The organism is Caproiciproducens sp. CPB-2, from assembly GCF_036287215.1.
Classification (GTDB): domain Bacteria; phylum Bacillota; class Clostridia; order Oscillospirales; family Acutalibacteraceae; genus Caproiciproducens.
In genome coordinates this window covers 2,125,403-2,586,775 of sequence record NZ_CP142860.1, presented here as the reverse complement: position 1 = coordinate 2,586,775, position 461,373 = coordinate 2,125,403, and the positions used below count along the sequence as shown (strand labels likewise).

Genomic DNA, 461,373 nt, shown 5'->3' with positions numbered 1-461,373 from the left:
GCACCATTATGGGCAAAGAATGTTCCGGATATTTTCCCTCCGGCAGCGCACAGTATCATATCAACGGCGATATCGCCTATTCCGTCATCAACTATTATCTTTTGACAAAGGATATTGAGTTTATCGCCCGATGCGGGGCGGAGATTATTTTTGAGACCGCGCGGCTCTGGCTGGACGTGGGGAACGACTGCGGCGGAAAATTCCTCATCAACAGCGTGACCGGACCGGACGAATATACCTGCCTTGTCAACAACAACTATTACACCAATGTTTTGGCACAGCACAATTTAAACTGGGCGGTCAAATTTTATGAATTGCTGAAGACGAAAGAACTTCTGACGCCCGTCAGGGAGAAGATCGGCCTGAAGGAAGCGGAAATTTCCGGTTTTAAACATGCGGCGGAGAGCATGTATCTGCCCTATGATAAAGGAATGGATATCAATCCGCAGGATGACTCGTTTCTTTCAAAAGCGGTATGGGATTTAAAAAAGACGCCGCGGCAGGATTTTCCGCTGCTGCTTCATTATCATCCGCTCTACCTTTACCGCCATCAGGTATGCAAGCAGGCGGATACGGTGCTGGCGCATTTCGTTCTGGAGGACGCACAGACGCTGGCCACGATGAGGCATTCCTTCAATTACTACGAGCGGGTTACGACGCATGATTCCTCGCTTTCCACCTGTATTTTCAGCATCATGGCATCCCGGTTGGGAATGCCGGAAAAAGCATACGATTATTTCGGAAAATCCTCTGAGCTCGATTTGTTCAATACCCATAAAAATACAAAAGACGGAATCCATACCGCAAATATGGGAGGCACCTACATGGCGATCGTATATGGATTCGGCGGACTGCGCATTAAGGAGGACGGACTGCACCTTGCTCCGGCTCTGCCCAAGCAATGGGAGGAATACGATTTTAAGATACACGACGAAGACAGCCTGATTCAGGTTTTGGTAAATCGGCGGGGATGTGAAATTTCGCTGCTGAGCGGTACGGAAAAAATGATTTTTATCTATGGCAGAAATTATCTGCTGCGGGACAGGCTGCAGCTTTCGCTGAAAGAATGGGGGAAGGTGTAAGTGAGCTTTCGCTGCGCGATTTTCGACCTCGACGGCGTATTGGTCGACACTGCGAAATATCACTATCTCGCGTGGAAAGAACTGGCCGATCAGCTCGGATTTGAATTTTCACCGGAACAGAACGAACAGCTGAAAGGCGTGTCGCGCATGACGTCGTGTAATCTTCTGTTGAAAATCGGCGGGATGCAGGACCGCTTTTCCGACGGGGAGAAAGAGCGGATGGCGGCAGGGAAAAACGCCAGATACGTGGAATACATTTCCGGCATGGATCAGTCCGAGCTTTTGGACGGCGCGCCGGAGCTTTTACAAGAACTGAGAAGGAGAGGCGTGAAAATCGCGCTTGGGTCCGCCAGCAGGAACGCTCCTCTCATTCTGAAGAATGTCGGGATCGCTTCCCTGTTTGATGCGGTCGTCGACGGCAATCGCATTTCCGCCGCGAAACCGAATCCGGAGGTGTTTACACTGGGTGCGGACTGCCTTCATATTCCCTACCCGGCTTGCCTGGTATTCGAGGACTCCGAAGCCGGCCTTCAAGCGGCAAAACGTGCCGGTATGTATGCGGTCGGCATCGGGGACAGGAGACACCTTCCGTCTGCGGATGTCATATACCCCGGTATAAAAGAATTTGAAATAGACAAATACTTTTAAATATCGGATCAGAGCTGCGTATCGTCCGGCGGCCATGGGAACAAATCCGGGCAATAAAGCAGTCAGTGAAGCCGTAAATCCCATGAATGAAGGATTTGCGGCTCTTATTCTGCCTGAATTCACTTTGTATGTTATCTTGTGCGTGTAGCGTTTACAGCATTTCCAGTTGATCTGCAACAGAGTTGCGTTCTTCCCCCGCTGAAGGCGGAACGTGTTTGTCTCGCAAACTGAAATGGAAGTGCTGTAGAATGATTTCAAGTAAAAAGAATAAATATGGCATTCTTTTTCCTTTTGGGATACACTAAACGAAACAGAAAAAAGAAGGTGATCAAATGCCTGATACTGAAAACAGGGTGCCCAATCGGCTGATCCATGAAAAATCGCCCTATCTTCTTCAGCACGCCTATAATCCGGTCAACTGGTACCCATGGGAAAAGGAGGCTTTTGAAAAGGCGAAAACGGAGGACAAGCCGGTCTTCCTCTCCATCGGCTATTCGACCTGCCACTGGTGCCACGTGATGGAGCGCGAAAGCTTCGAGGACGACGAGGTCGCACAGGAGCTGAACCGGAATTTTATCGCGATCAAAGTGGATAAGGAGGAGCGGCCGGACGTGGACGCGGTTTACATGACGGTCTGTCAGGCGCTCACCGGCAGCGGCGGGTGGCCCCTGACCATTCTGATGACCCCGGACCAGCGCCCGTTTTACGCGGGAACGTATTTCCCGAAGCATTCCCGGTATTCCATGCCCGGACTGATGGACCTGCTTGCTTCCGCCGCGCAGCAGTGGCGGGAAAACCGGAAAGAGCTTCTCGGCTCCGGCGAGCGCATTGCCATGGCGCTGAGGGGACAGACGGTGAAAAAAGCGGGCAGGCCCACAAAGGACCTTCTGGTTTCCGCCCGGTCATGGTTCCGGCAGACTTTTGACCGTCAGTACGGCGGGTTCGGAGCCAGTCCGAAATTCCCGTCTCCGCACAACTTGCTGTTTCTGCTACAGTATGCTATGCTGGAAAAAGACGGGGACGCTCTTCAGATGGCGGAAAAAACCCTGCGGCAGATGTACCGCGGCGGGATTTTCGACCATGTGGGCTTCGGATTTTCCCGTTATTCCACAGATGACAGATGGCTGGTCCCCCATTTTGAAAAAATGCTCTACGACAACGCCTTGCTGACCATCGCGTATCTGGAAGCGTTCCGGATCACTCAAAACGATTTCTATAGAGCGGTCGCCGTAAAGACATTGGAGTATATTCTGCGGGAAATGACGGACGAAAACGGCGGCTTTTACTGTGCGCAGGATGCCGACAGCGACGGTCAGGAGGGGAAATACTACGTTTTTACCCCGGATGAGATCGTTTCCCTTTTGGGGGAAAGCGACGGCCGGACTTTTATCGAATATTTCGGAATGACGCCCGGGGGCAATTTTGAGGGAAAAAATATTCTGAACCTGATCGGAAACCCCGATGCCGAGCGTCCGAACGAGGCGATCGAGCGGCTGCTCCCAAAGGTGTATGAATACCGCCTGACGCGTACAAAGCTGCATAAGGACGATAAAATCCTGACCTCCTGGAACGCGCTGATGATCACGGCGTTTGCCGATGCCTATCGGATTCTGGGGGATAACCGTTATCTGGCCGCGGCGGAAAAGGCGATGCGCTTTCTCCAAAGCAGCCTGACCGATGAACAGGGCGGCCTGCGGGTACGTTACCGTGACGGAGAAGCCGCGGGTACGGGCGGGCTGGACGACTACGCGTTTACCGTGTGGGCTTTGCTGAGTCTTTACGACGCAACCTACGATGCGGATTATCTTCAGCGGGCGGCGGAACGGAACCGGACCATGCTGGACCGGTTTTTTGATGGGGAAAACGGCGGCTTTTATCTTTCCGCAAGCGACGCGGAACCGCTTATTTACCGTCCGAAGGAAACCTATGACGGCGCGATTCCGTCCGGCAACTCCGCGGCGTCCCTCTGTCTAATAAAGCTGGCGGCGCTTACCGGGAATCCGGTTCTGGAGGAGGCCGCGGATCAGCAGCTCCGCTTCATGGCGGGCGCCGCGCAGGAATTTCCGGCGGGGCACAGCTTTGCGCTGACGGCCATGACGGCCGCGCTGTACCCTTCCAGGGAAATCGTATGCGTGGTAAAGAACGGCGCCGATTTTGAACGAGTCAGATCCCTGCTGCATCAAAAAAGAATGCCCAACACCACCGTGCTTGTAAAGAACGCGGAAAACGCGGAGCAGCTGGCAAAGCTTGCGGAATTTACGGCGGAATATCCGCTCGGGGAAGGCCGGAGCGCTTATTATATCTGTCAAAACAACGCCTGCTCGCCCCCGGTTTACGATCTGAAAGAGCTGGAACAAAAACTGTCGCAATAAAAGACTCCGTGCGAAACCTGCTGGTTCCGCACGGAGCGATTTTTGAAAAGAGGAAAAGAACTTATGGTAAAAGTAGGATTTCATGATTTGGACTATGTGAAGAACGACAGCCTCAAATATGCCATCATTGCGGCGCGCATGGGAGAGAAATGGATCCTCTGCCGCCATAGGGAACGGACAACCTGGGAAATTCCGGGCGGCCACCGTGAGAACGGAGAAGATATCCACGACACCGCGAAACGGGAGCTGTATGAGGAGACGGGCGCGGTGGAATTTCAGATCAAGCCCGTCTGCATTTATTCGGTGGAAGGGGAGGACGACCTGATACATAATGCGAAACCCACTTACGGCATGCTGTTTTACGCGCAGGTGGAATCCCTTTCCGATTTGCCCGCCGATATGGAAATGGCCGAAATCCAATTTTGCGCGGCGCTGCCGCAAAACCTTACCTATCCGCAGATTCAGCCCGTGCTGTGGCGTTGGATCGTCAAAAACGAAAAGCTTTAAACGGTTTGCACCGCGTCCTCGCAGGAACGCATGGCCAGAATGGTCTGCTCAATCAGGTAATCCAGCTCCCAGCCGAGCATCTCCGCGCCGCGCCCGATCACTTCCCGGGAGCAGCCCGCCGCAAAATTCAGGGTTTTGTACTTCTTTTTGACCGATTTCAGTTCCAGGTCCTGTACGCTCTTCGAGGGGCGCATCAGCGCAACGGCGCCGATCAGCCCGGTGAGCTCGTCGACGGCGTAAAGCACCTTTTCCATCGTGTGCTCCGGCTTGATATTCACGGTCAGCTGGTACCCATGGCTTGCGGTCGCGTGGATGATATCCTCGCTGACTCCCCTTTCGCGCAGGATGGCCTGTCCGCGAATGCAGTGCTCGTCCGGGAAAAGCTCAAAGTCCAGGTCGTGCAGGAGCCCGACGATGCCCCAGAAGTCCTGTTCCTCCTCAAAGCCGAGCAGTTTGGCAAAATATCTCATGGTCCCCTCCACAGTGAGGGCGTGTTTCAGATGAAACGGGTCCTTGTTGTACTCCGTAAGGAGGGCCCAGGCCTGCTCCCGCGTAATGTTCAAATCCATTTTCCGCATCCTTTCCGCAATCAGCCCGCTTGCTTCCGGCGGCTCTTTTGCCGGACGGGGTTTTGCCGACATTTTATTATTTTGTCTTTTATCATACTGTCGCCCGGATAAAATGTCAATCTATTACCGCTTTGATAGGAAAAGACTTTTTATTTCAATAACCGATTGATAAAGGCCGGCTGGTACGGTATAATTTGTTCCGTGAGATCTATAGCAATTCCATTTCAGTTTGCGGGATAATACACGTTCCTCCCCCGCCTTCGGCGGGGGAGGAACGCAACTTTGCTGCGGAATCAATTGGAAATGCTGTAATGATAAAATTGATGATGACTGAATATACAGGTGGGAAAGAAATGTTAAATGAATTTTCGAGGACGGAGCTTTTGCTGGGGGCTCCCGCGATGAAAAAGCTGCAGGCGGCTGCGGTGGCGGTGTTCGGGATCGGCGGGGTCGGTTCCTACACGGCGGAAGCGCTCGCAAGAAGCGGAATCGGCGGCATCGCGCTGTTTGACGACGACAAGGTCTGCCTGACCAATATCAACCGTCAGCTGATCGCCACGCGCAAAACGGTCGGCAGGGCAAAGGTAGAGGTGATGCGCGACCGGATACTGGAAATCAATCCTTCCGCAAAGGTGGAGATTTTCCCTATGTTTTATACGGCTGAGAACGCCGATACCGTCGACCTGTCCCGATATTCCTATGTGGTAGACGCGATCGACACCATCTCCGCCAAGCTGATCCTGATTGAAAGGGCGAAGGCTGCCGGTGTTCCCGTCATCAGCTGTATGGGGGCGGGGAATAAGCTTGACCCCACAAAATTCGAGGTCGCCGATATCTATCAGACTTCCGTCTGTCCCCTTGCGAGGGTGATGCGCAATGAACTGCGTAAACGGAACATCCCTTCCCTGAAGGTGGTGTATTCCAAGGAGCCGCCGATGACGCCGATCGACGACGCCGCCACCAGCTGTAAATATCACTGTATCTGCCCGCCGGGCACAAAGCGCAAATGCTCCATCCGCCGTCAGGTGCCGGGCAGCATTTCCTTTGTTCCTTCCGTCGCGGGACTGATTCTGGCGGGGGAAGTCATCAAGGATATCGTCCGGGAATAAAACAGAAAACAGCAGGAGCGGGATCGAAATCCCGCTCCTTTATTTTTCGCCGGTAATCAGCTGATAGCCGACGTTTTTGATGCAGTGAATCCGGATGCCGGAATGAATCCGTTTCAGCTTGTGGCGCAGATAGGTGATGTGTACCTCAAGGCTGTTTTCCGCCGTGGAATTTTCGAAGCCCCAGAATTTCGTCAGTAAATTTTCCTTACTGCTGACATTGTGTCCCTGCAGAAGAAAGAATTTCATCAACTCGAATTCCTTGTTGGAAAGAGGGACGCTTTCCCCGGTGTCGGACAGCTCGTAGGTGCTCAGGTTCAGCCTCAATTCACCGAAGGACAGGGTGTCCGCAATCAGCTCCCCCTTCCTGCGGGAAACCGCGCAGAGCCTTGCGAGCAGCTCGGCTTCCGCAAACGGCCTTTCCATAAAGTCGTCGGCGCCGCCGTTCAGCCCGCGGACCTTGTCGCTGACGCCGCATTTCGGCGACAGCATCAGGATGGGGACACAGTGGCCGGCTTTCCGTATCTGCTTGAGCACCTCCAGCCCGCTGCAGTCCGGCAGCAAGACGTCCAGAATCACCGCGTCGTAGATGCCGCTCATCGCTTCATCGGCTCCGTTTTCCCCGCTGGAAACGGAGAAATATTCAAAACGGTTCCGGTTCAGCAGCCTGCCGATTTTTTCCGCGATTTTTTTATCATTCTCTATGAGCAATATTTTCATCCGAATCCCTCCGTCCGCCTTTCCTATATTATAGCAGCAGCGCATTTTTCGCATGTGATGGTCTTGTGAAGATGCGCTTAAATTTATGTGAAGCGCCGAAAATTTAGGTTTCGATTAAGATTAAATTCCTATAATTGGATGTAGAAAGCGGAAATTGGAGGTCAGTTATGAAAGATAAAGCACTCAAAATAAAGAATAAGGTATTCAGTTTGGTTCAGAATCACAAAAAATTGTGTATCATCATCGCCTCGGGCACCGTCCTGGGCGTTGCTGTTCTGACGACGGTTCTGCTGTATCTCCACCAGATCAAGGCTTCGCAGAATACGGTCAATTACCGCGAGTATACCGTTGAAAAGGGCGCCGTAACCGTGGGCACCAGCGAAAGCGGCACGGTTGCGCTGGACGAGCAAACCGTTTCGTTCCCGGTGGATGTCACCATCGACAGCGTGCTTGTGAAGGTGGGCTATTCGGTCAAGGACGGGGAGTCGCTGGTAAAGCTGGACCAGAACAGCGTGACCGACGGGACGCTGGATTCCCGCACGAAGCTGGCGGAGGCAAAGCTTTCCCTTGAGCAGGCTCTTGCCGATCAGGAGAGCAAGCTCAAGACCGCGAAGCTCACTTATGAGAAAAGCAGGTCGAACGCCGCCAACGCGTATACACAGGAATATCTGGACAAGGCGCAGATTCAGAACGACGTCGCTTCCGCCAAGGAGGATCTCAAGGAAAAGCAGGACGACCTTACGAAATACCTCGCCTTACAGAAAAGCTACCCCACGGATTACGCCAAGCTGAAGCAGCTGAAAAAGTGGAGGGACGACACGGAAACGACAAAGAGCAGCTACGAGGATCAGCTGGAGCAGTATGAAAAGGACCACAAAGCGGCGCTGGACGGACTCAGCTCTCTGGAGTCGGCGAAGAATTCCGCGTATTCCGCGTGGGTCCTGGCCAAAGCGCAGGACGACGGGGAAGACGAGGCGGAAACGGAATACGACGCGGCAAAGGACGCCTACAACGATTATGCCGACTACATAGCCTCTACGGTTTCCGCAAAAGAGGCGCTGGAAACGAAGGTGTCCCTTTACACGGCGGAATATGAAAACTATTCCTCGGCTTATGACGATTACAATGAAACCTTCCGGAGCAAGTACGGTTCCAGCTCCAGCAGCAGCGACGACAGCGATACGGCGGCTTCATCGGATGAAATCGACTCCAAGGTGACCTCGCTCCAGAATGAAGTAAAAACGGCTCAGTTTGCGCTGGAAAAAGCGCAGAAATCCGCGGCCGGGAGTGTCGACGAAGCGGAGCAGACGCTGCAAAGCAGCCTGATCGACGGCTCCGGCGCCGAAGCAGCCTATGAGCTGACGGCCAACCAGCTCGCGCAGGCGGTTTCCACCCAGCAGGAGACGTACGACAGCCTGCAAAGGGAACTGGACGACGTCAACAGCGCGATTAACGGAGACGGTGTGCTTACCTCTCCCTGCGACGGAATCGTCGTTGCGGTCGGCTACACCGACGGAAGCGACGTGAAGGCGGGGGAAGCCATTATCACGATTGCCAAAACCTCCTCCGTCAGTATGTCCGTTTCCCTGTCGGAAGAGGATGTCACCGACCTGTCCATCGGTCAGGACGCGGAAATCACGCTGACCTCGTACGACGGCCAGACCTTCCCCGCAACGGTGGAAAGCATCGCCGCTTCTCCCTCGCGCAGCGGGTCCGCTTCCGTTACCTATGCGGTCACGGCAAAGATGACCGACCCCAATACGAAGAAAGTGTTTGTGGGCATGAGCGGGGAAGTCGAGTTTATCAAGAAGCAGAAAAAGGATGTGCTGTATGTTTCCGATCAGGCCGTTACCTTTGAGGACGGCGTTTCCAGCGTGCTGGTGAAAAGCGCGGACGGTACGACCAAAAAGACGACGGTGACAACCGGGTTTTCCAACGGGCAGTACGTTGAAATTGTAAGCGGCCTGCAGGAAGGGGAAACCGTTCTGGTCGAAAGCGCGGTGACAAAGTCATGAGATTCAGTGAAATCCTTCATCTGGTATGGATCAATATTCTGGAAAGCAAAACCAAGGTCATGCTGACCTCCCTCGGGATTATCGTCGGCGCCGCGACCATCGTGCTGGTTATTGCCATCGGGCACGGCGGAGAGGTGGACGTTCAGGAGCAGTTTAAAACCCTGAACGTCGGCGCCATCAACGTGACCGTCAGCACGCAGGCCGATATGGCCGACGCGATGGCCGGGATGATGCCACCGGGGGATATGGGCGGCGGAGGCGGTTTCAGTGGCGGCTTCAGCGGCGGAACCCAGAGAAGCTTCAGCGGCGGAAGCCGTACCGGCGGGAGCGGAGGCGGCGGAATGCCGGGCGGCGGCCAGATGGGCGGGGGAGGCACCGCTCAGAAGGGCGTGACCCTGACCACGACGGATGTGGAGGATATCCTCTCTTATGTGCCCGACCTTTCGTCCGCGTCGATCGTCCTCAGCGGAACGGGCGCGGTGCTGACGGATAATCTGGACGAGGAGACGGATGAGACGATCGTCGGCTGCCTGCCGGAATACCAGAATATCAGCAATCTGGAGCTGCTGCAGGGCGATTTTATTACGCAGGACGATGAGGACAGCAAAAATAAGGTCGCGGTGATCGGCAACAGCCTGGCGAAAACACTGTTCGGCAGCGCGTACGCCGCTTACGGCGACGTGCTGACCATCGAGGGGAAAACCTATACGGTGGTCGGCGTGCTTTCGGAAATCGGAACAGTTTCGTCCGGCGTCAGCCCCGACGATTCCATTTATCTGCCCTATTCCACGGCGCAGAAATTCGTACTTGGCAGCACGGCCACCCCGTCCATTATGGCGATCGCTTCGGATGTGAAAGAGGTATCCAATGCCATGGCGAATATTACGGCGGTGCTGACGGAAAATTATCCGAACGGAAGATTTACCCTGACGGACGCGGGCAGTGAAATGGAAGCGGCGACCACTTCGGCGAACACGCTTTCCATGCTGCTGATCGCCGTCGCGATCATCGTATTTATTGTGGGCGGTATCGGCATTATGAATGTGCTGTTTGTGTCGGTCAGAGAGCGCACGCAGGAGATCGGCATTTTAAAGGCCCTGGGGTGCAGCAAGCGGGAAATCCTGCTGGAATTTCTGGTGGAGGCAAACTTCATGAGCACCTTCGGCGGGGTGCTCGGCGTCATTGTCGGGTTTGCCCTTGTACCGGCGGTGCGCATGGCCGGAATGACGGTGGAGCCGCTCGCCGTGAGCGGCGTTCTGGCGCTTGCGTTCGCGGTGGTGACCGGCACGGCGTTCGGCTTTTATCCCGCCTATAAGGCGGCTCAGCTCACGCCGATCGAAGCTTTGCAGCAGGAATAAAAGGAGGAGTAAACATGATAAAAAGAAGAGCGGTATGCGTCCTCATGGTTCTGCTGGTTGCGGCCGCCGCTCTCGCCGGCTGCTCGTCGGGGAAGACCTCCCAGAACGCCGGAGAGAAGACGGAGTCCGGACTGAACCGTGAAAACCGGCAGGAAGGGACGCGTACGGGCACAAAAGACAGCGGCGCAAAAGGGGATTCCTCTTCGCAGTCGCAGAATCAGATCATCGGGAAGGTGACTTCCATTGTCGGGAATGAAGTGGAGCTGGAGCTCGGAACGATGTCCGGGGAAAGCGGTTCGGGGGAATTCGTATCCTCCGGAGAAACGAAGACGCTGCTGATTCCCGTGGGGCTTTCCCTGTCGGGCTCCGGTACGGGGGGTACGGCGCAGGCCGGGGGAACGGCCGGAGTAGGTGAGGCGGGCGCTCAGCAGGGAGGCGCGCCGGGCGGAACCGCCGCCGGGCAGACCGGGACAGGGACGTCGGCCAACCGGTCGGGTTCGGCCAAATCCGGCTCTACCACCAAGACAACGGCCGGTACCGCAGCGGCGGGAACGGCCACGAAACGCACGAGCGGATTTTCCAGTATTACCGCGGGAATGGTCCTGCGGATTTCGCAGAAGGAAGTCAACGGAACGCTGACGGTCGTCAAAGTGGCCGTTGTATCGAAATAAACAAAGGGGCGCCGGAAATGGAAAATATCATTACCATGAATAAAATCCACAAATGTTATCAGGTCGGCGGCGACACCCTGGATGTGCTCAAGCATATTTCACTCGATGTGGAGTCGGGCGAATACCTTGCGGTTTTAGGGCCCTCCGGCTCCGGAAAAAGCACGCTGATGAATATCATAGGCTGTATGGACAGCTTTCAGGACGGAGAATATTTTTTGACGGGACAGCCGGTCCATCAGATGAACGACGCGCAGCTGACGCATCTCAGAAATCAGCAGATCGGGTTTATCTTTCAGAAATATCACCTGATCCAGAAATACGACGTGCTGCAGAACACCATGCTTCCCCTGCTGATCCGCGGGGAAACCCGCAAAAAGGCGGAGGCTCTTTCCAGGGAAAGACTGGAGATGCTGGAAATGGATCAAAGAATCCACCATAAGCCGAACGAGCTTTCCGGCGGTCAGCAGCAGCGGGTCGCCATCGCCCGCGCGCTGGTCGGCAGGCCGAAGCTCCTTTTGGCGGATGAACCGACGGGCGCGCTTGACTCCGCAACCGGCAAGGAGGTTCTGAAGCTGTTCGGCCAGCTCAATGAAATGGGAAACACCATTGTGATGATTACTCATGACCTGCATGTGGCGTCTCATGCGAAACGGGTCATCAATATTATCGACGGCGAGCTTTTTGAAAATGAGACGGCTACGGCCTGATGAGAAAGGGAGGAACTGCCATGATAAAGAAGATGAGGACCGCGGTACTGGTTCCGGTCATCGCGCTGCTGCTCGCAAGTTTTTCCGCCGCCGCTTTTGCGGATTCGGCGCTGAACGACGAAAACTGCGCCGCGTCGGTCACACTGAATGAGATTTCGCTGGTGCAGAACACCAGCTATGTCAGCGAAGCGTATTTCGGGGTCATTTATCTGCGGGTCGACGACGACAGTATCGTTAAGGCTTCGGCGGACTCACAGGGGCATGTGGTGATCACCGCCGTCGCCGCCGGTACAACCAAGGTACGGTACTATTACAGGACCCTTGCGGAGAGCGACTGGACAAGCGCGGCGGTGCCCGTCACCGTAACGGGTTCCTCCGCGGCTCCTGCCGTTTCGTCTTCGGGACTTGTGTTTTCCCAGAGCAGTGTGAAGATCGCGAAATTCGGCGACTATACGCCGGACAATATTACGCTGAACGGAAATAAGGTGGAGGCTTCCTCGCTTTTGTGGGTGTCCTCTTCCACCGGCGTGGCTGCCGTAGACGCGTCCACCGGCAAAATTACGGCCGTGGGCGGGGGCACCGCGGTCGTTTATGCCATAGACCCCACGACAAAAGCCGCGGCGGATATCAGCATTTCCGTCTATTAATCCCGGTCATAAAGACGGAAAACGCCGGGGATTTTGGGAAGATATGCCGCTTGCACCGATCGTGAAAAAATCATCGAAACAGGTCTGACAGGAATATTCTTTGCTGCTTTGTGCAAATGTTCCATAGGAACCTGTAATTTCCATAAACTATTGGCATTATTCTGCAACTTTACTCTTGCAAACTTGCAAATAAAATGATAGAATAGGCTTGTTTAAAGCAAAGGCGCTTGACTGATGGTGTTAGGCGCCTGTCTTTTTATCCCATTGCTTTCCCCATTTACAGTGTTTTGGCTTAAAAGCATGACTGTGAAACTCTGTAAAAGCGCAACCCTGTTAAAGCAAAAAATCGGATAAAAGAATGATGAAGAGAGGTTTTAACGATGAAAAAGAGCAAAAGACTGCTTGCTGCCGTTCTTGCGGCAGTGATTGCCTGCGCGGGCCTGACGGCTTGCGCGGGCGGCAGCAAAAGCAGTACCGCGGCGGAGAGTGGCGCGGCATCTGCGGCAGATACCAGCAAAAGCAGAGCACAGGACACCCTGATCTACGCGCAGGGCGCCGACCCCAGAGGTCTGGACCCGGCACTCGTGGATGACGGTGAATCCGCGAAGATCATGGTAAACATTTACGAGGGCCTTTTAAAGTACGACAAAGATTCCACAAAGGTTCTTCCTTCCCTTGCGGAAAGCTGGGATGTCAGCGACGATGGTCTTACATACACCTTCCATCTGAAAAAGGGCGTCAAATTCCAGGACGGCACCGATTTTAACGCGGAAGCCGTTAAATTCAACATTGACCGCCAGCTTGCCCCGAACGTAACGGAGGATATGGGCTACGCCGGATTCGTATTCGGCTCCGTCAAGGATGTTGAAGCCGTGGATGAAAACACGGTCAAAATCAACATGAAAGCCGCCTGCACACCGTTCCTCAACAACCTCGCCATGTGCCTGGGCGCGCCGATGGTCAGCCCCAAAGCGCTGAAGGACAACAACAATAACGTCAATGAGCATCCTGTCGGCACCGGCCCGTACAAATTCGTAAGTTGGACCAAGGGCCAGAACGTTGTTCTGACACGCAACGATGAGTACTGGGGCGACAAGGCTCTGACAAAGAACGTTATCTTCAAGTTCATCAAAGACAACTCCGCAAGAGTGGTTGCCCTGAGCAACGGCGAAGCCGATATGATCGACGGAATCGACGCGACGGTTGTCAGCCAGATCGAAAGCGCGGGCAACAAGATTTACGAAGCTCCGGGCATGAACATCAATTATCTGGCTTACAATACTACCAAAGCTCCTTTCACCGACGCAAAGGTCCGCGCGGCAGTTTCCCAGGCCATTAATGTTCCCGAACTGGTCAAGAGCCTTTATCAGGGTTATGCGGACCCCGCCACTTCCGTCCTGCCTACCTTTATGGAGGGCTACGACGAAAGCATCAAGCAGGTTGCGTTTGACCAGGCGGCTGCGAAATCCGCCCTCGCCGCAGCAGGCGTAAAGACGATTCACATGATTACCTACACCAACCCGAGACCGTATAACACCGCAAACGGCCAGGCGCTGGCAGAAGCGATCCAGGGCTACCTGCGCAACGCGGGCGTGGAAGCCACCATCGACGCTTATGACTGGACCACCTACAAAGAGAAGGTCAAGGCAGGCGATTACGATGTCTGCTTCTACGGCTGGACGGGCGACAACGGCGACCCGGATAACTTCATGAACCTGATGGCCGACAAAGACCCGACCATGAACGTTGCCCGCTATGACAATGCCGACTTCAAAGCGATGATTGCGAAAGGACTTGCCACGAAGGCCGGCGACGAGCGCAACAAGATTTATACGGATCTTGAAAAGAAAGCTGCCGAAGAAGCCGTGTGGCTCCCGATTTCCCATGGCAAGACTCTTTGCGGCTACAGAAGCAACGTAAAGGATTTCTACTACCACATGACCGGTGTTGTATTCCTTTCCGGTGTTTCCAAGAGCTAAACTGGTGTTTGTAAACAAAACGCAGATCTCTGTTTGAAAGGATTCTATGGATTGCCGGAGGTTGTTCAATACGACTTCCGGCATCTTGTTTGTTATGATACAACGAAAGGTTGTTGTAAATGTTCAAGTATATCGTCAAGCGCATATTGATGCTGATTCCCGTGCTGCTGGGAGTTTCGGTCATTGTGTTCTTAATCATGCGGGTTTTTTCACCGGACCCGGCCCCGATCGTTCTGGGGCAGCACGCTACGGTGGAAGCCGCCAACGCGTGGCGCGCGGCAAACGGTTTGGACGCCCCGCTTTATATCCAGTTCTTTAACTTCATCAAAGGCGCCGTCACCGGCGACCTTGGGACCTCGTACTACACAAAAACGCCTGTTACACAGGAAATTTTCTCGCGCTTCCCGGCCACAATCGAGCTTGCGCTTGCCGCTATTATTTTCGCGTCCCTTTTCGGCATCATCATCGGCGTTGTTTCCGCGGTGAAAAAGAATTCCTTCTTTGACCACGCGGGAATGGTGCTCGCTCTGATCGGTGTTTCCATGCCGATCTTCTGGCTGGGTATTCTGCTGATCATCCTGTTTGCGGGCGTATGGCATATCCTGCCCTCCGGCGGCCGGATCGACCCGCTTCTGCAGCCCATGGCGGCTTCGGGCTTCTACCTGATCGACACGCTTGCCATCGGGGATACGGAGGCTTTTGTCGACGTGCTCAGGCATTTGATCCTTCCGGCGCTGGCGCTCGGCATGTACTCCATGGCGATTATTACCAGGATGACCCGTTCCAGCATGCTGGAAACGCTCAATCAGGATTACATCCGTACGGCGCGGGCAAAGGGCGTGTCCGAAGGCAAGGTGATTTCCCACCATGCGCTGCGCAACGCGATGATCCCCGTCACAACGGTCATCGGTCTTCAGCTCGGCTCCCTTCTGGGCGGAGCGGTTTTGACGGAAACCGTGTTTTCCTGGCCGGGTATCGGCAATTATACTGTGGAATGCATTCTGAAATCCGACTTCCCCGTCGTACAGGGAGTCGTGCTTCTGATTGCGTGCATCTTCGTGCTCATCAATCTTGTCGTAGACGTTGTTTACGCGTTTATTGATCCCCGCATCAAATTTTCCAAGAAAGAAGGTTAGCTTGTTATGACACAGAAAAAAGCAGAGCAGCCGCAAACAGAATCCTCATCACAGGCAGCCGTCGTTCTCGAAAAACCGGAATCCCAGTTAAAAGAGATGTGGGAATCGCTTTGTGAGGACAAAGCGGCGATTACGGGCCTCATTGTCATTGGGTTCCTCGCGCTGCTGGCAATCTTCGGGCCGCTGATTATGCCGTACGATCCGAATTTATCGGATATGACCAAGAGCTTTATTCAGCCGAACGCCGAGCACTGGTTCGGAACCGACCAGCTTGGCCGCGATATTTTCAGCAGGATCATTGCCGGTACGCGCATTTCCCTTACCGTCGGCCTGAGCGCGGTCGCCATTTCCCTGACGGTCGGCGTCGTGCTGGGCTCCATTGCCGGGTACAAAGGAGGAAAGACGGATACCGTCATCATGCGCTTTATGGACATGATGCTCGCCATCCCCTCCATTTTGCTGGCCATCGCCTTTATGGCGGCACTGGGCAAGGGCATCGATAAGGCGGTTATCGCCATCGGTCTGGTTTCTATCCCCGAATACGCGCGCATTGTGCGCGGCTGTATCCTGTCCGTCAAAGAAAACGACTATGTGCAGGCGGCCAGGGTCATCGGAAACAAAAACAGCCGCATTATTTTCAAGCATATTCTTCCGAATGTGCTTTCCTCCATTGTGGTCAGGGCGACGCTGGGAATTTCCACCGCGGTTCTTGACACCGCCGCTCTGGGCTTTCTGGGCCTCGGCGTGCAGCCGCCGGCGGCTGAGTGGGGCGATATGTTAGGCAGAGCGAGGGGCTTTATCTTCACCGCGCCCTACACGCTCATTTTCCCGGGCATTGCCATTACCCTGACGGTTCTGGCGTTCAATCTGCTGGGCGACGGTCTGCGCGACGCGCTCGACCCGAAATATAGAAAGAATTAGAGGCGGTGAAGTTTTATGTTGCTTGAAGTAAACCATTTAAAAACGGAATTTCAGCTGAAACATGGCACCGTCAACGCCGTGGACGATATCAGCTTCTCATTAAATAAAGGCGAAATCCTGGCGATCGTGGGAGAGTCCGGCTCCGGAAAGAGCGTAACGTCGCTTTCCGTCATGGGCCTTGTGCAGGAGCCGGGCAGGGTGACGGGGGGAGAAATCCTGTTCAAGGGCGAGGACCTCCTGAAAAAGAGCAAGTCGGAAATGCAGGCGATCCGCGGAGACCAGATCTCTATGATCTTCCAGGAGCCGATGACTTCGCTCAACCCCGTATACCGCATTAAGGACCAGATCATGGAGAGCATCATGACGCATATGAAGCTATCCAAAAAAGAGGCGTGGGAACGCGCCGTCCATATGCTCGACATCGTGGGCATTCCTTCCCCGGCGGAGCGCGCCAGGGATTACCCGCACCAGATGAGCGGCGGGATGCGCCAGAGGGTCATGACCGCCATGGCGCTCGCGTGCCGCCCGGAGCTGCTGATCGCCGACGAACCGACCACCGCGCTGGACGTGACGATTCAGGCGCAGATTCTCGACCTGCTTTATCACATGCGCGAAAAATTCAACATGGCCGTCCTGCTGATCACCCATGACCTTGGCGTGGTGTCGGAGGCCGCCGACCGCGTCATCGTGATGTACTGCGGGAAAATTGTTGAGGAAGCGGATGTGAAAACACTGTTTGAAGAGACGATGCATCCCTATACGCTCGGCCTGCTCCGTTCCATTCCCAGACTGGAGGACGAGAGCAGCGAACCGCTCTATATGATTAAGGGCATGGTGCCGAATCCGCTGAAAATGCCGTCCGGCTGCGCTTTCTCCGACCGCTGTGACCAGTGCATGGACTGCTGCCGCGAAAAGATGCCGGCACTGGTTGAAAGGGATGGCCATAAGGTGCGCTGCTTCCTTTACGGAACGGAAACAGAGGAGGCGGAAAAGCATGAGTGAAGTATTGGTAGAAGTGAAAAATCTGGCCAAGTATTTTAATCTGGAAAACGACTTTTTCGGCCGCCCGACCAGCGTCCTGAAAGCGGTGGACGACGTGTCGTTTGCCATTCATAAGGGCGAGGCCTTCGGACTTGTCGGCGAATCCGGCTGCGGGAAAACCACGATCGGCAAAATGCTGGTCAATCTTTATACCCCTACGCGCGGACAGATTATTTTTGAAGGCACCGACCTGACCAAGCTGTCCGAAGAAAAGCGCCGCGGATTCTGCAAGGATATCCAGCTGATTTTCCAGGACCCCTATGCTTCGTTAAACCCGAGAATGACGATCGGCGATATCATTGCGGAGCCGATCAAAATCAACAAGCTGCTCCCCGGCAATGAGATTGAAAAAAGGGTCACTTATCTTCTGAACTGTGTCGGACTGGCCAACCATCAGAGGAACCGCTACCCGCATGAGTTTTCCGGCGGACAGCGTCAGCGTGTCGGCATTGCGCGCGCTCTCGCCGTACAGCCGAAGCTGATCGTGTGCGACGAGCCGGTTTCCGCGCTGGACGTTTCGATTCAGGCACAGGTTCTGAACCTTCTGGATGAACTGAAGGCAGAATTCGGCCTGACCTATCTGTTTATTGCACACGGCCTGAACGTCGTGAAGCATATCAGTGACCGTGTGGGCGTGATGTATCTGGGAAAGCTAATGGAAGTCGCGCCGAAGAAGGAACTGTATTCCAACCCGCTCCATCCTTATACGCAGGCTCTGCTTTCCGCGATTCCGTTTATTGGCCCGACAAAATCCAAGCAGCGCATTATCCTGACCGGCGACGTGCCGAGCCCGATCAATCCCCCCGAGGGGTGCCGCTTCTGCTCGCGCTGCTTCAAAAAAACGGACGAGTGCGACGGATATACGCCGCAGCTCCGCGAAGTGTCCCCGGGACATTTCGTTTCCTGCCGCCTTTACGACGAGTCAGTGTCCTCCTGATTGATGAACCGGCAACCGGACTGTTTTTCAGCAGTCCGGTTTTTTATGTAAAATAATTCGATTATGTTATTAAGTTTGACAATTATATTCATAAGTTTTATTATGAGAATAAAGAACAGTCAATGATAAGGAAGCACTATACTTAATGACTGTTTCATTTTGGACGAGCGGAAAAAGTCGGCTCGGATTTTTGGAAAAGGAGTTGTTATCCTATGCAGATAAATTCAGTGACAGCTTCCCCGGTCTGGAAGTATTCTTCAAACGAAAAGGGCAAGACTTCACAGACGGCTCAGAATCAAAAGTACCTGATCTTTGATTCTACGCCGGAAGAAGTGGTTTCCAAATATAATATCAATCAAATCAGCGAAGAGGAATACAGCCAAATGACAAGGGAACTCTGGCTGAATAAAAATGAAGAGTCAAAACAATTGGGAAAAGCTTTGATAGGGAATCAGCTGATGGATGATCCAACAACCAATTTCTCTGCTACCGATGGACAAAATATGCTTTGTTTTGCCAAGGACGGAAGCGGTGCAAATGTGCTGGATGCGGTTTTGGAAAAGTATAAACAGCAGCTTTCCTTAAACAGCGACAGCGCATCGACCTATTTGAAATTATATCAAACTTTATGGGATCTAAGTGAAAAGTAGTCGGGATTATCTGCTTATTTCTCAGGGACTCCCTGTCAGGAGTATTTTCCGCGAGGATAATTACAGCATTTCCAGCTGATTCTGCAACAAGGTTGCGTTCCTCCCCCGCCTTCGGCGGGGGAGGAACGTGTTTTTTTCGCAAACTGAAATGGAGTTGCCGGAAAGCTGTTTTGCGAACAAGAGGGCGGAAAACGGCTTTTTTATCTGGAGTTACATAAAAATCCAACAGGGAAATCATACTAAATAAAATGAATAAAACACCTTGAAAATTGTGGAATGAAGTGATATGATAATAATCAAACAAAGATTGTTATACTTTTAACAATTATGAATAAAAAATGAATTTAGGAGGAACATTTATGGCACGATTCACCTTACCAAGAGACATCTACTTCGGACCGAACGCAATCAGCGAGCTGAAAAATCTGAAGGGCTATCAGAAAGCTTTTATTGTGACCGGCGGCCATTCCATGAGAAAAACCGGGTTTCTGCAGAAGCTGGACGATGTTTTGAAGGACGCCGGCCTGCAGACCTTTATCTATGACGGTGTCGAGCCGGACCCGTCTATCGAAAGAGTATACGACGGCGCCAAGGCCATGCGCGAGTTTGAGCCGGACGTGATCGTTGCCATCGGCGGCGGTTCCCCCATGGACGCTGCAAAGGCGATGTGGGTGTTCTACGAATATCCGGAGAAAACCTTTGACGATATCAAGAATCCTTTCACCATGCCGAAGCTCAGAAAGAAAGCAATTTTCGTCGGCATCCCCTCCACAAGCGGAACCGCTTCGGAAGTGACGGCTTTCTCCGTGATCACGGACTATTCCACCGATATCAAATATCCTCTTGCCGACTTTGAAATTACGCCGGATATTGCGGTTCTGGATTCCGATATCCCGATGACCATGCCGAAAACCCTGACCGCGCATACCGGCATGGACGCCCTGACCCATGCGATCGAAGCCTATGTTGCCTCCGCCCGTTCGGACTTTTCCGACGCGCTTGCGCTCAAGGCAATTTCCAGCATCTTTGACAGTATCCTTGATTCCTACCACGGCGACGCCGAGGCGCGCGGCAAAATGCACATCGCCCAGTGCCTTGCCGGTATGGCGTTTTCCAACGCCCTTCTGGGAATCTCGCACAGCCTTGCCCATAAGACCGGCGCGGTGTTCCATATTCCGCACGGCTGCTGCAACGCCATCCTGCTGCCGAACGTCATCCAGTACAACTCCAGAGTCTGCATGGAAAGATACGCGCAGATTGCCAGGGAAGTCGGCCTGCCGGGCGTTACGGACAAACAGCTGACCAATTCCCTTGTGGAAGCTGTCCGCGAGCTGAACAAAAAGCTCAATATTGCCCAGACCTATCAGGCAAACGGCGTCAGCGAGGAAGACTTCAAGGCGCACTGCAAGGAAATCGCGGTCAACGCCGTCGGCGACCCCTGCACGGGCTCCAACCCGAGAGAGACTGACGCGGACAATATGCTTAAAGTGCTTACCTGCGCCTATTATGGCGAAGACGTCACCTTCTGATTACAAGTTCATTCACCATAACAAAGCAAAGCGGCCGGGAACGATATCGTTCCCGGCCGTTTTGCTTTGCGGAAAAGGGAGATGCTGCGCGGTCAATAGGACATTTCTTCAGGTTCCGTATATTCTGCGGTCAAAAAATTTCAAAAAAATTAAATTTTGTAGCTGTGGATACCGAAATAGCGGAAGCTGAATGATATACTGAGGCCAACAAAACAAATGGAGGAACAATGTATGAAAAGACATATCGTTCAGATTGATTCTGATAAATGCAACGGCTGCGGACTGTGCGTCAGCGCCTGCCATGAAGGCGCTTTGCAGCTGATAGACGGAAAAGCAACCCTGATCAGCGACAGCTACTGTGACGGACTCGGAAACTGTCTCCCCGAATGCCCGACCGGCGCGATCCAGATTATTGAGCGCGAAGCCGGGGAGTACGATCAGGAAATGGTGGACGCTAAAATGAAACAGAAGGCGGTCCAGCCTCCTTTCGGGGCATGTCCGTCCATGCGCATGAAGACGTTTGACCGCGCGCCCGCCCCGGTTCAACCGGAGGCTCCGGTCCAGTCGGCGGCTCCGGCAGCCGCCCGCCCGGAGCTGCGCCAGTGGCCGTGCCAGCTGAAGCTGGTCGCGCCGAACGCCCCGTATTTTGAAAACGCGCACATCGTCGTCTGCGCGGACTGCACGGCTTATGCCTGCGCGAATATCCATCAGTTTATGAAAAATAAAATTACGTTGATCGGCTGCCCGAAACTGGACGACGTCGATTACAGTGAAAAGCTGACGGATATTTTGAACCTGAACGACATTCAAAGTATCACCGTGGTGCGTATGGAAGTGCCCTGCTGCGGCGGAATGGTCAACTATGTGAAAACCGCTCTGCAGAATTCCGGGAAAATGATCCCGTGGCGTGTCGTTACCGTCGCTACCGACGGTGAAATATTAGAGAATTAATTAAAGGAGGAAAAGGAAGATGTTTTGTTTTCAGTGTGAACAAACCGCCGGAGGAACCGGATGCACCAAAATGGGGGTCTGCGGCAAAAGCAGCGTGACCGCCGATTTTCAGGATGAGCTGACCGGCGCGCTGGTCGGCCTGGCCAAAGCGGCGGGGAATTCGGGAAGGACCCGGAAATCGGATGAGCTGATTTTGCGCGGCCTGTTTATGTGCATTACCAACGTGAATTTCGACAATGAGGCGATTGAGGCGCTTACCGCCGAAATCAGGAAGGAAAAGGATTCGCTGACGCCCGGCTGCGCTGCCTGCGGCTCAAAATGCGGCGGCACCGACGACCTTGATCTAAAACAGCTTTGGAACAACGACGAGGATATCCGTTCGCTGAAATCCCTGCTTCTGCTCGGTATGAGAGGAATGGCGGCGTACGCGTATCACGCCTATGTGCTGGGTTATACCGACAACGAGGTGACCGGCTGGTTCTACAAGGGGCTGACGACGATCGACTATGAGCAGGACCTGCCCCGGCTTCTGGAGCTTGTGATGGAGTTCGGCCGGGTGAACCTGAAATGCATGGCCCTGCTGGATCGGGCCAATACGGAGTCGTTCGGCAATCCCGTGCCGACCGAAGTGAGCAATACGATTGAGAAAGGCCCGTTCATTGTTGTTTCCGGCCACGACCTTTCCGATCTGAAACAGCTTCTGGAGCAGACAAAGGACAAAGGGATCAACATTTATACACACGGCGAAATGCTGCCCGCGCACGGTTATCCCGAACTGAAAAAGTATCCGCACCTGAAAGGCAATTTCGGTACCGCGTGGCAGAATCAGCAGAAGGAATTTCTCAATGTCCCGGCGCCGTTCCTGTTTACGACAAACTGCCTGATGCGCCCCATGCCGGCCTATGCCGACAGGGTTTACACGACCGCGGTGGTCGGCTATCCCGAAATGCCCCACATCGGCGAAGGGGACGGTAAAAAGGATTTCGGCATCGTGATCGAAAAAGCGCTGGAGCTCGGCGGATACGAGCAGGACGTGCATATGCCCGGCATCAACGGCGGAGAAAAGCTGATGACCGGCTTCGGCCACAACACCGTGCTGTCGGTTGCCGACCAGGTGATCGGGGCGGTGAAATCCGGCGTCCTGCGCCACATTTTCCTCATCGGCGGATGCGACGGCGCAAAGCCCGGCAGAAACTATTACACCAAGCTGGTGGAACTTACTCCGCCGGATTCTGTCGTTCTGACCTGCGCGTGCGGAAAGTACCGCTTCAACGACCTCGACATGGGAACGCTCGGCGGACTGCCGCACATCATGGATATGGGCCAGTGCAACGACGCCTACTCCGCGATCAAGGTTGCGGTCGCCCTTTCGGAGGCTTTCGGCTGCGGCGTCAACGACCTGCCGCTGTCCATCGTGCTTTCCTGGTATGAGCAGAAAGCGGTCTGCATCCTGCTGACCCTGCTGTCGCTCGGCATTGCCAATATCCGCCTGGGCCCGACGCTTCCCGCGTTTGTATCCCCCAATGTGTTTAAAATACTGGTAGAGAAATTCAACATCATGCCGATCACCACACCCGAACAGGATCTGGCCGCCATGCTGAAATAGGAGGTACCGTATGCAAAAAAATTATATTAAAAATATCGATTTTTCAACCGCGCTCACTCTGGCGGAGCTGGTAACCTATCAGCCGGGCCAGGTCGTCAGCAAGACGCTGGCGCAGAACCCGGCGGTCAGCCTGACGCTGTTCGCTTTTGACCAGGGGGAGGAGATCAGCTCCCACGAGTCGAACGGCGACGCGATGGTCATTGCGCTGGACGGAGAGGGCGAAATTACCATCGGTTCCGAAAAGCATCTTCTCAAAGCCGGACAGACCATCGTCATGCCCGCGAAAACGCCCCACGCGGTCTATGCTTCCCAGCCGTTCAAAATGTTTCTGGCAGTTGTGTTCCCCGATTGATCCTTCCTCCGTCAGGACCGGCCTTTCGGTGATTTCGTGTCGCCCGAGGGCCGGTCTTTCTTTTTCCTGAAACAGGATTTTCCCCGTTCCAATCGGAAATTTTGATTAATTTTAGCACTCTAACAACGAGAGTGCTAAAATTAATAATTTGGTCATATTTTATATGATTATTTTTCACAATCATTGGATATAGTAAGAATTGTTAAAGGAAGTAAGGCTTCCGGAGAACAAAATCAATATATGGAGGTTTTGATGATGTTTGATTTAATGCCGTTTGGACGCAGGGAAAACAACTTGTTCAGCTATTTCGACAATCTGGAGAAAAACTTCTTCGGCGATCTGTCGCAGAGCTTTTCCGCTTTCCGTACGGATGTGATCGATAATGGCGACAAGTATTTGCTGAAGGCGGAGCTGCCGGGCTTCAAGAAGGAAGATATCAAGATTGATATCGAGGGCGACAGGCTGACCGTCAGCGCGGAGCACAAGGATGAGACCGAGGAGAAAAAGGAAAATTACATTCGCAAGGAGCGCAGGTACGGCGCGTTTTCCCGCAGCTTTGATATCTCCGATGTCAAAGCCAATGAAATCTCCGCGGAGTACAAGGACGGAATTCTGGAGCTGAGCATGCCGAAGGTGGAAACCGTGGTGCCCGAAAGCCACAGAATAGAAATCCGCTAAAAGCGAAGACCAAAAGGGCCGGCCGGGGAAGATCCCGGGCGGCCCTTTTCGTCTGTTTTACGGGCCTTTTGCTCTGTCTGTGGAGCCGTACGGCAATTGCTTTCCCCTGCTGATTTTGATATAATGGAAACAATTAAAAGAAGATTGTCCGGGGGCGTAAAGGAATGAATAAAATCAAAATACTGCACTGTGCCGACCTGCACCTCGGTGCGGAGCTTACCTCGCTGGGAAGCAAAGCGGGCCAGCGCAGGGAAGAAATGCTGATGACGTTTGACAGGATCGTCTCCCTCTGCAAAGAGGAAGGCGTGGAGCTGCTCCTGATCGCCGGGGATTTTTTTGAAAGCTCCGGTACGGACGCCGCGACGGTCCGTTCCGTCAAAAGGGCGCTGTCCGAAATTCCCGAAACGGCGGTCGCCGTTGCGCCGGGAAACCACGACTATGTTTCTCTGGATTCCCCGTACGCCGACCCGGACTGGCCGGCAAACGTACATATTTTTCAGTCCGGCTTCGACTGCTTTGAGCTGCCCGGGAAGGGCGTGCGCGTGTGGGGCGCGGGATTTACGGGAACGTATGTCACGGAACCCTTGCTGGGCGAAATCGGCGCGCCCCGGGGCGACCTGCTGAATATCTGCGTCCTGCACGGGGACCTGGTCGCCGAGAACCAGTCAAGCAATTACAACCCGATCACCCCTTCCCGAATCCGTTTCAGCGGCATGGATTACCTTGCGCTCGGCCATATTCATATGCGCACCGAAATCCTGCGCAGCGGAAGGACCGCTTACGCCTACTGCGGCTGTCCGGAGGGCAGGGGGTTCGACGAGCTGGGGGAAAAGGGCGTCTATATCGGCACCGTGAGCAGGGACAGGCTTGACCTCGCTTTCCGCCCGGTGTGTCGAAGGAAAAATTTAGAGGTTCGCGTCGATATCGGCGGGGTCTCGGCCAACAGCGAGGCGGCTGCCGTCGTCCTTCACACGCTGCAGCAGCAGTTTGGGGATACGTATGCGGAAAATCTTTATAAAATCATTCTGGAGGGCGCGCTCGACGCTTCCTTTTCGCCGGACTGCGTTGCGATTGCGGCAAGGCTGGAAAGCGAGCTGTACTTTGTGAAGCTCAGGGACGAGACGCGTTTGAAGGCCGATCTGAACGCGCTGCCCAAGGAAACCTCCCTAAAGGGGATTTTTGTCCGGCGCATGCTGGAAAAGCTCGGCGCCGCGGCGGGCGAAGCGCAGAAGGAACAACTCCGGCGTGCGCTCGATATCGGTTTAAAAGCGTTTGACAGCGAGGTAAAGCTGAATGAAAATTAACAAAATTTATATTGGACACTTCGGCAAGCTGAGAGAGTATACGCTCGATCTGACGGACGGCTTCCAAATCCTCTACGGAAATAACGAGGACGGAAAAAGCACCGTCATGGCGTTTATCAGAATGATGTTTTACGGTTCCGAGGGCAGGAGCGGCGACCTTTCCAAAAATATGCGGAAAAAATATCAGCCGTGGGACGGGGCCAAAATGTCGGGATTCCTCGAATTTGAGGACAACGGGACCGTCTATCGGCTGGAAAGGCTGTTCGGCGCGTCCAACGCGACGGATAAAATCAGCCTGTGGAATACGGCGACCGGGGAAAAAGAGAAGATCGCCAGCGGCACCGACCTTGGCCAGCGCTTTTTTGGAATCGGGGCCGCGGCGTTTGAGAAAAGCGTCTTCATCGGGCAGGCCGGGAGCATGGCCGGTGCGGACAGGGACGATGAAATCACCCAGAGGCTGCTGAACCTGGTTTCCACCGGGGATGAAAGCGTGTCGCAGAAACGGGTGGAAACCCGTCTGCAGGCCGCCATGAACGAGCTGAAATCCAAAAGCGGCAGAATCGGCGTGCTGGATAAAGGCTATCAGCAGCAGGAACGGCTTGCTCAGGAACGGGCGGCGGCTCTGGCGGACGAGGAAGAAAAAAAGCGGATGGAGCGCCGGTACGCCGGGCTGAACGGGAAGAAAGAAGCTTTGGAAAAGGAATATCAGCATTCCACAGCCCGGTCCGCTTTGCAGGAAAAGCTCGTCCAGCTTCAGAATCTGGACAAAATCGTTCAGAAGCAAAAGGAACTCGACGCGCAGGTCAAAGAATACGGGGAGAAATCCGATCTCCTTACTTCGGGCGATATTGTTTTTGACGAGGAATTCGTTCAAAACGCGGAGAAGAGGATCACTCAGGTCCGGTCCCTTCAGCAGCTTCTGGAGGAGAGGAACAGAAATGTCCGTACCCTGGAGCAGGAGGACCCGGCCGAGCCGGTCGAGGAAATTTCACCGGAGGTGCCGGAGGAGGTAAAAAAACGGGAGCAGGAGCGTGCGAAGCTGCAGCAGGATATCCTTGCCCTTCGGGAAGCCGTCCGCGCCGCCGCCGAAACAGAGAAAAAACGGTCGGCTCTGGCGGAAGCGGAAAAAGCGCTGCAGGAGCAGATACAGCAGAAGCAAGGGCAGGAAAACGCCTGCAAAGAGGCTTCTCTGGAGCTGGAGGAAAGGCGGCGGACCTGCCAGGCCTGCCGGGAGGACTTCGACCGGAAAAAGGAAGAGCATGCGCTCGCCGGGCAGCGCAGGGAAAGCGCAAATACTGCGTATCAGGCCGCCGGGCAGCATTTGAAATCCGTACGGTCCCTTTCCGCGCAAAAAATAGAAACGGCGCAGGAGCGGCTGAAACAGGCCGGCACTCCCCGGCAGGTAACGATCAACGAAAATGCCGGTCGTGAAATCAGGAAAGGGCTGCTGATCGGGGCGATTCTGATCGCCGCTGCGTCGGTTGCGCTGGGTGTCGCTCTGTCACCCGCCTGCTTTGCCGGTTTGGCTCTCGCCGGAGTGGCGGCGGTTCTCTCCGTTGGGAAAGCCAGAACCAGAGCCGTGGCCACGACGGTCGTGGACGAAGCCGAAGCCGCGGCGGCAAAAGCAAATCTGGAAAGCGTGCGTCTTGCCGCGGAACGTGAAACGGAAGCCGCAAAGCGGGCGGAAGAGGAAGCCGCCGGCGAATGGCAGGCGGCCTCGGCCAGAGAAGAGCAGTTGCGGAAATCGGCCGCACAGGCGGAGGAGCTCTGCCGTATGGCGGCGGAGCAGATGTCCGCAGCAGAACGCAGGAACCGTGAGCTGGAACTGAAACTCGGGTTTATCGATGAAAAGCTTGACGGCCTTTCAGAGGATGTGCGGGAAAAACGCGCGGAGCTCCCGGCGGACGGCCCGGAACAGCGGACCAATCTTCCCTCTCTGCGGGAGGAGCTGAACGCGAGAACGGCCCGGGAAGCGGCGCTTGCGGACGGGATACAGTCTCAGCTTGAATCGCTGGGGTGCCGGACGATGGAGGAGCTTCAGGATAAGCTGATGCGGTTCCGGAGCTTTCAGGCGCGGGCGGCCATGAGACGGGAAAATCTGGACAGGGCGAAAGAAGCCCTGACTCAGGCGCAGGAAAGCCTGCGGGGGCAAACCGGCGCCTTCCTTTCCTTTGTCAGCGCATACCGGCAGGTCTCCTCCTTTGAGGAAGCGGTGAACGCCGTGCAGGAGCTGAAAAATCGGATGGAGGAGCTCCGTTCCCTGCGGCAGAAAATCGAAAGCCAGTCGGAATCCCTGAAGGAGCAGGGAGAGGGGAAGCCCGCCGAACAGCTTGAGCGGGAAGCCGGGGAAGCGCGGGAAGAGATTCTCAGCGCCTGCGCGGGGCGGATGCCGGAGCCCCTGGACGATCAGGGTGCGGAGCATCTCAGGCGCCTCAGCGCCGAATGCTTTGAGCAGCTTCAGCAAACAAGGGAAGAACTGATTCAGACGGGTTCCGAAATCAAAAACCGGTTCGCGGGAAAAAAGAATGTCAGCGAGCTGGAAGAAGAGGCGGAGGAACTGCAAAAAGAAATTGCGGAAAGGGAATCGGAGTATCAGTGCCTCAGCCTTGCAAAGGAAACGCTCACGGAGGCCTTCAATGAAATCCGCCAGAGCTTCGGCCCCCTTCTGAACGAAAAAACCGCGCGGATCTTCAACAGCATCACGGGCGGAAAATATCAGAATGTGATCGTTTCCAAGAATTTCGATATCAACGTGCAGGACACGGAAAACGCGGTTTCGCACGAATGGCAGTACCTGAGCAGCGGCACGATCGATCAGGCGTATTTCGCGCTCAGGCTGGCGGTTGCGGAGCTGCTTTCGGAAGAGGGCCCGAAGCTCCCGCTGCTGCTGGACGACGTTTTTCTGCAGTACGACGACGAACGGACAGGACAGGGCCTGAAATTCCTCGCCGATTATGCCGGAAACGGCGGCGGCGCCCAGATCATCCTCTTCACCTGCCATCAAAATATTCCGGAACTGGCCCGCCGGGAAGACCTGAGCGCCGTGACGAAAAAGATCGGCCAAACCGTATCCGCGTAATATCTTTCGAAAGAACCGATATGCCGTGCTTTTTAAGGGGAATTGGAAATAAATGGTTTCTTTTATATCCGTTTTATGATATTATAAATATAAGTATGGAATTATCTTTAGTAATCCTGCCGGGCACTGGTGGAAATTTCGTCGTCTTGGAGGAGTATTTCAGTGAAAAGAAGAATCAATACGCCCATAACAGCAATTTTAATAATCGCTATTTTTGTTGGGTTTATGATTCTGTCTTTCAGCAGATATTCTTTTTTGCTAAACAGAACTTTTGAAGAAGAAGTGCAGGAAAATCTGCTTTCTGATACCCAACATAATGCCAAAATGGTCAATATGGAGCTGAATAACGCGATTTCCTCCATGAAACTGGCCGCTCAGGCGATCGGCGCGGAAAATGCCGCGCTGGACAAGACCTCTGTGAAGGACCTGCTGGTTGATCTGAAGAAAGCGGACCAGTTGGTTACGGTCGGGGTGGGGCTGCCTGACGGAACCTGCTGCCTTGCCGGGGGACAGACCATCCAAATCGCCGACCGACCTTATTTTCAGCAGGCACTGAACGGCAAAACGGCCGTTTCGGCGGTGTCCCGGTTGAGGACGGACGGTACCCGCGGCATCGTCGTGGCCGTGCCCGTCCGGCACGGGGGAGAAATTACCGGTACCGTCAGCGCCATCATCCCCGCAAAATCGTTCAGCAGCCTGCTGAAAGCGGAGAGCTCCGGGGAAAGGGGAGAATGCTGGCTTACCCGGGGGGACGGAACGGTGATCGCCTCGCCGGATTCCCGGCAGACGGAAGAGAATATTTTTACGGACACGCATCTGACACTGGAGGATCCGTCTTCTCTCAGTCAGATCAAGTCGGCCATGAAAAACGGACGGCAGGGGAGTTCCCACTATTACTCCAATATGGGGGAGTATTATGTTTCCTATACGCCGGTCGGTATGGAGGACTGGTATGTGATCGGCACGGTTTCCATCAACGCCGTTACCTCGAAATCCAACAAAATTCTGACCTATACCGTTTCGTTGGTGGTCAAGCTTACCATTGGGCTGATTCTGTTTGCGGCTTATGTTATTCTGTCGGAAAGGAAGAACAGGGAGCGGCTCCGCAGGAAGAACGACGAGCTGAAAAGCACCAAGGTGGAGCTGGAAACCTTCATTGCCAACCTGCCGGGCGGCGCGTTCCGCTTCAGCGCCGACGAAAAGGCGGAGTTCCAGTTTGTGAGCAACGGGCTTCTGAAAATGCTGGGATATACCCTGGACCAGTTCCTCAGCGCCTATGACCGTTCCTTCTACAACATGATTTATGAAGAAGACCGTATGCAGACCATCAGCAGCATTCACCATCAGATTTCCAGAGAGAATTTCGCGGAGGTAAAATACCGGATCGTCACGGCGGACGGAAATATCCGCTGGCTGCTCAACCGGGCCAAAATTGTGACGCATGAGAACGGATACCGGGAATTTTACGCCGTCGTTGTGGATATTACCGAGTCAAAGCAGGCGCATAAAAAAGCGAATGAGATCATGACGCAGCTGCAGACGCTGGCAAACAGCATCCCCGGCGGCGTGGCGCAGTACCTGTACGACGGGGGGCTGAAGCTGGTCTACGCGAGCGACGGGTTCTATAAGCTGTGCGGCTATACCAAGGAGGAATACGCGCAGCTTCCGGGCGAAGAAGGAATCCGCAATGTGCACGCCGAAGACGCCCAGCTTGTGTCGATTCTGCTGAAAAGGCAGATTGAGGAAAACAGGCCCGTTACCGCGGAATTCCGCATGGTGAGGAAAGACGGCGGCGTCATCTGGGTCTCTCTGAGCGGAACGCACACCGTCAACCAGAACAATCAGGTGATTTACCAGTGTGTTTACACGGATATCACCTCGCTGAAGCAGACGCAGGAAGAGCTGGAAGTGGAAAGGGAGCGTTACCAGATCGCGGAGAACCTTTCCGACGACATCATGTTCGAATACGATATCATAACCGACCGGATGGATTTTTCGCCGCTTTTCACCGCTCTGACCGGGCAGTATCCGCACATCCAGAATTTCATGAAGGATATTCTGGATAACCAGAGTATTTGCAAGGAAGACCTGCCGCAGTTCCGGACGCTGCTGAAGGAGTTCCGGCTGGGCAATACGGAGTATGAAATCGAGTTCCGTTTCATTACCAAAACAGGCCAGCCTGTCTGGCACCGCGTGAAAGCGAAAATCATGTACGACTCCTACGGCAAGCCGAGCAAAGCGGTTGGCAAGGCGTATAATATCGACAGCCAGAAAAAGGAAATGCAAAGGCTGATGGACAAGTCGCAGCGCGACGCGCTGACGAATCTTTACAATAAGACCGCCACGCAGTCCCAGATCGAGGATCATCTGTCGAATGCGGATACATCGGGAATCCACGCGCTGATGATGATCGATATTGACAATTTTAAATCCATCAACGACCAGTTCGGCCACATGGCCGGGGACAAGGTGATCTGCGACATTTCCGCGAAGCTCCAGAAGCTGTTCCGTACTTCCGATGTGGTCGGGCGTATCGGCGGGGACGAATTTCTCGTGTTTCTGCGCGATATCTCCACCGACGACCTGATTGCGGAAAAGGCGGAGGCGATGTGCGACATCTTCCGCAATACCCATGCGGACGGCCATATGGAATACAGCATCTCCGGCAGCATCGGCATCGCCATGTATCCGGCTGACGGAACAACGTATCAGGAGCTTTATCCCAAAGCGGACAGCGCGCTTTACAAGGCGAAAAAGCAGGGCAAGGACTGTTTTGCTTTTTATTCCGATCCATCGGACTGTGAAAAATAAAGAATGACGGCCGCGCGGCATGGAATACGAAAATTCCATGCCGCTTTTTCGTTTCCGGATGTCAATAAAATGCAGCCGGGCTGTCAATACTATAGCGATCGCATTTCAGTTTGCAAGACAAAACGCGTTCCTCCCCCGCCGAAGGCGGGGGAGGAACGCAACCTTGTTGCAGGAGCAACTGGAAATGCTGTCAATACGATTGCGGCGGAAAATTACGAATGATCGGAAGGCGAAGGACAATGGCGGTAAAAAGGCTGATGCGCGTTGCATTAAGAGCGCTTTCCTATACGGATATTGGAGAAAAGGAAAGCGACAGGCTTCACCGAGCGGTCATTCGTATCAGAGGATTTCATCTTGGAAAGCTGCCTTATCAGACGTGGGATCATGTCGTGTCCTATGAAAACCATGATATCCCCGTACGGATATTTGCTCCCGGCGAAAACCGGCTTGATTCCCTGCTGATTTTCTTCCACGGGAGCGGCTGGGTCACCGGAACCATTGACGGCTACAACCGGATCTGCGCGAATATGGCCAATATGACCGGCAGCACCGTGGTGTCGGTCGATTACCGGCTTGCGCCGGAATACCGTTTCCCGGCCGCACCGGAGGACTGCTACCGTGTGGTGCGGGAGATTTTTCTGCACACGGAGCTGTTAAAGATCCCCGCCGAAAAAATCACGGTGGCCGGGGACAGCGCCGGGGGAAACCTTGCGGCGGCCGTATCCCTGATGGCGCGCGACAGGGGCGAGTTCCTGCCCGAGCGCCAGATCCTGATCTACCCCTCCACTTACTTTGACCATACGACAAAGTCGCCCTACGCTTCCGTGCGCGACAACGGGAGCAAATATCTGCTGACCTCAAAAAGTATCTGCGATTATATGAAGCTGTATCAGGCCGGCGACGAGGATCTGCAAAACCCCTATTTCGCGCCGCTGGCCTCCAAGGATTTCAGCCGCCAGCCGAAAACGCTGATTATTACGGCGGAATACGACCCGCTCCGGGATGAGGCGGAGGATTACGGGCAGCGCCTGAAGGAAGCGGGCAACGAAGTGGAGGTCCGCCGCATCCCCGGTGCGCTGCACGGCTTTTTTTCGCTTCCGCCGGTTTTTCGCCAGGTCCGCGAGTGCTATCGCCTGATCAACGATTTTTTGAACCGGGAAGGGTGAAGGAAAAGCCCTATAGGATTGAAAATGTTGTAAAATTATACTATGATGGTAGAGATAATTGTTTCGTTGCAGACTTTCATACGAAGGGGACATGAAAATGAGCAGGATTATTTCCATTTCCAATCAGAAGGGCGGGGTAGGCAAAACGACTACCGTCTGCAGTCTGGCGGCGGGATTAAAGAGAAAGGGTTTTCGTGTTCTGATGATCGATCTTGACCCGCAGGGAAATCTTGGCTTCAGCGTAGGCGCTGAAACCGAAACCTGCGCCACTATTTATGAGGTGCTGAAGGGCGACGTGAAAACGCAGTATGCCATTCAGAAATCGGATACGGCCGACATCATTATATCCAGTATTTTGCTCAGCGGGATCGAGCTTGAATTTACCAATACCGGACGCGAGTTTCTGCTGAAAGAGGCATTGAAACCGATCCTCGGCCTCTACGACTATATCCTTCTGGACACGCCGCCCGCGCTCGGCATCCTGACCATCAACGCGTTTACCGCGTCGGATACGATTGTGGTTCCGATGCTTTCGGATATTTTCAGCCTGCAGGGGATTGCAAAGCTGTATGAAGCCGCTGAGCGGGTCAAAAAATACTGCAATCCGTCCCTGACCATCTCGGGAATCCTTCTGACAAAATTCAATCCCCGTACCCTCCTGAGCAGGGAAATCCGGGGTACGGCGGAATTGATCGCACAGGATTTGAACATTCCGCTGTTCGATTCCTACATACGCAGCAGTGTCGTCATCAGCGAGGCTCAGTCCATCCAGCAGAACATTCTGGATTACTCGCCGAAAAACAATATTGCGAAAGATTACCTTAAATTTACGGATGAGCTGCTGGAGAAGGAGGAATCATGACTGATGGCAAGGACGAAGAAAGATATCGATAAAGACCTGATGTATAAAATGCTGATGCCCTCCGGTTCCAGAACGGCAAAGGCTTCGCAGGACGCGGAAAGCCCGAGCGGCCTCAGCGACGAGCAGAACGCGCGCGCCGCGCTGGAGGAACCGCTGAACCAGCACAAAACCATTATGCGCCGCGAAGTGGGCGTCGCGTTTATGGATACCCAGCCGACCATCCTTGTCAATACGATGGAAAGCATCGTGCTGGAAAAGCTGGAATCGGCGCTTGCGCGTTTCCAGTGCTGCAAATGCGACCGGTGCAAAAAGGACATTGTCGCGATGGCGCTGAACAAGCTTCCCACGAAATACATGGTTTTGCAGGAGGGCCAGCCCACGCCGGACATCGACCCCCAGACCAACGCACAGGTGGTCACGGCGGTCATCCAGGCGATTCTGGCGGTCCGCGCGCATCCCAGGCATTAAGGAAAGAAAGGGCTTTGCGGGATCAAGATGGAAAAAGAAACGTATTTTACGGATAAACGGCGCAGGCGCGTCAAGCTTATTTTCAACCCGGCCTCCGGTTCTTCAAACGCTTCCCCGGTTCAGCTGATGGATATCATCAGCATGCTGCAGCAGTGGAAGTACGTGCCGGAGGTGTATTTGACGGAGCCGGACAGCGATTTTGCGCAGATGGTAAAAGACACGATGGCGCAGGGCGTCAACATGTTTGTCGTCTGCGGCGGCGACGGCACCGTTTCCGCCGTCGCCAGAGAAATGAAAGGGCTGCCCGCGACGATGGGCATTATCCCCACGGGCACCCAGAATAATGTGGCGCTCAGCCTGAACATCCCGCGGGATATTCCGTCCGCCATCGCCCTTCTGCGCACCGGGGAACGCACCAAGATCGATATGGGGCTCCTCGACTGCGCAGCGGGACGCACCTCTTTTCTGGAAATCTGTTCGGCGGGCCTGCTGTCTTCGATTTTTTCGGCGGGAGACGATATCCAGCACGGGCATCTGGAGCGGGTGGGCGATTTCCTTTCCACCCTCGTGTCGCTGACGCCCTCCAAGATCAAAATCCTGCTGGACGGAAAGCGGGAGATCGTCAGGATGGGGCATTTAGTCCTCGTCACCAATATGCCGTACGTCGGACGGCATTACCAGGTGGGAGGAACGGCAGCTTTCCGGGACGGACTGCTGGACGTCCTGATTTTTTCCAATTTATCCAAGCTGAATCTGCTGGGCCGCGCGTTCAAGGGGGCAAGACTCAGTGAGCCGGAGGATTCCGGCATTGAGCATTTCCATGCCCGTACGGTGGACATGGAAGCGGCCCCTTCCATGCAGCTGATGGCGGACGGCATTACGCTGGGGGAAGGGCCGGCTCATATTGAGCTGCAGCGCCGGACACTGGCGGTGATGACGAAAGCGCCGGAGCCGAAAAAAACAAAAAGATCAATTGGGGACGGGAAATGAAGCTGATCGATCATTTGAGAAAGAACAAATGGGTGCAGCAGTGTGAACGGCTGATCGGCAGGATTCGTCATCTCCGGCCGGTCTTTTGGGTACCCGTTCTTGTTGTCGCGCTGTCCTTCTATGTCATTTTTGTCCCCCATACCTTCTGGAAAAGTGTGTGGATTACCATCAGGGGGAACACGCCGCTGATCTGCATGCTCTTTGTGTTCTGTCTGCTGCTGCTTTCTCTGGTGTGGTCAACGGGGCAGAGCATAGACGCATATGTGTTTGCTCTTTTCAACCGGCACGGTGCCCGCCCGCGCTGGCTGGACCGGACAATGCTCCTTCTTACCGAGCTGGGGAACGGCATTGTCACGCTGATCATCGCGCTTGTCCTCTATTTTGCCGTCAATGCCCACCTTGCGTATGAATTCGTTCTGGGTACGCTGACCCTGTGGCTGGTTGTGGAACTGATGAAAGCCGTCATCCGGCGGCCCAGACCGTTTATCTATCTTGAGGATGTCCGTGTGGTGGGTATCCGGGCGCGGGGAAAGTCCTTTCCCAGCGGGCATACCAGTCAGGCGTTTTACATGGCGACGATGCTTCTGCAGTATTTTCAGGGCAACTTTGCGGCGGCGCTTGTGCTTTACGTGCTCGCCTCGCTGGTCGGCGCCACGCGCATGTATATGGGGATGCATTACCCGCGCGACGTGCTGGCGGGCGCCATCCTGGGCACCTTCTGGGGATTCATCGGCGTGCTCGTCAACGCGGTGATCTTCCGGCTCGTCAGCTGAATTCCCGTCGGGAAAAAGATAAAATCCTTGCCAAATCGGTTGATACTATCTATAATAGAAGAAATTTAATCCTAACAGCGAAAGGAAGGTTCCTATGCAGAAATATGGCGTACAGTCCGGCCTTCCGGCCAACCCGAATGCCGGAACGGATTACAGCAACAGAAAATTTAAGGAAATCTGGCTTGCGGGCGGATGTTTCTGGGGGGTACAGGCCTATTTTGCCCGCATCTACGGCGTGGCGAAAACGGATGTCGGCTACGCGAACGGCAGGACGGCGAATCCTTCCTACCATGACCTGAAGGTCACCGGGCACGCGGAAACGGTCCATATTCTCTATGATCCGGAGAAGACCGGCCTGCCGACGCTGCTGAATTTCTATTTTAAAATCATCGACCCTGTCAGCGTCAACCGTCAGGGAAACGATATCGGCACCCAGTACCGCACGGGAATCTATTATCGGGATGAGGCGGATCTTCCGGTGATCCGGGAATCTGTCGCGAAGGAACAGAAAAAATATAACGCGCCGATCGCGGTCGAAGTCGGCCGGCTGGAAAATTACTATCCGGCGGAGGAGTACCACCAGGATTATCTGGAAAAGAATCCGGGCGGCTACTGCCATGTGGACTTTTCCTCCTTGCGGGAGCAGACCCCGCCCGCCGGGAAGGCTGCTTACCCAAAGCCGTCGCCGGAGAAGCTGAAGGCTTCCCTTACGGAAATGCAGTATCGCGTCACGCAGCAGAACGCCACCGAACCGCCGTTCGACAACGAATACTGGGACAACCGCAGAAAGGGTATTTATGTGGACGTCGTGACCGGAGAGCCCCTTTTCGTTTCCAGCGACCAGTTTGAATCGGGCTGCGGCTGGCCCAGCTTTACGAAACCTATCCGCGCCGGCGCCCTGACGGAGCACCGGGATACCAGCCATTCCATGGTGCGTACCGAGGTGCGCAGCCGTCACGGGGATTCCCACCTTGGCCATGTCTTTCCCGACGGCCCGAAGGAGCAGGGCGGCCTGCGCTACTGTATCAACAGCGCGTCCCTCCGCTTTATTCCGCTTCAGGAGATGGAAGAACAGGGATACGGGCAGTTTATAAAGCTGATAGAAGAATAACGCGTTTTCAGCCGCATAGAAAGCTGAAAATATAAAAGAGGAGGGATTGGTATGGAATTTGCCATTCGCCCGATTTGTTTGAAGGACGCGCCGGATATCAATGAAATCCGGCGCATGAGCGGAGTAATGGAAAACATTCTCGGCATTCCGTCCGAAACCGTATCGAACAATGAACGATTCATTTCCAATATGGACGGCAATGCCCATGAATTTGTCGCGGTCATAACGGATGAAAACGGAAAGGAAAAAGTCATCGGCTGCGCGGGCCTGAACGTTTACGCAAGCCCGCGCATGCGCCACTCGGCGGGAATCGGCATCATGGTGCACAAAGCGTATCAGGGAATGGGTGTGGGCCAAAAGCTGATGGAAGGCGTGCTCGACCTGGCGGACAACTGGCTGATGCTGGTCCGGGTGGAGCTTACGGTCTACACGGACAACGAGAAGGCCATCCGGCTTTATGAGAAGATGGGCTTTGTGCGGGAGGGCGTCAAACGGAAGGCGGCGATCCGCCGGGGGCAGTACGCCGACGAGTACATAATGGCAAGGATCAGGAACGACTGAGCTGTGGTATTCTGATACGGACTCGGAAAGGAGGATTCATCATGAAAAGAATCGCAGCTTTTTTTGATATTGACGGGACCATCTCCCGGGAAGGTCTCATCAGCGAAATGTTCAAGAAAATGATTAAATACGAGCTGATCGACAACAGCAAATGGGACAACGAGGTCGAGCCCGCTTTTACCAGATGGGACAAACGCGTGGGCGATTACGATATTTACCTGCAAAAAATGGTGGATATCTACACGGAGACCGTCAAAAACACCAGCGCTTTTCACATTGCCTATATCGCGAAAAAGGTGATCGAGCAAAAGGGAGAGCGCGTATATACTTATTCGCGGGAACGGATCCGGTGGCATAAGAAGCAGGGCCATGTCGTCATCGCGATTTCCGGTTCGCCGATCGAGCTGGTCAGCGAGGTTTCCCGGATGTACGGCATGGACGATTACCGGGGAACCATTTATCAGGTCGGAAAGAACGGTACCTACAACGGGGAAATCATCCCGATGTGGGATTCCCAGAGCAAGCGCAAGGCGGTTCTGGAAATGGCGGAAAAGCACAATATCGATCTGTCCCTGAGCTATGCCTACGGCGACACCAACGGCGATTATTCCATGCTGCAGCTCGTCGGGAACCCGGTTGCGGTCAATCCCACGCGCGAACTGCTTTCCCACATTGAGAACGACGATCAGCTGAAAGAAAAATTTACGGTGATTGTGGAGCGCAAGGACGTGACCTATCGCCTGAATATCAATACGCTGGACCTTGTTTAAAAAAGTCTGAAAATACAGGAACAGAGGAACCCTTACCCGCATATTCTGATAGCGGGGGGATTCCGGCCTGAAACAAAAGCGGCCGTCAACGGATTTAATCCGTTGACGGCCGCAGTTCGCATGGTTCTTTATTTCAGTTCCAGAACGGCGCCCCTGTTTGCAGAGGTGACCAAAGCGGCGTATCTGGAAAGGCAGCCCTCCGTGATACGGGGAGCTCTCGGCTTCCAGTTTTCCCTGCGCTTTTTCAGTTCTTCGTCGCTGACAACAAAATCGATGGTGTTCGCCATAATGTCGATTCTGATGATGTCGCCTTCCTCAACCAGCGCGATATTTCCGCCCACAGCGGCTTCCGGTGAAACGTGCCCGATCGCCGCGCCTCTGGTCGCGCCGCTGAAACGGCCGTCCGTAATCAGGGCGACGCTTCCGCCCAGACCGCTTCCCATAATGGCGGAGGTCGGATTCAGCATTTCCCTCATGCCCGGGCCGCCCTTGGGGCCTTCGTACCGGATGACGACGACATCGCCCGCCACGATTTTCCCGGAGGTGATCGCCTCGATCGCGTCCTCTTCACAGTCAAACACCCTGGCGGGGCCTTCGTGCTTCAGCATTTCGGGAGCGACCGCGGAGCGCTTGACCACGCAGGCGTCGGGGGCCAGATTGCCTTTCAGCACGGCGATGCCGCCGGTTTTGCTGTACGGATTTTCCACGGAGCGAATTACGCCGTAGTCCAGAACGGGGCAGTCCGCAATGTTTTCCCCGACCGTTTTGCCCGTGCAGGTCATCAGGTCGGTTTTGAGCAGGCCGAGCTTGCTGATCTCATTCATCACGGCGTACACGCCGCCCGCGATATTCAAATCCTCCATGTAGGTATGTCCCGCCGGGGCAAGATGGCAGAGGTTCGGCGTTTTGTCGCTGATCTCGTTCGCAATGTTCAGATCGATGGAGATGCCGCATTCGTGCGCGATGGCCGGCAGGTGCAGCATGCTGTTGGTGCTGCAGCCCAGCGCCATATCGATGGTGAGCGCGTTTTTGAACGCGTCCTCCGTCATGATGTCCCTGGGGCGGATGTTCTTTTTCAGCAGCTCCATAATCTGCATGCCCGCGTGTTTGGCGAGCTGAAGGCGCTGCGAGTAAACGGCGGGGATGGTCCCGTTGCCCCTTAACCCCATTCCGAGGGCCTCCGTCAGGCAGTTCATGCTGTTTGCCGTGTACATGCCGGAGCAGGAGCCGCAGGTGGGGCAGACCTTGTTTTCAAATTCCAGCAGCTTTTCCTTTGTGATTTTCCCGGCGCGGTACGCTCCGGAAGCTTCTGAAACGCTGGAAAAGCTGGTTTTCTGGCCGTCCACCAGTCCGGCGAGCATCGGCCCGCCGCTGACAAAGATCGTGGGTATGTTGAGGCGCGCCGCCGCCATCAGCAGGCCGGGCACGTTCTTGTCGCAGTTCGGCACCATCACCAGCGCGTCAAAGGCGTGTGCAAGAGCCATCGCCTCGGTCGAGTCGGCGATCAGCTCCCTTGTAATCAGTGAATACTTCATTCCGCGGTGCCCCATGGCAAGGCCGTCGCAGACCGCAATGGCCGGGAATACGATCGGGGTTCCCCCCGCTATGGAAACGCCCGTTTTGACGGCTTCCACGATTTTGTCCAGATTCATATGCCCCGGAACGATCTCATTCTGCGAGCTGACGATTCCGATGATCGGACGCTCCAATTCCTCATTGGTGAAACCCAGCGCGTGAAACAGCGCGCGCTGCGGTACGCTTTTGGTTACTGCATCACTGTTCATTTTACAAGCACCTCACTCTTTGATTGACAGCAGCGAGCCGAAGCAGGGTGGTTCCGGCCGCCGTAGTTGTATAATTTATTATATATTGTATGATGTCTTATGTCAATTAATAAAAAATACTATTTATCCCGCTTTTTATTCCTCCGTGATGCCGAACCCGCGCATCGCGTGGATAATGTGCAGTTCCATGGCGGTCTTTGCGCCCAATGCGTCCCGCTTCGATAAAAATTCCATAATCATGCGGTGATCGTTCAGCGTGTTCCGCACGATCTCTTCTCTGGCGTTGGACAAAATCACGCCCTTGCCGATGGCCTGATACAGGATGGGCATCAGGCGGTTCATAAATTCGTTGTGGGTCGCCTTTGCGATGGACTTGTGAAAGGCCTGTTCTATCTCCGTCCGGTCCTGCTTCTTTAAAATCAGGTCTTCCTCCAGCCTGCCGTAGTGCAGAATGCGCTCCAGTTCCTTGCCGGAGGCCCTTTTAGCGGCAAGGTAGGCGGACTGCGGCTCAAAGATCAGGCGCATTTCATACAGGTCCTTCACATCCATCGGGAAAGCGGAAAGCGTGTTCAGGTCGATTCCCCGGTCCATGGCCTGATTGTCTTTGACATAGGTGCCCTTTCCGCGGCGGATTTCCAATATGCTGTGCGCCACCAAAATACGGATCGCTTCCCGCAGGGTGGTCCGGCTGACCTTTAAGTCGGCGGACAGCTCGTTTTCATTGGGCAGCTTGTCTCCGACCGAATATTTTTTATCAATGGTGATCCTTGCGACAATATCGTCCGCGATATTTTCCGCAAGGCTTTTTTCTTTTGTCTTCATTGCCGATTCCTCCGCATTTCTGATGTTCTCAGCATGATTATACCGCAAAAGACATCCTATTTCAATAAGGATGTCTGATGTCTATAAGAACGGCAATAAAATACCGCACCGGCTGCGGGCCAATGCGGCGTTACTATATGATTTTTCCGCATTCCCTAACACTTTCCTCTTAATTGTACCGCCTTGCCAAGAATGACGACCGGCAGCCTGGTTAGATCTTCCGTTGAAAAGGAGACCAGTTCATATTTGGGGTTATAGGGAATCAGGGTGATCCCGCTTTCATATTTTGCTATTTTTTTAATGGTCGCTTCGTCCCCTCTGATGGAAACAACCGCAATGTCCCCGGTTTCCACCGCGGAGCGAATCTGTACGATCACGGTGTCGCCGTCCTGAATGCGCGGCTCCATACTGTCCCCCCGCATCTTGATTGCGAAAAAATCCCCCTGTCTTGCCATTTCTTCGCTGATTTCCTCATATCCTACCACATCTTTCGCGGATTCGGCCGACCTCTCCGCGCGGAGGCCCCGGAGCACGGGTATTTTTTTGGAGGTGCCGGGCGGGTCGGGAACAGAGTCCTTTCCCAGCAGATAATCCGTGGTTACGCCGAAAAAAGCCGCCAGGTTCAGCAGGGTTTTGTTGTCGGGTTCGTACTTTCCGCTTTCGTATCCGGAGAGGGACGCCTGGCTGACATTGATGATTTTGGATAGCTCTTGCTGCTTCAATTTATTTTTCATTCTTAGTATTTTGATTCGATTCAATGAAGTCAACTCCTTTCATTATGAATTTTAATTGTGCCGTAAAAAAAGGTAAACTGTATATAAGTAAAACAAATATATTATGATCGATTAAAAAAATAATAAACAAAAATATAAATATAATTGATATTCAGGACGATAATTTAAAAAGAAGAAGTGGAATGGATCGAATCGAAAAAACAGACAAAAATGTGACCGGCGCCATAGATGGAGGAATGGCAGCCGGCTGCGTTTTGGAAAGGGGGGAGAAACGAAAAACAGGTGGGGAGAACATTGCTGTGGAGGGAAAGCGTCCGGGAAGGAGAACCGGGCGGCAGCAGTAGTACGGGTACAGGACCCGGACAAAGCGGAATAGTAAAAAGAGTCCAGCATGGAGAATGAGAAATGGAGAAAAATTATGAAAAATCTTAAAATCGCAAATAAGCTGATCCTGTCGTTTCTGGCGATATCCTTGATTACGGTCATTGTCGGCGCCGCCGGCATTTACAGTATGCGGCAAATGGAAGCTTCCAGTACAAAGCTCTTTGAGCAGCAGACCGCGCCGCTGCCGGTTATGTCGGATATCCTTTTGAATCTCGACCGTTTAAGAGGACTGTCCAGAGATTATATATTGTACTATGACGATCAGGAAGAGCTAAAAACCATTGTCACAAATACCGAAAAATATAAAAAGCAATATGACAATGCGGTTGAACAGTATGAACCGACTATTTCGACGGCGGCTACGAAAGAGCTGTTTGCCCAGACGAAAACCATGTTTGACGAGGAATTCTGGCCGACCTTTGAAGCCATCGTTCAGGAAACCGGGCGGAAGAATATCGGTGAAGCCATGACCAACCTGAAAAAGCTGATGGAAATCAACATCAAGGTGACCGATAATTACACTCAGTGCATGCAGAATCGGGTCAGTAACGCAAAGGCGAACCACGATGCCAATCAGCAGCTTGGGGATACGATGATGCTCATGATGATTGTAATTATTCTTTTCGGAGTCTTCGTTTCCGGCGGCTGGGGCTTCTGGCTGGCCCGGAAGTTGAGCAGGCCGGTCAATGAAATGGCCGTCGCCGCCGAGAGCATCGCGCAGGGAAAGCTTGACGTAGATGTTACCTATTCCTCCAGAGATGAAATCGGTTCTCTTGCCCGGTCGCTGCAGTCGGCCGCCGGGACCCTTAAGCTGTATGTCGCGGATATTTCGGACAAGCTGGGACGTATGGCAAAGGGGGATATGACCGCGGATATTACACAGGAATATGCGGGGGATTTTGCTCCGATCAAACAGGCGCTGATGCAGATTTCCGACGAGCTGAACAATACTCTCGCAGCCATCGATACCTCTGCGGAACAGGTCAACAGCGGAGCGGCCCAGGTTTCCGACGGTTCTCAGGAGCTTGCGCAGGGCGCGACAGAGCAGGCAAGCTCCGTGGAAGAGCTGGCGGCCTCCGTTACCGAGGTTTCCGGAAAAGTCAGCGAGACGGCGGATAATGTCAGGGTAATGGCGGGTTACGTAAAAGATACCGTCGCACAGGTAGAACAGGGCAACGAACAGATGCGGCAGATGCTCTCTTCCATGGAAGAAATCAGCAATACTTCCAGTGAGATCGGAAAAATCATCAAGGTGATCGACGACATTGCGTTCCAGACCAATATCCTTGCCCTGAACGCCGCCGTGGAAGCGGCAAGGGCCGGCAGCGCCGGAAAAGGGTTTGCCGTGGTGGCCGACGAGGTGCGGAATCTGGCAAGCAAGTCCGCCAACGCGGCCAAGCAGACCACCAGCCTGATCGAGGGTTCCATCCAGAGCGTGAAAAACGGAACCGCTATCGCCGGGCGTACGGCGAAAGAACTGAATGAGATCGCGGCCAAGGTGGGGCTTGTGGGAGAAACGATCGTCAAAATCGATATGGCCTCTTCCGATCAGGCCGCCGCGATCGAACAGATTACAACCGGCGTGGATCAGGTTTCCGCGGTCGTTCAGACGAATTCCGCCACGGCGGAGGAAAGCGCGGCGGCGAGCGAAGAACTGTCCGCACAGGCGGATATGCTCAGGAAGCTGGTCGGCGCTTTTCAGCTGAAAAAGAGAAAGTTCACGGTGATCGAAGGAGGCCCGGAAACCGGCGCGAAAGCTGAAAAAAATCTTTCAGACCTGACGGCGGAGGCGGCGGGCCAGAAATATTAATTGACAAATGATGATAAATATCGTATAGTGTTCCTATAGAGAAACACTATACAGGGGGCGGCACGATGGATCTGGTGGAACTGCTGGGATATTACAATCTTACACGGCAGGAATCGGCCCTGTATCTTCTGCTCTGCTCCGAAGGAAAACTGACGGGATATGAGGCCGCGAAAGCGTCCGGCATATCCCGTTCCAATACCTATACGGCGCTGGCCGGTCTGGTTGAAAAAGGCGCGGCCCTTGTGGAGGAAGACACGGCCACCCATTATCTTCCCGTTCCGGTCGAGGAATTCTGCAGCAACCGTATCCGGCGCATGCAGGAATACCGGGAGCTGCTGGTGGGGGCGGCGCCCAGGCGCAGGGAAGCCGGGGAGGGGTACATCACCGTCAAGGGCGAGACCAACATCATGGATAAAATGAAAAACATGATCGACGCGGCGAAAGAGCGTATTTACCTTGCCGTGTCCGAACAGACGCTTTCTTTGCTTCTGCCGCAGCTCTGTTCGGCTTTGCGCCGGGGGCTGAAGGTCGTCATCATCACCGACCCTCCGTTTGATCTGGAGGGCACGCTGGTGTACCACACGAAAACCGAGCGGCATCAGATTCGCCTGATTGCCGATTCCAAAAGCGTTTTGACCGGCGATATCGCCGCGGGTTCCGAGTCCACCTGCCTGTATTCTCAAAAGCGCAATCTGGTTGAGCTTTTCAAAGAGGCGCTGAAAAATGAAATCACATTGATTACCGTAACGAAAGGGAGCTGAAACTGTTTTGAAAAACACCTTCGTAAATAAGGAAGAACTTGAAAAGATCGCGGCCCAATTTCCGACTCCGTTTTATCTTTATGATGAAAAGGGGATCCGGGAAAACGTGCGCAGACTGCAGAAGGCTTTTGCGTGGAACAGCGGCTTCCGTGAGTATTTTGCGGTGAAGGCAACGCCCAACCCGGTCATTTTGAAAATCATGAAGGAAGAGGGCTGCGGGGTCGACTGTTCCTCGCTGACAGAGCTGATGCTTTCCGACGCGGTGGGTTTTCACGGACAGAACATCATGTTTTCGTCCAACGAAACGCCGCCCGAGGAATTTGTGCTGGCAAAAAAGCTTGGCGCTTTGATCAATCTGGACGATTTTACGCATATCGATTTTCTGAAATCCACGGCGGGCATTCCGGAAACCATCTGCTGCCGCTTCAATCCGGGCGGGACCTTTCAGATCAGCAACGCCATTATGGACACGCCGGGGGAAGCCAAATACGGCTTTACCCGCGAACAGCTGGAGCAGGGGTTTGTAAAGCTGAAGGAGCTGGGGGCCAGGCGCTTCGGCATCCACGCTTTCCTCGCCAGCAATACGACGGACGACGGGTATTACCCGACGCTGGCCGGTATCCTGTTCCGTACGGCCGCCGACATCTACCGTAAAACGGGCGTTGCTGTTTCCTTTATCAATCTGTCCGGCGGCGTAGGAATTCCCTACCGTCCGGAACAAAAACCGGCCAATATCGCAAAGATCGGGGAAGGCGTCCACAAAGCCTTTGAGGAGATCCTTGTTCCGGCGGGCCTGAAGGACGTGGCGATCTACACCGAGCTGGGACGCTTCATGCTTGGGCCGTACGGCTGTCTGGTGACGAAAGCGATCCACGAAAAACATATCTATAAGGAATATATCGGGGTGGACGCCTGCGCGGCCAACCTTCTGCGCCCCGCCATGTACGGCGCATACCACCATATTACGGTGATGGGGAAGGAAAACGCCCCCTGCGACCACAAATACGACATTGTCGGAAGCCTGTGTGAGAATAACGACAAATTTGCCATTGACCGTATGTTTCCGAAAATAGATATGGGGGACCTTCTAATGATCCATGACGCCGGCGCGCACGGCCATGCCATGGGCTACAACTACAACGGCAGGCTGCGTTCCGCGGAAGTGCTGCTGAAAGAGGACGGGTCGGCGCAGCTCATCCGCCGCGCGGAAACCCCGGCCGATTATTTCGCGACCCTTGATTTCCTGGGGCTGTTTCCGGAAAACGGCGGCCACGGGAAAGAAGATTGATAATACCCTGCCAAAATGGGATGATATAACAAAAATGGCTTTGCGGAAAACCCGCAAAGCCATTTTTCATCTGATCAATTAGAATTCAGCTTTCCAAAGGCCGTGAAGATTGCAGTACTCGTAAACCGTGCCGGATTCGGCGTCGTTGAACTCCGCCTTCGGGTCCATGCCGGGCTTCAGGTAGGCGATTTCCAGCCTGTCGCCGGACTCCAGCGCAATCCATTCAATATGATGCTCCGGGAGCATGGGGTGAATGGTGGAACCGATCTGAACTTTGATTTTTCCGTCTTCCCTTGTAATAAACGGAACGTGCTTTTCGGTCGCGGCGTCGGTGGTGTTTGCTTCCAGCTTCGTCATGTTCTGGCCGCAGCAGGTGAGTGTGCCGCCGCCGCTCCTGATCAGCGCTACCATATTGCCGCAAATCTCACAGCGGTAAAAAACAACTTTTGACATTTTTACAACCTCATTTCCATCATTTGATTATTATAAATAAAACAGCAAATAAAAGAGATACCGTGCGGTGGCAAAGCTTCGGGTCATTCAAAAACGACGATAGCCTGCCTGCGCTTGATGCGGAGCAGAACGGTCTCCAGAATACGGAAGCAGTGATTGAGGTCCCTTTGCTCCAGATAAGCGGCTGCAAGGTCCTGTCCGATCACCAGATCGATATTTCTCGGACCGGTGCAGACGAGCACCGCTTTGTCATTTCCCAATACAGGGCTGCTGACAACATTGCCGTTCAGCAGCTTTTTCACACGCTCAATTTCCAATAAACCCGTTCCGGGCTGAATCCGCTGCATCTGCAGATACAGGTCGGGACTGACCGCAAGCGCATAAGCGCCGTAAACGTTTTTAGAAGTCAGCAGCTGGATTGCCGCGGCGATATCGGTAAACGCGTTTTCTCCCTCGGACCAGTCTTTCTTTTCAATCCGGTTTGTTCCCGCTGCGGTAAGAAGCCCTTCATAGCCCAGTCCTTCGGCCCCGAAGAAAATCAGCCGGTCCTCTTTCAGGGCGCAGGCCTCGGCGGAAGCCATAACGGCGGATAAATCCACCGGATAACCGGATTTGCGGCTGCTTTCCAGATCTTTTGCCAAAAGGGTGGCGTCGTCGTAAACGGTGGGGATTTCCACATGCTTTCTGCCGGCGGTGACCGTCAGTCCGTCTTTGGTGATTTCCCCGATTTTGTCCGCGTCGTCAATCGCGATGCTGTCCGCTCCGATGCCGAGAGGCCCGAAAATATGTAAGAATCTTCTGCCCGCCAGAATACGGCGCGCCGATTCCACTACGGCAGCGTCAATTTGTTTCCAAAGCTCCTGCGGTACCGGGGAACCTTCTCTTGAAAGATAATCCATATGATCAGCTCCTTTACAGATTTATTTATTCGTTCAGCAGGCTGCCGACCGTCTGTCCGGGGGCGTCGGCAGCGGGCTCTGCGGACGGTTCGGAAATTCCCAGCCCCTCCAGCATCTCTCTTACTTCCGCTTCACCGGAGGCGAACAGCTCCGCTTCTTTCGGGTCCAGCTGCCGAAGCAGCGTCATCAATTCACCGATATGGGCCTTTTCTTCATCGCGGATATCGCTGATGACCGTTTTGGCCAGTTCATTGTCCGTGGCCTGAACATGGGCGTCATAAAGATAGATGGCTTCCAGTTCCCCCGCAATGTCCAGACGGATGGCCTGAACAAGTTCCTCATGTGTTAATTTCCTTTCAACGTTTGCCTGAAAAGGATTTGCAAAAGCCGGCATTTTTCTCAACCTCCTGTTATGATTGTTTTTTTGACAGATTCGACGGAATCAAATTTGTTTTCTGTAAATATCTGTCAAAATGCCTTTCTTATATTATAGCAATATTTTTACAAACAGCAAAGAGATTTTCAAAATATTTTATATTCTCTTTACAGTTCTGCAATGGTTGTATAGCGTTTTTCCGACCGCTTAAAAACGCATTTGCGGCTGCTGCAAATAATACATCTCCGCGCAAAACCATACGCCTGATTTTCAGTCGAGTGACAGTTGGCTTGGAAACAGCAGGCACAGAAACTGAAATTCGGGACAATTTTAATAAATTCCAAACAAAATTTTATACCATTCCTCTTTTAATTATGCTAATCTAAAGATAATCTTACCGGATGTCCCATCACTCAATGAAAATTCCCGATTGAAAATCATCAGGCCGGAACAAAATGAGAAAGATACGGAAAGGATGCTCAAAGATGAAAAATCTGGTTGTCTATTATTCCTGGAAGGGGAACACGGAGGTCGCGGTGAAAGAGCTGTCCGAATTAATTGGCGGGGACCTAAAACGGATTGAAGAGACAAAACCGCGGAAATCCTTCGGTATGGCGGCATGTTCGGCGGTCTTTGGCCTGAAGAGCAAAATCGGGCCGATGGATTTTTCCCTGAACGGTTATGATTCCGTTTTTCTCGGCGGCCCGGTCTGGGCGGGCCGGAGTACGCCCGCCGTCAATGCCTTTCTGGAACGGGCGGATTTTTCCGGGAAAAAGGTCTATTTATTTATCACGCAGGCGGACGAGCATGAGCCGCAGTCCGTTTTTCAGTCCCTGACGCAGAGAGTGAAGCTGCGTGGCGGGGAAGTGTCCGGCTGCTTCTTTCTTCAGACCGTCATGAAAAGCCCCCTTTCCCCGGATAAGGCCCGGAAATCCTTCGCGGACTGGGTGAAAAATTTAACTCTTGACAAAGTAAATTAAATTGCATACAATCAAATTGTAAAAAATACAATTTGAAAGGTGATCCTTTATGACGATTTATGATTATTCCATTCAGACGATGGAGGGAAAGACCGTTCCGCTTTCAGAATTAAAAGGCAAGGTTCTGGTCCTCGTCAATACGGCAAGCAAATGCGGCTTTACGCCGCAGTACGAAGGTCTGGAAAAGCTTTATCAGACCTATCGCGAACAGGGTCTCACGGTGATCGGCTTCCCCTGCAATCAGTTTGCGGAGCAGGAGCCGGGAACGAACAGCGAGGTGCAGGAGTTCTGTAAGCTGCGGTATGGGGTTACTTTTCCGCTTTCGGTGAAAATTGACGTCCGCGGGGAAAACGCAGACCCGATCTTCCGCTATCTGACCGGCCACACAGCCTTTGAAGGCTTTGGAAAGGGCGTAAAAAACAGGACGCTGGAACTGATGCTGAAAACGAAATACGGAAAAGAGTTCAACGACAGCTCCATCAAATGGAATTTTACGAAATTCCTGATCGACAGGGAAGGAAATATTGCCGGACGTTTTGAACCGACAACGACGCCCGAGGAAATGGAATCCGCAATTAAGGAGTGTTTGTAATTTGGATGTGCGGCCCGACGATCTGTTAAAGCTTGACAGCCAGCTTTGTTTTGCGCTTTATGCGTGCTCAAAGGAAGTGATCCGCCTTTACAAGCCGTACCTCGAACCGTATGGCCTTACGTATACGCAGTATATCACTTTGCTGGTGCTGTGGGAAAAGGACAATCTCAGCGTATCGGAGTTGGGAAGCCGGCTGCTTCTGGATTCAGGAACCCTGACCCCGCTTCTGAAAAAGCTGGAAAAGCTGGAGCTTGTCGAACGCGTGCGCAGTGTCCGTGACGAGCGCAGTGTACAGGTTTGTCTGACGGAAAAGGGCAGAAGCCTGAAAAAACATTTTCTGGACCTTCCTCAGAAAATGTTCTGCTGTACGGGCCTTGCTCCGGAAGAGGCCCTTCGCCTCAGGGAAATGCTTTCCCAGCTTCTCGGGAACATACGGGCCGTACAGAAGGATACCGTCTGAAAGCATGATAAAAACGGCGTTGATTCCAAAGGGAATCAGCGCCGTTTTGCGGGAAGAGCTTCTCCGGCCGACCGATACCGATCAAAAGGTCAGAGAATACTCCATATTATTTTTTGCCTCCTGAAAACCGTATTTTTCATACAGCGGCTTTCCCATTTCGGAAGCGTTCAGCGTAATTTTCATGCAGTTTCTGGCACGTGTTTCCTCCAGCAGACGGCTTAAAAGAGCGGAAGCGATCCCTTTGTTCCGGTGTGCCGGTTTCGTATACATGTTCATGATGTACGCCACCGACCCCGTGATGTTGGAATAGACCGGGGGAATCGAATAGAACACGATCCCGCTGGTCGCTATGATCTCTTCGTCCTGAACCGCAACCCATGCGACAAAGCTGTCGTTTGCAAGATGCTGTTCAAAATACCGGTAGGTGTTCGCGTAAAATTCGGCGGTGCCGGAATTTTGAGGATTTTCCCTTTCGTTTCGCATCTCCACTCTGATTTCTGCCAGCTGGTCAACATCATGGATCGTCGCCCTTCGATACTCCATAGCTTCACTCACTTTCTGATATCCTGAATTTTTATCAATGTTTTTTAACGGCTGCTGTGCCATGCGTAAAATACTCAGTAAAGCTGTTCCATGGATTTGATAATGCAGTATAAAACGTGATTCACGGGAGTGGAAACCTGATATTTCCGGCCCAACTCCACGACGGTACCGGCAAAATAATCTACCTCGGTGCGCCGCTTTGCCTCTATATCCTGCAGCATGGAGGTTTTCCCCAGCGGTGAAAACGTGGACATCAGATTTTCGTATTCCAGGGCGTCCTGTTCGGTTAAATCGATATGGCGGGCCTTTGCCAGAGCGACGACCTCCATCATGGCTTCATGAAAAAGGATTCCGTTGGTTTCTATGCCGGTCATTTTTCCGTAGGGCGCGCCGGTGATGGCGGAAACCTGGTTGCAGCCCACATTGAGCATCCATTTTTTCCATACGGTGCGGATCATGTCCGAAGGGGCTTCGCATTCAATCCCGGCCGCGGCCAGAAAAGCTTTGACTGCGGTCACTTCCGGCGAAGGGACCGTGTTGTCCGCGTCCCCGAAATCAATCACACCGTCTACCGTGTTTTGCACACCGTCGGCGGTTCGCACCGCGTCTATGTAAATGGAAAGCCCGTAAAAGACGCGGTTGTCCGGAAAGACCGACAGGATTCTGTCCCTGACGGTGACTCCGTTCAAAAGGGGAAGGATTACGGTGCTTTTACCGACAAAGCTGCGCATATCCTCCAGCGCTTTGCTCAGCTGGTCGTTTTTTACGCTGACAATGATTAGGTCGGCCGGAAAATTCTGTTCCCCCGGCGAAAGCACCCGCGGGTAAAACACACTGCCGTTAAGCCGGATTCCGTTTCCCTTCAGCTTTTCTTTCCGCGCCCCGCCGGCGATCACGGCAAAATCGGCGCCGTAGCGGTCGTGCAGCAATTTCCCATAAACGGTGCCAATCGCACCCATTCCGATGAGGGCAGCCTTTTTGATCTGCATCTTCCATTCCCCATTCCTGTGTTTCGTTTCTGTTTCCCTGTTTGTTACTGTGCTGTTTCTTCTCCGCTAAAATATCGGTATTCAAATTATACTATTTCCTTAGCCGCTGTCAATTCCTTTTTTTCTGCGACCGAATGTTGTAAAACTCAGCTTAAAAGCATGTAAATTACCGGGTTTGTTGATGAAATCCTGTTGACAGAGCGCCTGATAGATGATATGATAAGGAAACACAAAAACAATATCTCTTGAGGGAGTAGTTTGCATGCGGTTCGCCGCATGTGTCAAGTCAACAGCATGGCCGTTTCGGTCTGGCTTGCCTTAATGAACAAGACTCATGTATAGCTTTGTATGGGCTGTACATGAGTTTTTTTTATTATTATACATATCATAATCATCAGTTGAATGAATGAGAGGAAGAAACTACGCATGAAGTACTATTTAGCAGATTTGGATCAGGTCCTTGAGCAGGTCCAAAGCAGCCCGCAGGGCCTGTCACAGGCTGACGCGGATTCCCGTTTGCAGCGCGATGGAAAGAACAAGCTGGCCGAAGGCAAAAAGGTTTCCGTATTCAGGCGGTTTATTCAGCAGCTCGGCGACCCGATGACCATCATCCTGATCGTCGCCGCGGTCATTTCGGGTATTACCGCGTCTTACGCGCACGAATCCTTTGCGGATGTCTTCATCATTATGATCGTTGTTTTGATCAACGCGGTGCTTGGCGTCTATCAGGAAAGCAAGGCGGAAAAAGCGATCGAAGCGCTGCAGGAAATGTCCGCCGCGACCTCCAAGGTCCTGCGCGGCGGCAATGTCGTCACGATGAAAAGCGAAGACCTGGTCACCGGCGACGTGGTTCTGCTGGAAGCGGGAGACGCCGTCCCGGCCGACTGCCGCATGATTGAAAGCGCAAGCGTAAAAATCGAGGAGGCCGCCCTGACGGGCGAGTCGGTGCCGGTCAACAAGATCATTCAGGCGCTGACGCTGAAGAAAGAGAAGGAAGTGCCGCTCGGCGACCGTAAAAATATGGCGTATATGGGCAGCACCGTCGTTTACGGCCGCGGAAAAGCGGTGGTCGTTGCGACCGGCATGGATACCGAAATGGGAAAAATCGCCGACGCGCTCGCAAACGCGAAGGACAACGTTACCCCGCTCCAGATCAAATTGAATCAGCTCAGCAAAATCCTGAGCCGTCTGGTCATCGGCATCTGTATTTTCATCTTTGCGTTCAGCCTGATTAAATCGGGAGATTTCAGCGGCCAGGTCGTGCTGAACACCTTCATGGTCGCGGTCAGCCTTGCCGTCGCGGCGATTCCTGAGGGACTCGCCACCGTCGTGACGATCGTGCTCTCCATCGGCGTTACCAACATGTCCAAACGAAACGCCGTCATCCGGAAACTGACGGCGGTGGAAACGCTTGGCTGTGCGCAGGTGATCTGTTCCGACAAAACCGGCACGCTGACACAGAACAAAATGACCGTTGTGGAGCATTACTCGGAAGACGAGCCGCTGCTTGCCACCGCAATGGCCCTGTGCAGCGACGCCGAGCTGGGCAAAGACGGCGAAGTCACCGGGGAACCGACGGAAGCGGCGCTTGTCAGCTATGCCGCCAGCCTGAAGCTCGATAAAAACGAGCTGAAAAAGACGAATCCGCGCGTCGGCGAAGCGCCGTTCGACTCCATGCGCAAAATGATGTCCACCGTCCATTCTCTCGCGGACGGAAGCTACATCCAGTACACGAAGGGCGCCCCGGACGAGGTCATCAAAAAATGCACCCATGTCCTGAAAAACGGACAGGTCGTGCCGATGACGGAGGCCCTGCACGGGGAAATCCGCTCGCAGAACAAGGCGATGGCGGGCAAGGCCCTGCGCGTGCTCTGCGCGGCATTTAAGAAATATGACGGCATGCCCGCTTCCTTTGAACCGTCCGATCTGGAAAACGGCCTGACCCTGATCGGTCTGACCGGGATGATCGACCCCATCCGTCCCGAGGTTGTGGACGCGATTCAGGAGTGCAGGGAGGCCGGAATCCGCCCGGTCATGATCACGGGTGATCACCGCGATACGGCGGTGGCCATTGCGACCCAGCTCGGAATCATCACGGACGAGTCGCAGGCGATTACCGGCGCCCGACTGGATGAAATCAGCGACGACGAACTGAAGGATACCATTGGGAATTATTCCGTTTACGCCAGAGTCCAGCCGGAGCATAAGGTCCGTATTGTCAACGCATGGAAAACCAACGGGATGATTACCGCCATGACCGGCGACGGCGTCAACGACGCCCCGTCGATCAAAAGCGCCGATATCGGCGTGGGCATGGGAATTACGGGTACGGACGTCACCAAAAACGTGGCGGACATGGTGCTTGCGGACGACAATTTCGCCACCATCGTTTCCGCGGTGGAAGAGGGCAGAAGGATCTACGACAATATCCGGAAGGCCATTCAGTTTCTGCTGGCTTCCAACCTGAGCGAAGTGCTTTCCATTTTTGTCGCTACCCTTCTGGGCTTTGTCATTCTGAAGCCGGTGCACCTGCTCTGGATCAATCTGATTACCGACTGCTTCCCGGCCCTGGCGCTCGGAATGGAGGAGGGCGAAAAAGACCTCATGCGGCGCAGTCCCCGCAATCCCCGCGACGGCATTTTTGCCGGAGGACTCGGCACGGACGTCGCCTATCAGGGGATCCTGGTCACGGTTGTCACCCTGTCCGCGTATTTCATCGGCCATTTTCTCGAGTCCGGAATCTGGGAAATCACCAACAGCGCCGACGGCATGACCATGGCTTTTCTGACCATGTCGATGGCGGAGATTTTCCACTCCTTCAACATGCGTTCCCAGCGCCATTCGATTTTCAGCATGAGGAAACAGAACGGATACCTGATCGGCGCCATGCTCATGTCGCTGCTGCTGACCACGGCCGTGATCTATATCCCCGCTCTGGCGTTTGCCTTCCAGTTTGAAGAGATTTCACTGCTGGAGTACTCGGTCGCTCTGCTGCTTGCTTTTTCGGTTATTCCGATTGTGGAAATCGTGAAAGCGTTTCAAAGAAAATTTGCAAAAGTTTCCACTTCTTATGGAAATTAATTTCTCTTCGGGACAGCGGAATAAAAACGAGTCGGGCGCACATACTAAGTCCTGGGTACATTGAATGATTCCTGGTGGATCAGTACCCTTAAAAAAACAGATTGGCAAGCAAAGATTTAATCAAGAATACTGGGAGATGGTTAAGTTGAACAGATCAGTCTGGGAACCTATCATGATCCGTGCAGTAATGCCTTTATGAAGACCCAAAGATAAGTTTGGCTGAACTCATTGATTCTCAAGTTTTGATAATTAAATACGAGCTTGGAGGGGCGGGAATTCCGAATAGAATTTCCGTCTCTTTTCTTTTTCAGCATTCTTATCAACGCTTTCTCACCGAAGAATGATAGGATTAAAACATGGGAAATTTTAACAGGAAATTTAAGACTTGATATAGTTATCGAAAGAAATCTGTGCTAAAATATAGATATTTTTAAAGTACATAACAAACCGGATACTGTGACGCCGAAAACCATGCGGATCGATTTTCGGCCGGGTGCCGGCCTGCGGTTTTCTGTGTTTTTTGGGGGTATCCATGAAAAGGTTTATCAAATTCGCCGACGGGCTGCTGATTGTATCCTTCTGCCTGATTCTGCTTTCGGTTTTTTCGGGAACCGGCCGGCATGAGAATGCTGTTTCGAACGGCGTTTTGGATATCGGCAGCGCCGGCCTTTCCTCACCTGTTCCGATGACCGGGGCATGGGAGTTTTATTGGGGCCGGCAGGTGAGCCCTCAGGGGAAGATAACGGATGCGGACAATAAACAGCTGGTTCAGGTTCCCGCAAACTGGACGGCGTACCGTGATGCGGACAATAAAGCCTGTTCACAGGAGGGATACGCCGTCTACCGGGTGGTGCTGAAAGCACAGAAGGGCCTTTGTCTTGGGTTGAAAATTCCCCAGATCGGTTCTTCCTACCGGCTGTGGATCGATGGAAACATACGCTTCGAAAGCGGCCGGGTCGGGAAAAACGCGTCGGAATCCAGACCGGAGTGGACGACGCAGTCGGTTTTCTTTCAGACACAGCGGGAAGACACGGAAATTCTGATAGAGGTTTCCAACTTCGACTATTTCCGTTCCGGCCTGACGATTCCCGTTGTGGTGGGAACCCAGCAGCAGATCCAGCGGCTGGGCGATCAGGGCTTGTTTATGGACACCTTTCTCTTTTCATCCCTGTTTGTAATGGCGGTGTTTTTCTTTCTGCTGTATTTTGTGCGTTCTCACGACAAGGCCCATATCTGTCTGGCGCTTTTTGCAGCGGCCATCTCCCTGCGTCCGCTGCTTTACGGCGAGTGCTATTTCAATAAGATTTTCCCCGGCATCAATTTTGAATTCAACACCAAACTGTACCTGGTCAATTTCGTGGTGATCCAGCTGCTGTGCCTGTTTTTTTACTATCAGTATAAAGAACTGTCGAGCAGAAGGTTTATGCGTGTCAGCGGAGCAGCGGTGTCCGCCATTGTTTTTGTGGGCGTTTTTCTTCCGGCCCGGTATATGCTGTATCCCGTTGTTCTTCTGGAAGCGATGATTCCCGTCACCGTTGCCAACTGCCTTGTGACGCTGATGCGCGCAATGAGAAAAAAATACGAAAACGCCGGAATCAACCTTTTAAGCGTCCTGCTCCTGTTTTTCCTGTCCATTGTGGATATCCTGAAAAATAACGGGCTTATCGAAATGAACCTTTACTATACTCCGATCGCAATGCTCGTCGTCACGTTCATTCAGGTCTTCCTGCAGGTAGGAAGATTCAGGGAAAGCGATCTGCTGAACGAAAAGCTGGCCAATGAGGTCGGAATCAAAAATCTGAAGCTGGAATACGAAATGAAGCAAAGGAGTATTACGGAAAAACTGAACAACGGTCTGAGAGCGATGGTTTCCGCTTTGGAAATCGAGGGCCTTCTGGTCAGCATTCTGGAAAATCTGTATCAGATTATCGAATTTGAAAGCGCCGTCATGGTTTTGCGGGTGAATGAGAGCCTGGGTTACATTGTGACCAAACTGAATCACGAAAAAGTGGTCTGCCGCAGGTATTCCGGGAGAATCGTCCTCAGGGATCAAAATCAGTCCGAGAACCGAAACGGCGGCGAAAAGGTTCGCGTGCACGATCTTTACACCCGGGGCAAAGACGGAAAAAGCCTGATCGTGAAGTCTCTTTACTATAATCACAAGCTGTTCTGCGTCATAAAAATGATTGTCAGCAAAAGCAGGGAGATTTCTGCCGGAGACCTGGAACTGGTGGATATCTATACGGAGCAGTCGATTTTAGCGTTTCAGAACGCAAAATCCTATGAAAAAATCAAAGAACTTGCCCTGTATGACGAGCTGAGCGGTATTTACAACCGCAGGCAGCTGATGAAGCTCGGCATTATGGAATATATTTCGGCCAGGGAAGCCGGCTGCGATTTTTACGCAATGATGCTTGACATCGATTTTTTCAAGGCCGTCAACGATACATACGGCCATCTGTTCGGGGATAAAATCATTAAAAACGTTGCGAATATCTGCAAACGGTGTATCCCGGTCAGCGCGGTGGTCGGGCGGTACGGCGGCGAGGAATTCCTCATTTTCCTCAAGGACATGGAAAAGGAGGACGTCGGCCTGCTGGCGGAAAAGCTGAACAGGGAAGTAAGAAGCTGCAGCTATTCCTGTGAGGGTAACGACCATATTCATGTGACCGTCAGTATCGGCGTCGCAAGGGGAAAAAGGGAGCAGGTGAACCTGTACGACCTGATCAATCACGCGGACAAGGCGATGTATCTGGCCAAAAAAGAGGGGCGCGACTGTGTCCGGTGGTTTGAGCAGGAATGAGAATCCGTCTGCGGGGCTTCTGCCGGTTCTCTTATTTTCTGTTTATTGACAGAATGTTTTCCATTGTGCTATAATAAAAATCGGGAATGAAGTTCTCCCGTAGCGAACGCTAAAATTGCTTTTATGCTGATGACTTCTGTGATATACACAGCGGGTTGTCGGCTTTTTTATTTGCAAATCAGAAAATTTAAGATGCAGGAGGGACTTTTTTGAATATTTGGCACGAGATTTCTCAGGACAGAATTCATGCGGACAGCTTTTTCGCGGTGATTGAAATTTCCAAGGGCTGCAAGACAAAATATGAGCTGGATAAGGAATCCGGCTTTCTTTCCATGGACCGTATCCTGTACACTTCCGCGCATTATCCTGCGAATTACGGTTTTATTCCGCGTACCTACGCGGCGGATCACGATCCGCTGGACGTGCTGGTGCTCTGTTCCGAGGACATTCAGCCGCTCTCTCTGGTGCGCTGTTACCCCATCGGGGTGATCTCCATGGAGGACGGAGGTTTTGTGGACGACAAGATCATCGCGATTCCGTTCGGCGACCCGACCTTCAACGAATACCGGAACATCGACGAGCTGCCCTCGCATATTTTTGACGAAATGATTCACTTTTTTGCGGTGTATAAGGAACTGGAGGGCAAAGCCACCGCGGTGGATTACATCCGCAGCGTGCAGGACGCAAAACGGATTATACAGGAAAGCATCGACGCTTACACTGAAAAATTCGGCGGGACCAACGCCTGATCTCCCCTGTAAAGAACGGACGCTCCGGCGGTTTTTGACCGCTGCGGGGCGCCTTTTTTATTTTACGGCAGTAAAAGATGCTTGACAGGCATTTTGATGACGTTTAATATAGAATGAAAAACATGTAAAGGGGTGCTGTGATGATTAACAAGTTTTGTACTTCTCCGCTGTGGGAATCCGGCAGGACGCTTGCCGCGGTCGCGCAGGGCGCCGTTCCGGCGGAAACCGTGATTATCAACGCCAGGCTGGTGAATGTCTGTACCGGGGAGATCCTGCCGGATACCGATGTGGCTATTTCCTGCGGCAGGATTGCCCTTGTCGGCGACGCGAAGCACTGTATCGGAGAAGGCACAACCGTCCTGGACGCAGCCGGTCAGTATATCGCCCCCGGATTTTTAGACGGGCATATGCATGTGGAATCCTCCATGATGAGTGTGGGGGAATACGCGCGGGCGGTCATTCCTCACGGCACGGTGGGAATCTATATGGACCCGCATGAAATCTGCAATGTCCTCGGGCTGGACGGGGTTTCCTGCATGATCGAGGACTCCAAAAGGACTCCGCTGAAAACGATGGTCACCACACCGGCCTGTGTTCCCGCCGTTCCCGGCTTTGAAGATACCGGCTCCTCCATCGGTCCGGCGGAGATCGCCGAGACCATGCGGTGGGACAGCGTGGTGGGCCTTGGGGAACTGATGAATTTTCCGGGCGTGCTGAACTCGGACCCACAGATGCATGGCGAGGTCGCCGAGACGCTCAGGGCGGGCAAGATCGTGACCGGTCATTACTCCATGCCGGAGACGGGGCGTGGGCTGAACGCCTATATTGCTTCCGGTGTGCGCTGCTGCCACGAGTCCACCCGCGCGCAGGACGCCCTCGCGAAAATGCGGCTCGGCATGTACGCCATGCTGCGGGAAGGTTCGGCGTGGCGCGACCTTCATGAGGTGGCGAAAAGCATTACGGAAAATAAAATCGACACCCGGTTCGGGGTGCTGATTTCCGATGATACGCACCCGTACACCTTGCTGAATCAGGGGCATCTGGACCACATCGTCCGCCGCGCGGTGGAAGAGGGAATCGACGTCATGACTGCCATTCAGATGGTCACCATCAACTGCGCCCAGTGCTTTCAGATGGACCATGAGCTGGGGTCCATTACGCCGGGGAAATGCGCGGATATCGTTTTTATCGGCAGTCTGGACAGGCTGGACGTTACGCGGGTGCTGATCAACGGCGCCGTTGCGGCGGAAAACGGAAAGCTTACCGAAAAGCTCCCGCCCTATCATTACCCGAAGTGGGCGACGGAATCCATGCATATCAAAAATCCCATTACACCGGAGTCCTTTGCCATTCCCGCGAAGGGCGACCGTGTGACCGCCCGCGTCATTGAAGTGATCCCCGCCAGGGTCGGCTCCTACGAACGGCATGTTTCGCTCAGGGTGGAAAACGGGCGGGTCGGTTCCGACGTCGAACAGGATGTCCTGAAAACGGCGGTCTTTGAGCGGCACCATGAAACGGGAAAGGCCGGCTTCGGCTTTGTCAAAGGGTTTGGTATCCGGTGCGGGGCCATGGCTTCCACCGTGGCGCATGACGCGCACAACCTGCTGGTGATCGGCACCAACGACGAGGACATGGCGCTGGCCGCCAATACGCTGATCGCGTGCGGCGGGGGAATGACCGCCGTACAGAACGGCAGGGTTCTGGGGACGGTTCCGCTCCCGATCGCCGGCCTGATGAACGACAAGCCGGTGGAGGAAATGGCTGAAATCGTCGGAAAGCTGAGCGAGGCGTGGGAAAAGATTGGGTGCAGCATGGTTTCTCCCTTTATGACCATGGCGCTGATTCCGCTTGCCTGCCTGCCCGAACTGCGCCTGACCGACAGGGGGCTGGTGGACTGTACGGAATTCCGGTTTACTCCGCTCTTTGTGGAAGAATAGAGTTTTATAAAAATAGAGCAGGTAAATAGAATATCGGGAGAGTGAATCAATATGAAAACAATCGGCCTGATCGGAGGAATGAGCTGGGAAAGCACCGTCGGTTACTATCAGATCATCAACCGCACGGTTCAGCAGAAGCTGGGAGGGTTCCACTCCGCGCAATGCCTGCTTTACAGTATGGACTTCCATGAAATAGAAAAGTGCCAGGAGGAGGGCGACTGGGAAAAATGCGCGGGAATCCTGTCTTCCGCCGCGCGGAGCCTGGAAAAAGGGGGCGCCGATTTCCTTGTGATTTGTACCAATACCATGCATAAGGTCGCCGGACAGATTCAAAGCGCCGTCTCCATCCCGGTGCTTCACATTGCCGAGGTGACCGCGGCGGAGCTCTTGCAGAATCAAATTAAAAGAATCGCTCTGCTCGGGACGGTTTACACCATGGAGCAGGATTTTTACAAGGAAAAGCTGGCGGAAAAGAATCTGGAAGTCCTTGTACCGGATGAAGAAGACAGGAAACTCATTAATCATATTATTTTTCACGAGCTCTGCCTCGGCATCGTTTCCAATGAATCGAAAGCGGCGTTCCTGAAAATCATAGGGAAAATGGCGGAACAGGGTGCGCAGGGCGTGATTCTCGGCTGTACGGAAATCGGGATGCTGGTTCAGCAGAAGGACACGTCCGTGCCGCTGTTCGATACGACCGAAATCCACGCGAAACGCGCGGCCCTGTACGCGCTGTCCTGAATGAAGGGGCTGTTGCTCAATAACCCTTCAATAAAATAATGCATAAAAAATGCACCTTGAGTGGGCTTTTAAAACCCCGCTTTAAGGTGTATTTCTTTCTTTTAAAAGCTGTTGTCCTATGCAATTACGGCAATTCCATTTCAGTTTGCGGGACAAAACGTCTCCCCCGCCGAAGGCGGGGGAGACGCAATCTTGTGGAAATGCGGTAGCTGCCGCAAATTTATTTTACATCAGATTTTCTGAACGCCCAGCTCGACGGTTTCGCCGTTCAGGTCCCATTCCTTGGCAAAGCCCGCCATTTCGTTCAGCCTGACTTCTTCGGCCAGCACGTCGTTCTGAATAGAGGCGAGATTGTCGGAGATGATTTTCGCGATCCGGTCGTTTCCCTTTTCATAGACGATGATATGGTCGGTCACGTCAAAGCCCGCGTCCTTGCGCATGGTCTGGATTTTGCTGATGATTTCGCGGACGAATCCCTCTTCGATCAGGTTTTCCGTCAAATGGGTGTCGATGACCACCGTGATCCCGTTGTCCGCCATGGAAACGTAATTTTCCGCCTGAGCGGTTTCAATCAGCAGTTCCTCAGGGGTCAGGGAGATCTCCCCGTCCGAAAGGGCGAGGGTCAGGGCGCCGTTGGCGTCGAGCTCCTTCTTCGCCGCGCTTCCGTTGAGTCCGGCGAGCGCGGTGCGGATTTCGCCGATCTTCCTGCCGTATTTCTGCCCCAGAATTCTAAGCTGCGGCTTGAAATGGTAGGAGGTGAAGTCCGAGACATCCTCGGTAAACAGGATTTCCTTGCTGTTCAGCTCGTCGCGGATGATGGTCCGGTAGAACTCGCTCAGCGGCTTTTCCGAACGGACATACATTTTCGCGATCGGCTGGCGGTTCTTGATGTTGGCGGTATTTCTCGCCGCTCGGCCCAGCACGACGATGTCGAGCACCAGCTCCATGTTTTCTTCCAGCTCTTTGTCAATCAGGGATTCGTCGACGCTCGGAAAATCGCAGAGATGGACGCTTTCCGGCGCGGAGGGGTCGATCTTGCAGACCAGATTGCGGTAAATATCCTCCGCCATAAACGGAATCATGGGAGAGGCCGTTTTCGCTATGGTGACGAGCGCGGTGTACAGCGTCATGTAGGCGTTGATCTTGTCCTGCGGCATCCCTTTGACCCAGAAGCGCTCTCGGCTTCTTCTGACGTACCAGTTGCTCATTTCATCGACAAAATCCTGAAGCGCACGCGCCGCCTCCGGAATCCGGTAGTTCTCCAGATGGCCGTCGATGGCTTTTACAGAGGTGTTCAGGCGGGACAGCAGCCATTTGTCCATGACGGTCAGGCTGCCGCGGTCCAGCGTGTATTTGGTGGCGTCGAACTCGTCGATGTTCGCGTACAGTACGAAGAAAGCATAGGTGTTCCACAGCGTGCCCATGAATTTGCGCTGGCCTTCCGTCACGGCCTTGCCATGGAAACGGTTCGGGAGCCAGGGGGCGGAGTTGCTGTAGAAGTACCAGCGGATCGCGTCCGCGCCGTAGGTCTCCAGCGCCTCGAACGGGTCGACTGCGTTGCCCTTGGATTTGGACATCTTCTGCCCGTTCTCGTCCTGTACATGGCCGAGGACGATGACGTTTTTATACGGGGCCTTGTTGAAAATCAGGGTGGAAATCGCAAGAAGGGAATAGAACCATCCTCTTGTCTGATCCACCGCCTCGGAAATGAAGTCGGCGGGGAACTGCTGATGGAAAAGCTCCTGATTTTCAAACGGATAGTGATGCTGAGCGAACGGCATGGAACCGGAGTCGAACCAGCAGTCGATCACTTCCGGCACGCGTTTCATCTGTTTGCCGCATTTCGGGCAGGTAATGGTCACCGCGTCGATGTACGGCCGGTGCAGCTCAATATCCTCCGGGCAGTTGGGGGACATGGCTTTCAGCTCCTCAATGCTGCCGACGGAGTGCTTGTGCCCGCACTCGCATTCCCAGATATTCAGCGGGGTGCCCCAGTAGCGGTTGCGGCTGATGCTCCAGTCCTGCACGTTTTCCAGCCAGTCGCCGAAGCGGCCCTTGCCGATGCTTTCCGGGATCCAGTGGATGGTATTGTTGTTGCGGATCAGATCGTCCTTGACCGCAGTCATTTTAATGAACCAGGAATCCCTGGCGTAATAGATCAGCGGGGTGTCGCAGCGCCAGCAGAACGGATAGCTGTGCTCAAAGGCGGGCGCGGAGAACAGAAGCCCGCGCTGGTTCAGGTTTTTCAGGATTTCCTTGTCGGCGTCCTTGCAGAACATGCCCGGCCAGAGGGTCTCTTTGGTCATCTCGCCTTTCCCGTCTACCAGCTGCACGAAGGGCAGGCCGTATTTGCGGCCGACATTCGCGTCGTCCTCGCCGAAGGCGGGCGCGATATGAACCACACCGGTGCCGTCCGTCAGCGTAACGTAGCGGTCGCAGGTGACGTACCAGCACTTTTTGTCCGGTTTTACAAAGTCAAAGAGCGGCTCGTATTCCTTATATTCCAGGTCTTTTCCGACATACTTTTCCAGTACGGTGTATTCTTCCCCCAGCACCTTGGGGGCAAGGGCCTCCGCCAGGTAATAGACGGCGTCCGCCGTTTTCACCTTCACATAGCTTTCGTCGGGATTCACGCACAAAGCCACGTTGGACGGCAGCGTCCAGGGGGTGGTTGTCCACGCCAGAATAAAGGCGTCCTCGCCCTTTACCCGGAATTTCGCGATCGCGGATTTCTCCTTGACGTCCTTGTACCCCTGGGCCACCTCGTGGCTGGAAAGGGGGGTCCCGCACCGCGGGCAGTAGGGGACGATCTTAAAGCCCTTGTACAGAAGGCCCTTTTCCCAGATCTGCTTTAACGCCCACCATTCGGACTCAATATAATCGTTTTCATAGGTCACGTAAGGGTGCTCCATGTCCGCCCAGAAGCCGACGGTCCGGGAGAAGTCCTCCCACATCCCCTTGTATTTCCATACGCTTTCGCGGCATTGCTTGATGAAGGGTTCCAGCCCGTACTGCTCGATCTGCTCCTTGCCGTCCAGATGAAGGAGTTTTTCCACCTCCAGCTCCACGGGAAGCCCGTGCGTGTCCCAGCCGGCCTTCCGGGGGACCTGATAGCCCTTCATCGTCCGGTAGCGGGGAATCATATCCTTGATGACCCTTGTCAGGACATGACCGATGTGGGGCTTGCCGTTCGCGGTCGGCGGGCCGTCGTAAAACATATAGGTTTTTCCGTTTTTGCGGCTGTCGATGCTCTTTTCGAAGATTTTGTTTTCTTCCCAGAACTTTTCGATCTTCTTTTCGCGTTCTACAAAGTTTAAATTTGCAGGAACCTTGTCGTACATTGCTGAAACCTCCCAAAATAAAAAACCTCCGCCCTGAGAACAGGACGAAGGCTTCGCTTCGTTATACCACCTATTGCAGCATACTGTCATATGTGCTCCCGGTAACGGGGGAAAACCGCCAAAGCTTAGTCGAAGAACTCTTTCAGCCCGGAACTCGAGAGTGATGTTCGGAAGTAAACGACTCAGGCCGGACTCTCACTGTCACCGGCTCGCTTTGCTTTTTGTCTGAATCCTACTGTCTCTTTCAACGTTTTTGTCATATTTTCAGGAATTAATCATAGCACAGGAATCAAAAAAAGTCAAACATCCCCTTTTATGGAATCCGCCGCGCGGAATCCACCGGGGAATTGTTAAATGTTGGTTATATTTTGCTCCCAATGTTTGATTTTATGCCCGTTTCCTGTTAGAATTGGGACTGATGAAATTTTTGAAAAATTTAACAGTTTTTAATCGAATCCTAATGAAACAGCGCGGGTTCAGGCGATATTGTATAGATGGCAGGCATGATGTTCCAAAGAAACAGGCCGCCGTTTTTTTTCGGCGGCAGACGGTACCATCATGGATCAACAATCTGTTTTGGAGGTAGCCAGAAAAGAGTATGGATGAGAAAATGAAATCGGAACTGGATAAAATTATCGACGGGAAATATATAAAGACTGTTTTTCAGCCCATCGTATCCCTGCGCGACGGTTCCGTTATCGGATATGAGGCGTTGAGCAGAGTTACCTGTGAGAGCGCCATCGCAAATCCCGAGGAACTGTTCCGGATCGCCGGGGAAAGCAGCCGCCTCTGGGACCTGGAGCTTCTCTGCCGGTCCACGGCGCTCCAGACAGCCTATCTGAAGACGGGGATCACGCTGAAAAAGAAGCTTTTTCTCAATGTAAATCCCGATGTGATGCACGACGCGAAATTCAGGCAGGGCTTTACCAAGGAATATCTGAAAAATTACGGCGCGGTGCCGGAGGATATCATTTTTGAAATCACGGAGCGGAACGCGGCCTCCGATATGGATGCCTTTCACGGGGCCGTTTCCCATTATAAGGACCAGAACTACAAAATCGCCATCGATGACGCGGGCGCCGGGTATTCCGGGCTGAACCTGATCAGCGACATCAACCCGCACTACATCAAGCTGGATATGAACCTCATCCGCAATATCGACAAGGACAGCATTAAGTTTGCCCTTGTAAAAAGCATGACGGAGCTTTCTCACGTGGCCAATATCAGCCTCGTCGCGGAGGGGGTGGAAACCCAGGAGGAACTCGCCACCCTGATCGATCTGGGCGTGCAGTACGCACAGGGATACTATCTGCAGCGGCCGGACGAGCAGATGAAGGAGCCCGCGCCCGACGTCCTTGGCTTCATCATCGAGGCCAACCGCCGGAAAAACCATGTTCTGGGCAGTCAGGCCAGCAATATCTATATCCAGAATATCTGCACACAGACCAAAACGATTTCCCCGGAAGCAAAGGTGGAGGATGTTTTCGAGGAGCTCAAAAAGGACCCGTCGTCCTTCGGAATGTGCGTGGTGGAAGACGGCACGGTGCTGGGCGTGGTGACAAAGGCCAATCTGGTGCTCAAGCTCAGCGGACGGTACGGGTTCAGCCTGAACCAGAAAAGGCCGGTTTCCTGCCTGATGGACCGGCAGTTTTTAGCGGTGGCCCAAGACACCCCGATCAGCGACGTTTCGCACATCGCCATGTCCCGCCCTCCGGAAAAGCTGTATGACTTTATCGTCGTGACCATGGATGAAAAATATCTGGGGACCGTCACCATCAAGGACCTTCTGGAAAAGACCACGGAAATCGAAGTGGCGAACGCGAAATATCAGAATCCCCTGACCGGCCTGCCCGGGAATCTGGTGATCGAGCAGAAAATCCGGGCCTGTATCGAAAGAGATACGCCCTACAGCGTCATCTATTTCGATATCGATAATTTCAAGGCCTATAACGACGTTTACGGCTTTGAAAACGGGGACAGGATCATCAAGCTGCTTGCGAAAACGATCGTATCCCATGTGCCGGAAAAGCAGTTTGCCGGCCATGTGGGCGGAGACGATTTCGTGGCGGTGCTGAGCGGTTTCAGCTGCGGCAGCCTGTGTGCCAAAATCATCAAAGATTTTGATAAAAACGTGCTGCAGTACTATAATCCGAGGGATATCCAAAACGGATATATCCTCGCGGAAAACAGGCGGGGGGAGCTGGAAAAATTTCCGCTGATTTCCCTGTCCGTTGCGGGAGTAAGCAACCGCACCCGCCGCTTCGGCACGATGCAGGAGCTGACGGAGGAACTGGCGAAAATAAAAAAGAAAAGCAAGCAGCAGAACGGAAGCTCCTGCTGCCTGGAGTAATGCGGAGAAAACGGAAGGTCAGGAATGCTTATAATAGAAAATGGCAAGCTGCGTTCTGTCGCGGAGCCCAAGTTTTTCGAGGATGACGCTGATGTAATTGCGCACGGTTCCCTCGCTCAAAAACAGGGTTTCCGCGATTTCTTTATTGGACAGGCCGTTTGCGACCTGTGTGATGATTTCCGTTTCTTTTTCACTCAGGCCGAATTCTTTGAAATCGTCCTTCGGGCTGCCGCTGAGCATGGCGGGGATTCTGGTGATGATTTCATCCCCGAACACCCGCTGTCCGATCGCGACCGTCTTGATGGAAGGCACGATGCTTTCAAAATTCTGTTTTAAAAGATAGCCCTTCGCGCCGATCCGCAGCGCCTTGATGATGTAATCATCGTCGGAGAAGGTGGTCAAAAACAGGATTTTCGTGCCGGGGTCCCGTTTCAGCAGAATTTCGGCTACCTCAATGCCGGTCATGCCGTCCATGCGGATATCCATCAGCAGGATGTCCGGCCTGCACTCGCCGAACAGCGCGATCGCCTGACTGCCGCTGGCGCCCGTTCCCACCACCTCGATATCGCCGTCCGCTTCGAGAATGGTTTTGAGCGAACTTGAAACGAGCCTGTCGTCGTCCACAATCAGTACTCTTATCAATTTGCCGCCTCCTTCGGGATAGTGATAAAAATTTTAAAGCCGTGATCGGTCATAATATTGATGTTTCCGTGAAAAGCGTCCACCCGGTCGGTGATGTTTTTCAGGCCGATCCCGCTTCCCGCGTCGTGATTTTTCACGGTCCCGTTGTCTTCTATAATCAGCTGATAAAGCGCGGGATGTTCCCGGCAGGTGATGCTCGCCCGGCTTGCGTCGGAGTGCCGGATGATGTTTGCCAGCGCCTCCTTTACAATGGAAAGGAACGCGTATTTCAGCCGGATGTCCGGGTTGCTGTGAATGTCGTAGTCCAGGCTCAGCTCGCAGAAAGTGAAGTTACGCGCCAGTTCTTCCATCTGTCCGTACAGGTCGATGGATTCGTCGTACAGGTTGTGTACGCTGGAGCGGATGCTTTCCATGGCCCGCGTCAGGGTGTCTTTTACCGCCAGCAGGTTTTCCTTCGCCTTTTCATCCTTGTTGACGGCGAGCAGCGCGCCGATCTGCAGCAGAGAGCTGGACAGCAGATGCCCCACATTATCGTGAATTTCCCGCGCGATGCGGTTGCGCTCGTTCAGGGTGGCGATGCTGACTTCATAATCCTGCTTTTCCAGCAGGTCACTGTTCTGCTGGTTCAGCAGGAGCGTCATTTCCTTTGTGGTGTCGCGCAGATCGTTGTAATCCGATCTCAGCTTTTCCAGCCGGGCGGTACGGTATTTCAGCAATACACAGAGCAGAAAGAGAATGGCCGTTGCCGCACTGACGGCAGTGCCCGCGCCCTGCCAGAGAAAAACGAGTGGGATCAGCGCGGCCAGACAGAGAAACTGGAATCTTTCGAACAGCAGGTCGTAACAGATCAGCGGAAGAAATACGGTCAGTCCGGGAAGAAATACGCTTGCCGCAATAAATCCGCCGGTCAGCACGGCCCGAAGAACCGGTTTTTCAAAATAGCTCAGGAAGCACGTGAAAACAACGGCGGTCAGCACCGGCACCACGCTTGCGCCGAAACCGGGCTCGCACAGGTAAAGGACAAAGCAGCAGATCAGAAGGATGATTTTATCGATGAGAATCATTACGGCCAACTCCTCCTATCTTCCATTCGGACGGCCCGTCGTTTCTTTTATAGTAACATCTTTCTTTCCGGTTCACAATCGCAATTTACGGGGATCACGGAAGAACATGACATCTGTCACGGAAAACACTGACAGGCGGCACTGATCATCCCCGTTATTATGCGCTAAAATAGGAGCATGAAAACAAGGAGGTTCCGCTTATGATTATCAGGGTGAACAATCTGGTGAAGAGATACGGCGATCTGGTCGCGCTGGATCATCTTTCGCTAAAAGTAAAGGAAGGGGAAATATTCGGGCTGCTCGGGCCGAACGGCTCCGGAAAGACGACGGCCATCAACTGTATTTTATCCCTTTTAAAATACGACAAGGGCGAAATTGAAATTTTTGACCGGCCCATGGCTCCGGACGCTTACGACATCAAACGGGACATCGGAATCATCATGCAGAATGTCGCCGTGTTCGAGGAACTGACAGTGTACGAAAACATCGATTATTTCTGCGGGCTGTATGTCCCGGACAAAGCAAAAAGAAAAAAGCTGGTGGAAGACGCCATCGATTTTGTAGGGCTGAACGATTTTCGGAAGTTTTATCCCAAAAAGCTGAGCGGCGGCCTGCTTCGCCGGCTGAACATCGCCTGCGGAATCGCGCACCGGCCGAAGCTGATCATTCTGGACGAACCGACGGTGGCGGTCGATCCCCAGAGCCGGAACAATATTCTGGAGGGCATTGTGCGGCTGAACCGGGAAGGCGCCACCATTGTCTATACTTCCCATTATATGGAGGAAGTGGAACAGATCTGTACCAGGATCATGATTTTAGATAAGGGCAGGATGATCGCCGACGGCACCAAGGAAGAACTGAAGGCCATGATCACGCTCGGGGAGAAAATCACGGTCGAGACCTTCTCTCTCCGTGAGGAACATCTGGCGGCCCTGAAAAAACTCCCGAATATCGTTTCCGCCGAGTACCGCGACCATCTGCTGGTCGTAAAGTCCGGGAAGGGGCAGAACAACCTGGAAGCCGTACTGGATTTTCTGAAAAAGAATGAGATCACCTTCGGGAAGATTTATTCCGAGCTGCCCACCCTCAACGACGTGTTTCTGGAAATCACCGGAAAACAGCTCAGGGATTAGGGGGGAGAAGAATGTTTCAGCATCTTTTCACGGCAAGGCTGAAATGCCTGATCCGCGACAGGCAGATGATGTTCTGGACCCTGCTTTTCCCGCTGCTGCTTGCCACCTTCTTCAATATGGCTTTGTCCAATCTGAACAATACGGAAGCCTTTCATCCCATCGATATCGCCGTGGTGGACAACGACCGGTACCGGCAGAACAAGGATTTTCAGTCGGTGCTGGAGGAAGTCTCCCAAGGGGAAGACCGGATTTTCAACCTGACAAAAACCGATGGGGAAAAGGCGAAAAAGCTGCTTGACGACGGGAAAATCAAGGCGTACGTTACGGTGGGTACGGAGATCGGGATGACGGTCCGGGAATCGGGCCTCAGCCAGAACATTGTCCGGGCTTTCCTGAACAGCTACAGCCAGACGTCCTCCGCGGTGGCCTCGATTGTCAGGGAGAACCCCGCTTCCATTAAAGACGGGTTGATCGACGCCGTTTCCGCCCGCGGAGAATACACCCGGGAGGTTTCCGGCAGCAGCGCGGAGCCGAACAATGTGCTCAATTATTTTTACTCCCTGATCGCCATGAGCTGCCTGTACGGCGGCTTCCTGGGGCTGAAGGAAGTAGCGGACGTTCAGGCCGATCTTTCGCAGCGGGCGGCACGCGTCAACGTGGCCCCGGTCCATAAGCTGAAAATCTTTCTTTACAATGTGTGCGCGGCAATCCTGCTCCATTTCTCGGAGATGCTGGTGCTTCTCGCCTATCTGTATTTCGGGCTGAAAATCGACTTTGGGCCTAAAAGCCTTTTTGTCCTTCTGACGACCTTCGCCGGCAGTGTGCTGGGCGTTTCCTTCGGCGCCTTTGTCAGTGCGCTGGTAAAAAAAGGGGAGGGAATCAAGGTAGCGGTTCTGCTGGCGGTCAGCATGGCCGGTTCGTTTCTGGCGGGAATGATGTTCGAGGATATGAAGTATATCGTCGCGCAGAACGCGCCGGTTCTCTCTTACCTGAATCCGGTGAACCTGCTTACAGACGCCTTTTACTCCCTGTACTATTACGACGTCATGACCCGGTACGGGTGGAATATGGCGGCGGTCTGCGCTTATGCGCTGCTGTTCTGCCTGGGGTCGTATTTCATGATAAGGAGGCAGAAATATGCCAGTCTTTAAGCTCTGTATGAAAATCATCCAAAAAAATCTGTCCTCCATGATGATCTATGTAGCCGTTTTTCTTGCCGTCTCCACGCTTCTCTCGCTGAACAGCTCAAAAGTGCGGGAAACCGGTTTTTCTCAGGAAAAAACCGATATCGCCTTTCTCAGCGAAGAAGACAGCCCTCTGATCGACGGCTTTCAGGCGGAGCTGGCCAAAACAGCCAGCTTCGTAGAGGTCCCGGACGAAACGGAAAAGCTTCAGGACGCGCTTTTCTTCCGCTCCGTCAGTTATATTCTCCGTATCCCCAAAGGCTTTACCCAGAGCTTTATGCGGGGAGAAGACGTGCGGATCGAGAAGACCACCGTGCCGAATTCCGTCAGCAACGCCTATATCGATTTAAATATCAACCAGTATTTCAACACGGCGGCGCTCTATGTAAAAACGGTTCCCGGCATTACGCAGGAGGACCTGGTCCGGCATTTGAAAGCGGATATGGAAATCAATACCCCCGTCGCAATGAAAGCAGATGCACAGCCGGATACCGACAACGGCTTTTCCGAGTATTTCTTCAATTACCTTGCCTATGCGCTTTCTTCCGTGCTCGTTCTGGGCGTCTCCGCCATCATGCTGGTGTTCAATGACCGGGATCTGAGCCGCAGAAATTTCTGCTCCCCCCTGAGCGCGGGAAAGATCAATTTCCAGTTTATCCTTGCGAACCTGGTTTTTACCGTTGCCTGCTGGGCGGTCATGGTCGGCTTCTGTTTCCTGCTGGATTACCGGAACATTATGACCCGGAACACGGCTTATCTGGTCCTGAACTCTTTTGTGTTTACGCTCAGCATGTCCGGCATCAGCTTTCTTATCGGGAACCTTCTGAAGGAACGCGGAGCGATTTCGGCGGTCTGCAACGTTGTCTCCCTGGGTCCCTGCTTTATCAGCGGAGTATTCGTACCGCAGGAGCTCCTGAATTCCACCGTTTTGAAAATCGCCAGCTTTACCCCGACCTACTGGTATGTCAAAGCGAACAACCGGATTTCCTCGCTGGCCAGCTTCAGCTTCTCCAGCCTTTCCGAAGTCTATACCGCCATGCTGATTGAGGCAGGCTTCGCAGTCGCGTTTTTCGCGGTCTCCATGGTCGTGGGGAAGAAAAAAAGAATGAGTTCTTAAAACGGGACTGTTGAATCAATTCGCGATGGCAAATTGCAAAAAGCAGCAGGCTCAAAAAAAGAAGCGCGCCTTGATTGGCTGACAGCCGTTTCAAGGCGCGCTTCTCGTGTATCAGGCAGTCGATAAAGCCGCGCAGCCGCAAATCACTTTGCCATATTTGAAAATTCTTAATGAACGCAGGCGCCGAACGGCATCAGCGCCAGCTTTGCGATCTTGAAGCACTGCAGCCCGAAAGGAATTCCGACGATTGTCAGGCAGAACAGCCCGCCGATCGCGGCGGCTTCCACCGCCAGCGCGAAACCGCCGAAGACGAGCCACAGGATATTGAGCAAAAACGAGCCGACACCGCCGCCGAAGGAAACCTCTTTCCCGAACGGGAAAAACGCCAGCTCCGCGAATTTAAAGCACTGGATCCCGACGGGAATCCCCACAATGGTAATACACCACAGAATGCCTACCAGAAGCCAGCTCAAACCCATAATCAGGCCGCCGAAGACGAACCAGATCAAATTCCCCAGACATCCCATAACATAACGCTCCGATTTGACCGCCGGTCGGGCGGTTTATTTTTTATTTATATGATATCATAAATATGCCGCGGAATAAAATCCCGTTCCGCACAAAATCCCTGTTTCCTTATTGCTAAATCCGGGCTGCAATACTATAATCAACATAAACAGCAGAAAAAAAGGAGGGAATTTCCATGAAAAAGGACTTGAAAGCCATTTGTCTGATTTCGGACGATTTTGAGGATCTGGAGCTGTGGTATCCGGTGCTGAGGCTCCGGGAAGAGGGCGTCACCGTCCATCTGGTCGGCGAAAAGGCAAACCAAAAGTATGTCGGCAAGTACGGCGTTCCGGCGGTTTCCGATTATGCGTTCGGGGATATCCGTATTGAGGATTACGACGCGCTTTTGGTACCCGGCGGCTGGGCGCCGGATAAATTAAGGCGTTTTCCGGAGGTGCTGGAAATGGTCCGCTCTATGGACCGGCGGGAAAAGCCCATCGGGCATATCTGCCACGCGGGCTGGGTCCTGGCTTCCGCGGATATCCTGCGGGGCAAAAAGGTCACGAGCACTCCGGGCATCAAGGACGACCTGATTCACGCCGGGGCCGCATGGTACGACCTTCCGGTGGTTGTGGACGGCAATATCGTTTCCAGCCGCCGCCCGCCGGATTTGCCGGAATATATGAAGGCGTTCATTGAGCTGCTCGAAAAACAGTGACGGGCGCTTTCCGCGCCCCTGAATTTTCGGAGGGATTCATTTGAAGACAAGAGTAAACGTGAAAAACGGCGATGCACTCTCCATTCTGGGGTTCGGGTGTATGCGGCTGCCCACAAAGAACGGCTCGATCGATGAAACGAGATCGATTCGGATGATTCACGACGCCGTCGAAAAGGGCGTGAATTATTTTGATACGGCCTATATCTATCAGAACGGGAAAAGCGAACTGCTGCTGGGCCGGGCTTTGGCCGGGGGCTACCGCGGCCGGGTGAAAATCGCCACAAAGCTGCCGCCTTTTCTGGTCGGAAAGCTGGAAAATGCAAAGAAAATCTTTGCAACGGAGCTTCAGCGGCTGCAGACGGACCATATCGATTATTATCTGCTGCACATGCTGACCGACAAGCCGGGGTATGACCGCCTTGCTTCGCTCGGCGTCATGGAATGGCTGGAAGAGCTGAAAGCACAGGGCAAAATCAGAAACATCGGCTTTTCTTTCCACGGGAGCAGGACGGACTTTGAGCTGATTTTAAAAGCGTATCCGTGGGATTTCTGCCAGATCCAGTACAACTATATGGATGAAAACAACCAGGCGACGAAAGCCGGGCTGCAGACCGCGGCGGCGATGGGAATCCCGGTGATCGTCATGGAGCCTCTGCGCGGCGGAAAGCTGGTCACGCACCTGCCCGAACTGGTGACGAAGGCCTTTCAGAGCTACGACAAAAACCGTTCTCCGGCGGAGTGGGCTTTGCGCTGGGTATGGAACCATCCCGAAGTGAACGTGGTGCTTTCCGGTATGAGCGACGAAACGCAGATGGAGGAAAATATCCGCATCGCGGGACAGGCGGAGCCCGATTCCCTTTGTGCGGAGGAACTGGATGTGTTCCGGACGGTCGGAAAGGAAATCGGTGAAAAGACGAAAATCCCCTGTACGGGCTGCGGGTACTGTATGCCCTGCCCCGCGGGGGTGAACATTCCCGGATGCTTTTCCTGTTACAACGACAAGTACCTGATGCGGGATAAATCGGCGCGGTTCCGGTATTTTCAGTCGCTGGGCGCCCTGTCGGCCAAACCGGCCGTCGCGTCCCGGTGCAGGCAGTGCGGAAAATGCGAAAGCCACTGTCCTCAGAAAATAGCCATCCGGAAGGAACTGAAAACAGTCAGCCGTGAGATGGAAGGCGTTCTCTATAAACCGCTTGTTGCCATTGTCAGGAAAATGATGAGGATAAAATCAAATTAAAACCCGGCCGCGCCCCGGTATGAATTCCTTTTTGGAAGAAATACCCGGCGCGGTTTCTTCTTTTGCACGGCGGCCCGGAATTTCCGGAAGAAACGCGAAAAGAAAGGATTTCTGTCTTGAAAACCTGATTTTATCATGATACAATAAAAACTCACAGACAGAAAGCGGGTTTAGATTGAAATTTGAATTTTTACATCAGAGTACCGAGCAGAGACGGGACCTGATTCTGCACGGAAATATATTGCAGACCCTGATGATGCTGTCACTGCCAACGCTGATGATGAGCGTCATACAGTCTCTGATGCCGTTGACGGACGGACTTTTTATCAATAATGCGGCGGGAACGCTGGTCGCGAGCGCGGTCACCTACAGCGAACCCGTCATCAACATGATGACGGCGCTGGCCCAGGGGCTGAGCGTAGCGGCGATGGCCATTATCGGCCAAGCGAACGGCCACGGCGATTTTGACCGGGTACGGAGCATTTCCGCGCAGATCGTCGTGTTTTCCTTTACCATGGGGTTTTGCATCGCGCCCCTGTCCGCGCTGGTGGCGTTTCCGATTTCGGCCAATGTGGACCCGGAAATCTCGCACAATGTCATGCTGTATATCAGCCTTTATGCGTTTGTTCTGCCGTTTTCCTTTTTGGAGAGCATCTACAACGCGATCAAGAACGCTACCGGAAAACCGGAGGCTACCTTTATCCGCATGCTGCTTATGCTCTTCCTGAAAATTATTTTTAATATCGTATTCGTCGTCTGGCTGCGGCTGGAGGTAGTCGGCTGCGTGCTCTCTTCGTTCTTCGCCAACTTCCTGATCTGCGGCTGGATGTTCTATGAGCTGTTTGTCAGGGAGGGAGAGGACAAGCTTACCCTGAAAGGATTCCGGTTTGACAAACGGCTGATTTTTCAGCTTTTCCAGGTGGGGGTTCCCGCCATGCTGACCAGCCTGATGCTGAATCTCGGCTTTTTCCTGATCAATAACGAAACCCAGAAATACGGCGCGGTGGTCCTAAACGGGCAGGGCATCGCCAACAATATTACCGCCGTCTGCTTTAATCTGCCGGCGGCGTTCGGTTCGGCCATAACGACCATGGTCAGCCTGAATATCGGGGCGGAGCAGCCGGACAAAGCGAAGCGTTCCTGCCTGATCGGGTGCGTGGCCAGCGCGGTGACGGCTGTCGCCATCATCGCCCTGATCGTACCGACGTCCCCCTTCCTTACGGTTTTGTTCACGCAGAGGGCGGACGTGCTGGAGGTAGCCAACAGGGCGCTGCACATCTACACCTATTCCGTGGTGGGCTTCGGCGTCTGTATGGCGGTGCAGGGCGCGTTTATCGGCCTTGGCCGTACCGGCGTGCCGCTGGTGCTGGGCGTTTTGCGTATCTGGCTTTTGCGGTATCTTTTTATTCTGGCCACGGAACAGGCGCTGCAGTTCTATTCCGTTTTCTGGGGCAACCTGTTTTCCAATTATGCAGCCGCGGTCATTTCCATCATCCTGATCCTGCGGGTAAAATGGTCCTCCGTGCTGCGTTAGCCCCCAATACCGTTTTCCATAATTTTCATTGTAATAAGCGCCGTATTGGAACAGCCAGTGCGGCGCTTTGTCCGTCGTAAGGCGGTTTTTTCGATTTATGTATGTTGTTTGCCGGATAGAGCAATAATAAAATAATCATTGCGGATGATTTGGCTGAAAACCGGTTCAATGGCTTCCTGCAGCCGATTTTGGCGTAAATGAAAGCCTGTACATAAAGTCTTCATGTATTGTTTATAAATCCACGCTGTTCTTTTAAGGCTTTCTGTTGTATAATATAAACTCGTGTTATGATAATGAAAACAGTATCTGAAGGGGATGCCATGCAGAATCAAAAAAAACTGGCGACTGCTAAAAATATTTTTTCGGCTGCAACCATTTTACTTTCAATAGGAATTCTGGCTTTCTTTCTGTTTACCGAAGACGGTATGGAGAGTTTGGGGCATGTTCTTTCAGAGCTTCAGCCGGTCTGGCTTCTCTGGATTCTGGCGGGGGTGCTTGCCGGGTGGTTTTTGGAGGGATATGTGCTTCACCTGCTCTGCAACCATCTTGACAAAGCGTGGACCCTGGTAGAATCGCTTTATATCGGCATGGTCGAAATTTTTTACAGCGCCCTTGCCCCTTTCGGGACGGGGGAGCCCATGGAAGTCTACTGTATGACAAAGATGGGAATGGAAACAGGCACCGCTACTTCCATCGTGGCCGTAAAGTCCCTGATCCACCATGGGGTTACGTTTGTGTACTCCTTTATTCTGGTCGCGTTTGAGCTGAATTATTTTCAGACCAAAGTAAGTAATTTTGCCGTGATCGCCGTTTTCGGGCTGGTTACCAACAGCCTTTTTATTTTGCTTGCGCTGGTTTTCATGATGAATGAAAGGCTTACCGATTTGATCCTGCGGACGGTTATCCGCTTGATGGACAAAATTCACCTTCATAAGCTTTCTCGGAAATTTTACGATCAGGTGCACGGTCAGCTTGCTGTTTTTCACGACAGCTCTAAAATTTTCGGGAAAAATTACACCCTGTATGCGATCGCGGTTTTCTTCACGCTGATTCAGATTACGATTGCCAGCCTGTTATCCTTCTTTGTTTACCGCAGCTTTAACCTGAAGGGGGAGCCGGTGTTTACGATGGTTGCGGCGGATACTTTTGTCATGATGGCCGCGTCGTTCATTCCGCTGCCGGGTTCTTCCGGCGGCGCGGAGGGGGGATTCTATCTCTTCTTCCGGGAATTCTTCGGCCCGTATATCATTCCGGGAATCACCCTTTGGAGATTTTCAAGCTATTATCTTAATATTCTTCTGGGAAGCGTGCTCGTTTATTTCGGAGGGAAGAAATATCTTCCCGATTGACGGCGGCGGATGCCGTGCCCGGAAAATACTAAGGATTCAGGTGAGGCAAGGAGTTTGATGAGATGCAGGATTGGATCATAGGGATTATCAACCAATACGGCTATTTTGGAATCGCGCTGCTGATTGCGGTTGAAAACATATTTCCCCCTATTCCGTCGGAGGTGATTTTAACCTTCAGCGGATTCATGACCACGGTAACGGACCTGAAAATATGGGGCGTGGTGCTTTCGGCGACCATTGGCTCCGTTCTGGGCGCCGTGGTTTTGTACAGCGTGGGCAGGCTGATGAGCCCGCAGCGGCTGGAGCGTCTGCTGGGCGGGAAGCTGGGGAGAGTCCTTCATTTAAAAAGGGAGGACGTCCGCCACGCGGGAGCGTGGTTTGCCCGGCGGGGAAAGTTTACGGTGTTTTTCTGCCGGTTTATTCCCGTCGTGCGCAGCCTCATTTCCATCCCCGCCGGAATGGCAAAAATGAGGATGGGGATGTTTTTGCTGCTGACCGCGCTGGGAACGCTTCTGTGGAACGTCGTTCTGGTTTATCTGGGGGCTTTTTTCGGCTCTTCCTGGGAAACGGTGGTACGGTATGTGGATACTTACTCGGTGGCTGCGATCGCGGTCGTCGCCGCATCTCTGGTTGGTTTCTGTGCGTGGTACTTTCTCAGAAGGTCAAAGCGCCGGTAACACCGGCCTTCCTTATTAAGAACAGCGGCGGAAAATTCCGCCGCTGTTCTGTATGAATGCTTAAGAGACAAGCTGGGCCAGATCAAAAATACCGTCTTCCATCAGGATCTTTTTGCAGTCCAGAACCATTGCCGGGCTGCCGCTGACTTTTATGATGCCTTTAAAATACGGATTTGATTTTGGAAGAGGTTCCTCATCTCCGTCGGGACATCCGGGGTATACGGTCAGAACGTCCGCCAGCGTGTCTACGATCAGCCCGCTCTGTGCTCCTTCCAGGTTGACCATGATGATCGGTGTCTCATCATTGTAGGGGATGGAATTTTTGCGCAGTTTTAAGCGCATGTCGATGACCGGGAGAATCCTTCCCTCTACTTTGGCAATTCCCTTGCAGTATTCCGGGGTGCCGGGCAGGGGAGAAATCATCAGCATTTTGGAGATAGCCGTTACATACATGCTTTCAATTGCAAAAATTTCATTGTCCAGCCGGAATGGCAAAAACTGTCCGCTCATTGAATTTTCAGATAATTGATACGGTGTTAACATAAAACATCTCCTTTTTGCAATTTAATTCTATGTTCTGTATCGGATTTTCCGGAAAAATAATAATAGAATTTTGTTGAATTGTGTAAAATTTTTAACTTCTTAATGAAATCTTTATATATTATGAATCACCGGATATTTTTTGTGCCGCGGCGGGAGATATATGCGGGACCTTTTTCCGCCTTCCGCGGAGAGAATGTTTCCCTTCCGAAAAACTTATGCTATAATAATGAATGAAAATCGATCCTGCTTTGTCTGCCTCCAGGCAGAGGAATCGGGACGCGTTAAGCTGAAAAGGAGAACAGAATATGGGAGCTTCAAAAGTATATTTCACGGATTTCAGTGCGACACCAAGCTGCAATTTGCTGCAGAAGCTGGAAAAGCTGGTCAGGAAAGCGGGAATGGAATCCATTGATTTTAAAGACAAATATACGGCCATCAAAATTCATTTTGGGGAGCCGGGCAATATTTCCTACCTGCGCCCCAACTACGCGAAGGTCATTGTGGACCTCATTAAAAAACAGGGAGGAAAGGCGTTTCTTACCGATTGCAATACCCTGTATGTGGGCAGAAGGAAGAATGCGCTCGATCACCTTGACGCGGCGTATGAAAACGGCTTCAACCCCTTTGCGACCGGCTGTCATGCGATCATTGCGGACGGCCTGAAGGGAACCGACGAGGCCCTGGTCCCGATCGACGGCGAATATGTCAGGGAAGCCAAAATCGGCCGTGCGATGATGGACGCCGATATTTTCCTCACCCTGACCCATTTTAAGGGCCATGAGTCCACCGGGTTCGGCGGCACGCTGAAGAATGTGGGAATGGGCTGCGGCTCCCGCGCGGGGAAAATGGAAATGCACAGCGCCGGCAAGCCGATTGTGGATAAAGAGCTTTGCAGAGGCTGTGGGATGTGCCGCAAAAACTGCGCACATGACGCGATTTCCTTTGACGAACATAAAAAGGCGCAGATCGACCACGATAAGTGTGTCGGCTGCGGCCGCTGCATCGGCGCCTGCAATTTCGACGCGGTAAACCCCATGGGCGATGAAACGAATGATATTCTGAACTGCAAAATCGCGGAATATGCGTACGCCGTTTTAAAGGACCGTCCGCAGTTCCATATCAGCCTTGTGGTGGATGTTTCCCCGTACTGCGACTGCCATGCCGAAAACGATATCCCGATCGTTCCGGATGTCGGGATGTTTGCTTCCTTTGACCCGGTGGCGCTGGATGTCGCCTGTGCCGACGCGGTCAACCGCCAGCCCGTTCTCAGCGGCAGCATCCTGTCGAAAAAGCCGCACGACCATCATGACTATTTTACCGACACGCATCCGGAGACCAACTGGAAAAGCTGCATCGACCACGCTGTAAAGATCGGTCTGGGCAGCCGGGAATATGAATTGATCACAGTAAAGTAAACCGGTTTTCAGGCCGCCGATAAAATCGCGCAGCCGCAAAATTGTTGATTTTGTTTCCTTTTATTTAAGCCGCATTGGTTCGTGCCGATGCGGCTTTTCTGCGTTTTGGGGCGCCCGTATAAATTTTTTCATTCCATCAATACTAAGAAGATAGGCGGCACAATACCATGACGGGAAGGGAAAAAAAGATGGACAATAACAAAAACAGAAGGAAGGACCGGGAAAAGAGCAACCCGGAGCTGAGAAAGATGAAGCCCGGGGAAAATGCGGACGCCGGGATGATCGACGGCCGCAAACTGGGCATGCATGACGGCAGGCATGAAAAAAACAACAACGAGAACGAGGGGGAGAGAAAATGAATACGATGCTTTGCAGCGTATCGGGAATTCAGAATAAAGAGTGCAAAACCCAAATCAAAAACGCGCTGGACAAAATCAAGGGAGTCCAGGAAGTCGGCGTGAACCTGACGACCGGTTCGGTCAAGGTGGAGTACAATGAGCCCGCCACGGAAGAGGAGATCAAGGACTGCATTGAACACACCGGCTTTAAAATCGAATACGAATAAGGCGGAAAGGGGATTTCAATGAGCCATACACAGAAGGACAAGAAGGGCGGCAGCGACAAAAAACAGGCGAAAACGGATAAGAAACACATCAGGCACGACCCTCAGGCCGAGAGCGCCAGAGCGAAATTCGGCAAAGAAGGGCAGAGCGGATACGGGAACTGATGTTTTCCCGATAAAAAATGCTGTCCCGGCTTTTAACCGGGACAGCATTTTTGTGTCTGAAATTACCAGTCCGATTTGTTCATAGTCAGGATGACCTCGCGTCCCTGATAGGTGGCCGTCAGTCCGGCGTCTTTCCCGGCGTTCGGCGAGACGGTGCCGACAGAGACATAATTGTCCGGTGTGGCGATTTCAACGTAGGTGGAACCGACGATCCCGCCGTTGTACCAAAGCTGTACCTGTACCTGCCCCTCTTTGCCGTTGGAGGAGAAAACACCGTCCTGGCCGATGCTGCCAAAGCTGAAATCGGACAGCGCCCAGCTTAACCCGCTTTTGGGAAGGGCGGTCGGAGCGCCCGAGAAATCCAGCCCCTTCGCGGTGATCGGAACGATGGATTTCGGGGAATAGGTTTTGTCATAGGGCGTCAGCGCGGCGGAGACAAAGACGCCGTCCGGCTTCGGGTTGGCGATAAAGAGCCACGAATTGGCTACGGCGCGCTCCCAGCCGTCGGAAGGATGGTTTTTTACGGTCAGCGCGGTTTCTCCGGGGGTCCTGGTCATCAGGGTGGACGAGCCGCCGCCGTCCAGGTTTCCGGCCCACACCGCTCCCAGGTCCTTCATCAGCTGCGCGGTCTGCTGCAGCGTCAGCCCGTGGGAATACGGGTCCTTTCTGCCGTCCGCCAGCAGGAAGAAAACGGAGTTGTCACTGCGCACGCCCACGGCGTTGCGGGGGGCAAGCGTGGACGTCAGGTCCGTGTTGACGACGATGCCGCCGTCGACCAGAATACTGTGAATACCCAGCGCCTGCTGGATGTTTCCCTTGTTGGCTTCGTAAGTCCGGCGGTCTCCGTAAATCGGGAAACCGTCTTTTTTAACGCCGAAAAACTTCCACCAGGTTCGCACCGGCGCATAGGAGTGGATTTCGGCTCCGTCCTTGACCACTACGCCCCACGGGTCGCCCGTGCTCATATTGTACATATCCGCGTTGATGGCGGCAACCACCTGTTTTCCGTTTCGGACCGCGGCGCCCGCCTGGTCCCGTACGGTGGCGAGGCCGATTTTCGTTCCGTCGTGCGGAGTGCCCGCCGCAAGGGTCACGCCGGCCTGCTGCGGATTGTACTCCATGATAAAGCAGGTCAGCCTTTTGCCGGATTGATCGGTGTATATAAATTCCTTCTGGGTGAGTCCGAACGCGACGGTGGTTTTGATCTCATCCACCAGAGAGGACGCCGTGCTGATGGAAATATCCGGAGCGCCGAGGGCCTGCACCGGGCTTGCCGATGTGACCTGCAGGGCCGCCAGACAAAGGACCGCCGCGCAAACGATTCCTTTTTTCGTTTTCGATTTTGTTCTGATATTCATGAATTGATATCTCCCTTCCGTGCGATCATGAACCTTCTCTGTTTTCAAACTTTTCCGTTTGCTGGAAAATACGATTACAGCGATTCCATTTCAGTTTGAAAGACAGAACATGTTTCTCCCCCGCCGAAGGCGGGGGAGAAACGCAAACTTGTTGCAGAATCGACTGTAGATGCTGTAAATAATATTATATCCCATTTTAAATGGAATTCTGTTAAAAATTCATTAATAGTTTATGTCGGTCGGGAAATAAGCCGGTTTTCCCGATTTTTCCGCACATCGTCATTTTCAGGGAATCTTGATTTTCCTGTTGACAAAAGAGAGGATAGCGCATATAATAACTACTAAAAATATATGTTTAATATAAGCGCGAGGCGGTGGCAAGATGCGGTCCCAGTTCATAAACACCCTGTTCAGACGAATTGATCAAACCGGAGCGAGGGAGAGACCCCGGAAGAGGGCTTTGGCGATCCATGACCTGCCCTGCTTCGGGAAAGGCCTGCTGACGGCTGCGCTGCCCATTCTTTCGGCGGCGGGAATCGAAACGGCCGTGCTTCCCACCGCGGTGCTGTCCGCCCGCAGGGACGGATTCCCGGACTGTACATATCGCGGTCTTGCGGGGGATATCCCCAAAATTCAGGAGCACTGGAAAAGCCTTGGGCTGAAGTTTGACGGGATCTGTACCGGTGATCTGAACTCCCCGGAACAGGTAAAAGCCGTATTCGCCCTGATCGACGGATTTCAGAAGGAGGATGCGCTCGTTCTTGTGAACCCGGACATGGCGGACGGCGGAAAGCTGTATCCGCACCTGGGCGGCACGTTCCCGGCGGAGATGAGAAACCTCTGCGGCAAAGCGAATGTCCTTGTGCTGAATCTGACGGAAGCCTCTCTTCTGCTGAACGAACCGTATCTGAAAGGGCCGTACAAAAGAGTTTATATTGACAGTATTTTAAAGAAGCTGGGTGGGCTTGGCCCGGAAAAAATTGCTCTGACCGGCGTCCGCTTCGACGCGGCCCATCCGGGCGCCGCGGTCTACGACACGAAAAACGGAGAAATCGATTATGTCCTTTCCGATTGTACGGAAGGAGACTGCCGCGGAGCGGAGGGCGTTTTCGCAAGCGCATTGTTCGCCGCGCTTCTGAACGATTTTCCGCTTGTAAAGGCGGCCCGGATCGCTGCCGATTTTACGGTGGAAGGAATCCGCCGGACCCGGGCGGCGGGTTCGGATTTCCGCTTCGGGATCAGCTTTGAAGCCGGTATCCCGGATTTTCTCAAAGCATTGAAGCTTTTCGGCTAAATCACAAAAGGAAGGCGGATTTTATTGAACTTCGGCTTTATTGTACAGAGCCTGCCTCTCTATTGGAAAGCGGCGCAGCTGACGCTGACCATTTCCGTGTGGGCAATTGCGCTGTCGCTTCTGGTGGGTTTCCTCTGCAGCCTGGCGATTTATTACCGGGTCCGCGTGCTGAAATCCATTGTGAAGATTTATATTGAGTTTTCCAGGAATACCCCGTCGCTGATACAGCTGTTCTTCCTGTATTACGGACTGACGCAGATCGGGCTGAAGCTGGAAGCGGAGCTTTGCGCGGTTGCGGGGCTGACTTTTCTGGGCGGAAGCTATATGGCGGAAGCGTTCCGCAGCGGACTGGAGGCGGTGGGGAAAACCCAGATCGAATCGGGACTCAGTATCGGCCTTTCCCGCGCGCAGCTGGTGCGCTATGTCATTTTCCCGCAGGCGTTTTCCGTTTCCATGCCCGCTCTGGAAGCCAACGCGATTTTCCTGATGAAAGAGACGTCGATTGTCAGCGCGGTGGCGCTGCCGGATTTGATGTTTGTCGCCAAGGACCTGATCGGCATGTATTATTCGACTACGGAGGCGCTCACCCTGCTCGTGCTGTTCTATCTGCTGCTTCTGCTGCCGGTATCCCTGCTTCTGTCCGCCCTGGAAAGGAAGGTGCGCTATGGCCAGTTCGGGAATTAACGTTATTTTTGAGGGTTCGAACCTTCTCCGCCTGCTGAACGGGCTGCTGGTAACGGCGCGGATCGCGCTGGTTTCCGTTCTGATTTCCGGCGTTCTCGGGATTGTGCTGGGCATTGTGATGACGTCGAAATGGAAGGCCATTCGTTCCGTCTGCCGGATTTATCTGGAAGCGGTGCGCATCATCCCGATTCTCGTGTGGCTGTTTATCTTCTATTTTACCCTGAACCTGGAGCTGGGCGGGGAGGTCGTCTCCATCATGGTCTTTTCCCTCTGGGGCACGGCGGAAATGGGGGACATTGTCCGCGGCGCGGTGGAATCCCTGCCGAAACATCAAAGAGAATCCGGCGCCGCCCTTGGACTGACCAACGTGCAGATTTACCGCTATGTCATTATTCCGCAGACCGTGCGGCGTCTGCTGCCCGCCGCGATCAACCTTGCGACGCGCATGATCAAGACCACCTCGCTGGTGGTGCTGATCGGGGTGGTGGAGGTCCTGAAGGTGGGCCAGCAGATTATCGAGCGGTCCATTTTAGAGGTGCCCACGGCATCCTTCTGGATATACGGCTTTATATTCCTGCTGTATTTTGCAGTCTGTTATCCTGTTTCGCTCCTGTCCAAACGGCTGGAACGGAAATGGCAGTCCTGAGGAGGTAAAAAATGGAGAAAGATATTCTTCTTGAAATCAAACAGCTTCATAAAAGCTACGACGACAGGACCGTGCTGGACGGGATCGACCTGCAGGTCCACAAGGGCGAGGTCGTCGTCATTCTCGGGCCTTCCGGCTGCGGGAAAAGCACCCTGCTGCGATGTATCAACGGCCTTGAGCCGATACAGTCGGGGGAGATCAGCCTTGACGGTCAGCCTATTTCCTCCGCCGGAACACAGTGGCATCTGGTCCGGCAGAAAATCGGGATGGTTTTTCAGAGCTATGATCTTTTCCCGCATATGACGATCCTGGAAAACATTCTGCTCGGCCCTCTGAAGGTGCAGAAGCGGAGCCGGGAAGAAGCCCGGCGGCAGGCGGAAGCGCTGTTGGAGCGCATCGGACTTCTGGACAGAAAAAACGCGTATCCCCGCCAGCTTTCCGGCGGGCAGAAGCAGCGTGTGGCCATCGTGCGCGCTTTGTGTATGAATCCGGAGGTAATGCTGTTCGATGAGGTCACGGCGGCGCTCGACCCCGAAATGGTGCGCGAGGTGCTCGACGTAATGCTCGGCCTTGCAAAGCAGGGCATGACGATGGTGATTGTTACCCATGAAATGGGTTTTGCCAGAGCGGTCGCGGATAAGGTCGTATTTATTGACGAAGGGAAGATTGTAGAGGAATCCGGCGCGGAGCTCTTTTTTACCGATCCGAAAACCGACAGGGCAAAACAGTTTCTGAATATTTTTAATTTTGATGAAGAGAAGGGTTAATTATGAAAAAAACAGGCAGAATTCTTGCCGCCGTGCTGGCGGTCGTACTGGCATTGGGAACATTTGCGGGCTGCTCCCAGCAGGGGACCCAGAAGTCCTCGCTGGAAACCATCAAGCAGAACGGAAAAATCAAGGTCGGAGTGTTCAGCGACAAACCTCCTTTCGGGTATGTTGACGCTCAGGGGAAAAATCAGGGATTTGACGTTTACATTGCGAAGCGCTTTGCAAAAGACCTTCTGGGTGACGAAAACAAGGTCGAATTTGTCCTTGTGGAAGCCGCGAGCCGCGTAGAGTACCTGCAGTCCGGCAAGGTGGACCTGATTATGGCCAACTTTACCGTAACGGACGAGAGAAAAGAGAAGGTCGATTTCGCAAATCCGTACATGAAGGTCGCGCTCGGAGTGGTTTCTCCGGACGGCAGCCAGATTACCGATGTCTCCCAGCTCAAGGGCAAAAAGCTGATCGTCAACAAGGGGACGACGGCGGAAACGTACTTCACGAAAAACTATCCGGATATTGAGCTGCTCAAATACGACCAGAATACCGAGGCGTTTCAGGCACTGAAGGACGGCCGCGGCGCCGCTCTTGCGCACGACAACACCCTGCTGTTTGCCTGGGCGAGAGAAAACAGCGGCTATACGGTCGGGGTTTCGTCGCTGGGCGAACAGGACACGATTGCGCCCGCGGTGAAAAAGGGCGACAAGGAGCTTCTTGACTGGGTCAACAATGAGCTGACCGCACTGGGCAAGGAAAACTTCATTCACGAGGCCTATGACGCCACACTGAAACCGGCCTACGGTGACTCCGTCTCCGCGGATGACGTGGTGATTGAGGGCGGAAAACTCCAGTAACGGAACGCAAAAAAAACAACGCCGGAAAAACCGGCGTTGTTTTTTTGTGTGTTATCTGTATATTTTGACTCTGTCTTCAAGGGGAAGGAAGGTCTTTTCATCGGGGGAAGCGGTGGGTTTGCCGAACGGCATTTGTGCGAGAAGCTTCCAGCTTTTCGGAATGTTCCAGCTTGCGGCGACTTTTTCATCGATCAGCGGGTTGTAGTGCTGAAGGCTTGCGCCATAGCCGTTGGACTCGAGCGCCGTCCAGATGACGAACTGCAGCATGCCAGAGGATTCCAGCGACCAGACCGGGAAATTATCCTTATAAAGAGGGAACTGCTCCTGCAGCCCGGTAACAATGCTCTGGTCCTCAAAGTAAAGAACGGTGCCGTACCCGCCGCGGAAGGAGTTGATTTTCTCTTCCGTAGATGCGAAATTCTTCGCTGGGACAATGCCTCTTAATATTTCCATTGTGATATCCCAAAGCTTGTCGTGTTCTTTGCCGAAAAGAACGACCGTGCGCGCGCTTTGTGAATTGAAGGCGCTGGGGGTGTATTTCACGGCATCCTCAACCAGGCTGACGACTTCTTCGTCGGAGAGAACTTTTTCTTTGCTGATTGCGTAATAAGACCTGCGCTTTTTCAGGGCTTCCAGAAAATTCTTTTCCATGCAATCTCTGCCTTTCTCATATACTGTCAATTTCGTAATAGCGGGGGGGAAAAATCCGCTTCGCTTATTCGCCGATGCACCCGTTGGAAAATTCCATGGAGCAGCTGACCTCATCCGGAATTTCGTATTCGTCCTGACGGGAAACCGGATTTCCGTAGTTGTTTTCCTGCGCCGGGCTCAATTTTCTATTTACATTTTTTTCATTCATAATCAAAACCTCCTGTTGATTTATTTCTTTTCTGTGGTTATAGTATAGCCTGTTTTTGGTATTTAATCTATCCCTAAAAGGTAGATTTTAGAAGCAAAAAAGCATTTTCTTTTGTATAAAATAATAATAATTATTAATATTGAATTTTTCTCTTGAAATTTCGTTCCCACCATTATATAATAAAAATACCGGTGAAATTTAACCGTCATGTTTCGGATCTATATAAAAAAACAGGCCTGAACCCTCCATTGGGGCTCAGGCCTTAGCTTTGCCTATTTTTCCGCGGCGGCGTGAAGGATCATGGAAATGCGGGTGCCGATGTCCTCCCGGCTCAGAACCTCCAGATGCCCTCCGTGGCGCTCCGCGATCCATTTCGCAATGGACAGCCCCAGCCCCGTTCCGCCCGTGGCCCTTGCGCGGGATTCGTCGGCGCGGTAGAAACGGTCGAAAATGCGGGGGACCGCCTCGGACGGAATTCCGATGCCTTCATCCTGGACCGTCAGTCTGGCGCGGCCTTCTTCGCCGGAAACGGAGATCGTAATCTTTTTCCCGGCGGGAGAGTATTTGATGGCGTTGTCCGTCAGAATCCGCAGAGCCTGTTTGATCAGCCCCTCGTCCGCGTTGACGAAAACGGGGGAGAGATGGGATTCGTACTCGTGCCCCGAGTCGATCATCTGTGTTTCCCGCAGCACCTCCGCGGCAAGGGCGGACAGGTCAAACCGCTCGATCTGAAGAGCCATGGTGTTGTTGTCGCCCCGGGCCAGAAACAGAAGCTGTTCCACCAGCGCCTTCATGTTTGCGGTTTCGTCCTTAATGGCGTCGATGGATTCCTGCAAGGTTTTCGCATCATTTTTCCCCCAGCGGTCCAGCAGGTTTGCGTAGCCCTGAATCACGGAAATCGGCGTTCTTAACTCGTGGGACGCGTCCGAAACAAAGCGCACCTGGGACCGGTAGGATTCGTTGATCCGGTCCAGCATCCCGTTGATGGCGGATGCAAGCGTTTTCAGCTCGTTCTGCGTTTCACCCACCGCAATCCGTGTATCCAGCCGGGCGGCGTTGATCCCGTCCAGCTTGCCCGCCAGCGTTTCCAGCTGTTCGGGCGTCAGCGCGCCGCCGGTGTTGAGGTTCCTTGCGGTTTCAGCCAGTTCTTCAATCGGCCGCAGCGTTCTCCGGATCACTCTGGCTCCGCGGGAAATCCCTCCCAGGAGCAGGAGCAGCTCCAGCACGAGAAGAATGAGAAAGCCGGATTCCATCATCCGGATGGCGGCGGCGTTTGTGACGGAAATCAGGTAGGTTTGCCCGCCGATTTCGGCCGAGACCCTGTAAACGGCGCCCTGCAGGTATTTCCCGAAAGGAAGCCCGGGCGCAGCCGGAAACACAATGCCGCGCACGCTTTTCGCCGTCAGCTTTGAAAAACGGCTCTGCAGAAAGCCGGGGATTGCGAACCGAATCCCCTCCGGCTCTCCCTGATTTTCCAATACATCGATTCCCGCCTCGGCCAGCCAGGCCCGATCCGACTGCGGGGGCAGCCCGCTTTTGCTCAGAATTTCGGCGGCATTTCCCGCTGACTGCTCGCTGAGCATGGCGAGGCCCGTCGCGCAGAGGATGCACAGAAGGATGTCGAGGGTGAGAAACAGGCCGAGAACACGCAGAAAAAGCCGCGCGTTGAGCTTCAGGACAATGGAGAATTTAAATTTGTCGCCCAGCCGGCTGGCGGGGCTGCTGGCCGGCTCACTGTTCATCTTTGATCACATACCCCACTCCTCTGACGGTCTGAATCAGTTTCAGCCCGAAGACATCGTCGATTTTTCCGCGCAGGTACCGTACATAGACGTCGACGGCGTTGGTCTCGCCCGTGAAATCAAAGCCCCAGACGTTTTCGAGCAGGGTTTCGCGGGAAATCACCAGTCCCTTGTTCTTCATCAGGTAATGAAGGAGGTCAAACTCCCTTTTGGTCAGCTCCACGGGTGCGCCTTTCACCGTAACGGTGCGCCGCGCGGTATCCAGCGTGACGCCGCGGCAGGAAAGCACCGTGTTTTCCGGCTGCGGCGTTGTTTTTCTCAGCGCGGTGCGGATTCTTGCGAGAAGCTCTTCAATGGCAAAGGGCTTGGTAATATAATCGCTCGCCCCGCTGTCCAGTCCGGAGACCTTATCCATTACGCTGTCGCGCGCCGTCAGCATGATCACCGGCACGGAGGAGGTCCGGCGCAGTCTGCGCAGCACCTCCATTCCGCTCAGCTTCGGCAGCATGATATCCAGCAGAACGAGGTCGAACCTGCCGGATTCGGCAAGCTCGAGCCCCGTTCTTCCATCAAATGCTTTCGTTGCGGCATAGCCCTCGTAGCCGAGCTCCAACTCGACAAAGCGGGCGATTTTTTCTTCGTCCTCAACAATCAGTATGTTCGCACCCATTGTCAGTCCTGCCGTTTCCCGTTATTTTTGGTTGATGGAATTCTTGATGCTTTCCGCGGCGTCCGCGGCGCTGTCCATGGCGTGGTTTACCGTGTCACCGCTGAAATTGGGGCCGCCGAAGCGGTAGCGCAGGCCGAAGAACAGCCCCACGATCATCAGCGGAATGGTTACCCAGAACGCGAAGATGAGAAGAAGCACGAGAACGGAAACCGGGATGCACGCTTTGCTTTCCGGCCCTTTCACGACTTCAAAATAGTTGGTGTTGCCTATGCGGATCATCTTCATCAGAAATCTCCCGAACTTTCTCATCAGGGAAGAAAAGGATTCTCCGCCGTTGTATTTCGGGTCTGCATACGCCCGGCCCGGTTCCGTGCCCGCCGCCGGATTCCGGTCCTCGGCTTTCGCGCTGCTGTAGTAGCCGCCGCCGGCTGGGGCCGTCACTTTTCCCTGTTTCTCCAGATAGATCAGCGCTTCCAGCAGGTCGCCGTTTGTCGCGTCCAGTGCCGCTTTTGCCTCGTCATAGCTTACGTTTGCCTTTTCGCGCAGTTTTTCTACTTGCTCCAGTGTAGTCATAAAAATTTCTCCTTCATCATTTGTTGGAATCCCTGCATGTAAATTCTTTATTTCACGATCGGTTTCCTCTCAGCTGAGCATGCTTGAATTCTAACAAATAAAACTTTAAAGGGAATTTGTCAAAAATTAAAATCACATTAAAATCATTCTATCCTATCTTAAGGCACATTTCAATACGCCGCGGCGGGAATGTTCCGCCGCTTCCGGTGGGATTTCCGCCCTGTAAAATAGCCTCTCCCTATTTATTTCAATAATTCACCGTTTCTCTATTGACAACACAATATAATGTTGATATTATATTGTCATAAACCAACATAATTTTGATAATAAACTCTCTAAAACCACATTATTTGCACATGATTGATTAATCCTGTTTCCATTGTCGCTATTTTGCGGATCATATAAAGAGAGGAAGTTGTTTGTGTTGAAAAGTCATGTAATGGTCATCGATGAAGGCACTACCGGAACCCGCGCACTGATATTCGACCAAGGGCTGAATATTGTGGCGCAAAGCTACGAAGAGTTTACCCAGTACACCCCCAGCGAAGAAAGAGTGGAGCACGACGCGGAAGAGATCTACGAAAAGAGCATGAAGCACTGTAAACTGGCCATGGAGCAGGCGGGGCTGACAGCGGCGGATATCGCCGCCATCGGCATCACCAACCAGAGGGCCACGAGCGTGGTCTGGGACAAGGCGACGGGGAAGCCGCTGTACAAGGCGATTGTATGGCAGGACAGCCGTACCGGCCCGCGGTGCGCCGAGCTGAACGCAAGCGAATGGGGAGAAAAAGCCAAAAAAGCGACCGGCTGGACAATCGCGCCCGTTTATTCTTCCCTTTCACTGGAATGGCTCCTGAAAAACGTACCGGAAGTAAAGGAGAAGGTTGACCGCGGCGAAGCACTGTTCGGTACGATCGACACCTGGCTGGTCTGGAAAATGACCGGAGGCAGAACGCACGCCATCAGTTATTCCAACGCTTCCGTGACCGGCAGCCTCAATCTGGAAACCGGCGAGTGGTACAAGGAATTCCTGGATTACCTTGGCGTTCCCGTTTCCATCTATCCCAACGTGACGGACGACTCCGGGGATTACGGCATGACGGAGCCCGGGCTGTTCGGAGGGCCCATTCAGATCGGCGGCTGCATTGCCGACCAGCACGCCGCGCTTTACGCGCAGGGCTGCCGTACCGCGGGAACCGCAAAGCTGACAAACGGCACCGGCTCTTTCCTGGATGTGAACATCGGGGAAAAATGCGTTGTGCTTGACGGCGGCATCAACACCGTGATCGCGTGGAGAATCAAAGGCAGAACGCAGTATGCGATGGAGGGCTATGCGGCCGTGACAGGCTCCGCCATCCAGTGGCTGCGCGACGGGCTGAACATTATCCAAAAATCCGGGGAATCGGAAACCCTTGCGCGCAGCGTTGAAAATTCCAACGGAATCTATTTCGTACCGGCTTTAACGGGACTGGGTGCGCCGTATTGGGACCCGTTCGCCCGCGGTATGATTATCGGCATCAGCCGCGGCACGACCAAAGCGCACATCTGCCGCGCCACGCTGGAAGCGATCGCGTTCAGTATCAAGGATATCACGGACTCTATCGGCGCGTACACGAAAACCGCGATGACGAACGTCAAAATCGACGGCGGCGCTTCCCGCAACAATCTGCTCGCGCAATTCTTTGCGGATATCCTCGACTGCAGGGTGGACCGCCCGGCGTCTGTGGAGGCAACCAGCCTGGGTGCTGCGGAAATGGCCGGACTGTTTGCGGGCCTGTGGCAGGAATCCGATTTTGATAAGGCCGTCGAATACGACGCGACGTTCACCTGTCAGATTACGGACGAAAACCGCAGTCAGCGTTATTCCGACTGGCAGGAGGCAGTAAAACGCTCCTCGAACTGGATTCGGCATTAAAACGAAGAAAACGGCAAAGGGAAGAACACGAGATAACAATAGGAGATGAGAGATTTGACTGCAAATAAGCAGGAGATATTGGCCGCTTTTTCAGAGGGGCTGAAAAAATTTGATCTGGATTCCAGCGCAGTCTCCGCCCGTATTGAAGATGACGGAATCCTCACGCTTGAAGGCAGTACAAAAACATGGCAGACGGCTGTTGATATCGGCCATATGGCGGCAAAGCTTCCCGGTGTACATAATGTGGTCAGCGATCTGACCGCCCCCGGCGCTGTCCCCCTGAAAAGGAAGGACAGCGCCCCGTACCGGGCGATGGGGGTCGTGGACAAAGCGGACGTAGTGATTATCGGCGGCGGGGTGACGGGATGCGCCATCGCAAGGCAGCTGACGCAGTACCGGGTGAACATCCTCCTGCTCGAAAAGGAAGAGGACCTCTGTGAGGGAAGCTCCAAAGCGAATAACGGAATGGTGCATTCCGGTTATGATTCCAAGCCCGCCAGCCTGAAAGCCCGACTCAACGTCAGGGGAAACGCCCAGTATACCAAGTGGTCCCAGCAGCTGGGTTTCAAGTTCAACCGTACCGGTTCCTTTGTCTGCGGCTTCGGGGAAGAGGACCGGGCAGCCATCGAAGGGCTGTATGAAAACGGCGTGACCAACGGCGTGCCGGGAATCGAAATCATCAGCGGGAACCGCGCGCGGGAGATGGAGCCCGGGCTTTCCGACAGCGTTCAGTTTGCCCTCTGGACTCCTTCCGCCGGCTACGCGGAGCCTTACGAGGTCACCCTTGCGCTGGCGGAAAACGCGGTGGACAACGGGGCACGGTTCCGCCTCGGCTGCGAGGTGGTGGATATCCTGACAAAGGACGGGCGCGTGCAGGGCGTGGTTACCACACAGGGCGTTATTCCGTGTGACTGTGTCATCAACGCCGCCGGGCTTTACGCGGACGAAATCGCGGAAATGGCGGGGGACCGTTTTTATTCCATTCATCCGCGGCGCGGCGCGCTGGTGATCTTCGATAAGGAAAACAAGGGGAAAATCCGTACTTTTTCGGGTGTTGCCCCAAACAATTATACAAAGGGCGGCGGGCCGGAAGAAACGCCGGAAGGAACGCTGCTCTGGGGTCCCTCCGCGCTTGAGGTGCCGGATAAGGAAGACAGGGACGTTGACAGGGAAGACATGGAATTCATACTGGAAAAGGGAATGCGCCTGACGAAGGGCATTGACCCCAGGTCCGTCATTACCTATTTCAGCGGAAACCGCGCGGCAACCTACAGCGAGGATTTTGTGATTCAGAATTCCCGTAAAATCAAGGGCTTTATTCATGTGGCGGGCATTCAGTCCCCCGGCTTTGCCTCTGCTCCGGCAATCGCGGAGCTGGTGGAAAGCCTGTACCTCGGACAGAATCCGGATACCCCGATCAACACGGCGTTCAATCCCATCCGGAAGCCGGAACCCGCTTTCCGCGACTGCACGCAGGAGGAACGCGACCGGCTTATTGCCGAAAACCCCGCTTACGGCCGCGTGGTCTGCCGCTGTGAAACCGTCACGGAGGCGGAGATTCTCCGCGCCGTTCACGGTAAAATTCCCGCGCGGACGATGGACGCCGTAAAGCGCCGCACACGCGCCGGCATGGGCCGCTGCCAAAGCGGTTTCTGCGGTTCCCGCGTGCTGGAACTGCTGGCCCGCGAGTGGAAGATCGACCCTTCGGAGGTAACCCTGAAAGGGAAGGGCTCTGAAATACTGGTCCGGCCTTCACGCAATACAGGGAGGAATGCAGAATGAACACACTTTCGTATGACATCGCCGTGATCGGCGGCGGACCGGCCGGCCTCGCGGCTGCGGTAAAGGCGAGAGAACTCGGTATGGACCGGATTCTGCTGGTCGAGCGGGACTACGAGCTTGGAGGAATCCTTCAGCAGTGCATCCATGACGGATTCGGCCTGCTCCGTTTCAAAAAGCAGCTTTCCGGATGCCAATACGCACAGAAATTCATCGATCTGGTTGCCGAGGGCGGCATCGACGTCCTTTGCGACACCATGGTCCTGGAGCTGACGGACGACCGCAGGATCTACGCGGTCAGCGCGCAGGAGGGACTGCTGGAAATCCGGGCGCAGGCGGTCATTCTTGCCATGGGATGCCGGGAGCGCACCCGCTCTCAGGTCAGTATCATGGGTTCCCGCCCGGCGGGAGTCCTGACAGCCGGTTCCGTGCAGCGGTACATCAACATGGAAGGCTACCTTCCCGGAAAGAAGGCGGTGATCCTCGGCTCCGGCGATATCGGCCTCATCATGGCGCGCCGCATGACCCTGGAGGGTATTGAGGTGGAAGGCGTCTACGAAGTCATGTCTTCCCTCGGGGGACTGCGCCGCAACAAGGTGCAGTGCCTGGACGACTACGGGATTTCGCTCCACCTGTCCACCACGGTAACGAAAATACACGGAAACAAGCGGGTGGAAGCGGTGACGGTCGCGCTGGTCGGGTCGGACGGAAAACCCGTCCGGGAGACGGAGCGCGTGATCCCGTGCGACCTTCTGGTGCTGTCCGTGGGCCTGATCCCGGAAAACGAGCTGAGCCGGAAAGCGGGGGTGCAGCTGCACCCCGTGACGCGCGGCCCCGTTGTGGACGATACGATGATGACCTCGATTCCGGGTGTTTTTGCCGCGGGGAACGTGGTGGCCGTGTTTGACCTGGTGGATTATGTTTCGCGGTCCGGCGAAATTGCCGCGCAGGGAGCGGTGGATTTTATCCGCCGTCAGAGCGCGCGGGGAAATATGGTCGATACGGTTGCGGGCAGCAATGTGGGCTTTGTCCTTCCCCAGCGCGTGAACGCGGACTGCGGGGGAAAAGAAATCAATCTTTACCTGCGCGTCCGCAAGCCGATGAAGGACGTCAGGGCGGAGATTGTGTGCAACGGGAAGATTTTAAAATCCACGCGTTACGGGGTGGCAAACCCGCCCGAAATGATTGCGCTCAGGTTTGTTCCGGACGGTCCGCTGGACGGTCCGCTGACAGTCGACGTGCGGTAAGGAGGATGGAAAATGACCACAAAACAATATGTGTGTATTGTCTGCCCGATGAGCTGCTCCATTGAGCTGACCGACGACAGCGGCGTGCTGACAGTGAAGGGGAATACCTGCAAACGCGGGGAGGAATACGCGAAAAACGAGTATACGGACCCCAAGAGGATGATTACGACCACCGTGGGGCTGCGGGGCTCGCGGCTGCGCTGCCTGCCGGTGATCAGCAGGAAGGCCGTGCCGAAAAAGCTGCTGCGGGACTGCATGAAGCAGCTGTACGCAACAGTGGTGGACGCGCCCGTCCGGCAGGGGGACGTCATTGTCGCCAATATCCTGGGAACAGGTGTGGATATCATAGCTGCGCGCAGCATTACCCTTTGAGCAGCGATTTACCAGTGAACTACCAACAGCAGGAAAGGAAGAATTTGAATGCAGAAAAACACAATCCCTTTTTTTGAGAAAGTAAACGAGCAATGTCCTCAAACGGAAATACTGACACAGCCTGAGGAAAGACTGATTTATTCCCACGGATGTTATCCCCGCGAATATAAATGGATGCTTCAGGGAACGTATCCGTATCTGACCGACGGCGTCCTTCGTCCTGCGGATACCGAAGAAATCAGCAGAATCCTGAAGCTTGCCGTACAGTACCATATCGGCGTCATCCCCTACGGCGGCGGCAGCGGCATCGTGGGCGGAACAATTCCCTACGACGGGCAGATCATGATAGACACCAAACGCATCCGCCATTTTTCCATCAATCCGGTCAACGGGACCGCCGTGGGCGGCTGCGGCCTTTCGGGCGCCGAGTTTGAAAATATGCTCAATGAACGCGGCTATACCTGCGGCCAATATCCGCAGTCCTTTCAGAGCGCCTGTCTGGGCGGTATGGCCGCGACCCGCGCGGTGGGTACGTTCTCCACAAAATACGGCAAAATGGACGACATGGTTACCTCTCTGGAGGTAGTCCTTCCGGACGGGGATATTCTTTCCACCCACAAAGCGCCGAAGCGTTCCACCGGGCCGGAGCTGAACCAGCTTTTCCTTGGCAGCGAGGGCGTTTACGGCATTGTCACTTCCGTCGAAATGCGTATTTTTCCGGTGGCGGAAAAGCGGATTTTCAAAGCCTATACCTTTGCCGCTACGGAAGAAGGGCTCGGCGCTATCCGCCGGTTCATCCAGAAGGGCCTGCATCCCGCGGTCGTCCGTCTGTACGACGAGGTGGAGGCACAGGGAAAAATCAGCCAGTACGGCCTTGAGAAGGGTTTTGCCCTTCTGATCCTGGTATTTGAGGGAATCGATGAAATGACGGAGCTGGAGGAACGGCTGACGGACGAAATCTGCCGTGCGGGCGGCGGACGGCCAAAGACTTCCCAAATCGCGGAGGACTGGTTCGCCACACGTTTCTCCACGAAAAAAATGCTGGATTACGACGCGGTAAAGGGCGGAACGGCGGATGCCATCGAAGTGGCTGCCCCGTGGGATTCCATCGCGGCCGTGTGGAAGGAAATGCGCAGCGCGCTGGCTCCCTACTGCGAAGTGATAGATTGTCATTTTTCCCATGTCTACCATACCGGCGCGAGCGTATATGTCATTTTCCACGCAAAGACAAACGGCGACGACAAGGCGGGCGAGCAGAGGTATCTTGACTGCCTGCGCATCGCTGTGGAAACAAGCCTGAAGTATGGCGGAAACGTTTCCCATCACCATGGCGTAGGAACGGCGAAAGCGGAATTCCTTCCCCTGGAGCACGGCACAGCCGGCGTAAAGGTGATGAAGGCGATCAAAGACGCGCTGGACCCGGACGGCATTTTGAATAAAGGAGTACTTGGATTATGAGAGAGTTTTCGTTGGATGCATACCGCTTTCAGGTAGACAGACAGTCGGTCCATATGGATCAGGGCGCCTGCTACTGCCCCGAATACCTTGCCACGAGGGCAATGTGCCATTACCCTTCCCGTGTGGCCCAGATTGCGCGCGCCGTCTGGCTTGGGCAGCTTCCGCCTTCGGAATACGGCGCGGACATTGTTTTCTCTTCCATCCTTTCCGGACAGGGAGAGCGCTGGCAGAATTTCGGGGAAGATCAGAACGATTACCTTCTGTGCATGATGCTGTTCAGGGAATTGTTTGTCAATCGGAACTTCAAGCCCGACGCGGTGGCTTCCCTTCACGATACCGTGAAAAAAAATGACGGTCATATCATAAAGGCCGGGGAAAGCGCGTACGGACTCTGGAAGGAAGCCGTCCCCGTTGCGGACGGCAGCACGACATGCCTGTTCGTGGATGACGCCACCTTTGCGTTTACTTCCCACTGCGCGTATGATCTGGGCGTTTTCCTGAAATCGCGCGGAATTGCGGTACAGCCCCGGTTCGGCCCGTTCTTCGGCGGCTTTGAGTATTTCGCCGCGGGGCTGATCGACGAAGGGTATCGGCACCTTTCCGATCTGGTGCAGGCTCTGCAGGAAACGGGCGTGCGCAGGGTCATCACGCTGAGCGGACAGAGCCAGTACCTGCTGACGACGCTGTGCGATAAGCTCGGAATCCGACATGATCTCCGCGTGGAAAGTATCCTTTCCCTTTGTGACAGCCTTGCCGTGGACAAAGGATACCTTTACGGCGGAAGCTTTTTCACGCGCTACCTGCGCATGGACGGACTCCTTAACCGCCTGTCCGGCGTTCCCGGCGAGCGCGACGTCCCGAATAGCTGGGAATTCGTCCCTCTGGTGCAGGGCGGCAGACGTACCAACAGGGTTACTATCTGGCAGGCTCCGGTTTCTGCCGAATATGTTCCCTTTGGAGCGCGGCAGGAAATTCTTGAAAAAATCTATGAAGCCGGCGTGGAGGAAATCCACAGGGCGGGCCACCGGCAGTTGGTCGTCTGCGACCCGTATGCCTATGATGCGCTAATGAAACACGGCTGTACGGATCACCTTGTTTATTTCACCTCAATATTGCAATAAATGACCCCCTGAAAGTTCCGATCATGGAAAAAGCCTCCGGCCGCACGGTTAGCACCTGCGGCCGGAGGCTTTTTTGAAAAGGAATCCGGCTATATGACTTCAATTCCGTTTAACGCCATATATTTGCGGTAATTCTGGGGGAATACGTCATCCACAATAAACGCGTCCATTTCCTCCAGTTTTGCCATTCGGACAAGGGACTGTTTGTCGAGCTTGGAGGAATCGGCAACGACGTAATTTTTGGAGGAGACGGCGAGCAGCGCGCGGTTGCTTTCCACTTCTTCCATGACCGGGTGCGTAATCCCGTGGGAAAGGTTGATTGCCGATACGCCGAAGAAACATTTGTCGATCGTAAACGTGCCGATGAAATCCGTGGAGGACGGCCCGACGGTCATCCCAGAGCTGCTGCGTACCCTTCCGCCGGGAAGATAGATGTTGATGCCGGGAATGGCCAGCGCTTTGGACGCGACATTGACGTTCAGCGTGATGATGTTCAGCGGCGTTTTTCCCGCCAGATAATCGAGGATATACTCCACCGTGCTTCCCGAATTCAGCGCGATGGTATCGCCCGGGGAAACAAGGGCCGCGGCCTTTCGTGCGATGATCTGTTTTGCTTCATAGTTTTCACTGCGCTTCATCGCCATCGTCTGCTCGTGAACGCTGATGCTGTTTGTGGCGTTTTTCATGTATGCCCCGCCGTAGATCAGCTCGATATCCCATTCCGCGGCCAGCGCCTTCAGATCTCTGCGTATCGTTTCGGCTCCCACTCCGAACTGGTCCGCGAGCTCGGAAACCTTAACGGACCCCGTCCGGTAAAGCATGTCCAAAATATTTTTCTGACGGTCTACGTTCAACACAAGAATAACCTCCTGGAATTGTAATGCAATAATTTTAAGATTATATGAATATGCTGTTTTTGTTTTTTGTCATTATAGCAGATTATAGCCTGAAATACAACAAGATTTGCTGATGAATCAGGGAATTGATTCCAATTTCTATTGCAATTCGATATATTCAGGCATAGAATCTGAAAATCAACCATAAAAATAATATAAAATTATTATAAAACCTATTAATACTCTAAAATTATCGGCATAAAATTTATACAATACTCAATAAATTAAATAAATTATCACATATTTTTATGAAATCTTATTGACAACGACCTAATTTTAATATAAAATCAAATCATCACAGAATTTATATGCAATATTTATAGAATTATAAAAGTATAATAAGAGATTATATTGATATTATAGACGTTTCAGACCCTTTCCAATTGATCTGTCTCACTGTTAATCAATCATAAAGGAGGTTAAGGAGAGAAGTTTGACATTGGGCAGATGATCAATAAATTTTCCGTTACGCTGTTTGACGGCAGAAACGGAAACAGGATCAATGATATTGATACCAGTTGAGAATGAAAATTTTGGGAGGATTGAAAATGACATTGATTATGGTCGTGCTGGCTTTCTGCGGCGGCGTATTCGGCGCTATCCTCGGTGCGCTGGAAGCGTTTATTTTTACCGGTATTACCGGCCTGATCGGGATTGCCTTAGCGTGCGCCGGGGTGCCGTTTGATTTTTTGGGAGTCATTGCTTTCGGGCCGTTTTTTGCCCCGAACATCGCTTTTGCCGGGGGAGTGGGCGCCGCGGCGTTTGCAAAAAAGATCAAGGTGCTGGATTCGGGCAAAAATATTTCCCTGCCGCTGCTGAGCCTTAAAAAAATCAGTGTGCTGCTGGTCGGCGGCGTGTTCGGTACATTTGGTTACATTGTCGCCTATGGCGTGGGACAGGCCCTGCCCGGCCAGATTGATGCAGGCGGCTTTACCGTGATCGTTTCGGCGATCATTGCCAAAATCGTGTTTTCAGGGGAACTGTTCGGCAAGGTCAGCGAAGAGGACAAAAAGCTGGGCGGCAGATACAGCCCCCTTGCGAAAACGGCGTGGGTCCCCTACATGACGGCCGCCGCGGAAAAAACGGTTTTGTCCGTAGCGGTGGGCGGCCTTTCCGCCTATGTTACCTATCAGATGCTCCAGAATCAGCAGACGGCGGGGGTCGCGCCCTTTGTGGGCTTCTGCATCTCGGCTGTTTCCCTGATTTTCTCACAGTTTGGGGCACCCGTTCCGGTAACGCACCACATCACCCTTTGCGCGTCTTATGCCGTTCTTGCCAGTGGGAATCTGTACTGGGGAATCGTAGCGGCAATTTTTGCGGCATTTGCGGGCGACTTTTTGGCAAGAAGCCTTTACAATTACGGCGATGTACATATCGATCCCCCGGCAATGACCATTGCGTTAACGTCGTTTTTGTTTTTGGGGCTGTTCAAAACGGGGGGACTGTATCAGATTCCGGGCGAAGCCGCTGCCGCCGTTATTCTGATCGTCGCGATAATTTACAGCTTTCTGGAGTACAATTGGATACAGAAGAAAACCGCAGGCCATCAGGGAACAAAATCTGCAGCTTGATATTTATATAAAATAAAAAAGAGGCCTTTTCGCAGCTGCGAAAGGGCCTCTTTTGCGTCGGCGAATACGGTACAAAATGGCGATTTGATCCATCAGCCGATATTTCCGGAATTTATGGAAAAACTGATAGGTGTCATCCATAAATGAAAAGGGGGGACAGCAGTTGTATATTTACCAAAAATCCGAACCGGGAATCTGGGCGGTGGGATATTATACGGATTCCGGAACCTGGCAGCAGGAAAGCAAATGGAACAGCGCAGCGGAGGCCATGGAACACGCCCACAGCCTCAATGAAGGAGAAAATTCCGACGATACGGAAAACGCGAGGATGAAAGGAAGGATATAGCCTTTCAAGAGCAGGTTTTCGGAAGGATTATTTTTTGCTGCGTTTCCAGATAAGGTATTCGCGCAATACTGCCTCTTCGTTAATATCCTTTTTTACGGCCATTTCCCAAAGCATTCTTTGAAAAGAAGGGAATCCTTTTCCGAAAGGATCTGAAATTGCACGGATTTTTTTGTCAAGCTTTTTAATTTCTTCTTGTGTCATTGCCGATTCCTCCCACTATATATTCGGCGGAAGCTCTGTATTTTTAGGGTATGTAACAAAATGTGACAAATTTATTTTGGGCCGTACGGCGGAAAGGAAATCGTGTGGGACTGCATTTTATTTTAAAAATGGAGAAGATATAAACAGAAAGGAGGGACAATATGAAAAAACAAATGGTTTTCCTGCTGATCGTCACAGTTCTTATGCTTTCCGTATTTTCCGGATGCCGGTATTTGCCGGGCGCATCCAGCGGAGCAAATCTGAACAGCACAGTGTCCGGCGTTGTGTCGAAAGTGGAATCCGACACAAAAGATTTGGGCAGTCAGGTTTCCGGAGTGGTTTCCGACGTGCAGTCCGGCGGACAGGAGCTTGCCAGCCAGGCCTCCGGAACGATTTCAGAGATAACATCCAGCAAGTAAATGAAAATGATTGGAAATGCTGTTTACAGCTTAAGAACGCCCTCTCAGGTAAATGAGAGGGCGTTCTGTAAACAGGCTCGGCTTCCGTTTTATCGGGACCGTCTGAAAAATCTGCATTGGGGATATTCAGTCGGTCGGGGAGTAAAAGAAGGTGCTGCCATCTACAATTTTACACCAGCTCTGATGCTCCAGCACATGGATGATGTCGCTGCGTTTTACACCCTTTCCAAGGTCCTTGGTAATTTCGGAAATATGGATGAGCTTATTGGCATTCTGCTGAAAAACGACCAGCAGACGGTCCGGCAGGTCGTCCATTTTCGAAGAAGCCCTTGCTTTTGACGGTTTTGAGACGGCGCGGCATTCCGGATGCTTTTTAAAATAAAGGACGCATATGGCCCTGATGCGGCTGAGCAGGATAGAGGAAATGCCGAGCAGCTCCGGCAGTTCCTCAAACCGGCAGCTCATCAGGTCGGACATGCGCTTGTAATTGTGAAGCTCGCAGTAATCCAGAAACGGGGTATAGCTGTCACCACAGAATATTTCGTTAATTTCGTCCATCGAATCAATCCTTTCCACTATGTGACACGAAAAACAATTATACCCGAAATATTTTCCCGATACAAGGCTTGACTTTTGGCTCAAAGGCGCTTTGCGGGTCGGCCGGAGCCCCGGATCAATCCCGGCGGCCGCAGGAAGAAATCCCCCGCGGTTCTGCACGCTGCGACTTTGTTTCTTGAAAATGATATTCTATTAGAATATACTAAGGATGCAGAATGGAAAGGTCTGTCATTGAAAGAGTAATTTTGCAATTGCAGGGAACGTCTTCATTCGGCGAAGATGAGCCGGATGAGGAGCGTTCATCTAACGGGAGGGAAAAATATGCTGGTAATAGGCATCGATATCGGGGGAACGAAATGCGCCGTCAATCTGGGAGAACTCTCAAAAAGCGGCGCCGCCGCCGTACATAAGTGCGAAGTCAGGAAAACAGCGGCGTATTCCCCGGCGGAAATGCTGGAAGCTTTGGCGCAGGACGTTCGTTCCTGTGTGGAAAAGGGAAACGGGCAAAAAATCGAAGGGATCGGGATCAGCTGCGGGGGTCCGCTGGACAGCCGGACGGGGACCATCCTTTCCCCGCCGAATCTGCCGGGCTGGGACAGGATTCACGTTACGGAGTATTTTCAGCGGGAAACCGGGATCCCCGTCTGGCTCTGCAATGACGCCAACGCCTGTGCCCTTGCGGAATGGAAACTGGGCGCGGGAAAAGGGATGTCCAGCATGATCTTCATCACCTTCGGCACGGGGCTGGGGGCCGGCCTGATTCTGGACAACCGCCTGTATGCCGGCGCCTGTGACATGGCGGGGGAAATCGGCCATATCCGCCTTTCGGACTACGGCCCGGCGGGATACGGAAAGATGGGGTCGTTAGAAGGCTTTTGCAGCGGCGGAGGCATCGCCCAGCTGGCCCGGTCCATGATCCGCGAAGAGTATCAAACGGGCCGGAAACCGGAGCTTTGCGGGAACCCGGAGGACCTTGAGCGGATCACGGCGGCACAGGTCGGAACGGCCGCGAAAGACGGCGACCCGCTGGCAAGGGAAATTTTAAAAAGGGTTGGATTACAGCTGGGGAAGGGCCTGTCCGTCATAATGGACATTCTCAATCCGGAGTGTATTGTGATCGGAAGCATCTTTGTGCGGAGCTACGACGAAATCTGGCCCTACGCACAGGAGGTCATCGAGAGGGAAACGCTCCCCGCGGTCCGCGGGGCGTGCAGAATCCTGCCGAGCCGGCTTTCGGAATCGGTCGGGGATATCGCCGGCTTAGTCGTCGCCGGCTATCATTTGGGATGGGAGGAATGGACATGAAAGAACGCACACTGGAATTTTGCCGGCAGTTTTTTGACCGGCATCGGGATTTGCTGCCTTTGCGGGAAGATATCCGCCGTGTCTGCGAGATCCTCGTGGGGGTGTATCGCGGCGGAGGGAAGCTTCTGGTCTGCGGCAACGGGGGAAGCTGCGCGGACGGCGACCATATCGTCGGCGAGCTGATGAAGGGCTTTTTGCTGAAAAGGCCGCTGGACCCGGACACACAGAGGCGGCTGAAGGAAGATTTCGGGAACGAGGGGGCCCTGCTGGCGGAAAAGCTGCAGGGCGGGCTTCCGGCCATTTCGCTGAACGCCCATGCCGCTCTGCTGTCGGCTTTCGGCAACGACGCGGACCCGGAGCTGGTTTACGCGCAGCAGGTGATGGGCTACGCGAAAAAAGGGGACGCGGTCATCGGAATCAGCACTTCGGGCAACGCGGCCAATGTGGCCTATGCGCTGATGGCGGCAAAAACGGCGGGCGCGGTAGCGGTCGCCCTGACCGGGCGCGACGGCGGGAAGATCGCCCGGCTTGCCGACTTCAGCCTGATTGTCCCTGCGCAGGAAACCTACCGTATTCAGGAATATCATCTGGCCGTTTACCATTTGATCTGCGCAGTCGTTGAGTCGGAGATGTTTTCTTGCTGACGGTCATTTTTCAGGCAGACAGAAGGAGGAAGGTATGATAAAGGTCATTATAGCGGACGATGAGGAAAACGTATGCCAGCTGATCCGCGGTCTGATCGACTGGGCTTCGCTGGATATGGAAATCGTGGGAATTGCGCATAACGGCGTGGAAGCGCTGGACATGGTGGAAAAGCTTCTGCCCGATCTGATGATTACGGATATCCGCATGCCGGGCTACGACGGGCTGGAAATGATCCGGCGCGCCACAAACGTCAGGCAGGATCTGGACTTTATTATTATCAGCGGATACCATCATTTCGAATATGCGCAGAACGCAATCAAATACGGGGTGAGCGACTACCTTTTAAAGCCGATCAGGAAGGAGGATTTTCTGGCCTCCCTCAACAAGATGCGCGACCGGTACCTGAAGCGCACGGAGCGGCTGAACAATGAGGAACAGCTGAAAAAACGCCTGAAAAACGACGTGAACAAGCTGCGTACAGGCTTGTTTGCGGAACGGCTGCTGAGAAAAGGGATGACCACACAGGATCTGACAATAGAAGAGGTCAACGAAAGCTATCATTACGCTTTTCAGCCGGGACTGTTTCAGGTCTGCGCGGTAAAAATCGACTGCGGATTTGAAGACGAGTACAACAACACCATTCAGATTCTGGAAGAAACGGTCATGAGGCTTTTGAACACGCAGCTGAAAGAGCTGTGTTTCGATATGGAAATGGATTTGGACGACAGCATCACCTACTGCGTTTTGAATTATGGCCCGGAAAACAGAAAGGCCGTGCGCAAGCAGATCAAAGCGGTCTTTGACGAGCTGCTGGTGCAGAAAGCCTCGTTTGAACAGCACGACTTTACAATCGGCGCGGGCAGCGTGGTGGAAGACGTCGGCGAACTGAAAGAAAGCTTCCGGGCGGCCCGGTACGCCGTGGGGCAAAGGCTGATCGAGGGCACGGGCAGGCTGATCGAGGACGTAACCGTACATAAGGACCCCCAGCGGGTGGGCGTTCTGCTGGCGGAGCTGAATAAAACGATGGGCGCGGCGGTGGAAGTGCTGAAAAAAGACGCCGTGCTGAACTGCATCACCGGGTTAAAAAAGCAGCTCGGGACGGAAAACCTGAGCGGGGCGGAAATTTTCTCTCTGGTGAAGCATGTCTGTGAAATGTACCTGCTCCACCTTCGCAACAACCAGATCCAGATTCAGTACGGGCAGGAATTTTATGAGAAATTCTGCATTCACGCGGACCGCTGCAGCTCCATTGACCGGCTGTTTGAGTACCTGTCCGTCATGGTGGGCGAATCCATGGAAGTGATTATTGAGGAGAAAAAGCAGGCGGACACCAGACCGATCCGGGTGGCAAAGGAATATATTCAGGAAAATTTCAGCAAGCCGATCACGCTGGAGGAAGTCAGCGGGATCGTGGGGTTCAATCCTACTTATTTCAGCACGCTGTTTAAGAAGGAGACCGGAAACAATTTTGTGAATTACCTTTCCGAAATCCGTATGAACCGGGCGAAGGACCTCCTGCGGGAATCCAATCTGACGGTTGCCGCCGTCTGTGAGCAGGTGGGCTACAGCGACCTCAAAAATTTTACCAAAGGCTTTACGAAAAGTGTTGGGTTAAAGCCGAACGAGTACCGAAAACTCTACTCCTGATCCGGGGTTGATGAAATGAAAATACAAAAAATAAGGTATCTTTCCAGCCGCGCCGCGTGGATGTTCCTGCTCCTGTTTGCGCTTCTGCTGATCTTCCTGACCGTCTTTACGGCAACTGCCGTCCGGGAGGGGCGCCATCTCTTTTTTGCCGTCGCTGGGTATGCCGTGCTGGGCGCGGCGGCGTATGTTTTTTACCGGTGGATTTACCGGCCTTATCTGGAAAGCGCAAAGGTCCTGCGCCTGTTTTTAACGGGCTATACCATCGACGCTCTTTTTGACCAGAAGGTGCTGCTGAGCCCGGAAATCGAAGAGATGACCCAAAAAGTGGAGCAGATCATGAATACGGACGAGCTGGTCAACGCGACCAAAAAGCAGGCGCAGTACCTCGCCCTGCAGAACCAGATCAACCCCCACTTCCTTTACAATACGCTCGAGGGAATCCGCGGGGAAACACTGAACGCCGGTCTTGAAAACGTGTCCAAAATGACGGAGGCGCTGGCTACCTTCTTCCGCTACACCATTTCCAATGTGGAAAATCTGGTGACGCTGGAGGAGGAGCTCACCAACGTCAATAATTATTATATCATCCAGCGCTACCGTTTTGGGGAAAGGCTAAACCTCAGCGTGGAATACGACCCGGAAAGCGAAAGGGAAATCATGTCCTGCAAGCTGCCGAAGCTGACCCTTCAGCCGATTGTGGAAAACGCGATTTACCACGGGATCGAGCGGAAAATCGGGGACGGCAATGTGAGCATCAAAATAGAAACGACCGCGACCCGGCTGATTATCACGATCTCCGACAACGGAATCGGCATGACGGAGGAACGGCTCCGGGAAATCGACGACAAGCTGAGCCGCACGATCCTGGATTACATCAAGCCGGACAGCGAGGCCCACGGAGGCATCGCCGTTGTCAATGTCAACAACAGAATCAAGCTCCTGTTCGGCGAGGAATACGGAATCTGCATGTACAGCACGCGGAACGTGGGGACGGATGTGGAGATCACCCTGCCGCTGGTGAAAAAGGATACGGGAAAATAAGATGAAGAATGAAATTTTAAGGCTGGAAAAGGTCACCGTCATCCGGGACGAGGTGACCCTGCTGGATAATTTTAACCTGCATATTTTTCAGGGCGAAATCATGGGGCTGGTGTGCATCAACGCGAACGGCAAGGAACCCCTCATTCAGCTCATCAGCCAGAATCTGCCCATTCATTACGGCCGCGTCTATTTCAACGAGGTGCTTGTGAACAATTACCGGCACAGCCCGATGACGATGAACAAGGTGGCCGTCATCGAGCAGAAAAGCAGGCTGATCGAAGATCTGAGCGTTGCCGACAACGTTTTCGTTCTGCGCAGGGGATTTCGGAAATATGTCATCAGTCCCCGCGTCCTGAACGAACAGTTCCGTCAGTTTGCACAGGAAATCGACGCCGATATCGACGGCCGGGACCTGGTGGCGCATTTAAGCCCTTACCAAAAATGTGTCGTGGAGCTTCTTCGCGCCGTCATCATGGGCGCGAAGCTCATTGTCATCCGGGATGTCAGCAACTGTATCGGCGCGGCGGACCTGATCCGGTTTCACGAGCTGCTCCGGTATTACTGCGGGAAGGGTTTTTCCTTCCTGTATATCTGCAACCATCACGAGGAAGCGTTTAAAATCTGCACCCGGATGTCGCTGATGAAGGACGGAAAAATTCTGCGGGTGTTTGACCGCAATCAGTTTCGGAACGACAATATTGTTCCGTATTATGTCGGGGAATTTGCCGACCTTGCCGCACCGGAAACGGACGTCGGGAGAAAAGACAGCATCCTCGCTTTTCAGAATGTCTGTACGGAAAATCTAAGGGACATGACGTTTTCGGTGGCCAGGGGAGAGTGTACGGTGCTGTTCGATATGGACAACACCGTACTGCCGGATATTATGCGGATTATGAACGGCAGGCTGTATCCGGACAGCGGGACCGTTTTTCTGGAAGGCGCCGTTTTTACCCGGGAAGCGGCGCAGCATGCGCTGGAGGGCACGGTCGCCTTTATCGGAGAGGACCCTATCCGCACCATGCTCTTCAAAGAAATGAGCTATCTGGACAATCTGTGCTTTCTGCTTGACCAGAAGAACAACGGGGTGCGGCTGAACAGAAGGATCGTCCGGAGCATCGCCCGCGAGTACGAACCCGTGATCGGCCCGGAAATCTACGAGACCAATATCATGAATCTGAAAATACAGTCGCTTTACGACCTGATCTATTACCGGATCCAGTTGTTCCATCCTAAAATCGTGTTCTGCGTCCAGCCCTTTGCGGGCGCGGACATGTACCTGCGCCGGCACCTGATCGGGCTCATCAACCGGCTGAAGCAAAAGGGCATCACGGTGATTTTCCTTTCGGTCAATATCGCCGACTCCCTGATGGTGGCGGACAAGCTGATCCGGCTGGAAAAAGGGCGGTTCAACAGCGAATACCTGCGCTCGGAGTTTAACCTTTTCCGATCGGAAGGAACCACTCTGGAGGAATTGTTTCAATGATGCATAAAATATAGATCGATTTTTGACGGTTTATGGTGATTTACCATAAACCATCAAAAGAAATACCCCCTTATTCGAAATGTAACCCCCTTATGAAAAACGAAAGCCAATGCTATACTGGTCACATGGAAACGAGTTCCACAGATAAGGACGGGTGAGTTTAAATGGGGGAATACATAGCTGAACTGAATCATATCCACAAAAGTTTCCCCGGAGTCAAGGCATTGGACGATGTGTCGTTTAATCTGAAATCCGGAGAGGTTCTTGCATTGCTGGGGGAAAACGGTGCCGGAAAGTCAACACTGGTAAAGGTGCTGAGCGGCGTTTACACAAAGGATGAAGGCGAAATCAAAATCTTCGGTCAGACAGTCGAGGATTTAACGCCGAAAAAGGCGCAGGAGTTGGGGATAGCGATTATCCATCAGGAACTGAACATGTGCGCGCACCTTTCGGTGGCGGAAAATATTTTTCTGGCGCGGGAAAAAACACATTCCGGCATCCTTTCCAACCGGGAGATGAACAAGGACGCGGCGGCGCTGCTGGCCCGCCTGAATATTGATCTGGACCCCGCCACGATTGTCGGGGATCTGGCCGTGTCCAAGCAGCAGATGGTGGAAATCGCCAAAGCGCTGTCCACCAACGCAAAAATACTGATTATGGACGAACCGACCTCGGCGCTGACTTCCAACGAGATTGACGATTTGTTCAAAATCATCCGCAAGCTGAAATCGGAGGGCTGCGGAATCGTATACATATCGCACCGGCTGGAGGAGCTGCAGAACATTGTCGACCGCGTCATCATCATGCGCGACGGCAGATACATTACCTCCATGGATTTCAAAGATACGACGATGTCTGAAATCATTTCCTGCATGGTCGGACGTGAAATCAAGGAAAAATTCCCGCGCGTTATCTGTGAGCGGGGGAAAAAGATTTTTGAAGTAAAAAATCTGAACGCGGGCAGGATGGTCCGGAACATCAATCTCGAACTGTACGAAGGGGAGATCGTCGGTATCGCGGGGCTGATGGGGGCCGGACGGACGGAAACCACACGCGCGATTTTCGGCGCAGACCCCAAAGAATCCGGCCGGATTTTTGTGGACGACGGGGAAGTTGTGATCCGCCGGCCGATTGACGCGATCCGGGCGGGAATCGTCCTTGCGCCGGAAGACCGGAAAAAAGACGGCCTGTGCGTCAAACTCAGCGTGGAGGACAATATCGCTTTGCCCAACCTGGACCTGCTCTGCAACAAATTCGGCGTGGTGGACCGGAAAAAGGAAAAAACGATGACCGACGAAGCGGTCAGAAGCCTGAGCATTAAGCTTGTCAACGCGGACATGGACGCCGCGACCCTCTCCGGCGGCAACCAGCAGAAGCTGGTGGTTGCCAAGTGGCTGGCGCGCAATTCCCGCGTAGTGATGTTCGACGAGCCGACACGGGGAATCGACGTAGCCGCGAAGGTCGAAATCTACAACCTGATGAACGAATTGAAAAAGCAGGGGATCGGAGTGCTTTTCGTTTCCTCCGAAATGCCGGAGATCATGGGGATCAGCGACAGGATTCTGGTCATGTGCGACGGGAAAATCACCGGCGAATTCGCGGCGGGGGAAGCGACCCAGGACCTTATTCTGCAGTACGCGACAAAATTTGAATCCAAATATGAGCAAAAAGAAGCTATTTAGCAATAAAGAAAGTCGGGAGCGTTTGAAATGGAAAATCGAGAGAAACAGAACGCGTGGAAAAAATTAATGGCTGTCCGGGGCATGGGCCAGGTGGTCACCGTTACGGCCGGCCTGATCGTCCTGTGCATTGTCTTTGCGGTTTTGAATCCGTCCTTCTATTCGGGGAGGAATGTCGGGAATCTTCTGCGGCAGGTTGCGCCGATTCTGATCATCGGCATCGGCCAGTCCTATGTTCTGATTACGGGAAACATCGATCTGTCGATCGGCTCCGTCGTCGGCATGAGCTGCATGATTTCCGCGACCCTGATGACCAAGGGGATGAATCCGTGGGCCGCCATGCTGCTGACCCTGGTCCTTTGTGTCGGCGTGGGCGTCTTGAACGGCTTACTGGTGGCGCAGTGCAAGCTGCCGCCTTTCATCGCCACGCTGGGCACCATGACGGTCGCCAGGGGCGTCGCCCAGATCGTCAACAACAACTACAACACGGACGCCATCGGGGAAGCGGCGCAGGGCTACCGGAATCTGTTCTACTACGGCAGCACGTTCGGCCTTTACAACACCATCTGGATTGCACTTGTTCTCTTTCTGGGCTTCAATTTCCTGCTCAGCAAGACGCGCACAGGGCGCCATATCTACGCGGTGGGCAGCAATATAGAGGCATCCAAGCTGTCGGGCATCAACACGGACAGCACGACCATCAAGGTGTATATTGTGAGCGCGTTCTGTGCCGGTGTGGTCGGCCTGATCACAAGCGCTACGGCCGGTATGGGAACCATGGACGCCGGCAACATGTACGAAATGTATGCGGTTGCGGCTTCGGTCATCGGCGGCGTTTCCACTCTGGGCGGCCAGGGCCTTCTGGCCGGTACGGTGGTCGGTGCGGCGATTTGGGGCGTGCTGCAGAACGGTCTTCAGTTCGCGGGAGCGCCCGTCGCCATGAGAAATATCGTGATCGGAACCATCGTGGTCATTTCCGTTTTGCTGGATGTTGTTATCCGTACCGGAAAACCGAAGAAGGCAAAGAACAATACGAAACTGGTAACGGCACAAAAAGAAAGTTAAAGCAGACGCTTTAATGGATAAAAATTAGGGAGGCTTAATGTAATGAAAAAGAAGATCTTGGCTATTCTACTTTGCGCGGCAATGGCAGTGACTGCCTTCGCCGGCTGCGGCCAGGCGGCCAACCCGACATCCGCGGAGAACAACGCTTCTGCGGGGGATGCGGGCTCTGCGGCGGCTCCGGCTTCCGACAAAAAGATCAAAGTCATTTTGATTACCATGGACAGTCTGGATCAGCACTGGGTTTCTGTCGACAAGGGCGCGCAGAAGGCGGTTGCCGAGCTCGGCAACGTCGAGTACAAATGGATGGCTCCGGACAAGAAGGATGACGCGCAGCAGATCGAGCGTGTCAACAATGCAATCGCCGACGGAGCGGACGCGATCATGATCGCCGCCAACGGACCGGACGCTATTTCCGCTTCTCTGGAAGACGCAAAGGCAAAGGGAATTAAAATCATCTATGTGGACTCCCCGGCAAAGACCGAAGGCATCGCCACCTTCGCAACGGACAACGAAGCAGCCGGTAAAACGGCGGGCGAGGAAATGCTTAAAGCGCTGGAAGCGGCCGGCAAGAAAGACGGAAAAATCGGTATCGTCAATGTCAACTCCGCCACAGCTTCCACTGTAGCGCGTGAAAAGGGCTTCCGCGCAGCGTTCGAGGGCAAGGGCTACACCCTGCTCCAGACCCAGTACGGCGAAGGCGACGCAACAAAATCACAGGATATCGCAGATAACTACATAACAGAGGGTGCTGTCGGTATCTTCGGCTGTAACGAAGGCAGTACCGTCGGCGCCGGCAATGCCATCAAGGGCTCCGGCAAGAAAGATATCGTCGGCGTTGGCTTTGATAAGTCCGACTCCATTTTCTCTCTGATTAAAGACGGTTCCCTGCTCTGCGCAATGGCTCAGAACCCGGACGTCATGGGCTACGAAGGCATGAAGGCCGCCGTGAAAGCGGTCAAGGGCGAAACCATTGAAAAGACCTCCGTTGACACCGGTGTTTCCGTACTGAACAAAGATACGATCAAATAAGAGTTTAAAAAATGCATAACAGGGTCGCTGTTTGCCAGTGGCCCTGTTTCTGTATTGACCGCCCGTATTGATGCTGTTGAAAACAGGCCGGGCTGTTTCTGAAAAGGAGGGATTACTATATGGAAGGAACGGAATCATTACCGGCCGTTTACCGGGTCGGAATCGACCTTGGCGGGACCAATATCGCGGTGGGGGTGGTGGATGAGGAATTTCACATTGTCGCCAAATACTCCACCCCGACGGGGGCGGACCGTCCCTATGAGCAAATTGTCGAGGATATGGCGAAAGGCGTAAGAAAGGCCCTGCGCAATGCCGGGGTTCCTGTGGAACAGTGCTGTTCCGTTGGGATCGGCAGCCCGGGCATCTGCGATTACGAAACGGGTACGGTGCTGTACTCGAACAATCTTGGCTGGAAGGGCGTCCCTTTGACCTCCGCCCTGCAAAAATGGATCGACCTGCCCTGCCGTCTCAGTAATGATGCGAACTGTGCGGCGCTGGGAGAGGTTGTAGCGGGCGCGGCAAAGGGCTGTAAAAATGCTGTCCTGATCACGCTGGGGACCGGCGTCGGCGGCGGCGTAGTGCTGGACGGCAAAATATTTTCCGGCTGCCATTCCGCAGGCGCGGAGCTGGGGCATACGGTTCTTGTCAGGGACGGGGAGCTCTGTACCTGCGGGCGGCGCGGATGTCTGGAAGCGTATGCGTCGGCCACCGCGCTGATCCGGCAGACGAAGCGCGCCGCGCAGGAACACCCGGAATCGCTGATCTGGAAGCTGTGCAAAGGGAATCCGGAGCGTATCAGCGGCCGGACTTCCTTTGAAGCGGAAAGGCAGGGCGACGAAACGGGACGGCAGGTGGTGGACAGCTATCTGTCCTATCTCAGTGAGGGAGTCGTCGATTTTGTCAATATTTTTCGCCCGGAGTGTGTCATCCTCGGCGGCGGAATCTGCAACGAAGGGGCGCGTCTGCTCGACCCCATCAACGCGTTTGTCCGTCATTTCTGCTTTGGCGGAGAGCTGGTGGAAGCGCCCGCGGTGATTAAGGCGGCTCTCGGGAACGACGCTGGCATTATCGGTGCCGCGCTTCTGTAAAAAATGGATTGATAAAAACGCATAGAAATTTTCAACGATTGATTTTGACGTAAATGTCAATAGTAAATGCGAAAAAAATATAAAAAAATATAATTCAATGGGTTAGGCAAGCGCGGCGACGCATTCTTGAAACATCATTTCGGCGGTTTTCCAGCCGAATATCGCCCGCGGATAATTGTTCACCCATTCTTCAAGCTTCTTAATTGCGGCGGCGGTGACTTTCCCGAAATCTGTTCCTTTCGGGAAAGTCACCGCCGTATCATTTTGTTTTGATTCTCGTTTGACCCTCTTTCGCAACTGCAATACGGATGGCAATAGTAGAATTTTGTTCGTTGCCCTTTCCTGATCGCGGACCGTTCAAGCCTTTCAACGTCGGAGAACTCCACCCCATTATCAACCGTGATCGTGCGGAACACTTTTTTGAATAGTGACCCATACCGCCTTTCGATTCGATCAAGCCCCTTGACCGTGCTTTCCGCTGTGCGGTCCTTTATCGGCTCTATGATCTCTTTCCGGGTCATTCGTTCCGTCAGGACAAGAAGCGTTTTCTTCGACGCTTTTTTCCCGCTGTAAACGGTATCCATTTCCCAATGTCCGAACTCTTCCCGCGTATCTATATCCGGCGGGCGGTTCTCTATGCTTTCGCCGCGGGGCGGGCGCTTCATTTTTTGAACTTTATGGTAAGGCCGTTTCTTTTTGGGTTTTATCGGCAAATTCTTATTCGTCAGCGTTAAAAATACGCCCTTTTCAATGTAGCTATAAAGGGTGCTTGTGCAAATAGTCGTTTGGAACTCAATCCCTTTTTGCCTTATCTCCCCAAGAGCGGCGGCGGGTGAATAATCCTCTTCAATGATCTTCTTTTCTATGTATTCGACAAGTTCAAAATCTTTTCCAATTTTCAGCGGCGCGCCTTTTGCGGAAAGGTTTTCCCGGTATTTCTTTTCCGCTTCATCCGGGTTGTACCTTACTTCGGTTGTCCAGTCCGTATTTAGGTGTATGTACGTTCCCCGCTTCAATTCCCGGTAGATCGTGCTGATATGCACATGTAATTCCGCCGCTATTTCTGCCGGGGAATGTCCGTTATTCCGCAATACTTCAATTTTGTATCTGTCTGTTTTTGAAAGATGTTTGAACCTGTGTCCCATGTCGTTTTACCTCCCCACAAGAAAGCCCCGCCCATTGCTTCGGTGCAAAGGCGGGGCTTTCCGTTCCTTTCGCGTTATCCGCGGGCAGTATTTTTTCCCACTTGCTTCCCTCGGTTGCTATAATTATAGCACGGGGTTTATACTCACGCAAGTATAAAACGACATAACAAAAAAGGCGCTTTATTCGCGCCCGGTCAGCCATTCAAGACTTTCACCCAATATCTTTGAAAATACAACGAGTTCAAAGTCTGCAACAAAGCGCGTTCCGATTTCGATTCTGCTTACGCTGTCCCGCTCCAACGCCAGCCCCTCTATCTGCGCTTTCGCCGCAAGGTCCGCTTGCGTCATGCGCCGCCGTATGCGGGCTTCTCTGATTCTGTCCCCGCATATATTTTTCTTTCCGCGATAATCATAAATTTTCATATTTTTGTCCTCCGGGTGTGCTAATGTTCAGCACCATTCTTGACTTTAGCACTAAAATCATGGATAATTGTGTTAATGGTCAGCACACCCGCGGCGGACAGCGGGTATAATCGCAAAATAACCGCCCGGCAAAGGGCGGCTTAAAAAATGGAGGGTATATATGAAAAAATTTGTCTTATTGTGTATTGGCTTCCTGCTTGTATTTTCCTTGTCGGGGTGCGGCGGTTCGCTGGTTGACCTTAACACCCCAAAATCTGAACAGCTATCCTCAAAATATGACTTCTACGGCGATTCGATGAACAATATTCGTTCAACAATGGGTATTACCCCCGAACAAGCCGATGAAGTTTTTATTTTGCTTGCAGACAATGGGCTTGACGGCAAAGTAACTTCTATCATCAAGAACGAGCAAAGCGGCGAACCTTATTACAATGTGAATTGGACCGGAAACACTTATAGAGTATTTTTGAGCGACGGCGCGGTTTCAAAGATTGAAGATAGCAAAACCAGCAAGGTCATTTATCCCGCTCCCGAATCATCGGGACCCGAATCCTCTTCCGCGGAATCTGAAACCGCTTCTACTCTTGAAAAAGCCGTTGACGACGCAATATCCGCGGCGAGGGCCGAAAAAGTCAAGGTTGAAATAGTAGAAAACTTCGGAACGGAATCTAAGGAAGATCGGAATATAGAAATTTATTTGTCCGGGAAAGACAATGTATCAAAAAAGTTGATTCGTAGCGGAATGCTTATTCAGGCGAACGACATTTTGAAAGCATTACAGCCCCGTTCAGACATTGCGCAAGTGTGCTTGTTTTGGTCGTTCCCGCTCACGGATTCATACGGTAATACCTCCGAACAAAACGTAATGAAGATTCTTGTAAAAAAGGATACGCTTGATAAAATCAATTTTGAAAATTTCGACTGGAACAAATACCCTGAAATTGCGGACGACTATTACGAAAACGCCGCACTAAGTAAATAACCTTTATTTGAGAAAAACAACAGCGGGCAATCTGCCCGCTGTTTTCTTATTCCCTAAAGGCCCGGCGAACAATGAACCGGGCGTAAATCCCGCCTATATCCTCTATCGTTTCAACCTGTGAAAAATCCTCTCCGGCGCATACGGCTTCAAAGATCGTCCCATAGAACGCCGCGCGCTTTGCGGCTGGTTGCCGTTCTATGATTGTTTGCACCCGCTCGAATGTCTGCGGCCCCATCACAGTTTGAAGCTTCACGCGTTCTTCTTCCAGTTCCGCCGCGGCCCTGATCGCTTCGGTAAACGCCGGGTGAAATATCACGTTACCTTGATTCATGTTTTTTCCTCATTTCACGTCGCTTCCGCTCTTCCTCCGCCGCGGCCTGAACCGCTGTGTCAAACTCTTCCTTGCTCCATCCTAAAGCACTTAAAGCCCTTTCGTCGGTTGCTGATTCGATAAGATCGTTTAGGCTGTCATACCCTCCAGCTTCTACTGCTTTTTGATAGACTTCCTTTTTCCCAAGTTCGACATAAGGATACAAGCGGTCGTAATTCTCGCCATTCCACTTATTTTTCGCGCGGGTCGCCGATGTGCCTTTTTTCTCTGCCATCTTTTGACCTCCTTTCGGTTGCCATCATTATACCATGCCGTTTATACTCACGCAAGTATAACTTTTGCACAACCTCACGTGAGTATATTTGTTCATCTTTTCCGCTTGACTTTATACTCACGTGAGTATATAATAAGCAACAGAAACAAGGGAGAACAAAACGGAGGTAATCAAAATGAAAAAATTTGAAGTCGGCAAAGAATATTTTACGCATAGCATTTGCGACAGCGATTGCATGTATACCATCAAGATCGCCGGGCGGACGGAAAAGACCGTCACATATATTTATGGCGGGAAAAAGCGCCGTTCTAAAATTCAGGTCAGCGCCGACGGCGAATTTATCCAGCCTGATCGTTATTCGATGGCCCCTGTGTTTCGCGCCGAACGTGAAGTTCAGCCGGAAGCTTCCGCCGAACCGAAAGAATCCGAAAAGCCCATTATTATCATGATCGGACAGCGGCTTGAATTGGTCTGCGGCGCTTACTTCCCGGTTCAGGGCGGAACGGTCATAGGCTTTGAAGATATTCCAGCAACCCGGTTTTCCCGCGGCGGCGTTCACGCGGTCGTCAAATGGGACGGCACGGACGAATTTCCGGCGCATATTGAAAAAGTTTGTTTAATAGACATTCACCCGCGCGGGTGGCGGTCGGCAAACGGTAGCCCGCTGGGTGTGTTTGTTTCACAATAATAATCGCGGGCGGCTCTTATGCCGCCCGCCTACAAAGAAAGGATGGTAAACGATGTGGGTTGAATATTACACGCTCCCAAAAGGCCGCGGCATTTGCTGTGAGCATTGCGGCACGTATATTCAAAACGTGAACGTAATTCATTTTGACAACGGGTTCACGCTGAAATGCGGTTCCGAATGCTTTGACAAGCTTATAAAGCGGGCGGACCTCTCCGAATACGGGTTAAGGGTCCTAAAACGAATCGTTTCCAGTTTGAAGCGATATGACGAAATGGCTTCCGACTGGTCACGCTGGAAAACGCCGGAGGAAGCGGAAGCGGACGGGTGTTCCCAGCGGATAGAGGACCCGGACAACCCCGGCACATGGAGAATCAGAACGCAAGAAGAGTTCACGGAAGAAAGGGGCTTTATGCTGAATCAGTTTTTGCCCGCACAAATCAAGCGGCGGCAAGAGGAAATGAAAGACAAGTTCAAGAACGTGCATATACCCCGCACCTGATCTTCGCCCGCCGGACCGCTCCCGGCGGGCTTTTCCGTTCTCTAAAAAATATTTGAAAAAACTTTGCTAAACCCCTTGACTATATACTCACGTGAGTATATAATAAGAGCATAGAGAACAGGAAAACACGAACGGAGGAATAGAAAATGAAAAAGACTACAAATAAGGTTCAGGACAATTACATGAAAGCAAAAGCCGTTGTCGAATCCATCGAATCCCGTCAAAAGGAAATCGAGCGTCAGTATATCGCCGACAAAGGCATTGTGAACCCGGACGGCTCCATTCCCGAACTGCTCTACTGCATGGAGGACGACGCGGCATTTGAAACAGCGAATGAAGAGTGTTCCGCCATCATCGTTTCTGCCGGGCTTGAAAGTGAACTGAACGCCGCCAGCGCCGTGCTGAAAACAGCGGAAGAAAAGTTGATTGAATACGGGCTTTCAATCGCCCCCGCCGGAGTTCGCGCGGTCCTGCAAGAAGAGGTCAAGAAAAACGCTTGCACCCGAATGAAAGTGATTGACCTTGTTTTTCGGCTCGACGCTTCAACCGTAAGAATGTAGCGAACCAGCAGGGCGGCGGCTTCCCGCCGCCCTCGCCAATACAGGAACGGAGGAAACCAAAATGACAGTATCAACTTATGATTCTAAAGTAAGGGAAATCGGACACCATACGCGGGATTGTGACGGCAAAAAGTTTATTGTCATCAATCAAACATATTGGTATGACGCGGACAAATGGACCGACGAAACGGCGGCGGCGGACTATATGAGGACGCGGCAAAAGAAAAGGGGGTAAATATGGGCGCATACGGTCGTTATGAACTCGAATACGTCAGGACGGACCACAACGGAACAAAAATCTACCACGATAATAACTGCCCGCATTGCGCCGGGTACGGTTCCCTTGAAAAATGGGCCTACACGGGCAAAGTTTGTTTTGAGTGCGGCGGGACCGGGCTTCGTCCCAATCCGAAAGTCGTTAAAATCTATACCGATGAACACCGCGCAAAACTGGACGCGAAAAAGGCAGAGCGGGACGCGAAACGCCTTGCAGAAAACCCACCACCCTCACAAGACGAATTGCTGGCGCGGGCGCGCGAAACCGTCTTGAATGTTTGGGAAAGTCAAGGGTTCAACCGGGACGGGTCCGGCTTCATTCACTCCGGCGACACATACCCGAACCGCGACGCTATTTACGAGGGCGGCGGGCGGTGGTGTCGGTTTATGAAAGCCTATATCGCGCCCCGTCCAATAGACGGGTTGCGCGGCGTTAAAATCACCACAACGAACGCGGAGGCCCTTTGCAATCAGCAAGGATATATAGATATAGATAAAGCATTCGACTTGCGCGGCATTCTTTGACCGCCAACAAAAAAGCCCGCCGGGGCGTGTGAACCGCATCCCGTCAAGAGGACAATGAAAAACTATAAAAATTTTCTGGACAGTGGCGTAAGCTGCTGTCCACTTTTTATGCAGCAAGATAACGTTCGTATTTCTCCATCGGTGTGAGGACACCCAGATTACGTTGAACACGCCGGGTATTGTAATAGCGGATATAATCCTCAATCATCTGGATAAGAGCCTGTTTGCTGGTGAACCGTTTGCCGTAATAGCGTTCACGCTTCAGAATGCCCCAGAAGCCTTCCATTGGACCGTTGTCAATGCAGTGTGCCACGCGGGACATGCTTTGTGTCATACCGGCTTTGTCAATTTTGTGATGAAAAGTACGGTTCGTGTACTGGTATCCCCGGTCACTGTGAAACAGGGGATGTGCGTCCGGATTTTTCCCGACAGCTTTGTCAAAGGTCTTGAATACGAGAGGATTGTCATTACGCTCACTAATTACGAAAGCTACGATGCGCCTGTCATAGAGATCTAAAACAGCACTGAGGTAAACCTTGTGTACTTCAAGACCTTCGTACCACTTAAATTCAGTAACGTCGGTGAGCCACTTCTCATTCGGCTGAGAGGCGAAAAACTGGCGGTCAAGAAGGTTTTCGGCAAGATACTGCGGATTCTTTGCCTGCCTTGTGCAACCGTGGTTGTTGTACTTGATGGTGGATTTTATGTTCTTTGCCCGACAGATGCGAAGTACCCTCTTGTCATTGATGTGGATATCGTGGTCGTGTCGCAAATCATCGTTGATACGGCGGTAGCCTTTGTCTGGGCTTTCCATATGGATTTTCTCGATCTTTTCCGCAAGCCACTCGTTTTCGGCAATCCTGCGGCTTTGGTTCCCCGACGCCCATTTATTGTAGGCGGAACGGGCGACATGAAGTAGCTTACAGGCAGTCTCGATGGGATATCCCGCTTCCGCACGGCATTCTTTTATGGATGTGTAAATATGGCCTTGCCTTACTTGCGAGAGGCATCCCTCCTCTCCACCTCGTCCAATTTTTTTAGCAGGGCATTCTCCATTTCCGCCAGATACAGCTTGTGTTTAAGTTGTTCGATCTCAATTTGTGCCTGCTCCAACTCTGTGCGTGGTGCCTGATCTTTTTTTCGCTGCCCACGCCTATCCTGCAGACCAGCTTCACCCATTTTCTCAAAGTTCAGCGTCCAGGTGCGTGCCTGCTGGTAGCTTACATTATATTTAAGCGCCATCTCGCCGTAATTTTTACCGGATGCAATACAATCTTTCACGATTCGAATACGTTCATCTGGCGTTGTGCTGCGTGCTTTTCTCATGTAGCTTCCTCCTCCGGAATGCTTGACGGAGTTGAATTCTCCATGATTATTATACTTCTTTATCCAACATCGAAGTTGTTTTCTTGACCGGATTTTGTATTTCTCGCATATGGCGTGCTGACTACATCCGCCTGATAAATATTCCAGCACCGCTTGCTTTTTGAGCTCTTGGCTGTAGACGTGATTCTTTTTTCCTGACGCAAAGCCCAGAACTCCCTCTTGGCGATAAATCCGTGCCCAATCTGTTATGACATCAGGTGCGACTTCCGCCCGTTTCGCGGCTTCTTCCCTTGAGATATTTCCAGTTATATATTCCCGGGTGATTCTTACCTTTTTCGCAATTGCTATTTTTGACTTACTTGACATCAAAATGCTCCCTTCATGATCAACAGTGTTTTTCTTTTTCACTGTCTCTCATAAAGGGAGCATATCAGTGAACCTCGGCGGGCTTTCATTCTGTCCGATTCGGACAAACTTATTTATTTGTTTCGGTTTTTCCCTGTTCTTCTGTTGTTCCCGGTTCAACGCCGATTGCCAGCAGATTTTCAATAGGCGGGGTTTCGATGTAAGTTTTAATATTCTCATTCGTTCCCCAAACCTTTTTCGCTTCCTCCAGCACGGCTTCGATCATGTTTGAAATATCCTGTTCCGTGAAAAGAAGCTTCAAAATAGCCGGAATGCGCTGGTAAATCCAATCCGCGACGGCGGCAAATTTCAGTGAACCCGTGCCGCCCCCGAATTGCTTTTCTGCCTGTGTTACGAGGTTAAAAAGAATCTGCTTCAAAATCTTTGTTTCGCCGCGCTTGATAAGCACAATCACAAAGACGATGAACGCGAGAACGACAAGAACGCTGTCCCAATTTAGGAGCAAAAATTTAATAATATTCATGTTCGTTTCTCCTTATCGAATAAAGGTCAGGTCCGAAACCTTGACCGCCGCGACAACCACCCCGCCGTATGTGATAACGGCGCGGTCATTGCTGATTTCCTTTACGACGTGTTCACGGGAATACACAAAGCTTGCCAAACTGCCGCCCGTGTATGTCTTTGCGCCAGCTTTCACTTTCACGACGCTTCCGGCCTTGATGGTCGCCGCCGCTCCGCCGGAAGCGGCCTGAACGTCCGCCGCGTCAACCCATCCGTACACGGTAGACCCGCCGCCGCTTACGTTGATAAGGTGGTAAGGGTGCTTTGTACCCGTCGCAATCTGCGTGACCTTTGCCGTTCCGGGCTTGCAAGCCGGGCCGCTCGTTGCATTCGCGCTGGTATAGTGCGTATTGCCCGTAAAGCGTACCACGTCGCCCACGCTGAACGAAAGCGGGGCGGAGGTATTACCGGACCCCGCGGGCTTTCCGGGCTGTTGTGCGGGCGGTGTGGCGTTCCCTGCGCTGTCATAGGTGATATAAGGCAATTTCCCGTGTTTGGTCCACGCGCGCCCGTTCAGGCCGGAAATCGCGCCGATATTCAAGCAAGCCGTGACCTGAACGCAATTTTTGAAAGCCGGGGTGCATTCGATCACTTTTCCGCCGCCGATGTAAACGCCGATATGCCCCGAAAGCCACACGGCTTCGCCGGGAACAATGTTCTTGAAATCGGTCGAAACGCCCGTGCATTTCGTAATCATTGTGTCTGCGCTAATGTCTGGAACTCCGTTGACCGCGTATCCCGCGCCGCCGTAGGTCTTTGACGCGTCGCCGCTCCATCCCCACAAAACGCCTTTGATAAGGCATACGCAATCGAACCCGAAAACGGGCGGATTCTGATTCGCCGCCGCCTTTATCATTGCGGTTCGCGCCGCCTGTTTGTTGTAGTCGTCATTCGTGCAATACCGCTGTACGGTTGCCGCCGTCAGCGGCGCGCCGAAACAACCCATTACATAAAGCGTTTTGTAATGGTCCACGATGTTTTGAAGTTTACTGATAAATTCCGTACTTGTCATTTTGACCGCTCCTTTTGCGTTGTTATTTGACCCGGCGGGCGGCGCGCTCACACTGTCGTAAGCGGCCAGCCCGTATGAATCAATCAAATTTATAAGCTTGTCCGAATACGTCGGGTCCGTCGCGTATCCTGCCGTCCTGATCGCAACGCAAGCTTTCTTGTAATCCCTTTCCCCGACGACGGCTTTATAACGGGAAAGGCCCGTCAGCAAGGCGGAATGATCGGAAACAGATTCTTCCCAGCTATCGTAAGCCCGGAAAAGCGCCGTGATTGTCGTATTACTCACGCCGTCGTAGCATTCTTGCGTCTGTGCGCTGTAAACCTTTCCTTTCCATGTGGAACCCGCCTTGATACCGAAAAGCGCATTTGCCTTGACCGTCAGGCCGGATTGACCCCAGCCACTTTCAAGGATTGCTTGCGCAATTGTCAGTGAAGCGAGAATGCCGCTTTTTTTCATGTCCGCCGCGGCAAGGTCGCCCACTCGTTTGATGAATCCTTTTTGTTCTTCTGTGATCGCCATTTTTGACCTCCGTTACGGAATGATGTTGTTAAGATCAACGGGCGTTCCCTCGGTTGCGTCCGGGTTTGCCTTTTTGATCTTGACGACGTTTTCCGCTTTCGCTTTCCAAGAATAGAAGCCGATTGCGGTTGCCGTAGGTGTGCCGATGTAGGCAAGCAAAACGCCCAATTGTGTAACGTCGATATAAACGATTTTTACCCCGACGTATAAGCCCACAAAGTACGTGCAAAGGACCGCAAACAAGATGATTTTTGAAAACTCAACCTTGTGTGCGGCCCCTTTTTTGCGCCGTCTGCGTTTGCGCTTCTTTTTCCTCGATTCAATCAGCAACACGGCGGCAACCCCGGCAATCAGCCCGGCGGCGACGCTGAACAAATAGCCCATTGCCCGCACCACCTTTCTTTACTCTGTGTTGCCCTCCAGCCTGTCAATCCGCTTGTGTGCCTGTTTTGCAGAAGCTTCCACGCTTGTCAGCCGCGATATGACTTCAAGGTGCTGTGCTTCCTGCTTTTCCTCTTGCCGTTCCTGTTTGCGCTTAATGTCATCAATGCCCGACTTTATATAGCCGATCTCGGTTAAGACGGTCCCGCTTTTTTCTCCGCCCTGCTGATCGTCCTTTTTTCGGTTTCGGTTGAAAGCCGCATATCCGAACAGAATTGCGCAAACGGTACTTATAACACCGATAGCGGCGACAAGCCCGTTCAATTCGTCCATGTAGTTCACCTCACAAAAAGCCCCCGGCGCGGAGAAGTACCGCGCCGGGGCTTCGTTATGTCTGATTGTTAAAGCGTAATTTCGAGGGCTTCCAGCAAGTCCTGAACTTCGGCTTTCAGCCTGTCAGGGACCTGCTCCAGCGTCTTTTTGTTTTTAACAATCAGGGTCGCGTAAACAACTGCCATTGTCGCCACCTCCTTTCGGCAAAACAATTTTGCAAAAAACAGGAACACCGCGCTATTCATCGGTGTTCCCGCTTTCGGCTTCGACGATTGCGCGCACCGCGTCGCGTATGCGCTCCGGGACCTCTTCAATGCTTTTCAGCCCCTTTTTAATGAGGTCTGCATAAACCTTTTCCATAGTTGCCGCCTCCTTATTCTCCGCTTGAAAGGGTGGTTTCTACTAATTCGTAGACTTCGCAAAGGGCAAGTTGTAAGTCCGTCACTTGCGTTGCAAGGCTTTCTTTGTCCTTTTGCAATTGCTCGTTTTCCGCGGACAGTTCTTCAAGCGTCTTGCGGCCTTTCAACGCTTTTATGCTGTCCTCTCTGTGCATTACGCTCATTCAAAATTCCCCCCCACTGAAACAATGAAACAATCGCCTGTTGCTCCGTTCCGATTCACCTTGATTCGGAAGTTATAGCCCCATTCTGCGGCTGTTTTGGTCGTATTCTCAAAAAAGAATTTACTGCTTCCCATCACGGCGTTTGTTACGTCCTCCCATGTGGGGGAAGCGTCGGATGTTTGATTGAATGTAACGGTTATTCCCGTAGGAACGGCGGTTGCTGTCGCTGTTGCTCGATTCGATAGCGTCAAAGCATTTCAGCGAAATAATTTTATCAGTCATCAGGGTAACGGCCCCGGATGGATAGCCGGAATGATTCTTGTCAACGATCTTCCATACGATAGATTTTCCGTTGTAAAGCGTCCCGGTATCTTTTACCAGCGCGCCGACTGCAAGCGCGCTTAATGCTTGTGCCATTGCTTTTCACTCTCCTTGAATTGGTTTTTGAAATAGCGGTCCGTATCCCGTACAAGGTGGTAACTGTCGCCTTTCAGGGCGTGACCCCTCCAGCTTTGATAGGATTGTTCCGCCTTAGAAAGTTCAATTTTACCCATGTCGAGAAGCTTCCGTTGTTTCTTAATTCTTCGTTTTACATTGTTCTTGCTCACCCGCCTAACTTTGCGAATCACCTTTCCGCTGTCGGTCAAATAGGTGTGAAACCCAAGAAAATCAATCCCGTTTTTCAGCGGAAAAATATTCGTCTTATTGTTCAGGGAAAGCCCCAGCGCGGTCACGTACTTTTCGATTTCGTCCCAGCAATACTGCAAATATGCCTTGTCCTCATGAATCAAATAAAAGTCGTCCATGTACCGCCCGTAAAAGCGGATACCCAGCTTTTCTTTTATAAAATGGTCCATTCCCGAAAGGTACATGACCGCGAACCATTGTGAAGTTTGGTTTCCGATAGGTATTCCGGGGTTTTCTGTGCTGTCAATTATCATGTCAGTAAGCCACAAAATGTTAGGGTCCCGAATATACTTGCGAACCATCTTTTTCAACGGTTCGTGCTGAATGGAATAGAAATACTTTGAAATATCGCATTTCAAAACCCATCCGTCAGCATACCCGCCCGTTTGCGGAGAAACCCGCGGCAACCCCTCCTCCCGGCGTTTCTGTTCCGCGCGTGACTTACGTTCAAAGTAATATGAACGCATGAAATTTTCCAGCCGATACAGTCCGTAGTGCGTGCCTTTCCCGGTCTGTGAAGCGTAATTGTCAATCATGAAGCTTCGTTCAAACGCGGGTCCAAGTATGTTATCGCATAGGGAATGCTGAACAACCTTGTCTTTGAATGCGTTCGTCATTACAATTCGCTCTTTCGGTTCATATACCCGAAACACGAAATATTCGGACGGCTTATAGGTTTTTGTTTTCAGCAATTCCGAAAGTAGGCAGAGGGCTTCAAGCAAATTCGCTTCAAACTTTGCGACGCTTTCTTTTCCCCGCTTGCCCCGGCGGGCTTTCAGGAATCCGGCGTATAGGTTGCCGAAATCGTAAACCCGCTCAAAATCTGCGTTCTTCATAAAAAAACTCCTTGCCGTGTATAGATTCCACCTTGCATGAAAATGACCACCCCGACGGATTCCCGCCGTTGTGGTCTTTGCAATGCTTTATCATCGGACCCCGCCACGCGCCCGCGGCGGGACGGAAGCCGCCCCGCGGCTTCACCAATCTTGTATTTACCATCGTTCTGTCACCACGACGGAGGGATACACTTTCCTTTGATGATAGGGCGTTCCGATGATCTTAATACGGCTTGCTTCAAATCCCCATTCGCTATTTACTGCAACCTTTGCTTCGTCCTCTGATATTTCCGTGTCGCAATTATTGACTATCCACTTGTCGCGCCCCTCTTGATATGCAACAATCGCTTCTGGCTTCCGCAAGCACCATTTGTGGTATGCGTACCTGTAAACCTCGGAAGCGGTGAGTTTTCCAGCCTTTACAAACTCCGCAAGCGCGTTGTAAACCTCTCCCGCCGTGTTCTCACTCCATTGTGAAAAATCGCTGATTCCCATTCCTGCTTCTGCGGCAAATTCATCTTCCGTAAGAAGAATGCCGCGTGAGCATTTCCAAGCCCTGTCATATCCCGCCCGCAACGCTTCTTCGGTTTTGAACGCCCACCCTCTATCAAGGAGGAATTTTTCAAAGTCGGTTATCTTTGAAAAGTCGGTTGTCGTTGTTCTGATTTTTTCGGCAAGCATTTCACCGTAGCCGGGGAGGGCGGCGGCATTTTCCGTCCCGCTCTCGTTGCTTTCCTCTGCAACTTCCGCTTCAATCCAAATGTTTGTTACGGTTTCGCCGTACTCACCCGTGAGAACTTCCAGCCTGCAACCTAAATCACAAATGCGGTTATAGTAGTTAAGTGTCGGGTGTCTGTAAATGTCATATCCGGCGCGGCGGCTTGAATCTTCGTCTTTCTCGTAATCCGTCGGGAAAATCTTGTTGACCTCTTTCCAAGCGTCCTGTATAGTTGCAACTTTCATCGTGCTTCCTCCTTGCGCTTTCGGCTGTTCTATGGCAAAAAAATAAATGCGTCCGGTACGATTTCACCTTTGAATTGGTGAAATGTACCTTTCGCATTTAATGTTACAATCTTCGAACGATTGATTTTGAATTTTTCCGCTTGACAGATGCTCCAAAATAGATTAATATATTTTGGTAATAAAGGCGGCCGTGAGCAGAAGGCTGCCTGCCGACGCGTCTTATTGGCAATGAGGTCAATAAAGCTTTACTTTCATGTATTGCTTTATTGACCTTTTTATTTTTTCTGCAAAAAACAAAAGAATAGGGGTTTGAACATGGATCATGGAGATGTGGCGTGGATGCTGACCTCCTCAGCTCTGGTACTTCTTATGACACCGGGCCTGGCATTTTTTTACGGCGGTTTTGTTAAGCGGAAAAATATTATCAATACGTTGATGTCTTCGGTTGTTCTGATGGGGGTGGCTTCCGTTTTGTGGGTGCTGGTCGGCTTTTCCCTTTCCTTCAGCGGGGATATCGCCGGTATCATCGGAAATCTGAAATGGGTGGGAATGAATTTTAATGGCTTTACGGATACAACGCTTCCTTACCCCAACACGCTGACTTTTGCCGTTTTCCAGATGATGTTTGCCATCATCACGCCCGCGCTGATGACCGGCGCGGTTGCCGAAAGGATGAAGTTTTCCTCTCTCGTTGTTTTTACGGCCATCTGGTCCCTGATCGTCTACTATCCCCTTGCGCACATGGTCTGGGGCGGAGGGTTCCTGTTCGACATCGGTTCCGTGGATTTTGCGGGGGGCAACGTGGTACATATCAGCTCCGGCGTCAGCGCCCTTGTCCTTGCCATCTTTCTCGGCAAGAGGAAAAATTACGGCAAGGCGACTTACCGCCCGCACAACGCGCCGATGATTTTTATGGGCGCCGCGCTTCTGTGGTTCGGCTGGTTCGGCTTTAACGCGGGCAGCGCATTAGCAGCGAACGAGCTTGCCGTTCACGCTTTTCTGACAACGAATACCTCGGCTGCCGCGGCGATGCTTTCCTGGCTGATGATCGAAGTGGTCACGAGCGGAAAACCGACGATTGTGGGCGCTTCCACCGGACTGGTGATCGGCCTTGTGGCGATTACTCCCGGAGCGGGCTTCGTTCCCGTCTGGGCGGCTTTGGTCATCGGGGCCATGGTCAGTCCCATCTGCTATTTCTTCATTACCGTTGTGAAGCCGAAATTCGGCTATGACGACGCGCTGGATGTGTTCGGGTGCCATGGCGTCGGCGGAATATGGGGCGGTATTGCGACGGGTATTTTTACGCAGAAATCCATCAATTCCGCGGCGGCGTGGAACGGGCTGATCTTCGGCAATGCGAACCTGTTCCTGCGCCAGCTTGCGGCAATCGCCATCACCGTTGTCATCGCGGTTGTCGGTACCCTGATCGCCGGGAGCATCGCTTCGGCTGTTACGGGCGGCATCAAGGTTTCCCAGAAAGACGAGAATGTGGGGCTCGACGCTTCCCAGCACGGGGAATCCGCTTACCCGGCGTTTAACGGGATGGATTAAGAAATGAGAATGGTGAAGATATGAAAAAAATTGAAGCGTTTATACGTCCGGATCAGCTGGAAGATATCAAAGAAATCCTCGATTCTCTCCAGCTCAACGGCCTGAGCATTATGCAGGTCATGGGCTGCGGCAGTCAAAAGGGCTGGAAGGAATTTGTAAGGGGTACGGAGGTCGACTGCCAGTTCCTGCCGAAAATCAAAATTGAAATGATCGTTCTGGACGAACAGGCCGATACGGTTGTGGACAGCATCGTCGAAAAGGCGTACACCGGGGAATACGGCGACGGAAAAATCTTTATTTCCGACATCAGCGACGCCGTCCGTATCCGTACGGGGGAACGCGGCAGGGAGGCTATCCAATAGCGTTCATAATGGGTTCCATGGGATAAAAAATTCGCCGGACTGCCGGTTTCCTTCCGTTTACGGTGTTCCCTGTACCAAAGCGGCGTGGAAAAATACGGACGGAAGACGGATTGACAGGCATTCCAATACAGTATATAATAAAATACAACGGGGGGAACTCATGGAGTTGAGAAGGTAAAACCTGACCCTTTGAACCTGTCGGCTAATACCGAGGTAGGGAACGTTGACTGATTCGCGTTCACCTGTTTGGGTGGACGCTTTTTTAATTAAATAGACGCGGGGGGACTCATCCGAGTTGAGAAGGTAAAACCTGACCCTTTGAACCTGTCGGCTAATACCGAGGTAGGGAACGTTGACTGATTCGCGTTCACCTGTTTGGGTGGACGCTTTTTTAATTAAATAGACGCGGGGGGACTCATCCGAGTTGAGAAGGTAAAACCTGACCCTTTGAACCTGTCAGTTAACGCTGTCGTAGGGAGCACAATCCGGTTCTTTTATGCTCGCCTTGACGGTGGGCATTTTTTTATTTCAGAAGGAGGAGTTAGCTATCAAAAATTTACTGACCATTGCGGGTTCCGACTGCAGCGGCGGAGCCGGAATCCAGGCCGACCTGAAAACCTTTGCCGCGCACGGGGCCTTTGGCATGAGCGTCATTGTTTCGGTGGTGGCGGAAAACACCAGCCGCGTGATTTCCATTCAGGATATCCCGCCTCAGATTGTCGCCGACCAGATCGACGCCGTGTTTGAAGATATCGCGGTGGACGGGGTAAAAATCGGCATGCTTTCCGGCGCGGAGCAGATGAAGACGGTCGCGGAAAGGCTGCGTTTTTACCGGCCCGGCGGCGTGGTGCTGGACCCGGTGATGGTCGCGAAGGGCGGCCGCGCCCTGATGCACCCGGACGCGCTGGAAACGCTGAAAGCAGAAATGCTGCCGCAGGCTTTTCTGCTCACGCCCAATATCCCGGAAGCGGAAGCCATCACCGGCATGGAAATCCGCACCGTCGGGGATATGGAAAAAGCCGCGGCTGTCCTGAGGAGCATGGGCCCCCGGCATGTGCTGGTCAAAGGCGGGCATCTGGAGGGCGACGCGGTGGACATTTTGTTTGATGGGGAAGAAATCCATCCGTTTCGGACGGAGCGGATTCCCACAAAAAATACCCACGGTACGGGCTGTACCCTTTCCTCCGCCATCGCGGCGAACCTTGCGAACGGAATGGACGTTCCCGAGGCCGTCGGCGCCGCGAAAGAATACGTTACCACAGCCATCCGGCACGCGCTGCCGGTCGGCAAAGGTCACGGCCCGACCAATCATTTTTACAATTTATATAAAAACGGAGGATTATTACAATGAGAACATATCACACGCAGATGGAAGCGGCCAAAAAGGGCATTGTCACCAAAGAGATGGCCGTGGTGGCGGAAAAAGAATCCATGGAGCCCGAAAAGCTGCGGGAGCTGGTGGCATCCGGGCAGGTCGCCATTCCGGCCAATATTCACCATACGGCCCTGTCCCCGGAAGGAATCGGCGCGGGACTGAAAACAAAAATCAACGTCAATCTGGGAATTTCGGGCGACTGCAAAAATTACGATGTGGAAATGCAGAAGGTGGACATGGCGCTCCGCTTCGGCGCGGAAGCAATCATGGACCTGAGCAATTACGGCAAAACCAATACCTTCCGGCGGGAGCTGATTGCGAAATCCCCCGCGATGATCGGCACGGTGCCCATGTACGATGCGATCGGGTATCTGGAAAAGGATTTGCTGGAAATCTCCGCGAAGGATTTTCTGAAGGTGGTGGAGGCGCACGCGAAGGAAGGCGTGGACTTCATGACGATTCACGCGGGCATCAACCGCCGCGCGGTGGAGAGCTTCCGCAGGGAGGGCCGTATCATGAACATTGTTTCCCGGGGAGGCTCTTTGCTTTTTGCGTGGATGGAGATGACGGGCAATGAGAACCCGTTTTACGAGTACTATGACGAAGTGCTGGAAATCCTGCGCGAATACGACGTGACCATCAGCCTGGGCGACGCGCTTCGTCCCGGCTGCCTGGACGACAGCACCGACGCGGGGCAGATCGGGGAGCTGATCGAACTGGGGAACCTGACCGGACACGCGTGGGAAAAGAATGTGCAGGTCATGGTGGAAGGCCCGGGACACATGGCCATGAATGAGATCGCGGCCAATATGACGCTGCAGAAGCGGCTTTGCCACAACGCGCCGTTCTATGTGCTGGGACCTCTGGTCACCGACATCGCTCCCGGCTACGACCACATCACTTCCGCCATCGGCGGAGCGATTGCGGCTGCCAGCGGCGCGGATTTCCTGTGCTACGTCACCCCGGCGGAGCACCTTCGCCTGCCGGATCTGAACGATGTCAAGGAGGGAATCATCGCCAGCAAAATTGCCGCGCACGCGGCGGATATCGCGAAAGGCGTTCCCCATGCGCGCGACCTCGACAATCAGATGGCACACGCGCGCCACAGGATGGACTGGGACGAAATGTTCCGGGTCGCCATAGACGGGGAGAAGGCAAGGGACTACTTTGAAAGCACCCCTCCCGCCGACCGCCACACCTGTTCCATGTGCGGAAAAATGTGCGCCGTCCGTACGACCAACCTGATTTTGGAAGGCAAAAAAGTAGAATTCTGCTCTGAAAAATAAAAGAGAAATAAATATCCGGAGGATGAAACAATGAATCAGATCACCAAAGAAGTATCAAACGCAATCCGTGTCCTGAGGGAAAAGGTTCCGCTGGTACATAATATCACCAACTATGTGACGGTCAACGACTGTGCAAACGCGCTGCTTGCCATCGGCGCTTCGCCCATTATGGCGGACGACATTGCGGAAGCGGCCGATATTTCCGCTATTTCTTCCGCGCTGGTGCTGAATATCGGCACACTGAACCAGCGCACCATCGCCTCCATGCTTGCGGCGGGGAAAAGAGCGAACGAACTCGGGATCCCCGTCGTGTTTGACCCGGTCGGCGCGGGTGCGTCCAAACTGCGCAACGACGCGACCAGAGAAATCCTGGAGCAGGTCAGGCTTACGGTCCTGCGCGGGAATATTTCCGAAGTCTCCTTTGTCGCGGGGCTGGGCGCTTCGACGAAGGGAGTGGATGCCTCCGAGGCCGACGGCGGCAACGACGCGGTTGCCGTCGCAAAAGCCGTTGCGGAAAAGCTGGGCTGCACGGCTGCTGTTACCGGTGCGGTAGACGTGATTGCCGACGGGAAGCGCGTCGTCAAAATACGCAACGGACATCCCATGCTCAGCAGGGTGACCGGTACCGGCTGCATGACCTCCGCGCTGGTCGGCGCCTACGCGGGCGCGCTGCGGGACGGATTTACGGCGGCGGTCTCCGGAATCGCTTCCATGGGAATCGCGGGCGAGCTTGCGTACGAAGCGGCGGGCCAGACCGGCACCGGCAGCTTTCATATCGCCGTGATCGACGCGCTGAGCCGCCTGAATCCAGTTTTATTGGAAGAGAAGGCGAAGCTAAATGAAATCTGAAATTGATTATTCCCTGTACCTCTGTACGGACAGGGAACTGATGAGCACCCCTACGGTGGAGGAATCGGTGGAGCAGGCGATACAGGGGGGCTGTACGGTCATCCAGCTGCGGGAAAAGAATATTCCCTCCCGCCTGTTTTACGACACGGCCCTCGCGGTGAAAAAGGTGACGGAACATTACGGCGTCCCTCTGATCATCAACGACCGGCTGGACATTGCGCTTGCGGTCGACGCGGATGGCGTGCACGTGGGGCAGAGCGATTTGCCCTGCGGCGTGCTGCGCCGTATTTTGGGGGAAGAAAAAATCATCGGGGTGTCCGCGTCCACTCTGGAAGAAGCCGTTCGGGCCGAAAAGGATGGCGCGGATTATCTCGGCGTGGGCGCCATGTACGCGACCGGGACGAAAACGGATGCCGCAATCGTCTCTATGGAAGAACTGCACGCCATCCGCAGGGCGGTTCAGATCCCGATTGTCGTCATCGGGGGGATCAACCGGAAAACCGCCCCCGCGTTCTGCAAGACCGGGATCGACGGCTTAGCGGTGGTTTCCGCGGTGGTCGCACAGCCCGACATCCGCGAAGCCGCCCGCGGGCTTTTACAGATTTTCCAGGGAGGGAATCCATGAAGGAATTGAAAGGCGCGATTTTTGACCTTGACGGCACCTTGCTGGAGTCCATGGGAATCTGGGCGCAGATCGATCAGCGGTTCCTTGCGAAACGGGGAATCCCCCTGCCGGACGACTATGTCGAAAAGGTTACGCCTATGAACTACCGGGACGCGGCGGCGTACACCATCGCGCGGTTTTCCCTGCCGGAAACGGCGGCGGAGGTCATCCGCGACTGGAAGGAAATGTCCGAACAGGCATACCGTTTTGAAATCGCGCTGAAGCCCCGGGCCGGGGAATTCCTCCGGAAATTGAAAAGCCGGGGGGTCAGGCTGGCGGTCGCGACTGCGCAGGCCCCCGAACTGTACGAGCCGGCGCTGAAAAACAACGGCGTTTTTGACCTGTTCGACGCTTTTGCCCATCTGGGCGAGGTGGAGAGGGGGAAGGGTTTTCCCGACATCTATCTTCTGGCGGCGCAGCGGCTCGGCCTTTCCGCGCGGGACTGCGTGGTGTTCGAGGACATTTCGGCGGGAATCCGGGGAGCGAAGGCAGGCGGCTTCCGGACCTGCGGGGTTTACGACCCGTACTCGGACTATGAAAAAGAGACCATCCTCCGGGAAGCGGATCGGTATATTGATTCGTTTGCACAACTGCTGGAACCGGACTGAATGGATACGAACAAAACGGAGAGAGGCTTTTCAGAGCCTCTCTCCGTTTTGTTCTATCATTTTTTGGTACCAGTAAGCGCTGTCCTTCGGGATTCGCTGCTGTGCTTCGTAATCGACATAGATGATACCGAAGCGTTCGTGATAACCGGAATCCCATTCAAAATTATCCATCAGGGACCAGACAAAGTAACCTGCGACATCAATACCCTCATTTACCGCCATCCTTAAATAACGGAGATAGCGGCGCAGATAATCGATCCGGTTCGGGTCGTGTACCCGCCCGTCCAGGGAGATGGCGTCGTGGGCGGACATCCCGTTTTCACTGATAATGATTTTTTTGCGGTATTCTTCATACAGGAATTTACTGCACCAGTACATGCATTCCGGGGTTACGGGCCAGTTCATGGCCGTTTTTGTCATCCCCACGGGGAACGGCACAGGCTCCCAGCCGTCCTTCACCGCCCGGACGCGGGCGGAGTGGTAAATATTCTGCCCGTAAAAATCGATTGGCTGACGGATGAGCTCCATATCCTCTGCGCTGATTTCGGGCAGTACATCGGGAAATTTTTGCAGGAAGTCCTTGGGGTACTCCCCCTTCAGGATCGGGTCGCTCCAGAGGGAGACGCTGAAAAGCGCGTCAAGATAGTCGCCGGGGACCTCGAAGGTAGCGCGCCGCGCGGCTTCGGCATCCTCGGTCCGGTCGGTCTGCGAAACGAAAATCCGCCCGCACTGCGCCAGTCCCACACTGACAGGACCGCCGTATTCCCTCAGCGCGCGGACAGCTCCTCCGTGCGCCAGCAGGACGTGGTGGACCGCCAGAAAATTATCCGCGGCGGAAAGCTTCAGGCCGGGCGCATGCGTGCCGCGGCCGTAGCCCAGTCCGATAAAGCACTGCGGCTCATTGATGGTAAAATAGTGATGGATTTTGCCTTTAAATCGTCTCGCGATGGTTTCGGCATACTGTTCGAACCACAGCGGGCTCTGTGGGTTCAGCCAGCCGCCCTGCTTCTGCAGGACGGCCGGATAATCCCAATGAAAAAGAGTGGCATAGGGTGTAATCTGATTTTGCAGGAGTTCCTCTACAAGGTCTTCATAGAAACGCATGCCCGCCTCGTTTACTTCCCCCGTTCCGTCCGGCAGAACGCGGGGCCAGGAGAAGGAGAAACGGTAAGCACGGATGCCCAGCTGTTTCATCATGGCGATATCTTCGCGGAAGCGGTGATAATGGTCGCAGGCGGCGTCGCCTGTCTGACCTTCAAAAACGGCGCCCGGAATACGGCAGAACTCATCCCAGACAGAGTCGCTTTTGCCCCCTTCCCGCGGGGCCCCTTCGATCTGGTAGGAAGCGGTTGCGGCGCCCCAGATGAAATTTTCAGGAAATCCCATTTGCTTCATCCCCAGCTCAGTTTATTTTGCGGCGGACCGGTTATCCCTTTACGCCGCCCAGCGCAACGCCGCGCACAATGTATTTGGAGAGAATCAGGTAAATCATGATGACCGGAATGATCGCGATGGTGACCATCATGTAGACCTGCCCCATGTCGAATTTGAGGAAATCCGCGCTGCGTAGCTGCGCAATCAGGATGGGCAGAGTCTTTTTGTCAGCTTTGTCAATCAGCAGGGCGGGAATAAAGAAGTTATTCCACGCGGTCACAAAGGTGAAAATCGCCTGTACGGCCACCGCCGGCTTCATGATCGGCAGCACGATGGTGTTAAAGGTGTGGAACTCGCCGCTGCCGTCAATGCGCGCGGCCTCCACGATTTCCATCGGCATATTGCTGTCGAGGTACTGTTTCATAAAGAAAAACACAGTGGGAGAAGCAATGGAGGGCAGAAACAGCGGAATCAGGGAATTGCGCAGCCCCATCGCCTGCATCTGATTGACGAAGCCCACCGCCGAAATCTGCGTCGGCATCATCATAATCAGCAAAATAACCGTAAAAGCGGTCTTCTTAAATCTGAAATCGTAAGCGTAAATCCCATAGGCGGTCAGCGCCGAGAAATAGGACGCCAGAAGCGCCGTCAGCGCGGAGACGACAAGGCTGTTATAAATACCGCTCAGCACGGGGATGTTCGCGTTTTTCAGAAGATTTTTCAGGTTTACGACAAAGGATTTTCCCGGAAGAAACGAGAACCCCTGCTGAATCTGATAGGTGTTCCGGGAAGCGTTGATCAGCAGCATGTAAAAGAAAAACAGGCACAAAAAACAGAGAACGGCCAAAACAAGATAACAGGCGGCCCGTGCGGCGGAAAGTCCGGATTGGCCGGATTTAGAACGCTTATTCATCCATGGACACCCCTTTTTCTTTTGTTTCCGGCAAAGCCGTCGTTGTTTGTCGTGATAAAATAGATCAGGAAGCAGAGCGCCGCGCAGATCAGGAAAAGCACGGTGGAGACCGCTCCGGCCATCCCGTAATTTTTGCTGTACATATGGTTGTTCAGGTACATGATCATCGTGGTCGCGCTGCGGTCCGGATTACCGGAGCCGTTGGTCAGAATCTGGGGCACGTCAAACATCTGCAGGCCGCCGATGAGCGAAGTGACCAGGACATACGCCATAATGGGACGGATCAGCGGAATGGTGATCCGCCAGAACATCTGGTTGGAGGAGGCGCCGTCGATTTCGGCAGCCTCGTAAAGTCCGGGGTCGACGCCCATGATCGCCGCCATCAGCAGAATCGTGGTATTTCCGAACCACATCAGGAAATTCATGAAGCTGATCAGGCCGCGTGTGCCGGCTATGCTGGCCAGAAAACGGAAGGGCTGGCTGAAAATACCGAGGGACACCAGGCTTCCGTTGACGGGGCCGTTGTCGGAGAACAGCGCGAAAAACAGCATGGCAAAAGCGGAAGCCATGATCAGATTCGGCATATAGATCACGGTTTTAAAGAACCCCTGCCCGCGCAGGTTCAGGCGCTGGTTGGTAAACCATGCCGCCAGCAGCAGCGAGATGATGATCTGGGGGACAAAGCCGATCAACCAGATCAGAAGGGTGTTTCCCAGGTAATTCGGCAGGTCCGTCTGAAATAATTTGACATAATTCGCCATGCCCGTAAAGGTAGGTCCAATAATTTTCAGCCCCTGGCGGTAATATTGAAAGAAGCTGTAATAAATGGTGGAGCACAGAGGGATCAGTGAAAAGATAATAAATACGATAAAAAACGGAGCGATAAAAAGATACCCCCATTTTGCGTAGCGGCTGCGCTTCCTTTTTTTCGGCGTACTCTCAGCGTTCATGAAGTCGAAGCCCCCTTTCCCTAATAAAGCCGCACGACCGCGGTCCGGGGGAAGCCCCCTTTGGCAGCCGTGCGGTCAGCTTAAAAAACGAGTGTTATGACGGCCATTTTATCTCTGTGATCTCAGGATATTTTTCCTTGACTGTTTTTTCAAAGTTTGCCTTTGCTTTTTCAAGGTCGATCGTGCCGTTGAAATAGTCCTTGAAGCATTTCTGCATGCTTTCGTTCATTCCCTGATCGTAGGGACCGGCGTTGCTCATGTCGATCTTCGGCGCCACTTCGGCAAAAAGCTTAATGTGGTTCTGGCCGCCGAGAAACGCGGATTTGAAGTCGCTGTTCGCGATTTCTTCCATGGCCGCTTTGTTATTGGTATAATCCTGTGTGTCGGTTGTGATCTTCTTCATGATCGTTCCGTCGCAGGTGAGGGACTTCATGACATTTTTGATCGTGCCGAGGTTGTCGCTTCCCTTGGCGCCGCAGATCCATGTGCCGCCCCAGTAGTAGCTTTGCGGACCCTGACAGACGGCATAGTCGCCGTAAACGCCGTTGCCTGCTTCTTCCTTGCCGCCTTCCGCGACCGGTGTTTTCAGGGAGTTGCCCAGCAGGGTAAAGTTAATGCCCCAGGTGGAGTAGAAGAATCCGAGTACTTTTCCGCTCGGACCCTGGTCGGCCTGCCATTTGTCGTCCCAGAGGGAGGTCTTGTTGTTGTAGGCCTTTTCCGCGTATTCCTTCGTCTGCTTGACCCAGTTCATCAGGTTGGGGTCAACCGTGGCCGTCGTGTCCGTTACCCACGGAGCGGATACGTTGTTGGAGAAGGTGCGGTAGCTGTCGTCGTAGCCGGAAAGCATCTTGTAGCCCTTTGCGCTGGCCTGCGCCGCGACACTGTTGAACTTATCCCAGTCGGAGAGGGCTTCCTGTACCTTTGCGGGATCGTCCGTGCCCAGCACCGCTTTGGCGATGGAACGGCGGTAAGCAAAAAGGCCCGGGGTCGCCTGCCAGGTGGTGCCTTTCAGGGCGCCGCTTTTGTCGGTGACGATATCCTGTGTGTACTGGTATTGGTTGGACAGGTCGCTGTCCGTCAGCCCTATGTCTTTCTTTACATCCAATGTGTATTCACTGTCGACATATTTTAATGCGTAATCGGCTTCCACCAGGAAAATATCGATTTTGTCGTCGGCAGCGGCGCTTTCCTGAGAAAGCAGCGCCTGATCCAGTTTGTTCTGATAGTTGTTGTTGTCATTTGGGTTGATGGTCCATTTGACGACGGTGCCGTCGTTTAAGGTAGTGGTGGATTTGTCCTTGGCCACTTCCTTCACTTCCGGATTGTAATCGTTGAACCTGCTTTGGAACTCATCGTTCCAGCACCAAATGTTGAGCGTTTTTCCTTCCGCTGCCGGAGCTTCGCTGTTTGCGGCTTCCTGGCTTTCAGCGGGAGCTGCCGTCGATGCGGCCGGTCCGCTCTGACAGCCGGAAACGGTTGCCATGACGCCTGTCATCATCGCGAGAGCCAGAAGCGTTGCGGTGATTTTTCTTGCCTTTTTCATGTTTACGAAATCCTCCTTTAATCTGGCGGACAATCCGCTAAAATGTATCAGCATGGCAGTCGCTCTGCCAAAACTTACTCAATGGAGGGATCCACCCTTCCTACGGACTGGCCTTCTATCAGCTGGCCCATCACCGTAACGTTCTCCGTTATGGTGGTAAGGGGGTTTTCTATTTGGCCGATCAGCCTGCGTGCGGCTTCGCGGCCGAGCATTTTCGTGTCCTGCTTCAGCGTGGTGAGCCGCGGCTTGATCACCTGGGAAAGGGCGATTCCGTCGTATCCCGCAATGGAAATATCCTCCGGAATCCTCAGCCCCGCGGCCTCGATCGCCTCAATGCCCCCGAGCGCCGCGTAATCGTCGGGCATGACGATGCAGGTCGGGCGGTTCGGCAGGCTCAAAAGCTGTTTGACGCTGTGCCGGGTAGCGGTGGGGTCGCGGTAGGCCGCGCGTACAAGATACTCCTGGGGCGTCTCGATCCCCAAATCCATCAGCGACTTGCAGAAGCTGGTCAGACGCTGTTCGGTGACCGCCGTTCTTTCACCGTGGACATAGGCGATTCTCCGGTGGCCCATGTCATATATGTACTGTACAAGCTCGTGCATCCCCCGAACGTTCGCCGAGTTGATGCTTGTATGGTTGTTGAACACATGGTCGATGGTCACGACGGGGGTGCTGCTGCTGATCAGCTCGACGACCTCCGGTTTCTGGAAATCGATGCAGGCGATACACACGCCGTCAAAATTACGGTATCTGCAGTGCTCCAGAAAAGTCATCGGCCGGTTTCCGATATTGATATTGTGATTGATAAAGGTGATGTCGTAGCCGTGTTTTTCCGCTTCCACCTTAAAGCTGTCCAAAACGGCGGCAAAATAATCGTGCGTCAGTCCGCTCTGGGCTTCGTCCACAAACAGTACTCCTAAATTATGGGTACGGTTTGTTTTCAGGGCCCTTGCGTTGGAGTTCGGGAAGTAGCCGAACTGCTCCGCCGTTTTCAGAACGCGCTGGCGGGTTTCCTTGCTGATGTCGCTGTAGCTGTTCAGCGCCTTGCTCACCGTTGAAACGGACAATCCGCATTTTAACGCAATCTCTTTTATGTTTGCCATATGACTTTCCCCTGTCTGAAAAATTTTCTAAATCGTTTTCGTAAGTTATTATAATCCAAATTCCATAATTTTTCAATAGTAATTTAAATATTAATATTAAATTTTTTAATATTTTTCATTTACAGATAAATTTTATGGACAAAGCTGGTCTTTATTTTTCTATTATCAATATAATATACGAAACTGTTTTCGTAAATTTCGCAAACCAAGAGATTTTTTAAAAAATCAATAGAATAATGAGAAATTCTGGGCTTTGGGGTCCTATCCCTCTGCTTTGGTTTAAAACAGCAGAATATAACGGTTGATATTCGTGTAATATGCTGAATATTAAAAAACACTTGATTTTATCCGTCATACCTATTACTATAAAGAAAATGGGTTTCGTGTTTTGTGAAATTACTAAATCGTTTTCGTAATTTGTAGTCAAACAAAGCATTGGGAGGAACTTGCCTATGAAATTCGGATATTTTGACGACGTCCGCAGGGAGTATGTGATTACCCGGCCGGACACCCCCTACCCCTGGATCAACTATCTTGGAAGCGAAGACTTTTTTTCACTGATCTCGAACACATCGGGGGGATATTGCTTTTATAAAGACGCACGCATGCTTCGCCTCACGCGGTACCGGTACAATAATGTTCCCACGGATGCGGGAGGGCGTTACTTTTATATAAATGACCAAGGCACCGTCTGGAATCCGGGCTGGGCGCCGACGAAAACGCCGCTGGACTCTTACGGGTGCCGCCACGGGCTGGGATACAGCATTTTCGATTCCAGTAAAAACGGCCTGCGGGCGACGCAGACCGTTTTTGTCCCGATCGGCGCGGACTGTGAAGTAACCCGCCTGACGATGAAGAACACCTCCGCAGAGCCAAAGAGCTTTCAGGTGTTCTCTTTTGTTGAATTCTGCCTTTGGAACGCGTACGACGACATGACGAACTTCCAGCGCAATTTCAATATCGGGGAAGTGGAAGTGGACGGCAGGGCGATTTACCACAAATCGGAATACCGCGAGCGGCGCAATCATTACGCGGTGTTCGGCGTGAACACCGCGATCGACGGCTTCGACACGGACCGGGAATCCTTTTTAGGGGCCTACAACGGCTTTGACAGGCCGGACGCGGTGCTTGAGGGGAAGCCCCGCAACTCCGTCGCAAGCGGCTGGGCGCCCGTCGGCTCCCACTGCGTCCGGGTGACCCTTGCCCCCGGAGAGGAAAAAAGCCTGATTTACGTTCTGGGTTACTGTGAAAACCCGGAGGATCGGAAATGGGAAGCGCCGAATGTTGTCAATAAAACGCCGGCAAAAAAGCTGCTAAGCGCCTTTTCCACAGACGCGCAGGTGGACTTCGCGCTGTCCCGTATCAAAGAGTACTGGGACGGACTGCTTTCCAATTTCCGCCTTGACAGCCGGGATGAAAAGCTGAACCGCATGGTGAACATCTGGAACCAGTACCAGTGCATGGTGACGTTCAACATGTCGCGCTCCGCCTCCTATTTTGAGTCCGGGATCGGCAGGGGGATGGGCTTCCGGGATTCCGCGCAGGACCTTCTCGGCTTTGTGCATTTGATTCCCTCCCGGGCAAGGACCCGTATTCTGGATATCGCCGCTACGCAGATGGAGGACGGAAGCGCCTACCATCAGTACCAGCCGCTGACCAAACGGGGCAACCATGAAGTCGGCAGCGGGTTTAACGACGATTCCCTGTGGCTGATTTTCGGGGTGATCGCGTATCTGAAGGAAACGGGGGACTGGCCGGTTCTGCAGGAGCAGGTTCCCTTCAATAACGCGGAGGGCACGGAGGTTCCCCTGCTAAAGCATTTGAAACGTTCGTTTGACCATGTGCTGAACAACCTTGGACCGCACGGGCTTCCGCTGATCGGCCGCGCCGACTGGAACGACTGCCTGAACCTGAACTGCTTTTCCAAAACGCCCGGGGAATCCTTCCAGACCTGCGCGAACTTTGAAAGCGGGATCGCGGAATCGGTGTTTATCGCGGGGCTGTTTGTTTCGGTCGGCCCGGCGTACGCCGAAATCCTGCGCCGGTCGGGCTGCGCGGGGGAAGCGGAACGTGCGCTTCGCGAAGTGCGCAATATGACCGACGCCATCCTCAAGGACGGTTGGGACGGCGAATGGTTCCTGCGGGCCTACGACGCCTTCGGGGACAAGGTTGGAAGCCGGGAATGCGACGAAGGCAAGCTGTTTATCGAACCGCAGGGCTTCTGCGTCATGGCCGGGGTCGGCGTAAAGGAAGGCCTGGCGCAGCGCGCTCTGGATTCCGTGCACCGGCATCTTGACACGGAATTCGGTTTGGTTCTGAATTGGCCGTCCTATACCTCTTACCGGCTGAATCTGGGCGAAATATCCTCCTATCCTCCGGGCTATAAGGAAAATGGCGGCATTTTCTGTCACAACAATCCCTGGGTTTCCATTGCGGAAACCGTTCTCGGCCGCGGCGATCTGGCGTTTTCCGTTTACAAAAAAACCTGCCCCGCCTATACGGAGCAGATCAGTGAAGTGCATCGCACCGAACCCTATGTTTACGCGCAGATGATCGCGGGGCGCGACGCGCCGCGGCACGGCGAGGCGAAAAATTCCTGGCTGACCGGTACGGCGGCCTGGAGCTTTTACAACGTCTCCCAGTTTATTCTCGGTATCCGGCCCCAGTTCGACGGACTGGAAATCGATCCGTGTATTCCCGAGGATTTCGGCAGTTTTACGGTGGAACGCAAGTTCCGCGGCTCCACGTACCGGATCGAGATCGACAATGCGGCGGGGAAGAGCAAAGGCGTAAAAAGCATGACGCTTGACGGCGAACCGGTACGGGGCAACGTCCTTCCGGTGTGCGGCGACGGGCAAAAGCATGTTGTCCGTGTGTGCATGGGCTGACATTCTCTTCTTAGGCAATACAGCCGTTTCTCATTTTGCGGCATAGGAATATAAAAACAGGCGGATCGCCCGGAAAACGGGTCGATCCGCCTATGCTTGTTTTTCTTTATTTCATGCCAGAGATCGCAACGCCCTTGATGAACTGCTTCTGGAAGCAGAGAAGAAGGATGGTCACCGGGAGCATAATCAGCGCGGAGGCCGCCATGACGGCGCTGATATCGGTGGAATGCGCGTCGGAGAAATAGGTCAGCGCCAGAGGAAGCGTCATGCTCTTCAGTGTGGAGAGCATGATCAGAGGGTTCAGGTAATCGTTCCAGATATCCAGGAAGGTGAAAATCGCTAAAGCCGCGATGCAGGGCCGCAGCTGCGGCAGGATGATGCTGGCGTAGATTCGGAAATCCCCCGCGCCGTCCAGCTTCGCGGCCTCGCAAAGGCTGTCCGGGATTTCGTCGCAGAACTGCCGGCAAAGATAAATGCCGAACCCGGATACGATCGCAGGAATGATCAGCGCCTGCAGGCTGTTGTACAGGCCGACCTGATTGATAATCAGGAAACGGGGGATCATGGTGATCTGGCTGGGAACCATCATGGTGCTCAGCACCAGCCAGAAAAGAAAGTTTTTCCCCTTGAACCGGTATTTGGAAAACACATAGCCGGTGATCGTGCTTGTAAAGATGACCGCCGCCGTAACGGTAACGGACACGATCACGCTGTTTTTGAACCAGCTGAAGAACGGCGATTTTGTCAAAACGGTGAGGTAGCCGGAAAGCGTCCATTTGATCGGCATGACTTTTCCGGGGTTGTACAGGACCTCGCGGGTGCTCTTGAAGGAAGTGAGCATCATCCAGATGTAGGGCGCAATAATGAGCAGGGCGAAAACCATCAGGATGACGGCGATCACAACATACAGCTTGTAGTATTTTCTGGAATTGCTTGCCATCTTAATACCCCCATTCCACGCGGTTGAGCCGCTGCTGAATGATTGTGACGATCATGATGAGAACGAAGAGAACGACCGCGATTGCGGACGCGTAGCCCATATCCTTGGTCTGGAAAGCGGTTTTGTAGATGTAATAGGTAAGAACGTTTCCCGAGTTTTCCGGGCCGCCCAGCTTTGCAAGGACCTGAAACTGCGCGAACATCTGGAAGTGGGAGATAATCGTCATGGCCACGACGAAGCTGACGGTTCTTCCCAGAAGCGGCAGGGTGATATAGAAGAATTTTTTCACCATGCCCGCGCCGTCGATTTCGGCCGCCTCGTAGAAATCCGTCGGGATTCCGTCCATGCCGGCGGAAAACAGGATGATGTTGTAGCCGATATCGGCCCAAAGCGTGAAAATAATGATGGCGGGCATCACGTAGCTTGCGGTTCCCAGCCAGTTAACCGGGGAAATCCCGAAGAAGGTTTTGAGCATATTGTTGATCAGGCCGTACTTGGTGGCATAGAGCCCGCCCCATACCACGCTGGAGGCGATCAGCGGCGCCACGCAGGGCATGAAGAAGATCACCCGGAAAAAGCTCCGGAATTTCGGCCACGGCAGCATGCTGATCAGCTGCGCGAGCACGAGGGTGATGAATATATTCAGAGTAACGGTAATGCCGACAAATACGAGCGTGTTTGTGGTGGATTTCAGGAAGATTTTATCCGACATCAGCTTACCGAAGTTTTCAAATCCGATAAAATGGTTGATGGCTCTGAGCGGGTTGTAATCGAAAAAGGAAATCGCAAGGCCGCCTGCAATGGGCAGTACGAAGAAGACTGCCAATAAAAGAAAAATCGGGAGCAGCACAAAATAGACAAAACGATTGTTTTTCACGGGTCGATCCTCCTTAGAGAGACGGCGGGCTCTCTCCTTTGTCAAAAGCCCGCCGTATTTTCATGTGCAATGATTATTCCGCGTTCATTGTGCTGTCAAGTTTTTCAAGCGCTTCAGCCACAGGGGTCTTGTTGTTCACGATATCAATAAAGGTGTTTTTTACATTTTCCTTCAGTTTATCCGTGTTGAAATAACCGATGAACTTGCCGCCGTCCAGAATGTTTACCAGCGGCTCAAGATAAGGCATCGCCTTCAGCAGCTCCGGATTGTGGGCCGCGGTTTTGGATGCGGGCACCATGCCGCAGGCAATGTTGTAATCCAGCACTCTGTCGGGATCGGTCCAGAATTCAACGAACTTCCATGCCGCTTCCTGATTTTTCGAGGAAGCGTTGACCGCCAGCCCCCAGCCGGTTTCCGCCGCGAACAGCTTCTGCGGGCCGTAGAACGGCATTGCAACGTACTCGAAATCCTTTCCGTACTCCAGGCCGTCGACATGGATGCCTTCCGAGACCGTCCACGGTCCGCGGGGAACCATCAGCTCCTCGTCGCTGGTGAAAAGCTTCTGATAGGGCTCCGTGTCGCTGGCGTTGGTCAGGCCGTCGAGGTTTGTGATCTTATCAACGGCAACATAGTCCACAAGCTTCTGCATGGTTTCGACGCCGACAGGATTGTTGAAGTTGAACTTGTCGCCTTCCATGTATTTGCCGCCGGAGGAAAGAATCATGGACAGCCAGGTGTAGGGAAGCGTATCCCACCCAACGAAATCCAGTCCGCGAAGGTGATACACCGCGCCGTCGGAGGAGGAATTCTTCTTGGCGATGTTGATCATATCGTCCCATGTGGTGGGGTACTGAATGCCCAGCTCCTTGAATTTCGGGGTGTTGACCAGCAGCCCGCCGTATTCGATGTTGAACTCCAGCGGGACGCCGTAGTACTTTCCTTTGTAGCCGAAGGAACCGATGACAGGCTCGTAGCTGTCCGACTTTACCTTCTCCATGTATGTATCCGGTACGGGAGAGAAGGCCCCGGTCTTGGCGTAATCGATCGCCCAGCCGCCCCACAGCTGATAAACATCCGCTCCGCCTTCCTTGCTTAAAAGGGAGGTCTGCGTCTTGGATTCAAACTCGTCATAGGGAAAAGATTCGCGTACCACTTTAATGTCGGGATTCGCCGCTTCAAAATCCGCGATCATTTTGTCCTGAGCGGGGTTCCAGTTCTCGTCGATATGGGACCACAGGGTAATCGTGGTGGCGGCGCCCGACTTTCCTGCGGCCGAGGAATCGGAGTTTGCAGCGGGTGCACCGCACCCGGTCAGCAGGGAAGCTGCCAGAGCGACGGCAAGTACACAAGATGTAAACTTTTTCATTTCAATCCTCCATTGTTTGAATTTGATTGTATCTTACCTGCTGCGGGAGCAGGGTGAGCCAAAATAAATCGATTTAAATGGCGAGCGATTTGAAATAGGTCAGGTATTCCTTGTTTTTATCCAGCATTTCCTGTACCATCTGCTTGGTTTCCGCCATGGAGAGCACGGCCGAGGTAAGGGGATCGAACAGAACCGCCTGGAAAATTTTCCACGGGTCCCCTTCGATCGCGCCGTCGATCGCCAGTTCCTCGCAGCGGGAAGAGGTGTTGACCAGAATCGCGAGGTTGTCGGGCAGTTTGCCGACGTGGAACGGGCGGATTCCCGCGCGGGAGGACAGGACGGGTACTTCTACACAGGCCCCGTCGGGCAGATTGTCGATCAGGCCGAAGTTCCTGAGGTTGCCGTTAAACTCAAACGGAGTGTGGTCGCCGAAGACGGCGTTGAAAATATTGGAAGCGTATTCGTCGCCCCTCTTGAGATCGAACTCCTCTTCTTCCAGCATCTTCTGGAATTCGCTTTCCCAGGAGCATTCTCTTTTCAGATACTCATCCAATATGTAGGCGTGGGCGCCCGGGTTCCAGCCCGTGCCGTGCGTGCAGTATTTTTCGATTAAATCCGGACGTTTGCGGAACCAGGCGTTGTACTCGGAATTGTGCCCGGACGACTCCGTCGGATAATAGCCCAGATTGAGGAACATTTCGGACCGGACCGGTTCTTCCGCCGCGACCTCCGGCTTTTCCAGCACCGCTTTTTTCAGCAGCGGCAGCGCGTCCTGTCCCTTCCAGTCCATTTTCAGGTAAAACGCCTGATGGTTGATCCCGGCGCAGGTGTAAGTCAGTTCCTCCGGCTTCGCGCCGATAAAGCCGGCGAGCATTTCCGCGGTTCCCTGTACGCTGTGGCACAGGCCGGTCACGTTTACCTTGGTCTGGCGCTGCAGATATCCGCACAGAAGCGCCATGGGGTTTGTATAGTTCAGGACGATTGCGTCCGGGCACAGAGCTTCCACATCGCGGATGATCTCCAGCATAACGGGCGCGGTCCTTAAAAACCGGAAAATACCGGACGGTCCTCTCGTATCGCCGACACAGATATCGACCCCGTATTTTGCGGGAATTTCAATATCGTGGCGCCATACGTCGACGCCGCCCTGCAGAATGGTAATCAGGACGCCGTCCGCGCCTTTCAGGGCCTCGCGGCGGTCCAAAGTCGCCGATACCTTTGCGGGGTAGCTGCCCTTTTCAATTATTTTTTCCACTGCCTTCCTGGAATAGGAAAGCCTTTTGGAATCGATATCCATCAACGCGATTTCACAGTCCCGAAAAGCGTCAAAGGTAAGGATATCACGAACCAGATCTCTTGTAAATTCCAGGGATCCCGAACCGATGAAAGCAAATTTTTTTGACATGTTACATACTCCTATCCGCGGTTGCAAATGAATCGATTAGTGAAACAATAATTTGTTTTCTTAACAACCTGAAAGTATTGTAGCATTGAAAAATCAATTTGTAAATCATATTTGTCAAAAATATCTTTTTATAATGTATTTTTGTGATTAATTTTAATAAATATATCTTAGCTCTGTGAAATATCACAAGAGCTTTTCTGAAAAACCGCAGTAATATTTTAGGAAAAGAAATTATTAGTTTAGTAAACAATGACTGGCAACTATGATTTTCAGATTCTCCTGCCTGGAATTTGTCCTCGTTTAACCGTTAGTATCCCCAAATAATCTTTCCTTTGGGAAATTTGCAGAAGGATAACTTTCCTTTTTCGGCTTTTTTACTTTGGATTGACATTTTATTGGCGAATGTTTATAATTTGTTTGGCAAACAACTGCGCATTGATAGGAGGAACATGATGTCGACAATCAGGGATGTGGCAAAATATGCGGATGTGTCCATCGCAACGGTATCGCGAATTTTGTCTGGGGACGCGAATTATAAGGCGACCGAAAAGACGCGCAAAAGAGTGAAGGACGCCGCCGCCGCCCTCAATTATTCTTATAAACGGCGGCTGCCGAAGGTGCAGGCCAAAAATATCTGTTGTATTTTGTCCATGACCGCGGAAAAATACGCAGACCCGTATTTTTCCTCCATTTTATCGGCGCTGGAAAGCAGGCTGCTGGAGCATAACTGCATCATCACGACGGTACGCAACTACAGCGAGCTGAGCAATCCCCAGAAGCTCGATCTCACCTTCGGGCGGGACCTGGACGGGCTGGTCATCATGGATGATCTTCCCGAGGACGCGTTCCGCTACGTCTGCAGCCGTGTCAGGTATGTGGTGGGCTGCGACACGGCGTACGGCAGTCTGGATAATATCGGCTTCGATCTGTTCAATGCGTCCGTTCAGGCTGTCCGCCATCTGATCGACCGGGGGTACCGGAAAATAGCCTATGTCGGCGGCGCCAACCTGAAGGATTTCCGCAGCGACAAGCGGCAGATCGCCATCCGTTCCACGTTGGAGCTTGCCGGGCTGGAATACCGTCCGGAGTGGATGCTCGACTGTAAATGGGACATCGGCGTTTGCCTGAACGGCGTCCGCGGGCTTTTATCCATGCCCGCGGAAGACCGCCCCGACGCGATCTTTGTCGGAAACGATACGCTGGCGTCCGCCGTTCTTCCCCTGATTAAGGAAATGGGGCTTACCGTTCCGCAGGACGTCGCGGTGATCGGTTTCAACAACGACTCCATCTCCTCCTATACTTTCCCCGGCCTTACGACGATTTCCGTACCTGTTCAGGAGATGGGGAAAACGACGGCGGATGTTTTGTACAGCCGTATCTGCGGAGATACCGGCATGGTCCGGAACATTGTGTTTCCGACGGAGCTGGTGATCCGGTCCTCCACCTGAATGCGATCATAACATAATAAAAAACGATGCCGCGGAAATGTGGCATCGTTTGTGTTATAATAAGAAAAAATTGTTTTCGGAATCAGCAAAACGGAGGTGCGGCATGAACATACACGAACGGGTAAGCACCGGGCTGGGCGGCTTTGACCGGGTGATCGACAGCCTCAGGCTGGGGGACAACGTGGTCTGGCAGGTGGATACCGCGGCCGATTACCGGAAAATGGCGGAACCGTTTGCCGCACAGGCGAAGCGGGATCACAGAAAACTGATCTACGTCCGTTTTGCCGGACACGAACCGATTCTGCAGGACAGCCCGGATATCAGGCTCTATCGGATCGAGGCGCAGAAAGGCTTTGAAAGCTTTGTCGCGGAAGTATACAGTCTGGTGAAGCAGGAGGGCAGAAAGGCCTTCTATGTTTTTGACTGTCTGACCGATTTGCTGGAATACTGGCATTCCGACCTGATGATCGAAAACTTCTTTAAAGTGACCTGCCCGTTCCTGTACGAACTGGACACGGTCGCCTATTTCGCGATCATGCGCAATATCCACACCTACGGCACCATTGCCGGAATCCGTGAGACGACGCAACTTCTGCTCGACCTGTATCAGGTCGGCGGAAAATTCTATATCCATCCGCTCAAGGTGCTCAAGCGCTATTCCCCCACCATGTTTTTTCCCCATCTGATCCAGGAGGGGGAGGCGGTCTCCATCACGTCCAGCGCGGACGCCGCCGAGCTTTTTTCCGGAATCAGCCGCGGGGAAGAGCGGCTTGACTACTGGGACGTGATCTTCAACCGGGCGAAAGAGGCCGTCCACCTTGCCCCGGAACGGCGGGAAGCGGTCAAAAGGGACCTGATGTCCATGCTGATCGGGGAAAAATCCAGAATGTTTGAGCTGTGCGACCGCTATTTTACTCTGAACGATATCCTGATGATCTATGCCCGGGAGGTCGGGACAGGGTTTATCGGCGGTAAAAGTGTCGGCATGCTGCTTGCCCGGAAAATACTGGAGAAGGACGGCGGAAACCGGTTCACTCCCTTTCTGGAACCCCACGACTCCTATTACCTCGGTTCCGATCTTTTTTATACTTATCTTGTTCAAAACGGCCTGTGGAAGCTGCGGATGAAGCAGAAAACGGAAGGCGGCTATTTCAAATACGCCCCGGAATTGAAGGAAAGGCTTCTGCACGGCAGGTTTTCGGAGACGATTCAGGAGCAGTTTCTCCAGATGCTGGAGCATTTCGGCCAGTCTCCTATTATCGTGCGTTCCAGTTCCTTACTGGAGGACAACTTCGGCAATGCGTTCGCCGGAAAGTACGACAGCATCTTCTGCGTGAATCAGGGCACCCCCGAAGAACGCTACGAAGCCTTTGAACGGGCGATCCGTACGGTTTACGCCAGCACGATGAACGAAGACGCGCTTTCCTACCGGATCAGCAGGGGGCTCTCCGAAAAGGATGAGCAGATGGCCATTCTGGTCCAGCGCGTTTCCGGGGATTACCACGGGGAAAACTTTTTCCCGCATCTTGCCGGCGTAGGGAACTCCTCCAACCTTTATGTCTGGGATAAAACCGTCGACATGGAGGCCGGCATGCTCCGGCTGGTGTTCGGGCTCGGTACCCGGGCGGTGGACAGAACGGTCGGCGACTATGTCAGGATCGTCTGTCTGGACGACCCCCTGCGCACCCCGCCGACGGATTACGACGATCAGCAGAAGTTTTCCCAGCACTTTGTCGACGTCCTTTCTCTTCCGGAAAACGCTTTGACCGGCAAGGGACTGGAAGAAATTTTGTCGTATGATATCCATACGGACAGGGAGCTGTTTGCCGGACAGGACTTCCGGGCGGCCGCGCGGCTGCGCGAGCTGGGCTACAGCGACAAAAAAATACCGCATATCCTCCACTTTGAAAAGCTGCTGAAAACGACGGAGTTTCCCCGCTTTATGAAAGACCTGCTGGCGCTTCTGTCGAACGTATATAACTATCCTGTGGATATTGAATTTACGGCAAATTTCAGAACGGACCGGTCCTTTAAAGTAAACCTTCTGCAGTGCCGGCCGCTGCAGACGCGGGGGCTGGGAAAATCCGTGGAAATTCCCGCGCTCACGGATGAACGGGACTGCTTTTTCGCTTCCGAGGGAAATTTCATGGGCGGAAACGTGCATTTGCCCATCGATTATGTCGTTTATGTACACGCGCCTGCGTATCTGAATCTGAGTGAGCAGAATAAATATATGGTCGCGCGGCAGATCGGCATGATCAATACCGCGCTGAAGGGGAAGAATGTCCTGTTGATGGGCCCCGGGCGCTGGGGGACGACGACGCCTTCTTTGGGCGTCCCCGTGCATTTTTCCGAGCTCTGCAACATGGCGGTGATCTGTGAGGTAGCGTCGCCCACGGAGGGACTGATGCCGGAGCTGTCCTATGGCAGCCATTTCTTTCAGGACCTTGTCGAAACGGGGATTTTTTATGTGGCGATTTTTAACGGCCAAAAAAATGTGGTTTTTCACCCGGAACGGATTTTGGAACAGGAAAATATCCTTTCGTCCATTCTGCCCCAGAGCGGACAGTTTGGCGATGCGATCCGGATTGTGCGAACGGACGGGATGGAAATCTTTTCCGATATCCTCACACAGCGCCTTTTGTGCAGATGATTCCGGAAGGTTTGCAGCTTTCCACGCTGCTCCGGAGCACTCGGATTCCCTTGAACTCCCTGTGGCCATCTGCTATAATATGGTAAATCGCCGAATGGCGATCGGGACTTGATCCGGAGACTTTAGGAACAATAGAAAAATCATTTCAGGATACGCGAAGAGCCGATGGAAACAATAAGACAGGAGAATGATTTATGGATAATGAGTTTATTACCTTTACAATCGGAAAACAGAAAAAAATCGCGCTGATTGCCCATGACGGAAAAAAACAGGAACTGATTGAGTGGTGCGCGAAAAATCAGGATGTTCTGAAAAACCATTTTTTGTGCGGCACCGGAACGACGGCAAGGATGGTGACCGACCGGACAGGCCTTCCCGTAAAGGGCTATAACAGCGGACCGCTTGGCGGCGACCAGCAGATCGGCGCTAAAATCGTGGAGGGAAATATCGATTTTGTGATCTTCTTTTCCGATCCGCTGGAAGCACAGCCGCATGATCCCGACGTAAAGGCGCTGCTGAGAATCGCCCAGGTGTACGATATTCCGATAGCGAATAATAAGGCGACCGCCGATTTCCTGATTAATTCCAGTCTGATGAATCAGGAATATGAGCATCAGGTCATTAATTTCCGGCAGAAGGTGATCGACAGGGCCAATAACCAAAGAAAATCCATTCAGTAAGGAGATAGGAAATCAGATTATGATGACTGTGAAAATACTTTTGGACAGCGTTGAGAAGGTAAAAAAATTCACTGCCAGCATCAGCAATGAGGAAGTGGATTTTGAAATTATTGAGGGAATGCATATTGTGGACGCCAAATCGATTATGGGGATTTTCAGCATCGATTTGACCAAGCCCCTTCGGCTGAATATTCATTCCGACGACCGGAAGATTCTGGATAAAATTAAGGATTTCCTCGTTGAGGAATAAACAGGCGCATAAACATACGGAAAATCCTTTCAGACGTTTCCGGCAGAAATCGTCCGGAAAGAAGCAGTACCCGAAAAGACCTTTCAGTCTCAACGGGTACTGTTCTTTTTCGGTCGGCGTTATTCTCCGCATTCGCCCGCGTGCTGATGCTCGTGGCACACCGAATCGGAAGACTTCAGTGTGCCGTTTAAATAGCTGCCGACCGCGGCTTCGGTCTCGCCGGTCACTCCGGTAAAGATTTCGATCCCTTTCTCTTTAAAAATCTCCGCCGCCCCGTCGCCCATACTGCCGGAGATGACGACCTTTACTCCGCGGTCGTTCAGGAAATTCGGCAGAAAACCGGGTTTATGGCCGGGATTCGGAACAAATTCCCTGTCCGTAATCTGCCGGTTTTCCGTTTCAAAGAGTGCAAATCCTTCACAATGGCCGAAGTGCCCCGTTACCAACCTGCCTTTGTCGTCGCTTGCAACTGCAATTTTCATTTTCCGTTTCCTCCTGATTTTTTGTAATCTGTTATTGCGATGCTTGAATTTTGGTCTTATGCCCATAATTATAGTATAATTATGGGCATAAGTCAATATCTGCTGATAAAATCGCACAAAAGAAGGCCGAAGGAAATTTCCTTCGGCCTTTCTGTATGTCGATCGCGTTTTATTCGTTGTTTCCGCCGAACCGGCAGCAGTTTCTGCGACAGAATTTCCCCTTGCAGCTTTTGCCGCAGCTTACTTCCTTTGAGCCGCAGGAAGGGCAGGCGTATTCGCCGTTCCGGATCGGAGCGAGGCTCTCAAAGCTTTCCATCCACTCTTTGCCGCAGCTCCGGCATTTTACCGGGCAGATATTGCGCGTGAAGTTTCCGCCCTCTACATGGATGGTTTTCCCGTTAATCAGGCTGTCTGCGATCTTTTCCCTTGCGGAAAGCAGGATGCGCTGAAAAGTCGGGCGGGATACTTCCATTCTTTCGGCGCATTCGCCCTGCTCCAGCCCTTCCAGGTCTTTCAGGCGTACGGCTTCCAGCTCCTCCAGCTTGAGAATGTTTTCCGGGACTTCCGCGGACTCTGTTTCGGAGGGGACAAAATAGGGGATGGTAGGGATATTTTCAATTTTTCTCCACTTGGTTGGTCTTGCCAAAACGATCAGCTCCCTTTCGGGCAAATTCCCCGACTTGCCTGACAACATGCCTGGTTTCTCCATCAGTTTACAGTCAAGGGAGCCGGATGTCAATATCCCGCAACAATCGGACCCGGCAGGGCAAGGGCCGTCAGACGCCGAACAGCTCCGCCAGCGCCGGGCGGTTGAGGCCTACCCCGATCACGCACAGGCGGCCCGTATAGTCGGGGGCGATCGGACGAAGCCCGAACTCCTCCGGCACGAAATCGAACTGTGTCCAGTCCTTTTCATCCATGGGCAAAATCCCTTTTGCGCGCAGAACCGTGCCGTATTTTTCGGAATCGGAAAGCGTGCGCAGGATCTCTCGGAGTTCCTTTTCGGAGAAGGTGCGCGGCGTTTCCACACCCCAGTTCTCAAACACATCGTCGGCGTGGTGATGTCCTTCACAATGGTGGTCGTGCACATGTCCTTCCCCGTGGTGGTCGTGCACATGTCCTTCCCCGTGGTGGTCATGCTCATGGCCTTCACAGTGATCCCCGTACTCATGCTCATGGTCTCCGCAGTGACCGCCGTGCTTGTGCGGGGCTTCCTGTTCAATCAGCGGAACGGCGCCCTCCTGCTCCGCCGCGGCGAGGATAGTCTCCGCGGAAAGCTCCTCCCACGGGGTCGTCATGATTTTGGCGGAAGGATTGCGGGCTTTGATATCCTTGACCACTTCCGACAGCTTTTCCGCTTCGACCTTCTGGGTCCGGCTCAGAATGACTGTCTTCGCGCATTCGATTTGATTGCTGAAAAATTCCGAAAAGTTTTTAATATACATTTTGTATTTTATTGGATCAACAATTACTGCTTGTATATTGATTCTGCTGTCCGACTGAGTGATGGCCTTTCTGCAGGCCTCTGTAATGTCGGAAAGCTTGCCGACGCCGGAGGGCTCAATGATGACCCTGTCCGGGTGGTATTTTTTCAATACATCCTTTAAAGCGGCGTCGAAGTTCCCCAAAAGGGTGCAGCAAATACAGCCGGCGTTGATCTCTCTGATCTGGATTCCCGTGTTTTTCAGGATTCCCCCGTCGATCCCGATCTCTCCGAATTCATTTTCGATAATGACCACTTTTTCCGAGGACAGCTTTTCGTTCAGCAGTTTTTTAATCAGGGTTGTCTTTCCGGAACCCAGAAAGCCCGAAATAATATCGATTTTTGTACTCATTGAGTTTCCTCACTTTCCTGTCATGGAATTCTTGCCGGCGTCCCGAAGCCGTTGCGGCCGTTCGCCGGGAATTTCCATGGTCGTTGCGTCAATAGGTGAAATAAATATAGTCCTGCTTTGCCTTTTCCGCTTTTTCAATTTTGGTCACGTAACAGACGGGCATCGTCTGCCCCTGGTAATTTTCAATCTTGATTTCCCCGGTCACCCAGAGCCATTCGCCGTCCTGATACTGGGAAGCCGCGCTGCTGCGGCACAGAACCCCGCAGGGCTGCAAATCAGCGGCACAGCAGACCATGGCGTAGCGCGCAGGGACAAATTCGCTGGCTCCGAACGTGTTCATGCGGAAAACCTGCCCTTTCATCTTCAGGGTTTTTCCCTCGTACTTTTTCATATTTTCATTGATGTCCTGATACCAGCTTGCGAACTGTTCGTCGGTGACGGTGACGACTCCGTTTTTGTCCTCTCCGGGCACGCTGGAGGAGGGCGAGGAAGCCTCGATTCCAATATCGTCTTTGCTGGTTGTGGTGTCCGGTATCACGGTCCCTTTGTCCGGAGCTGAGGAAGCGGGGCTTTGCGCGGCAGCGCTGCTGCTCCGCGTACTTCCGGCGGAAATTCCGAAGGAAATCGCCTGGCTCTGCACCGCTCCCACCGGGATCAGGACCGCGGTAAGGATGGGGATCACCAGAATCATATTTTTGAGCGGCCTGGCATTGTGTTTCGGCGTTTTTGAGTAACGCAGCATAACGGCGCCGATCAAAAACAGAAAGGCGGCGGCGAACCACAGAAACCCGAACAGCCGGGGATGAATATAGTTGGAAGCCTTACCCGAAATCAGCGCAAAGACAAATAGGACGGAGAGCGCCATACAGATCAGCGCCTGAAAGATCAGTTCGGAATTCGCTTTTCGTTTCATTACTTACCTCCTATCAGGAAAACGGAAAACAGTAAAAAGACGGGGTATGCGACCGTCAGCAGAGTACAGGCCAATCTTATGATAAAGCTCTTTTTGAAGTTGCTGCCCAGCATCAATAAATTGGAAAGGTCAAGCATGGGACCCATTACAATAAAGCCCATGACCGCCGCCATAGGAAAAATATTCAGAAAGCTTCTGCCGATAAACGCGTTGGACGTGGAGCAGACCGACATAAAAAAGGCGGCCAGCAGCATCAGCAGCAGCGGAAGAATGATCCGGGACCCCGTATTGCTGAAGTAGGAAACGGGGACCACCTGCTGCAGTACGGCGCATACGAAAGCGCCGGCTACGATATATTTTCCCATCGTGAAAAATTCCTGGCCGGAAATCAGAAGTACCGACTCGGCTTTTGCCGCCGCGCCGCTTCCCCGTACATTGACCGTCGCCACGGAGCAGGAGCAGGCCGCGGAGGAAGAGAGAAAGACATCTTCGGTCCGGACATGCGTCAGATTCAGGACCAGGCCCGTGAGCAGCGCCACCACCGTCCCCAGCAGGACACGGTACAGCGCGTATTGCGGCTGTCCCGGGAACGCGTAGATCGTAGACAGGATCGTAATGGGGTTCATGGCGGGGGCCGCCAGCATAAAGACCATGGCCTTTGATAAAGGGACGCCCTTCTGGGTCAGCCGCGAGGCGATCGGGACGATTCCGCAGTCGCAGATGGGGAAGAAAAAGCCGGATACCACGGCCAGCGGGTACCCCAGCCACTTATGGCCGGTAAACATCCGCACAAGGGTATCGTCCGAAACAAAAACCTGTAAAAGTCCGGAAACAAAAGAGCCGACCAGCAAAAACGGTACGGCCTGCATCAGAATGCCGATAAAGATCATGTTGATGCTTTTGATATAGGGAGGCGCGTTCAGAAAGAAATGGATGGCAAGGAAATACAGGGCGACCAGCGCGGCTGCCGTACCGATTTGCTTTTTTTTGCGCAGGCTGTTTTCTTTCCGCACTTCCTCGGGCTTGAGGACCCGTACGGCGTACTGTTCCGCCGCTTCCTCCGTAAAGCAAAGCTCCGCCGTGCGGTTGCAGCTTTTTACCGTCGCTTTCAGCGCGTCGGTATTCCCGCCGCAGCGGTTAAAAAAGACCGCGTCCGCGTTGCTCAGCTGGTTCAGCATCATGCTTCCCGTGTTTTTCATATAGAGGGGAAAGGTGGAAGCTTCGGCGCAGAACAGGACCCGGTCGATCCGATAATCCGCCGGCAGCCGCACGCGCAGCAGCTGCTCGATCGGCCATGTCCCGTTGTATTCGATCAAAATGAGGTCGGGGTCAAGCTCTTCCTTCATTTTGCTGAACAGCCTTTTCCGGATTTTTTCCGGCTGTTCGATCTGTGCCAGAACAACGTCCTTGTTTGCCATTGCGGAAGCGCGGAATTCCGTCAGCCCTTCTTCGCACTGGAGGATCACGATCCGGCGGTACTCCTTGCAGTATTCCTGTTCCAGTATCTTCTGGATCAGCGTAGTTTTGCCGCTTTCTAAAAAACCGCAGATGATTTCAATTTTCGTCATCTTCAGAGCCCTCCGCGGAAATTCTGTTTGCGGAGCTGCCCGCGTGCTGTTTTTATCATGATACCTTCCTCCGCACAGAATGATATGGTCACGAAATATCGGGAAATAAAAAGTCCACATGCAAATGATTTTCATTTACACATGGACTTATTGTAATAGCGGTTTTCTGTTTTGTCAAGCCGCCCGGTCGGATGCGGATGGACGAAGTGCGGAGACGGTTTTATACCTGAAGAATAAAATGCTGTACCGCCAGGGATGTGACCGAAAGGACCGCCCAGCAGAGAAAACCGAGCAGAATCGGCCTGCCGCCGCTTTTTACCAGCTTCACCAGATTGGTGTTCAGTCCGATTGCCGCCATGGCCATCACAATGACGAATTTGCCCGCCTGTGATAAAAAGCTTCCCATCCCGGCGGGCAGGGGCAGGAAGGTGTTGGCGACCGAAGCGAGAACAAACCCCAGCACGAACCACGGAAAAATTTTTGTGATGCTGTAGCCTCCCTTGTTGCTTCTCTTTCTGCCGGTATAGACCGCCAGCACAAGCGTAACGGGAACGATCATCAGCGTTCTGGTCAGCTTGACAATGACCGCCAGATTGCCCGCCGCGTTGCTGAACGTGTACCCGGCGGCGACAACGGAGGAGGTGTCGTTGACCGCGGTACCCGCCCAAAGACCGAAGCTCTGGTCGCTCATGCCGAGAGCATGTCCCAGAAAGGGAAACAGGAAGGCGGCGATGACGTTGAACAGAAAGATCGTCGAAATGGAATGCGCGACTTCGTCGTCGTCCGCGTGAATGACGGGCGCGGTCGCCGCAATCGCCGACCCGCCGCAGATGGCGGAGCCGACCCCGATCAGCGTTTTGGTGTTGCCGTCCAGCTTTAAAAGCTTACCGGCAAAATAGGCGGTCAGAAAGGCCGCCGTAAGGGTAAAGGCCATTAACACGAGTGTTTGCTTTCCGACCTTAAAGACGTTGAACAGGTTCATTTCAAAGCCCAGCAGGATGATGGAGTACTGCAGCAGCTTTTTGGAAGTGTAACCGATGCCGTCGTTGAACTGCTGCGGCCTTTTCCAGAAAGCCAGCAGCATGCCGAACAGGATACCCAGAACGGGGCTGCCCACAACGGGGATGATTTTTCCGATCAGCCACGCGGGGATGGCGATCACCGCCGTCAGGGCAATGCCCGGCAGCTTTTTGAGCAATGTTTTCATTTCATTCTCTCCTTCGCCGTTTATCATACGCCTTGACTGACGATTAGTAAAATATTATTATCTTATTGATACTATTAGAAAATGGTTATGATGACAGCAATTCCATTTCCATTTGTGAGACAAAATATGTTTCTCCCCCGCCCTTGACAGGGGAGGAACACAACCTTGTTGCAGAATCAACTGGAAATGCTGTAGAGGAGAGAACATGACGTTAAGGCATTTTAAAATCTTTGTCGCGGTCTGCGACACCATGAATATGACAACGGCGGCGGAAACGCTTTTTATCTCTCAGCCCGCGGTGAGCCAGGCGATTGCGGAACTGGAAAACCACTACGGGGTCCGGCTTTTTGAACGCCTGTCGCGAAAGCTTTATCTTACGCAGGCCGGGCGGAAGCTTTTGGGCTATGCGCGCCATATGATACGCATGAACGCCGAAGCGGAAAACGATATGAGGGCTCTTTGTCACAGCGAAACCGTCCGCCTCGGCGCAAGCGTTACCGTCGGCGCCCATGTCCTGCCGGAAGCCGTTTCAAGGTTCCGGAAAATCAATCCGGCGGTAAAGATGGAAGTGGTCGAGGACAATACGGCGAAAATAGAGGACCTGATTCTGAAGGACGCCGTTGACCTTGGACTGGTGGAGGGCGAAACCGTTTCTCCGGACATTGTCAGCCGCGCCTTTATGGACGACGAGCTGGTTCTGGTCTGCTCTCCCCGTCACCGTTTTGCCGCCTGCGGCGAAGTCGATCCGCGGGAACTGGGGACGGAAAATTTTATCATCAGGGAAAAAGGAAGCGGAACCCGGAAAACCTTTGAGGATAAAATGGCCGAAAACGGATTTCCCTGGGAAGCCGCCTGGACCTGCAACAACGCGGATACCATTAAAAACGCCGTGGCGGCGGGACTGGGCGTTTCCGTCATCTCCGCGCGGGCAGTCCGGAATGAAGTGAAATCCGGATTGCTGTGCCGCAGGGATGTGAAAGGCATCCGCTTCCGGAGGCGGTTTAAACTGATTTATCATAAAAACAAGTATCTGACACAGGCCATGAGGGACTTTATGTCGATGCTGGAGCAGGGGCCGGAACTATAGGTCTTTCAGAAAGTTCTTGTATTTGAGGTTAGCATATGCTAACATGAAACTGAATCATAAAATTGTTCCTGAAAGCGGGGGAATGCGATGGTATCGAGAACAAAACAGGCGTTTGGTCCGGAGGTAAGCATGGAGTCACAGAGCGGAATCCGGACGGTTTACCATGTCGGGTATGAGGACGGGGAGGGGACTATGACGGTCCTGAGCCTGTTTCCGGGGGTGGACCTGATTTTGAATGATTTTTCCACGTTTCATTGCTTTCAGTCCGCGTCGCCCCCAGCCCGGCATGATGGAGATCAATCACTGCCGGAGGGGCCGCTTTGAGTGTGAATTCAGGCGCGGCGCCTATGCCTATATGGGAGAAGGGGACCTCGCGGTCAATATGCTGGAAAACGCCGCCAGCGGCAACTGTTTTCCCCTTAAAATGTATCAGGGCGTCTCCGTCTTTATGGACCTTTGGGCCGCCGGGAAATATTTTGAAGCACAGCTCTCCGGCTTCCAGATTCATCTGGGCGGACTGCGCGAAAAGCTCTGTCCAGAAAACCGGTGCTTTGTTCTGAAATCCCCGGAACGGATACAGCGGATTTTTGACGAAATCTATCGGGCAGACTGGGAAACACAGGCGGGATATCTGCGGCTGAAAACGCTGGAACTGCTTCTCCTGCTGGAAGATTTGCCGTCCTCTCCTTATGAGACAGTCCCTTATTATGACGCGAATCAGGTGCGGAAGGTAAAGCATATCCGGGATCACCTGACGCGCTCCCTCGAAAAGAACATCACGCTGGCACAGCTGGCACGGGAGCACGGAATCAGCCTGACGGGCTTAAAAAACTGTTTCAAATCCATTTACGGAAAGGGCGCTTCGGCTTACCGGCGGGAATACCGCATTCAGACCGCCGCAGAACTGTTGCGCGACAGGGAGCTTACCGTAGCGGAAATCGCGGGCCGGGTGGGGTACGAGAACCCCAGCAAGTTTTCATCCGCCTTTAAGGAAATCATGGGGATGAGCCCCTCGGAATACCGCAATAAATAGCTGGCCTTTCGGAGCAGCCGGGGCTTTTTGGAGTGGAAATCCCTTTTGGCATCTTTTACAATAGCTTGTAGTTAGCGTACGCTAACTGAACACTTTGTATATTGAAGGAGGAAATTTATGCATAAGCAAAAAACGGGGATTCCACGGCTGCTTGAGTTTGCGGGAAAGTACAAAGCTCTTGTTGTGACGGCCTGTGTCCTGTCGGGAATCAGTTCGGTATTTATGCTGCTGCCGTTCGTCTGCATTTGGTTATGTGTCCGGGAGGTTCTGCGTGCGGCTCCGGACATGTCCGCGCTCAACGGCGGCAGCCTTGCCCTGTACGGATGGTGGGCGGTAGCCGCTTTCGCGGTGGGCTTCGTTCTCTATTTTGCGGCGCTGATGTGCTCCCATCTTGCGGCGTTCCATACGGCCAGAAATATGAAATCACAGGCCCTGCGGCATCTGGTCACGCTTCCGCTGGGCTTTTTTTCGCTGAACAGCAGCGGAAAGCTGAGGAAAATCATCGATGAAAACTCCGGTCAGACCGAAACGTTTCTGGCGCATCAGATTCCCGACCTGAGCGGGACTGTTGTAACGGCGGTGACCATGCTGGTCCTGCTGTTCGTATTTGACTGGCGGCTCGGCCTTATCTGCCTGATTCCTATGGCCGCCGGATTTGTGATCCAGATGAAAATGATGACCGGGGAATCCATGAATTTTATGAAAGTGTATCAGGATTCTCTGGAGGAGATGAACAATGAGGCGGTGGAATACGTCCGCGGGGTGCCCGTTGTAAAGGTGTTCCAGCAGACCGTCTATTCCTTCAAGAGCTTCTACAGCTCTATCATGAAGTATAAAAAATACGTCTCCGCTTACGCTCTTTCCTTTAAGAAAGCGATGACCGCTTTTACCACCATCCTGAACGGAACCTTTTTCCTTCTGATTCCGGCGGGATTCCTTTTCGCCGTGTATGCGCCGGACATCCGCCTGTTTCTGCAGAACTATATTTTCTATCTCCTGTTTACTCCGGCCTGTTCCGCCATGATCAATAAGATCATGTATATGGCCAGTTATAAAATGATTGCGGAGGAATCGGTGCGCCGCATTGATTCCCTGCTGCAGGAAAAGCCGCTCCCGAAACCGGACATGCCGAAAATGCCTTCCGGGTCGCAGATCGAATTTTCCCATGTTTCCTTCACCTATTCCGGTTCGGAAATCCCGGCTCTGAGCGACGTCAGTTTTACCGTCCCGGCGGGCTCCACGGTTGCGCTGGTGGGCCCTTCCGGCGGCGGGAAAACCACGGCTGCCAGCCTGCTGCCCCGTTTTTGGGATGTGAACGCCGGAAGCATCAGAATCGGCGGAACAGACGTGCGGGACATCGATCCGGATGTGCTGATGAGGCAGATCGCGTTTGTCTTTCAGGACTCCCGTCTGTTTAAGGATACCGTTTTTAACAATATCCGCGCGGCGAAGCCGGACGCCGCTGCGGCGGAGGTGGAAAGGGCCGCTCGGGCGGCCCAGTGCGGCGATATTCTCGAAAAACTGCCGCAGGGCCTGCAGACAGTGATCGGGACCAGGGGCATTTACCTGTCCGGCGGCGAACAGCAGCGGATCGCTCTGGCACGCGCGATCTTAAAGGACGCGCCGATTATCGTTCTGGACGAAGCCACCGCTTTTGCCGACCCGGAAAACGAGCATAAGATTCAGGTGGCCTTTGAAAAGCTGACGAAGGGAAAAACGGTGCTGATGATCGCGCACCGGCTTTCCACGGTGAAAAATGCGGACGAAATTCTGGTGCTGTCCAACGGCACAATCGAGGAAAAGGGCCGGCACGAAGAGCTTCTCAAAAACGACGGAATTTACGCTTCGCTGTGGCGCGACTATCAGAGCTCCGTTTCCTGGAGCGTCGGCAAGGAGGTTTCCTATGTTTCGTAAGATATTTGCCCTGAGCGAGCAGGGCGCCAAAGACCTGAAAAAGGGGATCGCCGCCAGCGCCGCGGCCGATATCAGCCTGATGCTGCCGGTCGGCCTGCTGATCCTGACCCTGCAGGAGCTCCTGAAACCGCTCTTCGGCGGCTCTTCCGATACCGGGAAGGTCTGGAAATACACGGCGATTGCCGTGGGGCTTCTGGTTGTTATTTTTATTCTGCATTACATTCAGTACTGCAACACCTATGTTTCCGCATACGAGGAAAGCGCGAACCGCCGGGTGACGCTTGCGGAAAAGCTGCGGATGCTGCCGCTCTCCTTTTTCGGACAGCGCGACCTGAGCGCGCTTACCATCACGCTGATGGGCGACTGTACGGAGCTGGAGCACACCTTTTCCCACGCGGTTCCCCAGCTGTTCGGGTCCGTTATTTCCATTGCGCTGGTGGGAATCGGGCTGTTCGTCATGGACTGGCGGATGGCGCTGGCTACTCTGATCGTCCTTCCCGCGGCGCTGGCCGTAACCGTCGGCAGCAAAAGGATTCAGAATAAATGGGGGACCAGGAAAGTCGACATCAAGCTGGCCGCCGCCGACGGCGTGCAGGAATGTCTGGAGACTGTCCGCGATATCCGCGCGTGCGGGCGGGAAGAGGAATACCTTTCGGCGCTTGACCGGAAACTGGACAGGGTCATTTCGGCGTCCATCCGTTCGGAGCTGATAACGGGTGTTTTTGTTTCTTCCTCCCAGCTGATTCTGCGGCTTGGATTCGCCATCACTATTTTAGTGGGGGCCAACCTGCTTTCGCAGGGACGGACCGATTTTCTGACTTACCTGATCTTTTTAATGACGGTTTCCCGTCTGTATGATCCCCTGTCCGTCTGCCTGATGCATCTGGCTGAAATATTCAATGCGCAGATCCAGATACGGCGCATGAAGGAGCTGGAAAATCATCCGGTTCAGGCCGGAAGCAGCCGGTACGACCCCGATGGGTACGATATCGTGTTCGATCATGTCGGATTTTCCTACAACGACGGCGAAACGGTTCTTGACGACGTATCGTTTACGGCGAAGCAGGGGGAGGTTACGGCCCTGATCGGCCCTTCGGGCGGCGGAAAGAGCACGGCTGCCAAGCTGGCGGCCCGGTTCTGGGACGCGGACCGCGGGAAAATAACGGTCGGCGGCATCGATGTGACCGCGGTGGAGCCGGAAACGCTTCTGAAAAGCTTTGCCATCGTCTTTCAGGATGTGGTGCTGTTCAACGATACGATCCTCAACAATATCCGTCTGGGGCGGAAGGGCGCGACGGATCAGGAGGTGTACGCCGCGGCCAGAGCCGCCAACTGCGACGAGTTTATCCGCCGCTTCCCCGACGGGTACCATACCGTAATCGGGGAAAACGGCTCCACCCTTTCCGGCGGGGAACGCCAGCGCATCTCCATTGCGCGCGCGCTGTTGAAGGACGCGCCGGTCATCCTGCTGGACGAGGCGACCGCCTCCCTTGACGTGGAAAACGAAACCCAGATCCAGACCGCGATTTCACGTCTGGTCAAGGACAAAACCGTGCTGATTATCGCACACAGGATGCGGACCGTCGCGGGCGCGGACCATCTGGTCGCGCTGGACAACGGCGTCGTGGCCGAACAGGGAAAGCCGGAGGAGCTGATGAAGCGCGGAAAGCTTTATCCCCGGATGGTTCAGCTGCAGCGGCAAAGCGCGGAGTGGACTCTAAAATAGCAAAAAATTTTTTCATCAATGAAGGGGCCGTTGCAAAACGGCCCCTTCATTGATGAAAGTGTGCTATAATAAGCACAAAAAGCTGTCAGGAGGAAAATGAGATTGGAAAATGAAGTTTTAAAACAGCTGCGGGAAAGAAAATCTGTGCGGGTTTTTGAGAACCGTGAAATTCCCAAGGACGTCAAAGACGAAATCATCGCCTCGGCGTTTGAGGCGCCTACGGCCGGAAACATGATGCTGTACACGATCATCGATGTGACGGACGGCAAGAGTAAGGAGCAGTTATCCGTCCTTTGCGATCATCAGCCGTTTATTGCCAAAGCCCCGGTCGTTCTAATTTTCGCGGCAGATTATGACAGGTGGTATAAAATGTTCAGCGCCGCGGGCTTGTCCCCCCGCAAGCCCGGACCCGGGGACCTGCTGCTCGCCTGCTCCGACGCCCTGATCGCCGCGCAGAATTCCGTAACGGCGGCTCATTCGCTGGGGCTTGGCTCCTGCTATATCGGGGATATTCTGGAAAACTGTGAAAAGGTCCGGGAGCTTCTCTCTTTGCCCGAATATACCCTCCCGGCTGTCATGGTGGTCTACGGATATCCCACTCAGCAGCAAAAGGAAAGGGGAAAACCCGGGCGCTTTGAAAAGGAGCATATTGTCCACACGGATTCGTACAGGGAAATGCAGCCGGAAGAACTGCTCCGTATGTACGGTGAGAATGGCTCGCGGGAGAGTATAGAGGCCTTCTGCAAAAGAAAATATATGTCCGATTTTTCACTGGAGATGAACCGGTCCGTTTCGGAGTATCTGAAAAATTTCATGGACCGCTGAAAAATTTTATTGTATTGATAAAAAAGCGTCTGACGAATGCCGTGTAAAATCAGTTACATAATCGTTGCCTCGTGGTCATACAAATTGATAACGAAGGTGATGAAGATGTACAGGCAGAACAGGACCGCTTATCTTTTTGTTTTGATTTTATCCATTTTGTTTCTTTACGGAGGCAACCGCATCGCGGAGCAGCATAAACTCAGCATTATCGTTCAGAGCAGGGATTCGGAATTGGACGATCAGGTCTTTGCTCAGGTCACGGCCGTAAACAGCACCCAGCCGGATCAAAGCGATTCCACAAGAAAAATCGTGACGTTTACTGCAAAAATCACAAGCGGACAAAACAAGGGTCAAATGGTACAGGCTACCCAATATTCCTATATCGATAATCCGACAATGCCCCCCGCGGTCAGTCAAAACGACAAAGTGGTCCTGGGAAAATTGACGCAGGACCAGAGTACGGAATGGGTGTTCGAAAACTATGAGAGAATAGACCAGATCATCCTTTTGTCCGTTATTCTGGCGGCGCTGATCCTGATTTTCGGCGGAAAAAAGGGAGTGCATACCGTCATTGCTTTGATTTTGACCTGCCTGTCCGTCTTTTATGTTTTTCTTCCGATGATTCTTGCGGGGTTCAATATCTACCTCTGTACGGTGCTGGTCAGCGTGTATGTCATTTGTGTGACGTTCCTGCTGACGGGCGGAATGAACCGGAAAAGCCTGGCCGCAGCGCTGGGCTGCATCGGAGGAGTCGTTTTCTCCGGAAGCATTTATTTGGTGTTCAACCATACCATGAAGCTGACCGGCTTTTACAACGATCAGTCTTCCCGGCTGATGGAGCTGTTTGCGAACCAGCCGCTCAATCTTCAGGCGGTCGTTTTCGCCATGGTCACCATCGGGGCGCTTGGCGCCACCATGGATGTGGCGATGTCCATTGCCTCTTCGCTGGTGGAAATAAAATCAAACAGAGGCAGCCGCATTTCGCGGTATATCCTGATAAAATCGGGCCTGACCATCGGGCGGGACATCATGGGGACCATGATGAATACGCTGATCCTGGCTTACGTCGGAAGCAGCCTGGTCACTCTCGTCATTTATGCCGCTTCCGATTATCCGATTATGCAGCTTGTGAATCAGGAGGAAATCATTGTTGAGTTCCTGCAGTCCTTAGTCGGCAGCCTCGGCATGCTTCTGACCATTCCGTGCACCACCTTTATCTCGGCAATGGTTTGGTCGGAACCGGGAGCGCCGGAGCCTGCGGCCCAAAATCAACGCCACAGTATCAGTCCCCCCGTGCATAAAAGGATATCTTGAATTTCCGGCTGCTTGTATTTGTAAGCGGTGAATCCGATGCGTTTTTGAGACTCAGGACAGGAAAAATTCGCATGTAAGAAAGCCCTCTCGGCCTTTGTCGGCTGAGAGGGCTTGAAGTTTTGAAAATATATTTAGCATTCTACCCGAAGTGTTCAAAGCGGAGGTTGGCTCTTTATTCCGCTTTTCTCCATTTTAAAAGCAGGGAAGAATTGATAATAACGGCGACTGACCCGACATTGTGAACCAGGGCGCCGACCACCGGATTCAGAATGCCGGTGATGGCAAGGGCAATCGCAATGAAATTCAGCATCATGGAGGCAGTGAGATTTACTTTGATCGTCTGCATTGTCTTTTTCGCAAGCTGTAAAAGGTGAGGAATTTCCTTGATATCGTCGCCGACCAGCACGATATCCGCCGCGTCAATGGCAATGTCGCTGCCAATGCCGCCCATGGCGATCCCCACGTGGGCGGTTTTCAGCGCCGGGGCGTCGTTGATACCGTCTCCCACCATGCAGACCAGCTCGCCCTTTTCCTGATACGCATGGATCTCCTGCAGCTTCTTCTCCGGCAGGCAATCCGCCCGTACATCCTGAATGTCCGCGGCCTGGGCGATATGAAATGCAGCGGGTTTTGCGTCTCCGGTCAGCAGAACGGTTTGGACCCCGGTCCGGTGAATGGCCTCTACCGTCCGGGCGGCGTCAGAACGAAGGGTATCGGAGAGGGCGATCATACCAACGGCGTTTCCGTTTCGCGCAAGGGAAATTACGGTACAGCCGTCCGACTTTGCCTTTTCCTCCGCCCGCAGAAGCTCATCTGGAAGAATGATCCGGTGTTCCGCCATCAGCGCTTCGTTTCCCGCAAGAATGTCCTGCCCGGCGTAACGGATGACTACGCCGCGCCCGGCCAGCATTTTGAATTCCTCCGGCTGTTCCGGAGGGGTTCCGTGCTTGTGCAGGTAGTCCGCGACGATTGCCCTGCCGAGCGGGTGCTCCGAGCGCAGCTCCGCGGCGGCCGCCAGTTCCAGAAGCGCCGTATCATTCAGCGCGGGATCGATGCTATGTATCTGTGTAACCGCCGGCTTACCGTAGGTCAGGGTTCCGGTTTTATCGAAGGCGATCCGCTGCACCTGCGACAGCCGTTCCAGAGCGTCCCCCTCCCGGACAAGGATGCCGAACTTCGTCACATTTCCGATTCCGGCCATGATCGCGGTAGGGGTGGCGAGTACCAGCGCACAGGGGCAGAACACTACCAGAATGGTGACGGAACGGATGATCTCTCCGGTGGCAAACCAGGTGATGACAGCCGCCAGCAGTGCGGTCACGACGATCCAGGTGGCCCAGCGGTCTGCGATTCCGACAATTTTTGTTTTTCCGGCGTCGGCGGATTCTACCAGACGGATCATGCGCTGCAGGGAGCTGTCCTCTCCGACCTTCCGCGCCGTCATGTCAAAGGTGCCGAACTGATTGACCGTCCCGCTGAACACCTCGTCGCCCTCGCCCTTGTCTACCGGCAGGGATTCGCCCGTCATGACGGACTGATCGATGGAGGTCTGTCCTTTCAGAATCGTACCGTCCACGGCAATGGTTTCTCCGGCCAGGACGCGCAGGATATCTCCGATTTTCACCTGCTCCGCAGGGATATTCTCTTCCTTTCCGTCCCGAATGACTCGGGCGGAGGCGGGGGTCAGATGAACCAGTTTCTCGATTCCCGCGCGGGCTTTGGCTACGGTCCGTTCCTCCAGATAGCCGCCGATCGCCATAATGAAAGCCACCTCGCCGGCCGCGAAGATTTCCCCAATCAAGACGGATGCGATCAGGGCGATGGACACTAAAACATCCGCTTTGATATCAAACTTTGTAATCAGCCCGACAAGGGCTCCTTTCAGAATCGGGACGCCGCACAACAGGATTGCCACCCATGCCGCGTCGACCGGAAGATTGCCGGTATGAAAAAAACTGATGATCAGCGCGGGGGCGGAAAGGCAGAGGAAAAGTACGTCCCGTCTTTCCTTATCTTTTAACAGAGCCAAGTGAACACTCCTTTCTATACCCATGGGGGTATAGGTTTATTATACCCGTAGGGGTATCGCCTGTCAATAAAAAAACAGCCGTTTGTACAAAACAGCTGCTTTTTGTTGCTTTTTTATGGCTTCTATGACATCCTTGAAAAATGCTCCACCGCCTTGGCGAAATCCGCGATGGTCTTTTCCGCGTCGCCGTGCTCAATGCCCTCCCGTACGCAATGGTTCAGATGGCCCTCCAGAACGACCTGCCCCACCTTATGCAGGGCGCTTTTTGCGGCGTTGATCTGGATCAGAACCTCTTCACAGGGGACGTCCTCATCCACCATTTTGTCGATGGCCTTGATTTGCCCCAAGATCTTGTTCAGCCGCCTGTGCAGATTATCGCAATCCATACATTTGCGCATAATCCCACCTCCTTTATACCCATAGGGGTATAGAAACACTATAGCATTTTTATCGCTTACCGTCAACCTGAAATGAAATTTGAGGGTCCGCCGATTCTGCCGGAGAAAAAACGGTCAGAATTAAAAAAGCCGCCCCATTTGGAGCGGTTCAGAAGAGAGGAGGGTAATGAAAAAGAATTTATGTCAAGCCCCGCAAGGGGCGATTGCTGTTTGTCTGCCACCTTTTTATGGTTCGGTATTCCGTCCATACCCATCAGTGTGACAGCTTTTATTTGATGTGTTTATTGTACCCGTTCTCTGTTAAGATAAAATGAACGTCCTGTCAAAGTTATGTTAATTTGGATCTGTGAAGCTCCGGAGCTTCCAGCCATTGGCAGGGCTATCTTGATTTTTTAATGGGTTTATAACGCAATCTGAACATGTTTTGCCTATGATAGGGAATGAGGTGATAGCAATGACAGAGCGTTTGGATGTAATAGGGAATGAAAAAAAACAACAGGTCGACGAACCTGCGCTTGTCAGGAAAAACATACAGAGAATCCTGAATGAGTGGAAGACCTTAAAGAGGGTCCAGCTGCAGTCCGGAAAAACGGAGGATTATCCCGAAATTGCTTTTCTGAATAAAAAGATTCAGGAATTTGAAAAAGATTTACGGACTCTGCAGACAAATCCATGACGGCGCCCGTTCGCTTTTGCCCGAAAATATCTCTGACGGCAGGGCAAAAGCAAAGCACCACGGCATCACATAGAGATGTGTGGTGTTTTTTTATTAGTGAAACGTTTTCAGGTCTCAGGCTGCGCTCCCTATCAATTTTATTTTGGAGGCATTCTAATGCAACAAAAAAACGGTAACAGAAAAAATTATGTGCTGGATACGAACGTTTTGCTGCACGACCCCGCGTGCATCCATAACTTTAAAGGGAATAACGTCATCCTTCCCATGGTTGTGCTGGAGGAAATCGATTCTCTGAAATCGAGAGACGGGCTGTGCGGCTGTCAGGCAAGGCAGGCCGTGCGGGAGCTTTCCCAAATGGTGGAGGGAAAGGCGCAGCAAAGCATCCAGGACGGAATCGAGCTTGAGAAAAATATCATCCTCAAAATTGAAATGAACGGCTATCATCATGTGACGGAAATAACCGATGAGCTGGATTTGAAAAAAAATGACAACAGAATTCTGCTTACCACGCTGAGCATCAAAAAAAGGGATTTGGAAATCCCCACCATCCTTGTGTCCAAGGACATCTGCATGAGGCTCAAGGCGCAGGCCTTCGGCATTGAGACCGAGGATTATGAAACCGACCGGATCGCGCTTGACGACCTGTATCGGGGTTATGTAACGGCAGCGCTTTCCTCGGAAAATATTGACAAAATCTACGATTCCGGGCTGGCCTGCCCGAAAAAGCTCAGGCTTTTCCCGAACCAGTTTCTTTTGATTCATGCGAAGGATTCCCCGGCGCGTTCGGTTGTCGCCCGGTTTGACGGCGAAAAGCTGGTCCCGCTTCAGTTCGAAAACAGGACCGCGTGGGGACTTACGCCGCTGAACCTGGAACAGAAAATGGCCTTTGAGCTGATGATGGACGACAGCGTTAAATTTGTCTCCCTGACGGGCGGCGCGGGTTCGGGAAAAACGATTCTCGCCACCGCCGTCGCGCTGGAAAAAGTCATCGAGCAGCATGCGTACCGCAAAATCGTGTTTGTCCGCCCGGTGGTGCCGGCGGGGGACGACATCGGATTTTTGCCGGGAAATGAGGAGGAAAAGCTCCGGCCCTGGATGGGCAGCTTCTATGACGCCTTTGAAAACCTGATGTACTGCGGCCGCAACCGCAAGCCCAGAAAAAACTGTATGGAGGACAACACCTCTGTCGACGCGATTATCGAAAACCTCAAGTGTGCGGGTACGATCGATATGAAAACCTTTACCTATATGAGGGGAAGGACGCTGACCGACGCGTTCGTCATCGTGGATGAGGCGCAGGAAACGACGCCCCATATCGCAAAGCTGATGATGACACGGGCCGGGCAGAATTCCAAGTTCGTCTTTATCGGCGACCCGACGGATAATCAGATCGACAACGCGCTGGTCGACTCGCGGTCCAACGGACTGGTGTATCTGGTTGAAAGATTAAAAGGATCCGCGCTGACAGGCCATGTGACGCTGAGCCAGGTGGAACGCAGCCCGCTCGCGCGCCTTGCTGAAAACGCGCTCTGATTTCAGGCGGCAAAGCCCGCCCGCGGTTTTTCGACAGGATATTCTAAGGCGGAACTCCTTTGTAAATTTCAATTTAAACTTTATTTAAGCTTCTGTGAATTCATTGAAATCGCCTGATTGGGTTCGTATACTGAAACCAATGACGATGTCAAATTTAACCAACGAATTTAAGGAGGGCAACATGAGACAAACTTCCAGAATGATTTTATGCGGTGTTTTGGCGGCCGGGTTGGTGATTTCTTCCTCTGCGGGCGCTTTTGCCGCAACGGAACACTTCTCCGACGCAACCACCGACCAGTCGTGGTCTGGCTGGACACAGCAGTGGGAAACGTCTGTCAGCACCAATTACGAGCAGGTTTCCCTGACCCCCGGAAGAAACCAGAGCGAGCTGAATTTCGGCTGGTACTCCAAGGCGAGCGCCGCGGCGACTCCGGTTGTCAAGCTTGCCACAAAGGAAGATATGAGCGACGCCAAAAGCTTTCAGGGCACGGCGGGCTCCGCGATCGACGGCTACCGCAGCAACAAGGTGACCGTCACCGGCCTGAAGGAAAACACCTCGTATTATTATACCTATCTGACGAACGGGGTGGAGAGCGAACCGGCGAAGTATGCCACAAAAAGCTTTTCCAGCTTTAAAATGCTGTTCTTCGGCGATCCCCAGATCGGCGCTTCAAAAGGGCAGACGGTTTCTACCGGCGACAAGCTCGAAAACACCTCCAGCCTGAACACCGCCGCCAGAAACGACGCCTTTAACTGGAACACCACGCTGAATGTCGCGTTAAAAGCCAATCCGGACACCAGCTTTGCCCTCTCCGCGGGCGATCAGATCAACAAAAACGTGAACGGAATCGACCCCGGCAACGAGATCGAATACGCCGGCTATCTGTCTCCGGCCGCGCTGAAGTCGCTGCCTGTCTCCACAACGATCGGCAACCACGACGCCACCAACAAGAGCTATGCCTTCCATTTCAACAACCCGAACGCCTTTACCGCGGAAACAAGCCCCTCCGCAGCCGGCAACGGTTATTACTACACCTATGGGAATGCGCTGTTTGTCGTGCTGAACACCAACAACTACAACTGTGCGAACCATGAAGCGCTGCTGAAAAAAGCGACGCAGGAAAACCCCAACACCCGCTGGAGAATCGTCATGTTCCATCAGGACATCTACGGCAGCGGCGCCGACCACTCCGAGTCGGACGGAATGGTCCTCAGAACCCAGCTCACTCCCATTCTGGACAAATATGACGTGGATGTGGTTCTTCAGGGCCATGACCACAGCTATTCCAGAAGTTACCTGCTCCAGGGCGACGGCAAGGTTCACGCCGCCTATGACGCCAATAAAACGAGCACCGGAGAATTTGACTGGGACAACGTGATCGACAAGGCCACCGGAAAGGTGTATCCGTACTATCCGAAAGCGGACGATGCCGCCGGTAAAGCCGCCAACGCCGCTTTCATTCAGGAAAATAACTGCTATACGATCAACAATAACAAATCCGCCAAGGTGGTGAACCCCCAGGGCACCCTGTACATGACCGCCAATTCCGCCACGGGCAGTAAATTTTATGAACTGATTTCCCAGCAGCAGAACTTCGTCGCTTACAGAAACCAGAACTGGAAGCCGAGCTATTCCGTCATTTCCATCAGCGACAAGGATTTCAGCATTTCCACTTACAGCATTGTGGACGGAAATACAAGCCAGATCGATTCCACCTTTACAATTGAGAAAACCGTCAACAGAACGCCGGTTGCGGTCAGCGCTTCGAACGGAAGCGGCCGGGCGCCGCTGACCGGTGACACAAACGATCTGACCGGAATGATCGTGCTTGCGGCCCTTGCCCTTCTCGGCCTTGTAACGGCAGTCGCCGCCGCCGTAAAAGACAAACGGGTCAAGGCTGTCAAATAATCGCAATAACGATGAACTGAACTGTTTCACGGGAGGCGTAAGCGCAGGCTTTCGCCTCCCTGCCTGTCGGTGCCGAAATGCCGCCGGTAAAAAAACCGGCCTGAGGCACGGCTGAAAACTATAAAATCAGGGGATTGAAGGATATGCTGAAAAAACTGTTTGCAGATAAGAAGGCGAACGTACGCAGGGCGGTGATTGCCGTACTGGCGGTAGGATTCCTCATTTTCGTCTGCTTTATCAATCAGGTGCAGAAGCCGGAGCTTGTCACTACGGTGGGCCGCACCTTTGAGCGGGCCAAAGTGGTCGAGGTGGTGAAAGACAATCTGCAGGAGGACGGCCGGCGCTACGGCGAGCAGACCGTGCGGCTTCTGATGCTCAGCGGCCGGCAGAAGGGTCGGACCGTGGAGGCCACCAGCTCGGCGGGATATCTGTTCGGCGCCGGCTGCACCCCCGGCATGGAGGTCATCACAATCCAGAGCGTTTCCGGCGATATTTCCGTTACCTCCGTCTACAGCGCCAATCGCGAGCCGGTTGTTTATGCCTTCGTGCTGCTGTTCTTCCTGATTCTCTGCGTCATCGGCGGAAAGCAGGGGATCAAAGCGTCCATCGGGCTTATCTTTACTTTGGCCTGCATCATTCTGCTCTATATTCCTCTGATTTTCCGCGGTTTTTCCCCCTTCTGGGCGGCCGTGCTGGTGGCAATTGTCACGACGCTCGTCACCATGTACCTGATCGGCGGGCCTTCGAAAAAAACGGCCTGCGCCATTATCGGTTCCGTTTCCGGTGTTATCATCGCGGGCGTGGCTGCCACCGGATTCGGCTTTTTTGCGGGAATATCCGGCAACAATGTATCGGATATTGAAAATTTACTGTTCCTGGGGGAAAATACAAAAATTCAGGTCAGCGGCCTGCTGTTTTCCGGCCTGCTGATCGCTTCCCTCGGCGCCGTGATGGATGTGGCGATTTCCGTCGCCTCCACCATCAATGAAATCCAGGAAAAGAACCCCAGTCTCAGCCGGATGGAGCTTTTCCGTTCCGGTATCAGCGTCGGGCGCGACATGATGGGCACCATGTCCAACACGCTGATTCTCGCCTTCGCGGGCGGTTCCGTCAGTGTGCTGGTGACAAACTACGTTTATAATCTTCCTTATGTGCAGATCATCAATTCTTACGGAATCGGCATTGAAATCATGCAGGCGTTTTCCGGCAGTATGGGCGTTGTTCTGACAGTCCCCATCGTGGCTGCGGTTTCCGCTTTCTCCATGGGCGCCGCCCATACCGGTGCCGTCCCGGCGGTGGAAGAGAGCGCCGCCGGCCCTTTGACGCAGGAGGAAGCGTTAGCCGCGCCGCCTGAGGAAGAGGCTTTGCAGGTGGCGGAAGCCCCTGCGCTTTCTGAAAATCTGGCCGCTTTTCGGGAGCTCTTTATTCTTGCGAAACAAAAAGCGGTCCCTGTTATCCGCGGTTACTGGAAACCGGCGGTTGCCGTGATCTGTCTGCTGATTCTGGTGTTTTGCGGGTCGCGGTTTTACGCAGTTTACAGCGAGTATGAAAACGGCAGAAAAGAATATGAAAAGGCGGCTCAGACCATGTCCGAACCGTCCCCGCCGTCCTCTTCCGCCGCCGCACGGCAGAGCGGGGCGCCGGTGACTCCCGCGGCGGACGGCTTTGCCTTTGATTACCAAAAGCTGACCGCGCAGAACAGCGACGCCGTCGGCTGGCTGCGTTTGCCGGAGACAAATCTGAGCTACCCCGTTGTGCAGGGGAAAGACAATACTTATTATTTAAACCATACCTTTTATAAAAACAGCAGCAGCGTGGGGGCGATCTTTCTGGATTCACGGATTGAAAACGGTCCCGGCGTAAAAAATTCGATTGTGTACGGGCACAATATGCGCAGCGGCGCCATGTTTGCCGCGCTTTGCAGCTTTCGCGACAAGAGCTATTATCAGCGGCATCCGGACATTGAATTCTACAGTAAAGCAGGAAAGGCCGACTGTAAAATCTTTTCTGTTCATGAAGCGAAGCCGGACAGCGAGACTTACACGTATTCCTTTGCCGACCAAAGCTCCTACGGCAGCTACCTGAAAAAAATGAAGAAGCTTTCTCTGTATGATACCGGCGTGGAAACGGACGCTGAAAGCCGCATCCTGACGCTGTCCACCTGTGTGAACGATGCGCGCGACATGCGCTTTGTGGTGCACGCCGTCATCCTTTAAAAGATACGGACAGTGAACGGTGAGAAATGAAAACTCTTTTATCCGATAAAGCAAAAAGAAGACGGATGATGAGCAAAACGCCATCGTCTGTCTTTTATTTTATGGATAGCTCTTAATATCCCTATGCTGGAAGAAACCGGTTGAATAAGATGGAAAATAAAAGTATAATAAAAAAAGAAATATGCGGTAAATTCAAAATACGTCGAAGCGTCTTGCAGGCGGAATTTATCAGTAATCATAAAACCCGTATCACACATCAGGAAGGGAGATCAGGAACATCGATATCAATCTGAAATATACCATGAAGTATTCGGCTGCCCACAGCTTCTATTGGTCGGTTATGTGCAGCAGCATCGGCTTTGCATCCATATTTTTATTATCCAAGAATTTCAGCAACAGCCAGATCGGTCTGGTGCTTGCGTTGGCTAATATTTTCGCGGTACTGCTGCAGCCCGCGGTGGCGGCCTTTGCCGACAGGACCAGAAAAATATCGATGAAAAATTTAATTGTCGTCCTGACAGGAGCGGCGGGAGCGCTTGCGGCAGCCCGGTCCTTTCCGTCGGAGAGCTTTTTTATACTTGCGGTTCTGCTCACGCTTGAATCCGCCATTTTGTATACGCTGCAGCCGCTGGTCAATTCCCTTGGGATGCAGTTCATTAATAAAGGGGTCGGAATCAATTTCGGCCTTGCCAGAGGAATGGGTTCTATTTCCTACGCGGTATTATCCGTTTTGCTGGGAATCCTTGTGGACGGCTTCGGTACCGGCCTTCTGCCGGTTATTTCCACGGGCCTTTATATCGCGCTGGGAATCGTAGTTTATACATTTACGAAGCGGCAGTCCACTGATGCCGAAAGCGATACGGATTATCCGGAAAACATGGAAATGACAAGAGAACCGAAAAACACCGATACGAATCATCTGCTTTCCTTTTTTATACATAATAAAAAATTTGCCGCGCTGATGATCGCCGTATCCCTTACGTTTTGTTCGCATACCATGATCAATAATTACCTGATACAAATTACCGAAAATGTGGGCGGCACTGCAAAGAATATGGGAATCGCCACCGGAATCGCGGCGGCGATAGAATTGCCCGCCATGATTTTATTCGGCTTTTTGGTAAAAAAGATTCGATGCAGTTCCATTCTGAAATTTTCCCTCGTTTTCTTTACCGTGAAAGCGGCGCTCACGATGTTGGCAACCAATGTATGGATGCTGTATGTGGCACAGATCTTTCAGTTCAGTTCCTATGCGCTGTTTATTCCTGCTTCCGTCTATTATGTAAATGAAATCATCTGTAAAGAGGACCTGGCAAAAGGGCAGGCTTTTATGACAAGCGCGATCACGCTTGGCGGCGTAGCCGCAAGTCTTCTCGGCGGATTGCTGCTGGATCTTTCCGGCGTGCGGGGAATGATTTTTGTGGGATTGATTGCTACGGCGCTGGGCCTGATCATAGGACTTTATGGTATTGAAAAAGTAGAAGTGAAAGGATGCAAATCAGAAGAAGCATCTTCATCCTCTGTATCATAATATTTCAATTCAGGCGGCTCTTCCAACTTTACAAAAGCCCATAACCTTTTCTGGGCATAAAAAAGCGGCAATGGCTTTCTGACCATTACCGTTTGTCTTGTGTTTTACCCGGCCCTTTTTATCATTTCTAAAATTTCTTCAGGGCTTTTGCCCGATTTAGAAATGAATTTTTGCAGTTCCTCCAGCTTTTTTTGTTTCTGCTGATTTAAAATAGTTTCTTTTCGTTTATTGAATCCTTCGATTTTTTTATCGATTTTTATTTTTCTGGATTCCAGTTTCGCGATTTCTTCATCCAGAATTTGAAGTCTTTCTTCCTCTGTTTTCTGTGTTCCGCGGGACATAACGATCAGCTCCTTGATTTTAATTATTTCCTTGAATTAATTATATTCAATGATAAGCAGGTTTATACATTTCAGAAAGTCCGTTCATTGAAAGAAAATCGCTGAAACAACTATTTTCGAAAAAACGGTGATCAGCTGAAAAGAGGGAACTTCCATTTATGAAAATTTTAGTTTATGGCGCCGGGGTCATCGGCAGTTATTTAGCCCATGTGCTCTGCACGGCGGGACATGACGTTTCCCTGCTGGCCAGGGGGAAACGCAAAGAGGAACTGCAGCAAAAAGGACTGGAAATTCACCATTACCTTCAGCATAAAATTACAGTCGATCATCCTCAAATCGTAGGGCGGCTGAAACCGGAAGAACATTATAACGCCGTCTTCGCCGTAATGCAGTACCAGCAAATGTGGACAATATTGAACGATCTGGCCGCCTGCGACAGTCCTCTGGTGATGCTGGTGGGCAACAATCCTTCTGCGGCTCAGATGGAACGGTACATACAGCAGCATAGTCCCGCACCAAAGACCGTCCTTTTCGGATTCCAGGCGACCGGGGGCCGGCGGGAAAACGGCGCAGTCATCTGTGTCCGTCCGGGTGCCGGGGGATTGGAATGCGGCGCCCTGCACAGCGAGCCGGATGAAACGGATAAAGCCAGACTGGCTAAAATCTTTGCCGGAACAAAATATCAGCCGTCGTATTCCTCCGACATGGACGCCTGGTATCAGTGCCATCTGGCCATGGTCCTGCCCGTCGGGTATGTGTGCTATGCCAATGGATGCAACCTGAAAAAGGCTTCCGCGGCCCAGCGGCGGCAGATGGTGACGGCTGTCCGGGAGGGCTACGGCCTGCTTCAGGCTCTGGGGTATCCCGTTCTGCCGGAGGGCTGTGAGAAGTATCTCGGGAAAGGTCTCCGGCGATGCTTTTTGTCTGTCTTGCTCTGGATAATGGCCAAAACCGGCATCGGCCGTCTGGCCGCCAGCGATCACTGCCGTTGTGCCTTAACGGAAATGCAGGCGCTCGACAAGGCATTTCGTGCCATGCGGACCCGAAAGCCGGATTTTCCCATGCCGGTGTGGAGCGAACTGGAGCGGCATATGCCTTCAAAAAATCAATAATATCAAATATTTATAACAAACCTCCCTTTGCCGAAATCAGTGCGGATTTTTCAACCGCGCTAAGGAAAGGGAGGTTCTTTTTTGAACAGATACATGTTCTGATACGATTTAGGAAAGCTGATGGTACAGCCTTCGGATATCTCAAATTCATCTTTTCGCAATCTTTATATGATTGGTCAAATCCTAACGGCACCCTTACCATCCCAATGCTATACTGTCAAAAGAAACGGAGGGATATCATTTTGCAGGTTATTGTTGGAATAACGGGATTCATTTGTGCGGCACTATTGATTTATCTAATTACTATTCTGTTTAGGAGCGATAAAGTATGAATGGAGAAATACTGCAGGCGGTGCTTTGCCTTGTCCTTCTGGTTGTTCTGGCCATCCCGCTTGGCGGCTATATTGGAAAGGTAATGAACGGCGAAAAAGTCTTTTTGTCCCGGATGATGCAACCGGTGGAGGGCTTTTTCTACAAAACGCTGAATATCGACCGGGACGAGCAGATGGGGTGGAAAAAATACGCCGGAGCAGCCCTCATTTTCAATCTGTTCGGGTTTCTGGCGGTTTTCTTACTGAATCTTTTACAGGGCCTTTTCCCGCTGAACCCGCAGCATTTTGGAGCGGTCCCATGGGATTTGGCATTTAACAATGCCGTCAGCTTTGTTACCAACACAAACTGGCAGGCTTATTCCGGGGAAAGCTCCATGAGCTATTTCACGCAGATGCTCGGTTACACGGTGCAGAACTTTTTATCCGCCGCGACAGGAATCGCCGTTCTGTTCGCCTTGATCCGCGGCTTTGTGAAGGTGCAGGAAACCGGGCTCGGAAGCTTCTGGACGGATCTTACGAGAAGCGTTCTGTATATTTTGCTTCCGCTTTCTCTGGTCGTATCCGTTGCGCTGGTGTCACAGGGCGTCGTTCAGAATTTCAACAGCTATGACCAGGTCGACCTTGTGCAGCCGATTACCCTTGCGGACGGTACCGTCATTACCAGTGAGGTGGTGCCGCAGGGTCCAGCGGCAAGCCAGATCGCCATTAAGCAGCTGGGGACAAACGGCGGCGGCTTTTTTGGTGTGAATTCAGCGCATCCGCTTGAAAACCCGACGGCGGCATCGAATCTGATTGAATTGATTTCCATCCTGCTGATTCCCGCGGCGCTGTGCTTTACATTCGGACGAAATGTGCAGGATAAGCGGCAGGGGACGGCTCTGTTTCTGGCAATGTTTCTTGTCCTGTCCGTCTGCCTGGGCGTCGTTCTTTTCAATGAAATGCAGGCGACGCCTCAGCTTGCCCAAAACGGAGCGGTGAACACCTCCTTTGCCGGTCAGTCGGGCGGCAATATGGAAGGGAAAGAAACGCGTCTCGGCATTGCCGCTTCCGGCACATGGTCGGTCTTTACCACGGCTGCCTCAAACGGCTCCGTCAACGCCATGCACGACAGCTTTACGCCGATCGGCGGGCTGGTTCCCATGCTGCTGATTCAGCTTGGAGAAGTGATTTTCGGCGGCGTCGGTTCCGGCCTGTACGGCATGCTTGGATTTGCGATCTTCACCGTATTCATCGCCGGTCTGATGGTCGGCAGAACGCCGGAGTATCTGGGGAAAAAGGTGGAACCGTACGAAATGAAAATGGCGGTTCTGCTCTGCCTTGCGACGCCGGTGGCCATTCTGGTCGGCAGCGGGGTGGCCTGTATGGTCCCCGGTATTTCATCCACGCTGACCAACACGGGGGCGCACGGATTCTCGGAGATTCTGTATAATTTTACGTCGGCGGGCGGAAACAACGGCTCCGCTTTCGCGGGAATGGCTTCGAATACGCTGTTTATGAATCTTTCCACCGGAATCGTCATGCTTTTTGCCCGGTATGTCCCGTTGGTGGCCGCGCTTGCCATGGCCGGCTCTCTGGCGCAGAAAAAGAAAGTCGCGGTTGGCGCGGGCACTCTGCCCACCCATGACGCCATGTTTGTGGGACTGCTGATTTTTGTCATTCTTCTGATTGGCGCACTCAGCTTTTTCCCGGCTCTGGCGCTTGGGCCGGTGGCCGATTTTTATCAGATGGTTGGCTAAGGAGGTGCCGTATGAATACAAAACAAAAAAATGCTTTTGCTGATAAGAAAATGGTCGGCCGGGCCATTCAGGATTCCTTTGCAAAATGCAATCCCAAAATACAGGTGCAGAACCCGGTTATGTTTATTGTCTATGTCGCGGCGGTCCTGACAATGGCTCTTTACTTTGCCTCGCTGTTTGGGTTGAAGGACGCGCAGCCGGGCTTTATTCTGGCGATTGCAATCATCCTTTGGTTTACCGTGCTGTTCGCAAATTTTGCGGAAGCCGTTGCGGAGAGCCGCGGAAAGGCGCAGGCGGATTCGCTGCGCGCCGCGAAAAAGGACGTTCCTGCCAGTAAGATTCCGTCGCCGGAGCAAAGGGACCAAATTGAAAAAGTTTCTTCGTCTGAGCTGGTCAAGGACGATATCGTGATTGTGAAGGCCGGGGAGCAGATTCCCGCGGACGGCGAGGTCATCGACGGCGCGGCCTCGGTGGATGAAAGCGCGATCACCGGCGAATCCGCCCCGGTCATCCGGGAAAGCGGCGGCGACCGCAGCGCGGTGACGGGGGGAACCACCGTTATTTCCGACTGGCTGGTCGTCCGCGTTACCAGCGAGGCGGGGGAAAGCTTTCTGGACAAGATGATTGCCATGGTGGAAGGCGCTTCCCGCAAAAAAACGCCGAACGAGATCGCGCTTCAGATTCTGCTGGTCGCTTTAACGATTATTTTCCTGTTGGTCACGGCGGCGCTGTACCCCTATTCGGCGTTTGCCGCCGGGCAGGCGGGAATCCGGAACCCAAGCTCCATCACCGCGCTGATTGCGCTTCTGGTATGCCTTGCCCCGACCACGATCGGCGCGCTGCTTTCCTCCATCGGCATTGCGGGCATGAGCCGCCTGAATCAGGCCAATGTGCTTGCCATGAGCGGCAGGGCGATCGAAGCCGCTGGAGACGTGGATATCCTGATGCTGGATAAAACCGGCACCATCACGCTGGGGAACCGCCAGGCCGCGGAGTTTATTCCCGTAGACGGGGTGGAGATCAGGGAACTGGCCGATGCCGCGCAGCTGTCCTCTCTGGCGGATGAAACGCCGGAGGGCAGAAGCGTTGTCGTTCTCGCGAAAAGGGAATTCGGCATCCGCGGGCATGAATTCGGCGGCCAGTCCCCCAAGTTTGTCCCGTTCACTGCGAAAACAAGGATGAGCGGCGTGAATCTTCCGGGCATGGAAATCCGCAAAGGCGCGGCGGACGCGGTAAAGGAGTATGTGCAGGCCCAGAACGGCATCTACTCCAAAGAATGTGAGGAAGCGGTCAAAAAGATTGCCAACAGCGGGGGAACGCCGCTGGTTGTTGCCAAAAACGGCAAAATCATGGGGGTCATCCATCTGAAGGATATCATCAAAAGCGGTGTAAAGGAAAAATTTGCCGACCTGAGAAAGATGGGAATCAAAACGATCATGATTACCGGCGACAATCCCATGACCGCGGCGGCTATTGCCGCGGAGGCAGGGGTGGACGACTTCCTGGCGGAGGCGACGCCGGAAGGCAAGCTGCAGATGATCCGGGATTTTCAGAAGCAGGGGCATCTGGTCGCCATGACGGGCGACGGTACGAACGACGCCCCCGCGCTCGCTCAGGCGGACGTGGCGGTGGCTATGAACACCGGGACACAGGCGGCGAAGGAAGCGGGCAATATGGTTGACCTGGATTCCTCGCCGACGAAGCTGATCGACATTGTCCGCATCGGAAAACAGCTCTTAATGACCAGAGGTTCGCTGACGACCTTCAGCATCGCAAATGACGTGGCGAAGTACTTCGCCATTATTCCCGCCATGTTCATGACCCTGTACCCCGGTCTTGCGGCGCTGAATATCATGGGACTTCACAGCGCCGACACAGCGATTCTGTCCGCGATTATTTACAACGCGCTGATTATTGTCGCTCTGATCCCGCTTGCGCTGAAGGGCGTGAAATACCGCGAGGTCCCCGCCAAAAAGCTGCTTTCCCGGAACCTTTTCCTCTATGGGCTCGGCGGTCTTGCGGCGCCGTTTGTTTTTGTCAAACTCATTGATGTTTTACTGGCCCTGTTCGGCGTTTCTTAAGGAGGAACCTTTTCATGAAACTGATAAAATCCGTTTGGTCAAAGGCACTTGTCGCGTTGTTGCTTTTTACCCTGCTGTGCGGGCTGATTTATCCGCTGGCCGTTACAGGAATTTCGCAACTCCTGTTCCATAATCAGGCAAATGGCAGTATAATTGAAATTGACGGAAAGAAATATGGCAGCGCGCTTCTGGCGCAGCAGTTTACGGGCGACGGTTATCTTTGGGGACGCATCATGAATCTGGACACAAAGACGTGCACCGATTCTAATGGAAAAGCAATGCTGTACGCTTCGCCGTCAAATCTGAGCCCGGCCAGCGACCGGTATCAAGAGTTGGTAAAAGAACGGGTGGAGAAAATCCGGGCCGCGCATCCGGAAAAAAGGGACACCCCTATTCCGGAGGACCTTGTCACCTGCTCCGGCAGCGGGCTCGACCCCGATATTTCCCCCGCGGCGGCGGAGTATCAGGTGGAGCGGATCGCCAAAGCGAGAAATATGCCGGTGCAGCAGGTCCGCGACATTGTCGCCAAATATACGAACGGAAAATTTCTGAAAGTGTTTGGGGAAGATACGGTCAATGTCCTAAAGGTCAACCTGGCGCTTGACGGTATTTTAAAATAAAACGAGGTGGATGGAATGAGCGGCGAGCGTCCGACTCCCGAGACTTTGCTGAAAAAGATCAACGATCATGAGGGGAAAGCCAAACGGGGAACACTCAAAATCTTTTTCGGTTACGCGGCCGGCGTGGGAAAAACCTACGCCATGCTGGACGCCGCCCGTTCCGAGCAAAAGGCCGGGGTGGACGTGGTTCTGGGGTATATCGAACCGCATTCCCGCCCCGATACCATGTCTCTGGCGCAGGGGTTTGAAGACATCCCTGTTAAAAAGGTCGCTTACCGGGGGATTGTGCTGAATGAATTTGATTTGGACGCGGCGCTGAAACGCAGGCCGGAACTGATTCTGGTGGACGAGCTTGCCCATACCAACGCGTCGGGATGCAGGCACATTAAGCGTTACGACGATATTGAGGAGCTTTTGAACGCCGGAATCAACGTTTATACCACGCTGAACGTACAGCATTTGGAAAGCCTGAACGATATTGTCGCCTCCGTCACCCACATTACGGTGAAGGAAAGGGTGCCGGATTTTATCTTCGACAGAGCCACGCAGGTGGAGCTGGTCGATATTGAGCCCGATGTTTTGATCGAGCGTTTAAACGCCAGAAAAATTTATAAGGAAACGCAGGCAAAACGCGCGCTGCGCCATTTCTTCACGCGGGACAACCTTGTGGCCCTGCGCGAGATCGCGCTGCGCAGAATCGCGGACAAGGTGAACAGGGAAGTGGAATCAAACCGGGCGGAAGTCCGGGACGCTCCCTATTATACGGGCGAGCACATCCTTGTCTGTCTGAGCAGCTCTCCCTCCAACGCGAAGGTGATCCGTACCGCTGCCCGGTTCGCAAGCGCGTTCCACGCTTCCTTTACGGCGCTTTTTGTGGAAACGCCGCACACGAAGGAATTAAACGACAAAAACAGGGTGCGCCTGCGTGAAAATCTGAAGCTCGCCGAACAGCTCGGGGCGAAAATCGCAACCGTTTACGGCGACGACGTGGCATACCAGATTTCGGAGTACGCCAATGCCGGCGGCGTGTCAAAAATCGTCATGGGGCGTTCCAACAATAAGCCCGGACTCTTCTTTGCAAAACCGAATTTTGTGGAGAGGCTTACCTCGCTGGCGCCCAATATGGACGTATACATCATCCCGGACAATTTGCCGCCCCACCGTCCGGAAACGGTCCGAAGACACATTCAGGAGCATTTTCATCTATCCGACCTGCTGAAAATGGCCGGGATTTTAGCATTGTGTACTTTTGTCGGGATTCTTTTTTCCAGCCTTCATTATGTTCAGATCAATATCATCACCATTTATATTTTAGGCGTCCTCATTATTTCCAATCAGACGAACGGCAGAATCTACGGCTTGGGCTCCTCCGTTTTAAGCGTGCTGATTTACAATTATGTGTTTATTGAACCGAGGTTCACCTTTAACGCCTATGGCACGGATTATCCGGTTACCTTCCTGATTATGCTGATTTCGTCCCTCATCACGAGTTCCCTTACCATGAGGGTGAAATATCAGGCGAAGGCTGCGGCCGTCACCGCGCACCGTACGGGGATTCTGCTGGAAACCAGCCGGAAGCTGCAGCGCGCGAATGAATTCCATGAAATTGTCGAGAAATCCTCACAGCAGATATCCAGGCTTCTGAACCAGTCGGTAATGTTTTTTGCGGTAAAGGACGGGGAGCTTCAAAAACCGTGGATTTACAGCGCCGACCCGTCCCATCCGCTGCCGGCGGAATATTCCGGTGAGGAAGAATATGCCGTCGCGGTCTGGGTCTACCATAACAGAAAGCCGGCGGGGATTTCGACGGATACGCTTCCGGGCGCAAAATCCCTGTATCTGCCCGTCAAGGGAAAGGATACGGTTCTGGCGGTCATCGGCATCCCGATGTGGAACAGGGAGGGGCTGGAGGTTTTCGGGCGTTCCCTTTTGGAAGGAATGATTTATGAAATTTCTTTCGCGATTGAAAAATATAATCTGAATGAAAAGCAGAATCAGGCGTCCATGAAAGCGGAAAAGGAGAGGCTGCGCGCAAATCTTCTGCGGGCCATTTCGCATGATCTGCGCACGCCGCTTACCAGCATCTCGGGGAATGCGAGCATCCTTTTATCGGAAGGAACCCAAATCGAAGAAGCACAGACACACAGGCTTCTCGAAAATATTTATGAGGATTCGCTGTGGCTGATCAATCTGGTTGAAAACATCCTTGCCGTCACCAGAATCGATGACGGACGGCTGAGCATTGAAACGCAGCCGGAGCTGGTGCAGGACCTGATTGCGGAAGCACTGCTCCATATAGACAGGCATGGCACGGAGCATCAGATCAGCACGGTTCTGGAGGATGATATGCTGATGGTCCGGGTGGACGCCCATCTGATCGTCCAGACGGTTATCAACATCGTGAACAACGCGATCACCTATACGCCGGCCGGTTCCCGGATCGTCATCCGCGCGTTCCAGCGAAAGCAATGGGTAATCATTGAAATTTCAGATAACGGGAAGGGAATCCCGGACAAGGACAAAAAGCAGATATTCGACATGTTTTATACGGCCAATAATGAAATCGGCGACAGCAGAAGAGGGCTCGGGATCGGGCTTTCCCTGTGCAAATCGATCGTCAACGCCCACGGCGGGGAAATTTACGTCAGAGATAACCAGCCGCACGGAACAGTGTTCGGCTTTTCTCTGCGGCTGGAGGAGATAGATCATCATGGATAAAACTTCGATTTTGGTTGTGGAAGATGATAAAGCGGTACGCAATCTGCTTACAACAACGTTAAACGCGTCCCATTCCTATTCGCTGCTGACTGCCTCCACGGGGGAGTCGGCAATTTCACAGGCCGCTTCCAAAAATCCGGACGTCATGATCTTGGATCTGGGACTTCCGGACATAGACGGCATGAAGGTGATCCGGAAAATCCGTACGTGGTCAAACCGTCCGATTATTGTGGTAAGCGCCAGAAGCGAGGACAGGGATATCATCAGGGCCCTTGACGCCGGCGCCGACGATTATCTGACAAAACCCTTCAGTGTGGAGGAGCTTTTGGCAAGAATCCGTGTCGCGGTCCGGAAAATGCAGTATGACAGCCGTCCCGTTCTGGACGAGGCGTCCTTTGAGAACGGAGCCTTAAAAATAGATTATTCCGCCGCATCGGTTTTTGTGGATGGACGGGAAGTTCATCTGACTCCTATTGAATATAAGCTGCTGTGCCTTCTGGCGAAAAATGTCGGCAAGGTGCTGACCTATCATTTTATCCTGACGAATGTCTGGCCAAATCCGCTGGAATCCGATTCTTCCCTGGTCAGGGTATTCATGGCGACGCTCAGAAAAAAAATAGAACCAGACCCCTCCAAACCGGTTTACATCCAGACGCGCATTGGCATCGGTTACAGGATGAGCCGGGTTATGGAGTAAATCTGGTTGCGGAAAAGAAGCGTCTTTAAAATTTACGGACAGATAATGCCGTAAGAGGACAGCGGATGGAGAAAGCGGTCAGGGTGCCGTTACGAAATATGGATGTTCACTCCGTTTACCTCGACGCCTTCGTCCGCGCGGATCAAAATGTATTTGGTGCCGTCGATGATCCGTGTTTCAACCAGGTCGTTGCGCTCCGGATTGACACGGATCGTCACGTCGGGAGTGCGGACCTCCAGCTGCTTTGTATCAATCAGATTCCGCGGACTGATCTCGGCATCGGCGCCGAACTCGGTGTCAAACTTTTCTTCAAAGGCGGTCACGCGGGCTTCGGAGACGCCGCAGGATTCCAGAATCCCCTTTACCGTTTTTTTGGAGACGGCCAGCGGCTCCTCTTCTTTATTGTTCTTGTGCTCCTCGATCATTTCGGACAACTGTTCCTGAACCGCCTGCACGACATCGAAGCTGCAGTCCTCGGCAACGGTATCCTCCAAAATGGCCTGGAAGGTTTCCTTCTGTGCGGCGGCGGGCATTGGAATCTCGCTTTTGAATACGGTGTCGACGAATTCCGTATGGTTCTCCGCAATGTTGCGGGAGTAGTAAAGGGCGTTGTAAATGTTGGCGCTGCGGTCGTTGAAAGCCGGAAACAGGAATCCAAGCTCCGGCGCCGACACGACCCAGTCCGTCCTGATGTTGCGGAAGCTGTTTTCGGAAACATAGTAGCCAAGCGCCGGTTTTGTTAATTTTACAGGGCAGATGCTGCACAGGAAGTACGAAAATACCTCCGGGGAATCCTCCTGCTTTTCTCCGTCTTTTGTATAGTAGGGAACATCGTACTGGTCGTAAGCCAGAAGAATCAGATAATGGCCCTCCATGTCGAGCGTCTGAATCACGCGTCCGTAAAATTCCCTCACGGCGTCATCGTTTTCCAGCGAGGAATCTTTGAGCGCCATCAGCAGCTTGTGCTCTTCGCCTGTCAGGACCTGCTGTGTCGCAAATTCAATGTCGATCAGGTTCTTTCCAATCGCCCCGGACAGCGTCTTCTTCAGAATGGCCAGCAGCTCTTCGGACTCCTCCTGGGGCATTAACCCCAGCGGTTGGCTAAACTCCGAAACAATTTCTTTCTGATCGTTGACGTAACAGCCGCGTATCCGGGTAATATTGCTCTTGTCCGGACGGAAGCGGCGGCGGATTTCTGCAATTTCTTTTTCGTTCATAGCATCCTCGTTCAATTCTATATGTCATTTGGTTCCAGTCACGTATTTTTAATTATATCACGGAGGAATGTGGTTGTCATCCCAACGAGGAAAGCTTTGACTGCTCTTCTTTTCGTCCCGGCTGCCGTGGCTTCCTCGGAACCTTGTACGTAAGGCTTCCCGGTCACCATCGTTTACAATGGAAGCGTTTCAGGAAAAGCCCGTCATCCCTGTGTAATCAGGATGACGGGCTTCCGCAATCTTATTTATGTTGAAAATCCGCGGTCGGCTGTTTTGAGCGGGCTCCGAATATGTGGAACCGTCCCTTATGCGGAGAACTATTCCTGCGTGGATGTGCTGATCACGCCCCGAAGCGCCCAGCGGTACTGCTCCTGGGAAGAAAAAAGATTGAGCTTCGCCTGATCGAGCGCGGCCTGCGCGCTGTCCAGGTCTGTCTGCGCGTTTTTCAGTTCGAGTGCCGAGGCGATCCCCAGTGTGTTCTGGAGCTTTACGGCGTCAAGCGTTTTCGTTTTCGCGTCGTAAGCCGCCTGCGCCGAGGCAAGGCGGCTCTGCTTTTCCGCCACGTCGTTGTACACCTGCTGGAAGGAAGCGTTGAATGTGTTCAGCGCAAGACTGTAATTCAGCGACGCTGCGCGATAGTCGTCCACTGTTGAATCCAGATCGGAATCCTTGTCGTCGTCGGCGATTTCCTTCGCCAGCTTTTTTTCTTTCAGCGTCCAGTTTGCGCTCTGCGCCGTCTGCCGGTCGGCCGCCTCGTTCATTGCGGCGGAGAAATTTGCATCCGGCGACGGTGCGGAAGAAATCGAGAGGTCGTAATCGGACGAGTATCCCAGAAGCACCTGAAGATTGTTTTTCACCGTCCGCATCTGGTTTGCCAGCGCGGTGAGGGTATCCGCCAATGTGTTTTTCTGCTGCCGGGCGTTGAGCAGGTCGGTCTGCGTAATGAGGCCGAGGTCGGCTTTCAGCTGCGTGATTTTCAGCGTGTCGTCCAGCGCCTGCTGCTGCTTGAGCAGCTGATTGCGCTCGGCGTTCAGGTAGTGAAACGTCACATAAAGCTTCTGCGCCGTTACGACGATCTGCCCGGCCGCGTCGTTGCTGTTCAGACTGTCCAGCGTTTTTTCATTTGCGCGGATGGTCTGATTGCCCGAACGCACGAGAAACTCAATGTCCGCGTAATTTACATTTACGATCTGGGGAGCGGCTGTGACCGCGTCGGAGGCCGTGTCGGCGAGCGCGGGAACCGGGGTTCCCGCCAGAAGAAAAACGGACAGCAGCCCTGCGGTGATTTTTTGAAAGTTCATAAGGCTTCCTCCCTTTGCAATAAAAATTTTGTCTGATCACTGTGAAGAAAATTATTGTTTGGAATATTTATTTTGAAAAATAAACATCCACGGTGTAACCCGGCTTCAGCAGGCCCTTCGGATCGTCGGGCTTTACCAGCACGCGCACGACGCGCTTGCCGTCCTTCTCCACGGCCAGGTCGGGAATCTGTGTAACCGTGCCGGTGAGCGAGGCGTCCGGGGCCGAGGTTGGCACGATCCTGACGGTTTCGCCGGCTTTCACGCTGCCGATAAATTCTTCGTCAACCTCCGCGCTGATGGCGATGGAGTCCGCGTCGATGATCTGGAGCACCTTGGTCGGCGCGCCCTGTACGCCTAAATGGGCCACGCTGCTGACCGTGATATTCTGTACGATTCCGTTTTTGATATCGGAGATGATCTGGTTCCCCTTGAAATAGGTTTTTGCGGTTTTGGCCGTCATGGCGTCCAGATCCACCTGTGCGGAGGAGACGCCGCCCTGCTGTTTCGCGATATTCGCGGTGTTGCCGAGCTTTGCCTGTGAAAGCTGCGCCTGCTTGGATTTGAGCGAGACGTTCAGCTGGTCAAGCTCGTCTTTCAGGGTGTTTTTGGTTTTTTGCAGGGTTTCTGTGGCCTGGGTCACGGCGTCCTTATACTGGTTCAGCGTTTCCTTCGAGGCCCCGCCCGCGCTGTAGAGCGCCTGGTAGTTCGAGAGGTTGCGCTTCGCGGTGTCGAGCTGTGTTTGAGCGAGCTTCAAATCGGGGCTCGTGCCCTTGTTATATTCCGTCGTTTTGCGCGCGATTTGGCTCTGTGTCTGGGCAATGTCGGTCTCCAGAGCGGCGGTGTCCTGCGTGGCGGCGGGCAGCGCCGCCTGGTTTGCGGCTAATTGCTGCTTCAGCTTCTCGACATTTCCGCTGTATTCGGAAAGGTCCAGCGTTACGAGCGGCTGGCCGAGCGTGACCCGCTCGCCCTCCTTCACCAATACATCCGTCACGATCGACGGGAAGTCGACGCTGATGTCCTCCATGCGGGTGTATTTCACCTCGCCCCACGCGTCGATCTCTCCGGCCCGATCTGCCGAAGCCGCAGAATCCGTCTTCTGCGGAGCAGTGGGGACGTTTTTCTGGTGAAAAAAGATTCCGAGTGCGACGAAGAGCACGGCGAGCGCGCACGCCCCGGCCAACGCCGTTTTTTTATGCGATAAAATCCAGCCCTTCACTGGTAAAAACCAATCCTTCATGGGTTCCTCCATCTATTTTTATTCGACGCTTTTCAGCGCTTCAAGCATATCGATCTGTTTCATTTTCCGGGCTACGACGTTGTTGACGACCCAGGCGAAGCACAGGGTCAATATCCCGGCAATCAGCACATCCGGAAGCGTGATGTTGCCCAGAAGGTCCATCTGTTCCCCCATTTTGCTTGCGATCAGCCACGACAGATACCGCCCAACGGGGATACCGGACAGCATCCCGAGCAGCACGGAAAAATAATTTTCAACCAGCACCAGATTCTGAATTTCCCGGTGGCGGAAGCCGAGCACCCGCAGCGTCGCAAGGTCGCGGATCCGCTCGGCAAAATTGAGGATGCCGGTATTGTACAGCACCACAAATGCCAGTGCCGCGCCCATAATGATCATCATGATCACCGCGAGGTTCACCACCTGTGTGCTGGAAGCAAGACCGGACTGCTGGCTTTCACGCGTCGTCGCGTCCGCCACCGCGTCGCTTGCGAGGAACTTCTCATCCGGCGCGCCGTTCCATTTCACGAGCAGAGCTGTCGGCTTGAAGGTCTCCCCGAGGGATTTCCAGTAAGTATCGGTCATGTAAATTCCCTGGCCGGAGGCAAAGTAGGCCGTCTGTACAATCGGCACGGAGACATATCCTTCGTTCGTGCGCTTGATCCGGATGCTGTCTCCCGGCTGGACCCCGAGCGTCTCGCACAGCTTGCGGCTCATGAGGATCCCGTTTTCCGGCAGGGAAACGGGATTCCTGGCAGCGTCCTGCAGATGGATCAGGGGGCTGTCGCCGGTTGTGATGGTGATCGGCTCCATTTTCCGTTCGCCGCCCGGGGAGATCACCCCAATGGCGGATTCCTCCAGCTGCTGTATGACCCCGTCCAGCCCCAGGTTGCCAAGGTAACGGGAATCGGTCTTTGTAGTGTCGAGGATGATCTTCTGATCATAGACAAAGGTGGACTCATACATTTGCTCGTTGATCCCCGAAAGCATGCTTCGGACTCCCAGCGCCGCAATAATCACGCCGGTGCAGCCCATAACGCCAATGGTGCTCATGATGAGACGGCTCTTGTTCTTCAGAGTGTTCCGCGCAATCAGCTTGCTGCTGAACTTCATTTTCCGCCAGAGGGAGGGGAGAGTTTCCAGAAAGATGTGATCTCCTTTGTTCGGCGGCTTTTCCCGGAGAAGCACCGCAGGGGTGTCCCCCTGGAGTTTCCAGCAGGCGTAAAACGAAATGCCTCCCGTGCACAGAAGGATCAGAAGGAGGGCAAACGCAAAGTGCGCAAAATTGACGCTGATACGGTAGTCGGCAAACGCCAGCTTCATCCGCGGCACCAGCAACCTGCCAAAGATGTTTGGCCCCGCCGCAAGGCCGGTGAGCGCGCCGAGCACGCCGATCATGACTCCGTAGGAGGTGTAATGCCAGAGGATGCTCCGTTTGCTGTAGCCCAGAGCCTTCAGGATCCCGATCTGCCCGCGCTGGTTTTCCACCAGCCGTGTCATCGTACTCTGCGTGATCAGCGCGGTGATGAGAAAAAACAGAAGCGGGAATACGACGGAGAGCGATTTGATCTGCTGAATCCGGCCGCTCACACCGCTGACGCTGCTGTTGTCTTTCTGAAGGGTCATGCCGATGAGGTCGTCGCCGATGACGGTGTTCGCTTTTTGTTCTACCTGTATCAGATCGGTACCCGGTGCGGCTTTTACGCTGATCTGGTTGTAGACTTTCTGTCCGTAAACGCTCTCCAGCACGCCGGAACGTATCACCGCAAAACCGTATGCGGCCGGATCCGGCATGACAGTGGCGGAGTTTTTCAGGGCAAAAACCTGCTCGCTGTTCAGCGCCAGCCCGTCGATCGGCAGGCGCAGCCAAACGCCGTTCAGCCTGATGGAGATCCGGTCACCGATTTTCAGGTTGTGCGCCTTGGCAAAGGCGCTGTCCAGCACCGCGCCGCCGCTTTTGCTGAATTTTCCCTCCTGCATCTCCGGCTGGTCAAGAGTGCTGCGGTCACTGAGCGCGTAAATGTGCAGGGTGGGGTTGCCGGGCAGATCCGTATCCGCGTCGGCGGAAAAGCGCTTCTCCACCTGCGTCACCCCGTCGATCTGACGGATGCCCCAGAGCTGCTGTTCCGAGGGATTCTGCACGGTCACCCAAAAATCGGAAAGGTTTGTCGCGCGGTACATGGCGTCCGCGTGGTTCTGAACAGTGAACCAGATGCTGTCGAGGCCCGTCATCAGGGAAACGGCCAGCGCCGCCATAATGAAAATCGAGATAAACTGTGCTTTGGACTTCTTCATGTCGCGCAGGGATTTTCTGAACAGGGCGCCCTTCACCATAGGATTTCCTCCACGTCTTTGGGGTGCTCGTGGAACTCCGTTTCAGCGATTTTTCCGTCCCTCATATGCAGCACCGTCTGAGCCATCTCAGAAATCGGCGCGTTGTGCGTAACGATGATGACCGTCTTGCCAAGGTCGTTCGCAACGTCACGAATGAGCCGAAGAACTTTTCGCCCTGTTTCGGAATCCAGCGCGCCGGTCGGTTCGTCGCACAGTACGATCTGCGGGTTCTTTGCCAGTGCCCGCGCGATAGAGACACGCTGCTGCTCGCCGCCCGACATCTGGCTGGGGAAATTGTCCATCCGTTTTTCAAGACCGACTCGCCGCAGCATTTCGCGCGCGTCGAGCGGCTCGGGACAAATCTCCTCTGCGAGCTGCACATTTTCCAGTGCCGTCAGATTCGGCACCAGGTTGTAAAACTGGAATACAAAACCGATCTGTGTGCGGCGGTAGTCGGTAAGCTCTCGCTCCGACATACCGGAGACCTCGCTTCCGTTGACAATAATCCTGCCGGCTGTCGGCGAATCCATGCCGCCCAGCATGTTGAGCACCGTGGTTTTTCCCGCGCCGCTCTGTCCGAGCACCACGTTGAATGTGCCGCTGCCGAGGCTGAAGCTGATGCCGTCCACCGCTTTGATCACGGCGTCTCCGACGCGATACTCCCTTTCCACGTTTTCAAATGTGATAAAATCCATGAATGATCTCCCTTGTTATGTAACTGCTTCTATTAAAATGTCGGATCTTTGCATCCTGACCCGGGTGGGACCAATTCTACGGCCCGATGTTGAGATGCCCGATCACATATCCTTACACATGATGATTGTCTTGACCGGCAATGTTCCAGAATTCTCCCTGGGAAAACCATGCTCATTCTTGACATTCAGCCAGAAACTTATTATAATGACACTGTGTTTATTTTGCAACCATCAGATGCTTATAGATTGTAATGTTTACAACAAAATATTGTGAAACTGTTGATTTCAGAACAGAATCCATTGCATTCGATTGTTAAATGAGGGGAAGAGACGCGCTTTATGAAGGAAATGAAAGAGAGCCGAAAAACACGTTATACGCGTATGACTTTGCAGGACAGCCTGTTTGAGTTAATGGAGAAAAAGCCGATTACAAAAATCACCATTAAAGAGCTGTGTGAAAATGCGGACATCAACCGTACGACTTTCTATGCGTATTATACCGACCAGTACGACCTCCTTCGCAAAATTGAGGACGAGACTCTTTCCTGGGTGAAGGAGACGCTTACCAATCTGATCGGTAAAACGGACAAATACGAATCGATGGAGGTCCTCGAAGGGATTTTCCAATACTTTGCTGAGAACAGGAAGCATATTCAGGTCCTGATGAGTGAGCAGGGCGATATCGATTTCCAGAAGCAGCTGTTCACCCTGATCTATCAGGAATGCGGGATCTCTCCCTCAGCCACAGCGGATGCGAATGTAAGCATCAAAGAGGACTATTTCGTATTTGTCGTAAACGGGAGCATCGGTCTGATACAGTACTGGCTTAAAAACGGCCTGAACAGGTCCGTGAAGGAAATGGCTGAAATTATTTACAGCATGTCTTCCCAGATCAGGTAAACGGCTATGGCCCCGGACCTGTATTTATAAAAGATTGCATGATAAAACAGCACCCCCATCGTTATTCAGTACGTCATACTGTCTAACGATGGGGGTGCTGTTCAGCAACGCTGTCCCGGGTGCGTTCCTATTTTTTATCAACGCCGCTCAGCTCAGCCATTTTTGTTCGAGAGCAGTCATCATCTCTTCGTATTGCTCCGCGCATTGCTGCGGGTTTCCGTCCTCCAGCGATTTCAGACAGGGGGAGAGGTGGTTTTCCCAGATTTCCCGGTAGACGGCCTGACGGTTGTCCGCCCGGTCAATTCCGCTGACAATCATCGGGGCGAAAAGATAGTATTCGCCGATTTTGGCTTTGCCCTGTGGCGTGGCTGCAAGCCAGCCGTCGCGGAAACGGCGGAAAGCGTTCAGTTCCGGGCAGTCGTCTCCCTTGCCGAGCGAGGAGCAGACCGCGGTGGTGATAAAGCACAGCTTTTTTCGGAAGCCGCTGCTGATGGTGTCATAGTTTGATTTCCCGAGCGGATTTTTCGGATAATGTTCGTTCCAGACCTTTAAAAAGCTGTCCGCAAGCGCTTCGGCGGCGGGAGTATGCTGTTCCAGGATGGCGGGCACCGTAAAGGCCACAATCATGTAACGGTATTCAAAAAGCCGGGGGTCGCTTTCCTTTTTGATCCCGCTTTCTTCAATCTTTTTCTGAAAGCGGTCAAAGAGAACGTCCGCAAAGAAGCCGGGCGCTTCATCCTTGCCTGCCGCGGCAAGGCAGTATGCTTTCAAAGCGGGGGAAATCAGGTTGTTGTATTTTTCAAACGCGGCGGGATAAACGTTCTGCTTGACGTTTTTAAACCCGTTTTTCACGATGAAAATCTCGTCCTTTAAGAGGGAAAAGGCTTCCTCCATCAGCCTTTGATAGTCGTCGTCCGCTGCCGGTTCGGCTTTCAGGAGCAGCGATTTCACATGAATGGGCTGCGCGCAGTACATGCACACAATATCCTCTGCGTCCTCCGGCAGCTGCAGTTCTTTTTTGCAGTGAGGGCACAGTGCGGTAATATAATTCATTCGGCACCTCCGTCGCGGCTATGCTCCTGCGTATATTGTTTGATACGGTCGAAGCTTTCTTCGCTGATAATATGCTCAATACGGCAGGAGTCCTGCAGGGCGATGTCGCTGCTGACCCCGAGGGTCATTTCCAGAAACTGCGCAATCAGGTTGTGACGCTCGTACACGGAGCCGGCCTTTGCGCGCCCCAGCTCCGTAAGGACCAGATTGCCGTTCGGCTCCATGGTAAGGTAGCCCGCCTCTTTTAAAATGCTCATGGCCCGGCTGACGCTTGCCTTGGTAAAATCCAGGTAATTGGCAACGTCGATCGAACGGACGTATCCGTTTTTATTCTGTAAAATCAGTATGGTTTCAAGATAATTTTCGCCCGATTCCTGTATTTTCACCGGTATACCTCCTAAGTTGGCGCGAAAATGCGGTCCGTATTTTTTATATTGTAGCATTGTTCCTCAAAAATGACAAGCGTTATTGCGATTAGTTCATAATTTTCGCTATATTTTTCTGAGCGGTTTTATGTTAAAATATTAAAACGTATACTTTTCTATTTTCACATTGGAGGAACTATGATTACTGTATCCGATCTTGGCCTTGGGTTTAACGGCCAGAACCTGTTTTCACACGTCAATCTGCTTTTTACCGCCGGGAACTGCTACGGTGTCATCGGTGCGAACGGCGCGGGAAAATCCACCTTCCTGAAAATTCTTTCCGGCGAACTGGAGCCCACGAAGGGCGAGGTTGTCATTGACCCCCGTCTGCGGATGTCCGTGCTCAGGCAGGACCACCACGCCTACGACTCCTATACCGTTTTTGAAACCATCCTGATGGGCAACGCCCGTCTGTACGAAGTGAGGAAACAAAAGGACGCCATTTACGAAAAAGAGGACTTTACCGACGAGGACGGAATCCGCGCCGCGGAGCTGGAAGCGGAGTTTGCCGAGCTGAACGGCTGGGAGGCCGAAACCGAAGCGGGGAAGCTTCTGCAGGGGCTCGGCCTGGACAATGCGCTGCTGGATTCCGTGATGGGCGCCCTCACGGGAACGGAAAAGGTCCGCGTCCTGCTTGCCCGTGCGCTGTTCGGGCAGCCGGATATCATTCTTCTGGACGAGCCCACCAACGACCTCGACAACAAATCCATCGCCTGGCTGGAAAGCTTTCTGATGGATTATGAGGGAACGGTGATCGTGGTGTCCCATGACCGTCATTTTCTGAATAACGTCTGTACCCATATCGTCGACATCGATTTCAATAAAATCAGGATGTATGTGGGCAACTACGATTTCTGGTACGAGTCCAGCCAGCTGATGCAGCGCGTCATGCGCGACCAGAACAGGAAGGCGGAGGACAAAATCAAGGAGCTGCAGAGCTTTATCCAGCGCTTTTCCGCCAACAAGTCGAAATCAAAGCAGGCGACTTCCCGGAAGAAGCTGCTTGAGAAAATCTCCGTTGAGGAAATGCCCGCGTCTTCGCGCCGGTATCCCTACGTCGGCTTTACCATGGATCGTGAGCCGGGCAAGGAAATCCTTGAGGTCACGGACCTTTCCAAAACCGTCGACGGCGTAAAGGTGCTGAACAACGTCAGCTTCCGCGTAAACAAGGGCGACAAGATTGCCTTTGTCGGCTCCAATGAAATCGCCAACACCACGCTGTTTAAAATCCTGATGGAGGAGCTGGAACCGGACGAAGGCTCCTTCAAGTGGGGCGTTTCCACCAGCCAGTCGTATTTTCCCCAGGATAATTCCGCTTATTTCAACGGCTGTGAGGAAAGCATCCTCAAATGGCTGGAGCAGTATTCCAAAGATACGACGGAAACGTATCTGCGCGGCTTTCTCGGGAAGATGCTCTTTTCCGGCGAGGACGTTTTAAAGCCGGTGAACGTGCTTTCCGGCGGCGAAAAAGTGCGCTGCATGCTTTCGCGCATGATGATGTTCGGCGCCAATGTCCTTGTGGTGGACCAGCCGACCAACCATCTGGACCTGGAGTCCATTACCGCCGTGAACAACGGCCTGACGGACTTCAAGGGCGTGGTGCTGTTTGCTTCCCACGACCACCAGTTTGTCCAGACCATCGCGAACCGCGTGATCGAAATTACGGAAGACGGCGTCATCGACCGTGTTTCCACTTATGACGAATATCTGGAAGCGCGCGACGGCATCCTCTCTTAAATCTGTCTGTAAAAAGCCGGGGTGGACAAATCAAAAAGGTCCGCCCGGCCATACCGCTGCGGAAGGGGACGGAAAGATGGCAAGCGGTGACTTTCTTTTAAAAATCAATGCCAGGTACAACCTTTTTACAAAGGCCGAAAAAAAGGTGGCCGATTATGTTCTGCAGGACCCGAAACGGGTTTTGTTCCTGTCCATCACCGGCCTTGCGGAAGCGTGCGGGGTGGGGGACACCAGCGTGTTCCGGTTCTGCAAGACCATGCAGCTCCAGGGCTACCAGGAGTTTAAAATGCTGCTTTCGCTGAGCATCTCGGAGGATGAGGACAGCAGCCGGATCGCCTCCATGCTTTCGGGCAGAATCACGCAGGAGGACACCCTTGAAGACGTAGCCAAAAAGGTGCTGCAGACCAATATCAACGCGCTGAACGAAACGTATTCGCTGCTGGATTTTCAGGAGCTGTCCTTAACCATTGATTATATGATCGGGGCGAAGCAGATTTATTTTTTCGGCGTGGGATCGTCCCTGCTGACCGCTATGGACGCGGTGGACAAATTTGTCCGGATTACGCCGAAGGTCCACAATTATGCCGACGCGCATTTACAGGCAATGGCGGCTTCCATCCTTTCGCCGGAGGATCTGGCGTTTGTCATTTCCTATTCCGGCGCCACAAAGGACACCATCCAGGTGGCACAGCAGGCAAAGAAAGCGGGCGCCAGGGTGGTCTGTATCACCCGGTTTGCAAAATCGCCGCTGACCGCATCTTCCGATGTGGTGATTTTGTGCGGCACGAACGAGGGTCCGCTCCAGGGCGGTTCCACGTCGGCCAGAATCAGCCAGATGCTCCTGATCGATCTGATCTATATGGAGTATTTCAAACGGACCTATGATGAGAGCAGCGCCAACAAACAGAAAACCACCGGTTCCGTTTTGAAGAAGCTCTATTGAGCAGAGGTTCTATTGACAGAATACCTTCGCCGGGTTGCGGGGGTATTTTTTTACCCTTTTCTCAAAATTAACAGCACGTTCACAGAATTTTGGTTGAAATCCGGTATCCAAAAAGTTATACTGTAAAAATATCAACAAATGTTTATTATCATGAAAAGTTTATTAAGGGTGTGTGAAATGGCGAATCAGCAGGCCGATGAAGACCTTTTTCATTTTCTGGTTTGTGTCCACAGGGCGTTGACAAAGCCTTTTGAAGATCGTTTCAGGGGAAAATTCACAAGTCTGCAGTTGAACGCGCTGTGCGTTTTGTGCGCCAGCGGGCCGATGACGATGAGCGAGCTGGCCGCCAGCCTGCATACGCCGCGCCAGCAGATGAGCCGCATGATCGAAAAGCTGTATGAGGAAGGCCATATTGTGCGGAGCCTGGACGCAAAGGACAGACGAAAAATACGGATTTCCGTTTCGGAAACCACCGCAAGGGAAATCCACAACGGACGCGAAAAATTTGACGAAGCGCTGAAATCGGCTATGGATGGCTTCAGCGAAGCGGATTATAAGGATTTTAGCGCCGCGGTTCGCATTGTTAACAGAATTCTCACCAAAATTCCCCAAAAGGAATAGCGTATAATGTAAAGAAAAGGAGATATGAAACATGGAGAAAAAGGCAAACGCAGATTTTTTCACGGTAACTCCCGAAATTCTGGAGCTGACGGACCTTTGTAAAAGCCACAGTACGATCAAACCCTCCCTGTTTGCCCAGTACGACGTGAAGCGCGGCCTGCGCGATATTAACGGAAAAGGCGTCCTGACCGGTTTAACCGAAATATCGGATATCATTTCTTCGAAGGAAGTCGACGGCAAAAGCGTGCCCTGCGAAGGGGAGCTGTATTACCGCGGCATCAATATTCAGGATATTGTGCGCGGCTTTATCGCGGAAAACCGCTTCGGATTTGAGGAGACGACCTATCTGCTCCTGTTCGGCGAACTGCCGGAAGAGGGCAGGCTGCAGGAATTCAAAAGGCTCCTTTCCAAATACAGAACCCTGCCCACCAACTTTGTGCGCGACATTATTATGAAAGCACCGTCGTTCGATATGATGAATACGCTGGCGAGAAGCGTCCTCACTCTTTACGCCTACGATGAAAGGCCGAACGATACCTCGCTGCCGAATGTGCTGCGCCAGTGCCTGGAAATGATCGCGCTTTTCCCGCAGCTCGCGGTTTACGGCTATCAGGCCTACGCCCACGACATGGACCCGAACTACAGCTTCTTTATCCATGCGCCCAAGCAGGAGCTCTCCATGGCGGAAAATATTCTGTACATGCTTCGAATCGACAATCAATACACCGCCTTGGAAGCCCGCATCCTTGACCTTGCGCTTGTTCTGCACGCCGAGCACGGCGGCGGCAACAATTCCAGCTTTACCACCCATGTGGTCGCGTCCTCCGGTACGGACGCCTACTCGGTCATTGCGGCGGCGCTCAGTTCGCTCAAGGGACCGAAGCACGGCGGCGCAAACATCAAGGTCGTGATGATGTTTGAGGATATGAAGCAGAATATCGACGACTGGGAGGACGAGGACAAGGTAGCCGACTACCTGAGCAGGCTGCTGAATAAGCAGGCGTTTGACCGGGCCGGCCTGATTTACGGGATGGGCCATGCGGTTTATTCCCTTTCCGACCCGCGCGCGAATATTTTCAAGAAGTTTGTCAGGAGCCTTTCCGAAGAAAAGGGCCTTACCAAGGAATACAAGCTCTATTCTCTGGTTGAGCGGCTGGCGCCGGAGGTGATCGGGCGCGAGCGCAAAACCTATAAGGGCGTCAGCGCGAACATTGACTTTTACAGCGGGTTCGTCTACCATATGCTCGGCCTGCCGCCGGAGCTTTTCACCCCCGTTTTCGCCATGGCGCGTATCTCCGGATGGAGCGCGCATTTACTGGAAGAGCTGATCAACGTCGGCAAGATCATCCGCCCCGCGTACAAGAGCATCTCCGCCCACAGGGAGTATGTTCCCCTCCACGAAAGATAAGCGCTTATTTACGGATAAATCCTGAGAAATTCAAACGGCTGACCTTCCGCGAACCGGAATGCCAGCCGTTTTTGTACGATAAGGTTTTGCCCGCATGGGAAGTCCCCGAAAAAGCCGGTGGGATTTTTTGGCTTTATCGGCCGGCTTTGGTCTCTTCCGCTTCAAATTTGATTTTGTCTCCCATGACCTCGTTCTGAAGAAAAGCCTTGCAGCGGCCCGCCGTGGGCGTGCAGTTGATTCCGCAGAGAGGGCCGCAAAGCTCCCCCGGCCTGCTGCTGCGGAAATTCTTTTCAATCGCTCCCAGCACTTCGTGATAGGGAACGAGAGGGTCGATTCCGCTGAGTGCCAGATCCGCGTAAAGGGGCGCGGTCACCGCTGCGCGAATCGTCCGCGTGATGCAGGGAAATTCAAGGCCGCCGGGAATGGGGTCGCAGGGGATTCCAAGGTTGGCCTGCAGCGCCATGGATGCGGCATGCTCGACCTGTTTTCCGTCGCCCCCCGCCATCCAGGTGACCGCGCCGGACGCCATTGCGCAGCAGACCCCGGACTCTCCGACACAGCCGACCTCGCCGGTCGCGTTGGTGTGCGTATAGGCCAAAGCGCCCAGCCCCGCCGCCACGACCAGTCCCTCGATCATCTTCCGGTGGGAAAAACCTCTTGCCTCCCGCACGGCGTCCAAAGCGGAAAACAGGTATCCTCCTCCGGTTCCCATGGGGCCGGGTACAATCCGTACGCCCGGCAGCTTTGCGTTGGTCGAAAAGGCGTGTACCAGAATATGGCGTGTAATCGGGTCCGACAGCGTCTGATGGTTCTGCATGTATGTATTCCACTGCCTGCCGTAAATAGGCAGCATCGGAGTGTCCTTTGCATTGTCGTAGCCGATGGTCTCCAGCGCATGGATCTGGTGGTTTAAAATATCCGCGATATTTTCAAAATACTGCCAGATGGTTTCATCCGTCCATCCGGAAAAATCCTTTTCGTATTCAATGGCGGCCTGAACAAAGGAAATTCCCCGCTGTTCCGCCACCCGGCGCCATTCCTCCACTGTTTTAAAAAGCTGCGGCTTTCTTTTCGCGTTGGTGACGACCGGAAGAAGGGCGGGGAATACCCGGACCTGTGTGCCGGGGCCGAAATGCCGCAGCAGCTCGCCGGGCTCCGGGTTTTCGGAGAGCTCAAGGAATGCGGCGCTCGCGCCGTCCTTACGGGCGATGCGTTCCGAAGTAAGAAAAGCTTCCCCCGCGCTTTGCTCAAAGCCGCGCAGCTGTTCCTCCGGAATGTCCTGCCCGGCGTTTTGCAGCAGCACGCCGAAGGTATCCGCCCGCCAATGAATGGGGAAGCCGGAAATTTCATAGGTCGCCACCATGCCGCCGCCGACTGATTTTGCGGTGAGGGAAGCGGTGTCCCCGCCGGTTCCCGTCAGCTCGAAGTGAACGCTTCCGGGATATGCGTTATCCGCTTCCAGCTCCCCGAATTCATACGATATCTTTTTTTCCCGGGCAAGCTCGTGCGCGGAAAACAGACGCACGTCGTCCGTGGCAAAATCCTGCAGGCCGCCCAAATAGCCCCGGTCGTCCATCATATTTCCCAGATTCAGCATATGGTGGTCGCCGGGATTGAACAGGATGCGCACCCGTTTCGGTTCACTGAGCAGCGTATGACGGGCGATCCGTCCCACCCGGCTGGTGCCCGCGAAGCTTCCGCTGGAACCGGGCTGCATAATCGGCCCGAATACGTCGTTAAAAAAATCAGGATAAAAAATCTTTCCCATGTTACCTGTCCTCTCCGCTGTTGATTCTTGTAAGCGCCCTTTCCCCAAGGGCGGAAAGCAGCTTTGCCGCGCCCGTCAGCCCGCTCCGGTCCGCTTTGAACGAAGGATTGTGCAGCGGGGCGGTATCGCCCACCCCGATCATCCAGAACGCCCCTCTGATTTTTTCCTGATAGCAGGAAAAATCCTCGCCTCCCATGGAGGGGACCGCCTCCTGTGTGCGCAGTCCCAGAGCCTGTGCGGTGTCTTTTACAAAAGCCGCCAGCTCTGCGTCGTTGTTTGTGGCGGGACAGCCGGGGTACCAGTGAAACCGGACGGACGCGCCGGATACCGTCGCGATTCCCTCGCAGATTTCCTTCATCCGGCGGACGATCTTTTGCCGGATGGCTTTGTCCAGCGTCCGGACGGTTCCTTCCAGCTGGGCGGAGGACGGGATCACATTCCACGTGCTGCCCGCTTCCACTCTGGTTACGCTGATGACGGCGCGGTCGAACGCGGAAAGACTGCGGCTCACGATAGTCTGAAAAGCGCCGGTCAGCTGGGAAGCCGCGAGGATCGGATCAATGACCAGCTCCGGGTGAGCCGCGTGGCCGCCCAGACCCGTTACATCCACAACAAACCGGTCGACCGCCGCATGGTCGGCCCCGGCCGTCACCGCAACCGTACCGGCCGGCAGGCCCGCCGCCACATGCAGTCCGTAGATTTCCTCCACGTCGTCCAGAGCTCCCGTTTTCAGGACATGCTCCGCTCCGTGCTCCGCTTCCTCCGCGGGCTGGAACAGAAGCTTTACGGTACCCTCCAGATCCGCCTCCTTCTGTTTCAGGAGCAGGGCGGCCCCCAGCATCGCCGTTGTATGGAAATCATGCCCGCAGGCGTGCATTTTTCCCGGGTTTTCAGACCGGTACGGAACATCCGCCGCCTCTTCGATCGGAAGAGCGTCGATGTCGCAGCGCAGCGCCACTACGGGCTTCTCTTTTTTTCCCCGAAGGACGGCGACAAGGCCGGTTTGCAGTCCGCTGTCCAAAATTTTCACGCTGTTTTCCGTCAGAATCCGTTTGATATACGCCGTGGTTTCAAATTCCCTGAGCGCCGTTTCGGGGTGGCGGTGGAGCCACGAAAAATGCTCTTCCAGCGTATTCTGTAATGTCTTTTCGTCCATATTTCTTCCTTTCCCGAATCTTTGCTTTCCTATATAAAAAGCCGATAGGAGATTTTCCTACAGGCTTTTAAAATCATTCTGTCATATCGCTGTCCGGTTTCCGTCTTTTCAGCCGTCAAGGCAGGCCTGTGACAAAAACTGCTTTGTCCGTTCGTTTTGCGGGTTGCGGAAGATCTGTTCGGGAGTGCCATCCTCCTGAATCACGCCTTCATCGAAAAACAGAACGCGGTTGGATACGCTCCGCGCGAAACGCATTTCGTGCGAAACCACCATCATCGTCATCCCTTCCGACGCGATCTGGTTCATGACCGCCAAAACCTCGCCGACCCATTCCGGGTCCAGCGCACTGGTCGGTTCGTCGAACAGCATCACCTTGGGGCCCACGGCGAGCGCGCGCGCAATACCCACCCGCTGCTGCTGCCCCCCGGAAAGCCGGGAAGGATATTGGTCGTGCTTTTCCTGCAGGCCGACCTTGCGCAGAAGCTCCATCCCGATTTCGTCCGCTTCCTTTTTCGGAAGCTTTTTCACATAGATCAGGCTTTCCGTAACATTTTCCAGGACTGTTTTATTGTGGAAAAGGTTGTAATGCTGAAACACCATGGAGCTTTGCGCGCGAAGGCGGTAAATCCCTTTTTTGGTCGGGTTTTTCGCATCAATAACGGCGTCCGCAATCCGGATGGTGCCTTCGTCCGGCAGTTCCAGCCAGTTGAGCATCCTCAGCAGCGTCGTTTTTCCCGCGCCGCTGGGGCCGATCACCGTCACGATTTCCCCTTTTTCAATCCGGAGGCTGACCCCGCGAAGCACCTGGTTGGTGCCGTAGGCTTTTTTAAGATTTTCAATCTGTATCATCGGGCCACATCTCTTTCATATCGTCTTACATACCGTTCGATTATCCACAGAATCCGCTCAATTACAAAGCAGCACGCCCAGTAAATCAGCGATACCACAATGTAAATTTCAAAGAAGCGGAAGGAGCGGGCGCCGATCAGCTTGGCCTCCGCCATGATATCCACAATGGAAATGCTGAATGCCAGCGACGTTTCCTTTACCATGGAGATAAAAGAATTCCCCAGCGGGGGAAGCGCGACCTTGAACGCCTGCGGGATGATGATGCGGACCATCGCCTGCCGCGTGGTCATGTTGACGCTGTAGCATGCTTCCAGCTGTCCGGAATCGACCGAGAGCATGGCGCTCCGGATGGTTTCGGACATATACGCGCCGGAATTAAAGGAAAACGCCACGACGCCGAAAATCAGGGTCGGGATCCCGTCGACATTCAGATTCCACTGGAACTGCTCGTTCATCGCCCGAAGAAGGATCGGTGTTCCGTAATACACGAGGAAGAGCTGGACCAGCGTGGGGGTTCCGCGGATAAAAGATACATAGATTTTGCTGATCGGCTCCAGAACGCGGATATAAAAATAGCGGATCAGGGCGATCCCCAGCGCGATCATCAGTCCGATCAGGGAGGAAACCACGGCAAGCCCGAGGGTAACCGGCAGATAGGACACAATTTCAGGCACGGTGGAAATCATAAATCCGGGGTCAAATAATTTATTCATAGACAGTCAAGTCTCCTTGCAGATCTTTGCCAATTTCCTTTTGATTGAAAAGACCGGCAGAAGAAACGCGGACCGTTTACGCCGTATTCCTTCTGCCGCCTGTATCTGAAATTAAGATTTCCGGTCGGTAATGGCTTTTTCCGTTGAATAGTCTTCGCCAAGATACTTTTTGGAGATTTCAACAAGCCCGCCGTTGTCGGTCAGGGTTTTCAGCGCCTTATCGATCAATTTTTTATATTCGGTTCCCTTTTCGTTTTTGGAGAAAAGGAAGAATTCCGGTTTTACTCCCAGTTCCGGCGCCAATGCGTAACCCAGGTCAAGCCCCTGCTTTTCAGCGATCAGCTTTGTGGTTACCTCGCTGTTGATGGTGGCGTCCACACGGCCGGAAATAATGTCCTGAAGCATCAGGGTAACATCCCCGTCGTAATATTTCAGCTTGATCGCGTTATTGTTTTTCTTGTTGTAGTCCTCCAGCCAGGTCGTGTTGTTGGAACCGACGCCCGCCGCTACCGTTTTTCCATGAAGGTCTTTCAGAGAATGAATGTCCGTGCGGCCGCCTTTATAGATAATGGAGCTTGCGGAATAAGAATAGGGGAGCTCCGAAAATTGATATTTTTCTTCTCTGGATGGGTTTTTGGCAATTTGACTTGCAATCATATCGAATTTCCCGGATTCCAGCGCGACAAAAATAGAATCCCACGCCGTAGGCTGAAATTTGAATTCCACTTCGGGGATCAGTTCGTCCAGCGCGCGGACAACCGCCATGTCGTATCCGTCAACGGTACCGTCCGCATCCACATAGTTGAACGGAGGGTAGGCCCCTTCTGTCCCAACGATCACGGTTTCCACCTTGGTACCGGAATCGGAAGAAGCCGATGACGCGGCGGCGGAAGATGCGGACGTATCCGCCGCCGAACCGGCCGCAGAGGGTGCCGCGGTATTTGCGCAGGCGGCGGTCAGCAGAAGCAGAAGAGTAGCCAGGAAGAGAGAAATTGATTTTGCGCCCTTTTTCATATGTAAAACCTCTTTCATTTTTTAAGTATAAAAACATGGAATCTATTTTCAGATATAACAGCGGCTGCACCCTTTACACATTCGCGTATGGCGATGGATGCAGCGAATCATTTTTCCCTTCAAGCAGTTCATAAGTAACTTCCTTTCCAAAAATCTTATCCCTGTTTCATAAGCTTGCCGTATGCTTTTATCCGATAAAGCATACTTATCATATAGTTATTATATGAAATAGGGTTGCAATAAGGATAAAAGATTTTCTCCTTTTTGTCAAGAGACTTTTTATCACTGAAACAGTTAAATACCAATTTAAAGCTCTTTTCTGCTGCTCTCCGGTATCCATATTTCCATAAAGAGTATTTTTTGTACCTTTCGGTGACACAAAATGCATGAAAAGAAAATACAGAAGTCCGCAGAAATCTTGCGTTTTCAGAACTTTACTCCCAAATAACAAAAGAACGCACCTGCCTTTCAAGCATTTGCGTTCTTTTTATTGAATTGTAATATTCCCGGAAGTATAATAGGATTGATAAAAATGGATGGTTGTCATGCTATCGGAAAACATGAAAAAATCGGTTGCGGGCAGCTCGGAACAATCGCCATGCCGCCTGCTTATGACTGTTCAGAACGGGAAATGGAAGGTAAATTGCTCAGATTGTTGCCGTCGCTGCCGTCGGGAATCGACTTGAGATATTCGGTGTCGCCCCGGTGGGCGATCCCCACGCCGGCTATTCCGCCCTGTCTGGCCAATTGAACGGCCTGCGCTTTATCCAGGACCGTGTTGTCTGAAAGCTGGTAACCGGTCACTCTGCCGCTTTCTTTTACCAGCCCGGTGATGCTGCGGGCGTTGGGCGCGGGCGATGGAATATTGTCCAGCGTGTTCCGGGCAAGCGTATTCTGCTCCTGATTTTGTTCCACTTGAGTTCCTCCTTTGCTGTTTTTGATTAGTTTGCTCAGCAATTCAAAAATTATCGATTCGAAGGAATTCTTTCATCAGGGCATCAACCCTTAAAAGTGAATGCAAAACACATAAAATCCGCGTTCCGTTTATCATTCTGGTTTGTGAAATAAATTGAGCCATGATCGCAGAAAGGATATTTTTATTGAATAAGGAAGGATATGACAAAATCAGACAATGGTTTTTCCTTCACCCGGTATTGCTAAGCAGTATGAAGCGATTGAACCTCTGGCTGCCGCGAATTGTTTACTGCGTGTATCCCGCCCTGCTGGCGGTGTTGGCCGTCCGGAGGGATGAGCGCTTTTTTAAGGTGCTGCTGATACCGGCTTTCGCTTTCGGCGCCGTGACCGTGATGCGAAAGCTCTGGAATCGGCCGCGGCCGTATGAAAAACTGGAGATAGAGCCGCTGATCCCCCGCGAAAAGAAAGGGCAGTCTTTTCCGAGCCGGCATGTAGCTTCCGTAACCATTATAGCGGTTGCCTGTTGGTATATCTGGCTTCCCATCGGGATTGCAATGTTGGTGATTGCACTGCTGATCGCCGTTATCCGGCCCCTTGCCGGCATCCATTTTCCCGAAGACGTGATTGCCGGTATGGTGTTTAGCCTCCTGACCGGTATCATCGGGTTCTGGCTTTTGTAATACTCTGCTGCATGATTTATACCAGCATAAGAATAGGCTCTTGAACGCTGCCGAATGGATAAGACATGAAGATAAAGAAATTTGTGGGGAGCAATACAATGAATCTGAAGGAAAAAGCAAAGGAGTTAAAAACGGATATTCCCGCAGTATTTTTAAGTTTGAAAAGCAGCGATACGCCGGTTGCAGCCAGGATTTTTGCCTGTATAACAGTGGTATATGCGTTGTCACCGATTGATCTGATCCCTGATTTCATACCGGTTCTCGGTTACTTGGACGATGTTATTCTGCTGCCGGCATTGATTTCCCTTACGATAAAATTGATTCCCGATACAATCTTTGAGCAATACCGAAAAGAAGCGGAAGGTATGTGGCAGAGCGGGAAACCGAAGAAATGGTATTATGCCATACCCATTGCGGGAATTTGGCTGATCATTCTCTGGCTGATCGTGAAGGCCGTTTTTTTCTAAACTACTGTTAAATTCCCATTGAGAGGAGAATATTTATGCCGGGTCTGCTGAATTTAGGAAGTCTGATATTGGGGTTAATTGCATGGATTCTTCCCGTGGTCAATCTGCGGCGCAATAAGGCGGGCAGCGGGAGCCGGATTGTCTTGTGCGCGGCAAGCGTCAGCGCCTGTGCCGTCTCGCTGTGCCTGCAAATTTTCTACACGGATCATCTTGTAAAAATAGAGGACTGGTCGGCACTGATGGACACTTCTTCCTCGGTGGCATTGGTTTCCGCGATCCTTCTCACGGTTACAATCCTGCTCAATGCGATTGTGTTGAGTTCGTATTTCAGAAAGAATTAAATGGGCAGTCTAAAGGTTTGATACGGTCAGAAATGCCAGCAGGGCGACGGCCAGCAGTGTTCCGACCGACGCAATCGTATTTAAAACCGCATTGGCTTTCCGCTGTGTTTTCAGCAGTCTGCGGACAGCGGCATAGAACGCGATCCCAAGGATTCCCCCGAACGTATTGCCGATCAGGTCGGTGATATCGGACGCCCCGACTGCCAAAATAAACTGCATTGCCTCATAAAAGAAGCTTACACTGAAGATCGGAATAACTTTCTTCAGGAAAGACCAGCTGCTTTTCAGCATACTGATATAAAGCCCGAACGGGACGAAAATCAGGACATTTTCGTAGATTTCCGACCATTCAATCCTGTCGTTCACGACTACCGACTGGTAAAAAGGGATCAGGTTAATACTGCGGAAGGGATAAAATGGCCCGAAAGGGGACTGCATCTTGAATAATATGATCCAGGTCATTACGAGCAGATAAACAGCCAATAAGCTTCCTGTCAGAATTTGCTGTCTGGGTTCTTTCTTTTCCATAGAGACCTCCTTAAACCTTTATAATAGGATGATCCTTTGATTGTTTGTTTTCAACTGTATTAATAATACTAATACAGTAATACAATTATGTCAATACAAATTTTTGCTTACAGCATTTCCGGTTCATTCTGCAACCAGGCTGTCGATAAAGTTGCTTACTGCTGTTGGATGCACTTGCCGCCTTGTCTTGCACGATTTCTCGACTCCTGACAAGTTTCTCGACACTCTCGTAAACGGAAATGGAATTGCTGTAAATCGGAAGCGACAGGAAGAATCATTTGAAATCAGCGAAAGGGCCGGAATCCTGTTCAACGCGGGATTCCGGCCCTTTTATCGGCTTTATTGAGTTTTCAGAGCGGTTCTAAAATCAATGGACGGCATCAATCGTTTCAGACCGGAAAACAGATTTTTATCTTTTTCCGGATTTCACCAGATCAGCGTGCATTTCGTACAGAGCTTCACTGTTTTCCGTATCCAACTGTTTTTGAAAGCATTTGGATATGATTCCTTCCGGAAATTTTATCATGGATACCCCGCATTGTTTCAGCTCCCGGAACATTTCGGGGTCGGCCAATTCCGCGGCCGCGGCGGGGTCGATGCTGTTCGTCGATTTTTTACGAAGGTAATCGTTGTAGCTCATTTCGCGGCACGGATATTCGGCTGCTGTCATGTTTTCGGCGTCTTCAATGAACAGAAGATCGGTGAAATCGCAGATGCCGAGGTTCAGCCCATTGAAATCCCGGCCGGAAACCGCGTGATAATAATTGCATAATTTACAGTCCAACATAGAAATCCTCCTCTATATCATCGATAGGCTTACCTGACCGGCACAAATTCACTGATTTCCCGGTGTGCCTGCTTCGCGTAATTGTCGATGCTCATTTTATTTTTTACCGCGTGGTTCAGGCTGATACAGGCGGCTCCGCCGGCACATCCGCCGACGCAGGCCATTCCCTCTATGAAGTTTTCAGGCAGTTTCCCTTTGGAGGCTTTGATCAGTGCGGCGCGGCATTCCTCCAGCCCGTCGCAGATCGCCGGGTCGACCTGGAAATCGATATGCTTTTCCTCCAGCGCGTTGGAAACCGCTTCCGTCACGCCGCCGTTCCTTGCAAAAATCCTGCCGAAGTAAGAAGCGTCGCTCAGCTTCCTTTCTTCCAGCTCTTCCAGACGGATATCCAGGCCGCCGAAGATTGCCTGCAGCTCTTCAAAGGTGATCACGCTGTCGACTGCGCCTTTCAGCTCTTCCTTCTGAAATTCCATTTTCTTTGCGATGCAGGGGCCGATGAACACGACCTTCGCCGTTTTATCGACCATCTTGATCAGCCTGGCCGTCTCGACCATCGGAGAAGCATTGCTCGAAATATTGCTTTTTAGCTCCGGAAAATTCGTTTTGATATATTGGACAAAGGCCGGACAGCAGGAGGTCGTCAGAAACTCCTTTTCGACGAGCTCCTCCGCTTCCTTATGCGCCACGATGTCCGCGCCAAGGGCCGCCTCGACGACCCGGTTAAAGCCCATTTTATACAGGCCGGCCGCCACCTGCCCGACCTTTGCGTAGGAGAACTGGCTCGCGATTGCCGGCGCGACCGCGGCGTATACCCGGAAGTTTTTCCCGTTATTGGATTCCCGTATCATCTGCAGAACGTCCAGAACATACGATTTATCCACAATAGCGCCAAACGGGCACTGACGGACACATGCGCCGCAGCGGATGCATTTGTCGGGATCGATATCCGCCTTGTTCTGCTCATCCAGTAAGATCGCTTTTGCCTTGCACGCGTTGATGCACGGCCTTTCCTGCTCCGTAATCGCGTGATAGGGGCAGGCCCTCATGCACTGGCCGCACGCCTTGCATTTTTCGGGGTCGATGACCGCCTTATGGTTTACGAACGTGATCGCTTTCGCCGGACACGCGGATTGGCAGCGGTGGGCAATACAGCCCCGGCAGGTTTCCGTCACCAGAAAGCGCTTGTTTGGGCATTCTTCACAGGCAATATCGATGACCTCTACAACATTTTTGTTGTCCGGGCTGCCACCCATCGCCATCTTTACGCGTTCCTCCACAATGGCCCTTTCCCGGTAAATGCAGCACCGCATCGTCGCTTTGGGCCCCGGAACGATCGTGCGCGGAATATCATACAGCTTTGCGGGCAGCTCGTTCCTTGACGAAAGCCGGACCACCTCTTTCAGTACCCTGTATTTCAGTTCCTGTACGTTGGAATCAAAAATCAACAAATTACACACCCTCTCACAAGTCAGACCCGGATCGTTCGGAAAACAGGAGACGGTCAGCAGGAGCCGACCGTCTGAAGAACATATTCCCCAAACACATTTTCCAGATTTTCCGCTGAGACATAATCGGTAAATTTCCCTCCGAACCTGACCGGGATCCCGGCCTGGCCGAAATCGCCGACACAAAGCGAAGCGTTGAGCGAGACCCTGTTTTCCAGATGATTTTCTTCAATCAGCCTGCGAAATCCTTTTAAGACTTCCAGAGCCTTCAGGCGCAGCGATTTTCCAATGTATACTTCGATCACCATATAAAACCCCACCTATCTTTTGAAACCATTTTTCAGAATTGATAAATAATTCACACTGTAATACTGTAAAGGTAGCACGGCAGGAAAAAACCGTCAACAAAATGCGGCGCCGCGGGGTGTTCCTGAAAGAGGAAGCCCCGACCGGGGCAATTTGTCCATGGGCGAAAAAGTCCGATCAGCCGTAGGTTTTTCGGGGATACCGCATCCTTTTTTCAGCGGGAAAATACCTCAAAATGAAAAACCATATTTATAATACAAAGGATAAAATTGGGCGACACTGACGTTGTCTTTTTCAATATTTTATGGTAGGATAAAAAACATCAATTATAAATTGGATTTTCTTATTTATTTGGAGCATGCTTGATGGAAGAAATTATCGGTTTAAATCAATCAAACTGTAAGAACTGTTATAAGTGCATTCGCAACTGCCCGGTAAAATCCATTGCCTACCGGAACGAGCAGATTCACATTATCGGCGACGAATGTATTTATTGCGGAAACTGCCTGTTGGTCTGTCCGCAGAACGCGAAATATATCAACAGCGACCTTTCCAGGGTGAAACAGGCGATCCGTGCGGGGGAAAAGCTGTATGTGTCCCTGGCGCCTTCCTATATTGCCGCCTTCCCCGAAACCGGCATCGCGAAAATATCCGCCGCACTGAAGAAACTGGGGTTTGCCCATGTGGAGGAAACGGCGATCGGAGCCGAACAGGTTACCCGGGAGTATGAAAAGCTGATCCGCGAACACAAAATGCAGAATATTATCACCACCTCGTGCCCGTCGGTAAACCTGCTGATCGAAAAGAATTATCCGTCGCTGATCCATCAGCTTGCCCCGGTGGTGACCCCTTTGATTGCGCATGCGCGTATGATCAAACAGATTTACGGCATCCGGGCCAAAATCGTTTTTATCGGGCCGTGCATCTCCAAGAAGTACGAATGTGTGGACCCCGATAACGGGAATCTGTTATTTTCGGTTCTGACGTTCGACGAACTGGAAAAGTGGTTTCGGGAAGAAAATGTGGATTTTTTGCAGGACGACCATAACAGCCGCACTTTGAAAAACACATTGCCCCGCTACTATCCCGCGCCGGGGGGCATCATCAAAAACCTTCACCGGAAAGAACGGAGTACCTACGAATGCCTGAGCGTCGACGGAGTGGACCGCTGCATTGAAATTCTGGATTCCGTCGTGCAGGACAGTCTTTCCGGCTATTTTCTGGAGCTGAACGCCTGTTCCGGGGGATGTCTGGGGGGCCCGATTCTGAAGCTGATGAATCTCAGCTTTTTAAATGCCAAAAATGTGCTGGTCGATAATGTGAAACGGGCGAATGAAGCTCCGCCCGCCCTTACGGAGGGGGTTTCGTCCCAGTTTGCGAAAAGGTTCCGGAACCGCTCGGCAAAAAAGGGAATCATCGACGAGGAAAAAATCCGCAGCGTGCTGGCTTCAACCGGAAAAACCTCGCCGGAGAAGGAACTGAACTGCGGCTGCTGCGGGTACAATACCTGCCGCGAGAAAGCGATCGCGGTGCTGCAGGGAAAAGCGAACATCAACATGTGTATCCCTTATATGCGCGAACTGGCCGAAAGCATGTCCAATACGGTCGTGGAACACACCCCCACCGGTATTCTGGTCATTAACGACCGTCTGAAAATCGAGCAGATCAATCCCTCCGCCACTCAGCTTTTGAAGCTCGGAAAGGACTGCGTCGGGCTTCCCGTTGAAGAACTCCTTCCCAGCAGGGATTTTGAGGAGGTCCTTCAGACCGGAAAAAATATATTGAACCATAAGCAGTATTACAGGGAACTCGGGCTGATCCTGGAGCAGACGGTGGTTCATGTGAGCAATAACCAGCTGATTTTTGTGCTTCTGAAAGATGTTACCCGGCAGGAGCAGGTGCTGGAGGAACAGCGGAAGGTGACGGAGAAAACGGCCGCCTTTGCCAGGGAGGTCGTCAACAAACAAATGCGGGTAGTGCAGGAAATCGCCGACCTTCTCGGGGAAACAACCTGTGAAACCAAGGTGGCGCTGCTGCAGCTGACCGACAATATCGTTCCGGGAGCGGAGGACAAAAATGGATATCAGCATTGAGACGTACAGTGATTCCGTTCCCAAGTATCATGAGGGCCTTTGCGACGATCAGATCAGAATTGTACGCGACGAGTCCGGCGTCGCGGCGATTCTTGCGGACGGAAGAAACGGCGGGGCGAGGGCAAGCCTTCTGACCTCCTTTGCCGCAAAGATGATGGTGGCGATGCGCGGCAGCGGCGCGTCCATCGACCGGGTCGCCGATATGATTGCGGAATCCCAGCCGTCCGGCGGAAAAAAGGGGAAGGCGGGGAATATCGCCTTTACGCTGATCCTCGCGCTTTTCGACGGGACGATCCGGGTGGAGCAGTTTGAAACGCCTGACGTGATCCTGCTCCGCAGGGGCAGGCCGGTTGAGCTGCAGACGACCCAAAGGGCCGTGCAGGGCGGAACCGTCCGCAGCGGGAGGATAACGGCGAAGAAAGCGGATATGATCGTCGCGGTCGGCAACGGGATGCTGACCGCCGGAAGGAACAGAAAGCTGAAGGACGGCTGGAATTTGAAAAATATAGAAACCTATATGGCGAATGCCTACGATTCCCGGATGTCGGCCGAAGACCCCGTCCGGCTGCTTCTTGCCGCGGGCAGCTCCCTTTCTTCCGGAAAACCGGCGAGCGATCTGTCGGCGCTGGCCTTCCGGATCAACTGCCTTCGCGCGCCGTAAAAGGACCGCGGGCTTTTTGAGGATGAAATGGCATGATGATTTTTAAAACGCTGATGCTTCAGCTGTATAAACCCGGAAAACAGAAACGGGATTTGATGGATACGGCCCTTCTGCGCTATTCCCGGGCTTTGCAGTTCCTGATGGACACCTATCGAAATGAAATTACAGAGCTGTCCAAATCAGAGAAGGACATTACGCAGCACCAGATCCTGAAAATGATCGACAGGGAAACCGCCAAGAGCCTGAACCGTTTCGACATACAGCCCTTTAAGGATTCCCTGCTGATGGAATTTTCCGCCATCGCCGCCTCCTATCTTGCGCGCAGGCGCAATCATCCCAAAACCGGGTACCCTCTTCCTTTCCTGGACGCCCCGCGCTATTCCCGCGCAATGTCGGACTGCGTTGCGCAGTTTGACAGCGGGAAGATCGGCCCGCAAAGGTTTCAACACCGCTCCTTTAAGCTGGTGGATAAGGCGGGAAAGCTGCGGTCCGTCTATTTCGGCCGGTACGCAATGAACCGCGATTACTGCCTGCTTTACGATGAGTTTAAGGAACGGTTCTATGCGAAGCTGTATCTGATGAACCGCGCGGACAGCGTTCCGGGCGGGTATTGCGCAAGCGGGCTCAGCCTGAAATATGTCTGGGACGGGATGCCTTTCATAAACAATCTGCCCGGACAGAGAAGATATATCGTCGTCCCGCTGGCTTTTGGAAAAGAGCAGTACGCCGACCTGAAGGAAGCGCTGAAAAATCCGCGCCTGCTGCATTCCTCCCGGCTGGTCAAAAAAGACCGGCAGTATTATCTGATGGTCAATATCGAGTGCAGCCGGCAGATCACCAGGGAAACGGTCACGACCATGGGGGTCGCGCGCGGCGTTCACGGGGGATTGAGCTATACGATCTGCGATAAAGGCGGTGTCGTCAGGGAAAGAAAACGGATTTCCGCATGCCAGAAGCAGAACGACCCGTCCGCCTTTTCCAATACGATTGCGGAAATCGCGGCGAAAAACCGCTCTCAGGTGGTGCTGGAGGCAAACGGCGGAAAAAACGACCGGATGCCCGTTCCCGCGCAGAACCCGGAGCTTTGTTTTTCGGTCGGGGATTATCTGCTGCTTGCTCAGAAATTGAAATACAAACTGCCCGGAAAAGGTCTGCCGCCGCCGGTCGAGGTGAGCTCGAACGGCCTTTTCCTCACCTGTCCCCGCTGCGGGACAAGGACGCAGAGAAACCGTGTGACCGATGAACTTTTTGCGTGTATCCGCTGCGGATATGCGGCTGAATTTGAGACGGTCGGAAGCGAGAACCTTGCGAAAAGGCTGGATAAATATCACAGCGACAAGGTCCCCATCACGGTCTCGAAAAAAGAGGACGGTTTTCTTTGCTGCAATAAAATTCTCGGCTTCCGGTGCGAGCTTCCGCCGGACACGACGGATTATACGCCGATGTTTGAGGAGCTTGACCGGTTTATCGGCAGAATGAGGGAAACCTATATCGACGATTCCAAAAGGTATGCCGTCTGGAAAAAGCTTGCGCAGGCACCCGACCTGCGCAAATCCGTCCACCTCCTTTTGAGGTGAATTCCTGTTTGGGTGCATTAGCTACCGCATCATGATTCCGCACACGCGGGCAATCCCGTGTGCAGAGCGATTCCGCTGAGCGGAAACGGGTAACCGTCCAAGTGTAGCTATTTCAATAAAGCCTGACCCGGGAGGAAAGTTCCGTCCCGGCTCGGGCTTTTTCTAAAAGGAGTGGAAGCAGATTGGCTGAGACAATACTGAGAACCGAACGGTTGATTTTAAGGCCATGGCATATGGAGGACGCACAGGCGCTGTATGAATATGCCCGGGACCCCCGCGTGGGGCCGATCGCCGGCTGGCCGGTACATACCGGCGTTGATAACAGCAGAGAGATTATCAGGGATATTCTTTCCAAAGAGGAAACCTACGCCGTCGTCCTGAAAAGGGACAGCCGCCCGATCGGCAGTATCGGCCTGATTTCCTCTGAGAAGGATGGGTGGACTCTGGAAACCGGCGGCGGAGAGATCGGCTATTGGATCGGCGTGCCCTTCTGGGGAAGAGGGCTCATCCCGGAAGCCGTGCGGGAACTTATGCGGCACGGCTTCGAGGACCTCGGTCTGAAAACTCTCTGGTGCGGCTATTATGAGGGAAACGACCGTTCCCGGCGGGTACAGGAGAAATGCGGGTTCCTCTATCATCATACCGAGCACGGCAGGCTATGCCCGCTGATGCATGAAACCCGTATAACGCATTTTTCCTGCATCACAAAGGAGCAATGGCATCAAAATATCTCAGGCGGACGGCGCTGAAGGCGGAAAACCGTTGGCGGGCGGACCTGAGAAATGGGGGTGATCATTCCCCTGTCGGCGATGGGAAAAGCTCCGGCTGCAGGGGAGGGTTTTGTACAAAAATGTTAAAACTTTAAGTGAATATAATGTCTGGATTTTTCACTAAAGTTATCACGTGTGCATTTTTCTGGTTTGGAATTTATCGCTTAATGGTTTGGATTTCGCTCCCTGCTCCGTAGAGAATTCTATATAATGATAGATGGTAAGTAGTCTTGTGTATAGAAGAAGTGTTTCATTTTGTAAGGGAGGTCAATAACGTGTTAGAAAAAGGATTTTCCAAACCGACCGCCAGAGTAGAGCGTCTGAAGGACATGATTATTCATGCCAAGCCCTGTGTGGAATCCGAGCGCGCTATTCTGATTACCGAGTCCTATAAGGAAACAGAGGGACTCCCTATCATCATGAGGCGTGCAAAGGCAGTGGAGAAAATTTTCAACGAGCTGCCCGTGACGATCCGTGACGACGAGCTGATCGTTGGTTCCATGACGAAGAATCCGCGTTCGGCGGGAATCTATCCCGAATTTTCCTGTGAATGGGTGGAAAAGGAATTCGATACCATGACCGACCGTCTGGCCGATCCTTTCATCATCTCCGGGCAGACCAAAAAAGAGCTTCATGACGTTTTTACCTATTGGAAGGGCAGGACGGTCAACGAGCTGGCCGCCTCCTATATGTCGCAGGAGGCAAAGGACGCGATGGCGTCGGGCGTCTTTACCGTCGGAAACTATTTCTTCGGCGGAGTGGGCCATGTGAACGCCGACTATGGCAAGGTGCTGAAGATCGGCTTCCGGGGAATCCTTGCGGAAGTGGTCAATGCGATGGAAAAGCTGGATAAGCTGGACCCCAACTATGTAAGAACCCAACAGTTCTACCATGCTCTGATCATTACCTATTGCGCGGCGATCACGTTCGCCCACCGGTACGCGGCGAAGGCAAAGGAGCTGGCTGCGGCCGAATCCGACCCCGTCAGGAAAACGGAGCTTCTTCAGATCGCCCGCAACTGTGAGCGGGTGCCGGAATACGGCGCGACCAATTTCTATGAGGCCTGTCAGTCGTTCTGGTTTGTTCAGGCGATGATCCAGATCGAGTCCAGCGGCCATTCCGTTTCCCCCGGGCGCTTCGACCAGTATATGTATCCGTATTACGCCGCGGATAAATCGGTTACCGAGGACTTCGCGAAAGAGCTGATCCACTGCCTGTGGGTCAAGTTCAATGACGTCAGCAAAATCCGCGACGAAGTTTCCGCTCAGGCGTTCGCCGGTTACGGCGGGTTCCAGAACCTTTGCGTCGGCGGGCAGACCCCCGGCGGGATGGACGCTTCCAACGAGCTGTCCTACCTCTGTATGGATGCCTGCGCCGCCGTGAAGATGCCGCAGCCTTCCTTCTCGATCCGTGTATGGCAGGGGACTCCGGACGAATTCCTCTACCGTGCGTGCGAGCTTGCCCGTCTCGGACTCGGCGTGCCGGCCATGTATAATGACGAGGTCATCATTCCGGCACTGGAAAACAGGGGCGTTTCTCTGGAGGATGCCCGCAATTACGCCCTGATCGGCTGCGTGGAGCCCCAGTGTCCCCATAAAACGGACGGCTGGCATGACGCCGCTTTCGTCAATGTCGCCAAAATACTGGAGATCACCCTCAACAACGGAAAAGCCGGCGGAAAGCAGCTCGGGCCCGTCACCGGGGACCCGACCGAATGGAAATCCACCGACGACCTGTTCGCGGCGTTTAAGAAACAGATTGAGTATTTTGTCTATTATGTGGCGGAGGCGGACAACTGCGTGGATGTCGCACATACGGAAAGATGTCCTTTGCCGTTTCTTTCCGCTTTGGTGGATGATTGTATCGCCAGAGGCAAATCGCTGCAGGAGGGCGGAGCCGTTTACAACTTTACCGGTCCGCAGGCATTCGGCGTTGCCGACTGCGGCGACTCCGTTTATGCGATACAGAAGAATGTTTTTGAAGATAAAAACATTACGCTCGCCCGGCTGAAGGAAGCGATGGACGCGAACTTCGGTTATGGCGACGGCGGCGTGCGGTCTGCCTCCTCTTTGACGGAGGAGGAAATTGACAGAAGAATGTACCAGGCTCTTGCAAAGCTGGTGGGATGCCACTGCGGAATTGATCTGGCCTCTCTCAGAGACCGGGTAATGGCGGAGATTCAAGCTCCCCCCGAAGGGGATTACGAGTATATTCGTAAGCTGATGGACAGCACGCCGTGTTATGGAAATGACATTGACGAGATCGATATGATCGCACGCAAGTGCGCGCTGCTCTACTGCAAAGAGGTTGAAAAGTACCGGAATCCGCGCGGCGGACTCTTCCAGCCGGGGATTTATCCGGTGTCGGCCAACGTCCTGTTCGGAAAGGACGTCGGCGCTATGCCGGACGGCAGACTCGCAAAGCAGCCCCTGGCGGACGGCTGTTCCCCCAGACCGGGCAAAGATGTCGAAGGACCCACGGCGGCGGCGAATTCCGTTGCCAAGCTGGACCATACGCTCGTTTCCAACGGAAGCCTTTACAATATGAAATTCCTGCCCTCCGCCATTGCGGGGGATACGGGACTGAAGAATTTCGCCTCCGTTGTCAGAAGCTATTTTGACCATAAAGGCCAGCACATCCAGTTCAATGTCGTAGACAGGGAGACCCTGCTGGCCGCCCAGAAAAATCCCGACGATTACAGGGATCTGGTGGTGCGTGTCGCCGGCTACAGCGCGCACTTTGTGGTGCTGGCAAAAGAGGTTCAGGACGATATCATCAGCCGTACGGAGCAGACCTTCCGCTGACATCCTTTATTGATTCCTTTAACAGGCAGTGTGAAAGCGTTTGTGTCTTCTGTGCCGTAAAACGCGGCAGGAAAACCGTCCCGCTTTCACACTGCCTCCTTCTATGACAGAGGTGTTTCAGAATACCCTTCTGTTGCTTGTGAAAATTTCGTATTTGGCATCCTGTTATATAGGAATGGAGGATAGGCAATGGACCAGCAATTAATCAATAAGGTAGTGCAGTCCTCATATGGCGTGACCGCCGAAAGCTGCAGCGGGAATCCGGCTGTGAGAAAACATAGGAACCAGCAATGATAAAGAAGGACTTTTCATCAAACGGAAAGCCCTTCTTTTTTCTATCTGCGCCTGAATAACGATGCCATCGCGGATTTACCCGCCGATCTTACGGTTAATACGCACGTGTGCCGAGGAAACTATCACTCTACCTGGGCTACCAGCGGCGGTTACGCGCCGGTAGCGGATATCCTGTTCGGCGGCGAAAATGTCGGTGCCTATTATCTGGAATTTGACGACGGCCGTTCCGGGGACTTTGCTCCTCTGGCCAAAATCTCGGGGGAAAAGCTGGTGGTATTGGGCCTGGTTACTTTAAAATGCCCCAAGCTGGAAAACAGGGCGGCTGTTATCGCCCGCATTCACGAAGCCGCTGCCTATGTGCCTCTCGATCGCCTGTGCCTGAGCCCGCAATGCGGCTTTGCCTCCACCGAAGAAGGCAATATCCTCACTGAGGAGGAACAGTGGTCCAAAATCAGATGGATCAGGGAAATCGCCGCGGAAGTCTGGGGATCGTGCTGATTCCATAATCGTATCGGACCGGCATGCTTTCCCAAAAGAGTATCACCTGTATAGGATATTCCATATCAAAAATCCTCCTGCCGTAGTTCTGATTCTGCGTTAGGGGGATTTTTCGCAATGCCCTTTTCAGGGGTTTCATTCATATGAAGGAGAGGGATAAAAGTTTCCATAAACATCATCTGAAGATTCCCGTAACAATCAGAATTGACTTTTTTCATAATTTCCTGTATTATATAACATATATGATTAGTATGATATTTATTCCGATTATAATGGAAAGAGGGACCGTTTTAGCATACTGTTTTTAAACCCTTTGTTTTTTGCTATAATATTCAGGAGTACACGCTGAAGGAGTGCCTTGGACATTACTTCCGGACGCCAAAGACACGAAAAAATGATACAGTATGAGTAGGAGCATAAAAAATCAGAAAAACCGGAATTCTTACAGGAGGAATGGAAATGAACAGTCAGTTTGATCAGATAATAGAGAGAAAGGGTACGAATTCCCTCAAATATGATTTCGCCGCCGAACGCGGAAAACCGGAGGACGTTTTGCCCCTTTGGGTAGCCGACATGGATTTTAAAACGTCTCCTTTTATTATTGAAGCTTTACAGAAAGCCGCCGGACATGGAATTTTCGGTTACTCCGAAAGCAAAGCGGGCTATTTTACTGCCCTGCAAAGCTGGTATGCCCAATATTTCGGCTGGAAGCTTCAAAGCGACTGGCTTGTAAAAACGCCGGGCGTCGTTTTCGCAATCTGTATGGCCATTCGGGCCCTGTCGAAAGAAGGGGACTCTGTGTTAATCCAGCGCCCGGTGTATTACCCGTTTTCCCAGTCGATTCTGGACAACGACCGAAAGCTGGTGAATAACCCGCTCGTTTATCGCGACGGGAAATATCAGATCGATTTCGAGGACTTTGAAGAGGAAATCGTTCGGAACAAGGTGAAAATTTTTATTCTTTGCAACCCCCACAATCCGGTCGGCCGCGTGTGGACAAAGGAAGAGCTGATCCGCTTAGGCGATATTTGTGTAAAACACGGGGTCTATATTGTATCCGATGAAATCCATGCGGATTTTGTTTTCGAGGGGCACCGCCATTCTGTTCTTGCAAATCTGAAACCGGAATACCTAAAGAGAACCATCACCTGCACGGCGCCAAGCAAGAGCTTCAACCTGGCGGGCCTGCAGGTATCCAATATTTTGATCGCCAATGGGGAAATCAGAAAAAAATTTCAGCTTGAGATCAACAGGGCCGGCTATTCCCAGCTAAACACAATGGGGCTTGTCGCCTGCCAGGCGGCGTATGAAAACGGCAGGCCGTGGCTTGAGGAGCTCAAACAATACCTTGCTGAAAATCTCACGTTTACCAGAAATTTCTTGTCTGAAAAACTGCCGCAGATCGAAATGATCGAGCCGGAGGGGACTTATCTGGTGTGGCTCGATTTCCGCAGGCTCGGTCTGGATGACAGGCAGCTTGAAGATCTGATTGTGAACCGGGCAAAGCTGTGGCTGGACAGAGGTTCCATTTTCGGACCGGAGGGAAAGGGCTTTGAACGGGTCAATATCGCCTGCCCGAGGGCGACCCTGCAAAGAGCGCTGCTGCAGTTGGAGCAGGCGGTAAATCAGCAGGAAATCTGACACCCATGCGTCGGAAGGAAAACACTATTCAGCACCTCTTCGGAGGTGCTTTTGTTATATCGGAAAACCACCCGCCTTTCTCTTAACTCAGGAAGCGGAGATTTTGAAATCAGCGCATCACAATCGTGCAGGGCGTAAACACCGCTGAAATTGCTACGGCATTTCCCGCTGATTCTGCAGCAAGTTTGCGTTCCTCCCCCGCCTTTGGCGGGGGAGGAACGTGTAGAGACAGTTTGCAGGGTGGTAAATATTGGAGTTGACCCCGGGTTGAAATTGACGGTAAAATAATATTGAAAAACGCTCCGATTACTGATAGCGTGCAGGCTGCGCGTTCAGACTGCAGAACTGGCAAATTGAAATCGGTCTGTCAGGCTTGCGCTCCAAAGATTTAGAATACGAATTGGGGAAGATGTGTTGCTGGACATTTCTTCCTCTTTTTTAAATAGGACAGGCTGTTTCGGACTGAAGGCTGTCCCGTTGTATTAGGGTGCTATATACTGGAATGCAAACCACATAAACTTTACCGAATTTTGAAAGTTTTTGCCATCGTCAATCGTATCTATGGGTGAAGGGAGGAAAAGAGATGGAAAAAACATCGTCCGGTACCAACGATGTTGTAACAGAAGCTCTCGACAAATATTCCGATATGGTTCGAAGAATATGCTTTATGTATCTTAAGAATGAAGCGGATGTGGAGGACATCTTTCAAAATGTCTTTTTAAAGCTGCTGCAAAATAAAAGACCGTTTGAAAACGGCGCGCATGAAAAGGCATGGCTCTGCAGAGTTACCATAAATGAATGCAAGGATTTCCACAAAAGCTTTTTCCGTAAAAATACTTGTTCCATCGACGACTTAGAAATTCCCATAGAGGATAAATCCGAAGAAGGTGTGTTGCGTGAAGTGTTGTCGCTTCCACAGAAATACAGAAATGTAATTTATCTGTTCTATTTCGAGGACTATTCGGTTCCTGAAATTGCAGTGATTCTTGGAAAAAATCAAAATACAATCCACACACATCTGCGAAGAGCGAAAGCAATTTTAAAGAACAAATTGAGAGGTTTTGATGATGGAAACTATTTTTAGGGCCGCTATGAACCATATCCGTGCCAGGGAAGACCTGAAAAGAAAAACAAAGGAATCCCTCATTGCCAGTTTAAGCACGGCACCCGCTGCGACACAGAGCAGGCACAGGCTCTCCATGAGGCAAAGAGCCCTGATAGCAGCCTGTACCGTCGTTTGTGTGTGTGCAATGTCTGCTGCCGCAGTTTCCTACTATAAAACTCCCGCTTCCTATTTAAGCCTTGACATTAATCCCAGCGTTGAGCTGGGCGTCAATGGATTCGGAAGAATTGTGTCCGCAACAGCTTATAACAGCGAAGGCACAGTGATTCTGAACGGGCAAAACATCATGGACGCGGATGTCGAAAGCGCTGTCCATACTTTGGTTAAGTCGGCCGCGCAGAAAGGCTTTGTCGCACAGGACGGCTCAACGGTAATTTCCGTGACCTCTGAAACCGACGATACCTCGGACGCGATCGAACTGGAAGACGCCGCGGCACAGGGCGCAGAAACGGCAATAAAATCAGAAGGGAAGACCGCAACAATCAGCAGGGACCACATTCCCTTGGAAAAGCGGGATGAAGCCAAAAAGCTGGCCATTACTCCGGGCAAGCTGAGCTTGATACGAAAGCTGCAGGCGCTCGATCCCTCCGTCACTGTCAGCGAATACAAGAGTGCCAAAGTGACGGATATCATGAAAAGGATCGACGAACTGAAAAATCCGGCGGATACGGACGGGAACGATACAAAGGACAACTCTGCTCCGACGGATAACAGCAGCGCCCCCGATGAAACGGCCGGCGAAGATACACCGAATTCATCCGGCACAGCCGTTGACGACAATCAACAGGCTGATGAGAGTTCCGCGGTTTCCTCAGGTGAAGCCGGCAAAGACAATGTCTCCGATTCATCCGATGACCCGGAAAAAGAAGACACCGCTTCCAGCCGAAAAGGGGAAACGTCCTCTCAGGCACAAAGCCGCTCCAGCAATTCAAACGGCTCAAAAGTCAGCCGCCGTTCCTCTTCCTCCCCTTCAAGTCAGCAGAAACGATAAGGAATTCCATACGACAAATCGGCTGACACATGGAATACGGACGCGGCATAAAGCCTGATGCCGAAAAATCACCACCGCACTTTCACCACTGAATTCGCACTCGATCAGGAGGATTTGCAGAATGAAAAAATTGACAGCCAAAGTTCTTTCTCTCGTACTTTCATCCGCGCTGGTTATCAGCAGCTTTGCAACCGTCGCTGCCACGGCGGCTGCAAAGTCAATGACCGGCGTAATCAGCGGTACCAATCAAGACGCAATTTATCTTGTCAACGGCGGTACGGCAAATACCGCAGACCTTACGGATTTTCTGCTGGACAGCGGCAGCGATTTCCGCTTTGAAACCGCGGACCATCAGGCGGTCAGCGACGAGAAGATCAGTGCCATCGCCCATGTTTCCGGCGACAGCCTTGTTTCGTTAAAGGTGGACAGTTCCACCGATGCGGCGACTCTCAAGCTGAAGAGCAGCTCGGTTTCCGGTAAAGAAGTGATTTCCGTTCTTTATGAGGGCAGCTACACCGACGAAGACGGAAATGATTATACGGTGAAAGCAAGAAACAACCTTACCGTATATGTCTATGACAAGGAGCAGATCGTCTTCGGCGAATACGACTCAGGCTTCGCAGCCAAAGAGCCCGGCACCGGTTTCTCTGATTTCGAAACCTTTGCCCAAACCGCCAATTATACAAAAACTTTAGGGATTTATAAAGCGAAACCAAGCTCCGATTCCGCGCTGGCTGTTTACGAGGCTGCCGACTTAACCACGGCAACCGCCGGCATCACGGATAAAAACGCCTACAGCTTCAGCATGACGGGCAGTGACGTACATGTTTCGGTCGCAGATACGACTTCGGGATTCACCCAGTCCCCGGTTGCTGTCGCAGGAAGAAATTTGTCTGCTGAAACGCACCTGTACACACAGGATGCCAATACCTCGAACGTAAGCATCACGGTGAAGAAGCTGGTTTCGGACGGTTCCACCTACAAGGCATCCAGCAGCTCCGGCGACTCTTACACCCTGAAAACAAAGATTGAAAAGAAAACCGATGCGGCGACCTTATTGCCCGGCAGCAAGGTTTTTACCATCAAGAGAACGGACGGAAAAACAATGCTGACCGGCGACGCAAATCCCGGGACAGGCAATGTTACAGACAGCGAAGTAGTATTCCCGCAGGGCACCACACGCGTGAGTGTCGGGGAGAGCACCAATGTTAAGAAAATTTCCGGCTATGTCGGGGATCTCCAGATCGGCGGCGGGAAAGTCGGTTCCGTCGATATCAAAAGCGGCACCGTCGAGGTTACGGACGGCACCGTCGGCGACGTCAAAACGAGCGGGGCACCGTTCACGACCGACGGAGACGCAGTTCTTGTAAGCGGCGGTAAAGTTGGAAATATCGACGTTACGGAGGAAACTCTGGATTCGGACAGCAACGTGACCGTAAACGCGGGAACAACCGGAACCATCCATGCCGACGGTACGGTTACCGTCAGCGCGAATGATTCGGACACCCCGGTTGTTACGGGTAAGATTACCGCACAGGATATCTTGATGTTCTCTAAGGAATCCAAAATCACCTGTGCAGGCGTTCAATCGGGCGCGGACGGTTCCATCACATTGTCCGGGGACAACACCAACGTGAATGCCATCGACCTCGATTTCCGCGAGACAACGGTGTATGTCGGCGACGACAGACAAGCCTTCACCGGAAAAATCCCCGCTCCCTCCAACGCGAAAAACGGAATGCTCTATACCCAGAATGAGGACACAAGCGCAACCGTCAGCGGCTCCGTTACGGTTGACACCATTTCCCTGGATTCCGATACCGTCCTGACGTTTGACGGGATGGTCACGGCGGATACGATTGAAGGGGACGGCACCATGAGGATTGCTGCCGGAGACCTTTATGTTACCGGCAGTGTCTATAATGTCACCCTGAAGCTGACCGACAAGACCTTTGCGGCGGGCACCACCGTCTTTAAAGCCGCTTCGGATACCGTCGACGCGGATGATTTCAATACCTTTGGATTCACACTCGAGAAAACGACGGGCACGGCGATCGATACTTTTAAAATTGCGTCCCTTTCCTTTGCCGGTCTTGCAATCAATAAGGAATCTTCCAGCATTGCCAAGGGCTATTCCGAGACATTCACCGCAGCGGCCTATCCGGCCGGAACCTCCCTTCCCGCCGGGGCCAGAGTGGTCTGGGAGCTTGACGGGGGCAGCAGCGACGTCTTTGAACTCACTTCCTCCGGCGCTTCCGCAACCGTAACGGTAAACAGCATCGACCCGGTTTTCGCGTCGGAAAACAAAACGACTCTGACCGCAGTCCTGTATGACGAGGACGGCTATGAGATGGATGACTATGGTACGGCCAGATGCGATATTACCGCCGTTGCCACTCCGACCGCGGTTTCCGACACAAACGCCGCCCTCTCGGTCAAGAAGGGTTCCGGCTATGTTATGAAAGTGACCGCTTCGGCAACACCTTCCGTTACAGCCGGTACAAGCGGCGTATTCACAGTGGCGCCGGTTTCCCAGAACGGCAATGAATACCTCTACAGGCTTTCCGCAGTCGGCTCCGTCGGCTCCGCGACAGGGATCTACCTGAACGGGAATAAAATCTTTGTCGCGACGGTAAAAGGGATTGCTTTCACAAGCGATACCACAATGGATGTATCCGTGAATGGTTCTTACACCTTTAGGATTACCTCAGCGGCGGCTCCGACCGTTACGGTAGGCTCCCCCTCGTTCCGGCTCTCCTATGTTTCCAAATCCGGGAATGATTATTTCTATAAGATTACCTCCGCCGGTGCGGCAGGCTCGGCAGCCGGAATCTATGTAAACGGCACGAGAATTTTTGTAGCTACCGTAAAGGGGACTTCTTTCACGAGCGATACGACGATGGATTTGACCGTGCATGGTTCCTATACCTTCAGGGTTACCTCGGCAGCGGCTCCGTCCGTTACCGTCGGGTCCCCTGTCTTCAGCCTTGCTTATGCCGGCAAATCCGGGAATGATTATTTCTACAAAATCACCTCCAACGGCGCGGCAGGTTCGGCAGCCGGGATTTATGTAAACGGTACAAGAATTTTTGTTGCCGCGGTGGGATAAGGATTTCCCTGATGTATTCATCAGAATAAAATCGGTCTTATTGCGAGGCATCGGTTCAGAGTAAACATGAGCCGATGCTTCTTTAAATTGATGCATATTGCATTTTATTGCAATTCCATTTCAGCTTGTGAGATAAAACACGTTCCTCCTCCCGCCGAAGGCAGGGGGAGGAACACAATCTTGTCGCAGAATCAACTGAAAATGCTGTAATTGACTTTTTCTATATTTTATATTAAAATAATAACATTAACAAAGTCATGAAGGCTTTTAAAATCTTCACTTATATTATTAGCACACAACCATGAAGGGATGCCGTACGAAACGGCTCTTTTCATGGTGTTTTTATTTAGGAGGATAGTAAAGATTTGTTTGCTCCAATGATAACTTGTTAAGGAGACTACCATGAAAAAAACAACGACAGTAAATCTGACCGGAACGGCGCTCTGTATCGCGCTCGGAATTCTGCTTCCCACCTTTTTCCATATGATCGGCGCCGGACCGACCTTTTTACCGATGCATATTCCTGTTTTACTTTGCGGATTCATTTTCGGGTGGCCGTATGGAGCGGTATGCGGATTCATTGTACCGCTTTTCTCTTCTGTTCTGACTGGAATGCCCCCCATTTTCCCGACGGCTGCGGCCATGATGCTTGAGCTTTGCGCTTACGGCGCACTGACCGGATTCTTTTATCAAAAGCTCCGCTGGAATGTCTACCCCGCGCTTATTTGCGCAATGCTTGGCGGACGGATTGTATCCGGTCTGGCAAATGCTGTGTTTATGAACATGGCAGGCAAGGCTTACGGCTTTGCCGCATTCCTTTCAGCTTCCTTTGTGGTGGCACTGCCGGGAATGATTATCCAAATGATTCTGATTCCGATTTTTATCCTGGCTTTGGAGAAGGCTAAAATGATACAAAGGGAAAGAGCGTAAAAGATGGGCGAATATTTAAATCAACGAAACGAAATAAAACAGTTCTTTGACGGATGCGCAGAAAATTGGGACACTCATTGTACGTTCAACAAAGAAAAAATTGCGTCGATCGTCACCTTGTCGGGAATAAAGGCCGGGTCGCGGGTGGTGGATATCGCCTGCGGGACCGGCGTATTGTTCCCCGAAATCCTTTTACGCAACCCTGCTTCTGTCTTGGGTATCGACTTGTCGGACGAGATGATATCCAGGGCGCGAAGCAAATTTGCTGATTCCCGTTTGCGGCTGCTTGCCTCGGACTTGTTTGACGTACATGAGACCGGCTTTGACACAGCCCTGATATTCAGCGCTTATCCCCATTTTCCCGATAAACCAAAGCTTGCGGAGCATCTGGCAGGTATGTTGAGGCTGGACGGAAGATTCGTCATTGCTCACAGCGAGGGGAGAAGCTCCATCAATCATTGTCATTCGGGTGATACAGTGAGCCGGATTTCGTGGCCTTTGCGTCCTGCAAAAGAAGAAGCCGAAGCATTTCTCCGTTATTTTCATGTGGATATGTTAATCGACACCCCGGAAATTTACCTCATTTCCGGCACAAAAAGATCAGATCCGAAGGAGTAGGGCATGCACGGACTTCCGGCTGCACTTATCGGATATTTCACGAAAACAGAGCCAAAGCGCACCACAATCGCGTGTGTGCTTTGGCTCTGTTTCACTGTACTGCGAAAACTCCCGGCCAATAAAAATGCACCCTCAAGTCAGACGGCAAAATATGCCGGGCTTTAGGGTGCATTTCATCTTCAGGACCGAAGGACGATCAGGGCTGTTTCTCAATCGTAAAGAGGCAGAAAGAATCGTTCATCATCCGTATGCTTTCTTTCAGCCGGTCCTTCACTACGACGCTTTTGCTCCCGGTAACGGACAGGCCGGTTAACGAGTGATCGCTGATCCAGTTATTATGCTGTTCGTCAACATAATACTCAGTCAGCTGATATGTTCCTTCCTTCAGACCGAAAATCTCCAGGTCATAGTCATTGATCTGTGCTCCGGGATTGGCGGTCAAAATCCGGACAGCCCCCTGACGATCCAAGGTTGCTACGCAGTTGTCATTGACGTAACCTTCAATCAGAAGTTCCCTGTCTCCAAGCATATGGAGCATTTTCATCACGTGTCCGCTCGGGGTCGGAACATACTGATTCTGATCATTCAGGACAAACATCGTGCGCCCAAGCTGCTGATTCGGATTGTGGAAGGAGCACCATGGGAACATCTTGAGATTTTTGCAATAGGAGCCTAAAATCATTCCGGCGATCTCTCCGCTGGCATTTTGAAGGTTATTCGGTCTTCCCGCGTCGCCCACTCCGGTTCTTAATCCATATTCCGTCATCAGAAGCGGCAGATCGGGCAGGTTCAGTTCTTTGATCTTCGCTTCATGACGGACATAGAATTGAAGAATCCTTCCGGGATTGGTATGATATTCATGCATGGAATAAAAGTCGATTTTACGGTCCTTATCCTTTGCAAGGATCTCTAAAAATTCGTCCCAGTATTTCCAGTTTGTAATCCCCGCGGACATCCCGAAACCGCCGACCAGCAGCGGTATCTCATAGGAGTGTTCTGCATTCAGTTCCTCAATCGCCTGATAGGCTCTCTTGTACAGATTATAAAACTCCGGCATGGTCAGTTCGCCGAAATTTGGGATTTCAACTTCGTTACAGCACTCAATATAGACGATATTCGGACACAGGGCTTTATAGTGCTCGACTACTTTCTTAAATACCTCCTCGTATTGATCAAACGAAACAAGGCCGTCGGTCACCTCCCGCTCATATCTGCGGATGTTTAAAAGGACCGTGTCCGCACAGACCGCGTGAGACGTCAGATATTCTTCAGCATGAACTCCAAGAGGGGAAGGGACGGTCAGAGGCCAGTCGTAGTGATAATGATTCGGGTCGTCCTGATAGCGGTTTTCCCCAATCAGATAATCCCAGTGATAGGTATTATCCCGATAGTCCCATACCTCATCCAATGTAACGAACAGGCGAATGATCTCCGGCCGTCCGATATACGCCTCCATTGCCTCCGGAAAACGTTTATCCGGGGTGTACCTTAACGTGGTGTTATGGTACTTTTCGACGTGCGGCCACTCTCTCATGACTCTGGTTGCGTCCACCTTGATTTCCATATTTTTCTCCTTTTACATAAAATTTGATTTTATTACAGCATTTCCCGTTGATTCTGCAACAAGGTTGCGTTCCTCCCCCGCCGAAGGCGGGGGAGGAACGTGTTTTGTCCCGCAAACTGAGATGGAATTGCTGTAAATAGTATAGAATAGTAAAAATTCAGCCGGCCTATGCGTTTTCGATATGGAATAGGAACCGGATACCAGTGCTTGAACGTGATGATTTGAAAGGCAGACTTTTAACCAATTTTCAAAGCTATTATAGCATGGATAGAATAAAATTTCACTAATATATAAAACAAAATTCTATTTTATATGCTGTACGAATTCAACAAAATAAATCCGTTGCCTTCCTGTCCGGGAGGTATGGGCGGGGAGAGGGTAAGCTTCCGGGCACAGCATCCGATGGCCGGAAAAAAGAAATGTGCATAGAGGGAACTATGTTCGAATTCAGGCAGAAAATACCGAGTGGCGAAGAAACAAAAAATCCAAATAAAAAATAAAGTTTCATAAATGCATCCCGTAAAAACTGATTTTACAGGATTGATTTTAAAAATTGGATTTATTTAAACTGAAATCTGTGGAAAACGACCAATGGACAAAATAAAATTTTGTTTCAATTCATAATGGAATTCTGTTTCATAAGTGTTATAATAGATGCGAAGGGCGGTTCCCGATCCGATTTTCAATTACATAGTTGTAGGGAGGAAAACATATGGAAGCAAAGACCTTAGCACAGGAAATTCTGGAATGTCTTGGAGGAGCGGCAAACATCGCAGAACTGGAAAACTGTATGACCAGACTGAGGGTACAGGTTCGGGACGCCGACAAAGTGAAAAAGGATGCTCTGTTGAAGATCAAGGGAGTGATGGGGGTCGTCGGGACGCCCGAAGAGCCTCAGGTCATTCTCGGTCCGGGCATGGCGGACAAAATCTGTACAGAGCTGAAACAGACGGACGGGCTGAATTATTCGGAAGCGAAACAGGACGGAGCACTGATGCACAAGAAAAAGTCAAAAGGCATTTTTGAATTTTTCTCCAACGTATTCGTACCGCTCGTTTCGATCTTCGCCGGAGCCGGTCTGCTTTACGGTATCAGGCAGATTTTCGTGCTTGTGTTTACCCTTACGGGTACGGCTGCCTTTAACCCGGCCGCGGTCGCGGACGGCGGCTCCGTATTCATGGCGGCGCTGACGGTTCTGTGCTCCACGTTCTTTACGTATCTGAACATTGCGGTTGGCTGCCAGGCGGCAAAAGTCATGGGCGGCAATCCGTATCTCGGCCTGATCGCCGGCGGCATCGTCACAAACGTAGGGAATCTTGCGGGCGTTTCGATGGGCTTTTTCGGCCTTACCTTTACCAACGGCAAGGGCGGTACGCTTGCGGCGCTCGCGGCCGGCGCTTTGATTGCCGTTGTGGAAAAATGGATCAAGGATCACTGCCCGGATTCCCTGAAAATCCACCTGCCTTCTCTCGGGGCGATTCTGGTCGTCGGTCTTGCTACGCTGTTCATCATCCAGCCGGTATGCGGCGTTCTGACAACCGGCATCACCAATGTGCTGCTGTGGCTGGTAAACAACGCGGGACCGCTTGGCGGCGCGGTGATTGCCTTCACGTTCCTGCCGCTGGTTATGACGGGTATGCATCAGGGCCTTACTCCCATCCATCTTTCCCTGATCCAGCAGCTTGGCTACACACCTATTTACGCCTTCGACTCCATGGCGGGCGGCGGACAGGTGGGCGCGGCCATTGCCCTGTTCTTTAAATACCGGAAGAACAAAAGCCTGCGGACTGCCGTAAAGGGCGGTCTTCCCGCCGGAATCCTCGGCATCGGTGAACCGCTGATTTTCGGCGTCAGCCTTCCGCTGGGCCGCGTATTCTTTACGGCCTGCGCCGGCGCCGCTCTGGGCGGGGCTCTCCTCGGATTCTTCCCCCACTCGGGCGCCGTTACCGTCAGCGTTTCCGGCATCCTCGGCGTTCTTGTCAACACCAATCCATTGGCGTACCTGGCCGCCTATGCTCTTTCCATCGCCGGAGGCTTCCTGTTTACCTGGTCTGTCGGCGCGAAAAAAGAGGCGCTTGACGCATTCGGCGGAGATCTGTAAAGCCGGAACTGAAAATATTTTGTGGCCCAATGCCGGAACGGGGGCCTTCGGGAGACTCTCTTTTCCGGCAGCGGGCTTTCCCGGCAAGCCACTGAAGTTACAGTCAACAACCTGATATAATATTGAATTGAATTTAGAAAGGATTTTGCAAACATGAGTTTTATGTTCAAACCCCTGGCCTATGATGACCACACCGCAATCAACCGTCCCGACATCCCGGCATCCGTCCGGGAGGATATTGTTTTCGGTACCGTGCAGTCCGCGAAGTGTATTGCTGAAAAGGCCGTTTCCCTGCTGGAAAGCGGAAAATCGGGGTGTGTCGTGGCTGTGGACGGTTACGCCTCCGCCAAATTCAGCGACCTTTCGGGTGCGCTGTCACAGGCCGTACGGCAGCGCGGCTGCCGGGTGGTCCTGCGCACCATGGACGAGGTTTACAAACCGGTCGAGGAACTGGACGCCATGGTGGCGGAGTGCCTTCCCCTGAATTACGGGGAAGACCCCGTTCTGCTGTTCGGCAAACTGTACGAGGGAAGCTTCTCCGATTTCATCGACAGGGGAAAGGCAGAAAAACTGCTGGAGGAAATGCGGAATCTTCCCGAGAAAACGCTGATGATTTTTACCGGGTACGGCAGTACATCAGAGACCTTTTCGGCTCTGACGGACCTGAAGGTCTATATTGATGTAACCCCGAAAACCGCCGCCGTCCGGGCACGCGAGGGGAAGCTGATCAACGTTGGGGACAAAACCCCAGGGCCGTTTGCGGAACTGATGCGCCGCAATTATTTCGTGGATTTTGAAATTATCCTGAAAAACCGCAAACGTCTGCTGACGCAGAATGAAATCGATTTTTACATCTGCGGCGACCATGACGAGGATTTTGTGCTGATGAGCGGTCAGGACCTCGAAACGATCCTGACGAGCCTTGCCCGCTATCCGTTCCGTACCAAGCCCGTCTATCTTGAGGGCATCTGGGGCGGCGAATTTATCCGCAAGGTCAGACGGCTGCCTTCCGAATACAAAAATATCGCCTGGGTATTCGACATGATCCCGATGGAGGTCAGCATCGTAGTCGACGCGGACGGCCGCGAAGTCGAGTTCCCGTTCTTTACCTTCATCCAGAAATGCCCCCTGCCGATCATGGGCGAAAAATGCACCGAACGGTTCGGCGGCTATTTCCCCATCCGGTTTAATTACGACGATACCTACCACAGCAGCGGCAACATGTCCGTTCAGGTACATCCCTACGAATCGGTCTGTAAGGAATATTATAATGAAAAGGGCAGCCAGGACGAGGCCTACTACGTCATTGCCACCGGTCACGGGGCGAAAACATACCTCGGCTTCAACGAAGATGCCGACCCCGCCGAATTTGTCGCGCTGGCGAAACAGTCCGAAAAGGATGGCAGCGACCTGGACTATGCCAAATATGTCAGCCACATCGACTCCGTTCCCGGCCGTCAGGTCATGATCCCCGGCGGAACCATCCACGCCTCCGGCCGCAACCAGCTGATTCTGGAGCTCGGTTCGCTCACCATCGGTTCCTATACCTATAAAATGTACGATTACAACCGGCGAGATGCCGAAGGCAGCCTCCGCCCGATTCACAGCGCGATGGGCGAGAAGGTGCTTCGTACCGAACGCACCTCGGATTGGGTACGCGAAAACATCGCCATTGAGCCGATTCCCGACGGGGAAGGCGACGGGTGGAAACAATATATTGTAGGGAAAACCGATTTGATGTATTATCAGACCAAGCAGCTTTATCTTGAAAAAAAGGCGGAATTCTCCAACAACGGCCAGTTTACCGTTCTCACTCTGGTGGACGGCGAGGAAGTGAAGGTCTATTCCAAATCCAATCCGGAGTTCTGCTACCGGCAGAAATTCCTGGATATCGTTGTGGTTCCGGCGTCCATCACCGATTATGTGATTGAAAATATGGGCTACCAGCCGGCTGTTGTCCACAAGACCATGCTCAGAACCGATGACTGAAGCATTCAGAAAGGAACGGAAAATCATGAGGGAAGACTTTATCCGCGAACCGAAGGGAATACAGAAATGGTGGGAAGACTGCGGGCTTTCCGGCCAGAACGTTGTCTGGCGCCAGAAAAAAATCAGCGAGCTGAAGGGCATTTACAAAAATGAGGATGCTCTGGCGGCGTTCGGCGACCGGCTTGCCTACCGCGTCGCGAATCAGAATTTCCACCGCACCGACTACGTCAAGGGTAATCTGCAGTGGGGCATTACTTATCTGGAAGCTTACTGCGTCGACGGGGAATACAGCATGACGCACGGGCATTTTCACATTGACCGCGACTGCGACGAATATTACTACGGCCTGCAGGGCGAAGGTTTTCTGCTGTTCTGGGACGGCGCGGACGAGTTTTACGCGGAAAAGGTTTTTCCGGGCTCGCTGCACTACATCAGCGGCAAGTACGCCCACCGCATCATCAATTCCGGCGAAGGTGTTCTGGCCGTGGCCGCGTGCAGCCTGCCCGCCACCAAGCAGGACCACGCCGTCATTGAACAGAAGCCGTTTCCTTTCCGCTGCTATAAGCGCAACGGAGAAATCCGGTGGGTCGGGGAGGGCTGAAAAATGGAACCGATTCTTCCCATTCCCGGTTACTGCGTCAGTGTCTGGGGCGGCAACCGTCTGACAGATATTCGGGGCATCACGCCGCCCGAAGGGCAGCAGTATGGAATCTGCCGGGAGGTGAGCGCCTACCGGAACACGACAAGCAAAATTCTCAGCGGCGAATATGCCGGCAAAACCCTTCACGAACTGATCGGCCTCCGGCACGGGGAGCTGCTGGGCGGGGACCCCGCCGACCAGCTGGTGCGTGTGGCCTACATTGACGCACGGGAGGATCTTTCCATTCAGGTCCATCCCGCTGAAGAGTATGCGCGCCGCGTGGAAAACGATTATGAAAAGTCGGAATCATGGTATGTTCTGGACTGCGACGAAGGCGCCTATGTGGTGGCCGGGACGACGATAACGGACAAAGAGCAGCTGCGCAAAGCCGCCGACGACGGCACCGTCGAGCAGTATATCCGCAAAGTGCCGGTGAAAAAGGGAGACTTCGTCATGATTCCCGCCGGGATGCTGCACGCCTGCGGCAAAAACATGCTGGCGCTGGAAGCGGGCAGCTTTGGCGGCATCACCTACCGCCTGTACGACTATGGGCGCGGCAGAGAGCTGCATCTGGAAAAGGGGTTTGACGTGCTTGACCCGGCCCTGCAGCCTGAGGTGCAGCACTTCGAGCCGGGAAGCAGACCGGCCGCCGGCGCCAGCGTGCGGGAAGCGATCCGCCACCCTTGCTTCTGCGTGGATATCGTGGATGTCGCGGACGAATGGGAGCCGGAAAACAACGGCATCTGCCTGTCGCTTACCGCCGTGGAAGGGAACGCCGTCGTGGAAACCGCCGAAGGGCGGTATCAGATGAATCATACCCACACCATTCTTCTTCCGGCGGACCGGAAACCCTGTAAAGTGAAAGGCAACTGCAGAATCCTGTGCTGCTGGCACCCGTTCTGAGAATATCAAAAAGACCGGCCCCGTTCGGGGCCGGCCGTATTCTCCGCAAACAGGACTACTCTTTCAGCCTCAGCAGCAGCGAACGGTAATCCGTAAGCATCTTTGCCGGGTCCTCACCGCTCTCGTTCACAAAATTCAGAAACAGGATGTCCACAATAAACAGCTGCGCGTACCGTGAAAAAATAGCCGCCACTTTCGTCACCTGCTCCACGTTCGGAACGAAAAGGCAGATGTCGGCGAGTTCGGAAAGGGTCGTGTGGCCGTACCGGGTAATGGCGATGACTTTGCATCCGTTTTCCTTCGCCCGCTGGACGGCCAGATTTACCTCGCGCGTGATTCCGCTGTAGGAGACGGCTACGACAACATCATCGGGGCCGGCCATGATGGCGTTCTGGGTGCCGAAGTTTCCGTCGATGTTGTAGATACAGCACTTATGCATCTTCATCAGCTTCTGCTGCAAATCCTGTACGATCAGGGAAGATGCCCCGATACCGAAAAAGTAAACCAGTTTGGCGCGGTGGATGATGGACACGGCCTCCCTGAATTTTTCAAGGCGGTTGATGTTCAGCGCTTCCTGACACACGCTGGTGATATTGTGTAGAAAATGCTGGTTGAGATCGTCTTTGTTATTGCCCCACTGAAGAATCTCATTGAAATCGTTTACGGTTTTTACGTCCACGTTGCGCACCAGCTCTATGCGCATTTCGTTAAAGGATTTGTATTCCAGATTGTGGACAAAACGCGTTACGGTGGAAGGGGCCACCCCGGCCGCGCTGGCCAGACCGTATATACTCAGCTTTACGGTCTGCTCGGGATTCTGTGTAATATAATCCGCAATTCTGCGCTCCGCTTTGGTAAACGAATTGTAATATTGACTGATTCGAGTCAGGCAGTTCATAAAGGAAACCTCCGACTGGTCTTTGAATAATTGGACAGCTGGACCACCATTATTGTAACATGTTTTTAACCGGGTGTATACACGGGAATTGTTCTCTAACGGACCTATTTTAAAAAATATTCATGCTGAACAGGTTTCCGCGGGATCATGATAATAGCCGTTTTGTAGGAAAGCGGAAGCCGAAGACATTTTTATCGCAAGAAAGGAAACAGAAACCATGGAAAGGAAAGTATATTCGCCGATCACCGGCCGCGCTGTCCCTGTTACCGAGGTCCCGGACGAAGTTTTTTCCGGGAAAGTGCTGGGAGACGGCGTCGCCGTTTACCCCGAATCGCCGTTCGTGCTGGCGCCGTTCGACGGCGTGATCTCCAATATTGCCAGGACCCTGCACGCCATATGCATCACCGGAGACAACGGAATCGAGCTGCTGGTCCATCTGGGGATAGACACGGTGAAACTGAACGGAAAGGGATTCACCTGCTATGTGGAAGACGGCAGCCGCGTCAGCAGGGGCGACCGGATTATGAAAATGGATCTCAAGCTTTTCAAATCAAACAATTTCCGAATGATTTCCCCTTGTATTATCACCAATCTGGCCGGATTTACAAATCCAAGAATCCGGCTGGGAGAAGTGACCGCAGCGCAGTCGGAGATTATTTCCTGCGAATCCGCAGAGGCCGCCGATGACTGATCTCCGCGCCGTTATTACCGATCTGGACGGCACTCTTCTGAACGACCGCGGCTATGTCCATCCAGACGACCTGAAGACGCTGTCCAAGCTTCGGGAACACGGCGTACGAACGCTGATCGCGACAGGCCGCCATCCCGACCTGTTCCGTTTCTATCTGCCGCGGCTTGGGCCGATGGACGCAGTCGTCGCCTGCAACGGAACCCTGCTGTACGACCCTTCCCGGGATGCCGGAGAAGTCCTGGATCAGTTCACAGCCGGGCAGCTGGAGCGGCTGGATCGCTTTTGCAGGCGTGAAGGGCTGTATTTCAATTACTACACTTCGGCCAGCCCGTATTTCTGCCGGCGTGACCCCAGGCTTTCAGCGGACGGCCGGTCGGTGGAAATGCATAAAAATTTTTTTATCCGCTCCGGTATCCGGTCTTATGAAGAATGGAAAGGCATGCCGGAGGAACCTGTGGTAAAGGCGTCGATTCCGACCCTTTTACCGGAGCAGATGGACAGACTGCGAGGGGAATTCGGCGACCTTACTCTGGAGCTTTACCACAGTCCCTGCTGTGTGGAAATGGAACCTCCGGGCTGCGGCAAAGGGCCGGGCCTGAAGAAAGCCGCGCAGCGACTCCGTTTTTCGCTGGAAAAAACACTGGCAATCGGAGACAGCAGCAATGACATTTCCATGTTTCGCGTGGCGGGCTTTGCCGCGGCGCCCGCGAACGTGTCCCCGGAAGCGGAACCCTACATAGCCTATCGCGGGACCGACAACAATCATGCGCCGATTACGGATATCGTGCGCCATTTCGCGCCGGAGCTGCTACGATAGCGGGGCGGGGACGGCTGGGAAATCATCAAGGAGGAAAAGGAAATGAAAACGTTTGAATATATCGTAACCGCAGAGGAAGGGCTGCACGCACGGCCGGCGGGCCTGCTGGCGCAGGCGGCGAAAAAATGTGTGTCCAAAATCACTATGACGGCGGACGGCAAATCGGCGGACGCCAAACGGCTTTTCGCGATCATGAATCTCGGGGTAAAAAAGGGCGACGGAGTCGTCTTTCAGATTGAAGGCGAGGGCGAAGAAACCGAGAGCAGACAGCTCCGTGATTTTTGCGAAAAGAATCTGTGATTTTACGGCATTTTACACGATCATGCCGTTCGGCCCGTTTGGGAATCCATGGCCCGGCTGACGTCCGAGCAGTAGATTTCCGGATTTTTACCGGTGGGGAAGAGCATAAACAGCAGACAGGTTTTCCGTGTCTGCTGTTTGTACTTTATGAACTTCGTAAAAAAGATTCAGTGTCCAGACCTGTCCACTTTGCGAAAGAAAAATCCAACGGTACATTCAGATGGCTACAGCATTTCCAGTTGATTCTGCAATAAGTTTGCGTTTCTCCCCCGCCGAAGGCGGGAAAGAAACGTGTTTTGTCTCGCAAACTAAAATGGAATTGCTGTAGATAAAAACTGTTGACAAATTAGAAAGCTACCTTTATAATATATGAAGGTAGCTTAATAAAATTCGGACGGCCCGATCTAAGGAGGAAAAACGATGAGCGAGAGCAAATACAGCAGGTTGGTGGAGCAGTTTATGCAAATCCAATGGCTGCTCATCCGGCATCACCACCACAACCATATGGCTTTCGGCCTGACGGGGAATCCATACCGCGGTCAGGGACGGGTGTTGAAATTGCTGAAAATGAAGCCGGAAATCACGCAGAAAGAGCTTTCGGACTTAATGGATATGCGTCCCCAGTCTTTGGGGGACCTGCTGAAAAAACTGGAGCAGAAAGGGTACATCACGCGTACGCCGTCGGAGGATGACAAGAGGGTCATGATTATCCGTTTGACCGAGAAAGGGAGAAACGCTGAAATTCAGGACGATAGGCAGCTTGGGTTTGAAACATTATTCGACTGTCTCTCGGAAGAAGAGCAGACGAAGCTGGGGGAATATCTGGAGCGCATTATAGACGATTGGCGCGGCGACAATGAACAGGAGTTCGGATCCGGGCATTTTGGGCACGATGGTTTCTGGAATCGGCACAGCTAAGAGGACGGCGCATACCACCCGAATCCTGTAAGGAGGTTAGAGAATGGACAATAATGCGATAACCCCTTCGCTTGAGAATTACCTTAAAACGATATACCTCCTGCACAAGGTAGACAGTTCCGTCCGGCTTATCGACATTGCCGAAAGGATGTCTGTGTCGAAACCGAGTGCAAACAGGGCGGTTGCGGAGCTGTCGGAAAAAGGATTTGTGGAACACGAGAAATTCGGTCCCATACGGCTGACCGATCAGGGAATTGCAACAGCGCAAAAACTGCTCGCCAAGTTTGACACAATCAAGCGCTTTTTAATGAATGTACTGAACCTCAGCGAAGCTCTGGCGGTAAGCGAGGCCTGCGTCCTTGAGCATACAATCCAGGATGTGACATTGAATCAAATGGCGGCACTGATATGAATACGCCGAGCCGGGTTGAAATTCCGCCGCATTTTTGCGGCGGCGATCGACACTTCAGAGTGGAAACATGGTATAATCAATTCAAAACATAATGGTCGTTTATCCATGGACGAAGTATTTCAACGATCATACTGGAGTGCCTATGAAGAAAAATCAACAGAATAAGTGGAAACGGGATTTCCTCACCATTGCCGCGGGGCAGACGGTATCGCTCATCGGCAGCGCCGCCGTGCAGTTTTCCCTGATCTGGTGGCTGGCCACGGAAACGGCATCGCCGATCATGATGTCGGTCGCCGGCATGTTCGCTTTTTTGCCGCAGTTTCTTCTCGGTCCCTTTGCGGGCGTTTGGATCGACCGCCTTCATCGAAAAACCGTCATGATAGCGGCGGACCTTTTCACTGGATTGGCAGCCCTTGTTTTCGCCTTCTTTTTCCTGTATGGCAATCCGCCTTACTGGTCGGTCTGCGCGGTACTGGGGATCCGGGCGGTGGGCAACGTGTTTCAAAGTCCGGCTGTTCAGGCCGCAGTACCCATGCTGGTGCCGCAGGAGGAACTGGTGCGCGCCAACGGCTGGAGCCAGTTCCTGCAGTCGGGGGCTTTTCTGCTGGGTCCCGTATTGGGCGCGGCCATGTATGCCGCCCTGCCTCTTTGGATCATATTGCTGTCCGATCTGGCGGGGGCTCTCGTAGCCAGCGCCACGGTATTATTTGTTAAAATACCGGATCCGGAACGAGGGGCAAAGCAAAAACCGCGCTTTTTCCATGAAATGAAGGAAGGCGCGGCGACAATCTGCCGGGACAGGAAGCTGTGTATCGTGACGGCGGCTACCTTCTTTATTCTGGTGTTTTACGCGCCTCTCTCCACCTATTATCCGCTCATGACCAGCGGCTATTTCCGCTCCGACGCCTGGCACGCCGGCATGGTCAACTTTGCTTACGCGGGGGGGATGATGCTCTGCGCTGTATTGTTGGGAAGGTTTGGTATCATCAAAAATAAGTTCCCGGTCATCCATCTGGGGCTTTTTGTCATGGGAATATCCTCGTTACTGTGCGGCCTGTTGCCTGCGGAGATGTTCTGGTTCTGGGTGTTCGCGGCATTGTGCGCGCTGATCGGGGCCGGCACCAACCTGTATAACATCCCTTATATCGCCTATATGCAGGAGACCATCGCCCCGGACAAAATGGGGCGCGCCTTTTCCCTGATCAGCAGCCTCAGTTCATCGACTATGCCTTTGGGGCTGCTCATAGCGGGCCCAATTGCCGAAAAGCGGGGAGTCTCGTTGTGGTTTTTTGTTTCCGGGATCGCAATGCTGCTGCTGACATGCGTCAGCGCCCTGCTCGTCCTTCTAAAAAATCCGGATGAAAGCCGCAATAAAAAATATAATTGACATTAGACGAATAACATGATAATCTAAACACGGTCGTCTATATAGGACGAGAATTTACTGACCGCTTCTATTTTTTAGAGGTTCAGGGCCTACGGACAGCCCGGTCGACTGCCGCCGCGGAGCGATCCGCATTATTGATTGCGTTAAAAGCGCAACTTTTATAAGCTGGCAACTTAATTGCCTGTTGGGTTCATTCGCCCGAAGTGTACTATGGTACACACTTGTAAAACGGTCAATAAGAGTAGTAAAAGTAAGTTCTTTGCTATATAGACTCTGAAACATCAGCACGAAAGCAATCCCTCCTTACGGCATATCCATGTAAAAAGTCGTGGTGTTCCGTGCGGTGCTGTTTATATTGAATTGATTTTATAGGTGTGTCACAGTATACTGTGGCGCACTTATTTTTATCTTTGGAGGAATTATCATGGCGGATAAGCTAAGCCTGTACGGTTTTAATAATCTGACAAAATCGCTCTGTTTCAATATTTATGATATTTGTTATGCCAAAACTCCCCGCGAGCAGCAGGACTATATCAAATACATCAACGAGCAGTACAACTCCGAGCGCCTGACCGCGATCCTTACCCACCTGACGGAAATGATCGGCGCGACGGTGCTGAATATTTCAAAGCAGGACTACGAACCGCAGGGGGCGTCGGTCACCCTTTTAATCGCCGAAGAAAGCATGGTGCAAAACCTCAGCGGCGAAATAGTGGTGGCGCATCTGGATAAAAGCCATGTCAGCGTACACACCTATCCCGAATATCATCCCGGGACCTCGATTGCAACCTTTCGGGTGGATATCGACGTAGCCACCTGCGGGGAGATTACGCCGCTTTCCACTCTCGAGTTTCTCATCAACAGCTTTGACTCGGATATCATCACCATGGATTACCGCGTACGCGGCTTTACCCGCGACGTGGAAGGAAAAAAGCTGTTTACCGACCAGAAAATCAGCTCGATCCAGAATTTCATTACGCCGGAAACGCTGAAAAAATATGATGCCATTGACATCAACGTTTATCAGGCAAATATCTACCACACCAAAATGCTGATCAAGGATATCGTTCTGCAGAACTACCTTTTTAATTCCGATGTTTATGAAATCCCGCCAAAGCTGCGTTTGAACATTACACAGGCACTGCGGCAGGAGATGATCGAGATTTTCAGCGGCGAAAACATTTATCAGGAGGGTGGGGACCGATGAAACAAAATCAGGCTCCCCTTTATGAAGCACTGGAGCGCGTGAGGGACGGCGGTCTTGTACCGTTCGATGTTCCGGGGCATAAGCGGGGCAAGGGCAACCGGGAGCTGACCGAGTTTTTGGGTGAACGCTGCCTTTCCGTCGATGTCAATTCGATGAAGCCTCTGGACAACCTGTGCCATCCCACGGGGGTGCTCCAAGAAGCCGAAGCATTGGCCGCACAGGCCTTTGGCGCGGCACACGCTTTTTTTATGGTGGGCGGTACGACCTCTTCGGTGCAGGCGATGATTCTCTCCCACGTGAAGGCGGGCGAGCGGATTATCCTGCCGCGCAACGTGCACCAGAGCGCAATCAACGCCCTGGTGCTCTGCGGCGCGGTGCCGGTTTATATCAATCCCCAAACCGACAAAAAAATCGGTATCGCACTGGGCATATCGGTCGCCGATGTCAAACAGGCGATCGCGGAGCATCCCGAAGCGAAAGCGATTTTAGTCAACAATCCCACCTACTACGGCATCTGCTCTGATTTAAAGCAAATCACCCGGCTCGCCCACGCGCAGGGGATGAAAGTGCTGGTGGACGAAGCCCACGGTACGCACTTTTATTTTGGTAAGGATATGCCGGTTTCCGCTATGGCGGCGGGCGCGGATATGGCTGCCGTCAGCATGCATAAATCGGGCGGCTCGCTTACGCAAAGCTCGATCCTGCTGTGCGGGGAGCATGTAAACGCCCACTATGTGCGGCAGATGATCAATCTGACCCAAACCACCAGCGCTTCTTACCTGCTGCTTTCCAGCCTGGACATTTCCCGCCGCAACCTCGCTCTGCGCGGGGAAGAGCTGTTTGAAAAGGTCAAGCGCTTTTCGCAGTATGCCCGGGAGGAAATCAACAAGCTGGGTGATTATTACGCCTACGGCAGGGAACTGTGCAACGGCGACAGCGTTTTTGATTTTGACGTCACCAAGCTTTCGGTCAACACCCGTGCTCTGGGTTTGGCGGGCATTGAGGTCTACGATATTCTGCGCGAGGAATATGACATTCAGGTGGAATTCGGCGATTTGGGGAATATCCTTGCCTACATTTCACTGGGGGATAAAAACAAGCATATCGAACGGCTTATCAGTGCCCTGGGTGAAATCCGGCGGCTTTACAAGCGCCCTGTCAGAGAGATGCCCGAGAGCGAATATATCAGCCCCGATGTGGTGCTTTCCCCGCAGGCGGCCTTTTACGGCGATAAGCAGAGCCTTCCGCTCGCACAGTGCGCGGGCAAAATATGTGCCGAATTTGTGATGTGCTATCCGCCGGGAATCCCGATCCTTGGCCCGGGCGAGCGTGTTACCGGGGAAATCATTGCATACATCCGGTATGCAAAAGAAAAGGGCTGCTTGCTTACGGGGCCCGAAAGCATGGATGCAAGCTGCCTGAACGTGCTGAAAGGAGAAGGGTGATGGACGATTTATGGTACAGCGAATATGATACGCCCAACGTGCGCTTTTCGATCAAGGTAAACGCGCAGTTACACAGCGAGCAAAGCGATTATCAGAAAATCGCCGTGTATGACTCCCCCGAGTTCGGGCGCTTTTTGACACTGGACGGCGTGCTGATGCTCACCGAGCGGGACGAGTTTATCTACCATGAGATGATTACTCACGTTCCGATGGCGGTCGGGCCGGATACCAAACGGGTGCTGCTGATTGGCGGGGGAGACGGCGGCGCGGCCAGAGAGCTCGGTAAATATCCCGACATTGAGCGGATCGACGTTGTGGAGATTGATCAGCGCGTGGTGGCCGTCTGCAAACAGTATCTGCCCCGGACCGCCTGCGGGTTTGATAACCCAAAGGTCCGGCTGCATTTTAACGACGGTCTGCGCTTTGTCCGTTCGGCGGAGGAGGAATACGACCTGATCATCGTCGATTCCACCGACCCTTCGGGACCGGGTGAAGTGCTTTTTACTAAAGAGTTTTACGGCAACTGCCTGAAAGCGCTGCGCCGGAACGGGATCATGGTCAACCAGCACGAAAGCCCCTTCTACGGCGAGGATGCCAAAGCCATGAAGGCGGCGCATAAGCGGATTGTTTCGGTTTTTCCGCTGGCGCGTGTCTATCAGGCGCATATCCCCACCTATCCCTCGGGACAGTGGCTGTTCGGCTTCGCCTCCAAGGGGCCGCACCCGCTGAAAGACCTGGATGCGGCACGCTGGAACGCCTTGGGCATTCCGACACGTTACTACAATACCAATCTGCACAGGGGCTCGTTTTATCTGGCAAATTATATCGAGGAGGCACTGAGCGAAAATGAATAGGAATCTGCAATGCTTTTTATCCTGCGAAGCACAGTATGACGAGGCGGATATCGCGCTCTTTGGCGTGCCGTTTGACGGTACGGCCTCCTTTCGCCCCGGCGCACGCTTTGGCCCCGCTGCAATCCGCGGCGAAAGCTTTGGGCTTGAAACCTACTCGCCGTACTGCGGCCGTGACCTTGCCGACTGCCGTATCTTTGACGGCGGCGATTTGGAGCTGCCCTTCGGAAATCCCCGGCGGATGCTCGCGCTGACGCAGGAGTATACCGCGCGGGTGCTGGCGGACGGCAAGCTGCCCGTTATGCTGGGCGGCGAACACTTGATTACCCTTGGTGCGGTACGGGCGGTGCTGGAGCGTTATCCCGGGCTGCATGTCATCCACTTTGACGCGCATACCGACCTGCGCAGCGATTATCTGGGTGAGGAGCTTTCCCACGCCACGGTCATGCGGCAGATCTGGAAGCTGATGGGGGACGGCAGGATCCACCAGTTCGGCATCCGCAGCGGAGAGCGGTACGAATTTGAATTTGCAGGAGCCCATACCGACCTTCATCCGTTCAACCTGCACGATTTTGAGTCGTTTCTTCCCAGTCTGGCGGGAAAACCCGTCTACTTCTCGCTGGATTTGGATGTGCTGGACCCCTCTGTGTTTTGCGGCACGGGCACTCCCGAACCGGGCGGGGTCGGTTTCCAGGAGCTGTTGGATGCCGTCCTGCAGCTGCACCGGCTGAACGTTGTGGGCTGTGATGTGAATGAGCTTTCCCCCCACTACGACCACAGCGGGGCCTCCACAGCCGCCGCCTGTAAAATCGTCAGAGAATTGCTATTACAGCTAAAAGGAGAAATGGAAAATGGGTAAATGTATGATCATCGGCTGCGGAGGTGTGGCGGGCGTTGCCATCCACAAGTGCTGCCAGAACAGCGATGCCTTTGAAGAAATTATGATTGCCAGCCGCACCAAATCCAAATGCGACGCTCTGAAGGATTTGCTGCAGGGCAGTACCAAAACCAAGATCCGCACCGCGCGGGTAGATGCCGACAAGGTGGACGAGCTTGTTGCGCTGATCCGGGACTTTCAGCCCGACGTCGTTTTGAATCTGGCCCTGCCTTATCAGGATTTAAGCATTATGGAGGCGTGCCTTGCCACCAAAACGCACTACATCGATACCGCCAACTACGAACCGCCGGATACCGCTAAATTTGAGTACAAGTGGCAGTGGGATTACCGTGAGCGCTTTCGCGAGGCGGGGATCTGCGCGCTGCTGGGCAGCGGCTTTGACCCCGGCGTAACCGGCGTGTTCTCGGCCTATGCGCTCAAGCACCAATTCGATGAAATCAACGAGATCGATATCCTCGACTGCAACGGCGGGGACCACGGTTATCCCTTTGCCACCAACTTTAACCCCGAAATCAACATCCGCGAGGTATCCGCCAAGGGCAGCTACTGGCAGGACGGAGGCTGGGTGGAAACCGAACCGATGGAGATCAAGCGCCGGTACGACTTTGCGGGAGTAGGGCCCAAGGATATGTACCTGCTGCATCATGAGGAAATCGAAAGCCTTGCCCTCAACATTCCCGGTATCCGCCGCATCCGCTTTTTCATGACCTTTGGCGAAAGCTATCTGACCCACCTGAAGTGTCTGGAAAACGTGGGCATGACCTCCATCAAGCCGATTCTGTACGAGGGGAAAGAGATCGTACCCCTGCAGTTTTTAAAGGCGGTCCTGCCCGACCCTGCCTCGCTTGGCCCGCGCACGGTCGGCAAGACGAACATCGGCTGCATCTTCCAGGGGAAAAAGGACGGCAAGGATAAAACCTACTGCCTCTACAATATCTGCGACCATCAGGAATGCTATCGTGAGGTAGGCTCCCAGGCGATTTCGTATACCACCGGCGTGCCCGCTATGATCGGCGCTATGCTGGTAATGAACGGCACATGGAACAAACCGGGGGTCTGGAATATGGAGGAATTTGACCCCGATCCGTTCATGGACGCACTCAATCAATGGGGGCTGCCCTGGATCGAGGACTTTGCCCCCGTCCTGGTGGAATGATGGATCCCCGTATCTTTGCGCTCCCCACCCCTTGCTATGTGGTGGATGAGGAGCTTCTCATAAAAAATCTGGAAATCCTCCGCGACACCGCCCGGCGGGCCGGCTGCAAAATCCTGCTGGCGCAAAAGGCCTTCTCGATGTTTGCGGTCTATCCGATGATCGGGCAGTATCTTGACGGAACCACTGCGAGCGGGCTTTTTGAAGCAAAACTGGGACACGAAGAAATGGGTGGCGAAACGCATATTTTTTCGGCCGCTTATCTTGAAAATAATTTTGAAGAAATATTAAGAATCTGCGACCACATTATCTTCAATTCTTTTCATCAGTGGGAAAAGTATAAGCGCAAGTCGCTTGCTTCCGGCAAAAGCTTCGGAATCCGGATCAATCCGGATCATTCTACGCAGGAGCACGGTATCTACGACCCTTGTGCGCCCGGTTCGAGGTTGGGGGTAACAATCCAAAACTTTCGCCCCGACCTGCTTGAGGGGATCGAGGGACTGCATTTTCACACTCTGTGCGAGCAAAGCAGCGATGCGTTAATCGAAACACTGGCGGCGGTAGAGGACAAGTTCGGGGCGTTTTTGCCGCGGATGAAATGGGTGAATTTCGGGGGCGGGCACCACATTACCCGCCCGGATTATGACCGGGACGCGCTGATTGCCTGTATCCGGCGCTTTCAGGAAAAATACGGCGCCGAGGTTTATCTTGAGCCGGGGGAAGCGGTGGCGCTGAACGCGGGCTTTCTGGTAACCAGTGTGCTTGATATTGTAAAAAACGGTGTCGAAACAGCCCTGCTGGATGCTTCGGCGGCGTGCCATATGCCCGATGTGATCGAAATGCCCTACCGTCCGCCCCTTTACGAAAGCGGAAAAGCCGGCGAAAAAGCATACACCTACCGTCTTGCGGGGGCTACCTGTCTGGCGGGAGACGTCATTGGAGATTACTCCTTCGACCAACCCTTAAAGCCGGGAGACCGCCTTGCCTTTTGCGACATGGCGATCTATTCGATGGTAAAAAACAATACTTTTAACGGGATCTGCCTGCCATCCATCGCACTGCGCAGGCAAACCGGCGAACTGACGGTGATCAGGAGCTTCGGGTACGCCGATTTCAAAAACAGGTTGTCTTAATAACGCTTTGTCTGCAATCCGGGCCGCTCCCGAAGGAGGACTGGATTCTCCCGGCTCGCACCGGCTGTTTCTGCTTACCGATCGCTTCGCCATAGAAAAAAGGGCCCGCATCTGCGGACCCTTTGAATCTGCTTTAGCAGGTTCGTCAAACGTCTTGTCGTTTGAGGAACAAAAATCCACGAGCTACGCGCGTGAGATTAAGAGCTTAAGCAAAGAGCATCACCTATCTGGTATAATGACGAGTGTTCAAGCCGTCAAGAAACAGAAGAAAGGTGATGCTCCATGGCAAACAGTTTAGCACATACAAAATGGGTGTGCAAGTATTGGAATTAAATCAGGAAATCCCCCTTCAGCCAATAGGCCAGCGGGGGACCATTTTATCCTGACTTATTTTGAACTGCATTGATTTTCTCCCTACATTCACGACAAATACTGTAGCCTCTGAATGTTGTGAGTTTATGCATACTGTTACAAAAGACACATGCAGGCTTGTATTTCTTCAAGACAACTCTTCCATTCTCAACATAAATTTCAAGGGGATCCTGCTCTTTTATTTTGAGTTTTATTCTTAACTTTTTTGGCAATGCAACGCGTCCAAACGTATCAGCATAACGAATCGCCCCAGTAGATTTCATTTATTTATCGCCTGCATTTCAAATTAAATTTTTATGTGTTCTATTATATAATTCGATGGACTAAGACAAATTTGTGGGGTAATCAATCTCGTCTGGAACTAAAAAACCCTCTGCCGGCTAATTCAAGTCAGCAGAGGGTTTTTAATGCCTATTCCGTTTTTTGTTCCCGGTCTGCGCCGTATTCTGCTTCACTTCTGCGGCCTGGTCCACTCCGGTCTGTGCAGCTTGCAGATGCGGGGTCAGCCGTACCAATAACCGGCGCGCTGCTCTGTACGATCGTTGCCGCCCCGGCATTGGCCGCATCCACAAGAACTTACCGACTATGTAGGCAACGACGGTTGCACCGGCCATAATCAGCGCAGTAATCTGCGTCGCCACCCAGGGCGACGACAAGCAGCGCCGCAAACGATACGATTGCCGCCCGCTTTCCGGAAAGGTACACAGTTGAGCCAGCATATTGCCTATCTGCGCGATTTTTTTCGCTGCTATAAAGATTTCCCGACGGAGCAGCTGGACACATTGGAAATTCTGCTTGAAAAGCTCTACGCGAACTTTAAAATTACAGACGAAACAGATTACAGCAAGCTCACGTCAGAAGATTATCCCATTCTTTCCGATCTGTTTCATTTGGCGCACCACGAACTGGAAACCTATCAGGACACCGGCAGTCAGCTGTACACAAAAGATATTCTCCGTTCCCTGACGCTGAGCCTGCGGTCGATCTGCATCGGCTCTGAAAGCACCTTCTTTAACGGCCACACCAATATCATCAACGCAGATTTCATTGACTTCTCCGTCAAGGGAATGATGGACACCAACGAAAACCTGAAAAATGCCATGTTCCTTAACATCTTCTCCTATATGAGCCATAAGTTCCTGACAGAAGGAGCTACGGAGCTGGCCGTGGACGAACTGCATCTTTTCCTGCAGAACAAAATCGCAATCGACTATATCCGCAGCTTCATGAAGCGCGGCCGCAAAAAGATTCCGGCGTCATTATTGCAAGCCAGAATGTAGAAGATCTGATGCTGCCGAGTATTGTGGAATACACCCGGCCGCTGTTAAGCATTCCAACACACAGTTTCCTGTTTAACCCCGGTGAAAATTGCGACGAGGCCGATTTCCAGCGCCTGTTATCCCTGCAGCAGTGTGAATACAATCTGATCCGTGAACCGAACCGGGGCTTCTGCCTGTTCAAATGCGGAAACGAACGATACCATCTGCATGTTATTGCGCCGCCGTATAAGAGAGAGCTGTTCGGGGACGCCGGTGGCCGATAATGGGCGCCGCGGCATCTGCCCTGCTCAAATTTGCCAAGGTGGGGGCATGGAAAGTAATCGGCGGAATCGATAACTCAAGATATCCGGATAAGGAAGACATTCGGGGCAGCTCATCCGGGCGTTTTACGAGAGGAAGACCAGGAAGGTCCCTGTCCGTGATGCTGACGGAAATCCTGTTCTGGACGGGAACGGAAATAAGACCTACACAATGAAAGAATACACAGTGCCGGTTACGGATTCCACGAAGATTTTTCAGAACATCGAATCTATTTTCCGGATTTCCATCAGCGAGTCAGAGCGAGAATACATGATAAACCTTTCGCAATTTTTGATGGATTATAGCCCGTCCACTGTGTCAGAACAGATAACCGCTTATGAAGGACTGATCAGCAATATTGTTCTCAATACGGCATTCCTCAGTATGCTTCCCTCGTAATGGCCATCATGCAGAACGAAAGCGGCGGGACCGGCAACGACCCGATGCAGTGCGGTGAGAGCCCTCTCAATACGGAATACCCGCAAAGGCATAACGGGATCACCGATCCGGAATATTCGATCAACATCGGCATCAAATACTTTGAAAGTTGCCTAAGGGCAGCGAAATGCAAATCTCCAGATGACGTTCAGGAAATCAGCCTTGCCCTGCAGGGCTACAATTTCGGGAATGGATACATCAACACTGGGCGCCGAAAAAAGGTGGCTACACACAGGCGAATGCCGTCGAATTCTCACAGCTGCAGGCGGCGCGGCTGGAATGGGACAGCTATGGTGACGTTCAACTATGTCAGCCATGTGCTTCGCTATTACAGCACGGCCGGAAGCTCCGGAAGCGGTATCTTCGGCTATCCGATCAAAGTGGGGAAATACACGATCTCATCACCCTTTGGTTACCGTTCCAACCCAACGACAGGCAAGTACACCCTTCATAAGGGTGTGGATTTCGCGGCAGCTTATGGAACGCCGATCTACGCCAGCGAATCCGGGAAGGTAATCTTCGCTGATTTCGGAATCACAGGAGGCGGTTACGGCGGCTATGGAAATGTTGTCGCAATTCAGCATTCATCCTCCACAATTTCCCTGTACGGCCACTGCTCACAGCTGCTGGTGAAGAAAGGAGATACCGTACAGAAAGGGCAGGTGATCGCTCTGGTCGGAAGCACCGGAGAATCCACCGGAAACCACTGCCACTTTGAAATCCGTGAAAACGGAAAAGCTGTTGATCCGATGGGCTTCCTGAAATAGAAAGTGTTATTTTTTCTCTGCTTTAGGCGCTCATTTTCGCCGAAATTCTTTGATAAATGCGCCGGAAAGTGCTATAATATTATTAATAAAAGGAGGGCTGACCGATGAAAGATATTGAGAAAATAATAGGCGAAGTCAATGGCACGATGGCCATGGAAGGTATGCCCTTAACAGCACAGGATAAGCAAAGATTGCGTGAATGTATCACGGGGAAAACGTCCTATGACGATATGGTAAAAAAGCTTGTGAAAAAGCATACTGTTCGTCCGTTCAGGTGACTTTATGAATGATTATCAATATGAGTACGATTGGGATAGCAAGTATTGTTATCCCAATTCCTTTACTCTCATCAATAAGCTGGGCATACAAGATGCTAAGGCACTGAATGAAGCTGAACGGGAAATCACTGCCATGCGTGTGTCTCAGATCAAAGAAAATCCTTGCAAGGGCGATTTTGACCTAAAGCATTTACAGGCGATACATCGGTTCCTTTTTCATGATGTTTATTCGTGGGCCGGCCAGCTGCGCACGGTGAACATTTCAAAGGGGAATCAGTTCTGCAACTGCATGTACATTGAATCCGGCTCAAAACTTGTCTTTGACAAATTAAAACAGGAAGATCGATATTTGATCGGAACGCCTACCGATGTGATCGGCGAGAAGCTGGCCTACTATTTGGGAGAGATCAACGTTATTCATCCGTTTCGGGAAGGTAATGGGCGAACACAGAGAGTATTTATAGAAAGCCTGGCACGGATCGCAGGATATCAAGTGGATTTTACGAATGTGTCTGGCCGAGAAATGATAGAGGCCAGCGCCGATGCCTTTAACTGCGACTACCGTAAAATGACAGATTTATTTCAAAGGATTACGTCACCCATATCGTCTATAGAGCAGGAAGAATACATTCGGCTTGTGATGCCAAAAGGAGCATCATTCTTAAAGATCTATCATGAATCGAGTGAATATCAGTAAGAGTCGGAAGATCAGGAAATCACATTAGAATAAAGAATATCATTCAGAGCCATCGGAAAACAATCCGGTGGTTTTTTTATGCCCAGCAGTTGAAAAACATGTTATTTTTTCTCTGCTTTAGGCGCTCCCGACCGGCTGGCCGAACACATCTAACTTAAAAAAGAAGAGGTAATTTTATCATGAAGACAATCACGGTGAAGCTCAAAATTGATTCGCATGAGCTGGGCTATGTGATTGCTGAGTTCTTGAAACACTCAGTTGATAAAAAAATCTGGAAGTTTAATTAGAAGAACTAAATACTGCTTTTGCTGATTTTCGAGAAAGTACTATTGAAAATCTAAATGTTTATAAAAACTCTTATTTTTTGATCAAAAATCAGGCAATTGAACACACGAAAAACACTATCCAGGTACTTTATAAAGGATTTCATCATAGGCTTTCTGAGTTTCCCATTCGGATGTCTCTATGCACAACAAATTTCACATACATGATATAATCAGGATCGAAAGATTCCTGCGGCACAGCAAATGCGCGTTACTTTTCGCTTTCGCGTCCAATGATGGACAGATAACGGTACACACTGGCGTTACTGCAGCGCAGTAAGTGGGAAACGCGTCCCACGCATCCCTTCACGAGAAACACACCCTTGTCGCTTAACTTGCGGATAATCGTGATTCGGTCTTCCTGGTTGAAGTGCTCCGGAATATGATCGCCAAAAAGTTCCGTTACCGTACTGTTGATGGAATAGTCCAAATCATCAAAAAAGGTTTCCTTTGGAGCAGCCTCACCGCCGGCGCTGTTAATCAATACCGGATTGCCCGCATACTTCAGTCCTCCAAGTTCGAGCAATGCGTTGCTGATCTGTGAAAAGCAAGAGGTGTCGTAATTTATGCATATCATGCCAAGCAGTTGATCGTTCTCTTTAATAAAAAAGGTGGAAGAACGCAGCAAACGGCCGTTTTGTGAGCGCCCCTCGTAGCCGGCAATATAGTCCTGTTCTTTCCATGCCCCATTGTTGATAATCTGGCGGGCAAGGTCAGTCAGCGGGGAACCTACCTGACGGCCGCTGATATGACTGTTGGAAATCGCGACAATACAGCCCGCCCGACAGTCCTGCAAGGCAACCTCGCAGGATAAACCGATAGCCTGTCCCAAAAAGGGAATCAGCTTTTTATAATAATCCATAATGTTTGTCATCAGACACACTCCTTGAAGAAGTAATGAACGGTCTTGTGAGGTAGAAATCGTATATAGTTTTATGATATTGTCCATTTTACCATATTCGGCAATCTTATACAATACAATAATAATTTATTATTTTGTAAAATTTCTTTTTTTAATAATTATTGTTGATAATAGCAACAAATAATAGAATAATTAATTGTTGCTTATGTATATTGCAATTATTATAATAAAAAATTATAATATTTTACAAAGAAAACCAATTTACCAATAAAAAATTATTATGAAAAGGCGGTAATCATGAAAAACGTTGTTTCCAGTACCAGCGCTCCGGCAGCAATCGGCCCGTATTCTCAGGCAATCACCGCAAACGGCTTTGTGTTTGCGTCGGGTCAGCTTCCGATTGACCCTTCCACAGGCGGCTTTCCTGAAGGTGGCGTCACGGCGCAAAGCGAGCAATCCATTAAAAATCTTAAAACCGTTCTTACAGAAGCTGGCTGCAGTCTTGATGACGTGGTAAAGACAACTGTATTTTTGAAGGACATCGGAGACTTTGCTGCGATGAACGACGTGTATTCGCAACATTTCAAGCAACAGTGCCCCGCACGTAGCGCGATTGAAGTGGCAAACCTGCCTAAGGGCGCCGTGGTTGAGATTGAGGCAATTGCAGTTTTACCAAAATGAACAAAAGGAGGGAAATCAATGAACGAATGCTTTAAATCTGTGCATTGGGAGCACCCTGAAGAAGGAAAGGCATATTCTGTGGAGCGTTTCGGCGTTGCGCATGCCAAAGATGTCAACTCCTTTCATAAAAGCTTTCCAGAGTACAGCGTCACCCCGCTCGTCGAGCTGTGCTCTTTGGCAAAGCAGTTGGGGTTGGGAGACATCTGGGTGAAGGACGAAAGCTTCCGGTTCGGTCTTAATGCCTTCAAGGTTCTGGGAGGCAGCTACGCAATTGGTAGGTACCTGTCAAAACGACTTAGAGTTCCTCTTTCGCAGCTGCCCTATGAGCGAATGACAAGCGACAAAGTGAAGCAAAAGCTTGGCTCGCTTACCTTTGTGACCGCGACCGACGGAAACCATGGCAGAGGCGTGGCTTGGACAGCAAACAGACTGGGACAGAAGAGCGTGGTGTACATGCCCCAAGGCAGCGCTCAGGAACGGCTCGAAAATATCCGGGCATTGGGCTCCGAGGCTTCGATTACCGATCTGAACTATGATGACGCGGTACGTTTGGCAAATGAAAATGCGGAAAAGTACGGCTGGATTATGGTGCAGGATACGTCATGGGAGGGTTATGAGGACATTCCCGGATGGATTATGGAGGGCTACACCACCATGGCATACGAAGCGGCACAGCAGCTCCGGGAGCAAAAGCCAACACACATTTTCTTACAAGCCGGTGTTGGGGCGATGTCGGGAGGTGTCACAGGCTTTTTTGCGGATTTGTACAAGGACGACCCGCATCCGCCAATCATTACGATTGTGGAGCCTAATCAGGCGGATTGCCTTTACCGCACCGCCTATGCTAATGACGGCAGGCTGCATTTCGTAAAAGGCGAAATGCACACCATCATGGCCGGACTTGCCTGCGGTGAGCCGTGTACCATCGGCTGGCAGGTGCTGCGTGACCACGCGGACAACTTTGTATCCATGCCTGACTATGTGGCGGCCAAAGGCATGAGGATTCTGGGCAACCCGCTGCCGGGAGATACAAGAATCATATCCGGCGAAAGCGGCGCGTCAACGCTCGGCCTTGTGGCGGAGCTGATGCAAAACAGCAGTCTCGGATGGCTGCGTGACCAGCTTAAAATAGATGCGTCATCCAAGGTGCTTTGTTTCTCCACCGAAGGGGATACCGACAAAGACGGTTATCGTAATATCGTATGGGATGGAAAACATTCCAGCTTTGAATAGAAAGTATATTTAGAAAGAATATGGAGGCAAGGCATATGCTGACAAAAGAAAGACAGGACGCAGTGATTGAGCTTTGCAGAAAGCTTATTCGCCAAAAAAGTTACTCAGGTGAGGAAAGCGGCGTTGCTGCCGAGCTGAAGTCGTTTTTTGAGGGACATGGTTTTGATGATGTGTTCGTGGACGACTATGGCAACACGATCGGACACATCAAAGGCAACCGCCCGGGGAAAAAGTTGCTTTTTGACGGACACATGGACACAGTTCCCGTGACCGACCCCGCCGTTTGGGTGCATGACCCGTTTGCCGCTGATATTGCGGACGGAAAAATCTGTGGCAGAGGCACCTCGGACATGAAAGGAGCGCTTTCTGCAATGGCATCGGCCGCCGCAAACTTTGCCGCCGATAACGGCAAGAATTTCGCGGGCGATATCTATGTGGCAGGCGTGGTGCATGAAGAGTGTTTTGAGGGTGTTGCCGCCCGAAGAATCAGTGGACGAGTCCAACCGGACTATGTGGTCATCGGCGAAGCGTCGAATCTGAACATCAAAATTGGGCAGCGCGGCCGCGCGGAGATTGTAGTTGAAACCTTTGGCAAACCTGCGCACTCCGCAAACCCCGAAAAGGGCATCAATGCTGTTTACAAAATGTGTAAGGTGGTAGAGGCCATTCGGACGCTTGAACCTACGCATCATCCTGTATTGGGCAACGGTATTATGGAACTCACCGACGTAAAGAGCTCACCGTACCCGGGTGCCTCGGTGGTACCGGAATACTGCCGTGCCACCTATGACCGCCGCCTGCTGGTTGGCGAGACAAAGGAAGGCGTGCTCAAGCCCATTCAGGATTTGCTGGACAAGCTGATGGCAGATGACAGCGAGCTGAAAGCAAAGGTGTCCTACGCAGTGGGAACCGAAACCTGCTATACCGGCAATAAAATTACGGGCGAGCGTTTCTTCCCCGGCTGGCTCTACGACAAAGAGGAACCGTTTGTACAGGACGTTCTGAAGGAAATGCAGGCGGAGGGATTTGAGCCGCAGATTACCCAATACAACTTCTGCACCAACGGCAGCCACTATGCCGGAGAAGAGGGAATCAAAACACTCGGCATTGGACCGTCGCAGGAAAATCTGGCGCATACGCTCAACGAATATATTGAGATTGAACAGCTCACCAAAGTCACCGAGGCATACTACGCGGTGATGAAAGCCCTTTTGAAATAGATTCATTTTGAGGAGGTAAGAAATAATGAGCAGCACACAAATCACGGCATCCGTTATTATTTTGCTGTACATGGCGGCAACTGTGGCGATCGGGTTGATTGCGTCCAGGAGGAAGAAGTCCAAACTGGCGAAGGAAAGCAATGACGACTTCCTGATGGCAGGAAAATCTTTAGGGCCCCTTGTGCTTGCAGGCACTTTGTTTGCGTCCAATACGGGCGGCGCGAGTACAACCGGCATCGCAACCAATGTCTATAAATACGGTTTGTCCGCAAGCTGGTACGTAATCGCCGGGGGCATCGGATTTGTTCTGGTTTCTTTCATCGCTCCCTATTTCAGGAAAGCGCAGGCGAATACCGTACCGGAAATCATCAGCAAGCGTTACGGAAAAGCTTCCCATATTTTTACAGCATTTACATCCATTACCGCGCTTTTCATGGCCACAGGGGCGCAGATTATCGCTACCGCATCCATTATCAGTGTTTTGACTGGCATCGGATTTAACATTGCCGCTATCATCAGCACCGTCGTTGTAATCGTCTATACCATGATTGGCGGCTATAAATCGGTTACTGCGGCAAACCTCATGCACGTTTTGTTCATCACAGTCGGTATGGGAATTGCCATGTTCATTATGGTAAACAATAAAGATGTAGGCGGCTTCGGCGCCCTGTTCACAAAGGCACAGGGTATTCAAGCGGCCTCCGGCGAATCCCTTAATTTGCTGAGCATGACTAAAATCGGCTTTACTACGATTATAGGCTATATCGTGATGTATTTTATGACGTTCCCAACCGGTCAGGAAATCGTACAGACCTTCTGCTCCGCAAAGGACGGAAAATCCGCAAAACTCGGATCTGTGCTGGCAGGTCTTGTGTCCGCTGCGTTCGCAATCATCCCTGCCATTATCGGCCTGATCGCTTATTCATGCATTGACGGCTATGCGGCAGGAGGCATCCAGAAGAATGCCTTGGCAGAAGCCACCATGCGCTTTGCTCCGCCGGTTGTTGCGGGTATTGTTCTGGCGGCAATTGTTGCGGCAACCATCAGCAGCGCCTCTGGCAATATGATCGGCACGGCTACCATGTTCACCAATGACATTTTCACGCCCTATATTAACAAGGGAATAAAGAACGACCAAAAGGAAATTTGGATTTCCCGTGTAGTCATGGTTATTGTTGGCATTGTCGGCCTTATTATAGCACTCACCGCGTCGAACATCATCAGCGTTATGATGAGCGCATTCGCACTGAGAAGTGCAGGGCCCTTCGCGGCATTTATCTGCGGTATCTTCTATAAGAATGTTACGAAACGCGCGGGCTTCATTTCTATTGTGGTTGGTACCGTAGTTGCGGCTATCTGGATTTACGCTCTGCATTCTCCTTGGGATCTCAGCGCAATGGTACCCGGCGGCATCGTGGCATTCATCGCAATTTTCGCAATTTCTGCGATTGATAAGAAAATGGGAATTGCGCCAGCGCCGGAAATTCAGTTTGACGAAGAATAGTGACAGTGCTTAAATAGTATTTTTAGGAGGTAAAATTAAATGAAAACCCTGATTAAAAATGGTCTGATTATAGACGGCAGTGGAAAACCCGGTTTCAAGGGTAGTCTGCTGATTGATGGCGACAGAATTGAAAAGATCGGTGACGTAGCAGAAAGCGGAGATATGAAGGTTATTGACGCCTCCGGTCTCGTAGTATCTCCCGGTTTTATTGATACCCACAGCCACAGTGATGTTCAGATTCTGCTGAATCCCGAAATTCTACCTAAGGTGATGCAGGGCGTGACCACCGAGGTGCTCGGTCAGGACGGTGTTGCAATGGCGCCGCTGCCGGAGCAGTACATCAGCCCGTGGCGGAAAAATCTTGCGGGATTGGACGGCGACAGCGACAAAATTGACTGGCACTTTAAAGATACCGCCGGTTATCTGTCTATGATCGAAAAAGTCGGGCCGGGCATCAACGAGTGCTACCTTGTACCGCACGGTAATATCCGCATGGAGGCAATGGGGCTGGATAACCGCCAGCCGTCGCCGGAGGAGATGCAAAAAATGAGGGACATCACCCGCCGCGAGATGGAAGCCGGCGCGATGGGTCTCTCCACAGGTTTGATCTATATGCCCTGCGCCTATGGCCGCACTGAAGAAATCATTGAGATGTGCAAGGTCGTTGCGGAATACGATGGACTATTCGTTATCCATCAGCGCAGCGAAGCGGACACCATTCTGGAATCAATGGAGGAGGTTATCCGCATTGGCAGGGAGTCCGGCGTACGCACCCACTTTTCGCACTTCAAGGTCTGCGGCAAAAAGAACTGGGATAAGATTGACAAGGTGGTCGCACTGCTTGAAAAGGCGGAAGCCGAAGGCATAAAAGTCTCTTTTGATCAGTATCCGTATGTGGCGGGCAGCACCATGCTGGGCGTGATTTTGCCGCCATGGGTGCACGACGGCGGCACAGATAAGCTCGTGACACGCCTCCACGACAAAGAACTGCGTAAAAAGATGGTCGAGGATATTGAGAACGGAATTCCGGGATGGGATAACTTCGTAGACTTCGCGGGCCTTGACAACATCTATGTCACCAGCGTCAAGAATAAGAAAAACGAAAACGCCATCGGCCTGAGCCTTACACAGCTCGGTGAGCTGCACGGCAAGAATCCTTACGATGCAACCTTTGATTTGCTGATGGAAGAAGAAAACGCCGTTGGCATGGTGGACTTCTACGGCACTGAGGAGCATGTGCGGCGCTTCATGAAGCGCCCGGAGATGAACGCCTGCACCGACGGGTTGCTTGGCGGCAAGCCGCATCCCCGCGTATACGGAACCTTTCCGAGAATTCTCGGAAAGTATGTGCGCGAGGACAAAGCGCTCAAGCTGGAGGAAGCAGTTTACAAAATGACCACCAAACCCGCGGAAACCATGCACATCAAAGAGCGCGGGCAGCTTAAACCCGGCTATTTCGCCGATATTGTGCTGTTTAATCCGGACACCGTCATTGACAAGGGCACCTTCACAGATCCCGCTCAGTATCCGGAAGGCATTGACATGGTAATGATCAACGGTAAAACAGTGGTAAAGGATGGCAAACATACGGGAACTCGCGCCGGATGTGTTCTGCGGAACGGGCACGTGAGCAAATAGCGGAATTGCTTTTAGCAGTGTCCTTAAAATTACACAAACAAAAAGTAAAGCAAGAGCCGCAAGATGAACTAAAAAATTAAAATTTTGACCACCGGATTTTTTATATGCTCCCTTTTGAGAGACAGTGAAAGAGAAAAACACTGTTGAACATGAAGGGAGCATTGCTATGTCAAGAAAAAGCAAAATAGCGATAGCGGAAAAGGAAAGAACAACAAGAGAATATACAGCAGGAAATCTCCCAAGGGAGGAAGCGGCGAGATGGGTCGGAGTTGTCCCCGACGTAATAACGGATTGGACATGGATTTATTATCGTCGGGAGGGAGCGTATAGCCTTCAGGAGGAAATCGCAAGCATTTGGACGCACGTTATCTCCCTGCGGCGGGAAGATGCCGATGCGCTGGGGTATGATCATCAAAAGCCTTGGCGCGATCTGGTCCTGCAGAAGATTGATGTCATTGCGAAAGCGTCCAATATCCCCGTATCCGACCTTCACTGGTACGCCGGAATGCATAATACAACACATTATCCTCACATCCACCTTTTTGTATTTACCGATAATCCGAAAGTCGGCCACCTGAACGTGTCCGGCATCAATAAGATGAAAGGCGGCATATTTATGAGCATAAGACGGAGATCCGGGACAACCTGAAAAAAAAGATCGACGATATTTTGTCAGATATCCAGAGCGGCTCCACCGATCAGCTGAACAGAAAGCAAATAGACTCTCTTTCCAAAAAACTTCTCCAATACTTTTTGGCGGCGGCAAAGCTGGGGCATGAATTCGCTCAGTTTGCAGCTGCCAAAGCTTTGCTATCCGGTATCGGCGTGGAAAAGAACGTACAGGGTGCTGTTGATTGGTTCCGAAAATGCGCAGAGAAAGGGAATCCTTTTGCAGCATATCAGCTGGGCTTGCTTTTATCAGCGGGAAAGGAAATTCCTAAAGATGATTCACTGGCACAGAAATTCTGCTCTATAGCGATTTCCGGATTTATTTCTCTCGATCATAAGCAGCCGGATGCAGGCATGGAACGCAAAATTGCACTGATGTTTTACTCCGGGAACGGCACGGCTCAGAATTACGCCGCTGCAGCGCAATGGTTTTCCATGAGCGCTGTGAAAGGCGATCCTTATTCTCAGTTTCAGCTCGCCAGAATGACAGAAAGGGGAAGGCATCCCTGTTGACGCACTCAAAGCGCAGCTAATCTATGCGGCCGCTCTCGCAGGATTTCAAAAAATCCTGCAGGGGAACCCTGACCCGGATTTATTATATAAGGCACTCAAAGAAGTCCACGGCCATCAATATGACGATCAGGAAGAAATAATGTAGGGGGGAATTCATTTGTCAAAATTCATACCGTTTACGGAAGAAGAAATCTATGTAGCCGCGCATACGGAGATTAAGAACATTCTGGACGCGAAGGGAGAAAAATCCGAGCGGAGTGGCACAGAATGGATGTGGGCAGCTAACCACAGCGTCAAGTTTCGCGGACACATTTTCTATGATCACTCCACCGGCGACAAAGGAACCGCGATTGATTTCCTCTGCACCTTTTTTAACATGCGGTTTCAGGATGCCGTTTGTACGCTGAACTGCAAGGATTATAACGGAATTGAGTTTGAAAGATCACGCTAAAAAAAGGAAGAGAACGGCGCCCGTTCGTGCTGCCCGGTAAGAGCCGCAATATGAAGCGTGTTTATGCCTATCTGATGCAGGAACGGCGCATTGATTCTGAAATCATTTCCTTCTTTGTACATAACCGAAGCCTATATGAAAGCGCCAGCACACATAACGCCGTCTTTGTCGGATACGATTCAACCGGCAAGGCCAAGGCGGCTCATCAGAAAGGAACGCTTAACGCTTACTGAAAAGCCATACCGGGGTGATGTAGACGGCTCTGAAAAAGATTTTTTCTTCAATTACCACGGTGGATCAGAGCGACTCTATGTCTTTGAAGCACCTATTGACATGCTGTCCTTCATTACCCTTAACAAAAGAGAAGGATGGCAGAAACATAGCTACCTTGCCTTGGGCTGCACGGCTCCACTCGCCTTGCTCCGCTTCCTATCAGAGTATCTGGGAATCCATCAAATCGTTTTATGCATGGATAATGACGCCGCCGGTATCAAGGCCGACGCAATTATTCAGGAAACACTGCATAGGCTTTCCCAAGGGATGTATGTGGAAGATCTGTCCGAAGAAACGCGAGAACAATTGCAGCGGCCTTATGAAGTGAGTATTTTGAAGTCTATCAAAAAGGATTGGAATGATGATTTGAAATATGGGTAATAAATATGATCAATAATTCATAATTTGGTAAAATTAGTTGAATTAGACAAAAAATAAAAATATAATGTAATATAAGAAGATGATAAATTGGAAATCTAAATTTTTTAGATATTCGGATAATAGCATTAGGCGAAATACTAAATTAACATTTATTATACATAATGGAGGAAATATAATATGTACATTTTTGGGGACAACTCAAATATTCACATATCTGGACTTGAGACGGTGCGGCCAGAACTCGAACCTAAAGCACCAAGAGAACTATTTCGAACTGATTTTACAAAGCTATTTCAGCTTGTTTGTAAGAACAGGAATGTTGATTGTGCCTATCTATCAGGTAGCGTTCCGCCACCGAGCGACGCATTGTGGGATTACCTTCAGAATATGGGAATCAAACTTCAATTGCTTAATAAGACAGCAGATGGAAAGGAGCAAGAAAGTGTTGACATGTCATTACAAACCATGATGTTACGTACTGCAATTGATAATGAGCCATCAACAATGGCAATTTTAACTGGTGATGGAGCTGGTAAACAATTGGGAGAAGGATTTTTATCGGATTTGAAGCGTATTAAAGAAAAGTTTGGCTGGAATATTGAAATCTACGCATGGAATAAAACATGCAGCAGAGCACTTAAAGATTATGCCGAACGAAACGGAAATTTGTCAACCTGGAGGATTTCTATTATTCAATTACTTTTATCAAAAAGGATAGAGATGGGCTAATCGCGTACTATCGTAATTCAGTACCGCTTAGTATGTAATTTCCCATTATGTTCAAATAGTACGTTAATTAGATCTGTTAGCGCCTCTTCGGAGGTGCTTTTCTTATATCCTTTTTAAGGAGGAAAAAATTATGCCAAGTACAATTGCCATTGTTATGTCTATAGCAGCCGTCGCTTTTCTGGCTGCTCTCTTTATTTCAGAAGCTGCAGCAACATCAACGGCGAATGCTTGCCGTCTAAAAGGACGATTGCGGAGGCTTGTAAGATGTAGCGACGGTGACGAGGGCTTTACGGGAACTGGAAAAGGCGGGTATGGTCATTTCCGAGCTGCGTCACCGCTTAAATAACGGGCAGACTTCAAATCGGTACACAGTATTCACTGAGCCACAGATTTCGGGACCTTCAGATCAGCCAGGCATGGACAAAAAAGAAGACACAAAACAAGATATAATAGACCTTCCACAGGCGAAGGAGACCTTTGAACAGATTGAAATTCCCGAATACATACCCAATGTGCCGGCAGATATTCCAGCCGGCGAGAATCCGATGGTTAGCACGGTACCCGGCAGACAGGTGCACAGCTGCCTGCTCCCGCGCCGGCAGAAATACATCTCAGCGAAGCCGTTGACCGTTTCTCGTCTGCTAAAGCTGCGGCTTATGACACCCCAAGAAACTAATTCCACAACGAAGGCTACGTTAAAGCAGAGAAAAAAAGACTTTATCTCTAAGATGGCTAAGTGGAAACTTCTCCATAAGAGAAAATATGAAAGTGATAAATCCGGTGATGGGTAAAATGCAGCCATGGATGATTTTTTAATAAGCAATGCCCGCCCTTTTTTTCCCTGCTTTGAAAGAATGGGGAACCACATCGAAAAAACAAGAGCAGATCAGGAACAATCCCGGTCTGCTCATTTTTTATGAATGGAGATTAGAAATGAAATATCTAAAAATCATTGGCCTGCCGGCAATCGTTTCAGCAAGGCACCGGATCGTGATCGACAAAAGTATCCGCAAGCTTTATGGCATCCATGAAACGTCAGAGGTCTACATGCAATGCAATAAAAGCCTGAAGCTTAGCATTAGCCGGTTTAATCTTCCTGTTGAATGGGCGCGATCAAACCACATCCAGATCGGGGACTGTGTTTACCTCGTGGCCACTACCGAAGGGATTATCATCTGCCCAAAAGGGACTGATTTTTTGTGTATAACAAAAAGCATCCACAGGCGAAAAACCGTCGACCAAACAGTTAATCGCCTTGCGCCATAAGTGGGCAACGACCCCATTATGACTTGTGAATGCCGTTTTATGCGGTGTTATTTTAACACGCATTTCGGATACATGTCAAGGTCTGTACCCTTATGTGGCCATTAGGGTGCAGACTTTTGTTTTTCTCATATCTCCACAATGACAAACATTGTGTACCTCATCATGACCGATGCAGTCACAGCACGAGGCTGGCGTTCCTTGACAACTTAGTTAGTGAGTCAAGACCAGCATTTGAACTATCATTTCAAATGCTCGTGTCAGCTTGCTACCTATGCTTGCCGGAAGAGTAATACCGGAGTTTATTGGACCGAACCAAATTCAAGCTACGCGATAATGAGCGAAAATGTGGAACGAGGTGATATAAAGCTCGGAGCGAGCCTCTGGACTCCCTGAAAACGCGATAGATCTTATCTGCACCAGAAATGTGGATATGCGGCGGAACCGGCTTCCGGATGCCAAGCAATAATATGATTATATCTCTCTGGCTATGTGGTCAGCGCAGCTGGAGAGTTATCATAAAGCTGGTCGGAGTGGAATTGTAGGATTTGGGAAAACACAGTAATATCAACGGTTTGCAGGCGGTCGGCAAGTAGTATTTACAAACACTAATAAATTAAATTCTCTATATCTGGCAAACCATTTATTTCTATACATTTTACGATAAGCCTATTAAGAAGAGAAGAAGATCTTACTACAAGAGTAGTACTATCACCTTTAATATTGTCTCCATGAACAGCAGAAGAACGAGATTTATACAAACTTTTGACATCATCAAATATCTTTTTAGCTTCATCGCTATTCTTATCAGATAGAAATTTAGATATGTATAGGCTAATTCTAAAACTTAATTCACTATTTATTCTAAACAACGATTCTATGCCCGCCCACAAAATCGCCAATTGCACTCTTGGATGAGGGTTCCATTTATATGTAGCCATTGAGTGAACAGCCATCATAAAGGAATCGTTCTCTATTAAGGCTTGAGCATTAGAAAAATATTGGTTAATCCACTTGCAATTTTCATCAGTAACAGTATAGGGTTCATTAATCAATCCTTTCATATGATAATTTGTAACTTGAAGTGCTGAGTCACTTGAAATTTCTTCCAAAGGCTGTGTGCACTGTAAATTACAAACACAATTACAATTGAATATAGCACTTAGTAGAATTAAATCCCATTGAGCATTCCATGCTGAGATAGCTAAATCCTTTGGATTTTCAGCTTCAATTTTCAGTTGTGATGATAGTGATCCTGAACATAAAATAGCAATAGCAAAATCAACGTCCCTTTTAATTAGTTTAGAAATTGTGTCTAAAGGCAATTTGCATTTTACTGGCATAAGCGTTTTGTTATTGCTAATAAGGAGGGCTTTGTTGATGGTTAGTCCATTAACATATAAATAGGTTTCCGTTCCTACACCAAAAATACTCACAACGTACACTTCCCCTGAAATTTATTTGTTTTATGGCCATTATACCACTTACCGATAAATCCCGTCACTCAATTTTTCTTTCGAGGGTAATTATAGGACTTATACCATATATAAAGCCCGTAACCTGCATAAATACAAGCAAATAAAAGACCGTCGACAAAAGTCGACGGTCTTTTCAATGGTCGGAGTGAAATTATAGGACTTGAAGAAATCAAGTAATATCAATGGTTTACGGGCAATCTGCAAGCAATATTTACACCGAAAAACTTAAAATTGCCGTAATTGTCTAGCTCGCGCACCCTAATTATCTGGTATGCTGCCACTCAGCTAATTTATTTACTTTATATCTACTAAAACTCGGTTAAGGGGCAGTCCTCCAATTCCTTTAGTATCAATACTATGTGGAGGCCACAGGGCAAAACGACGGCGCGAAATACGATTCCCCGGTTATATCAACATCCCTAAAAACCGGGATGAAAGGCTATTCCATAGTGGTGGATGATAAGCCGGATACCGTCCCGGACGGGAGCATTACAACTACGGCGGACAGCTACACTTTTCCCCGTCCGTCCGGCAGCAGCTTTTACATTCATATCGCCGCCGTGGACAACGCCGGGAACATTTCGGCTGTCGCGCACTACCATACGGATGAACTGGTGTCCGTGACGCACCCGGTCAGTATCAGCTATACCATCGACCCAAACAGCGATACGCCGTTCACCGCGCCGGACATTCCAATCACCAATAACTCTACTTTCCCCGTCGGGGTTTCTGTCGCGGGCCTGAAAGCGACCGCCGGAATCGGTGACGCCGCCCCTACGTCCTATTCGGACTGGAATAGCCTGACGGCGGCGCAAACCGGAAGCGGCATGGCACTCGGCGTAGAAATTGGTAAAACAGCCGGTTCTGGCTGGACGAAGATTGACCGGGACGCTCCCGTTTATATGGGCGATCTTGCGTCGGAAGTGCCGTTGGGGACGCTCGGCGCGAACGGAGCATCGGGGGATCTGGCGCTTACCGCTAAATTCGGCTTAGCCTGGGCAAACGCGCGAACCGTTTCGCATGAACTGACGCTGGATTTCACGATTGCGGATTAAGCCGGTCATTTTCAAAACAGGCAGAATGGGCGGGGAATTTTCTCGGCCCTTTTTTACTGCAAAAAATCAGCAAGGGGGAAAAACGTATGACAAAAGACGAACCCAATATGCCGGAGGAAGCGGCAACCGGGCCGGTCGGTGAGGCTCCGGCAGAGGAAAAAACCGCTTCCGCCGTCCCGGAACCGACCGCCGAAGAAACAGCGGCGCTGGCCCATGACGACAAAAAACCGATTGATCCACCCACGCCGTCAGACATCGACGGCGAGCACATTCCCGCCCCCGGTGACGTGGTTGTTTCGTCCGGCAAAATCAACGAGCTTATGTCGGGAAAGAAACCCGAACACAGGGGCAGTCCCCAAAAGACGGATAATACCAAACAGGCCGTCGCACCGGGAAAACTGGGAGCGGAAAAAACGGCTAAGTCTCCCAAAAAGGAGCGCCAGCCCCGCGCGGAAAAACAGACATCAACCGCCGCAAAAAAGGCCCCGGCAAAGGAGCAAACCCCGGCCCCGGAGCCGGAACCGCCAAAGGAGCCACCGCGCAAGGGCGAGACGGAGCAGATTGTTTTCCTCAATCTGTCCGAGCTTCATGCTTTCAAAAATCATCCGTTCCAAGTTCGGGACGATGATGACATGCGGGCGATGGTGGAGAGCGTCAAGGACAAAGGCGTAACGCAGCCCGCCATTGTCCGGCCCCGTGAGGATGGCGGGTACGAAATCATATCCGGCCATCGTCGCCAGAAAGCCAGCGAATTGGCCGGATATGCGGACATGCCCTGCATTGTCCGCAACCTCTCCGACGACGAGGCAATCACGCAGATGGTGGAGGACAACATCAATCAGCGTGAAAACATCCTGCCGAGCGAACGGGCCAAAGCCCTGAAAATGCAGTTGGAGGCCATCAAGCGGCAGGGTGCACGCGGCGACCTCTCCATTTCGGGTCAGGACAGCCCCAAATCGGAAAACGGACAGCGTTCCAACACGGTCGTGGCCGAGCGCAATAAAATGACGGTCAAACAGGTTCAACGGTATATTAAGCTCAACGACCTCGTTCCCGACCTGATGAAAATGGTGGACGATAAGAAGATTTCGTTCACTCCCGCGGTGGAGATGTCTTTCATCAAACCGAAAAATCAGCGGTATATCGCCGTCGCCATTGAGGGCCAGCAGTCGGCCCCGTCGCTGTCACAGGCACAGCGGATGCGGGAGCTTGACCAAAAAGGAATGCTTAACGGCGATGTGATCGACGGCATCATGCTCGAAGAAAAAAAGGAGGTAGACAAAGTGATTATTTCAAGTCAGGAGCTTTCTCAGTATTTCGGAAAGGAAAAGACCCCACGCGAAATGAAGGATCAGATCATCAAGCTGCTCGATGAGTGGAAGGAAAAGCAGCCGGAACTTGTGAAGCCGGAAAAACAGGCCGAACAGGAGAAGTGACTTCGGGCCAACTTGGCCCGAAGTCCGTATGCGGGGCGCTGCCCCGTACCTCCGATGCTCAAAGGATTTATTCCCCGTCGCCGCAACTTTCGTAGCATAGCCGGTGTCCGCCGTCAAGAGTTGCGTGAAACGCCACCGCGAAGCGGCCTTGCTCTTGACGGCAGGCTCCGGCTATGCTTTCCTGCGGCCATGCGACGGGGATTATTCCCTTGAGCCGCTTCCTTTCCAAGCGTGGAAAGGACGGGAGGATAGGTTGACATATTCAGCGCGACAGAAACGGAGGTGCTTTCTATTTCTATGAAAAGACCATTGGCATACATCACAGCCGCATGGAGCGGCGATCAAAACGCAGACGCAAAACAGGCGGCGCGGTACTGCCGGGCGGCATACGAGGCAGGGTTTTCCCCGGTCTGCCCCCTACTTTACCTGCCCCTCATTCTCAACGACGCCATCCCGGAGGAACACAAAAGCGGCATCGACATTGGGCGTGACCTTCTGCGCCGTTCCCATGTGCTGGTTGTCTGCGGGGACGGCGTGAACGAGGATATGAAAAACGATATAGCCACAGCCGGGCGGCTGAATATCACGGCGACCACGCTGAACGGCATCCTGACAGTCAAGGGACAGGGCCGCACGGAGGCCGGAACCAATGAGCGCGATTGAAGCCTTCGTCACCAACCTCGGACGCTACAACGAAGGAGTTCTGGACGGGGGGGGGTTGAAGTTCCCCGCCACAACCGAGGAAGTGCAGGCCCTTTTCCAGCGTATCCATGTGGACGGCGTCCGGTATGAGGAAATTTTCATTACGGACTACGAAACCGACATTTCCGGTCTGTATGACTGCCTGCCCGAATACGCCGATCTGGATGAACTGAACTATCTCGCCACCCTTCTGGACGATTTGGACGAGGGCGACCGGGAAAAGTTTGAGGCCGCCCTTTCCTGCGGCGACCATACAAGCGGCTTGAAAGAGTTAATCAACCTCGCACAAAACCTCGACTGCTACGAGTATTACCCCGGTATTTGCGACGAGGACGATTTGGGCCGCTACATGATCGACGAAATGGGCGCGCTGGAAGTGCCGGAATATCTGGAAAACTACATCGACTACGAGGCATACGGGCGGGACGTTTCCTTGGAGGACGGCGGCACGTTTACCGAAAACGGCTATATTGTGGACACCGGGAGCCGATTCGTGGAGCTTTACAACGGCAGAGACGATTTGCCGGAGGAATCCCGGATTTTCGCATATCCCGCCCCGGAAAAGTCCATCCGCGACACGCTCAAACAGTATCAGCAGATGATCGACGCTGCGCCGGTTGCCTCAAAAGGCCGTTCCGACAAAGCAGAGGAGCGGTCTTAAACGGGAACGCAGATTTCACACAAATGCTTGTCGATCATGGCGGGGATGTACCGTTCGAGGATGGGGCGGGAAACGTCGGGTTGTTGGCTTTCAGCCGATAACTGAACGAAGATTTCGCCCCATGCTTTCTGAATCGCTTCTGCGGTATGGTCAATTGTAAAAACGGCATATCTTCCGCCGGACAGTTCCACTACGTTTACATCGGCATCCATGATTGTGAAATCTTCGGAAACAACAACGCCAACATCATAGCGGCAGCTTTCAGGCGTCGTCGTTGCGGGGTTATCCTGTGAAATTCCCAAAATAACAGCCAATTCTGTGAATAGGCCATTGGCTTTCGCCCATTCCTTGAACTTTTTCATGAGAGCGTAATTGCCCTCCCCATTATGCCGTGACGTTTCTGGAAATTGTTTCGGGAATTGGGGCGCTAATCGGCGTGATTATGCTGTTCACTGTGGGAAAATTCGACGGCAGTGTGATTCTGGCGCTTTCGTTCCTCATTTCCCCTCTCGGTATTCCCGCCATTGCGGAATGGCTGATTGACAGATTAAACGGTCTTAACTATTCACTCCGGGACTTCATCACAGGCTGAGAATGTCGTGTATCACCGGGCCAACTTGGCCCGAAGTTGCTTTTACAGGAAAGGAGGAAAGCATTTGGCGACAACCTACTTCAAAACCCATCATATCAGCAAGGGCGAAACGATAGCACAGTCCATGAAAGACCGTTTCGATTACGGGCAAAACCCGGAAAAGACGAAGGGCGGCGAACTGATTGCCGCTTATCTATGCGACCCGGAAACCGCCGACGCGGAATTTCTATTAAGTAAGGCAAAGTACAAAGCTATCACGGGCCGGGAACAGAAAAAGAATGCGGACATTTTGTGCTATCAAATCCGACAGTCGTTTCTTCCCGGCGAGATCACGCCGGAGGACGCCAACCGGATAGGCTATGAAATGGGAATGCGCTGGACGAAAGGCAAATATGCCTTTTTCGTCGCCACGCATATTGACCGCCACCATATCCATAACCACATTTACTACAACTCCACAGCCCTTGACTGCACCCGAAAATTCCGGGATTTTATCGGTTCCGCGCGGGCCGTGCGCCACCTCTCCGACCGGATTTGCCTTGAAAACGGCCTGTCTTATATCGCTCATCCGAAGCTCCACAGCAAGGGAAAATTCAAGCACTATGGCGAGTGGCAGGACGATAACAGACCCCCGACCTTTCAGGAACGGCTAAAGGCACAGATTGATAGCTGTCTTGCCGAAAAGCCGCAGAGTATGGCCGCTTTTTTACAAGCTATGGTGTCGGCCGGCTACGAAGTGAAGCACGGGCGCGGCGGTGTTATCAGCTTCCGGGCCGAGGGACAGAAACGGTTTACCCGGCTCCGTTCCTCCACACTCGGAAAAGGCTATGGGCAGGAGGATATACAGGCGGTCGTTGAGGGCCGCGCTGCCTCGTCGGAAGGCCGGGGCGCACCGCCGCGCAAGGTAAACCTGATTATAGATATTCAATCCAGAATGAAGGCCGGGAAAGGCCCGGCGTATGAGCGGTGGGCAAAGATATTCAACCTGAAACAGATGGCGGCGACGCTTCAATACTTGCAAGAAAGCGGTTTGCTGGAATATGAGCAGTTGGAGAAACGGGCGACGGGGGCCGCAGACCGCTTTCACGTTCTCTCCGGTCAGATCAAGTCCATCGAGGGCGCTATGAGTGTCAATGCTGAACTAAAGGCGGCAATTATGGATTACGCGAAAACCCGGCCTGCGTTTAAAGGCTACGAGGCTGCGAAATACAGTAAGAAATATCTTGCGGAGCATGAGGCCGAAATCGCGCTTTACCGGGCGGCGCAGGCCACATTCCGGCACGTCCTGTCCGGGGCGAAGCTCCCAAAGATGGACGCGCTCAAAGCCGAGTATCAAAAGCTGGCGGCAGAGAAACGGGCCGCATATCGGGATTACCGCGCGGTGCGGAAGGACATGCAGGAGGTTGTCACGGCGAAAGCCAATATAGACCACCTGTTTGGGCTGACGGATACGCAGAAAAATAAGGAACAGGAGCGGTAGCGACGGTGACGCAATAACAGGCGCGGAGCGCCGACTTCGGGCCAAGTTGGCCCGAAGTCGCAGGGTTTGGGGCGGCTTGCCCCAACAACAAGCAGTTTTATGGATTTTGCCCGCAAGGGAAAATCCATAAAATGTGCAAGTGTCTATACACTTGCCCTGCTTGCTATTTTGCAACTGGTTTTTTTCACTGATAAAGTGATACGGGACAGTTGACAATGATTTTACCATATGTTATTATTATCATATGATAAAGGAGCGAGACGATTATGTCAATTAACCATGCCATTTTAGGAATGTTAAGTTTTGAACCATTGACCGGGTATGATCTAAAAAGAATAATTGAGCATACGCCTTTTATGTATTGGTCCGGAAACAATAACCAGATCTATAAAGCGTTCGCTGAATTATTGGACGAAGGCTTTGTTACAAAAGAGGTGAAACATCAAGACGGCTCTCCGTCAAAAAATATCTACACGATTACTGACGATGGCCAACATGAGTTGAAAAGCTGGCTGCTTTCCGTTACTGACGTACCGGTTTTCAAAAAGGAATTTTTGATTAAGCTTGCTTTGTCCGATCAGTTAAAACGCGGTGATTTGGAAAACATGCTAGCGTCATATGCCGATGTTGTTAAAATGCAAGCGGTTTTATCTGAAAGAAAACTCGATAAATGCTATTTTGCTGAACAAAAGTCTTCCGGCAAAGTCTTGCTTTTAGATTTGATACGAGAAAATATCCAGTCCTTTTATTCTAACGAACTTGAATGGGTTCAAAAGGTAAAAAGGTTTATTGCAGGACTGCCGGATGAGAGAAGCATGATGACGGAAACCGTCATACAAAAAGAAAACAATGAGGTGAAATCAACAATGGACTATCAGATAATGGAAAGCAAAGAGGAAAAATATCTGTATCTTAAAAGCAGCGGTCCCTTATTTCATGGGGAACAAGATGCCCTTGATATTATTTCACTTTGTATTGAACATGACACGAACGCAGTGCTTCTGGAGGGCGATAGCCTTTCAGATGATTTCGTGAAGTTAAGGACAGGCCTTGCCGGTGCTGTGCTGCAAAAGTTAGGAACCTATATCAAAGTGGCTGTAACTATCAAAGACGGGCAGAAGTTTCCTGTGCGTTTTCAGGAAATGGTTTCCGAGCTTAGCGCCAGAAATACATTTCGCATCTTCACCAATTTGGAAGATGCCGTAAGCTGGCTTTTAACCTAAAGGGGTGATATTATGGCAGAAATCAAGTGGATTTATTGTCCCTTTTGCAAGAGCAAGACACGATTAAAAATCCGTGAAGACACAATACTCGAGAACTTCCCTTTGTTCTGCCCGAAATGCAAACAGGAAACCCTGATCAGAGTACGACAATTAAATATATCAGTTATCCAAGAGCCAGACGCTAAGACGCAGAGCCGATAATTTGTGAGATCCTTCACAATTATCGGCTCTTTCTTTACATAACAGATAGTGAAGAGATTACTTTCGCAAGTCGATTACTAATTATAAAGAAGGAAATAAAGATGAAAAATACGTTTGCCTTTAAAACTGCCGAGGGCAGAAACGCCATATATAAACAATACGATGCCTTTCTTAGTAACATGCGGATTACCTATGAAGAAATCAATGTTGACACACGCTTTGGAAAAGCTTTTGTGATAGCGGCAGGTAAAAAGGATGCACCCGTTTTGGTACTGCTTCACGGTAGTGGCATAAATTCTGTCATGTGGATCAGAGATATGGAGAGGTATTCAGAGCACTACAGGGTATATGCTGTTGATTTACAAGGCGAACCCGGCAAAAGCAATGAAAAACAATTGCCCTTTGAAGGACCTGATTTTGATAATTGGCTTCACGATGTATTTATGGGACTGTCTATAGAAAAAGCCAGTATAGTCGGAATCTCTCTGGGAGCATGGCTTGCACTGAAGTTTGCAATCGCCCATTCTCAAATGGTCGATAAACTTGTTCTGCTATGTCCAGCTGGTGTTGGCACGCCAAAAACTTCCTTTGCATATGTGTCTTTATTCTATATGCTGCTGGGGGAAAAAGGTGTTGAGCACCTGTTTCGTAAAGTGAATGGAGGAAAATCCATCCCAAAGATCATGCTGGATTATCAAAAGCTGATTGGGAAAAACTTTAATTTCAGACGGGAGCAAGTTCCGCTTTTTTCGGATGCTGAATTGGCACAATTGACAATGCCGTCCATTTTATTCGTAGGACGAAAAGATGTAATGTTTCATTCACTGAAAACAGCACGACGCTATAGAACCCTTGTGCCAAATGCAAAAGTCACCGTGCTACAGGAAGCGGGACATACACTGATCGGGTTGGTGGATGATATATTATCGTTTTTACAGCAATAAGATGACACAGTCTACGTCCTTGTTTGATTTAGCATCCTATGGTCGTCATAAGACTTTCGATATTCTTTTAATTGATAACAGTTTCGGCAGACAATAAAAAGCCGCTGTTCAGGGAATTATAATCATTCCTCTCAAAAAGATTGCCAATACCAGACGGCGGTTTTGAAGTAAAAATCAAGGCCGCCGCTTTTCTTTTCAAAAAAGAGATAGTGGTGGGCGTAATAATTGCGCCCTTTTTTAATTCATATTCAGCAGCGGCTTTGGGACAGGAGGCTTTTATGTACCCGAAGTCGCTGTTTTTCGTATGGGAGGAACCGTTACCCCACCGTAACGGCTTGGCTTAGCTGACAACCTAATTTTTTACAACTTCAAAAAAGTTTCCAAGATAATCGTGGGCGAATACTGCGCTCATTTTCCATCCAACACCTTGCGGGGACCTCCCTGCACAGGTGCTTTTTTATTCTTTTTCTTGGTATTGCGGGACAAGCCCCATCACTTCGGGCCAAGTTGGCCCGAAGTTCGCACCGGGCCTGCGCGGCATATCTGCCCCGGTTGTCGTTCCCCACCGTTCTCCGTTCATCAGCATTTTGATCACGACCAAAATGAACGGAGGTAAAGTAATGGACAAGCCATCTGTAACGATAACATACAAAACCGCCAGTGGGAACAAGATTTGTGTTGCGGTTTCAACCCCGGTCAAAGAACTGTTGGAGCAGTCCGACCGGCAAATCCGTTCCCAAAGGCGGCAAGATAGGCGACATCTTGATTACGTGGATTTCATAGGCGGTTTGAGCGACGCGGCTATGAACCATCCACAGGCGGACGCCGCCGATCTCGTAATGAAAATGGAAAGCTATCGGCAGCTTTATACGGCTATCGGAAAACTTTCCGAGGTACAGCGTCGGAGGTTGCTTTTGCATTTTGTGGACAACCTGACGCACCGGCAGATTGCCGAATTGGAAGGTGTTGATCGCGGCAGTGTAGGCCGTTCCATCAAACATGCCTTAATCCAACTGCAAAAGTATCTCACCGAGTAACTGCATTTTTCGGGCGGCCCCGTCGTTGGACGGGGCCGTTCCTTTTTCAAAATCAGTTTAACAGAAAATCAGATTACACGCAAGTGCGTATACGTTACTGCGTGTAAATTGTTATGCTTATTTTGAGATTACGGAAAAGACGGTGAGGGAATGAAGATCAAAGACGCGATTGCGGAACGCTTCCGGCAATTATGCACAGAGCGCGGCATATCCTATACACAGCTTGCGCGGCTGTCTGGCGTCACACCCTCAACCGTATACAGTATGTTGCAACCGGAGCGCCGGGATGTGAGTGCGGTCACGGTCAAAAAGCTGTGCGACGGATTGGATTTGTGCATTACAGACTTTTACAATTGCGATTTATTCCGAAATCTTTCGCCGGAAATTGAATAGCTTGCCAATATGATAAGGTGTCCCGCAGTTCAAAAAAGCTGCGGGATATTTTTTTGCAAATTTGCAGGGAAAGGGAGGCCGCAAAACGCCTTTTTCCGTCCTAATAAGTAGAGGATACTTTTTCCTCGTTTGTACTTTGAAAGCTGAATAAAAAGATATCCGGATACGAAGGGTACGTGTGCCGAGTGACAGGCCCGCCATGACCTCCATTGCCAGAGGATGGAGAGAGCGACAAGGCCCATGCCGCAGGCGAGACGGGACTTGGCCCCGCCGGATAAAGCACACAAACCCGGATACTTGCGTTCAGTCACAGTCCGAGCGTGAAGCGGCCATTCAGGCCGTGAGCCGTCGCAGGCAATGAGGACGCCTCGCCATCAGAATGGGGAGAGGTGAAATTCCTATGGGGCGGACAAGCCGTCGCCCGTCCGGGTTATCTGTTCGCGTTACAGAAAAAGAGCGCCGCGCCGTGTCTGCCTGTCTTATGACGGCTCGAAACTTACGGCGCGGTTTGCTCACTCTGTTGATGAACGGAGTTTTATCATGGATAAGCAGTTACAGGCATTGCTTTATCAGCAATGGAGCAACAATGCTTGCCGTGGCTATGTCATTTGGGCTATGGAAAACTGCGGTTTCAGCCCCGATGATATTCAGCGTGTGATTTCGGAACTTCATTATGTTTTCGATATGAAGTCCATTGGAGAAGCCGACAGGCATTATTGCGACAGACCCTATTGACTCCGGGCCAACTTGGCCCGAAGTGTGGAGCAAGATTAGAGGGCAGCACCATAGCCGGTGCCGCCCTTTGGTGTTTCCCCACAGGACACGGGGAGGCTCAAAAAATTTACATAGTTCAGGAAGGAGACAGTATGCCGGAAAGATCAGAAACAGAGCGATATACTTATCAGGTCAATAAAATCAACTTTGTTGTGACGCCGGTATATAAAGACCGGGGCGAAACAATCACGGCAATTCTGTTAAAGCTCATGGAGGCTGATACAGAACAGGTTTGTGCGGCGGCGACATCCTTAACACGGGCGGGCGGAAGCGGTATACTATAAGTGTAAATACTGCTTGTTTGACTGCCGGAAAGGAGGCTGTCTTGAAACAGTCAAACAATAAAAAGCACAACATGAATACCGCCGCCCTGTACTGCCGTTTGAGCCGTGACGATAATCTTGATTGCGAATCCAACAGCATTACGAATCAAAAAGCTATTCTAAAAAAAGTGGCAAAGGAAAAAGGATACGAGGATATTCAGGTTTTCGTAGATGATGGGATAAGCGGAACAACTCTTGACCGCCCCGGCTTTCAGCAGATGATAAAAGCAATTGAGGCAGGCTTTATATCGGCTGTTCTTGTAAAAGACCTATCCCGTCTCGGACGCGATTACTTGAAAGTCGGCTACTATACCGAAGATTTTTTCCCTGCTCACGATGTACGGTTGATTGCCGTTTCGGATGGTGTGGACAGCGACGAGAGCGATAACGAATTTACCCCGTTTCGCAATATCATGAACGAGTGGTACGCGAAAGATATTTCCAAGAAGCGCCGCATCGTCAATAAGCTCAAAGGGAATTCCGGCGTCCCGCTTTCACCCCCCGCCCTATGGGTATCGGAAAGACCCTGACAACGCGAAACGCTGGATTGTGGACGAGGAAGCCGCCGTTGTCGTTCGCCGCATTTATCAAATGGCGCTTGACGGATACGGTCTTTCCGAAACCACCGCCGCGCTGGCAAGAGACGGAATTCTCAATCCCATGTCCTATTGGCAAATCAAAGGAATCAATCGCGGCGGGACAAAAAGCTCCGTTTTGCCCACGCAATGGGGACACACCACGATCAGAAAGATTCTGACCATGCAGGAATATTGCGGCGACGTGATTAACTTCAAAACCTATTCCAAGTCGTACAAGTTGAAAAAACGTATCGCCAACGACGAGGAAAACCGTGTTGTATTTCCCAACGCCAACGAAGCCGTCATTGACCGGGAAACATGGGAGAAGGTTCAGAGCTTGCGTCGTGGCACCCGCCGGAAAAAACCGACGGTCAGCGGAGAACGAAGCATTTTCTCGGGACTGCTGAAATGCCCTGAATGCGGCGGCAATCTCAACTATCACTTCAATCAGGGAAATCACGACATCAAGTTTTTTAGCTGCTGCAACCATAACACCGGATACCGGAAATGCACCTCCACCCATTACATACGGTTGGATTTTCTGGAGCAGGTGGTTTTGCAGGAAATACGCCGTCTCACGCAGTTTGCCGACGAGTATGAAGATGATTTCGTGAAAGAGATTATCGGACATTCGGCAAAAACGGCGGCATGTGAAAGGTCGCTGCGGCAAAGGGAACTTGACGGTCTGCTGGCGCGGGATAAGGAACTGGACACGCTTTTTGAACGGCTGTATGAGGACAACGTATCCGGGAAAATCAACGACGAGCGGTTTGCCAAAATGTCCAAGAAGTACGAACAGGAGCAGGGCGAAAACGCCGCCAAAGTTAAGGCACTCAAATCGGAGTTGCGGAAAGCGGGCGGGCAGCTCATGACCGCCGACAATTTCTTGGAAACCATTCGCCGGTATACCGACGCACAGGAGCTTTCTCAGCGGATGGTGACGGAGTTGATCGACCACATCGACGTGTATCACGCTGAAAAGTTCGAAGGGCAGACCGTCCAGCGCATCACCATTTTTTACAACTGCATCGGAGCCTTTACCGTGCCGGAGCGCGAGAGCATCCCGGAAGCGGATGTACGCTTAAAAACGAGAAAAGGAGTAGCACTAAGCTACTCCCAAGCAAAAGCCGGATAAAAAACGGAGTGTCCTTATAGGATACTCAGATCCTATAAGGACACTCCGCATGGTCGAGGTGACTGGATTCGAACCAGCGGCCTCTACGTCCCGAACGTAGCGCTCTACCAAGCTGAGCCACACCTCGAAAAATGCGGCCCCAAAACTGGGGCCATGGCTGCGGAAGAAGGATTCGAACCCTCACAAACAGAGTCAGAGTCTGTCGTGCTACCTTTACACAATTCCGCATCAAAATATTTCAAACAGCAAGAATAATTATACCAAAAACCAGAAATTTGTCAATCCTTTTTTTAAAATAAATCTTTGGGTTTTTTAATTTGTATTTAACACAAATGGATTGATAAATAATCGAAGGTAAGATATAATTGAAACAATTTATATTAAAATGGATTGTGTGCCAAACGGCATACGAGTGATTAAGGAGGAATTCACAGTGATACTCAACCATACCATAGAGGCTTTGCTCGACAGGCGGGCGGTTCGCGCTTATCGGCCTGAGCAGATTTCAGAGGAAGAGCTGACAGATATTTTACTCGCGGCAAAATTTGCCCCGTCAACCATGGGGATGCAGGCAAGGCATTTTACCGTGATTCAGAATAAACAGCTGCTTGCGGATATTGTCTCCGTCGCTGTGGAAAACGGCGCGAAATTCGTACCGGGCCATGTGCCGTTCTACAACGCTCCCACCGTCGTTGTTTTGTCGGCCCCGGAATCGGCGAAATATAACCGCGAGGATTGTTCCTGCGCGATCATGAATATCATGCTTGCCGCCCAGGCATACGGGCTGGGAAGCTGCTATATCTGTTCGGTCAACGACGGCCTGCGCGACGAGCGCATCCTAAAGCGCCTCAAGCTGCCCGATCAGTACATTCCGTTCGGCTGCGTTACCGTGGGGTATCCGAGTGAAAATGCACCGGCTCCCAAAGAGCGCCGTGACGATGATATCAGCTACGTAAGATAACTGTATTATAATATGAAAATGTTGGCGATGCATACGGGCAAAATCCGCTTGCTTCAACGACAGCCATAACATTTTGATAGAACCCTTCCTGTTGCCGGAGAGAAGCAGTTTTGTTCCTCCTTTACAACAGGGAGGGCTTGTAATTTACGGCTTTATAGACTTTTCCTGGTTTTCAAAACTCCTTGACAACAGGGTTTAGCAGGTATACAATTGAGAACATGGAAAAGCAATACGATGCGCAGAAAATCTCAAGGCGTCTCCTGGATGCCGTGGAACAATTTAATAAATACGATAGAAGATCCCGCACTTTTGGTACGGATCATGAGCTTTTTATTGCTGAAATACATTTGATTGATTTTATCGGAAGCAACGAAAGTTACTGTATCTCCGATATTGCCAAGTCCATTCGGGTGACAAAGGGAGCTGTTTCTCAAATGGTAAAGAAGCTTGAGGAAAAAGGGTATCTGATGAAGGCGGCGGATTCCGGCAATAAAGCGAGGGTCATTGTGCGGCTGACGCAAAAGGGCCAAAAGGCTTTTGAAGAGCATCGCCGCTATCACAAAGAGCTTGATGGGAAAGTTTCTGACGTAGTGCAAAACTATGACGGGCAAAAGCGCGCGGTAATCTGTGAGTTTTTAGAGGAGATTCAGAAAAAATGGGAATAGTGCTGCAAGGCGCTATTTTTTTTGCACAATCGTATAGCAGCTAAACGGATTGGAAGGGGTAATTTTCAGTGAATAAAAGATTGGCTGTGATGGAGAGCGGGAAAGTGAATACCGCTTTGCTGTACTTAGGAATGCCAACGATCGTCGGGCTGCTGATGACGGGGTTCTACAATTTTATCGACAGCTTCTTTGTGGCGCAGCTGGGTACCGCGGCGATGGGAGCGATTTCCATCGCCTATCCTCTTGTCACGTTCATTCCCGGAATCGGTCTGCTTTTCGGAAACGGGGCGGCGGCGTATATTTCCGAGCTTCTCGGGGCGGGCGAGAAGAAAAAAGCGGAGATCGTGCTTTCGTCGACTCTTTTTTACTGTGTACTTGCAAGCGTAGGGTTTCAGCTCGTCCTGCTGTTTCTGCGGCCTTTGCTCAGGGCAATGGGCGCCTCCGCCGAGGTGATGCCCTATGCGCTGAATTACACGGGAATCCTGATTGTGGGTTTTTTGTTTCAGATCCCGTCCATCTGCCTGATGAATCTCGTACGCGCCGAAGGCGCGGTAGCGCTCAGCACGTGGTCCCAGATCGTGGGTTCCATGGTAAACATCATTCTGGACCCGATCTTTATCTGGCCGCTGAAGATGGGAATTGTGGGCGCCGCCGTGACTGATGTCATCGGGCAGTTCATCAGTGTTGCGATTTTGCTGCCGTATTATCTGAGAGGGAAGAGCTACTTGACCCTTTCCGTCAAAAACATCCGCTTTCAGTCATGGTCTATAAAACCGATTCTCAAAACGGGGATTCCCATCTTTACGATCAACCTTTTTCAGAGTCTGTCCATCAGCGCGGCAAACGTTGTGGCGGCTCCGTACGGCGACAACACCATTGCCGCGCTGGGGATCGCCAACCGTATGGTGGGGATGACGACGTTTGCCATTACCGGATTTTCAAGAGGGTATCAGACCTTTATTTCCTATAATTACGGCGCGCGTCATTTCGACCGTATTAAAGAGGCCACCCGGAAGGCATATCTGTGGGCGATTTCAGGCGGCGTGATTCTGGCGGGTCTGCAAATTCTGTTTGCGCAGCCGATTGTTGCCGCGTTTTCCAGGGACCCCGCCGTCGTTAAGCTGGGCATACGGGCAATGATCGGGGCAAGCGTTTTGTTTTTCACCTATGGCTTTCAGGCGATGGCGATCGTATATCTGCTCTGCATCAAATACAGCAAGTCAGGATTTGTATTCAGTATTTCCAGACAGGGAATCATCTACCTTCCGATTTTGATCCTGATGGAACGTCTGTGGATGGAAAACGGGATTTACTACGCGCAGGCGGTCGCCGATCTGATTACAACTTTCGTGATGCTGGTCTTTCTTGTATGGACCAGACAGAAACGGACGGACGCTTTGCGGGAGCCACCCCTTCGGACAGACGCCTTATCCCCGGCACAGGAGAGGGAAGCTTGCTCCGGGGCTGTGAATGAGAAAAACACAGATGCGCAGGACCCCGCTGCGGATGACGGGGAACGGAAGAGCTGAGAACAAAGAAATGCCTTGATCGGATTACCAAAGCCGATCAAGGCATATTTTATGCAAGGTTTCTTTTTGATTATTTGGCGTTGGCTCCCTGTATCAGCTGAATCAGCAGCTTTTCCGCTTCCATTGCGTCCGCGCGGCCCCGTGTCGCTTTCATAACGGAGCCCAGAATGGCCTTGAGCGCCTTTTCTTTGCCGGAGAGGTAATCCGACACTGCGTTGGGATTGGAGGCGATAGCCTGCTCGCAGACGGATTTAAGAGCATCCGCGTCTACACCGCCCATGTCGGCCTCGCTGATGAGTTCGCCCGGAGCTTTTCCGGTGTCGAGCATTTTTTCAAGCGTCGCCTTTAAAAGGTTCATTTTGATTTTGCCTTCGTCCAGCAGCTTCACAAGCGCATTTAAGTTTTCGGGCGTTACGTTTACCTGAAAGCTTTCTTTCGCGCTGTCTCCGTCCAGACGGCTGAAAATCTGTCCGATCATGCAGTTCGCAACGACCTTTGGATTCTGAACGCCGTCAATCGCGGCCTCAAAATAGTCCGCGATCCTGCGGTATTTGATCAGCTGCTGCGCGTCGGCTTCGGGAATTCCGAATTCGGCCCGGTAGCGCTCCAGCCTTTGATGGGGCAGCTCCGGCAGCTTTTCCCTTAACTGGGCGACCGTCTCTTCGGAAACCTGAATGGTCACGAGGTCCGGCTCGCGAAAATAGCGGTAATCGTGGGCGTCTTCCTTGCCGCGCATGCTTTCGGTGCAGTCGTCCTCCTCGTTGTAGCGGCGGGTTTCCTGCACGACCTTTTCGCCGCTCTGCAGCAGGTCGATCTGGCGGTTCACCTCGTATTCCATCGCCTTGGCCATGTGGGTGAAGGAGTTCATATTTTTAATTTCGGTCCTTGTGCCGAATGCTTCGGTTCCCTGCGGACGTACGGAAACATTCACGTCGCACCGCATGGAGCCTTCCTGCATTTTACAGTCCGAAATACCGAGAAAGCGCATGACGAGCTGCAGCCTTTCCAGATATTCCCTCGCTTCGTCAATGCTGCGGATGTCGGGCTCGGTAACGATTTCAATCAGCGGCACGCCGCCGCGGTTATAATCCACATAGGTGCTGCCGCGCTGGTGGACCAGCTTTCCGGCGTCCTCTTCAATATGGATGCGCAGGATACGGACCTTTCTGCCGTTGCTCAGCTCCACATATCCGTTTTTGCACAGCGGCATATCGTACTGTGAAATCTGGTATGCCTTCGGCAGGTCGGGGTACACGTAGTTTTTGCGATCCATTTTGGAAACCGGGCTGATTTCGCAGTTGGTCGCCAGACCGGCCATAACGGCGTATTCGACCACTTTTTTATTCAGCTTGGGCAGAGTGCCCGGCAGCCCGATGCAGACGGGGCAGCAGTGGGTGTTCGGGTCGCCGCCGAACTCCGTGGTGCACGAACAGAAAATTTTCGTTTTGGTGGATAATTCAATATGAGTTTCCAGTCCGCAGACCAGCTCGTAATTACTCATAGCTTCACCCCCATGTCCGCAGAGCGGAAAACCGTGTTTCCCACGGCCGATTCATACTGATGCGCAATATTCAGGATGACCGCCTCGCTGAAGCTGCTGCCGATCAGCTGCATGCCGATGGGCAGGCCCGCGGCGTCAAAGCCGCAGGGGATGGAGACGGCGGGCAGGCCCGCGATGTTCACCGGCACGGTGCAGATGTCCGTCTGATATGTTTCCACCGCGTCCTGTGCGGTGAAGTTCAGCGGGAAAGCCGTCATGGGGACGGTGGGGGCGAGAATTGCGTCGCATTTCCCGAAAGCGTCCTGAAACGCTTTGACCAGCGTGCCGCGCAGATTCTGCGCTTTTTTATAATACGCGTCGTAGTACCCCGCGCTCAGCACGTAGGTGCCCAGCAGGATCCTGCGCTTGACTTCCCTGCCAAAGCCCTCGCTGCGCGTTTTGCAGATCATTTCATTGCGGTCGCCGTAGTGCGGGGTGCGGTAACCGTAGCGGATGCCGTCGTACCGGCCGAGGTTGGAAGAAGCCTCCGCGCACGCCAGAATATAATACACCGGCAGGCTGTATTTTAAAGCGGGCATATCGAAATAGACGATCTCGGCGCCGAGCGACTCGCAGACCTTCAGCGCGTTCTGTACCGCGCCGTTCACATCGTCGCGGATGCCGTCGAAGTACTCCTTCGCAATTCCGATTTTCATGCCTTTGATGCTGTTGTTCAGGCTCTCGCTGACCGGTTTTCCGGTATTGCCGCGGCACGTCGAATCCTTTTCGTCGTACCGGGAAATCGCGTCGTAAATTAGCGCGGCGTCCTCCACCGTCGCGGTGATCGGCCCGATCTGGTCAAAGCTGGACGCGTAGGCGATCAGCCCGTACCGGGAAACGGCGCCGTAGGTCGGTTTTAAGCCGACCAGGCCGCAGAAGCTCGCGGGTTGGCGGATAGAGCCGCCCGTGTCGGAACCAAGCCCGTAAACGGCAAGATTGCCGCCGACCGCGGAGGCCACGCCGCCGGAGCTGCCGCCCGCCACGCGGGAAAGGTCGTGGGGGTTCAGCGCCCCGCCGAAGCAGGAGGTCTCGCAGGAGGAGCCCATGGCGAACTCGTCCATATTTGTCTTTCCAAGCAGTACGGCGTTCTGCCGCTGCAGAATGTCCCATACTGTCGCGTCATAAATCGGGTAATAGCCCTTCAGAATGTTGGAACAGCAGGTGGTTTCGATTCCTTTGGTGGAGATATTGTCCTTGAGAGTCATCGGAATTCCCGCGAGGGGGGAAAGCTCTTCACCGGAAGCGATTTTTTTGTCCACAGCCTTTGCCGTTTCCATTGCCAGCTCCGCCGTGGGGTTGACATAGGCGTTGATTTTTATATTGTCGCGTTCCATCGCGTCGAGATAGTTCTGTGTAAGCTCCTGACAGCTGATCTGCCGGGACTGCATCAGCCCGTGCAGCTTTTTGATCTGACTTTCCATCCGTACCTCCTACACACGTTTTTTGACCAGAAAATATCCGTCGTCCCGGCTCTCGGCGTTTTTCAGGATCTCTTCCCGGTCGTAGGAGGGGACGACGGTGTCCTCCCGGAAGACATTGGAGAGGTTGTTGATATTGTCAAAATCGGAAGCGTCGGCGCTGGCGGCGTTGATCGTATCGGCAAAGCCGATGATTTCGCTCATATCCTTCGTCAGTTCGTCCAGCTCTTCGTCACTGACGGAAAGCTTCGCCAGATTGGCGATATTCAATATTTCCTCATGGGTAATCATGAAAGCCCTCCTTCGGTCCGGGCCAAAAACAGGCTCCGGGCTTATTTTCTCAGCTTGATGTGAACCTCGCGCAGCTGCTGCTCGGTGACTTCTCCGGGAGAGCCCATCAGCACGTCCTGCGCGTTGGAGTTCATCGGGAACGCGATCACTTCGCGGATGTTATCCTCGCCGGTCAGCAGCATCAGCATCCGGTCCACGCCCGGGGCCATGCCCGCGTGCGGGGGCGCGCCGTACTGGAACGCGTTGTAGAGCGAGGTGAATTTGGTTTGGATATCTTCTTCCGTGTAACCGGCAATTTCAAACGCTTTGACCATCACGGCGATGTCATGGTTGCGCACCGCGCCGGAGGAAAGCTCCACGCCGTTGCAGACGATATCGTACTGGTAAGCCAGAACCTCCTCCGGCTTTTTGGCCGTCAGCGCCTCCATTTCACCCTGCGGCATGGAGAACGGGTTGTGGGTGAAGACGTAGTTCCCGGTGTCCTCGTCGATCTCGTACATCGGGAAGTCCACAATAAAGCACAGCTCAAACGCGTCCCTGTCGATCAGGTCAAGCCTTTCGCCAAGCTCCGTGCGGATCTGTCCCGCAAGCTTTGGGGCCGTCTCGCGGTCGTCGGCAATGAAAAAGATCACGCAGCCGGGCTTCAGCCCCGCGCGGCGGGTCAGCTCCTCGCGTTTGTCGTCCGGCAGATATTTGTTGATCGGGCCCTTGTACTCGTTTTCAGCGGTGACGCTGATGTAGCCGAGACCCTTCATGCCGATTCCTTCCGCGAATTTGAGCATGTTCTCGAAGAAGCTCTTCGGCTGGGCAACGCAGTCCGGCACGTTGATTGCGCGGACCGTTTTGCCCTTGAACGGGGCAAAGGCGGTATCTTCAAACAGGTCGGTAATATCGAGAATGGTCAGCGGATTGCGCAGGTCGGGCTTGTCTGTGCCGTATTTCAGCATGGATTCCTCGTAGGGAATGCGCACAAACGGTGCTTTGGAGACCCTTTTATCGGAAAATTTCTCAAAGGTCGCGCCCAGCACTTCCTCCGCGACCGAGAAAACGTCCTCCTGCGTGGCGAACGCCATCTCAAAGTCGAGCTGATAAAACTCGCCGGGAGAACGGTCGGCCCTCGCGTCCTCATCGCGGAAGCAGGGGGCGATCTGGAAATAGCGGTCGAAGCCCGACACCATCAGAAGCTGCTTGAAAATCTGCGGCGCCTGCGGCAGGGCATAGAATTTGCCCGCGTGCCTGCGGCTGGGAATCAGATAGTCGCGCGCGCCCTCCGGAGAAGAGGCGCTGAGAATCGGCGTCTGGATTTCCAGAAAGCCCATTTCCGTCATCTTGCTGCGCAGAAAAGCAATCAGCTGGGAGCGCAGGACGATATTCTGGTGCACTTTCGGGTTGCGCAGATCGAGAAAGCGGTATTTCAGACGGACGTCCTCCTTGGTTTCCTTCGACAAATCCACTTCAAACGGCAGGCTGTTCAGTGTTTTGCCCAGCACGGTGAGGGCGGAGACCTTTACCTCCACCGTGCCGGTATTAATTTTGGGATTAACAGTGTCTTCGTCGCGCAGTATAACGGTGCCGGCGGCGGTAATGGTGCATTCTTTCGTTACGTTTTCCAGCAGGCTTTCGTCATGAACAACGATCTGGACCACGCCGTAATGGTCGCGCAGATCCAGAAATTTTACGCCGCCGTGGTCGCGGATGTTTTCCACCCAGCCGGCGACGCGCACTTCGCTGCCAATGTCCTTTTCGCTGACTTCCCCGCACAGATGGGTGCGGTACTGGTTCACACAAATCATAATTCCGTTAATCCCCTTTAAGCACTTTCTTAATTTAAAGCATAATTATACCATAAAATGCATTTTTCGGCAACGGGAACTCCGCTGTTTTTCCGCCGATTTGCACTTTATCACTTTACTATATCATATTTTGCAGGGAAATGCGATACAAAATTCATTCCGCCTTTACAATATTCAGGAGTACGTCCGCCATGCTGTCCATGGACTGGACCGGAACGTACTCGAACCGGCCGTGAAAATTGTGGCCGCCGGTGGAAAGGTTGGGGCAGGGAAGGCCCATGTACGAAAGCCTTGCGCCGTCCGTGCCGCCGCGGATGGCTACGATCTCCGGCTCCACGCCCGCGTCCTTCATGGCCTTTTTTGCCTTTTCAATGATAAACATATGCGGCTCTATTTTTTCTTTCATATTGTAGTAGGAATCCCGCAGGGTGAGCTCAATGGTATTGTCCCCGTATTTTTCGTTGAGATAGCGGGCGACTTTTTCAAAACGGGCTTTTTTCTCCGTAAACTGGTTCATGTCGTGGTCGCGGATAATATAGCGCAGAACGGCTTTTTCCTCGTCGCCCTCCATGTGGCTCAGGTGGTGGAAGCCCTCGTAGCCCTCGGTACAGGCGGGAATTTCGTTCGGAGGAAGCATGGAGTTGAATTCAACGCCCATCAAAAGCGCGTTCTTCATCTTGTTTTTCGCGTCGCCCGGGTGGATGTTCACCCCGTTTACCGTGACCGTCGCGGCCGCCGCGTTGAAGTTTTCGTACTCAATTTCCCCCAGCCTTCCGCCGTCCACCGTGTAGGCGTAATCCGCCCCGAAATGTTCGACGTCGAACCTGTCCGCCCCGCGCCCGATTTCCTCGTCCGGGGTGAAGCCGACCGCGATTTTTCCGTGCTTTATCCCGCCGCCGCTCAGTTTTTCCAGGACGGTCATGATTTCCGCCACACCGGCTTTGTCGTCGGCGCCCAGCAGGGTGGTGCCGTCGGTGACGATTAAATCCTTGCCCTTGTAATCGCGCAGGCTTTCAAATTTCGCGGGGCTCATCACGATCTGTTTTTCCTGATTGAGGACGATGTCCCCGCCGTCGTAATTTTCCACGATTCTCGGCCTGATCCCGGCGCCGCTCGCGGACGGGCTGGTGTCCATGTGGGAAATCAGCCCGATCACCGGCAGCTTTTCCTCACAGTTTGCGGGAAGCGTCCCGTAGACGTAGCCGTTTTCGTCCATGTGGGCGTCGGAAAGGCCCAGCCCCTTCATTTCCTCCACCAGAAACTTTGCCAGCTCCTTCTGTTTTTCGGTGCTGGGGCAGACGTTTTCCGGGGCGTTTTCGTCGGAGGTGGTGTCAAAGCCGACGTATTTCAGAAATCTTTCATATGCTCGCATGTTATGCTTCTCCTTTATCCGATGGAAATCCGCCGCATCGGCGGGATGCGGACTGATTCCATTATCTGTTAATGTACCCTATTTTACTACGATAAGCCGGAAAAAACAATCAGGACCACGCGCTTTTCAGGCAGTCCACCGCCGCGCCGATTTCCCCGAGGGGAATCCCCGCGAAGCCGAGCCTGATTCTGGAGGTCCCTTCCTGCGGCGGCATGGTCCGGACGCCCTTCTCCGCCGCCAGGGCGCAGAGCTCCTGCGATGATAGCCCGGTTTTCACGTCCAGGATCAGGTACAGAAACGTCTCCTCCAGCAAAATATCGACGCTGTCGCCGAAAGCGCTTTTCAGGGCTTTGATCAGTGCGGTGCTCTTGGCGGCGTACAGCTTTCTCAGCCGGCGCAGGTGGCGCTCCAGCTGTCCGCTTTTCACGTACCCGCTCAGAGCCAGCTGCTCGATTTTGGAGGCGGTCTGGTTGTAGCGGCTGGCCCGCGCGCGGTAGCGTTCCAGAAGATTTTCCGGCAGCACCATATAGCCGATACGCACCGAAGGAAGCAGAAGCTTGGAGAAGGAGCCGATGTAAACGATGCTTTCCCCGCCCGCCATGCTCTGCATGGCCGGGATCGGGCGCGCGTTGTAGCGCAGCTCGCCGTTGTAGTCGTCCTCAAGGATGATCGCGCCGGTTTCCCGCGCCCAGTTCAGCAGCTCGGCCCGCCTGCCCATGGGCAGGCTCGTTCCCGTGCGGACCCGGTTGGAGGGACTGACGAACAGCAGCCTCGCACCGCTTTTTTCCAGCGCGTCCATCCGGATGCCGCTTTCGTCCGCCGGCAGCTGCAGGACATCCAGTCCGCAGTCGGAGAAAATCTGTTCAGCCTGCAGAAATCCCGGCTCTTCCATGGCAACGCGCGTATCATCCCTGTTTAATAATCCGCATAATATGGTTAACAGCGGCTGTGTGCCCGCGCCGATGACGATCTGCTCCGGGGAAGCGACCACCCCCCGGACGCTGTAGCTGTAGGCGGAAAGCGCCTCACGCAGAGAGCGCTCCCCCTGATGCTCGCCGTACCCGGCGATGACCTCCTGACGGTTCAGCACGTCGCGGATATGGCGCCGCCAGGCCCTGATGTCGATATTGTCGCTGTCCACGCAGTCGCTGCCGAAATTATAGCGGATGGGAGGGGCACTCGGCAGAGGGGTACCGACGCGGCGCGGCTTTTGCCGCCCGTCGTCGTGCGCCACAGCCAGAACAAAATAGCCGCGCTGCGGCCGGGACTGGATATAGCCTTCCACGCAAAGCTGCTGATACGCGTTTTCTACCGTCGTGCAGCTCAGTTTTAAATCCTCCGCCAGCTTGCGGATGGAAGGAAGGCGCTCTCCCTTCGCGAGATGTCCGGCCTCAATGGCGGCTTTCATAGTGAGGTAAAGCTGCTGATAAAGCGGGGTGCCCGAATCGGCGTCCAAAATCAGATAATCGTAGGTCATGGGCTTCCTCCAAAAACTGTACTGATCATTTTTTTATTAACTGTATATTTCAATATGAACAGTTATACGCTATTATTATAGCACAGCTTTAAAGCAAATCAATCATTGGAGTGTTTAGATGATGAAAACGAACCGGTCTTCTGCGACGGGAACCTATGTCATGACGGCGCTTTTTGCCGCGATGATCTTTGTGGTTACGGCCTATGTCCTCCATATCCCTACGCCCGCGACGGGCGGATATATCCATCTGGGGGATTCCATCCTCTATCTTGCGGCCAGTATTCTGCCCGCGCCGTTTGCCATCGCCGCCGGGGGAATCGGCGAAGCGATGTCCGACGCGCTGACGGGGAGCGTAGCGTACGCGCTGCCGACCTTCCTGATTAAATCGGCCATGGTCCTCTGCTTTTCCGCGGCGGGCAAAACGATTCTTCATAAGCGCAATGCCGCGGCGGCTGTCGCCGCCGGGGTGATCTGCATCGCCGGGTACTATCTGACGGAGGTCGTTTTTCTGCACAGCTTTGTCTCTCCGCTGGCGGAGATACCGGCCAATCTGGTGCAGGCAAGCGCCAGCGCGGCGGCTTATTTCCTGCTGGGCAACGCGCTGGACCGGTTGAATGTCAAAAACCGTATCGGCGTCCTGAATTAAATCATTCATAGTTTTGGGGTATTATCATGAAATTCAATACAAATCGGCAAAAGACGACGGTCAATGTCGCGCTGACCGGCCTGATGGGCGCGCTTGTACTGGTGGGAACCTATCTGAACGTTCCGATTCCCGTGCTTGGCGACAAAACCATGATCGGTCTCGGCAACGTGTTCTGCATCCTGTCCGGCCTGCTTTTAGGACCGGTTTACGGCGGCGCGGCGGCGGGAATCGGTTCGTTTATCTTTGACCTGATCGGCGGCTGGGCCTCCAGCGCACCTTCTACGCTGGTCTTTAAGTTTATGATGGCGTTTGTCTGCGGCACCATCGCCTGGGGCGGGGACAAATCCGCGAAAAAGCTTTCCCGCCTGATTCTTGCGGCGGTCGCGGGCTCTTTAAGCTACTGCGCCCTGTACCTCGGCTACTCCTATGTGAAGGAGCTGCTCATCGGCTCCGCGGTGCAGGTCGTCAATATTAAAATCGCGACCAAAGCCGCCGTAACCCTTACGAACGCGGTGATTGCGGACGTGGTGGCCGTACCGCTTTCCCTCACTATTCGGAAAGCGCTCGACAGAAACCATGTCGGCGGAAAACTTCAGGAATAGCCATTGAAATATTGTTAATTTTTTGCGATCATGCTATAATATACTCCTTGCTAAAAAGTACAGCGGCAGGTATTGGAGTATAGGATAGATGAAAGAAAAAAAAGACCGTAAAATCAGAAGTTCCATCGTGCGCGACGCGCTCAGTACCTTTGGCACAACCGCGTTCGGCGCGGTAATGGGGTTCGTTTCCTCCCTCGTGATCACGGGGGTTCTGGACCCGGCTTCCAAGGGATATATTACGCAGCTGCAGTACGTGGGGACGCTTCTGGTCACCTTCCTTTCCCTGAGCGTCAGCTCCGCGGTGATTTACTATACGTCGCGCTACGGGCTGAAGAACGTGAAAAAAGCGCTGACAAAAATCTGCGCCGGAATCGTTGTCCTGATCGTCGTCATCGGCCTTGCAAGCGTTTTTGTACTGCGCGACAGCTATTTTGCGGACACTCCTCTCTTATACAGCGTGCTTGCGGTGGTTTACGGCGTGTTTTCCTTTTTATCCACCGTCTACACCTGCATTCTGCGCGGGGAGAACAAGTTCAGCGCCTATAATATCATCACCCTGATTCAGCGCGTGCTGACCACCGTGTTTGCGTTCAGCGTGTTTTTCTGGAAAACGCCGCTGGTGATTATTCTTTCCAGCATTCTGATTATGGTGGCCATGATCGGGATGTGTATTTCCGTGCTGCGCAGGGGTCCGGAACAGGCGGTAAGCGAAGAGGACGATGTGCTGGTCGGCGCCGGTACCATGGTAAAGTACAGCCTGAAATCCCACGTTTCCAACATGCTGACCTATGTGAACACCTATGCCGCCAATTTTATTGTCAAGGGATATTACAAGGTCGCCGCGCTCGGCGTGTACTCCTTCGCCTCCACACTGATGGAGCAGGTCTGGCTTTTGCCGAATGCCGTCAGTATGGTCATCATGTCACGGATCGCCGGGATGAAGGTGCAGGAGGATAAAGTCAAGCTGACGCTGATGTCCTGCAAAATCGTTACCTACATTACTTTTGTGTGCGCGTTCCTGCTGACCTGGATGGCGCAGGTTTTCGTACCGATTGTTTTCCCGAAATATATCGCGGCCATTCCGGCGCTGCGCATCCTGATTATCGGTTCCATCTTTATTACTTACGCGAAGGTGCTGGCAAACTCGATTGCGGCGTACGGAAAACCGGAGCTGAATATCATCTCTACGGTGATCGGCGTGGCGTTCAACATCGTCCTCAGCTTTGTCCTGATTCCCGGCATGGGCATCAACGGCGCGGCGGTGTCGACGTCCATTTCGCTGACGGCGCAGGGAGTGACCTCGATTATTATTTTCTGCAAGTTTACCAGAACGCCTTTCTACAGGCTCCTGATTCCGAGCAAAGAGGAAATTTCCATTGTACAGAAAATTATCAAACGATAATGGAATGATACAAAAAGCCTGTGGGCGCCGGTCCGCGGGCTTTTTTCATTCAGCTTTAAAATAAAGAACATACAACCGTCACATTGCGCCAATATAATAACCATACGTCAGGAAGATATTTCCAATTTTTTAGAATGGAGATGCAAATCATGAAGGATCGTATGGTAAAACGGGTGGAAGCGGTGTTGCTGGCCGCCGTTTGTACTGTCGGACTTGTGGCATGTTCCTCGCAGACAACGGCCGTGACGGCGGCACAGTCGGCTTCCCAGCAGAGCAAGGACAATCAGACAACCGTGTACGGCAAGGTGACGGCGGTTGACGGCAGTAAAATCACTCTTGCTCTGGGGACCTTGAACCCCGGAGAGGGCGGCGGGCGTCAGGGAAGCGGGAAAGGCGGAGCTTCCGGCAGTGAACAAAAGGGAGACCTTCCGTCGAAAGACGATACTGCGTCTGGCGGCGACAATTCCGAAGGGAAAAATCAAAGGCAGCCGGGTTCCGGCGGCGCAGGCGGATTTGAAATGCTGACGCTCACCGGCGAAACAAAAACCATTACCATTTCCGATGAAAGCATCCTTACCAGACAAAGCGTGCGGGGAAACCGGCAGACTCCGGGCGGAAAAAAGGAACAGGGGACGGATTCCACGGCTTCTTCCGCAGAGGATACAAGTGATACATACAGTACAAAAGGAGTGAAAAATACAAGCGGTAATGAAAGCGGAGAGTCCGCTTCCCTCAGCGACATCACCGTCGGCAGCGTGTTAAAGGTCACCAGCGAAGCGGGAACCGACCAGCTGATTTCCGTACAGATTCTGGGCGGGGGCGCGCACGAAAAACCGGAAGAGTCAAGCAGTTCAGGCCAGTCCTGAGGAAGCGGGACATAAAAACTGCCTGCCGGAAGCAAATATTCCCAGCCGCCGCAAAAAACCTTTGAAAGCAAAAAGCGCTTTGATACGGTCCTGAAAAGGACTGTTCAAAGCGTTTTTTTTTCATACAGTAAAATGGACTATTCGGCAAGAGCCTTCAGACCCGGGACAAAGGCACGATTTGTTGCAGTCTGCTGCCTGAGTGTTATTGATTGCGGAAACGGGACAAAAACTCCCGGGTGCTTTCCTGCTGAGGATTGGAAAAGAGCTCTTCCGGCGTGTTTTCTTCCGCCACCACGCCGTCCGCCATAAAGACGACACGGGAGGAAACGTCGCGGGCAAAGGCCATTTCATGGGTCACGATCACCATGGTCATGCCTTCCTGCACAAGATCGCGCATAACCTGCAGCACTTCGCCGACCATCTGGGGATCGAGCGCGCTGGTCGGTTCGTCGAACAGCAGCATTTCGGGCTCCATGGCCAGCGCGCGCGCAATGGCGACACGCTGCTGCTGTCCGCCGGAAAGCTGGTGGGGTTTTGCGTTGATGTATTCGCCCATACCGACCTTCGTCAGATATTTCATCGCGGTTTCTTCCGCGGCTTTTTTATCCTTCCTGAGTACTTTTGTTGTACCGGCCATGCAGTTCTGGAGCACGGTCATGTTGTTGAACAGGTTAAAGGACTGGAACACCATTCCCACCTTGGAACGGTACACGTTCACGTTGCTCCCCTTGGAGGTGATGTCCCTGCCGTGAAAGAAAATCTGGCCGGAGGTCGGCGTTTCCAGCAGGTTGATGCAGCGCAGGAGCGTGGACTTGCCGGAACCGGAAGCGCCGATAATACAGATGACGTTCCCGTGATAGGTTTCAAAGTCGATATCCTTCAGCACCTGATGGTCGCCGAAGCTTTTGCTCAGATGGCTTACCCGCAGGATCGGGGCGTTTACTTCTTCCATATTTGATTGCCTCCGTGCTTCTTAACAGGATTGTGGCCGCAGGGGTCGGCCATCATATCGGTCTCTACCAGAGAGTAATAGCCGGAGCCGTCGATCTTGCGCTCCATCCAGCGCAGCAGGCGCGAACAGGTAAAGGTCATGATAAAATAGATCACGCAGATGATAAAGAATACTTCAAAATACCGGAAGTAGGCGCCGGCGGCGGAGTTTCCGGAGAAGAACAGCTCCGTGACAGAAATGATGTTCAATACGGAGGTATCTTTGATGTTGATAATCAGATTGTTGCCGATCTGCGGAAGGATGTTGCGCAGGGTCTGCGGCATAATGACGCTTACCATGGTCTGCCAGTGCGTCATGCCGATCGCCTTTGCGGCCTCCGTCTGACCCACGTCGATGGAGTCGATGCCGCCGCGTACGGTTTCCGCCATGTAGGCCCCGGTGTTGATGGATACGATGAAAAACCCGGCGAACATCGCGCTCATATCCACGCCGAACATCTGCTTGGAGCCATAGTAGAGCACCATGGCCTGAACGATCATCGGGGTCCCGCGAAAGACTTCTATGTATACTGCTAAAATAAACTGCAGGACCTTATACAGGATTTTGATGACCGGATTGGCTTTTTTGTTGTAGGGCAAGGTCCTCAATACGCCGACCAGAAGGCCGATCAAACATCCGATCAGGGTGCCGACCAGCGCCAGCATCAGCGTTACGCCCGCTCCGCGCAGAAAAATCATTCCGTATTTGTCGAGCAGATACAGTACCCAACCGAAAAAATCGGTTTCGTTGGGGAGATTCATAGATTACACTCACTTCCTGCCTGAACGCAGTCAATCGTTATTGAGCCATCGGCTGCTTTGAAATCGCGTCCTGCATGATTTTGTCGCGGTCGGCTTCACTGATTTCAGCGAGGGCTTTATTGATGGTTTCTTTTAAGTCCGCGGCGGATTTCGAAACCGCAATGCCGAGGTTGACGTCTTCGTCAGACGCCTTGAAATCGTCTCCGCCGGTGGAAAAGTCGAGCATGACAAGATCTTTATTCGTAGAGGTGGCGGCCATGGCCGTCGGCTTGTCCGTCACAAAAACCTCGGTCTTGCCGGAGGTCAGGGCCACGATCAGCGCGGGAACATTCTTCATGGCCGGATGGATTTTCGCGTCCGGGATCTGGTTGAGCATATCGTACCAGATGGTGTTTTGCTGGGAAGTGCAGGAAGCGCCCTTCAGGTCGGCCACACCCTTGGCGGAAGCGTATTTGCTGTCGGACTTTACAAGAGCGTAAATGGAGGCTTTGTAGTAAACATCCGTGAAATCGACGGTCTGCAGACGCTCCTTGGTAATGCTCATGCCCGCGATCGCCGCGTCCAGCTTGCCGGAGGATACGCCGGGGGCAAGACCGTCCCATTCGGTTTTGACGATTTGCAGGTCGTATCCGATTGCGTCGGCAATCTTCCTGGCCATCATAACGTCGTAGCCGTTGGCATACTCGCCGCTGCTGTTGGAAATCGGGACCGCACCGTTGGAATCATCCGCCTGCGTCCAGTTGTACGGGGCAAACGCGCACTCCATGCCGACCTTGAGCACCTTTTTTGAAGCGGTGCTTCCCGCGCCGGATGCGGCGGGAGCGGCGGACTGTGCCTCGCTTTTGGAACAGCCCGCCAAAGAAAACAGGCTGATTGCCATCGCCGCACAGAGCACGGCGGATAAAATCCTTTTTGTCTTTTTCATAATAATACCCCTTCCGTTAAAAAAAGCAATACCGGCAAACCGCCGGTGAAATCCTGAGTGAAGCAGATTGATATGCAGGAAAGATGAATGAAGACTGCAAAAAAACACCGCTTTATCTGTTAAACCTGCTGAATTATTGCAAATTATAATATGATTATAGGGAAATGTCAATGGCTGTTTCTTGAAAAATCATGCATCAGATTGGGCTGTTTTATGCATTTTGCACCTTGTTAGAGCGTTAAAGCAACATCCCCTCAAAAAAATATTTTTATGTCGACAGTTCTCATTGTTATGTAAAACGGGGTTTTCAGAACAGCTGCTTTGCCAGAACGCAGAAAAAAGGCATTGTCGCCACGGAAAACAGGGTCGTCAGCGCCACGGCCTTGGAGGCGAGCTTTGCGTCCCCGCCGAACTGGACTGCAAACATCGCGGTGGCGGTAGCCGACGGAGCGGCGCAGAGCAGTAAAACGGTGGAGGCCACGATTTTGTCAATGCTGAACGGGAGCATCAGCACAAGGGTCAGGCCCGGGAGCAGGACCAGCCTCAAAGCGGAAAGCAGGTAAAGGCCGCGGTCCGTAAACAGCTCCTTCAGGTTGATTCCGGAAATGTAAACTCCCACCACGATCATGGCGAGCGGCGTGTTTATCGAGGCCAGAGAGTCGATCGGGGATTCCAGAATTTCCGGCAGCCTGACGGAGAACGCAAAAAGCGGAAAGGCAACCGCCAGCCCGAGAATTCCCGGATTGGTGGCGATCTGCCTCAATCCCGGGGCGCGTTTGCTGCTGACGCTGGCATAACCGTGCGTCCACATAAAAAAACTGAACACGGCATTGTACATGGAAGCGTAGGCGACTCCCGTGCTGCCGAAGACGGCTTCCACAAGCGGAATCCCCATAAATCCGCTGTTGGAGTAGGCGGCTGCGAAACGCAGAATTTTTTTCTGGTGATCGGGATTTTTCCGGAAAAAGAGCATACTGGCGAGAATCGCCAGACCCATGGCAAAAGCCGACCAGAATACGGCGGAAATCAGCTCTTTGATGCCGATCTGTCCGATGATGCTCTGCAGCGAGGCGATAATCAGGCACGGCGTTACAACGTACATCAGAATGGAAGTAATCTGCTGCGCGCCGCGCTTCGTAATCATCCCGGTCCTCCCGCAGAGATAGCCGATGAGGATCATAATAAACAGAATCATGACCTTCTCAAAAATGGTCAAAAAGGAAGTAAGCATCAGAAATCCACCCCGATCTTTGTCAGAGAGGTCTTTGCGCGGGCCAATTTGGTGGTGTAGAAATGATTCAATTCAAGCGTCCTTTCCGCAGAGAGATTATATTAGGAAGAGTTTTGCATGGAACAGCTTTTCTATGGTCCTGACAACTGCGTCGCTGTCCTGACTGCCGATGATCTGCGGCGCCGCTTCCTTCAGGCCGGCCGTCGCGTTGGCGACCGCATAGCCGTAGTCCGCCGCTGCGATCATGCCCGCGTCGCTCTCGTCGTCGCCAAAAGCGGCGACCTTTTCCATCCCGTACCGCCTTTTCAGTTCCAGTACGGCATTTTCCTTGGAGGCTTCCACGCTGTAGATTTCCAGAAAATAGTGGCCTTCGTTGTTCCGGTCGGGGTAATAGACCGCGCTGATTTGCCCGGCGCAGCTCAGGCTCAGAATTTCTTCGCGCAGCTTCCGGATGGTTTCCAGCCGGTCAACCGCCATGATATAGACCACGTCGCGGTTTTCGGGCAGCGGGTTGCAGATATAATTTTTTAAGGGCCGCAGCTTCTGTTCGTGGTAAAAGCGCTCCTCCGCCGCATTGGTAAAATCACCGTAATAAATATGAAGGATATCGTTGATGATCGTGTGCACAAAGCAGTTCAGCCCGTATTTGTCAAATACCCCCAGCACTTCCTTCGCTGTCGCGTAAGGGATATTTTTGCTGTAAAGATAGGTCTTTTTCCTGATATCATACAGCGCCGCGCCGTTCATGGCAATCACCGGAAGCGAAAAAGAGATTCCTTTCAGGATCGGCTCCATGGAAGAGGACGAACGTTTGCTCGCCACCGTGATCATAGCGCCCCTTTGCAGGAGCTGGTTCAGCTTGAAACGGGTGAAATTGCCGATCTGCCCGTCGGAGTTGGTCAGTGTGCCGTCCAGGTCGCTTACGAACAGCAGATTGCCGTTCTTTCTGCGGGGAAGATGAAACGCGTTCACGCCCAGCGACACGAAGATGCCGATCAGCGTGTCTAAAATTCTGTTCAGCGCGAAAAAATAAGGACTCGCATCCTGGCCGTGAGAAACGGTAATGCTCATAAAGACAACACAGGTAATATAGGAAGCGGAGGTCTTTTTGGCAAGTACGGTAATATAAATGAGCGGGATGATTACGGCGGAAATCAGCAGATATTTCAGCACCGGCACATTCGGCGGGATAAAGCTCTTTTCCGCCATCATGACAAGCATGCCGGCGGTCCCGCCGATCAAGGTGCCGATGATGCGGTTAAAGGCGACCTTCCGGCTGTTGGAGACATACGGCTGCATGCACAGAATGGACGCTATTGCGGAATAAAACGGAATTCCGTCGCCGCGGAGAAGATAGATTGCGAAGCAAAGGAAAACCGCCACAGAGGATTTGATGATTCGCATTCCGATTTTGGGCATTTGCAAGTACTCCTAAATAATATTCATTTTTACTTAGTTTACCACAACACCATAAATTTGCAACGTTCATCTTTTGAAAAATCAATCCTTATGGATTGTTTATATTTTTTTGCAATACCAGATATGATCTTTGTGTAAACCATAAAGGGTCCCGAAACCAGGCATACGGTCTCAGAAAGAAATGCACCCTGAATCGACTTTTGCAAAGTCTGTTCAAGGTGCATTTTTTGTATAATGTTTTCGGTAAGACTGTTTTGTAACGGCCTCCTGTTCCGAATGGTATGGTGTTTTATTCCTTTCCGTAGCCGGATAGAATTGCCGCAGTTTCATCCGCTGTTTCTTCTTGTTCGATCAGATCTTCCAGAAACCGGGTAATGCTAACGCATTTATCTACGCCGAGTTCCTTAAAGAGCACCTGGTTTTTCGGGTCGTTTACGACGGCAAATGTTTTCTGGGTGTGAAAATATTTTTTCGCTATTTCACAGACAAGCAGGTTAAACGCATCCTTACTGCTGAGCGCTACAATCAAATCCATTTTATCCGCCGCTGCTGCTTTTAGTATGGCGGGATCGGTTCCATCACCGCAGACGGTTTCCACTTCGTATTCATCCGTAAGTTTTTTACACCAGCAGAAGTCTTTGCCGATCACTTTTACGCGATGTCCGTGTGCTTTCAGTGCTCCTGTCAGAAAGCGGGTTTTCGTTTGTTCGCCCACCAATAATACATTCATAGGGTTTTCGCTTCCTTATCATGAAGTAACACCCGCTGAGCTTCGTAAACAGAAAGAGCGGCGGGACAGAGCACGGTAATATTCATTTCAGAACAGGAAATCGCTTTTGATATGTCATTGATGTACGCAAGAATATTTTTTACAGGGTAGTGACAGTCGGCAATCTGAGCAATCATAATATTAGTGGCATCATCATCGGTCGCCGCCACCAAAGCATCGGCCTTTCGTATTCCCGCAGATTCCAGAATATCGCTGTCTGTACCGTCCCCCAGAAGGACGGAACCGCTGTAGGAGGAAGGCAGCCTTTTGAGTGCAGTCTCATCAGGGTCAATTACGGTGACGTCCCATTCCTTACTGGACATAGCGCACGCCAGGGAATTGCCCAGGCGTCCGCAGCCGATTATGAGAATCGTCCCGTCTTTTTTGCTGTCAAACAATCGCATGAAGATTCCCTCTTTCTGTTGCTTATCTTAGCACAACGGATATTATCGTGGCGTTAAGAATGGCGGAAAGACGTTAAGATTCCGTAAAAGGGTTCGGTCCCCATTTGCAGAACGGCGGTGTCCGCTTCCGAGATAACGCAGCACGGGCGGGCAGGATCTTTGCCCGTTATTCGCAGAAATAAGCGCAGAAGCTGTTTTGCGGTATATACCATTATTTTCGTAAAAGAGGAAACAGAATTATTTTTTGCCTATTGACAAAAACTAAAAATATGTTTATAGTATTAATACACCCCCCAGGGGTGGAGTGAGGTGAAGCGATGAATAAAAAATTCAATGTAACGGGCATGACCTGTTCGGCTTGCTCGGCCAATGTGGAAAAAAGCGTCCGGAAGCTGAACGGAGTGAACTCCGTTAACGTCAATCTGCTTTCAAACAGCATGACGGTGGACTACGACGATACGGTTGCCAATGACGCTGAGGTGATCCGGGCGGTGGAAAACGCGGGGTACGGCGCTTCCGTATATTCCCGTAAGGCGAATGCAAACGCGAAAAGCCAGCCGCAGGAGAGCCCGGTCCAGAAAGAACTGCAGTCGATGAAAACGCGCTTGATTGTTTCTTTTACATTTTTGATTCCTCTGTTGTATCTTGCCATGCATCATATGCTGAAGGAATGGATCGGCCTGCCGGTGCCGGAATGGATCAAAGCGACCTTCCACGGTCCGGAAAACGGCGTGGTGTTCGCGTTTGCGCAGTTCCTGCTGCTTTTGCCGATCGCCTATGTCAATCGCAAATATTTTCAGGTCGGATTCAAAACGCTGGCAAAACGCGCGCCCAACATGGACTCCCTGATCGCCATCGGTTCCACGGCGGCGATCGTGTATGGAATCTTCGCCATTTTCAAAATCGGTTATGCGCTGGGACACGGCGATATGGAGACGGCGGACCATTTTCTGATGGACCTCTATTTTGAATCGGCGGGAACCATTCTGGCGCTGATTACGCTCGGAAAATATCTGGAGGCCAGGTCAAAGGGAAAAACCTCGGAAGCGATTACCAAGCTGATGGATCTGGCACCGAAAACCGCGGTGGTGATCCGCGGCGGCGCCGAGGTTGAAATTCCGGTGGAAGAGGTCGTTGTCGGCGATATCCTGCCGGTCCGCCCGGGCCAGAGTATCCCGGTGGACGGAATCATCGTGGAGGGCTCTTCCTCCGTCGACCAGTCCGCGCTGACCGGCGAGAGCATTCCTGTGGAAAAGCATGCCGGCGATAAGGTCATTGCCGCAACCATTAACAAAACCGGATATTTCAAGTTTGAGGCGCAGAAGGTCGGTGACGACACGACACTGGCACAGATCATCGATCTGGTGGAGGAAGCAAGCTCCTCCAAGGCGCCGATCGCAAAGCTTGCGGATAAGATCAGCGGCATCTTTGTTCCGGTCGTAATCTGCATTGCCATTGTTTCGGCGGCCGCGTGGCTGATCGCCGGCCAGTCGTTTGAATTCGCCCTCTCCATCGGCATCGCGGTGCTGGTTATTTCCTGCCCGTGCGCGCTGGGGCTGGCGACTCCCGTCGCCATTATGGTCGGTACGGGCAAAGGCGCTTCCAACGGCATCCTGATTAAATCCGCGGAGGCTCTGGAAACGGCGCATACCGTGAATACGGTGGTTCTGGATAAGACCGGAACCATTACGGAAGGCAAGCCGAAGGTGACGGATATCCTGATCACCGGACTGGCCGCGGAGCAGGAGCTGCTTACAGTTGCTGCTTCCATGGAAAAGCCCTCGGAGCATCCTCTTGCGGACGCCATTGTGGAAAGGGCGTCCGAACTGGGGCTGGAGATCAAAGCGGTCGATCAGTTTGACTCCGTTTCCGGCCAGGGCGTTGCCGCGGTGCTGGACGGCAAACAGTATTTTGCCGGAAACCGCGCGATGATGGAAAGCAGAAAGGTGGATATCTCCTCCCTGCAAAGTGCCTGCGACGCGCTGGCGGAGGACGGAAAAACGCCGCTGTATTTTGCGCAGGGGCAGAATCTGCTGGGCGTCATCGCGGTGGCGGACGTTGTAAAGCCGACCAGCCGTCAGGCAATTGAAGAATTTAAGGCAATGGGTATTGACGTAGTCATGCTGACGGGCGATAATAAAAGAACAGCTGAAGCGATCCGCCGCCAGCTTCATATTGACCGCGTTGTGGCGGAAGTCATGCCGCAGGACAAGGAAAGCGAGGTCCGCAGGATTCAGGAAGGCGGCAAAAAGGTCGCGATGGTCGGCGACGGCATCAATGACGCACCCGCGCTCGCAAGAGCCGACGTCGGGATCGCCATCGGGGCGGGAACGGATATCGCCATTGAATCGGCGGACATTGTGCTGATGAAAAGCGATTTGCTCGACGCCGTGACCGCGGTGCAGCTGAGCAAGGCCGTCATCCGCAACATCAAGGAAAACCTGTTCTGGGCTTTCTTTTACAACAGCATCGGCATCCCGCTTGCGGCCGGCGTGTTTTTCTCCCTGCTGGGCTGGAAGCTGAATCCGATGTTCGGCGCGGCGGCTATGAGCCTGAGCTCCGTGTGCGTTGTTTCCAACGCGCTGCGGCTAAAGCTGTTTAAACCGCGCAGAATCTCTGCGGGGCAAAGACAGAACGAAATCGAAAACCCGATCAAAACAGAAGCGGAAGGAGATCTTTCTGAAATGAAAAAAGTCATTACCATTAACGGCATGAGCTGCGAACACTGCAAGGCCAGGGTCGAAAAGGCGCTGAACGCCATTGGCGGCGTGGAAGCAAAAGTGGATCTGAAAAAGAACAACGCCACGGTTTCGCTGAAAACGGAGGTTTCCAACGAAGCGCTGAAAAACGCCGTGCAGGAAGCCGGCTATGAGGTGGTTTCCGTAGAGGAAAAGAAGGGCCTGTTCGGCAAATAATTTTACACGGAGGGCTGCCATGAAAGCAGACAAAGAAAAGGTGACCCGGTTGCTGAAAACCGCACGGGGACAGCTTGACGGACTTTTGAAAATGGTGGAAGAGGACCGCTACTGCATCGACATCTCCAACCAGCTGATGGCCACGCAGGCAATCCTGAAAAAAGCCAACATTGAAATTATCCACGCGCACCTTGGCTGCTGTGTCAAGGAAGCGTTTGAACAGGGAGACGCCGAAGAAAAGATAGACGAGATACTGGCTGTCATGGATAAGCTTTCAAAATAACGCCCGTAGCTGCCGCATAAATGTCCGGCGGAAAAGGGCCGCAGAATACAAGCGTTCCGAGTGGCTTTTCAAGCCTTTTCGGGGCGCTTTTTTTCTGATTACAGGCTGAAATTTGAAAAAAGAAGGTTTTTGCAGAAATATAGATAACATTGACAGATTATAAGATTTGAAATATAATAATATTGTGTATAAAAGAGACATGGAATGAAAGTAAAGAAGTAAAATTTTATCAGTTTTGAACTGAATTTTTTGATTGCTGAGGCGGTAGAAAAATGAATTTTACATCGAAACGGTCTGTTTTAATTTCTGCAATTGCAATCCTCATTCTTCAGACGGCAGGACTTTTGTTCCAATTCCACGGGGTGGGCGGCTTTTTCTATTCCGTGATCGGGAGCATCCTGATTCTAATTGCCGCCGACGCCCTGTTTGGAAAAAACGGAGGGGAACCCCACCCCGTAAAGCAGAAGGACCATGGACAGGACGACCTGGGAGAACGGCTTTTTCAGGTCGCGGAAACCATGGGCTTTGACTCCCAGCAGCTGATCTGGCTTTCCAAGGACAACATGAAAACCTTTGAAAAGGTTGCAAAGATTTCTTATGAAATTGAAAAGCTCAGCGAACAGAATGCGGCCAGTTCGGAAGAAATCAATGCAAGCATCAATGAGCTTGCCGGAGCATGTACCAATCTGAATTCCGGGATCATAAAAATCGAGGATCATTCCAAAACCTCCATCGAAATGCTGAACAAAAATGAGCGGACCATCCGAAGCATCGGGAGCTTCATCCTCGACCTTACGTCGGTCATCAAGGTCGCTTCCGACAGCAACCTGGAGCTTCGGGAATCCTCTGCGAAAATCAATGAAATTGTGGACTATATCAGAAAGATATCCAGCCAGACCAATCTTCTGGCGCTGAATGCCGCCATAGAGGCCGCGCGGGCGGGGGAGGCCGGCAAGGGATTCTCCGTTGTTGCCGGGGAAATCCGGCGGCTCGCGGTGCAGACGGACGACGCGATCTCCGTTATTGAAGGCGTGGTCAGAAATATTGTCGATAAAATACAGACATCCAACACGGCCATGACCGAAATCGGCGGCAAGATGAAAAATGTGGACGGCATTGTCACGGAATCGTCTCAGATCATTCAGGAAATCAATTCGATCCTGAAGGATGTTCAGAACGCGATTTCCGGACTTACCCAGGAGTCGCTGATGCAGAAGAATACGGCGGCTGAAATTGAAAAAGCAGTGGAAAATGTCGCGGAGGCGGTACAAAAGACCCACGATGTTTCCTGCTCCGCCATTGAGATGGTAAATGTCCAGCAGAAGAAAAACGAAACGATCCTTTCCTTTTGCAACAAGATCGGCGAAACCGCGGAAATGCTGCAGCAGGATGCCATGGCTTTCAAAAAGCAGGACGAGATCATCTTCGGCGTCAATCCTTTCGTCGAGCCCGACCGTATCCGGAAAACCTATGTGCCCATCCTCGAGCGGGTATGCGCCAGCGTGGGGCTGAAATGCCGCACCCTGATCGTCAGAAGCTACGACGCGCTCAGTGAAAGCGTGGAGAAGGGCATCATCGACGTCGGCTGGTTTTCTCCGTTCGCGTATGTCAACGCGCATGAAAAATGCGGGGCGAATGTGCTGGTTACGCCGAAGGTCCAGGGCCGCTGCTCCTACAACGGGTACGTTGTGGCCCGCAAGGACGGCAGGGTGCATTCCCTCAATGACTTAAAGGGAAAGACCTTTGCCTATGTCGATGAAAAAAGCGCGTCGGGGTATCTGTACGCCCGCGATATGATGAAGCAGAACCATATGGACCCGGACACCATTTTTGAAAAGGTCGTCTTTTTGGGCAACCACAATAATGTTGTCAACGCCGTTCTGGCCGGGGAGGTGGACGCGGGCGCGACCTACGACGAGGTTTACAATCAGGCGCGTGCCGACGGGCTTTTCACGGACGAGCTGATCATTGTCGCCCGTACGGAGGAAATTCCGAAGGATGCCCTGGCTGCCAGAAAGGACATGCCCGCGGCGCTTGCGGAAAAGCTCAGCGGCGCCTTTGTGGACTTCAGCGACTACAGCGGGATCGATACGACGGTTCAAGGCTTTGTCAGGAATGAAGACAAGGCGTACGATATTATCAGAAGATTAAATCATTAATTTCGAATTCATAATTTTTCCAGTATCTTCATTAGTTTACATAATTTTCAGTATTGTTTTCTTCATGCATTGGTGTTACGATAAGTGCAAGAAAAGTTACAAACCTGTAACAATTCAAAATCGAGAAGCATGAAAAGGAGATAATACATGAAAACGAAAATACTTGCGTTAATTGCATGTGTGCTGATGTCAGGTACGGCCGGCGCGATTGTAAACAGCGGCGATACCGCGGCTGCACCAAGCGAAAGCACCACCACAAGTACCGTTTCTGTCGATTCTCAGGCGGAAGCCGTGGAAGTAACCAGCGAAGCACCGGCGGCGGACACACAGGAAACAGGCAACACCGTTGCCGATATCGTTAAATCCGGTACATCCAGCGTTTGCCCCAAAACTTCCGCTTCCAACGGAACCATGGCGGGAACCGATTCCACCAACTGCAAGGTTGGCAACAGCTGTGCCAGCAACCAGATCTGCAGCACGGCAAACGGCTGCATCAACAACTCCAACTGCAAAGCAGGCACCACCTGCACAGTCAATTCCAACTGTCTGACCAATTCCTCCAACGGAAACAAATATCAGATCACGATTGGCGGAAAAACATACACCTGCCCCAATACGAACGCAAGCTCTAAGCCGAGCTCCAGTTCAAAACCGAGCGCAAGCTCCAAGCCGAGTTCCAGTTCCAAGCCGAGTTCCAGTTCTCAGGGCGGCACTTCCAGCACACCGTCCACTACGGGCGGAAGCTATGCTTCCTTCCAGAATCAGGTAGTTCAGCTTGTCAATCAGGAAAGGGCCGCAAACGGACTCAAGCCCCTTACCGTCAATTCCTCTCTGACAAAGACCGCGACCTTAAAGTCGCAGGACATGGCGAAACTGAACTATTTTGACCATCAGTCTCCTACCTACGGTTCTCCGTTTGATATGATGAAGCAGTATGGGATCAGCTACAGGGCCGCCGGCGAAAACATCGCCATGGGCCAGACATCCCCGCAGCAGGTTATGCAGGGCTGGATGAATTCTCCCGGACACAGAGCAAACATCCTGAATGCTTCCTTTACCCAGATTGGCGTGGGCATTGCCCAGAACGCACAGGGCCGTTATTACTGGACCCAGCAGTTCATCGGTTAAAAATCTCAATTCCTTTCAAATGATGTGAAAGAAGGCAGCCGTTTATCGGCGGCCTTCTTTTTTTGCCGTCATGGAACGTGTCAGAAAACGTTGGAACAAGATGGAGAGCAGTGTCATAAAGTGTTTACTGGAGGCCTGGACAATGACCAGAGGGCTGTTGGAAAGGTCTTCAGCAGGAGGAATGAGTATGAATAATTTTTTTACCTGGGAAACGCTGGCTACCTTTGCAGGATGCGCCGCCGCGACTGCGGTGATTACCCAGTTCGTGAAGAGCGCATCGTTTTTTAAAAACATTGCCACCCAGTGGGTGTCCTATTTCGTTGCGATAATCCTTTTACTGGGGGCAACGTATTTTACCGGCGCGCTGACATGGTCGTCGGGCGCATTGATACCGTTTAACGCGGTCATCATTGCCCTTAGTGCCAATGGGGCGTATTCCGCTGTATTAAGGGCCACCGGGACCAAAGAAAACAAATAGATGAAGTAACGTTCCGCTGTGGAAAGGAATGTCCTTCCGGCCGGATGGCCGGAAGGATGTTCTGAAAATCCATGTGATCCCTGGGTGTGCCCGCTCCCATTACACAGGCGTATACTGCACTTTTCGCGGGTCACCACATATTATATTAAAAAGCGTAAAGTGTTTGTTCATGCTAATATTCGTAAACAAATTTGATACATGGGAGTTTTGATTATGTCAAATAGCAGAAGATGCCCGCCCTATGATGCAGGTGACGGGTTTAATCCAGAAATGAAAATTTATCATAATGGATGCCTGGATAATTGTTGCAAAGATCCGTGCGGCTGCTGCCGCCCGGGTCCTACCGGCCCGAGAGGCCCTCAGGGCCCTGCCGGCCCCATGGGCCCTATGGGCTTTAGCGGTCCCACCGGCCCAACCGGCTCCACCGGTCCTATCGGTCCGTCTGGCGGTCCCACCGGCCCAACCGGAGCGGCAGGCCCAACCGGCCCAACTGGGGCAGCAGGTCCCACCGGCCCAACCGGAGCGGCAGGCCCCACCGGCCCAACTGGGGCAGCAGGTCCAACCGGTCCAACCGGAGCAGCAGGTCCCACCGGCCCGACAGGAGCAGCAGGCCCAACCGGTCCAACCGGAGCAGCAGGTCCAACCGGCCCAACTGGAGCAGCAGGTCCCACCGGTCCAACCGGAGCAGCAGGTCCAACCGGCCCAACTGGAGCAGCAGGTCCCACCGGCCCGACAGGGGTGGCAGGTCCCACCGGCCCGACGGGTGCTACAGGTGACACAGGTCCCACCGGCGCGTTAGGCGCAACCGGTCCGACAGGGGCTACAGGTGACACAGGTCCTACCGGCGCGTTAGGCGCTACCGGCCCGACGGGTGCTACAGGTGACACAGGCCCCACCGGCGCGTTAGGCGCTACCGGCCCGACCGGCCCAACTGGTGATACAGGTCCCACTGGCCCGGCCGTTGCTCTGCTGGGAGTTCAGGCACAGCTTCTTGGCGATGGCGTAGGAACGGTTGCCGACGGAGCTAATGTGATCTTTGACACGCTCACATCTAACGTAAGCCCCAACATCACCTATAATGCGGCAACCGGTGTATTTACCATCACCGCTCCCGGAAATTATTATGTAACTTGGTGGGTGGCAACGGATGGTGCGGAAGCCGCTACGACTGTATCCTTTGCAGTGGAATTAAATGGCGGCGGCGGTGTCCTTGGATCGTCCCCGATCGTAACAGGGCAGCTGAATGGAAGCGTGTTGGTAACCGTGGGAGCAGTCCCGGCCACTATTACACTTACCAATGTCACTGGAGCGACCGTTGGCTTGGCGGCGACACCTGTTCAGGCCAATATCGTTATCACAGAGGTAAGTCTGTAAAGATGCCTCGTTGTGCAAGATAGCATTGGAGGATTTTAATTGAGCAATATAGCACTACAGATAGAACGCACAACAGACGGTTCAGTTGCGGTCGCGGCTAATGTAGTTTTTGACAGCGTAGTTTATTCGGCAGGAAATGTAAGTTATAATTCGGCGACCGGAGAAATCACTTTTAATGAAACAGGAAGATATGAAATAAATTGGTGGGTAACATCCCAATCCTCTCTGTCAACTAACGGGATAGTATTTGCGCTTTCCTCTTCACAGGGAGATCTTCTGGAGGGCAACTCACCGCTGAAAACGGGGGAAGTCGTAGGACTGGGAATTATCGATGTAACTGCGGCACCTGTGACAGTGTCGCTGATAAATGCCAGCACGCAGGTGATTTTCTATGCGCCGATGGTGCCGTTAACCGCGACCCTCGTCGTAATTGAGGATGATATTGTTACTCCGACCGGCCCCACTGGCCCGACCGGTCCGACAGGTGCGGCTGGAGCCACCGGCCCAACAGGGGCTACAGGTGACACAGGTCCTATAGGAACAACTGGGGATACTGGTCCTACGGGAGCAGCCGGAGATACCGGTCCGACAGGGACTACCGGAGACACAGGTCCAACGGGAGCAACTGGAGATACCGGTCCTACGGGAGCAACCGGGGATACAGGTCCGACAGGGGCAACTGGTGATACAGGTCCTACAGGAGCAACCGGGGATACCGGTCCAACGGGAGCAACTGGAGACACAGGTCCAACAGGAGCAACCGGAGACACAGGTCCAACAGGAGCAACCGGAGACACCGGTCCAACAGGAGCAACCGGAGACACCGGTCCAACAGGAGCAACCGGAGCCACCGGTCCGACAGGTGCGGCTGGAGCCACCGGCCCAACAGGGGCTACAGGTGACACAGGTCCTATAGGAACAACTGGGGATACTGGTCCTACGGGAGCAACCGGAGATACCGGTCCAACGGGAGCAACCGGAAACACAGGTCCTACGGGAACAGCTGGTGCAACCGGGGATACCGGTCCGGCGGGAGCAACCGGAGATACCGGTCCAACGGGAGCAACTGGAGATACCGGCCCGACAGGGGCGGCCGGAGATACCGGCCCTACAGGAGCAACCGGAGACACCGGCCCGGCAGGAGCAACCGGAGATACCGGTCCGACAGGAGCGACTGGAGACACCGGTCCGACGGGAGCAACCGGAGACACCGGCCCTACAGGAGCGACTGGAGATACCGGCCCTACAGGAGCAACCGGAGATACCGGCCCTACAGGGGCTACCGGGGATACCGGTCCAACAGGAGTAACCGGAGACACCGGCCCTACAGGAGCAACCGGAGACACCGGCCCGACAGGGGCTACCGGGGATACCGGCCCGACGGGGGCAACTGGTGATACAGGTCCTACAGGAGCAACCGGAGACACAGGCCCGACAGGAGCAACCGGCGATACCGGCCCGACAGGAGCAATCGGAGATACCGGCCCGACAGGAGTAGCCGGGGATACCGGTCCAACGGGAGCAACCGGCGATACCGGCCCGACAGGAGCAATCGGAGATACCGGCCCGATAGGGGATACCGGAGACACAGGTCCTACGGGAGCAACCGGAGACACCGGCCCTACAGGAGCAACCGGAGATACCGGCCCGATAGGGGATACCGGAGATACCGGTCCGACAGGAGCAACCGGGGATACAGGTCCTACGGGAGCAACTGGAGATACCGGCCCGACAGGGGCTACCGGGGATACCGGCCCTACAGGAGCAACCGGAGATACCGGTCCGACAGGAGCAACCGGGGATACAGGTCCTACGGGAGCAACTGGAGATACCGGCCCGGCAGGAGCGGCCGGTGTTGCAGGCCTACTTGGAGACATCGGACCCACCGGACCCACTGGGCCTTCTGTCACAGAGAACTCCATGAGTGCACAAAATGCCACAGGTGACACGATCGCCACGGTGGCAGGCGGTACCTCGATAGCCCTGCCTGACAACCAGAACCTGGATAGCTTCACTGTCGATGGGGCAAACACAATCTTTACTGTTCCCAGTACGGGCACCTATCTGGTAACTTACCAGATTAACGTAACCGCGGGTCTGCTCGTGTCTACTCAGGTACTCCAAAACAGCACGGCGATTCCCGGATCTGTTTTTTCTCCCCTCGTTTCCGTCTCAGCCTTCAGCGCCACTACCATTGTTCCACTGACTGCCGGAGATCAGCTTCAGCTTCAGTTCTTCGGCTTGCTGGGTACGGCAACACTTCAGGACGGTGCAGGTGCCACCCTTACTGTAATACGTCTTGCGTAATTCCCTTTGTACGGGAGCATGCCCTTTCGGGCATGTTCTCGTACAGTTTTCCAATGTAAACGACCCCACGGGTCTGAAGGTCCCTGGTCCGCTGTCGCTTTTCTGGAAATTCAGGCATAGTTTCTTGGCAGTGTAGGTATGGCTGCCGAACGGAGCCAGTGTGATTGTTTTAGTAACCGTGGGAGCGGTCACAGGCGCTATTACGCTTACCAATGCCACTGGGTAACCTTCGGTTTGGCGGCCCTGTTCAGGCAGTTATCACAGAGGTAAATCTGTAAAGAATACCTCATTGAGCAAGATAGTATTGGAGGATTTTAATTGAGCAATATAGCACTACAGATAGAACGTACAACAGATGGTTCAGTGGCGGTTGCGGCTAACGTGGTTTTTGACAGCATAGTTTATTCGGCAGGAAATGTAAGTTATAACCCGGCAACCGGAGAAATCACTTTTAATGAAGCGGGAAGATATGAGATAAATTGGTGGGTAACATCCCAATCCTCTCTGTCAGCCAATGGGACGGTGTTTGCGCTTTCCTCTTCACAGGGAGATCTTCTGGAGGGCAACTCACCGCTGAAAACGGGGGAAGTCGTAGGACTGGGAATTATCGATGTAACTGAGGCGCCCGTGACAGTGTCGTTGGTAAATGCCAGCACGCAGGTGGTTTTCTATTCACCGATGGTGCCGTTAACCGCGACCCTCGTCGTAATTGAGGATGATATTGTTACTCCTACCGGTCCCACAGGTCCGACAGGTCCAACAGGCCCAACGGGGGCAACCGGCGACACAGGCCCAACAGGAACAGCCGGGGACACAGGCCCGACAGGGGAAGCCGGAGCCACCGGCCCAACGGGAACAACCGGAGCCACCGGTCCAACGGGAGCAACCGGAGCCACCGGCCCAACAGGGGCAACCGGATCCACAGGCCCGACAGGAGCAACCGGCGATACCGGCCCAACAGGGGCTACCGGATCCACAGGTCCGACAGGAGCAACCGGAGATACCGGTCCAACCGGAGCAACCGGAGCCACAGGTCCAACGGGAGCAACCGGAGCCACAGGCCCGACAGGCCCAACCGGAGCCACAGGCCCTACAGGGGCTACAGGTGACACAGGTCCAACGGGAGCAACCGGCGATACCGGCCCAACAGGGGCTACAGGTGACACCGGTTCAACAGGAACAACCGGAGACACAGGTCCAACGGGAGCAACCGGCGATACCGGCCCAACAGGGGCTACAGGTGACACCGGTCCAACAGGAACAACCGGGGATACCGGTCCGACGGGAGCAACCGGAGACACCGGCCCTACAGGAGCAACCGGAGACACCGGTCCAACGGGAGCAACCGGTGACACCGGCCCAACGGGAGCAACCGGAGACACCGGTCCAACAGGGGCAACCGGAGATACTGGTCCGACGGGTCCGACAGGTGACACCGGTCCAACAGGCGGATCGGCGATTATCCCCTTTGCATCGGGGTTACCGGTTACTCTGACATCTATTGCAGGCGGCTTAGCCGGAACCCCCGCATTTATTGGCTTTGGAAGTTCCGCTGAAGGATTAACCGTGCTTGGAGCATCAATCGATCTGACGGGTGGCCCGGGTATCACAGTCAACGAAGCGTTTTCCGTTCCGCGTGACGGCACGATCACTTCCGTTGCAGCATTCTTTAGTACAACGGTGGCATTATCTTTGGTAGGATCAACGGTGACAATTACCGCGCAGTTGTATGAATCGACCACACCGGACAACACGTTCACACCGATTGCCGGTACGCTGGTCACTCTGGCCCCCCCTCTGACGGGTGCTATCTCCCTTGGTACCGTATCCAGCGGTGTTGTGACAGGGCTGAGCATCCCGGTTACCGCGGAAACGCGCCTGCTGATGGTTTACTCTATCACCGCTGCAGGACTTACACTCGCCAATACCGTTTCCGGTTATGCCAGTGCCGGTGTGACCATCGCTTAAATGCATCTCACAAAAAAATAATATTATGATCGTTTGGCCTCTCCGAAAGGGGGACCAAACGATTTACATAATTACTGAGAAGAGGGTGCGAAATTGAACCGGTATAAAATCTGTGTTTATGCCATTACAAAAAACGAGGAAAAATTCGTCGACCGCTGGATGGACGCGGTCAGCGAGGCGGACCTGGTGGTTGTAACGGATACGGGTTCCACGGACAGAACGGTGGAAAAACTCCGCGAAAGAGGGGCCGCCGTCTACGTGGAAACCATCAGCCCCTGGCGATTCGACGCGGCGAGAAATCTGGCCATGGACCATATCCCTGAGGACGTGGATATCTGCGTTTCCAATGATCTGGATGAAGTATTTGAAGCAGGATGGAGGGAGAAGCTGGAAAACGCCTGGCTTCCCATCTATACACGCGCAAGGTATCTGTTTACTTGGAGCCACAACAGCGACGGGACATACGGCAAGCAGTTCACAATGGAGAAAATTCACCGGCGGCACGGCTTCCGTTGGGTGCATCCGGTCCATGAGATTCTGGCCTACAGCGGCGAGGATCCGGACAGAACGGTTTGGATCCCCGGCCTGGTGCTTAACCACTATCCGGATACCAGTAAACCCAGAAGCCAGTACCTGCCCCTGCTTGAGCTGTCCGCTAAGGAGAATCCTCAGGACGACCGGGTCGCTTTCTGGCTTGGCCGGGAATACATGTATAAGGGAATGCTTGATAAAAGCATCGAAACATTGAGCAATTACCTGAAGATGCCCACCGCTCTCTGGAACGAGGAGCGGTGCGCCGCCATGCGCTTTATCGCAAGCAGTTATCAGGGAAAGGAAGATAAAAATGCGGCCCGCCTGTGGCTGTTCAGGGCGATTGCCGAATGCCCGACGATTCGGGAGCCCTATCACCAGATGGCCCAGCTCGGGTACCGGATGAATGACTGGCCCCTTGTCTTTTTCATGGTCAGCGAGGCGCTGAAAATCACGGAAAAATCGGGCAGCTATCTGTTTGAGCCGGCCGCGTGGGGGTATTCGCTGTACGACCTTGGGGCGATCAGCGCCTACCGGCTGGGACTGTACCGGTTATCCTGCGATTATGCTACCCGGGCGTGCGAACTGCAGCCGGACGACGAGCGCCTGAAAAAGAACCTGGAACTGATTAAGCTGAAGCTTCCCGATGCGCAGCCGGACCCGAAGGTTTGAGGTGATCTTTTGAAAAAGTATCGAATTTGCGTGTATGCGATCTGTAAGAATGAGGAAAAGTTTGTCGACCGCTGGATGGATTCCATGGGGGAGGCGGACGTGATCGTTGTGACGGACACGGGCTCCACCGACGGCACCGTTGAAAAATTGAGGGAGCGCGGCGCGGTGGTCTGCACGGAAGAAATAAAGCCGTGGCGGTTCGACGTGGCACGGAACCTGTCCCTCGGCCATGTTCCCGAGGACGCCGATATCTGCGTATGCACCGATCTTGACGAAGTATTTACCAAGGGATGGCGCGACTGTGTGGAAAAATCGTGGCAGCCCGGCACCACCATGGGAAAATACCTTTACAACTGGAGCCTGAAAGAGGACGGTACGCCCGACGTGCAGTTCAGCTACTTCAAAATCCATGACAGGCACAGCTATCAATGGGCTTATCCCGTTCACGAGTGCCTGAAATATGTCGGCGCCGGGCCGGAAAAAATCATCTACATTACCGGAATGGAGCTGAATCACTACCCGGACGCCGCAAAATCCAGGGGGTCCTATCTGCCTCTGCTGGAGCTTGCGGCGAAGGAAACGCCTCAGGACGACCGCGTGGCGTATTACCTTGGACGGGAATATATGTACAAGGGCATGTGGAAAGAATGCATCGCGGAATTAAAACGGCATCTGGCGCTGCCGTCCTCCGTCTGGAAGGAAGAACGGTGCGCGTCCATGCGCTGGATCGCAAAATCCTGCTTCCGGCTTTCCGATCTGACGGAGGCTTTCAGCTGGTATTGCCGCGCCATCGCGGAAGCGCCTTATATGCGCGAACCCTATGTGGAGTGCGCCCAAATGGCCTATCAGACGTCAAACTGGCCCATGGCGTACTATATGGCGGCGGAAGCGCTCAAGATCAGGCAGAAGTCCATGGTCTATGTCAACATGGGATACGCGTGGGATTATACGCCGGATGACCTGTGCGCGATCGCCTGTTACCGGCTCGGCATGTACGGGGAATCCCTTGCCCACGCAAAGGCGGCGCTGGCGTTCAGCCCCAAGGACGAAAGGCTGCAAAACAACCTCAGGCTGATCGAGCTGAAAGCAAATCATTAAAAGGGGCGCGGGGACAGCTTTTCAGCAGTGGTAAACGCTCCAATATTCGCATATATAAATAAAACAGGGCATCAACGAAGGAAAACCGCAGTTTTGCACAGAAAGACGGGTGCGGGTTATGAAGGCAGTCATTCTTTGCGGAGGAAAAGGCACGCGTATGCGGGAGGAGACGGAATTCCGCCCCAAGCCCCTGGTGGAGGTGGGCGAAAATCCGATTATCTGGCACATTATGAAAACCTATTCCTATTACGGAATCAACGATTTCATCCTGTGCGTGGGGTACAAAGGCGATATGATCAAGCGGTATTTCATGGAAATGCGGTGGCGGAACAATGATTTCACCGTAAAGACGGGACCGCGGGAAGCCGTGGAATATCATACCGCCGGGGAAGAGGACTGGAACGTTACGATTGTGGACACCGGGGCGGAAACGCAGACAGGCGGCCGGATCAAGCAGATCGAGAAATACATTGACGATGAAGATTTCATGCTGACGTACGGCGACGGCCTGAGCGACGTCAATATCCGCAGGCTCTATGTCTACCATAAAAAAAGCGGGAAAATCGCGACTCTGACCGGCGTAAGCCCGAACTCCTCCTTTGGGGTGATCGAAACGCGGGACGGAATCGTGACCGCGTTTAAGGAGAAGCCGGTATTGGAGGACACCATCAACGGCGGCTATATGGTCCTGAACCGCAGGGTGTTTGCATATCTGCCGGAAGAGGACTGCGCTTTTGAACAGGAGCCTCTGCACAGGCTTGCCCTTGACCGCGAGCTCGCCGTTTACAGGCACGGCGGCTTCTGGACGGCGATTGATACTTACAAGGATGTGGAAAGGGTCAATATGCTATGGAAAACGGGGGAGACGCCATGGAAGATATGGAAATAGACCTGAGCAGAATGTTCGGGGGCTTTTACCGCGGGAAAAATGTGTTGGTGACCGGCCACACGGGCTTTAAGGGCTCCTGGCTTTGCCTGTGGCTGTATTTGCTGGGCGCAAGGGTGGTCGGCTACGCGCTGGATCCCCCGGCGGAAAACGGCAATTTCAGCCTTTGCGGGCTGCGGCACAGAACGGTGGATATCCGCGGGGACATCCGCGACGGGGCGAGGCTCAAACAGATTTTCGACCTGTACGAGCCGGAAATCGTGTTTCACCTTGCCGCGCAGCCCATTGTCCGCCGTTCCTATGAGATCCCGGGCGAAACGTTTGAGACCAATGTCATGGGAACCGTGGAGGTGCTGGAAAACATCCGGCTTTCCCGGACCGTAAAAACGGGCGTGATCGTTACGTCCGACAAATGCTATGAAAACAGGGAGCAGCTCTGGGGCTACCGGGAAGAGGACGCGCTGGGCGGATATGATCCGTACAGCGCCAGCAAGGGCTGCGCGGAGCTTGTTGCGGCCGCGTACCGGAGCTCCTTTTTCAGTACCCGCCCCGGAAAATGCGTTTCTACCGCTCGGGCGGGCAACGTCTTCGGGGGAGGGGACTGGGCGGAAGACAGGCTCGTTCCCGACTGTATCCGCGCCCTGCAGTCCCGCAGCCCCGTTATGATCCGCAATCCCGAGTCCGTCCGGCCGTGGCAGCATGTTCTGGAACCGCTTTACGGCTATCTTCTGCTGGCGTATCAAATGGCGGAGAAGGGCTCGCGGTACACGGGGGCATGGAATTTCGGCCCGGATCCGGACTCCGTTGTCCCGGTCGGCCGGCTGGCCGACGAGCTGATCTCGCTCTGGGGAAGCGGGGAATGGGTGGACTGCTCGGAATATACGTCCCTGCATGAGACCGCTATGCTGAGCCTTGACTGCACCAAAGCGAAGACGTTTCTCGGGTGGAAGCCCCGTATGAATCTGAAGAAAGCGCTGGAATATACCGTGGAGTGGTACCGGGATTACCGCAGGGAGGATGTTTACGCCCTCTGCAGGAGGCAGATCGCCGCTTACTCCGCGGCGTGCATAAAGGCGGCTCCGGACTGACGGGGAGGTGAGGCTGCTTTGAAGCTGTCCGATTATATCGCGGAGTTTTTGGCGGAATACGGCTGTACTTATGTGTTCGGCTATCAGGGCGGCGCCGTGACCCATCTGGTGGATTCCCTGTACCGGCGCGGCGACCTCCGGTTTATCGCCGCCTGCAACGAGCAGGGAGCCGCTTTTGCCGCGGAGGGCTACGCGAGAGTACGCAACGACATCGGCGTGGCGGTCGCGACCAGCGGCCCCGGCGCCACCAATCTGATCACGGGGATCGGCAGCGCATATTTCGATTCCATCCCTTGCCTTTACCTGACCGGTCAGGTAAACACCTACGAATACAAGGGGGACCTTCCCATCCGGCAGAGGGGCTTTCAGGAAACCGATATTGTCAGCGTTGCCGCACCGATTGTCAAATACGCCGTGCGCATCACGGACCCCCGAAAAATCCGTTATGAGCTGGAAAAGGCGGTTCATATCGCCAATTCCGGCAGGAAGGGCCCCGTTTTGCTGGATATCCCGATGGACGTCCAGCGGGCGGAGGTGGATGCCCGCGCCCTTGAGGGATACGAGGCAGCCGGAGAAACGGCCGATTCGTTCAGCCCCGAAAAGGTTGTGGAGTATTTCCGCCGTGCCCGCAGGCCGGTTCTGCTGGCCGGCGGAGGGGTGCGGCTTTCCTGCGCCCAGGAGCTTTTCAGCCGCTTTGCCGAGACGACGGGAATCCCGGTGGTCAGCTCGCTGATGGGACGCGACGCGTACGACGGCACCCACGACAATTATTTCGGGATGATCGGTGTGTACGGCAACCGCTGCGCCAATCTGGCTATTGCCAACAGCGACCTGATCCTCGCGCTCGGCACAAGGCTGGACACCCGCCAGACCGGCACAAACGTGAGCAGCTTCGCGCGCGGGGCCCGGCTGATCCGGGTGGATATCGACGGGAACGAGCTGAGCAGAAAAGTCAAAGAGGATGAGGTTGCCGTTGCCATGGACGCGGGGCGGTTCCTTGCGGAAATGCGGGGGCACATTCATCAGATTCCCGAAGGGGAGTACGCTTACGGCCCGTGGATCGAGCGCGTGAAGGGCTACAGGAAGCGTTACCCATTTGTGGAGAAGCCGGAAATGCCGGACCCCAATTATATCCTTTCCAGGATTTCCGCCATGACGGGGGAAAACGACATCCTCTGTCTTGACGTCGGGCAGAACCAGATGTGGGCGGCGCAGTCCATGACCGTTCGGAAAGGACAGCGGATGCTGATTTCCGGGGGAATGGGAGCGATGGGCTTTTCCCTGCCGGCGGCGATCGGCGCAAGCTTCGGAAAGCGAAGCGGGGGAGCCGTCCTTTCCATCAACGGGGACGGCGGGCTGCAGATGAACATTCAGGAATTGGAGACCGTCAAGCGGAACCGTATCCCCGTGAAGATCATCGTTATGAACAACCGCTGCCTGGGGATGATCCGCCATTTTCAGGAGCAGTATTTTGAAAACCGCTTCTGTGCCACCGTGAAGGATTACGAGGCCCCGGAGTTTTGCAGAATCGCAAAAGCCTACGGCATCGCGGGCGTCCGGGTGGAAACACCGGAGGAGCTTTTCGCCGTCCGGCCCCTGCTGGAATCCAACGACCCCGTCCTGATCGATATCCGGCTCGAACAGGATACGCAGGTGTGGCCGAAGCTGTCCGTCAACCGGCCCATCGAAGATCAGGAACCGCTGCTGCCGCGGACGGAGCTTGCTGAAAATATGCTGATCGGACTCTATGACGGCGGGGGAGGGAATGACGATGCGCCATTATAAAAAGTATGTGAAAAAAACATTGGACGCGGTCAAACGGATCAGCCCCTACGAGCCGTTTCTCTATCTTCCCGTCTATGACCGGCACGGAATCATTCAGGGATACCTGCGTCCCGTCACAAAGGAGTACCGCTATGCGGTTCCGGACTGCGCCGCCCTGTTTGCCGGATGGCGGAATGAAAATCCCCATATGTCCCCGACTCAATTCGAAGCGACCGCCGGGAGCACCGAAAAATGGCTGGACGGGATTATCGCGCGGGATGACCGGGTCCTGTTCCTGATCGTAGCCGCGGATGGCGCGAGGGTGGGGCATATCGGCTTTTCGTCTTTTGACTACCGCCGCCGCTCCAGTGAAATCGACGCCGTCGTCCGGGGGCTGAAAATCGGATATCCGGGGATGATGGCGTTTGCGCTGAATACGCTGATCCGCTGGGGCCTGCGCAAATTGAAGCTCCGGCAGGTGCGGCTGCGCGTATTGTCCGACAATACGCGGGCAATCGCCTTTTACAGGAGAAACGGCTTTTATCCCTCGGGGGACATTCCCCTTTACCGGGCTTTCACGGCGCGGGGCGAATCCTGGTCGGAATCGAAAACCAAACGCCACCAGCGGGCGGAAAAGCATTATATGCAAATGAAGCTCGATATCAAAAAATGGAAGCGGCAAAACGATACCATTCCCATTTGAAGGAGGATTTGCCTTGAGGAAAAAAATCAGCTTTGCGGGGCCGTCCATTACGGAAAAAGAGGTGGCCTACGTCACGGACGCGGTCCGGAACGGATGGTACGAAAATTTCGACGGGTACATCAGAAAGCTGGAAAGAGCGTTCGCGGATTACGTCGGGGTCAAATACGCCATTGCGACCCACTGCTGCACCCATGCGCTGCACCTTGCCGCGGCCGCCGTAGGGCTGAAAGCGGGGGATGAAGTGATCGTCACCGATTTCAGCTGGGTGGCGACGGCGTACGCCGTTTCCTATACCGGCGCGGACTGCGTTTTTGTGGACATCGACCCCGACACCTGGACGATCGATCCGGCGTGTATCCGAAAGGCCGTTACGAAAAAGACAAAGGCCGTCATGCTGGTGCACACGTTCGGGCACCCCGCCGAAATGGATGAGATCATGGGCATCGCGAAGGAATACGGCCTCTTTGTCATAGAGGACGCCGCGCCCGCGGTTGGGGCGCAGTACCACGGGAAACCGGTCGGCGGCTTCGGCGACGCCGCGTGCTTCAGCTTTCAGGGCGCAAAGATGACGGTCAGCGGGGAAGGCGGCGTGCTTCTGACCGACAACGAGGACGTCTACCAGCGCGCAAAGCTTCTGGCCGACATGGGCCGCACCGACCGCGAGGCTGTTTTCTGGTCGGATCTTCTGGGCTTTGAATATGTCATGAGCAATGTTTCCGCGTCGCTCGCCCTTGCGCAGCTGGAACGTGTAGAAGAGCTGATTGCGAAAAAAAGGCGGATTTTCGACTGGTACGATACCCGTCTGAAGGATGTGAAGGGCCTGAAAATCGTCCGGGAAAAGCCGGGCTGCAGAAGCAATTACTGCTATCCCTCCCTTCTGCTGGAGGATTCGGTAACGGCGGACAGGGACGAAATCCTCGCCGGGCTAAGGAAGCTGAACATCCATGCGCGTCCCGGATTTCCGCAGATGAGCCGCTTCCCCGTCTACAAACAGCGCTTTGAAAACCCGGTCGCGGCGCTGGTGGAAAAACGCGGGATCTCCCTGCCGTCGGCGGCAAATCTGGAAGAAGACGATATCGATTTCGTGTGTTCCAGCCTGACGGGGCTGATGCGGGGGGGCTGATATGGAGGAGCGTATGGAAGCGGAGCAAAAGTTCCGGCAGGAAATCCTCGACCGTGTCGCCCGTATTTATGAGCTCAGGGAACAGGACAGACCGTTTGTCCCGGGAAAAACAAGGGTGCATTATTCCGGCAGGGTATTTGACGAAAAGGAAATGCAGGCCATGGTGGACAGCGTGCTGGACTTTTGGCTGACGCTGGGACCGAAGGGCAAAGAGTTTCTCACACAGTTCCTTTCCTATACCGGGATGCGGTACGGGCTGGTTGTCAATTCCGGGTCGTCCGCCAATTTGGTCGCGGTCGGGGCGCTGTGCTCGCCCCGGCTGGAAAATCCGCTCGGGCCGGGGGACGAAGTGATTACACCGGCGCTTGCCTTTCCCACTACGCTGAATCCCCTCCTGCAAAACGGGCTTGTCCCCGTCTTTGTCGATGTTGAGGAGGGAACCTATAATCTGGACGCCGGCCGGCTCGAAGACGCAAGGTCGGACCTTACCCGCGCGGTTGTGCTGGCCCACACGCTCGGCAACCCCGCGCAGATGGACGCGGTCATGGACTTTGCCCGCCGGTATGATCTCTATGTCATTGAGGACACCTGCGACGCGCTGGATTCCCGTTACGACGGGAAGCTCTGCGGTACCTTCGGCGATTTTTCGACCTACAGCTTTTACGCCGCCCACCATATCACCATGGGGGAGGGGGGCGCGGTGCTGACCAACCGCCTCGACCTGTACCGTCAGGCCCTGTCCCTGCGCGACTGGGGACGGGACTGCTTTTGCCGCACGGGCGAACAGAACCCCAACGGCGCCTGCGGCCATCGGTTCGACCACACCTATGAAAGCCTGCCGTACGGCTACGACCACAAATATGTATACGGCAATATCGGCTACAATCTGAAGCCGCTGGACATTCAGTGCGCCATGGGGATCGAACAGCTGAAAAAGCTGCCGTCCTTCAGCGAAAAGCGGAAGCGGAATTTCCGGCGGCTGTACCGCGCGCTGGAAAAATATCAGGACAGCTTTCTGCTGCCGCGCTCTCTGCCGAAGGCCGACCCCTCGTGGTTCGCCCTGCCGCTGACGGTCAGAAAGGAAGCCGCGTTTTCCCGCAGGGATATTGTGCGGTTTCTGGAGGAAAACCAGATCGAAACGCGGATGCTGTTTGCGGGGAATATTTTACGCCACCCCGGCTACCGGAATATCCGTCACCGGGTCTGCGGCAGCCTGGAGCACACGGACGATGTTCTTCTCAACACCTTTTTTATCGGCGTGTATCCGGGGCTGAGCGACGCAATGATCGAGTATGTTATCCGGACGATCGACCGGTTTATGTCCTGATTTCAGCCGGGACCGGCACAAGAAAGCGGTGATGAATACGGAACCTGTACCAGCAAAATCGGAAGACCGGCACACGCCGGCCGTGAGCGTTGTCCTGCTCGCCTACAATCATCTCAGTTATACGAAGCTGTGTGTGGAAAGCCTGTTCCAATATACCTCCCATATCGATTTTGAGCTGATTACCGTCAATAACGGCTCCACGGACGGGACGGAAGAGTTCTTCAACAGCCTGCCCAACAGCAAAAAAATCAGTTTCCCCGAAAATGTCGGGGTGGACAAAGCAGTCAACTGCGGGTTCAGAATCGCACAGGGAAAATATACCCTGAATCTGAGCAACGACATTGTCGTTACCGCCCACTGGCTTGACAACCTGATCGCCTGTATGGAATCGGATGAAAAAATCGGGATGGTCGTGCCGGTGTGCAGCGCGTCCTCCAACGGGCAGCAGGTGGACCTTCCCTATCAGTCGATCCCGGAAATGCAGCGGATGGCTCAGGCGTACAACATGAGCAACCCGTGCCTCTGGGAAGAGAAGATGAAGCTTGTCACCTACACCTGCCTGTTCCGCACGAGCCTGCAGAAGGAGCTGGGAGGATTTGACGAGGATTTCAATCCCGGGGCCTATGACGACGACGCCATCAGCTTCCGCATCCGCAGGGCGGGTTATAAACTCATTTTGGCAAAAGACACGTTTGTGCATCATTTCGGTTCCGTGACCTTTAATGCGGAATATGCAAAAAATAATCTGGCGCAAAGAAATCTGAACCTGTTTATCAGCAAATTCGGCGTCCATCCGTGGCAGGCCGCGTTTATTGACGGCACGCTCCTGACCGTGCTGAACTACGACGGCGGCAGCGGCAAAAACATTCTGGGAATCGGCATGTCCTGCGGCGCGACCCTGCTTCAGATCAAAAATTTATTAAAGGAAAAGGGCGCGGCCGATATCAAGCTGTATTATCTTTCCGGAAGGGAAGATAACATGGCCGACCTTTCTTCCATCTGCGAATACTGCACGCATGCGGATATGGACGCTCTGGTACCCCTGTTCGGTTCAAGAACCTATGACATCATCGTTCTGGAAAGCGAAATGGACCAGATCGGCGACCTGGAGGGACTGGCCGGCGACCTGAAAGGAATCCTGAAGGACGGCGGCCAGATTGTCTGTACCGCGCCGGCTGAGGAGCTGCATGAACGCATCAGGACGCTTTTCGGGAGTCTGGGGATGGCTGAGATAAAAAGTGCCCGCGGCTATTATTATTGTTTTTTAAATCAAAAGACGGAGGTCTGAAAGCGTTTCGCTTTTCAGACCTCCTTTACAAATGTTTCAGGAATTACTCCATGCTACATGACTCTGACTGGAAAGACCGCATCGACAATGCCGATGACCAAAGCTCCCAGAATGGCGCCGATAATCGAAACGCTCATGCCGGGGACTAAAAACTGTGCGACGTAGATGATAATTGCGGATATAATAAATCCTTTCAATCCTTTCCCAAAGGGAGCTGCGTCCACTTTCATCATCTTTTCCACCAGATAGTCAATCACGCTGATGACTACTGCAGCAAGCAGAAATGACCATAATCCTCGGATGGAAAAGCCCGGGGTCAAAAACGATACGACTGCAAGAACGACTGCTGTAATGATCATTCTGCCAAACCAGCGGAGAAATTCCGAACCGGCTGACTGCGTTGAATGCTCGGTATCCATATGCCCTTCGTGTGTCATTTATTCATCCCTCCTGTACCGCACGCAAAATGGATTTGGTACGGACAGATATAGTTTTGACGAAATACCGCCGCGATATCCTTTACGGCGGCTGACAGTTATTGTTAAGCCATTATTCGATTAAAAAATTCAATCACATAAATTTGCCGCCGACATTATTATGGTAGAAATAATGTTTTGGCGGTGAGTGAATTTGTATCTGATATCCGTATTATTATTTGCGCTGTCGGCAAACCTTGACAATTTTACCGTGGCAATTACCTTTGGAATGCGGAAAATTAAAATGAATTTTTTTATTAATTTTCTGATTGCCGTTATCACGGGCGCCGGCACCTTCCTTTCCATGTGGATCGGCGGGATCATCGGCCGGTTTTTCCCCGCGTCGGTATCCAATACGCTTGGCAGCATCCTCCTGATTCTCATCGGACTTTGGTTTCTCAGGGATTTCTTTAAAAAGCCGCGGGAAGAAGACGAAGCCGGACAGGAGGAAAAGGTGAATCTCAATACCATGCTCAAAGACCCCGAAAAAGCGGATCTGGACAGTTCGGGAACGATCGATGTCCGAGAGTCCGCAATTCTGGCTCTGGCGCTGACCGTCAATAATTTCGGCATGGGTGTTGGCGCGAGCATCTCGGGGCTGAACATATGCGCCACGACGATTTTTACTTTTCTGATCAGTATGTTTTCCATTACCCTGGGGTACCGTGTGGGAAGAGGATGCATTCCGAAGTCGCTTTCCCGGTTTGTCCCGCTGATTTCGGGCGGGATCGTCATTGCGCTCGGAATTTTTGAGATGCTGATCTGATCCGGTGCCGAAAATCAGCCGCCGAGGGTGACATCCTGGTCCTGATACCATGTAAGGGCCCGGTAAAACTGCTCGGGTTTGAAATCCGGCCACAGCTCGTCCAGCACATAAATGTCCGCGTAGATGGACTGAATGGGCAGAAAGCCGCTCAGGCGGCGTCTTCCTCCCCAGCGGATGATCAAATCGATTCTCGAAATATCGGAGGATGCGATCGTATTTGCCATGTTGCCTCCGATGCCGGCTTCGCTGTTTTTCAGGGAGCAGTTTAAGTCCCAGTTCCATCCGTAGTTCACAAGGAAATTGACTTTCATAAGGCCTCGGCCGAAACGCACCCTTTTGGAATAAGGCAGAAGCTCTTTCGGGAATAACGGCGACTCCGTATTGCCGACGATTAAGAGGTCGGCGTCCTGATTGGCAAGGTTCCTGACCGCGTCCACACAGGCGCTCTGAAAGGCTTTTGTCTGAACGGACGGACGCTTCGTGTTGTCGATGGTGAAGCCGTAGAAAGTCATTTCCTGAATCCCGAGCTCAAGACAGGTTTTGTAGAGCTCAAATCCCGGTGAAATCCCGAATTTGTAGCCGTCCTGTTTTTCATATCCGTTCTTTTCAGCCCATCGTCTGTTGCCGTCCGGAATAATCCCAATGTGCCGGGGCAGTCTGCCGAAAGATAACCTGCTCATTTTTCTCTCCGATTCGTTTGATGTTCAGAGAATAGTCTGCATAAAACAGAAACAATTATACTCAAAGAAGGCGGGGCTTTGCGGAACTTCCATGCAATTTACATATTTTCTCAACGATATGCAATAATAAAAACAATTGTTTCACGCGGAGGGTCGGATATGTTTCATTTTTCTTCAAAGCGAAAAAATACGGTTGTAACAGAACAGGTTGAGAATCTGAATCGGAAGCTGGACGAAAATCATTTGAGCCGGTCGCTGAATACCAATGTGGAAATCGTCAAAAAGCTTTTTACCGATGTGGACATCCTGATTGTCAGGTATTTTCAGAACAACCATGACAAAGACCTGAAATACTGCATCGTCTATTGCGACGGCGTGGTCAATTCAGAGATCATCAACGAAAATATCATCAAGCCGCTGATGCTTTCCGACGCGGCCGGCCGGCATCCGGACGAGCCCCTCGCCGACGATCTGATCGAAAACGTCGTTTTCATCAACGAGATCAAAAAAACGAAGGAAATAAAAGAAATTGTGGAGTCCGTCACCTACGGCGACACCATTTTATTTGTGGAGGGCGTGGAGGAAGCCGTCGTTCTGAATTCCAAAGGATTTATAACCCGCTCGATGGACGAGCCGGAAAATGAAAAAATCCTTTCGGGACCCAGGGAAGGGTTTAACGAATCCCTGCTCCAGAATCTTTCGCTGGTCCGCCGCAAAGTGCGTACCAATGAGCTGAAAATGAAATTTACCACGATGGGAAAGGTCACAAGAACCAAAGCCTGTATCTGCTATATCGATAAAATTGTCAACAAAAATATTCTGAAAGAGCTTTACCGCCGTCTCGAATTGATCGATATCGACGGGGTTCTGGACACCAACTACATTACCGAGCTGACCAGGGATTCCATGTGGTCCCCTTTCCGCACGACGGGGTATACGGAGCGCCCCGACGTCGTCGTGGGAAAGCTTCTGGAAGGCAGGATCGCTATTTTTCTGGACGGAACGCCGGTCGTACTGACCGTTCCCTATCTTTTTATTGAAAATTTTCAAAGCAGCGAGGATTATTACCTGAGCTTTTACTATACCTCCCTGTCGCGGTTTGTGCGTATCCTGGGATTTTTCCTGACGATCGGCGTTCCGGCGCTCTATGTCGCAATTGTGGCGTTTCAACAGCAGATGCTGCCTACCCAGCTTTTGATCAGCATAGCCAGCTCCAGAAAGAGCGTGCCGCTGCCAGCCGCCGCGGAAGCGTTTATCATGCTCGCCGTATTTGATATTCTGCGTGAAACCGGAATCCGCATGCCTTCCAATATCGGGCAGCCGCTCAGCATTGTCGGCGCTCTTGTGATCGGACAAGCCGCGGTGGATGCCAGTCTGGTGGCCGCTCCCATGATCATTGTCGTCGCGCTTACGGGGATCACCGGCCTGCTGGTTCCTAAAATGAACGCGCCGGTGATTTATACGCGCGTGTTCCTGCTGGCGATGGCTACCTGCTTTGGGTTATTCGGATTTGTTCTGGGCTCTTCGGCCGTGCTCATCCATATTCTGAATCTGCACTCGTTCGGAGTTTCTCAGCTTCACTTCAACGGGTCGCTTCAGTTCCAGGAAATCAAGGATACTTTTATCAGGGCGCCATGGTGGGAAATGCTTACAAGAACAAAGTCAATGACAAATAATCTTGTGCGGATGAAGAGCAGTCCTGGAGAAAGCAACGGAGGAAATCATGAGTAAGAAAATAGTCTGCCTGGTGATGAGCTTTGTGCTGCTGTTTTTCCTGTCGGGCTGTTGGAGTTACCGGGGACTGAACGAAATCACAGTTGTCGCGGGTGTGGGGATCGACCTGGATCCGGACACTCAGGAGTATTTGCTCAGCTGTGAAGTCATCGATTTAACCACCTCTCAAGACGAAGCGGGCACCAAAGCCAAACTTGTGGAGTCGCGGGGCAAAACGGTGATGGACGCGGTCAGAAATGCAAAGAAAAGGCTGCTCAACAAGCTGTATTGGGGCAATAACGAGATCCTGATCATAGGCAATGAGCTTGCCGAAAGCGGAAAGCTGGACAATGTGCTCGTCTGGTTTTTATCCGACGAGGAGTGCCGTGAAACGGTGGAGATCGTCGTTTCCGAGGAAAGGACGGCGAAAGATATTCTGAGTCTCTATGGGCTTGACAATTCGGTCGTCTCCTATGAAATCAAGAAGATTCTTGATGGTGACCAGAGCACCGTGGGCACCATAGAAAACATTCAGCTGTATCGCGCGTTCAGTGTTTTAAAAGGCGAGGGTAAGTCCCTTACTCTCCCGGTTTTCCGCGATGTGGCAAACGATGGGGAAATGGTCGTGGAATCGAACGGTGAAGCGATTTTCAAAGGGAATAAAATGGTGGGGCGCCTGTCCCCGGAGGACGGCAAATATTATTTGGCTGCGGTGGACGGCCTTCACGGCGGAATCCTGACCTTATCCTCTGAGGAGCAGAGCAGCCCGGACATATCGCTCGAAATTGCAAAAAGCACGACGAAATCTTCCTATTCTTATTCAGGAGGGAAGCTGAAGGTGACCCTTCAGACCGAAACCGATGTCTTTGTAGACGAATCCGAAGCGGAGGTGGATCTGCTGGATGAAAAAACGACCGGCAAAATTGAACAGAAAGCACAGGAAATGATCAAAGAGAAGACCGAGGGCGTTATTCGGAAGGTCCAAAAGGAATACAACTCGGATATTTTCGGATTCGGCAATATGATCTATAAAAAGGACCTGAAGCTTTGGAAGCAGCTGAAACCCCAGTGGGATAAAATCTTTCCGTCCGTACAGGTAGAGGTGCAATCCAAAGTAAATATCGTCAATACCGCCTTTCTTAAGCACAGTTGAAAGTGGGGATGCGCCTTGATAACGTTTCTTGTAATCAGTTTATATTTGGTCGTTATTCTTACCGATTTTATCCCCGTTGTCAAAAACGGTGAAAAAAAGATCACCTGGATTTATTCCGTACTTCTCGCGGCCAGCTTTTGCGTGCTGGTTCTGTATACGTTTGATATTTTTCTTCCCGGCCCTTCCGAGGCCATCCAGCAGATTGTCGGAATTTTCCCTGTACGGTAAAATAGAAAAAAGAAATGATTAACATGGAAAGGAACATGCTCCGATGAAGAAACAGTACCTCTCAGTGCGTCAGGCCATATGCATTCTTATCGTTTTTATCTGCGGGAGCAGCGTTGTGCTGGGTGGAAACTCCGAATCGGGACAGGATTCCTGGATTGCTCTGCTCCTGTCGCAGGTCATTGCGATTCCAACGGTTCTGGTTTACGCGAAAATCATCAAGCTGTTTCCGGAAAAAAATATTTTTGAGGCAGTGGAAATCCTGTTCGGAAAAATTGCAGGGAAAATCGTGACCGTTTTGATTTCCTGGTACGCTCTTCACCTGGGAGCAATGGTCCTGAGGAATTTCTCCGAGTTTGTGGAAATAACGTCTATGCCGGAAACTCCGCAGCTTGCGCTGATGATGGCGATGATCGTGGTGGTTGTTTACATGGCGAAAAGCGGCGTGCAGATTTTGGGAAAGTGGTCGCTGATAAGCCTTGCCATTATCGTTTCCTTTATGTTTATTACGATACTGCTGCTGTACAATCGGCTGGATGCGAGCAATTTTCTGCCCGTTATGGAATACAGCACCAAAGAAATTCTAAGCAGCTCCTATTCGCTTTTCAGCTTTCCGCTTGCCGAAACGGTACTGTTTTTGGCGCTGGCCGATTCTGTTAAAAAAGAGGACAATCCTTTCAAAATATATGTTTGGGGCGAAGTGCTGGGGGCTTTGATTATGCTGACTGTCGCGCTGAGAAATATCTCGGTTCTGGGCGCGACCCTGTTGAAGGCGGAGCTTTTTCCCTCTTATGTGGCGACCAGGATCATCAGCCTCAGTGATTTTCTTGCCAGGGTGGAAGGCTTTATCTCAACGAACTTTATTTTGGGTGGAATCACCAAAATTACCGTTTGTCTTTTGGCGGCGTCCAAAGGGCTGTCCAGTCTGTTCAATATACAGAGCTGCAAAAAACTGATTTTTCCGGTCGGCCTCAGCATGCTGGCCCTTTGCGTTATCCTTTACCGGAACACGATGGAAATGATTAACTTTTTGGAATTTTATAAAATTTACTCCATTCCTTTCCAGATCGTCATCCCGCTCATGATCTGGATCGGCGGTGAAATCAGGGCGCGCATACAGGGGAAAGCGGCGGAAAAACCCGCGTAAACGGAAACAGCGGCGTCTTCGCCGCACGCAACCGTCCGGCGAAGGTTCGTTCGGGATCGTTTTCAGAGGATTTTTTTAGATGAACCAGGCGGAAATCAAAAAAAATTTTTTAAGAGTTAAATTTTTATCATATGTCTCATAATTTGAAAGCGATTTCAAGAAAGAAACAATTTTTCCGCTGTTTGATAGGAAAAATAATATTAATTCTTATTATTTGAATTTAAAAATTTGTCTCATTGGATAAGATTTCTTTATTTTTCCAACAATATAGCGGCATTCCTTATCAATTTACGCATATTGACTTATTGAAATTGCTTGTTATAATATTGTCGAGGTATATTTATATATTCAGGCTGTCGATAAAGTCGCGCAACCGCAAAATTGTTTTACAATTTTGCTTACTGCGTTGGCTGTGTTTGCCGCCTTGTCTTGCACAATTTCTCGGCGCCTGACAAGTTTTTCGACACTGTGAATTATTCTTTATTTTGAAAGAGGATTGCTATGGAGAAAAAAATCGTGATTATCGGTGCGGGTTATTCGGGATTGCTGACCGCCAAAAAATTAGCCAAACGGCTGAAAAAGCAAGAGGACGTCAGCATTACCGTTATTGATAAAAATCCGTTCCACACCATGCTGACCGAACTGCACGAGGTGGCTGCCGGACGGGTGGATGAAGACAGCATCAAGATCAGCCTCAGCAGGGTGTTTGCCGGAAGAAAGGTAAACGTCAGGCTGGATACGATTCAGTCCATTGATTTTGAGCAGAAGTCCGTAACCGGAACCGGCGAAAGCTACGGCTACGATTACCTTGTGCTTGCGGCCGGTTCCAAACCCTCCTTTTTCGGCATCCCGGGAGCGGAGGAATACGCCCACACGCTGTGGTCGTACGACGACGCCGTGCATCTGAAGGATCATATCCACGAGTTCTTCAGAAAGGCCGCCCGCGAGACCGATCTGGAAGAAAAGAAAAAGCTGCTTACGTTTTATGTCGTGGGCGCGGGCTTTACGGGAATTGAAATGGTGGGAGAGCTGGCCGAGTATGTGCCGGTCCTCTGCGACAAATACGAAATCGACCGCTCCCTCGTCACGATTTACGACGTGGATGTCCTTCCGCGCATCGTGCCGATTTTACCTGACAAACTTTCCGACAAAATAGAAAGACGCCTTTCCAAAATGGGCGTTGGCCTCAAGCTGAACTCCGGTGTCGTCAGCATTGGCAAAGACTATATTGAAATCAAGAACGGCGAGACGGTAACCCGCGAAACTGCCGGCACCGTGATCTGGACGGCGGGAATCGAAAGCGCCGAAATTGCGGGCGAGGCGGCAAAGGTGCTCCAGTCGGCCCGCCGCGGAAGAATCCAGACCGACGCTTATCTGCGTTCCGTGGATAATCCGAACGTCTATGTCGTCGGCGACGATATCCTTTATACGCCGGAAGGCGAAAAGATGCCGGTTCCGCAGCTGGTCGAAAACTGTGAGCAAAGCTCCGGCGTCGCCGCGAAAAATATCATCGCCGCCCTTACCGGCACGGGCGAAATGGAAGCGTACAAACCGAAGTTCCACGGGGTCATGGTTTGTGTGGGCGGCCGTTACGGCGTCGCCCATGTCGGCCTGCCGAACCACATGTTCAGCCTTCCGTCCTTCCTCGCCATGTTCGCGAAGCATTTTATCAATATCATCTATTTCATTCAGGTCCTTGGCTGGAACAAGATTTTCAGCTATATGAAGCATGAGTTCTTTACGGTGCGCCACGACAGAAGCTTTGTCGGCGGCCACTTCTCCAATAAAACCCCGAGCTTTTTGCTCGTCGCTCTCCGGATCTGGCTGGGTATGGTCTGGCTGTATGAAGGCGTTATGAAGATTGTGGAAGGCTGGTTCAATTCTCCCCAGCTGACCGGTTTCTTCGGCGGCGCAAACACATGGTACAACACCATCCTGAGCGGTGCGGCCGCCGGCGGCGCCACACCGGACGCGACAAGCAGCGCGACCACCACTGCGGCCACCGGTGCGGCGAATGCAGTAAACGCGGTAGCCGGAGCGGCTTCCGTTGCGGTAGACGCGATTTCCTCCGCCACGTCCGGCGCCGCCGACGCGGCCGGTCAGGCGGCGGGTGCCGCCGCTGCGGCCGTCGGGCAGGTTTTGATGAATTTCAGTTTCCTCGGCTGGTTCCAGGTGATCTTTGTAAGCGGCAAGGAGCTGGCGAAATCCACGCTGAACGATCTGGCGTTCAAGCTTGACGTGCCGCTGATGAACTGGTTTGTCAGTACGTTTATTCTCCCCAACCCCAAGGTACAGCTTTTTATGCAGATCTTTATTGTGGTTGCGGAAATCCTGATCGGCCTGTCGCTGATCGGCGGCCTGTTTACCACGCTGTCCTCCGGGCTTTCGCTGGTTCTTCAGGTCATGTTCGTCTGCACCACGGGCCTGTACCTCAACACCTTCTGGATGATTTTCGCGGCAATCGCGGTCCTGATCGGCGGAGGCAGGGCCTTTGGACTGGACTATTACGCGATGCCGTATCTGAAAAAGCACTGGAAAAATGTGAAATTCGCAAGAAAGTTATATATTTACAATGATTAATGAACACACTGCAGAAAATGCCGCAGTTGAATTTCTTACTTTTGACGACGCGGCGGAACAGGTAAAACAGGAGGTGGGCAGATTGCTGTCCGCCTCTCCTAAACCCATCCGCAATTATACGCAGCACCTGACTCTTTCCTGGGGCAAGTTCCTTCGTTCCCGCGCTTTGCTTGCCTGTGCCGAAAACAGGGAAGGGCTGCTTCATCCCAACGCGGTGAAGCTCGCTTCCGCGATAGAGGTTCTGCATCTGGCCACGCTGGTGCATGACGACGTCATCGACAACGCCGATCTCCGCAGGGGCTTTGTCACTCTCCAGAAAAAATACGGAAAGCGCACCGCCGTTATCTGCGGGGACTATCTTTTCTGTCTGGCTCTTGAACAGGCTGCTTCCATACCGAACAAGAGGGATTATCTGGATTTCAATATTCCCGATTACATGACCAGAATCTGTCTGGGTGAGTTAAGGCAGAACCAGAACAATTACAATCTGGACCTTTCCGTTGCGGGCTATCTCAGGATTATCTCCGGGAAAACCGCGGCCCTCTTTGAGGCTTCCTTTTACGCGGGGGCGATCCTCTGCGAGGAGGAGAAGGATGCGGTGGAGAAATACATGCGCCTTGGCCACCTGATCGGCATGATCTTTCAGCTTACCGACGACTGCATTGACTTTGAAGCGCCTCGGCAGCTGGCCAAAAAACCGGTCCAGTCCGACTACGAGCAGGGCGTCATCACCCTTCCGCTGATCTATGCGTTTCAGACGCGCGCCGCTTTCAAGGAAAAGGCGAGGGCGGAAAAGATTTCCAGGGAGGAAATCAATGCCGCCGTGGCGGAAACGGGAGGCCTGAGCTACACAAAGACAGTTTCAAAAAAGTATTACGACAAGGCCTTTAAAATGATCCGGGAGCTGGGCGCTTCCGAAACGAAAAAAGAAAGGCTTCAGTCTATTTTAGATAAAGCTTACCGCGGGTTATAAAAACGATGCTGAAAAGGTTTTTGAATTTTGTGGAGCTGCGGACAAAAATCACCAGCGTCTTTGCCTTTTTGATGGCGCTTGCGTATCTTTCTTACAAAAAGCAGCCGGTAAACTGGACATTGACCCTGCTCTTTTTCGGTTCCATGCTTCTCTTTGATTTAACCGCTACGGCAATCAATAATTATGAGGGGGCCAAAACGGCCGGGGAGCTCCTGCCTTTCCGCCGCTCGACGGCGAAGGCAACCATTTTTCTTCTGCTTTTGGTCAGTACGGCTCTTGGGCTGGCTTTGGCCTTTCTGACGGACGCGGTCGTGCTGCTTTTGGGCGGGCTGTGCTTTCTGTTCGGGGTGCTCTATTCGTGGGGCCCGATCCCTCTTTCCCGTCAGCCGCTGGGAGAGCTTTTTTCCGGCGTGTTTTACGGGCTGTTCATCCCTTTCCTGTTACTGTACATCAATATGCCCGCGGGAACCTTCCTGACTTTTGCATTTGATTTTCAAACGCTTCATCTGGATTTGAATCTTTTTCCGCTTTTTTCGCTCGCGCTGCTTTCGGTAACGCCGGCCTGCGCGACCGCAAACATTATGCTCGCCAACAACCTGTGCGATCTGGAAAAAGACATTGGGGCAAAACGATACACGCTCCCGTATTATCTTGGCGAAAAGGCCCTGTCCGTATTCGCGGGGCTGTATTCCGTTTCGTATGTCTCGGTTGTCGGGATGGTGTTTTTGAAAATCCTGCCTTCTGTCTGTCTGTTATCCCTGTTGACGATCGTTCCCATCAGGAACAATGTTAACCGGTTCAAAAAGAAACAGCAGAAAGAGGAAACGTTTGTCCTTTCGGTCCAAAATTACGTCATCCTTGTGGGTACCAACAGCCTGCTGATTTTTATCGGCGGTTTTTTTAACTGAGGCGGAGTTTATCGATGAAATTTGTCAAAAAAACCGATCTTGTGATTCTTGCCGTTGCGCTTGTGGTCTGTGCGGCCGCGTGGTTTTCCTATCAGTCCATCGTTGGGAAGAAGGCGGCGAAAGCCGAGATCTATTACAAATCGGAGCTGGTGGACACGGTCGATCTGACGGCGGGAGTGGATAAGCGCTTTTCAATTGAGCAGAATAAGAATGTGATTTTTCACGTTTTTAAAGATGGCAGCATTTGCTTTGAGGAATCCAATTGCCCGGATAAAGTCTGTATCCACGCGGGCAGGCTCCACATGATCGGTGAGAGCGCGGCCTGCCTTCCGAACGGCATCGTAATGAAAATAGTGGCGAAGGATCAGCGCAGTTCGGACGATCTGGATGCTGTGATTGGATGAGGAAAACAAAGAATGGCTGAAGACAAAAACCTGACGAAACGTGAGATCAACTCCCTGAGGATCAGACGGATGGTTCTGACGGGCCTTCTTTTTGCGGTGGTCCTTGTGCTGTCCGTTGTCGAGAACCAGCTACAGATTCCCGTTCCGGTTCCCGGCGTCAAGCTCGGGCTGTCCAATATTGTGGTGATGTATTCCCTTTTTTTCGTTGAAAAAAAGGAAGCGCTGCTTCTGGCGGTGCTGAAATCCGTCTTTGTGTTTCTGACCAGAGGCGCGGTTGCGGCGCTGCTGAGCTTTTGCGGCGGGCTTCTTTCCGTATTGGGCATGATCCTGTTTCTATTTCTTTTCAAGGAAAAAATCTCTTACCTGATGATTAGTATTCTGGGCGCGGTCTTTCACAATATCGGGCAGATGGCTGCGGTTTCCCTTTTATATACGAATCTGTTTCTGTGGGCGTATGCTCCCGTGCTGTTACTTTCGGGCGTGATAGCGGGCGCGGCGACATCCGCCTTGCTCAAGGTTACTCTGCCGGCTTTAAAAAAGATCGGCTTCAGTAAATAAATTGAAATTTTGGAGGAAAATATGAAAAAAGCACTAGCAGCATTTTTAGCCGCAGCGATTACCGCAGTCAGCTTTGCGGGATGCGGCACAACCACCACGGCCAGCTCCGCGGCTTCTCAGCCCGCCGTGAGCTCACAGGCCGCTGAATCGACCCCGGCGTCCGGTACATGGAAAACAGGTCTTGCCGTCATTACCTCTATCGCGAAATCCACGGATGTCAAAGACGGAAAGGGCCTTGCAGAGGCGGATTCCACTGTTGTGGCCGTCGCAGTCGACCAGGACGGCAAAATCGCAAAATGCCTGATCGACGCAGTCCAGAGCAAAGTCGAATTCTCCGACGCCGGAAAAGTTCTGACCCCGCTTGACACCGTCGTGAAGTCCAAGCAGGAACTCGGCACAGAGTACGGCCTTGGCAAAGCTTCCGGCATCAAGAAGGAATGGAACGAGCAGGCCGACGCGTTTGCAAGCTATGTAGTCGGCAAAACAGCGGACGAGGTCAAGGGCATTGCCGTCGACAGCGAGGGCAAAGCAACCGATAAGGAACTGACCGCATCCGTTACCATCCATGTCGGCGACTTTATCGCCGCCGTTGAAAAGGCAGTCGCCAATGCAGCCGATAACGGCGCAAAAGCGGACGACAAGCTGGGCCTCGGCATTGAGACCAGCATTTCCGGCTCCAAGGATGCCGGTGCCGAAGACGGCCTTGCGCAGGCTTATTCCTACTACACCGTTACCACCACCGGCGCCGACGGCAAAATCACCAGCTGCATCATCGACGCTTCCCAGACCAACGTGAACTTCTCCAAAGCGGGCAAGATTACGTCCGACCTGAAAGCGGAGCAGAAGACGAAGAACGAACTGGGCGACGCTTACGGCATGAAGAAGGCTTCCAAGATCGGCAAAGAGTGGAACGAAGAAGCCGCTGCCTTTGCGAAGTATGTAGTCGGCAAAACGCTGGACGAAGTCAAGGGGATTGCCGTTGACTCCGAAGGCAAGGCGACCGATAAGGAACTGACCGCATCCGTTACCGTGCATGTCGGCGATTTCATCAAGGTTATCGATAAGGCTGTTTCCGGAGCAAAATAACGGGAAAGCTCAATTCACAAAGTGATTCGCGAGAGGTAGATTCATTTCTACCTCTCCATTTTTTGAGGTGGAAAACGGGTGAAAAAACTGATTTCGGCGATTCTCGCCATGGCGCTGATCGTTCAGCTTCCGGCCTGCAATACCAGTAAGAAAACACGCTATGAAGCGCAATTTTTACAGCTTTTCGACACCATGACGGAAATTGTGGCTTATACGGAAACCAAAGAGGAGTTTACAAACCTTTCCAATTTGATTTATAATAATCTAAAGGTTTACCACGAACTTTACGATATTTATAATGATTACCCCGGCGTCAGCAACATCAAAACGATCAATGACAACGCGGGGAAGAAGCCGGTCAAGGTAGATAAGAAGATTATCGATATGCTCCTGCTGGGCAAAAAGGAAAGCGCGGACAACAGCTCCGCTTTCAATATCGCGCTGGGCTCGGTGCTGAAAATATGGCACCAGTACAGGGAAGCGGGGATAGACGACCCGGAAAACGCCGCCCTGCCCCCAATGGCCGACCTGAAAGAAGCTATGAAGCATACGGATATCAGCAAGGTCGTCATCGATGAAAAAGCTTCCACGGTATATTTAGAAGACCCGGAGATGAGTCTGGACGTCGGCGGAATCGCAAAAGGCTACGCGACGGAGCAGGTGGCGAAAATCGCGATGGAACACGGCTACAACTCCGCACTTCTCAGTGTGGGCGGCAATGTGCGGGCCATCGGCGACAAGGGCGTCAATCAGGAGGATTGGAATATCGGGATTCAGAACCCGGATAAGGAAAGCGAGAAGAAGTCCCTCTGCACGATCAATATCAAGGATGAATCCGTTGTGACCAGCGGGATTTACGAGCGGTATTACACGGTGGACGGCAAGACCTACCACCATATCATAGACCCGAAAACCCTGATGCCGTCTACTTATTTTAAAGCCGTCACCATTATCACGCCGGATTCCGGTATGGCGGATATCTACTGCAAGCTGATTTTCAACGTCCCTTACGAGCAGGGGCTGGCTTATATCAGGACGCTGCCGGATACGGAAGCGCTTTGGGTGCTTCCCGACAACGAGATCAAGTACAGCGACCATTTTCAGAAATATATCAAGAGCTGAATTTCACGGATTCAAAAAGTATGGAGCAAATGGGGAATGCGCGGATGGCATACAAAGGCCTTCAGGATTTTATCAGAAAACTGGAAACGAGCGGGGAACTGAAGAAGATCGACGCGCCCGTGTCGCCCGAGCTGGAAATTACGGAGATCACCGACCGCGTTTCCAAAGCCAACGGCCCCGCCCTGCTGTTCCAGGAGGTAAACGGGTCAAGGTATCCCGTCCTGATGAACGCGATGGGCAGCTATCAGAGAATGAGCATGGCTTTGGGCGTGGAAAAGCTGGACGACATTGCGGACGATATCCAGAAGTATCTGGATATCGTCAACCGCCTGTCCGTTCCCCGGCTGATCAAAAGTGTTTCCCATCTGTTCCGCCTGCTGAGCGCGTTTCCGCGAAAAAGCCTGTTTCGGGGAGAATGCCAGCAGGTGGTGGAACGGTTCGTGGATTTGTCCTCCCTGCCCGTTTTGAAGTGCTGGCCGCAGGACGCGGGACCGTTTATTACCCTTCCCATCGTCTTTACGCGTGACCGGAAAACGAAGCGGCAGAACGCCGGAATGTACCGCCTTCAGGTCCTTGACAGCACCACCACCGCGATGCACTGGCACAAGCATAAGGACGGCTCCGAAATCTACCGCGGTTACGCGGAGCAGAACCTGAGGATGCCGGTTTCGGTCGCGCTGGGGTGCGACCCCGCCGTTACCTACGCCGCCACCGCGCCGCTGCCGAAAATGCTGGATGAAATGATGCTGGCCGGATGGCTGCGCAGGAAAAGGGTCAAAATGGTCAAATGCATTACGAATAACATCTATGTTCCCGCGGATGCCGAATTTGTGCTGGAGGGTTACGTCGACCCCGCGGAAGAACCGGTGCTGGAAGGGCCGTTCGGCGACCATACGGGCTATTATTCCCTTGCGGATTATTATCCGAAATTTCATGTGACCTGCATCACCCATAAAAGGGAAGCCGTCTATCCCGCCACGGTTGTGGGCAAGCCGCCGATGGAGGATTGCTACATGGCAAAGGCGACGGAGCGTATTTTCCTCCCGCTGCTGCGGATGCAGATTCCGGAGCTAACGGACCTGAACCTGCCGCTGGAAGGGGTTTTTCACAACTGCGCCATTGTTTCGATCAAAAACAAATACCCCGGCTGCGCGCGCAAAGTGATGAACGCGGTCTGGGGCATGGGGCAGATGATGTATACGAAGCTGATCGTCGCCGTGGACGAATCCGTGGACGTTCAGAACCTGGCCGCCGTGCGGGACGCGGTGCTGAAAAATGTCAGCGGGCCGCAGAGCCTGCTTTTTTCGGAAGGCCCGCTGGACGCGCTGGATCATTCCTCCAACCGCGCGCTGTACGGGTGCCGGCTGGGAATCGACGCCGCCAGCCCCGCGAAGGGCTTCAACGACGAGGTTACCGATACTTTCAGGATCCTGCCCGTCCGCAAGGACCGCCCGGGAAAGGGCAGGGAGCTGGTCGAGAATTACCTCTGGAACCACCCGGACAAGTTTGTGATCGTGGTGGACGAGGATGTGGATACGAGGGACCTTTCCACCGTTATGTGGAAGGTGTTCAATAATATAGACGCCAAAAGGGACATTGCGGTCATCGATTTCAAGATCGGGGTGGACGCTACGAAAAAATGGAAGCAGGAGGGCCTGACCCGCCCCTGGCCGGATGACATCGTCATGACGGACGCGATGAAACGGCAGGTCGACAAAAGGTGGAACGAATATGGGATTGACTAAAATCATCGATAAGATTCAATCATACGGCAAGCTGGTCATGTTTTCGCACACGATTTTTTCTTTCAGCTTTGCGCTGGTTTCCATGGTGCTGGCCGCGAACGGCCTTCCCGGAGCTTCCACCGTCTTTTGGATCGTGGTCTGCTTTCTGGGGGCGCGCACGGGCGCGAACGCCGTCAACCGCGTGATCGACGCGAAGATCGACGCGAAAAATCCGCGCACGGCCGGCCGCCAGATTCCAAAAGGAGAAATGAAAAAAGGCGAGGTCGTTGTTTTTACCGCGGTCTGTTTCCTCGTTATGCTGTACGGAGCGTACCGGCTGAATTGGGTCTGCTTTGCCCTGTCCCCGGTCGCTTTGTTTTTGCTGATTATTTACTCCTACTGCAAACGGTTCACTTTTCTGTGCCATCTGATCCTCGGCGTTACCTGCGCCTGCGCGCCGGTCGGCGCGTGGCTTGCCGTCACGGGAAAGCCCGCACTGGTCCCGCTCGTTATGGGCGCCGCCAATACCCTGTGGGTCGCCGGGTTCGACATTATCTACGGCTCGCAGGATTACGACTTTGACAGGCAGAACGGGCTGCATTCCATCCCCGTTGCCTTCGGCGTGAAAAACGCCCTGCGCATCGCCATGCTGTTTCACATCGTCACCCTGATCTGCCTCGTCGTCATCGGGCTTCTTGTGCCGCAGTTCGGCGTGATCTATTATGTGGGTGTGGTGGTCATCGCCGTCCTGTTTACCGCGGAGTACCGGATGGTGTCGCCCGGCAATCTGACCCACGTCAATATTGCGTCCTACAGCGTGAACCAGCTCGTGAGCATCGTCCTGCTGGTGTTCGGGCTTCTGGATGCGTTTGTTTAGGAAGGGATAACATGAAGAGAATCATCGTGGGAATCACGGGGGCGAGCGGAAGCGCGTATTTTCTTCGCGTGATGGAAGCGCTGTCGCAGCAGGAGTTGGAAATCCATCTGATTGCTTCCGAACAGGGCCGTAAAGTGCTGGCCTATGAAACCGGGGCGGTCCTGGAGGAAAAGGCGCGGCTTTGGGGCGGCGGGAGGGCAGAGATCGTTTTGGAAGACAATGAAAACATGTTTTCCCCGGTCGCGAGCGGCTCTTTCCGGTGCGACGCCATGGTGATTCTGCCGTGCTCCATGTCCACCGTGGCCGAAATCGCCTGCGGCATCACCAAAACGCTTCTGACCCGGGCCGCCGACGTCATGATCAAGGAAAGACGCAGGCTGGTGCTGGTCCCCCGGGAAACGCCGCTGTCGACGGTTCACCTCAGAAGAATGGCCGAGCTTTCGGAGCTCGGCGTGACCATCCTGCCCGCCATGCCCGGGTTTTACGGGCATCCGCAGACTTTGGACGAAATCGTCGGTTTTGTCGCGGGCAAGGTGCTGGACAGCCTTGAAATTGAAAACGATTGTTATCAAAGGTGGAAAGGAAACCATGAAAAATAAAATCATAGCAGTTTTCGTTCTTTTGTTAATGGCATTCACGGCGGGGTGCGCGCCGCAAAACACTGCAGGCAGTACGCCGGGCAGTGTGTCCGGGGGTACGGAGAAACCGGTCGTCCGCATCGGGATGATGTCGTCCTCCGACGTGATTCCCTATGTGCTGATCAATGAAAACAAGCTCGCCGACAAATACGGCTTCCGGCTCGATCTGGAGGTCTTTACCTCCGCGAAGGACCGGGACGCCGCCCTGCAGGCGGGGGAACTGGACGGCGTGCTGACCGATTTTATCGGGGTCTGCATGTATCAGAACGCCGGGCTGGACGTGAAGATCACCGGGATTACCGACGGGGACTACATCCTTGTAGCCGGCAAGGACACGGGCATCAGGGACATCAGCCAGATCAAAGGGAAAAGCATCGCGATCTCCGAAAAAACGCTGATCGAATACACGCTGGAAGATATTTTAAGCCACAATGACATGACCGGCGACGACGTTGTGAAGGAAATAGTGCCGAAAATTCCGGACCGTCTGGAGCTTCTGCGCAATAAAAAAATCGACCTCGGCCTGCTGCCGGAGCCCTTCGCCACTCTGGCGCTGAACGACGGCGCCGTCTATCTGGGCAGCGCGAACCAGTTCGGGCTGTACCCGGCGGTTTCCGCATTTTCGAAGACCGCGCTGGACAGCAAGGCCGCCGCGATCCACAAGCTGTATCAGGCCTATAACGAGGCCGTGGACTATATGAACCATACGGATATCCGCAAATATGAAAAAACCGTGATCAAGGCGGTGGGCTACCCGGAAGAAATGATCGGCAAGATCACGGTGAAACCCTTCCGTACCAGCAAGCTTCCCACCAAAGCGGAAGTGGAGAACGCCGTGCAGTGGGCAAGCAAAAAGGGCCTCTGCAAGCCGACCCTGCAGTATGACCAGATGGTGTATGACGTTTATTCCGCATCGTAACGGCGGAAGTTTATGGAGAGCAAGATGCTTGTAATCGACAGGGTAACGGTCAGCTACAAAACAAAAAAAGGCAGAACGCCGGTGATTGAAGGACTCTCCCTGCAAATAGAGGAGGGGGAGGTCCTTGCCGTACTCGGGCCTTCCGGCTGCGGCAAGTCGACGCTGATCAACGCGCTGGCGGGGATGCTCCCTCTGGACGGCGGCAGCGTATCCAGCGTGACCGGAGGAGAAAAGCGGCCGCTGAATCCCAGAACGCATAAGATCGGGGTGATCCCCCAGAACTGCGGGCTGCTGCCGTGGAAAACGGTCGGGGAAAACTGCCTGCTTCCGCTCAAACTCCGCAGAGAGACCGTCACCGAAGAGCGCAGGCGGGAGATCAGCGGGATCTGCGACGCGCTGGATGTTTCGCGGCTGCTCCATCGGTATCCCGCGCAGCTCAGCGGCGGACAGGTCCAGCGCGCGGCGCTTGCGCGGGCGTTTATTTTCAACCCCGATCTGCTTCTGATGGACGAGCCTTTTTCCGCGCTGGACGCGATTACCCGTCAGGACGCGCGGGAGCTGTTTTTACGGATCTGGAAGCGGAACCGGCCGACCACGATTCTGGTGACCCACAGCATTGAGGAGGCGCTGTATCTGGGAAATACCGTTGCGGTCATGGGGAACCGCCGCGGAGTGCTCCGGTATTCGATGAAAAATCCTTATTTCGGGCAATCCGACCCGGAGTCGGTGGATTATCTGACAGCGAAACGGATTCTTCATGAAAAATTAGGGCCGGAGGGCGAAAGGCGGGGCAATATTGAACAGACTGCTGAATAAGTGCCTGCTGTTTTTGCAGGGCTTCCTGCTTTTAAATGTCCTCTGGTTTCTGGCGTATCTTTTGATGCACACGACGGTCATCCCGGACCCGGCGGTCATTTACCGGAATTTCGGCGACGCTTTTTCAAACCATATTTTCCTCCATATCCTTGCCAGCCTGAAAAGAATCGCGGCCGGTCTGGGCCTTTCCCTTGCGGTGGGGGTCCCGGTCGGCGTCCTGATGGCGTATTCCGAAAGCGCCAACAAGGTTCTGTATCCGCTCATCTACTTCAGTTACCCCATTCCCAAGACGGCCTTTCTGCCGGTCGCCATGATCCTCTGGGGCATGCGGGACGGCTCCAAGGTCGCCATTATTTTTCTGATCATCGTCTTTCAGGTGATTGTTGCCGCCAGGGACAGCGTACGCAACATCGACCCCTCCGTTTATCTGGTAACCGTCAGCGCGGGAGCGGGCCCCGCGCAGATTATCCGGCATATCACGCTGCCCGCCATTTTGCCGGAGCTGTTCACCAGCATCCGCGTTTCTCTGGGAACCGCGGTATCCGTCCTGTTTTTCGTGGAGGGCTACGGAACAAAATACGGCATGGGATATTACATTCTGGATGCGTGGTCAAGAATTGATTATATCGACATGTATACGGGAATTATCGTGATTTCCATTGTGGGCTTTGCCCTGTTTGTCGCCATCGACCTGTTTTCGGACCTGCTGTGCAGGTGGAGCCGGCCGGCCGGGTGATGAGCCGGGTCCCGGTTTGGGGCATCCGTGCAGCGGCAGGTATCATTTTCATGATTCCCTGCCATCATTTACATTTGCAAATCCGCCCTTTTTTTAGTAAAATAGTGGGGTGCTATGAGAAATGAGTAATTTGGGCCCAGAGATAGTAATAAGTCTTCCGGATGAAAGTTTCTTGCGATATGCCGCTCCGTTATGGGGGCGGCATGTTTGCTTTTATTGTGAAAATTATGATTATGCTGATTTCCAATTCCCTCAAATCGTGGTAAAATAAAGAAAAAAGACGCTGAGTGATCCTTTGTTTTGATGGGATCACTCAGCGGAAGGAAGAACCGGATATGGATAAAACGATCACCATTCGCATGGCCTCGGAATCGGACGCGCAGCAGATACTGGACATTTACGCGCCGTATGTCACGGATACGGCGATTACGTTTGAATACGATGTGCCGGACATCGAAGAATTTACGCAGAGAATCCGCAATACCCTGAAAAAATATCCTTACCTGGCGGCGGTGCGGGACGGTTCCGTCGTCGGCTATGCTTATGCCTGTGCGTTCAAAGGGCGCGCCGCCTATGATTGGGCGGTGGAGACCACGGTCTATGTCAAAGGGGACTGCAAAGCGAAAGGAACCGGCAAAAAGCTTTATCAGGCGCTGGAAGAAATTTTAAAGAAGCAGAATATCATCAATCTCAATGCCTGCATCACCTGCTCCAATGCGGAAAGCGTCGGTTTTCATGAGCATCTGGGATACAAAACCGTCGCTCATTTTACCAAGTGCGGATATAAATTCCACACCTGGTACGACATGATCTGGATGGAAAAAATGATCGGAGAACATGTTGAGAACCCAGACCCGTTCATTCCCCTTCCGCAGCTCGCGCTGAGGGAATGGTAACAAGAGAACAAAATAAAACTGCTCCCAAAAGCGGCGCTTTCTGAAGCAGTTTTATAGTCGGTTATTAAAAAATAAAAAAGGGCGGTGGGAAAATGTCTCTGGCGGAACTTCCAATTGAAAAGGCCTTTATGCTGATTGAGCCGGGACCGGTGCTGCTGGTTACCACGCACGACAAAGGCCGCAATAATGTGATGACCATCTCCTGGCACATGGTGATGGATTTTACCCCACAGATTGCTCTGACAACGGGCCCGTGGAATTATTCCTTTCAGGCGCTCAGGCATACCGGGGAATGTGTGCTTGCGGTTCCCACGGTAGACCTTGCGGAAAAGGTGGTCGCAATCGGCGACTGCTCCGGCGAACAAACGGATAAGTTTGCAAAATTCGGGCTTACGCCGCTGCCCGCGGCCCAGGTAAAAGCGCCGCTGATCGCGGAATGCCTCGGCTGTCTGGAATGCCGCGTAACGGACTATCTGGAACCGCAGGGTATCTTTCTTCTGGAGGGCGTACGCGCGTGGATGGATTATGACCGGAAAGAACGCCGGACCTTTCATGCAAACGGAGACGGCACCTTTGCGGTGGACGGCGGCACGATCGATCTGCGCAGTCTGATGGAGGATAAGCTGCCGCCCGGCGTATGAAAAGGAAGCCCCTTATTTGATCATGCGGATGGTCCCTTCCTTGCGCGGCAGAGCGGCTGACTCCACATCGATATACCCGATCGCGGCTGCGGAGCAGATGGTGTGCTCTCTGGGAATCCCGAGTTGGAACAGAAATTCGCGTACGCCGGGGTCACTGCGCAGCCAGTGCAGCTGATTGATGTAGCAGGTGCCCAGCCCAATCGACTGCGCGGCTAAAAAGATGTTTTCCAACGCAAGTGCGCAGTCCGCCATGGCGTTTTCGTAATCCGGCCGGTTCGAAGCGACGACAAGGGTCGGTGCGTGGTAATAAAAATTGAAGTTTTCCTTTTCCGATCTGGCCTTGGCCCTGACTTTTCCGGGATAGTTGTCGTCCGGAACCCAGTTCTGGAAGCCTTTTTTTACCAACCCGTTCAATTGAAGCAGGGTTTCTTTATTTTGAATAGCGGTAAACAGCCAGCTCTGGCTGTTACTTCCGCTGGGCGCCCAGATTGCGGCGTCGAGCAGGGTTTCCAGCTGTTCGGACTCGATCTGGCGCTCCTGGAACCGGCGGGTGCTTCTGCGCTTGTGGATGCAGTTTAGCACTTCATTCTGAATCATGTGAAATCCTCCTGACTTTTTGCGTTTATTTTGGAAATCCGTATCTCAGGAAAACCGGTTGTAAAATACGGTTTCTTCCAGCGGTTTTCTGCTTGTGTGCTGGTTGCTGGGTCCGGCGTCATCCGCGGGGTATCCCAGCGGGAACAGGGCGACCGGCACCAGATTTTCCGGAATGGAAAAAGCTTTTCTCACGGCGGCGGGATCAAAATGTCCGACCCAGGTGGTACCCAGCCCAAGCTCGGCAGCCTGCAGCATCATGTGGGTGCCAACGATGCTTGCGTCAATGTCCCCGCTGTCTTTGCTGTCGTAGCTGCGTTTCCAGCTTACCGTATTGTCGTAGCAGACCAGCAGCGCCATCGGTGCGCTGAAATGGTACCGGGTGCAGTCCTTCAGCTTTGCAACCGCTTCCTCACTTTCAATGACTAAAATTTTCTGCGGCTGATTATTACAGGCGGTCGGGGCCAGCCGGCCTGCCTGCAGCACAAGGTCGAGCTTTTCTTTCTCCACCGGTTTCTCGCTGAATTTGCGAAGGGAATACCGGTCCTGTGCAAGTTCTATGAATTTCATCTGCATCTCCACCTTTTTATTTATTTTTGCCGCGTGGCAGTGCGCCCTATAATCGCCCTGTGCGGCTCTTTATCTATTAGTATATTCAGCAGGGAACATATCTACAAGTACGCACATTTTTGTGCCTTAAAACGGGAGAAATCATATGTCAAAAGAACCGGAAAAAATAAAATCGATTCACAGCAAAAAGTGCGCGGTGGCACACGCTCTGGAAATCATCGGGGGAAAATGGAGGCTGCCGATTATCTGGGAGCTTTCCGCGAAGGACAGCATGCGCTACAACGAGCTGAAACGGCATCTGGACGGGATCACCAATATCATGCTGACCAGGGCACTGAACGGTTTGGAGAAGAACGGGCTGGTACTGCGTACGGAAATCTGCCAGATACCGCCCCATGTGGAGTATTCCCTGACCGAAAGCTGCAAGCAGCTGCTGCCTGCGCTGGAAATCATCAATGAGTGGGGGAAGGGCAGGATGCTGGACGCCGCCTGCCGGGACTCCGCAGAAAACAAAAATACGAATTCCTGAAAACGCCCTCTCGGCCATCCGGCAGAGAGGGTGAAATTTTGTGTTGGCTGAAAAAGAACAGGAAACGACAGGTTCTATTTATTTCTGTATCATCATTACAATATTTTCTGGAAATCTTGACAATCCGGTTTGATATGGGTTTAATAGGTAATGTAGTGGAAAACGAATTAAAGACAGGTGATTATATGTTGGAAATTGCTATTTGCGATGACGATAAATACGAACTGGATCAGCTAAATACCATGATTGCAAAGTATTGCAATGAAAAAAGTATCAGAATGTTTACAAGCTTATATGCAAAAGGGGAGGAGTTATTACATAGCACAAAAAAATTTCATATTATTTTTTTGGATATTCGGATGGACCAAATGGACGGAATTGAAGTTGCTAAAGTAATCCGCTCAAGGGATAAGAACGTCAAAATCATTTATGTAACAAATTTTTCAAACTATCAAACGGACGCTTTTTCCGTCAGAGCCTTTGGATATGTAACGAAACCGTTTACTTATGAGACGATTTGCAAGCAGTTGGACGACGCCATCGAATATACGAAAATGGAGAAAAATAAAATTACTTTTACTTTTGATACGAACTTAGGTATCAAAACGCTTAACTTGGAAGATATCTATTATTTTGAATCCTGCGATCACAAAATTGAAATTGTGGCAAAGGACAGGACCTATAAAATTAATGATAGTATTAATAATATTTTTAACAGTTTCAAGCCATATGGGTTTTCCATGCCGCACAAAAGTTTTGTGATTAATCTGCTGCATATATCGAGTATCAAGGGATATGACGTTACCCTGACGAGTGGTGATTTAATTCCAATATCTCAGAAAAGAGCGGTGGAATTCAAAGCGGAATTTCACTCTTTTCTAAAAAATAATTTTAATATATTAATAAAGAGATGATGATATGTTAGAAACAATCATAAAATGGCTGTCTTACGTGATATCGTGTAGCGCCGGTACAGCGATTTTATTTGACTTTATGAACAAAATGTATGAGCCTCAATATTTGAAAAAAAGAACAAAGATCATTTTATATTTTTTATTTACAATCTTGTGGATCAGTATCAACTTAATGGATATCCCGTTCCTCAATTTTACATATTTTGTGGCTATCACCTTTCTCGTAGCGTATCTCTATAATGTCAGGCGGGTCAAAGAATATCTCCACATTATCGTATTTAATATTACTTTTGCGGGATGCGATGCGCTCGTTTCTTCCTTACTGACGATTATAACAGGCTCGATTCCTCTTTATAATCATAATTCTGCTGTCTTTTTGTTTAATGTGATTGTTGTTCAGACCTTTATGTTTGCCGTCTGTAAGTTGTTGATTATTTGTTTTAAAAGACAGAAGATTACCTATCTGTATAAAAAGCAGTATATTTTTCTGGCCCTGCTTCCTGTCTCGAATGTTGCGATTATTTATTTTATTGCGATATTGGCCGCCTACAAGGTTGATCCTACTACTACTCATTTTATTATGATGATGCTTGCGGTTATTTCCATCATACTGAATCTGGCAGTGATCTATTTCTTTGAAAATGTATCCAAATCAGATCAACTGGAGAGTGAAATCGTTTTGATTCAGCAAAGAATGGACATGCAGTACAATTATTACCAGCAGCTGGAAATTGAGTATAATAACTCCCAGAAAATCATGCATGATATCAAAAATCACGTCAGAGTGTTTGAACGGCTTTACACGGCGGGACAAAATACGGAAGGCCTTGAATATGCTAAAAAAATATCAGAAATCGTAGATGAACTGGGGATGAAATTCAATTGCAACAACAGGATTTTAAATATCATTGTAAATGAAAAGATGAAAATCTGTCATCTGGATGGAATCGAATTTATTTATTCTGTGGAAAACCTGAATCTGAATTTTATTGATGATATCGACATTACGGCGATTTTTGCCAACTTACTGGATAATGCCATAGAGGCGTGCAACAGGATTATCGACGGCACAAAAAGAATTGAACTGCGTATTTATCAGTTTCACGATATGTTTATTATTAACCTCATCAATTCCATTCAGGAAATCCCCGTAAAAAGTGAAGAAAAATTTCTTTCCAATAAGAAAAACCATAAAGCGATCGGCCTTTCCAATGTGAACTCCTCTGTAAAAAAATACGACGGAGATATTAATATAGAAGTTGAACAGGGCAAATTTTCTGTGAGCATTATCTTTCCGGTGAGCCGAAGAAGCAGCAGTCTGTAAATGTGTTTATTTTCCGATAACGGCATAATCTCTGTATTTCAGTCCAAAAAACTGTAAGTTAGGTAAACCCCCTTGTGAACAGCCAAAATTCGATTATAATGGAGTCAATAAATTAACAAGGGGTGTTGAAAATGAAAAACGGTCAGAAAAATGTAAAAATGAAGGCACTGGATTTGGTTTCTAAAATCGCGATGCAGGAAGCTCGCCAGTCCGCCAATACGTCTTGCGTACTACTTGCTTATCAGGACAAGCTCCCTGAAGCGGTAAAGAGCCTCAGAAAATTCTGATGCTGACCAATTTTTCCAACTGGATCGTGAAAGCCCTGAGTGAGAGCGGCTTGATCTCGGAAAAAGATAAGGATCTCTATTCTTTTGGAGTGCAGACCGCTCTCCTCAAAATGATTCATTTTTCCACTATGCTTTTCGTCGGTTTGTTCCTCGGTATGCTGTTAGAGACTTTTGTATTTATCGTATCGTATTCCTTCCTTCGGGTTTATGCGGGCGGTTACCACGCCAAAACCAAACTGGGCTGCTATGGGATGTCGTGGCTGATGATCCTTTTTGTGCTGTTGCTGACGAAATTCTGCCCGGGCTATATGGCATTTATCACGTCGATTGCAGTTCTCATTCCAGCTTCCCTGATTATTGTGATTTTAGCGCCCGTAGAAAATATCAATAAACCACTTGATGATGCTGAAGTACACCACTACAGAAGGAAAACCAGAATTATTCTCTCCGTAGAATTCATCGTAACAATTATCTTCTTACTTATAAGCAGTATTCAATTTTCTTTTATCGTCAGCCTGAGTATATTTTGGGTCTCTGTTATGCTGATTCTCGGAAAGGCCCGGATGATGATGGCTGATAATGTATCAGTGTGAGGTGCCCTCTATGTATTACAGTGATTTATCCCGTGACGAAGTTACGGAAATAGAAGCCCACATGCAAATCATTGAGCTATGCGAAAGATGGTATAATGTGGCTCATCCAAACGGCGATTTTGTGAAATACTTTAAGAAGCATCCCGATTTGCTGAGTATCGAGCAATGGCCGTGCTTTATGAAAATCGGAGAAACAAAAACGGTTGATTAAAAATTCTTTGCATTTATAAAACAGCCCTTTTAGCCGGATAAAAACGGTTAGAAGGGCTGTCTTGGTAACCAGCCGTTTTTTGATCCTCTATAGAACTCATATACGCCGGTCCTGACGGGGCAATGCCGCCGGGATCGGCGCATTTATTTGTGCCGATGTCCGGACGGGATACCTTATCTCCATATTTTAAGGATACGGGATGGCGGGAACACTTGTTAATTCTGACAAAATATGCTTTAATGAAAACGAATTATAATTGAATTTGTATCCTGCATACGGAATTGCGGGCAAGGCAGGGATGATAGAATTGCGGACGGGAGAAACAGCGGACAGTCCTTTTAAAAAACAACTGGAAAAGCAGGCGCTGCAAAAGATCATTTTTTTGGTCATTGTCGGCTGCCTGCTGTTCTGTATCCCCATTTTCGGGCTGAATTATCTCAATCAGAATTTTAATATGGAGGAACATCTGAACTTTCTGAACCGCACGTTTGATGAGGTTTATGAAGATGTCACCGCTTATCTGGAGGATGAAGAAAACGAGGGGCTTTTTCTTCGCTGTATGACCGGCGTTTCCGACAGCCGGGAGGTGCAGTACTCCCTCAGCAAGCATAACGTGGTAAGCCCGGTGCGCGTTCGTATGATTCTGATGAACCGGGAAAAACAGATCGTCTATACCAGCTTTGGGCAGGAAGCGATGAACCTGCACAGAACGGAATTCAATAAAATTGTGGCGGATAATGCCTTGAAAGCCAACCTGCCCATTTACACGACCGTTTATTATTTTTCCGGAGACAGCTCGGAGTGCGTTTTTGCAAAACCCGTTTACCAGCATGGGGTGCTGGCCGGATTTGTCATGGCTTATCTGAACGGAAACGACTGGGGCAGCCTTTTTTCAGGATATCAGTATGACTGCATTATCACAAACCTGAACGGGGATATCATCTACTGCTCCAAAAGCGCGTTCCTTTCCGAGCGCAACACCAACAAATACAAGGCGGATCCCTCCCAGCACTTTGTAACGGTGCAGGAGAACCGGTACCGGACCGGCGCGCGGGTTCTGACGGATAAAAAAGCGGTGCTCTATTCGTTTGTGTATTCTCCCGGGAATTCGCTCTATATCATCATCGGCGTGATGACGATCGTTCTGCTGGGCTGCATCTGGCTGGTAATGTTCCGAAAGCTGTCCCAGATGATGGCGGAAAAAACCGCTCAGTCCGTAGAGGCGCTGGTGGGGGAGATCCGCGTCATCCGTCACGGGGACAACGAGCATATCATTCAGATTGACACCGGGGACGAAGTCGAGGAGATCGCGGCGCAGATCAATAAAATGGTGAAAAGCATCAACGAACTCAACACGCGCAACACCGATCTGATTAAATTGAACAGTATGATTGAGATGAGGAACCTGCAGACGCAGATTAATCCGCACTTCATTTACAATACGCTGGACAATATCAAGTACCTCATCCTTGGAGACGCGGAAAAAGCTTCGTATCTGCTGGAAAAATTTACTCACATTCTTCGCTACAGCATCAACAATACCAAACAGGACGTCCTTCTTTCGGAGGATATCGGTTACATAGAGGATTATCTGTATATCCAGAAAACAAGGTTCGGGGAGCGTTTCCGGTGCCGGATGAAAATAGAGCCGGACTGTAGCCAGTGCATGATTCCGAAGCTGCTTTTGCAGCCGCTGATTGAAAACAGCATCAAGTACGGTTTTCAGAAGCAGATGGAGCTTTCTGTTCAGATCAGGGCCTGGTGCGAGGACGATTATCTGTTTCTGCGTGTGGAGGACGACGGTCCGGGGGTTCCTGTGGAGATGCTGGAACGCCTGCAGAGCATGATTGTTTCCGAAGGAATCAAGACCGAGCACAACGGCCTGCAGAACCTTTCCCGCCGGATCATTCTGGAATATGGGGAGGAGTGCGGCCTGTTTATCAACAGTGAGGAAGGAAAAAACTTTACCGTTACGGCAAAGCTGCTGCGCAGGGGGAGAAAAGATGTTTAGCGTAATACTGGTGGAGGACGAGGATATTATCCGAAAGGGCATCCGTTACGCGGTGCCGTGGGAAGAGCACGGCTGTACCGTGGTGGGGGAAGCCCGCAACGGTGTGGAAGGAAAGGAATTGATCCGGACGCTCAACCCGGATATCGTGATTACCGATATCAATATGCCGGTCATGGACGGGCTGCAGATGATTGCTGAAACGAAATGCCAGAACGATTATGTGGCAATTCTTTTAACCGGCTATTCCGACTTTGAATATGCCAAGGAGGCGATCCGGAACGGAGTTTCCGATTATATCCTGAAACCGCTGAATCAGGAAGAAATGATGGAAGCGCTTGACCGCGCCGCCCTGGAATGTGAGAACATCCGTATTTTACACAAACAAAATAAAGGTGTGGCGGAGCTGAAGGATATTTCCCTGTTCGGCAATATGAAGCTGGAGCATCCGGAGGACCCCGTGGTCGTGCAGATTCTGGATTACATCGCGCAGAATTATACTCAAAAAATCACACTTGCGGAATTGTCGGAGAAGCTGTTCTATTCCGACCGGTACATCAACCAGAGGTTTCAGAAAGCGCTGGGGACCACGGTGATCGAGTACCTGAACCGGTACCGCATCCAGAAAGCACTTTCTCTCCTGCAGGAGAACCGGCTTCCGATTTCCGAGATCGGGGGAGCGTGCGGCATAGGGGATTACAAATATTTCAGCCATGTTTTTAAAAAGTATGTGGGGTGCTCGCCCAAGGAATACAAGCTGAAAATTCGCTGAGAAAAAGATACCGGATCAAAATTGTTCGGTATCTTTTCTATTTTGTTCCGTAATTCAGGTATTCATTTTATGCAATATTTTTATAAAATAAAGATACCAAATTAAAACACCAAACTTAGAGGAGGAAATGAAATGAAAAAGTTTATGGCACTGATTCTTTCCGTTGTGCTTGCCGTTTCCGCGGCAGGCTGTTCTTCCGCACCGGCCGCTTCCCAGGCGAACGGAGCCGGCAGCGCCGCTTCCGAAGCCGCGTCTTCGGAAAAACAGGGCGGCGGCAAGCTGGTCATCTATTCCCCGAACTCCGAGGGCCTGATGAACGCCACCATCCCGCTGTTTGAAGAAAAGTACGGCGTGGATGTCGAAGTCATCCAGGCGGGTACCGGCGAGCTGATCAAACGGATCCAGTCCGAAAAGGAAGACCCGTACGCGGACGTTATGTTCGGCGGTTCCTGGTCTTTGGCGTATGACAATAAGGATTTGTGGGAGCCGTATGTTTCCAAGAATGACGCCGGTGTGCTGGATGCCTACAAAAACACCAGCGGGTTCATTACCGGGAACGTTCTGGACGGCAGCTGCCTGATCGTCAACACCGACCTGATCGGCGATATCAAGATCGAAGGGTATGCCGACCTGCTGAACCCGAAGCTCAAAGGCAAGATCGCCACGGCCGACCCGGCCAATTCCTCTTCCGCTTTTGCGCAGCTTACCAACATCCTGCTGGCGATGGGCGGCTATGAAGACGAAAACGCATGGAAATATGTAAAAGATCTGTTCACGAATATCGGCGGTAAAATCTGTGAAAGCTCCTCCGCGGTTTACAAGAGCGTCGCGGACGGCGAAAATGTGGTTGGACTTTCCTACGAAGACCCCTGTGCGCAGCTTGTGCGCGACGGTGCTCCCGTCAAGGTGATCTATCCCAAGGAAGGCGCGGTTTACCTCCCTGCGTCCGCTACCATCATCAAGGGCGCCAAGAACATGGATAATGCGAAGCTCTTCATCGATTTCATTATCAGTGAGGAAGTGCAGAATATCTGGGGCAGCACGCTGACCAACCGCCCGGTGCTGAAGGACGCGAAAACCAGCGACTTTATGACCCCGATGTCCGAAATCCACGTCATTGAGGAAGATATCCCCTATGTCAGCTCTCATAAACAGGACATTGTAAACAAATACACGGATATCTACACCAGCCTTCAGAGTAAATAAGAGCAACCATCGATAAGAACTGCGGGGGTATGAAATGAGTAAGATCCTGATCCAAAACGCCGTAAAGAAATACGGGAACAATACGGTTATCCCGGATTTGAATATTGAAATAAGAAACGGGGAGCTTTTTACGCTGCTGGGTCCCTCCGGGTGCGGAAAAACAACCCTGCTGCGCATGATTGCCGGCTTCAATTCCATCGAGGGCGGTGATATCTACTTCAACGATACGCGTATCAACGACATTGATCCAAGCAGGCGGAATATCGGCATGGTTTTTCAGAATTATGCCATTTTTCCCCATATGACGGTGCGCGATAACGTCGCCTTCGGGCTGAAAAACCGCAAAATGGAAAAAGAAAAAACACAGGAGCTGACGGAAAAATACCTGCAGCTGATGCAGATTGCGCAGTATGCCGCACGAATGCCGAACCAGCTTTCCGGCGGGCAGCAGCAGCGTATCGCGCTGGCGCGCGCCCTTGTGATTTCGCCGGACGTTCTGCTGATGGATGAGCCGCTTTCCAATCTGGACGCAAAGCTGCGTCTGGAAATGAGGAGCGTCATCCGCCACACGCAGAAAAACGTCGGAATTACCACCGTATATGTCACACACGATCAGGAAGAGGCCATGGCCATCAGTGATACCATTGCGGTTATGAAGGACGGTGTGATCCAGCATGTCGGCGCGCCGAAGGAAATTTACCAGAGACCTAAAAACGTGTTTGTCGCAACCTTTATCGGCCGGACCAATATCCTGCCGGCCAGGGCGGAGCGGGGCACCCTGATTTTCCCCAACGGCTACCGGGTGCCACTGGAATGCCTGAATATGCTGGAGGACCAGGAAGTGCAGTGCTCCGTGCGCCCGGAGGAATTTGTCATCAGCAAGCAGGGCGGCGAGGGGATTCACGGCGTCGTAAAGGAGTATACATATCTTGGCCTGAATACGCATTACGCCGTGGAGACCGAGAGCGGCCTCACGGTGGAAATCGTTGAGGAGTCTTCCCTGGAAGATGAGCTGAAGCCCGGACAGAACGTGCTGCTTCAGGTGAAAAAACACAAAATCAATGTGTTTGACAAAGAGGGCGGCCGCAACCTTGTGAGGAGCGAAGCTTATGAAAGACAATAGCAAATTCCGCCTGGACATCTGGGGAACCCTTACGCTGTGCACCATCGCGGTCTATCTGCTGTTCCTGATCTATCCGATGGCCCATCTGATGCAGCAGTCCGTTTACGATTCACAGACCGGGCAGTTCACCATGGCAAACTTTGTGAAGTTCTTTTCAAAGAGCTATTACTTCGATACCCTGCTGAACAGCTTCAAGGTCTCGCTGGCGGCAACCGCCCTTTCCATTGCCATCGGTACTCCGCTTGCCTACCTCTTTTCTGTTTTTAAGATCAGGGGAAAGTCGGTGCTGAATATCCTCATTGTAGTCGCGTCCATGTCCGCTCCGTTCATCGGCGCGTACTCCTGGATTCTGCTTCTGGGCCGCAGCGGGGTCATCACGGCTTTCTTCCGGAAGCTGGGCATTCTCCTGCCGGACATCTACGGCTTCGGGGGAATCGTGCTGGTCATGTCCCTGCAGCTTTTCCCGCTGGTGTTCCTGTACGCGAGAGGCGCCTTGAAGAACATCGACAATTCTCTGATTGAAGCGGCGAACAACCTGAGCTGTTCCGGCGTCAAATGCTTCTTCAAGGTGGTAGTCCCTCTTATCATGCCGACTTTGCTCGCGGCCGGCCTGCTGGTCTTTATGCGGTCGTTCGCGGATTTCGGTACGCCGATGCTGATCGGCGAGGGGTACCGCACGTTCCCTGTCGTCCTGTATACGGAGTTTATCAATGAAGTGGGGGGGAACGACGGTTTTGCGGCGGCAATCGCGATTATCGCCATTGTCATCACCACCGTTGTCTTCCTTGTGCAGAAATATGTTTCCAACAGGAATTCCTTCGCCCTGAACGCCCTGCATCCCATTGAAGAGAGGGAGCCGAGGGGGGGCAGGAAAGTGCTCGTATATCTTTTTTCCTATCTGGTGGTGGCGATTGCCATCCTGCCGCAGGTATACGTCACTTATACGTCCTTTAAAAAGACCTCGGGCAAAATTTTTATCCGCGGCTATTCTCTGGGCAGCTACGAATCCGCGTTTTCCAAGCTGGGAAGAAGCATCCAGAATACCATTATCATCCCGATGCTTTCCCTGATCGCGATTATCCTGCTCGCCGTGCTGATTGCCTATCTGGTGGTGCGGCGCAAAAACACCCTTACCAGTACGGTCGATATCCTTTCCATGATTCCGTACATCGTGCCGGGAACCGTTCTCGGCATTGCCCTGCTGACGGGCTTTAACCAGAAGCCTCTGATGCTGAGCGGGACAATGCTGATTATGGTGATTGCCCTGATCATCCGAAGGCTGCCGTATACCATCCGTTCTTCGGTGGCCATCCTGCAGCAGATTCCCATCAGTATCGAAGAAGCGGCCATTTCACTGGGCGCTTCCAAGATGAAGGTCTTTTTCCGCGTGACCGTTCCGATGATGGCCGCCGGCATTGTTTCCGGCGCGATCTTAAGCTGGGTAACGATGATCAGCGAGCTGTCCACCGCGATCATTCTGTATACGGGCAGGACAAAAACGCTGACCGTCGCCGTCTATACGGAGGTTGTCCGCGGCAATTACGGAGTGGCGGCGGCGCTCTCTTCGATTCTGACCCTGCTCACGGTGGTTTCCCTGCTGGCGTTTAACAAAGTGAACGGCGGAAAGGATTTCAGCCTGTAACAGCATCCCATAGTTAAGAATCCGAACCTCTTTCCGAAAGGAGAGAAGTTCGGATTCTTTGGTTTCTTAACTCCTGTGCTTGCATAAAAATAACGGCAATAGCTTTTGTAAATCAAAGCCGTTGCCGTCAGGTTTCATATCCGGGTTTTATGCCGCTTTCCGTTTGTAGACCCTCATTGCGAACAGATACGCAACAATGAGGATACCTACGCACCACGCGAGCGCGGCCCAAATTTCATTGCTGACAGGCTGATTAAATAATAACGCGCGGATGGCATCCACGATCGAAGTTACCGGCTGGTTTTCGGCAAAGGCGCGGACGGGTCCCGGCATTGATTCGGTCGGCACAAACGCCGAGCTGATAAACGGAAGGAAAATCAAGGGATAGGAGAAGGCACTTGCGCCGTCCACCGATTTTGCGGTCAGCCCGGGAATCACCGCGATCCACGTCAGGGCCAGTATCACAAGCACGAGGATACCGGCTACGGAAAGCCAAGACAATACTCCTGCCGATGAACGAAAGCCCATTATCAGCGCTACAAGGATGATGACGACGACCGAAATTGCGTTAGATACCAGCGAGGTCAGCACATGCCCCCACAGGGCGGCGGAACGCGCGATTGGCATGGAGTGGAACCGCTCGAAGATGCCGCTTTGCATATCCGTAAACAGGCGGAAAGCCGTGTAGGAGATGCCGCTCGCGATCGCCATCAGCAGGATGCCGGGCAGCAGATAATTTACATAATTGTCTGTGCCGGCTTGAATCGCGCCGCCGAGCACGTAGACGAACAGCAGCATCATCGCTATCGGAGTAAGGCAGACCGTGATGATGGTGTCCATGCTGCGGGAAATATGGCGCATGGAACGTCCAAGCATCACGCTCATATCGCTGAACAAGTAGTTCTTTGCCGCTTCCATTTATTTTTCCTCCTTCTTGCCGATGATTGCGAAGAAGATTTCCTCCAACGTCGGCTGTTTTTCTATATACTCCACCTTCGCGGGCGGGAACAGCTTTTTCAACTCCTCGAGCGTGCCGCTCACGATTATTTTTCCTTTATGGAGGATGGCGATCCGGTCGGCAAGCTGCTCGGCCTCTTCCAGATGCTGCGTGGTCAGGAACACCGTCGTGCCATTGTCGGCGAGCTCTTTGACCGTCTTCCAGACTTCGATGCGCGCCTCGGGGTCAAGCCCGGTGGTCGGCTCGTCGAGGAAAATGAGCCGCGGGTTTCCGATCAGGCTCATGGCGATGTCAAGTCTGCGGCGCATCCCGCCCGAATAGGTGGAAACCCTGCGGTCGGCGGCATCTGTCAGGCCGAAGCGGTTCAGCAGATCGTCCGCGACCTGGCGCGAATTAACAAGATGCCGCAGCCTCGCGATCATGATGAGGTTTTCCCGCCCGGTCAAAATCTCGTCCACGGCAGCAAACTGCCCGGTCAGGCTGATCGACTGCCGGACCTTGCCGGGTTCCTTCGTTACATCAAAGCCGTTCACTACGGTGGTCCCACCGTCGGATTTGAGCAGTGTGGTGAGGATTTTGACAATCGTCGTTTTGCCCGCGCCGTTGGAACCGAGCAGGGCAAAAATACTGCCTTTTTCCACCTCGAAATCCACGCCCTTCAGAACATGAAGTTTTTTGTAGGACTTTTGCAGCCCTTTTACCTGAATAGCGGTTTCTGTCATTTTGAAGCCTTACCCTTTCCAAGTTTTTTCAGTATGTCGCGGTTGAGCGCCTCACGCCAGTCTTCCGTGTATGTCCTGGCGCTGCGCAAAAGCTCGTCGCAGAATGCGGCCACATCCTCTCCGGTAATCTCCAAAACAGGCTTGCCTTCCGCCGCGCCGGCCTCGAACAGTTCTATCAGGTCATAATGGATCTTCATCATGTCATAGCCGGATCCCGCCGCGAACATCCACATGTGACTTTGGATTTTTTTAAATACGTATTGATAGTCTTTCGGCAGAGCCTCCACCCTTGCCATCTGCTGCTTGTATTCGCGTTTGCTCCCGATTATTTTTTTGATATTAAAATAATTATCGAAAAATTCAGACATCTGATTGCTCCTCCTTTAATTGGTTGATTTTCGACGCGACAAATTCCCATTTTTCCCAGAACCTCCGCAGTTCCTCGCGCCCCGCGTCGTTGAGCGCGAAAAACTTTCGCGGCGGCCCCAGGTCGGAGGGCTTTTTGGTGATCTCTACCAACTTGCTTTTTTCAAGCCGGAGCAGGATGGTGTACACCGTTCCCTCCACAACATCCGTGAAGCCAAGGGCGTTCAGCCGCCGCGTGATTTCGTAGCCGTAGGTTTCTTTACGGCTTATGATTTCAAGGACGCAGCCCTCAAGCACGCCTTTGAGCATTTCCGTCAGGTTTTCCAGTATAATCCCTTCTTTACTATTATGTATGACTTGTATGGAGTGATACTTATTACTGCTATATAGTAACACGGAATAGATGCTTTGTCAATAGCACTTACTTTAGTAATGAATTCCATCTATAACGCAGGATGAAAAACAGCAGTCCGCCGGACGCCGGCAAATATTATCCCCTCACGTATTGGTATTTCCTGTCACATTGCTTCTATGATTGTACCGTTAATATCAAGAAATCCCGCTGTCTGCTGGAAAACAGCAGACAGCGGGACTCGTGCAGGTGATTGTGCTTTCTTTGTTTTTGTTTCTCTTAACACAGCGGTTCAAGGCCTTCACTCCATCAACGCCAAAACAGGGAATACCCAAAATGGGCATTGCTAAAACCCTAATTCCTGGTCTATAAAGATGATTTCACACTTCATGCCCATCGGGGCACGGTCTATAATGGTCGTTATACGGCAAATCCGCTCAGGGCTGTTGCAATCATAGCATTTGTCCGCATTTTTGGCGCAGGGGGTTTTTGCGTTCATCCGTTTGGCGTTTTTCGGGGCGGCCACGTTCTTGCAGCGGTAGATTGCGTCACTCAGATTTGCTGTGATTTTATTTTTCCCCACAATATAGTAGCATGTTTCGGGACCGAAAGCCGTCATGGAAACACGATTTCCCGTCGCGTCGATATTGACGATCTCTCCGGACTCAGTCACGGCGTTTGCACTGGTTATGTAGATATTTGCGCAGTTGGCCAAGCGCCGGACGTCCCGGGAAGGCACCTTATTGTGCCATACCACGGCATTGTTTTGTTGTAAAGCCTCAAACAGTCCCATTTCCTTCAGAGTCGCGCTTCCACCGAATCCAATCGTTTGACGCTGGAGGGTGTTCACCAGATAATCGCTCGCTTCTTCTTTCGATGAAAAAAGCTGAGTTGAAAAACCATGCTTTTCAAAATTCTGCCTGATCATGGAATACTCCATTGCCGTCACTCCCGAAATCATTTTATCTCTCAAAGCTGAGAGTTTTCTTATCTATATTATACCACAGGCGTACAGGGCCGTTCATGCAACACTCTCATCATGCCTCTTAGCGGATAGGCCATCCATCAAACGGCGTCGGTAATCGGATTCGGATGCCACCGCAGGTCCTGCGTGGTGTTATAGGTAAGACCTTCATTATTATTGCAATACATAATAATGCGGGATGATGTCCTGATAGCTTCCGTCTTTCATGAGAAATCCCCCGGGAATGACACCAAGCTGGACAAATCCCAGCTTTTTATACAAATGGAGAGCTGCAGTATTTGTGCTTACGACAGCGTTAAACTGCAGTATTTTAAAGCCAGTTTCCTTCGCCTTAGTAATACAGTGCAAAACCAGAATCTCACCGATTCTCTTTCCTCGTTCATCGCCCTTTACAGCATAGCTCGCGTTACAAATATGCCCGCATCTGCCTACATTGTTTGGATGCAGGATATACAGCCCGACCAGGTTACCTGTTTCCTGCTCAATTGCCACCCCGGTAAAAGACTGGCTTTCAAAAAATTCCATGCCGTTCTTTTCCTCCAAAAGCTCCGTCTGAGGAAAAGCAATTCCGTCCTCAACGATCTCATTCCAAATTATAATCATAGCCGGAATATCTTCACGTGTAAATTCTCTAACGGTAATACCCATAACTGCCCTTCTCACCTGAATTTTAATTTAGTTATCTTTACTTTAATAATAACACACTTTCCTTCATAAAATAAAGGTTTCGGCATTGGCAAACGAGCAAAAGGGAAGACAGGGGCACTTGCGACATTGACATCAGCGAAAATCTGATTTATGATAGTTTATAGAACAAATTCTATAAACTATCATAATGAGGAGCAGTCGTATGGCGAGACCTAAAAAAGACCCAAACATAAAAAGAAAAGAATTTATAAATCAAGCTGCCGTTCTTTTCTTTGAAAAGGGATATAACGACACTTCTATCCAGGACATATTGTATGCCGTTGGCAAAGACGGGGCTTTATCCCCAAGCGTTTTTTATTACTATTTTAAATCTAAGGATGAGATATTTGAAGCAGTTGTACAGGATTACATGAATCAGTATATTGGACAGATTATGGAAGTGCTGGAGCAGGACCATCTGACCTATGCTGAAAAGATGCGAAAGTCCGTGGCAATCTATCGAAACGCGATAGAGGATTTCAAAAAAATTGACGCTTACTTTGACCAGGATACGCCGAGGGTATCTTATTTCAATTATTTAATCGACAGTCAAGTGATTTCTTCGTTGATAGACCCCCTTGATCAATTGCTCCGGCAAGGGTTAAAGTCTGGCTGTATTCCAAAAACAGCATTACTTATGCAAGCAGGAACCAAAATAATGGCGCAGGTTTTTCTATCATCTATGCTGCCGCTGACACACCAGGGCCGGGAGAATGACGGACAGCACCATTCGGAAAAATATGCTCAATTTGTTCCTCAGATCTTTGCACAGTTATTTGATGTTCATTCATTCAATACTTGAGGAGGAATGAGGAATGAAATTTACAATCGTGACGATTGGCTCAAGGGGTGATGTGCAGCCATTTCTTGCGTTGGGGAAAGGATTGCTGGATCGAGGGCATAGGGTTCGTATCTGCGCCATGCATGTTTTTCAGGATGTAATAGAAAAAGAAGGATTTGAGTATGCGCCTATGGCCGGTGATGCCAGGGAGGTCATGAGGCGGTTGATTGGAGAACAGGTTTCATCTTTTGAGTATTTCAGCAACTTAAAATATTTACTGAATCCGGTCAAAGAGGAATTTTTGTCGAATATTGAAACCGCCTGTACCGGCGCAGACGCTATCTTATACAGCCTTCTTGGAAGCGTTGCTTACCATGTGGGAGAGAAATTAAAGATTCCCTGTTTTCGCGTACCGTTTTGCCCCATTGACCCTACAGGTGAATTTCCTGCAATGACAGCGCCCCTTCTGCCATTAGGAAGAGCGTATAACAGGCTGACTTTTTGGGGCGGTGATCTTCTCTGGTCAAACGCAACAAGGTCATTGCTAAACGATTGGCGCTCTGAGATGGGGTTGAGGAAAATCAGGCTTTTTGAGTTTCCATATCGTAGAATGAATGGAGAAACGATTCCTACGCTCTATCCGTTCAGCCCTGTGCTCGTGCCAAAGCCTAAAGAATGGAGCAAGGATTGTTATTTGACCGGATTCTGGATTCGGGAAAGCACAGAAAATTGGGTACCGGATGAAAAACTGGCAAACTTTCTTAGCAATGGAACCAAACCGATATACATAGGTTTCGGCAGTACGGTTGGCGGGGATTTCGACCGGATACTTCATATCGTTTTGGAAAGCATTGCAAATACGGGGCAGCGTGCCCTCTTGTCATCAGGCTGGCGCAGCCTGAAAGGCGTTAAGCTGTCGGACAATGTTATGCAAATAGGCAATATCCCGCATGAATGGTTGTTTAAGCGTATGGCGGCTGTCTCTCATCATGGCGGTGCAGGGACAACCGCCGCCGGTGTACGCGCCGGCGTGCCAAGTGTGATCGTTCCTTTTGGCGGCGACCAGCCTTTTTGGGGAAACAGGCTGTTTGAGTTAGGCATAGGAACGAAACCGATTTGGACTAAAGAGCTTACGGTGGAGAACTATTCAAATGCAATCATGGAAGCTGTCGGCAATCATCGTATGAAAGAAAAAGCCGCCCAAATCGGAGAACGGTTAAGAGCTGAAAATGGTGTTCATGCTGCCGTGGAAATTATCGAAAAAATACTTGCGGATAAATGACCATTCTCACATCGGGCCAAGTGGCCGATGTAATGCCGAGGTACATTCTACGGTTTAAAATAAAAATGCCCTCCCGGCCGTCATGGTCAGGAGGGCACAATTTTTATCGATTGAGCAGGGGCAGACCCGGCACAGCGGTATAATTCGGACTCATGTGACCGAAGCGGCCTGGGAGTACTGATAATCCTCATTCCACTGCGCGTAAGCGCTGTCCGACCGATGGTCTTCCAGATCATAATTCTGAGCGAGATAATTCCCGAAGTAAGAACTGATTTTGTACGCGCCCCAAAGGTTAAGATGCCCCGCATTGTTCATGTCGTTCGCAAAGTCCAGCCCGACCTCGTCCTTCTTATCATAGAAATCGAGGAACGGAATCCCGTTTTCCTCCGCCACATCCGCGACCGTGTTGAACAGAGCCTCGCAGTCGTTCACCCAATCGCTTTCTTTTTCAGCTTCGCTGTAGTCGCAGGGCATGTTTATAAAAATGAGGTCAAAGTTCTCCGTCTTTGACAGATCGATAATTTTATTCAGGTATTCCAGGGACTTTTCCGGAATATCGATCCGGTTGTCCGTAGTCTTCCACTCGGAATTCGGTTTACCGTACCGGTCGGTCCCGGCTGCAAACCCCTTTGAGTAGTAAAGAGGCGCGACGTCGAAACCGAAATCCTTCTTCTGCAGGGACGACCATCTGAAATGATATTTCAGGACCGGCAGGAGATACGCAATTCGGTCCTGCGGAGGGACGCAGTTCCAGATGGTCTCCAGCTTATTTTCTGAAAATTGCATATTGTCCACCGTGTTGCTGATTAACCCGGATTCCCCGTATTGGGTTGTCATGCCAAGATAAAATAAGTCCACAACGACAAGAGGACTCTTGTGCGTCTTTAAGACTTCTTTTAATAAGTAGTAGGTCACATCAAGCGGCTGCCCACCCGTTGCATAATTAAAGCTGGTGATGCCCTGCTGGTTCCAGATGACGTTTGGGTCCAGCCCGCCGTTCATATGGCTGGAACCCATAAAAACAACGTCGTACTGGTCGTCGGACAGGTACAGGCCCTCTTCCAGCTTTGCCCGGTGCTCCGTTTTGTAAACGAAGATCGGGCTGAGCCCGGCGAGAAGAACAACCAGCAGGGCAGTAAAAAGCAAACTTTTTCCAATGATTTTTTTACGCATTCGTTTCCTCCACTTGGCTTTGTTCGTAAATTGAAAATTGACGGATTTTCAGACACAAAGTGCCTTACCCGCCTACGGTGCTCACGTTGATAGCCTATTCCATACGGGTTTTCTGTATTCCTCGCTTTGAATACGCTTCAAAGCAAGCGATGTGCGAAACGGGCATGCAGGTTCAGCCTGCCCGTATGCCGGGCATTTTTGACGCGGTCGGACGTGAATCGTCCAGCTCCTGATTTGCGAACGGGCCTAAAACTTGCTATAAATAAACTGCTGGGCGTTATATTCCGACCCGTAAGTGCCGAAGACGGCCAGCGTCAGGGCGGCTGTCAGATACACCGACCACCGCACCGCGGCATTGCTGCCCAGCACGGCGCTGCGCAGGTCCCATTTCCTTTTTATAAAGTCCACCGCTGCCACGACGAGAATCCCAAGGACCGCGGCCAGAAATTCCGGCTGCGTGAGGCCGAGGCTGAAAAGGGAGCCGTCCCACAGGGACGCCGGATTAAACCGGAACAGATTCCCGATCATCGCGGCCGCGTCGGGCAGCGTTTCCGCGCGGAAAAAGATCCATGCAAAGCTGACCAGTAAAAAGGTGAAGGCGGTCTGCAAAGCCCGGTACCAGGCGGAACTCTCGCCGATTCCCAAGCGCTCCCGGGCATTTTTTCTCAGCCGCTTCGACAGCAGCCCGACCACCTGATAAAACCCGTGCAGGGCGCCCCAGATCAGAAAGTTGACAGAATCCCCGTGCCAGAGGCCGCAGACCACAAACACGGTCATCAGATTCAGGCAGCGGCGGAACGCGGAGCACCGGCTCCCGCCGAGCGGGATATACAGGTAATCCTTGAACCAGGAGCCCAGCGAAATATGCCAGCGCCGCCAGAACTCCTGAATCGACCTTGAAAAATACGGCCGGTCGAAATTGGTGGTCAGCCGGAAGCCCATCACTTCCGCCGCACCGATGGCGATATTGGTATAGCCGGCAAAATCGCAGTAGATCTGGAACGTGTAAAAGACGACGGCAACGATGGAGGCGAGTCCGTAGTACTGCGCCGGCTTTCCGTATACCGTATCAACCAGAACTCCGAGCCGGTCCGCTACGACCATTTTCTGAAAATAGCCCCACAGCATCAGCAGGACGCCTCTTCTGGCCCGGTCGTAATCAAAAATATGTACCTCGTCCAGCTGGCGGAGGAAGTTCTTCGATTTCTCGATCGGGCCGGAAGTGATCTGCGGGAAGAAGGAAACAAACAGCGCGTATTTTCCCAGATGCCGTTCCGGCGGAACGTCCCCTCTGTAAACGTCCACGGTGTAGCTCAGAGCCTGAAAGGTGTAGAAGGAGATTCCCACCGGCAGCAGCAGGTCGAAATGCGCCGCGGCCACGGGAACACCCGTCAGGGAAAGGATGCCCGCGCCGATCTGACTGAACAGGTTCAGATATTTGAAGACGGATAAAATACCGATATTGATGAAGAAGCTCAGGGCGACCCAGATTTTCTTCTGCCGCGCCGCTCTGCCGGGATCCGCCAGCCGGGCGGATTCCCCGATCAGCAACCCGCTCGCGTAGGTGACCAGCGTGGAAACGCCCAGAAAGATGGCGTACCACGGATGATAACACATGTAAAAAAAATAACTGGCCGCGAGCAGCCAAATCCACCGGAATTTGTGGGGGAGGACAAAATATACCACCGTCGAGACAGAAAAGAACAGAAAAAACTCCAGCGAGATGAACGACAAAAAAGCACCTCCTAAACCTGCAATTGGCCCGTATCCCGACCCGATTGATTTCTTTACTATTAAATCATAAAAATGCAAACATTTTGTTAACAATTGTAATCTTTTTGTAATCTTTTTTACATATATCCTTAGAAATAAAAAAATCCCCGTCAGCCAATAGGCCAGCGGGGATAATTTGCTGTCATCAGCTAAAGTTCCTCTGATCGAGAAATTTTTCAAATTTTGCCGGTCCCAAAATCTCGTTGGTCACAAACTTGCCGTCATAGAAAAAGCTGTAGGTGGTAAAGGGCGTGGGGGCAGATTGTGCCTGCCCGGTCGTCGCGATCTTGTGGACGCTGATTTCCGCTCCGCGTTCCTTCGCAAGGCTGACGATGATCGGCACATATTTGTCGGTGTGCGGACACTGGTTGGTGTAGTACAGCACCATGCCCTTTTCGGCGATTTTGCCCTGCTTTGCGCAGTCCCTGAACCTCGGAACAGGAGCGTTCCCGGTAAACGGCAGGCAGTAGAGAACAAAAAAGGGCGCAGCGGTATCGGCAGCTGAAAAGCCTTTGTGTTTCAGATAATCCGGGTCGGACAGGAATGGACGTTTTTTCTCCGAGGCGACAACAGTGAGGCCGCAGCAGCCTTTGGATTTGGCATCCTGAATGCACTCCTCCAACAGACGGTCGGCGTAGCCCTTTCCCTTATACTGCCCCGAAACCCAAAAGCAGTTGACGTGCATATACCCCGGTGCACCGATGGGGCACCATGCCTTCTCTGCGGGGATGTACTCAATAAACACCTTCCCCCGGACATTTAGCTTCCGGAACACCAGGCCATCCGCAAAGCGTTCTCTCATCCACGCCTTTTTGGAGGATACACAGGTTTCGCCCTTCTTGTCGGAGATGGCGCAGCAGATATGCTCGCGATCAATGTTGTCCGCTGTTACGGTGATGATGTTTTCCATTGCTACACCTTCTTTTTGATATTTCACATTCCGGCACGGCTGGGCGGAACAACGGCCGTAGCTGGGCTGGATCTCGGAATTCTCCTGCAGAAAGCGATTCGTTTCAACCCATAAGCGGCTGCTAATGTACCCCGAGAGTCAAGGATGGAGATGCCCTCGATTTTTCCTTGGGTGGTATATATCGGAAGATTCGTATATAAAACAGAAAATCATAACGGCTGCACGGAAAGAATTAGCTTGGCGATCAAGTAAATAAGATAGAACAGCATCAATGGATTGCTAAAAAATCTGCGGATGCGATGTTCCACGGGAACAAAATTTTCCTTCTCCTTACGCAAGTTTTTTAGAATCATCTGCCGCTTTTTTATCAGCACCCAAATACCAATGCCTCCTAAAATTGCAATAATAACATAAATGGCGATGGTATTGGGAATTAAGGTCAAACCGTTATTGATGACGTGCAGGATATAGGCGCTTTTTATACTTCCGGTTTCCAATGTAACATATGCAAGTACAAGCCCAAAAAGAAATGTTTGAAAGAGTTGGGTGAAATTTCCGTGACCGAGTGAGAAAAAAACAGAAGACATGATGATAGCAAAACATTTCCCATATGGAGCAAAAGCAGAAAGCAACAGCCCCCTGCAAAGTATTTCTTCTGACAGTGGAGCAATAAAAACCCCAATGACTATCAGCAAAATAGTAAGTAAAAAGGGCCCGTTGCTACCTATTTCAGAATGTGATGGTGACTGAAGACCGGCTCGCTGAAACAGGGCAGAAAGGGGTATACAAAACAAAAACAGGCCAATAGCTGCAAAGGTATATTCTACTGGAATATAATACTTCATATTCTTTACGTCAACTTTAGCGCTATTCCAAAGGTGCAGTAAATGAATATGTAGAATTTTTCCAATCAGCGGAAAAACAACAAGAAAGTTAAACATATACCCAGTAGCCACCCATATGACTCTGGAAGGTAACCCATTTGTAGTACCGCCTGCCGCTAAAATTATTTTATAAACTACTGGCGCCAACACCATCTGGATGAAGACGTCAGATAAAATCAGACACAACGCAACTTTCGTCACTGTGGTCCTGAAATTTTTTGCCTCAATTTCCGACTCCATATATTGAACCTCCTTGTTTAAGCTGAGCTTCATAGACAGAATGGAGAAGGTCAGAAGATAGGGGAGACGGCACACAAACATAGTAACCTTATTTCACTTCGCGTTATGTCCTATCCAATGAGAAAATGAAAATAATTAAAAATCAGACCAACGGCCAGAGATATTGTATTGGCAATTACTGTATACAGGGCAAGCTTGGGTTTGGAAATATGTTTGAACAAGAACAAGTATGCCACAAATTCAGTAATGAAAACAAATATTTCGCCGATAATTACTGAATCGGTATAACTAACCGTGCCGGATCTGATGAAAGCAAAAAGTATGATTTGAGTGACAATGTTGATCACGACAACTTTCCGGAGCGGCCTCATTTTAAATGGAACAGCGACCAAAGCTTCTATCGCAACGGATATCGTCATTCTGGTTAAATAAGCCAAAATGAATAAGAACGAAAAAGCCATAGCGCTGTAGCCGTGATAATACGGCGAAAATTCTATGGTCGGCGTTTCGCTCCCTGCATTATATCTGACTGTGCGTGGAAAAGTATCATCATCGGTTGGCGTTACACTTACCGCATTGGAGACCTTCAGGAGTTTCCCATCCCTGTCAAGCAAGGCGATTTTGATAGTCTTCGTCATAGTACTGATCGGTTTATTCCCATTGTTCAGTATCATATCTTTTGTCAACTCTGAGTTGGACTGTTGGCTGTTGGGACTTGATTGCACATCTTTACAATGGAAAGATGTGCTCATATATCCGTCCTGATTGTAAGCTACGATAGGTGTTGAACGGCTAAAGCCATGAGCACTCGCATTTGCCGTATTCAAATCCGTATAATATTCGTTGTTACTGTCTATTTTAATCAGAATATCAATATACCTTACATTTTCATCTGCATTGGTTACGTACGAATAAAAATAACTCGGAGGCGGAGGTGAATTAGCATAGGCAACACACAAAGGTGTAAAAAAAATACAAAAAATTCCTATGGTAAGAAACAGGAAAAGTGTTTTTACTTTTCGCATTCGTTTCACTCCCTTTTATAAATAATAAAGCTCTTTACAGTGTGTAAACACATTGCGAAATTCACAATAGAGGGGAGACAACAATTGTTTTCATAGTCTGAATCCCATTTGTTTGTAAGAGCCCAAGTGGCTGATAGCGGTTTAGATGCCCAACATGCCCGGTCCTACAAATTATTTTTCTACAAATATCTTTGCATTCCCACAAGTACATAACTTTCTGCGGGCACTTCGACGCCCGTTTTTTCAAAATGATTTCTGATCCAAAATGCTTCGCTTTGATAATTCCCTCTAACATATGCAAGCTTTGCAGCAGAAAAGCCCGTTTCTTTGAGGTAATGACAAACTTCTGTAATGATGGCGGTCCCGACGCCTTTTCCCTGCACTTGCTGATCCGTCATAAAGAAACCTATAAATGCTGTTTTCGAATTGGGATACCCGGATATCAAATCCATTATTGCGACAAGCGATCCATCTTTATAAAAGCCAATGTAATATTTATCTTCCAGGGTTTTACCCTTTGGCAATATTATCAGATCTTCTTTTATGCTGTTAATTGTTACAAATGGCGGGCATTTTCTTACCCTCTTGCGGATTAATGATGTGTGTTCTTAACCTCATAAAACATAAGCTCAAAGGGTAGGGGAGACGCAATCAAGTATCATCTGGATGTGAGGGATTCCATCCTCAAGAAATATTCCTGAAACCTGTTTGAATCCTTGCTTTTCATAAAATCCTTTTGCATATGTTTGCGCTTCTATTCTTATAGCAGTCGCCTTCAATTTGTTTTTCGCAACCTTTATCCCTTCTGAGAGAATTTCGCTGCCTATGCCATGCCGTCTTTTCACGGCAATCACTCGGCCAATCGATACCTCATTATAGGACACACCTTTATCAACAACTCTTAAGTATGCCTGTATTCCATCATCATCTTTTAAATACACATGAAATGATCGTTTATCCTTGCCATCGATCTCCTGATACGGACAATTTTGTTCAACAACAAATACGGCAACTCTTATCTTAAGAATCTCGTACAATTCCTCAACTGTTAACTCTTCAAATCTTTTTACTATAAGCTCCATTTTGTTCCATCCTTCATTTTTATTTATTGTTTATATAGATGTTTATGAATAATTTAGCCAAACCTTCATTCATCCAATCTTCGAGGCAACCGATCAAGTTCAACAGTCAATCAGGTAAAAAAGACCAAAATAAATTGAATCTGCCTATATTTTATCACTTCCCTTTATTTTCCTCAATGGCAACTTGACTAAAATGATAGAAAAGACGAAAGGAGACGCGCTCATGTAAAGCCGCCTTTGGAGACGGAGGCCTCCGGTCTGGTCGGCGCGGTAGTCCGGCGTCTGCGGGTCCAGACTGCTGATCGTGACGCCGTGGAGTTATAAATCGGTTCTCCCCAGACAAAGTCCTCACGCCCGCCGCAGAAGTGCGCGCGCGTTCATCCTATAAAAAAAGTATGACCTGTAAGTAAACAGTGTTTTTTCTGTCTGCTTACAGGTCATCACTTCATTTTACGGGTGATATTGACTTTTACGCATCCCTTTGCTTTTATGATATTTCATTTTAGTCTGAGCCGGCCGGGTCCTGCAGCCCATCCTTCAGACAGCCGAATGCAGGCCGGGAATCTTTGGTTCAATCATGCGTTCCGAAAGAGGCAGCCCCAGCAATTTACAGACAAGGGGTGCAATATGCAGCTGGGCCACCGCCTGATCGCTGTAATCCGCCGCATCGACTTGGTCGCTGATGATATACATTGGAACCATTCTTTCCTCTGCGCTGGTTCCTCCATGGATTCTGTCCCTGCCCATCCCATGGTCAGCGGTTATGATCACGCTGTATCCCTCTTCAGACCATTTGAGCAGAAACTGGGACAGGATACAATCAACGTTAAAAGCCGCCTTGCAGTACTCTCCGCTCTCCCCGCCGAATTGATGGCCGACGTAATCCACACTCATGGGATGCACCAGAATAAATCCCGGGTTATGGCGGATGATCAGTTCATCCGCGTCAAGAAACAGATGGGAATCCGGGTAGCTGTCGTCATAATAAAACATGGCGTTCTGGATCGCCGATGAGGAATCACTGTGGAACCGGTCCGTCAGCGGATGGAACGGGGCATGAAGATATAGTTCGCTGAAAAAATAATAAGCGGCGGCGGCAGTCGCAATACCGGCATCCACCGACATCTGGAAAAGATTTTCCTGAGTGGATTTTCGGATTGTTTCATTTGAAGCGATCTGATTGACGGATACCGGCGTTCCGGTCATAAGGACCTCATATAACGGCCGGGAAACCGATGGGAGTTCCGACCTGACAACATACTTCGACGCTATGCGCGCCTCCACGAGATGCTCCATAAAACCCATATGACGAAACGCTGTTTCCGCGTTCAGACCATCGATTAGAACAAAAAGCACTTTTTCCAACTTATGAACCTCCTGACAATACCATTCTATTTGTTTCATCCAGTATTCAGCAATCCGTTCCCAAGGCTTTTTTCCTGCCCGCCGACATTCTTCAGGGATTCTTCGGTCTGCGCATCAAAGACATGCATATTCTCGGGCCTGACGATCATTTCCACCGTCTGGCCGATCTGAAGATCCGTATGTCCGTTGGCGTGTACCTCAACAAAAAAAGTGTTTCCATCGGACGAACGGATGGTATATCTTTTCGTCTTTCCGAGAAAATCCAAATTGTAGATTTGTCCCCGCAGATGGTTGATCTGCCCGTTTTCACTGAAACTTTCGGAAAGCTCTATGTCCTCGGCATGCATGACAATTCGGATTTTTCTGCCGATCTCCGCTTTTTTCTCGTCAAGGTGCGGCAATGCGACCATACCGCTGCATACTTTCGCAATGGGGGGACTAAGGGATGCGATCGTACCCTCCATAACGGAAACCACCCCGATAAACGAAGATGTAAAAAAACAATTCGGATTGGAATACATGGTCTGCGGGTCGTCATATTCCACGATGGAACCTTCCCGCATGAGCGCCACCCGGTCGGCAATCGCAAGAGCCTCCGCCTGGTCATGAGTCACAAAAACAGCCGTGATGCCAAGCTGGAGCTGGAGCCTGCGGATTTCGCCGCGCAGCGAAAGCCGTACCGCCGCGTCAAGCGCGCTGAGCGGTTCGTCGAGCAGAAGAAGATCGGGGCTGGGCGCAAGCGCCCTGGCCAGCGCGACCCGCTGCTGCTGCCCGCCGCTCATTTGATGCGGATACCGGTTTCTGAAGTCCTGAAGTCCGACCCTCTCCAGCCATTCTTCCGCTTCCTTTTGGGACTGTTTCCGGGGCATTCTTTTCATTTCCAATCCAAACGCAACGTTTTGCAGCGCATTTAAATTGGGGAACAGCGAATAATGCTGAAATACCATCCCGACACGGCGTTTTTTGGCGTCCAAACCGCCCCAGTCCACTCCCTTGAACTCGATGCCGCCGCCGTCAGGCATCTCCAGCCCCGCGATAATTTTCAGCAGCGTGCTTTTTCCACAGCCGCTGGGCCCGAGCAAACAAACCATTTTGCCCTCGCTGATCTCCAGATTGATTTGATTTAAAACACGGACTTTTCCATAGTGTTTCTCAATGTCCGTAAGTTTCAGATGATTCAAAGAGCATCTTCCTCCTTCCTTTCTCCTTTTGCTTTGCTTTGGAAACCCGCAATCCACGACATGATAAAGATGATCAGCATTCCAATCACGGAAAGCGTACTGACCACATGCCCGTCCATGGTAAAGTATTTATACTGATACATCGCAAAGGTCTCCCAGCCGGCTCCCACAATCAGCTGCTGGAGCGCGAAATTATCAAACGTACTCGCAAAGGCGATGACTCCTGCAATGACGATCCCTTTTTTCAGCGAGGGTATCATAATCCGGATGATAAATTCCAAAGTTCCGCACCGGAGAGTCCTCGCGGCGTTGTAGAGCTCCACCACATCGACAGCCTGAAATGCATTTAAGATCGTCCAGTACACGAACGGCAGACCGAACGCGGCTTGAACCCCAATCAGGAGGGCGGGGGTGCCAAGCAGGGCGGGGACCGTCGCGCCGTAAAACTTGACGGAACCCAGAGCCAGCACCACCGCCGGCAGGGCTATTGGAATAATGGAAAGTATTTGAATCAGCCTTCCAAGGCCTTCGTTTCCAATTTTGATTGCGAAGACGGCGGGGATTGTCACAGCGACCTCCAGGACCGCCACAACCAGGCAAAGAAAAATCGTTCGGAACAGAGACGAGTAAAATTCATCGCTGGCGAAAATTATGGAATAGGCATTCAGCGACCATGACTGCGGCAGGACGGTGTCGGTCCACTTTCCCGACAGGGAAAACAGCACCGTTGCAAGGATCGGAATGCCAAGATACAGCAGGAAGAAAATCGAAACCGCAGAAAACCCGATCCGTTCCCACCTGTCACGCTTAGCTTTCCGGGAAATCGGCCGCGTATCGGAAGATCCTCCGGTTTTTATCCAATCCATTTTGAAGCCCTCTTATTAAAAACATCATAAATACAGGTTGTAACGATCATAATTAAAAGCAGCACCACCGAAAGAATATCCGCGTCGGACCGGTTAAAAACGGACATCTGCATTAAATAGCCGATTTGAAGCGTAATCAGGTTGATGCGGTTGTCGGTGATGGCCTGGGCAGTGGCGTAAGTTCCCATTGCCTGAAGAAAAACAAGTGTGGTGGAGGAGAGAAACGAGGGAAGCAGAACCGGACCCGCAATTTTCAGAAAATAGCGGAGCTTTCCGGCGCCCAGGGTGCGGGCGGCTGCGAACCACTCCGGTTTCAGGCATCCCACTGCCGGCATAAAAATCAGGCACATAAACGGAACCAGAAAGGAAAGATAGGCCCAGTGAAGCCCGGAAAGGCTTACCAGCTTAAAATCGGCAAGCATCCCGATTCCGATATGTTTCAGCAGCAGGGACAGCATCCCGTTTGTTCCCAGCGTCGCTATAAACGAGAACGCAAGGCTCACACCGCCGTTGTGGGCGCCAAAATTAACAAAGGCAAGGAACCAGCTGTGCTTGGACAGCTTTGGCGCCCAGAACAGGGCAAGCAGCCCCCCGATGACGGCAGCTTCCGCCGTCGTCCAAAAAGCGAGAAGGAAGCTGCCCCGAAAAGCCCTGACGTAAGTGCTGTTGCGCGCAACGGCAATCCAGCCGTTCAGACCGCTGTCAAAGCTGTGAACGATGATGGAGATCACAGGGAAAACCAAAAACAGGGCACAGATGATGAGGTAGGGCAATGCGAGGAGGTACGGGAGGGCTCCTCCAACATGCCGTTTCCGGCTTTTGAGACTCTGTTCCTGCTCCATTTTGACCATTACTGTCCCAAAACCTCCTTTGTCCACCTGGCTGCGATCACATCCGGCGCCACCTTGTCCCATTCGGTCGGTTTCCCGCAGTTCGTGTAAAAGCTGTCTGGAAGCATCTTGCTTTTAATTTCATCCGGGATCTGCAGGTTGCCTTCCACATAGCGGATCGGGCGCGCATACCCTTTTGCAAAAATCAGCTGTCCTTCGTCCGATGATACAAAATCCGCGAATTTTTTCGCGTTGTCAGGGTGAGGCGACCATTTATTGATGATCAATGCACCCGGCGCCCAGATAGATCCTTCCTCCGGGAACACGATGGAGAAATTCGCCTGCCCTTTCAGCTGTTCCTGATACCCTTTCGCCAGGAAATCGTAGACAATGTAAATCGGAACCTCTCCTTTTTGCAGTGTTGCGACGGACACGGAGATATTCTTGATGTTGCCCGCTTTCTGGAGCTTCGAAAAATAGGACATGGACGCGTCAAGATTGGTGACGCTTCCGCCCAGAGCGTACGACGCAGCCAGAACCATATTTTGTCCGGAGCCCGATGTCTGCGGGTTTGACATGCAGACCATGTCTTTGTAATCGCTCTTCAGCAAATCGTTCCATGACTTCGGAACATTCTTGACGATATCCGTGTTCACCAAAAACACGGGGACCCCGACGTACAGCCCGGACCAGTTTCCGTCCTTATCCTTGGCCCAGTCGCCGATCTTATCCCAGTTCGCGTGTTTATACGGCATGGTAACGCCCTGCTGCACGGCGACCGGTCCCCACATCATGCCGACTTCGGCCGTGTCCGCAACAGGATTGTTCTTTTCCGCGCCGAACTTCTGAATCTCTTCGGCACTCGACATATCGGTGTCGGTGTGCGTGGTTCCGTATTTTTCATTGAAGGTCGCGAACATTTCCTTCCAGTTTGCCCAATCGTCGGGCTGTCCATAAGTAATAATCTTGTTCTCGGCTGAAGCCGTCCCCGCGCTGCCGGAGCAGCCTGCGGCAAAGGTCATCATGAGAGCTGCGGCCGTCAGCAGACAGCCGGTCTTTTTCCAAAATCCTGGCATTTTTATACCCCGCTTTCAGTAGTCAAAATTCTTGTAACCGGTCCAAAGGCGCCATTTCACGATAACGCTCGGTCATCGATGTTTCAATCATAGGGTTCATATGTTAAAGCGCCAACCCATCGATGTAAAAAACCAGTTAACTCTATTTCCGTACCGATTAGCAGCAGCGTATTGCTTCAGTACGTTGCTGAGGGTTTTCCGCAGGTAAAAGGGCGGCAGCATCCAAGCTGGATACTGCCGCCCCGAAAAGCGAATATGTTCTGATCCGCCGATACAGGGGAAGCCTGCGCAGACGGGAAGTTTCCGTATCGGGCTTAAGATCGCTAAAAATTAATTTTCAGCTTAAACCGGTCGCTCCGTGCATAAACCTGAAAATATTCCACAGGACCGCCGGGTACCTCGAATACATTGGTTTCCTTTAACAGGGGGATGCCGGCATCAATGCCGAGCAGATGAATTTCCGAAACAGTGGGCAGGACCACTTCGACCGCCACGCTCTTGCAGATCGGGTGCGCGTAGCCATATTTATCGACAAGAATATCGTTGAGCGAATAAAAGCTGTTTAGATACTGCTCCAGCTCCGGCACCATTCTTTGCGGGATTTCAGAGTAGCAAATGGCAAGGGGAAGACCCATGACGGACCGCAGAACTTTCAGCCGGTAAAGCTGGTCGCCCTCCGAAAGACCGAAAATGTTTTTTTCAACCTGCTTGGCCCGGATCAGCGTCCATGCCAGCAATTTACTCTCATAGCGATATACCGGCTCCTGAAATGTTTCCGAAAAGCCGACGTTGACATCCTGCTGATAGACGATGAACTGCTGCTTTTCCGCGACAAAAAAGCCTTTCCCTTTGCGCGCGTATACTTTTCCCTGAGAACGCAAATGGTCCAGCGCTCCCCTTACGACATTGCGGCTGACGCCAAACTGGGTCGCAAGGGAGTTTTCCGAGGGCAGCATTTCGTCCGTGGACAGCCTGTGGGTACGGATATAACCCATCACGTAATCTGCAATCTTCAATTTCATCAGCTGCGTTTTCACGATGTGACCATCGCTCATCAATCTCACTCTCCCTTCAATGTCCGTGCCCATCATCAGGGGTTTTGCCCCTCTGAAAGCAGGCCGTTGATCTTTTCTGTCAGAGCGGGCAGTTCTTTCAGGGTATTGATCACAAAATGGGCCCCCGCGCTTAGAAAATGAGCCCTTGCAGCATCACATTTTTCCTGAAACGCTTTTGGACTCATAACAGCCTTCTCTTCCAGGCGCAGGCCAAGCTCGCTGCTGCCTTCCACGACGCCGATGCTCCAACAGCCGGCGTTGACACCTTCCTGAATATCGCTGACGGTATCCCCGACCTTCACCATGCGGCGCATGGGGTACACGCCGAGCCGAATGGCATTTTGATAGCACATCCACGGGTAAGGACGGCCTGCCGGCAGCCCGTCCGAAGTAAAAACGCAGTCCGGGGCGTATCCGCGTTTTGCCGCCGACGGGACGACGATTTTCATCATCTGGTCGGTATATCCCGTCGTGGAACCGATTTTCAGACCGGTTTTGCGAAGTTCCTCCACTGTCTCCACGACACCGGGAATCAACTCCGAATAATTGCCCAGGACCGCGGTCAGCGCCGGTACAAACTGCTGATACAGCTTCCGGACGTCGGAGTCCTCCGGAAGCCTTCCATATTTTTTCTTCCATAAAGCCGCTATTCTCGGCATGCCGAGCAGCGCACGGATATGGTTGATCTTCGACAGTCCCATCGGCTGTCTCGCCTCTTCCAGCGTAATCTCCACGCCGCTGCTTCTGAATGTCTCCAAAAAAGCGCCGAGCGGGGCAAAGCATCCATAATCGATCGTCGTTCCCGCCCAGTCAAAGATCACCGCTTGAATTTTTTCTTTTTGCATCGTTAAATCCCCTTATTCATAAAATTTCTGAGGCGGCTTTCATTGCGAGGCTATGGCCTGTTCCAAAATGTCGAGGGCGCGGCAAAGCTGCTCCTCCGTAACAATCAGCGGGGGAGAGAGGATGATGCAGCTGCCTTTCGAGACTTTGAAGCTCAGCCCGTTTTCAAGGCAGCGGTACAGTACGCGCTCCGCCATCCGGACCGCCTGCTCTCCGTTCTCCCGGCCTGACGCCAGTTCCAGGCATCCCAGCAAACCGATGCACCTCACATCGCCGATGATTGGATTACGTTTTTGCATATCCTTCAGCCGCCGCGCCATCAGGCTGCCGAGTACGGCCGTGTGCTCCAGCAGATGTTCCTTTCGGATGCATTCGATTACCGCCAGCCCCGCCGCCGCTCCCAGCGGGCTTTTCTCATGCGTAAAGTGTCCCAATGAAATGTCCCCCGCGCAGTCGAAACGTCCGTCCGCCAGCAGGGCGGCAAACGGAACCGCGCCTCCGCCCAGGCCTTTCCCCAGAATTACCATGTCCGGCCTGACCCCGAAATGCTCGTGCGCGAAAAAAGTACCCGTTCTTCCTAAAGCGGTGGGAATTTCGTCAAATATCAATAAAATTCCGTAATGGTCACAAAGGCTCCGTATTCTTTCAAAATATTCAGCGGGAGGTATCTGCACATCCGTGGCCCTTACCGGCTCCATAATCAGCGCGGCGACGTCCCCTTCCATTTTCAGCACATATTCCAGATAATCCAGGCATTTCAGGCCGCAGTCGCCGCAGCGGCCAAACACACAGCGAAAGGAATTATACGGGGGGATATGGATGTCTCCGGGCAGCAGCGGACCGATTCCGCAGCGGAAATCTCTTTCGCCGCCCACGGAAATGGACCCTAAGGTAGCCCCATGAAAGGAATCCCACATGGAAATGGTTTTATAGCGCCCGGTGTATCTTCTGGCAAGCTTGACCGCCATTTCCACCGCCTCGGAGCCTCCCGGCGCGAAAAGGACCTTCGCGGGCCACCCGCTCCAAAGCTCGGTCAGCTGTTCCGCAAGGCGGACCGGTGTCTCGCTGGTGTACCGGCGCGGCACGAACGAAAGGTCTTCAAGCTGCGCGTGCAGCGCTTTCATCACATATGGGTTGCGGTAGCCGAGCTGATGGGCGCTGTTTCCGTGGAAGTCCATATAGCTCCTTCCGTCGAGATCATACAGGTAAATGCCGTCGGCGCTCTGCACGGCGTTGAGACAGGGAGTTGAAAGGGACTGGGAGAAAAAAGCCCTGCGATCCCTTTCGATCAGGTCCGCTGCTTCCGTGCTCAGAAATTTCTCCTGCCATGTAAGGCGCAGTTCCGACAGGTTCGTGTCTCCCTCTGTTTGACAACGGTTTTCCATATTCATTCTCTGCTCCCCGGTTCAGTACCGAACCGGTACGCAAATCTTTTGAACGCGCAGCGCGGCTTCAAAAACCCTGAAAAAATCTTCTACATCCTGCTCATCGATCGCCCCCAGACTGCAAAGCCGAAAAGTGCCGGAAATGATGCCGGAATAAATGGTGAATCCCCGCTCATAGCAATAGTCGTGGATTTTATCGAGATCCCAATTTGGGTCCGCGGGATATTTGAAGGTAACGACCAGCCCGCTCTGGAGCTCTTTGCGTATGATGTCCCGGAGCCCAAGCCTTTCGCTGCATTCATGGATTTTTTTCCACACCCTGCGGTGGCGTGCGTATTTTGCGGACTCACCCTCCTCCCAGAACTCCTCGAGCGCTTTCTGAAGCGCGTAAACGGTCTGGACCGGAGGCGTAAAATGCATCTGTCCCGTCGTTTTGTAATATTGGTACTGCATGTAAAGATTGCAATAATAGGAACGCGTGGGGTAGTCCTTCGTCTTTCGGATCATGGCTTCGTTGCCGACAATAAAAGAAAGGCCCGCCATAGCCATCAGCCCCTTTTGGGCGGACGCCATCAGAAAGTCGATGTTGTCCCGTTCCATGTCGATGGGAAGCAGCGCGTAGGTGGATGTTGTGTCGGCCACAAACACGGCGCCGTGCCGGTGAGCCAGCGCGCCGATCTCTCTGACAGGATTCAGGATGCCGGTTCCCGTTTCATTGTGGGTGGTGTATACAATCGCAATATCGGGATTGGCCTGAAGAGTTTTTTCCGTAAGCTCCAGATCGGGCAGCTCGTCAATCGGAAAATTCAGTTCCACATACGGCAGCCCATAGGCCTGACAGGCATCGACCGCGCGTGAACTGTAGAATCCGTTATTCAGAAACAGAATCTTTTTCTCCGCGGGCAAAAGCGAATTGATTGCGACGTCGATATTTATAGTACCCGACCCGCAGAACAGCACGGCGGTATATTTTGCGGGATCCCCATGTACAATGCGGGTCAGCTGCTGGCGAATCCATTCCATGACATTCCCGAATTCCCGTTCTCTGGGGCAGATATCCGGAACGACCTGTGCCATTTTAACCGTGTCGGTTGTTGTTGCCGGCCCGGGAGTAAGAAGAATATTTCTTTTGACCGATTGCATCCCATGCACCTCTTTCATCAATTTAAGGTCATCCTATCATGGCACCATGTCAGCGTCAACAACTGCGAGGTTAAATGTTCATTAACAGAGCACACCTTCACCCGGTACCTTTTTCTGACCCAACAGAGTATTCTCCAGGTCACCCGAAGAAACTGAAAGTCGCATGAGTATTGAGTTTGTTGCTTTCGAAGACAGCGATGAAGAAAGACTTTTCCGTTGCGACGGCCTGCCGTGTCTGCGCCATGCCAAAGCAGCTTGATTATCTGCTGCTTAGGATATTCGGAGTGCGAGTATTCCGTTCATTCTTACTTCCGGTACGAGTAATATCAATGGTTTGCAGGTAATCGGTAAGTAGTATTTATTATTTAATATATTTTTGATAAGTCTTTAAAAGTACTATGTTATCATAAGAAAAATGTATAACGCTTAAATACTTACGAGTGAGGTGAAAAAGCGATGAATAAAACAAAAAAAGATATTCCCCTTGATTCTTTTACAATTGTTGTTGCTCCCCCTGTAAACCGCTTATTTACAACTTGTATTAACATCTATCAAGATGGAAAATTCAACATGAATGGCAAACTCTCAAGTATACTCGGAGGGAAATTCCTCCAGATTAGGCTTACGGATAATTGCCGAAATATGTGTATTCTGGAAGCGGATAGTGCAGGAGCGAGACAACTAAGAGCTGGCAAGGAGAATATATCGAAAACCCTACGAAAAGGCTTTTGGCAAAGTCTCGAGATTCAAAGAAGAATTGAAGGCTCTTCCAAAGGCATTTGTAGTTGCTATAACTCAGTTTTTAACAGAGTCGATATCTGAGGACCTTTTTCATGAAATGATAGTTTGCTGTTATACTGTTAAAGAAAAGTATAAGGGAAATAACTTTTCTATACATGTTCACAGCTTAATATCCGAAACGATAAGAAAAAGAAATCATGAAACACGGTACCTATATAATTCATATAGGAACATTTCTTTAAATCAATGCATTGGCGACAGTAAACACCCGGTTTCAGATTGGCTTGATTTATCCGATTGGGATGAGTGGGAATAAATAAAAAGCCGTCGACATAGATCTACGGCCTTTTCGATGGTGCCGGTGGCCGGACTCGGGTATTGGCACGCTGAACCCGCGTTCCGCGAGTCCCTGCATTTATCCGGAAGGATCTGATTTCCTGATGTTTCTCCCAACCTGCACCGCGGTTCGGGGAATGGAGCCATCAACGCGAAAAAGCAGCCCGGCCCACAAGGGCCGAACTGCTTTTTGGTGCCGGTGGCCGGACTCGAACCGGCACGGTATCGCTACCGGTGGATTTTGAGTCCACTACGTCTGCCAATTCCATCACACCGGCATGAACAACGTGTTATATTATATAATAAACTCATAAAAAAAGCAATATAAACCTTTATGGAAGTCGAATAAATTGGGGTGCTTCCCGGCTGGCCGGGTTACACCCCGTTTTTCATTCTATTGCTTACACTCCGAACATGGTAATGCAGTGCCTTGGACAAACGCCGGCGCAGTCGCCGCAGCCGACACATTTGGCAGGATCGACGGCCGCAAGGGAATTTACAACGTGGATGGCGTCGTGCTGACAGGTCTTTTCACATTTCATACAGCCGATGCAGCCGACCTTACAGACTTTGCTGGTCAGGGCGCCTTTGTCGCAGTTGCTGCATCGGACCACCGCCTGCTTTGTCGCGGGGACAAACGAAATCAGGTGTTTCGGACAGGCTTTTACACACATGGAACAGCCTCTGCACTTGACCGGGTCAATTTTGGCAACGCCGTTGCAAACACTGATCGCGCCGTATTGGCAGGCGTTCATACAGTCGCCCAGGCCCATGCAGCCATACTGACAGCTTGCCACGCCGCCGGCGACGATCGCCGCTCCCGCGCAGGTCGCGATTCCTTCGTACTCCACTTTATCGGTCGTATTGTCATAGCTGCCAAGGCAGTGGACCAAAGCCACCTTTGATTCCACGTCGCCCGGGTCGCAGCCAAGGTATTCGGAAATGGCTTTGGCTACCGCCGCACCGCCCACCGGGCAGAGTCCGGGTTTCGCCTCGCCCGAGGACAGCGCCTTTGCGTAGCCGTCACAGCCGGAATATCCGCAGGCGCCGCAGTTGGCTCCCGGCAGCATGTCGCGAATTGCCTCGGCCTTTTCGTCCTTGGGCACGGCCATGACGATCGACGCAATCGCAAGGATGAGGCCTGATAAAAGGCCGATCCCGGCCACAATCAGGACCGGAGTCAATATTTCATTCATATCTGCATCTCCTAACCCAGCATGCCGTCAACAAGGCCCTGAAAGCCGAGAAACGACACGGCTGTCAGCGACGCGGCAACCAGTGTGATCGGCAAACCCTGAAGAGATTTTGGAATATCGTTGTTTTCAATTCTTTCCCGCACGCCCGCGAAGATAACCATGGCCACCAGAAAGCCGATGCCGGAGCCAAACGCGTTTACAAGCGACTGGATAAAGCCGAAGGTCGGGTCGGACTGGCCTTTCTCAATGACCAGCATGGTTACACCGAGCACAGCGCAGTTGGTGGTAATGAGAGGGAGGTAAATGCCGAGCGCGTTGTACAGGGAAGGAATGTATTTTTTCAATACCGTCTCAATAAACTGAACGAGGGCCGCAATAATCAGAATAAACACGATCGTCTGTAAGTACGCGAGGTCCAGCGGAACCAGTACATAGGTATAAATCGGCCACGTCGCCGCAGTGGAAATCACCATGACGACGGTGACCGCAATGCTCATGCCGGTTGCGGTGTCGAGCTTTTTGGAAACGCCCAGAAAAGGGCAGATGCCCAGAAATTTATTGAGGATGTAGTTTTCGGTCAGTATGGCAGCCAAAAAAATAGCGAATAATCCTTTGATCATTTTCCCGCACACTCCTTTTCTTTTTCAGCCATCATGGAGCAGCTTCCGCAGAGAGGACAGTTCTGGCAGCCCAGCTCAGCCGGTTCGGCGCCTTTTTCAGCAGCCAGCTTGTTTGCCAGCGCAATCATCATGCCGAACACGAAGAAGCCTCCCGGAGGGAGCAGGAAGATGATAATGGGCGATACAAATCCGGCGGTAATCGGGAATCCGAAAACCGTTCCGGCGCCCAGAAGTTCGCGGATGATGCCCATCACCAGCAGCGTGGCGGTAAAGCCGGCGCCCATACCCAGGGCGTCCAGAACGGACGGAAGGACCTTGTTTTTGTTCGCGAACATCTCGGCCCTGCCCAGAATGATGCAGTTCACGACAATCAGGGGAAGGTAGATGCCGAGCGCCGCTTTCAGGCTGGGGGAATACGCTTCGATCAGCATCTGTACAATGGTGACAAATCCCGCGATCAACGTGATATAGCAAGGAATACGCACCTTGTCCGGAATGACCCTGCGCAGCAGGGAAATAACCGTATTGGACCCCACCAGCACAAAGGTCGTGGCAAGACCCATGCCGATCGCGTTGCTTGCAGAGGTGCTCAGCGCAAGCGTGGCGCAGGTGCCGAGTACAAGGCGAAGAACAGGATTTTCCTTGATGATGCCTTTGCTGAATTCCTGCCATGGAGTTTTCGACATTTCATTCGCCCCCCTTTACTTTCTGATATTGTTTAATTGCGTCGTTCACGCATGTGGTGACAGCTTTGCTCGTAATGGTGGCGCCCGTCATCGCCTCGATCTGCGTGTCCGAAGCCGTGCCGGATTTAATGACTTCAAACCCGTTTTCGGGGACGGCCTTTTTGTACTGATCGCGAAAACTTTCTTTTTCCGCATTCAGGCCGAGGCCCGGCGTATCGCTGATGGCCAGCAGGACGACGCCGGTGATTTTGCCGTCTTTATCAATGCCGGTCATCACCTTCAGGTCGCCGCCGTAGCTTTTTGTCTTGGTGGTAAACACATATCCGGCAAGCGAGTTTCCGTTTTTGCCGATCGCGTACGTACCGTCTTTGGAATTCTCAAAATCCTTCGCGGAAGGAAGCACAAGCTGGCGGGAAGCGGATTCGGACTGTTGGTTGATCTCCACGATTTTATCGCGCGTCATCAGGTTTGTGCCCGCCAGCAGGACCGCGGTGACCAAACAGATCACAAACAGTGTGAGGGCGGGGGTGAGCACCTCTTTTCTGTCAATCTTCAACTTTCACACGCTCCTTTCCAAATGCCCTGGGACGTGTCAAGCGTTCGATATGCGGCACCAGAAGGTTCATCAGGATGATGGAGAAGGACACGCCTTCCGGAAGCTGGCCAAAAATACGGATCAGCATGGTGATGACGCCCGCGCCGACGGCGAAGACGATCTTGCCCTTCAGGTTGATCGGGGAGGTAGCGTAATCGGTCGCCATGAAGATGGCGCCGAGCAGCAGGCCGCCCGCGAGCAGGTCGAACAGAACGTTCCTTCCCGCAATCAGGGAGATCACGGCGACGGAGCCGATATAGCACAGCGGGATGGCGGGGCTGATGAACCCGCGCACCACCAGATAGATACCGCCGAGAATCAGCGCCACCGCGCAGGTTTCCCCAAGACATCCCGCGCGGACGCCGACCAGCATATTGAGCAGCGTCGGCATGGTGCCGCTTGCGCCCTCCTTCAAGATGCCGAGCGGGGAAGCGGTGGTCATCGCGTCGGTGCTGTGCAGATAATAAAACGGGGCGTTCCAGCTGCTCATCTGGGCGGGGAAGGAGGACATCAGGATAATGCGCGCGGTCAGCGCCGGGTTCACAAAGTTCTGTCCGATTCCGCCGAACATCTGCTTTACCACCACAATGGCGGCAATTCCGCCGAAGATGACAATGAACGGGCTGACGCCCACGGGTACGTTAAATGCAAGGAGGATTCCGGTTACTACGGCGCTCAGGTCGCCGATGGTGTTTTCACGCTTCATGACCTTTCTGCAGACATATTCGCTGAGGACGCAGGAAGCAACGGAACAAAGGATCAGCACGAGGGCCTTGAATCCAAAGATAATCACGGAAGCGATTGCCGCCGGAGTCAGCGCAATGATGACGTCCAGCATGATTTTGCGGGTCGTCACGCCGCTTCTGATATGGGGAGAAGACGATACGATCAATTTCTCTGCCATTATTTTTTACCTCCCGCTTTTACCAGTCCCTTGCCAAGCCGGATGGCCTGTACAAGGGGTCTGCCCGCCGGGCAGTTGAAGGCGCAGGTGCCGCATTCCATGCAGGTCATGACGTCATATTCCTGAAGCTTTTCAACATCCTTGGCATTGGAGTATTTTTCAAGCTGCGTGGGGATCAGATTCATAGGACAGCCGTCCACACAGCGGCCGCAGCGGATGCAGGCGGTCGGCGCGTTCATCCGGGCTTCCTTTTCTCCGAACGCGAGGATACCGTTGTTTTGCTTCAACACTGGAAGCTCGTCGCTGGCCAGGGCAAGACCCATCATGGGGCCGCCCATTAAAAGTTTTTTCGGCTCCGACCGGTACCCGCCGCAGAATTCAATCATGTCGGCGATCTTTGTGCCGATTGGGACAATGACATTCTGTGGATTCCGGATCGCCGATCCGTCGACGGTGACCCGCTTTGTCACAAGCGGCATCCCTGTTTTCAGGTATTTGGCAATAAAGGAAACAGAGGTAATGTTCATCACGAGGCAGCCCACGTCGGCGGGCAGCTTTCCCATCGGGATTTCGCGGTCCGTACAGGCCTTGATCAGTACCTTTTCAGCGCCCTGCGGATAACGCGCGTGCAGGGGAAGAATGCGCACACGGTCTTCCGGGTCGTTTGTTTTGCTGTCCGCGATTTTTTTCAGAATTTCAATGACGTCCGGCTTGTTGTCTTCAACGGCAATGATCACGCGTTCCAGCTTTAACAGATCCGCCACGGCGTAAATCCCCGAAAGCACATCCCAGGAATTTTCAATCGCCTCGCGGTTGTCCGCTGTTATGTACGGTTCGCATTCCGCCGCGTTGACAATCATGGTGTCGAGCTTTTTATCCTTTGGAACATGGAGCTTTACGTGCGCCGGGAACCCCGCGCCGCCAAGTCCTACCAGCCCCGATTCCCGGATCGCCTTCGTAAACGCTTCCGGCGTTTCCGTTGCCGGCGGTTTTACGTCCGGGGAAACGGCCATCTGACCGTCGGAGTCGATGACAACCGCGTCGGTGTACTGTCCGCCGGGCAGCATGACCTTTTTGATCGCGCTGACTCTGCCTGAGACGCTCGCATGAATCGGAGCGCTGATGAATGCGCCGCTGTCCGCAATTTTCTGTCCCACCAGAACGGTTTCGCCGACGTTTACAAGCGGAGCGCAGGGAGCGCCTGCATGCTGCTGCATGGGCAGCACCACCTGTGCCGGAGGCGGCATCACGGCGGACTCAGTCTGCGCCGTGTTCTTATTGTGGGGAACGTCCGCACCGCCATGCGTTTTGAATGGCTTGGCCGGAAATGTCAATTCCATGTTTTTTCCTCCATATTTTACTCATCTGTTATCAGACCGGTAAACGGTTCTGATATCCATGAAAAACACGCCTGCAGAGTTTGTCCACAGACGTGCTGCGGGAAACGAATGTTGCCGGAATGTGTTTGAGAATATAGAACATAAAGATCTTAATATTCTGATTTTAACTCGTTTTATTTCAAAATATATTGCTTTTCGACAATTTTAAAAGAATTTATAAGATTATCCGTGACGAATACCTGATGATCGCTGTTGATAAAGATTCCGCCGGCGTTGTATTCCTTCAGAAGAGCGGTCCCCTTCTCTTTTCCCAAAACAAAACAGGCGGTGGAAAGCGCGTCGCTCAGCGCGCCGTTGTCACAGACCACCGTGCAAACAGCTTTTCCTGCAGGCCGTGCTCCACTAACAGCGCGCGGAACCGCCCGATGGTATCTCCATCCGGCGCCTGATTGCTTGATTCCACTCCGCAAAATTCCGAAAAGGCGCGGCTGTCGATGACTTGCGTCATGGTCGCCATGTCCGACCGGTTGTACAGATTTTGAACCAGATAGATTCGTCATATCTTCAATTTCTTTGAATGCTGAAAAAAATCTTCGCTCCCGGCAGATATTTCTTGTAGGGCAGACGATGTTTATCAATTTCGCCTACGACATTCGCAAGAACTTCTTGTTTGCGGTTTGTCGCCTGGAACTTTTCAAACTCTTTCCTAACAATGATAGTTGCCAGATGCTGAAACGGACGCATTTTTTTCGGGTATCCTGACAGGCCGATACAGCCTATTCGCTTTGCTTATACAGGCAACAACCCTATTGTAGCCGAGTAATGTGCCCTGTAATTTTTTTGCATCCTCCATACCAATGGCAAGTTCATCAATTTCTCCGGACATAATTCTCCTTGCACCTTCATGAACTTGTCCCCGTCGTGCCGGCTGCATTGTTGTGATGATAACTCCGCCTTCACCCATAAAGTTTACATTTTTTATTAACTGAATTTTTCCATGGCAGATAATTACCCAACCAGTGAAATAAGGCGCATAAGGTTATCCATAGTAAGCATGAGGTCGCTCCTGCTGCGCTTTTTTGCTTCGTCAAACGGTACCGCAACACGATTGATACTGAAAATGGCATTGACCCCCTGATCGTACATTCCTTCAATATTATCACCAATATCACCCACAACGGCGATAACGGGGACTCCCTTTTCTTTTGCGCGGCGTGCTACACCGATCACTACCTTGCCGCGCAGCGATTGAAAATCGATTTTACCCTCGCCAGTAAATACCAAATCCGCGCCTTCAAGAAGCGAATTGAAATGAACCGTATCCAGCACGGTTTCAATGCCCATTTGCAGCCTGCTGCCGAAAAAAGCCACCATACCGCCGCCCATTCCGCCTGCGGCGCCGGCGCCTGCAAGATGAATGATGTCTTTCCCCAGATCTCTTTTTACCACCGCTGCCATATGCGTAAGATTGCCATCCAGCACTTTTACCATCGCCTCATCTGCACCTTTTTGCGGTCCGAATACCGCTGCGGCGCCCTGGGGTCCGCACAGAGGGTTGTCAATATCGCACATTGTGATCAACTCTACTCCCGCAAGAGCCGGGCTGAGTCCGCTGACGTCAATTGAAGCAATGTTGCATAAAGTTTCGCCGACAGGGATAAAAGATTGGCCTTCTGCATTCATAAAGCGGACACCTAACGCAGCCGCAGCACCTGCGCCCCCGTCATTGGTAGCACTGCCGCCAAGACCGACAATAATTTTTTTACAGCCCGCCTTTGCCGCATGCTCTATCAACTGACCGACACCGTAGGTTGTGGTTTTTTCTGCATGTCGATTATCCCCTGCCAGAGGCAGACCTGCCGCGGCAGCCATTTCCACTACTGCAGTATGGTCAGGCAAACACCCGTAAAAGCTCTGTACCTCTTCAAAATAGGGTCCTTTTACAGAAAGCTGCACCTTTTCACCCCCAACGGCAGTTAAAAAGGATTCCACACTTCCCTCACCGCCGTCTGCCACTGGAATGCTGATTATTTCCGCATGGGGGTAATAACGATGAATGGACTTTTCCATAATGGTGCATATTTCACTGGACGACATCGTCCCCTTAAAAGAATCAGGGATTAGTAAGACCTTTTTCATAATGTTCTCCGTTCTCCTTTGTGTGTGGTTACAGGGTTAAAAGCATTGGGACGGTAATCTCTCTTACCGTCCCAGAAATAGTATCGTAAAAGCCGAATGGGCAATTTAATGTAAAAAGAGCGATAGGACAAAAACGCCTGCCATTGCGGCAACACCTTCAACCAAAGTAACCATAGTTTGTGTTTTGTAACCCTGTTCCGGCTTCAATGCGCCAAAATTGGTAACAACCCAGAAATAGGAGTCGTTTGCATGGGAGACGGTCATTGCACCGGCGCCGATGGCCATTACGGTAAGAGCGCTCAGAACAGGCACCCCCAGCCCCATAAGATCCATCAGCGGAGCCATGATGCCGGCTGTGGTTGTAATAGCAACGGTTGAGGAACCTTGCGCAGATTTGAGGATAGCTGCCAAAAGGAACGGGAAGAAGATGCCTACTGTCTGCAAAAGCGATGCATTGGATGTGATGAACTGTACCATACCGGATACGGCAATCACCTTGCCAAGCACGCCGCCCGCTGCGGTGACAAACAGGATCGGCCCAACGGTTTTTAAAGTTTCATCGGTGATATTGTAGAACTTTTTCATTTGTTTGGTGTCCACCAGCAGCCATACGCCAAACAGGGTTCCTATGGCAAGGGCGATAATGGGAGTGCCGAGGAACGTACACATGATGAGCGCTGAACCGGTCCATTTGGACATAGAAGCAATGGAACCGAGAGCCATAAGCAAAACGGGAACAATGATTGGGCTAAGTGCAAGGGCCCCGTTTGGCAGACGGCCGTATTCTGCGACGACTTGCTCATAGGTCTTTATGATTTCGCCGTCCGCTGCCTTCGCATCATACTCATCAGCGGCTTTCACTTTTTTACTGATGTATTTGGAATAAAAATAAGCTGCCACAAGAGCTGGAATAGAGACAAGGGCACCCATACCCATTACTAAAAGCAGATTGTTGCCAATGCCAAGGGTATTGGCAGCCGCGATTGGCCCCGGCGTTGGAGGTATGAATACATGAGAAGCATACAAACCGGCCGACAGACAAACCGTCATAGCAACGCTGCTTTTGCGGGTACGCTGTACCAAAGCTTTGCGAATTGGGTTTAAGATGACAAAGCCGCTGTCACAGAACACAGGGATTGACACAACCCAGCCCATAAGCAGCATGGCAAGGTCGGGATGGTCGGGTCCAACCAATTTGATAACCATATCAGCCAGCTTAAAAGCCGCGCCCGTCGCCTCAAGGATAGTGCCGATCAGGGCACCCAAAATAATTACAATACCGATACTGGTGAATGTACCGCTGAAGCCTGCGCCGATTACGTTGGCCAGACCCTGCACCACCGTACCGTCGGCTTGTTCGACATCTGTCAGTGGAATTCCCGCAACAAGTCCCAAAATAAGGGATACGCTCATGATGGACAAAAATGGATGGACTTTCAGCTTTGAAATTGCCAGTATCATTACAATGATCGCAATAACAAACGCAATAATTAGACCGATTCCAGACATAAAATTACCCTCCTACAATGTATTCAAGCTTATAACAGCTTTCGCGAGTTCGGCAATTTTCCTAAAATCTTTGCACAAACTCTCTTTCTTTAACCTATATTATAACATTGCGGAAAGATTGTATATGTCCTATATAACACAATTAGCCTTGAATTTATATTACCCATAACATCATAATTAAAAAATCATCAGTTCTATTGTATTAATTGCCCAAAATAAGCAATTCTTTTTGAATATCCCGAAAAAACAAAACAGCAATATAAAAAATTGCGCTGTTACTGGGAAGGCGCACGTCATAACCGGTACATTCTTCCAGTTTCTTCAGTTTGTATTGTAGGGTGTTCTTATGCATGAACAACCTTTCAGCCGATAAGCGGATGGAACCTTCGGCATGAAAGTAAACTTCTAAAATAGCAATCCAGTTACGCATTTTTTCAAAGCTGCAGCCTGCAAATATTTTACGCAGGTATTCTTCTTTCAATACCTTTGGAATCTCCTCCATGAATATTTCCATGTTAATTTGGTCGTACAGCATAATGCAGTAAGCGGGCACGTTACAGGCATGAGATGCTTTATTGGCCTTGATATAGGCGCCTCGGACGTCAGTTGTACCGGTCTCCCCATTGTCAATTCCCGCGAAAAGCGTCACATCAAATAAACTATGGATATGTTGACAAAGTTTTTCTGCTAATGCACGCATCTGAATGTCACTGCGAGGCATTACCAAACAAATTTGCTTCGTAGTAAGGCGCAAATAGACATTTCCCGGTTCCTCACAGATAAACTGACGGACAGCCTGCTCTATCTTTTCAATCACCTTCTGCCCCTCTCCGGTGCCGGCAAGGCGTTGAAAGTCTGCAAGCCGCAGCACCATGACCCGCCTTGGACGGGTGATGTCAATGTGCAGTGCGACGCCCCTTTCAATAAAGGCGTGGCCCAACTCTGCGCCTGTACCCAGAATCCAGTCTTCCAAAAAACGGCTTTCAATCTTCTTGTCAAACCGCTCCTGCTCCCGGGCGTAGCTTTCCCGCACCAGAATTTCCGTCATTTTTTTTACAATCTGCCCATAGTTAAAAACCTGCTCGTACCCGCCGGTGATGCCTATAACGCCGATGGTCTCACCGTTGATGATTATGGGAAGATTGAGTCCGGCGCGGGTGAAAGGAGTTTCTGTTTCGGGAGTCACATAAAATTCCGTAAGATGCTCGTCAATGATCTTTTTTGCACCTTCGTGGTAATTCCCTACACGGCTCGAATCGGTACTGGCAATAATATAACCTTGTGCATCCATCATATTTACATGCTGCTTGACAATAGTACTTATCTCGTTCACAATTTGCTGTGCACTTTGAGTGGAAATATGCATTTTGAATTCTCCTTTATCCTGTGTGATTGATTCTTACTTTGGTATACCACCTTACGAAGCAAAGCCTTAGAATACAGGTTATAAAGATTTTAATATTCTGAATTTTAACTCGTTTTATTTAAAAATATATTGCTTTTCGACAATTTTAAAAGAATTTACAAGATTATCCGTGACGAATACCTGATGATCGCTGTTGATAAAGATTCCGCCGGCGTTGTATTCCTTCAGAAGAGCGGTCCCCTTCTCTTTTCCCAAAACAAAACAGGCGGTGGAAAGCGCGTCGCTCAGCGCGCCGTTGTCACAGACTACCGTGACGGAAAGCAGGCCGTTGTTTTCCGGGTAGCCGGTTTTCGGGTTTAAAAGATGATGATAGGTAACGCCGCTTTCCGTAAAATTCTTTTCGTATGTACCGGAAGTGGACACAAAACCGGAGGCCAGGTCAATTGTGCCCATGGAAGCACTCTGCGCTTCGGAGCTGCGGGGATCGCGCACCGCCACACGCCAGGGCGATTTGTCCTGCTTGGTGCCGAATACTCCCACGCTGCCGCCGACGGCGACGATTCCGCAGTCCGCTCCGGCCTGCCGGTAGGCGGCGACTGCTTCGTCACAGGCGGCGCCCTTCCCGATCGCGCCCAGTTCGACCGCGGTATAGTGCAGCTTCAGGGACGCGGCGGAATCCTTTGGGTTTACTCTTAAATTGTTATAATCCACGTATTTCAAATAGGTATCGATTTCCGCCTTAGAGGGAACACGCTGGTTCTCTCCTCCGAAATCCCATAGGGAGGTAATCGGCAAGATGGTAGGGTCAAAGGCCCCGCCGGACTTCTGAGCGACGGTAAGGCTTTTTTGAAGCAGAGCGATGGTCCTCGCGTCGAGCCTGACCCAGCTGGAGCCGGAAGCCTGATTCAGCCTGTCGATATCGGAATCCGCGATTCTCCACGAAATCAGGTTTTCCAGCTCGCCTATTTTTTTAGCGGCAGCGGTTGCCGCCGTCTCCGCGTTTTTCCCATAAACGGTCTGCTGGACATAAGTTCCCATTGCGAAGTTCGTACATTCGTAGCTGTCCGCGCGCTGTCCGAATCTGATCCAGAGGAAGGCCAGACAGACGATGACGGCGGTCAGCAGGACGCTGAGCGTCAGAATGATTTTTTTGTTTCTATCCATTGTTTCCTCCCTTGCATAACTGCTTAGAATTATATCACGATTTGTGGTTATTTCAAGAATTTCGCGGATTTATGAAAAGGGAAGCCAGTCACCGGCGCAGTTGTTGCCGGAAGCTGGCTTCCTGTGGTTTTCCGATTGTTTTCACTGGGGGGAAAGGGAATCATATTGTTTGGGAGCGCCGTTTACGTACCCGGATGTTTCAAGCCCGCCGTCAAAAATGACAAACCTGCTTCTGCCGCAGCGCTTCGCTTCGTAAAGGGCGGCATCCGCCTTTTTATATAAGTCCGCGTAGGTCCTGCCGTCTTTCGGGTAAACCGCGATACCGATGCTGCCGGAGATGGAATACTGTTTCGGCCCGTTCTCGAAAGTCTGCTGCAGGCTCTGGTGAATGGCGTCTGCCTTTTCGGCCACCAGGGACAGGTCGCCGATGCTTTTCAGAAGCACCATGAATTCATCCCCGCCGACACGCCCCACCACGTCGGAGGTGCGGAACAGCTTTTTCAGCTTGCCGCCGATTTCCGCCAGCACCGCGTCGCCGAACATATGTCCAAGATGGTCGTTGATATCCTTGAAATGATCGACGTCGATGATGTACAGTGCGCAAAGCTCGTTGCCGACCAGCGCCTGCTCAATATACGCTTTTGTGGCGGATTTGTTCAGCAGCCCGGTCAGTCCGTCGCGCTGCGCTTTCTGCACCAGCTTTTGGGTGGCTTCCTTCTGGCAGGTGATGTCGCTGATCCTGCCGATAGCCCGGACCGGTTCGCCGTTCTGATTAAAAATCGTAGTGATCTTCATGCTGTACCAGAGATAGGAGCCCTGCCGGTCTTTCAGCCGGCATTCGCCCTCCGCGCTGTGCGCTCCGTTTTTGACGCCGGTAAACATGGAGCGGAACAGGTCAAGGTCGTCGGGGTGAATCATTTCGCTTTTCAGCACGCTGTCGGGAAAGTTCCGGATTGCGCTGCCGCTTCCGAACACAGAAAGTCCGCTTGTGCTGTTGGATACCGTCCCGTTGACGATGTCGTATTCAAAAATCATACTGTCCGACTGGTCCAGCACGATTTGATAGCGTTCGTTGCTGATTTCCAGCTCCTGCATGATTTCCCGCTGGTCGGTGATGTCCGTCAGCAGGCAGTAAAGCTCGGGCTCCATGCCGCTTTCGGCCATCAGCTGTCCCTTGTCGAGAACCCAGATCAGGGAGCCGTCCTTTCTTAACAGACGGTACTGCACGTCAATGACGCTGCCGTTCTGAAGCTGGGCGTCTATGCTCCGCTGAATGACCTCGCGGTCGGGCTCATAAACCATGAGGAGGAACCGGTTGTGAAAGAACCGCCCGATTTCTTCCGGGGTATATCCGGTCAGCTGCGGAAAGCCGTCGCTGCAGTACACGATCGTGAGAAAGCCATCGTATTTGCAGTGCTGCACGCAGCCGGGGATATTGGCGGTCAGCGCTTTCAGCTCCTGAATCCCTTTTCTGACGTCGGCGTTTTTCCGGCGCAGCAGAACGACGAAGTAAGTTCCAAGCAGAAGAAAAGTCAGCGCGGTTCCCGCCACAGGAATTGCGCACAGCAGAAGAAGACGCCCGAATCTGGAAAAAACCGCGGTATCCGGGACCGCGGCGGCCAGGTACCAGTCCGTCCCCGCAACAGGAGCAAAGTAAAGATAACCGTAAGAACCGCCGGTCCCGTACTCCACGGCACCGCTTTCCGAGCGGTCCATGATCCCGCGGATGCGGTCAATGCTGTCCCGGTTGCCCTGGTTTCTGTTCAGCAGACAGGAGAACAGATTTTCCTCCTTGCTGTCAAACGGCGTGTCCGACTGAAGAATGACTCTGCCGTCGCGCCCGAGCAAAAGGCGGGAGCCGGCGCCGCCGTATACGGCTGTGCTGAGGGCGTCCGTCAGCGGCCCGGTGTCGGAAATCCCTATCAGGACGCCGGCTACGGCTTCCTTTCGATAGACCGGCACGGAAAAAAGCAGGCTCTTTTTGCCGTAAAAAGCAAAGGAGTCGCAGACTGCCTTTTGACCATTTAAGGATTTTTTAAAGAAATCATATTCCGCCACATTGCTTTTTTCGCCGCTGTCCGAAGTGCTGTCGCCGTTTAAATCCGCGATGGCGGTCTGTACGAACGCGCCGCTTTTTGTCAAAGAGTGCATCGCCTGTGTAACGGTTGGGTCGTTTTGAACCTCCCTGCTGCCGATCAAAGACGCCAGAGAGCTTAAAACCGCAAGTCTTTCGCTGAACTGGCCGGACAATGCCGCGGAATTCTGTTGCTCGCTTTCCTCAATTTCCTGATCGGCAAAATTCCGGATGTCTTTTTTCAGCTGAAAGGCAAACACAGTGAAGGAAGTAGTCAGGACAGAGCAGGAAATGGCAAGAATCAAAACCGTTTTCAGCCTTGGATTTGTTTTCACATGCTCACGTCCTTTCCAAGTAGCACGATTGAAAAAACAGCAGATGACAATAAATAAAATATACACTATTTTATTTTCGTGTACAATGATTTATTTTCATAAAAATAATTATATAAAAGTAATAAATTATAATAATCTAACGAAAAAAGGGGATTTGGGGTACGCCGTGCTCTTCGCGGGTGATAATCTTTATGCAAATGGCGGCGTCATTATGCGGGCTGTCCGGTTTGCCGCCAATGCGGTTGGGAAGCGGAAATTTCCGGATTTCCGGCATAGGGAAACAGATACATAAAACGGAAAAAAATTCGTTGAAATTTGTGTCTTATTACAAATTTGAATAAAAATACTTTTTACTTTTACGCAGTATGCTATACTATAAAGAATTCAATAATTGATCGGAATACAGCGGGGAAATCCCGCGATTTTTGACAGTCCGCATGTTTTCGACATGCTCGGATAGGTACCTATCAATAATATCGGAAAGCCGGAGGAAATGATGTCGGTTCAGAAAGTAAAGGATTATTTAAAATTATACGGGATGGAAGACCGCCTGCACGAATTTTCGGTTTCGAGCGCGACGGTGGAGCTGGCCGCACAGGCGCTGAATGTTGAGGAAGCGCGCATTGCAAAGTCGATCTCTTTTCACAGCGGCGGCGGCTGCGTGATTGTCGTCGCTGCGGGAGACGCCAAGGTGGACAACGCAAAATTCAAGGCAGAGTTCGGCACAAAGGCGAAAATGCTTGCTCCCGACGAGGTGGAGCAGCTGACCGGGTACAAGGTAGGGGGCGTCTGCCCGTTTGGAAATCCGCCCTGCGCAAGGGTGTACTGCGACGTTTCGCTGAAACGCTTCTCCAAAGTTTTCCCCGCGGGCGGCAGCGCAAGCTCCTGCGTGGAGCTGAGCTGTGACGAGCTTTTCCACGTTTCCCAAAGCGTGAAATGGGTGGACGTCTGCAAAAACTGGCAGGATCTTCAGGGAAAAGGATAGGGGTTTACCGTCATGAGAATGCGCAATAAACCGTGGGCCGCGCCCGAGCTGGATGCGTGCGGCTTTTTTGTCCGCAATCCCGCACAGTATATTGGAAAATGGCACAGCTTTTTCCGGCGGCGGCAGCCCATCCATCTGGAGCTTGGCTGCGGAAAGGGCCTTTTTCTCGCCGGGCTTGCCCCGCAGAATCCGCAGATCAATTATATGGGAATCGATTTGAAGGATGCCGTTCTCGGCCCGGCCAAACGGAATATTGAACAGGCGTTCCGGGAGCGGAACGCAGAGCCGGACAACGTCGTGCTGATGGCGCAGGATATTGAGCGGATTCTCACCGTGATGAATGCCGAAGATACGGTGGAGAGAATCTATATTCATTTCTGCAATCCGTGGCCGAAGGCCAAGCATCACAAACGGCGGCTGACCTATCCCCGCCAGCTTGAGAATTACAAGCAGATTCTGGAAAAGGGCGGAGAAATCCACTTTAAAACCGATGACGGCGCCCTTTTTGACGATTCGCTGGTGTACTTTGAAGAAAGCGGGTTTGAGATTCTGTCTATGACCTACGACCTGCACGGCGGCGGTCAGCAGGGAAATGCGCTGACCGAACATGAAAAAATGTTCATGGAAAAGGGTATAAAAATCAAGGCGCTTGCCGCCCGGTGGACGGGAGAATAAGATTTGTTTTATTTATTTTTGCAATATGCATTGACAAATTATGCAATATTCACTATAATTCCTATATGTTTAGTAATGTTATTTGAGGGGGTGTCGGCTTGGGCGAGGCTATCATCGAAATTCAATCGTTGAGCAAAACCTTCCACACGAAGGATTCTGAGGTGCAGGCTTTAAGCGATATTAACCTGACGATTGAAAAAGGCGATATTTTTGGCATTATCGGCATGAGCGGCGCCGGTAAGAGCACGCTGGTACGATGTATCAACATGCTGGAAAAGCCGTCGGAGGGCACTGTCCTGTTCGACGGGCGCGACCTGTCCGCCCTTTCCGATAAGGACCTGCGCACGGTTCGCCGGTCCATGGGGATGATTTTCCAGCAGTTCAATCTTCTGATGCAGCGCACGGCGGAGCAGAATATCTGTTTTCCCCTGGAGCTGGCCGGCGCTGACAGGGCATCCGCAAGAAAAAGGGCGAAAGAGCTTCTTGAGCTCGTCGGCCTGGCCGACAGGGCCCGGGCTTACCCCGCCCAGCTTTCCGGCGGCCAGAAACAGCGTGTGGCCATTGCCCGCGCGCTTGCGACCAATCCGAAGGTGCTTTTGTGCGACGAAGCCACCAGCGCCCTTGACCCGACCACCACCACGTCGATCCTGGCGCTGCTGAAGGATATCAACCGCCGGATGGGCATCACCATTGTTATTATCACGCATCAGATGAGCGTAATAGAGGAAATCTGCAACCGCGTCGCCATTATTGACGACAGCCGGATTGCCGAATCCGGTTCTGTGGAGGATATTTTCCACAGACCGCAGACGGCGGCGGCGCAGAAGCTGGTCTACCCCGAAGGGAAACATCCCGATAAAATGATCAGCAAGCGATGTATGCGCATTGTGTTTGATGGAAATTCTTCTTTTGAGCCGGTCATTGCGAATATGGTCCTCGACTGCAAGGCGCCCGTCAATATCCTGTACGCAGACACCAAAGACATAGACGGCAAAGCGTTTGGCCAGATGGTGGTCCAGCTGCCGCAGGACGAGGCTCTGGCGCAGAAGATGTTTGACTATGTACGCGCGAAGGGTCTGTCCGCTGAGGAGGTGAACGGTTATGTGGGATGAGTCAACGCTGAGCATGTTGTTGCAGGGCATTGGTGAAACCCTGTATATGGTACTGGTTTCCACACTCTTTGCCTATATTATCGGCCTGCCCGTGGGAATCCTGCTGTTCACCAGCGCAAAGGACGGGATCCGCCCGCACGCTTCTCTGTATAAGGTGCTGGATGTGATCGTCAATCTGACCCGCTCCATCCCGTTCCTGATCCTGATGATCGCCATCTTTCCGTTTACAAGAATGGTGACGGGCACCACCATCGGTTCCACGGCAACCATTGTTCCGCTGACCTTGTCGGCGGCGCCCTTTATCGCGAGGCTCGTCGAGTCCTCGCTGAAAGAGATTGACATCGGCGTGATTGAAGCCGCGCAGTCCATGGGCGCGTCCGACTTCCAGATTATCTGGAAGGTCCTGCTTCCCGAATCCAAGCCTTCCCTGATTGTGGGCTGCGCCATTGCGACGACCACGATTCTGGGATATTCCGCCATGGCCGGCGTTGTCGGCGGCGGCGGGCTGGGCACGATTGCGATCAATTACGGCCTTTACCGCTGGCAGGGCGAGATGATGCTGATCGCCACCATTCTGCTGGTTGTGATCGTTCAGGTGCTTCAGGGCATCGGGATGAGGGCGGCCGGACTGAGCGACAAAAGAAAAAATTAAACGATAAACGATTCCTATCTGAAATTTTGGAGGTTTTACAATGAAAAAATTATTATCAGCAATCTTAATTGCGGCACTCTCTGCTTCTGTATTTGCCGGCTGCGCGAATTCCGCAACCGCTTCCTCTGCGGCCGCATCCTCTGCCGCCCCGGCTTCCAGCGAAGCGGAAAGCACGGCGGCAGCCAAGAAAATCGTCATCGGCGCGTCCCCGACACCGCACGCGATTATTTTGAAGGAAGCCGCCAAGCTGCTGAAAGACAAGGGCTACGATCTTGAGATCAAGGAATTCTCCGATTATGTTCTTCCCAATAAAGCTCTGGACAGCAAGGACCTGGACGCCAACTACTTCCAGCATCAGCCGTATCTGGATGAATTCAACAAGGAAAATGGAACCAAGATTGTTTCCGCGGGCTCCATCCACTATGAGCCGTTCGGTATTTACGCCGGGAAAACCAAGGCCCTTGCCGATCTGAAGGAAGGCGCGACCATTGCGGTTCCAAACGATACTTCCAATGAGGCCAGAGCGCTTCTGCTGCTCCAGGACCAGGGCCTGATCAAGCTGAAGGACGGCGCCGGGATCACCGCCACTCAGAAGGACATTGCGGAAAACCCGAAGAAGCTGAAGTTTACGGAAATTGAAGCTGCCCAGCTGGTCCGTACCCTGCCCGACGTGGACCTGGCCGTCATCAACGGCAACTATGCTCTCGAGGGAAATCTGAAGGTTTCCGACGCGCTCGCAGTGGAAGCGAACGACTCCCTTGCGGCAACCACATACGCCAACATTATCGCTGTCCGCGAAGGCGACGAAAGCCGCGAGGATATCAAGGCGCTGGTGGAAGTGCTGAAGAGCGAGGAAATCAAAACCTTTATCACGGATACGTTCAACGGGGCTGTTGTTCCGGTAAAATAAGCGAAAGCGATTGCAGAAAACACCTGCACGGATTTCTCCGTGCAGGTGTTTTAGCGTTGAAATAAGGGATGTATTTTGCTACAATGGGATTAATTCCATCGGAACCCGCCTGTGCGGGAAAACCGCTGCAGGGCGGGAAAAGAAAACATAGGGAGTATGGCTATGAAGTGTTATCGGATTACGAAAGAAACGCTTGAGGGAGCGGAAACTCCGTTTGCGCCGGATACCGTCTGCGTCTGTACGCCGGAGGAGCTGCGCGCCGGTCATTTCTGCGCGGCGCCGCACACGTTCGGCGAGTGCGCGAACCCGGGTCCCGCCAAGCTGGAGGCGTACGACGGGTATGACTTTATTCTACTGAATGTCGTCAACGACAACGAACGGTATCTGACCCACCGGATCGGGCTGTATATCATGCCGGACCGGATCGTCTTTGTCAGCAACAGGGAAAACCGTGCGGTACAGGATGTGCTGGATACTTTTGCGGGCGGCAAAACATCCAGCCTGAATATCACGCGGATTCTTTACGCATTTTTCAACAACCTGACCATTCATGATTCGGAGGAGCTGCAGGCGCTGGAAGAGGAGATCTCCGCGCTGGAGGAGCGGGTCATGGAGGGCGCGGACGAGGATTTTATCAAGGACATCATCGCGATGCGGAAACGGCTGATGTTCTATAAAAAATATTATGAGCAGCTGCTGGATGTCGCGGAGAGCATCGAGGAAAACTCCAACGGGATTCTGTCCTCCGGCGCGCTGCGCTATTTCAAGATGTTTACGGCCCGGGTGGACCGCCTGAACCGGAGCGTCCTCAACCTGCGCGACTATATCACGCAGGTGCGCGAGGCGTATCAGTCGCAGGTGGACATCGGGCTGAACGCGATTATGAAGCTGTTTACCGTGATTACCGCTATTTTTCTTCCGCTCACGCTTCTGGTCGGCTGGTACGGCATGAATTTCAAGTATATGCCGGAGCTTCAGTGGCCGTACGGCTACGCTTTTGCCGCGGGTCTTTCGGTTGCTTTTGTGGTCGTCTGTATTCTCTTTTTCAAAAAGAAGAAAATACTGTAAGGACCAGACTGACGTCAAAGTCACTCTCATAAAGCTGATTTTATACGACCCCGGGACGAAGCACAGAGGAGTACTACAGAATGCTGCAGTCGTGATTGCCGTAGGCGCGAAAGGTGCTGTTACCCTTCCTTATTTGCGGCGCTTGCCGCCTTGACTTGCGCGATTTGTCGCGGTCCGGCAGTTTGTCTGCAACCTGGCTGCAAGGGCCTCTTTTGAAAATAATTTCAAAAAGTACTGGAACTATTTTGCCCGCTGTAATATAATTATGAGGAATAAGACAGTTTTCGCAGGATGAAAAAGCTTGTTCGCTGGTCATTATAAACAAAAAATATTGTTAGTGTGAAAAAATATTGACAATCAGATAACGCTGGTGTAGAATGGAAATACATTGAAACCGGTTTCAAAATTCAAAAGGGACGGGGTCCGGTTCAACCGCATTTTTAACAGGAAAGCTATGGTGATGATTTTGGCTCAGATCAGCGATGTGGCGAGATTAGCCGGTGTTTCGTCGGCGACTGTGTCTCGTGTCATCAACGGGACGGCAAAAGTAAGTGACGAAAAAGTAAAACGCGTTTTGGAAGCGATCGATGCAACCGGTTTCAAGCCAAATGAAATCGCGCGTTCGCTCTATAAAAAGTCTTCTAAGATCATTGGCTACATCGTGCCGAGCATCCTGAACGTTTTCCTGACCGAGATCGGCCGGGCGATTGAGGATGAGGCGTTTCAGAACGGCTATAAGATGATCCTGTGCAATTCGGACGAAAATCCGAAAAAGGAAGTCGCCTATATCAATATGCTTACCGCCATGAATGCGGACGGCATTATTATTACCGCCAACAATGATAATCTGGATGAAGAAATCCGCAGCTGCCCGCTGCCCGTTGTCGCTCTGGACAAGGACGCAGGCAGCCGTTATACTGCGGTGGTCCAGTCCGACAATTACTCGGGAGGGCGCCTTGCCACCGAGCATCTGATCGAGTGCGGGTGCCGCCATATCGTCCTCATGCGCGGGCCGCAGAAATATTCCAGCGGGAGCCAGCGCTTTCTGGGCTATGTGGACGTCTGCAACGAACACGGCATCCAGCCTCTATTTATGGAAAGCCAGTACAGCTTCGACGCGGTCGAGAGCTCGCGCGAGCTTCTGAAACGCTTTCCGAATGTGGACGGGATTCTGGCCCTGAGCGATATGACCGCGCTGTCCCTGTATAAGGTGCTGTGCGAACAGGATAAAAAAGTCCCGGACGACATCATGATTGTGGGATATGACGGAGTGGAGCTCAGCTCGCTGATGACGCCTGCGCTGACCACCGTCGTACAGCCGATCGAGGAAATCGGGCGGCTTGCGGCAAAACTGATTATTGATCAGGTCGCAAACGGGAAGCTCAGCTCCAGGGAGAACGTGTTGCCCGTTTCTCTGAAAATGGGGCAGACGACAAGAATGCGCAAATGAAGAAAGGCGGATACTATGAATAAACGAGTTTTTTTGATTGTACTCGACAGTGTCGGTATCGGCGAAGAGCCGGACGCCGCGGAGTACGGCGACGAAGGGAGCAATACGCTTGCCGCCGCCGCGACAAGCAGGTATTTTGATATGCCCAACATGCAGAAGCTGGGCCTTTTCAATATCGACGGCGTCACCTGCCGCCCGGGGGCGGAGCGCCCCGCGGGCGCGGTCGCGCGCATGAGGGAAATTTCCAAGGGCAAGGACACCACGATCGGCCATTGGGAAATTGCGGGAATCAATTCCCCCAAACCGCTGCCGACTTATCCGGACGGCTTTCCGCCGGAGGTCATCCGTGCGTTTGAAGAAAAAACGGGCCGCAGGGTCATTTGCAACAAGCCTTATTCCGGCACCGAGGTCATCCGGGATTACGGCAGGGAGCATGCCGAAACGGGCGCGCTCATCGTTTACACCTCCGCGGACAGCGTATTTCAGATAGCGGCGAATGAGGAGCTCGTGCCGGTGGAAGAGCTTTACCGCTGCTGTCAGATCGCGAGGGAACTGCTGGCGGGCGAGCACGGCGTCGGCCGGGTGATCGCAAGGCCGTTTGTCGGGACCTATCCGGATTATACCCGCACCTCGAACCGCCACGACTTTTCGCTGCTCCCCCCGAAGACGACGATGCTGGACCAGCTGAAGGAAAACGGCTATGATGTGATCGCCGTCGGCAAGATCAACGATATTTTCGCCGGCAGGGGGATTACCCGGTTTATGAGGACAAAGGGCAACGCGGAGGGCATTGACCGCACGATCGAGCTGACGAAGGAAACCTTCAACGGCCTGTGCTTTATCAATCTGGTCGATTTCGACATGCTTTACGGCCACCGCAACGACGTGGACGGCTACGCCAAAGGCTTGACCTGTTTTGACGAAAAGCTGCCCGAAATTCTGGCGGGCCTTCGCGAGGACGACCTGCTGATGATTACCGCGGACCACGGCTGCGACCCGATCACACCCTCCACCGACCACTCCCGCGAGTACACGCCCTGGGTGATTTACGGCAAACGGGTAAAAGCCGGGGCCAATCTGGGCACACTGCCGACCTTTGCCGATATCGCGGCCACGATTCTTGATTATTTCGGGGTGAAGCCGGAAATTACCGGCACGTCCCGGCTGAAAAATATTGTCGACTGAACAGGAGGAGACTATGTCTAACGTACCAACGCCCCATAACGGGGCCAGAGAAGGAGAAATCGCAAAAACCGTCTTAATGCCGGGCGATCCGCTCCGCGCCAAATTCATTGCCGAAACCTATCTGACCGATCCGGTCTGCTTTAACACCGTGCGCAATATGCTCGGCTACACCGGAACGTACCGGGGCAAACGCGTGTCCGTCATGGGCGGCGGAATGGGAATCCCCTCCGTCGGCATTTACACCTACGAGCTTTTCAATTTCTACGGGGTGGAAAACATCATCCGCATCGGCTCCGCCGGCGGGATCGCCGACAATGTGCACGTGCGCGACGTCGTAGTCGGCATGGGTGCCTGCACCAATTCCAACTATGCGGCCCAGTACAATCTGCCGGGTACGTTTGCGCCGATTGCCGGCTATGACCTTCTCAGAAACGCGGTTAACGCCGCGGAAAAACTGGGCGTGCATACGGTCGTAGGCAATGTGCTGTCTTCGGATACTTTCTACGACGACAACGAAAACGCGCTGGCCTCGTGGAAAAAGATGGGCGTGCTGGCGGTGGAGATGGAAGCCGCGGCTCTCTATATGAACGCCGCGAGGGCCAATAAAAACGCGCTCTGCCTCCTCACGATCTCCGACTGCCCGTTTACCGGCGAATCCCTTTCGGCCCAGGAGCGCCAGACCGGATTTACCCAGATGATGGAAATCGCATTGGAAATCGCTTAACTTAATGGAAAAATTGATTGCAAAATGCGGCGAAATAAAGTAAGATGATTTTCGGCGCGAAAAGAGAATGGGAGTAATATCACGTTTTCGTGGTATTCCATATATCCAAAAAATAATCAGGAGGAAAAATTAATGAAGAAGATTGTAGCACTTTTTCTGGCAGTTATGATGGCAGTTTCTGCGACCGCCTGCGCTTCCAACGCCCCGGCGGCATCCAGCTCGGAAGCGGCCGGCTCAGCTGCCGAAAGCAAGGCGGAATCCGCAGCGGCGACCGACTTTAAAATCGGCATGGTAACGGATACCGGCGGTGTCAACGACCAGTCCTTCAACCAGTCCGCGTGGGAAGGCCTCCAGAAGCTTTCCAAGGATACGGGCGTCACGGTCAAGTATTCCGAATCCAAGCAGGAGTCCGACTACGCGACAAACCTGGACAAAGCTGCCGACGACGGCAACAATCTGATCTGGGGCATCGGCTTCGCAATGGCCGACGCGATCCTCAATTCCGCAAAACAGAACCCGGACATCAACTATGCGATCGTAGATAACGCTTATGAGAAGACTCCCGCAAACGTGACCGGCGTGATGTTCCGCGCTCAGGAGCCTTCCTTCCTGGTCGGCTACATTGCGGGAAAAACCACAAAGACCAACAAAGTCGGTTTCGTCGGCGGCATGACCAGCGCCATCATCGACCAGTTTGAGTACGGCTACAGAGCGGGCGTTGCTTACGCCGCGAAAGAGCTGGGCAAAAAGATCGATATTGACTCCCAGTACGCGGAAAGCTTCACGGATTCCGCCAAGGGCAAGGCAATCGCCACCAAGATGTTCTCCGACGGCTGCGATATCGTGTTCCATGCCGCCGGCGGCGTTGGCGTCGGCGTTATTGAAGCAGCCAAGGAAGCCAAGAAGTATGCGATCGGCGTTGACCGCGACCAGGCCTATCTTGCGCCCGAAAACGTTCTTACCTCCGCTTTGAAGCTTGTTAACCAGGCTGTCGAGCTCGTTTCCAAGGAAGCCATGGACGGCAAGGAGATCGGCGGAAAAACTTACACCTACGGCCTGACCGAAGACGCCGTCGGGATTCCGGAAGAGCACAAGCTTATGGGCGACGACACCTATAACGCGGCAATCGCGCTCGAAGGCAAAATCAAGGATAAGACGATCACTCCTCCGGCGAATAAGGATGAATTCGCAGAGTTCGAAAAAGGGCTTAAATAAGTATTACTCTTTTATTCTTTTGGGCAACGGGGCGCATGGGTTTTACTGCGCCCCGTTACGCTTAAAAGAATTGATTAACGGGCAGGGGGTCTGTTGTAATGGAAGTCAACCGGGAATACGCGGTGCAGATGCACGGTATTACAAAAATGTTCGGCTCCTTTTGCGCTCTGAATAACGTCAGTCTCGATGTTAAAAAGGGTACGATTCATGCCATATTGGGCGAGAACGGCGCCGGAAAAAGCACACTGATGAATGTTCTGTACGGCCTGTATCAGGCCGAAGCGGGGGAAATCTTCCTGAATGGGGAAAAGGTCAATATCAAGAACCCGAATATTGCCATTGAACACGGAATCGGCATGGTCCATCAGCACTTCATGCTGGTAGACAATTTCACCGTAACCCAGAATATTATTCTGGGCAACGAAGTGACCAATCAGTTCGGCGTATTAAACATGAAAAAAGCACGCGAGGAAATTCTTGAAATCGTCAAGAAATACGGGCTGGAAGTGGACCCGGATGAAAAAATCGAAGATATTTCCGTTGGCATGCAGCAGCGTGTTGAAATATTAAAAGCACTCTACCGCGGAGTCGACCTGCTCATCCTCGATGAGCCCACGGCGGTCCTTACTCCGCAGGAAATCGATGACCTGATTCAGATCATGCGGAATCTGATAGCGGATGGGAAAACGATCATTATCATTACGCATAAGCTCAAGGAGATCAAAGCCTCCTCGGACGTCTGCACCATTATCCGCCGCGGCGAGTATATCGACACGGTAAACGTCGCCGATGTGGACCAGGAAGAGCTTGCCACCAAGATGGTCGGCCATGCGGTCCAGCTTGTGGTCGAAAAATCCCCGGCCAATCCGGGCGAGGTCGTCTTTGAAATCGACAATCTGACGGTCAGGGACGAACGGAAGCTGGCCGCGGTCAGAAATCTGTCGCTGAAGGTGCGCAAAGGCGAAATCGTCGGCGTGGCGGGCATTGACGGGAACGGCCAGAAAGAGCTGGTCGAAGCCATCACCAACCTGACAAGGGTGGAGAGCGGCACCATCAAAATCAATGGCGCCGAAATCCAGAACACGACGCCGCGCAACGTCATCGACCATAAAATCTCCACGGTGCATGAAGACCGGCAGAAACGCGGCCTGGTGCTTCCGTTTACAGTGGCGGAAAATATGGTGGTTGAGAAATACCGCAGCCAGCCGTACAGCAAAAGCGGTATGCTCAACAGAAGCGAAATCCTTTCCTACACGAAGAACCTGATCAAAGAGTTCGATATCCGTCCGGATAACTGCGAAAGCCAGCCGGTGCGCGGACTTTCCGGAGGAAACCAGCAGAAGGTCATCCTTGCGCGTGAAATATCGAACGAGCCCGATCTTCTGATCGCCGTTCAGCCGACCCGCGGGCTGGACGTAGGGGCGATCGAATACGTACATAAGACGCTGGTGCGCGAACGGGACCGGGGCAGGGCAATCCTTCTGATTTCCCTCGAGCTTGACGAGGTCATGAATGTCGCGGATACCATCGACGTGATTTACGCGGGAACGATTGTCGACAGCTTCAAGCAGGGAGAGGTCGACGAAAAAACGATAGGACTTTTGATGGCGGGAGGTAAGTTTGATGAAAACAACAGTCAAAATTCTTAAAAAACCGATTACCTCCACCTTTATTGCGATTCTGTTCGGTTTTCTGGTTGCCGCGGTCGTGCTCGTGTTTGCGGGCTACAACCCATGGGAGTCCTTCGGGGCGCTGTTCCGGGGAATCTTCGCAAAGCCGAAGTACATTTCCAACGTCATTATCAAGGCGACGCCGATCATATTGACCGGACTGAGCGTCGCGTTTGCCTTTAAAACCGGCCTGTTCAATATCGGTGCCGAGGGCCAGTACATAGCGGGGACCATCGCCGCCGTCTGCGTCGGTGTCAAGTTTGATTTTGCCCCCGTTATCCAGATCCCGCTTGTAGTGCTTTCCGGTGTGCTTGCCGGGGCTGTTTTCGGCGGAATCATCGGCTGCCTGAAAGCGCGGTTCGGCATTCATGAGGTCATCACCAGCATCATGCTGAACTGGATCGGCCTTTACCTTTCCAACTTTATTGTCAATACGGCGGTTTACCATCAGCCGAATTCCACGAGCTCCTTCGCGGTGAACGAATCGAGCTTCACCATGCTCCTGCCGAACTGGAAAACCTCCAAGGCAGGTATGGCCGCGCTGAAGCCGCACCAGTGGCTGTATGAAATGATGCTGAAAACGGATGTGAATTTCGGCATTCTGGTCGCCGTGATCATGGCCCTTGTTATCTGGGTGCTGCTTTACCGCTCCACAAAGGGCTACGAGCTGCGCGCGGTCGGTTTTAACCGCGACGCCGCGGAATTCGCCGGAATCAACGTGGGCCGCAACATCACCCAGGCGATGCTGATCGCGGGGGCTCTGGCGGGCCTTGCGGGCGCGCTGGCGATTACGGGAACCTCGCCGCACAAAATTTCCCAGATGGCGGCGTTTGAAAACAACGGCTTCAACGGCCTGTCCGTCGCGCTGATCGCCGGTTCCTCTCCGGTAGGCTGTATCTTTGCCGGGCTTTTGTTTGGCGGACTGCTTTACGGCGGGCAGAGCGTGCAGCAGGATGTCGGAGCGCCGACGGAGATTATCAACATCATGATCGGCACCATCGTATTCTTTGTGGCTCTGACGAAAATCGTGCCGTCACTTGCCGACAGGCTTGAAAAGAGAGGTGCTCACCGTGTTAAGTAAAATTCTTCTGTTGCTCGGCATTACGCTGATGTACTCGACCCCCTTGGTGTTCGGCGCACTGGGCGGCGTCATTTCGGAGCGCTCCGGCGTCGTCAACATCGGTATTGAGGGAATGATGACGGTAGGCGCGTTCACGGCGGCCGCGGTCAGCTATTTTACCGGCAGTCCGTGGCTCGGCCTGCTTGCGGCCGGTGCGGCGGGCGGCCTAATCTCCCTTTTGCACGCGGTGGCTTCCGTCACCTTTAAGGCGGACCAGACCATTTCCGGTATCGCCATCAATCTGATCGGACCGGGGCTGGCGCTGTTTTTCTGCCGCCTGATGTTCGACGACGCGACCATGACGCTTCCCGCAAAAACATTGCCGAAGCTGTTTGGGGAAAGCGGGTTTGCCGACAGCCCCTTGAAAAACCTGAATGTGGACGTCACGGTCGTGCTTGCGCTGGCGGTGTCCGCCGTCATGTGGTTCTTCCTTTACCGGACCAAATGGGGACTCCATGTGCGCTCGGTGGGCGAGCATCCCGCCGCGGCCGACACACTGGGTATTCATGTCAGCCGCGTCCGCTACCTGTGCGTGTTCGTATCCGGCGTTCTGGCCGGTTTCGGCGGCGCTTCCATGACGCTTGCCATTATCTCTCAGTTTACGCCGACCGCGATCAGCGGGCAGGGCTTCATCGCGCTGGCGGCCGTTATCTTCGGGAAATGGACTCCGTTCGGCGCTTACGGCGCATGCCTGCTCTTCGGTTTTGCGCAGGCTCTGACGATTGTGCTGGGCGGCGGCGACTTTGCCGTTCCGTCCCAGATTCTTGCGATGCTTCCGTACATTCTGACCATTGTGGTTCTGATTCTGTTCGTCGGCCGTTCGGTCGCCCCGAAGGCGGACGGCGAGCCCTATGAAAAGGGTGTAAGATAACGGGACTGCAGTATTGAAAATAAAAAAAGGAGATCATGAAAATGGATCACCGGGAAATACTGGAGAAAGTAGATCATACCCTGCTGACACAAACGGCGACATGGGAAGAAATCAGGCAGATCTGCGACGACGCGGTCAAATACCGCACCGCGTCGGTCTGCATCCCCGCCGCGTATGTGAAGCGCGCGAAGGAATACGTAGGCGGCAAAATGGCGGTCTGCACCGTAATCGGTTTTCCGAACGGCTATTCCACGACGGCGGTCAAGGTGTTTGAAACGAAGGACGCGATTCACAACGGCGCCGATGAAATCGATATGGTCGTCAATATCGGCTGGGTGAAAGACGGGCTTTTCGATTTGCAGTTGGACGAAATCCGGCAGGTAAAAGCCGCCTGCGGCGCGCGTATCCTGAAGGTCATTATTGAAACCTGTCTGCTGACGAAGGAAGAAAAGATAAAAATGTGCGAGGTAGTGACCGAATCCGGCGCGGATTTCATCAAGACCTCCACCGGCTTTTCGACGGCGGGCGCTACGTTTGAAGATGTCGCGCTCTTTGCCGCCCATATCGGGCCGAAGGTCAGAATCAAAGCCGCCGGCGGCATCAAAGCCATGGACGACGCGGAGAAATTCGTATCGCTCGGGGCTTCCCGCCTCGGCACGAGCAGGATTATCAAAATCATAAAAGATGAAGAGGCGCACGGATATTGACCGGCTCCCGGCAAATATGAAAATTCTGAGGAGCGGCGGCAGCCGTTCCTCAATTCTATCTACAGCAATTTCATTCATTTTGCGAGACGAAACACGTTCTTCCCCGCCTTCGGCGGGGAAGAACACAACCTTGTTGCCGGAACAACTGGAAATGCTATAGGAAAAAAGGTGAAGAGATGGAAGATTATAAAGAATTGGTTGCGGCGGCTGTTTCCGCCAGGGAAACGGCCTACACCCCCTACTCGGGATTCGGCGTGGGCGCGGCGCTGCTGACGAAAAGCGGAAAGATTTACAAGGGCTGCAACATTGAAAACGCGGCATTTACCCCTACGAACTGCGCCGAGCGCACGGCTTTTTTCAAAGCGGTCAGCGAGGGGGAGACGGAGTTCGACTGCATCGCGATTGTCGGCGGCAGAACCGGGGAACCCGTCGGCGGGCTTTGCCCGCCCTGCGGGGTCTGCCGTCAGGTCATGATGGAATTCTGCGACCCGGCGACCTTCCGGATCATTCTCGGGAAAAGCACGGAGCAGTGGGAGGTTTTCACGCTGAAGGATTTGCTCCCGCTCGGGTTCAGCAAGGCGGATATGGAGGAATAGAATGATCAACAATATTGTTTTCGACATGGGCCAGGTGCTGGTGGATTTTAATCCGGACTTTTTTATCAGCCACTATACCAGGGACCCGGAGGATATCCGCCTGATTCGTTCCAAGGTGTTTGAGACGGGCACATGGAAGGAGATTGACCGCGGCACCATTACGGAGGAGGACCTGATCGAGCCGGTCTGTTCGTGCCTGCCGGAGCGCCTGCACGGCGCCGCGACAGAGCTGCTGCTGAACTGGATCGATCACATGCAGGTCCTGGACAATATTCTGCCGCTGGTGCGCGAACTGAAGGAGAACGGCTATTCGCTGTATCTGCTTTCCAACGCGGGGAAAAAAATTCACAGCATAACGCCGAGAATTACGGCTCTGCAGTATTTTTCGGGTGTTTTCTTTTCGGCGGATTTCCACTGCATCAAACCGGATGAGGAAATCTACCGGAAGTTTTTCAAGGAGTTTTCGCTCGATCCGCGCGAGTGTTACTTTATCGACGACCGCGCGGACAATGTGGAAGCGGGAAGAAAGCTCGGCATGGAAGGGCACTGCTACGAAGGGGACCCGGACGTGCTCCGTACGGCCCTTCGGGAAAACGGAATCTTCCTGCTGGATAAAATGATCGTAGGAAGGTGACTGAAAATGAGAATGTATGATATCATTGCGAAAAAACGCGACGGCGGGTCGCTCTCCGACGAGGAAATCCGGTTCTTTATCAACGGCTATGTCAAAGGGGAGATTCCGGATTATCAGGTATCCGCTCTGCTGATGGCAATTTATTTTCGGGGGATGACGGACAGGGAAACGGCCTCCCTGACCATGTGCATGGCCAACTCCGGCGAAACCGTGGATTTGTCCTCCATAGACGGCGTCAAGGTGGATAAACACAGCACCGGCGGAGTCGGCGATAAGACCACATTGATTATTTCTCCGATCGTCGCGTCCCTGGGGGTGCGCGTCGCGAAAATGAGCGGGCGCGGGCTTGGCCACACCGGCGGCACGGTGGACAAAATGGAAGCCATTCCGGGCATGCAGACCTCCATTGACCGTGAAAAATTCTTCGATATTGTACGGAAGGTGGGCGTCAGCGTGATCGGCCAGTCCGGCAATCTGGTGCCCGCGGATAAAAAGCTTTACGCGCTGCGCGACGTTACCGCGACGATTGAAAGCATTCCGCTGATTGCTTCCAGTATCATGAGCAAAAAAATCGCGGCCGGCTCCGACTGCATCCTGCTGGACGTCAAAACCGGGAGCGGCGCTTTTATGAAAACGGTGGACGATTCCATCCGGCTGGCGCAGGCAATGGTGGCGATCGGCGAGCATGTCGGGCGCAGGACCATCGCGCTGATCACCGACATGGACCGTCCGCTCGGAAACGCCATCGGCAACTCGCTGGAAATCAGGGAGGTCTGTGAAACGCTCAAGGGACGCGGGCCCGGAGACCTCACGGAAATCTGTCTGGAGCTTGCCGCCAACATGCTGTTTCTGGCGGGCAGGGGAAGTATGGAAGCGTGTAAAAAGCTTGCCGGACGCCAGATCGGCAACGGCGAGGCCTTTGCAAAGCTCAAGGAAATGGTCGCGGCGCAGGGCGGTGACACCGCCGTTTTAGACGACGGCGCAAGATTTACACAGGCAAAGGTCAAATATGACGTTCCGGCGCTGAGCGAAGGGTATCTCTACTCCATGAATACGGAGCAGTGCGGGATCGCTTCCGTCGAGCTGGGCGCGGGGCGCGAGAAGAAAGAGGATTCCATCGATTTCAGCGCGGGCATCCTGCTCCGCAAAAAGATCGGGGATTACGTCAAGGAAGGCGACGTGATCGCGGAGTTTTACTCTTCCTCTCTGGACAAATGCAGGGAAGCGGAAAAGCTGTTTGAAAGCGCGGTTTCCATCCGCCCGGAAAAACCCGCGTTTGTCCCGGTGATTCACGGCCGGGTGACCGTGGACGGCGTAGAAAAATACTAAAAATTCAGGCCCTTACTGAATCTTTCAGTAAGGGCCCTATAGCAATTCCATTTCAGTTTGCGAGACAAAACGCGTTTCTCCCCCGCCTTTGGCGGGGGAGAAACGCAATCCTGTTGCAGAATCAACTGGAAATGCTGTAATCGTAAAGCTTGGAGTGGGGATTTTTCTTATTTTTTGATCGATTCGATTCCGGCAATCAAAGTCGCTTCGTCGATCGCTCCCTGATAGGCGTTCACAATATAGCCGCCCCGGTCGATAAAGATCGTGTCCGGAATGGCTGAAATTCCGTAAGTATTGGCGGCCTGCTGCTCATTGTCAAAGTAAACGGGGAATTCAAAGCCCTGCTCTTTTACATAATTCTGCCCTTTTTCCTGCGTTTCCCGCTGACCGTCCACCAGATCGATCATCAGAAAGACCACGCCGTCTTTTTCCTTCTGGTACTGGCTGTTGAAATGCGGCATTTCTCCCTTGCACGGCGGGCACCAGGAGGCCCAGAAATTCAGCACAACGGGTTTCCCCTGAAAGTCCGACAGCCTGACCTTGTTGCCTTTTTCATCGAATACGGTAAAATCGGGAGCCTGTGTTTTCCCGCTTTCTCCCGCGGAGCCGCCTGTTTCAGACGATGCCGGCAGATTTGGCCGGAACCGGTTGGATAACGTGTTGTAGGCATAGTAAACGACGGCGAAGAATACCACGAACGCGAGAAATCCCAGCAAAATTTTTCCGTTTGTTTTCATATCGTACTCCTCAAAAAGTAAATAGGGACAAAAAGCAGCCCATAAGTCCGGTCGCCATCATCAGGCCGACGACGACGAGCAATCCGCCCGAAATCATGCCGATGATCCGGTAGTTCCTTTTGATAAAGTCAAACGCGGACATGAGGCGGTCGATCAAAACAGCGCTGATCAGAAAGGGAATCCCCAACCCAAGCGAAAACGAGAGAAGCATAAAAATGCCTTTCATGCTTTCCCCGCTCGAAGCGGCGAGCATCAGAGCGGAGCCTAAAAACGCGCCTACGCAGGGGGTCCAGCCAATGGAAAAGATCACGCCGAACAGAATGGAGGCCCCAAAATCCATATTTCGCTTTTTAAAATTCAACTGCCGGTTTCCATTCAGAAAAGGGATTTTGATCAGCCCCATAAAGTTTAACCCGAATAGGATGACGACAATACCGGTGACAAGATTCACCGCGGTGTGATATTCTTTCAGAAAGCTCCCGACCGTCCCCGCGAAAGCACCCATTGCCGTAAACACAAAGGTGAAGCCAAGTACAAACCCAAGGGAATTCCGAATGACCGGGGCCTTTTGATTCTGAATCTCCTGTCCCGCAAAATAGGAAATATAGATCGGCAGCATTGGTAAGAGGCAGGGAGAAATAAATGTGATGATCCCTTCCAGAAATGAAATCAGATAATCCATGGTCTCTCCTTTCTTTCCTACAGCGATTCCATTTCAATTTGCGAGATAAAACACGTTCTTTCCCCCGCCGAAGGCGGGGGAAAGAACACAATCTTGTTGCAGAATCAACCGTAAATACCGTAAACTTGTGTTTTCCATTTGTATTTTTTCCAAAGTGTGTATATTCATGATAACATATAAAATCTTCCGGCTCGGTGATCAGGTCACATTCCGGCCCAAATGAGACGAAAAAGGTATCCTCCGCCGGCTGCGGGGGATACCTTTTTTGCTGCAGCCCGGACAACCCGCGGCGCGGGAAAGGCTTTAAGCGTCCAGCCCTTCAAACTGCATATTGTAGTACTTTGCGTAGATGCCGTTTTTCTCAATCAGTTCCTGGTGGGTGCCGCGTTCCTCAATGCCTTCGTCGCCGATCACAATGATTTCATCCGCGTTGCTGATGGTGCTGAGCCGGTGGGCGATCACGATGGTGGTCCTGTCCTTGGACAGCTCCTCCAGCGAATTCTGGATATGACGCTCGCTTTCGTTGTCCAGCGCGCTGGTCGCTTCGTCCAGAATCAGGATTTTCGGATTTTTCAGAAAGACGCGGGCAATGGCCAGACGCTGCTTCTGCCCGCCGGAAAGGCGCGTGCCGCGTTCGCCCACATAGGTGTCGTAGCCGTCGTCAAGCCCCGCGATAAAGTCGTGGATATTCGCGCTCTTTGCGGCGGCGATGATTTCCTCATCCGTCGCGTCCGGTTTGCCGTAGGCAATGTTTTCTTTGATGCTGCCCGCAAACATGTAGACGTCCTGCTGGACGATCCCGATTGCGCTGCGCAGGGATTTCAGCCTGATATCGCGCACATCCGTGCCGTCGATCGTTACGCTTCCGGCGGTCACGTCGTAAAAACGGGGCAAAAGGGAGCAAAGGGTGGTTTTGCCGCCGCCCGAAGGCCCGACCAGCGCCACGGTTTTTCCCGCCTCAATCGAAATATTGATATTTTCCAGCACGTCGTTCGCGGAATCGTAACTGAACGAGACGTTTTCATACCGGATGTCGCCTTTCACGTCCTTCAGCTCGACCGCGCCGGGCCGGTCGACAATCTCCGGTTCCGTTTCCACCACTTCGATAAAGCGCTTGAAGCCGGAGTAGCCCTTCTGGAACTGTTCGGTAAATTCGATCAGTATGTCGATGGGGTTGATAATAATGTTGATGTACAGGGCATAGACAGCCAGATCGGCAACGTGCAGGGAACCCTGCGCAATAAACAGGCCCCCGCTGACCAGCACGGTCAGGAAGAGAAGTCCCTCAAAAAATGAGGTGCCCGCGCGGAAGCTTCCCATCACCCGGTAGCTGCTCTCTTTTGAGTCCAGAAATTTCAGGTTGCTTTCGTTGAATTTTGCCTGTTCCAGCTCCTCGTTGCCAAAGCTTTTTACCACCCGGATGCCGGCCAGGCTGTCCTGCACGCGGGAATTGACGCCCGCGATTTTTTTGCGGTTGTCCATGAACACCGCACGCATTTTCCGGTTCTGGTGGATGCTGAAAACAATCATAATCAGCGTTACTCCCAGCAGAATCAGAGTCATCGGGACGTTGATGATCATCATCAGCGCAAAGCTTCCCACGATTTTCAAAAGCGAAATCAGAATGTTTTCCGGCCCGTGGTGGGCAAGCTCGCTGATGTCGAACAGGTCGGACACAAGCTTGCTCATCATTTCCCCGGTGTTGTTGCGGTCGTAATACGAAAAGGAAAGGCGCTGCAGGTGGTCAAACAGGTCCTGCCTCATGTCGCTTTCCATTCTGGCGCCCATGACGTGTCCCCAGCTGGTAATGTAGTACTGGCAGCCGAGGCGGATCAGCTCCATGGCCAGAAGGCCCGCCGCAATCCACGGGAGATTTTCCAAAATGGTGTGTGCTTCCCGCGCGAACAGACCCTTTGTCAGAAAATTCAGAATCTGCGGAAACGCGACGTCAACTGCCGACACGATCAGCGCACAGAACATATCGAAGTAAAACATTCCCCGGTATGGTTGGTAGTATCTTATAAATTTTTTAAAAATCGACATTGCATGCTCCCTAATATCATTTCTTCCGTTACTGTTTTTCGGGTTCTCCGTATTCCTCTCCGAACGTATCGACGGTAACGCTCTTCATGATTTCGTCTTCATACGGCTTATCCCTGTAGTCGCGGCGAACCGACACAATGCGCTCCGCCTCTTCCATTCCCTCGGTCACCTTGCCGAAAGCGGCGTATTCCCCGTCAAGGTGCGGCGCGTCGGCAACCATGATAAAGAACTGGGACCCCGCGCTGTTCGGGCTCATGGACCTCGCCATGGAAATGACGCCCTTCACGTGCTTCAGGTCGTTCTGAAAACGGTTGGAGCGGAATTCGCCTTTGATGCTGTAGCCGGGGCCGCCCATTCCGGTGCCTTCCGGGTCGCCTCCCTGGATCATGAATTCGGGAATCACGCGGTGAAAGATGGTTCCGTCATAAAATCCTTTTTTGACAAGGGAAATAAAGTTCTTTACGGTGTTCGGAGCAATTTCGGGATAAAGCTCAATTTTTATCGTGCCGCGGCCCGTTTGAATGGTAACAATTGGATTTTTCATAATCTTCCTCCATCAATTCTGTAAAAAGTCATATCCCTATTATAGCGGGAATCCGGGCTTCCTTCAAGGCATATTTTTGATAGAAGAAGTATTGTGCTTCCACCGTCTCTTATGCTTTTTACGGAAGCTCTGAGGAAAATTATTTACTCTTTTCGATATGAATATGATATAATAACCCCAAAAGCTTTGACCGAAAATGAACGGTTCCTCCGGCGGGCCGGAGGCGGAAATAAAAAATGGGGGATGAATGATTGAAGCTGATATCATGGAATGTCAACGGGCTTCGCGCCTGTTTGAACAAGGGCTTTACGGACTATTTTCAATCGGCCAACGCCGACGCCGTGTGCATTCAGGAAACGAAAATGCAGCCGGAGCAGGCGGAAATCGTTTTGCCGGGCTACCGGCAGTACTGGAATTCCGCGGAAAAGAAGGGCTATTCCGGCACGGCTGTTTTTACCAGGATGGAACCTCTTTCCGTCGGTTACGATATCGGCGACCCGGAGCATGTCGGCGAGGGGCGTTCCATCACGCTGGAATTTGAGGATTTTTACCTTGTGACGGTGTATACGCCCAATTCCCAGCGGGACCTGGTGCGCATCGAGTACCGGATGCGCTGGGAGGACGCTTTCCGCGCCTATCTGAAACAGCTCGACGCGAAAAAACCGGTCGTTGTGTGCGGGGACATGAATGTGGCACATAATGAGATCGATCTGAAAAATCCGAAGACGAATGTCGGCAACGCGGGCTTCTCCTTCGAGGAACGCGAAAAGATGTCGGAACTGCTCGCCGCCGGGTTTACGGACACCTTCCGTTACCTGCACCCGGAGGAAACGGGCGCCTATACGTGGTGGTCGTATATGTTTAAGGCAAGGGAGAAAAACGCGGGGTGGCGGATCGATTATTTCCTTGTGTCCGACTCCATCCGCGACAGAATCGAGGCCAGCAGCATACACCCGGAGGTGATGGGCAGCGACCATTGCCCGGTCGAGCTTATTTTGTCCATGAAAAATACACAGACGGGAGAATAGAGGATGCAACTGATATTTTACGGTGCGGACAAAGAAGTCACCGGAAGCTGCCATTGCTTACTTGTAAACGGAAAAAAGATTTTGATCGACTGCGGCCTGCAGCAGGGCGCCGATGAGGACGACAACCACAGGCTGCCTTTTTATGCGTCCCAGATCGATTATGTTATCGTAACGCACGCGCATATTGACCACAGCGGACGGCTGCCGCTTCTGGTCAAGAACGGCTACGACGGGAAAATGTACGCGACCGGGGCGACCTGCAAGCTGCTTTCCATCATGCTGCGCGACAGCGCCCATATACAGGAGATGGACGCGATCAACGAGAACCGGAAGGGAAGGCGCGCCGGGCGCGAACCGGAGGAGCCGATTTACACCGTGGAGGACGCGCAGGAAACGCTGAACCGGCTGGTCCCGTTTTCCTACGGGGAAATGGTGGAGCTTTGCGAAGGGGTCCGTTTCCGCTTTACGGACGCCGGTCACCTGCTCGGCTCCGCGGCGGTGGAGATGTGGCTGACGGAGCACGGCGAGACGAAAAAAATCGTCTTTTCCGGGGACATCGGCAACAAAAATCAGCCGATCATCCGCGATCCGCAGTATATCCGGGAAGCGGATTATGTGGTGATGGAATCGACCTACGGCGACCGCGATCATGAAAAGATGGACGACTATGTCCCGAAGCTCGCCGAGGTTTTCGATAAAACCCTTTCCGCCGGGGGCAACGTGGTCATCCCCAGCTTTGCGGTCGGCCGTACGCAGGAGCTGCTTTACTATATCCGTGAGATGAAGGAACGCGGCCTTGTCAAAAACAACCCGGATTTCCCGGTTTATGTGGACAGCCCGCTTGCGGCGGAAGCAACCAAAATCTACGGCGGCAATCTGGACGGTTACGCCGACGATGCCGCCGTCAAGGTCATCAGGGCCGGATTTGAGCCGATTCATTTTTCCAACCTGAATATCTGCGCCAGCGTGGAGGAATCCAAAGCGCTGAATATGGATAACGTACCCAAGGTCATCATTTCCTCCAGCGGGATGTGCGAAGCCGGACGAATCCGCCACCACCTCAAGCATAATCTGTGGCGGCCGGAATGCGCGGTCGTGTTTGTGGGCTATCAGGCCAACGGCACCCTCGGCAGAATGCTGGTCGACGGGATCGATCAGGTGAAGCTTTTCGGCGAGGAAATCACGGTACAGGCGCATATTTACAATTTCCGTGCGCTTTCCGCGCACGCGGACCGGTCGGGCCTGATCCAGTGGATCCGGGCGTTTGACCCCAAGCCGAAGCGCGTGTTTGTGGTACACGGAGAACTGCAGGTCAGCGAGATGTTCGGCGACACCCTGCGGCAGCTGGGGTACAACGCGATTGTCCCCAATTTTGAAGCCTCCTTTGACCTGGCGGAAAACAGCGTTCTGGAAGAGGGCGTCGCGCCGGAGCTGCGCAGCCCGCGCAGGGAGGACAGGGGAAAGAAATTCTCCGCTCCGTTTGCCCGCCTGATGGAGGCCGGAAAACGGCTGATACAGGTGATACAGCGAAACGAGGGCGGCGCGAACAAGGATCTTGCCAAATTTGCCGACCAGATCAACGCGCTGAGCGAGAAATGGAACCGGTAATCCGATTTCACAGGACGGTAAAATCCCCAGCCGGCAGCAATGCCGGCTGGGGATGCGTTTTACAGGAGTTTTTCTGTCAGTTTTCCTTTTTCAGCAGGTCGCGGATTTCCGTCAGCAAAGCTTCTTCGCGGCTGATTTCCGGGGCGGCGGGCGGGGCCTCTTCCTTTTTCCGCTTCAGACGGTTGGACGCCTTGATGACCAGGAAAATGGAAAAAGCGACAGCGATGAAATCCAGTACCGTCTGCAGGAAATTTCCGTAACGAATCATGATCGGTTCGGTGCCTTTCAGCGCCGCGGGGACGGTCACCGCCAAAGCCGTCAGGTTGATTCTGCCGGTAACCAGAGAAAGCACGGGCGTAATGATGTCGGCAACCAGCGAGGACACGATTTTTCCGAACGCGGCGCCTATGACAACGCCGACCGCCATATCCATGACGTTCCCGCGCATGGCAAATTCTTTAAATTCACTGACTAATTTTTTCATGATTTTTTCTCCGTCTCTTCCTCCGTTTGTGCGGCCAGCTTCTCCCTGGCGACGGCCAGCATCAGCTTGATTCTGTTTTCCTGATTGACGCGCGTCGCGCTCGGGTCGTAGTCGATGGGGACAATATTGGACCGTTCGTCCACCGCTTTGATCCGGTGGATCATGCCTTTGCCGCAGATATGGTTCGGCAGGCAGCCGAACGGCTGTGTGCACACGATATTCTCATAGCCCTGCTCGACCAGCTCCAGCATTTCCGCGGTCAGAAGCCAGCCTTCGCCCATCTTGTTGCCGTAGCCGATGACGTTCTTCACCAGGCTTTTCGTGTGGGCGTAGGGCTCCGGCGCCAGAAAGCGGGGTTCGGTTTTCACCGCGCGGATCAGGATGTCCTGCATTTTCAGCAGATAGTCCATCAACGCCTTGACGACCACGTACTTTGCCCTGCTCCCGCCGTAAAGCTTGATATCCTCCAGCCGGTTGTCGACCTTGAAAAGGCCGAAATTCAGGATGCCCGGCACGTTTACCTCACAGTCCTGCTCCGCGAGAAAATCCTCCAGATGGTTGTTGCCCAGCGCGGAGTATTTCACATAGATTTCCCCGACGATGCCGACCTTGATTTTCGGCCTGCGGTCGATTTCGATCTGCGCGAAATCGCGGACGATTTTATGGAGGTTTTCTTTCAGCTGTTTCAGCGACAGGCCCTGCCCGTGATTGAACTGCTCCGTCAGGGCCTCCGTCCATTTTCTGACCGTCCGGCCGCTCTCGCCGGGGACCGACTCGTATGCCTTCGTCTGGTTGTCCAGCAGCATCAGCGCGTCGCCGTAGACAAGCCCCGCGATAAATTTCCGCAGCATCGGCAGGGTCAGCGTAAATCCGGGGTTGCTTTCCAGCCCGGACATATTGAGCGAAACAACCGGAACCCGTTCCAGCCCGGCCTTTTTCAGCGCCTTGCGCAGAAGGTGGATATAGTTGGACGCGCGGCAGCCGCCGCCCGTCTGGGTAATAATCAGCGCGGTGCGGTCCAGGTCGTATTTCCCCGAATGAAGCGCGTCGATAAACTGGCCGATGACCAGCAAAGCGGGGTAACAGGTATCGTTATGGACATATTTCAGGCCCTCCTGCACGACGTTCGGGCCGTCGTTCGTCAAAAGCTCCACATGGTATCCGCAGTTGTTCAGCACGTTTACGATCAGCTGAAAATGGATCGGCGCCATCATGGGGCAGAGGATGGTATATTCCTTTTTCATTTCCTTTGTAAAAAGCAAGCGCCCGTCCTTGCTGAATTTCAGTTCCGCCAAAGAATCACCTCATTTCTCCAGAGCGGCAAAGAGGCTGCGCAGCCTGATCTTTACCGCGCCGAGATTCGTAATTTCATCGATCTTGATCTGTGTGTAAATTTTGTCGTTCGCTTCCAGAATGCTGCGTACCTCGTCGGTGGTAATGGCGTCTACGCCGCAGCCGAACGAAACGAGCTGGACAAGGTTCATGTCGGGCTTGTCGCCGATGTATTCGGCGGCCGCGTACAGCCTTGCGTGATAGGTCCACTGGTTCAGAACCGTGGTGTGGAAGCGTGTTACCTTATTACTCAGAACATCTTCCGAGATGACCGCCGCGCCCAGGCTGACGATCAGCTTGTCGATGCCGTGGTTGATTTCCGGGTCAAGATGGTAGGGTCTTCCGCTCAGGACGATGATCGGCTTGTGCTGCTTCCGCGCTTCGGCAATGATCCGGTCGCCCTTTTCGTGTACCTTCGCGAAATACCCGTCGTATTCGCGGTACGCTTCTTTTGCCGCTTCTTTCACCTTGGAAAGGGAGATATCGTCAAAATACCCGGAAAGAATTCCGTGCATTTTTTTCGGGAAATCGCGCTTTCTGTGGATTCCCACATAGTCGTGGATCAGGCGGAAGCCTTCCGGCATGCTCATGTTTGCGGAAATGACTTCCGGATAATAGGCGACGACGGGACAGTTGTAGTGGTTGTCACCCAGACCCTCGTCGAAATTATACGACATGCAGGGGTAAAAAATATTTTTAACGCCCTCGTCGATCAAAGCCTGCACATGTCCGTGCATCAGCTTTGCGGGGAAGCAGACCGTGTCGGAAGGAATGGTGCTCTGGCCCTCGATGTAAAGCTCCCTGCTGGAAAGGGGAGAGAGCGTTACCTCAAAGCCGAGCCTGGTAAAGAAGGTATGCCAGAAGGGGAGCAGCTCATAGAGATTCAGCCCCATCGGAATGCCGATTTTGCCCCTTCTGCCCGGTACGGGCCGGTAGGAGCGCAGCAGGCCGAGCTTATAGGCGTACATGTTGAGCTCGTCCCCCGACGTGCGCTTCGTCACCGGCTTTTCGCAGCGGTTTCCGCCGATAAAGCGCCGGGTGCCGCCGAAAACGTTGATGGTCAGCCGGCAGTGGTTGTTGCACAGCCCGCAGGAGGTGACCCTGACGTCGTGCTGGAAGTTTTCCAGCTCCTCCCTGCCGATGATCGTACTCTGCCCCTTTGAATGGGCTCTGGCGTAGATCCCCGCGCCGTAAGCGCCCATCAGGCCGGAAATATCCGGACGGGAAACGTTGACGCCCAGCTCATTTTCAAACACGCGCAGCACCGCGTCGTTCAGAAAGGTGCCGCCCTGTACGACGATGTTGCGGCCCAGCTCTTCGGCCGAAGCCGCGCGGATGACCTTGTAGATCGCGTTTTTCACCACGCTGACGGAAAGGCCGGCGGAAATATCCTCGGTGGTCGCGCCGTCCTTCTGCGCCTGCTTGACCTGCGAATTCATGAATACGGTGCAGCGGGAACCCAGATCCACCGGGTGCTTCGCAAACAGGCCCAGCTTCGCGAAATCCTCTATTTCATAGCCGAGCGTGTTGGCGAAGGTCTGTAAAAAAGAACCGCAGCCGGAGGAGCAGGCTTCGTTCAGAAAGATGTTGTCGATTGCTCCGTTGCGGATTTTAAAGCATTTCATATCCTGTCCGCCGATGTCGATGACAAAATCGACGTCGGGCAGAAAACATTTGGCAGCCGTAAAGTGCGCCACCGTTTCCACGATGCCGAAGTCAATATTGAAGGCGTTTTTCAGAAGCTCCTCGCCGTAGCCCGTCACGGCGCCCGCGGCGATCCGGATTTTCGGGAAACGGTCGGAAAGGCTGAGCAGGTATTCCCGGATAATCGGCACCGGGTTGCCCGAATTGCCGCGGTATATGGAATCCAGCACCTCGCCGTCTTTGCCGAGCAAAACGGCCTTTACCGTGGTGGAACCCGCGTCGATCCCGAGGTACGCGTCGCCCGTGTAGGTTTCCGCGCTGCCGCGCGGCGCTTTGCATTCGGCGTGGCGGCGAGTAAAGGCGTCGTAATCCGCCTGTGTTTCAAACAGCGGGGGAATGGAAAGAAAGTTCGCCGTCTTGCCGTAGGCGGCGATGCTTTCGAGAGCGGTTTCCAGGTCGATTTCGGTGTCGCTGCTCAGCGCCGCCCCCAGCGCTACATAATAAAGGGAATTTTCGGGGCATACGCCCTGCGTTTTCAGCGCCTGGTCAAAGCTTGCGCGCAGCTGCGGCAAAAAGGTGAGCGGCCCGCCCAGATAAATCACTTTTCCGGCGATTTTCCGGCCCTGTGCCAGCCCCGCGATCGTCTGGTTCGCCACGGCGGCGAAGATGCTCGCCGAAATGTCGCTTTTGCGCGCGCCCTGGTTCAGCAGGGGCTGCACGTCCGACTTTGCGAACACGCCGCAGCGCGAGGCAATGGTGTATATTTTCTCGTACTGCTCCGCCAGCCGGTCCATTTCGTCCAGCGAGATATTCAACAGAGTCGCCATCTGGTCAATAAAGGCGCCGGTTCCTCCGGCACAGGAGCCGTTCATGCGGACCTCCATGCCGCCGGATAAAAACAGCATTTTCGCGTCTTCTCCGCCGAGCTCGATAATGACGTCCGCGTCGGGAATCAGCTTTCCGATCGCCACGCGGGTGGCGTAAACCTCCTGAATAAACGGCAGCTTGCAGGACTGTGAAATCCCCATTCCGGCGGAACCGGAAACCGTAAGCCGGGCCTTCGCGCCTTTGAGGAGTTCGTGATCGATTCTTGTGAGAAGCTCCGACATTTTTTGCGTAATCTGGGAAAAATGCCTCTCATAAGATTGATACAGGATTTGATTGCCGTCGTCAAGCACCACGCATTTGATCGTGGTGGAGCCGACATCTAAGCCGATTTTCATAAAATGCCACCGTTTCTGATTATATTATTCCATGAACGATAATAATACATTTTAGCCTAAAATAGTCCACATTGTCAAGCGACAGACTTTATAAATCTGGGGGTGTTCCGCACCTGTCCGTCGGTGAAAATTTTCGTTCCTTCCGCGGCGGGGCACGGATTTCGACAGGTTTGCTCTTCCCACCGGCGGGACTGTATGGTACAATTATTATAAAAGAATGCTAAATATTGTTATTCCTGAAATCAGATGATAAACGATATTTTACCAACATTTAAAGCAGGCTTAACATCGTGTCCGGACCTTTGTGATGCGGCCGGACGGAAAAACCGGGTCGGCTTTCGTTTTTATGAAAGGGGTGGTCGGTTTGCATGCGGATGCTGTGCGGGAAAATTCAGAGGGGCGGAAGCTGGTGCTCGTCTTTTTCGGTTCCCCCAACAGGGACGGGACTACCGCGAAGCTTCTGAACGAATTTCTGAAGCCGCTGGAAGGGAATACGCGGATCGAGACCGTAAGCGCCTATGAGCGGAACATTGCGCCCTGTATCGCCTGCAACGCCTGCGTCGGGGAAGAAAGATGCTCGCAGCCGGACTTTGACGACATTGACGCGCTGATCCGCGCCGCGGACGTGATCGTCGTCGCCACGCCGGTTTACAACCTCGGCCTGCCCGCGCCGCTCAAGGCGATTGTCGACCGTACGCAGCGGTATTTCGCGGCCCGGTTTTCCCTCGGCATCAGGGATCCGATTGAAAAGCATAAGCTGGCCGCGGTGCTGGTTACCTGCGGCTCCAAGGACTGCGAGGGAGCGGAAATCATTGCCCGCCAGCTGAAGCTGGCGTTTTCCGCCGTCAATACCTCGCTCGCGGGCATGGCCGTCTGGCCGGGAACGGATTTTGACGAAGGCCGCGAAACGTTTGAAAAAGCGCGGAATTCCGCCCGGGAGCTGGCGCTTGCTATAGAGTGTGAATTGTGATATCATAAAATGTAACCTATTATTTGGGAGGAAAAAATATGTCTGGCCATTCAAAGTGGAATAACATCAAACGTAAAAAAGAAAAGACAGACGGTGCCAAGGCGAAAGTATTTACAAAAATCGGCCGCGAGCTTGCCGTAGCGGTAAAAGAGGGCGGCGGCCCGGACCCCAACGCCAACTCGAAATTAAAGGACTGCATTGCCAAGGCGAAGGCCAACAATGTGCCTAATGACAATATTGAACGCATTATCAAAAAAGCTGCCGGAGACGGGGACGATACCAAGTATGAAACCATTACATACGAGGGATACGGCCCGAACGGCATCGCGGTCATTGTGGAAACGCTGACCGACAACCGCAACCGCACCGCCGGCGACGTCCGCCATTATTTCGACAAATTCGGCGGCAACCTCGGTACCACCGGCTGTGTTTCGTTTATGTTCGCCCAAAAGGGACTGATCGTCGTCGAAAGGGAAGGCCTTGAGGAAGACAAGGTCATGGAGGACAGCCTGGAAGCGGGCGCGTCCGATTTTCAGGCGGACGAGGACGTCTTTGAAATCTATACCGAGCCGGAGGACTTCAGCGGCGTGCGCGACGACCTTGAAAAGAAAGGCTATGAGTTTGTTTCCGCGGAAGTGGAGATGGTGCCGAACACCTATACCACGCTGACCGACGAAGAATCCGTTACCAAAATGCAGCGTCTGCTCGATGCCCTTGAGGACAACGACGACGTGCAAAATGTTTGGCACAACTGGGATAATCCGGATATGGACGACTAAGAATAATAGAAAGTTTTTCCATATTTGTGAAACATGGAGGAAGCAAGATGACTGGCTTTGACAATCTATGCATGAACTGCATGTCCGATACAAACGGCAAACCCGAATGTTCCAACTGCGGCTTCAGTTCTTCCGAGCCACAAATGCGCCATGCGCTTCCGTACAGGACCAGACTGCAGAACCGGTATATCGTCGGCCGCGCGAAAAAGAGCAACGGCGAAGGAATTACCTATATCGGCTACGATACGGTTCTGAACATACCGATTGAGCTGCGCGAGTTTTTTCCGCAGACCCTGTGCGAAAGACCCGCCAACGGGACGGATATCCGTGTGATCGGCGGCAGCGAGATCATCTTTGACGAATGTCTCGCCGCTTTTCTGAATTATTCCAGGGAGATCGCGCACATGCGCGAGCTTTCCGCCATCGTACAGATTTACGATATCTTTGAAGAAAATCATACGGCCTATACCGTTTCCGAGTGGAGCGAAAGCATTACGCTCCGCTATTTTGTCGAGCGCAGCGGCGGCAACCTCGGCTGGAACGCCGCCCGTCAGCTCTTTATGCCCGTTCTGTCCGCGCTCAGCTCGATGCAGGCGGCGGGGATCAGGCATCTTGGCATTTCTCCCGATACCCTGAATATCATGCAGGACGGCAGGATGAAGCTCGGCAGCTTCTGCATCGGCGCCGTCCGGCGGATGGACACGGATCTGCCGCCGGACCTTGTTCCCGGCTGCGCCGCCATAGAGCAGTATGTGATGGACTATGTCCCCAACGAATCGACGGATGTCTATGGCTTTGCCGCGTCCCTGTTTTTCGCCCTGACGGGCACCATGCCGCAGGAAGCCTTAAAAAGGCGCAACGATATGCGGCTTTTGATTCCGACCAGCATTATGCGCAGCCTGCCGCCCCACGTGGTGACGGCGATGGCCAACGCGCTGCAGGTTTCCCCGGACAAACGCACCCCCACCTTTGAACGGCTGCGCGCCGAGCTTTCCGCCGCGCCGACCGTCACGGCGACCATTGAGGATACCCAGAGAATCCACAGGTCCGCCCCTGAGCCGGAGGAGGACGACGGAAAAAAGGGCGTTCCCAATTTCGTATGGGTGATCCTGACCTGTGTGGCGGCGCTGATCGTGTTCACCATCGTGGGGATTATCTGGATTTCCAACACCGGGCGGGGGGATACGGAAACGCTCGCCTCGGAAGCCTCCCAGATTGAGTCCGCGGCCGCGGATTCGCTGGAAATGACGATGGATTCCGTGGATTCCGCGGATTCCGCCGACCCGAATCTGATCGAAGCGCCCGATCTGGTCGGCCAGGTTTTTCGGGAGCAGACCAATTCGGGAGAATCCTCCTCCAGCCAGGACTATCAGGTGCTTCTGTCCAGCAAGCAGTTCAGCGACACCATTCCCGAGGGCAGCATCATTTCCCAGTCGCCCGTCGCGGGCACGAAAATGGCGCGGGGAACGGCGATCGTAGTCGTTGTCAGCGAAGGGGCCGCCGTGCGCACGCTTCCGCCGATCGCCGGAAAAACGCTTGCGGAAGCTTCGGAAGCGGTCACCTCGGCCGGCTTTACGCCCACTAAAACGGAGGAATACAGCTCCGACGTGGAAAAAGGGATGGTCGTCGGCTACAAGGATGTGCGGGAGGGCAGCCAGATGGCCTACGGGTCCCAGGTCGCCATTGTCGTCAGCAAAGGGCCTGCGCCGGACGGCGCTTCCGGCACTGCTTCCGATTCGGCTCCCTGAGTGCGGCGCTGCCTGAACAGCCGTTTTGAGTATCGATGAAAAAAGGAGCCTTTCAGCCGGTTCCTTTTTTTGCGCGGTATTCGGCAAGCAGCAGGTCGACCATCCGGCCGTAGCTTTTTACGCCGTCCGTCTGCTTGTTGGCTTTCAGATACGAATCGTTGACCTGGTTGGCGGCGGTGGCGACCGGCCCCTCAAACTGCTTCCAGTACGCGGAATTGTTTTCCAGATCGCGCCTGACGCCGTCGCTCAGGGTCCCGTAGATCTGATTTGCCGCCGACGGGTCCGTGCCGGAAAGCGCGTTGGAAGCGTAGATGTAGGCGAGCATCGTCCCCGAATACCGGAAATCCGTGTCCCCACTTTTTTCACAGGCAAGGTAGCCGATGAAATTTGCCTCGTCCTCGCGCATATATCCGCGCAGATGGGAAAGCTCGTGGCACATGGTCAGCGGGATGGAATAATCGGGGATATCCACGTTGACATTCGCTTCAAAGGTAAACGGGAAAAAGATGCCCGTAGTGTCACAGTAGGACATCAGCCGGGAGAAAAACACCGGCTTCGGCGGGCCGTACCCCGCGCGCAGAAGCGGATAGTCCCCGCTGACCGCGTCAAACGCCGTTCTCGCCTTTTTTGCCGTCGCCTCCATATCCTCCATGTTCAGCCGCATGACGGAATTCCGGTCGGTCCGGACTCCTTTCCGTAACTCGTTTGCCCGATTGGCAAGGCCGGTACAGAGCGCCGTCAGCTCGACTTTGGACGAAGGCCGGATTTCCAGCCCGCAGGTCTGCGAGAAGGGGTAGCGGTAATAATTGATTCCGCAGGAAACCACAAACGCAAAATACAGCACACTGGCAATGCATATCAGGTTAATTGCGAAAAGAGAAAATATTTTTCTTCGTTTTCCGCGGTTATGTATGATTTTGGCAATAAAGAAAATCATATAAAAAACGGCGCCCGCGCAAAGAAGGACAATCAGGACCTCCATAACGGAAAACGGGGCAAGGGAAGTGACGCGGTTCACCCCGCGCGACAAAACGGGATAAATGGTGTTCGCGTACCATTCCGCAAAATCGGGATGGTTTTGTGCGGCAAGGGTAAGCAGTAGGGCGACCGGTGCAAACGCAAGGAGCCGGATTCGCCTGAGAGGAAGGAATTTTTTCAAAACAGCACCTCCGATCCCGTTTATTGTAGTATATCCGCACAGGTACGTCAATGGAAATCCGCTCTGCCTTTTCCATATTTATACGGAAAGGCGGTTGCCTATACGGTACAAAAATGATATGATAAGCATTAATAATCGATTTCGAACAGGGAGGCCGGCGCATGAAATTTTACATTAAACAGAGCACCGGTACGGAAGCTCTTTTTACCGTAATAGATGCTCTTGGTCAGTCTGTCTACAGTGTTACCGGTGATTCATTGTCCATCGGCAGCAAGGTCTGCCTGATTGACAACAACCAAAACGAGGCGGCCCGCATCTTCAGTCTGGGGATTTCGGCCATATCGAGGTACTCCGTTTCTATCGGGGACAAGGAGCGCGCGCGCGTGACGCTGAACCTTGCCTCGTCGAAGCAGCCCATTAAAATCAAAGGCGTCGGCTGGAGCTTCCGCGGCGATCTTCTGACGCGTTCCTACGACCTGATCGATGTGGACTCCACTGTCGTGATGACACACGGCCGGTGCTGGAATGAAAACGGCGACTGCTTCGCCGTCGATATCGCCGATCCGTCCAATGTCCTGCTGTGCCTTTGCATTGCCGTCATCCTTGACAGCACCGTGATCGGCGGTTCCGTCAAACCGGTTCCGGCAAGCTGAAAAAATTAACAAACGACCCATGGAATGCCATAATAAACAAGCTGCTTTCCGTGGCGGCGCGCCCGGCGCACCGCTGGGAATGAAGGGGTATTCCATCATGATAAGGGATAAAATTCAGGAGGAAAATATATGAGCAGGGAACTTGCAAAGACCTATGACCCACAGGAAGTGGAGGACAGAATTTATGACTTCTGGCTCTCCGGCGGCTATTTCCACGCCGAGCCGGACCCTGAGAAGCAGCCATATACCATCGTGATTCCGCCCCCGAACATTACCGGACAGCTCCACATGGGACATGCCCTGGACGAAACCCTGCAGGATATCCTGATCCGCTGGAGAAGGATGCAGGGCTATTCGGCGCTCTGGCTGCCGGGAACCGACCACGCTTCCATTGCCACAGAGGCGAAAATCGTCGAGGCGATGCGCAAAGAGGGCATTACCAAAGACGAAATCGGCCGCGAGGCTTTTTTGGAACGCGCGTGGAAATGGAAGGAAAAATACGGCGGAAGAATCATTGAACAGCTGAAAAAGCTGGGTTCCTCCTGCGACTGGGAACGCGAGCGCTTTACCTTAGACGAGGGCTGCTCCAAAGCCGTCCGGGAGGTTTTTGTAAGACTGTACGAAAAGGGCCTGATCTACCGCGGGGAACGCATCATCAACTGGTGCCCGCACTGCCGCACCTCTATTTCCGACGCGGAAGTGGAGTTCAGCGAGCACGACGGCTTCTTCTGGCACCTGCGCTATCCTTTCAAGGACGGCAGCGGTTCCATTCAGCTGGCTACCACCCGTCCGGAGACCATGCTGGGAGACACCGCGGTCGCGGTACATCCCGAAGACGAACGCTATGCGGGTCTGGTGGGGAAGACGCTGGTCCTCCCTCTTGTAAACCGCGAGATCCCGCTGATTGCGGATACTTATGTTGAGCGCGATTTCGGAACCGGAGTGGTAAAAATCACCCCGGCCCACGACCCGAACGACTTTGAAGTCGGCCTGCGCCATGATCTGCCGGTCATCAATGTCATGGATGACGGCGGCAATATGAATGAGAACGCCGGGAAATACGCCGGTATGCCCGCCCTGGAGGCCCGCAAACAGATTGTGGAGGACCTGAAGGCACAGGGCTTTCTTGTCGAGGTCGAACCGATCAAGCACAACGTCGGCTCCTGCTACCGCTGCGGCACCGTTGTGGAGCCGCGTGTTTCCAAGCAGTGGTTTGTAAAAATGAAGCCGCTGGCTGGGCCCGCTCTTCAGGAAGTAAAGGACGAGAAAGTGAAATTTGTTCCCGACCGTTTTGAAAAGATTTACGACCACTGGATGGAAAACATCAAGGACTGGTGTATTTCCCGCCAGCTTTGGTGGGGCCACCGCATTCCCGCGTGGTACTGCCAGGACTGCGGGGAAACGGTCGTTTCCCGCGGGGAACCCCACACCTGCCCGAAGTGCGGTTCCAAAAACCTGAAGCAGGACGAGGACACCCTCGATACCTGGTTCAGCTCCGCGCTCTGGCCGTTTTCCACCCTCGGCTGGCCGGACAAAACCGAGGACCTGAAATACTTCTATCCGACCGATACCCTTGTCACCGGCTACGATATTATTTTCTTCTGGGTCGCCCGCATGATTTTCTCCGGCATTGAGCAGATGGGAGAGGTCCCGTTCCATACCGTGCTGATTCACGGCCTTGTCCGCGACGCGAAGGGCAGAAAAATGAGCAAGTCGCTGGGCAACGGTGTGGACCCGCTTGAAATCATTGAAAAATTCGGCGCGGACGCGCTCCGCTTTACCCTCGCAACGGGCAACAGCCCCGGGAACGACATGCGTTTTTCCGACGAGAAGGTGGAGTCCAGCCGCAATTTTGCCAATAAAATCTGGAACGCCTCGCGCTTTATCCTCATGAATATCGACGGTCATGACGTAAAGAATGAGCTTCCCGCGAACCTTGCGATGGAAGATCGGTGGATCGTCGATTCCTTCAACCGCGTGACGAAGGAGATCACGGAAAACCTGGAGCATTTCGAGCTCGGGATCGCCGTACAGAAGCTTTACGATTTCCTCTGGGACGAATTCTGCGACTGGTATATTGAAATCGCGAAAATCCGCCTGAATTCCGACGATCGGGAAACCGCGCAGGGCGTGCGTCAGGTGCTTGTCTGGGTCATGAGCGGCACCCTGAAGCTGCTGCATCCGTTTATGCCGTATATTACCGAGGAAATCTGGCAGACGCTTCCGCACGAGGGCGAGTCCATCATGGTGTCCCGCTGGCCGCAGTACGAGGAAAGCCGTTGCTTCCCGCAGGCCGCGGAGAACATGCGCAGCATTATGGAAGCGGTGCGCGCCGTCCGCAACCGCCGTTCCGAAATGAACGTACCGCCTTCACGCAAGACCCATCTCTATATTGCCACCGGCGACGCCGCCATGTTTGAAGAAGGCAGGGAAATCATCAAAAAGCTCGCCTACGCCACGGAGGTGGAAATCGGGTCCGATTATCAGCTCGACGGCGCGGCGACCATTGTCACGGCCAACGCGAAGCTGTATATCCCCATGTCCGAACTGGTGGACAAGAAGGCGGAGCTTGAACGCCTGACCAAAGAACTGGAATCCGCACAGAAGCAGTATCAGAACGCACAGGAGAAGCTTGCCAACGAGAAATTCATGTCGAAGGCTCCCACGAACGTAGTGGAAGGCGTCAGGCAGAACGCCGACAAGCTGCGCGATCACATCGCGCTGATTCAGTCCGGTATCGAAGCTTTAAAGTAGGCGTAAAAATGATAACGTATGAGGAAGCGCTTCAAAAAATAGAAAGCCTGCTCCGCTTCGGCTCCAGACCGGGCCTCGAAAGAGTGGAGAAGCTTCTTGCCCTGCTCGGAAATCCGCAGGACAGACTGAAATTCGTTCATGTGGCCGGCACTAACGGGAAAGGCTCCACCTGTGCGCTGATTGCCTCGGTGCTGAAAAAATCCCAGTATCAAACAGGGCTGTTTATTTCTCCCTTTGTCACGGATTTCTGCGAAAGAATGCAGATCAACGGTGAAATGATCGGCCGTGAGGAGCTGAGCGCCCTTGTGGAAAAAATTTTTCCCCTTGTGGAGCGGATGGCGGAGAACGGCGAAATCATTACGGAATTTGAGCTGATTACCGCGCTGGCAATGGAGTGGTTCGCAGAGAGTCAATGCGATATCGTCGTGCTGGAGGTGGGTCTCGGCGGACGTCTGGACGCGACGAACGTCATTTCCACCCCGCTTGTGTCCGTCATTACGTCGATTTCTTTTGACCACACCGCGATTTTGGGCGATACCCTCGCGAAAATCGCCTATGAAAAATGCGGCATTATCAAGGAAAACGGCGTGACCGTGTGCTCGCCCGGACAGAATCCGGAAGCGCTTGCGGTCATCAGGAGTACGGCGGAAGAGCGCAAAAACCGCTTTGTCCCGGCCGATACGGACAGCGTGGAAGTGCTGTCCATGAATCTCAGCGGAACCGGGCTCGAGTACCGCGGGCTTCTGGTCAGCCTGCCTTTCCTTGGGGAGCATCAGGTCAAAAACGCGGTGACCGCGCTGGCCGTGATCGAGGAACTGAAAAAACAGGGGTACCATATTGCCGACCACAGCATTGAGGCGGGATTTTCCTCGGCAAGCTTCCCCGCCCGGATGGAGGTGCTTTCCGCCGACCCGCTGATCGTGCTGGACGGCGCGCACAATCCCGGCGGCACCGCCGTGCTGGCGAAAGCGGCCGGAAAATATTTCGGCGATCGGAAAATCATAGCCATTGTGGGCATGCTTGCCGACAAAGACGTTGCCGGCGCCGTACGGAATTTTACGGGGCTGTTTTCCAAAGTGTTTACGCTGGTGCCGCCCGGTCCCCGCGCACTGGACGCACAATCGCTCGCGGAACAGTTTCGCAAAATCGGTGCGGACGCGGAGCCCGCGCAAACCGCCGACGCGGCCCTTGCGAAAGCATTTTCCCTGCTGGATGGGAACAGCGCGCTGCTGATCTGCGGCTCGCTCTACCTTGCGGGCGATATCCGGCCGCGCGTCCTCAATCTGCTTTATTCAAAATAAAAACAGCCTGTCCGCAAATTTCGAGTAAAATTTTACACAAAAGCCCTTATCTTTATAGTTAAGGGCTTTTTTTATTGCCGATTTTCTAAATTCATGAATAACAAGTCTGAAATCTGCCGATACTAATTAGATTACATATATCATGGAGGGATCCGCATGGGTGTCAGATTAATACTGAAGGATGGCGAGATGACCGCCGTGCTGAGCGGAGAGATCGACCATCATTCCGCACGGGAAATCCGCGGCGCCATTGACGAGGCGGCGTCGAAAGTAAAACCGAAGCTGCTGACGCTTGATTTTTCAGGGGTGCAGTTTATGGACAGTTCCGGTGTGGGGCTGATTATGGGGCGCTGCAAGCTGATGCAGATTTGGGGCGGCAGTGTCAGAATCGCAAATCTACAGCCGAAAATAGAAAAAATCGTTTCGCTTGCAGGTTTAAACCAGCTATGCAGTATTGTAAAGGATGTGAAAATTCATGAAGCCAATGAATGAAATGACGGTCTCCTTCCCAAGCTGTTCGGCAAACGAATCCTTCGGCAGGGCGGCGGTTGCGGCGTTTGCCGCGCAGCTTGACCCTACGATCGATGAACTGAGCGATATCAAAACAGCGGTTTCAGAGGCGGTTACCAACTGTATTGTCCACGCCTACCGCAATACCATAGGGATCATATACATAACCTGTAAACTATACGAGAACGGCAGAATCAGCATCCGTATCCGCGACAAGGGCTGCGGCATCGAAGATATCGAACAGGCCATGCAGCCGCTGTTCAGCACTTCCGAGGACGAAGAACGCGCGGGGCTGGGCTTTGCCGTCATGGAGAGCTTCATGGATGTTCTGAGAGTGACCTCCAAGCCGGGGCGCGGAACGTCGGTCACCATGAGCAAAACCATCCAGCGCCGCCGGACGGAAAAAAACCATTAATATGGACAGAGAGCAAACAATCAGTGATAATATCGGTCTTGTGCATGCCTGCGTCAAGCATTTCAAAGGACGCGGGGTGGAATACGACGACCTTTTTCAGGCCGGTTGTCTGGGCCTTGTCAAGGCTGTGGACAATTTCGACAGTGAGCGCGGGGTCAAATTTTCCACTTATGCCGTCCCGGTTATTCTGGGGGAGATCAGGCGGCTTTTCCGTGACGGCGGCGCAATCAAGGTCGGCAGGGGGCTGAAAGAGCTGTCCATGCGCGCCGCGCGGGAATCGGCCGCGTTCAGCGAGCGGGAAGGACGCACACCGACTGTCGGCGAGCTTGCGGAGCTCCTGAATGTGGAACCCGCCGAGGCCGCTCAGGCGCTCGGGGCTTCCCAGCTTCCGCTTTCGCTCACCGCCTCTCCGGAAGAGGGGGGAGGCCAGATCGATGTGAGCGTGGAAAGCGGCGACGACAAAATCGCGGAGCTGCTTTCCCTGAAGCAGGTTGTCACGGAGCTTCCGCCCAAAGACCGAAGCATCATCGTTTTCCGCTATTTCAAAAGCCGGACACAGACGCAGACCGCGGAGGCGCTCGGCATGACGCAGGTGCAGGTATCCCGGCGCGAAAAAGTGATTTTGAATCAATTGCGTGAAAAATTGTCGTGAGTTTCAGCATAAACTGAGAAAAGAGCTCTCCGCCCGCGGGCGGAGAGCTCTTTTCAGTTATCGGTAAGATCTTTCAGGTCGTACGGCGTCTGCTGGTATACATAATAGTTCAGCCAGTTGATGAACAGAAGGTTTGCGTGGCTGCGCCACACAAAGGGCGGTTCCTGCGTAACGTCGTCATTCGGGAAATAATGTTTTGGAATATGCGGATGGATTCCTTTTCTCAGGTCCCGGAAATATTCATTGGCCAGCGTGTTGCAGTCGTACTCCAGATGGCCGGTGACAAAGAACTGCCTGCCGTTCTTTCTGGCGATAATATGGACTCCGGCTTCCTCCGAAGCGGTCAGGACGATCAAATCCTCTATTTTTTCAATGTCCTTTATCCTGACTTCGGTATTTCTGGAATGCGGCGAAAAGAAATTGTCGTCAAAGCCGCGGACCAGCGGATGCCGGCAGTCGAGCAGATGGTGAAGAAATACGCCGGAAAGCTTTTCGGGCAGCTGATATTTCGGCACTCCGAAGTGATAATAGAGTCCGGCCTGAGCTCCCCAGCAGATGTGCAGCGTGGAATAAACGTTGCGCCTGCTCCAGGCCATGATTTTGCAGAGCTCGTCCCAATAATCGACTTCTTCAAAAGGCAGGTTTTCGACAGGGGCACCCGTAATAATCATGCCGTCGAATTTTTCGTCCTTCAATTCGTCAAATGTTTTGTAAAAAGTATTGAGATGCGACGCCGAAGTATTCTTGGAAATATGCGTCGCCATCTGCATCAGTTCGACATCCACCTGTAAAGGGGAATTTCCCAAAAGCCGCAGAAGCTGCGTTTCCGTATCGATCTTTGTGGGCATCAGATTGAGGATTACGATTTTCAGCGGGCGGATATCCTGCGTGATCGCGCGCTGATGCGTCATAACAAATATATTTTCCGACTCCAGCACTTCCACTGCCGGAAGGTTTTCCTGTATTTTGATTGGCATAGTCTGCCCTCCTGTTAATAGAGACAATAGGTTTATTATACCAAACATCTATAAATCCTGCAATATACGGCAAAATCTTGAAAGTTTCATAAAATACTGAAAAAAGCGTTGACAATGTATAATGGAAGTGGTATTATAGTGAAGCCGTCGAAAAACGGGAACAAAACGCTTGACAAGTCCACTGAAATATGATAGACTTCAAAGCGTTCTCCTTGTACAGTTTGACGGAGATAGGACCTTGAAAATTAAACAACGAGAGAATTAAGGAACCCGTAATGAACTTGAGAGTATGGAAGTACTTTCGGACGAAGTTGGTTGTCACTTTAAAAGACAACGAGAATACACGCTTAGTGTATCGTATTTAGAGCTCTTCAAAAACTCTGGATAGAAGATATAAACGCCTTAATGGCGATTATATACAATATTTTAGAGAGTTTGATCCTGGCTCAGGACGAACGCTGGCGGCGTGCCTAACACATGCAAGTCGAACGGAATTAAGTTTAACACCGAACGTTTTGTTTGGTGGGGACACCTGACCGAACGGTGGGTGTTGAGCTTAATTTAGTGGCGGACGGGTGAGTAACGCGTGAGTAACCTGCCTTTCAGAGGGGGATAACGTCTGGAAACGGACGCTAATACCGCATGACATATTTGGGCTGCATGGTCCGAATATCAAAGGAGCAATCCGCTGGAAGATGGACTCGCGTCCGATTAGCTTGTTGGTGGGGTAAAGGCCCACCAAGGCGACGATCGGTAGCCGGACTGAGAGGTTGAACGGCCACATTGGGACTGAGACACGGCCCAGACTCCTACGGGAGGCAGCAGTGGGGGATATTGCACAATGGAGGAAACTCTGATGCAGCAACGCCGCGTGAGGGAAGACGGTTTTCGGATTGTAAACCTCTGTCCTTGGTGACGAAAGAAATGACGGTAGCCAAGGAGGAAGCTCCGGCTAACTACGTGCCAGCAGCCGCGGTAATACGTAGGGAGCAAGCGTTGTCCGGATTTACTGGGTGTAAAGGGTGCGTAGGCGGCTCTGCAAGTCAGGCGTGAAATATATGGGCTTAACCCATAGACTGCGTTTGAAACTGTGGGGCTTGAGTGAAGTAGAGGTAGGCGGAATTCCCGGTGTAGCGGTGAAATGCGTAGAGATCGGGAGGAACACCAGTGGCGAAGGCGGCTTACTGGGCTTTAACTGACGCTGAGGCACGAAAGCATGGGTAGCAAACAGGATTAGATACCCTGGTAGTCCATGCCGTAAACGATGATTACTAGGTGTGGGGGGTCTGACCCCTTCCGTGCCGGAGTTAACACAATAAGTAATCCACCTGGGGAGTACGGCCGCAAGGTTGAAACTCAAAGGAATTGACGGGGGCCCGCACAAGCAGTGGAGTATGTGGTTTAATTCGAAGCAACGCGAAGAACCTTACCAGGTCTTGACATCCAACTAACGAGGCAGAGATGCGTCAGGTGCCCTTCGGGGAAAGTTGAGACAGGTGGTGCATGGTTGTCGTCAGCTCGTGTCGTGAGATGTTGGGTTAAGTCCCGCAACGAGCGCAACCCCTGTGATTAGTTGCTACGCAAGAGCACTCTAATCAGACTGCCGTTGACAAAACGGAGGAAGGTGGGGACGACGTCAAATCATCATGCCCTTTATGACCTGGGCTACACACGTACTACAATGGCTGTTAACAAAGGGAAGCAAGACCGCGAGGTGGAGCAAAACCTGAAAAACAGTCTCAGTTCGGATCGCAGGCTGCAACCCGCCTGCGTGAAGTTGGAATTGCTAGTAATCGCGGATCATCATGCCGCGGTGAATACGTTCCCGGGCCTTGTACACACCGCCCGTCACACCATGGGAGCCGGTAATACCCGAAGTCAGTAGCCCAACCGCAAGGGGGGCGCTGCCGAAGGTAGGATTGGCGACTGGGGTGAAGTCGTAACAAGGTAGCCGTATCGGAAGGTGCGGCTGGATCACCTCCTTTCTATGGAGACATGGGCAGCTGAAACAAGCTGGTCAGACATCCAAGGTCAGTTACGGAAGAGATAATTCGAATCGTTGTTTAATTTTGAAGGCCCCGGGCAGTGCCCGGTGACAATGGCCCGCCGCAGGAATGCAGCAGGAAATTGCCCCCGGTGTGGCGGGACGGTAACAACCGGCTCCCGGCGCGGAACTGCAAGAGAGCTTTCAGAAAAAAGTGGAAACAAGGGTAGAACACCTGAGTGAAGCTACCTGTATATGGGGGTTTAGCTCAGCTGGGAGAGCGCCTGCTTTGCAAGCAGGAGGTCAACGGTTCGATCCCGTTAATCTCCACCAGCGGCGAGTCGCCGCAGACAATTCGCGGGTAAGATTTGATGGAAACGTCAAATGAGCGCACGCGGAAAGAAGCGAAGACGAGCCAAAACAAAATGTGGCTAAGGGTGACAACCTGAACGCCGGAATATGGGCTTATAGCTCAGCCGGTTAGAGCGCACGCCTGATAAGCGTGAGGTCGGTGGTTCGAGTCCACTTAAGCCCACCACGGACACAGTCCGTTTTTGCCGCGCACAAAGCGAACTTGAAAAAGGAAGCTGAGTGCCCGCGTAACGGAGGAAGTCCTCAAAAATACATACGGTAGTTTGAATTCACTTCGGTGGAGGAAAAGGCATCGTGTGGCAAAGGCCGGCAGAAGGTGGAATCCGCGGCAGAACGGGTCTTTTGATCTGAGTGCTGTCCCGCGACGAAACGGCCTGCGGCCGTGTACATTGAAAACTGAATAAAGAAGAAGCAGATATTAAGCGAGAAATAACTTGTTATTTTTAGATTTAAAATCTACAATTTCAAATTTTTAAAGAAGAACCAAGAAAAAACACATGGTCAAGCTACAAAGAGCGCAAGGGGAATGCCTTGGCACTGGGAGCCGAAGAAGGACGCGACTAACTGCGAAAAGCTATGGGGAGCCGTAAGTGGGCATTGATCCATAGATATCCGAATGGAGCAATCCAACTGGAGTCATGTCCAGTTATCATACACTGAATTCATAGGTGTATGAGGGGAACCGCCTGAACTGAAACATCTAAGTAGGGCGAGGAAAAGACATCAAATGAGATTCCGCCAGTAGTGGCGAGCGAACGCGGAAGAGGCCAAACCGGGAGTAGCAATACTCCCGGGGTTCGGACAGCAACATGGACGCCGGAATTTAGCAGAATGGCATGGGAAGGCCAACGAAACAGTGTGAGAGTCACGTATGCGAAAAAGGAAAGCGCTTAGCTGTATCCAGAGTACCGCCGGACACGAGAAACCCGGTGGGAATATGGGGGGACCACCCTCCAAGCCTAAATACTACCCAGTGACCGATAGTGAAGAGTACTGTGAAGGAAAGGTGAAAAGGACCCCGGAAGGGGAGTGAAAAAGAACCTGAAACCTTGTGCTTACAAGCACCGAGAGCCCGTCAAAGGGTGATCGGGTACCTTTTGTAGAATGGTCCGGCGAGTGAATGTAACTGGCAAGGTTAAGTCCTTAAGGGATGGAGCCGCAGGGAAACCGAGTCTGAACAGGGCGTAAGAAGTCAGTTGTATTCGACCCGAAACCGGGTGACCTACCCATGTCCAGGTTGAAGTGGGGGTAAAACCCCATGGAGGACCGAACCGACTCCTGTTGAAATAGTAGCGGATGAGGTGTGGGTAGCGGAGAAATTCCAATCGAACCCGGAGATAGCTGGTTCTCTCCGAAATAGCTTTAGGGCTAGCCTCGTATTAGATTACCGGAGGTAAAGCACTGAATGGTCTAGGGGCCGAAAGGCTACTGAAACCTATCAAACTCAGAATGCCGGATAATTGATGTACGGGAGTCAGACAGCGTGAGATAAGTTTCGTTGTCAAAAGGGAAACAGCCCAGACCCACAGCTAAGGTCCCAAAATATGGTTAAGTGGAAAAGGATGTGGGGTTGCACAGACAACCAGGATGTTGGCTTAGAAGCAGCCACTCATTAAAAGAGTGCGTAATAGCTCACTGGTCGAGTGACCCTGCGCCGAAAATTTAACGGGGCTAAATCATATACCGAAGCTTGGGATTCCGCAAGGAATGGTAGGAGAGCGTTGAATAAGGGGTGAAGTCAGAGCGGAAGCGCTGGTGGACTTTATTCAAGTGAGAATGCCGGAATGAGTAGCGAGAAATGTGTGAGAATCATATTGGCCGAAAGTCTAAGGTTTTTGGAGGAAGGTTCGTCCGCTCCAAGTAAGCCGGGAGCTAAGGTGAGGCCGAGAGGCGTAGCCGATGCACATACGGTGGAAATTCCGTAGCCGCCAAAAGATTTAAGTAAGAGGACACCTGCAAAGGGCATAACCCGGGCGATGGTTGACCCGGGCGTAAGGGACCGAAATCAGAGTAGGGAAGTATGCTTAGAGCAGGGCGAGAAAAGTCTTATGGATATCTGAGGCGCCCGTACCGCAAACCGACACAGGTAGATAGGAAGAGAATTCCAAGGCCAACGGGAGAAGGGTAGTTAAGGAACTCGGCAAATTGACCCCGTAACTTAGGGAAAAGGGGTGCCGCAGCAATGTGGCCGCAGAGAATAGGCCCAGGCGACTGTTTAGCAAAAACACAGGTCTCTGCCAAATCGCAAGATGAAGTATAGGGGCTGACACCTGCCCGGTGCTGGAAGGTTAAGAGGAGATGTGCAAGCATTGAATTGAAGCCCCAGTAAACGGCGGCCGTAACTATAACGGTCCTAAGGTAGCGAAATTCCTTGTCGGGTAAGTTCCGACCCGCACGAATGGTGTAACGATCTGGGCACTGTCTCAATTACCCGCCCGGCGAAATTGTAGTACCGGTGAAGATGCCGGTTACCCGCGACAAGACGGAAAGACCCCATGGAGCTTTACTGCAGTTTAATATTGGGTTTCGGTAATTTATGTACAGGATAGGTGGGAGACTGAGAAGCAAGGGCGCCAGCCTTTGCGGAGTCGCTGTTGGGATACCACTCTTAAGTTGCTGAAATTCTAACCTGCGGCCGTGAATCCGGCCGGGGGACATTGTTAGACGGGCAGTTTGACTGGGGCGGTCGCCTCCAAAAGAGTAACGGAGGCGCTCAAAGGTCAGCTCAGCACGGACGGAAACCGTGCTTTTGAGTGTAAACGCGTAAGCTGGCCTAACTGCGAGGGTGACGGCCCGAGCAGTAACGAAAGTTGGAGTTAGTGATCCGGCGGTATGAGAGTGGAATTGCCGTCGCTCAACGGATAAAAGCTACCCTGGGGATAACAGGCTGATCTCCCCCAAGAGTCCACATCGACGGGGAGGTTTGGCACCTCGATGTCGGCTCATCACATCCTGGGGCTGTATTCGGTCCCAAGGGTTCGGCTGTTCGCCGATTAAAGTGGTACGCGAGCTGGGTTCAGAACGTCGTGAGACAGTTCGGTCCCTATCTGTCGTGGGCGCAGGATATTTGAGGAGAGCTGTCCTTAGTACGAGAGGACCGGGATGGACGCACCGCTGGCGCACCAGTTGTCATGCCAATGGCACAGCTGGGCAACTATGTGCGGATCGGATAAACGCTGAAAGCATCTAAGCGTGAAGCCGGCTCCAAGATGAGATATCCCATAGCGTAAGCTAGTAAGGCCCCTTGAAGACTACAAGGTTGATAGGCTGCGTGTGTAAGTACGGTAACGTATTCAGCTTGGCAGTACTAATAGGCCGAGGGCTTGACCATATTTTTCTTGGCAACCCTCTATTTCTCTCTCTGCTTCCCTCCCTTTATTCAGTTTTCAGTGTACAAATATGTCTGAAAAGCAAAGAGCAGCGGATGAAAATCCGGAGCGTGCAGGCTCAACCTGCCATATGCACCATTAGCTCAGTTGGTAGAGCACCTGACTCTTAATCAGGGTGTCCCGGGTTCGAGTCCCTGATGGTGCACCATTAAGAAGTCGGAACGGGGGCTGGAGCCTCTGGCCTCTGCATCTGACTGTATGAAAGATATGGCCCGTTGGTCAAGCGGTTAAGACACCGGCCTCTCACGCCGATAACGGGAGTTCGATTCTCCCACGGGTCACCAAATTTCATTTGCTATGGTAAGATTTTTGTTTCGGCCGAGCCGGAGAATCGAACTCCGGTCTTCCACAGGAAAGCAAAGACAGAGATTCCAAGTGGCTGTCTGAGGTCATCGCCGTAGGCGCATGCCGACTGCAAAGTCCTCCCACGGGTCACCAAATTTCATTTGCTATGGTAAGATTTTTGTTTCCGTCGAGTCGGAGAATTACAATTTAATTTAAGTTAGTTGGTGCTGATGACGGTGAGGGTCCACCCGTTCCCATCCCGAACACGGAAGTTAAGCTCACTGGTGCCGAAGATACTTGGCTGGCAACGGCCCGGGACAATAGGAAGGTGCCAACACAAATAATCCTCAATAGCTCAGCCGGTAGAGCATGCGGCTGTTAACCGCAGGGTCGTTGGTTCGAGTCCAACTTGGGGAGCCAGAGAAGATCACCAGTCGAATGATTGGTGGTCTTTGTGTTTTATCCGCATATCCTGAAGGAGATTCAGGGCGTTAAGGAAACACCCCCCCCTTAGATTTGTTTGGGCCTTGGATCAAGAGACGGGGCTAACCTGAAGAGACGAAGGAATCTGTTATTAAGATAATAAAGAAGTTCTTTATATTTTCACGTATCTGAGAGAAAGCCGATCGACGTGGCTGTATTGATCTGCACCTTTTATTCAGTCTCTGCAACGAGGTGATCGCTTATTTGATGACAGCGTTTGGGTTGTAAAAATTACAACTTGAGATTGCATTTTATACGGATTTATGGTATTATATTCAAGCGCTTTGTTAGGCAGAATTCTTTTCTGCCCTTCGTTTTAATACGGGCCATTAGCTCAGTTGGTTAGAGCAACCGGCTCATAACCGGTCGGTCCAAGGTTCGAGTCCTTGATGGCCCACCATGAAAAAGCCGCATCAGATAGCCATTTGTGAGCTGTTTGATGCGGCTTTTTTTATTGCGCACTCTGCTAAAGAAATTTTACGTTTTGCTAAAGTAGGCGGGAGTCTTGCGAAAAGCACCAAAATCGACGGATATGAGCTCGATGAGAAACGGCGTGGGAAAAAGAAAATAATATTTTAAACAGCAAACAGCGCACAGATTTTTGAAGTCAGTGCGCTGTTTCTCGTTTCCGCATTAAGCTGCCGATACTTTAACATATTCTCTCAGGCAAAGACTGTTCCTCTTTAACGATACGGTCCGCAATAACATCCGCTATGCCCGGCCGGGCGCCACTGATGCGGACATTGAGGCAGCCTGCCGTCTTGCCAACTGTGACGGTTTTATTCAGGCGATGGAACAGGGCTACGACACCGGGATCGGTGAAAACGGAAACCGGCTCTCGGGCGGAGAACGCCAGCGGCTCAGCGTGGCGCGGGCCATTCTGAAGGACAGCCCCATCATTTTGCTGGATGAGGCCACCGCCTCTCTGGACATTGAAAACGAACTGCTGGTGAAGCAGGCGGTGACAAATCTGCTGGGTGCCGATAAAACCGCGGTGATGATCGCCCACACCCTGCCCATTGTAAAGCACGCCGATAGAATTCTGGTGCTGGATGGCGGCCGCGTGGCAGAGAGCGGTACCCATGACGAGCTGGCCGCCGCCGGCGGGAAGTATGCGGCCATGTGGGCGGCGTCTCAGACGCTAAGATAGAGAGGAACGTTCCAAACGGACGCTTTTTTATCACATTTGGACGAACTCCGTCCGCCCCAATTGCGAAACCGCATAATATTTTGTATGATAAGTTTTGGGTTAGCAATGCCTAACCATATATATATTGCCTCTTTCATGGATACAGGATGGGGCAATGGCAAGAGGAGGTTTCTACATGGTAAATCAAAAAGTTTCCAATCAAAAGGGACTGACGGTCAAAGACCTGGTGACTACCGGTATTTTTGCAGCGCTCATTTGGGTGACGATGCTGATCGGCGGTCTGCCCTTTGCGCCGAATCCACTGCTGACATTTTATATGCCTTTGGGCAGCGCGCTGCTGGGTGGTCCTGTCTTTCTGCTGCTGGTGGCCAAGGTGCCCAAGCGCGGCCCCATTTCCATCGTCGGCATTTTGGCCGGTCTGATTTTTTTTGCCACCGGTATGCACTGGGCCATGGATATAGGATATGTTCTGGGCGGTCTTCTGGGAGATCTGATTGCCGGAACTAAAAAGTACCGCAGCGTGAAGCTCAACATCGTGGCGTATATCTGTCTGTGTCTGGGAGCTACCGGCACCTACATAGCGTTTTTTGCGGATCCCACTGCGTGGAGCAGCCTGATGCTGGGTGGGGGCACGGCCCAAAGTTATCTGGACGCCATGAACGGCGCGGCGCAGGGGTGGATGCTGCCGGTGATCCTGCTGGGCACCGTTGTGGTCGGCGCTTTCAGCGGCTTCGTGGGCAGCAAACTGTTGAAAAAGCAGTTTGAAAAGGCCGGCATTACCGCATGATCGATGGAACAAAAGCGGGACTGCGGTTTGACCCGAGGACAAAACTTCTTTTACTGCTTTTGACCGTACTGGGCGCCACTATGGCGCCCAGTCTTATGTATGAGATAGGTCTGGTGGTGCTGGTGGCCTTGATGGCGCTGGTGTGCGGTGAGTGGAGAAAGGCCGTCCTCGGATTCACGGCTTACGTACTTTTCTACCTGCTGACCCTTGCCGTTATGCGGACAGATGGTTCGTCACTCCAAACCACGCTAATGGCTTTTCTGGGCCTCTTCCATAAGGTCTATCCCTGCGGGTTCCTTGCGGGGATTATGATTGCCACAACAAAAGTAAGCGAGTTTCTTTCCGCCATGAGCCGTATCCACGCGCCGAAAAAGCTGATGATCCCTTTCGCCGTGATGCTGCGCTATATGCCTGCCATCCGCGAGGACTGGCATTTTATCAAGGACGCCATGCGGCTGCGGGATGTGTCCCCCAGCCTTGCGGGACTTCTGACCCACCCGGTCAGGACGGTGGAGTGCCTTTATGTTCCCCTGATGATGGCGGCCTCCAAGGCGGCGGACGAGCTCTCCATCGCCTCGGTCACCCGGGGGATTGAAAATCCCCGCCCGCGCACCTGCCTGGTGCAAATCCGTTTTCGGGCGGCGGATCTGCTCGCTGTTGTATGCTTCACTGCGTATTTTGCGGCAGGACTGTTTTGGAAGGAGGTGTTTTTATGATCGAGTGGAAGGACGTTTCCTTTACCTACCCCGGTCAGGAATCCGATGGGCTGCAGCATGTAAACCTCAGCATTTCCCCGGGTGAGTGCGTGCTGTTCTGCGGCCGCAGCGGCTGCGGGAAAACCACCATGCTGCGGCTGGTCAACGGGCTGATACCGAGCTTTTTTCCCGGCGAGGGAGATGGCGCGGCGTACTTGGAAGGGCAGGACTGCTCGGAAACCCCTATGTACCGACTTGCGGAGCGGGTGGGTTCGGTCTTCCAGAACCCGCGAACGCAGTTCTTCAACGTGGATACCGACAGTGAGATCGCCTTTGGCATGGAAAACCAGGCACTTCCGCCGACGGAATTGGCGCGGCGGGTGGAACAGACCGCGCGGGAGCTGGACATTGAGGCACTGAGGGGCAGAAGTATCTTTGCCCTTTCCGGCGGGGAGAAGCAGAAAATCGCTTTCGCCTCCGTCTATGCCATGAACCCGGACATCTATTTGCTGGATGAACCCTCCTCCAATCTGGATATGGACTCCATTCGCGCGCTCAAGGAGTACTTAAAGCTCATCAAGGCCCAAGGGAAAACCATCCTGATTGCGGAACATCGGCTTTATTACCTCATGGAGCTGGTGGACAAAATTGTCTGTCTGGAGCGGGGACAAATCAAAGAAATCTATACGCCCGGGGAACTGGCCGCGCTTTCACAGGAGCGGCGGGAGGGTATGGGCCTGCGTACTGTAGATCTGCGGCAGCTTCACCCGCAAAAATGTGCGGAATGCGCACAGGCACCGATACTGGAATTGAAAAATGTAAGGCTATGCTACCAGAAAAAAGCGGTGCTGGAAAATATCTGCCTGCAGGCCGCCCGCGGTGAAATCATCGCCGTGACGGGGCACAACGGTACCGGCAAGACCACCTTCTCCCGGGCTCTCTGCGGTCTGCACAAGGGCTGCGAGGGGGAGTTCCTTTGGGGAGGGAAGCCCCTCAGCGCCAAGACCCGCCGAAAACGGTCTTATCTCGTTATGCAGGATGTGGGATACCAGTTGTTTGCGGAAAGTGTGGAAAAGGAGTGCGTGTTCGGAATCAACAACCCGGATGCAGCGGCGCTGGCAGACAGGACGCTAAACGAACTGGGGCTTTCTTCCTTCCGGGAGAAGCATCCAAACACCCTGTCCGGCGGGCAGAAGCAGCGCCTGGCTGTAGCGGTGAGTATGGTGTGCGGCAAGGACATTCTGGTGTTCGACGAGCCGACCAGCGGCCTCGATCACGGACAGCATGATCCGGGTGGCAGTCCTGATGGAGCGGCTGGCAAAGCAGGGCGGCATCGTGTTTGTGGTGACCCATGATTATGAGCTGGTCTGCCGGGTCTGTACCCGGGTTGTCCACTTTGATGAAGGCGAAATGCCGGACGATCTGCCTGTTACGGCGGAGAATGAGGGGTGCGGCTGGTATTATGGGCCCCTGGGGCTGTTGTTCATACCCCACGCTTTGCATGGGGTTCTGATTTTAGAATCTTCACAAATATTTAACAGTTTGAAGAGTGTCGGTACTTGACAATAAATGAATGATCGTTTATTATAATAGTAATCCTTCCGCTTTATCAAAAATTTTGGTGGTGCGTATGAGAAAAAAAGATGATGAAAAACAGAGATGTATTAAAACCGCAGTTGTTGAATTAATTTTAAAAGAAGGATTTCAGGGCGCGTCCATCTCTAAAATTGCCCATGCCGCGGGAGTCTCTCCGGCGACGGTGTACATTTACTATGAGAACAAGGACGCAATGCTGCGCGATATTTATCAGGAATATGCCGAAGACACCTTTCAATATCTGCTGGAATGCTTAAACCCGAATATGGAGGGTGAACAGATCATTGAAGAACTGATCCGCAGCTATTATTCCTATATTGTTGAGAATCAGGAGATCTTTCACTTCATCGAGCAGTTCAGCACCTGTCCCGCCCTTCAATCCGGATGTGGGTTTATGAAGGGACCGGGAAACCTGAACCAACTGCTCACGGATTTGAAGAGGAGACGAATTCTCAATAATTACAGCAACGATAACCTGTATGCCATCCTGTTCTCTCCGGTGAAAACCATTGCCGTGAAGCACTGTGACTCCGAGGAGGCCGCAAGAGACCGTCTGGACGAATTAATTGCGATTATTCAGAAAGCATTAATCAGAGGCTATTAAAATTCAAAATCCACCCTGTTTTATTTACAAAGATTATAAACGAACATTCATTTATAAAAAGAAAGGATACTGTTTATGTTGATAATACCAATTGAAGATCTCGTGCTACTGCCCGGTATGGTTTATCCGCTGGCATTCAGCCGGTTAAGCGAAGAGGAGCTGTCCGTCCTGCAAAATAAAGATCAGAAAATCGCAGCGCTGCCGTTAAAGCGTCGGGTGGACAGAAAGGAACTGGAGACGGAGGATTTCTATAAAATAGGGATTGCGCTGCAGGTGCTGGATATTATGTCCGGCGAAAAGGGTCATCTTGTTAAGGTAAAGGCAATGAGCCGTGTGGAAGTCTCCGATCTTGTGATTCGGGAAGACGTCATCACAGGCAATACCGTTGATATTCCCGAAGTCATTGACCTCAATGAAAACAGCCAGAAAGAAATGGCGAGCTATATTCAGAACATCGCTCACCAGATCGGAGCGAATTTCAAGAATTCCGGCGGCGTCATGAAGGCTATCGATGAAATCAGGGACCTGAATGTGCTGATTGGCTACATATGCCAGTTCCTGCCGTTTTCCAGACAGGAAAAGTATACCCTGATGGAAACCTCTTCCCTGAAAGACCGCGGCCTGACGTTTATCGATTATTTCCTCCATTACAAAGAGGAAATACAGCTTCAGATTGAGATGACGGAGCGCTTTTCCGAAAAGGCAAATAAAAACTACCGCGAGGCGGTCCTGCGCGAGCAGCTTCAGGCCATTCAGGAGGAGCTGAACGAAGGAAAGCCGGAGTCCGCGAAAAAAGGGAAGGACTACAGAACTCGCATTGAGAACGCGCATATGCCGGAAGAAATACGGCAGACAGCTCTGGAAGAGCTAAGCAAGCTGGAAAGCCAGAATCCCGCGAGCGCGGATTACAACGTCCTTCAGAACTATCTTGATCTGCTTGTAGAGCTGCCGTGGGAGACGAAGGAAGAAAAGCCCGTGGATATCCGGGAAGCCCGCCGCATTCTGGATGAGCAGCACTATGGTCTTGAAAAGGTAAAGGACCGCATCATCCAGCAGTTGGCGGTGCTGCATCTGAAAAAGGATAAGCAGGGTTCCATCCTGCTTCTGGTCGGACCTCCCGGCACCGGGAAAACCAGTCTGGGACGGAGCATTGCCGAAGCGCTGGGCAGAAAATATGTCCGGCTCAGCCTCGGGGGAATCCGCGACGAGGCGGAAATCCGAGGACATCGCAGAACCTATATCGGCGCAATGCCGGGACGGATTATCCAGAGCATGAAGAAAGCCGGTACCATGAACCCGGTCATGGTGCTGGACGAAGTCGACAAGCTGATGACAGGCTATAACGGAGACCCGGCAAGCGCATTGCTGGAGGTACTGGATCCGGAGCAGAACGATACCTTTACGGATCATTACCTTGACCTTCCCTACAATCTGTCGAACGTCTTTTTCATCGCGACGGCAAACTCGCTGGAGACCATCCCCGGACCCCTGCTGGACCGGATGGAGGTCATTCAGCTTTCCAGCTACACCTCAAGTGAGAAATTCCATATCGGGAAGAACCATCTCATTCGTGAAGCGCTGGAAGAGCACGGCCTGACCGAAGACGACGTGCAGATCAGCGACGAAGCCCTTCGGAAAATCATAGCCGATTATACCATGGAGGCCGGCGTCAGAGGGCTGAAGAAAAGGCTGGATTCCATTGCGAGAAAAGCGGCGGAGAAAATCGTTCTTGGGGATGTCGAAAGGCCCTATACCGTTTCCGCGGACGATCTGGAGGAGATTCTGGGCAGCAAAATGTCGAGACACGACGTTGCTCAGGAAATGAATCCTCCCGGAGTGGTTACCGGTCTGGCATGGACGCCGGTGGGCGGGGAAATCCTGTTCATTGAAGCGACCGAGATGCCCGGCAACGACCAGATCATCCTGACCGGCCAGCTGGGGGACGTCATGAAGGAGTCCGCAAGGATCTCGCTCAGCCTGCTGAAATCCCGTCTGCCGGTCAATGCGATCAAGTTCAAGGAAAAGGATATCCATATCCATGTGCCGTCCGGCGCCGTGCCGAAGGATGGGCCCTCGGCGGGCATTACGCTCTTTACGGCCCTTGCCTCTCTGATTACCGGCATAAAAGTCGATTCCAGACTGGCTATGACGGGTGAGATCACTTTGAGGGGCACGGTGCTTCCGATCGGCGGGCTGAAAGAAAAGCTTCTGGCCGCGGAACGCGCCGGAATCAGAAAGGCGTTGATTCCAAAGGACAATGTGGCGGATTTGAAGGATATTCCCGACGAAGTCAAGGAAAAAATCCGGATCGTCGCGGTAGAAACCATAGAGGACGTCCTGCGGGAAGCGCTGGGCATTGCTCTGCCAAAGCCGGAATACGTGATGCCGGACCCCCGGTTCTTCACCAGGCTGAAGGAGCAGCGCAGCGAAATCCACTGATACAGCATACGACATTAATAAGATATAGGCTGACCGGTTAATCGACAGATGCGCTTTTAACCGCGCAGGCAATAGGAACCCCCGGCTTTTTACAGGCCGGGGGTTCTTTTGGGTTGACGGCAAACATAAATATTCCTGTAGGCAATCGGGATCAGTATGGGATTGAAGGTGATTGTGTGGGGTATTACGTATCGGTAGAGCAGAACGTCAATATTTACGTTGAAGATTTAAACCCGGCCGGGAATAAAACCATTCTGTTTGTTCACGGCTGGCCCGGAAATCATAATCTGTTTGAATACCAGTTGAACCAGCTTCCCAAGCTGGGGTACCGCTGTGTGGCCATCGACTGCCGGGGCTTCGGAATGTCCGACAAGCCCTGGAGCGGGTACGACTATAACCGGCTGGCCGACGACGTACGCGCCGTGATCGATGCTTTCCAGCTGAAAGACATTACGCTGGGAGGGCATTCCACGGGCGGAGCGATCTGTATCCGCTATATGGCCAGGCACAACGGGTACGGCGTGTCAAAGCTGGCTCTTTTTGCCGCGGCCGCGCCCAGTCTCATTCAGCGGCCCTATTTCCCGAATGGGCTGAAGGAACAGGCCGTGCTGGATATCATTCAGGGTACTTACACGGACCGTCCTAAGATGCTGCGGGATTTTGGGAATATGATCTTTTTCCACCGCGTCGGCATTCCGCTGTCCGACTGGATTTTCCAGCTGGGGCTGCAGGCTGCGAGCTGGTCGACCGCTGCCATCGCAAATACGTGGATCAAAGAGGTTTTGTTCGACGACATGGCGAAGATCAACGTTCCGACCCTGATTTTACACGGCCTGAACGACCGGGTCTGTCTGTATCCGCTGGCCGTCGCGCAGAATCAGGGGATCCGGAATTCAAAGCTGGTTCCTTTTAACCAGTGCGGTCATTTCCTTTTCTACGATCAGATGGAGCAGTTCAATAAAGAATTGATCGCCTTTACAAAGGATTGACCGGGCCCGAACGGGTACAAAGCAAAGAGCCGGAAAGAACGTCAACCACGTTCTTTCCGGCTCTTTGTGTAATTTTATTTTTCGGTGTCCTGTAATAAACTTTTTTGCAGGGATGTTTCTTAGTGCAGGTCGCAGGCGCAGGACTCACATTCCGGAATCTCGCCGACCAGCGGGCCGGGGTCAATCCCTTTCTTTTTGTAATAGTCCGCGACAGCGGCTTTAATTGCCTGTTCGGCCAATACGGAGCAGTGCACCTTGACCGGCGGAAGGCCGTCCAGCGCTTCCATGACCGCTCTGTTTGTCAGCTTTAAGGCGTCCTCGATCTTTTTTCCCTTAATCAGCTCGGTCGCCATGGAGCTGGTCGCGATCGCGGCGCCGCATCCGAAGGTCTTGAACTTTACGTCCGAAATGACGTCGCCGTCAACCTTAATGTACATCCTCATGATATCCCCGCACTTCGGGTTGCCGACTTCGCCGACGCCGCTTGCGTCCGGAATTTCACCGACATTGCGCGGATTTGCAAAGTGGTCCATCACTTTTTCGCTGTATGCCATATTCATTACCTCTCTTAGTAATTATAAATAGGAACCTGTTCCTTAAAAAATGTTCTGAGAATAGGACTTCTGTCCGGAGATGATTTCCTCCCACAGCGGGGACATGGAACGGAGATACTCTATGATTTTCGGAAGCACCTCCAAAATATAATCAACGTCTTCCTCCGTGTTCTGTTCGCTGAAGGTGATTCTCAGGGAACCGTGGGCAATCTCATGGGGAAGGCCGATCGCCAGCAGCACGTGGCTTGGGTCGAGGGAACCGGAGGTGCAGGCCGAACCGGAGGAAGCGCAGATTCCGTTCAGGTCAAGCCTTAACAGAAGCGATTCGCCCTCAATGCCCTCAAAGCACATGTTGATATTGCCCGGCAGACGTTTTACCCGGTCGCCGTTGATGTGGGAACGGTCGATTTTCAGCAGCTCGTCGATCAGCCTGTCCCGCATCTTTGTGAGGCGTTCGGCGCGCTCGTCGATGTTTGCGCAGGCCTCTTTCAGCGCGACGCTCAGGCCCACGATTCCGGCGACGTTTTCCGTCCCGGCTCTGCGGCCGCGTTCCTGCGCGCCGCCGTCGATCAGGTTCGGCATTTTGATGCCGTTGCGGATATACAGCGCGCCGACGCCCTTCGGCGCATGAAATTTATGGCCGGAAAGAGACAGCAGGTCGATATTCTGCTCCTTCACATCGATGTGGAGGTTGCCCACTGCCTGCACCGCGTCGGTATGAAAAATCACGCCGTGCTTTTTGCAGATGGCCCCGATTTCGGCAATCGGCTGGATGGTGCCGATTTCGTTGTTCGCGTACATAATGGAAACGATCGCGGTATCGTCACGGATGGCCGCTTCCAGCTCTTCCGGCCTGACAAGGCCGTCGCTGTGAACGTCCAGATAGGTGACCTCAAAACCCTCTTTCTCCAGCGCTTCGCAGGAGTGGAGGATCGCGTGATGCTCAAACTTGGAAGTGATAATATGTTTCTTGCCTTTTTTCGCCTGCTCGTGGGCAACGCCCTTCAGCGCCCAGTTGTCGCCTTCGCTGCCGCCGGACGTGAAAAAGATTTCATTCGGCAATGCGCCTAAGCACTGGGCGACGGTCTCCCGCGCCTGCTCAAGCGGCTTTTTTGCCGTCCGTCCCACAGAATACAAACTGGAGGGATTTCCATAATACTGGGTATAGAAAGGCTCCATCGCTTCCAGAACAGATTTGGAAACGGGAGTCGTCGCGGCGTTGTCCGCGTAAACAAAACGTGCCATCTTATCACCTTTACTTAATATATTATTGAATTGATAGGAATATGTCCTGCACATAATATACACCAAATTGGTATATGTTTCAATAGTCTAACGATGATTATTTGAATTTTTCTATTGCGGCTACGGCAAGCCGGTCGCAGCGCTCGTTTTCCGGATGGCCGGCGTGTCCCTTAATCCACTGGACGGTCACCCGGTGCTTTTCGAGAAGCACCAGCAGCGCTTCCCACAGGTCCGGATTGAGAGCGGGCTTTTTGTCGCCCTTGCGCCAGCCGTTTTTTCGCCAGCTTTTTGCCCATCCCTTACTGATCGCGTCGCAGACATACTTGGAATCGCTGCACAGGATCACCTCGCAGGGTTCCTTTAACAGACGGAGCGCTTCAATCACCCCGGTCAGCTCCATCCGGTTGTTGGTCGTGTCGGCCGCACCGCCGCTGATTTCCTTTTCGACGCCGTTGTACCGAAGCACGGCTCCCCAGCCGCCCGGGCCCGGATTTCCGCTGCAGGCGCCGTCGGTATAGATTTCAACCTGTTTCATTTGAACCATCCTCTTAGTATAACCGAATATTTTTTCTATTATATCATACCGACTTTATACAAACAATGTCAACTTTGGTTTAGGATGTTCTTTTTTGGCCATAATATAAATTATCTGCACGAAGACGCAATCGCTTGACAGTCATAACGAATCAAGGTACAATGATAACGATATTTGTGTCCGGATTTATTTTTTATATTGCATTATATTTAGACATTAAATATATTTGAAACCGCATTTTTCTGCGGTTGACTCTGCTGCCTTTCGCAGCTGCCCGCGCAGTGCGAAGGAAGCGAAAAATCGAACAGGGAGAAACCATGCCCGCTCAGGCACCGTTTGCCGGCGGACTTATTTGGTTGCACCCTAATTAACAATGGAGGTTATTTCGTGTCAGAAAAAAATCAAACAAATTCCGCGGAGCCAAAGGAGCCAAAGGAGAGCGCAGAAAAGCGCCGCGGCGCTTCGGGCGAGGGCCGCTCTTCTCTTTATCAAAAGGTGGTACCGCCGCAAAGACCGGCACGCAGGCCGGAACCGGCGGCGAAGAAGAAGCCGCAGAAGCCTGCGGACCAGGTCATCGGCGGGGAGGCCGTTCCGGTAAAGGAGCCCGCCGCCCAGCCCGCAAAACCCAGACGGAGACGCCAGCCGCAGAAGCAGGCCCAGCAGAGCCCGTCAAAGGCCCCTCAGGTACTGGCGCAGCTTACCAGGCAGAAATCGGCGCAGCAAAAAAAGACAAGCCAGCGCCAGCAGGGTAAACGGGGCAGGCAGGGCCAGCAAAAGCCGTCGATCAAAGCGTATTTCCTCGGCGGATTAAATGAGATCGGAAAGAATTTCACACTGTTTGAATGTGAAGACGATATGATGATCGTCGACTGCGGCATGGCTTTCCCGGACGGGGATATGCTCGGCGTCGATCTGGTTTTGCCTGATTTCACTTTTGTGGAACGCAACGCCGATAAAATCCGCGGGATCGTGCTGACCCACGGCCACGAAGACCATATCGGAGCGATGCCCTATCTGCTGAAAAAAATAAATCTGCCCGTTTACGGCACTCCGCTGACCCTCGGCCTTGTGGAAGGCAAGCTGAAGGAGCACGGGCTGTCCAATAAGGCGAAGCTGAACGTCGTCCACCCGGGCAGTCAGATCAAGCTCGGCTGCATGACGGTCGAACTGATCCATGTCAACCACTCCATACCGGATTCGGTTGCTTTGGCGATCCATTCCCCGGCGGGCACGATTGTCCATACCGGAGACTTTAAAATCGACTGCACCCCGGCGCAGGGGGACATGATCGACCTCGGCCGTTTTGCCCAGCTTGGGCAGGAGGGCGTTCTGGCTCTGTTCGCGGATTCCACAAACGCCGAAAGGCCCGGCTACACCATGTCGGAGAGCAAGGTGAACGATTCCTTTGAACGCCTGTTCAAGCAGGCGGAAAACAGCCGGATCATCATTGCCACCTTTGCTTCCAATATCAGCCGCGTACAGCAGATCATCAACTGCGCGGTCAAGTACGGGCGCAAGGTCGCCCTTTCCGGACGCAGCATGCTCAACGTGATGGGCATCGGCGTGGAGATGGGGTATCTGGAGGTTCCCGACGGGGTGCTGATCGACCTTGACCTGATCAACCGGTATCCGAAGGATAAGATCGTTCTGGTTACCACGGGCAGCCAGGGCGAGCCGATGAGCGCGCTGACCCGCATGGCTTTTGCCGACCACCGCAAGGTGGAGGTGGGCCCCGGGGACTTTATCATCATTTCCGCGCGGCCGATTCCCGGCAACGAGAAGACGGTCGGCACGGTGATCGACGAGCTGATGAAGCGCGGCTGCCAGGTGGTCTACGAATCCATGTACGAGGTGCATGTTTCCGGCCACGCCTGTCAGGAAGAGCTGAAGCTGATGCAGGGGATTACCAAACCGAAATTTTTCATTCCCGTTCACGGCGAGCAGAAACACCTGCGCAAGCACGCGGGCCTGGCCTACGCCATGGGCAAGAATGCCGCGGACGTGTTTATCGGCGATATCGGCGACGTTCTGGAGCTGAATCAGGATTATATGAAAAAGCTTTCCTCCGTTCCGGCCGGCAGGGTGCTGGTGGACGGCCTTGGCGTCGGGGATGTGGGCAGCATCGTGCTGCGCGACCGCAAGCATCTGGCCGAAGACGGCCTGATCGTGGTGGTCTGCACCATTTCTCAGGGCGACGGGCATATTGTTTCCGGGCCGGACGTTGTTTCCCGCGGATTTGTCTATGTGCGCGAATCCGAACCATTGATTGACGAGGCGAAGGTACTGGTCAATTCCGTACTCGAGAACTGCCTTGAAAATAAGATCCATGACTGGGGCACGCTCAAGACCAAAATCAAGGATGAGCTTTCCCGCATGCTCTATGACCGTACAAAACGCAGTCCGATGATCCTTCCGATTATTATGGAAGTTTAGGTTGAAACGCCAAAGGGGTAATCATTTTGAAGAGAAAAGTATGGGTGTCTTCGCCGGTATTCTTTGTCATCACAGCGGTTATGCTCATTATGGCCGGCGTCAGCTATTTTTACAGCCATATTCTGTTTGCCGTCGAGATGACATTTTCCATCGGCTCCGTCATTGCCGTCATCCTTTCCACGGAACGTTTCAAGGCGCATGTAGCCACCGCGGTGAAAAGCGCTCAGAAAATTCTGTCCGGAGAGGAGTACCGCGCGCTGCAGGAATTCACGATGCCGGTTGCGGTGATTGGCGAGGAAGGGGACATCATCTGGGTCAATAACGCCTTCGCGGAAAAAGTCAGCGTCAAGCGCGAATGCCGCGGGGAAAATATTTTAAAGTTCATTTACCCGAAAACGATCCGCCAGATTATCACCGAAAGCGGAACGGATATTACCGTAGAGAACAGGCAGTACACCGTCTTTGCCGCAAAAACGGAATACGGCAGTGTGGTCTATTTTGTGGACGACACCTATTACAAGGAAATCAACCGTGAATATATCGAACGCCGCCCGGTTGTCGCGCTGGCAAGCTTCGACAACCGGGAGGAGCTCGCCCGCGATTCCAGCGGCAGCGAGGATTCCCGCATCGCGTCGGAGGTGGAGGGCGCGCTGATTACCTGGGCGCAGAGCATGGGCGGCTTTCTCAAGCGGCTGAGCGGCGGACGCTATCTGGTTCTGACCGACGAAGCCCACACCCGGGACGCCATGGAAAAGCGCTTTCAGATTCTGGACACTATCCGCGGGATCAAAGCGGGGGAAAGGCGCAGCGCCACGGTTTCCATCGGTGTGGGGCGCGGCGCGGAATCCCTGTCGGAGTGTGAGGAGTGGGCGCGCAAAGCGCTCGACATGGCGCTGGGCCGCGGCGGAGATCAGGTGGCCGTCAAACAAAAGGACGATACATACGAGTTCTTCGGCGGCCTTTCCAAAGGGGTGGAAAAACGCGACAAGGTGCGTACCCGGGTCATCGCCGCAACCCTTACCGACCATATTAAAAACAGCGACAACGTTCTGATTATGGGTCATAAATTTTCCGATCTGGACAGTGTGGGCGCGGCTGTGGGCATGTGGAGCGCGGTGACGAAGGCGCTGAAAAAGCCCGCCTTTGTCGTGATCAACCGTTCGCAGAGCCTTGCGTCCCCGCTGATCGCGTCCATGGAAGCCTCGGGCGCGGGCAACGGAAAAGTCTTTATTTCTCCCATGGAAGCGCTGTCCATGGCGACGCCGAAATCGCTGCTGATCGTTGTGGATACCCACTCCCCGGAATTCGTGGAAAGCGCGGAGCTTTTAAACGCGGTTTCCCGGGTGGTCATTATCGACCACCACCGCATGATGGTCAAGCATATCGAAAACGCGCTCGTTTTCTATCACGAGCCTTACGCAAGCTCCGCCTCCGAAATGGTGGCCGAGCTTGTCCAGTATATCGGTGAAAACACGCTCACGCAGACCGAGGCCGAGGCGCTGCTTTCGGGCATTATGCTCGACACCAAGAATTTCGTGCTCAAAACCGGTGTCCGCACCTTTGAGGCGGCGGCCTATCTTCGCCGGCGCGGCGCGGATACGGTGGAAGTAAAACGCATGTTTTCCGATACGATCGACACCTATAAGGCAAAGTATCAGATCGTTTCCGGCGCGGAGATTTTCGGCGACTGCGCAATCGCTTCCGCCGATCATGAATTTCCGGATATCCGCATCACCTCGGCGCAGGCGGCGGACGAGCTTCTGTCCATTCAGGGCGTGAACGCCTCGTTCGTGCTGTTCCCGACCGGAAATAACGTGGTGAATGTTTCCGCCCGCTCGCTGGGCGAAATCAACGTACAGCTGATCATGGAGGCTCTGGGGGGCGGCGGCCATCTGACGATGGCGGGCGCGCAGCTCACCGGCGTTACGGTCTGGCAGGCACGCGAAAAGCTGATCGCCGTTTTACAGGACACCATGGCAAAGGCGATGCAATAAATCAATTTCAGATAATGGAGGTAATCATCAATGAAGGTAGTTCTGCTTGAAGACCTGAAAGGGACCGGCAAAAAAGGGGATCTGGTCAATGTCAGCGACGGCTATGCCCGCAACTTTCTGTTTCCCCGCAAGCTGGCCAAAGAGGCGAACGCCCAGGCGATGAACGAACTGAAAAACGCCGCGGAAGCGAAGGCTTTTAAAATTCAGTCGGAAATAGACGCCGCGAAACAGACCGCGGAGAAAATCAATGAAAAAAGCGTGAAGCTTTACGCGAAAGCGGGGCAGGGCGGTAAGATTTTCGGTTCCGTCACCGCGAAGGAAATTGCGGAAGAGCTCAAAAAGGCCTATCATGTAGATATTGACAAGCGCAAGATTGTTCTGGACGCCGACATTAAAGCGTTCGGCACCTATGAATGTGAAATCAAGCTTTACAACGGAATTACCGCTAAGGTTTTCGCTGTCATCGGCGAAAAGGAATCATGATCCGTTAAAGAATGACAGAACGATGACAGAGAGGGGGAAAGAAGATGGATGAGATGGTAACGGGCGGCTACAGCGCGCTGAATCTGCCGTTCAGCCCCGAAGCGGAGCAGTCCGTTCTGGGCGCCGTCCTTCTGGATTCCTCCTGTCTGGACCGCGTCGCGGAGATTCTTCCGAGGCCGGAATATTTTTATCAGACAAACAACAGCCTGATTTATTCCGCCATGCTGGAGATGTTCACCATGGCCCAGCCGGTGGATTTCGTTACCCTTCTGGAACGGCTGAAGGGAACGCCGGGCTTTGACGAGGCAAGCGGAAAGACCTATCTGCTCCAGCTTGCGCAGCTCGTTCCCTCCATTTCCAATGTGGAATCCTATGCCCGTATCGTGCGGGACAAATATGATGTGCGAACCCTGATCACCGCTTCGCGCGATATCATCGAGGAGGCTTCCTCCGGCGCGGCCGACGCGGCCACTCTGCTCGATTCCGCGGAGCAGCGCATTTTTGATATCCGGCGCGGCAAAAATATGCAGGGGCTGCAGCGTCTGGACGAAATCATCGTGCAGACCTTCGACCGGCTCGATCTGCTGAATTCCCCGGACGCCGATCTGTATAAAGGCGTGCCGACCGGTATTAAGGAGCTGGACGACACCATCACCGGTTTGAACCGCACCGACTTCATTCTGCTCGGCGCGCGTCCCGGCATGGGAAAGACCAGCTTCGCGCTGAATATCGCGCGGCACGCGGCTGTAAAGGCGAACAAGCGGGTCGCGTTCTTCTCGCTGGAAATGAGCAAGGAACAGCTGGCGTCGCGCCTGCTGTCCACCGAGGCTCTGGTCGGGGGCACCAAGCTGCGTACCGGGAAATTAAGCGAGGATGAATGGATCCGCATTATTGAGGCGGGCGACGTCCTTTCCAAAACCCAGTTTTATATCGACGACAACCCGTCCATTACGGTGGGCGAAATGAAGGCCAAACTCAGACGGCTCAGGGATGTCGATCTGGTGGTAGTCGACTATTTGCAGCTGATGACCGCCGCCGGCAAAACCGACAACCGTGTTCAGGAAATTTCGGCCATTACCCGTAATATGAAGATCATGGCGAAGGAGCTGAACGTGCCGGTGCTGATGCTTTCGCAGCTGGCCCGTGACAGCGAAAAGCGCACCAACCACCGCCCGGTTCTGTCCGACCTGCGTGATTCCGGTTCCATTGAGCAGGACGCGGACATCGTTCTGTTTTTGTACCGCGAGGACTACTATCAGGACGCGGAAACGCCGAATGAAAACGCCGACCGCAACAGCGGGGAATGCATTGTCGCCAAAAACCGCCACGGGGAAACGAAGACGATCCCTCTGCACTGGCAGGGTGAGTTCATGCGCTTTACGGCGCAGGAGGTTGTCCGCAGTGAACAGTGACATTTTAAATATTGAAAATAAGATTCAAGGAGTAATCGTCAGGTGGAACATGCTGCCCCCGGGCTGTACCGTTGTGGTCGGCCTTTCCGGCGGCGCGGATTCCCTGGCGCTTGCTCATTTTCTTTTAAAATATGGGAAACCCCGTCATATTCATCTGATCGCGGCGCATATTAACCATGGGCTGCGCGGAAAAGAAGCCGACGGCGACGAGCGCTTTGTTTCCCTGTGGTGCGGGGAAAATGGAGTCGGGCTGAAAATTCTGCGCGCCGATGTGCGCGCTCTGGCCGCGGAGAAATCCGAGGGCCTTGAGGAGTGCGGGCGCAAGGTGCGCTACGGATTTTTCAAAGAACTTGCCGGCGAAAACGGGAAAATCGCAACGGCCCACACGCTGTCCGACAGCACCGAGACCGTTCTGATGAACCTGGCAAAGGGCGCGGGGACGCGCGGCCTGCGCGGAATCCCGCCGGTGCGGGAAAATATTATCCGCCCGCTGATCGGCATTACGCGCGCCGAGGTGGAAGCCTACTGTGCGCATTACGGCCTGCATTATGTGACGGACAGCACGAATTTTGAAGCGGAGTATGAGCGCAATAAAATCAGGCTCGGCGTCATCCCTGTTCTGCGCGAAATCAATCCCGCCTTTGAGTCGGCGGTTTTCGGAATGACCGGCCGTCTGAGCGAGGACGACGAATATCTGAACGCGCTTGCGCGCGAACGGCTAAAAGCAGCCGTCTGCCCCGGCGGGTACCGCCTGGAAACGCTGCGCGGGCTGCCCGGTCCGCTGCTTTCGCGGGCAATCGCCATGGGTGTGGAAAAGGTGCGCAGGGTAAGGCTGGAAAGCCGCCATATTGAGGCCGTCGCCAAAATTGTGCGCGAAGGCGCCGGTTCCGCAACCGTTGCGGGAAGAATACAATGCACCGCACAGGGCAATACTCTTTCTATTGCCGCCGGAAGCGGCCCGGCTTCTTTTGGGGAGTGGAGCGTACCTTTCAGCGCCCCAAAAACCGTTTTGCCGGACGGAAGAACACTCAACGTCGTAAAACTGACCGAAAAAGAATTGGAAAAATGCCACAAATTTAATAAATTGTTATTTAATAATCTAATTAACTATGATACAATATCTAGTACTATCTCTGTTAGGAACAGACGGAGCGGCGACACTTTCCGTCCTGCCGGACGCGGTGTCACAAAGAGCCTCAAAAAGCTTTTCAACGAAGGGGCAGTTGCGCCGTCTCTGCGCGGTAAAATTGCAATGCTTGAAAGCGGCGGGGAAATTCTCTGGATAGAGGGTTTTGGTGTTTCACAGCGCGCCTGTGTCACCGAGGGCACTCACAATATAGCGGAAATAATAATTAAGGAGTTCGAAACATGAGAAATGATATTCAGTCCGTACTGTTCAGCGAGGAGCGGCTTGCTGACATTGTACAGACAATGGGCAAACGGATCAGCGAGGACTACAGGGATAAAAACCTTTTGATGGTCAGTGTACTGAAAGGCTCCGTGGTTTTTATGGCTGATCTGATGCGCGCAATCACCATTCCCTGCAGCATTGATTTTATGTCCGTTTCCAGCTATGGTTCCGGAACAAAGACTTCCGGCGTGGTGAAAATCGTTAAGGACCTGGACATTAACTTGGAAGGTTACGATCTTTTGGTCGTTGAAGATATTCTTGACAGCGGGCTGACCTTAAGCTACATACTCGAGTTGCTTCAGTCCCGCTCCCCGAAGAGCATTAAGGTCTGCACTCTGTTTGATAAACCGGACAGACGGACTGCCCACATAAAAGCTGATTACGCCGGAACGGTCGTTCCGGATGAATTCATAGTCGGCTACGGCCTTGACTTTGATGAAAAATACAGGAACCTTCCGTTTGTGGGAATTCTGAAACCGGAGGTTTACGAGGAAGCTGACCGAAAGGCGTCAGGCGACTCAAGTAAGGAGTGAACTTCATTTGGATAACAAAAAAACACTTAAAAATATCGGCCTGTTTATTGGAGTGCCTATTTTGCTGTTTATTCTGATTGCCATGATTTACGGCAACAGGCCGCAAAAGACCTATAATTATTCCGATATCCTGCATTACTTCCAGAATCAGCAGGTTCCGGAGTTTTCCATGGACATGGGCAGCGGCGAAATGATCATCAAGCTGAAGGACAAGACGCAGATATCCTATGTGGCCCCGAACGCCCAGCTGCTCTACGACGATATCCGCGATGATATCAAACGGTACGACGAGGATCATCCGAATGCCCAGATGGTCTATAACCTGAAGCATCCGGCGGAAACGTCGTGGCTTGCCAGCATGCTTCCCATGCTTGTCACCCTCGGCATCATGGTCCTGTTCTGGTGGTTTATGATGAAGCGCCTGAATACCAGCATGGGCGACGCGGGCAAGCAGATGAATTTCGGCAAGGCCAAGATCAAACAGATGGCGGACGAAAAGCGCAAGACGACCTTTGCCGACGTGGCGGGCGCCGACGAGGAAAAGGAAGAGCTGCGTGAGATCGTCGAATTCCTGAAGAACCCTAAAAAATACAACGAGCTTGGCGCCCGTATTCCGAAAGGCGTGCTGCTCGTGGGCCCTCCGGGCACCGGTAAAACCCTGCTGGCGCGCGCTGTGGCCGGAGAAGCCGGCGTGCCGTTCTTCTCCATTTCCGGCTCCGACTTCGTTGAAATGTTCGTCGGTGTCGGCGCCTCCCGTGTGCGCGACCTGTTTGAACAGGCGAAAAAGAACTCTCCCTGCATCATCTTCATCGATGAAATCGATGCGGTCGGCCGCCAGCGCGGCGCCGGTCTCGGCGGCGGGCACGACGAACGGGAACAGACCCTGAACCAGCTGCTGGTGGAAATGGACGGCTTCGGTGCGAACGAAGGCGTCATCATGATCGCCGCCACCAACCGCCCCGATATCCTCGATCCCGCCCTGATGCGTCCGGGCCGTTTTGACCGTCAGGTCATGGTCGGCTATCCGGATATCAAGGGCCGCGAGGAAATCCTGAAGGTCCACGCGCGCGGCAAGCCGATCGCGCCGGACGTCAATCTGAAAACAATTGCGAAATCCACCGCCGGCTTCACCGGCGCGGATCTCGAAAACCTTCTGAACGAAGCGGCGCTCCTGGCCGCGAGAAAGAGCCTGAAGGCCATTACCATGGAGGAAATCGAGGAGGCCACCATCAAGGTGGTGGTCGGTACCGAGAAAAAGAGCCATGTGATGACGGAAAAGGAAAAGACCCTGACCGCGTATCACGAAGGCGGCCACGCGGTTTCCACCTATTTCTGCCCCACACAGGACCCCGTTCACCAGATTTCCATCATTCCCCGCGGCATGGCCGGCGGCTATACCATGCAGATTCCGACCGAGGACCGTTCCTACAAGTCCCGCAAGGAGATGCAGGAGGACCTGGTGGTGCTGCTGGGCGGGCGCGTTGCCGAGGCGCTTGCGCTTGACGATATTTCCACGGGCGCTTCCAACGACATTGAGCGCGCCACGAAGCTTGCGCGCAGCATGGTCACAAAATACGGCATGACCGACGCTCTTGGCCCGATCACCTACGGGCAGGATCAGGGCGAGCCGTTCCTTGGCCGCGATATGGGCCATATCCGGAACTATTCCGAAGAGACGGCGTCCGTGATCGACAAGGAAGTCAAAAATCTGATGACGACCGCTTACAACCGAACGGAAAGCATTTTGAGAGAACACATGGATAAGCTGCACGAAGTAGCGAAATTCCTTTACCAGAATGAAAAGATGTCCGGCGAACAGTTCAAAGAGATGATGGAAGCGAAGGGACCCGAACCTCCGGAGGAGGTTTCCGATGGGGGTCAGCTGTCCGGCGCTACAGAAGAATAAAGAATTCAGGGGGGAATGTTGCCACATTTCCCCTTTTGTTGTCTGAAATATTTATGTATAATAAAAGTTGATACGATTGTGCGGAAAGCGCAAATTGCCGTGTTCTGCAAAAGGAACTTCAAAAACAGTGAATAGATTTTAGGAGCGATATGTTGGTATGACTAAGAAAACGGAATATGGAAACGAGAGTATTTCCTCCCTGAAAGGCGCGGACCGCGTGCGGCGGCGCCCTGCTGTCATTTTCGGATCGGACGGCATAGAGGGCTGCGAGCATTCCATCTTTGAAATACTGTCCAATTCCATCGATGAGGCGCGCGAAGGCTACGGCAAACAGATCACCATCACGCGTTTCAGCGACAATTCGGTTCAGGTAGAGGACCACGGCCGCGGCTGCCCGGTCGATTATAACCAGAAGGAGCAGCGCTTTAACTGGGAGCTTGCGTTCTGCGAGCTTTACGCCGGCGGAAAATACAACAATGATTCGGACGAAAGCTACGAGTACTCCCTCGGCCTGAACGGCCTTGGGCTTTGTTCCACACAGTACGCTTCGGAATATATGGATGTGGAGGTCCGCCGCGACGGGTTCCGCTACACCCTGCACTTTGAGCACGGGGAAAATATCGGCGGGCTGAAAAAAGAGACATACAATAAAAAGGATACCGGTTCCATCATCCGGTGGAAGCCGGACCTGCAGGTATTCACCGACATCAATGTGCCGGTGGAGTATTATCTGGACGTGCTCCGGCGTCAGGCGATCGTCAACGACGGCATCAGCTTTTTGTTCCGCAACCAGACCGCTTCCGGTTTTGAAGAGACCCAAATGCTGTATCAGCAGGGGATCGTGGACCACGTCAAGGAAATAGCGGGGGAGGACGCTCTTACTCCCGTCCAGTTCTGGCAGGCGGAGCGCAAGGTGCGCGACCGCGCGGACAAGCCCCTGTATAAAACGAAAATCAATGTGGCGGTGGCGTTTTCCAACCGGAACAAGCTGATCGAATATTACCACAACTCCAGCTGGCTGGAGCATGGCGGCGCGCCCGACAAGGCGGTGCGAAACGCGTTTGTCTATCAGATCGACGCTTATCTGAAGCAGACGGGAAAGTACAACAAAAACGAAAGCAAAGTCACTTTTGCAGACGTCGAGGATTGCCTTGTGCTGATTATTTCCTCGTTCTCCAACCGGACTTCCTATGAAAATCAGACCAAAAAGGCGATTACCAATAAAGGCATCCAGGAAGCGATGACGGAGATGCTCCGCCATCAGCTTGAGGTGTATTTCATCGAAAATCCCGCCGACGCGGACAAAATCGCCGCGCAGGTGCTCATCAACAAGCGCAGCCGCGAGGACGCGGAGAAAACCCGCCTGAACATTAAGAAAAAGCTCACCAGCAATATGGACATCACGAACCGCGTCGCCAAGTTCGTGGACTGCCGCAGCCGCGACGTGAGCGAGCGGGAAATCTTTATTGTGGAAGGAGATTCCGCCCTCGGCGCGTGCAAACAGGCGCGCGACCCGAATTTTCAGGCCATTATGCCGATCCGCGGCAAAATCCTGAACTGCCTGAAAGCCGACTACGACAAGATTTTCAAGAACGATATCATTACCGACCTGATCAAGGTGCTGGGCTGCGGCGTCGAGGTAAAGTCGAAGGCAAACAAGGATTTGTCCTCTTTCGACCTGTCCCTTCTTCGCTGGAATAAAATTATCCTCTGCACCGATGCCGACGTGGACGGTTTTCAGATCCGGACCTTGCTTCTGACCATGCTGTACCGCCTGACCCCTACGCTGATCGAAGAAGGGAAGGTCTTTATCGCCGAATCCCCGCTTTTTGAGATCGCGGCGAAGGACAATACTTATTTTGCCTATACCGAACGGGAAAAGGACGAAGTGCTGAAAAAGCTGAGCGGAAAAAAGTTTACGATCCAGCGGTCCAAAGGATTGGGTGAAAATGAGCCGGACATGATGAACCTGACTACGATGAACCCGGCGACGCGCCGCTTGATCAAGGTGATGCCCACGGACGCGGCAAGGACCAGCGCAATGTTTGACCTTCTGCTCGGCGACAATCTGAGCGGCCGGAAGGATTATATCGCGGAAAACGGATACAGCTATATTGATTCAGCGGATGTAAGCTAAGCTGAAAAATGAATACGGATAAATTTTAATGAATGTGGGTGTAAACCAGAATGCCAAAAAAGAGAACGGAGCAGTCGGCGCCGCCGCCGCGCGGGCACGGCGTCATTGAGGGCGCGGGCGCGGTTGTGGAGCAGCAGATCACCGATACGCTTGAAAAAAATTACATGCCTTACGCCATGAGCGTGATTATGTCCCGGGCTATTCCCGAGATCGACGGCTTTAAGCCGTCCCACCGCAAGCTTTTATATACCATGTACAAAATGGGGCTTCTTGGCTCCGCGCGCACCAAAAGCGCGAACATCGTAGGCCAGACCATGAAGCTGAATCCCCACGGCGACGCCGCCATTTACGATACCATGGTGCGCCTGAGCCGCGGCTACGAGGCGCTTCTGCATCCCTATGTGGATTCCAAGGGCAACTTCGGAAAGTTCTATTCCCGCGATATGGCCTGGGCGGCTTCCCGTTACACGGAAGCGCGTCTGGACGACATCTGTCAGGAACTTTTCCGGGATATCGATAAGGATACCGTCGATTTTGTAGACAATTACGATAATACTTTAAAGGAACCGACCCTGCTGCCAGCTACGTTCCCGTCCGTGCTGGTCAACGCGAACACGGGCATCGCGGTCGGAATGGCGAGCTCCATCTGTCCCTTCAACCTGAGCGAGGTGTGCCAGACCGCCGCCGCTCTGATGCGCGACCCGGAGCACGACGTTGCTTCCACCTTGCTGGCACCCGACTTCCCGGGCGGCGGCCAGCTGGTTTACGACCGGGCCGCGATGGAGGAAATCTACCGCACCGGACGCGGCGGCGTGCGCATCCGCTCGCGCTATGCCTATGATAAGAGCGCGAACTGTATTGACGTTACCCAGATCCCTCCCACCACGACGGTGGAAGCCATTGTCGAGAAGGTCGTCGATCTGGTCAAGCAGGGAAGGCTCAAGGATATTTCCGATATCCGCGACGAAACGGGTCTGGACGGCTTAAAGATCACCATCGATCTGAAGCGCGGCGTGGAGCCGGACAGGCTGATGCAGCGCCTGTTTAAGATGACTCCGCTGGAAGACAGCTTTTCCTGTAATTTCAATGTTCTTGTAGGCGGCATTCCGCGCGTGCTGGGCGTCCGGGAGCTGCTGGAAGAATGGACCGCGTTCCGCGTCGAATGCGTCCGCCGCCGCACCTTCTACGATCTTGCGAAAAAGAAGGACAAGCTGCATCTGCTCAAGGGCCTTCAGGCTATTTTGCTCGATATCGACAGGGCGGTCGCCATTGTCCGCCGTACGGAGGAAGAGAGCGAGGTCGTGCCGAACCTGATGATCGGCTTCGGCATCGACGAGACGCAGGCGGAATTCGTCGCGGAAATCAAGCTGCGCCACCTGAACCGCGAGTATATTCTGAAGCGCACCGAGGAAATCGGCCAGCTGGAAAAAGAGATTGCCGAGCTGCAGTCCGTGCTGGACAGC

General features: G+C 52.5%; 429 protein-coding genes, 9 tRNA genes, 3 rRNA genes, 6 pseudogenes and 3 riboswitches (2 of these 450 only partly in view). Of the genes and pseudogenes, 298 read left to right on the top strand and 149 right to left on the bottom strand.

Annotated elements, in window-relative coordinates:
* The 4 genes from VXK30_RS12825 to VXK30_RS12810 form a co-directional block, all read left to right on the top strand.
* Positions 1-1,082, top strand: the 3' end of a protein-coding gene (locus VXK30_RS12825) for a glycoside hydrolase family 65 protein (RefSeq protein ID WP_275716422.1). It extends 1,216 nt beyond the left edge of the window; 1,082 of the gene's 2,298 nt are visible here — the last part of the coding sequence; the start codon falls outside the window, past its left edge; its stop codon occupies positions 1,080-1,082.
* The gene (pgmB, locus tag VXK30_RS12820) at positions 1,083-1,730 is read left to right on the top strand and encodes a beta-phosphoglucomutase (RefSeq protein WP_275716423.1); all 648 of its coding nucleotides are present in this window, start codon (positions 1,083-1,085) and stop codon (positions 1,728-1,730) included. It begins immediately after the preceding gene.
* A 332-nt stretch (positions 1,731-2,062) separates the two neighbouring features.
* Positions 2,063-4,102: a thioredoxin domain-containing protein gene (locus tag VXK30_RS12815; protein ID WP_275716425.1), complete on the top strand. Its 2,040-nt coding sequence runs from the start codon at positions 2,063-2,065 to the stop codon at positions 4,100-4,102.
* Positions 4,103-4,165: 63 nt separating this feature from the next.
* Complete coding sequence (locus VXK30_RS12810) at positions 4,166-4,609, top strand: NUDIX hydrolase (protein WP_275716427.1); 444 nt, start codon at positions 4,166-4,168, stop codon at positions 4,607-4,609.
* Here the strand turns inward: VXK30_RS12810 and VXK30_RS12805 are convergent.
* Positions 4,606-5,178, bottom strand: a complete 573-nt coding sequence (locus VXK30_RS12805; RefSeq protein ID WP_275716429.1) for an HD domain-containing protein — start codon at positions 5,176-5,178, stop codon at positions 4,606-4,608. The two genes, VXK30_RS12810 and VXK30_RS12805, sit on opposite strands and share 4 nt — an antisense overlap.
* A 353-nt stretch (positions 5,179-5,531) precedes the next feature.
* On the opposite strand from VXK30_RS12805, the gene VXK30_RS12800 reads away from it, so the two are divergent.
* The gene (locus VXK30_RS12800; protein WP_275716431.1) at positions 5,532-6,287 is read left to right on the top strand and encodes a tRNA threonylcarbamoyladenosine dehydratase; all 756 of its coding nucleotides are present in this window, start codon (positions 5,532-5,534) and stop codon (positions 6,285-6,287) included.
* 39 nt (positions 6,288-6,326) lie between these two features.
* Here VXK30_RS12800 and VXK30_RS12795 read toward each other — a convergent pair whose 3' ends face one another.
* On the bottom strand, positions 6,327-7,004 hold the full coding sequence (locus VXK30_RS12795) for a response regulator transcription factor (protein WP_275716433.1): 678 nt from the start codon (positions 7,002-7,004) through the stop codon (positions 6,327-6,329).
* Between the two features lie 167 nt (positions 7,005-7,171).
* On the opposite strand from VXK30_RS12795, the gene VXK30_RS12790 reads away from it, so the two are divergent.
* From VXK30_RS12790 to VXK30_RS12660, 27 genes are all read left to right on the top strand, one after another.
* Positions 7,172-9,019, top strand: a complete 1,848-nt coding sequence (locus VXK30_RS12790; RefSeq protein WP_275716435.1) for an efflux RND transporter periplasmic adaptor subunit — start codon at positions 7,172-7,174, stop codon at positions 9,017-9,019.
* Positions 9,016-10,377 (top strand): ABC transporter permease, encoded by a 1,362-nt coding sequence (locus VXK30_RS12785; protein ID WP_275716437.1) that lies wholly within the window; start codon positions 9,016-9,018, stop codon positions 10,375-10,377. The genes VXK30_RS12790 and VXK30_RS12785 overlap by 4 nt, the downstream gene beginning before the upstream one ends.
* 14 nt (positions 10,378-10,391) lie before the next feature.
* Positions 10,392-11,048: a hypothetical protein gene (locus tag VXK30_RS12780; RefSeq protein ID WP_275716439.1), complete on the top strand. Its 657-nt coding sequence runs from the start codon at positions 10,392-10,394 to the stop codon at positions 11,046-11,048.
* A gap of 17 nt (positions 11,049-11,065) precedes the next feature.
* On the top strand, positions 11,066-11,755 hold the full coding sequence (locus tag VXK30_RS12775; protein ID WP_275716441.1) for an ABC transporter ATP-binding protein: 690 nt from the start codon (positions 11,066-11,068) through the stop codon (positions 11,753-11,755).
* Positions 11,756-11,775: 20 nt separating this feature from the next.
* Positions 11,776-12,402, top strand: coding sequence for a hypothetical protein (locus VXK30_RS12770; protein WP_275716444.1), 627 nt, complete (start codon positions 11,776-11,778; stop codon positions 12,400-12,402).
* A gap of 380 nt (positions 12,403-12,782) precedes the next feature.
* Positions 12,783-14,381: an ABC transporter substrate-binding protein gene (locus VXK30_RS12765; protein WP_275716446.1), complete on the top strand. Its 1,599-nt coding sequence runs from the start codon at positions 12,783-12,785 to the stop codon at positions 14,379-14,381.
* Positions 14,382-14,500: 119 nt separating this feature from the next.
* A complete protein-coding gene (locus tag VXK30_RS12760; protein ID WP_275716448.1) occupies positions 14,501-15,517 on the top strand; it encodes an ABC transporter permease in 1,017 nt (338 codons plus the stop codon).
* A 6-nt stretch (positions 15,518-15,523) separates the two neighbouring features.
* Positions 15,524-16,438, top strand: coding sequence for a nickel transporter permease (gene nikC, locus VXK30_RS12755; RefSeq protein ID WP_275716450.1), 915 nt, complete (start codon positions 15,524-15,526; stop codon positions 16,436-16,438).
* A 15-nt stretch (positions 16,439-16,453) separates the two neighbouring features.
* On the top strand, positions 16,454-17,440 hold the full coding sequence (locus VXK30_RS12750) for an ABC transporter ATP-binding protein (RefSeq protein WP_275716452.1): 987 nt from the start codon (positions 16,454-16,456) through the stop codon (positions 17,438-17,440).
* On the top strand, positions 17,433-18,416 hold the full coding sequence (locus VXK30_RS12745) for an ABC transporter ATP-binding protein (protein WP_275716454.1): 984 nt from the start codon (positions 17,433-17,435) through the stop codon (positions 18,414-18,416). Before VXK30_RS12750 ends, VXK30_RS12745 begins: the two co-directional genes overlap by 8 nt.
* 212 nt (positions 18,417-18,628) lie before the next feature.
* On the top strand, positions 18,629-19,066 hold the full coding sequence (locus tag VXK30_RS12740; protein ID WP_275716456.1) for a hypothetical protein: 438 nt from the start codon (positions 18,629-18,631) through the stop codon (positions 19,064-19,066).
* Positions 19,067-19,425: 359 nt separating this feature from the next.
* Positions 19,426-20,595, top strand: coding sequence for an iron-containing alcohol dehydrogenase (locus VXK30_RS12735; protein WP_275716458.1), 1,170 nt, complete (start codon positions 19,426-19,428; stop codon positions 20,593-20,595).
* A gap of 231 nt (positions 20,596-20,826) precedes the next feature.
* The gene (locus VXK30_RS12730) at positions 20,827-21,546 is read left to right on the top strand and encodes a 4Fe-4S binding protein (RefSeq protein ID WP_275716460.1); all 720 of its coding nucleotides are present in this window, start codon (positions 20,827-20,829) and stop codon (positions 21,544-21,546) included.
* Positions 21,547-21,565: 19 nt separating this feature from the next.
* Positions 21,566-23,152: a hydroxylamine reductase gene (gene hcp, locus VXK30_RS12725; protein ID WP_275716461.1), complete on the top strand. Its 1,587-nt coding sequence runs from the start codon at positions 21,566-21,568 to the stop codon at positions 23,150-23,152.
* Between the two features lie 10 nt (positions 23,153-23,162).
* The gene (locus tag VXK30_RS12720; RefSeq protein WP_275716463.1) at positions 23,163-23,504 is read left to right on the top strand and encodes a cupin domain-containing protein; all 342 of its coding nucleotides are present in this window, start codon (positions 23,163-23,165) and stop codon (positions 23,502-23,504) included.
* 252 nt (positions 23,505-23,756) lie between these two features.
* Entirely contained in the window at positions 23,757-24,182 is a 426-nt protein-coding gene (locus tag VXK30_RS12715) for an Hsp20/alpha crystallin family protein (protein ID WP_275716465.1), read from the top strand.
* A 164-nt stretch (positions 24,183-24,346) separates the two neighbouring features.
* Positions 24,347-25,486, top strand: coding sequence for a metallophosphoesterase family protein (locus VXK30_RS12710; RefSeq protein ID WP_275716467.1), 1,140 nt, complete (start codon positions 24,347-24,349; stop codon positions 25,484-25,486).
* The gene (locus VXK30_RS12705) at positions 25,476-28,565 is read left to right on the top strand and encodes an AAA family ATPase (RefSeq protein WP_275716469.1); all 3,090 of its coding nucleotides are present in this window, start codon (positions 25,476-25,478) and stop codon (positions 28,563-28,565) included. Before VXK30_RS12710 ends, VXK30_RS12705 begins: the two co-directional genes overlap by 11 nt.
* 255 nt (positions 28,566-28,820) lie before the next feature.
* Complete coding sequence (locus VXK30_RS12700) at positions 28,821-31,376, top strand: diguanylate cyclase domain-containing protein (protein WP_275716471.1); 2,556 nt, start codon at positions 28,821-28,823, stop codon at positions 31,374-31,376.
* Positions 31,377-31,615: 239 nt separating this feature from the next.
* Entirely contained in the window at positions 31,616-32,542 is a 927-nt protein-coding gene (locus VXK30_RS12695) for an alpha/beta hydrolase (RefSeq protein ID WP_275716473.1), read from the top strand.
* A gap of 97 nt (positions 32,543-32,639) precedes the next feature.
* Positions 32,640-33,404, top strand: a complete 765-nt coding sequence (locus VXK30_RS12690) for a ParA family protein (RefSeq protein ID WP_275716475.1) — start codon at positions 32,640-32,642, stop codon at positions 33,402-33,404.
* A gap of 3 nt (positions 33,405-33,407) precedes the next feature.
* Positions 33,408-33,872, top strand: coding sequence for a late competence development ComFB family protein (locus tag VXK30_RS12685; RefSeq protein WP_275716478.1), 465 nt, complete (start codon positions 33,408-33,410; stop codon positions 33,870-33,872).
* A 27-nt stretch (positions 33,873-33,899) separates the two neighbouring features.
* Complete coding sequence (locus VXK30_RS12680) at positions 33,900-34,862, top strand: diacylglycerol/lipid kinase family protein (protein ID WP_275716480.1); 963 nt, start codon at positions 33,900-33,902, stop codon at positions 34,860-34,862.
* Complete coding sequence (locus VXK30_RS12675; protein WP_275716482.1) at positions 34,859-35,635, top strand: phosphatase PAP2 family protein; 777 nt, start codon at positions 34,859-34,861, stop codon at positions 35,633-35,635. The genes VXK30_RS12680 and VXK30_RS12675 overlap by 4 nt, the downstream gene beginning before the upstream one ends.
* Before the next feature lie 94 nt (positions 35,636-35,729).
* Positions 35,730-36,746: a peptide-methionine (R)-S-oxide reductase MsrB gene (gene msrB / locus VXK30_RS12670; protein WP_275716484.1), complete on the top strand. Its 1,017-nt coding sequence runs from the start codon at positions 35,730-35,732 to the stop codon at positions 36,744-36,746.
* 51 nt (positions 36,747-36,797) lie between these two features.
* Complete coding sequence (locus tag VXK30_RS12665; RefSeq protein ID WP_275716486.1) at positions 36,798-37,307, top strand: GNAT family N-acetyltransferase; 510 nt, start codon at positions 36,798-36,800, stop codon at positions 37,305-37,307.
* Between the two features lie 41 nt (positions 37,308-37,348).
* The gene (locus VXK30_RS12660) at positions 37,349-38,077 is read left to right on the top strand and encodes an HAD family hydrolase (protein WP_275716488.1); all 729 of its coding nucleotides are present in this window, start codon (positions 37,349-37,351) and stop codon (positions 38,075-38,077) included.
* A 128-nt stretch (positions 38,078-38,205) separates the two neighbouring features.
* Here VXK30_RS12660 and ilvD read toward each other — a convergent pair whose 3' ends face one another.
* The 3 genes from ilvD to VXK30_RS12645 form a co-directional block, all read right to left on the bottom strand.
* On the bottom strand, positions 38,206-39,861 hold the full coding sequence (ilvD, locus tag VXK30_RS12655; RefSeq protein ID WP_275716490.1) for a dihydroxy-acid dehydratase: 1,656 nt from the start codon (positions 39,859-39,861) through the stop codon (positions 38,206-38,208).
* A gap of 135 nt (positions 39,862-39,996) precedes the next feature.
* Positions 39,997-40,683 carry a FadR/GntR family transcriptional regulator gene (locus tag VXK30_RS12650; protein WP_275716492.1) on the bottom strand — a complete coding sequence of 229 codons (687 nt, stop codon included), beginning with the start codon at positions 40,681-40,683 and terminating at the stop codon, positions 39,997-39,999.
* A gap of 155 nt (positions 40,684-40,838) precedes the next feature.
* Positions 40,839-41,441 carry a LexA family protein gene (locus VXK30_RS12645; RefSeq protein WP_275716494.1) on the bottom strand — a complete coding sequence of 201 codons (603 nt, stop codon included), beginning with the start codon at positions 41,439-41,441 and terminating at the stop codon, positions 40,839-40,841.
* A 158-nt stretch (positions 41,442-41,599) separates the two neighbouring features.
* On the opposite strand from VXK30_RS12645, the gene VXK30_RS12640 reads away from it, so the two are divergent.
* The 4 genes from VXK30_RS12640 to VXK30_RS12625 all read left to right on the top strand — a co-directional run bounded on the left by VXK30_RS12640 (position 41,600) and on the right by VXK30_RS12625 (position 45,660).
* Positions 41,600-41,761 (top strand): hypothetical protein, encoded by a 162-nt coding sequence (locus VXK30_RS12640; protein ID WP_275716496.1) that lies wholly within the window; start codon positions 41,600-41,602, stop codon positions 41,759-41,761.
* 74 nt (positions 41,762-41,835) lie between these two features.
* The gene (locus VXK30_RS12635) at positions 41,836-43,611 is read left to right on the top strand and encodes a methyl-accepting chemotaxis protein (protein ID WP_275716498.1); all 1,776 of its coding nucleotides are present in this window, start codon (positions 41,836-41,838) and stop codon (positions 43,609-43,611) included.
* A 65-nt stretch (positions 43,612-43,676) separates the two neighbouring features.
* Complete coding sequence (locus VXK30_RS12630) at positions 43,677-44,372, top strand: TrmB family transcriptional regulator (protein ID WP_275716500.1); 696 nt, start codon at positions 43,677-43,679, stop codon at positions 44,370-44,372.
* A gap of 7 nt (positions 44,373-44,379) precedes the next feature.
* Positions 44,380-45,660, top strand: a complete 1,281-nt coding sequence (locus VXK30_RS12625) for a diaminopimelate decarboxylase (protein ID WP_275716502.1) — start codon at positions 44,380-44,382, stop codon at positions 45,658-45,660.
* 78 nt (positions 45,661-45,738) lie between these two features.
* Here the strand turns inward: VXK30_RS12625 and VXK30_RS12620 are convergent, their stop codons facing one another.
* The 3 genes from VXK30_RS12620 to VXK30_RS12610 all read right to left on the bottom strand — a co-directional run bounded on the left by VXK30_RS12620 (position 45,739) and on the right by VXK30_RS12610 (position 47,406).
* The gene (locus VXK30_RS12620) at positions 45,739-46,113 is read right to left on the bottom strand and encodes a desulfoferrodoxin family protein (RefSeq protein WP_275716504.1); all 375 of its coding nucleotides are present in this window, start codon (positions 46,111-46,113) and stop codon (positions 45,739-45,741) included.
* Between the two features lie 83 nt (positions 46,114-46,196).
* The gene (locus tag VXK30_RS12615) at positions 46,197-47,012 is read right to left on the bottom strand and encodes a family 1 encapsulin nanocompartment shell protein (protein WP_275716506.1); all 816 of its coding nucleotides are present in this window, start codon (positions 47,010-47,012) and stop codon (positions 46,197-46,199) included.
* Between the two features lie 25 nt (positions 47,013-47,037).
* Positions 47,038-47,406 carry a demethoxyubiquinone hydroxylase family protein gene (locus VXK30_RS12610; protein ID WP_275716508.1) on the bottom strand — a complete coding sequence of 123 codons (369 nt, stop codon included), beginning with the start codon at positions 47,404-47,406 and terminating at the stop codon, positions 47,038-47,040.
* A 467-nt stretch (positions 47,407-47,873) separates the two neighbouring features.
* Between VXK30_RS12610 and VXK30_RS12605 the strand changes: the two genes are divergently transcribed.
* Genes VXK30_RS12605 through VXK30_RS12595 form a run of 3 tightly spaced genes read left to right on the top strand, consistent with a single transcriptional unit; the run spans position 47,874 to position 49,420 of the window.
* Positions 47,874-48,368: a flavodoxin family protein gene (locus tag VXK30_RS12605; protein WP_275716511.1), complete on the top strand. Its 495-nt coding sequence runs from the start codon at positions 47,874-47,876 to the stop codon at positions 48,366-48,368.
* Positions 48,369-48,417: 49 nt separating this feature from the next.
* Positions 48,418-48,960: a glutathione peroxidase gene (locus VXK30_RS12600; protein ID WP_275716513.1), complete on the top strand. Its 543-nt coding sequence runs from the start codon at positions 48,418-48,420 to the stop codon at positions 48,958-48,960.
* Position 48,961: 1 nt separating this feature from the next.
* Positions 48,962-49,420, top strand: a complete 459-nt coding sequence (locus VXK30_RS12595) for a MarR family winged helix-turn-helix transcriptional regulator (RefSeq protein ID WP_442868009.1) — start codon at positions 48,962-48,964, stop codon at positions 49,418-49,420.
* Between the two features lie 81 nt (positions 49,421-49,501).
* Here the strand turns inward: VXK30_RS12595 and VXK30_RS12590 are convergent, their stop codons facing one another.
* A complete protein-coding gene (locus VXK30_RS12590) occupies positions 49,502-49,975 on the bottom strand; it encodes a GNAT family N-acetyltransferase (RefSeq protein ID WP_275716516.1) in 474 nt (157 codons plus the stop codon).
* 62 nt (positions 49,976-50,037) lie between these two features.
* Entirely contained in the window at positions 50,038-50,952 is a 915-nt protein-coding gene (locus tag VXK30_RS12585) for a ketopantoate reductase family protein (RefSeq protein ID WP_275716518.1), read from the bottom strand.
* Positions 50,953-51,378: 426 nt separating this feature from the next.
* Between VXK30_RS12585 and VXK30_RS12580 the strand changes: the two genes are divergently transcribed.
* The 5 genes from VXK30_RS12580 (at position 51,379) to VXK30_RS12560 (ending at position 60,263) form a co-directional block, all read left to right on the top strand.
* Positions 51,379-54,033: a cation-translocating P-type ATPase gene (locus VXK30_RS12580; RefSeq protein WP_275716520.1), complete on the top strand. Its 2,655-nt coding sequence runs from the start codon at positions 51,379-51,381 to the stop codon at positions 54,031-54,033.
* A 532-nt stretch (positions 54,034-54,565) separates the two neighbouring features.
* A complete protein-coding gene (locus VXK30_RS12575; RefSeq protein WP_275716522.1) occupies positions 54,566-56,836 on the top strand; it encodes a sensor domain-containing diguanylate cyclase in 2,271 nt (756 codons plus the stop codon).
* Between the two features lie 73 nt (positions 56,837-56,909).
* Positions 56,910-56,982, top strand: a riboswitch (Fluoride riboswitch).
* Positions 56,983-57,045: 63 nt separating this feature from the next.
* Positions 57,046-57,585 (top strand): inorganic diphosphatase, encoded by a 540-nt coding sequence (locus VXK30_RS12570; RefSeq protein ID WP_275716524.1) that lies wholly within the window; start codon positions 57,046-57,048, stop codon positions 57,583-57,585.
* A gap of 140 nt (positions 57,586-57,725) precedes the next feature.
* Positions 57,726-59,522, top strand: a complete 1,797-nt coding sequence (gene ade, locus VXK30_RS12565) for an adenine deaminase (protein ID WP_275716526.1) — start codon at positions 57,726-57,728, stop codon at positions 59,520-59,522.
* A gap of 51 nt (positions 59,523-59,573) precedes the next feature.
* Positions 59,574-60,263 (top strand): aspartate/glutamate racemase family protein, encoded by a 690-nt coding sequence (locus tag VXK30_RS12560; RefSeq protein ID WP_275716528.1) that lies wholly within the window; start codon positions 59,574-59,576, stop codon positions 60,261-60,263.
* Positions 60,264-60,493: 230 nt separating this feature from the next.
* Here VXK30_RS12560 and ileS read toward each other — a convergent pair whose 3' ends face one another.
* On the bottom strand, positions 60,494-63,604 hold the full coding sequence (ileS, locus tag VXK30_RS12555; RefSeq protein WP_275716530.1) for an isoleucine--tRNA ligase: 3,111 nt from the start codon (positions 63,602-63,604) through the stop codon (positions 60,494-60,496).
* Between the two features lie 610 nt (positions 63,605-64,214).
* On the opposite strand from ileS, the gene VXK30_RS12550 reads away from it, so the two are divergent.
* Positions 64,215-65,954: a GGDEF domain-containing protein gene (locus VXK30_RS12550; RefSeq protein WP_275716532.1), complete on the top strand. Its 1,740-nt coding sequence runs from the start codon at positions 64,215-64,217 to the stop codon at positions 65,952-65,954.
* A gap of 18 nt (positions 65,955-65,972) precedes the next feature.
* On the opposite strand, the gene VXK30_RS12545 is transcribed toward VXK30_RS12550, so the two are convergent.
* The gene (locus tag VXK30_RS12545) at positions 65,973-66,593 is read right to left on the bottom strand and encodes a response regulator transcription factor (protein WP_275716648.1); all 621 of its coding nucleotides are present in this window, start codon (positions 66,591-66,593) and stop codon (positions 65,973-65,975) included.
* Entirely contained in the window at positions 66,593-67,660 is a 1,068-nt protein-coding gene (locus tag VXK30_RS12540; RefSeq protein ID WP_275716534.1) for a sensor histidine kinase, read from the bottom strand. The genes VXK30_RS12545 and VXK30_RS12540 overlap by 1 nt, the downstream gene beginning before the upstream one ends.
* A 200-nt stretch (positions 67,661-67,860) precedes the next feature.
* Here VXK30_RS12540 and VXK30_RS12535 point away from each other — a divergent pair, with 200 nt between their 5' ends.
* The 3 genes from VXK30_RS12535 to VXK30_RS12525 are packed head-to-tail and all read left to right on the top strand — an operon-like array spanning position 67,861 to position 71,094.
* A complete protein-coding gene (locus VXK30_RS12535) occupies positions 67,861-68,793 on the top strand; it encodes an ABC transporter ATP-binding protein (RefSeq protein WP_275716536.1) in 933 nt (310 codons plus the stop codon).
* 11 nt (positions 68,794-68,804) lie between these two features.
* A complete protein-coding gene (locus VXK30_RS12530) occupies positions 68,805-69,944 on the top strand; it encodes an ABC transporter permease (RefSeq protein ID WP_275716538.1) in 1,140 nt (379 codons plus the stop codon).
* Positions 69,931-71,094: an ABC transporter permease gene (locus VXK30_RS12525; protein WP_275716541.1), complete on the top strand. Its 1,164-nt coding sequence runs from the start codon at positions 69,931-69,933 to the stop codon at positions 71,092-71,094. Before VXK30_RS12530 ends, VXK30_RS12525 begins: the two co-directional genes overlap by 14 nt.
* Before the next feature lie 167 nt (positions 71,095-71,261).
* On the opposite strand, the gene VXK30_RS12520 is transcribed toward VXK30_RS12525, so the two are convergent.
* Positions 71,262-71,621, bottom strand: a complete 360-nt coding sequence (locus VXK30_RS12520) for a YccF domain-containing protein (protein ID WP_275716543.1) — start codon at positions 71,619-71,621, stop codon at positions 71,262-71,264.
* Between the two features lie 176 nt (positions 71,622-71,797).
* Here VXK30_RS12520 and VXK30_RS12515 point away from each other — a divergent pair, with 176 nt between their 5' ends.
* From VXK30_RS12515 to VXK30_RS12495, 5 genes are all read left to right on the top strand, one after another.
* Positions 71,798-72,319 (top strand): type 1 glutamine amidotransferase domain-containing protein, encoded by a 522-nt coding sequence (locus tag VXK30_RS12515; RefSeq protein ID WP_275716545.1) that lies wholly within the window; start codon positions 71,798-71,800, stop codon positions 72,317-72,319.
* 40 nt (positions 72,320-72,359) lie between these two features.
* Positions 72,360-73,556, top strand: a complete 1,197-nt coding sequence (locus VXK30_RS12510) for an aldo/keto reductase (RefSeq protein WP_275716547.1) — start codon at positions 72,360-72,362, stop codon at positions 73,554-73,556.
* A 175-nt stretch (positions 73,557-73,731) separates the two neighbouring features.
* A complete protein-coding gene (locus tag VXK30_RS12505; RefSeq protein WP_275716550.1) occupies positions 73,732-75,090 on the top strand; it encodes an MATE family efflux transporter in 1,359 nt (452 codons plus the stop codon).
* A 320-nt stretch (positions 75,091-75,410) separates the two neighbouring features.
* On the top strand, positions 75,411-76,439 hold the full coding sequence (locus tag VXK30_RS12500) for a lysylphosphatidylglycerol synthase transmembrane domain-containing protein (protein WP_275716552.1): 1,029 nt from the start codon (positions 75,411-75,413) through the stop codon (positions 76,437-76,439).
* Between the two features lie 62 nt (positions 76,440-76,501).
* On the top strand, positions 76,502-77,116 hold the full coding sequence (locus tag VXK30_RS12495) for a DedA family protein (RefSeq protein ID WP_275716554.1): 615 nt from the start codon (positions 76,502-76,504) through the stop codon (positions 77,114-77,116).
* Positions 77,117-77,176: 60 nt separating this feature from the next.
* Here the strand turns inward: VXK30_RS12495 and VXK30_RS12490 are convergent, their stop codons facing one another.
* Entirely contained in the window at positions 77,177-77,659 is a 483-nt protein-coding gene (locus VXK30_RS12490; protein WP_275716556.1) for a chemotaxis protein CheW, read from the bottom strand.
* Positions 77,660-77,964: 305 nt separating this feature from the next.
* Between VXK30_RS12490 and VXK30_RS12485 the strand changes: the two genes are divergently transcribed.
* The 4 genes from VXK30_RS12485 (at position 77,965) to VXK30_RS12470 (ending at position 79,801) form a co-directional block, all read left to right on the top strand.
* A complete protein-coding gene (locus VXK30_RS12485) occupies positions 77,965-79,074 on the top strand; it encodes a DUF362 domain-containing protein (protein WP_275716558.1) in 1,110 nt (369 codons plus the stop codon).
* 188 nt (positions 79,075-79,262) lie between these two features.
* Positions 79,263-79,433 carry a hypothetical protein gene (locus VXK30_RS12480; RefSeq protein WP_275716560.1) on the top strand — a complete coding sequence of 57 codons (171 nt, stop codon included), beginning with the start codon at positions 79,263-79,265 and terminating at the stop codon, positions 79,431-79,433.
* Positions 79,430-79,639, top strand: coding sequence for a heavy-metal-associated domain-containing protein (locus VXK30_RS12475; RefSeq protein ID WP_038325264.1), 210 nt, complete (start codon positions 79,430-79,432; stop codon positions 79,637-79,639). Before VXK30_RS12480 ends, VXK30_RS12475 begins: the two co-directional genes overlap by 4 nt.
* A gap of 18 nt (positions 79,640-79,657) precedes the next feature.
* A complete protein-coding gene (locus tag VXK30_RS12470) occupies positions 79,658-79,801 on the top strand; it encodes a CPC_1213 family protein (RefSeq protein WP_275716563.1) in 144 nt (47 codons plus the stop codon).
* A gap of 62 nt (positions 79,802-79,863) precedes the next feature.
* Here the strand turns inward: VXK30_RS12470 and VXK30_RS12465 are convergent, their stop codons facing one another.
* The gene (locus tag VXK30_RS12465; RefSeq protein WP_275716565.1) at positions 79,864-81,159 is read right to left on the bottom strand and encodes a phosphodiester glycosidase family protein; all 1,296 of its coding nucleotides are present in this window, start codon (positions 81,157-81,159) and stop codon (positions 79,864-79,866) included.
* Between the two features lie 460 nt (positions 81,160-81,619).
* Here VXK30_RS12465 and VXK30_RS12460 point away from each other — a divergent pair, with 460 nt between their 5' ends.
* Genes VXK30_RS12460 through VXK30_RS12440 form a run of 5 tightly spaced genes read left to right on the top strand, consistent with a single transcriptional unit; the run spans position 81,620 to position 85,401 of the window.
* Positions 81,620-82,453 carry a bifunctional hydroxymethylpyrimidine kinase/phosphomethylpyrimidine kinase gene (locus VXK30_RS12460; RefSeq protein ID WP_275716567.1) on the top strand — a complete coding sequence of 278 codons (834 nt, stop codon included), beginning with the start codon at positions 81,620-81,622 and terminating at the stop codon, positions 82,451-82,453.
* A gap of 18 nt (positions 82,454-82,471) precedes the next feature.
* Positions 82,472-83,137 carry an amino acid ABC transporter permease gene (locus tag VXK30_RS12455; RefSeq protein WP_275716650.1) on the top strand — a complete coding sequence of 222 codons (666 nt, stop codon included), beginning with the start codon at positions 82,472-82,474 and terminating at the stop codon, positions 83,135-83,137.
* A complete protein-coding gene (locus VXK30_RS12450; protein WP_275716569.1) occupies positions 83,118-83,783 on the top strand; it encodes an amino acid ABC transporter permease in 666 nt (221 codons plus the stop codon). Before VXK30_RS12455 ends, VXK30_RS12450 begins: the two co-directional genes overlap by 20 nt.
* An 11-nt stretch (positions 83,784-83,794) precedes the next feature.
* On the top strand, positions 83,795-84,550 hold the full coding sequence (locus tag VXK30_RS12445; RefSeq protein WP_275716571.1) for an amino acid ABC transporter ATP-binding protein: 756 nt from the start codon (positions 83,795-83,797) through the stop codon (positions 84,548-84,550).
* 2 nt (positions 84,551-84,552) lie between these two features.
* Positions 84,553-85,401, top strand: a complete 849-nt coding sequence (locus tag VXK30_RS12440; protein ID WP_275716574.1) for a cysteine ABC transporter substrate-binding protein — start codon at positions 84,553-84,555, stop codon at positions 85,399-85,401.
* Between the two features lie 51 nt (positions 85,402-85,452).
* Here the strand turns inward: VXK30_RS12440 and VXK30_RS12435 are convergent, their stop codons facing one another.
* The 5 genes from VXK30_RS12435 to VXK30_RS12415 form a co-directional block, all read right to left on the bottom strand.
* The gene (locus VXK30_RS12435; protein ID WP_275716576.1) at positions 85,453-86,052 is read right to left on the bottom strand and encodes a nitroreductase family protein; all 600 of its coding nucleotides are present in this window, start codon (positions 86,050-86,052) and stop codon (positions 85,453-85,455) included.
* A 64-nt stretch (positions 86,053-86,116) separates the two neighbouring features.
* Complete coding sequence (locus tag VXK30_RS12430; RefSeq protein WP_275716578.1) at positions 86,117-86,260, bottom strand: hypothetical protein; 144 nt, start codon at positions 86,258-86,260, stop codon at positions 86,117-86,119.
* A gap of 272 nt (positions 86,261-86,532) precedes the next feature.
* A complete protein-coding gene (locus VXK30_RS12425; protein WP_275716580.1) occupies positions 86,533-88,002 on the bottom strand; it encodes a sensor histidine kinase in 1,470 nt (489 codons plus the stop codon).
* Positions 87,992-88,672 carry a response regulator transcription factor gene (locus tag VXK30_RS12420; RefSeq protein WP_275716582.1) on the bottom strand — a complete coding sequence of 227 codons (681 nt, stop codon included), beginning with the start codon at positions 88,670-88,672 and terminating at the stop codon, positions 87,992-87,994. The genes VXK30_RS12425 and VXK30_RS12420 overlap by 11 nt, the downstream gene beginning before the upstream one ends.
* Positions 88,673-88,693: 21 nt before the next feature.
* Complete coding sequence (locus tag VXK30_RS12415; RefSeq protein WP_275716584.1) at positions 88,694-89,245, bottom strand: ubiquitin; 552 nt, start codon at positions 89,243-89,245, stop codon at positions 88,694-88,696.
* Positions 89,246-89,669: 424 nt separating this feature from the next.
* Between VXK30_RS12415 and VXK30_RS12410 the strand changes: the two genes are divergently transcribed.
* The 6 genes from VXK30_RS12410 to VXK30_RS12385 are packed head-to-tail and all read left to right on the top strand — an operon-like array spanning position 89,670 to position 97,137.
* Entirely contained in the window at positions 89,670-91,160 is a 1,491-nt protein-coding gene (locus VXK30_RS12410; protein ID WP_275716586.1) for a glycerol kinase GlpK, read from the top strand.
* Between the two features lie 54 nt (positions 91,161-91,214).
* Entirely contained in the window at positions 91,215-92,942 is a 1,728-nt protein-coding gene (locus VXK30_RS12405) for an NAD(P)/FAD-dependent oxidoreductase (RefSeq protein ID WP_275716588.1), read from the top strand.
* Complete coding sequence (locus VXK30_RS12400; RefSeq protein ID WP_329493402.1) at positions 92,939-94,186, top strand: NAD(P)/FAD-dependent oxidoreductase; 1,248 nt, start codon at positions 92,939-92,941, stop codon at positions 94,184-94,186. The genes VXK30_RS12405 and VXK30_RS12400 overlap by 4 nt, the downstream gene beginning before the upstream one ends.
* Before the next feature lie 12 nt (positions 94,187-94,198).
* Positions 94,199-94,558 (top strand): DUF1667 domain-containing protein, encoded by a 360-nt coding sequence (locus tag VXK30_RS12395; RefSeq protein WP_275716592.1) that lies wholly within the window; start codon positions 94,199-94,201, stop codon positions 94,556-94,558.
* Between the two features lie 48 nt (positions 94,559-94,606).
* Positions 94,607-96,016 carry an FAD-binding oxidoreductase gene (locus VXK30_RS12390; protein ID WP_275716594.1) on the top strand — a complete coding sequence of 470 codons (1,410 nt, stop codon included), beginning with the start codon at positions 94,607-94,609 and terminating at the stop codon, positions 96,014-96,016.
* On the top strand, positions 96,013-97,137 hold the full coding sequence (locus VXK30_RS12385) for a hypothetical protein (RefSeq protein WP_275716596.1): 1,125 nt from the start codon (positions 96,013-96,015) through the stop codon (positions 97,135-97,137). Before VXK30_RS12390 ends, VXK30_RS12385 begins: the two co-directional genes overlap by 4 nt.
* Before the next feature lie 89 nt (positions 97,138-97,226).
* Here VXK30_RS12385 and VXK30_RS12380 read toward each other — a convergent pair whose 3' ends face one another.
* Positions 97,227-97,994 carry a DeoR/GlpR family DNA-binding transcription regulator gene (locus VXK30_RS12380; protein ID WP_275716598.1) on the bottom strand — a complete coding sequence of 256 codons (768 nt, stop codon included), beginning with the start codon at positions 97,992-97,994 and terminating at the stop codon, positions 97,227-97,229.
* Positions 97,995-98,581: 587 nt separating this feature from the next.
* Between VXK30_RS12380 and VXK30_RS12375 the strand changes: the two genes are divergently transcribed.
* On the top strand, positions 98,582-99,604 hold the full coding sequence (locus tag VXK30_RS12375) for a hypothetical protein (RefSeq protein WP_275716600.1): 1,023 nt from the start codon (positions 98,582-98,584) through the stop codon (positions 99,602-99,604).
* Positions 99,605-99,767: 163 nt separating this feature from the next.
* On the top strand, positions 99,768-99,950 hold the full coding sequence (locus VXK30_RS12370; protein WP_275716602.1) for a hypothetical protein: 183 nt from the start codon (positions 99,768-99,770) through the stop codon (positions 99,948-99,950).
* Positions 99,951-99,977: 27 nt separating this feature from the next.
* Here VXK30_RS12370 and VXK30_RS12365 read toward each other — a convergent pair whose 3' ends face one another.
* Positions 99,978-100,151, bottom strand: coding sequence for a hypothetical protein (locus tag VXK30_RS12365; protein ID WP_275716604.1), 174 nt, complete (start codon positions 100,149-100,151; stop codon positions 99,978-99,980).
* A 161-nt stretch (positions 100,152-100,312) separates the two neighbouring features.
* On the opposite strand from VXK30_RS12365, the gene VXK30_RS12360 reads away from it, so the two are divergent.
* Complete coding sequence (locus VXK30_RS12360; protein WP_275716606.1) at positions 100,313-100,570, top strand: hypothetical protein; 258 nt, start codon at positions 100,313-100,315, stop codon at positions 100,568-100,570.
* Positions 100,571-100,696: 126 nt separating this feature from the next.
* Here VXK30_RS12360 and VXK30_RS12355 read toward each other — a convergent pair whose 3' ends face one another.
* The gene (locus VXK30_RS12355; RefSeq protein ID WP_275716608.1) at positions 100,697-101,128 is read right to left on the bottom strand and encodes a hypothetical protein; all 432 of its coding nucleotides are present in this window, start codon (positions 101,126-101,128) and stop codon (positions 100,697-100,699) included.
* Between the two features lie 321 nt (positions 101,129-101,449).
* Between VXK30_RS12355 and VXK30_RS12350 the strand changes: the two genes are divergently transcribed.
* From VXK30_RS12350 to VXK30_RS12310, 9 genes are all read left to right on the top strand, one after another.
* The gene (locus VXK30_RS12350) at positions 101,450-102,433 is read left to right on the top strand and encodes an ROK family protein (protein WP_275716610.1); all 984 of its coding nucleotides are present in this window, start codon (positions 101,450-101,452) and stop codon (positions 102,431-102,433) included.
* Complete coding sequence (locus VXK30_RS12345; protein WP_275716611.1) at positions 102,430-103,077, top strand: D-sedoheptulose-7-phosphate isomerase; 648 nt, start codon at positions 102,430-102,432, stop codon at positions 103,075-103,077. The genes VXK30_RS12350 and VXK30_RS12345 overlap by 4 nt, the downstream gene beginning before the upstream one ends.
* Before the next feature lie 34 nt (positions 103,078-103,111).
* Positions 103,112-104,725 (top strand): response regulator, encoded by a 1,614-nt coding sequence (locus VXK30_RS12340; protein WP_275716613.1) that lies wholly within the window; start codon positions 103,112-103,114, stop codon positions 104,723-104,725.
* Between the two features lie 15 nt (positions 104,726-104,740).
* A complete protein-coding gene (locus tag VXK30_RS12335) occupies positions 104,741-105,766 on the top strand; it encodes a sensor histidine kinase (RefSeq protein WP_275716615.1) in 1,026 nt (341 codons plus the stop codon).
* A gap of 1 nt (position 105,767) precedes the next feature.
* Positions 105,768-107,249 (top strand): ATP-binding cassette domain-containing protein, encoded by a 1,482-nt coding sequence (locus tag VXK30_RS12330; RefSeq protein WP_275716617.1) that lies wholly within the window; start codon positions 105,768-105,770, stop codon positions 107,247-107,249.
* A 164-nt stretch (positions 107,250-107,413) separates the two neighbouring features.
* Positions 107,414-108,931 carry a sugar ABC transporter ATP-binding protein gene (locus tag VXK30_RS12325; RefSeq protein ID WP_275716619.1) on the top strand — a complete coding sequence of 506 codons (1,518 nt, stop codon included), beginning with the start codon at positions 107,414-107,416 and terminating at the stop codon, positions 108,929-108,931.
* 27 nt (positions 108,932-108,958) lie between these two features.
* A complete protein-coding gene (locus VXK30_RS12320; RefSeq protein ID WP_275716621.1) occupies positions 108,959-109,993 on the top strand; it encodes an ABC transporter permease in 1,035 nt (344 codons plus the stop codon).
* A gap of 42 nt (positions 109,994-110,035) precedes the next feature.
* Positions 110,036-111,022: an ABC transporter substrate-binding protein gene (locus VXK30_RS12315; RefSeq protein ID WP_275716623.1), complete on the top strand. Its 987-nt coding sequence runs from the start codon at positions 110,036-110,038 to the stop codon at positions 111,020-111,022.
* A gap of 119 nt (positions 111,023-111,141) precedes the next feature.
* Entirely contained in the window at positions 111,142-112,110 is a 969-nt protein-coding gene (locus VXK30_RS12310) for an ROK family protein (protein WP_275716625.1), read from the top strand.
* 102 nt (positions 112,111-112,212) lie between these two features.
* Here the strand turns inward: VXK30_RS12310 and VXK30_RS12305 are convergent.
* Positions 112,213-113,255: pseudogene (locus VXK30_RS12305) on the bottom strand (IS30 family transposase).
* A gap of 180 nt (positions 113,256-113,435) precedes the next feature.
* On the bottom strand, positions 113,436-113,678 hold the full coding sequence (locus tag VXK30_RS12300) for a helix-turn-helix domain-containing protein (protein WP_275716627.1): 243 nt from the start codon (positions 113,676-113,678) through the stop codon (positions 113,436-113,438).
* A 160-nt stretch (positions 113,679-113,838) separates the two neighbouring features.
* Here VXK30_RS12300 and VXK30_RS12295 point away from each other — a divergent pair, with 160 nt between their 5' ends.
* Positions 113,839-114,660: a hypothetical protein gene (locus VXK30_RS12295; protein WP_275716629.1), complete on the top strand. Its 822-nt coding sequence runs from the start codon at positions 113,839-113,841 to the stop codon at positions 114,658-114,660.
* A gap of 46 nt (positions 114,661-114,706) precedes the next feature.
* On the opposite strand, the gene VXK30_RS12290 is transcribed toward VXK30_RS12295, so the two are convergent.
* Both VXK30_RS12290 and VXK30_RS12285 read right to left on the bottom strand, forming a co-directional pair.
* Positions 114,707-114,991: a hypothetical protein gene (locus VXK30_RS12290; protein WP_275716631.1), complete on the bottom strand. Its 285-nt coding sequence runs from the start codon at positions 114,989-114,991 to the stop codon at positions 114,707-114,709.
* Positions 114,978-115,265 (bottom strand): hypothetical protein, encoded by a 288-nt coding sequence (locus tag VXK30_RS12285; protein WP_275716633.1) that lies wholly within the window; start codon positions 115,263-115,265, stop codon positions 114,978-114,980. Before VXK30_RS12285 ends, VXK30_RS12290 begins: the two co-directional genes overlap by 14 nt.
* 175 nt (positions 115,266-115,440) lie before the next feature.
* Between VXK30_RS12285 and VXK30_RS12280 the strand changes: the two genes are divergently transcribed.
* The 5 genes from VXK30_RS12280 to VXK30_RS12260 all read left to right on the top strand — a co-directional run bounded on the left by VXK30_RS12280 (position 115,441) and on the right by VXK30_RS12260 (position 117,813).
* A complete protein-coding gene (locus VXK30_RS12280; protein WP_275716635.1) occupies positions 115,441-115,953 on the top strand; it encodes a hypothetical protein in 513 nt (170 codons plus the stop codon).
* 52 nt (positions 115,954-116,005) lie between these two features.
* Positions 116,006-116,452, top strand: coding sequence for a hypothetical protein (locus tag VXK30_RS12275; RefSeq protein ID WP_275716637.1), 447 nt, complete (start codon positions 116,006-116,008; stop codon positions 116,450-116,452).
* 146 nt (positions 116,453-116,598) lie between these two features.
* Positions 116,599-117,012 (top strand): hypothetical protein, encoded by a 414-nt coding sequence (locus VXK30_RS12270; protein ID WP_275716639.1) that lies wholly within the window; start codon positions 116,599-116,601, stop codon positions 117,010-117,012.
* Between the two features lie 61 nt (positions 117,013-117,073).
* Positions 117,074-117,247 (top strand): hypothetical protein, encoded by a 174-nt coding sequence (locus tag VXK30_RS12265; protein ID WP_275716642.1) that lies wholly within the window; start codon positions 117,074-117,076, stop codon positions 117,245-117,247.
* Between the two features lie 2 nt (positions 117,248-117,249).
* Positions 117,250-117,813 (top strand): hypothetical protein, encoded by a 564-nt coding sequence (locus tag VXK30_RS12260; protein WP_275716644.1) that lies wholly within the window; start codon positions 117,250-117,252, stop codon positions 117,811-117,813.
* A 106-nt stretch (positions 117,814-117,919) separates the two neighbouring features.
* Here VXK30_RS12260 and VXK30_RS12255 read toward each other — a convergent pair whose 3' ends face one another.
* The 12 genes from VXK30_RS12255 to VXK30_RS12200 form a co-directional block, all read right to left on the bottom strand.
* The gene (locus VXK30_RS12255) at positions 117,920-118,783 is read right to left on the bottom strand and encodes an IS3 family transposase (RefSeq protein WP_275718017.1); all 864 of its coding nucleotides are present in this window, start codon (positions 118,781-118,783) and stop codon (positions 117,920-117,922) included.
* Positions 118,784-118,806: 23 nt separating this feature from the next.
* Complete coding sequence (locus VXK30_RS12250) at positions 118,807-119,547, bottom strand: transposase (RefSeq protein WP_275718016.1); 741 nt, start codon at positions 119,545-119,547, stop codon at positions 118,807-118,809.
* Between the two features lie 67 nt (positions 119,548-119,614).
* On the bottom strand, positions 119,615-120,028 hold the full coding sequence (locus VXK30_RS12245) for a hypothetical protein (RefSeq protein ID WP_275713905.1): 414 nt from the start codon (positions 120,026-120,028) through the stop codon (positions 119,615-119,617).
* Positions 120,029-120,040: 12 nt separating this feature from the next.
* Positions 120,041-121,597: a glycoside hydrolase family 73 protein gene (locus VXK30_RS12240; protein ID WP_275713904.1), complete on the bottom strand. Its 1,557-nt coding sequence runs from the start codon at positions 121,595-121,597 to the stop codon at positions 120,041-120,043.
* A gap of 12 nt (positions 121,598-121,609) precedes the next feature.
* A complete protein-coding gene (locus VXK30_RS12235; protein WP_275713903.1) occupies positions 121,610-121,981 on the bottom strand; it encodes a hypothetical protein in 372 nt (123 codons plus the stop codon).
* 18 nt (positions 121,982-121,999) lie between these two features.
* Positions 122,000-122,311, bottom strand: a complete 312-nt coding sequence (locus tag VXK30_RS12230; RefSeq protein ID WP_275713902.1) for a hypothetical protein — start codon at positions 122,309-122,311, stop codon at positions 122,000-122,002.
* A gap of 68 nt (positions 122,312-122,379) precedes the next feature.
* Positions 122,380-122,496, bottom strand: a complete 117-nt coding sequence (locus tag VXK30_RS12225; RefSeq protein ID WP_275713901.1) for a CD1375 family protein — start codon at positions 122,494-122,496, stop codon at positions 122,380-122,382.
* A gap of 52 nt (positions 122,497-122,548) precedes the next feature.
* Positions 122,549-122,671, bottom strand: a complete 123-nt coding sequence (locus tag VXK30_RS12220; RefSeq protein WP_275713900.1) for a CD1375 family protein — start codon at positions 122,669-122,671, stop codon at positions 122,549-122,551.
* 13 nt (positions 122,672-122,684) lie between these two features.
* Entirely contained in the window at positions 122,685-122,873 is a 189-nt protein-coding gene (locus VXK30_RS12215; protein ID WP_275713899.1) for a hypothetical protein, read from the bottom strand.
* Positions 122,874-122,993: 120 nt separating this feature from the next.
* Positions 122,994-123,290, bottom strand: coding sequence for a hypothetical protein (locus VXK30_RS12210; RefSeq protein WP_275713898.1), 297 nt, complete (start codon positions 123,288-123,290; stop codon positions 122,994-122,996).
* Positions 123,275-124,396, bottom strand: coding sequence for an RNA-directed DNA polymerase (locus VXK30_RS12205; protein ID WP_275713897.1), 1,122 nt, complete (start codon positions 124,394-124,396; stop codon positions 123,275-123,277). Before VXK30_RS12205 ends, VXK30_RS12210 begins: the two co-directional genes overlap by 16 nt.
* Before the next feature lie 156 nt (positions 124,397-124,552).
* A complete protein-coding gene (locus tag VXK30_RS12200) occupies positions 124,553-125,359 on the bottom strand; it encodes a hypothetical protein (RefSeq protein ID WP_275713896.1) in 807 nt (268 codons plus the stop codon).
* A 315-nt stretch (positions 125,360-125,674) separates the two neighbouring features.
* Between VXK30_RS12200 and VXK30_RS12195 the strand changes: the two genes are divergently transcribed.
* The 7 genes from VXK30_RS12195 (at position 125,675) to VXK30_RS12165 (ending at position 132,054) form a co-directional block, all read left to right on the top strand.
* The gene (locus VXK30_RS12195) at positions 125,675-126,910 is read left to right on the top strand and encodes an ammonium transporter (protein WP_275713895.1); all 1,236 of its coding nucleotides are present in this window, start codon (positions 125,675-125,677) and stop codon (positions 126,908-126,910) included.
* A gap of 20 nt (positions 126,911-126,930) precedes the next feature.
* Positions 126,931-127,272: a P-II family nitrogen regulator gene (locus VXK30_RS12190; RefSeq protein WP_275713894.1), complete on the top strand. Its 342-nt coding sequence runs from the start codon at positions 126,931-126,933 to the stop codon at positions 127,270-127,272.
* 140 nt (positions 127,273-127,412) lie between these two features.
* Positions 127,413-127,510: riboswitch (TPP riboswitch) on the top strand.
* Between the two features lie 30 nt (positions 127,511-127,540).
* Positions 127,541-127,638: riboswitch (TPP riboswitch) on the top strand.
* Positions 127,639-127,819: 181 nt separating this feature from the next.
* Positions 127,820-128,623, top strand: coding sequence for a bifunctional hydroxymethylpyrimidine kinase/phosphomethylpyrimidine kinase (gene thiD / locus VXK30_RS12185; protein WP_275713913.1), 804 nt, complete (start codon positions 127,820-127,822; stop codon positions 128,621-128,623).
* Positions 128,620-129,933 carry a phosphomethylpyrimidine synthase ThiC gene (gene thiC, locus VXK30_RS12180; protein ID WP_275713893.1) on the top strand — a complete coding sequence of 438 codons (1,314 nt, stop codon included), beginning with the start codon at positions 128,620-128,622 and terminating at the stop codon, positions 129,931-129,933. Before thiD ends, thiC begins: the two co-directional genes overlap by 4 nt.
* A gap of 30 nt (positions 129,934-129,963) precedes the next feature.
* A complete protein-coding gene (gene thiM, locus VXK30_RS12175) occupies positions 129,964-130,782 on the top strand; it encodes a hydroxyethylthiazole kinase (RefSeq protein ID WP_275713892.1) in 819 nt (272 codons plus the stop codon).
* On the top strand, positions 130,772-131,407 hold the full coding sequence (thiE, locus tag VXK30_RS12170) for a thiamine phosphate synthase (RefSeq protein WP_275713891.1): 636 nt from the start codon (positions 130,772-130,774) through the stop codon (positions 131,405-131,407). Before thiM ends, thiE begins: the two co-directional genes overlap by 11 nt.
* On the top strand, positions 131,404-132,054 hold the full coding sequence (locus tag VXK30_RS12165) for an HAD family hydrolase (protein WP_275713890.1): 651 nt from the start codon (positions 131,404-131,406) through the stop codon (positions 132,052-132,054). Before thiE ends, VXK30_RS12165 begins: the two co-directional genes overlap by 4 nt.
* A 30-nt stretch (positions 132,055-132,084) precedes the next feature.
* Here VXK30_RS12165 and VXK30_RS12160 read toward each other — a convergent pair whose 3' ends face one another.
* From VXK30_RS12160 to VXK30_RS12140, 5 genes are all read right to left on the bottom strand, one after another.
* Complete coding sequence (locus VXK30_RS12160) at positions 132,085-133,440, bottom strand: GH1 family beta-glucosidase (protein WP_275713889.1); 1,356 nt, start codon at positions 133,438-133,440, stop codon at positions 132,085-132,087.
* A 40-nt stretch (positions 133,441-133,480) separates the two neighbouring features.
* On the bottom strand, positions 133,481-134,341 hold the full coding sequence (locus VXK30_RS12155) for a carbohydrate ABC transporter permease (RefSeq protein WP_275713888.1): 861 nt from the start codon (positions 134,339-134,341) through the stop codon (positions 133,481-133,483).
* Positions 134,338-135,291 (bottom strand): carbohydrate ABC transporter permease, encoded by a 954-nt coding sequence (locus VXK30_RS12150; RefSeq protein ID WP_275713887.1) that lies wholly within the window; start codon positions 135,289-135,291, stop codon positions 134,338-134,340. The genes VXK30_RS12155 and VXK30_RS12150 overlap by 4 nt, the downstream gene beginning before the upstream one ends.
* A gap of 94 nt (positions 135,292-135,385) precedes the next feature.
* The gene (locus tag VXK30_RS12145; RefSeq protein WP_275713886.1) at positions 135,386-136,834 is read right to left on the bottom strand and encodes a carbohydrate ABC transporter substrate-binding protein; all 1,449 of its coding nucleotides are present in this window, start codon (positions 136,832-136,834) and stop codon (positions 135,386-135,388) included.
* Positions 136,835-136,908: 74 nt separating this feature from the next.
* Positions 136,909-137,937, bottom strand: a complete 1,029-nt coding sequence (locus tag VXK30_RS12140) for a LacI family DNA-binding transcriptional regulator (protein ID WP_275713885.1) — start codon at positions 137,935-137,937, stop codon at positions 136,909-136,911.
* Between the two features lie 452 nt (positions 137,938-138,389).
* Here VXK30_RS12140 and VXK30_RS12135 point away from each other — a divergent pair, with 452 nt between their 5' ends.
* Positions 138,390-140,825, top strand: a complete 2,436-nt coding sequence (locus VXK30_RS12135) for a GH36-type glycosyl hydrolase domain-containing protein (protein ID WP_275713884.1) — start codon at positions 138,390-138,392, stop codon at positions 140,823-140,825.
* 106 nt (positions 140,826-140,931) lie between these two features.
* On the opposite strand, the gene VXK30_RS12130 is transcribed toward VXK30_RS12135, so the two are convergent.
* The 4 genes from VXK30_RS12130 to melA all read right to left on the bottom strand — a co-directional run bounded on the left by VXK30_RS12130 (position 140,932) and on the right by melA (position 145,413).
* Positions 140,932-141,765 (bottom strand): carbohydrate ABC transporter permease, encoded by an 834-nt coding sequence (locus tag VXK30_RS12130; protein ID WP_275713883.1) that lies wholly within the window; start codon positions 141,763-141,765, stop codon positions 140,932-140,934.
* Position 141,766: 1 nt separating this feature from the next.
* Positions 141,767-142,642, bottom strand: coding sequence for a carbohydrate ABC transporter permease (locus tag VXK30_RS12125; protein WP_275713882.1), 876 nt, complete (start codon positions 142,640-142,642; stop codon positions 141,767-141,769).
* A gap of 73 nt (positions 142,643-142,715) precedes the next feature.
* A complete protein-coding gene (locus tag VXK30_RS12120) occupies positions 142,716-144,008 on the bottom strand; it encodes an extracellular solute-binding protein (RefSeq protein ID WP_275713881.1) in 1,293 nt (430 codons plus the stop codon).
* 73 nt (positions 144,009-144,081) lie between these two features.
* Positions 144,082-145,413, bottom strand: coding sequence for an alpha-galactosidase (gene melA / locus VXK30_RS12115; RefSeq protein ID WP_275713880.1), 1,332 nt, complete (start codon positions 145,411-145,413; stop codon positions 144,082-144,084).
* Between the two features lie 452 nt (positions 145,414-145,865).
* On the opposite strand from melA, the gene VXK30_RS12110 reads away from it, so the two are divergent.
* From VXK30_RS12110 to VXK30_RS12095, 4 genes are all read left to right on the top strand, one after another.
* Positions 145,866-146,861, top strand: coding sequence for a LacI family DNA-binding transcriptional regulator (locus tag VXK30_RS12110; RefSeq protein ID WP_275713879.1), 996 nt, complete (start codon positions 145,866-145,868; stop codon positions 146,859-146,861).
* Positions 146,862-146,964: 103 nt separating this feature from the next.
* A complete protein-coding gene (locus VXK30_RS12105) occupies positions 146,965-149,514 on the top strand; it encodes a PEP/pyruvate-binding domain-containing protein (protein ID WP_275713878.1) in 2,550 nt (849 codons plus the stop codon).
* A 194-nt stretch (positions 149,515-149,708) separates the two neighbouring features.
* Complete coding sequence (locus VXK30_RS12100) at positions 149,709-150,194, top strand: methylglyoxal synthase (protein WP_275713877.1); 486 nt, start codon at positions 149,709-149,711, stop codon at positions 150,192-150,194.
* Positions 150,195-150,213: 19 nt separating this feature from the next.
* Positions 150,214-150,444, top strand: a complete 231-nt coding sequence (locus VXK30_RS12095) for an HPr family phosphocarrier protein (protein ID WP_275713876.1) — start codon at positions 150,214-150,216, stop codon at positions 150,442-150,444.
* 119 nt (positions 150,445-150,563) lie between these two features.
* Here the strand turns inward: VXK30_RS12095 and VXK30_RS12090 are convergent, their stop codons facing one another.
* The 6 genes from VXK30_RS12090 to VXK30_RS12065 all read right to left on the bottom strand — a co-directional run bounded on the left by VXK30_RS12090 (position 150,564) and on the right by VXK30_RS12065 (position 156,449).
* Entirely contained in the window at positions 150,564-150,926 is a 363-nt protein-coding gene (locus VXK30_RS12090) for a NifB/NifX family molybdenum-iron cluster-binding protein (protein ID WP_275713875.1), read from the bottom strand.
* A gap of 169 nt (positions 150,927-151,095) precedes the next feature.
* Positions 151,096-151,572, bottom strand: coding sequence for a DUF134 domain-containing protein (locus VXK30_RS12085; protein ID WP_275713912.1), 477 nt, complete (start codon positions 151,570-151,572; stop codon positions 151,096-151,098).
* A 130-nt stretch (positions 151,573-151,702) separates the two neighbouring features.
* A complete protein-coding gene (locus VXK30_RS12080) occupies positions 151,703-152,761 on the bottom strand; it encodes a CobW family GTP-binding protein (RefSeq protein WP_275713874.1) in 1,059 nt (352 codons plus the stop codon).
* 88 nt (positions 152,762-152,849) lie between these two features.
* Positions 152,850-153,674 carry a TIGR03943 family putative permease subunit gene (locus tag VXK30_RS12075; protein WP_275713873.1) on the bottom strand — a complete coding sequence of 275 codons (825 nt, stop codon included), beginning with the start codon at positions 153,672-153,674 and terminating at the stop codon, positions 152,850-152,852.
* A complete protein-coding gene (locus tag VXK30_RS12070) occupies positions 153,674-155,242 on the bottom strand; it encodes a permease (protein ID WP_275713872.1) in 1,569 nt (522 codons plus the stop codon). Before VXK30_RS12070 ends, VXK30_RS12075 begins: the two co-directional genes overlap by 1 nt.
* A gap of 220 nt (positions 155,243-155,462) precedes the next feature.
* Positions 155,463-156,449, bottom strand: coding sequence for a YeiH family protein (locus tag VXK30_RS12065; RefSeq protein ID WP_275713871.1), 987 nt, complete (start codon positions 156,447-156,449; stop codon positions 155,463-155,465).
* Positions 156,450-156,654: 205 nt separating this feature from the next.
* Here VXK30_RS12065 and VXK30_RS12060 point away from each other — a divergent pair, with 205 nt between their 5' ends.
* The 7 genes from VXK30_RS12060 (at position 156,655) to VXK30_RS12030 (ending at position 164,348) form a co-directional block, all read left to right on the top strand.
* Positions 156,655-157,536, top strand: a complete 882-nt coding sequence (locus VXK30_RS12060) for a LysR family transcriptional regulator (RefSeq protein WP_275713870.1) — start codon at positions 156,655-156,657, stop codon at positions 157,534-157,536.
* 129 nt (positions 157,537-157,665) lie between these two features.
* On the top strand, positions 157,666-157,860 hold the full coding sequence (locus VXK30_RS12055; RefSeq protein ID WP_275713869.1) for a hypothetical protein: 195 nt from the start codon (positions 157,666-157,668) through the stop codon (positions 157,858-157,860).
* On the top strand, positions 157,823-158,569 hold the full coding sequence (locus tag VXK30_RS12050) for a helix-turn-helix domain-containing protein (RefSeq protein WP_329493374.1): 747 nt from the start codon (positions 157,823-157,825) through the stop codon (positions 158,567-158,569). Before VXK30_RS12055 ends, VXK30_RS12050 begins: the two co-directional genes overlap by 38 nt.
* A gap of 117 nt (positions 158,570-158,686) precedes the next feature.
* The gene (locus tag VXK30_RS12045; protein WP_275713867.1) at positions 158,687-160,483 is read left to right on the top strand and encodes an ABC transporter ATP-binding protein; all 1,797 of its coding nucleotides are present in this window, start codon (positions 158,687-158,689) and stop codon (positions 160,481-160,483) included.
* On the top strand, positions 160,473-162,209 hold the full coding sequence (locus tag VXK30_RS12040; RefSeq protein ID WP_275713866.1) for an ABC transporter ATP-binding protein: 1,737 nt from the start codon (positions 160,473-160,475) through the stop codon (positions 162,207-162,209). The genes VXK30_RS12045 and VXK30_RS12040 overlap by 11 nt, the downstream gene beginning before the upstream one ends.
* A gap of 96 nt (positions 162,210-162,305) precedes the next feature.
* Positions 162,306-163,034, top strand: coding sequence for a nitroreductase family protein (locus tag VXK30_RS12035; RefSeq protein ID WP_442867965.1), 729 nt, complete (start codon positions 162,306-162,308; stop codon positions 163,032-163,034).
* A gap of 105 nt (positions 163,035-163,139) precedes the next feature.
* Complete coding sequence (locus VXK30_RS12030; protein WP_275713864.1) at positions 163,140-164,348, top strand: YibE/F family protein; 1,209 nt, start codon at positions 163,140-163,142, stop codon at positions 164,346-164,348.
* Between the two features lie 172 nt (positions 164,349-164,520).
* On the opposite strand, the gene VXK30_RS12025 is transcribed toward VXK30_RS12030, so the two are convergent.
* Complete coding sequence (locus VXK30_RS12025; protein ID WP_275713863.1) at positions 164,521-166,401, bottom strand: heavy metal translocating P-type ATPase; 1,881 nt, start codon at positions 166,399-166,401, stop codon at positions 164,521-164,523.
* Positions 166,402-166,499: 98 nt separating this feature from the next.
* Complete coding sequence (locus tag VXK30_RS12020; protein ID WP_275713862.1) at positions 166,500-166,775, bottom strand: metal-sensing transcriptional repressor; 276 nt, start codon at positions 166,773-166,775, stop codon at positions 166,500-166,502.
* A gap of 454 nt (positions 166,776-167,229) precedes the next feature.
* Here VXK30_RS12020 and VXK30_RS12015 point away from each other — a divergent pair, with 454 nt between their 5' ends.
* From VXK30_RS12015 to VXK30_RS11995, 5 genes are all read left to right on the top strand, one after another.
* Complete coding sequence (locus VXK30_RS12015) at positions 167,230-167,451, top strand: hypothetical protein (RefSeq protein ID WP_275713861.1); 222 nt, start codon at positions 167,230-167,232, stop codon at positions 167,449-167,451.
* A 156-nt stretch (positions 167,452-167,607) separates the two neighbouring features.
* Positions 167,608-168,984 (top strand): PhoH family protein, encoded by a 1,377-nt coding sequence (locus tag VXK30_RS12010; protein WP_275713860.1) that lies wholly within the window; start codon positions 167,608-167,610, stop codon positions 168,982-168,984.
* A gap of 181 nt (positions 168,985-169,165) precedes the next feature.
* Positions 169,166-170,893, top strand: a complete 1,728-nt coding sequence (locus VXK30_RS12005) for a purple acid phosphatase family protein (RefSeq protein WP_275713859.1) — start codon at positions 169,166-169,168, stop codon at positions 170,891-170,893.
* 143 nt (positions 170,894-171,036) lie between these two features.
* On the top strand, positions 171,037-173,109 hold the full coding sequence (srtB, locus tag VXK30_RS12000) for a class B sortase (protein WP_275713858.1): 2,073 nt from the start codon (positions 171,037-171,039) through the stop codon (positions 173,107-173,109).
* A 301-nt stretch (positions 173,110-173,410) separates the two neighbouring features.
* Positions 173,411-174,640 carry an MFS transporter gene (locus VXK30_RS11995; RefSeq protein ID WP_275713857.1) on the top strand — a complete coding sequence of 410 codons (1,230 nt, stop codon included), beginning with the start codon at positions 173,411-173,413 and terminating at the stop codon, positions 174,638-174,640.
* 104 nt (positions 174,641-174,744) lie between these two features.
* Here the strand turns inward: VXK30_RS11995 and VXK30_RS11990 are convergent, their stop codons facing one another.
* Entirely contained in the window at positions 174,745-174,981 is a 237-nt protein-coding gene (locus tag VXK30_RS11990) for a hypothetical protein (protein ID WP_275713856.1), read from the bottom strand.
* 158 nt (positions 174,982-175,139) lie between these two features.
* Between VXK30_RS11990 and VXK30_RS11985 the strand changes: the two genes are divergently transcribed.
* From VXK30_RS11985 to VXK30_RS11960, 6 genes are all read left to right on the top strand, one after another.
* Positions 175,140-176,093 carry a ketopantoate reductase family protein gene (locus VXK30_RS11985; RefSeq protein ID WP_275713855.1) on the top strand — a complete coding sequence of 318 codons (954 nt, stop codon included), beginning with the start codon at positions 175,140-175,142 and terminating at the stop codon, positions 176,091-176,093.
* A 328-nt stretch (positions 176,094-176,421) separates the two neighbouring features.
* A complete protein-coding gene (gene kdpA / locus VXK30_RS11980; protein ID WP_275713854.1) occupies positions 176,422-178,161 on the top strand; it encodes a potassium-transporting ATPase subunit KdpA in 1,740 nt (579 codons plus the stop codon).
* Between the two features lie 11 nt (positions 178,162-178,172).
* Positions 178,173-180,242, top strand: coding sequence for a potassium-transporting ATPase subunit KdpB (kdpB, locus tag VXK30_RS11975; protein ID WP_275713853.1), 2,070 nt, complete (start codon positions 178,173-178,175; stop codon positions 180,240-180,242).
* 14 nt (positions 180,243-180,256) lie between these two features.
* A complete protein-coding gene (kdpC, locus tag VXK30_RS11970; RefSeq protein WP_275713852.1) occupies positions 180,257-180,862 on the top strand; it encodes a potassium-transporting ATPase subunit KdpC in 606 nt (201 codons plus the stop codon).
* 15 nt (positions 180,863-180,877) lie between these two features.
* Entirely contained in the window at positions 180,878-183,580 is a 2,703-nt protein-coding gene (locus VXK30_RS11965; protein WP_275713851.1) for a sensor histidine kinase, read from the top strand.
* Complete coding sequence (locus VXK30_RS11960; protein ID WP_038325137.1) at positions 183,573-184,277, top strand: response regulator; 705 nt, start codon at positions 183,573-183,575, stop codon at positions 184,275-184,277. The genes VXK30_RS11965 and VXK30_RS11960 overlap by 8 nt, the downstream gene beginning before the upstream one ends.
* Positions 184,278-184,366: 89 nt before the next feature.
* Here VXK30_RS11960 and VXK30_RS11955 read toward each other — a convergent pair whose 3' ends face one another.
* The 5 genes from VXK30_RS11955 to VXK30_RS11935 form a co-directional block, all read right to left on the bottom strand.
* Positions 184,367-185,494: a DUF4317 domain-containing protein gene (locus VXK30_RS11955; protein WP_275713850.1), complete on the bottom strand. Its 1,128-nt coding sequence runs from the start codon at positions 185,492-185,494 to the stop codon at positions 184,367-184,369.
* Positions 185,495-185,811: 317 nt separating this feature from the next.
* The gene (locus tag VXK30_RS11950; protein ID WP_275713849.1) at positions 185,812-186,795 is read right to left on the bottom strand and encodes a TolC family protein; all 984 of its coding nucleotides are present in this window, start codon (positions 186,793-186,795) and stop codon (positions 185,812-185,814) included.
* 67 nt (positions 186,796-186,862) lie between these two features.
* Positions 186,863-188,032: an HlyD family secretion protein gene (locus VXK30_RS11945; protein ID WP_275713848.1), complete on the bottom strand. Its 1,170-nt coding sequence runs from the start codon at positions 188,030-188,032 to the stop codon at positions 186,863-186,865.
* Positions 188,033-188,050: 18 nt separating this feature from the next.
* Complete coding sequence (locus VXK30_RS11940; RefSeq protein ID WP_275713847.1) at positions 188,051-190,363, bottom strand: ABC transporter permease; 2,313 nt, start codon at positions 190,361-190,363, stop codon at positions 188,051-188,053.
* Positions 190,357-191,058 carry an ABC transporter ATP-binding protein gene (locus VXK30_RS11935; protein ID WP_275713846.1) on the bottom strand — a complete coding sequence of 234 codons (702 nt, stop codon included), beginning with the start codon at positions 191,056-191,058 and terminating at the stop codon, positions 190,357-190,359. The genes VXK30_RS11940 and VXK30_RS11935 overlap by 7 nt, the downstream gene beginning before the upstream one ends.
* A 339-nt stretch (positions 191,059-191,397) precedes the next feature.
* Between VXK30_RS11935 and VXK30_RS11930 the strand changes: the two genes are divergently transcribed.
* Entirely contained in the window at positions 191,398-191,958 is a 561-nt protein-coding gene (locus VXK30_RS11930) for a TetR/AcrR family transcriptional regulator (RefSeq protein WP_275713845.1), read from the top strand.
* A gap of 147 nt (positions 191,959-192,105) precedes the next feature.
* Here VXK30_RS11930 and VXK30_RS11925 read toward each other — a convergent pair whose 3' ends face one another.
* Positions 192,106-193,011, bottom strand: coding sequence for a CFI-box-CTERM domain-containing protein (locus VXK30_RS11925; protein WP_275713844.1), 906 nt, complete (start codon positions 193,009-193,011; stop codon positions 192,106-192,108).
* Positions 193,008-193,397 carry a metal-dependent transcriptional regulator gene (locus VXK30_RS11920; protein WP_275713843.1) on the bottom strand — a complete coding sequence of 130 codons (390 nt, stop codon included), beginning with the start codon at positions 193,395-193,397 and terminating at the stop codon, positions 193,008-193,010. The genes VXK30_RS11925 and VXK30_RS11920 overlap by 4 nt, the downstream gene beginning before the upstream one ends.
* A gap of 177 nt (positions 193,398-193,574) precedes the next feature.
* Here VXK30_RS11920 and VXK30_RS11915 point away from each other — a divergent pair, with 177 nt between their 5' ends.
* The 4 genes from VXK30_RS11915 to VXK30_RS11900 all read left to right on the top strand — a co-directional run bounded on the left by VXK30_RS11915 (position 193,575) and on the right by VXK30_RS11900 (position 198,145).
* Entirely contained in the window at positions 193,575-195,173 is a 1,599-nt protein-coding gene (locus VXK30_RS11915; RefSeq protein WP_275713842.1) for an ABC-F family ATP-binding cassette domain-containing protein, read from the top strand.
* Positions 195,174-195,249: 76 nt separating this feature from the next.
* Complete coding sequence (locus tag VXK30_RS11910) at positions 195,250-196,116, top strand: MurR/RpiR family transcriptional regulator (RefSeq protein WP_275713841.1); 867 nt, start codon at positions 195,250-195,252, stop codon at positions 196,114-196,116.
* Between the two features lie 177 nt (positions 196,117-196,293).
* Positions 196,294-196,737, top strand: a complete 444-nt coding sequence (locus VXK30_RS11905; protein WP_275713840.1) for a MarR family winged helix-turn-helix transcriptional regulator — start codon at positions 196,294-196,296, stop codon at positions 196,735-196,737.
* A gap of 31 nt (positions 196,738-196,768) precedes the next feature.
* On the top strand, positions 196,769-198,145 hold the full coding sequence (locus VXK30_RS11900) for a citrate/2-methylcitrate synthase (RefSeq protein ID WP_275713839.1): 1,377 nt from the start codon (positions 196,769-196,771) through the stop codon (positions 198,143-198,145).
* Positions 198,146-198,278: 133 nt separating this feature from the next.
* Here the strand turns inward: VXK30_RS11900 and VXK30_RS11895 are convergent, their stop codons facing one another.
* The 6 genes from VXK30_RS11895 to VXK30_RS11870 form a co-directional block, all read right to left on the bottom strand.
* Positions 198,279-199,913 (bottom strand): L-serine ammonia-lyase, iron-sulfur-dependent, subunit beta, encoded by a 1,635-nt coding sequence (locus tag VXK30_RS11895; RefSeq protein ID WP_275713838.1) that lies wholly within the window; start codon positions 199,911-199,913, stop codon positions 198,279-198,281.
* A gap of 1 nt (position 199,914) precedes the next feature.
* Entirely contained in the window at positions 199,915-201,069 is a 1,155-nt protein-coding gene (locus tag VXK30_RS11890; protein ID WP_275713837.1) for an amidohydrolase, read from the bottom strand.
* A 108-nt stretch (positions 201,070-201,177) separates the two neighbouring features.
* Positions 201,178-201,918, bottom strand: coding sequence for an amino acid ABC transporter ATP-binding protein (locus tag VXK30_RS11885; protein WP_275713836.1), 741 nt, complete (start codon positions 201,916-201,918; stop codon positions 201,178-201,180).
* Entirely contained in the window at positions 201,915-202,631 is a 717-nt protein-coding gene (locus VXK30_RS11880) for an amino acid ABC transporter permease (protein WP_275713835.1), read from the bottom strand. The genes VXK30_RS11885 and VXK30_RS11880 overlap by 4 nt, the downstream gene beginning before the upstream one ends.
* Positions 202,632-202,742: 111 nt before the next feature.
* On the bottom strand, positions 202,743-203,645 hold the full coding sequence (locus VXK30_RS11875) for a transporter substrate-binding domain-containing protein (protein ID WP_275713834.1): 903 nt from the start codon (positions 203,643-203,645) through the stop codon (positions 202,743-202,745).
* Between the two features lie 609 nt (positions 203,646-204,254).
* On the bottom strand, positions 204,255-204,560 hold the full coding sequence (locus tag VXK30_RS11870; RefSeq protein WP_275713833.1) for a DUF3892 domain-containing protein: 306 nt from the start codon (positions 204,558-204,560) through the stop codon (positions 204,255-204,257).
* 251 nt (positions 204,561-204,811) lie between these two features.
* Here VXK30_RS11870 and VXK30_RS11865 point away from each other — a divergent pair, with 251 nt between their 5' ends.
* From VXK30_RS11865 to VXK30_RS11855, 3 genes are all read left to right on the top strand, one after another.
* Positions 204,812-205,240 (top strand): phosphatase PAP2 family protein, encoded by a 429-nt coding sequence (locus tag VXK30_RS11865; RefSeq protein WP_275713832.1) that lies wholly within the window; start codon positions 204,812-204,814, stop codon positions 205,238-205,240.
* 98 nt (positions 205,241-205,338) lie between these two features.
* Complete coding sequence (locus tag VXK30_RS11860) at positions 205,339-205,707, top strand: YkvA family protein (RefSeq protein ID WP_275713831.1); 369 nt, start codon at positions 205,339-205,341, stop codon at positions 205,705-205,707.
* Positions 205,708-205,775: 68 nt separating this feature from the next.
* Positions 205,776-206,048 carry a hypothetical protein gene (locus tag VXK30_RS11855; protein ID WP_275713830.1) on the top strand — a complete coding sequence of 91 codons (273 nt, stop codon included), beginning with the start codon at positions 205,776-205,778 and terminating at the stop codon, positions 206,046-206,048.
* Between the two features lie 9 nt (positions 206,049-206,057).
* On the opposite strand, the gene VXK30_RS11850 is transcribed toward VXK30_RS11855, so the two are convergent.
* The 4 genes from VXK30_RS11850 to VXK30_RS11835 all read right to left on the bottom strand — a co-directional run bounded on the left by VXK30_RS11850 (position 206,058) and on the right by VXK30_RS11835 (position 209,116).
* Positions 206,058-206,576 (bottom strand): VanZ family protein, encoded by a 519-nt coding sequence (locus tag VXK30_RS11850; protein ID WP_275713829.1) that lies wholly within the window; start codon positions 206,574-206,576, stop codon positions 206,058-206,060.
* A gap of 409 nt (positions 206,577-206,985) precedes the next feature.
* Entirely contained in the window at positions 206,986-207,363 is a 378-nt protein-coding gene (locus tag VXK30_RS11845; RefSeq protein WP_275713828.1) for a hypothetical protein, read from the bottom strand.
* Between the two features lie 29 nt (positions 207,364-207,392).
* Positions 207,393-208,820: a 4Fe-4S dicluster domain-containing protein gene (locus tag VXK30_RS11840; protein ID WP_442867964.1), complete on the bottom strand. Its 1,428-nt coding sequence runs from the start codon at positions 208,818-208,820 to the stop codon at positions 207,393-207,395.
* Between the two features lie 44 nt (positions 208,821-208,864).
* Positions 208,865-209,116 carry a hypothetical protein gene (locus VXK30_RS11835; protein ID WP_275713826.1) on the bottom strand — a complete coding sequence of 84 codons (252 nt, stop codon included), beginning with the start codon at positions 209,114-209,116 and terminating at the stop codon, positions 208,865-208,867.
* A 363-nt stretch (positions 209,117-209,479) separates the two neighbouring features.
* Between VXK30_RS11835 and VXK30_RS11830 the strand changes: the two genes are divergently transcribed.
* The 12 genes and pseudogenes from VXK30_RS11830 (at position 209,480) to VXK30_RS11775 (ending at position 226,223) form a co-directional block, all read left to right on the top strand.
* The gene (locus tag VXK30_RS11830) at positions 209,480-211,207 is read left to right on the top strand and encodes a [Fe-Fe] hydrogenase large subunit C-terminal domain-containing protein (protein WP_275713825.1); all 1,728 of its coding nucleotides are present in this window, start codon (positions 209,480-209,482) and stop codon (positions 211,205-211,207) included.
* A complete protein-coding gene (locus tag VXK30_RS11825; protein WP_275713824.1) occupies positions 211,191-211,868 on the top strand; it encodes a SpoIIE family protein phosphatase in 678 nt (225 codons plus the stop codon). The genes VXK30_RS11830 and VXK30_RS11825 overlap by 17 nt, the downstream gene beginning before the upstream one ends.
* Before the next feature lie 32 nt (positions 211,869-211,900).
* On the top strand, positions 211,901-213,445 hold the full coding sequence (locus VXK30_RS11820; protein ID WP_275713823.1) for a zinc ribbon domain-containing protein: 1,545 nt from the start codon (positions 211,901-211,903) through the stop codon (positions 213,443-213,445).
* 182 nt (positions 213,446-213,627) lie between these two features.
* Entirely contained in the window at positions 213,628-214,194 is a 567-nt protein-coding gene (locus VXK30_RS11815) for a GNAT family N-acetyltransferase (protein WP_275713822.1), read from the top strand.
* A gap of 296 nt (positions 214,195-214,490) precedes the next feature.
* Complete coding sequence (locus VXK30_RS11810; protein ID WP_275713821.1) at positions 214,491-217,019, top strand: glycyl radical protein; 2,529 nt, start codon at positions 214,491-214,493, stop codon at positions 217,017-217,019.
* Positions 217,020-217,355: 336 nt separating this feature from the next.
* Positions 217,356-217,811 (top strand): annotated as a pseudogene (locus VXK30_RS11805) (5-methyltetrahydropteroyltriglutamate--homocysteine methyltransferase); the annotation flags it as partial.
* Between the two features lie 459 nt (positions 217,812-218,270).
* Positions 218,271-219,452 carry a MalY/PatB family protein gene (locus VXK30_RS11800; RefSeq protein WP_275713820.1) on the top strand — a complete coding sequence of 394 codons (1,182 nt, stop codon included), beginning with the start codon at positions 218,271-218,273 and terminating at the stop codon, positions 219,450-219,452.
* 583 nt (positions 219,453-220,035) lie between these two features.
* Complete coding sequence (locus VXK30_RS11795; RefSeq protein ID WP_275713819.1) at positions 220,036-220,536, top strand: RNA polymerase sigma factor; 501 nt, start codon at positions 220,036-220,038, stop codon at positions 220,534-220,536.
* On the top strand, positions 220,520-221,566 hold the full coding sequence (locus VXK30_RS11790) for an anti-sigma-I factor RsgI family protein (RefSeq protein ID WP_275713818.1): 1,047 nt from the start codon (positions 220,520-220,522) through the stop codon (positions 221,564-221,566). Before VXK30_RS11795 ends, VXK30_RS11790 begins: the two co-directional genes overlap by 17 nt.
* Positions 221,567-221,687: 121 nt before the next feature.
* A complete protein-coding gene (locus VXK30_RS11785; RefSeq protein ID WP_275713817.1) occupies positions 221,688-224,675 on the top strand; it encodes a hypothetical protein in 2,988 nt (995 codons plus the stop codon).
* Positions 224,676-225,077: 402 nt separating this feature from the next.
* Positions 225,078-225,605, top strand: coding sequence for an ECF transporter S component (locus VXK30_RS11780; protein ID WP_275713816.1), 528 nt, complete (start codon positions 225,078-225,080; stop codon positions 225,603-225,605).
* A 3-nt stretch (positions 225,606-225,608) separates the two neighbouring features.
* Entirely contained in the window at positions 225,609-226,223 is a 615-nt protein-coding gene (locus tag VXK30_RS11775) for a class I SAM-dependent methyltransferase (RefSeq protein ID WP_275713815.1), read from the top strand.
* Between the two features lie 196 nt (positions 226,224-226,419).
* Here the strand turns inward: VXK30_RS11775 and VXK30_RS11770 are convergent, their stop codons facing one another.
* Positions 226,420-227,787, bottom strand: a complete 1,368-nt coding sequence (locus VXK30_RS11770; RefSeq protein ID WP_275713814.1) for a hypothetical protein — start codon at positions 227,785-227,787, stop codon at positions 226,420-226,422.
* Positions 227,788-228,499: 712 nt separating this feature from the next.
* Here VXK30_RS11770 and VXK30_RS11765 point away from each other — a divergent pair.
* The 4 genes from VXK30_RS11765 to VXK30_RS11750 all read left to right on the top strand — a co-directional run bounded on the left by VXK30_RS11765 (position 228,500) and on the right by VXK30_RS11750 (position 233,420).
* Positions 228,500-229,888, top strand: a complete 1,389-nt coding sequence (locus VXK30_RS11765; RefSeq protein WP_275713813.1) for a PTS transporter subunit EIIC — start codon at positions 228,500-228,502, stop codon at positions 229,886-229,888.
* A gap of 153 nt (positions 229,889-230,041) precedes the next feature.
* Complete coding sequence (locus VXK30_RS11760) at positions 230,042-231,877, top strand: class I mannose-6-phosphate isomerase (RefSeq protein ID WP_275713812.1); 1,836 nt, start codon at positions 230,042-230,044, stop codon at positions 231,875-231,877.
* A gap of 25 nt (positions 231,878-231,902) precedes the next feature.
* Complete coding sequence (locus VXK30_RS11755) at positions 231,903-232,478, top strand: glucose-6-phosphate isomerase family protein (protein WP_275713811.1); 576 nt, start codon at positions 231,903-231,905, stop codon at positions 232,476-232,478.
* A gap of 3 nt (positions 232,479-232,481) precedes the next feature.
* Positions 232,482-233,420 carry a class I mannose-6-phosphate isomerase gene (locus VXK30_RS11750; protein ID WP_275713810.1) on the top strand — a complete coding sequence of 313 codons (939 nt, stop codon included), beginning with the start codon at positions 232,482-232,484 and terminating at the stop codon, positions 233,418-233,420.
* Between the two features lie 55 nt (positions 233,421-233,475).
* Here VXK30_RS11750 and VXK30_RS11745 read toward each other — a convergent pair whose 3' ends face one another.
* Complete coding sequence (locus VXK30_RS11745; protein ID WP_275713809.1) at positions 233,476-234,318, bottom strand: MurR/RpiR family transcriptional regulator; 843 nt, start codon at positions 234,316-234,318, stop codon at positions 233,476-233,478.
* 217 nt (positions 234,319-234,535) lie between these two features.
* On the opposite strand from VXK30_RS11745, the gene VXK30_RS11740 reads away from it, so the two are divergent.
* From VXK30_RS11740 to nspC, 12 genes are all read left to right on the top strand, one after another.
* A complete protein-coding gene (locus tag VXK30_RS11740; protein WP_275713808.1) occupies positions 234,536-235,009 on the top strand; it encodes a PTS sugar transporter subunit IIA in 474 nt (157 codons plus the stop codon).
* On the top strand, positions 235,002-235,826 hold the full coding sequence (locus tag VXK30_RS11735; RefSeq protein WP_275713807.1) for an HAD family hydrolase: 825 nt from the start codon (positions 235,002-235,004) through the stop codon (positions 235,824-235,826). Before VXK30_RS11740 ends, VXK30_RS11735 begins: the two co-directional genes overlap by 8 nt.
* A gap of 42 nt (positions 235,827-235,868) precedes the next feature.
* Positions 235,869-236,126 (top strand): HPr family phosphocarrier protein, encoded by a 258-nt coding sequence (locus VXK30_RS11730; protein WP_275713806.1) that lies wholly within the window; start codon positions 235,869-235,871, stop codon positions 236,124-236,126.
* A gap of 420 nt (positions 236,127-236,546) precedes the next feature.
* On the top strand, positions 236,547-237,044 hold the full coding sequence (locus tag VXK30_RS11725) for a MarR family winged helix-turn-helix transcriptional regulator (RefSeq protein ID WP_275713805.1): 498 nt from the start codon (positions 236,547-236,549) through the stop codon (positions 237,042-237,044).
* A gap of 43 nt (positions 237,045-237,087) precedes the next feature.
* Entirely contained in the window at positions 237,088-237,456 is a 369-nt protein-coding gene (locus VXK30_RS11720) for a metal-dependent transcriptional regulator (protein ID WP_275713804.1), read from the top strand.
* A 142-nt stretch (positions 237,457-237,598) separates the two neighbouring features.
* A complete protein-coding gene (locus VXK30_RS11715; protein WP_275713803.1) occupies positions 237,599-238,843 on the top strand; it encodes an MFS transporter in 1,245 nt (414 codons plus the stop codon).
* 424 nt (positions 238,844-239,267) lie between these two features.
* Positions 239,268-240,050, top strand: a complete 783-nt coding sequence (speD, locus tag VXK30_RS11710) for an adenosylmethionine decarboxylase (protein ID WP_275713802.1) — start codon at positions 239,268-239,270, stop codon at positions 240,048-240,050.
* On the top strand, positions 240,047-241,495 hold the full coding sequence (locus VXK30_RS11705; protein WP_275713801.1) for an aminotransferase class I/II-fold pyridoxal phosphate-dependent enzyme: 1,449 nt from the start codon (positions 240,047-240,049) through the stop codon (positions 241,493-241,495). The genes speD and VXK30_RS11705 overlap by 4 nt, the downstream gene beginning before the upstream one ends.
* Positions 241,495-242,349 (top strand): polyamine aminopropyltransferase, encoded by an 855-nt coding sequence (gene speE / locus VXK30_RS11700; protein ID WP_275713800.1) that lies wholly within the window; start codon positions 241,495-241,497, stop codon positions 242,347-242,349. Before VXK30_RS11705 ends, speE begins: the two co-directional genes overlap by 1 nt.
* On the top strand, positions 242,342-243,205 hold the full coding sequence (gene speB, locus VXK30_RS11695; protein WP_275713799.1) for an agmatinase: 864 nt from the start codon (positions 242,342-242,344) through the stop codon (positions 243,203-243,205). The genes speE and speB overlap by 8 nt, the downstream gene beginning before the upstream one ends.
* Complete coding sequence (locus VXK30_RS11690; RefSeq protein ID WP_275713798.1) at positions 243,198-244,400, top strand: saccharopine dehydrogenase family protein; 1,203 nt, start codon at positions 243,198-243,200, stop codon at positions 244,398-244,400. The genes speB and VXK30_RS11690 overlap by 8 nt, the downstream gene beginning before the upstream one ends.
* On the top strand, positions 244,397-245,530 hold the full coding sequence (nspC, locus tag VXK30_RS11685; RefSeq protein ID WP_442877867.1) for a carboxynorspermidine decarboxylase: 1,134 nt from the start codon (positions 244,397-244,399) through the stop codon (positions 245,528-245,530). Before VXK30_RS11690 ends, nspC begins: the two co-directional genes overlap by 4 nt.
* A gap of 377 nt (positions 245,531-245,907) precedes the next feature.
* Here nspC and VXK30_RS11680 read toward each other — a convergent pair whose 3' ends face one another.
* On the bottom strand, positions 245,908-246,165 hold the full coding sequence (locus VXK30_RS11680; RefSeq protein WP_275713796.1) for an AbrB/MazE/SpoVT family DNA-binding domain-containing protein: 258 nt from the start codon (positions 246,163-246,165) through the stop codon (positions 245,908-245,910).
* Between the two features lie 444 nt (positions 246,166-246,609).
* On the opposite strand from VXK30_RS11680, the gene VXK30_RS11675 reads away from it, so the two are divergent.
* The 6 genes and pseudogenes from VXK30_RS11675 (at position 246,610) to VXK30_RS11655 (ending at position 249,662) form a co-directional block, all read left to right on the top strand.
* Positions 246,610-247,182, top strand: a complete 573-nt coding sequence (locus VXK30_RS11675) for a hypothetical protein (protein ID WP_275713795.1) — start codon at positions 246,610-246,612, stop codon at positions 247,180-247,182.
* Between the two features lie 8 nt (positions 247,183-247,190).
* Positions 247,191-247,445 (top strand): hypothetical protein, encoded by a 255-nt coding sequence (locus tag VXK30_RS11670; RefSeq protein ID WP_275713794.1) that lies wholly within the window; start codon positions 247,191-247,193, stop codon positions 247,443-247,445.
* A 399-nt stretch (positions 247,446-247,844) separates the two neighbouring features.
* A pseudogene (locus VXK30_RS17210) lies at positions 247,845-248,111 on the top strand (lysozyme family protein); the annotation flags it as partial.
* Positions 248,112-248,159: 48 nt separating this feature from the next.
* Positions 248,160-248,687: a M23 family metallopeptidase gene (locus VXK30_RS11665; RefSeq protein ID WP_442867967.1), complete on the top strand. Its 528-nt coding sequence runs from the start codon at positions 248,160-248,162 to the stop codon at positions 248,685-248,687.
* 104 nt (positions 248,688-248,791) lie between these two features.
* A complete protein-coding gene (locus tag VXK30_RS11660; protein WP_275713792.1) occupies positions 248,792-248,965 on the top strand; it encodes a hypothetical protein in 174 nt (57 codons plus the stop codon).
* Positions 248,966-248,969: 4 nt separating this feature from the next.
* The gene (locus VXK30_RS11655) at positions 248,970-249,662 is read left to right on the top strand and encodes a Fic/DOC family protein (RefSeq protein WP_275713791.1); all 693 of its coding nucleotides are present in this window, start codon (positions 248,970-248,972) and stop codon (positions 249,660-249,662) included.
* A gap of 534 nt (positions 249,663-250,196) precedes the next feature.
* Here the strand turns inward: VXK30_RS11655 and VXK30_RS11650 are convergent.
* Positions 250,197-250,859 carry a helix-turn-helix transcriptional regulator gene (locus VXK30_RS11650; RefSeq protein ID WP_275713790.1) on the bottom strand — a complete coding sequence of 221 codons (663 nt, stop codon included), beginning with the start codon at positions 250,857-250,859 and terminating at the stop codon, positions 250,197-250,199.
* A gap of 285 nt (positions 250,860-251,144) precedes the next feature.
* On the opposite strand from VXK30_RS11650, the gene VXK30_RS11645 reads away from it, so the two are divergent.
* From VXK30_RS11645 to VXK30_RS11590, 13 genes are all read left to right on the top strand, one after another.
* Positions 251,145-251,528: a RidA family protein gene (locus VXK30_RS11645; protein WP_275713789.1), complete on the top strand. Its 384-nt coding sequence runs from the start codon at positions 251,145-251,147 to the stop codon at positions 251,526-251,528.
* A gap of 18 nt (positions 251,529-251,546) precedes the next feature.
* Positions 251,547-252,761 carry a diaminopropionate ammonia-lyase gene (dpaL, locus tag VXK30_RS11640; protein ID WP_275713788.1) on the top strand — a complete coding sequence of 405 codons (1,215 nt, stop codon included), beginning with the start codon at positions 251,547-251,549 and terminating at the stop codon, positions 252,759-252,761.
* 35 nt (positions 252,762-252,796) lie between these two features.
* Positions 252,797-253,981 carry a YgeY family selenium metabolism-linked hydrolase gene (locus tag VXK30_RS11635; RefSeq protein WP_275713787.1) on the top strand — a complete coding sequence of 395 codons (1,185 nt, stop codon included), beginning with the start codon at positions 252,797-252,799 and terminating at the stop codon, positions 253,979-253,981.
* A 25-nt stretch (positions 253,982-254,006) separates the two neighbouring features.
* A complete protein-coding gene (locus VXK30_RS11630) occupies positions 254,007-255,485 on the top strand; it encodes a sodium:solute symporter family protein (RefSeq protein WP_275713786.1) in 1,479 nt (492 codons plus the stop codon).
* A 39-nt stretch (positions 255,486-255,524) separates the two neighbouring features.
* Complete coding sequence (locus VXK30_RS11625) at positions 255,525-257,123, top strand: N-acyl-D-amino-acid deacylase family protein (RefSeq protein ID WP_275713785.1); 1,599 nt, start codon at positions 255,525-255,527, stop codon at positions 257,121-257,123.
* A gap of 166 nt (positions 257,124-257,289) precedes the next feature.
* Positions 257,290-257,772 carry a relaxase MobL gene (gene mobL / locus VXK30_RS11620; RefSeq protein WP_329493333.1) on the top strand — a complete coding sequence of 161 codons (483 nt, stop codon included), beginning with the start codon at positions 257,290-257,292 and terminating at the stop codon, positions 257,770-257,772.
* 20 nt (positions 257,773-257,792) lie between these two features.
* Positions 257,793-258,305, top strand: coding sequence for a tetratricopeptide repeat protein (locus VXK30_RS11615; RefSeq protein WP_329493331.1), 513 nt, complete (start codon positions 257,793-257,795; stop codon positions 258,303-258,305).
* Between the two features lie 157 nt (positions 258,306-258,462).
* A complete protein-coding gene (locus VXK30_RS11610) occupies positions 258,463-258,756 on the top strand; it encodes a hypothetical protein (RefSeq protein ID WP_275713782.1) in 294 nt (97 codons plus the stop codon).
* Between the two features lie 50 nt (positions 258,757-258,806).
* Positions 258,807-258,989, top strand: a complete 183-nt coding sequence (locus VXK30_RS17205; RefSeq protein ID WP_442867963.1) for a DUF3991 domain-containing protein — start codon at positions 258,807-258,809, stop codon at positions 258,987-258,989.
* Positions 258,922-259,410: a toprim domain-containing protein gene (locus VXK30_RS11605; RefSeq protein ID WP_442867962.1), complete on the top strand. Its 489-nt coding sequence runs from the start codon at positions 258,922-258,924 to the stop codon at positions 259,408-259,410. The genes VXK30_RS17205 and VXK30_RS11605 overlap by 68 nt, the downstream gene beginning before the upstream one ends.
* 177 nt (positions 259,411-259,587) lie before the next feature.
* Positions 259,588-260,139: an NYN domain-containing protein gene (locus tag VXK30_RS11600; protein ID WP_275713780.1), complete on the top strand. Its 552-nt coding sequence runs from the start codon at positions 259,588-259,590 to the stop codon at positions 260,137-260,139.
* Between the two features lie 311 nt (positions 260,140-260,450).
* Entirely contained in the window at positions 260,451-260,930 is a 480-nt protein-coding gene (locus VXK30_RS11595; protein ID WP_275713779.1) for a hypothetical protein, read from the top strand.
* 142 nt (positions 260,931-261,072) lie between these two features.
* The gene (locus tag VXK30_RS11590) at positions 261,073-261,405 is read left to right on the top strand and encodes a hypothetical protein (RefSeq protein WP_275713778.1); all 333 of its coding nucleotides are present in this window, start codon (positions 261,073-261,075) and stop codon (positions 261,403-261,405) included.
* Between the two features lie 605 nt (positions 261,406-262,010).
* Here the strand turns inward: VXK30_RS11590 and VXK30_RS11585 are convergent.
* Positions 262,011-262,838 (bottom strand): HEPN domain-containing protein, encoded by an 828-nt coding sequence (locus VXK30_RS11585; RefSeq protein ID WP_275713777.1) that lies wholly within the window; start codon positions 262,836-262,838, stop codon positions 262,011-262,013.
* A 491-nt stretch (positions 262,839-263,329) separates the two neighbouring features.
* On the opposite strand from VXK30_RS11585, the gene VXK30_RS11580 reads away from it, so the two are divergent.
* From VXK30_RS11580 to VXK30_RS11565, 4 genes are all read left to right on the top strand, one after another.
* Positions 263,330-263,935, top strand: coding sequence for a hypothetical protein (locus VXK30_RS11580; protein WP_275713776.1), 606 nt, complete (start codon positions 263,330-263,332; stop codon positions 263,933-263,935).
* Between the two features lie 86 nt (positions 263,936-264,021).
* Complete coding sequence (locus tag VXK30_RS11575; protein ID WP_275713775.1) at positions 264,022-265,371, top strand: ParB/RepB/Spo0J family partition protein; 1,350 nt, start codon at positions 264,022-264,024, stop codon at positions 265,369-265,371.
* 297 nt (positions 265,372-265,668) lie between these two features.
* Positions 265,669-266,034 (top strand): DUF7768 domain-containing protein, encoded by a 366-nt coding sequence (locus VXK30_RS11570; protein ID WP_275713774.1) that lies wholly within the window; start codon positions 265,669-265,671, stop codon positions 266,032-266,034.
* The gene (locus tag VXK30_RS11565) at positions 266,021-266,734 is read left to right on the top strand and encodes an antirestriction protein ArdA (RefSeq protein WP_275713773.1); all 714 of its coding nucleotides are present in this window, start codon (positions 266,021-266,023) and stop codon (positions 266,732-266,734) included. The genes VXK30_RS11570 and VXK30_RS11565 overlap by 14 nt, the downstream gene beginning before the upstream one ends.
* On the opposite strand, the pseudogene VXK30_RS11560 reads toward VXK30_RS11565, so the two are convergent.
* Positions 266,731-267,099, bottom strand: a pseudogene (locus VXK30_RS11560) (AraC family transcriptional regulator); the annotation flags it as partial. The gene VXK30_RS11565 and the pseudogene VXK30_RS11560 overlap by 4 nt on opposite strands.
* Positions 267,100-267,125: 26 nt before the next feature.
* Between VXK30_RS11560 and VXK30_RS11555 the strand changes: the two are divergent.
* The 11 genes from VXK30_RS11555 to VXK30_RS11505 all read left to right on the top strand — a co-directional run bounded on the left by VXK30_RS11555 (position 267,126) and on the right by VXK30_RS11505 (position 275,414).
* Positions 267,126-267,326: a CD1845 family protein gene (locus tag VXK30_RS11555; RefSeq protein ID WP_442867961.1), complete on the top strand. Its 201-nt coding sequence runs from the start codon at positions 267,126-267,128 to the stop codon at positions 267,324-267,326.
* A 124-nt stretch (positions 267,327-267,450) separates the two neighbouring features.
* Positions 267,451-268,806 carry a relaxase/mobilization nuclease domain-containing protein gene (locus VXK30_RS11550; protein WP_442867966.1) on the top strand — a complete coding sequence of 452 codons (1,356 nt, stop codon included), beginning with the start codon at positions 267,451-267,453 and terminating at the stop codon, positions 268,804-268,806.
* A gap of 266 nt (positions 268,807-269,072) precedes the next feature.
* The gene (locus tag VXK30_RS11545; protein WP_275713770.1) at positions 269,073-270,029 is read left to right on the top strand and encodes a DUF4180 domain-containing protein; all 957 of its coding nucleotides are present in this window, start codon (positions 269,073-269,075) and stop codon (positions 270,027-270,029) included.
* Positions 270,030-270,041: 12 nt separating this feature from the next.
* Entirely contained in the window at positions 270,042-270,230 is a 189-nt protein-coding gene (locus VXK30_RS11540) for a cysteine-rich KTR domain-containing protein (protein WP_275713769.1), read from the top strand.
* 101 nt (positions 270,231-270,331) lie between these two features.
* Positions 270,332-271,174, top strand: coding sequence for an alpha/beta fold hydrolase (locus VXK30_RS11535; protein ID WP_275713768.1), 843 nt, complete (start codon positions 270,332-270,334; stop codon positions 271,172-271,174).
* A gap of 620 nt (positions 271,175-271,794) precedes the next feature.
* On the top strand, positions 271,795-272,211 hold the full coding sequence (locus tag VXK30_RS11530; protein ID WP_275713767.1) for an RNA polymerase sigma factor: 417 nt from the start codon (positions 271,795-271,797) through the stop codon (positions 272,209-272,211).
* 150 nt (positions 272,212-272,361) lie between these two features.
* Positions 272,362-272,604, top strand: a complete 243-nt coding sequence (locus VXK30_RS11525) for a helix-turn-helix domain-containing protein (RefSeq protein ID WP_275713766.1) — start codon at positions 272,362-272,364, stop codon at positions 272,602-272,604.
* A gap of 540 nt (positions 272,605-273,144) precedes the next feature.
* The gene (locus VXK30_RS11520) at positions 273,145-273,339 is read left to right on the top strand and encodes a hypothetical protein (protein WP_275713765.1); all 195 of its coding nucleotides are present in this window, start codon (positions 273,145-273,147) and stop codon (positions 273,337-273,339) included.
* Positions 273,340-273,470: 131 nt separating this feature from the next.
* On the top strand, positions 273,471-273,662 hold the full coding sequence (locus VXK30_RS11515; RefSeq protein WP_275713764.1) for a hypothetical protein: 192 nt from the start codon (positions 273,471-273,473) through the stop codon (positions 273,660-273,662).
* A 41-nt stretch (positions 273,663-273,703) separates the two neighbouring features.
* Positions 273,704-274,231, top strand: coding sequence for a recombinase family protein (locus tag VXK30_RS11510; RefSeq protein WP_275713763.1), 528 nt, complete (start codon positions 273,704-273,706; stop codon positions 274,229-274,231).
* A 19-nt stretch (positions 274,232-274,250) separates the two neighbouring features.
* Complete coding sequence (locus VXK30_RS11505) at positions 274,251-275,414, top strand: recombinase family protein (protein ID WP_275713762.1); 1,164 nt, start codon at positions 274,251-274,253, stop codon at positions 275,412-275,414.
* Positions 275,415-275,464: 50 nt separating this feature from the next.
* Here the strand turns inward: VXK30_RS11505 and VXK30_RS11500 are convergent.
* Together VXK30_RS11500 and VXK30_RS11495 are read right to left on the bottom strand one after the other, a co-directional pair.
* Positions 275,465-275,541 (bottom strand) — tRNA-Pro (locus VXK30_RS11500).
* Positions 275,542-275,568: 27 nt separating this feature from the next.
* Positions 275,569-275,642, bottom strand: a tRNA-Gln gene (locus VXK30_RS11495).
* 205 nt (positions 275,643-275,847) lie between these two features.
* On the opposite strand from VXK30_RS11495, the gene VXK30_RS11490 reads away from it, so the two are divergent.
* The 3 genes from VXK30_RS11490 to VXK30_RS11480 all read left to right on the top strand — a co-directional run bounded on the left by VXK30_RS11490 (position 275,848) and on the right by VXK30_RS11480 (position 278,569).
* Positions 275,848-276,375, top strand: a complete 528-nt coding sequence (locus VXK30_RS11490; RefSeq protein ID WP_275713761.1) for a nitroreductase family protein — start codon at positions 275,848-275,850, stop codon at positions 276,373-276,375.
* A 218-nt stretch (positions 276,376-276,593) separates the two neighbouring features.
* Positions 276,594-277,040, top strand: coding sequence for a MarR family winged helix-turn-helix transcriptional regulator (locus VXK30_RS11485; RefSeq protein ID WP_275713760.1), 447 nt, complete (start codon positions 276,594-276,596; stop codon positions 277,038-277,040).
* 68 nt (positions 277,041-277,108) lie between these two features.
* Positions 277,109-278,569, top strand: coding sequence for an MATE family efflux transporter (locus VXK30_RS11480; protein WP_275713759.1), 1,461 nt, complete (start codon positions 277,109-277,111; stop codon positions 278,567-278,569).
* A gap of 70 nt (positions 278,570-278,639) precedes the next feature.
* On the opposite strand, the gene gatB is transcribed toward VXK30_RS11480, so the two are convergent.
* From gatB to pdxR, 6 genes are all read right to left on the bottom strand, one after another.
* On the bottom strand, positions 278,640-280,070 hold the full coding sequence (gatB, locus tag VXK30_RS11475) for an Asp-tRNA(Asn)/Glu-tRNA(Gln) amidotransferase subunit GatB (protein ID WP_275713758.1): 1,431 nt from the start codon (positions 280,068-280,070) through the stop codon (positions 278,640-278,642).
* Positions 280,067-281,530: an Asp-tRNA(Asn)/Glu-tRNA(Gln) amidotransferase subunit GatA gene (gene gatA / locus VXK30_RS11470; protein WP_275713757.1), complete on the bottom strand. Its 1,464-nt coding sequence runs from the start codon at positions 281,528-281,530 to the stop codon at positions 280,067-280,069. The genes gatB and gatA overlap by 4 nt, the downstream gene beginning before the upstream one ends.
* Before the next feature lie 9 nt (positions 281,531-281,539).
* Entirely contained in the window at positions 281,540-281,818 is a 279-nt protein-coding gene (gene gatC / locus VXK30_RS11465) for an Asp-tRNA(Asn)/Glu-tRNA(Gln) amidotransferase subunit GatC (RefSeq protein WP_038324946.1), read from the bottom strand.
* 41 nt (positions 281,819-281,859) lie between these two features.
* The gene (gene aspS, locus VXK30_RS11460) at positions 281,860-283,611 is read right to left on the bottom strand and encodes an aspartate--tRNA ligase (RefSeq protein ID WP_275713756.1); all 1,752 of its coding nucleotides are present in this window, start codon (positions 283,609-283,611) and stop codon (positions 281,860-281,862) included.
* A gap of 154 nt (positions 283,612-283,765) precedes the next feature.
* Positions 283,766-284,983, bottom strand: a complete 1,218-nt coding sequence (gene pepT / locus VXK30_RS11455) for a peptidase T (protein ID WP_275713755.1) — start codon at positions 284,981-284,983, stop codon at positions 283,766-283,768.
* Between the two features lie 109 nt (positions 284,984-285,092).
* A complete protein-coding gene (gene pdxR, locus VXK30_RS11450) occupies positions 285,093-286,460 on the bottom strand; it encodes a MocR-like pyridoxine biosynthesis transcription factor PdxR (protein ID WP_275713754.1) in 1,368 nt (455 codons plus the stop codon).
* 118 nt (positions 286,461-286,578) lie between these two features.
* Between pdxR and VXK30_RS11445 the strand changes: the two genes are divergently transcribed.
* The 4 genes from VXK30_RS11445 (at position 286,579) to VXK30_RS11430 (ending at position 289,976) form a co-directional block, all read left to right on the top strand.
* Positions 286,579-287,106 carry a TIGR04002 family protein gene (locus VXK30_RS11445; RefSeq protein ID WP_275713753.1) on the top strand — a complete coding sequence of 176 codons (528 nt, stop codon included), beginning with the start codon at positions 286,579-286,581 and terminating at the stop codon, positions 287,104-287,106.
* Positions 287,107-287,132: 26 nt separating this feature from the next.
* Entirely contained in the window at positions 287,133-287,708 is a 576-nt protein-coding gene (locus VXK30_RS11440) for an ECF transporter S component (RefSeq protein ID WP_275713752.1), read from the top strand.
* A gap of 88 nt (positions 287,709-287,796) precedes the next feature.
* The gene (locus VXK30_RS11435; RefSeq protein WP_275713751.1) at positions 287,797-289,110 is read left to right on the top strand and encodes a lipopolysaccharide biosynthesis protein; all 1,314 of its coding nucleotides are present in this window, start codon (positions 287,797-287,799) and stop codon (positions 289,108-289,110) included.
* A 149-nt stretch (positions 289,111-289,259) separates the two neighbouring features.
* Complete coding sequence (locus VXK30_RS11430) at positions 289,260-289,976, top strand: hypothetical protein (RefSeq protein ID WP_275713750.1); 717 nt, start codon at positions 289,260-289,262, stop codon at positions 289,974-289,976.
* A gap of 202 nt (positions 289,977-290,178) precedes the next feature.
* On the opposite strand, the gene VXK30_RS11425 is transcribed toward VXK30_RS11430, so the two are convergent.
* From VXK30_RS11425 to VXK30_RS11395, 7 genes are all read right to left on the bottom strand, one after another.
* The gene (locus tag VXK30_RS11425; RefSeq protein WP_275713749.1) at positions 290,179-290,928 is read right to left on the bottom strand and encodes an amino acid ABC transporter ATP-binding protein; all 750 of its coding nucleotides are present in this window, start codon (positions 290,926-290,928) and stop codon (positions 290,179-290,181) included.
* Complete coding sequence (locus tag VXK30_RS11420; RefSeq protein ID WP_275713748.1) at positions 290,916-291,728, bottom strand: amino acid ABC transporter permease; 813 nt, start codon at positions 291,726-291,728, stop codon at positions 290,916-290,918. The genes VXK30_RS11425 and VXK30_RS11420 overlap by 13 nt, the downstream gene beginning before the upstream one ends.
* Before the next feature lie 37 nt (positions 291,729-291,765).
* Positions 291,766-292,653: a transporter substrate-binding domain-containing protein gene (locus tag VXK30_RS11415; RefSeq protein ID WP_275713747.1), complete on the bottom strand. Its 888-nt coding sequence runs from the start codon at positions 292,651-292,653 to the stop codon at positions 291,766-291,768.
* 307 nt (positions 292,654-292,960) lie between these two features.
* A complete protein-coding gene (locus VXK30_RS11410) occupies positions 292,961-293,884 on the bottom strand; it encodes an AEC family transporter (protein WP_275713746.1) in 924 nt (307 codons plus the stop codon).
* A 96-nt stretch (positions 293,885-293,980) separates the two neighbouring features.
* Positions 293,981-295,303, bottom strand: coding sequence for an HAD-IIB family hydrolase (locus tag VXK30_RS11405; RefSeq protein WP_275713745.1), 1,323 nt, complete (start codon positions 295,301-295,303; stop codon positions 293,981-293,983).
* A gap of 289 nt (positions 295,304-295,592) precedes the next feature.
* Positions 295,593-296,033, bottom strand: a complete 441-nt coding sequence (locus tag VXK30_RS11400) for a potassium channel family protein (RefSeq protein WP_275713744.1) — start codon at positions 296,031-296,033, stop codon at positions 295,593-295,595.
* A complete protein-coding gene (locus VXK30_RS11395; RefSeq protein ID WP_275713743.1) occupies positions 296,030-296,476 on the bottom strand; it encodes a potassium channel family protein in 447 nt (148 codons plus the stop codon). The genes VXK30_RS11400 and VXK30_RS11395 overlap by 4 nt, the downstream gene beginning before the upstream one ends.
* Positions 296,477-296,793: 317 nt before the next feature.
* On the opposite strand from VXK30_RS11395, the gene VXK30_RS11390 reads away from it, so the two are divergent.
* The 17 genes from VXK30_RS11390 to VXK30_RS11295 all read left to right on the top strand — a co-directional run bounded on the left by VXK30_RS11390 (position 296,794) and on the right by VXK30_RS11295 (position 319,568).
* Complete coding sequence (locus VXK30_RS11390) at positions 296,794-299,391, top strand: heavy metal translocating P-type ATPase (RefSeq protein ID WP_275713742.1); 2,598 nt, start codon at positions 296,794-296,796, stop codon at positions 299,389-299,391.
* Between the two features lie 19 nt (positions 299,392-299,410).
* Entirely contained in the window at positions 299,411-299,674 is a 264-nt protein-coding gene (locus tag VXK30_RS11385; RefSeq protein WP_038324927.1) for a metal-sensing transcriptional repressor, read from the top strand.
* Positions 299,675-299,946: 272 nt separating this feature from the next.
* A complete protein-coding gene (gene phnD / locus VXK30_RS11380; RefSeq protein ID WP_275713741.1) occupies positions 299,947-301,833 on the top strand; it encodes a phosphate/phosphite/phosphonate ABC transporter substrate-binding protein in 1,887 nt (628 codons plus the stop codon).
* A 147-nt stretch (positions 301,834-301,980) separates the two neighbouring features.
* Positions 301,981-302,961: a CAP domain-containing protein gene (locus VXK30_RS11375; protein WP_275713740.1), complete on the top strand. Its 981-nt coding sequence runs from the start codon at positions 301,981-301,983 to the stop codon at positions 302,959-302,961.
* 187 nt (positions 302,962-303,148) lie between these two features.
* Positions 303,149-303,439: a hypothetical protein gene (locus tag VXK30_RS11370; RefSeq protein ID WP_141825586.1), complete on the top strand. Its 291-nt coding sequence runs from the start codon at positions 303,149-303,151 to the stop codon at positions 303,437-303,439.
* A gap of 1,029 nt (positions 303,440-304,468) precedes the next feature.
* A complete protein-coding gene (locus tag VXK30_RS17200) occupies positions 304,469-304,813 on the top strand; it encodes a hypothetical protein (RefSeq protein WP_442877866.1) in 345 nt (114 codons plus the stop codon).
* Between the two features lie 399 nt (positions 304,814-305,212).
* The gene (locus tag VXK30_RS17195) at positions 305,213-307,120 is read left to right on the top strand and encodes a BclA C-terminal domain-containing protein (protein WP_442877872.1); all 1,908 of its coding nucleotides are present in this window, start codon (positions 305,213-305,215) and stop codon (positions 307,118-307,120) included.
* Positions 307,121-307,798: 678 nt separating this feature from the next.
* Positions 307,799-309,088: an exosporium glycoprotein BclB-related protein gene (locus VXK30_RS17190; RefSeq protein ID WP_442877871.1), complete on the top strand. Its 1,290-nt coding sequence runs from the start codon at positions 307,799-307,801 to the stop codon at positions 309,086-309,088.
* 93 nt (positions 309,089-309,181) lie between these two features.
* Complete coding sequence (locus VXK30_RS11335; protein WP_275713738.1) at positions 309,182-310,291, top strand: tetratricopeptide repeat-containing glycosyltransferase; 1,110 nt, start codon at positions 309,182-309,184, stop codon at positions 310,289-310,291.
* 9 nt (positions 310,292-310,300) lie between these two features.
* A complete protein-coding gene (locus VXK30_RS11330) occupies positions 310,301-311,389 on the top strand; it encodes a tetratricopeptide repeat-containing glycosyltransferase (RefSeq protein ID WP_275713737.1) in 1,089 nt (362 codons plus the stop codon).
* Positions 311,390-311,507: 118 nt separating this feature from the next.
* Positions 311,508-312,278: a glucose-1-phosphate cytidylyltransferase gene (rfbF, locus tag VXK30_RS11325; RefSeq protein ID WP_275713736.1), complete on the top strand. Its 771-nt coding sequence runs from the start codon at positions 311,508-311,510 to the stop codon at positions 312,276-312,278.
* Entirely contained in the window at positions 312,260-313,363 is a 1,104-nt protein-coding gene (rfbG, locus tag VXK30_RS11320; protein ID WP_275713735.1) for a CDP-glucose 4,6-dehydratase, read from the top strand. The genes rfbF and rfbG overlap by 19 nt, the downstream gene beginning before the upstream one ends.
* A gap of 18 nt (positions 313,364-313,381) precedes the next feature.
* A complete protein-coding gene (locus VXK30_RS11315) occupies positions 313,382-315,148 on the top strand; it encodes a thiamine pyrophosphate-binding protein (RefSeq protein ID WP_275713734.1) in 1,767 nt (588 codons plus the stop codon).
* The gene (locus tag VXK30_RS11310) at positions 315,135-315,830 is read left to right on the top strand and encodes a GNAT family N-acetyltransferase (protein ID WP_275713733.1); all 696 of its coding nucleotides are present in this window, start codon (positions 315,135-315,137) and stop codon (positions 315,828-315,830) included. The genes VXK30_RS11315 and VXK30_RS11310 overlap by 14 nt, the downstream gene beginning before the upstream one ends.
* A 13-nt stretch (positions 315,831-315,843) precedes the next feature.
* Positions 315,844-316,953: a DegT/DnrJ/EryC1/StrS family aminotransferase gene (locus tag VXK30_RS11305; RefSeq protein ID WP_275713732.1), complete on the top strand. Its 1,110-nt coding sequence runs from the start codon at positions 315,844-315,846 to the stop codon at positions 316,951-316,953.
* 1 nt (position 316,954) lies between these two features.
* On the top strand, positions 316,955-318,280 hold the full coding sequence (gene rfbH, locus VXK30_RS11300) for a lipopolysaccharide biosynthesis protein RfbH (RefSeq protein ID WP_275713731.1): 1,326 nt from the start codon (positions 316,955-316,957) through the stop codon (positions 318,278-318,280).
* A gap of 31 nt (positions 318,281-318,311) precedes the next feature.
* Positions 318,312-319,568 (top strand): glycosyltransferase family 2 protein, encoded by a 1,257-nt coding sequence (locus VXK30_RS11295; protein ID WP_275713730.1) that lies wholly within the window; start codon positions 318,312-318,314, stop codon positions 319,566-319,568.
* A gap of 53 nt (positions 319,569-319,621) precedes the next feature.
* On the opposite strand, the gene VXK30_RS11290 is transcribed toward VXK30_RS11295, so the two are convergent.
* Positions 319,622-320,005 carry a phage holin family protein gene (locus VXK30_RS11290; RefSeq protein ID WP_442867960.1) on the bottom strand — a complete coding sequence of 128 codons (384 nt, stop codon included), beginning with the start codon at positions 320,003-320,005 and terminating at the stop codon, positions 319,622-319,624.
* Positions 320,006-320,192: 187 nt separating this feature from the next.
* Here VXK30_RS11290 and ytaF point away from each other — a divergent pair, with 187 nt between their 5' ends.
* The gene (gene ytaF, locus VXK30_RS11285; RefSeq protein WP_275713729.1) at positions 320,193-320,810 is read left to right on the top strand and encodes a sporulation membrane protein YtaF; all 618 of its coding nucleotides are present in this window, start codon (positions 320,193-320,195) and stop codon (positions 320,808-320,810) included.
* A gap of 14 nt (positions 320,811-320,824) precedes the next feature.
* Here ytaF and VXK30_RS11280 read toward each other — a convergent pair whose 3' ends face one another.
* Positions 320,825-321,490 carry an undecaprenyl diphosphate synthase family protein gene (locus VXK30_RS11280; RefSeq protein WP_275713728.1) on the bottom strand — a complete coding sequence of 222 codons (666 nt, stop codon included), beginning with the start codon at positions 321,488-321,490 and terminating at the stop codon, positions 320,825-320,827.
* 159 nt (positions 321,491-321,649) lie between these two features.
* Between VXK30_RS11280 and VXK30_RS11275 the strand changes: the two genes are divergently transcribed.
* The 19 genes from VXK30_RS11275 to VXK30_RS11185 all read left to right on the top strand — a co-directional run bounded on the left by VXK30_RS11275 (position 321,650) and on the right by VXK30_RS11185 (position 340,606).
* The gene (locus VXK30_RS11275; protein ID WP_275713727.1) at positions 321,650-323,221 is read left to right on the top strand and encodes a spore germination protein; all 1,572 of its coding nucleotides are present in this window, start codon (positions 321,650-321,652) and stop codon (positions 323,219-323,221) included.
* Positions 323,214-324,356, top strand: coding sequence for a Ger(x)C family spore germination protein (locus tag VXK30_RS11270; protein ID WP_275713726.1), 1,143 nt, complete (start codon positions 323,214-323,216; stop codon positions 324,354-324,356). The genes VXK30_RS11275 and VXK30_RS11270 overlap by 8 nt, the downstream gene beginning before the upstream one ends.
* 15 nt (positions 324,357-324,371) lie before the next feature.
* On the top strand, positions 324,372-324,584 hold the full coding sequence (locus VXK30_RS11265; protein ID WP_275713725.1) for a hypothetical protein: 213 nt from the start codon (positions 324,372-324,374) through the stop codon (positions 324,582-324,584).
* Positions 324,585-324,627: 43 nt separating this feature from the next.
* Positions 324,628-325,728, top strand: a complete 1,101-nt coding sequence (locus VXK30_RS11260; protein WP_275713724.1) for a GerAB/ArcD/ProY family transporter — start codon at positions 324,628-324,630, stop codon at positions 325,726-325,728.
* A 501-nt stretch (positions 325,729-326,229) separates the two neighbouring features.
* The gene (locus tag VXK30_RS11255) at positions 326,230-328,308 is read left to right on the top strand and encodes an NAD(P)/FAD-dependent oxidoreductase (RefSeq protein ID WP_275713723.1); all 2,079 of its coding nucleotides are present in this window, start codon (positions 326,230-326,232) and stop codon (positions 328,306-328,308) included.
* Positions 328,301-329,281 (top strand): polyprenyl synthetase family protein, encoded by a 981-nt coding sequence (locus tag VXK30_RS11250; RefSeq protein ID WP_275713722.1) that lies wholly within the window; start codon positions 328,301-328,303, stop codon positions 329,279-329,281. The genes VXK30_RS11255 and VXK30_RS11250 overlap by 8 nt, the downstream gene beginning before the upstream one ends.
* A 5-nt stretch (positions 329,282-329,286) precedes the next feature.
* Positions 329,287-330,189 carry a UbiA family prenyltransferase gene (locus VXK30_RS11245; RefSeq protein ID WP_275713721.1) on the top strand — a complete coding sequence of 301 codons (903 nt, stop codon included), beginning with the start codon at positions 329,287-329,289 and terminating at the stop codon, positions 330,187-330,189.
* Positions 330,190-330,203: 14 nt separating this feature from the next.
* A complete protein-coding gene (locus VXK30_RS11240) occupies positions 330,204-330,593 on the top strand; it encodes a NusG domain II-containing protein (protein ID WP_275713720.1) in 390 nt (129 codons plus the stop codon).
* A gap of 12 nt (positions 330,594-330,605) precedes the next feature.
* Positions 330,606-331,151 (top strand): Gx transporter family protein, encoded by a 546-nt coding sequence (locus tag VXK30_RS11235; RefSeq protein ID WP_275713719.1) that lies wholly within the window; start codon positions 330,606-330,608, stop codon positions 331,149-331,151.
* Between the two features lie 21 nt (positions 331,152-331,172).
* Positions 331,173-332,237, top strand: a complete 1,065-nt coding sequence (locus VXK30_RS11230) for a hypothetical protein (RefSeq protein WP_275713718.1) — start codon at positions 331,173-331,175, stop codon at positions 332,235-332,237.
* A gap of 78 nt (positions 332,238-332,315) precedes the next feature.
* Positions 332,316-333,359: an FAD:protein FMN transferase gene (locus tag VXK30_RS11225; protein WP_329493298.1), complete on the top strand. Its 1,044-nt coding sequence runs from the start codon at positions 332,316-332,318 to the stop codon at positions 333,357-333,359.
* Positions 333,360-333,403: 44 nt separating this feature from the next.
* Positions 333,404-335,104, top strand: a complete 1,701-nt coding sequence (locus VXK30_RS11220) for a menaquinone biosynthesis decarboxylase (protein WP_275713717.1) — start codon at positions 333,404-333,406, stop codon at positions 335,102-335,104.
* A complete protein-coding gene (locus tag VXK30_RS11215) occupies positions 335,091-335,960 on the top strand; it encodes a UbiA-like polyprenyltransferase (RefSeq protein ID WP_275713716.1) in 870 nt (289 codons plus the stop codon). The genes VXK30_RS11220 and VXK30_RS11215 overlap by 14 nt, the downstream gene beginning before the upstream one ends.
* An 11-nt stretch (positions 335,961-335,971) precedes the next feature.
* Positions 335,972-336,559 (top strand): UbiX family flavin prenyltransferase, encoded by a 588-nt coding sequence (locus VXK30_RS11210; protein WP_275713715.1) that lies wholly within the window; start codon positions 335,972-335,974, stop codon positions 336,557-336,559.
* On the top strand, positions 336,549-337,517 hold the full coding sequence (locus tag VXK30_RS11205; protein ID WP_275713714.1) for an ABC transporter substrate-binding protein: 969 nt from the start codon (positions 336,549-336,551) through the stop codon (positions 337,515-337,517). Before VXK30_RS11210 ends, VXK30_RS11205 begins: the two co-directional genes overlap by 11 nt.
* Positions 337,518-337,529: 12 nt before the next feature.
* Complete coding sequence (locus tag VXK30_RS11200; RefSeq protein WP_275713713.1) at positions 337,530-338,333, top strand: ABC transporter ATP-binding protein; 804 nt, start codon at positions 337,530-337,532, stop codon at positions 338,331-338,333.
* Complete coding sequence (locus VXK30_RS11195) at positions 338,314-339,069, top strand: ABC transporter permease (RefSeq protein WP_275713712.1); 756 nt, start codon at positions 338,314-338,316, stop codon at positions 339,067-339,069. The genes VXK30_RS11200 and VXK30_RS11195 overlap by 20 nt, the downstream gene beginning before the upstream one ends.
* Positions 339,070-339,404: 335 nt before the next feature.
* A complete protein-coding gene (locus tag VXK30_RS11190; protein WP_275713711.1) occupies positions 339,405-339,965 on the top strand; it encodes a GNAT family N-acetyltransferase in 561 nt (186 codons plus the stop codon).
* A 92-nt stretch (positions 339,966-340,057) separates the two neighbouring features.
* Positions 340,058-340,606, top strand: coding sequence for a flavin reductase family protein (locus tag VXK30_RS11185; protein WP_275713710.1), 549 nt, complete (start codon positions 340,058-340,060; stop codon positions 340,604-340,606).
* Positions 340,607-340,618: 12 nt separating this feature from the next.
* Here the strand turns inward: VXK30_RS11185 and VXK30_RS11180 are convergent, their stop codons facing one another.
* Both VXK30_RS11180 and VXK30_RS11175 read right to left on the bottom strand, forming a co-directional pair.
* Positions 340,619-341,203, bottom strand: a complete 585-nt coding sequence (locus VXK30_RS11180; protein WP_275713709.1) for a nitroreductase family protein — start codon at positions 341,201-341,203, stop codon at positions 340,619-340,621.
* A 45-nt stretch (positions 341,204-341,248) separates the two neighbouring features.
* On the bottom strand, positions 341,249-341,770 hold the full coding sequence (locus VXK30_RS11175) for a nitroreductase family protein (protein WP_275713708.1): 522 nt from the start codon (positions 341,768-341,770) through the stop codon (positions 341,249-341,251).
* Positions 341,771-341,915: 145 nt separating this feature from the next.
* Between VXK30_RS11175 and VXK30_RS11170 the strand changes: the two genes are divergently transcribed.
* The 11 genes from VXK30_RS11170 to VXK30_RS11120 all read left to right on the top strand — a co-directional run bounded on the left by VXK30_RS11170 (position 341,916) and on the right by VXK30_RS11120 (position 352,379).
* Positions 341,916-342,299, top strand: coding sequence for a winged helix-turn-helix transcriptional regulator (locus VXK30_RS11170; protein ID WP_275713707.1), 384 nt, complete (start codon positions 341,916-341,918; stop codon positions 342,297-342,299).
* Positions 342,230-343,213 carry a LytR/AlgR family response regulator transcription factor gene (locus VXK30_RS11165; RefSeq protein WP_275713706.1) on the top strand — a complete coding sequence of 328 codons (984 nt, stop codon included), beginning with the start codon at positions 342,230-342,232 and terminating at the stop codon, positions 343,211-343,213. The genes VXK30_RS11170 and VXK30_RS11165 overlap by 70 nt, the downstream gene beginning before the upstream one ends.
* A gap of 424 nt (positions 343,214-343,637) precedes the next feature.
* Positions 343,638-344,537, top strand: coding sequence for a sensor histidine kinase (locus VXK30_RS11160; protein WP_275713705.1), 900 nt, complete (start codon positions 343,638-343,640; stop codon positions 344,535-344,537).
* A gap of 131 nt (positions 344,538-344,668) precedes the next feature.
* Complete coding sequence (locus VXK30_RS11155; RefSeq protein ID WP_141825527.1) at positions 344,669-344,824, top strand: cyclic lactone autoinducer peptide; 156 nt, start codon at positions 344,669-344,671, stop codon at positions 344,822-344,824.
* Complete coding sequence (locus tag VXK30_RS11150) at positions 344,824-345,417, top strand: accessory gene regulator ArgB-like protein (protein WP_275713704.1); 594 nt, start codon at positions 344,824-344,826, stop codon at positions 345,415-345,417. The genes VXK30_RS11155 and VXK30_RS11150 overlap by 1 nt, the downstream gene beginning before the upstream one ends.
* Positions 345,418-345,427: 10 nt before the next feature.
* Positions 345,428-345,628 carry a hypothetical protein gene (locus VXK30_RS11145; protein ID WP_275713703.1) on the top strand — a complete coding sequence of 67 codons (201 nt, stop codon included), beginning with the start codon at positions 345,428-345,430 and terminating at the stop codon, positions 345,626-345,628.
* A gap of 298 nt (positions 345,629-345,926) precedes the next feature.
* Positions 345,927-347,639 carry a sensor histidine kinase gene (locus tag VXK30_RS11140; RefSeq protein WP_275713702.1) on the top strand — a complete coding sequence of 571 codons (1,713 nt, stop codon included), beginning with the start codon at positions 345,927-345,929 and terminating at the stop codon, positions 347,637-347,639.
* Positions 347,632-348,408, top strand: a complete 777-nt coding sequence (locus tag VXK30_RS11135; RefSeq protein WP_275713701.1) for a response regulator transcription factor — start codon at positions 347,632-347,634, stop codon at positions 348,406-348,408. The genes VXK30_RS11140 and VXK30_RS11135 overlap by 8 nt, the downstream gene beginning before the upstream one ends.
* 132 nt (positions 348,409-348,540) lie before the next feature.
* Positions 348,541-349,614, top strand: coding sequence for an ABC transporter substrate-binding protein (locus tag VXK30_RS11130; RefSeq protein ID WP_275713700.1), 1,074 nt, complete (start codon positions 348,541-348,543; stop codon positions 349,612-349,614).
* 34 nt (positions 349,615-349,648) lie between these two features.
* On the top strand, positions 349,649-350,737 hold the full coding sequence (locus VXK30_RS11125; protein WP_275713699.1) for an ABC transporter ATP-binding protein: 1,089 nt from the start codon (positions 349,649-349,651) through the stop codon (positions 350,735-350,737).
* Positions 350,724-352,379, top strand: coding sequence for an ABC transporter permease (locus tag VXK30_RS11120; protein ID WP_275713698.1), 1,656 nt, complete (start codon positions 350,724-350,726; stop codon positions 352,377-352,379). Before VXK30_RS11125 ends, VXK30_RS11120 begins: the two co-directional genes overlap by 14 nt.
* 147 nt (positions 352,380-352,526) lie before the next feature.
* Here the strand turns inward: VXK30_RS11120 and VXK30_RS11115 are convergent, their stop codons facing one another.
* The 6 genes from VXK30_RS11115 to VXK30_RS11090 form a co-directional block, all read right to left on the bottom strand.
* A complete protein-coding gene (locus tag VXK30_RS11115; protein WP_275713697.1) occupies positions 352,527-353,297 on the bottom strand; it encodes an ABC transporter permease in 771 nt (256 codons plus the stop codon).
* The gene (locus VXK30_RS11110; RefSeq protein ID WP_275713696.1) at positions 353,298-354,059 is read right to left on the bottom strand and encodes an ABC transporter ATP-binding protein; all 762 of its coding nucleotides are present in this window, start codon (positions 354,057-354,059) and stop codon (positions 353,298-353,300) included.
* Positions 354,056-354,427 carry a DUF1048 domain-containing protein gene (locus tag VXK30_RS11105; RefSeq protein WP_275713695.1) on the bottom strand — a complete coding sequence of 124 codons (372 nt, stop codon included), beginning with the start codon at positions 354,425-354,427 and terminating at the stop codon, positions 354,056-354,058. Before VXK30_RS11105 ends, VXK30_RS11110 begins: the two co-directional genes overlap by 4 nt.
* The gene (locus tag VXK30_RS11100) at positions 354,420-354,734 is read right to left on the bottom strand and encodes a PadR family transcriptional regulator (RefSeq protein WP_275713694.1); all 315 of its coding nucleotides are present in this window, start codon (positions 354,732-354,734) and stop codon (positions 354,420-354,422) included. The genes VXK30_RS11105 and VXK30_RS11100 overlap by 8 nt, the downstream gene beginning before the upstream one ends.
* 389 nt (positions 354,735-355,123) lie before the next feature.
* Positions 355,124-355,717: a lactate utilization protein gene (locus tag VXK30_RS11095; RefSeq protein ID WP_275713693.1), complete on the bottom strand. Its 594-nt coding sequence runs from the start codon at positions 355,715-355,717 to the stop codon at positions 355,124-355,126.
* A 198-nt stretch (positions 355,718-355,915) separates the two neighbouring features.
* Positions 355,916-356,410: a GNAT family N-acetyltransferase gene (locus VXK30_RS11090; protein WP_275713692.1), complete on the bottom strand. Its 495-nt coding sequence runs from the start codon at positions 356,408-356,410 to the stop codon at positions 355,916-355,918.
* A gap of 202 nt (positions 356,411-356,612) precedes the next feature.
* Between VXK30_RS11090 and VXK30_RS11085 the strand changes: the two genes are divergently transcribed.
* Together VXK30_RS11085 and VXK30_RS11080 are read left to right on the top strand one after the other, a co-directional pair.
* Complete coding sequence (locus tag VXK30_RS11085) at positions 356,613-357,251, top strand: TetR/AcrR family transcriptional regulator (protein ID WP_275713691.1); 639 nt, start codon at positions 356,613-356,615, stop codon at positions 357,249-357,251.
* 13 nt (positions 357,252-357,264) lie between these two features.
* Positions 357,265-358,512: a glycosyltransferase gene (locus VXK30_RS11080; RefSeq protein ID WP_275713690.1), complete on the top strand. Its 1,248-nt coding sequence runs from the start codon at positions 357,265-357,267 to the stop codon at positions 358,510-358,512.
* 150 nt (positions 358,513-358,662) lie between these two features.
* On the opposite strand, the gene VXK30_RS11075 is transcribed toward VXK30_RS11080, so the two are convergent.
* The 16 genes from VXK30_RS11075 to VXK30_RS11000 form a co-directional block, all read right to left on the bottom strand.
* Complete coding sequence (locus tag VXK30_RS11075) at positions 358,663-359,685, bottom strand: hypothetical protein (protein ID WP_275713689.1); 1,023 nt, start codon at positions 359,683-359,685, stop codon at positions 358,663-358,665.
* Positions 359,686-359,931: 246 nt separating this feature from the next.
* Positions 359,932-361,419 carry an MBOAT family O-acyltransferase gene (locus VXK30_RS11070; protein ID WP_275713688.1) on the bottom strand — a complete coding sequence of 496 codons (1,488 nt, stop codon included), beginning with the start codon at positions 361,417-361,419 and terminating at the stop codon, positions 359,932-359,934.
* Between the two features lie 184 nt (positions 361,420-361,603).
* A complete protein-coding gene (locus tag VXK30_RS11065; RefSeq protein ID WP_275713687.1) occupies positions 361,604-362,368 on the bottom strand; it encodes an N-acetyltransferase in 765 nt (254 codons plus the stop codon).
* A gap of 209 nt (positions 362,369-362,577) precedes the next feature.
* A complete protein-coding gene (locus tag VXK30_RS11060) occupies positions 362,578-363,492 on the bottom strand; it encodes a CPBP family intramembrane glutamic endopeptidase (protein WP_275713686.1) in 915 nt (304 codons plus the stop codon).
* A 110-nt stretch (positions 363,493-363,602) separates the two neighbouring features.
* On the bottom strand, positions 363,603-364,517 hold the full coding sequence (locus tag VXK30_RS11055) for a hypothetical protein (protein ID WP_275713685.1): 915 nt from the start codon (positions 364,515-364,517) through the stop codon (positions 363,603-363,605).
* A 179-nt stretch (positions 364,518-364,696) separates the two neighbouring features.
* A complete protein-coding gene (locus tag VXK30_RS11050) occupies positions 364,697-365,041 on the bottom strand; it encodes a GNAT family N-acetyltransferase (protein WP_275713684.1) in 345 nt (114 codons plus the stop codon).
* Between the two features lie 105 nt (positions 365,042-365,146).
* Entirely contained in the window at positions 365,147-365,599 is a 453-nt protein-coding gene (locus tag VXK30_RS11045; RefSeq protein WP_275713683.1) for a GNAT family N-acetyltransferase, read from the bottom strand.
* A gap of 537 nt (positions 365,600-366,136) precedes the next feature.
* Entirely contained in the window at positions 366,137-366,955 is an 819-nt protein-coding gene (locus tag VXK30_RS11040) for an alkaline phosphatase family protein (protein ID WP_275713906.1), read from the bottom strand.
* A gap of 44 nt (positions 366,956-366,999) precedes the next feature.
* On the bottom strand, positions 367,000-368,145 hold the full coding sequence (locus VXK30_RS11035) for an ABC transporter ATP-binding protein (RefSeq protein ID WP_275713682.1): 1,146 nt from the start codon (positions 368,143-368,145) through the stop codon (positions 367,000-367,002).
* Entirely contained in the window at positions 368,142-369,011 is an 870-nt protein-coding gene (locus VXK30_RS11030; protein WP_275713681.1) for an ABC transporter permease, read from the bottom strand. The genes VXK30_RS11035 and VXK30_RS11030 overlap by 4 nt, the downstream gene beginning before the upstream one ends.
* Positions 368,999-369,862, bottom strand: a complete 864-nt coding sequence (locus VXK30_RS11025; protein WP_275713680.1) for an ABC transporter permease — start codon at positions 369,860-369,862, stop codon at positions 368,999-369,001. Before VXK30_RS11025 ends, VXK30_RS11030 begins: the two co-directional genes overlap by 13 nt.
* Entirely contained in the window at positions 369,862-370,917 is a 1,056-nt protein-coding gene (locus VXK30_RS11020; RefSeq protein ID WP_275713679.1) for an extracellular solute-binding protein, read from the bottom strand. The genes VXK30_RS11025 and VXK30_RS11020 overlap by 1 nt, the downstream gene beginning before the upstream one ends.
* Positions 370,918-371,240: 323 nt before the next feature.
* Positions 371,241-371,972, bottom strand: a complete 732-nt coding sequence (locus tag VXK30_RS11015; protein ID WP_275713678.1) for a GntR family transcriptional regulator — start codon at positions 371,970-371,972, stop codon at positions 371,241-371,243.
* A gap of 35 nt (positions 371,973-372,007) precedes the next feature.
* Positions 372,008-372,817: a phosphonoacetaldehyde hydrolase gene (phnX, locus tag VXK30_RS11010; RefSeq protein WP_275713677.1), complete on the bottom strand. Its 810-nt coding sequence runs from the start codon at positions 372,815-372,817 to the stop codon at positions 372,008-372,010.
* 39 nt (positions 372,818-372,856) lie between these two features.
* Positions 372,857-374,206 carry an aspartate aminotransferase family protein gene (locus VXK30_RS11005; protein ID WP_275713676.1) on the bottom strand — a complete coding sequence of 450 codons (1,350 nt, stop codon included), beginning with the start codon at positions 374,204-374,206 and terminating at the stop codon, positions 372,857-372,859.
* Positions 374,207-374,221: 15 nt separating this feature from the next.
* Positions 374,222-375,343: a 2-aminoethylphosphonate aminotransferase gene (locus VXK30_RS11000; RefSeq protein WP_275713675.1), complete on the bottom strand. Its 1,122-nt coding sequence runs from the start codon at positions 375,341-375,343 to the stop codon at positions 374,222-374,224.
* A gap of 456 nt (positions 375,344-375,799) precedes the next feature.
* Between VXK30_RS11000 and VXK30_RS10995 the strand changes: the two genes are divergently transcribed.
* Positions 375,800-376,165, top strand: coding sequence for a hypothetical protein (locus VXK30_RS10995; RefSeq protein ID WP_275713674.1), 366 nt, complete (start codon positions 375,800-375,802; stop codon positions 376,163-376,165).
* A 446-nt stretch (positions 376,166-376,611) separates the two neighbouring features.
* On the opposite strand, the gene VXK30_RS10990 is transcribed toward VXK30_RS10995, so the two are convergent.
* The 15 genes and pseudogenes from VXK30_RS10990 to VXK30_RS10920 form a co-directional block, all read right to left on the bottom strand.
* Positions 376,612-376,698 (bottom strand) — tRNA-Leu (locus VXK30_RS10990).
* 123 nt (positions 376,699-376,821) lie between these two features.
* Positions 376,822-377,616: an RnfABCDGE type electron transport complex subunit B gene (locus VXK30_RS10985; RefSeq protein ID WP_275713673.1), complete on the bottom strand. Its 795-nt coding sequence runs from the start codon at positions 377,614-377,616 to the stop codon at positions 376,822-376,824.
* An 11-nt stretch (positions 377,617-377,627) separates the two neighbouring features.
* Positions 377,628-378,236, bottom strand: a complete 609-nt coding sequence (locus VXK30_RS10980; protein WP_275713672.1) for an electron transport complex protein RnfA — start codon at positions 378,234-378,236, stop codon at positions 377,628-377,630.
* Entirely contained in the window at positions 378,233-378,922 is a 690-nt protein-coding gene (gene rsxE / locus VXK30_RS10975; protein WP_275713671.1) for an electron transport complex subunit RsxE, read from the bottom strand. Before rsxE ends, VXK30_RS10980 begins: the two co-directional genes overlap by 4 nt.
* 1 nt (position 378,923) lies before the next feature.
* Positions 378,924-379,478 carry an FMN-binding protein gene (locus VXK30_RS10970; protein ID WP_275713670.1) on the bottom strand — a complete coding sequence of 185 codons (555 nt, stop codon included), beginning with the start codon at positions 379,476-379,478 and terminating at the stop codon, positions 378,924-378,926.
* Positions 379,468-380,421 (bottom strand): RnfABCDGE type electron transport complex subunit D, encoded by a 954-nt coding sequence (locus tag VXK30_RS10965; protein ID WP_275713669.1) that lies wholly within the window; start codon positions 380,419-380,421, stop codon positions 379,468-379,470. The genes VXK30_RS10970 and VXK30_RS10965 overlap by 11 nt, the downstream gene beginning before the upstream one ends.
* Positions 380,421-381,761, bottom strand: coding sequence for an electron transport complex subunit RsxC (gene rsxC, locus VXK30_RS10960; protein ID WP_275713668.1), 1,341 nt, complete (start codon positions 381,759-381,761; stop codon positions 380,421-380,423). The genes VXK30_RS10965 and rsxC overlap by 1 nt, the downstream gene beginning before the upstream one ends.
* Before the next feature lie 173 nt (positions 381,762-381,934).
* The gene (locus tag VXK30_RS10955; protein ID WP_329493267.1) at positions 381,935-382,129 is read right to left on the bottom strand and encodes a hypothetical protein; all 195 of its coding nucleotides are present in this window, start codon (positions 382,127-382,129) and stop codon (positions 381,935-381,937) included.
* Positions 382,129-382,317: pseudogene (locus VXK30_RS10950) on the bottom strand (transposase); the annotation flags it as partial. The pseudogene VXK30_RS10950 and the gene VXK30_RS10955, both read right to left, overlap by 1 nt.
* A gap of 150 nt (positions 382,318-382,467) precedes the next feature.
* Positions 382,468-382,743: a sugar diacid recognition domain-containing protein gene (locus tag VXK30_RS10945; protein ID WP_275718010.1), complete on the bottom strand. Its 276-nt coding sequence runs from the start codon at positions 382,741-382,743 to the stop codon at positions 382,468-382,470.
* A gap of 26 nt (positions 382,744-382,769) precedes the next feature.
* Positions 382,770-383,900 carry a glycerate kinase family protein gene (locus VXK30_RS10940; protein WP_275718009.1) on the bottom strand — a complete coding sequence of 377 codons (1,131 nt, stop codon included), beginning with the start codon at positions 383,898-383,900 and terminating at the stop codon, positions 382,770-382,772.
* A 105-nt stretch (positions 383,901-384,005) separates the two neighbouring features.
* Positions 384,006-385,409, bottom strand: a complete 1,404-nt coding sequence (locus tag VXK30_RS10935) for a GntP family permease (protein ID WP_275718008.1) — start codon at positions 385,407-385,409, stop codon at positions 384,006-384,008.
* A gap of 202 nt (positions 385,410-385,611) precedes the next feature.
* The gene (locus tag VXK30_RS10930; protein WP_275718007.1) at positions 385,612-386,775 is read right to left on the bottom strand and encodes a CdaR family transcriptional regulator; all 1,164 of its coding nucleotides are present in this window, start codon (positions 386,773-386,775) and stop codon (positions 385,612-385,614) included.
* Positions 386,776-386,889: 114 nt separating this feature from the next.
* Positions 386,890-387,939 carry an FAD:protein FMN transferase gene (locus tag VXK30_RS10925; RefSeq protein WP_329493263.1) on the bottom strand — a complete coding sequence of 350 codons (1,050 nt, stop codon included), beginning with the start codon at positions 387,937-387,939 and terminating at the stop codon, positions 386,890-386,892.
* Between the two features lie 141 nt (positions 387,940-388,080).
* A complete protein-coding gene (locus VXK30_RS10920) occupies positions 388,081-390,348 on the bottom strand; it encodes a diguanylate cyclase domain-containing protein (protein WP_275714722.1) in 2,268 nt (755 codons plus the stop codon).
* A 496-nt stretch (positions 390,349-390,844) separates the two neighbouring features.
* Between VXK30_RS10920 and VXK30_RS10915 the strand changes: the two genes are divergently transcribed.
* From VXK30_RS10915 to VXK30_RS10835, 17 genes are all read left to right on the top strand, one after another.
* The gene (locus VXK30_RS10915) at positions 390,845-391,333 is read left to right on the top strand and encodes a YbaK/EbsC family protein (protein ID WP_275714720.1); all 489 of its coding nucleotides are present in this window, start codon (positions 390,845-390,847) and stop codon (positions 391,331-391,333) included.
* Positions 391,334-391,345: 12 nt separating this feature from the next.
* The gene (gene trmB, locus VXK30_RS10910; protein WP_275714718.1) at positions 391,346-392,008 is read left to right on the top strand and encodes a tRNA (guanosine(46)-N7)-methyltransferase TrmB; all 663 of its coding nucleotides are present in this window, start codon (positions 391,346-391,348) and stop codon (positions 392,006-392,008) included.
* Positions 392,009-392,106: 98 nt separating this feature from the next.
* The gene (locus VXK30_RS10905) at positions 392,107-393,120 is read left to right on the top strand and encodes a methionine ABC transporter ATP-binding protein (RefSeq protein ID WP_275714716.1); all 1,014 of its coding nucleotides are present in this window, start codon (positions 392,107-392,109) and stop codon (positions 393,118-393,120) included.
* Entirely contained in the window at positions 393,110-393,772 is a 663-nt protein-coding gene (locus VXK30_RS10900) for a methionine ABC transporter permease (RefSeq protein ID WP_275714714.1), read from the top strand. Before VXK30_RS10905 ends, VXK30_RS10900 begins: the two co-directional genes overlap by 11 nt.
* Positions 393,773-393,812: 40 nt before the next feature.
* Positions 393,813-394,682 carry a MetQ/NlpA family ABC transporter substrate-binding protein gene (locus tag VXK30_RS10895; RefSeq protein ID WP_275714711.1) on the top strand — a complete coding sequence of 290 codons (870 nt, stop codon included), beginning with the start codon at positions 393,813-393,815 and terminating at the stop codon, positions 394,680-394,682.
* Between the two features lie 162 nt (positions 394,683-394,844).
* Positions 394,845-395,750: a magnesium transporter CorA family protein gene (locus VXK30_RS10890; protein WP_275714709.1), complete on the top strand. Its 906-nt coding sequence runs from the start codon at positions 394,845-394,847 to the stop codon at positions 395,748-395,750.
* 454 nt (positions 395,751-396,204) lie between these two features.
* Positions 396,205-397,200, top strand: coding sequence for a LacI family DNA-binding transcriptional regulator (locus VXK30_RS10885; RefSeq protein ID WP_275714707.1), 996 nt, complete (start codon positions 396,205-396,207; stop codon positions 397,198-397,200).
* Positions 397,201-397,215: 15 nt separating this feature from the next.
* A complete protein-coding gene (locus VXK30_RS10880) occupies positions 397,216-398,385 on the top strand; it encodes a phosphopentomutase (protein ID WP_275714705.1) in 1,170 nt (389 codons plus the stop codon).
* Between the two features lie 13 nt (positions 398,386-398,398).
* Positions 398,399-399,109: a purine-nucleoside phosphorylase gene (gene deoD, locus VXK30_RS10875; protein WP_275714703.1), complete on the top strand. Its 711-nt coding sequence runs from the start codon at positions 398,399-398,401 to the stop codon at positions 399,107-399,109.
* Positions 399,110-399,241: 132 nt separating this feature from the next.
* Positions 399,242-400,324: a BMP family ABC transporter substrate-binding protein gene (locus VXK30_RS10870; protein WP_275714701.1), complete on the top strand. Its 1,083-nt coding sequence runs from the start codon at positions 399,242-399,244 to the stop codon at positions 400,322-400,324.
* Positions 400,325-400,422: 98 nt separating this feature from the next.
* Entirely contained in the window at positions 400,423-401,973 is a 1,551-nt protein-coding gene (locus VXK30_RS10865; RefSeq protein ID WP_275714699.1) for an ABC transporter ATP-binding protein, read from the top strand.
* A complete protein-coding gene (locus VXK30_RS10860; protein ID WP_275714697.1) occupies positions 401,948-403,075 on the top strand; it encodes an ABC transporter permease in 1,128 nt (375 codons plus the stop codon). Before VXK30_RS10865 ends, VXK30_RS10860 begins: the two co-directional genes overlap by 26 nt.
* Positions 403,065-403,985: an ABC transporter permease gene (locus tag VXK30_RS10855; protein ID WP_275714695.1), complete on the top strand. Its 921-nt coding sequence runs from the start codon at positions 403,065-403,067 to the stop codon at positions 403,983-403,985. The genes VXK30_RS10860 and VXK30_RS10855 overlap by 11 nt, the downstream gene beginning before the upstream one ends.
* 41 nt (positions 403,986-404,026) lie before the next feature.
* On the top strand, positions 404,027-404,692 hold the full coding sequence (gene deoC / locus VXK30_RS10850; protein WP_275714693.1) for a deoxyribose-phosphate aldolase: 666 nt from the start codon (positions 404,027-404,029) through the stop codon (positions 404,690-404,692).
* Between the two features lie 176 nt (positions 404,693-404,868).
* Positions 404,869-405,288, top strand: coding sequence for a cytidine deaminase (locus tag VXK30_RS10845; RefSeq protein ID WP_329493257.1), 420 nt, complete (start codon positions 404,869-404,871; stop codon positions 405,286-405,288).
* Between the two features lies 1 nt (position 405,289).
* Complete coding sequence (locus tag VXK30_RS10840; RefSeq protein WP_275714691.1) at positions 405,290-405,922, top strand: HAD family hydrolase; 633 nt, start codon at positions 405,290-405,292, stop codon at positions 405,920-405,922.
* 6 nt (positions 405,923-405,928) lie between these two features.
* Positions 405,929-407,251: a pyrimidine-nucleoside phosphorylase gene (locus VXK30_RS10835; protein ID WP_275714690.1), complete on the top strand. Its 1,323-nt coding sequence runs from the start codon at positions 405,929-405,931 to the stop codon at positions 407,249-407,251.
* Positions 407,252-407,418: 167 nt separating this feature from the next.
* On the opposite strand, the gene VXK30_RS10830 is transcribed toward VXK30_RS10835, so the two are convergent.
* From VXK30_RS10830 to VXK30_RS10815, 4 genes are all read right to left on the bottom strand, one after another.
* Positions 407,419-407,988: a TlpA family protein disulfide reductase gene (locus VXK30_RS10830; RefSeq protein WP_275714686.1), complete on the bottom strand. Its 570-nt coding sequence runs from the start codon at positions 407,986-407,988 to the stop codon at positions 407,419-407,421.
* A gap of 10 nt (positions 407,989-407,998) precedes the next feature.
* Positions 407,999-408,670, bottom strand: coding sequence for a cytochrome c biogenesis CcdA family protein (locus tag VXK30_RS10825; RefSeq protein ID WP_275714684.1), 672 nt, complete (start codon positions 408,668-408,670; stop codon positions 407,999-408,001).
* A gap of 303 nt (positions 408,671-408,973) precedes the next feature.
* On the bottom strand, positions 408,974-410,713 hold the full coding sequence (locus VXK30_RS10820) for an ABC transporter ATP-binding protein (protein ID WP_275714682.1): 1,740 nt from the start codon (positions 410,711-410,713) through the stop codon (positions 408,974-408,976).
* A 28-nt stretch (positions 410,714-410,741) separates the two neighbouring features.
* Positions 410,742-411,257 (bottom strand): peptidylprolyl isomerase, encoded by a 516-nt coding sequence (locus tag VXK30_RS10815; protein ID WP_275714681.1) that lies wholly within the window; start codon positions 411,255-411,257, stop codon positions 410,742-410,744.
* Positions 411,258-411,508: 251 nt separating this feature from the next.
* Between VXK30_RS10815 and VXK30_RS10810 the strand changes: the two genes are divergently transcribed.
* Both VXK30_RS10810 and VXK30_RS10805 read left to right on the top strand, forming a co-directional pair.
* Positions 411,509-412,285, top strand: a complete 777-nt coding sequence (locus VXK30_RS10810) for an exodeoxyribonuclease III (protein WP_275714680.1) — start codon at positions 411,509-411,511, stop codon at positions 412,283-412,285.
* 3 nt (positions 412,286-412,288) lie between these two features.
* On the top strand, positions 412,289-413,893 hold the full coding sequence (locus VXK30_RS10805; protein WP_275714679.1) for an MBL fold metallo-hydrolase RNA specificity domain-containing protein: 1,605 nt from the start codon (positions 412,289-412,291) through the stop codon (positions 413,891-413,893).
* Between the two features lie 76 nt (positions 413,894-413,969).
* On the opposite strand, the gene mscL is transcribed toward VXK30_RS10805, so the two are convergent.
* From mscL to VXK30_RS10790, 3 genes are read right to left on the bottom strand one after another with little or no spacing between them, the layout of a single operon-like run.
* A complete protein-coding gene (gene mscL, locus VXK30_RS10800; RefSeq protein WP_275714678.1) occupies positions 413,970-414,377 on the bottom strand; it encodes a large-conductance mechanosensitive channel protein MscL in 408 nt (135 codons plus the stop codon).
* Positions 414,374-415,672 carry a 2-hydroxyglutaryl-CoA dehydratase gene (locus VXK30_RS10795; RefSeq protein WP_329493251.1) on the bottom strand — a complete coding sequence of 433 codons (1,299 nt, stop codon included), beginning with the start codon at positions 415,670-415,672 and terminating at the stop codon, positions 414,374-414,376. Before VXK30_RS10795 ends, mscL begins: the two co-directional genes overlap by 4 nt.
* 9 nt (positions 415,673-415,681) lie before the next feature.
* Positions 415,682-418,576: an acyl-CoA dehydratase activase-related protein gene (locus VXK30_RS10790; protein WP_329493249.1), complete on the bottom strand. Its 2,895-nt coding sequence runs from the start codon at positions 418,574-418,576 to the stop codon at positions 415,682-415,684.
* 364 nt (positions 418,577-418,940) lie between these two features.
* Here VXK30_RS10790 and VXK30_RS10785 point away from each other — a divergent pair, with 364 nt between their 5' ends.
* From VXK30_RS10785 to VXK30_RS10775, 3 genes are read left to right on the top strand one after another with little or no spacing between them, the layout of a single operon-like run.
* Entirely contained in the window at positions 418,941-419,546 is a 606-nt protein-coding gene (locus tag VXK30_RS10785) for a flavodoxin family protein (RefSeq protein ID WP_275714677.1), read from the top strand.
* Between the two features lie 38 nt (positions 419,547-419,584).
* Positions 419,585-420,325, top strand: a complete 741-nt coding sequence (locus VXK30_RS10780) for a YebC/PmpR family DNA-binding transcriptional regulator (RefSeq protein ID WP_275714675.1) — start codon at positions 419,585-419,587, stop codon at positions 420,323-420,325.
* A gap of 47 nt (positions 420,326-420,372) precedes the next feature.
* Positions 420,373-422,073: a PASTA domain-containing protein gene (locus VXK30_RS10775; protein WP_275714674.1), complete on the top strand. Its 1,701-nt coding sequence runs from the start codon at positions 420,373-420,375 to the stop codon at positions 422,071-422,073.
* 52 nt (positions 422,074-422,125) lie between these two features.
* Here VXK30_RS10775 and VXK30_RS10770 read toward each other — a convergent pair whose 3' ends face one another.
* Positions 422,126-423,232, bottom strand: a complete 1,107-nt coding sequence (locus VXK30_RS10770; RefSeq protein ID WP_275714672.1) for a DUF3810 domain-containing protein — start codon at positions 423,230-423,232, stop codon at positions 422,126-422,128.
* Between the two features lie 161 nt (positions 423,233-423,393).
* Here VXK30_RS10770 and VXK30_RS10765 point away from each other — a divergent pair, with 161 nt between their 5' ends.
* The 6 genes from VXK30_RS10765 to VXK30_RS10740 all read left to right on the top strand — a co-directional run bounded on the left by VXK30_RS10765 (position 423,394) and on the right by VXK30_RS10740 (position 429,517).
* Complete coding sequence (locus VXK30_RS10765) at positions 423,394-423,885, top strand: tubby C 2 (protein WP_275714670.1); 492 nt, start codon at positions 423,394-423,396, stop codon at positions 423,883-423,885.
* 129 nt (positions 423,886-424,014) lie between these two features.
* Positions 424,015-426,639, top strand: a complete 2,625-nt coding sequence (locus VXK30_RS10760) for a valine--tRNA ligase (RefSeq protein WP_275714668.1) — start codon at positions 424,015-424,017, stop codon at positions 426,637-426,639.
* Positions 426,640-426,647: 8 nt separating this feature from the next.
* Positions 426,648-427,940: a bifunctional folylpolyglutamate synthase/dihydrofolate synthase gene (locus VXK30_RS10755; RefSeq protein WP_275714666.1), complete on the top strand. Its 1,293-nt coding sequence runs from the start codon at positions 426,648-426,650 to the stop codon at positions 427,938-427,940.
* A 156-nt stretch (positions 427,941-428,096) separates the two neighbouring features.
* The gene (locus VXK30_RS10750; protein ID WP_275714664.1) at positions 428,097-428,432 is read left to right on the top strand and encodes an STAS domain-containing protein; all 336 of its coding nucleotides are present in this window, start codon (positions 428,097-428,099) and stop codon (positions 428,430-428,432) included.
* The gene (gene spoIIAB / locus VXK30_RS10745; RefSeq protein ID WP_275714662.1) at positions 428,416-428,865 is read left to right on the top strand and encodes an anti-sigma F factor; all 450 of its coding nucleotides are present in this window, start codon (positions 428,416-428,418) and stop codon (positions 428,863-428,865) included. Before VXK30_RS10750 ends, spoIIAB begins: the two co-directional genes overlap by 17 nt.
* 1 nt (position 428,866) lies before the next feature.
* Positions 428,867-429,517, top strand: a complete 651-nt coding sequence (locus VXK30_RS10740; RefSeq protein ID WP_275714660.1) for a sigma-70 family RNA polymerase sigma factor — start codon at positions 428,867-428,869, stop codon at positions 429,515-429,517.
* 53 nt (positions 429,518-429,570) lie between these two features.
* Here the strand turns inward: VXK30_RS10740 and metA are convergent, their stop codons facing one another.
* Complete coding sequence (metA, locus tag VXK30_RS10735; protein WP_275714658.1) at positions 429,571-430,494, bottom strand: homoserine O-acetyltransferase MetA; 924 nt, start codon at positions 430,492-430,494, stop codon at positions 429,571-429,573.
* Positions 430,495-430,917: 423 nt separating this feature from the next.
* Between metA and VXK30_RS10730 the strand changes: the two genes are divergently transcribed.
* From VXK30_RS10730 to VXK30_RS10650, 17 genes and pseudogenes are all read left to right on the top strand, one after another.
* A 16S ribosomal RNA gene (locus VXK30_RS10730) occupies positions 430,918-432,479 on the top strand.
* Between the two features lie 256 nt (positions 432,480-432,735).
* A tRNA-Ala gene (locus VXK30_RS10725) sits at positions 432,736-432,811 on the top strand.
* Positions 432,812-432,939: 128 nt separating this feature from the next.
* Positions 432,940-433,016, top strand: a tRNA-Ile gene (locus tag VXK30_RS10720).
* 333 nt (positions 433,017-433,349) lie between these two features.
* Positions 433,350-436,181, top strand: a 23S ribosomal RNA gene (locus VXK30_RS10715).
* A 130-nt stretch (positions 436,182-436,311) separates the two neighbouring features.
* Positions 436,312-436,387 (top strand) — tRNA-Lys (locus VXK30_RS10710).
* 61 nt (positions 436,388-436,448) lie between these two features.
* Positions 436,449-436,523, top strand: a tRNA-Glu gene (locus VXK30_RS10705).
* Positions 436,524-436,744: 221 nt separating this feature from the next.
* Positions 436,745-436,861 (top strand): 5S ribosomal RNA (rrf, locus tag VXK30_RS10700).
* Together the 16S, 23S and 5S rRNA genes with 6 tRNA genes alongside form the textbook arrangement of a ribosomal RNA operon.
* Positions 436,862-436,868: 7 nt before the next feature.
* Positions 436,869-436,944 (top strand) — tRNA-Asn (locus VXK30_RS10695).
* A gap of 386 nt (positions 436,945-437,330) precedes the next feature.
* Positions 437,331-437,407: transfer RNA gene (locus VXK30_RS10690), tRNA-Ile, on the top strand.
* Positions 437,407-437,586, top strand: coding sequence for a hypothetical protein (locus tag VXK30_RS10685; protein WP_275717584.1), 180 nt, complete (start codon positions 437,407-437,409; stop codon positions 437,584-437,586). The genes VXK30_RS10690 and VXK30_RS10685 overlap by 1 nt, the downstream gene beginning before the upstream one ends.
* 94 nt (positions 437,587-437,680) lie before the next feature.
* Positions 437,681-438,157 carry an ATP-binding cassette domain-containing protein gene (locus tag VXK30_RS10680; protein ID WP_442868020.1) on the top strand — a complete coding sequence of 159 codons (477 nt, stop codon included), beginning with the start codon at positions 437,681-437,683 and terminating at the stop codon, positions 438,155-438,157.
* A gap of 175 nt (positions 438,158-438,332) precedes the next feature.
* Positions 438,333-438,944 (top strand): MptD family putative ECF transporter S component, encoded by a 612-nt coding sequence (locus tag VXK30_RS10675; RefSeq protein WP_275717585.1) that lies wholly within the window; start codon positions 438,333-438,335, stop codon positions 438,942-438,944.
* Complete coding sequence (locus tag VXK30_RS10670) at positions 438,941-439,660, top strand: energy-coupling factor transporter transmembrane component T (protein ID WP_275717586.1); 720 nt, start codon at positions 438,941-438,943, stop codon at positions 439,658-439,660. Before VXK30_RS10675 ends, VXK30_RS10670 begins: the two co-directional genes overlap by 4 nt.
* Positions 439,657-441,202, top strand: a pseudogene (locus VXK30_RS10665) (ABC transporter ATP-binding protein). Before VXK30_RS10670 ends, VXK30_RS10665 begins: the two are co-directional and overlap by 4 nt.
* 67 nt (positions 441,203-441,269) lie before the next feature.
* Positions 441,270-441,839, top strand: coding sequence for a TetR/AcrR family transcriptional regulator (locus VXK30_RS10660; RefSeq protein ID WP_275717587.1), 570 nt, complete (start codon positions 441,270-441,272; stop codon positions 441,837-441,839).
* Positions 441,840-441,914: 75 nt separating this feature from the next.
* Positions 441,915-444,278: an endopeptidase La gene (gene lon / locus VXK30_RS10655; RefSeq protein WP_275717588.1), complete on the top strand. Its 2,364-nt coding sequence runs from the start codon at positions 441,915-441,917 to the stop codon at positions 444,276-444,278.
* 176 nt (positions 444,279-444,454) lie between these two features.
* Positions 444,455-445,267 (top strand): alpha/beta fold hydrolase, encoded by an 813-nt coding sequence (locus VXK30_RS10650; RefSeq protein ID WP_275717589.1) that lies wholly within the window; start codon positions 444,455-444,457, stop codon positions 445,265-445,267.
* Positions 445,268-445,386: 119 nt separating this feature from the next.
* Here VXK30_RS10650 and nifU read toward each other — a convergent pair whose 3' ends face one another.
* From nifU to rnhA, 3 genes are all read right to left on the bottom strand, one after another.
* Entirely contained in the window at positions 445,387-445,821 is a 435-nt protein-coding gene (nifU, locus tag VXK30_RS10645; protein ID WP_275717590.1) for a Fe-S cluster assembly scaffold protein NifU, read from the bottom strand.
* Positions 445,822-445,863: 42 nt separating this feature from the next.
* Positions 445,864-447,066: a cysteine desulfurase NifS gene (gene nifS / locus VXK30_RS10640; protein ID WP_275717591.1), complete on the bottom strand. Its 1,203-nt coding sequence runs from the start codon at positions 447,064-447,066 to the stop codon at positions 445,864-445,866.
* Positions 447,067-447,163: 97 nt separating this feature from the next.
* The gene (rnhA, locus tag VXK30_RS10635; RefSeq protein WP_275717592.1) at positions 447,164-447,601 is read right to left on the bottom strand and encodes a ribonuclease HI; all 438 of its coding nucleotides are present in this window, start codon (positions 447,599-447,601) and stop codon (positions 447,164-447,166) included.
* Between the two features lie 387 nt (positions 447,602-447,988).
* Here rnhA and VXK30_RS10630 point away from each other — a divergent pair, with 387 nt between their 5' ends.
* From VXK30_RS10630 to VXK30_RS10590, 9 genes are all read left to right on the top strand, one after another.
* A complete protein-coding gene (locus VXK30_RS10630; protein WP_275717593.1) occupies positions 447,989-450,034 on the top strand; it encodes a ribonuclease J in 2,046 nt (681 codons plus the stop codon).
* 26 nt (positions 450,035-450,060) lie between these two features.
* Positions 450,061-452,028 carry a DHH family phosphoesterase gene (locus VXK30_RS10625; RefSeq protein WP_275717594.1) on the top strand — a complete coding sequence of 656 codons (1,968 nt, stop codon included), beginning with the start codon at positions 450,061-450,063 and terminating at the stop codon, positions 452,026-452,028.
* Positions 452,029-452,058: 30 nt separating this feature from the next.
* Positions 452,059-452,511 (top strand): 50S ribosomal protein L9, encoded by a 453-nt coding sequence (gene rplI, locus VXK30_RS10620; protein ID WP_275717595.1) that lies wholly within the window; start codon positions 452,059-452,061, stop codon positions 452,509-452,511.
* A 44-nt stretch (positions 452,512-452,555) separates the two neighbouring features.
* Entirely contained in the window at positions 452,556-453,923 is a 1,368-nt protein-coding gene (dnaB, locus tag VXK30_RS10615) for a replicative DNA helicase (RefSeq protein WP_275717596.1), read from the top strand.
* Entirely contained in the window at positions 453,913-455,295 is a 1,383-nt protein-coding gene (gene tilS / locus VXK30_RS10610) for a tRNA lysidine(34) synthetase TilS (RefSeq protein WP_275717597.1), read from the top strand. The genes dnaB and tilS overlap by 11 nt, the downstream gene beginning before the upstream one ends.
* Positions 455,292-455,867, top strand: coding sequence for a hypoxanthine phosphoribosyltransferase (gene hpt, locus VXK30_RS10605; protein ID WP_042081954.1), 576 nt, complete (start codon positions 455,292-455,294; stop codon positions 455,865-455,867). Before tilS ends, hpt begins: the two co-directional genes overlap by 4 nt.
* A 7-nt stretch (positions 455,868-455,874) precedes the next feature.
* Positions 455,875-457,773 (top strand): ATP-dependent zinc metalloprotease FtsH, encoded by a 1,899-nt coding sequence (ftsH, locus tag VXK30_RS10600; protein ID WP_275717598.1) that lies wholly within the window; start codon positions 455,875-455,877, stop codon positions 457,771-457,773.
* A gap of 157 nt (positions 457,774-457,930) precedes the next feature.
* Positions 457,931-459,910, top strand: coding sequence for a DNA gyrase/topoisomerase IV subunit B (locus VXK30_RS10595; protein ID WP_275717599.1), 1,980 nt, complete (start codon positions 457,931-457,933; stop codon positions 459,908-459,910).
* A gap of 50 nt (positions 459,911-459,960) precedes the next feature.
* Positions 459,961-461,373, top strand: partial view of a DNA gyrase/topoisomerase IV subunit A gene (locus VXK30_RS10590; protein ID WP_275717600.1) — the 5' portion only. It continues 819 nt past the right edge of the window; only the first 1,413 of its 2,232 coding nucleotides appear in the window; it begins with the start codon at positions 459,961-459,963; its stop codon lies off the right edge, out of view.

Bases quoted from the DNA above. Each gene is read 5' to 3' on its own strand.
- VXK30_RS12075 (WP_275713873.1), bottom strand. From the start codon at position 153,674: ATGAAACGAAAAGCGAATTCCGAACTGATCTTTCAGGCGCTGATCTGT.
- VXK30_RS12525 (WP_275716541.1), top strand. From the start codon at position 69,931: ATGCCAGTCTTTAAGCTCTGTATGAAAATCATCCAAAAAAATCTGTCC.
- VXK30_RS12190 (WP_275713894.1), top strand. From the start codon at position 126,931: ATGAAAAAAATTGAAGCGTTTATACGTCCGGATCAGCTGGAAGATATC.
- VXK30_RS12680 (WP_275716480.1), top strand. From the start codon at position 33,900: ATGGAAAAAGAAACGTATTTTACGGATAAACGGCGCAGGCGCGTCAAG.
- VXK30_RS11990 (WP_275713856.1), bottom strand. From the start codon at position 174,981: ATGTCCCGCGGAACACAGAAAACAGAGGAAGAAAGACTTCAAATTCTG.
- VXK30_RS11590 (WP_275713778.1), top strand. From the start codon at position 261,073: ATGAAATATCTAAAAATCATTGGCCTGCCGGCAATCGTTTCAGCAAGG.
- VXK30_RS12815 (WP_275716425.1), top strand. From the start codon at position 2,063: ATGCCTGATACTGAAAACAGGGTGCCCAATCGGCTGATCCATGAAAAA.
- VXK30_RS11570 (WP_275713774.1), top strand. From the start codon at position 265,669: ATGAAAAGACCATTGGCATACATCACAGCCGCATGGAGCGGCGATCAA.
- VXK30_RS11215 (WP_275713716.1), top strand. From the start codon at position 335,091: ATGGGATTGACTAAAATCATCGATAAGATTCAATCATACGGCAAGCTG.
- VXK30_RS11730 (WP_275713806.1), top strand. From the start codon at position 235,869: ATGAAAACGTTTGAATATATCGTAACCGCAGAGGAAGGGCTGCACGCA.
- VXK30_RS10830 (WP_275714686.1), bottom strand. From the start codon at position 407,988: ATGAAAACAAACGGAAAAATTTTGCTGGGATTTCTCGCGTTCGTGGTA.
- VXK30_RS11735 (WP_275713807.1), top strand. From the start codon at position 235,002: ATGACTGATCTCCGCGCCGTTATTACCGATCTGGACGGCACTCTTCTG.
- VXK30_RS12240 (WP_275713904.1), bottom strand. From the start codon at position 121,597: ATGGCGATCACAGAAGAACAAAAAGGATTCATCAAACGAGTGGGCGAC.
- VXK30_RS11405 (WP_275713745.1), bottom strand. From the start codon at position 295,303: ATGCCCAAAATCGGAATGCGAATCATCAAATCCTCTGTGGCGGTTTTC.
- VXK30_RS12665 (WP_275716486.1), top strand. From the start codon at position 36,798: ATGGAATTTGCCATTCGCCCGATTTGTTTGAAGGACGCGCCGGATATC.
- VXK30_RS11515 (WP_275713764.1), top strand. From the start codon at position 273,471: ATGCCGGAAAGATCAGAAACAGAGCGATATACTTATCAGGTCAATAAA.
- VXK30_RS11020 (WP_275713679.1), bottom strand. From the start codon at position 370,917: ATGCCAGGATTTTGGAAAAAGACCGGCTGTCTGCTGACGGCCGCAGCT.
- VXK30_RS11390 (WP_275713742.1), top strand. From the start codon at position 296,794: ATGAATAAAAAATTCAATGTAACGGGCATGACCTGTTCGGCTTGCTCG.
- VXK30_RS10930 (WP_275718007.1), bottom strand. From the start codon at position 386,775: ATGCATATTTCCACTCAAAGTGCACAGCAAATTGTGAACGAGATAAGT.
- VXK30_RS12155 (WP_275713888.1), bottom strand. From the start codon at position 134,341: ATGAATAAGCGTTCTAAATCCGGCCAATCCGGACTTTCCGCCGCACGG.
- VXK30_RS10820 (WP_275714682.1), bottom strand. From the start codon at position 410,713: ATGTCGATTTTTAAAAAATTTATAAGATACTACCAACCATACCGGGGA.
- VXK30_RS11295 (WP_275713730.1), top strand. From the start codon at position 318,312: ATGAATACGGAACCTGTACCAGCAAAATCGGAAGACCGGCACACGCCG.
- speE (WP_275713800.1), top strand. From the start codon at position 241,495: ATGGACGATTTATGGTACAGCGAATATGATACGCCCAACGTGCGCTTT.
- VXK30_RS11125 (WP_275713699.1), top strand. From the start codon at position 349,649: ATGAGTAAGATCCTGATCCAAAACGCCGTAAAGAAATACGGGAACAAT.
- VXK30_RS11155 (WP_141825527.1), top strand. From the start codon at position 344,669: ATGAAAAACGGTCAGAAAAATGTAAAAATGAAGGCACTGGATTTGGTT.
- VXK30_RS11310 (WP_275713733.1), top strand. From the start codon at position 315,135: ATGCGCCATTATAAAAAGTATGTGAAAAAAACATTGGACGCGGTCAAA.
- VXK30_RS11430 (WP_275713750.1), top strand. From the start codon at position 289,260: ATGAAGGATCGTATGGTAAAACGGGTGGAAGCGGTGTTGCTGGCCGCC.
- VXK30_RS12400 (WP_329493402.1), top strand. From the start codon at position 92,939: ATGAACACACTTTCGTATGACATCGCCGTGATCGGCGGCGGACCGGCC.
- VXK30_RS12445 (WP_275716571.1), top strand. From the start codon at position 83,795: ATGGAGAAAGATATTCTTCTTGAAATCAAACAGCTTCATAAAAGCTAC.
- VXK30_RS11780 (WP_275713816.1), top strand. From the start codon at position 225,078: ATGAAAAAAACAACGACAGTAAATCTGACCGGAACGGCGCTCTGTATC.
- VXK30_RS11000 (WP_275713675.1), bottom strand. From the start codon at position 375,343: ATGCAATCGGTCAAAAGAAATATTCTTCTTACTCCCGGGCCGGCAACA.
- rfbH (WP_275713731.1), top strand. From the start codon at position 316,955: ATGGAGGAGCGTATGGAAGCGGAGCAAAAGTTCCGGCAGGAAATCCTC.
- VXK30_RS12135 (WP_275713884.1), top strand. From the start codon at position 138,390: ATGAAATTCGGATATTTTGACGACGTCCGCAGGGAGTATGTGATTACC.
- VXK30_RS12340 (WP_275716613.1), top strand. From the start codon at position 103,112: ATGATAAAGGTCATTATAGCGGACGATGAGGAAAACGTATGCCAGCTG.
- VXK30_RS11930 (WP_275713845.1), top strand. From the start codon at position 191,398: ATGAAGGAAATGAAAGAGAGCCGAAAAACACGTTATACGCGTATGACT.
- VXK30_RS11680 (WP_275713796.1), bottom strand. From the start codon at position 246,165: ATGAAATCTACTGGGGCGATTCGTTATGCTGATACGTTTGGACGCGTT.
- VXK30_RS12160 (WP_275713889.1), bottom strand. From the start codon at position 133,440: ATGGGATTTCCTGAAAATTTCATCTGGGGCGCCGCAACCGCTTCCTAC.
- VXK30_RS12325 (WP_275716619.1), top strand. From the start codon at position 107,414: ATGGGGGAATACATAGCTGAACTGAATCATATCCACAAAAGTTTCCCC.
- VXK30_RS11275 (WP_275713727.1), top strand. From the start codon at position 321,650: ATGTTTCATTTTTCTTCAAAGCGAAAAAATACGGTTGTAACAGAACAG.
- VXK30_RS11185 (WP_275713710.1), top strand. From the start codon at position 340,058: ATGTCTCTGGCGGAACTTCCAATTGAAAAGGCCTTTATGCTGATTGAG.
- VXK30_RS11235 (WP_275713719.1), top strand. From the start codon at position 330,606: ATGGCTGAAGACAAAAACCTGACGAAACGTGAGATCAACTCCCTGAGG.
- VXK30_RS11860 (WP_275713831.1), top strand. From the start codon at position 205,339: ATGAATCTGAAGGAAAAAGCAAAGGAGTTAAAAACGGATATTCCCGCA.
- srtB (WP_275713858.1), top strand. From the start codon at position 171,037: ATGCTGAAAAAACTGTTTGCAGATAAGAAGGCGAACGTACGCAGGGCG.
- VXK30_RS12080 (WP_275713874.1), bottom strand. From the start codon at position 152,761: ATGAGTACAAAAATCGATATTATTTCGGGCTTTCTGGGTTCCGGAAAG.
- VXK30_RS12220 (WP_275713900.1), bottom strand. From the start codon at position 122,671: ATGGAAAAGGTTTATGCAGACCTCATTAAAAAGGGGCTGAAAAGCATT.
- rnhA (WP_275717592.1), bottom strand. From the start codon at position 447,601: ATGAAACAGGTTGAAATCTATACCGACGGCGCCTGCAGCGGAAATCCG.
- VXK30_RS12265 (WP_275716642.1), top strand. From the start codon at position 117,074: ATGACAGTATCAACTTATGATTCTAAAGTAAGGGAAATCGGACACCAT.
- VXK30_RS11210 (WP_275713715.1), top strand. From the start codon at position 335,972: ATGAAGAGAATCATCGTGGGAATCACGGGGGCGAGCGGAAGCGCGTAT.
- VXK30_RS12375 (WP_275716600.1), top strand. From the start codon at position 98,582: ATGACATTGATTATGGTCGTGCTGGCTTTCTGCGGCGGCGTATTCGGC.
- VXK30_RS12575 (WP_275716522.1), top strand. From the start codon at position 54,566: ATGAAAAGGTTTATCAAATTCGCCGACGGGCTGCTGATTGTATCCTTC.
- VXK30_RS10670 (WP_275717586.1), top strand. From the start codon at position 438,941: ATGATCGATGGAACAAAAGCGGGACTGCGGTTTGACCCGAGGACAAAA.
- VXK30_RS11110 (WP_275713696.1), bottom strand. From the start codon at position 354,059: ATGACAGAAACCGCTATTCAGGTAAAAGGGCTGCAAAAGTCCTACAAA.
- VXK30_RS11255 (WP_275713723.1), top strand. From the start codon at position 326,230: ATGGAGAAAAAAATCGTGATTATCGGTGCGGGTTATTCGGGATTGCTG.
- VXK30_RS11015 (WP_275713678.1), bottom strand. From the start codon at position 371,972: ATGAGCGATGGTCACATCGTGAAAACGCAGCTGATGAAATTGAAGATT.
- VXK30_RS12360 (WP_275716606.1), top strand. From the start codon at position 100,313: ATGAAAAAACAAATGGTTTTCCTGCTGATCGTCACAGTTCTTATGCTT.
- VXK30_RS12790 (WP_275716435.1), top strand. From the start codon at position 7,172: ATGAAAGATAAAGCACTCAAAATAAAGAATAAGGTATTCAGTTTGGTT.
- VXK30_RS10755 (WP_275714666.1), top strand. From the start codon at position 426,648: ATGATAACGTATGAGGAAGCGCTTCAAAAAATAGAAAGCCTGCTCCGC.
- VXK30_RS11085 (WP_275713691.1), top strand. From the start codon at position 356,613: ATGGCGAGACCTAAAAAAGACCCAAACATAAAAAGAAAAGAATTTATA.
- VXK30_RS12440 (WP_275716574.1), top strand. From the start codon at position 84,553: ATGAAAAAAACAGGCAGAATTCTTGCCGCCGTGCTGGCGGTCGTACTG.
- VXK30_RS12285 (WP_275716633.1), bottom strand. From the start codon at position 115,265: ATGGCAGAGAAAAAAGGCACATCGGCGACCCGCGCGAAAAATAAGTGG.
- trmB (WP_275714718.1), top strand. From the start codon at position 391,346: ATGAGAATGCGCAATAAACCGTGGGCCGCGCCCGAGCTGGATGCGTGC.
- VXK30_RS11595 (WP_275713779.1), top strand. From the start codon at position 260,451: ATGGTCATTTCCGAGCTGCGTCACCGCTTAAATAACGGGCAGACTTCA.
- VXK30_RS10760 (WP_275714668.1), top strand. From the start codon at position 424,015: ATGAGCAGGGAACTTGCAAAGACCTATGACCCACAGGAAGTGGAGGAC.
- VXK30_RS11400 (WP_275713744.1), bottom strand. From the start codon at position 296,033: ATGAATGTATTATTGGTGGGCGAACAAACGAAAACCCGCTTTCTGACA.
- VXK30_RS10780 (WP_275714675.1), top strand. From the start codon at position 419,585: ATGTCTGGCCATTCAAAGTGGAATAACATCAAACGTAAAAAAGAAAAG.
- VXK30_RS12050 (WP_329493374.1), top strand. From the start codon at position 157,823: ATGATGGAGATCAATCACTGCCGGAGGGGCCGCTTTGAGTGTGAATTC.
- VXK30_RS12805 (WP_275716429.1), bottom strand. From the start codon at position 5,178: ATGGATTTGAACATTACGCGGGAGCAGGCCTGGGCCCTCCTTACGGAG.
- VXK30_RS12520 (WP_275716543.1), bottom strand. From the start codon at position 71,621: ATGGGATGTCTGGGGAATTTGATCTGGTTCGTCTTCGGCGGCCTGATT.
- VXK30_RS12795 (WP_275716433.1), bottom strand. From the start codon at position 7,004: ATGAAAATATTGCTCATAGAGAATGATAAAAAAATCGCGGAAAAAATC.
- rsxE (WP_275713671.1), bottom strand. From the start codon at position 378,922: ATGTCGAAAACTCCATGGCAGGAATTCAGCAAAGGCATCATCAAGGAA.
- phnX (WP_275713677.1), bottom strand. From the start codon at position 372,817: ATGCAAAAAGAAAAAATTCAAGCGGTGATCTTTGACTGGGCGGGAACG.
- VXK30_RS17190 (WP_442877871.1), top strand. From the start codon at position 307,799: ATGGTGCCGTTAACCGCGACCCTCGTCGTAATTGAGGATGATATTGTT.
- VXK30_RS11885 (WP_275713836.1), bottom strand. From the start codon at position 201,918: ATGATACAGATTGAAAATCTTAAAAAAGCCTACGGCACCAACCAGGTG.
- VXK30_RS12110 (WP_275713879.1), top strand. From the start codon at position 145,866: ATGTCGACAATCAGGGATGTGGCAAAATATGCGGATGTGTCCATCGCA.
- VXK30_RS11955 (WP_275713850.1), bottom strand. From the start codon at position 185,494: ATGAACGAAAAAGAAATTGCAGAAATCCGCCGCCGCTTCCGTCCGGAC.
- VXK30_RS12010 (WP_275713860.1), top strand. From the start codon at position 167,608: ATGCAACAAAAAAACGGTAACAGAAAAAATTATGTGCTGGATACGAAC.
- VXK30_RS11985 (WP_275713855.1), top strand. From the start codon at position 175,140: ATGAAAATTTTAGTTTATGGCGCCGGGGTCATCGGCAGTTATTTAGCC.
- VXK30_RS12420 (WP_275716582.1), bottom strand. From the start codon at position 88,672: ATGGGTGCGAACATACTGATTGTTGAGGACGAAGAAAAAATCGCCCGC.
- VXK30_RS12735 (WP_275716458.1), top strand. From the start codon at position 19,426: ATGGCACGATTCACCTTACCAAGAGACATCTACTTCGGACCGAACGCA.
- VXK30_RS11945 (WP_275713848.1), bottom strand. From the start codon at position 188,032: ATGAAGGATTGGTTTTTACCAGTGAAGGGCTGGATTTTATCGCATAAA.
- VXK30_RS11120 (WP_275713698.1), top strand. From the start codon at position 350,724: ATGAAAGACAATAGCAAATTCCGCCTGGACATCTGGGGAACCCTTACG.
- VXK30_RS12615 (WP_275716506.1), bottom strand. From the start codon at position 47,012: ATGGATTATCTTTCAAGAGAAGGTTCCCCGGTACCGCAGGAGCTTTGG.
- VXK30_RS12140 (WP_275713885.1), bottom strand. From the start codon at position 137,937: ATGGCAAACATAAAAGAGATTGCGTTAAAATGCGGATTGTCCGTTTCA.
- VXK30_RS11090 (WP_275713692.1), bottom strand. From the start codon at position 356,410: ATGGGTATTACCGTTAGAGAATTTACACGTGAAGATATTCCGGCTATG.
- VXK30_RS11055 (WP_275713685.1), bottom strand. From the start codon at position 364,517: ATGCGAAAAGTAAAAACACTTTTCCTGTTTCTTACCATAGGAATTTTT.
- msrB (WP_275716484.1), top strand. From the start codon at position 35,730: ATGCAGAAATATGGCGTACAGTCCGGCCTTCCGGCCAACCCGAATGCC.
- VXK30_RS11715 (WP_275713803.1), top strand. From the start codon at position 237,599: ATGAAGAAAAATCAACAGAATAAGTGGAAACGGGATTTCCTCACCATT.
- VXK30_RS10925 (WP_329493263.1), bottom strand. From the start codon at position 387,939: ATGGATAGAAACAAAAAAATCATTCTGACGCTCAGCGTCCTGCTGACC.
- VXK30_RS12230 (WP_275713902.1), bottom strand. From the start codon at position 122,311: ATGGACGAATTGAACGGGCTTGTCGCCGCTATCGGTGTTATAAGTACC.
- VXK30_RS10860 (WP_275714697.1), top strand. From the start codon at position 401,948: ATGAAAACAACAGTCAAAATTCTTAAAAAACCGATTACCTCCACCTTT.
- VXK30_RS11740 (WP_275713808.1), top strand. From the start codon at position 234,536: ATGGAAAGGAAAGTATATTCGCCGATCACCGGCCGCGCTGTCCCTGTT.
- VXK30_RS11435 (WP_275713751.1), top strand. From the start codon at position 287,797: ATGAAAGAAAAAAAAGACCGTAAAATCAGAAGTTCCATCGTGCGCGAC.
- VXK30_RS12195 (WP_275713895.1), top strand. From the start codon at position 125,675: ATGGATCATGGAGATGTGGCGTGGATGCTGACCTCCTCAGCTCTGGTA.
- VXK30_RS12480 (WP_275716560.1), top strand. From the start codon at position 79,263: ATGGACAATAACAAAAACAGAAGGAAGGACCGGGAAAAGAGCAACCCG.
- VXK30_RS11030 (WP_275713681.1), bottom strand. From the start codon at position 369,011: ATGGATTGGATAAAAACCGGAGGATCTTCCGATACGCGGCCGATTTCC.
- VXK30_RS12730 (WP_275716460.1), top strand. From the start codon at position 20,827: ATGAAAAGACATATCGTTCAGATTGATTCTGATAAATGCAACGGCTGC.
- VXK30_RS11175 (WP_275713708.1), bottom strand. From the start codon at position 341,770: ATGAAATTCATAGAACTTGCACAGGACCGGTATTCCCTTCGCAAATTC.
- VXK30_RS12070 (WP_275713872.1), bottom strand. From the start codon at position 155,242: ATGACGAAAATTGAAATCATCTGCGGTTTTTTAGAAAGCGGCAAAACT.
- VXK30_RS12495 (WP_275716554.1), top strand. From the start codon at position 76,502: ATGCAGGATTGGATCATAGGGATTATCAACCAATACGGCTATTTTGGA.
- nifS (WP_275717591.1), bottom strand. From the start codon at position 447,066: ATGGCACGTTTTGTTTACGCGGACAACGCCGCGACGACTCCCGTTTCC.
- VXK30_RS12345 (WP_275716611.1), top strand. From the start codon at position 102,430: ATGAAAGAACGCACACTGGAATTTTGCCGGCAGTTTTTTGACCGGCAT.
- VXK30_RS12100 (WP_275713877.1), top strand. From the start codon at position 149,709: ATGGATAATGAGTTTATTACCTTTACAATCGGAAAACAGAAAAAAATC.
- aspS (WP_275713756.1), bottom strand. From the start codon at position 283,611: ATGATTTGTGTGAACCAGTACCGCACCCATCTGTGCGGGGAAGTCAGC.
- VXK30_RS11535 (WP_275713768.1), top strand. From the start codon at position 270,332: ATGAAAAATACGTTTGCCTTTAAAACTGCCGAGGGCAGAAACGCCATA.
- VXK30_RS11410 (WP_275713746.1), bottom strand. From the start codon at position 293,884: ATGCTTACTTCCTTTTTGACCATTTTTGAGAAGGTCATGATTCTGTTT.
- VXK30_RS12605 (WP_275716511.1), top strand. From the start codon at position 47,874: ATGAAAAATCTGGTTGTCTATTATTCCTGGAAGGGGAACACGGAGGTC.
- pdxR (WP_275713754.1), bottom strand. From the start codon at position 286,460: ATGACCTACGATTATCTGATTTTGGACGCCGATTCGGGCACCCCGCTT.
- VXK30_RS11565 (WP_275713773.1), top strand. From the start codon at position 266,021: ATGAGCGCGATTGAAGCCTTCGTCACCAACCTCGGACGCTACAACGAA.
- VXK30_RS10880 (WP_275714705.1), top strand. From the start codon at position 397,216: ATGAATAAACGAGTTTTTTTGATTGTACTCGACAGTGTCGGTATCGGC.
- VXK30_RS10885 (WP_275714707.1), top strand. From the start codon at position 396,205: ATGGTGATGATTTTGGCTCAGATCAGCGATGTGGCGAGATTAGCCGGT.
- VXK30_RS11995 (WP_275713857.1), top strand. From the start codon at position 173,411: ATGAAGTATTCGGCTGCCCACAGCTTCTATTGGTCGGTTATGTGCAGC.
- VXK30_RS12530 (WP_275716538.1), top strand. From the start codon at position 68,805: ATGTTTCAGCATCTTTTCACGGCAAGGCTGAAATGCCTGATCCGCGAC.
- VXK30_RS11280 (WP_275713728.1), bottom strand. From the start codon at position 321,490: ATGAGCAGGTTATCTTTCGGCAGACTGCCCCGGCACATTGGGATTATT.
- VXK30_RS11145 (WP_275713703.1), top strand. From the start codon at position 345,428: ATGTATTACAGTGATTTATCCCGTGACGAAGTTACGGAAATAGAAGCC.
- VXK30_RS12295 (WP_275716629.1), top strand. From the start codon at position 113,839: ATGAAAAAATTTGTCTTATTGTGTATTGGCTTCCTGCTTGTATTTTCC.
- VXK30_RS11850 (WP_275713829.1), bottom strand. From the start codon at position 206,576: ATGGAAAAGAAAGAACCCAGACAGCAAATTCTGACAGGAAGCTTATTG.
- VXK30_RS12280 (WP_275716635.1), top strand. From the start codon at position 115,441: ATGAAAAAATTTGAAGTCGGCAAAGAATATTTTACGCATAGCATTTGC.
- VXK30_RS12415 (WP_275716584.1), bottom strand. From the start codon at position 89,245: ATGACTACACTGGAGCAAGTAGAAAAACTGCGCGAAAAGGCAAACGTA.
- VXK30_RS10790 (WP_329493249.1), bottom strand. From the start codon at position 418,576: ATGAAAATCGGCTTAGATGTCGGCTCCACCACGATCAAATGCGTGGTG.
- VXK30_RS12800 (WP_275716431.1), top strand. From the start codon at position 5,532: ATGTTAAATGAATTTTCGAGGACGGAGCTTTTGCTGGGGGCTCCCGCG.
- VXK30_RS12095 (WP_275713876.1), top strand. From the start codon at position 150,214: ATGATGACTGTGAAAATACTTTTGGACAGCGTTGAGAAGGTAAAAAAA.
- VXK30_RS12275 (WP_275716637.1), top strand. From the start codon at position 116,006: ATGTGGGTTGAATATTACACGCTCCCAAAAGGCCGCGGCATTTGCTGT.
- hcp (WP_275716461.1), top strand. From the start codon at position 21,566: ATGTTTTGTTTTCAGTGTGAACAAACCGCCGGAGGAACCGGATGCACC.
- VXK30_RS10675 (WP_275717585.1), top strand. From the start codon at position 438,333: ATGGTAAATCAAAAAGTTTCCAATCAAAAGGGACTGACGGTCAAAGAC.
- VXK30_RS12585 (WP_275716518.1), bottom strand. From the start codon at position 50,952: ATGCAGATCAAAAAGGCTGCCCTCATCGGAATGGGTGCGATTGGCACC.
- dpaL (WP_275713788.1), top strand. From the start codon at position 251,547: ATGAACGAATGCTTTAAATCTGTGCATTGGGAGCACCCTGAAGAAGGA.
- VXK30_RS12365 (WP_275716604.1), bottom strand. From the start codon at position 100,151: ATGACACAAGAAGAAATTAAAAAGCTTGACAAAAAAATCCGTGCAATT.
- VXK30_RS11385 (WP_038324927.1), top strand. From the start codon at position 299,411: ATGAAAGCAGACAAAGAAAAGGTGACCCGGTTGCTGAAAACCGCACGG.
- VXK30_RS11760 (WP_275713812.1), top strand. From the start codon at position 230,042: ATGAGTTTTATGTTCAAACCCCTGGCCTATGATGACCACACCGCAATC.
- pepT (WP_275713755.1), bottom strand. From the start codon at position 284,983: ATGCGAGCATATGAAAGATTTCTGAAATACGTCGGCTTTGACACCACC.
- VXK30_RS12130 (WP_275713883.1), bottom strand. From the start codon at position 141,765: ATGGCAAGCAATTCCAGAAAATACTACAAGCTGTATGTTGTGATCGCC.
- VXK30_RS10595 (WP_275717599.1), top strand. From the start codon at position 457,931: ATGACTAAGAAAACGGAATATGGAAACGAGAGTATTTCCTCCCTGAAA.
- VXK30_RS12710 (WP_275716467.1), top strand. From the start codon at position 24,347: ATGAATAAAATCAAAATACTGCACTGTGCCGACCTGCACCTCGGTGCG.
- VXK30_RS11425 (WP_275713749.1), bottom strand. From the start codon at position 290,928: ATGGAAGAAGTAAACGCCCCGATCCTGCGGGTAAGCCATCTGAGCAAA.
- VXK30_RS11245 (WP_275713721.1), top strand. From the start codon at position 329,287: ATGCTGAAAAGGTTTTTGAATTTTGTGGAGCTGCGGACAAAAATCACC.
- VXK30_RS12600 (WP_275716513.1), top strand. From the start codon at position 48,418: ATGACGATTTATGATTATTCCATTCAGACGATGGAGGGAAAGACCGTT.
- VXK30_RS11115 (WP_275713697.1), bottom strand. From the start codon at position 353,297: ATGGAAGCGGCAAAGAACTACTTGTTCAGCGATATGAGCGTGATGCTT.
- VXK30_RS12535 (WP_275716536.1), top strand. From the start codon at position 67,861: ATGATTATCAGGGTGAACAATCTGGTGAAGAGATACGGCGATCTGGTC.
- VXK30_RS11545 (WP_275713770.1), top strand. From the start codon at position 269,073: ATGTCAATTAACCATGCCATTTTAGGAATGTTAAGTTTTGAACCATTG.
- VXK30_RS11395 (WP_275713743.1), bottom strand. From the start codon at position 296,476: ATGCGATTGTTTGACAGCAAAAAAGACGGGACGATTCTCATAATCGGC.
- VXK30_RS10935 (WP_275718008.1), bottom strand. From the start codon at position 385,409: ATGTCTGGAATCGGTCTAATTATTGCGTTTGTTATTGCGATCATTGTA.
- VXK30_RS11270 (WP_275713726.1), top strand. From the start codon at position 323,214: ATGAGTAAGAAAATAGTCTGCCTGGTGATGAGCTTTGTGCTGCTGTTT.
- VXK30_RS11910 (WP_275713841.1), top strand. From the start codon at position 195,250: ATGGCAAGCGGTGACTTTCTTTTAAAAATCAATGCCAGGTACAACCTT.
- VXK30_RS11915 (WP_275713842.1), top strand. From the start codon at position 193,575: ATGATTACTGTATCCGATCTTGGCCTTGGGTTTAACGGCCAGAACCTG.
- VXK30_RS12260 (WP_275716644.1), top strand. From the start codon at position 117,250: ATGGGCGCATACGGTCGTTATGAACTCGAATACGTCAGGACGGACCAC.
- VXK30_RS12540 (WP_275716534.1), bottom strand. From the start codon at position 67,660: ATGATTCTCATCGATAAAATCATCCTTCTGATCTGCTGCTTTGTCCTT.
- VXK30_RS12235 (WP_275713903.1), bottom strand. From the start codon at position 121,981: ATGGGCTATTTGTTCAGCGTCGCCGCCGGGCTGATTGCCGGGGTTGCC.
- VXK30_RS12320 (WP_275716621.1), top strand. From the start codon at position 108,959: ATGGAAAATCGAGAGAAACAGAACGCGTGGAAAAAATTAATGGCTGTC.
- VXK30_RS11825 (WP_275713824.1), top strand. From the start codon at position 211,191: ATGGATATCAGCATTGAGACGTACAGTGATTCCGTTCCCAAGTATCAT.
- VXK30_RS12770 (WP_275716444.1), top strand. From the start codon at position 11,776: ATGATAAAGAAGATGAGGACCGCGGTACTGGTTCCGGTCATCGCGCTG.
- VXK30_RS12315 (WP_275716623.1), top strand. From the start codon at position 110,036: ATGAAAAAGAAGATCTTGGCTATTCTACTTTGCGCGGCAATGGCAGTG.
- phnD (WP_275713741.1), top strand. From the start codon at position 299,947: ATGAATTTTACATCGAAACGGTCTGTTTTAATTTCTGCAATTGCAATC.
- VXK30_RS12810 (WP_275716427.1), top strand. From the start codon at position 4,166: ATGGTAAAAGTAGGATTTCATGATTTGGACTATGTGAAGAACGACAGC.
- VXK30_RS12740 (WP_275716456.1), top strand. From the start codon at position 18,629: ATGCAGATAAATTCAGTGACAGCTTCCCCGGTCTGGAAGTATTCTTCA.
- VXK30_RS11960 (WP_038325137.1), top strand. From the start codon at position 183,573: ATGGATAAAACTTCGATTTTGGTTGTGGAAGATGATAAAGCGGTACGC.
- VXK30_RS10815 (WP_275714681.1), bottom strand. From the start codon at position 411,257: ATGAAAAATCCAATTGTTACCATTCAAACGGGCCGCGGCACGATAAAA.
- VXK30_RS11045 (WP_275713683.1), bottom strand. From the start codon at position 365,599: ATGGAGCTTATAGTAAAAAGATTTGAAGAGTTAACAGTTGAGGAATTG.
- VXK30_RS11415 (WP_275713747.1), bottom strand. From the start codon at position 292,653: ATGAAAAAGACAAAAAGGATTTTATCCGCCGTGCTCTGTGCGGCGATG.
- VXK30_RS12780 (WP_275716439.1), top strand. From the start codon at position 10,392: ATGATAAAAAGAAGAGCGGTATGCGTCCTCATGGTTCTGCTGGTTGCG.
- ade (WP_275716526.1), top strand. From the start codon at position 57,726: ATGATTAACAAGTTTTGTACTTCTCCGCTGTGGGAATCCGGCAGGACG.
- VXK30_RS17195 (WP_442877872.1), top strand. From the start codon at position 305,213: ATGGTGCCGTTAACCGCGACCCTCGTCGTAATTGAGGATGATATTGTT.
- VXK30_RS12385 (WP_275716596.1), top strand. From the start codon at position 96,013: ATGAGAGAGTTTTCGTTGGATGCATACCGCTTTCAGGTAGACAGACAG.
- VXK30_RS10870 (WP_275714701.1), top strand. From the start codon at position 399,242: ATGAAGAAGATTGTAGCACTTTTTCTGGCAGTTATGATGGCAGTTTCT.
- VXK30_RS11665 (WP_442867967.1), top strand. From the start codon at position 248,160: ATGCCGTCGAATTCTCACAGCTGCAGGCGGCGCGGCTGGAATGGGACA.
- VXK30_RS11290 (WP_442867960.1), bottom strand. From the start codon at position 320,005: ATGACACACGAAGGGCATATGGATACCGAGCATTCAACGCAGTCAGCC.
- VXK30_RS11075 (WP_275713689.1), bottom strand. From the start codon at position 359,685: ATGCGTAAAAAAATCATTGGAAAAAGTTTGCTTTTTACTGCCCTGCTG.
- metA (WP_275714658.1), bottom strand. From the start codon at position 430,494: ATGCCAATCAAAATACAGGAAAACCTTCCGGCAGTGGAAGTGCTGGAG.
- VXK30_RS11775 (WP_275713815.1), top strand. From the start codon at position 225,609: ATGGGCGAATATTTAAATCAACGAAACGAAATAAAACAGTTCTTTGAC.
- VXK30_RS12610 (WP_275716508.1), bottom strand. From the start codon at position 47,406: ATGCCGGCTTTTGCAAATCCTTTTCAGGCAAACGTTGAAAGGAAATTA.
- VXK30_RS11540 (WP_275713769.1), top strand. From the start codon at position 270,042: ATGGCAGAAATCAAGTGGATTTATTGTCCCTTTTGCAAGAGCAAGACA.
- VXK30_RS11720 (WP_275713804.1), top strand. From the start codon at position 237,088: ATGGACAATAATGCGATAACCCCTTCGCTTGAGAATTACCTTAAAACG.
- VXK30_RS11575 (WP_275713775.1), top strand. From the start codon at position 264,022: ATGACAAAAGACGAACCCAATATGCCGGAGGAAGCGGCAACCGGGCCG.
- VXK30_RS11750 (WP_275713810.1), top strand. From the start codon at position 232,482: ATGGAACCGATTCTTCCCATTCCCGGTTACTGCGTCAGTGTCTGGGGC.
- VXK30_RS12775 (WP_275716441.1), top strand. From the start codon at position 11,066: ATGGAAAATATCATTACCATGAATAAAATCCACAAATGTTATCAGGTC.
- VXK30_RS10980 (WP_275713672.1), bottom strand. From the start codon at position 378,236: ATGATCAAAGGATTATTCGCTATTTTTTTGGCTGCCATACTGACCGAA.
- VXK30_RS11820 (WP_275713823.1), top strand. From the start codon at position 211,901: ATGATGATTTTTAAAACGCTGATGCTTCAGCTGTATAAACCCGGAAAA.
- rfbG (WP_275713735.1), top strand. From the start codon at position 312,260: ATGGAAGATATGGAAATAGACCTGAGCAGAATGTTCGGGGGCTTTTAC.
- VXK30_RS12695 (WP_275716473.1), top strand. From the start codon at position 31,616: ATGGCGGTAAAAAGGCTGATGCGCGTTGCATTAAGAGCGCTTTCCTAT.
- VXK30_RS11200 (WP_275713713.1), top strand. From the start codon at position 337,530: ATGGAGAGCAAGATGCTTGTAATCGACAGGGTAACGGTCAGCTACAAA.
- VXK30_RS11370 (WP_141825586.1), top strand. From the start codon at position 303,149: ATGAATAATTTTTTTACCTGGGAAACGCTGGCTACCTTTGCAGGATGC.
- VXK30_RS12620 (WP_275716504.1), bottom strand. From the start codon at position 46,113: ATGTCAAAAGTTGTTTTTTACCGCTGTGAGATTTGCGGCAATATGGTA.
- VXK30_RS12640 (WP_275716496.1), top strand. From the start codon at position 41,600: ATGGATCGAATCGAAAAAACAGACAAAAATGTGACCGGCGCCATAGAT.
- VXK30_RS12650 (WP_275716492.1), bottom strand. From the start codon at position 40,683: ATGAAGACAAAAGAAAAAAGCCTTGCGGAAAATATCGCGGACGATATT.
- VXK30_RS11600 (WP_275713780.1), top strand. From the start codon at position 259,588: ATGTACATTTTTGGGGACAACTCAAATATTCACATATCTGGACTTGAG.
- VXK30_RS12310 (WP_275716625.1), top strand. From the start codon at position 111,142: ATGGAAGGAACGGAATCATTACCGGCCGTTTACCGGGTCGGAATCGAC.
- VXK30_RS12580 (WP_275716520.1), top strand. From the start codon at position 51,379: ATGAAGTACTATTTAGCAGATTTGGATCAGGTCCTTGAGCAGGTCCAA.
- kdpA (WP_275713854.1), top strand. From the start codon at position 176,422: ATGAATGGAGAAATACTGCAGGCGGTGCTTTGCCTTGTCCTTCTGGTT.
- speB (WP_275713799.1), top strand. From the start codon at position 242,342: ATGAATAGGAATCTGCAATGCTTTTTATCCTGCGAAGCACAGTATGAC.
- VXK30_RS11230 (WP_275713718.1), top strand. From the start codon at position 331,173: ATGAAAAAAGCACTAGCAGCATTTTTAGCCGCAGCGATTACCGCAGTC.
- VXK30_RS10775 (WP_275714674.1), top strand. From the start codon at position 420,373: ATGACTGGCTTTGACAATCTATGCATGAACTGCATGTCCGATACAAAC.
- VXK30_RS12560 (WP_275716528.1), top strand. From the start codon at position 59,574: ATGAAAACAATCGGCCTGATCGGAGGAATGAGCTGGGAAAGCACCGTC.
- VXK30_RS11375 (WP_275713740.1), top strand. From the start codon at position 301,981: ATGAAAACGAAAATACTTGCGTTAATTGCATGTGTGCTGATGTCAGGT.
- hpt (WP_042081954.1), top strand. From the start codon at position 455,292: ATGAGAAATGATATTCAGTCCGTACTGTTCAGCGAGGAGCGGCTTGCT.
- VXK30_RS11705 (WP_275713801.1), top strand. From the start codon at position 240,047: ATGAAACAAAATCAGGCTCCCCTTTATGAAGCACTGGAGCGCGTGAGG.
- VXK30_RS11765 (WP_275713813.1), top strand. From the start codon at position 228,500: ATGGAAGCAAAGACCTTAGCACAGGAAATTCTGGAATGTCTTGGAGGA.
- VXK30_RS10845 (WP_329493257.1), top strand. From the start codon at position 404,869: ATGGAAGATTATAAAGAATTGGTTGCGGCGGCTGTTTCCGCCAGGGAA.
- VXK30_RS11935 (WP_275713846.1), bottom strand. From the start codon at position 191,058: ATGGATTTTATCACATTTGAAAACGTGGAAAGGGAGTATCGCGTCGGA.
- VXK30_RS12690 (WP_275716475.1), top strand. From the start codon at position 32,640: ATGAGCAGGATTATTTCCATTTCCAATCAGAAGGGCGGGGTAGGCAAA.
- rsxC (WP_275713668.1), bottom strand. From the start codon at position 381,761: ATGGAATTGACATTTCCGGCCAAGCCATTCAAAACGCATGGCGGTGCG.
- VXK30_RS11895 (WP_275713838.1), bottom strand. From the start codon at position 199,913: ATGGGAAAGATTTTTTATCCTGATTTTTTTAACGACGTATTCGGGCCG.
- VXK30_RS10865 (WP_275714699.1), top strand. From the start codon at position 400,423: ATGGAAGTCAACCGGGAATACGCGGTGCAGATGCACGGTATTACAAAA.
- VXK30_RS17205 (WP_442867963.1), top strand. From the start codon at position 258,807: ATGAAGCGTGTTTATGCCTATCTGATGCAGGAACGGCGCATTGATTCT.
- VXK30_RS11130 (WP_275713700.1), top strand. From the start codon at position 348,541: ATGAAAAAGTTTATGGCACTGATTCTTTCCGTTGTGCTTGCCGTTTCC.
- VXK30_RS11260 (WP_275713724.1), top strand. From the start codon at position 324,628: ATGAAGAAACAGTACCTCTCAGTGCGTCAGGCCATATGCATTCTTATC.
- VXK30_RS11530 (WP_275713767.1), top strand. From the start codon at position 271,795: ATGGACAAGCCATCTGTAACGATAACATACAAAACCGCCAGTGGGAAC.
- spoIIAB (WP_275714662.1), top strand. From the start codon at position 428,416: ATGAAGCCAATGAATGAAATGACGGTCTCCTTCCCAAGCTGTTCGGCA.
- VXK30_RS10765 (WP_275714670.1), top strand. From the start codon at position 423,394: ATGAAATTTTACATTAAACAGAGCACCGGTACGGAAGCTCTTTTTACC.
- VXK30_RS12150 (WP_275713887.1), bottom strand. From the start codon at position 135,291: ATGAACGCTGAGAGTACGCCGAAAAAAAGGAAGCGCAGCCGCTACGCA.
- VXK30_RS11660 (WP_275713792.1), top strand. From the start codon at position 248,792: ATGAAAGATATTGAGAAAATAATAGGCGAAGTCAATGGCACGATGGCC.
- VXK30_RS12225 (WP_275713901.1), bottom strand. From the start codon at position 122,496: ATGGCAGTTGTTTACGCGACCCTGATTGTTAAAAACAAAAAGACGCTG.
- VXK30_RS11485 (WP_275713760.1), top strand. From the start codon at position 276,594: ATGGAAAAGCAATACGATGCGCAGAAAATCTCAAGGCGTCTCCTGGAT.
- speD (WP_275713802.1), top strand. From the start codon at position 239,268: ATGGCGGATAAGCTAAGCCTGTACGGTTTTAATAATCTGACAAAATCG.
- VXK30_RS12015 (WP_275713861.1), top strand. From the start codon at position 167,230: ATGACAGAGCGTTTGGATGTAATAGGGAATGAAAAAAAACAACAGGTC.
- VXK30_RS10915 (WP_275714720.1), top strand. From the start codon at position 390,845: ATGTCGGTTCAGAAAGTAAAGGATTATTTAAAATTATACGGGATGGAA.
- VXK30_RS10840 (WP_275714691.1), top strand. From the start codon at position 405,290: ATGATCAACAATATTGTTTTCGACATGGGCCAGGTGCTGGTGGATTTT.
- rplI (WP_275717595.1), top strand. From the start codon at position 452,059: ATGAAGGTAGTTCTGCTTGAAGACCTGAAAGGGACCGGCAAAAAAGGG.
- deoD (WP_275714703.1), top strand. From the start codon at position 398,399: ATGTCTAACGTACCAACGCCCCATAACGGGGCCAGAGAAGGAGAAATC.
- VXK30_RS12165 (WP_275713890.1), top strand. From the start codon at position 131,404: ATGAAGGAATTGAAAGGCGCGATTTTTGACCTTGACGGCACCTTGCTG.
- VXK30_RS11725 (WP_275713805.1), top strand. From the start codon at position 236,547: ATGAGCGAGAGCAAATACAGCAGGTTGGTGGAGCAGTTTATGCAAATC.
- melA (WP_275713880.1), bottom strand. From the start codon at position 145,413: ATGTCAAAAAAATTTGCTTTCATCGGTTCGGGATCCCTGGAATTTACA.
- VXK30_RS12200 (WP_275713896.1), bottom strand. From the start codon at position 125,359: ATGAAAGTTGCAACTATACAGGACGCTTGGAAAGAGGTCAACAAGATT.
- VXK30_RS12465 (WP_275716565.1), bottom strand. From the start codon at position 81,159: ATGAATATCAGAACAAAATCGAAAACGAAAAAAGGAATCGTTTGCGCG.
- mobL (WP_329493333.1), top strand. From the start codon at position 257,290: ATGTCAAGAAAAAGCAAAATAGCGATAGCGGAAAAGGAAAGAACAACA.
- VXK30_RS11250 (WP_275713722.1), top strand. From the start codon at position 328,301: ATGATTAATGAACACACTGCAGAAAATGCCGCAGTTGAATTTCTTACT.
- thiC (WP_275713893.1), top strand. From the start codon at position 128,620: ATGAGAACATATCACACGCAGATGGAAGCGGCCAAAAAGGGCATTGTC.
- VXK30_RS10825 (WP_275714684.1), bottom strand. From the start codon at position 408,670: ATGGATTATCTGATTTCATTTCTGGAAGGGATCATCACATTTATTTCT.
- VXK30_RS12765 (WP_275716446.1), top strand. From the start codon at position 12,783: ATGAAAAAGAGCAAAAGACTGCTTGCTGCCGTTCTTGCGGCAGTGATT.
- VXK30_RS11105 (WP_275713695.1), bottom strand. From the start codon at position 354,427: ATGTCTGAATTTTTCGATAATTATTTTAATATCAAAAAAATAATCGGG.
- VXK30_RS11140 (WP_275713702.1), top strand. From the start codon at position 345,927: ATGATAGAATTGCGGACGGGAGAAACAGCGGACAGTCCTTTTAAAAAA.
- VXK30_RS12750 (WP_275716452.1), top strand. From the start codon at position 16,454: ATGTTGCTTGAAGTAAACCATTTAAAAACGGAATTTCAGCTGAAACAT.
- VXK30_RS12025 (WP_275713863.1), bottom strand. From the start codon at position 166,401: ATGGGTATAGAAAGGAGTGTTCACTTGGCTCTGTTAAAAGATAAGGAA.
- VXK30_RS10965 (WP_275713669.1), bottom strand. From the start codon at position 380,421: ATGGCAGAGAAATTGATCGTATCGTCTTCTCCCCATATCAGAAGCGGC.
- VXK30_RS11525 (WP_275713766.1), top strand. From the start codon at position 272,362: ATGAAGATCAAAGACGCGATTGCGGAACGCTTCCGGCAATTATGCACA.
- VXK30_RS11420 (WP_275713748.1), bottom strand. From the start codon at position 291,728: ATGAATCTCCCCAACGAAACCGATTTTTTCGGTTGGGTACTGTATCTG.
- nifU (WP_275717590.1), bottom strand. From the start codon at position 445,821: ATGGCATACAGCGAAAAAGTGATGGACCACTTTGCAAATCCGCGCAAT.
- VXK30_RS11095 (WP_275713693.1), bottom strand. From the start codon at position 355,717: ATGGAGTATTCCATGATCAGGCAGAATTTTGAAAAGCATGGTTTTTCA.
- thiE (WP_275713891.1), top strand. From the start codon at position 130,772: ATGAAATCTGAAATTGATTATTCCCTGTACCTCTGTACGGACAGGGAA.
- VXK30_RS11890 (WP_275713837.1), bottom strand. From the start codon at position 201,069: ATGGACGAAAAGACATTACAGAATACGCTGGAAGAGCATTTTTCGTGG.
- VXK30_RS10985 (WP_275713673.1), bottom strand. From the start codon at position 377,616: ATGAATGAAATATTGACTCCGGTCCTGATTGTGGCCGGGATCGGCCTT.
- VXK30_RS11550 (WP_442867966.1), top strand. From the start codon at position 267,451: ATGAAAGACCGTTTCGATTACGGGCAAAACCCGGAAAAGACGAAGGGC.
- VXK30_RS11650 (WP_275713790.1), bottom strand. From the start codon at position 250,859: ATGACAAACATTATGGATTATTATAAAAAGCTGATTCCCTTTTTGGGA.
- gatA (WP_275713757.1), bottom strand. From the start codon at position 281,530: ATGGAAAGTCAGATCAAAAAGCTGCACGGGCTGATGCAGTCCCGGCAG.
- ilvD (WP_275716490.1), bottom strand. From the start codon at position 39,861: ATGAACAGTGATGCAGTAACCAAAAGCGTACCGCAGCGCGCGCTGTTT.
- VXK30_RS12055 (WP_275713869.1), top strand. From the start codon at position 157,666: ATGGAGTCACAGAGCGGAATCCGGACGGTTTACCATGTCGGGTATGAG.
- VXK30_RS12105 (WP_275713878.1), top strand. From the start codon at position 146,965: ATGAACATACACGAACGGGTAAGCACCGGGCTGGGCGGCTTTGACCGG.
- VXK30_RS11900 (WP_275713839.1), top strand. From the start codon at position 196,769: ATGGAGAAAAAGGCAAACGCAGATTTTTTCACGGTAACTCCCGAAATT.
- VXK30_RS10895 (WP_275714711.1), top strand. From the start codon at position 393,813: ATGAAAAAATTATTATCAGCAATCTTAATTGCGGCACTCTCTGCTTCT.
- VXK30_RS12485 (WP_275716558.1), top strand. From the start codon at position 77,965: ATGGGAGCTTCAAAAGTATATTTCACGGATTTCAGTGCGACACCAAGC.
- VXK30_RS11655 (WP_275713791.1), top strand. From the start codon at position 248,970: ATGAATGATTATCAATATGAGTACGATTGGGATAGCAAGTATTGTTAT.
- VXK30_RS11065 (WP_275713687.1), bottom strand. From the start codon at position 362,368: ATGGAAAACATCATCACCGTAACAGCGGACAACATTGATCGCGAGCAT.
- VXK30_RS12470 (WP_275716563.1), top strand. From the start codon at position 79,658: ATGAGCCATACACAGAAGGACAAGAAGGGCGGCAGCGACAAAAAACAG.
- VXK30_RS11445 (WP_275713753.1), top strand. From the start codon at position 286,579: ATGATGAAAACGAACCGGTCTTCTGCGACGGGAACCTATGTCATGACG.
- VXK30_RS11205 (WP_275713714.1), top strand. From the start codon at position 336,549: ATGAAAAATAAAATCATAGCAGTTTTCGTTCTTTTGTTAATGGCATTC.
- kdpC (WP_275713852.1), top strand. From the start codon at position 180,257: ATGAAACTGATAAAATCCGTTTGGTCAAAGGCACTTGTCGCGTTGTTG.
- thiM (WP_275713892.1), top strand. From the start codon at position 129,964: ATGAATCAGATCACCAAAGAAGTATCAAACGCAATCCGTGTCCTGAGG.
- VXK30_RS12215 (WP_275713899.1), bottom strand. From the start codon at position 122,873: ATGAGCGTAATGCACAGAGAGGACAGCATAAAAGCGTTGAAAGGCCGC.
- VXK30_RS11170 (WP_275713707.1), top strand. From the start codon at position 341,916: ATGTCAAAAGAACCGGAAAAAATAAAATCGATTCACAGCAAAAAGTGC.
- nikC (WP_275716450.1), top strand. From the start codon at position 15,524: ATGACACAGAAAAAAGCAGAGCAGCCGCAAACAGAATCCTCATCACAG.
- VXK30_RS11135 (WP_275713701.1), top strand. From the start codon at position 347,632: ATGTTTAGCGTAATACTGGTGGAGGACGAGGATATTATCCGAAAGGGC.
- VXK30_RS11830 (WP_275713825.1), top strand. From the start codon at position 209,480: ATGGAAGAAATTATCGGTTTAAATCAATCAAACTGTAAGAACTGTTAT.
- VXK30_RS12270 (WP_275716639.1), top strand. From the start codon at position 116,599: ATGAAAAAGACTACAAATAAGGTTCAGGACAATTACATGAAAGCAAAA.
- VXK30_RS10805 (WP_275714679.1), top strand. From the start codon at position 412,289: ATGCAACTGATATTTTACGGTGCGGACAAAGAAGTCACCGGAAGCTGC.
- gatB (WP_275713758.1), bottom strand. From the start codon at position 280,070: ATGAGTAATTACGAGCTGGTCTGCGGACTGGAAACTCATATTGAATTA.
- VXK30_RS11625 (WP_275713785.1), top strand. From the start codon at position 255,525: ATGAAAACCCTGATTAAAAATGGTCTGATTATAGACGGCAGTGGAAAA.
- VXK30_RS10750 (WP_275714664.1), top strand. From the start codon at position 428,097: ATGGGTGTCAGATTAATACTGAAGGATGGCGAGATGACCGCCGTGCTG.
- VXK30_RS11795 (WP_275713819.1), top strand. From the start codon at position 220,036: ATGGAAAAAACATCGTCCGGTACCAACGATGTTGTAACAGAAGCTCTC.
- VXK30_RS11880 (WP_275713835.1), bottom strand. From the start codon at position 202,631: ATGAATAAATTATTTGACCCCGGATTTATGATTTCCACCGTGCCTGAA.
- VXK30_RS11905 (WP_275713840.1), top strand. From the start codon at position 196,294: ATGGCGAATCAGCAGGCCGATGAAGACCTTTTTCATTTTCTGGTTTGT.
- VXK30_RS11670 (WP_275713794.1), top strand. From the start codon at position 247,191: ATGCTGCCGAGTATTGTGGAATACACCCGGCCGCTGTTAAGCATTCCA.
- VXK30_RS12675 (WP_275716482.1), top strand. From the start codon at position 34,859: ATGAAGCTGATCGATCATTTGAGAAAGAACAAATGGGTGCAGCAGTGT.
- VXK30_RS12630 (WP_275716500.1), top strand. From the start codon at position 43,677: ATGGATCTGGTGGAACTGCTGGGATATTACAATCTTACACGGCAGGAA.
- VXK30_RS11100 (WP_275713694.1), bottom strand. From the start codon at position 354,734: ATGCTCAAAGGCGTGCTTGAGGGCTGCGTCCTTGAAATCATAAGCCGT.
- kdpB (WP_275713853.1), top strand. From the start codon at position 178,173: ATGAATACAAAACAAAAAAATGCTTTTGCTGATAAGAAAATGGTCGGC.
- VXK30_RS10685 (WP_275717584.1), top strand. From the start codon at position 437,407: ATGAAAAAGCCGCATCAGATAGCCATTTGTGAGCTGTTTGATGCGGCT.
- dnaB (WP_275717596.1), top strand. From the start codon at position 452,556: ATGGATGAGATGGTAACGGGCGGCTACAGCGCGCTGAATCTGCCGTTC.
- VXK30_RS12450 (WP_275716569.1), top strand. From the start codon at position 83,118: ATGGCCAGTTCGGGAATTAACGTTATTTTTGAGGGTTCGAACCTTCTC.
- VXK30_RS12030 (WP_275713864.1), top strand. From the start codon at position 163,140: ATGTACAGGCAGAACAGGACCGCTTATCTTTTTGTTTTGATTTTATCC.
- VXK30_RS12210 (WP_275713898.1), bottom strand. From the start codon at position 123,290: ATGGCACAAGCATTAAGCGCGCTTGCAGTCGGCGCGCTGGTAAAAGAT.
- mscL (WP_275714678.1), bottom strand. From the start codon at position 414,377: ATGAAAAAATTAGTCAGTGAATTTAAAGAATTTGCCATGCGCGGGAAC.
- VXK30_RS12660 (WP_275716488.1), top strand. From the start codon at position 37,349: ATGAAAAGAATCGCAGCTTTTTTTGATATTGACGGGACCATCTCCCGG.
- VXK30_RS11875 (WP_275713834.1), bottom strand. From the start codon at position 203,645: ATGAAAAAGGGCGCAAAATCAATTTCTCTCTTCCTGGCTACTCTTCTG.
- VXK30_RS11845 (WP_275713828.1), bottom strand. From the start codon at position 207,363: ATGTTGGACTGTAAATTATGCAATTATTATCACGCGGTTTCCGGCCGG.
- VXK30_RS11690 (WP_275713798.1), top strand. From the start codon at position 243,198: ATGGGTAAATGTATGATCATCGGCTGCGGAGGTGTGGCGGGCGTTGCC.
- VXK30_RS11745 (WP_275713809.1), bottom strand. From the start codon at position 234,318: ATGAACTGCCTGACTCGAATCAGTCAATATTACAATTCGTTTACCAAA.
- VXK30_RS11005 (WP_275713676.1), bottom strand. From the start codon at position 374,206: ATGAATATGGAAAACCGTTGTCAAACAGAGGGAGACACGAACCTGTCG.
- VXK30_RS12435 (WP_275716576.1), bottom strand. From the start codon at position 86,052: ATGGAAAAGAATTTTCTGGAAGCCCTGAAAAAGCGCAGGTCTTATTAC.
- VXK30_RS12035 (WP_442867965.1), top strand. From the start codon at position 162,306: ATGAGATTGGAAAATGAAGTTTTAAAACAGCTGCGGGAAAGAAAATCT.
- VXK30_RS11790 (WP_275713818.1), top strand. From the start codon at position 220,520: ATGGAAACTATTTTTAGGGCCGCTATGAACCATATCCGTGCCAGGGAA.
- VXK30_RS11635 (WP_275713787.1), top strand. From the start codon at position 252,797: ATGCTGACAAAAGAAAGACAGGACGCAGTGATTGAGCTTTGCAGAAAG.
- VXK30_RS10890 (WP_275714709.1), top strand. From the start codon at position 394,845: ATGAAGTGTTATCGGATTACGAAAGAAACGCTTGAGGGAGCGGAAACT.
- VXK30_RS12500 (WP_275716552.1), top strand. From the start codon at position 75,411: ATGCAGAATCAAAAAAAACTGGCGACTGCTAAAAATATTTTTTCGGCT.
- VXK30_RS11835 (WP_275713826.1), bottom strand. From the start codon at position 209,116: ATGGTGATCGAAGTATACATTGGAAAATCGCTGCGCCTGAAGGCTCTG.
- VXK30_RS11240 (WP_275713720.1), top strand. From the start codon at position 330,204: ATGAAATTTGTCAAAAAAACCGATCTTGTGATTCTTGCCGTTGCGCTT.
- VXK30_RS12425 (WP_275716580.1), bottom strand. From the start codon at position 88,002: ATGAACAGTGAGCCGGCCAGCAGCCCCGCCAGCCGGCTGGGCGACAAA.
- gatC (WP_038324946.1), bottom strand. From the start codon at position 281,818: ATGATTACCCATGAGGAAATATTGAATATCGCCAATCTGGCGAAGCTT.
- VXK30_RS10660 (WP_275717587.1), top strand. From the start codon at position 441,270: ATGAGAAAAAAAGATGATGAAAAACAGAGATGTATTAAAACCGCAGTT.
- VXK30_RS11150 (WP_275713704.1), top strand. From the start codon at position 344,824: ATGCTGACCAATTTTTCCAACTGGATCGTGAAAGCCCTGAGTGAGAGC.
- VXK30_RS12395 (WP_275716592.1), top strand. From the start codon at position 94,199: ATGACCACAAAACAATATGTGTGTATTGTCTGCCCGATGAGCTGCTCC.
- VXK30_RS11180 (WP_275713709.1), bottom strand. From the start codon at position 341,203: ATGATTCAGAATGAAGTGCTAAACTGCATCCACAAGCGCAGAAGCACC.
- VXK30_RS11925 (WP_275713844.1), bottom strand. From the start codon at position 193,011: ATGAATTATATTACCGCACTGTGCCCTCACTGCAAAAAAGAACTGCAG.
- VXK30_RS12635 (WP_275716498.1), top strand. From the start codon at position 41,836: ATGAAAAATCTTAAAATCGCAAATAAGCTGATCCTGTCGTTTCTGGCG.
- VXK30_RS10940 (WP_275718009.1), bottom strand. From the start codon at position 383,900: ATGAAAAAGGTCTTACTAATCCCTGATTCTTTTAAGGGGACGATGTCG.
- VXK30_RS12760 (WP_275716448.1), top strand. From the start codon at position 14,501: ATGTTCAAGTATATCGTCAAGCGCATATTGATGCTGATTCCCGTGCTG.
- VXK30_RS11630 (WP_275713786.1), top strand. From the start codon at position 254,007: ATGAGCAGCACACAAATCACGGCATCCGTTATTATTTTGCTGTACATG.
- VXK30_RS12515 (WP_275716545.1), top strand. From the start codon at position 71,798: ATGAAAAAGGACTTGAAAGCCATTTGTCTGATTTCGGACGATTTTGAG.
- ileS (WP_275716530.1), bottom strand. From the start codon at position 63,604: ATGTACGACAAGGTTCCTGCAAATTTAAACTTTGTAGAACGCGAAAAG.
- VXK30_RS12120 (WP_275713881.1), bottom strand. From the start codon at position 144,008: ATGAAAAAGTTTACATCTTGTGTACTTGCCGTCGCTCTGGCAGCTTCC.
- VXK30_RS12090 (WP_275713875.1), bottom strand. From the start codon at position 150,926: ATGAAAATTGCAGTTGCAAGCGACGACAAAGGCAGGTTGGTAACGGGG.
- VXK30_RS11950 (WP_275713849.1), bottom strand. From the start codon at position 186,795: ATGAACTTTCAAAAAATCACCGCAGGGCTGCTGTCCGTTTTTCTTCTG.
- deoC (WP_275714693.1), top strand. From the start codon at position 404,027: ATGGATCACCGGGAAATACTGGAGAAAGTAGATCATACCCTGCTGACA.
- VXK30_RS11940 (WP_275713847.1), bottom strand. From the start codon at position 190,363: ATGGTGAAGGGCGCCCTGTTCAGAAAATCCCTGCGCGACATGAAGAAG.
- VXK30_RS12245 (WP_275713905.1), bottom strand. From the start codon at position 120,028: ATGAATATTATTAAATTTTTGCTCCTAAATTGGGACAGCGTTCTTGTC.
- VXK30_RS11770 (WP_275713814.1), bottom strand. From the start codon at position 227,787: ATGGAAATCAAGGTGGACGCAACCAGAGTCATGAGAGAGTGGCCGCAC.
- VXK30_RS12550 (WP_275716532.1), top strand. From the start codon at position 64,215: ATGAAATCGGAACTGGATAAAATTATCGACGGGAAATATATAAAGACT.
- VXK30_RS11785 (WP_275713817.1), top strand. From the start codon at position 221,688: ATGAAAAAATTGACAGCCAAAGTTCTTTCTCTCGTACTTTCATCCGCG.
- VXK30_RS11220 (WP_275713717.1), top strand. From the start codon at position 333,404: ATGGCATACAAAGGCCTTCAGGATTTTATCAGAAAACTGGAAACGAGC.
- VXK30_RS12715 (WP_275716465.1), top strand. From the start codon at position 23,757: ATGATGTTTGATTTAATGCCGTTTGGACGCAGGGAAAACAACTTGTTC.
- VXK30_RS11755 (WP_275713811.1), top strand. From the start codon at position 231,903: ATGAGGGAAGACTTTATCCGCGAACCGAAGGGAATACAGAAATGGTGG.
- VXK30_RS12020 (WP_275713862.1), bottom strand. From the start codon at position 166,775: ATGCGCAAATGTATGGATTGCGATAATCTGCACAGGCGGCTGAACAAG.
- VXK30_RS10835 (WP_275714690.1), top strand. From the start codon at position 405,929: ATGAGAATGTATGATATCATTGCGAAAAAACGCGACGGCGGGTCGCTC.
- VXK30_RS12065 (WP_275713871.1), bottom strand. From the start codon at position 156,449: ATGAAAACATTGCTCAAAAAGCTGCCGGGCATTGCCCTGACGGCGGTG.
- VXK30_RS12335 (WP_275716615.1), top strand. From the start codon at position 104,741: ATGAAAATACAAAAAATAAGGTATCTTTCCAGCCGCGCCGCGTGGATG.
- VXK30_RS12390 (WP_275716594.1), top strand. From the start codon at position 94,607: ATGCAGAAAAACACAATCCCTTTTTTTGAGAAAGTAAACGAGCAATGT.
- nspC (WP_442877867.1), top strand. From the start codon at position 244,397: ATGATGGATCCCCGTATCTTTGCGCTCCCCACCCCTTGCTATGTGGTG.
- VXK30_RS12785 (WP_275716437.1), top strand. From the start codon at position 9,016: ATGAGATTCAGTGAAATCCTTCATCTGGTATGGATCAATATTCTGGAA.
- VXK30_RS12205 (WP_275713897.1), bottom strand. From the start codon at position 124,396: ATGAAGAACGCAGATTTTGAGCGGGTTTACGATTTCGGCAACCTATAC.
- rfbF (WP_275713736.1), top strand. From the start codon at position 311,508: ATGAAGGCAGTCATTCTTTGCGGAGGAAAAGGCACGCGTATGCGGGAG.
- VXK30_RS11060 (WP_275713686.1), bottom strand. From the start codon at position 363,492: ATGGAGTCGGAAATTGAGGCAAAAAATTTCAGGACCACAGTGACGAAA.
- VXK30_RS12060 (WP_275713870.1), top strand. From the start codon at position 156,655: ATGACGTTAAGGCATTTTAAAATCTTTGTCGCGGTCTGCGACACCATG.
- VXK30_RS12300 (WP_275716627.1), bottom strand. From the start codon at position 113,678: ATGAAAATTTATGATTATCGCGGAAAGAAAAATATATGCGGGGACAGA.
- VXK30_RS11025 (WP_275713680.1), bottom strand. From the start codon at position 369,862: ATGGTCAAAATGGAGCAGGAACAGAGTCTCAAAAGCCGGAAACGGCAT.
- VXK30_RS10740 (WP_275714660.1), top strand. From the start codon at position 428,867: ATGGACAGAGAGCAAACAATCAGTGATAATATCGGTCTTGTGCATGCC.
- VXK30_RS11965 (WP_275713851.1), top strand. From the start codon at position 180,878: ATGAGCGGCGAGCGTCCGACTCCCGAGACTTTGCTGAAAAAGATCAAC.
- VXK30_RS12720 (WP_275716463.1), top strand. From the start codon at position 23,163: ATGCAAAAAAATTATATTAAAAATATCGATTTTTCAACCGCGCTCACT.
- VXK30_RS12290 (WP_275716631.1), bottom strand. From the start codon at position 114,991: ATGAATCAAGGTAACGTGATATTTCACCCGGCGTTTACCGAAGCGATC.
- VXK30_RS12350 (WP_275716610.1), top strand. From the start codon at position 101,450: ATGCTGGTAATAGGCATCGATATCGGGGGAACGAAATGCGCCGTCAAT.
- VXK30_RS12040 (WP_275713866.1), top strand. From the start codon at position 160,473: ATGTTTCGTAAGATATTTGCCCTGAGCGAGCAGGGCGCCAAAGACCTG.
- VXK30_RS10900 (WP_275714714.1), top strand. From the start codon at position 393,110: ATGTGGGATGAGTCAACGCTGAGCATGTTGTTGCAGGGCATTGGTGAA.
- VXK30_RS12330 (WP_275716617.1), top strand. From the start codon at position 105,768: ATGAAGAATGAAATTTTAAGGCTGGAAAAGGTCACCGTCATCCGGGAC.
- lon (WP_275717588.1), top strand. From the start codon at position 441,915: ATGTTGATAATACCAATTGAAGATCTCGTGCTACTGCCCGGTATGGTT.
- VXK30_RS12685 (WP_275716478.1), top strand. From the start codon at position 33,408: ATGGCAAGGACGAAGAAAGATATCGATAAAGACCTGATGTATAAAATG.
- VXK30_RS12475 (WP_038325264.1), top strand. From the start codon at position 79,430: ATGAATACGATGCTTTGCAGCGTATCGGGAATTCAGAATAAAGAGTGC.
- VXK30_RS12430 (WP_275716578.1), bottom strand. From the start codon at position 86,260: ATGAATGAAAAAAATGTAAATAGAAAATTGAGCCCGGCGCAGGAAAAC.
- VXK30_RS11440 (WP_275713752.1), top strand. From the start codon at position 287,133: ATGAAATTCAATACAAATCGGCAAAAGACGACGGTCAATGTCGCGCTG.
- VXK30_RS11080 (WP_275713690.1), top strand. From the start codon at position 357,265: ATGAAATTTACAATCGTGACGATTGGCTCAAGGGGTGATGTGCAGCCA.
- VXK30_RS12355 (WP_275716608.1), bottom strand. From the start codon at position 101,128: ATGGACGAAATTAACGAAATATTCTGTGGTGACAGCTATACCCCGTTT.
- VXK30_RS12045 (WP_275713867.1), top strand. From the start codon at position 158,687: ATGCATAAGCAAAAAACGGGGATTCCACGGCTGCTTGAGTTTGCGGGA.
- VXK30_RS12005 (WP_275713859.1), top strand. From the start codon at position 169,166: ATGAGACAAACTTCCAGAATGATTTTATGCGGTGTTTTGGCGGCCGGG.
- VXK30_RS11645 (WP_275713789.1), top strand. From the start codon at position 251,145: ATGAAAAACGTTGTTTCCAGTACCAGCGCTCCGGCAGCAATCGGCCCG.
- VXK30_RS11865 (WP_275713832.1), top strand. From the start codon at position 204,812: ATGAAGCGATTGAACCTCTGGCTGCCGCGAATTGTTTACTGCGTGTAT.
- VXK30_RS12745 (WP_275716454.1), top strand. From the start codon at position 17,433: ATGAGTGAAGTATTGGTAGAAGTGAAAAATCTGGCCAAGTATTTTAAT.
- VXK30_RS11190 (WP_275713711.1), top strand. From the start codon at position 339,405: ATGGATAAAACGATCACCATTCGCATGGCCTCGGAATCGGACGCGCAG.
- VXK30_RS12145 (WP_275713886.1), bottom strand. From the start codon at position 136,834: ATGAAAAAGGCAAGAAAAATCACCGCAACGCTTCTGGCTCTCGCGATG.
- VXK30_RS11800 (WP_275713820.1), top strand. From the start codon at position 218,271: ATGAACAGTCAGTTTGATCAGATAATAGAGAGAAAGGGTACGAATTCC.
- VXK30_RS12490 (WP_275716556.1), bottom strand. From the start codon at position 77,659: ATGTTAACACCGTATCAATTATCTGAAAATTCAATGAGCGGACAGTTT.
- VXK30_RS10995 (WP_275713674.1), top strand. From the start codon at position 375,800: ATGAATAAAACAAAAAAAGATATTCCCCTTGATTCTTTTACAATTGTT.
- VXK30_RS11520 (WP_275713765.1), top strand. From the start codon at position 273,145: ATGGATAAGCAGTTACAGGCATTGCTTTATCAGCAATGGAGCAACAAT.
- VXK30_RS12705 (WP_275716469.1), top strand. From the start codon at position 25,476: ATGAAAATTAACAAAATTTATATTGGACACTTCGGCAAGCTGAGAGAG.